At 37.4% G+C, this 461373-nt stretch carries 428 protein-coding genes, 5 tRNA genes, 1 rRNA gene, 1 other RNA gene, 7 pseudogenes, 2 riboswitches and 2 other annotated features; of the genes and pseudogenes, 321 read left to right on the forward strand and 121 right to left on the reverse strand.

Annotation, left to right across the window (positions count from 1 at the left end; translation table 11 throughout):
• The 7 genes from WAX78_RS09400 to dnaA form a co-directional block, all read right to left on the reverse strand.
• Window positions 1-124, reverse strand: a 16S ribosomal RNA gene (locus tag WAX78_RS09400); the annotation flags it as partial.
• 234 nt (window positions 125-358) lie between these two features.
• Window positions 359-2833: a DNA gyrase subunit A gene (gyrA, locus tag WAX78_RS09405; protein WP_336482027.1), complete on the reverse strand. Its 2475-nt coding sequence runs from the start codon at window positions 2831-2833 to the stop codon at window positions 359-361.
• A gap of 91 nt (window positions 2834-2924) precedes the next feature.
• Window positions 2925-4847, reverse strand: a complete 1923-nt coding sequence (gene gyrB / locus WAX78_RS09410; RefSeq protein WP_336482028.1) for a DNA topoisomerase (ATP-hydrolyzing) subunit B — start codon at window positions 4845-4847, stop codon at window positions 2925-2927.
• Between the two features lie 38 nt (window positions 4848-4885).
• Entirely contained in the window at window positions 4886-6013 is a 1128-nt protein-coding gene (gene recF, locus WAX78_RS09415; protein ID WP_336482029.1) for a DNA replication/repair protein RecF, read from the reverse strand.
• 12 nt (window positions 6014-6025) lie between these two features.
• Window positions 6026-6238 (reverse strand): S4 domain-containing protein YaaA, encoded by a 213-nt coding sequence (gene yaaA / locus WAX78_RS09420; RefSeq protein WP_336482030.1) that lies wholly within the window; start codon window positions 6236-6238, stop codon window positions 6026-6028.
• A gap of 123 nt (window positions 6239-6361) precedes the next feature.
• Complete coding sequence (gene dnaN / locus WAX78_RS09425) at window positions 6362-7507, reverse strand: DNA polymerase III subunit beta (RefSeq protein ID WP_336482031.1); 1146 nt, start codon at window positions 7505-7507, stop codon at window positions 6362-6364.
• Between the two features lie 181 nt (window positions 7508-7688).
• Complete coding sequence (gene dnaA, locus WAX78_RS09430; protein WP_336482032.1) at window positions 7689-9032, reverse strand: chromosomal replication initiator protein DnaA; 1344 nt, start codon at window positions 9030-9032, stop codon at window positions 7689-7691.
• A gap of 562 nt (window positions 9033-9594) precedes the next feature.
• Here dnaA and rpmH point away from each other — a divergent pair.
• From rpmH to WAX78_RS09480, 10 genes are all read left to right on the forward strand, one after another.
• Window positions 9595-9729: a 50S ribosomal protein L34 gene (gene rpmH, locus WAX78_RS09435; protein WP_000831901.1), complete on the forward strand. Its 135-nt coding sequence runs from the start codon at window positions 9595-9597 to the stop codon at window positions 9727-9729.
• Window positions 9730-9805: 76 nt separating this feature from the next.
• Complete coding sequence (gene rnpA / locus WAX78_RS09440; protein WP_336482033.1) at window positions 9806-10171, forward strand: ribonuclease P protein component; 366 nt, start codon at window positions 9806-9808, stop codon at window positions 10169-10171.
• Between the two features lie 39 nt (window positions 10172-10210).
• Window positions 10211-10978, forward strand: coding sequence for a YidC family membrane integrase SpoIIIJ (spoIIIJ, locus tag WAX78_RS09445; protein WP_336482034.1), 768 nt, complete (start codon window positions 10211-10213; stop codon window positions 10976-10978).
• Complete coding sequence (jag, locus tag WAX78_RS09450; RefSeq protein WP_336482035.1) at window positions 10975-11592, forward strand: RNA-binding cell elongation regulator Jag/EloR; 618 nt, start codon at window positions 10975-10977, stop codon at window positions 11590-11592. The genes spoIIIJ and jag overlap by 4 nt, the downstream gene beginning before the upstream one ends.
• Before the next feature lie 522 nt (window positions 11593-12114).
• Window positions 12115-13491, forward strand: a complete 1377-nt coding sequence (mnmE, locus tag WAX78_RS09455) for a tRNA uridine-5-carboxymethylaminomethyl(34) synthesis GTPase MnmE (protein WP_336482036.1) — start codon at window positions 12115-12117, stop codon at window positions 13489-13491.
• Between the two features lie 19 nt (window positions 13492-13510).
• Window positions 13511-15400 carry a tRNA uridine-5-carboxymethylaminomethyl(34) synthesis enzyme MnmG gene (gene mnmG / locus WAX78_RS09460; protein ID WP_336482037.1) on the forward strand — a complete coding sequence of 630 codons (1890 nt, stop codon included), beginning with the start codon at window positions 13511-13513 and terminating at the stop codon, window positions 15398-15400.
• Window positions 15401-15421: 21 nt separating this feature from the next.
• Window positions 15422-16141 (forward strand): 16S rRNA (guanine(527)-N(7))-methyltransferase RsmG, encoded by a 720-nt coding sequence (gene rsmG / locus WAX78_RS09465; protein WP_336482038.1) that lies wholly within the window; start codon window positions 15422-15424, stop codon window positions 16139-16141.
• 247 nt (window positions 16142-16388) lie between these two features.
• Window positions 16389-17237 carry a nucleoid occlusion protein gene (gene noc / locus WAX78_RS09470; RefSeq protein ID WP_336482039.1) on the forward strand — a complete coding sequence of 283 codons (849 nt, stop codon included), beginning with the start codon at window positions 16389-16391 and terminating at the stop codon, window positions 17235-17237.
• 251 nt (window positions 17238-17488) lie between these two features.
• Window positions 17489-18250, forward strand: coding sequence for a sporulation initiation inhibitor protein Soj (soj, locus tag WAX78_RS09475; RefSeq protein ID WP_253631050.1), 762 nt, complete (start codon window positions 17489-17491; stop codon window positions 18248-18250).
• Complete coding sequence (locus tag WAX78_RS09480) at window positions 18243-19094, forward strand: ParB/RepB/Spo0J family partition protein (RefSeq protein ID WP_336482040.1); 852 nt, start codon at window positions 18243-18245, stop codon at window positions 19092-19094. Before soj ends, WAX78_RS09480 begins: the two co-directional genes overlap by 8 nt.
• A gap of 17 nt (window positions 19095-19111) precedes the next feature.
• Here the strand turns inward: WAX78_RS09480 and yyaC are convergent, their stop codons facing one another.
• Window positions 19112-19708 (reverse strand): spore protease YyaC, encoded by a 597-nt coding sequence (gene yyaC, locus WAX78_RS09485; RefSeq protein ID WP_336482041.1) that lies wholly within the window; start codon window positions 19706-19708, stop codon window positions 19112-19114.
• A gap of 434 nt (window positions 19709-20142) precedes the next feature.
• On the opposite strand from yyaC, the gene WAX78_RS09490 reads away from it, so the two are divergent.
• From WAX78_RS09490 to WAX78_RS09620, 27 genes are all read left to right on the forward strand, one after another.
• Window positions 20143-21012 (forward strand): mechanosensitive ion channel family protein, encoded by an 870-nt coding sequence (locus WAX78_RS09490; RefSeq protein WP_336482042.1) that lies wholly within the window; start codon window positions 20143-20145, stop codon window positions 21010-21012.
• Between the two features lie 20 nt (window positions 21013-21032).
• Window positions 21033-21230 carry a DUF951 domain-containing protein gene (locus tag WAX78_RS09495; RefSeq protein WP_336482043.1) on the forward strand — a complete coding sequence of 66 codons (198 nt, stop codon included), beginning with the start codon at window positions 21033-21035 and terminating at the stop codon, window positions 21228-21230.
• A 208-nt stretch (window positions 21231-21438) separates the two neighbouring features.
• Entirely contained in the window at window positions 21439-22539 is a 1101-nt protein-coding gene (gene ychF, locus WAX78_RS09500) for a redox-regulated ATPase YchF (protein ID WP_336482044.1), read from the forward strand.
• A gap of 342 nt (window positions 22540-22881) precedes the next feature.
• Window positions 22882-23169 carry a 30S ribosomal protein S6 gene (gene rpsF / locus WAX78_RS09505; RefSeq protein ID WP_336482045.1) on the forward strand — a complete coding sequence of 96 codons (288 nt, stop codon included), beginning with the start codon at window positions 22882-22884 and terminating at the stop codon, window positions 23167-23169.
• Between the two features lie 31 nt (window positions 23170-23200).
• Entirely contained in the window at window positions 23201-23710 is a 510-nt protein-coding gene (gene ssb / locus WAX78_RS09510; protein ID WP_336482046.1) for a single-stranded DNA-binding protein, read from the forward strand.
• Window positions 23711-23754: 44 nt separating this feature from the next.
• Complete coding sequence (gene rpsR, locus WAX78_RS09515) at window positions 23755-23991, forward strand: 30S ribosomal protein S18 (RefSeq protein WP_098310141.1); 237 nt, start codon at window positions 23755-23757, stop codon at window positions 23989-23991.
• Window positions 23992-24216: 225 nt separating this feature from the next.
• Window positions 24217-25155, forward strand: coding sequence for a YybS family protein (locus tag WAX78_RS09520; protein ID WP_336482047.1), 939 nt, complete (start codon window positions 24217-24219; stop codon window positions 25153-25155).
• Window positions 25156-25344: 189 nt separating this feature from the next.
• Complete coding sequence (locus tag WAX78_RS09525; protein ID WP_336482048.1) at window positions 25345-27318, forward strand: DHH family phosphoesterase; 1974 nt, start codon at window positions 25345-25347, stop codon at window positions 27316-27318.
• Complete coding sequence (gene rplI / locus WAX78_RS09530; RefSeq protein ID WP_098310138.1) at window positions 27315-27761, forward strand: 50S ribosomal protein L9; 447 nt, start codon at window positions 27315-27317, stop codon at window positions 27759-27761. The genes WAX78_RS09525 and rplI overlap by 4 nt, the downstream gene beginning before the upstream one ends.
• A 27-nt stretch (window positions 27762-27788) precedes the next feature.
• Entirely contained in the window at window positions 27789-29150 is a 1362-nt protein-coding gene (gene dnaB, locus WAX78_RS09535; protein ID WP_336482049.1) for a replicative DNA helicase, read from the forward strand.
• Window positions 29151-29340: 190 nt separating this feature from the next.
• A complete protein-coding gene (locus WAX78_RS09540; RefSeq protein WP_336482050.1) occupies window positions 29341-30630 on the forward strand; it encodes an adenylosuccinate synthase in 1290 nt (429 codons plus the stop codon).
• A 163-nt stretch (window positions 30631-30793) separates the two neighbouring features.
• Window positions 30794-30869, forward strand: a tRNA-Lys gene (locus WAX78_RS09545).
• A gap of 12 nt (window positions 30870-30881) precedes the next feature.
• Window positions 30882-30953, forward strand: a tRNA-Glu gene (locus tag WAX78_RS09550).
• Between the two features lie 20 nt (window positions 30954-30973).
• Window positions 30974-31049 (forward strand) — tRNA-Asp (locus tag WAX78_RS09555).
• Window positions 31050-31092: 43 nt separating this feature from the next.
• Window positions 31093-31165: transfer RNA gene (locus WAX78_RS09560), tRNA-Phe, on the forward strand.
• Between the two features lie 158 nt (window positions 31166-31323).
• Window positions 31324-32031, forward strand: a complete 708-nt coding sequence (gene walR, locus WAX78_RS09565) for a cell wall metabolism DNA-binding response regulator WalR (RefSeq protein ID WP_336482051.1) — start codon at window positions 31324-31326, stop codon at window positions 32029-32031.
• Window positions 32032-32034: 3 nt separating this feature from the next.
• On the forward strand, window positions 32035-33870 hold the full coding sequence (walK, locus tag WAX78_RS09570) for a cell wall metabolism sensor histidine kinase WalK (protein WP_336482052.1): 1836 nt from the start codon (window positions 32035-32037) through the stop codon (window positions 33868-33870).
• Window positions 33867-35213 carry a YycH family regulatory protein gene (locus WAX78_RS09575; protein WP_336482053.1) on the forward strand — a complete coding sequence of 449 codons (1347 nt, stop codon included), beginning with the start codon at window positions 33867-33869 and terminating at the stop codon, window positions 35211-35213. Before walK ends, WAX78_RS09575 begins: the two co-directional genes overlap by 4 nt.
• Window positions 35200-36018 carry a two-component system regulatory protein YycI gene (locus WAX78_RS09580; protein WP_413789181.1) on the forward strand — a complete coding sequence of 273 codons (819 nt, stop codon included), beginning with the start codon at window positions 35200-35202 and terminating at the stop codon, window positions 36016-36018. The genes WAX78_RS09575 and WAX78_RS09580 overlap by 14 nt, the downstream gene beginning before the upstream one ends.
• Window positions 36015-36809, forward strand: coding sequence for an MBL fold metallo-hydrolase (locus WAX78_RS09585; RefSeq protein WP_336482054.1), 795 nt, complete (start codon window positions 36015-36017; stop codon window positions 36807-36809). The genes WAX78_RS09580 and WAX78_RS09585 overlap by 4 nt, the downstream gene beginning before the upstream one ends.
• 63 nt (window positions 36810-36872) lie before the next feature.
• Window positions 36873-38066, forward strand: a complete 1194-nt coding sequence (locus tag WAX78_RS09590; protein ID WP_336482055.1) for a S1C family serine protease — start codon at window positions 36873-36875, stop codon at window positions 38064-38066.
• Between the two features lie 51 nt (window positions 38067-38117).
• The gene (locus WAX78_RS09595; protein WP_098310129.1) at window positions 38118-38303 is read left to right on the forward strand and encodes a CxxH/CxxC protein; all 186 of its coding nucleotides are present in this window, start codon (window positions 38118-38120) and stop codon (window positions 38301-38303) included.
• A 59-nt stretch (window positions 38304-38362) separates the two neighbouring features.
• Complete coding sequence (gene rlmH / locus WAX78_RS09600) at window positions 38363-38842, forward strand: 23S rRNA (pseudouridine(1915)-N(3))-methyltransferase RlmH (protein ID WP_336482056.1); 480 nt, start codon at window positions 38363-38365, stop codon at window positions 38840-38842.
• A 288-nt stretch (window positions 38843-39130) separates the two neighbouring features.
• Entirely contained in the window at window positions 39131-40732 is a 1602-nt protein-coding gene (dcuS, locus tag WAX78_RS09605) for a DcuS/MalK family sensor histidine kinase (RefSeq protein WP_336482057.1), read from the forward strand.
• Entirely contained in the window at window positions 40729-41436 is a 708-nt protein-coding gene (locus WAX78_RS09610) for a response regulator (RefSeq protein ID WP_336482058.1), read from the forward strand. Before dcuS ends, WAX78_RS09610 begins: the two co-directional genes overlap by 4 nt.
• Before the next feature lie 229 nt (window positions 41437-41665).
• The gene (locus tag WAX78_RS09615; protein WP_336482059.1) at window positions 41666-42634 is read left to right on the forward strand and encodes a 2-keto-3-deoxygluconate permease; all 969 of its coding nucleotides are present in this window, start codon (window positions 41666-41668) and stop codon (window positions 42632-42634) included.
• A 226-nt stretch (window positions 42635-42860) separates the two neighbouring features.
• Window positions 42861-44579: an NAD-dependent malic enzyme gene (locus WAX78_RS09620; RefSeq protein WP_336482060.1), complete on the forward strand. Its 1719-nt coding sequence runs from the start codon at window positions 42861-42863 to the stop codon at window positions 44577-44579.
• 244 nt (window positions 44580-44823) lie between these two features.
• Here WAX78_RS09620 and WAX78_RS09625 read toward each other — a convergent pair whose 3' ends face one another.
• Together WAX78_RS09625 and WAX78_RS09630 are read right to left on the reverse strand one after the other, a co-directional pair.
• Window positions 44824-44994 carry a hypothetical protein gene (locus WAX78_RS09625; RefSeq protein WP_336482061.1) on the reverse strand — a complete coding sequence of 57 codons (171 nt, stop codon included), beginning with the start codon at window positions 44992-44994 and terminating at the stop codon, window positions 44824-44826.
• 390 nt (window positions 44995-45384) lie between these two features.
• Window positions 45385-46029: a hypothetical protein gene (locus tag WAX78_RS09630; protein WP_336482062.1), complete on the reverse strand. Its 645-nt coding sequence runs from the start codon at window positions 46027-46029 to the stop codon at window positions 45385-45387.
• A 204-nt stretch (window positions 46030-46233) separates the two neighbouring features.
• Between WAX78_RS09630 and WAX78_RS09635 the strand changes: the two genes are divergently transcribed.
• Both WAX78_RS09635 and WAX78_RS09640 read left to right on the forward strand, forming a co-directional pair.
• A complete protein-coding gene (locus WAX78_RS09635; RefSeq protein WP_336482063.1) occupies window positions 46234-46572 on the forward strand; it encodes a hypothetical protein in 339 nt (112 codons plus the stop codon).
• Window positions 46573-46757: 185 nt separating this feature from the next.
• Window positions 46758-46967: a hypothetical protein gene (locus tag WAX78_RS09640; RefSeq protein WP_336482064.1), complete on the forward strand. Its 210-nt coding sequence runs from the start codon at window positions 46758-46760 to the stop codon at window positions 46965-46967.
• Between the two features lie 470 nt (window positions 46968-47437).
• Here WAX78_RS09640 and WAX78_RS09645 read toward each other — a convergent pair whose 3' ends face one another.
• Both WAX78_RS09645 and WAX78_RS09650 read right to left on the reverse strand, forming a co-directional pair.
• Complete coding sequence (locus WAX78_RS09645; RefSeq protein ID WP_336482065.1) at window positions 47438-47902, reverse strand: phage tail protein; 465 nt, start codon at window positions 47900-47902, stop codon at window positions 47438-47440.
• A gap of 22 nt (window positions 47903-47924) precedes the next feature.
• Window positions 47925-48404, reverse strand: a complete 480-nt coding sequence (locus WAX78_RS09650) for a GyrI-like domain-containing protein (protein WP_336482066.1) — start codon at window positions 48402-48404, stop codon at window positions 47925-47927.
• Window positions 48405-48514: 110 nt separating this feature from the next.
• Between WAX78_RS09650 and WAX78_RS09655 the strand changes: the two genes are divergently transcribed.
• A complete protein-coding gene (locus WAX78_RS09655; RefSeq protein WP_336482067.1) occupies window positions 48515-49477 on the forward strand; it encodes a helix-turn-helix transcriptional regulator in 963 nt (320 codons plus the stop codon).
• Between the two features lie 410 nt (window positions 49478-49887).
• On the opposite strand, the gene WAX78_RS09660 is transcribed toward WAX78_RS09655, so the two are convergent.
• The 3 genes from WAX78_RS09660 to WAX78_RS09670 form a co-directional block, all read right to left on the reverse strand.
• Window positions 49888-51543: a multicopper oxidase family protein gene (locus tag WAX78_RS09660; protein ID WP_336482068.1), complete on the reverse strand. Its 1656-nt coding sequence runs from the start codon at window positions 51541-51543 to the stop codon at window positions 49888-49890.
• A gap of 333 nt (window positions 51544-51876) precedes the next feature.
• Window positions 51877-53769: a PhoX family protein gene (locus WAX78_RS09665; protein ID WP_336482069.1), complete on the reverse strand. Its 1893-nt coding sequence runs from the start codon at window positions 53767-53769 to the stop codon at window positions 51877-51879.
• 488 nt (window positions 53770-54257) lie between these two features.
• Window positions 54258-54821 carry a DUF1836 domain-containing protein gene (locus tag WAX78_RS09670; protein WP_336482070.1) on the reverse strand — a complete coding sequence of 188 codons (564 nt, stop codon included), beginning with the start codon at window positions 54819-54821 and terminating at the stop codon, window positions 54258-54260.
• 301 nt (window positions 54822-55122) lie between these two features.
• On the opposite strand from WAX78_RS09670, the gene trhA reads away from it, so the two are divergent.
• From trhA to WAX78_RS09705, 7 genes are all read left to right on the forward strand, one after another.
• Entirely contained in the window at window positions 55123-55770 is a 648-nt protein-coding gene (trhA, locus tag WAX78_RS09675) for a PAQR family membrane homeostasis protein TrhA (protein WP_336482071.1), read from the forward strand.
• A gap of 542 nt (window positions 55771-56312) precedes the next feature.
• A complete protein-coding gene (locus WAX78_RS09680; RefSeq protein WP_336482072.1) occupies window positions 56313-56945 on the forward strand; it encodes an AmiS/UreI family transporter in 633 nt (210 codons plus the stop codon).
• Between the two features lie 225 nt (window positions 56946-57170).
• Window positions 57171-59204, forward strand: coding sequence for a fibronectin type III domain-containing protein (locus WAX78_RS09685; RefSeq protein ID WP_336482073.1), 2034 nt, complete (start codon window positions 57171-57173; stop codon window positions 59202-59204).
• Window positions 59205-59456: 252 nt separating this feature from the next.
• Window positions 59457-60584: a L,D-transpeptidase family protein gene (locus tag WAX78_RS09690; protein WP_336482074.1), complete on the forward strand. Its 1128-nt coding sequence runs from the start codon at window positions 59457-59459 to the stop codon at window positions 60582-60584.
• A gap of 357 nt (window positions 60585-60941) precedes the next feature.
• Window positions 60942-61976, forward strand: a complete 1035-nt coding sequence (locus WAX78_RS09695; RefSeq protein WP_336482075.1) for an AI-2E family transporter — start codon at window positions 60942-60944, stop codon at window positions 61974-61976.
• Window positions 61977-62219: 243 nt separating this feature from the next.
• A complete protein-coding gene (msrB, locus tag WAX78_RS09700) occupies window positions 62220-63185 on the forward strand; it encodes a peptide-methionine (R)-S-oxide reductase MsrB (protein WP_336482076.1) in 966 nt (321 codons plus the stop codon).
• A gap of 138 nt (window positions 63186-63323) precedes the next feature.
• A complete protein-coding gene (locus WAX78_RS09705; protein ID WP_336482077.1) occupies window positions 63324-64391 on the forward strand; it encodes an N-acetylmuramoyl-L-alanine amidase family protein in 1068 nt (355 codons plus the stop codon).
• Window positions 64392-64543: 152 nt separating this feature from the next.
• Here the strand turns inward: WAX78_RS09705 and WAX78_RS09710 are convergent, their stop codons facing one another.
• Window positions 64544-65986: an ArnT family glycosyltransferase gene (locus tag WAX78_RS09710; protein WP_336482078.1), complete on the reverse strand. Its 1443-nt coding sequence runs from the start codon at window positions 65984-65986 to the stop codon at window positions 64544-64546.
• 305 nt (window positions 65987-66291) lie between these two features.
• Window positions 66292-67329: an acyltransferase gene (locus WAX78_RS09715; RefSeq protein WP_336482079.1), complete on the reverse strand. Its 1038-nt coding sequence runs from the start codon at window positions 67327-67329 to the stop codon at window positions 66292-66294.
• Window positions 67330-67489: 160 nt separating this feature from the next.
• Here WAX78_RS09715 and WAX78_RS09720 point away from each other — a divergent pair, with 160 nt between their 5' ends.
• Window positions 67490-68182, forward strand: a complete 693-nt coding sequence (locus WAX78_RS09720; RefSeq protein ID WP_336482080.1) for an N-acetylmuramoyl-L-alanine amidase family protein — start codon at window positions 67490-67492, stop codon at window positions 68180-68182.
• 120 nt (window positions 68183-68302) lie between these two features.
• Here the strand turns inward: WAX78_RS09720 and WAX78_RS09725 are convergent, their stop codons facing one another.
• The 4 genes from WAX78_RS09725 to WAX78_RS09740 form a co-directional block, all read right to left on the reverse strand.
• Window positions 68303-69901, reverse strand: a complete 1599-nt coding sequence (locus tag WAX78_RS09725) for an ABC-F family ATP-binding cassette domain-containing protein (RefSeq protein WP_336482081.1) — start codon at window positions 69899-69901, stop codon at window positions 68303-68305.
• A gap of 509 nt (window positions 69902-70410) precedes the next feature.
• Window positions 70411-71232 carry a glycosyltransferase family 2 protein gene (locus WAX78_RS09730; RefSeq protein ID WP_336482082.1) on the reverse strand — a complete coding sequence of 274 codons (822 nt, stop codon included), beginning with the start codon at window positions 71230-71232 and terminating at the stop codon, window positions 70411-70413.
• Window positions 71233-71308: 76 nt separating this feature from the next.
• Window positions 71309-72763 (reverse strand): oligosaccharide flippase family protein, encoded by a 1455-nt coding sequence (locus tag WAX78_RS09735; protein ID WP_336482083.1) that lies wholly within the window; start codon window positions 72761-72763, stop codon window positions 71309-71311.
• A gap of 262 nt (window positions 72764-73025) precedes the next feature.
• On the reverse strand, window positions 73026-73538 hold the full coding sequence (locus WAX78_RS09740; protein WP_336482084.1) for an acyl-CoA thioesterase: 513 nt from the start codon (window positions 73536-73538) through the stop codon (window positions 73026-73028).
• A gap of 457 nt (window positions 73539-73995) precedes the next feature.
• On the opposite strand from WAX78_RS09740, the gene WAX78_RS09745 reads away from it, so the two are divergent.
• Complete coding sequence (locus WAX78_RS09745; protein WP_336482085.1) at window positions 73996-75150, forward strand: ArnT family glycosyltransferase; 1155 nt, start codon at window positions 73996-73998, stop codon at window positions 75148-75150.
• A gap of 63 nt (window positions 75151-75213) precedes the next feature.
• Here WAX78_RS09745 and WAX78_RS25165 read toward each other — a convergent pair whose 3' ends face one another.
• The 3 genes and pseudogenes from WAX78_RS25165 to WAX78_RS09755 form a co-directional block, all read right to left on the reverse strand.
• Entirely contained in the window at window positions 75214-75915 is a 702-nt protein-coding gene (locus tag WAX78_RS25165) for a methyl-accepting chemotaxis protein (protein WP_413789188.1), read from the reverse strand.
• 54 nt (window positions 75916-75969) lie between these two features.
• A pseudogene (locus WAX78_RS25170) lies at window positions 75970-76518 on the reverse strand (protoglobin family protein); the annotation flags it as partial.
• 241 nt (window positions 76519-76759) lie between these two features.
• Complete coding sequence (locus tag WAX78_RS09755) at window positions 76760-77392, reverse strand: trimeric intracellular cation channel family protein (RefSeq protein ID WP_336482087.1); 633 nt, start codon at window positions 77390-77392, stop codon at window positions 76760-76762.
• A 367-nt stretch (window positions 77393-77759) separates the two neighbouring features.
• Between WAX78_RS09755 and WAX78_RS09760 the strand changes: the two genes are divergently transcribed.
• From WAX78_RS09760 to WAX78_RS09795, 8 genes are all read left to right on the forward strand, one after another.
• The gene (locus WAX78_RS09760; protein WP_336482088.1) at window positions 77760-79154 is read left to right on the forward strand and encodes an O-antigen ligase family protein; all 1395 of its coding nucleotides are present in this window, start codon (window positions 77760-77762) and stop codon (window positions 79152-79154) included.
• Between the two features lie 87 nt (window positions 79155-79241).
• A complete protein-coding gene (locus WAX78_RS09765) occupies window positions 79242-80345 on the forward strand; it encodes a glycosyltransferase family 4 protein (RefSeq protein WP_336482089.1) in 1104 nt (367 codons plus the stop codon).
• A 195-nt stretch (window positions 80346-80540) separates the two neighbouring features.
• On the forward strand, window positions 80541-81281 hold the full coding sequence (locus tag WAX78_RS09770) for a WecB/TagA/CpsF family glycosyltransferase (RefSeq protein ID WP_336482090.1): 741 nt from the start codon (window positions 80541-80543) through the stop codon (window positions 81279-81281).
• 213 nt (window positions 81282-81494) lie between these two features.
• Window positions 81495-82694, forward strand: a complete 1200-nt coding sequence (locus WAX78_RS09775; protein WP_336482091.1) for an MFS transporter — start codon at window positions 81495-81497, stop codon at window positions 82692-82694.
• Window positions 82695-82849: 155 nt separating this feature from the next.
• Entirely contained in the window at window positions 82850-83566 is a 717-nt protein-coding gene (locus WAX78_RS09780) for a LytR/AlgR family response regulator transcription factor (protein WP_336482092.1), read from the forward strand.
• Window positions 83567-83689: 123 nt separating this feature from the next.
• Window positions 83690-85765: a carbon starvation CstA family protein gene (locus WAX78_RS09785; protein WP_336482093.1), complete on the forward strand. Its 2076-nt coding sequence runs from the start codon at window positions 83690-83692 to the stop codon at window positions 85763-85765.
• Complete coding sequence (locus WAX78_RS09790) at window positions 85758-85961, forward strand: YbdD/YjiX family protein (RefSeq protein WP_336482094.1); 204 nt, start codon at window positions 85758-85760, stop codon at window positions 85959-85961. Before WAX78_RS09785 ends, WAX78_RS09790 begins: the two co-directional genes overlap by 8 nt.
• A gap of 194 nt (window positions 85962-86155) precedes the next feature.
• Window positions 86156-87211, forward strand: coding sequence for a diguanylate cyclase (locus tag WAX78_RS09795; protein ID WP_336482095.1), 1056 nt, complete (start codon window positions 86156-86158; stop codon window positions 87209-87211).
• Window positions 87212-87302: 91 nt separating this feature from the next.
• On the opposite strand, the gene pdxK is transcribed toward WAX78_RS09795, so the two are convergent.
• Window positions 87303-88127, reverse strand: a complete 825-nt coding sequence (gene pdxK, locus WAX78_RS09800; RefSeq protein WP_336482096.1) for a pyridoxine/pyridoxal/pyridoxamine kinase — start codon at window positions 88125-88127, stop codon at window positions 87303-87305.
• Between the two features lie 185 nt (window positions 88128-88312).
• Complete coding sequence (locus WAX78_RS09805) at window positions 88313-89563, reverse strand: chloride channel protein (protein WP_336482097.1); 1251 nt, start codon at window positions 89561-89563, stop codon at window positions 88313-88315.
• A 413-nt stretch (window positions 89564-89976) separates the two neighbouring features.
• Window positions 89977-90080, forward strand: a riboswitch (SAM riboswitch).
• A gap of 91 nt (window positions 90081-90171) precedes the next feature.
• On the opposite strand from WAX78_RS09805, the gene WAX78_RS09810 reads away from it, so the two are divergent.
• From WAX78_RS09810 to thrB, 5 genes are all read left to right on the forward strand, one after another.
• Window positions 90172-91467, forward strand: a complete 1296-nt coding sequence (locus tag WAX78_RS09810) for a bifunctional O-acetylhomoserine aminocarboxypropyltransferase/cysteine synthase (protein WP_336482098.1) — start codon at window positions 90172-90174, stop codon at window positions 91465-91467.
• Window positions 91448-92353 (forward strand): homoserine O-acetyltransferase MetA, encoded by a 906-nt coding sequence (metA, locus tag WAX78_RS09815; protein ID WP_336482099.1) that lies wholly within the window; start codon window positions 91448-91450, stop codon window positions 92351-92353. Before WAX78_RS09810 ends, metA begins: the two co-directional genes overlap by 20 nt.
• Window positions 92354-92493: 140 nt before the next feature.
• Window positions 92494-93789, forward strand: a complete 1296-nt coding sequence (locus WAX78_RS09820) for a homoserine dehydrogenase (RefSeq protein WP_336482100.1) — start codon at window positions 92494-92496, stop codon at window positions 93787-93789.
• Window positions 93789-94847 (forward strand): threonine synthase, encoded by a 1059-nt coding sequence (gene thrC, locus WAX78_RS09825; RefSeq protein WP_336482101.1) that lies wholly within the window; start codon window positions 93789-93791, stop codon window positions 94845-94847. The genes WAX78_RS09820 and thrC overlap by 1 nt, the downstream gene beginning before the upstream one ends.
• The gene (gene thrB, locus WAX78_RS09830) at window positions 94844-95767 is read left to right on the forward strand and encodes a homoserine kinase (protein ID WP_336482102.1); all 924 of its coding nucleotides are present in this window, start codon (window positions 94844-94846) and stop codon (window positions 95765-95767) included. Before thrC ends, thrB begins: the two co-directional genes overlap by 4 nt.
• A gap of 3 nt (window positions 95768-95770) precedes the next feature.
• Here the strand turns inward: thrB and WAX78_RS09835 are convergent, their stop codons facing one another.
• A complete protein-coding gene (locus WAX78_RS09835; protein WP_336482506.1) occupies window positions 95771-96394 on the reverse strand; it encodes a YczE/YyaS/YitT family protein in 624 nt (207 codons plus the stop codon).
• Window positions 96395-96524: 130 nt separating this feature from the next.
• Here WAX78_RS09835 and WAX78_RS09840 point away from each other — a divergent pair, with 130 nt between their 5' ends.
• The 5 genes from WAX78_RS09840 to WAX78_RS09860 all read left to right on the forward strand — a co-directional run bounded on the left by WAX78_RS09840 (window position 96525) and on the right by WAX78_RS09860 (window position 101029).
• A complete protein-coding gene (locus tag WAX78_RS09840; protein WP_336482103.1) occupies window positions 96525-97502 on the forward strand; it encodes a LacI family DNA-binding transcriptional regulator in 978 nt (325 codons plus the stop codon).
• Window positions 97503-97623: 121 nt separating this feature from the next.
• Window positions 97624-98433, forward strand: a complete 810-nt coding sequence (locus WAX78_RS09845; RefSeq protein ID WP_336482104.1) for an SGNH/GDSL hydrolase family protein — start codon at window positions 97624-97626, stop codon at window positions 98431-98433.
• Window positions 98430-99347 (forward strand): ABC transporter ATP-binding protein, encoded by a 918-nt coding sequence (locus WAX78_RS09850; RefSeq protein ID WP_336482105.1) that lies wholly within the window; start codon window positions 98430-98432, stop codon window positions 99345-99347. The genes WAX78_RS09845 and WAX78_RS09850 overlap by 4 nt, the downstream gene beginning before the upstream one ends.
• Window positions 99340-100332, forward strand: a complete 993-nt coding sequence (locus tag WAX78_RS09855; RefSeq protein ID WP_336482106.1) for an ABC transporter permease — start codon at window positions 99340-99342, stop codon at window positions 100330-100332. Before WAX78_RS09850 ends, WAX78_RS09855 begins: the two co-directional genes overlap by 8 nt.
• Window positions 100333-100351: 19 nt before the next feature.
• On the forward strand, window positions 100352-101029 hold the full coding sequence (locus WAX78_RS09860; protein ID WP_336482107.1) for a uracil-DNA glycosylase: 678 nt from the start codon (window positions 100352-100354) through the stop codon (window positions 101027-101029).
• A 69-nt stretch (window positions 101030-101098) separates the two neighbouring features.
• Here WAX78_RS09860 and WAX78_RS09865 read toward each other — a convergent pair whose 3' ends face one another.
• From WAX78_RS09865 to WAX78_RS09875, 3 genes are all read right to left on the reverse strand, one after another.
• Window positions 101099-101398 (reverse strand): DUF3817 domain-containing protein, encoded by a 300-nt coding sequence (locus WAX78_RS09865; protein ID WP_336482108.1) that lies wholly within the window; start codon window positions 101396-101398, stop codon window positions 101099-101101.
• A 233-nt stretch (window positions 101399-101631) separates the two neighbouring features.
• On the reverse strand, window positions 101632-102453 hold the full coding sequence (locus WAX78_RS09870; RefSeq protein WP_336482109.1) for a Cof-type HAD-IIB family hydrolase: 822 nt from the start codon (window positions 102451-102453) through the stop codon (window positions 101632-101634).
• A 237-nt stretch (window positions 102454-102690) separates the two neighbouring features.
• A complete protein-coding gene (locus WAX78_RS09875) occupies window positions 102691-103974 on the reverse strand; it encodes a purine/pyrimidine permease (protein ID WP_336482110.1) in 1284 nt (427 codons plus the stop codon).
• A gap of 96 nt (window positions 103975-104070) precedes the next feature.
• Between WAX78_RS09875 and WAX78_RS09880 the strand changes: the two genes are divergently transcribed.
• The 3 genes from WAX78_RS09880 (at window position 104071) to WAX78_RS09890 (ending at window position 105782) form a co-directional block, all read left to right on the forward strand.
• Window positions 104071-105063, forward strand: coding sequence for a potassium channel family protein (locus WAX78_RS09880; RefSeq protein WP_336482111.1), 993 nt, complete (start codon window positions 104071-104073; stop codon window positions 105061-105063).
• Window positions 105064-105069: 6 nt separating this feature from the next.
• Window positions 105070-105351 (forward strand): YwdI family protein, encoded by a 282-nt coding sequence (locus WAX78_RS09885; RefSeq protein ID WP_336482112.1) that lies wholly within the window; start codon window positions 105070-105072, stop codon window positions 105349-105351.
• Window positions 105352-105413: 62 nt separating this feature from the next.
• A complete protein-coding gene (locus tag WAX78_RS09890; protein ID WP_336482113.1) occupies window positions 105414-105782 on the forward strand; it encodes a DUF423 domain-containing protein in 369 nt (122 codons plus the stop codon).
• A gap of 88 nt (window positions 105783-105870) precedes the next feature.
• Here WAX78_RS09890 and gerQ read toward each other — a convergent pair whose 3' ends face one another.
• The 3 genes from gerQ to hemQ all read right to left on the reverse strand — a co-directional run bounded on the left by gerQ (window position 105871) and on the right by hemQ (window position 107691).
• Complete coding sequence (gene gerQ / locus WAX78_RS09895; protein ID WP_336482114.1) at window positions 105871-106296, reverse strand: spore coat protein GerQ; 426 nt, start codon at window positions 106294-106296, stop codon at window positions 105871-105873.
• A 26-nt stretch (window positions 106297-106322) separates the two neighbouring features.
• Window positions 106323-106745 (reverse strand): cell wall hydrolase, encoded by a 423-nt coding sequence (locus WAX78_RS09900; protein ID WP_336482115.1) that lies wholly within the window; start codon window positions 106743-106745, stop codon window positions 106323-106325.
• 202 nt (window positions 106746-106947) lie between these two features.
• Window positions 106948-107691 carry a hydrogen peroxide-dependent heme synthase gene (hemQ, locus tag WAX78_RS09905; RefSeq protein WP_336482116.1) on the reverse strand — a complete coding sequence of 248 codons (744 nt, stop codon included), beginning with the start codon at window positions 107689-107691 and terminating at the stop codon, window positions 106948-106950.
• A 224-nt stretch (window positions 107692-107915) separates the two neighbouring features.
• On the opposite strand from hemQ, the gene pta reads away from it, so the two are divergent.
• Window positions 107916-108887: a phosphate acetyltransferase gene (pta, locus tag WAX78_RS09910; protein ID WP_336482117.1), complete on the forward strand. Its 972-nt coding sequence runs from the start codon at window positions 107916-107918 to the stop codon at window positions 108885-108887.
• A gap of 32 nt (window positions 108888-108919) precedes the next feature.
• On the opposite strand, the gene WAX78_RS09915 is transcribed toward pta, so the two are convergent.
• Both WAX78_RS09915 and WAX78_RS09920 read right to left on the reverse strand, forming a co-directional pair.
• Window positions 108920-109765 (reverse strand): lipoate--protein ligase family protein, encoded by an 846-nt coding sequence (locus WAX78_RS09915; RefSeq protein ID WP_336482118.1) that lies wholly within the window; start codon window positions 109763-109765, stop codon window positions 108920-108922.
• 329 nt (window positions 109766-110094) lie between these two features.
• Complete coding sequence (locus tag WAX78_RS09920) at window positions 110095-110784, reverse strand: RsfA family transcriptional regulator (protein WP_336482119.1); 690 nt, start codon at window positions 110782-110784, stop codon at window positions 110095-110097.
• 270 nt (window positions 110785-111054) lie between these two features.
• Between WAX78_RS09920 and WAX78_RS09925 the strand changes: the two genes are divergently transcribed.
• The 6 genes and pseudogenes from WAX78_RS09925 (at window position 111055) to WAX78_RS09950 (ending at window position 116991) form a co-directional block, all read left to right on the forward strand.
• Complete coding sequence (locus tag WAX78_RS09925; protein WP_336482120.1) at window positions 111055-111279, forward strand: YuzB family protein; 225 nt, start codon at window positions 111055-111057, stop codon at window positions 111277-111279.
• Between the two features lie 234 nt (window positions 111280-111513).
• Complete coding sequence (locus tag WAX78_RS09930) at window positions 111514-112560, forward strand: FecCD family ABC transporter permease (protein WP_413789183.1); 1047 nt, start codon at window positions 111514-111516, stop codon at window positions 112558-112560.
• Complete coding sequence (locus tag WAX78_RS09935) at window positions 112557-113573, forward strand: FecCD family ABC transporter permease (RefSeq protein WP_336482122.1); 1017 nt, start codon at window positions 112557-112559, stop codon at window positions 113571-113573. The genes WAX78_RS09930 and WAX78_RS09935 overlap by 4 nt, the downstream gene beginning before the upstream one ends.
• Before the next feature lie 14 nt (window positions 113574-113587).
• Window positions 113588-114401, forward strand: a pseudogene (locus tag WAX78_RS09940) (ABC transporter ATP-binding protein).
• 204 nt (window positions 114402-114605) lie between these two features.
• Window positions 114606-115547, forward strand: coding sequence for an ABC transporter substrate-binding protein (locus tag WAX78_RS09945; RefSeq protein WP_336482124.1), 942 nt, complete (start codon window positions 114606-114608; stop codon window positions 115545-115547).
• A 139-nt stretch (window positions 115548-115686) separates the two neighbouring features.
• On the forward strand, window positions 115687-116991 hold the full coding sequence (locus WAX78_RS09950) for an HD domain-containing protein (RefSeq protein WP_336482125.1): 1305 nt from the start codon (window positions 115687-115689) through the stop codon (window positions 116989-116991).
• 35 nt (window positions 116992-117026) lie between these two features.
• Here the strand turns inward: WAX78_RS09950 and WAX78_RS09955 are convergent, their stop codons facing one another.
• A complete protein-coding gene (locus tag WAX78_RS09955; protein ID WP_336482126.1) occupies window positions 117027-117215 on the reverse strand; it encodes a 2-hydroxymuconate tautomerase in 189 nt (62 codons plus the stop codon).
• A gap of 112 nt (window positions 117216-117327) precedes the next feature.
• Here WAX78_RS09955 and WAX78_RS09960 point away from each other — a divergent pair, with 112 nt between their 5' ends.
• The 3 genes from WAX78_RS09960 to WAX78_RS09970 all read left to right on the forward strand — a co-directional run bounded on the left by WAX78_RS09960 (window position 117328) and on the right by WAX78_RS09970 (window position 119325).
• Window positions 117328-118002: a site-2 protease family protein gene (locus tag WAX78_RS09960; RefSeq protein WP_336482127.1), complete on the forward strand. Its 675-nt coding sequence runs from the start codon at window positions 117328-117330 to the stop codon at window positions 118000-118002.
• A 16-nt stretch (window positions 118003-118018) separates the two neighbouring features.
• On the forward strand, window positions 118019-118528 hold the full coding sequence (locus tag WAX78_RS09965) for a YwhD family protein (protein WP_336482128.1): 510 nt from the start codon (window positions 118019-118021) through the stop codon (window positions 118526-118528).
• A 251-nt stretch (window positions 118529-118779) separates the two neighbouring features.
• Entirely contained in the window at window positions 118780-119325 is a 546-nt protein-coding gene (locus WAX78_RS09970) for a GNAT family N-acetyltransferase (protein ID WP_336482129.1), read from the forward strand.
• A 91-nt stretch (window positions 119326-119416) separates the two neighbouring features.
• Here the strand turns inward: WAX78_RS09970 and WAX78_RS09975 are convergent, their stop codons facing one another.
• Together WAX78_RS09975 and WAX78_RS09980 are read right to left on the reverse strand one after the other, a co-directional pair.
• Window positions 119417-121474 carry a transglycosylase domain-containing protein gene (locus WAX78_RS09975; RefSeq protein ID WP_336482130.1) on the reverse strand — a complete coding sequence of 686 codons (2058 nt, stop codon included), beginning with the start codon at window positions 121472-121474 and terminating at the stop codon, window positions 119417-119419.
• Between the two features lie 229 nt (window positions 121475-121703).
• Complete coding sequence (locus tag WAX78_RS09980) at window positions 121704-122429, reverse strand: glycerophosphodiester phosphodiesterase (RefSeq protein ID WP_336482131.1); 726 nt, start codon at window positions 122427-122429, stop codon at window positions 121704-121706.
• A gap of 255 nt (window positions 122430-122684) precedes the next feature.
• Between WAX78_RS09980 and WAX78_RS09985 the strand changes: the two genes are divergently transcribed.
• From WAX78_RS09985 to argS, 8 genes and pseudogenes are all read left to right on the forward strand, one after another.
• Window positions 122685-123092, forward strand: coding sequence for a MerR family transcriptional regulator (locus WAX78_RS09985; protein ID WP_336482132.1), 408 nt, complete (start codon window positions 122685-122687; stop codon window positions 123090-123092).
• 5 nt (window positions 123093-123097) lie between these two features.
• Window positions 123098-123588 (forward strand): annotated as a pseudogene (locus WAX78_RS09990) (MFS transporter).
• A complete protein-coding gene (locus WAX78_RS09995) occupies window positions 123545-124240 on the forward strand; it encodes an MFS transporter (RefSeq protein WP_336482133.1) in 696 nt (231 codons plus the stop codon). Before WAX78_RS09990 ends, WAX78_RS09995 begins: the two are co-directional and overlap by 44 nt.
• A 185-nt stretch (window positions 124241-124425) precedes the next feature.
• Window positions 124426-125253, forward strand: a complete 828-nt coding sequence (gene speE / locus WAX78_RS10000; protein WP_336482134.1) for a polyamine aminopropyltransferase — start codon at window positions 124426-124428, stop codon at window positions 125251-125253.
• A gap of 200 nt (window positions 125254-125453) precedes the next feature.
• On the forward strand, window positions 125454-126329 hold the full coding sequence (speB, locus tag WAX78_RS10005; protein WP_336482135.1) for an agmatinase: 876 nt from the start codon (window positions 125454-125456) through the stop codon (window positions 126327-126329).
• A gap of 350 nt (window positions 126330-126679) precedes the next feature.
• Window positions 126680-127039, forward strand: a complete 360-nt coding sequence (locus tag WAX78_RS10010; protein ID WP_336482136.1) for a YxeA family protein — start codon at window positions 126680-126682, stop codon at window positions 127037-127039.
• Window positions 127040-127346: 307 nt separating this feature from the next.
• On the forward strand, window positions 127347-127784 hold the full coding sequence (locus WAX78_RS10015) for a YwiB family protein (RefSeq protein WP_336482137.1): 438 nt from the start codon (window positions 127347-127349) through the stop codon (window positions 127782-127784).
• Complete coding sequence (gene argS / locus WAX78_RS10020; protein ID WP_336482138.1) at window positions 127784-129454, forward strand: arginine--tRNA ligase; 1671 nt, start codon at window positions 127784-127786, stop codon at window positions 129452-129454. Before WAX78_RS10015 ends, argS begins: the two co-directional genes overlap by 1 nt.
• A 79-nt stretch (window positions 129455-129533) precedes the next feature.
• Here the strand turns inward: argS and map are convergent, their stop codons facing one another.
• A complete protein-coding gene (gene map, locus WAX78_RS10025; protein ID WP_336482139.1) occupies window positions 129534-130328 on the reverse strand; it encodes a type I methionyl aminopeptidase in 795 nt (264 codons plus the stop codon).
• Between the two features lie 147 nt (window positions 130329-130475).
• On the opposite strand from map, the gene WAX78_RS10030 reads away from it, so the two are divergent.
• Genes WAX78_RS10030 through WAX78_RS10045 form a run of 4 tightly spaced genes read left to right on the forward strand, consistent with a single transcriptional unit; the run spans window position 130476 to window position 133836 of the window.
• A complete protein-coding gene (locus tag WAX78_RS10030) occupies window positions 130476-131378 on the forward strand; it encodes an ABC transporter ATP-binding protein (protein WP_336482140.1) in 903 nt (300 codons plus the stop codon).
• Window positions 131375-132109: an ABC transporter permease gene (locus WAX78_RS10035; RefSeq protein ID WP_336482141.1), complete on the forward strand. Its 735-nt coding sequence runs from the start codon at window positions 131375-131377 to the stop codon at window positions 132107-132109. Before WAX78_RS10030 ends, WAX78_RS10035 begins: the two co-directional genes overlap by 4 nt.
• Window positions 132110-133237, forward strand: a complete 1128-nt coding sequence (locus WAX78_RS10040; protein ID WP_336482142.1) for a sensor histidine kinase — start codon at window positions 132110-132112, stop codon at window positions 133235-133237.
• Window positions 133234-133836, forward strand: a complete 603-nt coding sequence (locus WAX78_RS10045; RefSeq protein ID WP_336482143.1) for a response regulator transcription factor — start codon at window positions 133234-133236, stop codon at window positions 133834-133836. Before WAX78_RS10040 ends, WAX78_RS10045 begins: the two co-directional genes overlap by 4 nt.
• Window positions 133837-133928: 92 nt before the next feature.
• Here WAX78_RS10045 and WAX78_RS10050 read toward each other — a convergent pair whose 3' ends face one another.
• Entirely contained in the window at window positions 133929-135689 is a 1761-nt protein-coding gene (locus WAX78_RS10050; RefSeq protein WP_336482144.1) for a M4 family metallopeptidase, read from the reverse strand.
• Window positions 135690-135858: 169 nt separating this feature from the next.
• Here WAX78_RS10050 and WAX78_RS10055 point away from each other — a divergent pair, with 169 nt between their 5' ends.
• The gene (locus WAX78_RS10055) at window positions 135859-136716 is read left to right on the forward strand and encodes a helix-turn-helix domain-containing protein (RefSeq protein ID WP_336482145.1); all 858 of its coding nucleotides are present in this window, start codon (window positions 135859-135861) and stop codon (window positions 136714-136716) included.
• Window positions 136717-136813: 97 nt separating this feature from the next.
• Window positions 136814-136960 (forward strand): quorum-sensing peptide PapR, encoded by a 147-nt coding sequence (locus tag WAX78_RS10060; protein WP_336482146.1) that lies wholly within the window; start codon window positions 136814-136816, stop codon window positions 136958-136960.
• 51 nt (window positions 136961-137011) lie between these two features.
• On the opposite strand, the gene WAX78_RS10065 is transcribed toward WAX78_RS10060, so the two are convergent.
• The 3 genes from WAX78_RS10065 to cls form a co-directional block, all read right to left on the reverse strand.
• Complete coding sequence (locus WAX78_RS10065) at window positions 137012-139702, reverse strand: DUF4084 domain-containing protein (RefSeq protein WP_336482147.1); 2691 nt, start codon at window positions 139700-139702, stop codon at window positions 137012-137014.
• A gap of 84 nt (window positions 139703-139786) precedes the next feature.
• Window positions 139787-140740, reverse strand: coding sequence for a UV DNA damage repair endonuclease UvsE (gene uvsE, locus WAX78_RS10070; RefSeq protein ID WP_336482507.1), 954 nt, complete (start codon window positions 140738-140740; stop codon window positions 139787-139789).
• A 22-nt stretch (window positions 140741-140762) separates the two neighbouring features.
• Window positions 140763-141956 carry a cardiolipin synthase gene (cls, locus tag WAX78_RS10075; protein ID WP_336482148.1) on the reverse strand — a complete coding sequence of 398 codons (1194 nt, stop codon included), beginning with the start codon at window positions 141954-141956 and terminating at the stop codon, window positions 140763-140765.
• A gap of 620 nt (window positions 141957-142576) precedes the next feature.
• On the opposite strand from cls, the gene WAX78_RS10080 reads away from it, so the two are divergent.
• From WAX78_RS10080 to pyrG, 10 genes are all read left to right on the forward strand, one after another.
• The gene (locus WAX78_RS10080) at window positions 142577-143968 is read left to right on the forward strand and encodes a PepSY-associated TM helix domain-containing protein (RefSeq protein ID WP_336482149.1); all 1392 of its coding nucleotides are present in this window, start codon (window positions 142577-142579) and stop codon (window positions 143966-143968) included.
• A gap of 49 nt (window positions 143969-144017) precedes the next feature.
• A complete protein-coding gene (locus WAX78_RS10085; RefSeq protein ID WP_336482150.1) occupies window positions 144018-144152 on the forward strand; it encodes a hypothetical protein in 135 nt (44 codons plus the stop codon).
• A gap of 639 nt (window positions 144153-144791) precedes the next feature.
• A complete protein-coding gene (locus tag WAX78_RS10090) occupies window positions 144792-146900 on the forward strand; it encodes a (Fe-S)-binding protein (RefSeq protein ID WP_336482151.1) in 2109 nt (702 codons plus the stop codon).
• 108 nt (window positions 146901-147008) lie between these two features.
• Complete coding sequence (locus WAX78_RS10095) at window positions 147009-148205, forward strand: acetyl-CoA C-acetyltransferase (RefSeq protein ID WP_336482152.1); 1197 nt, start codon at window positions 147009-147011, stop codon at window positions 148203-148205.
• A 17-nt stretch (window positions 148206-148222) separates the two neighbouring features.
• Window positions 148223-149074: a 3-hydroxybutyryl-CoA dehydrogenase gene (locus WAX78_RS10100; RefSeq protein ID WP_336482153.1), complete on the forward strand. Its 852-nt coding sequence runs from the start codon at window positions 148223-148225 to the stop codon at window positions 149072-149074.
• Between the two features lie 90 nt (window positions 149075-149164).
• Window positions 149165-150295: an acyl-CoA dehydrogenase gene (locus tag WAX78_RS10105; RefSeq protein WP_336482154.1), complete on the forward strand. Its 1131-nt coding sequence runs from the start codon at window positions 149165-149167 to the stop codon at window positions 150293-150295.
• A 14-nt stretch (window positions 150296-150309) separates the two neighbouring features.
• A complete protein-coding gene (locus tag WAX78_RS10110; RefSeq protein ID WP_336482155.1) occupies window positions 150310-151449 on the forward strand; it encodes an acyl-CoA dehydrogenase in 1140 nt (379 codons plus the stop codon).
• A 69-nt stretch (window positions 151450-151518) separates the two neighbouring features.
• The gene (locus tag WAX78_RS10115; RefSeq protein WP_336482156.1) at window positions 151519-152160 is read left to right on the forward strand and encodes a TetR/AcrR family transcriptional regulator; all 642 of its coding nucleotides are present in this window, start codon (window positions 151519-151521) and stop codon (window positions 152158-152160) included.
• A 149-nt stretch (window positions 152161-152309) separates the two neighbouring features.
• Window positions 152310-152834, forward strand: coding sequence for a DNA-directed RNA polymerase subunit delta (gene rpoE, locus WAX78_RS10120; protein ID WP_336482157.1), 525 nt, complete (start codon window positions 152310-152312; stop codon window positions 152832-152834).
• Window positions 152835-153090: 256 nt separating this feature from the next.
• Entirely contained in the window at window positions 153091-154698 is a 1608-nt protein-coding gene (pyrG, locus tag WAX78_RS10125; RefSeq protein ID WP_336482158.1) for a CTP synthase, read from the forward strand.
• 37 nt (window positions 154699-154735) lie between these two features.
• On the opposite strand, the gene WAX78_RS10130 is transcribed toward pyrG, so the two are convergent.
• Window positions 154736-155263 carry a DUF2529 domain-containing protein gene (locus WAX78_RS10130; protein WP_336482159.1) on the reverse strand — a complete coding sequence of 176 codons (528 nt, stop codon included), beginning with the start codon at window positions 155261-155263 and terminating at the stop codon, window positions 154736-154738.
• Between the two features lie 190 nt (window positions 155264-155453).
• On the opposite strand from WAX78_RS10130, the gene WAX78_RS10135 reads away from it, so the two are divergent.
• The 13 genes from WAX78_RS10135 to WAX78_RS10195 all read left to right on the forward strand — a co-directional run bounded on the left by WAX78_RS10135 (window position 155454) and on the right by WAX78_RS10195 (window position 167744).
• Complete coding sequence (locus WAX78_RS10135) at window positions 155454-155822, forward strand: response regulator (RefSeq protein WP_336482160.1); 369 nt, start codon at window positions 155454-155456, stop codon at window positions 155820-155822.
• 212 nt (window positions 155823-156034) lie between these two features.
• Complete coding sequence (locus tag WAX78_RS10140) at window positions 156035-156892, forward strand: class II fructose-bisphosphate aldolase (protein WP_098310043.1); 858 nt, start codon at window positions 156035-156037, stop codon at window positions 156890-156892.
• Window positions 156893-157150: 258 nt separating this feature from the next.
• Window positions 157151-158440 carry a UDP-N-acetylglucosamine 1-carboxyvinyltransferase gene (locus tag WAX78_RS10145; RefSeq protein ID WP_336482161.1) on the forward strand — a complete coding sequence of 430 codons (1290 nt, stop codon included), beginning with the start codon at window positions 157151-157153 and terminating at the stop codon, window positions 158438-158440.
• A gap of 256 nt (window positions 158441-158696) precedes the next feature.
• On the forward strand, window positions 158697-159662 hold the full coding sequence (gene glpX / locus WAX78_RS10150; protein ID WP_336482162.1) for a class II fructose-bisphosphatase: 966 nt from the start codon (window positions 158697-158699) through the stop codon (window positions 159660-159662).
• A gap of 212 nt (window positions 159663-159874) precedes the next feature.
• A complete protein-coding gene (rho, locus tag WAX78_RS10155; protein WP_098310040.1) occupies window positions 159875-161146 on the forward strand; it encodes a transcription termination factor Rho in 1272 nt (423 codons plus the stop codon).
• Between the two features lie 141 nt (window positions 161147-161287).
• Window positions 161288-161533 (forward strand): type B 50S ribosomal protein L31, encoded by a 246-nt coding sequence (locus WAX78_RS10160; protein WP_000643433.1) that lies wholly within the window; start codon window positions 161288-161290, stop codon window positions 161531-161533.
• Window positions 161534-161644: 111 nt separating this feature from the next.
• Window positions 161645-162229 (forward strand): thymidine kinase, encoded by a 585-nt coding sequence (locus WAX78_RS10165; protein ID WP_336482163.1) that lies wholly within the window; start codon window positions 161645-161647, stop codon window positions 162227-162229.
• Window positions 162230-162499: 270 nt separating this feature from the next.
• Complete coding sequence (gene prfA / locus WAX78_RS10170) at window positions 162500-163567, forward strand: peptide chain release factor 1 (RefSeq protein ID WP_141525065.1); 1068 nt, start codon at window positions 162500-162502, stop codon at window positions 163565-163567.
• On the forward strand, window positions 163567-164415 hold the full coding sequence (gene prmC, locus WAX78_RS10175) for a peptide chain release factor N(5)-glutamine methyltransferase (protein WP_336482164.1): 849 nt from the start codon (window positions 163567-163569) through the stop codon (window positions 164413-164415). Before prfA ends, prmC begins: the two co-directional genes overlap by 1 nt.
• Before the next feature lie 215 nt (window positions 164416-164630).
• The gene (spoIIR, locus tag WAX78_RS10180; RefSeq protein ID WP_336482165.1) at window positions 164631-165464 is read left to right on the forward strand and encodes a stage II sporulation protein R; all 834 of its coding nucleotides are present in this window, start codon (window positions 164631-164633) and stop codon (window positions 165462-165464) included.
• Window positions 165465-165516: 52 nt separating this feature from the next.
• Entirely contained in the window at window positions 165517-165975 is a 459-nt protein-coding gene (locus WAX78_RS10185) for a GNAT family N-acetyltransferase (protein ID WP_336482166.1), read from the forward strand.
• 107 nt (window positions 165976-166082) lie between these two features.
• Complete coding sequence (locus tag WAX78_RS10190) at window positions 166083-167126, forward strand: L-threonylcarbamoyladenylate synthase (protein WP_336482167.1); 1044 nt, start codon at window positions 166083-166085, stop codon at window positions 167124-167126.
• A gap of 57 nt (window positions 167127-167183) precedes the next feature.
• The gene (locus tag WAX78_RS10195) at window positions 167184-167744 is read left to right on the forward strand and encodes a manganese efflux pump MntP (RefSeq protein WP_336482168.1); all 561 of its coding nucleotides are present in this window, start codon (window positions 167184-167186) and stop codon (window positions 167742-167744) included.
• 354 nt (window positions 167745-168098) lie between these two features.
• On the opposite strand, the gene WAX78_RS10200 is transcribed toward WAX78_RS10195, so the two are convergent.
• A complete protein-coding gene (locus WAX78_RS10200) occupies window positions 168099-168707 on the reverse strand; it encodes a flavin reductase family protein (RefSeq protein WP_336482169.1) in 609 nt (202 codons plus the stop codon).
• A gap of 178 nt (window positions 168708-168885) precedes the next feature.
• A complete protein-coding gene (locus WAX78_RS10205; RefSeq protein ID WP_336482170.1) occupies window positions 168886-169272 on the reverse strand; it encodes a DoxX family protein in 387 nt (128 codons plus the stop codon).
• Between the two features lie 360 nt (window positions 169273-169632).
• Here WAX78_RS10205 and WAX78_RS10210 point away from each other — a divergent pair, with 360 nt between their 5' ends.
• The 16 genes from WAX78_RS10210 to WAX78_RS10285 all read left to right on the forward strand — a co-directional run bounded on the left by WAX78_RS10210 (window position 169633) and on the right by WAX78_RS10285 (window position 182568).
• Window positions 169633-170130 (forward strand): PTS sugar transporter subunit IIA, encoded by a 498-nt coding sequence (locus tag WAX78_RS10210; RefSeq protein WP_336482171.1) that lies wholly within the window; start codon window positions 169633-169635, stop codon window positions 170128-170130.
• Between the two features lie 278 nt (window positions 170131-170408).
• On the forward strand, window positions 170409-170849 hold the full coding sequence (locus WAX78_RS10215) for a low molecular weight protein arginine phosphatase (protein ID WP_336482172.1): 441 nt from the start codon (window positions 170409-170411) through the stop codon (window positions 170847-170849).
• 154 nt (window positions 170850-171003) lie between these two features.
• Complete coding sequence (gene rpiB / locus WAX78_RS10220) at window positions 171004-171447, forward strand: ribose 5-phosphate isomerase B (protein WP_336482173.1); 444 nt, start codon at window positions 171004-171006, stop codon at window positions 171445-171447.
• Between the two features lie 66 nt (window positions 171448-171513).
• Complete coding sequence (locus tag WAX78_RS10225) at window positions 171514-172086, forward strand: TIGR01440 family protein (RefSeq protein WP_336482174.1); 573 nt, start codon at window positions 171514-171516, stop codon at window positions 172084-172086.
• A 192-nt stretch (window positions 172087-172278) separates the two neighbouring features.
• The gene (gene glyA / locus WAX78_RS10230; RefSeq protein ID WP_336482175.1) at window positions 172279-173520 is read left to right on the forward strand and encodes a serine hydroxymethyltransferase; all 1242 of its coding nucleotides are present in this window, start codon (window positions 172279-172281) and stop codon (window positions 173518-173520) included.
• A gap of 550 nt (window positions 173521-174070) precedes the next feature.
• Window positions 174071-174700 carry a uracil phosphoribosyltransferase gene (upp, locus tag WAX78_RS10235; protein ID WP_020061432.1) on the forward strand — a complete coding sequence of 210 codons (630 nt, stop codon included), beginning with the start codon at window positions 174071-174073 and terminating at the stop codon, window positions 174698-174700.
• A 471-nt stretch (window positions 174701-175171) separates the two neighbouring features.
• Complete coding sequence (locus WAX78_RS10240; RefSeq protein ID WP_336482176.1) at window positions 175172-175396, forward strand: AtpZ/AtpI family protein; 225 nt, start codon at window positions 175172-175174, stop codon at window positions 175394-175396.
• Window positions 175396-175788 (forward strand): ATP synthase subunit I, encoded by a 393-nt coding sequence (locus WAX78_RS10245; RefSeq protein WP_336482177.1) that lies wholly within the window; start codon window positions 175396-175398, stop codon window positions 175786-175788. The genes WAX78_RS10240 and WAX78_RS10245 overlap by 1 nt, the downstream gene beginning before the upstream one ends.
• Window positions 175789-175795: 7 nt before the next feature.
• On the forward strand, window positions 175796-176515 hold the full coding sequence (atpB, locus tag WAX78_RS10250) for a F0F1 ATP synthase subunit A (RefSeq protein WP_336482178.1): 720 nt from the start codon (window positions 175796-175798) through the stop codon (window positions 176513-176515).
• Window positions 176516-176572: 57 nt separating this feature from the next.
• The gene (gene atpE / locus WAX78_RS10255) at window positions 176573-176791 is read left to right on the forward strand and encodes a F0F1 ATP synthase subunit C (protein ID WP_251226953.1); all 219 of its coding nucleotides are present in this window, start codon (window positions 176573-176575) and stop codon (window positions 176789-176791) included.
• A gap of 126 nt (window positions 176792-176917) precedes the next feature.
• Window positions 176918-177427 (forward strand): F0F1 ATP synthase subunit B, encoded by a 510-nt coding sequence (atpF, locus tag WAX78_RS10260; RefSeq protein WP_336482179.1) that lies wholly within the window; start codon window positions 176918-176920, stop codon window positions 177425-177427.
• The gene (locus tag WAX78_RS10265; RefSeq protein ID WP_336482180.1) at window positions 177424-177966 is read left to right on the forward strand and encodes a F0F1 ATP synthase subunit delta; all 543 of its coding nucleotides are present in this window, start codon (window positions 177424-177426) and stop codon (window positions 177964-177966) included. The genes atpF and WAX78_RS10265 overlap by 4 nt, the downstream gene beginning before the upstream one ends.
• Window positions 177967-177977: 11 nt before the next feature.
• Window positions 177978-179486, forward strand: coding sequence for a F0F1 ATP synthase subunit alpha (gene atpA, locus WAX78_RS10270; protein WP_336482181.1), 1509 nt, complete (start codon window positions 177978-177980; stop codon window positions 179484-179486).
• Between the two features lie 297 nt (window positions 179487-179783).
• A complete protein-coding gene (gene atpG / locus WAX78_RS10275; protein WP_336482182.1) occupies window positions 179784-180641 on the forward strand; it encodes an ATP synthase F1 subunit gamma in 858 nt (285 codons plus the stop codon).
• 110 nt (window positions 180642-180751) lie between these two features.
• Entirely contained in the window at window positions 180752-182146 is a 1395-nt protein-coding gene (atpD, locus tag WAX78_RS10280) for a F0F1 ATP synthase subunit beta (protein ID WP_336482183.1), read from the forward strand.
• A 20-nt stretch (window positions 182147-182166) separates the two neighbouring features.
• Window positions 182167-182568, forward strand: coding sequence for a F0F1 ATP synthase subunit epsilon (locus tag WAX78_RS10285; RefSeq protein WP_336482184.1), 402 nt, complete (start codon window positions 182167-182169; stop codon window positions 182566-182568).
• Between the two features lie 104 nt (window positions 182569-182672).
• Here the strand turns inward: WAX78_RS10285 and WAX78_RS10290 are convergent, their stop codons facing one another.
• Window positions 182673-184604, reverse strand: a complete 1932-nt coding sequence (locus WAX78_RS10290; protein ID WP_336482185.1) for a sensor domain-containing diguanylate cyclase — start codon at window positions 184602-184604, stop codon at window positions 182673-182675.
• A gap of 858 nt (window positions 184605-185462) precedes the next feature.
• On the opposite strand from WAX78_RS10290, the gene WAX78_RS10295 reads away from it, so the two are divergent.
• The 45 genes from WAX78_RS10295 (at window position 185463) to WAX78_RS10515 (ending at window position 233901) form a co-directional block, all read left to right on the forward strand.
• Window positions 185463-186671 carry a methyl-accepting chemotaxis protein gene (locus WAX78_RS10295; protein WP_413789189.1) on the forward strand — a complete coding sequence of 403 codons (1209 nt, stop codon included), beginning with the start codon at window positions 185463-185465 and terminating at the stop codon, window positions 186669-186671.
• Window positions 186672-186918: 247 nt separating this feature from the next.
• Window positions 186919-187287 (forward strand): NADH-quinone oxidoreductase subunit A, encoded by a 369-nt coding sequence (locus WAX78_RS10300; protein ID WP_154710224.1) that lies wholly within the window; start codon window positions 186919-186921, stop codon window positions 187285-187287.
• Window positions 187278-187796 (forward strand): NADH-quinone oxidoreductase subunit NuoB, encoded by a 519-nt coding sequence (nuoB, locus tag WAX78_RS10305; protein ID WP_020061447.1) that lies wholly within the window; start codon window positions 187278-187280, stop codon window positions 187794-187796. The genes WAX78_RS10300 and nuoB overlap by 10 nt, the downstream gene beginning before the upstream one ends.
• Window positions 187793-189145 (forward strand): NADH-quinone oxidoreductase subunit C, encoded by a 1353-nt coding sequence (locus WAX78_RS10310; RefSeq protein ID WP_336482187.1) that lies wholly within the window; start codon window positions 187793-187795, stop codon window positions 189143-189145. Before nuoB ends, WAX78_RS10310 begins: the two co-directional genes overlap by 4 nt.
• A 5-nt stretch (window positions 189146-189150) precedes the next feature.
• Window positions 189151-190251 carry an NADH-quinone oxidoreductase subunit NuoD gene (gene nuoD, locus WAX78_RS10315; protein ID WP_336482188.1) on the forward strand — a complete coding sequence of 367 codons (1101 nt, stop codon included), beginning with the start codon at window positions 189151-189153 and terminating at the stop codon, window positions 190249-190251.
• On the forward strand, window positions 190251-191252 hold the full coding sequence (gene nuoH, locus WAX78_RS10320) for an NADH-quinone oxidoreductase subunit NuoH (protein ID WP_336482508.1): 1002 nt from the start codon (window positions 190251-190253) through the stop codon (window positions 191250-191252). Before nuoD ends, nuoH begins: the two co-directional genes overlap by 1 nt.
• Before the next feature lie 24 nt (window positions 191253-191276).
• The gene (gene nuoI / locus WAX78_RS10325; protein ID WP_336482189.1) at window positions 191277-191696 is read left to right on the forward strand and encodes an NADH-quinone oxidoreductase subunit NuoI; all 420 of its coding nucleotides are present in this window, start codon (window positions 191277-191279) and stop codon (window positions 191694-191696) included.
• Entirely contained in the window at window positions 191693-192217 is a 525-nt protein-coding gene (locus tag WAX78_RS10330) for an NADH-quinone oxidoreductase subunit J (protein ID WP_336482190.1), read from the forward strand. Before nuoI ends, WAX78_RS10330 begins: the two co-directional genes overlap by 4 nt.
• Complete coding sequence (gene nuoK / locus WAX78_RS10335) at window positions 192210-192524, forward strand: NADH-quinone oxidoreductase subunit NuoK (protein ID WP_336482191.1); 315 nt, start codon at window positions 192210-192212, stop codon at window positions 192522-192524. Before WAX78_RS10330 ends, nuoK begins: the two co-directional genes overlap by 8 nt.
• Before the next feature lie 29 nt (window positions 192525-192553).
• A complete protein-coding gene (gene nuoL / locus WAX78_RS10340) occupies window positions 192554-194419 on the forward strand; it encodes an NADH-quinone oxidoreductase subunit L (RefSeq protein ID WP_336482192.1) in 1866 nt (621 codons plus the stop codon).
• Window positions 194416-195921 carry an NADH-quinone oxidoreductase subunit M gene (locus WAX78_RS10345; RefSeq protein ID WP_336482193.1) on the forward strand — a complete coding sequence of 502 codons (1506 nt, stop codon included), beginning with the start codon at window positions 194416-194418 and terminating at the stop codon, window positions 195919-195921. The genes nuoL and WAX78_RS10345 overlap by 4 nt, the downstream gene beginning before the upstream one ends.
• 9 nt (window positions 195922-195930) lie before the next feature.
• Window positions 195931-197451, forward strand: coding sequence for an NADH-quinone oxidoreductase subunit NuoN (gene nuoN / locus WAX78_RS10350; protein ID WP_336482509.1), 1521 nt, complete (start codon window positions 195931-195933; stop codon window positions 197449-197451).
• A 169-nt stretch (window positions 197452-197620) separates the two neighbouring features.
• A complete protein-coding gene (locus WAX78_RS10355; protein ID WP_336482194.1) occupies window positions 197621-197857 on the forward strand; it encodes a DUF1146 family protein in 237 nt (78 codons plus the stop codon).
• Between the two features lie 69 nt (window positions 197858-197926).
• Window positions 197927-198625 (forward strand): YwmB family TATA-box binding protein, encoded by a 699-nt coding sequence (locus WAX78_RS10360; protein WP_413789190.1) that lies wholly within the window; start codon window positions 197927-197929, stop codon window positions 198623-198625.
• A 34-nt stretch (window positions 198626-198659) separates the two neighbouring features.
• Window positions 198660-199964 (forward strand): UDP-N-acetylglucosamine 1-carboxyvinyltransferase, encoded by a 1305-nt coding sequence (murA, locus tag WAX78_RS10365; protein WP_336482196.1) that lies wholly within the window; start codon window positions 198660-198662, stop codon window positions 199962-199964.
• 211 nt (window positions 199965-200175) lie between these two features.
• Window positions 200176-201189, forward strand: coding sequence for a stage II sporulation protein D (spoIID, locus tag WAX78_RS10370; protein ID WP_336482197.1), 1014 nt, complete (start codon window positions 200176-200178; stop codon window positions 201187-201189).
• 182 nt (window positions 201190-201371) lie between these two features.
• Complete coding sequence (locus WAX78_RS10375) at window positions 201372-202379, forward strand: LytTR family transcriptional regulator DNA-binding domain-containing protein (protein ID WP_336482198.1); 1008 nt, start codon at window positions 201372-201374, stop codon at window positions 202377-202379.
• Window positions 202380-202612: 233 nt separating this feature from the next.
• Complete coding sequence (locus WAX78_RS10380) at window positions 202613-203455, forward strand: ABC transporter ATP-binding protein (RefSeq protein WP_336482199.1); 843 nt, start codon at window positions 202613-202615, stop codon at window positions 203453-203455.
• On the forward strand, window positions 203455-204162 hold the full coding sequence (locus tag WAX78_RS10385) for an ABC transporter permease (protein ID WP_336482200.1): 708 nt from the start codon (window positions 203455-203457) through the stop codon (window positions 204160-204162). The genes WAX78_RS10380 and WAX78_RS10385 overlap by 1 nt, the downstream gene beginning before the upstream one ends.
• A gap of 163 nt (window positions 204163-204325) precedes the next feature.
• On the forward strand, window positions 204326-205297 hold the full coding sequence (locus tag WAX78_RS10390; protein WP_336482201.1) for a M23 family metallopeptidase: 972 nt from the start codon (window positions 204326-204328) through the stop codon (window positions 205295-205297).
• A gap of 141 nt (window positions 205298-205438) precedes the next feature.
• Entirely contained in the window at window positions 205439-205573 is a 135-nt protein-coding gene (locus WAX78_RS10395) for an ABC transporter ATP-binding protein (protein WP_336482202.1), read from the forward strand.
• A gap of 327 nt (window positions 205574-205900) precedes the next feature.
• Complete coding sequence (gene spoIIID, locus WAX78_RS10400; protein ID WP_020061467.1) at window positions 205901-206173, forward strand: sporulation transcriptional regulator SpoIIID; 273 nt, start codon at window positions 205901-205903, stop codon at window positions 206171-206173.
• A 158-nt stretch (window positions 206174-206331) separates the two neighbouring features.
• The gene (mreB, locus tag WAX78_RS10405; protein ID WP_336482203.1) at window positions 206332-207333 is read left to right on the forward strand and encodes a rod shape-determining protein; all 1002 of its coding nucleotides are present in this window, start codon (window positions 206332-206334) and stop codon (window positions 207331-207333) included.
• Window positions 207334-207998: 665 nt separating this feature from the next.
• Window positions 207999-208433 (forward strand): 3-hydroxyacyl-ACP dehydratase FabZ, encoded by a 435-nt coding sequence (gene fabZ / locus WAX78_RS10410; protein WP_020061470.1) that lies wholly within the window; start codon window positions 207999-208001, stop codon window positions 208431-208433.
• Between the two features lie 670 nt (window positions 208434-209103).
• Window positions 209104-209778: a CpsD/CapB family tyrosine-protein kinase gene (locus WAX78_RS10415; RefSeq protein WP_336482204.1), complete on the forward strand. Its 675-nt coding sequence runs from the start codon at window positions 209104-209106 to the stop codon at window positions 209776-209778.
• 253 nt (window positions 209779-210031) lie between these two features.
• Window positions 210032-210775 (forward strand): YveK family protein, encoded by a 744-nt coding sequence (locus WAX78_RS10420; RefSeq protein ID WP_336482205.1) that lies wholly within the window; start codon window positions 210032-210034, stop codon window positions 210773-210775.
• On the forward strand, window positions 210765-211469 hold the full coding sequence (locus tag WAX78_RS10425; RefSeq protein ID WP_336482206.1) for a CpsD/CapB family tyrosine-protein kinase: 705 nt from the start codon (window positions 210765-210767) through the stop codon (window positions 211467-211469). The genes WAX78_RS10420 and WAX78_RS10425 overlap by 11 nt, the downstream gene beginning before the upstream one ends.
• A 69-nt stretch (window positions 211470-211538) precedes the next feature.
• The gene (locus WAX78_RS10430; RefSeq protein WP_336482510.1) at window positions 211539-212306 is read left to right on the forward strand and encodes a tyrosine-protein phosphatase; all 768 of its coding nucleotides are present in this window, start codon (window positions 211539-211541) and stop codon (window positions 212304-212306) included.
• Window positions 212307-212575: 269 nt separating this feature from the next.
• Window positions 212576-213457 carry a UTP--glucose-1-phosphate uridylyltransferase GalU gene (galU, locus tag WAX78_RS10435; protein WP_336482207.1) on the forward strand — a complete coding sequence of 294 codons (882 nt, stop codon included), beginning with the start codon at window positions 212576-212578 and terminating at the stop codon, window positions 213455-213457.
• Between the two features lie 130 nt (window positions 213458-213587).
• A complete protein-coding gene (locus tag WAX78_RS10440; protein WP_336482208.1) occupies window positions 213588-215405 on the forward strand; it encodes a polysaccharide biosynthesis protein in 1818 nt (605 codons plus the stop codon).
• A 57-nt stretch (window positions 215406-215462) separates the two neighbouring features.
• On the forward strand, window positions 215463-216068 hold the full coding sequence (locus tag WAX78_RS10445) for a sugar transferase (protein ID WP_336482209.1): 606 nt from the start codon (window positions 215463-215465) through the stop codon (window positions 216066-216068).
• Window positions 216069-216103: 35 nt separating this feature from the next.
• Window positions 216104-217321, forward strand: coding sequence for a glycosyltransferase family 4 protein (locus WAX78_RS10450; RefSeq protein WP_336482210.1), 1218 nt, complete (start codon window positions 216104-216106; stop codon window positions 217319-217321).
• The gene (locus WAX78_RS10455) at window positions 217308-218345 is read left to right on the forward strand and encodes a polysaccharide biosynthesis protein (protein ID WP_336482211.1); all 1038 of its coding nucleotides are present in this window, start codon (window positions 217308-217310) and stop codon (window positions 218343-218345) included. The genes WAX78_RS10450 and WAX78_RS10455 overlap by 14 nt, the downstream gene beginning before the upstream one ends.
• A gap of 16 nt (window positions 218346-218361) precedes the next feature.
• Window positions 218362-219471, forward strand: a complete 1110-nt coding sequence (locus tag WAX78_RS10460; protein ID WP_336482212.1) for a capsular polysaccharide biosynthesis protein CapF — start codon at window positions 218362-218364, stop codon at window positions 219469-219471.
• A gap of 3 nt (window positions 219472-219474) precedes the next feature.
• Window positions 219475-220599: a non-hydrolyzing UDP-N-acetylglucosamine 2-epimerase gene (gene wecB, locus WAX78_RS10465; RefSeq protein ID WP_336482213.1), complete on the forward strand. Its 1125-nt coding sequence runs from the start codon at window positions 219475-219477 to the stop codon at window positions 220597-220599.
• On the forward strand, window positions 220599-221801 hold the full coding sequence (locus tag WAX78_RS10470) for a glycosyltransferase (RefSeq protein WP_336482214.1): 1203 nt from the start codon (window positions 220599-220601) through the stop codon (window positions 221799-221801). The genes wecB (WAX78_RS10465) and WAX78_RS10470 overlap by 1 nt, the downstream gene beginning before the upstream one ends.
• Before the next feature lie 16 nt (window positions 221802-221817).
• Complete coding sequence (locus WAX78_RS10475; RefSeq protein ID WP_336482215.1) at window positions 221818-222930, forward strand: glycosyltransferase; 1113 nt, start codon at window positions 221818-221820, stop codon at window positions 222928-222930.
• 752 nt (window positions 222931-223682) lie between these two features.
• Window positions 223683-225164 (forward strand): O-antigen polysaccharide polymerase Wzy, encoded by a 1482-nt coding sequence (wzy, locus tag WAX78_RS10480; RefSeq protein ID WP_336482216.1) that lies wholly within the window; start codon window positions 223683-223685, stop codon window positions 225162-225164.
• Entirely contained in the window at window positions 225145-226227 is a 1083-nt protein-coding gene (locus WAX78_RS10485; protein ID WP_336482217.1) for a glycosyltransferase, read from the forward strand. The genes wzy and WAX78_RS10485 overlap by 20 nt, the downstream gene beginning before the upstream one ends.
• A 765-nt stretch (window positions 226228-226992) precedes the next feature.
• Window positions 226993-228078 carry a polysaccharide pyruvyl transferase family protein gene (locus WAX78_RS10490; RefSeq protein ID WP_336482218.1) on the forward strand — a complete coding sequence of 362 codons (1086 nt, stop codon included), beginning with the start codon at window positions 226993-226995 and terminating at the stop codon, window positions 228076-228078.
• A gap of 83 nt (window positions 228079-228161) precedes the next feature.
• Window positions 228162-229688, forward strand: coding sequence for an oligosaccharide flippase family protein (locus WAX78_RS10495; RefSeq protein WP_336482219.1), 1527 nt, complete (start codon window positions 228162-228164; stop codon window positions 229686-229688).
• 284 nt (window positions 229689-229972) lie between these two features.
• Window positions 229973-231001, forward strand: a complete 1029-nt coding sequence (galE, locus tag WAX78_RS10500; RefSeq protein WP_336482511.1) for a UDP-glucose 4-epimerase GalE — start codon at window positions 229973-229975, stop codon at window positions 230999-231001.
• A 107-nt stretch (window positions 231002-231108) separates the two neighbouring features.
• A complete protein-coding gene (locus tag WAX78_RS10505; RefSeq protein ID WP_336482220.1) occupies window positions 231109-232065 on the forward strand; it encodes an NAD-dependent epimerase/dehydratase family protein in 957 nt (318 codons plus the stop codon).
• 16 nt (window positions 232066-232081) lie between these two features.
• Window positions 232082-232993: a polyisoprenyl-teichoic acid--peptidoglycan teichoic acid transferase TagU gene (gene tagU, locus WAX78_RS10510; protein ID WP_461781923.1), complete on the forward strand. Its 912-nt coding sequence runs from the start codon at window positions 232082-232084 to the stop codon at window positions 232991-232993.
• Window positions 232994-233091: 98 nt separating this feature from the next.
• Window positions 233092-233901: an SGNH/GDSL hydrolase family protein gene (locus WAX78_RS10515; RefSeq protein WP_336482221.1), complete on the forward strand. Its 810-nt coding sequence runs from the start codon at window positions 233092-233094 to the stop codon at window positions 233899-233901.
• 116 nt (window positions 233902-234017) lie between these two features.
• Here WAX78_RS10515 and WAX78_RS10520 read toward each other — a convergent pair whose 3' ends face one another.
• The gene (locus WAX78_RS10520) at window positions 234018-236537 is read right to left on the reverse strand and encodes an N-acetylmuramoyl-L-alanine amidase family protein (protein ID WP_336482222.1); all 2520 of its coding nucleotides are present in this window, start codon (window positions 236535-236537) and stop codon (window positions 234018-234020) included.
• A gap of 212 nt (window positions 236538-236749) precedes the next feature.
• Between WAX78_RS10520 and WAX78_RS10525 the strand changes: the two genes are divergently transcribed.
• Genes WAX78_RS10525 through WAX78_RS10535 form a run of 3 tightly spaced genes read left to right on the forward strand, consistent with a single transcriptional unit; the run spans window position 236750 to window position 240279 of the window.
• Window positions 236750-238600, forward strand: a complete 1851-nt coding sequence (locus WAX78_RS10525; RefSeq protein WP_336482223.1) for an NTP transferase domain-containing protein — start codon at window positions 236750-236752, stop codon at window positions 238598-238600.
• Window positions 238601-238615: 15 nt separating this feature from the next.
• The gene (locus WAX78_RS10530; protein WP_336482224.1) at window positions 238616-239590 is read left to right on the forward strand and encodes a DMT family transporter; all 975 of its coding nucleotides are present in this window, start codon (window positions 238616-238618) and stop codon (window positions 239588-239590) included.
• A complete protein-coding gene (locus WAX78_RS10535; RefSeq protein WP_336482225.1) occupies window positions 239587-240279 on the forward strand; it encodes a sugar phosphate nucleotidyltransferase in 693 nt (230 codons plus the stop codon). Before WAX78_RS10530 ends, WAX78_RS10535 begins: the two co-directional genes overlap by 4 nt.
• 36 nt (window positions 240280-240315) lie before the next feature.
• Here the strand turns inward: WAX78_RS10535 and WAX78_RS10540 are convergent, their stop codons facing one another.
• Window positions 240316-241077 (reverse strand): LicD family protein, encoded by a 762-nt coding sequence (locus WAX78_RS10540; protein WP_336482226.1) that lies wholly within the window; start codon window positions 241075-241077, stop codon window positions 240316-240318.
• Window positions 241078-241460: 383 nt separating this feature from the next.
• Here WAX78_RS10540 and WAX78_RS10545 point away from each other — a divergent pair, with 383 nt between their 5' ends.
• The 5 genes from WAX78_RS10545 to WAX78_RS10565 all read left to right on the forward strand — a co-directional run bounded on the left by WAX78_RS10545 (window position 241461) and on the right by WAX78_RS10565 (window position 246188).
• Entirely contained in the window at window positions 241461-242648 is a 1188-nt protein-coding gene (locus WAX78_RS10545) for an efflux RND transporter periplasmic adaptor subunit (protein WP_336482227.1), read from the forward strand.
• Complete coding sequence (locus WAX78_RS10550) at window positions 242645-243325, forward strand: ABC transporter ATP-binding protein (RefSeq protein ID WP_336482228.1); 681 nt, start codon at window positions 242645-242647, stop codon at window positions 243323-243325. The genes WAX78_RS10545 and WAX78_RS10550 overlap by 4 nt, the downstream gene beginning before the upstream one ends.
• Complete coding sequence (locus WAX78_RS10555; protein WP_336482229.1) at window positions 243322-244521, forward strand: ABC transporter permease; 1200 nt, start codon at window positions 243322-243324, stop codon at window positions 244519-244521. Before WAX78_RS10550 ends, WAX78_RS10555 begins: the two co-directional genes overlap by 4 nt.
• A gap of 120 nt (window positions 244522-244641) precedes the next feature.
• Window positions 244642-245322 carry a YknW family membrane protein gene (yknW, locus tag WAX78_RS10560; protein WP_336482230.1) on the forward strand — a complete coding sequence of 227 codons (681 nt, stop codon included), beginning with the start codon at window positions 244642-244644 and terminating at the stop codon, window positions 245320-245322.
• A 389-nt stretch (window positions 245323-245711) separates the two neighbouring features.
• Window positions 245712-246188: a sigma-70 family RNA polymerase sigma factor gene (locus WAX78_RS10565; protein WP_336482231.1), complete on the forward strand. Its 477-nt coding sequence runs from the start codon at window positions 245712-245714 to the stop codon at window positions 246186-246188.
• Between the two features lie 105 nt (window positions 246189-246293).
• On the opposite strand, the gene WAX78_RS10570 is transcribed toward WAX78_RS10565, so the two are convergent.
• Window positions 246294-246797, reverse strand: a complete 504-nt coding sequence (locus tag WAX78_RS10570) for a competence protein ComK (RefSeq protein WP_336482232.1) — start codon at window positions 246795-246797, stop codon at window positions 246294-246296.
• Window positions 246798-247092: 295 nt separating this feature from the next.
• Here WAX78_RS10570 and WAX78_RS10575 point away from each other — a divergent pair, with 295 nt between their 5' ends.
• Window positions 247093-247482 carry a DUF4359 domain-containing protein gene (locus WAX78_RS10575; protein WP_336482233.1) on the forward strand — a complete coding sequence of 130 codons (390 nt, stop codon included), beginning with the start codon at window positions 247093-247095 and terminating at the stop codon, window positions 247480-247482.
• Window positions 247483-247512: 30 nt separating this feature from the next.
• Here WAX78_RS10575 and WAX78_RS10580 read toward each other — a convergent pair whose 3' ends face one another.
• Window positions 247513-247728: a DUF2922 domain-containing protein gene (locus WAX78_RS10580; RefSeq protein ID WP_336482234.1), complete on the reverse strand. Its 216-nt coding sequence runs from the start codon at window positions 247726-247728 to the stop codon at window positions 247513-247515.
• Window positions 247729-247868: 140 nt separating this feature from the next.
• The gene (locus WAX78_RS10585; protein WP_336482235.1) at window positions 247869-248093 is read right to left on the reverse strand and encodes a DUF1659 domain-containing protein; all 225 of its coding nucleotides are present in this window, start codon (window positions 248091-248093) and stop codon (window positions 247869-247871) included.
• 308 nt (window positions 248094-248401) lie between these two features.
• Here WAX78_RS10585 and WAX78_RS10590 point away from each other — a divergent pair, with 308 nt between their 5' ends.
• The 3 genes and pseudogenes from WAX78_RS10590 to WAX78_RS25175 all read left to right on the forward strand — a co-directional run.
• Entirely contained in the window at window positions 248402-248887 is a 486-nt protein-coding gene (locus tag WAX78_RS10590; protein WP_336482237.1) for a VanZ family protein, read from the forward strand.
• Between the two features lie 398 nt (window positions 248888-249285).
• Window positions 249286-250620, forward strand: a pseudogene (gene gabP, locus WAX78_RS10595) (GABA permease); the annotation flags it as partial.
• 106 nt (window positions 250621-250726) lie between these two features.
• Window positions 250727-251042, forward strand: a pseudogene (locus WAX78_RS25175) (IS3 family transposase); the annotation flags it as partial.
• On the opposite strand, the gene WAX78_RS10600 reads toward WAX78_RS25175, so the two are convergent.
• The 4 genes from WAX78_RS10600 to WAX78_RS10615 form a co-directional block, all read right to left on the reverse strand.
• Window positions 251022-253787: a DEAD/DEAH box helicase gene (locus WAX78_RS10600; protein WP_336482239.1), complete on the reverse strand. Its 2766-nt coding sequence runs from the start codon at window positions 253785-253787 to the stop codon at window positions 251022-251024. The pseudogene WAX78_RS25175 and the gene WAX78_RS10600 overlap by 21 nt on opposite strands.
• Window positions 253771-255390, reverse strand: coding sequence for an SWIM zinc finger family protein (locus WAX78_RS10605; RefSeq protein ID WP_336482240.1), 1620 nt, complete (start codon window positions 255388-255390; stop codon window positions 253771-253773). Before WAX78_RS10605 ends, WAX78_RS10600 begins: the two co-directional genes overlap by 17 nt.
• Window positions 255391-255586: 196 nt before the next feature.
• Window positions 255587-255898, reverse strand: a complete 312-nt coding sequence (locus WAX78_RS10610; protein WP_336482241.1) for a DUF3910 family protein — start codon at window positions 255896-255898, stop codon at window positions 255587-255589.
• Window positions 255899-256027: 129 nt separating this feature from the next.
• Entirely contained in the window at window positions 256028-256876 is an 849-nt protein-coding gene (locus WAX78_RS10615; protein WP_336482242.1) for an SH3 domain-containing protein, read from the reverse strand.
• Between the two features lie 897 nt (window positions 256877-257773).
• Between WAX78_RS10615 and WAX78_RS10620 the strand changes: the two genes are divergently transcribed.
• Window positions 257774-257908, forward strand: a complete 135-nt coding sequence (locus WAX78_RS10620) for a hypothetical protein (RefSeq protein ID WP_098310962.1) — start codon at window positions 257774-257776, stop codon at window positions 257906-257908.
• Between the two features lie 332 nt (window positions 257909-258240).
• Here WAX78_RS10620 and WAX78_RS10625 read toward each other — a convergent pair whose 3' ends face one another.
• The 6 genes from WAX78_RS10625 to WAX78_RS10650 all read right to left on the reverse strand — a co-directional run bounded on the left by WAX78_RS10625 (window position 258241) and on the right by WAX78_RS10650 (window position 266824).
• Entirely contained in the window at window positions 258241-259542 is a 1302-nt protein-coding gene (locus tag WAX78_RS10625; protein ID WP_336482513.1) for a glycosyltransferase family 2 protein, read from the reverse strand.
• Complete coding sequence (locus WAX78_RS10630; RefSeq protein ID WP_336482243.1) at window positions 259539-260294, reverse strand: GGDEF domain-containing protein; 756 nt, start codon at window positions 260292-260294, stop codon at window positions 259539-259541. Before WAX78_RS10630 ends, WAX78_RS10625 begins: the two co-directional genes overlap by 4 nt.
• A 216-nt stretch (window positions 260295-260510) precedes the next feature.
• Complete coding sequence (locus tag WAX78_RS10635; RefSeq protein WP_336482244.1) at window positions 260511-261719, reverse strand: NupC/NupG family nucleoside CNT transporter; 1209 nt, start codon at window positions 261717-261719, stop codon at window positions 260511-260513.
• Between the two features lie 272 nt (window positions 261720-261991).
• Entirely contained in the window at window positions 261992-263536 is a 1545-nt protein-coding gene (locus tag WAX78_RS10640) for a C40 family peptidase (protein WP_336482245.1), read from the reverse strand.
• 212 nt (window positions 263537-263748) lie between these two features.
• Window positions 263749-264621 carry a D-amino-acid transaminase gene (locus WAX78_RS10645; RefSeq protein WP_336482246.1) on the reverse strand — a complete coding sequence of 291 codons (873 nt, stop codon included), beginning with the start codon at window positions 264619-264621 and terminating at the stop codon, window positions 263749-263751.
• Between the two features lie 268 nt (window positions 264622-264889).
• The gene (locus tag WAX78_RS10650) at window positions 264890-266824 is read right to left on the reverse strand and encodes an LTA synthase family protein (RefSeq protein WP_336482247.1); all 1935 of its coding nucleotides are present in this window, start codon (window positions 266822-266824) and stop codon (window positions 264890-264892) included.
• A 590-nt stretch (window positions 266825-267414) separates the two neighbouring features.
• Between WAX78_RS10650 and WAX78_RS10655 the strand changes: the two genes are divergently transcribed.
• Both WAX78_RS10655 and WAX78_RS10660 read left to right on the forward strand, forming a co-directional pair.
• Entirely contained in the window at window positions 267415-267777 is a 363-nt protein-coding gene (locus tag WAX78_RS10655) for a YkvA family protein (protein ID WP_336482248.1), read from the forward strand.
• A 77-nt stretch (window positions 267778-267854) separates the two neighbouring features.
• Window positions 267855-268346, forward strand: coding sequence for a metal-binding protein (locus WAX78_RS10660; RefSeq protein ID WP_336482249.1), 492 nt, complete (start codon window positions 267855-267857; stop codon window positions 268344-268346).
• 426 nt (window positions 268347-268772) lie between these two features.
• Here the strand turns inward: WAX78_RS10660 and WAX78_RS10665 are convergent, their stop codons facing one another.
• Together WAX78_RS10665 and WAX78_RS10670 are read right to left on the reverse strand one after the other, a co-directional pair.
• Window positions 268773-268946 (reverse strand): hypothetical protein, encoded by a 174-nt coding sequence (locus WAX78_RS10665; protein WP_336482250.1) that lies wholly within the window; start codon window positions 268944-268946, stop codon window positions 268773-268775.
• Between the two features lie 448 nt (window positions 268947-269394).
• The gene (locus WAX78_RS10670; RefSeq protein ID WP_336482251.1) at window positions 269395-270966 is read right to left on the reverse strand and encodes an alpha-amylase family glycosyl hydrolase; all 1572 of its coding nucleotides are present in this window, start codon (window positions 270964-270966) and stop codon (window positions 269395-269397) included.
• Window positions 270967-271879: 913 nt separating this feature from the next.
• Between WAX78_RS10670 and WAX78_RS10675 the strand changes: the two genes are divergently transcribed.
• Window positions 271880-273541 carry a lactate permease LctP family transporter gene (locus WAX78_RS10675; protein ID WP_336482252.1) on the forward strand — a complete coding sequence of 554 codons (1662 nt, stop codon included), beginning with the start codon at window positions 271880-271882 and terminating at the stop codon, window positions 273539-273541.
• Between the two features lie 52 nt (window positions 273542-273593).
• Here WAX78_RS10675 and WAX78_RS10680 read toward each other — a convergent pair whose 3' ends face one another.
• Window positions 273594-274325: a DUF2642 domain-containing protein gene (locus WAX78_RS10680; RefSeq protein ID WP_336482253.1), complete on the reverse strand. Its 732-nt coding sequence runs from the start codon at window positions 274323-274325 to the stop codon at window positions 273594-273596.
• A gap of 20 nt (window positions 274326-274345) precedes the next feature.
• Window positions 274346-275704, reverse strand: a complete 1359-nt coding sequence (locus tag WAX78_RS10685) for an arsenic transporter (protein WP_336482514.1) — start codon at window positions 275702-275704, stop codon at window positions 274346-274348.
• 203 nt (window positions 275705-275907) lie between these two features.
• A riboswitch (TPP riboswitch) is annotated at window positions 275908-276023 on the forward strand.
• Window positions 276024-276281: 258 nt separating this feature from the next.
• Between WAX78_RS10685 and thiC the strand changes: the two genes are divergently transcribed.
• The gene (gene thiC / locus WAX78_RS10690) at window positions 276282-278042 is read left to right on the forward strand and encodes a phosphomethylpyrimidine synthase ThiC (RefSeq protein ID WP_336482254.1); all 1761 of its coding nucleotides are present in this window, start codon (window positions 276282-276284) and stop codon (window positions 278040-278042) included.
• Between the two features lie 142 nt (window positions 278043-278184).
• Window positions 278185-278493, forward strand: coding sequence for a hypothetical protein (locus WAX78_RS10695; RefSeq protein ID WP_336482255.1), 309 nt, complete (start codon window positions 278185-278187; stop codon window positions 278491-278493).
• A 61-nt stretch (window positions 278494-278554) separates the two neighbouring features.
• On the opposite strand, the gene WAX78_RS10700 is transcribed toward WAX78_RS10695, so the two are convergent.
• The 3 genes from WAX78_RS10700 to WAX78_RS10710 form a co-directional block, all read right to left on the reverse strand.
• Window positions 278555-279913 carry an arsenic transporter gene (locus WAX78_RS10700; protein ID WP_336482256.1) on the reverse strand — a complete coding sequence of 453 codons (1359 nt, stop codon included), beginning with the start codon at window positions 279911-279913 and terminating at the stop codon, window positions 278555-278557.
• A 420-nt stretch (window positions 279914-280333) separates the two neighbouring features.
• Window positions 280334-281353 (reverse strand): cytochrome d ubiquinol oxidase subunit II, encoded by a 1020-nt coding sequence (locus tag WAX78_RS10705; RefSeq protein ID WP_336482257.1) that lies wholly within the window; start codon window positions 281351-281353, stop codon window positions 280334-280336.
• Complete coding sequence (locus WAX78_RS10710) at window positions 281346-282701, reverse strand: cytochrome ubiquinol oxidase subunit I (RefSeq protein WP_336482258.1); 1356 nt, start codon at window positions 282699-282701, stop codon at window positions 281346-281348. The genes WAX78_RS10705 and WAX78_RS10710 overlap by 8 nt, the downstream gene beginning before the upstream one ends.
• A 289-nt stretch (window positions 282702-282990) precedes the next feature.
• On the opposite strand from WAX78_RS10710, the gene WAX78_RS10715 reads away from it, so the two are divergent.
• Together WAX78_RS10715 and WAX78_RS10720 are read left to right on the forward strand one after the other, a co-directional pair.
• On the forward strand, window positions 282991-283134 hold the full coding sequence (locus WAX78_RS10715; protein ID WP_098310977.1) for a hypothetical protein: 144 nt from the start codon (window positions 282991-282993) through the stop codon (window positions 283132-283134).
• A 166-nt stretch (window positions 283135-283300) separates the two neighbouring features.
• Window positions 283301-284383 (forward strand): transcriptional regulator, encoded by a 1083-nt coding sequence (locus WAX78_RS10720; protein ID WP_336482259.1) that lies wholly within the window; start codon window positions 283301-283303, stop codon window positions 284381-284383.
• A 15-nt stretch (window positions 284384-284398) separates the two neighbouring features.
• Here the strand turns inward: WAX78_RS10720 and WAX78_RS10725 are convergent, their stop codons facing one another.
• Complete coding sequence (locus tag WAX78_RS10725) at window positions 284399-285541, reverse strand: acyltransferase (RefSeq protein WP_336482260.1); 1143 nt, start codon at window positions 285539-285541, stop codon at window positions 284399-284401.
• Window positions 285542-286144: 603 nt separating this feature from the next.
• Here WAX78_RS10725 and WAX78_RS10730 point away from each other — a divergent pair.
• From WAX78_RS10730 to chbG, 8 genes are all read left to right on the forward strand, one after another.
• Window positions 286145-286447, forward strand: a complete 303-nt coding sequence (locus WAX78_RS10730) for a PTS sugar transporter subunit IIB (protein WP_336482261.1) — start codon at window positions 286145-286147, stop codon at window positions 286445-286447.
• A gap of 14 nt (window positions 286448-286461) precedes the next feature.
• Window positions 286462-287763, forward strand: coding sequence for a PTS cellobiose transporter subunit IIC (celB, locus tag WAX78_RS10735; protein WP_336482262.1), 1302 nt, complete (start codon window positions 286462-286464; stop codon window positions 287761-287763).
• 9 nt (window positions 287764-287772) lie between these two features.
• Window positions 287773-288090 (forward strand): PTS lactose/cellobiose transporter subunit IIA, encoded by a 318-nt coding sequence (locus WAX78_RS10740; RefSeq protein ID WP_336482263.1) that lies wholly within the window; start codon window positions 287773-287775, stop codon window positions 288088-288090.
• A gap of 131 nt (window positions 288091-288221) precedes the next feature.
• The gene (locus WAX78_RS10745) at window positions 288222-288668 is read left to right on the forward strand and encodes a LytTR family DNA-binding domain-containing protein (RefSeq protein ID WP_336482264.1); all 447 of its coding nucleotides are present in this window, start codon (window positions 288222-288224) and stop codon (window positions 288666-288668) included.
• A gap of 4 nt (window positions 288669-288672) precedes the next feature.
• Window positions 288673-289086, forward strand: a complete 414-nt coding sequence (locus WAX78_RS10750; protein ID WP_336482265.1) for a DUF3021 domain-containing protein — start codon at window positions 288673-288675, stop codon at window positions 289084-289086.
• An 81-nt stretch (window positions 289087-289167) separates the two neighbouring features.
• On the forward strand, window positions 289168-289332 hold the full coding sequence (locus tag WAX78_RS10755) for a hypothetical protein (protein WP_336482529.1): 165 nt from the start codon (window positions 289168-289170) through the stop codon (window positions 289330-289332).
• On the forward strand, window positions 289320-290645 hold the full coding sequence (locus WAX78_RS10760) for a 6-phospho-beta-glucosidase (protein WP_336482266.1): 1326 nt from the start codon (window positions 289320-289322) through the stop codon (window positions 290643-290645). The genes WAX78_RS10755 and WAX78_RS10760 overlap by 13 nt, the downstream gene beginning before the upstream one ends.
• A gap of 54 nt (window positions 290646-290699) precedes the next feature.
• On the forward strand, window positions 290700-291404 hold the full coding sequence (gene chbG, locus WAX78_RS10765; RefSeq protein WP_336482267.1) for a chitin disaccharide deacetylase: 705 nt from the start codon (window positions 290700-290702) through the stop codon (window positions 291402-291404).
• Window positions 291405-291445: 41 nt separating this feature from the next.
• Here chbG and WAX78_RS10770 read toward each other — a convergent pair whose 3' ends face one another.
• From WAX78_RS10770 to WAX78_RS10780, 3 genes are all read right to left on the reverse strand, one after another.
• A complete protein-coding gene (locus tag WAX78_RS10770) occupies window positions 291446-292666 on the reverse strand; it encodes a chromate transporter (protein ID WP_336482515.1) in 1221 nt (406 codons plus the stop codon).
• 350 nt (window positions 292667-293016) lie between these two features.
• Window positions 293017-293781 (reverse strand): polysaccharide deacetylase family protein, encoded by a 765-nt coding sequence (locus WAX78_RS10775; RefSeq protein ID WP_336482268.1) that lies wholly within the window; start codon window positions 293779-293781, stop codon window positions 293017-293019.
• A gap of 152 nt (window positions 293782-293933) precedes the next feature.
• Window positions 293934-295004 carry a glycosyltransferase family 4 protein gene (locus WAX78_RS10780; RefSeq protein ID WP_336482269.1) on the reverse strand — a complete coding sequence of 357 codons (1071 nt, stop codon included), beginning with the start codon at window positions 295002-295004 and terminating at the stop codon, window positions 293934-293936.
• 476 nt (window positions 295005-295480) lie between these two features.
• On the opposite strand from WAX78_RS10780, the gene galE (WAX78_RS10785) reads away from it, so the two are divergent.
• The 3 genes from galE (WAX78_RS10785) to wecB (WAX78_RS10795) all read left to right on the forward strand — a co-directional run bounded on the left by galE (WAX78_RS10785) (window position 295481) and on the right by wecB (WAX78_RS10795) (window position 299230).
• Window positions 295481-296467 carry a UDP-glucose 4-epimerase GalE gene (gene galE, locus WAX78_RS10785; RefSeq protein ID WP_336482270.1) on the forward strand — a complete coding sequence of 329 codons (987 nt, stop codon included), beginning with the start codon at window positions 295481-295483 and terminating at the stop codon, window positions 296465-296467.
• A 225-nt stretch (window positions 296468-296692) separates the two neighbouring features.
• On the forward strand, window positions 296693-298018 hold the full coding sequence (locus tag WAX78_RS10790; RefSeq protein ID WP_336482271.1) for a UDP-glucose dehydrogenase family protein: 1326 nt from the start codon (window positions 296693-296695) through the stop codon (window positions 298016-298018).
• Window positions 298019-298114: 96 nt separating this feature from the next.
• Window positions 298115-299230 (forward strand): non-hydrolyzing UDP-N-acetylglucosamine 2-epimerase, encoded by a 1116-nt coding sequence (gene wecB, locus WAX78_RS10795; RefSeq protein ID WP_336482272.1) that lies wholly within the window; start codon window positions 298115-298117, stop codon window positions 299228-299230.
• A 160-nt stretch (window positions 299231-299390) separates the two neighbouring features.
• On the opposite strand, the gene WAX78_RS10800 is transcribed toward wecB (WAX78_RS10795), so the two are convergent.
• Window positions 299391-300629, reverse strand: a complete 1239-nt coding sequence (locus WAX78_RS10800) for an LCP family glycopolymer transferase (protein WP_413789184.1) — start codon at window positions 300627-300629, stop codon at window positions 299391-299393.
• A 23-nt stretch (window positions 300630-300652) separates the two neighbouring features.
• Window positions 300653-301294, reverse strand: a complete 642-nt coding sequence (locus tag WAX78_RS10805; RefSeq protein WP_336482273.1) for a YigZ family protein — start codon at window positions 301292-301294, stop codon at window positions 300653-300655.
• Window positions 301295-301651: 357 nt separating this feature from the next.
• Between WAX78_RS10805 and WAX78_RS10810 the strand changes: the two genes are divergently transcribed.
• The 16 genes from WAX78_RS10810 to WAX78_RS10885 all read left to right on the forward strand — a co-directional run bounded on the left by WAX78_RS10810 (window position 301652) and on the right by WAX78_RS10885 (window position 321701).
• Window positions 301652-302494, forward strand: a complete 843-nt coding sequence (locus tag WAX78_RS10810; protein ID WP_336482274.1) for a DegV family protein — start codon at window positions 301652-301654, stop codon at window positions 302492-302494.
• Between the two features lie 239 nt (window positions 302495-302733).
• Window positions 302734-303048: a winged helix-turn-helix transcriptional regulator gene (locus WAX78_RS10815; protein ID WP_336482275.1), complete on the forward strand. Its 315-nt coding sequence runs from the start codon at window positions 302734-302736 to the stop codon at window positions 303046-303048.
• Between the two features lie 301 nt (window positions 303049-303349).
• Window positions 303350-304393, forward strand: coding sequence for a glucan-binding protein (locus tag WAX78_RS10820; protein ID WP_336482276.1), 1044 nt, complete (start codon window positions 303350-303352; stop codon window positions 304391-304393).
• Between the two features lie 314 nt (window positions 304394-304707).
• Window positions 304708-305910: a C40 family peptidase gene (locus tag WAX78_RS10825; protein WP_413789185.1), complete on the forward strand. Its 1203-nt coding sequence runs from the start codon at window positions 304708-304710 to the stop codon at window positions 305908-305910.
• A gap of 130 nt (window positions 305911-306040) precedes the next feature.
• Entirely contained in the window at window positions 306041-307387 is a 1347-nt protein-coding gene (locus WAX78_RS10830) for a DEAD/DEAH box helicase (RefSeq protein WP_336482277.1), read from the forward strand.
• Window positions 307387-308094, forward strand: coding sequence for a ComF family protein (locus tag WAX78_RS10835; protein WP_336482278.1), 708 nt, complete (start codon window positions 307387-307389; stop codon window positions 308092-308094). The genes WAX78_RS10830 and WAX78_RS10835 overlap by 1 nt, the downstream gene beginning before the upstream one ends.
• Window positions 308095-308449: 355 nt before the next feature.
• Complete coding sequence (locus WAX78_RS10840; RefSeq protein WP_413789186.1) at window positions 308450-310048, forward strand: lipase family alpha/beta hydrolase; 1599 nt, start codon at window positions 308450-308452, stop codon at window positions 310046-310048.
• A 122-nt stretch (window positions 310049-310170) separates the two neighbouring features.
• Window positions 310171-310368, forward strand: coding sequence for a cold-shock protein CspD (gene cspD, locus WAX78_RS10845; RefSeq protein WP_098308341.1), 198 nt, complete (start codon window positions 310171-310173; stop codon window positions 310366-310368).
• Window positions 310369-310716: 348 nt separating this feature from the next.
• The gene (hpf, locus tag WAX78_RS10850) at window positions 310717-311259 is read left to right on the forward strand and encodes a ribosome hibernation-promoting factor, HPF/YfiA family (RefSeq protein WP_336482279.1); all 543 of its coding nucleotides are present in this window, start codon (window positions 310717-310719) and stop codon (window positions 311257-311259) included.
• A gap of 406 nt (window positions 311260-311665) precedes the next feature.
• Window positions 311666-314176 (forward strand): preprotein translocase subunit SecA, encoded by a 2511-nt coding sequence (secA, locus tag WAX78_RS10855; protein ID WP_336482280.1) that lies wholly within the window; start codon window positions 311666-311668, stop codon window positions 314174-314176.
• A gap of 454 nt (window positions 314177-314630) precedes the next feature.
• Window positions 314631-315732, forward strand: a protein-coding gene (gene prfB, locus WAX78_RS10860; protein WP_336482281.1) for a peptide chain release factor 2 whose coding sequence is annotated in 2 segments (ribosomal slippage) — window positions 314631-314702 and window positions 314704-315732 — 1101 coding nt in all. Because the reading frame shifts where the segments join, the coding sequence is not laid out codon by codon here.
• Between the two features lie 428 nt (window positions 315733-316160).
• A complete protein-coding gene (gene cccB / locus WAX78_RS10865; RefSeq protein WP_336482282.1) occupies window positions 316161-316490 on the forward strand; it encodes a cytochrome c551 in 330 nt (109 codons plus the stop codon).
• Between the two features lie 618 nt (window positions 316491-317108).
• Window positions 317109-317795, forward strand: a complete 687-nt coding sequence (gene ftsE / locus WAX78_RS10870; RefSeq protein WP_336482283.1) for a cell division ATP-binding protein FtsE — start codon at window positions 317109-317111, stop codon at window positions 317793-317795.
• Window positions 317785-318678 (forward strand): permease-like cell division protein FtsX, encoded by an 894-nt coding sequence (gene ftsX, locus WAX78_RS10875; protein ID WP_336482284.1) that lies wholly within the window; start codon window positions 317785-317787, stop codon window positions 318676-318678. Before ftsE ends, ftsX begins: the two co-directional genes overlap by 11 nt.
• Before the next feature lie 122 nt (window positions 318679-318800).
• The gene (locus tag WAX78_RS10880; protein ID WP_336482285.1) at window positions 318801-320234 is read left to right on the forward strand and encodes a S41 family peptidase; all 1434 of its coding nucleotides are present in this window, start codon (window positions 318801-318803) and stop codon (window positions 320232-320234) included.
• Between the two features lie 264 nt (window positions 320235-320498).
• Window positions 320499-321701, forward strand: a complete 1203-nt coding sequence (locus WAX78_RS10885; RefSeq protein ID WP_336482286.1) for a PDZ domain-containing protein — start codon at window positions 320499-320501, stop codon at window positions 321699-321701.
• Between the two features lie 149 nt (window positions 321702-321850).
• Here the strand turns inward: WAX78_RS10885 and WAX78_RS10890 are convergent, their stop codons facing one another.
• Window positions 321851-322744 carry a LysR family transcriptional regulator gene (locus tag WAX78_RS10890; protein WP_336482287.1) on the reverse strand — a complete coding sequence of 298 codons (894 nt, stop codon included), beginning with the start codon at window positions 322742-322744 and terminating at the stop codon, window positions 321851-321853.
• 122 nt (window positions 322745-322866) lie between these two features.
• On the opposite strand from WAX78_RS10890, the gene WAX78_RS10895 reads away from it, so the two are divergent.
• Window positions 322867-323613, forward strand: a complete 747-nt coding sequence (locus tag WAX78_RS10895; protein WP_336482288.1) for an SDR family NAD(P)-dependent oxidoreductase — start codon at window positions 322867-322869, stop codon at window positions 323611-323613.
• 239 nt (window positions 323614-323852) lie between these two features.
• Window positions 323853-327032, forward strand: a complete 3180-nt coding sequence (locus WAX78_RS10900) for a bifunctional cytochrome P450/NADPH--P450 reductase (protein WP_336482289.1) — start codon at window positions 323853-323855, stop codon at window positions 327030-327032.
• 366 nt (window positions 327033-327398) lie between these two features.
• Here WAX78_RS10900 and WAX78_RS10905 read toward each other — a convergent pair whose 3' ends face one another.
• Window positions 327399-328523, reverse strand: coding sequence for an RNA-guided endonuclease InsQ/TnpB family protein (locus WAX78_RS10905; RefSeq protein WP_336482290.1), 1125 nt, complete (start codon window positions 328521-328523; stop codon window positions 327399-327401).
• Window positions 328524-328862: 339 nt separating this feature from the next.
• Between WAX78_RS10905 and gndA the strand changes: the two genes are divergently transcribed.
• A complete protein-coding gene (gene gndA / locus WAX78_RS10910; RefSeq protein WP_336482291.1) occupies window positions 328863-330272 on the forward strand; it encodes an NADP-dependent phosphogluconate dehydrogenase in 1410 nt (469 codons plus the stop codon).
• A gap of 81 nt (window positions 330273-330353) precedes the next feature.
• Here gndA and WAX78_RS10915 read toward each other — a convergent pair whose 3' ends face one another.
• The gene (locus tag WAX78_RS10915) at window positions 330354-330965 is read right to left on the reverse strand and encodes a cyclase family protein (RefSeq protein ID WP_098308368.1); all 612 of its coding nucleotides are present in this window, start codon (window positions 330963-330965) and stop codon (window positions 330354-330356) included.
• A 28-nt stretch (window positions 330966-330993) separates the two neighbouring features.
• On the reverse strand, window positions 330994-332469 hold the full coding sequence (gene zwf, locus WAX78_RS10920) for a glucose-6-phosphate dehydrogenase (RefSeq protein WP_336482517.1): 1476 nt from the start codon (window positions 332467-332469) through the stop codon (window positions 330994-330996).
• 254 nt (window positions 332470-332723) lie between these two features.
• Here zwf and WAX78_RS10925 point away from each other — a divergent pair, with 254 nt between their 5' ends.
• The 4 genes from WAX78_RS10925 to WAX78_RS10940 all read left to right on the forward strand — a co-directional run bounded on the left by WAX78_RS10925 (window position 332724) and on the right by WAX78_RS10940 (window position 336411).
• Complete coding sequence (locus tag WAX78_RS10925; protein WP_336482292.1) at window positions 332724-333995, forward strand: RNA-guided endonuclease TnpB family protein; 1272 nt, start codon at window positions 332724-332726, stop codon at window positions 333993-333995.
• A 398-nt stretch (window positions 333996-334393) separates the two neighbouring features.
• A complete protein-coding gene (locus WAX78_RS10930; RefSeq protein ID WP_336482293.1) occupies window positions 334394-334726 on the forward strand; it encodes a DUF1904 family protein in 333 nt (110 codons plus the stop codon).
• Between the two features lie 299 nt (window positions 334727-335025).
• A complete protein-coding gene (locus WAX78_RS10935; RefSeq protein WP_336482294.1) occupies window positions 335026-336003 on the forward strand; it encodes a glycosyltransferase family 2 protein in 978 nt (325 codons plus the stop codon).
• 3 nt (window positions 336004-336006) lie between these two features.
• Window positions 336007-336411, forward strand: coding sequence for a GtrA family protein (locus WAX78_RS10940; protein ID WP_336482295.1), 405 nt, complete (start codon window positions 336007-336009; stop codon window positions 336409-336411).
• A 180-nt stretch (window positions 336412-336591) separates the two neighbouring features.
• On the opposite strand, the gene abc-f is transcribed toward WAX78_RS10940, so the two are convergent.
• The 4 genes from abc-f to WAX78_RS10960 form a co-directional block, all read right to left on the reverse strand.
• Window positions 336592-338229 (reverse strand): ribosomal protection-like ABC-F family protein, encoded by a 1638-nt coding sequence (gene abc-f / locus WAX78_RS10945; protein ID WP_336482296.1) that lies wholly within the window; start codon window positions 338227-338229, stop codon window positions 336592-336594.
• Window positions 338230-338513: 284 nt separating this feature from the next.
• Window positions 338514-339050 (reverse strand): flavodoxin family protein, encoded by a 537-nt coding sequence (locus WAX78_RS10950; protein ID WP_336482297.1) that lies wholly within the window; start codon window positions 339048-339050, stop codon window positions 338514-338516.
• 5 nt (window positions 339051-339055) lie between these two features.
• Window positions 339056-339424, reverse strand: a complete 369-nt coding sequence (locus WAX78_RS10955; protein WP_336482298.1) for a MerR family transcriptional regulator — start codon at window positions 339422-339424, stop codon at window positions 339056-339058.
• A gap of 50 nt (window positions 339425-339474) precedes the next feature.
• Complete coding sequence (locus WAX78_RS10960) at window positions 339475-340368, reverse strand: LysR family transcriptional regulator (protein WP_336482518.1); 894 nt, start codon at window positions 340366-340368, stop codon at window positions 339475-339477.
• A 174-nt stretch (window positions 340369-340542) separates the two neighbouring features.
• Here WAX78_RS10960 and WAX78_RS10965 point away from each other — a divergent pair, with 174 nt between their 5' ends.
• Window positions 340543-341565, forward strand: a complete 1023-nt coding sequence (locus WAX78_RS10965; protein ID WP_336482299.1) for a YeiH family protein — start codon at window positions 340543-340545, stop codon at window positions 341563-341565.
• A 264-nt stretch (window positions 341566-341829) separates the two neighbouring features.
• Here WAX78_RS10965 and WAX78_RS10970 read toward each other — a convergent pair whose 3' ends face one another.
• Window positions 341830-342276, reverse strand: coding sequence for a MerR family transcriptional regulator (locus tag WAX78_RS10970; RefSeq protein WP_336482300.1), 447 nt, complete (start codon window positions 342274-342276; stop codon window positions 341830-341832).
• A 318-nt stretch (window positions 342277-342594) separates the two neighbouring features.
• On the opposite strand from WAX78_RS10970, the gene WAX78_RS10975 reads away from it, so the two are divergent.
• The 5 genes and pseudogenes from WAX78_RS10975 to WAX78_RS10995 all read left to right on the forward strand — a co-directional run bounded on the left by WAX78_RS10975 (window position 342595) and on the right by WAX78_RS10995 (window position 347604).
• Entirely contained in the window at window positions 342595-343797 is a 1203-nt protein-coding gene (locus WAX78_RS10975; protein ID WP_336482301.1) for an MFS transporter, read from the forward strand.
• 74 nt (window positions 343798-343871) lie between these two features.
• Entirely contained in the window at window positions 343872-344291 is a 420-nt protein-coding gene (locus tag WAX78_RS10980) for a universal stress protein (RefSeq protein WP_336482302.1), read from the forward strand.
• Window positions 344292-345690: 1399 nt separating this feature from the next.
• Window positions 345691-346095 (forward strand): annotated as a pseudogene (locus tag WAX78_RS25180) (choline-binding protein A); the annotation flags it as partial.
• A 136-nt stretch (window positions 346096-346231) separates the two neighbouring features.
• Complete coding sequence (locus WAX78_RS10990; RefSeq protein ID WP_336482304.1) at window positions 346232-346990, forward strand: MerR family transcriptional regulator; 759 nt, start codon at window positions 346232-346234, stop codon at window positions 346988-346990.
• A complete protein-coding gene (locus WAX78_RS10995) occupies window positions 346990-347604 on the forward strand; it encodes a hypothetical protein (RefSeq protein WP_336482305.1) in 615 nt (204 codons plus the stop codon). The genes WAX78_RS10990 and WAX78_RS10995 overlap by 1 nt, the downstream gene beginning before the upstream one ends.
• A 29-nt stretch (window positions 347605-347633) precedes the next feature.
• Here WAX78_RS10995 and WAX78_RS11000 read toward each other — a convergent pair whose 3' ends face one another.
• Together WAX78_RS11000 and WAX78_RS11005 are read right to left on the reverse strand one after the other, a co-directional pair.
• Window positions 347634-348041 carry a hypothetical protein gene (locus WAX78_RS11000; protein WP_336482306.1) on the reverse strand — a complete coding sequence of 136 codons (408 nt, stop codon included), beginning with the start codon at window positions 348039-348041 and terminating at the stop codon, window positions 347634-347636.
• 352 nt (window positions 348042-348393) lie between these two features.
• Window positions 348394-349803 (reverse strand): amino acid permease, encoded by a 1410-nt coding sequence (locus WAX78_RS11005; protein WP_336482307.1) that lies wholly within the window; start codon window positions 349801-349803, stop codon window positions 348394-348396.
• A gap of 288 nt (window positions 349804-350091) precedes the next feature.
• Here WAX78_RS11005 and WAX78_RS11010 point away from each other — a divergent pair, with 288 nt between their 5' ends.
• The 19 genes from WAX78_RS11010 to WAX78_RS11100 all read left to right on the forward strand — a co-directional run bounded on the left by WAX78_RS11010 (window position 350092) and on the right by WAX78_RS11100 (window position 370065).
• Window positions 350092-350556 carry a DUF4362 domain-containing protein gene (locus tag WAX78_RS11010; protein ID WP_336482308.1) on the forward strand — a complete coding sequence of 155 codons (465 nt, stop codon included), beginning with the start codon at window positions 350092-350094 and terminating at the stop codon, window positions 350554-350556.
• A 166-nt stretch (window positions 350557-350722) separates the two neighbouring features.
• A complete protein-coding gene (uvrB, locus tag WAX78_RS11015) occupies window positions 350723-352705 on the forward strand; it encodes an excinuclease ABC subunit UvrB (RefSeq protein ID WP_336482309.1) in 1983 nt (660 codons plus the stop codon).
• A 5-nt stretch (window positions 352706-352710) separates the two neighbouring features.
• Window positions 352711-355581: an excinuclease ABC subunit UvrA gene (uvrA, locus tag WAX78_RS11020; RefSeq protein WP_336482310.1), complete on the forward strand. Its 2871-nt coding sequence runs from the start codon at window positions 352711-352713 to the stop codon at window positions 355579-355581.
• A 56-nt stretch (window positions 355582-355637) separates the two neighbouring features.
• On the forward strand, window positions 355638-355970 hold the full coding sequence (locus WAX78_RS11025; protein WP_413789187.1) for a hypothetical protein: 333 nt from the start codon (window positions 355638-355640) through the stop codon (window positions 355968-355970).
• A gap of 367 nt (window positions 355971-356337) precedes the next feature.
• A complete protein-coding gene (locus WAX78_RS11030; protein WP_336482312.1) occupies window positions 356338-356712 on the forward strand; it encodes a phage holin family protein in 375 nt (124 codons plus the stop codon).
• A gap of 170 nt (window positions 356713-356882) precedes the next feature.
• Window positions 356883-357812 (forward strand): HPr(Ser) kinase/phosphatase, encoded by a 930-nt coding sequence (gene hprK / locus WAX78_RS11035; RefSeq protein ID WP_336482313.1) that lies wholly within the window; start codon window positions 356883-356885, stop codon window positions 357810-357812.
• 72 nt (window positions 357813-357884) lie between these two features.
• Complete coding sequence (gene lgt / locus WAX78_RS11040) at window positions 357885-358697, forward strand: prolipoprotein diacylglyceryl transferase (protein WP_336482519.1); 813 nt, start codon at window positions 357885-357887, stop codon at window positions 358695-358697.
• A gap of 112 nt (window positions 358698-358809) precedes the next feature.
• A complete protein-coding gene (gene ppaX, locus WAX78_RS11045; protein ID WP_336482314.1) occupies window positions 358810-359448 on the forward strand; it encodes a pyrophosphatase PpaX in 639 nt (212 codons plus the stop codon).
• Window positions 359449-359523: 75 nt separating this feature from the next.
• Entirely contained in the window at window positions 359524-360036 is a 513-nt protein-coding gene (locus WAX78_RS11050) for an acyltransferase (RefSeq protein ID WP_336482315.1), read from the forward strand.
• Window positions 360037-360158: 122 nt separating this feature from the next.
• On the forward strand, window positions 360159-361670 hold the full coding sequence (locus WAX78_RS11055; RefSeq protein WP_336482316.1) for a tetratricopeptide repeat protein: 1512 nt from the start codon (window positions 360159-360161) through the stop codon (window positions 361668-361670).
• A gap of 126 nt (window positions 361671-361796) precedes the next feature.
• Window positions 361797-362756: a thioredoxin-disulfide reductase gene (gene trxB / locus WAX78_RS11060; RefSeq protein WP_336482317.1), complete on the forward strand. Its 960-nt coding sequence runs from the start codon at window positions 361797-361799 to the stop codon at window positions 362754-362756.
• A 525-nt stretch (window positions 362757-363281) separates the two neighbouring features.
• Entirely contained in the window at window positions 363282-364013 is a 732-nt protein-coding gene (locus WAX78_RS11065; RefSeq protein WP_336482318.1) for a (Fe-S)-binding protein, read from the forward strand.
• Between the two features lie 2 nt (window positions 364014-364015).
• Complete coding sequence (locus WAX78_RS11070; RefSeq protein ID WP_336482319.1) at window positions 364016-365431, forward strand: LutB/LldF family L-lactate oxidation iron-sulfur protein; 1416 nt, start codon at window positions 364016-364018, stop codon at window positions 365429-365431.
• Window positions 365431-366132: a LutC/YkgG family protein gene (locus tag WAX78_RS11075; RefSeq protein WP_336482320.1), complete on the forward strand. Its 702-nt coding sequence runs from the start codon at window positions 365431-365433 to the stop codon at window positions 366130-366132. The genes WAX78_RS11070 and WAX78_RS11075 overlap by 1 nt, the downstream gene beginning before the upstream one ends.
• Before the next feature lie 258 nt (window positions 366133-366390).
• Entirely contained in the window at window positions 366391-366849 is a 459-nt protein-coding gene (locus WAX78_RS11080) for an NUDIX hydrolase (RefSeq protein ID WP_336482321.1), read from the forward strand.
• Window positions 366850-366868: 19 nt separating this feature from the next.
• The gene (rapZ, locus tag WAX78_RS11085; protein ID WP_336482322.1) at window positions 366869-367750 is read left to right on the forward strand and encodes an RNase adapter RapZ; all 882 of its coding nucleotides are present in this window, start codon (window positions 366869-366871) and stop codon (window positions 367748-367750) included.
• 3 nt (window positions 367751-367753) lie between these two features.
• Window positions 367754-368707 (forward strand): gluconeogenesis factor YvcK family protein, encoded by a 954-nt coding sequence (locus WAX78_RS11090; RefSeq protein WP_336482323.1) that lies wholly within the window; start codon window positions 367754-367756, stop codon window positions 368705-368707.
• A gap of 128 nt (window positions 368708-368835) precedes the next feature.
• Entirely contained in the window at window positions 368836-369786 is a 951-nt protein-coding gene (gene whiA / locus WAX78_RS11095; RefSeq protein WP_336482324.1) for a DNA-binding protein WhiA, read from the forward strand.
• Between the two features lie 21 nt (window positions 369787-369807).
• Entirely contained in the window at window positions 369808-370065 is a 258-nt protein-coding gene (locus WAX78_RS11100; protein WP_336482325.1) for an HPr family phosphocarrier protein, read from the forward strand.
• A gap of 290 nt (window positions 370066-370355) precedes the next feature.
• Here WAX78_RS11100 and clpP read toward each other — a convergent pair whose 3' ends face one another.
• The 8 genes from clpP to WAX78_RS11140 all read right to left on the reverse strand — a co-directional run bounded on the left by clpP (window position 370356) and on the right by WAX78_RS11140 (window position 375056).
• Window positions 370356-370937, reverse strand: coding sequence for an ATP-dependent Clp endopeptidase proteolytic subunit ClpP (gene clpP, locus WAX78_RS11105; protein ID WP_098308426.1), 582 nt, complete (start codon window positions 370935-370937; stop codon window positions 370356-370358).
• Between the two features lie 247 nt (window positions 370938-371184).
• Window positions 371185-372060, reverse strand: coding sequence for a DUF421 domain-containing protein (locus tag WAX78_RS11110; RefSeq protein WP_336482326.1), 876 nt, complete (start codon window positions 372058-372060; stop codon window positions 371185-371187).
• A 20-nt stretch (window positions 372061-372080) separates the two neighbouring features.
• Entirely contained in the window at window positions 372081-372287 is a 207-nt protein-coding gene (locus WAX78_RS11115) for a DUF1657 domain-containing protein (protein ID WP_336482327.1), read from the reverse strand.
• 11 nt (window positions 372288-372298) lie between these two features.
• Window positions 372299-372649: a stage V sporulation protein AE gene (spoVAE, locus tag WAX78_RS11120; RefSeq protein WP_336482328.1), complete on the reverse strand. Its 351-nt coding sequence runs from the start codon at window positions 372647-372649 to the stop codon at window positions 372299-372301.
• A complete protein-coding gene (spoVAD, locus tag WAX78_RS11125) occupies window positions 372650-373663 on the reverse strand; it encodes a stage V sporulation protein AD (RefSeq protein ID WP_336482329.1) in 1014 nt (337 codons plus the stop codon).
• Window positions 373664-374140, reverse strand: coding sequence for a stage V sporulation protein AC (gene spoVAC / locus WAX78_RS11130; RefSeq protein ID WP_336482330.1), 477 nt, complete (start codon window positions 374138-374140; stop codon window positions 373664-373666).
• Window positions 374141-374174: 34 nt separating this feature from the next.
• Window positions 374175-374657 (reverse strand): YhcN/YlaJ family sporulation lipoprotein, encoded by a 483-nt coding sequence (locus tag WAX78_RS11135; RefSeq protein WP_336482331.1) that lies wholly within the window; start codon window positions 374655-374657, stop codon window positions 374175-374177.
• A gap of 192 nt (window positions 374658-374849) precedes the next feature.
• Entirely contained in the window at window positions 374850-375056 is a 207-nt protein-coding gene (locus tag WAX78_RS11140; RefSeq protein ID WP_336482332.1) for a DUF1657 domain-containing protein, read from the reverse strand.
• A gap of 389 nt (window positions 375057-375445) precedes the next feature.
• Between WAX78_RS11140 and WAX78_RS11145 the strand changes: the two genes are divergently transcribed.
• The 17 genes from WAX78_RS11145 to ssrA all read left to right on the forward strand — a co-directional run bounded on the left by WAX78_RS11145 (window position 375446) and on the right by ssrA (window position 392828).
• Complete coding sequence (locus tag WAX78_RS11145) at window positions 375446-377359, forward strand: APC family permease (protein WP_336482333.1); 1914 nt, start codon at window positions 375446-375448, stop codon at window positions 377357-377359.
• 325 nt (window positions 377360-377684) lie between these two features.
• Window positions 377685-377760, forward strand: a tRNA-Arg gene (locus tag WAX78_RS11150).
• A 351-nt stretch (window positions 377761-378111) separates the two neighbouring features.
• A complete protein-coding gene (gene rpoN, locus WAX78_RS11155; RefSeq protein ID WP_336482334.1) occupies window positions 378112-379407 on the forward strand; it encodes an RNA polymerase factor sigma-54 in 1296 nt (431 codons plus the stop codon).
• 9 nt (window positions 379408-379416) lie between these two features.
• Complete coding sequence (locus tag WAX78_RS11160; protein WP_336482335.1) at window positions 379417-379665, forward strand: glutaredoxin family protein; 249 nt, start codon at window positions 379417-379419, stop codon at window positions 379663-379665.
• Between the two features lie 133 nt (window positions 379666-379798).
• Window positions 379799-380821, forward strand: a complete 1023-nt coding sequence (locus tag WAX78_RS11165; protein ID WP_336482520.1) for a sugar-binding transcriptional regulator — start codon at window positions 379799-379801, stop codon at window positions 380819-380821.
• Between the two features lie 34 nt (window positions 380822-380855).
• The gene (gene gap, locus WAX78_RS11170; RefSeq protein ID WP_336482336.1) at window positions 380856-381860 is read left to right on the forward strand and encodes a type I glyceraldehyde-3-phosphate dehydrogenase; all 1005 of its coding nucleotides are present in this window, start codon (window positions 380856-380858) and stop codon (window positions 381858-381860) included.
• A gap of 134 nt (window positions 381861-381994) precedes the next feature.
• Window positions 381995-383179: a phosphoglycerate kinase gene (locus WAX78_RS11175; RefSeq protein ID WP_336482337.1), complete on the forward strand. Its 1185-nt coding sequence runs from the start codon at window positions 381995-381997 to the stop codon at window positions 383177-383179.
• Window positions 383180-383210: 31 nt separating this feature from the next.
• The gene (tpiA, locus tag WAX78_RS11180) at window positions 383211-383966 is read left to right on the forward strand and encodes a triose-phosphate isomerase (protein ID WP_336482338.1); all 756 of its coding nucleotides are present in this window, start codon (window positions 383211-383213) and stop codon (window positions 383964-383966) included.
• On the forward strand, window positions 383963-385492 hold the full coding sequence (gpmI, locus tag WAX78_RS11185; protein ID WP_336482339.1) for a 2,3-bisphosphoglycerate-independent phosphoglycerate mutase: 1530 nt from the start codon (window positions 383963-383965) through the stop codon (window positions 385490-385492). The genes tpiA and gpmI overlap by 4 nt, the downstream gene beginning before the upstream one ends.
• A gap of 27 nt (window positions 385493-385519) precedes the next feature.
• Window positions 385520-386812, forward strand: coding sequence for a phosphopyruvate hydratase (gene eno, locus WAX78_RS11190; RefSeq protein WP_336482340.1), 1293 nt, complete (start codon window positions 385520-385522; stop codon window positions 386810-386812).
• A 256-nt stretch (window positions 386813-387068) separates the two neighbouring features.
• Complete coding sequence (locus WAX78_RS11195) at window positions 387069-387437, forward strand: CidA/LrgA family holin-like protein (RefSeq protein WP_336482341.1); 369 nt, start codon at window positions 387069-387071, stop codon at window positions 387435-387437.
• Window positions 387434-388123 (forward strand): LrgB family protein, encoded by a 690-nt coding sequence (locus WAX78_RS11200; RefSeq protein WP_336482342.1) that lies wholly within the window; start codon window positions 387434-387436, stop codon window positions 388121-388123. Before WAX78_RS11195 ends, WAX78_RS11200 begins: the two co-directional genes overlap by 4 nt.
• Before the next feature lie 102 nt (window positions 388124-388225).
• Window positions 388226-388459 carry a preprotein translocase subunit SecG gene (gene secG / locus WAX78_RS11205; protein ID WP_336482343.1) on the forward strand — a complete coding sequence of 78 codons (234 nt, stop codon included), beginning with the start codon at window positions 388226-388228 and terminating at the stop codon, window positions 388457-388459.
• A gap of 145 nt (window positions 388460-388604) precedes the next feature.
• A complete protein-coding gene (locus WAX78_RS11210; protein WP_336482344.1) occupies window positions 388605-389345 on the forward strand; it encodes an alpha/beta hydrolase in 741 nt (246 codons plus the stop codon).
• Between the two features lie 113 nt (window positions 389346-389458).
• Window positions 389459-391798: a ribonuclease R gene (gene rnr, locus WAX78_RS11215; protein ID WP_413789191.1), complete on the forward strand. Its 2340-nt coding sequence runs from the start codon at window positions 389459-389461 to the stop codon at window positions 391796-391798.
• Window positions 391799-391871: 73 nt separating this feature from the next.
• Window positions 391872-392339 (forward strand): SsrA-binding protein SmpB, encoded by a 468-nt coding sequence (gene smpB / locus WAX78_RS11220; protein ID WP_336482347.1) that lies wholly within the window; start codon window positions 391872-391874, stop codon window positions 392337-392339.
• Window positions 392340-392466: 127 nt separating this feature from the next.
• Window positions 392467-392828: a transfer-messenger RNA gene (gene ssrA, locus WAX78_RS11225) on the forward strand.
• Here ssrA and WAX78_RS11230 read toward each other — a convergent pair.
• A complete protein-coding gene (locus WAX78_RS11230; RefSeq protein WP_336482348.1) occupies window positions 392779-393045 on the reverse strand; it encodes a hypothetical protein in 267 nt (88 codons plus the stop codon). The genes ssrA and WAX78_RS11230 overlap by 50 nt on opposite strands.
• Before the next feature lie 8 nt (window positions 393046-393053).
• Complete coding sequence (locus WAX78_RS11235; RefSeq protein ID WP_336482349.1) at window positions 393054-393680, reverse strand: LysE family translocator; 627 nt, start codon at window positions 393678-393680, stop codon at window positions 393054-393056.
• Between the two features lie 753 nt (window positions 393681-394433).
• Here WAX78_RS11235 and WAX78_RS11240 point away from each other — a divergent pair.
• From WAX78_RS11240 to WAX78_RS11265, 6 genes are all read left to right on the forward strand, one after another.
• Window positions 394434-394754: a PadR family transcriptional regulator gene (locus WAX78_RS11240; protein WP_017151750.1), complete on the forward strand. Its 321-nt coding sequence runs from the start codon at window positions 394434-394436 to the stop codon at window positions 394752-394754.
• A 72-nt stretch (window positions 394755-394826) separates the two neighbouring features.
• Complete coding sequence (locus tag WAX78_RS11245; protein ID WP_336482350.1) at window positions 394827-395168, forward strand: DUF1048 domain-containing protein; 342 nt, start codon at window positions 394827-394829, stop codon at window positions 395166-395168.
• 171 nt (window positions 395169-395339) lie between these two features.
• The gene (locus WAX78_RS11250; RefSeq protein ID WP_336482351.1) at window positions 395340-396101 is read left to right on the forward strand and encodes an ABC transporter ATP-binding protein; all 762 of its coding nucleotides are present in this window, start codon (window positions 395340-395342) and stop codon (window positions 396099-396101) included.
• On the forward strand, window positions 396102-396851 hold the full coding sequence (locus WAX78_RS11255; RefSeq protein WP_336482352.1) for an ABC transporter permease: 750 nt from the start codon (window positions 396102-396104) through the stop codon (window positions 396849-396851).
• Between the two features lie 622 nt (window positions 396852-397473).
• Complete coding sequence (locus WAX78_RS11260) at window positions 397474-397677, forward strand: hypothetical protein (RefSeq protein WP_336482353.1); 204 nt, start codon at window positions 397474-397476, stop codon at window positions 397675-397677.
• 105 nt (window positions 397678-397782) lie between these two features.
• A complete protein-coding gene (locus tag WAX78_RS11265; RefSeq protein ID WP_336482354.1) occupies window positions 397783-398553 on the forward strand; it encodes an alpha/beta fold hydrolase in 771 nt (256 codons plus the stop codon).
• A gap of 148 nt (window positions 398554-398701) precedes the next feature.
• On the opposite strand, the gene WAX78_RS11270 is transcribed toward WAX78_RS11265, so the two are convergent.
• Window positions 398702-400174 carry a DHA2 family efflux MFS transporter permease subunit gene (locus WAX78_RS11270; RefSeq protein WP_336482355.1) on the reverse strand — a complete coding sequence of 491 codons (1473 nt, stop codon included), beginning with the start codon at window positions 400172-400174 and terminating at the stop codon, window positions 398702-398704.
• A gap of 553 nt (window positions 400175-400727) precedes the next feature.
• Complete coding sequence (locus tag WAX78_RS11275; RefSeq protein WP_336482356.1) at window positions 400728-400841, reverse strand: YjcZ family sporulation protein; 114 nt, start codon at window positions 400839-400841, stop codon at window positions 400728-400730.
• Window positions 400842-401262: 421 nt separating this feature from the next.
• Between WAX78_RS11275 and WAX78_RS11280 the strand changes: the two genes are divergently transcribed.
• The 3 genes from WAX78_RS11280 (at window position 401263) to WAX78_RS11290 (ending at window position 402769) form a co-directional block, all read left to right on the forward strand.
• Window positions 401263-401421, forward strand: coding sequence for a XapX domain-containing protein (locus tag WAX78_RS11280; protein ID WP_336482357.1), 159 nt, complete (start codon window positions 401263-401265; stop codon window positions 401419-401421).
• Between the two features lie 116 nt (window positions 401422-401537).
• The gene (locus WAX78_RS11285) at window positions 401538-401873 is read left to right on the forward strand and encodes a zinc ribbon domain-containing protein YjdM (RefSeq protein ID WP_336482358.1); all 336 of its coding nucleotides are present in this window, start codon (window positions 401538-401540) and stop codon (window positions 401871-401873) included.
• Window positions 401874-402580: 707 nt separating this feature from the next.
• Window positions 402581-402769, forward strand: a complete 189-nt coding sequence (locus tag WAX78_RS11290) for a hypothetical protein (protein WP_336482359.1) — start codon at window positions 402581-402583, stop codon at window positions 402767-402769.
• A 15-nt stretch (window positions 402770-402784) separates the two neighbouring features.
• On the opposite strand, the gene WAX78_RS11295 is transcribed toward WAX78_RS11290, so the two are convergent.
• On the reverse strand, window positions 402785-403615 hold the full coding sequence (locus WAX78_RS11295) for a LysR family transcriptional regulator (RefSeq protein WP_336482360.1): 831 nt from the start codon (window positions 403613-403615) through the stop codon (window positions 402785-402787).
• Between the two features lie 119 nt (window positions 403616-403734).
• Here WAX78_RS11295 and WAX78_RS11300 point away from each other — a divergent pair, with 119 nt between their 5' ends.
• Window positions 403735-404475: an SDR family NAD(P)-dependent oxidoreductase gene (locus tag WAX78_RS11300; RefSeq protein WP_336482361.1), complete on the forward strand. Its 741-nt coding sequence runs from the start codon at window positions 403735-403737 to the stop codon at window positions 404473-404475.
• Between the two features lie 115 nt (window positions 404476-404590).
• Here the strand turns inward: WAX78_RS11300 and WAX78_RS11305 are convergent, their stop codons facing one another.
• Window positions 404591-404971 carry a winged helix-turn-helix transcriptional regulator gene (locus WAX78_RS11305; protein WP_336482362.1) on the reverse strand — a complete coding sequence of 127 codons (381 nt, stop codon included), beginning with the start codon at window positions 404969-404971 and terminating at the stop codon, window positions 404591-404593.
• Between the two features lie 199 nt (window positions 404972-405170).
• On the opposite strand from WAX78_RS11305, the gene WAX78_RS11310 reads away from it, so the two are divergent.
• From WAX78_RS11310 to WAX78_RS11345, 8 genes are all read left to right on the forward strand, one after another.
• Window positions 405171-406364 (forward strand): MFS transporter, encoded by a 1194-nt coding sequence (locus WAX78_RS11310; protein WP_336482363.1) that lies wholly within the window; start codon window positions 405171-405173, stop codon window positions 406362-406364.
• 35 nt (window positions 406365-406399) lie between these two features.
• Window positions 406400-407242 (forward strand): aldo/keto reductase, encoded by an 843-nt coding sequence (locus tag WAX78_RS11315; RefSeq protein WP_336482364.1) that lies wholly within the window; start codon window positions 406400-406402, stop codon window positions 407240-407242.
• A 221-nt stretch (window positions 407243-407463) separates the two neighbouring features.
• Window positions 407464-407982 (forward strand): PadR family transcriptional regulator, encoded by a 519-nt coding sequence (locus WAX78_RS11320; protein ID WP_336482365.1) that lies wholly within the window; start codon window positions 407464-407466, stop codon window positions 407980-407982.
• Window positions 407983-408511: 529 nt separating this feature from the next.
• Window positions 408512-408850: a heme oxygenase gene (locus WAX78_RS11325; RefSeq protein WP_336482366.1), complete on the forward strand. Its 339-nt coding sequence runs from the start codon at window positions 408512-408514 to the stop codon at window positions 408848-408850.
• A gap of 216 nt (window positions 408851-409066) precedes the next feature.
• On the forward strand, window positions 409067-409657 hold the full coding sequence (locus tag WAX78_RS11330) for a class I SAM-dependent methyltransferase (RefSeq protein WP_336482367.1): 591 nt from the start codon (window positions 409067-409069) through the stop codon (window positions 409655-409657).
• On the forward strand, window positions 409644-410282 hold the full coding sequence (locus WAX78_RS11335; RefSeq protein WP_336482368.1) for a DedA family protein: 639 nt from the start codon (window positions 409644-409646) through the stop codon (window positions 410280-410282). Before WAX78_RS11330 ends, WAX78_RS11335 begins: the two co-directional genes overlap by 14 nt.
• A 19-nt stretch (window positions 410283-410301) precedes the next feature.
• A complete protein-coding gene (locus tag WAX78_RS11340; protein ID WP_336482369.1) occupies window positions 410302-411003 on the forward strand; it encodes a response regulator transcription factor in 702 nt (233 codons plus the stop codon).
• Window positions 410987-412510: a sensor histidine kinase gene (locus tag WAX78_RS11345; RefSeq protein WP_336482370.1), complete on the forward strand. Its 1524-nt coding sequence runs from the start codon at window positions 410987-410989 to the stop codon at window positions 412508-412510. Before WAX78_RS11340 ends, WAX78_RS11345 begins: the two co-directional genes overlap by 17 nt.
• A 114-nt stretch (window positions 412511-412624) precedes the next feature.
• Here WAX78_RS11345 and WAX78_RS11350 read toward each other — a convergent pair whose 3' ends face one another.
• Window positions 412625-412936 carry a heavy metal-binding domain-containing protein gene (locus tag WAX78_RS11350; protein WP_336482371.1) on the reverse strand — a complete coding sequence of 104 codons (312 nt, stop codon included), beginning with the start codon at window positions 412934-412936 and terminating at the stop codon, window positions 412625-412627.
• A gap of 233 nt (window positions 412937-413169) precedes the next feature.
• On the opposite strand from WAX78_RS11350, the gene WAX78_RS11355 reads away from it, so the two are divergent.
• The 7 genes from WAX78_RS11355 (at window position 413170) to WAX78_RS11385 (ending at window position 417743) form a co-directional block, all read left to right on the forward strand.
• Entirely contained in the window at window positions 413170-413607 is a 438-nt protein-coding gene (locus WAX78_RS11355; RefSeq protein ID WP_336482372.1) for an Rrf2 family transcriptional regulator, read from the forward strand.
• A 96-nt stretch (window positions 413608-413703) separates the two neighbouring features.
• A complete protein-coding gene (locus tag WAX78_RS11360) occupies window positions 413704-414354 on the forward strand; it encodes a DsbA family oxidoreductase (protein WP_336482373.1) in 651 nt (216 codons plus the stop codon).
• Between the two features lie 91 nt (window positions 414355-414445).
• Window positions 414446-415048 carry a nitroreductase family protein gene (locus tag WAX78_RS11365; protein ID WP_336482374.1) on the forward strand — a complete coding sequence of 201 codons (603 nt, stop codon included), beginning with the start codon at window positions 414446-414448 and terminating at the stop codon, window positions 415046-415048.
• A gap of 24 nt (window positions 415049-415072) precedes the next feature.
• The gene (locus WAX78_RS11370; protein WP_336482375.1) at window positions 415073-415477 is read left to right on the forward strand and encodes a nuclear transport factor 2 family protein; all 405 of its coding nucleotides are present in this window, start codon (window positions 415073-415075) and stop codon (window positions 415475-415477) included.
• 150 nt (window positions 415478-415627) lie between these two features.
• On the forward strand, window positions 415628-416188 hold the full coding sequence (locus WAX78_RS11375; protein WP_336482376.1) for a sigma-70 family RNA polymerase sigma factor: 561 nt from the start codon (window positions 415628-415630) through the stop codon (window positions 416186-416188).
• Window positions 416158-417549 carry a DUF4179 domain-containing protein gene (locus WAX78_RS11380; protein WP_336482377.1) on the forward strand — a complete coding sequence of 464 codons (1392 nt, stop codon included), beginning with the start codon at window positions 416158-416160 and terminating at the stop codon, window positions 417547-417549. Before WAX78_RS11375 ends, WAX78_RS11380 begins: the two co-directional genes overlap by 31 nt.
• 71 nt (window positions 417550-417620) lie before the next feature.
• Window positions 417621-417743, forward strand: coding sequence for a DUF4023 domain-containing protein (locus tag WAX78_RS11385; protein WP_230574650.1), 123 nt, complete (start codon window positions 417621-417623; stop codon window positions 417741-417743).
• 83 nt (window positions 417744-417826) lie between these two features.
• Here WAX78_RS11385 and WAX78_RS11390 read toward each other — a convergent pair whose 3' ends face one another.
• Entirely contained in the window at window positions 417827-418435 is a 609-nt protein-coding gene (locus WAX78_RS11390) for a DedA family protein (protein ID WP_336482521.1), read from the reverse strand.
• A gap of 196 nt (window positions 418436-418631) precedes the next feature.
• Here WAX78_RS11390 and WAX78_RS11395 point away from each other — a divergent pair, with 196 nt between their 5' ends.
• The 5 genes from WAX78_RS11395 to WAX78_RS11415 all read left to right on the forward strand — a co-directional run bounded on the left by WAX78_RS11395 (window position 418632) and on the right by WAX78_RS11415 (window position 424050).
• Window positions 418632-419519, forward strand: a complete 888-nt coding sequence (locus WAX78_RS11395; protein ID WP_336482378.1) for a thioester domain-containing protein — start codon at window positions 418632-418634, stop codon at window positions 419517-419519.
• Window positions 419520-419674: 155 nt separating this feature from the next.
• Window positions 419675-419941 carry an ArsR/SmtB family transcription factor gene (locus tag WAX78_RS11400; protein WP_336482379.1) on the forward strand — a complete coding sequence of 89 codons (267 nt, stop codon included), beginning with the start codon at window positions 419675-419677 and terminating at the stop codon, window positions 419939-419941.
• Window positions 419942-420407: 466 nt separating this feature from the next.
• Window positions 420408-421838 carry an alanine/glycine:cation symporter family protein gene (locus WAX78_RS11405; protein ID WP_336482522.1) on the forward strand — a complete coding sequence of 477 codons (1431 nt, stop codon included), beginning with the start codon at window positions 420408-420410 and terminating at the stop codon, window positions 421836-421838.
• A gap of 307 nt (window positions 421839-422145) precedes the next feature.
• Window positions 422146-423327, forward strand: coding sequence for a NupC/NupG family nucleoside CNT transporter (locus tag WAX78_RS11410; protein WP_336482380.1), 1182 nt, complete (start codon window positions 422146-422148; stop codon window positions 423325-423327).
• A gap of 540 nt (window positions 423328-423867) precedes the next feature.
• Complete coding sequence (locus tag WAX78_RS11415) at window positions 423868-424050, forward strand: hypothetical protein (RefSeq protein ID WP_336482381.1); 183 nt, start codon at window positions 423868-423870, stop codon at window positions 424048-424050.
• Window positions 424051-424179: 129 nt separating this feature from the next.
• On the opposite strand, the gene WAX78_RS11420 is transcribed toward WAX78_RS11415, so the two are convergent.
• From WAX78_RS11420 to WAX78_RS11435, 4 genes are all read right to left on the reverse strand, one after another.
• Window positions 424180-425358: an NAD(P)/FAD-dependent oxidoreductase gene (locus WAX78_RS11420; protein ID WP_336482382.1), complete on the reverse strand. Its 1179-nt coding sequence runs from the start codon at window positions 425356-425358 to the stop codon at window positions 424180-424182.
• 44 nt (window positions 425359-425402) lie between these two features.
• The gene (locus WAX78_RS11425; protein ID WP_154711269.1) at window positions 425403-425843 is read right to left on the reverse strand and encodes a DUF1641 domain-containing protein; all 441 of its coding nucleotides are present in this window, start codon (window positions 425841-425843) and stop codon (window positions 425403-425405) included.
• 549 nt (window positions 425844-426392) lie between these two features.
• Window positions 426393-426899, reverse strand: a complete 507-nt coding sequence (locus WAX78_RS11430) for a ferritin (protein WP_336482383.1) — start codon at window positions 426897-426899, stop codon at window positions 426393-426395.
• Window positions 426900-426964: 65 nt separating this feature from the next.
• On the reverse strand, window positions 426965-427279 hold the full coding sequence (locus tag WAX78_RS11435; protein WP_336482384.1) for a MazG-like family protein: 315 nt from the start codon (window positions 427277-427279) through the stop codon (window positions 426965-426967).
• A gap of 72 nt (window positions 427280-427351) precedes the next feature.
• Here WAX78_RS11435 and WAX78_RS11440 point away from each other — a divergent pair, with 72 nt between their 5' ends.
• Entirely contained in the window at window positions 427352-427930 is a 579-nt protein-coding gene (locus tag WAX78_RS11440) for an LOG family protein (RefSeq protein WP_154711272.1), read from the forward strand.
• 558 nt (window positions 427931-428488) lie between these two features.
• Here the strand turns inward: WAX78_RS11440 and WAX78_RS11445 are convergent.
• On the reverse strand, window positions 428489-428929 hold the full coding sequence (locus tag WAX78_RS11445; RefSeq protein ID WP_336482385.1) for a Dps family protein: 441 nt from the start codon (window positions 428927-428929) through the stop codon (window positions 428489-428491).
• A 193-nt stretch (window positions 428930-429122) separates the two neighbouring features.
• Between WAX78_RS11445 and WAX78_RS11450 the strand changes: the two genes are divergently transcribed.
• The 4 genes from WAX78_RS11450 to WAX78_RS11465 all read left to right on the forward strand — a co-directional run bounded on the left by WAX78_RS11450 (window position 429123) and on the right by WAX78_RS11465 (window position 432678).
• Window positions 429123-429557 carry a DUF3920 family protein gene (locus WAX78_RS11450; protein WP_336482386.1) on the forward strand — a complete coding sequence of 145 codons (435 nt, stop codon included), beginning with the start codon at window positions 429123-429125 and terminating at the stop codon, window positions 429555-429557.
• Between the two features lie 111 nt (window positions 429558-429668).
• A complete protein-coding gene (locus WAX78_RS11455) occupies window positions 429669-430082 on the forward strand; it encodes a MarR family winged helix-turn-helix transcriptional regulator (protein WP_336482387.1) in 414 nt (137 codons plus the stop codon).
• 49 nt (window positions 430083-430131) lie between these two features.
• Entirely contained in the window at window positions 430132-430830 is a 699-nt protein-coding gene (locus tag WAX78_RS11460; protein ID WP_336482388.1) for a pirin family protein, read from the forward strand.
• A 198-nt stretch (window positions 430831-431028) separates the two neighbouring features.
• Complete coding sequence (locus WAX78_RS11465) at window positions 431029-432678, forward strand: M4 family metallopeptidase (RefSeq protein ID WP_336482389.1); 1650 nt, start codon at window positions 431029-431031, stop codon at window positions 432676-432678.
• Between the two features lie 43 nt (window positions 432679-432721).
• On the opposite strand, the gene WAX78_RS11470 is transcribed toward WAX78_RS11465, so the two are convergent.
• The 4 genes from WAX78_RS11470 to WAX78_RS11485 all read right to left on the reverse strand — a co-directional run bounded on the left by WAX78_RS11470 (window position 432722) and on the right by WAX78_RS11485 (window position 438243).
• Window positions 432722-433036 (reverse strand): metal-sulfur cluster assembly factor, encoded by a 315-nt coding sequence (locus WAX78_RS11470; RefSeq protein WP_098308904.1) that lies wholly within the window; start codon window positions 433034-433036, stop codon window positions 432722-432724.
• Window positions 433037-433168: 132 nt separating this feature from the next.
• Window positions 433169-434860 carry a methyl-accepting chemotaxis protein gene (locus tag WAX78_RS11475; RefSeq protein WP_336482390.1) on the reverse strand — a complete coding sequence of 564 codons (1692 nt, stop codon included), beginning with the start codon at window positions 434858-434860 and terminating at the stop codon, window positions 433169-433171.
• Window positions 434861-435200: 340 nt separating this feature from the next.
• Window positions 435201-436895 carry a methyl-accepting chemotaxis protein gene (locus tag WAX78_RS11480; RefSeq protein ID WP_336482391.1) on the reverse strand — a complete coding sequence of 565 codons (1695 nt, stop codon included), beginning with the start codon at window positions 436893-436895 and terminating at the stop codon, window positions 435201-435203.
• Window positions 436896-437442: 547 nt separating this feature from the next.
• Window positions 437443-438243, reverse strand: a complete 801-nt coding sequence (locus WAX78_RS11485) for a class I SAM-dependent methyltransferase (protein WP_336482392.1) — start codon at window positions 438241-438243, stop codon at window positions 437443-437445.
• 118 nt (window positions 438244-438361) lie between these two features.
• Window positions 438362-438634 (forward strand) — a binding site (T-box leader).
• A gap of 51 nt (window positions 438635-438685) precedes the next feature.
• Here WAX78_RS11485 and metG point away from each other — a divergent pair.
• Together metG and WAX78_RS11495 are read left to right on the forward strand one after the other, a co-directional pair.
• Window positions 438686-440320 (forward strand): methionine--tRNA ligase, encoded by a 1635-nt coding sequence (gene metG / locus WAX78_RS11490; protein ID WP_336482393.1) that lies wholly within the window; start codon window positions 438686-438688, stop codon window positions 440318-440320.
• A 219-nt stretch (window positions 440321-440539) separates the two neighbouring features.
• Window positions 440540-441070, forward strand: a complete 531-nt coding sequence (locus WAX78_RS11495) for a hypothetical protein (protein ID WP_336482523.1) — start codon at window positions 440540-440542, stop codon at window positions 441068-441070.
• A 566-nt stretch (window positions 441071-441636) separates the two neighbouring features.
• On the opposite strand, the gene WAX78_RS11500 is transcribed toward WAX78_RS11495, so the two are convergent.
• Window positions 441637-442542, reverse strand: coding sequence for an EamA family transporter (locus tag WAX78_RS11500; RefSeq protein WP_336482394.1), 906 nt, complete (start codon window positions 442540-442542; stop codon window positions 441637-441639).
• A 400-nt stretch (window positions 442543-442942) separates the two neighbouring features.
• Between WAX78_RS11500 and WAX78_RS11505 the strand changes: the two genes are divergently transcribed.
• Window positions 442943-443557 carry a DedA family protein gene (locus WAX78_RS11505; RefSeq protein WP_336482395.1) on the forward strand — a complete coding sequence of 205 codons (615 nt, stop codon included), beginning with the start codon at window positions 442943-442945 and terminating at the stop codon, window positions 443555-443557.
• A gap of 129 nt (window positions 443558-443686) precedes the next feature.
• On the opposite strand, the gene WAX78_RS11510 is transcribed toward WAX78_RS11505, so the two are convergent.
• The gene (locus tag WAX78_RS11510) at window positions 443687-444703 is read right to left on the reverse strand and encodes an N-acetylmuramoyl-L-alanine amidase family protein (RefSeq protein ID WP_336482396.1); all 1017 of its coding nucleotides are present in this window, start codon (window positions 444701-444703) and stop codon (window positions 443687-443689) included.
• A gap of 395 nt (window positions 444704-445098) precedes the next feature.
• On the opposite strand from WAX78_RS11510, the gene WAX78_RS11515 reads away from it, so the two are divergent.
• Window positions 445099-446283 carry a cell wall-binding protein gene (locus tag WAX78_RS11515; RefSeq protein WP_336482397.1) on the forward strand — a complete coding sequence of 395 codons (1185 nt, stop codon included), beginning with the start codon at window positions 445099-445101 and terminating at the stop codon, window positions 446281-446283.
• A 43-nt stretch (window positions 446284-446326) separates the two neighbouring features.
• Here the strand turns inward: WAX78_RS11515 and WAX78_RS11520 are convergent, their stop codons facing one another.
• Both WAX78_RS11520 and WAX78_RS11525 read right to left on the reverse strand, forming a co-directional pair.
• Entirely contained in the window at window positions 446327-446704 is a 378-nt protein-coding gene (locus tag WAX78_RS11520; protein ID WP_336482398.1) for a DUF3938 domain-containing protein, read from the reverse strand.
• A 695-nt stretch (window positions 446705-447399) separates the two neighbouring features.
• Complete coding sequence (locus tag WAX78_RS11525) at window positions 447400-448293, reverse strand: YitT family protein (protein WP_336482399.1); 894 nt, start codon at window positions 448291-448293, stop codon at window positions 447400-447402.
• A gap of 205 nt (window positions 448294-448498) precedes the next feature.
• On the opposite strand from WAX78_RS11525, the gene WAX78_RS11530 reads away from it, so the two are divergent.
• Together WAX78_RS11530 and yidC are read left to right on the forward strand one after the other, a co-directional pair.
• Window positions 448499-448783, forward strand: coding sequence for a hypothetical protein (locus WAX78_RS11530; protein WP_336482400.1), 285 nt, complete (start codon window positions 448499-448501; stop codon window positions 448781-448783).
• Window positions 448784-448814: 31 nt separating this feature from the next.
• Window positions 448815-449618, forward strand: a complete 804-nt coding sequence (gene yidC / locus WAX78_RS11535; RefSeq protein ID WP_336482401.1) for a membrane protein insertase YidC — start codon at window positions 448815-448817, stop codon at window positions 449616-449618.
• A 92-nt stretch (window positions 449619-449710) separates the two neighbouring features.
• Here yidC and WAX78_RS25185 read toward each other — a convergent pair whose 3' ends face one another.
• Both WAX78_RS25185 and WAX78_RS25190 read right to left on the reverse strand, forming a co-directional pair.
• A complete protein-coding gene (locus WAX78_RS25185) occupies window positions 449711-450658 on the reverse strand; it encodes a methyl-accepting chemotaxis protein (RefSeq protein WP_413789192.1) in 948 nt (315 codons plus the stop codon).
• Window positions 450653-451705 (reverse strand): annotated as a pseudogene (locus tag WAX78_RS25190) (CHASE4 domain-containing protein); the annotation flags it as partial. The pseudogene WAX78_RS25190 and the gene WAX78_RS25185, both read right to left, overlap by 6 nt.
• Before the next feature lie 380 nt (window positions 451706-452085).
• Window positions 452086-452323, forward strand: a binding site (T-box leader).
• A gap of 65 nt (window positions 452324-452388) precedes the next feature.
• On the opposite strand from WAX78_RS25190, the gene WAX78_RS11545 reads away from it, so the two are divergent.
• On the forward strand, window positions 452389-453717 hold the full coding sequence (locus WAX78_RS11545; RefSeq protein WP_336482403.1) for an APC family permease: 1329 nt from the start codon (window positions 452389-452391) through the stop codon (window positions 453715-453717).
• Between the two features lie 106 nt (window positions 453718-453823).
• Window positions 453824-454003 (forward strand): hypothetical protein, encoded by a 180-nt coding sequence (locus tag WAX78_RS11550; protein WP_336482530.1) that lies wholly within the window; start codon window positions 453824-453826, stop codon window positions 454001-454003.
• A gap of 22 nt (window positions 454004-454025) precedes the next feature.
• Here the strand turns inward: WAX78_RS11550 and WAX78_RS11555 are convergent, their stop codons facing one another.
• Complete coding sequence (locus tag WAX78_RS11555) at window positions 454026-454784, reverse strand: TrmB family transcriptional regulator (protein ID WP_336482404.1); 759 nt, start codon at window positions 454782-454784, stop codon at window positions 454026-454028.
• 212 nt (window positions 454785-454996) lie between these two features.
• Here WAX78_RS11555 and WAX78_RS11560 point away from each other — a divergent pair, with 212 nt between their 5' ends.
• Window positions 454997-456997: a methyl-accepting chemotaxis protein gene (locus WAX78_RS11560; protein WP_336482405.1), complete on the forward strand. Its 2001-nt coding sequence runs from the start codon at window positions 454997-454999 to the stop codon at window positions 456995-456997.
• Window positions 456998-457130: 133 nt separating this feature from the next.
• Here the strand turns inward: WAX78_RS11560 and WAX78_RS11565 are convergent, their stop codons facing one another.
• Window positions 457131-457736 carry an adhesin gene (locus tag WAX78_RS11565; RefSeq protein ID WP_336482406.1) on the reverse strand — a complete coding sequence of 202 codons (606 nt, stop codon included), beginning with the start codon at window positions 457734-457736 and terminating at the stop codon, window positions 457131-457133.
• Between the two features lie 253 nt (window positions 457737-457989).
• Between WAX78_RS11565 and WAX78_RS11570 the strand changes: the two genes are divergently transcribed.
• The 3 genes from WAX78_RS11570 to WAX78_RS11580 all read left to right on the forward strand — a co-directional run bounded on the left by WAX78_RS11570 (window position 457990) and on the right by WAX78_RS11580 (window position 460038).
• Window positions 457990-458292, forward strand: coding sequence for an MTH1187 family thiamine-binding protein (locus WAX78_RS11570; protein ID WP_090998954.1), 303 nt, complete (start codon window positions 457990-457992; stop codon window positions 458290-458292).
• Window positions 458293-458469: 177 nt separating this feature from the next.
• Complete coding sequence (locus WAX78_RS11575; protein WP_336482407.1) at window positions 458470-458715, forward strand: YusU family protein; 246 nt, start codon at window positions 458470-458472, stop codon at window positions 458713-458715.
• A gap of 405 nt (window positions 458716-459120) precedes the next feature.
• On the forward strand, window positions 459121-460038 hold the full coding sequence (locus tag WAX78_RS11580; protein ID WP_336482408.1) for a proline dehydrogenase: 918 nt from the start codon (window positions 459121-459123) through the stop codon (window positions 460036-460038).
• A gap of 24 nt (window positions 460039-460062) precedes the next feature.
• Here WAX78_RS11580 and WAX78_RS11585 read toward each other — a convergent pair whose 3' ends face one another.
• Together WAX78_RS11585 and WAX78_RS11590 are read right to left on the reverse strand one after the other, a co-directional pair.
• Complete coding sequence (locus WAX78_RS11585) at window positions 460063-460902, reverse strand: D-alanyl-D-alanine carboxypeptidase family protein (protein WP_336482409.1); 840 nt, start codon at window positions 460900-460902, stop codon at window positions 460063-460065.
• Between the two features lie 83 nt (window positions 460903-460985).
• A complete protein-coding gene (locus tag WAX78_RS11590) occupies window positions 460986-461132 on the reverse strand; it encodes a YuzL family protein (RefSeq protein WP_090916082.1) in 147 nt (48 codons plus the stop codon).
• Window positions 461133-461373 lie beyond the last annotated feature (241 nt).

Here is a 461373-nt window from a genome sequence, read left to right on the forward strand (position 1 = left end):
TACGTGTTACTCACCCGTCCGCCGCTAACTTCTTAAGAGCAAGCTCTTAATCGGTTCGCTCGACTTGCATGTATTAGGCACGCCGCCAGCGTTCATCCTGAGCCAGGATCAAACTCTCCAATAAAGTGTTTGTCTAGCATCATAAATAAAAATTGACGTTTCACGTTGTTTGTTTCGTTTAGTTTTCAAAGTTCAACATCGCGTTTCAGCGACTTTTATAATATAACATAACATTTCATGTTCGTCAACAACTTATTGTAACATTTTGTTTCAGTGAATTGCTGACTCTGCCTATTATATAGACTTCACTCCTCCTATGCAAGCACTTTTTATAAAAAAAAGAATAAGGGGAATCCCCTTATTCTTCTGAGCTTTCTTGATCTTCTTGTATGTCTTCTTCATCTTCTTTTTGTGTCTTTGCTACCGTTGCTACTTCTTGCTCGTCTTCTAAACGAATTAAACGAACACCTTGCGTATTACGTCCCATTTGAGAGATTTGATCAACCGGCATACGAATTAAAACGCCTGCTGCTGTAATCAGCATAATATCTTCTTCACCATTTACAGACTTAACAGCAATTAACTTACCATTCTTATCTGTAATATTACATGTTTTAAGACCTTTACCCCCACGGCTTTGGAGGCGATATTCTTCAACTGGCGTCCGCTTACCATAACCGTTCTTCGTTACAATTAAGACATCCATTTCTTCTTCAACGATTTCCATGCCAACTACTTGATCTTCCTCACCTAACGTAATAGCCTTCACACCTGCTGCATTACGTCCCATCGAGCGAACATCTTGTTCATGGAAGCGAATTAACATACCATTACTTGTTCCCACAATCATATCTTTTTCGCCTGTTGTTAATCGAACAGAAATCACTTCATCATCCTCACGAAGTGATATTGCAATTAAACCATTATTACGTATGTTAGCAAACGATGAAAGTGGTGTTCTTTTTGCAATACCCTGTTTCGTCGTAAAGAATAAGTAATGGTCATCACTAAATTCTCGGATTGGGATAATCGCATTTACCCATTCATCTTTATCTACTTCTAATAAATTGATAATTGGTATACCCTTAGCTGTACGGCTATACTCTGGGATTTCATATCCCTTCGTCCGGTATACTTTCCCTTTATTTGTGAAGAATAGAATATGATCATGTGTAGATGTTGTTAACAAATGTTCTAAAAAATCATCATTGTTCGTCCCCATACCTTGAACTCCACGTCCGCCACGATTTTGCGTTTTGTACGTAGAAGCTGGTAATCGTTTCACATACCCGTTATGAGTAAGTGTGATTACAATGTTTTGCTCTGGAATTAAATCTTCATCCTCGATTGCTTCCATACCGCCAATTGTAATTTCTGATCTTCGTGTATCATTAAAGCGATCTTTAACTTCTGTTAATTCTTCACGAATAATTTCAAGAACTTTCTCTTCATCTGCGAGAATTGCTTTCAACTCCGCAATCAATGCAAGTAGTTCTTGATATTCTTGCTCGATTTTTTCACGCTCTAATCCTGTTAAACGTTGCAAACGCATATCTAAAATTGCTTGCGCTTGCTTTTCACTTAAACCAAAACGTTCCATTAATCCTTGCTTTGCAATGTCTGCTGTCTTCGAATTACGAATCAGAGTAATTACTTCATCAAGATGATCTAACGCGATGCGTAAACCTTCTAAAATATGAGCACGAGCTTCTGCTTTCTCTAATTCATATGCAGTACGTCTACGGATAACGACCTTCTGATGCTCCAGGTAATAATATAGACATTCTTTTAAATTTAATACTTTTGGTTCTCCATTTACGAGCGATAGCATATTAATACCAAAGCTTGTCTGAAGTGCTGTATGTTTATATAAGTTATTCAATAACACATTTGCATTTACATCTCGTCGTAATTCCATGACGATACGCATACCATTTCGATCTGATTCATCACGTAAATCTGTAATACCATCAATCTTTTTGTCTCGAACAAGCTCCGCAATCTTTTCAATCAATCTTGCTTTATTCACTTGATATGGTAGTTCAGTTACAATAATAGATTGTTTCCCGTTTGCCTTCTCTTCGATCTCTACTCTTGCACGAAGAATTACTGTACCACGCCCTGTTTCATACGCTCTTCGAATTCCACTTCGTCCAAGAATTTGACCAGCTGTTGGGAAATCTGGGCCAGGAATATACTCCATTAATTCTGCGATTGTAATCTCTGGATTGTGACTTAACGCCAATACCCCATCAATTACTTCACCAAGTTGATGCGGAGGAATATTCGTTGCCATACCAACGGCAATACCAGTTGCACCATTTACTAATAAATTAGGAAAGCGCGCAGGTAATACAATCGGTTCTCTTTCCGAACCATCATAGTTATCTTGATAATCAATTGTATTTTTGGTGATATCACGCAATAGTTCCATAGAAATTTTGGACATTTTTGCCTCTGTATAACGCATCGCAGCCGCCGAATCACCATCGACAGAACCGAAGTTACCATGTCCATTTACTAGCATATAACGTTGACTAAAGTCTTGGGCCATTCGCACCATTGTTTCATATACCGCTGAATCACCGTGTGGATGATACTTACCAATTACTTCACCAACAATACGCGCAGACTTCTTATACGCTTTATCAGCAGTAATTCCTAAATCGTTCATCGCATATAAAATTCTGCGGTGAACAGGTTTTAATCCATCACGAACATCTGGCAGTGCACGAGATACGATAACGCTCATCGCATAATCTAAAAACGAGGTACGCATTTCCTGGCTAATATTAATTTCTCGAATTCGGCCTTGTTGTTGGTTGTCTGACATCAACCAGCACCTCCTCATTACATTTCCGATCGATATACCATGTTCATTTATACGTAGAAGACAGGAATACTCTGATTCCTGTCATCAATTATTAAATATCAAGGTTTTGTACATATTTTGCATTTTCTTGGATAAAGTTACGACGTGGTTCAACTTTATCTCCCATTAAAATTTCAAATGTTTCATCTGCTTCGATTGCATCTTGAAGCGAAACTTGAAGAAGCGAACGTACTTCTGGGTCCATTGTTGTTTCCCATAGCTGCGCTGGATTCATTTCTCCAAGACCTTTATAGCGTTGAATACCTGGTTTTGGTTGTTTCGGAATCTCCACTAATATATTTTCAAGTTCTTTATCGTTGTAAGCATACTCCACTCTCTTACCTTGTTGCACTTTATATAATGGCGGCTGTGCAATATATATATAACCGTGCTCAATAATTTGACGCATATAACGGTAGAAGAATGTTAATAATAGGGTACGAATATGAGCGCCGTCGACATCAGCATCCGTCATAATAATAACTTTGTGATAACGCGCCTTTTCAATATCGAAATCTCCGCCAATACCAGTGCCAAGCGCAGTAATAATTGTTCGCACCTCATCGTTTGATAAAATTTTATCTAAACGTGCTTTTTCTACATTAATAATTTTTCCTTTAAGCGGTAAAATCGCTTGGAAGTGACGATCACGCCCTTGTTTCGCTGAACCACCCGCGGAATCACCCTCTACGATATAAATTTCACTAATAGAAGGATCTTTAGAAGAACAATCTGCAAGTTTTCCTGGCAAGCTTGATACTTCTAGCGCACTTTTTCTGCGTGTTAATTCACGAGCCTTTTTCGCCGCTACACGTGCACGCGCTGCCATCGTTCCCTTATCTACAATTTTTCGAGCGACATTTGGGTTTTCAAGTAAAAACTTTTCAAGTGCTTCAGAGAAAACTGATTCTGTAATTGTTCTCGCTTCGCTATTTCCGAGTTTTGTTTTCGTTTGCCCTTCAAATTGCGGATTTGGATGTTTAATGGATACAATAGCCGTTAAACCTTCGCGAACATCTTCACCCGTTAAATTACTATCAGCATCTTTTAAAATATTATTTTTTCGACCATAATCATTAATCACACGTGTTAATGCTGTTTTAAATCCAACTTCATGCGTACCACCTTCATACGTATGAATGTTATTTGTAAATGAATAAATGTTAGTTGTATATCCTTCGTTATATTGAAGAGCAACTTCAACTTGAATTCCGTCTTTCGAACCTTCTACATATACTGGTTCCTCATGTATTGGTTCTTTAGAGCGATTTAAATGCTCAACATAAGACTTAATTCCGCCTTCATAATGGAATTCTTTCTTTTGTTTATGTTCACGTTTATCTTCAATTGTTAGTTTAATATTACGATTTAAAAACGCTAGTTCTCGTAAACGAGTTGCTAACGTATCAAATTCATATTCCGTAGTTTCAGTAAAAATTTCTGCATCTGGTTTGAAACGCGTTACTGTTCCTGTATGATCTGTATCCCCAATCACCTTTAAGTCTGCAACTGGAATACCACGTTCATACTTTTGATAATGAATTTGCCCGTCACGATGAACAAATACCTCTAACTCGGTTGATAATGCATTCACGACAGAAGCACCTACACCATGTAAACCACCAGAAACTTTATAACCGCCGCCGCCAAATTTACCACCCGCATGAAGAACTGTCATAATAACTTCTACGGCGGGGCGACCCATTTTCTCGTGCATCCCAACCGGAATACCACGGCCATTATCTGTTACTGTAATACTATTATCTTCTTCAATAGCTAGATTAATCTCATCACAATATCCTGCTAATGCCTCGTCAATACTGTTATCAACAATTTCCCATACAAGATGATGAAGACCTTTTCCGCTCGTTGAACCAATATACATCCCTGGACGTTTTCGAACTGCTTCTAGTCCTTCTAACACCTGTATTTGACTTTCGTCATATGCATTTTCTTCAATTTGTTTTTGTTCCATTGACACAAAGATCACCTACTTTTCCATTTAGACAGAAGCTATTTATCTTCTTCTCCACAATCCACTGTGCCGTTCGTTACATGAATTGTTTTTGCTTGTTTTAATGTATCATGCTCAATTCCATCAACACTTGTCGTTGTCACAAACGTTTGCACCTTTCCTTGAATTGTATTAAGCAGATGTGATTGCCTGTAATCATCTAGTTCTGATAACACATCATCTAATAAAAGGATTGGATATTCGTTAACTTCTGAATAAATTAATTCGATTTCAGCTAACTTTAGGGAAAGTGCGGTCGTTCGTTGTTGCCCTTGCGAACCAAAGACTTGAACATTTTTACCATTAACGAAGAATTGTAAATCGTCACGATGAGGCCCAATTAAGGTTGTACCACGGAAGAGTTCACGTTGTTTCACAGATTGGAAACTTTCATAGTATACTTCTTTTATTTTCGACAAATCCATGGATTCTGATACATCTATACTTGGTTTATAGACTATTTCTAGCTCCTCAAGTCCTCTGCTAATCCCCCGATGAATTGGAGCGGCCCATTCTTGCAATAAACGTAAAAATTCAAAGCGTTTTTTTAACACTTTTACACCATGTTCAACGAGTTGAACCGTAAACACATCTAGCATAGCTTCATCATTTTTACTGTTCCCTTGCATTTTTTTGAGCAAATGATTACGCTGCGTAAGAACTTTTTGGTATTGACTTAATTCATACAAATATACAGGAGCTATTTGTCCAAGCTCCATATCTAAAAAACGTCTTCGTACTTGAGGACTTCCCTTGACAAGGTTTAAATCTTCAGGAGCAAACATAACAACATTCATTACGCCAATATATTGACTCAATTTTTGTTGCTCAAGTTGATTTAACTTTGCTTTTTTTCCTTTTTTGGAAACGTTTAGTTCTAAGGACAAAGAGTTATTTCGTTTTTGCAGTCTCCCTTTTATTCTACCACAATCTTCATCCCATCTGATAAGTTCACGATCATTAGAAGTTCGATGAGATTTAGCCATCGCTAATACATAAATCGCTTCCATCAAATTTGTTTTTCCTTGCGCATTTTCACCAATAATTACGTTTACTTTATCTTCGAAGGAAAGATCTAACTGCTCATAATTGCGATAGTTTTGTAAATGTAACTCTGTAATATACAAAGGGATCCCCCTTTATCCTTGAACTTGAAATATTCCGATCCCCGGAATTTCAACAATATCATTTGTATATAATTTTCGGCCTCGTCTATTTTCAGGCTCTTTATTCACATACACTTCATACTCTTGTAAAAACCATTTTACTGCTCCGCCTGTATCAATCACGTCAGCCAGTTTTAAAAATTGTCCTAATGTAATATATTCTGTCGAAATTTGAATATGTTTCATACAAATCGCTCACTTTCTAAAAGTGTTCATTCTTTCATTGTACTAAATAAACAAGCATTAGGAAAGTAATAGGGGAAAATCAAAAGGGTTACCAGTTCATCTACACTAGTAACCCTTATCTTTTTAGTACGTACGTACCGGTAAAATTAATTGAGTAATGGAATCATCGTTCACAGTACGAATTAAAAATGGTCTCATTGCACCAGTGAAACTAATTTTAATCTCTGTACTATCTAATGCTTTTAATGCATCCATCATATATTTTGCACTAAAGGAGATTTTTAACTCTTCACCTTCAATTTTCTCGCATTGAACTTCTTCTACTACTTTCCCGATTTCTGGAGAGTTCGATGAAATTTCTAACATTTGATCTTCTAAAGTTGATAATTTCACAACATTATTACGTCCATCTCTTGCTAATAAAGAAGCTCGATCAATTGCTTGTAAAAACTCTTTTGTATTTACAAAAATATCCGTTTTACTATCTGGTGGGATTAGTCTTGTTGTATCAGGATAGTTACCCTCTAACAGCCTAGAGAAGAATAATAAATGTTTCGTTCGGAATAACACTTGATACTCCGTTATAACAATATCTACCATTTCTTCTGATTCATCAAGAATTTTACTTAACTCATTTAAACTTTTTCCTGGAATAACAACATTTGCTTGAAATTCATTAGAAATAGTTTGTCCTGCAATTTTCGCTTTGCGCAGCGCCAAACGATGACTATCTGTTGCAATACAAACCAATTCGCTGTTATATACCTTCCAGTTTACACCTGTCAAGATTGGGCGTGTTTCTGATGTAGATACAGCAAAAACAGTTTGACGAATCATATGTTTTAACAGATCTGTTGGAATTTGAAATACATGATGTTCTTCAATCTGTGGTAACAATGGATACTCAGCTGAGTCTAAACCATTTAAGTTAAACTCAGATTTTCCAGATTTTATTTTTGTCATAAAATGACTTTCAACAGAAATTTCAACCGTATCTTTCGGTAATTTTTTTACAATTTCACTAAAATATTTTGCTTGTAAAACAATACTTCCTGATTGTAGGACTTCTACAATTTCTTTTCCATCCTCTTCAATTGGAATAAAGGATTCGATGGATATATTCGCATCACTACCTGTTAATGTAACACCTTCTTCATTTGCTACGATTTTAATCCCTGTAAGAATCGGAATTGTTGTACGAGAGGAAACAGCTTTCATTACATCTTGTACACTTCTGACAAGGTAATCTTTTTGAATTGAAAAATGCATAACGAAAACCTCCGGCAAGTATAGAATTGGTTTTATTTAATAATAATAAAAAATTAGTAGTAATAGTAATAGGTCTTGTGGATATGTGGATAACTCGTTTGGAATACGGAAAAACAGTCTATCTACATGTGGATAGACTGTGTGTAAAATAAGGAAAGTTATTCACGTTATTCACATCATATTACTTTAAAATATCGTGAATCTCTTCAAGCTGCCTCTGTAATTGTGCATCCGTTTTTAACAGTTTGGAAATTTTTTCGTGTGCATGAATGACTGTAGTATGATCACGACCTCCAAACTCCTCACCGATTTTTGGTAAAGAGGAATCTGTTAGTTCACGAGACAGATACATTGCAATTTGACGAGGAAAAGCGACCGATTTTGTACGCTTTTTCGCTTTAAAGTCTTCTAATTTCACTTGATAAACATCCCCTACAGCTTTTTGGATGTCATAAATTGAAATAATTTTCGGTTTGGAATTTGGAATAATATGCTTTAGTGCTTCAGCAGCTAAATCCGCATTAATATCCTTATTAATTAAAGACGAATACGCTACAACACGAATTAGAGCACCTTCTAATTCACGGATGTTAGAGTCAATTTGATTTGCGATATAGAGCATAACTTCATTTGGAATATCCAGACCTTCAGCTTTTGCTTTCTTGCGTAAAATCGCAATTCTTGTTTCTAAATCTGGAGGAGTAATATCTGTAATAAGTCCCCATTCAAAGCGTGAACGTAAGCGATCTTCTAATGTAGGAATTTCTTTTGGTGGACGATCACTTGAAATTACAATTTGTTTACTTTCTTCGTGCAACGCGTTAAATGTATGGAAGAACTCTTCTTGTGTCTGTTCTTTTCCAGCAAGAAATTGAATATCATCTATAAGTAGAACATCGACATTCCGGTATTTATTCCGAAAATCAACGGCCTTATTATCACGGATAGAATTAATAAATTCATTTGTAAATTTTTCAGATGACAGATAAACAACCTTTGCGTTTGGATTATGCTCGATGACATAATGCCCAATTGCATGCATTAAATGCGTTTTTCCGAGTCCAACTCCTCCATAAATAAATAAAGGATTATATGCTTTAGCCGGCGCCTCTGCTACAGCTAACGAAGCTGCATGGGCAAAGCGATTACCAGAACCGATTACAAAGGTGTCAAATATATATTTTGGATTGAGCATGCTTTGCGGGAAATGATTAGGCTCATCATGCATTGCTTTATCCTTTTTAACAGGAGGATAGTCGAATTCCTCTTCTGTTTGACTTTGTGGAATGATAAAGCGAATCTCGAGTTCTGCTCCCATTAAATGAATGATTGTTTCCGAAATAAGATCTGAATAGTGGGATTCTAGCCAATCACGCGCAAATTCATTTGGAGCTGTAATAGTTAGAACGTCCTTTTTTAAAGAATAAGCTTTTGTAGATTTAAGCCATGTTTCGTAGCTAGGCTTACTCACCTTTTTTTCTAGTTCTTTTAAGGTGCTATTCCATAAATCCGAAATGTTTTCCAAAGTTGTCCCTCCTTTACAAAAGATGATAAGTAAACAACGTGTTTAACGTTTGTACAACATAACAAAACAACACTGTATATTTATACGTAACACTTTTTAAAAGTGAAAAAGCGGTTTAAATACGAGATAGAGTTTTCGACAAAAAAACGCATTGTGGAAAACTCTTTATGCACATGTGATTATACATGTCCACAAGTTATTCACAAATTGTGGATAAATAATAATTGTGGAAAACTTGTCCAAGGTGAAAACACAACTATAATATCAAAAAAAGATAGCAATAGCAATGTATTTCAAAAAGTTATCCACAAAATCAATACCTTGTGGAATAAACTTGTCCACAATACGATATACTGTGTAAAAACGAAAAATGAATTGTGGATATAAAAAAGTGGCAAAAAAAATTATCCACAACCGATAGAATGTATTGTGAACAACGCTGTGAATAGGTAGAAAATGAATATTTTATTAAAATTTTGAGAAGCATTGACATTCTCCTACCAAATTAACTATAATTTATAGGACTGTCTTTAACAGTTATTCCTCAGGGAGGTGTCATATAATGAAAAGAACTTATCAACCAAATAAACGTAAGCGCAGCAAAGTACATGGTTTCCGTAGCCGTATGAGCACAGCGAACGGACGTAAAGTTCTAGCAGCTCGTCGTCGTAAAGGTAGAAAAGTATTATCTGCGTAGGCCACTGATCGTTCAGTGGTCTTTTTTCTAGTAATTATGAATTTTCCGCTGCGAAATACAGGAGTGTTCAATTGATATGAAGAAAAAGAATCGTGTAAAGAAGAATGAGGAATTTCAAGATGTTTTTCAAAATGGAACATCAAATGCTAATCGTCAATTTGTTGTATACCAATTAGAGAAGCCTGATCAACCATATTTTCGAATTGGTCTTTCCGTTAGTAAAAAGTTAGGGAACGCGGTCATGCGTAATCGAATTAAACGAATGATTCGTCAAGCTTTTACGGAGTTAAAAGATGAGATAGATTCTGGAAAAGATTTTGTTATAATAGCAAGGAAGCCTTGTTCAGACATGGACTATGAACAATTAAAGAAAAGCTTAATTCACGCTCTGCACCGCTCGGGAGTAAAACTGGCAAAAAGTAGCGAAATAAGAGGAAAATGAATTACACTATATACATACCTAAACAAGGAGGAGCAGGCTGTGAAAAAAAAGATAAGTTTACTGGTCATGCTTATTGCTGTAATGGCAATTTCTGCTGGCTGTAATCAAACAAATCAGCCGATTACACCGCAAAGTACGGGAATTTGGAATGAATATTTTGTATACCCACTTTCTCAGTTAATCACGTATTTTGCAAAATTATTTGGCAATAACTATGGTTTATCGATTGTTGTCACAACTCTTATTATTCGTTTTGCATTATTACCATTAATGATTAAGCAAACGAAGAGTACGAAAGCAATGCAAGCATTACAACCTGAAATGGCAAAGCTAAAAGAGAAATACAGTTCTAAAGATCAAGCGACTCAGCAAAAATTACAAAAAGAAATGATGCAATTGTATCAAACACATGGTGTAAATCCGTTGGCTGGGTGTCTACCAATTTTTATTCAAATGCCAATTTTATTTGCATTTTACCATGCAATTATGAGAACAGCAGAAATTAAACAACATACTTTTTTATGGTTTGATTTAGGTCATGCTGATCCATATTATATTCTTCCAATTATTGCAGCGATTACGACGTTTATTCAACAAAAGCTTGCAATGGCTGGTACTGCTGGACAAAATCCGCAAATGGCAATGATGATTTGGCTTATGCCTATCATGATTTTAGTTTTCGCAATTAATTTCCCAGCTGCACTATCTCTTTATTGGGTAGTAGGTAACATCTTCGGTATTTTACAAACATATTTGATCAAAGGGCCGGATATTAAGGCTAGTAAGGCAGGAGGATCAAGTAAGTGAGTATGATTACTGCTAAAGGACAAACAGTCGAACAGGCAGTGCAATCCGCATTAGAACAATTACAAGTATCAAAAGATAAAGTGGAGATACACATTATTGATGAAGGTAAAAAAGCTTTTCTCGGTTTCATTGGAGGGCGTCCTGCTATTGTAGAGGTCTTTGTAAAAAAAGATCCTGTAGAAGAAGCGGAACTTTACTTAAAAAGTATCATAAAAGAAATGGATGTTGATGTAACTGTTGGAAGAGAGGTAAAAGGACGTGATATTCATTTTACACTTTCTGGTAGTGGGGTCGGTGTATTAATTGGAAAAAGAGGGCACATACTGAATTCTTTACAATATGTAACAAAGCTTGTTGCGAATCGTAGCACGAAACAATATATTGGTGTAACAATTGACGCTGAAAATTATCGTGATAAACGAAAAGATACGTTAGAGTCACTTGCACTTAGATTAGCAAAGCAAGCTAGTAATACGAAAAAAAGAATCGTGTTAGAACCAATGCCTTCTTTTGAAAGAAAAGTTATACATCAAGCACTTGCGAATCATCCATATGTGACCACAACATCTGAAGGGGCAGAACCACATCGACATGTTGTCGTATCTCCGAAATAAAGTGAAACTTCCAGCTTGAGGGATGTATCCTAAACGGTTGGCTAGTTGAATGAATTAGGCTCTTATGGGCAACCTATCTGCTTTGAATCCCTTAGAAGATTGAAGCGGGAGTGTTACTGTCCTTTAGAGCGGGATAAACCGGTAACTCGTTTGAGTGCCGGTTTTTTACTGGATAAAGTGAAACTTCCATCAGTGGGGGTTTTTTTCATTCCCCACTGATGGAAAGCTCTCACCAATCGGGCGCATGCCAGCAGTTATTCTCCAACTATCTTCCTCGCTTCTCTCGGGGGTCTTACTGCCCGTTAATGAGGAGGAAAATATGAATACAGGAAATTTTACCTGTGGATAAATAAAACGCACTAAACTTATCCACTGTGTATAAGTTTAGTGCGTTTTATGAGAGGACATAATAAAATAAGTTATTATTCTTTTTTACACAGTTTCGTTATGGTATCCTAATAATTTAGTGAAAGAAAAAATCGTATTGAAATAGAGAGAAATAAGCAAGTGAGGTGAAAGAACATGGAATTTGATACAATTGCTGCAATTTCCACAGCTCTTGGGGAAGGTGCAATTGCCATTGTTCGAGTAAGTGGAGATGATGCGGTAGAGAAGGTAAATCGCATTTTTAAAGGGAAAGATTTAACGACAGTGCCATCTCATACAATTCAGTATGGGCATATTGTGGATTTAGATACAAATAAAGTTATTGAAGAAGTTATGGTTTCAATTATGCGGGCACCAAAGACATTTACGCGTGAAGATATCGTTGAGGTAAATTGTCATGGTGGCCTTGTTTCTGTAAATAAAGTATTACAACTTATTTTATCGCAAGGTGTTCGTTTGGCGGAGCCAGGGGAGTTTACAAAGCGTGCTTTTTTAAATGGACGTATTGACTTATCGCAAGCAGAAGCGGTTATGGATTTAATTCGTGCGAAAACAGATCGTGCAATGAATGTTGCGATTAACCAAATGGAAGGTCGTTTATCAAAATTAATTGGTCGTCTGCGTCAAGAAATTTTGGAAACATTAGCTCATGTAGAAGTGAATATTGACTACCCAGAATACGATGATGTAGAAGAAATGACGCACGGGGTTTTAATTGAGAAGGCGGAATACGTTCGATCAGAAATTGGGAAGTTACTGCAAACTTCAAAGCAAGGAAAGATTTTGCGTGAAGGAATTGCAACGGCTATTATTGGAAGACCGAATGTCGGAAAGTCATCTTTATTAAATAGTCTTGTACAAGAAAAGAAAGCGATTGTAACGGATATAGCAGGAACGACTCGAGATGTTATTGAAGAATACGTGAACGTGCGCGGTGTACCGCTTAAATTGATTGATACAGCTGGAATTCGTGAAACAGAGGATATTGTAGAACAAATAGGTGTAGAGCGTTCAAAAGAGATGATGAATAAAGCTGATTTAGTTCTTCTTGTTGTAAATTATAGCGAAGTGTTAACAAACGAAGATGAAGAATTATTCCGAGCAGTGCAAGGAAAAGACTTTATTGTCATTGTAAATAAAACAGATTTGCCGCAGCAAATTGATATGGAGCGCGTTGCACAATTAGCCGGTTCAGCTCGTGTTATTACAACAACTTTAATCGAAGAAAAAGGCGTAGATGAGCTAGAGCAGGCAATTGCAGAGCTCTTCTTTGAGGGAGCAATTGAAGCGGCAGATATGACATATGTATCGAATGCGCGTCACATTGGTTTATTAACACAAGCAGAAAAGACGATTGGCGATGCAATCGAGGCTATTCATAGCGGCGTACCAATTGATATGGTGCAAATTGATTTAACAAGAACGTGGGAAATACTTGGTGAAATTACGGGAGACACTGTACACGAAAGTTTAATTGATCAGTTATTCTCTCAATTTTGTTTAGGAAAGTAATCGTAAGGAGGAATGGAAAATGGGATACAACGCTGGTTCTTATGATGTTATTGTAATCGGTGCAGGTCATGCGGGGTGTGAGGCTGGTTTAGCGGCAGCTCGTATGGGAGCAAAAACATTAATGTTAACAATTAACTTAGATATGGTTGCGTTTATGCCGTGTAACCCTTCGGTTGGTGGACCTGCAAAGGGAATTGTTGTTCGTGAAATAGATGCGCTCGGCGGTGAGATGGGAAGAAACATTGATAAAACGCATATTCAAATGCGTATGTTAAACACAGGAAAAGGTCCAGCGGTACGTGCGCTTCGTGCTCAAGCAGATAAATTTGCGTATCAACATGAATTGAAAAAAACAATTGAAGAAACACCAAATTTAACATTGCGTCAAGCTATGGTTGAACGCTTAATTGTAGAAGACGGCGTATGTAAAGGTCTTGTTACACAAACAGGAGCGGAATACACAGCGAAAACAGTTGTTATTACAACAGGTACGTTTTTACGTGGTGAAATTATCGTTGGAGATTTAAAATATTCAAGTGGGCCAAATAACCAACAACCATCAGTGAGATTATCGGAGCATCTAGAAGAACTTGGATTTGAACTTGTGCGTTTTAAAACGGGTACGCCTCCGCGTGTAAATAGTAGTACAATTGATTATAGCAAAACAGAAATTCAACCAGGTGACGATACACCACGTGCATTTTCTTTCGAAACAACGAAGTTCATCATGGATCAAATTCCGTGTTGGTTAACATATACAAGTGAGGAAACACACCGTTTAATCGATGGAAATTTACATCGTTCTGCTATGTATTCTGGCATGATTAAAGGAACAGGTCCGAGATATTGTCCTTCAATTGAAGATAAGGTTGTCCGTTTCCACGATAAACCACGTCATCAAATCTTCTTAGAGCCAGAAGGAAGAAATACACAAGAAGTATACGTACAAGGTCTATCGACAAGTCTGCCGGAAGATGTACAACGTGAGATGTTAAAGACCATTCCTGGCTTAGAAAACGTAGAAATGATGCGTACGGGATATGCAATTGAGTATGATGCAATTGTACCAACGCAGCTGTGGCCAACGCTTGAAACAAAGAAAATAGAAAATTTATATACAGCAGGACAAATTAATGGAACATCTGGTTATGAAGAAGCGGCAGGTCAAGGTTTAATGGCGGGTATTAATGCAGCTTGTCGTTCATTAGGTAAAAAAGAAGTGATTCTAAATCGTTCAGATGCGTATATTGGCGTTTTAATCGATGATTTAGTAACAAAAGGTACAAATGAGCCATATCGCCTATTAACATCTCGTGCAGAATATCGCTTATTATTACGTCATGACAATGCAGACCTTCGTTTAACAGAAATTGGACATGAAATTGGTTTAATTCCAGAAGAGCGTTATGAACGTTTTACAGTAAAAAAAGAGCAAATTGAAAAAGAAAAAGAACGTTTATCAAGTATTATTATTAAGCCGCGTCCTGAAGTACAAGAGTTAATTCGTGGAGCTGGCGGAAGTGAACTAAAGGATGGTATACGTGCGAGTGATTTATTACGCCGTCCAGAAATGACATATGAGCATATTCATCTTCTTGCTCCAAGTGAAGAAAAGGTTAACGATGAAGTGGCAGAGCAAGTTGAGATTCAGCTTAAATATGAAGGATATATTGAAAAATCTTTACAACAAGTAGATCGTATGAAGCGTATGGAAAGCAAAAAAATTCCGGTTGATATTGATTACGATGCAATTTCTGGAATAGCTTCTGAAGCACGTCAAAAATTAAAGGATGTTCGTCCGCTATCTATGGGCCAAGCATCTCGTATTTCCGGGGTAAATCCAGCTGATATTTCCATTTTACTTGTGTATATAGAACAAGGAAAAATTGCACGAGTATCGAACAAATAAATAGTTAGGAGATATAGCGAGATGAATATAGGACAATTTCAATCTATGCTAGTAGAAAGAGGCATTACTCTTTCTACTAGGCAGTTAGAGCAATTTGAAATCTATTTTGAGACGTTAGTTGAGTGGAATGAAAAAATGAACTTAACAGCAATTACAGAGAAGGAAGAAGTATATTTAAAGCACTTTTTTGATTCTATTACAGCTGCTTTCTATCATGATTTTTCAAAGCCATTTTCTGTTTGTGATGTTGGTGCAGGAGCGGGATTTCCTAGTATTCCTTTAAAAATCTGTTTTCCAAATTTAAAAGTTACAATTGTCGATTCCTTGCAAAAACGTATTACGTTTTTAAATCATTTAGCAACAAAATTAGAATTAACTGACGTAGCGTTTTGTCATGATCGTGCTGAAACATTTGGAAAAAAAGAAGGTGTACGTGAATCTTTTGATATTGTAATGGCACGCGCTGTTGCTCGTCTCTCTGTCTTAAGTGAATTGTGTTTACCGCTTGTGAAAGTAGGGGGAACATTTATTGCAATGAAAGGTTCCGCCGCAAATGAAGAAATTGAGAATGGCAAGTATGCTCTGCAAGTACTTGGTGGCGAATTGAAAGGAATTGCTACGTTCCAATTACCATTTGAGGAAAGTGAACGTAACATCTTATCGATTGAGAAAAAGAGAAAAACACCAAATAAATATCCGCGTAAGCCAGGGACACCGAATAAATTACCTATTGAAAAATAAATCTTATTAGACGTAAGATTAAGTTATATAAAGTGAAACTTCTATCAGTAAGTTTGTTTATCATCACTGATGGTTAGTTGAACGATTCGGGCTTTTTACAGGCAGTTATCCACCACCTTCTTTTTGGATCCTCATAATATTGAGGCGGGGGCTTACTGCCCGTTAGAGCGGAATAAAGACGTAAATGTTTCACATGAAACATTTTTGTATAGAGTATTCAATAGGATTCAAAGGTGGTGGAATATGTATGAGAAACACGTTTTCTCGTTTATTTGGCTTTGGAGAGAAAGAGGCTGAATTAGCACTACAAGAAGAAAGCCATGAAGAGATAAAGCAAATTTCGTTATCAAAAATTGTTCCAAATCGCTATCAGCCACGTACAATTTTTGATGATGCCCGTATTGAAGAGCTCGCTCTTACAATTCATACACATGGATTAATTCAACCGATTGTTGTTCGCCAGTATGAAGAAGAGAAATATGAGATTATTGCTGGTGAAAGACGGTTTCGGGCTGCAACAAAATTAGGATGGGAAACTGTTCCAGCTATTGTTAAAAATTTGAATGATACTGAGACCGCTTCTGTTGCCCTAATTGAAAATTTGCAACGAGAAGAACTTACGGCAATCGAAGAGGCTGTTGCTTATCAAAAGCTAATTGAATTACATAATTTAACGCAAGAAGCACTAGCGCAGCGACTAGGTAAGGGGCAATCTACAATTGCAAACAAACTAAGATTATTAAAGTTGCCAGAAGATGTTAAACAAGCGTTATTAGAGAAGAGTATTACAGAACGTCATGCTCGTGCCCTTATTCCGCTTAAAAATGAAGAGCTTCAATTAAAAGTTTTACAAGAAATTATTGAAAAACAATTTAATGTGAAGCAAACAGAAGATCGAATTGCTAACTTGTTAGAAGAAACGAAGCCGAAACGAAAAGCAAAGCAGAAAGCAGTAAGTCGCGATATGCGTATTGCAATGAATACAATTCGTCAATCTTTACAAATGGTTGCGAATAGTGGCTTGAATGTGAATTCGGAAGAAGAAGAATTTGATGAATACTATCAAATTACAATTAAAATTCCAAAAAAGAAGTAAGAAAGATAGAAATATAGAAAAAAGACCTCAACGTTGGAAGAGGTCTTTTTGTTTTATCACGTATTAATGTAAGACCTCTCTGATGGAAGTTGCACTTTATAAGTACTATATTTTCTTTTAAAATTAAGAAGGAGTTTGTAAATAAATTTTGAAGTTTAATATACAGAAACAAAAGAAACAGGATTGTTTCATGTTAAAATAAAAACAATCATTTGTAGAATAAGACAGAAAGGTTGAAAGTAGGTGACATCATGGGGAAAATCATTGCCATTGCTAATCAAAAAGGTGGTGTTGGAAAAACAACAACATCGGTAAATTTAGGAGCTGGATTGGCACAAGTAGGAAAAAAAGTACTTCTTGTTGATATTGATGCACAAGGGAATGCAACGACAGGAGTCGGAATTGAAAAATCAGATTTAAATGAATGTATTTATAATGTGCTTGTAGAAGATACGGATGTTCGTGGGGTTATACAGAGAACAGCAACTGAAAATCTAGATGTGCTTCCCGCTACTATTCAGCTAGCAGGAGCTGAAATAGAACTTGTACCGACAATTTCCCGGGAAGTTCGCCTGCAGCGTGCGCTGCAGCCAATTCGTGATGAGTATGATTATATTATTATTGATTGTCCCCCATCTTTAGGTTTATTAACTATTAACGCATTAACTGCTGCAGATTCTGTTATTATTCCTGTTCAATGTGAGTATTACGCTTTAGAGGGGTTAAGTCAATTGTTGAATACAGTTCGCCTTGTACAAAAGCATTTAAATAAAAATTTAGCAATTCAAGGTGTTTTACTAACAATGTTGGATGCTCGTACAAACTTAGGGTTACAAGTAATTGATGAAGTGAAGAAATATTTCCGAGATAAAGTATATAGTTCGATTATTCCGCGTAATGTACGTTTAAGTGAAGCGCCGAGTCATGGTAAACCAATTATGATGTATGATGCTAAGTCGAGGGGGGCGGAAGTGTATTTAGATTTAGCGAAGGAAGTGATTGCAGGTGGCTAAAGGACTAGGAAGAGGAATTAATGCGTTTTTTCCAGATTTGGATGTGAAAGAGGAAGAAACAATTCAAGAATTGCAAGTAAACGAATTACGTCCTAACCCATATCAGCCGCGTAAATATTTTCACAAGGAAGCAATTCAAGAGTTAGCATCATCCATTAAAGAACATGGAATTTTACAACCGCTTATTGTTCGAAAAAGTATTAAAGGATATGAAATTGTTGCAGGTGAACGAAGATTTCGTGCCGCTAAAGAAGCAAATCTCGAAACAGTTCCTGTTGTTGTTCGAGATTTAAACGAGCAACAAATGATGGAACTTGCGCTACTAGAGAATTTGCAACGTGAAGATTTAACGCCTATTGAGGAGGCGTTAGCGTATCAAATGCTCATGGAACAACTTAAGGTAACGCAAGAACAGTTAGCAAAGCGGCTTGGAAAAAGTAGGCCGCATATTGCAAACCACATTCGTTTACTATCCCTCCCACCTTTTGTACAAGAGATGATTTCAAATGGAACGATTTCTATGGGGCACGGACGAACGTTGCTTGCTTTAAAAGATAAAACACAAATCAATAGTTTATTACAACGAATTGAAAAAGAAGGATTAAATGTCCGTCAGTTAGAACAAATTATTCAGCAGATGAATGAATATGTTTCACGTGAAACAAAGAAACAAAAACCAGCAAGAAATATCTTTTTCGAGGAGCAAGAAACGGTGTTACGAGAGCGATTTGGAACTGCTGTGAAAATTAAAGAAACGAAGCAAGAAAAAGGAAAAATTGAAATTCAATTTTTCGATAAAGGTGATTTACAACGTATTTTAGAACTTTTAGCAGGAGAACAATAAAAATAAACCATCTTTATTTATAGATGGTTTATTTTTTTCATTACAGCAAGTTTTTTATCTGTTTCAATAATACTTTCCGCAATGCTGGTAGCCATGTTCATAACAAGGTTTAATCTTGTGTTTTGCAGTACAAAGAATTCCATAAATCCATTTAAATTTACAATGCCGTGGATATGCATATCACCAATTGCAGGGAGTTTTTTATTCATAGCGGCTCCAGGTTTACTAGGTCCTTTTCCAATTGTAATGGAACCAATATTTTGAGATTTTCCTAGACATGCATCAATTGCGATAATAAAGGGATTCATAAATGTTTTGTGTATTTCTGTAATCGTTTCTTCTAAGTTTAAAGCATGGACTGGTGATTCTAATGTTCCGTATAAATGAAAATTTTGAATGTTATAATCTTGTAGTTTTGAACCAACAAGGGGACCTAATGCATCGCCTGTTGATCGGTCTGTCCCAATACAAAGTATAATAAGTGGAGGATTTGTTTCAATTGGGAGATGAGAGAGCAGAAAACTGCTAATTGTTTGATTGCAATTTGCATCATGATACATAACTTGCTCCGAATCTTTTTCAAAAAAAGGTAACCGAAAACTTCCGATATTCACGAAGCATCCATCCTTTAATAGAATTTATCGAATTCATATGAATTTGATGTTCCTAAAAACGATTGCATGTTATACATTCTTTTGAATGTATGAATTATATTGCGTTTATTGTTAGGGGAACTTCATTATGATGTTATGTAGAGATTGAGAAATATTTTTAATTTTCCCTATTGGTGAGATCGCACTCTGTTGTAAAAAGATGAAGTATGAGTAGAAAGAAATATACACTTTTGTATCTAGAGACTTATAAAATATGAATGCTAGTGAAGTATGTCGTGTAGCCTAAATAATACTAGTACTAGTATATAAAAAAAGCTGTTATTTTATACCTTATAGAGTGTGAAAAAAAAGCGCATGAAAGAACTTTTTTCGTAAAATATAGGAGAAATTCTGTTACAATAAATAATGAATATGAAGTAGAAAGGTAGGTCGCGATGAAAGGACTTCACGACTTATATACAAAATTGTTAGATGCAGGATTATGGGAAAATATTGGTCTGGGTTTACTACAAATTGCACTTATTTTGCTTGTTTCAAGCATAGTTATTCGAATTGGCAGGGCAATTATCAGTAATGCTTTCAAAATAAAGACAAAATCACCAATTCAAATTTCTGAAAGAAGAACGATGACGTTAGCAAAGTTATTAGAAAATATTTTTACGTATGTTATCTTTTTCGTTGTAATAATCGCTATTTTAGGGGTATTTGGAATTGATACAAAAGGATTATTAGCTGGTGCAGGAGTTGTTGGTTTAGCGGTTGGTTTTGGTGCACAGAACTTAGTTAAAGATGTTATCACTGGATTCTTTATTTTATTAGAGGATCAATTTTCAGTAGGGGACTATGTACGATTAGGCCAATTCGAAGGAGTTATTCAAGAGATTGGATTACGTACAACGAAAATGAAGAAATGGACAGGTGAGATTCATATTATTCCAAATGGAAATATTAAGGAAGTAACGAATTTCTCTGTTACTAATAGTGTTGCCTTTGTTGATGTCTCTATTTCATATGAAAGTGATATTGAACATGCAGAAAAAGTTCTTGAAAAGTTATTGGATGAATTACCAACAAGGTATGAGCAAATGGTTGCTCGTCCGCAATTATTAGGTGTACAGAGTTTAGCAGCATCAGAAGTTGTTTTGAGGGTTACAGCTGAAGTAGAACCAATGCAACATTTTGTGGTAGCGAGAGCGCTTCGTAAAGAAATTAAAAATCGCCTTGATTTACATGGTATTGAAATTCCATATCCACGTATGGTTCTATATAACCGTGAAGAGCTGATGAGTGAAAAGGCAAATTAGTAGTGAGGGGAGTTTGGATAGTGGAGCAAAAGCAATATAACTTGCACGATGTAGTAGAAATGAAAAAAGCCCATCCATGCGGTGAAAATCGTTGGAAGATTATTCGCATGGGAATGGATATTCGTATTAAGTGCGAGGGGTGTGACCATTCGGTACTGATTCCTCGGAGAGAATTTGATCGTAAGGTGAAGAAAATACTTATAAAGCATGAAGAATAGATGAAAAAATAAACAGTGGCTGATGCAGCTGTTTATTTTTTTTCGCTAGTACTATTTGAAAAAACTCGATTGATTTAACTAATAATCAGTACGGGATAAAGTGCCTTCTCTACTTGATACAGTTTCATTTTATGAAACTGTATGAAGCTTGTCATTTTATTCGTTACTATCTATAATGATGGAAGATTGAGACATAGGAGTGAAGAATATGGGATTAACGGCTGGTATCGTTGGATTACCGAACGTAGGTAAGTCAACATTATTTAATGCAATTACACAAGCGGGTGCGGAATCTGCAAACTATCCATTCTGTACAATAGATCCAAACGTTGGAATTGTAGAAGTTCCAGACCATCGTTTAAATAAATTAACAGAACTTGTTGAACCAAAGAAAACAGTGCCAACTGTATTTGAATTTACGGATATTGCAGGTATTGTAAAAGGCGCGAGTAAAGGTGAAGGATTAGGAAATAAATTCTTATCCCATATTCGTCAGGTAGATGCAATTTGCCAAGTAGTTCGTTGTTTTGAAGATGAAAATATTACACACGTAGCGGGTAAGGTAGATCCGATTTCAGATATTGAAACAATCAACTTAGAGCTTATTTTAGCGGATTTAGAATCTGTTGATAAACGCATTGATCGCGTGGCAAAATTAGCGAAGCAAAAAGATAAAGATGCTGCATTCGAACACGAAATTTTAGTTCGTTTAAAAGAAGCATTTGAAGAAGGAAAACCAGCTCGTACAGTTGAATTTACAGAAGAGCAAATGAAAGTAGTAAAAGGTCTTCACCTATTAACAGTAAAAGAAATGTTATATGTAGCAAACGTTGGTGAAGATGATGTAATGGATCCATCTGGAAACGAATATGTACAAATTGTAAAAGAATTTGCTGCAAAAGAAAACTCTCAAGTAATTGTTGTTTGCGCAAAAATTGAATCAGAAATTGCTGAGTTAGATGAAGAAGAAAAGAGAGTCTTCCTTGAAGAACTAGGCATTGCAGAATCTGGTCTAGATCAATTAATTCGTGCAGCGTATGATTTATTAGGGTTGGCTACTTATTTCACAGCGGGTGTACAAGAAGTACGTGCTTGGACATTTAAAACAGGAATGAAAGCACCGCAATGTGCTGGAATCATTCATACAGATTTTGAACGTGGATTTATTCGTGCAGAAACAGTATCTTATGATGACTTAATGGAAAATGGTTCTATGACAGCTGCCAAAGAAGCTGGAAAAGTACGATTAGAAGGAAAAGAATACGTTATGAAAGACGGAGATGTTGTGCACTTCCGCTTTAATGTATAATTTTTTTATTTCCTAGGAAAAAAATAAAGTGAAACTTCCATTAGTGGAGGGCTTCATCCCCAACTGATGGAAAGCTCTCACCAATCGGGCTCTTACGGGCAGTTATCCCCCACCTAGCTTCTTCGCTTTCTCTGAATCTTGAGGTGGGGATTCTACTGCCCACGAGTAGCGGGATAAAGTATTTAACTTGGCAAATTCATTAGGTTTGCCAAGTTTTTTATATTTCCGTGAGTTGCTTCCTCTAACTTACTATGATATAATCTAAACTCGTGAGTAATTACTATAAATTAATTGCTCCTTGCCCAGTATGGGCCGTTTAGACCAAAAGGAGGTGAAAGTGTAATGAAAAAGTACGAAATCATGTACATCATTCGTCCAAACATGGAAGAAGAAGCTCAAAAAGCTTTAGTTGAACGTTTTGCAGGCGTTTTAACTGAAAATGGTGCAGAAATCATTAACACAAAAGATTGGGGTAAGCGTCGTTTAGCTTACGAAATCAACGACTTACGTGACGGTTTCTACATGATCTTAAACGTAAATTCTAATCCAGAAGCGATTAATGAATTCGATCGTTTAGCTAAGATCAGCGAAGATATCATTCGTCACATCGTTGTTAAAAACGAAGAATAATCATTAAAGATATATAGGGAGAGTGGTTCGATTGATGAATCGTGTTATACTCGTTGGTCGTTTAACTAAGGACCCTGACTTACGTTACACGCCAAACGGTGTTGCAGTAGCTACTTTCACGTTAGCTGTGAATCGCGCATTTACGAATCAGCAAGGTGAGCGTGAAGCTGACTTTATTAACTGTGTAATATGGCGTAAACAAGCAGAGAACGTGGCAAATTTTTTGAAAAAAGGTAGCTTAGCAGGCGTAGATGGACGTCTTCAAACTCGTAATTACGATGGACAAGATGGTAAGCGTGTATATGTAACAGAAGTTCTAGCGGAGAACGTACAATTTTTAGAACCGCGTAATAGCGGTGGTGAGCAACGCGGTTCATTCAATCAGCAACCATCGGGAGCAGGATTCGGAAATCAAGGCTCTCAAAACCCATTTGGTCAATCTGGTAACAATGGCAATAATGCTGGCTTTACTAGAAATGACGATCCATTTGCAAATGTAGGTCAACCAATCGATATTTCGGATGATGACTTACCATTTTAATGGTATAGAACGAATATTTTAAAACAGAATGGAGGGAAATGAACATGGCAGGTGGACGCAAAGGTGGACGTGCGAAACGTCGTAAAGTATGTTTCTTTACATCTAACGGTATCACTAATATCGATTACAAAGATGTAGATTTATTAAAACGCTTTGTATCTGAGCGCGGTAAAATTTTACCACGTCGTGTAACAGGTACTAGCGCAAAATACCAACGCAAATTAACGGTTGCAATCAAACGTGCTCGTCAAATGGCACTTTTACCATATGTTGGTGAATAATAACGCATGAAATGCACAGTAGAGTGTCACTCTACTGTGCATTTTGCTATTCTTTTCTTTTTTATCCCGTGCTAATGGGCAGTAAGACCCACACTTCAAGATCCAAAGAGAAACGAGGAGTGGGGGATAATTGTTGGCATGTGCCCGATTGGGCGGGCTTTCCATCAGTAGGGGATGAAAAAACGCTGATGGAAGTTTCACTTTATAAGAAAGAAGGTGTGGATAATGAAGCGCACACGACTCATTACAGAAGGAGCAGTTTTACTTGCTTTATATGCCGTCTTACTTCTTGCTTCTCTGTATATGCCCATTTTAGGGCTTATATGTATATTTGCATTGCCGTTACCATTTCTTATTTTTACGATAAGATACCCATTAAGTAGTGCTTGTATATTATTAGGGGCAGCGATGCTTGTAACACTTATTGTTAGTTCGCCTCTTAGTATTGTGAATACAATTATGTTCGGAATAACAGGTATTGTATTAGGACATATGTATAAAAAGAAAAAAAGTATTATTGAAATTTTATTAGTAGGGACACTTGTATATCTTGTAAGTTTTATATTGCTGTATGTTGTCAGCGTGAAGTTTTTTAATATCGATTTTATTAAACAAATGGAAGACATGTTTAAGCAATCAATGGAACAAAGCGAGAAATTTATGAAAATGGCAGGTACACCTGTAAATGAAGAGCAACTAGCTGAATTGAAAAAAGTGGGTAATACAATTCGCTTGCTTGCACCAACTTTACTTGCTATGGGATCACTTTTTTATTCTTGGATTACGATTTTAATTTCTAATCGTGTCTTAAAACGATTAAAGTACACGGCGGAATCTTGGCCGAAATTTCGTGATATACAAATTCCTAAGAATATTGTTTGGTTATACGTCGTTGTTGTTTTACTTTCCTCTTTTACAAAAACAGAAGCGGGATCATATTTAGAAATGGTGTTTTTAAATTTATCGGCAATTTTCTCCTTGTTACTGCTGTTTCAAGGTTTTTCATTCCTTGCTTTTTTTACAAATGCAAAAGGATATAATAAAGCTATTCTAATCTTAGTTTTTGTTGTAGGTTTGTTTGTGCCAGTTTTGTTCCCTCTTGTGACAATCTTAGGTATAATTGATTTAGGCTTTTCGTTACGGTCGAAAGTACAGGTAAAATAAGTAGTTGAAAAAAAGTGCTTTTTATAAGCATTTTTTTGTAACGAAACATAGAAATATAAACTTTTATCCTGCACGTAATGGGACTGTAAGACTCTGTAAGTGGGGGATAAGTCTGGTGGATTTGACTAAATATCAGTCGAGGAATGAAGACCTGACTGATAGAAGTTTCACTTTATAGGAGTTGTATATATGCCTGAATTTTATAAGAAACAGCGGTTTTTGTATCCTGTTTATGTGTTGGCATTTTTAACGTTTTTACTCATTACAATTCTCGTTTATTTTCATTGGTTGACGGGGATGATTTCCTTTGTTGTCTTTTGTATTGTTTTATTTTTTACTATTAAATTTGAGCTTGCATTTCAAAAACGTTTTGAAAAGTATACGAACGATACGATTACAAGAGTTAAAAAGGTAAGTAATGAGGCTTTCAATCAAATGCCAATTGGAATTTTACTATATAATAAGGATTATGGAATCGACTGGGCAAACCCATATTTATCTTCCTGTTTAGGGCAGCATTCGTTAGCTGGATGGCACCTGTATGATCTATCAGAGACCCTGCTTCTATTTACAAAAGGTGAAACAGCTAATGATATTGTATCTTTGAACAATCGGAAATTTCGTGTGTTTGCCAGGAAAGAAGAAAAGTTAATTTATTTCTTTGATGTGACAGAGCAAACAGAGATTGAGAAAATGTATGAAGACCAAAGAACGGTACTCGCTGTCATCTATTTAGATAACTATGATGAAGTTACGCAAGGACTAGATGATCAATTGCGTACAAACATTACAAGCCATGTTACATCTTTGTTGAATGAATGGGCTGTGAAACATGGAGCTTATTTGAAACGAGCTTCATCTGAGCGTTTTTTCGTTGTGTTAAATGAAAGTATTTTAGCGCAAATGGAGAAAGGGAAATTTGATATTTTAGACCAAGTACGTGAAGAAACGTCTAAACGAAATATTCCTCTTACATTGAGCATTGGTGTTGGTTCGGGTGATTTATCACTAGCAGAGCTTGGAGCGATGGCGCAATCAGGTCTTGATTTGGCACTTGGACGAGGTGGAGATCAAGTGACAATTAAACAAGCTACAGGGAAAGTAAAGTTTTATGGCGGGAAAACGAATCCGGTGGAAAAACGCACTCGTGTACGTGCACGCGTTATTTCGCATGCTCTAAAAGATCTTGTGTTAGAAAGCAGCAATATCATTATTATGGGGCACCGGGCACCGGATATGGATGCAATCGGAGCTGCAATTGGGATTTTAAAAGTAGCACAGCTGAATGAACGCGAAGGATATATCGTATTAGATGAAAATGATTCTGATAAAGGAATTAAGCGTTTAATGGACGAAGTTAAGCAGCACGAGGAATTATGGTCGCGTTTTATTACACCGCAGCAGGCGCTTGAATTTGCGAATGATGATTCGCTTCTTGTTGTAGTGGATACACATAAACCGTCCATGGTTATGGAAAAAAGGTTGCTTGATAAGATTGAAAATGTAGTTGTAATCGACCATCATCGCCGCGGTGAGGACTTTATTGAAGACCCGTTACTTGTTTATATGGAACCGTATGCGTCTTCTACGGCAGAACTTGTAACAGAGCTATTGGAATATCAGCCTAAGCGCTTAAAAATGAATATGCTAGAGGCAACGGCTTTACTTGCGGGCATTATTGTGGATACCAAGAGTTTTACTTTCCGCACCGGAGCACGCACATTTGATGCAGCCTCGTATCTTCGTTCACATGGTGCAGATACTGTATTGGTACAAAAGTTATTAAAAGAAGATATGGAGCATTATTTACAAATTGCAAAAACAATCCGAAATGCGTACATTTATAAAAATGGGATTGCGATTGCAAAGGTAGATGGCGATGGGTTTTATGATCAAGTCTTAATTGCACAATCAGCTGATACATTGCTGACAATGACGGGAATAGTCGCTTCTTTCGTAATTGCACAGCGTAGTGAAACTGTTATTGGTATTAGTGGACGTTCTTTAGGAGAGATAAATGTACAGCTTATTATGGAGCATTTAGGTGGGGGCGGTCATTTAACAAACGCCGCAACGCAAATGCAAGACATATCGATTGATGAAGCAGAAGCAAAACTACAATCTGTTATAAATGAGTATTTAGAGGGAGGAACACAATCATGAAAGTAATTTTTCTAAAAGACGTAAAAGGTAAAGGTAAAAAAGGGGAAGTAAAAAACGTACCAGACGGTTATGCGAATAACTTTTTACTAAAACAAGGTCTTGCAGTTGAAGCAACAAATGCAAATGTGAAAACATTAGATGCGAAGAAACGCAAGGAAGAAAAAGATGCAGAATTAGAGCTTGAAAAATGCAAGGAATTAAAAGAAACTCTAGAAAAATTAACAGTAGAATTAAAAGCAAAATCAGGTGAAGGTGGCCGTTTATTTGGTTCTATTACAAGTAAACAAATTGTAGATGGCTTACAAAAAGCTCACAACATTAAACTTGATAAACGTAAATTTGAGATGGATGACGCAATTCGTGCGTTAGGATATACGAATGTTACTGTGAAATTACACCCACAAGTGACGGCGACAGTAAAAGTACATGTTACTGAACAATAAACAAAAGATTAAAGAGGAGGTTTGCGTATGAGTGACGTATTTGCTGATCGTACCCCTCCGCATAATATTGAGGCTGAACAAGCCGTTCTAGGGGCTATTTTCCTTGATCAAGAAGCATTAACATCAGCTTCGGAAATGTTAATGCCAGAAGACTTCTATCGAACAGCACATCAAAAAATTTATCAAATGATGCTTGATCTTTCTGATAAAGGAGAGCCAATTGATTTAGTTACTGCAACAGCAGCGCTTGCTAATCAAAATTTGTTAGAAGAAATTGGCGGTGTTTCCTATTTAGCTGAACTAGCGGAAGCTGTACCGACAGCTGCCAATGTAGGATATTATGCGCGCATTATCGCTGAAAAATCGATTTTGCGCCGGCTTATTCGAACAGCAACGCATATTGTGTCGGATGGTTATGAACGAGAAGATGATGTAGAGAGCCTGCTAAATGAAGCAGAGAAGAAAATACTAGAAGTATCCCAGCGTACGAATACAAAAGGATTTCAAAATATTAAAGATGTTCTTGTGGCAGCTTACGATAAAATTGAATTACTGCATAATCAAAAAGGTGATATTACAGGAATTCCAACCGGTTTCACAGAGTTAGATCGTATGACAGCAGGTTTCCAGCGTAATGATCTAATTATTGTAGCGGCGCGTCCGTCTGTGGGGAAAACGGCGTTTTCTTTAAACATTGCTCAAAATGTTGCTACGAAAACAGATGAAAATGTTGCGATTTTTAGTTTGGAGATGGGATCTGATCAGCTCGTTATGCGTATGCTTTGTGCGGAAGGAAATATTGATGCGCAGCGTCTTCGTACGGGATCTTTAACTTCAGACGACTGGGCGAAACTGACGATGGCAATGGGGAGTCTCTCAAATGCAGGTATTTTTATTGATGATACACCGGGGATTCGCGTTAGTGAAATTCGAGCTAAATGTAGGCGCCTAAAACAAGAACACGGCCTTGGAATGATTTTAATCGATTATTTACAACTTATTCAGGGTAGTGGAAAATCGGGTGAAAACCGTCAGCAAGAAGTATCAGAAATTTCTCGTACACTAAAAGGGCTCGCTCGTGAACTGGAAGTTCCAGTTATTGCCTTATCTCAGCTCTCTCGTGGCGTTGAGTCTCGTCAAGATAAGCGTCCGATGATGTCTGATATTCGTGAATCGGGAAGTATTGAGCAAGATGCTGATATAGTAGCCTTTTTATATCGTGAAGATTACTATGACAAGGAAACAGAAAACAAAAATACAATTGAAATTATTATTGCTAAGCAGCGTAATGGTCCGGTAGGCTCAGTTGAACTGGCGTTTGTGAAGGAGTTTAACAAATTCGTGAATTTAGAACGGCGTTTTGATGATGGGCATGCACCGCCAGCTTAGTGAAGGTATAAAAAAGAAGCACATTTCTTATAATAAAATGTGCTTCTTTTTTGTTTGTGAAAAACATTTCTTACGAACGAAAGGGATAAAAGTGAAAAAAATGTTCGTTTTTAAATTGACTTCTCTTTGCATTTTGGTACAATTATATTGTTTGAAAAGTTCGTTTGAAAATTGCGGAGGTGCTTGAATAATGTCTTCAGTAGTAGTTGTAGGAACACAATGGGGCGATGAAGGAAAAGGTAAAATTACTGATTTTCTTTCTGAACATGCGGAAGTAGTTGCAAGATATCAAGGTGGAAATAACGCAGGACATACAATCGTTTTCGGCGGTGTTAAGTATAAATTACACTTAATTCCATCTGGTATTTTTTATAAAGAAAAAATTTGTGTTATCGGAAACGGTATGGTAGTAGATCCGAAAGCATTACTTGAGGAATTAAAATATTTACATGATCGTGGTGTAAGCACTGATAACTTACGTATCAGCAACCGTGCGCACGTTATTTTACCTTATCATTTAAAACAAGATGAGTTAGAAGAAGAGCGCAAAGGTGATAATAAAATTGGTACAACGAAAAAAGGTATCGGCCCTGCATATATGGATAAAGCAGCTCGTGTTGGTATTCGTATGGCAGATCTTTTAGATCGTGAAGCATTTAAAGAAAAACTTGAGCGTAACCTTGCGGAAAAAAATCGTTTATTTGAAAAAATGTACGATGCAGAAGGTTTCAATGCTGACGAGATTTTTGAAGAATATTATGAGTATGGACAACGAATTGCACAATACGTATGCGATACATCTGTTGTTTTAAATGATGCATTAGATGAAGGCCGCCGCGTATTATTTGAAGGTGCACAAGGCGTTATGCTTGATATCGACCAAGGTACGTACCCATTCGTTACATCCTCTAACCCAGTGGCTGGTGGTGTAACAATTGGTTCTGGTGTTGGTCCTTCTAAAATCCACCGCGTTGTAGGTGTATGTAAAGCATATACAAGCCGTGTAGGTGATGGCCCATTCCCAACTGAATTACATGATGAAATCGGCAATCAAATTCGTGAAGTTGGCCGTGAATACGGTACAACAACAGGTCGTCCACGCCGTGTTGGTTGGTTCGATAGCGTTGTTGTAAGACATGCTCGTCGTGTTAGCGGTCTTACAGACTTATCTTTAAACTCTATCGACGTATTAACAGGTATTCCAACTCTGAAAATCTGTATTGGATATAAATATAACGGAGAAATTCTTGATGAAGTTCCAGCAAACTTAAATATCTTAGCAAAATGTGAGCCAGTATATGAAGAGCTTCCAGGTTGGACAGAAGATATTACAGGTGTAAGAACATTAGCTGATCTTCCTGAAAATGCAAGACATTATGTAGAGCGTGTGTCTCAATTAACAGGTATCCCATTATCTATGTTCTCTGTTGGTCCAGACCGTAACCAAACAAACATTGTTCGTAACGTATACGGCCTATAATCTTGTTTTTTTCTTAAAAGTACGGTATATTGAAGAAAGGACTCATATTCAAATGAGTTCTTTTTTCATGTTTTTATAAAAAAATGAAAAAAGGTATTGCAAAAATAAAACATCTTATGGTATTATAACTCTTGTCGTCACGGAACATGACATTGGTGAGTATGAGCCATTAGCTCAGTTGGTAGAGCATCTGACTTTTAATCAGAGGGTCGAAGGTTCGAGTCCTTCATGGCTCACCATTTTATTTTCGTGGCCCGTTGGTCAAGTGGTTAAGACACCGCCCTTTCACGGCGGTAACACGGGTTCGAATCCCGTACGGGTCACTTTTTTATATATTATTTTTGGTCCCGTGGTGTAGTGGTTAACATGCCTGCCTGTCACGCAGGAGATCGCCGGTTCGACCCCGGTCGGGACCGCCACTTTTGTTTAATACCACAATTAGTGGTTTTATATATATGTTTTGGCTCGGTAGCTCAGTCGGTAGAGCAGAGGACTGAAAATCCTCGTGTCGGCGGTTCGATTCCGTCCCGAGCCACTCTCAGGATATTAGGTGGGCCCACTTAATATCCTTTTTATATTGTTCAATTTTACAAATGAGAGTAGTTCTTTTACAATAGAATGAGGAAGCCTCTAGCAGTTGAAGCTAGGGGTTTTTCTGTAAGGAAGGCATTAAATATGCAGGAGGAAACTAAAATGATGGGAAAGAAAATTTTAGTCGTTGATGATGAGAAGCCAATTGCAGATATTTTAAAGTTTAACTTGGAAAAAGAAGGTTTTGAAATTGTGATGGCACACGATGGCGATGAAGCAATTGAAAAAGCAAATGAAGAACAACCGGATATGGTTTTATTAGATATTATGTTACCGGGAAAAGATGGTTTAGAGGTTTGTCGAGAAATACGAAAAAACCATGAAATGCCGATTATTATGTTAACAGCAAAAGACTCTGAAATTGATAAGGTTCTTGGACTGGAACTGGGTGCAGATGACTATGTGACAAAGCCGTTTAGTACACGTGAGCTATTAGCGCGCGTAAAAGCGAATTTACGTCGTCATCAACAAGGTGGAACAGCTGAAAAAGAAGAAAATACAGAGATGATTATTGGCCCAATTGTGATTAATCCAAACGCATATAGTGTAACAAAACGTGAGGAAAGCATTGAGCTAACACATCGTGAATTTGAATTACTTCATTACTTAGCGAAGCATTTAGGACAAGTTATGACACGTGAACATTTATTACAAACTGTTTGGGGTTATGATTATTTTGGTGATGTGCGTACAGTAGATGTAACTGTTCGTCGCTTACGTGAGAAAATTGAGGATAATCCAAGTCATCCGACTTTAATTGTGACAAGACGCGGTGTTGGATATTATTTACGTGATCCAGAGCAGGAGTAATATATGAAGAAAGTTGGTTTTTTTCAGTCCATTCATTTAAAGTTCGTATTAATTTACATGTTATTAATTTTAATGGCGATGCAAATTATTGGTGTCTATTTCGTTCGTGAGTTAGAAAAGAATCTTGTGAAGAGCTTTAAGGAATCATTAACACAACGAACGAACTTACTCGCTTACAATTTAAAGCAGGAATTTGCGAAAGAAAGAGATAAAACAAAAGATCCCACTCTTGAAGACGCGATTAAAACGAGTATAGAAGATTTTTCTTCTGATCGAAAAGCTGATATTCAAGAAGTTCGGGTAATTGATGAGAGTAGTCGTGTGTTAGCGACATCACATCAATATAATCAAGGGATTGTTGGAAAGAAAACAACAGATTTACTGGTAAAGCGAGCCTTAGTGCAAGAAAAAACTGTTGAAAAAATGGAAATAGACCGCAGTACAGGAAATCGTGTGCAAGTTGTTGTTACTCCTGTTCAAGGAAATAATAAGAAACCTTTTGTAATCTATATTGTTGCTTCTATGGAAGATGTTTATAAACAAATGAAGCTTATTAATCAAATCTTTGCAACGGGAACGGTTATTGCATTGTTGGTAACGGCTGTACTAGGTATCTTATTGGCACAAACCATTACAAGACCAATTTCAGATATGAGAAAGCAAGCCATTGAAATGGCAAAGGGAAATTACTCTCGTAAAGTAAAAGTAAATGGCAATGATGAAATCGGTCAGTTAGCATTAGCATTTAATAACTTATCTAAGAAATTGCAGCAAGCTCGTTCTTCTATGGAGAGTGAGAGAAGAAAGCTTTCGTCTGTATTATCTCATATGACAGACGGGGTAATTGCAACAGATCGAAAAGGGGATATTATCTTATTAAACGATCCAGCAGAAAAAATGCTAAATGTTTCACGTGAAACAGCGTTAGATCAATCTATTTTAGAAATATTAGGCATTCAAGAAGAATACACATTAGATAATTTATATGAAGAACCAGATTCTGTTATTTTAGATTTTAGTACAAGAGATGAGCCGTATATTCTAAGAGCTAGCTTTTCTGTTATTCAAAAAGAGAATGGAAAAGTGAATGGTTTCATTGCGGTGTTATATGATGTGACGGAACAAGAGCGAATTGATGGAGAACGCCGTGAGTTTGTGGCAAACGTTTCGCATGAACTTCGTACACCATTAACAACGATGCGAAGCTATTTAGAGGCATTGGGTGAGGGGGCATGGCAAGATCCGAATATTGCACCGCAATTCTTACAGGTAACACAAGAAGAAACGGAGCGAATGATTCGACTGGTCAATGCATTATTACAGCTTTCAAAACTAGATAGTACAGAATATCGTTTAATGAAAGAATGGGTGGACTTTACACAATTCTTTAGTAATATCATTGACCGTTTTGAGATATCAAAAGAACAAAACGTATCTTTTAATCGTTCATTTTCTAAGAAATCACGTTTTATTGAAATCGATGAAGATAAAATTACACAAGTTCTTTATAATATCATTTCAAATGCATTAAAGTATTCTCCAGAAGGTGGAACAGTGACATATCGGTTACGAGAAAGAGAAGATATGTTAGAAGTAAGCATTAGCGACCAAGGAATGGGAATTCCAAAAGAGAATGTTGATAAGGTTTTTGAACGTTTCTATCGTGTGGATAAGGCTCGTTCACGTAAATTGGGTGGAACGGGATTAGGCCTAGCAATTGCCAAGGAAATGATTCAAGCCCACGGCGGATCAATTTGGGCGAAAAGTGAAGAAGGAAAAGGGACAACCATTTATTTCACGCTTCCAATGGAAAAGGAAGAAGAGGATGACTGGGAATGAATATTGAGAACTTAAAATCAGTCTTGCTGGTTAACTTGGTTGTTATTAGTGTATTTCTTACTTTTAATTTATGGACCTATGTACCCGATTCTAGCAAGTTGCAAAATGCAAAATATTTACAAGATAATGCAGAGATGGAACAGAAGAGTCTTACAAATGTAATTTTTCCTTCCGTAGTTCTTTTTCATAAAGAGAATACGCATCTTGGAAGTGAAGATATAGACAGTATTAATCCATTGTATAAATTACTTGAGAGAGGAGAATTGTATGATTTTAGGGATATATCAAATGATATCCCAAAACATCAATTCCTCTCCTTTGTTCGTGGTAAAAATAAGATTGAAATGATTTTTCCTACCCATATACCTTTAGATTCTATGAAAGACGTTTTTACAATTAAAGAAAAAGTTCCAGAGTCATATAGTTTTGATCGTATATTGATTGATCTTCAAGGAAGTCGGGACGGTAATATTCCTGTATATTTCGTTTCGTATGAAAATCGCAAAGTATATCATATGGTATTAAAAGGAATTTCGCTTAAAGAGCTTGAAACAGCACATGATCAATTTGTAGCTAAAGCAAGGGACTACTCTCAATACGAATTAAGTGATACGAGAGAGATATTTTTGCCAGATACGAAAACTGATAAGCAGAGTATCGTGTACTTAATAAGTAATATACCTGAGGATATATTTATAAATGCATTATTTACAGATCCTCGTTATGTAAAAAAAATGTCCGATGATCAAGAAGACACATATACAGATGGAATTCGTCTTATGGAAGTATTAAAGAAAAAGCAAATGTTGCAGTACACAAATTCAGCTATATCAGACCAATCACATATATATGGAAGTACGCTTGTTCAACGTAGCTTTGATTTTATTAATGGTCATGGTGGTTTAACAGGTGCTTATCGTTTTGATTATATGAATTCCAAAAAAGGACAAACAACGTATCGTTTATATGTTGATAGCTTACCTGTATTTAATGAAAGTGGTATGGCGACATTGGAACAAGTGTGGGGTGTAGATGAATTAATTTCGTATAAGCGTCCATTGTTTAAGTTATCGGAAGTAAAGTATGGCGATGATCAAACAAGCTCTCTTCCAGATGGTAAGACGGTGATACAATCTTTAGAGAAAAATAAAAAGGTGGATATGAAATTAATTCAAGATATTCGTTTAGGATATAAGCTTACACCAGAGCCAGGAGCAGGGCCGAACGGAAAAAAAATTGCTGCAGTAAATTTAAAACCTATTTGGTATGTGGTATATGGTGAAGATGATAAAGTTTTAGAATGGAGCGTGGAGAAAGGGGGAGAGCTCATTGGATTGGAATAGGATTAAAACAATTTTTATTGTTACCTTTTTCATTTTAGATCTCTTCCTTGTTTTTCAGTTCGTTCAAAAACAAGATAGTGATCAACTTGATTATATGACGGAAACGAATATTGAAGAACAATTGAAAGCAGATAAAATTACATCTGAGGATTTGCCGAAAGAACCGACGAAAGATACGTATATTATGGCAAAAAATAAGAGTTTCTCTAATGAAGATATACATTCTTTAAAAAATCAAACGATGTTTTTACAAGATTCTAATACCATTGTAAGTAAGCTTAAAGAGCCATTTTGGAATGCAAAAGCAACAACAAGTGATAATTATAGTGAATTTCTGCGTTCTTATGTAATTGATGGACAAAAATACAGTGCTGCAGGAAAAGCGGAAGGGTCGAAAGTGTATTTTTTTCAAAAATATAAGGATAAGCCGCTATTTTATAATCAACATGGTATGATTGTTGCCGAACTAAATGAAAAGAAAGAAATTATATCGTATACACAAACAATGCTATATGAATTTAAAGAGATGGGAGACCAAAATAAAGAGTTAGATATTATTTCTGCTCGAAATGCATTAGAAACGTTGTATACGAAAACTGGATTGAAACAAGGGATTCATATAAAAGGAGCAAAATTAGGATATGCAACAGTAGTAGCTCCTTCTTCCTCAAATGTACAAGTTCTTGTTCCAACCTGGAATTTGTATACAGACAAAATGGACTACTTTGTAAATGCAATAGAAGGACAAATTATTCAATTAGGTAAGGACAACAAGGAAATTGAGCAATGGAGTGAGGCTAAATGAGTTTGCATTTTAGTGTACTCGCAAGCGGCAGTACGGGAAATGCGCTGTATGTAGGGACAGAACGCCAAAAATTATTAGTAGATGCAGGGCTAAGCGGAAAAGCAACAGAAGCCTTGTTTCAACAAGCTGAAATAGATATAAATAACATATCTGGCATTCTTGTCACACACGAACATAGCGATCATATTAAAGGACTAGGTGTGCTAGCACGTAAGTATCATTTGCCTGTTTATGCAAATGAGAAAACATGGAACGCGATGGAACATTTAATCGGTAATATTCCAACGGAGCAAAAATTTATTTTCTCAATTGGAGAGATTAAAACATTTGGAGATATTGAAGTGGAGTCATTTGGTGTTTCACATGACGCTGCTGAGCCAATGTTTTATGCGTTTCATCATAATGGAAGGAAGCTAGCACTTATTACAGATACGGGATACGTTAGCGACCGAATGAAAGGAATTATTAAGGGAGCTAATGCTTTTGTGTTTGAAAGCAATCATGACGTTGAAATGCTACGAATGGGACGTTATCCATGGAGCATTAAACGAAGAATTTTGAGTGATGTAGGACATGTTTCTAATGAAGATGCAGCTCTTGCGATGACTGATGTGATTACGGATGAAACGAAGCATATTTATTTGGCTCACCTTAGTTTAGACAATAATATGAAAGAACTTGCCCGTATGTCTGTTGAACAAGTACTTGAAGAAAAAGGACTTGCTGTAGGAGAAGCATTTCAGCTGCACGATACAGATCCAAAAACGCCAACTAAAATTCAATACGTATAATTCTTCATTTTGGTAAACAATAAAGGAGAATATAAATGCTTTCGGAAGGCTAGGTGAGCATAAATGTCCTTTATTGATGAAGAAGATGTTCAGATGAAACGAAAAAGAAAGCAAAAGCATAAACATATTTTTATTTCTGGTGTAGCGGGAACTATCATTGGTGCTACATTATTTGCTTTTGCGATTCCAACGTTTTCAAAATTAGGTTGGACTACAACACGAGAAACTGAAGCAAGTGAAGAGAAACAGTATATAGCGCAGTCTGCTCCTCAAGTTGTGAATACAGGAGATGGCTTTGTTAAGGCCGTTGATCGTGCTTCAGAAGCAGTGGTTGGTGTTATTAATATTCAGCGTGATAATTTTTCAGAAGCAGATTCAGAAGCAGGAACAGGATCTGGTGTAATTTATAAGAAGGAAAAAGGAAACGCATATATTGTAACGAACAATCATGTTGTAGCAGGAGCAAATCGCATTGAAGTAAGTTTGAGTGATGGAAAAAAAGTTCCTGGAAAGATTTTAGGAACTGATGTTGTAACTGATTTAGCTGTCTTACAAATTGATGAAAAATATGCGAAAAAGGTCATTGAACTTGGTGATTCTACGAAAGTAAAACGTGGTGAAGCTGCGCTTGCAATCGGGAACCCTCTTGGTTTAGAATTTTCAGGTACTGTAACGCAAGGGATTATTTCAGCAAATGAACGCATTGTACCGGTTGATTTAGATCAAGATGGGCATTATGATTGGCAAGTGGAAGTATTGCAAACAGATGCAGCCATTAATCCAGGTAATAGTGGCGGGGCTCTTGTAAATGAAGCAGGGCAGCTTATTGGAATCAACTCCATGAAAATTGCTGCAAAAGAGGTAGAGGGAATTGGACTTGCAATTCCTATCACAAGAGCTGTTCCAGTTATGAATGATCTTGAAAAGTATGGGAAAGTAAGAAGACCTTACGTTGGAGTTGAATTAAGGTCTTTAAATGAAATTCCAAATTATTATTGGGATAAAACATTACATCTTCCATCTAATGTAACAGAAGGTGTATGTATTTTAGATGTGAAAAGTCCATCTCCTGGTGTGGATGCAGGTTTACACGAATATGACGTCATTGTAGCAGTGGATGGAAAAGCAGTGCAAGATATTATTGCATTCCGAAAAATCTTATACAATAAGAAAATTAATGATAAAATGACAGTCACATTTTATCGTGGTGCAAAACGAGAAACAACAACTGTAAAATTAGGCAGTCAGCAGTATTAAAACAGGAGGCAGCCCCTCCTGTTTTCTGTTGTGGATAAGTGAGGTGAAATTATGAAATTACCTTGTTGTTTAGAACATGTGGAATTAGCGTTAGATATTATTGTGGATGAATGTGAAGTACCACCATTTATCCACACTGTGGATAATAAAGATAATGAGCAAAAAACGTGTGAATTTTGTCAAAATAAGGCGACATATGTTGTATCGAACACAGATTCCCACACAATATGTGGATGATAAATGTGGATATGTGGATAACTTCTGTGGATAATGTGTTTGTAAGGTGGGGAATATATGTGAATATCTTAATTATCTCAATCGGAAAATTAAAAGAAAAATATTTAAAACAAGGCATTGAAGAGTATTTAAAACGATTATCGGCCTATGCAAAAGTGGAGATTGTTGAGTTACCAGATGAAAAAGCACCGGAGAATTTAAGTGAAGCAGAAATGCAAATGGTAAAAGAAAAAGAAGGAATTCGTATCTTAGATAGAATTTCTGATGATACGCATGTAATTGCATTAGCAATTGAGGGAAAACAAAAATCATCAGAAGAGTTTGCTGCAAACTTAGACCGCCTTGCTACATATGGAAAGAGTAAAGTGGCATTTGTTATTGGGGGATCGCTTGGGCTAAGCCAAGAAGTAATGAAGCGCTCTAATGAGTCATTGTCGTTTTCAAAAATGACGCTGCCTCATCAGTTGATGCGTTTGGTACTGGTAGAGCAGGTGTATAGAGCGTTTCGAATTAATCGTAATGAGCCTTATCACAAGTAAATGAGGTTTTAAATAGAAGTCAAGGGGAAAGCTAAAAATAGGTAGTCCTGCATAATAAAACAGAGCCTAAATATTGAATAATAAATAAAGATGGAGCAATAGTTTTACGTTGACTCCATCTTTATTTATTTACCATACCTGGCTTATCTTCATGGCGGGTGCAATTTTTCTAATAAGATGATTTAATATAGAGTCTGCGAAGCTCTTCCAGAGAGCTTCGCGGTCTCTAATTATATAATGGATAAACCTTACTCATACTAAAATTAAGTAGATAACCTGGAGGAGATTATGAAAAAGGGCAGATTTAGTTTACAAGCCATCATTATTATTTTTGTATGCCTTGTCGTCGCTTTGTCACTTGGTATAACCGATTTGCTAATCAGTAAGAGAATTACCTCCAGTGTGGAAGAGACACAGAAAGAAAAGGCACTCAATATTGCAAAGATGGTTTCTCTTAGCCCGCAAGTGATTGGGTCTCTTGAGGGGAAACCAAATTCGACAGAAGTACAAGCTTTTGCCAATCAAATAAAAGATTTAACGCATGTTAACTTCGTTGTCGTCATGGATATGAAAGGAATCCGGCTTTCCCATCCGGATCCCAGTGAAGTGGGAAAGAGCTTCAGGGGAGGAGATGAAGGGCCAGCCCTTCGAGGGAAAGAGTATGTATCTATCTCAAAGGGTATTCTCGGCTCTTCCATGCGGGCATTTACCCCAATAAAGAACTCACAGGGAAAACAAGTCGGCGCAGTTGCCGTAGGGATTTCTTTGGAAAACGTAACGAAGGCTGTACACAAAGGTCGGATGGGTATGGTGATCGGGACATTAATCGGAATACTGATCGGGATAACTGGTGCAGTGGGCTTGGCCAGGTTTATCAAAAAAATCCTTTTGGGACTTGAACCGTTCGCTATTTCCAGGCTGCTTGAAGAACGGAGTTCCATGCTCCAGTCTGTCCGTGAGGGCATTATAGCCATTGACCAAGAAGGAAAAATTACCCTTGTAAACAGGGCAGCCCGAAAGCTTTTTAAAAAAGCCGGCCTAGAAGGAGATCTAATGGGACTCAAAATAGAAGATTATTTGCCTGAAACTCGTTTAACCCGTATTTTGCAGTCTGGAGAAACTGAGCTTGATCAGGAGCAGAATCTGCACGGGGTTACTATTTTGGTAAACAGGGTACCGGTAGTGGTGGATAATCAGACGGTTGGGGCAATCGCTACATTCCGTGATAAAACGGAAGTTCAGTTATTGGCCGAACAGCTCACAGGTGTGCGCAATTATGCGGATGCCCTCCGTGCCCATGCCCATGAATTCATGAATAAGATGCATGTCATTCTTGGCCTTGTCCGTACCGAGCAATACGATACACTTGCGAACTATGTGTGTGAAACGGTTAACCACCGGGAAATGGAAATGGATTTTGTAACCAAGAATGTCCTGGAGCCGGTTCTAGCCGGATTTTTGATTGGCAAGCTAAGTTTTGCAAGAGAATCAGGGGCATCACTATCATTTGATTGCTCCAATAAGATTCCCCAGCCTGTGGACCCAGGAATCACCCAAGAACTGATAACGATTATTGGAAATCTCGTCAATAATGCAATGGAAGCGATAGCGGACAGCCCTGTCAAAAAAGTTGACTTAAAGCTTGATTACGCAGAGGATATTTTAACAATCGAGGTTAAGGATACAGGGATGGGAATGACGAAAGCAATGCAAAATAAAATATTGGATAAAGGCTTCTCCACGAAAGGAGATAACCGTGGGCTCGGGCTATATCTTTTAGCTCAGGCTATTGAAAGACTAGAAGGGGACTTAATCATTTCTTCCAAGCCGGGAAAAGGAACGAATTTTGCGGTGTATATACCTTATAAAGCAGAGGATGAAGAGGCATGATCAATGTAATGATTGTCGAAGATGACCCTATGGTGGCGGAAATCAATAAACGATACCTTTCTAAGATTGGTGGGTTCCGTTTGGCTGTAATAGCCAATTCAGTTGATGATGCTATCCTTTTGCTCGGAAGGGAAGATATACAGCTTATACTTCTGGATATTTTTATGCCGGGCAAACAGGGCCTAGAGCTATTGGCGTACCTCCGGAAAAATGAACTTGAAATCGATGTAATCATTATTTCGGCTGCATCGGATCTGGATCGAATCAAGAAAGCATTAAGGTACGGCGTTGTGGATTATTTAATAAAGCCTTTTGAATTTGAAAGGTTCAACGCTGCTCTTGTCAGCTATCAGCAAGAGACTCAATTTACCGATAAACTGGAAGCAGTCAGCCAGCAGGAGCTCGATAATTATCTTTTGCACAGGGATGAAGCTGCAATAGTTGAAGAGCTTCCAAAAGGGTTGACTAAGGATACCTTAAAGCAAGTCTGGGAGGCGGTTCAGGAATTGAAGGAGGTGCCGTTTTCCACCGAAGAAGTGGCGAATATTGTGGGCATATCAAGGGTCTCAGCGAGAAAGTATCTGAACTTCTTAAAGGATTTAGGAATCCTTGATGTCAAGGTTATATATGGGACCATCGGAAGGCCTGTTTACCAGCATGAATATAACCAAATTAAAGAGTACTTAATAAAAAACTTTCTGTAAGTGATTTTTAAAATCGCTTACTTTTTTTAGTTTCAAAAAGAATTATTAAACTTTCATAAACTATGAAAACGGTTTTCATTCGAATATGATAGACAGGTAACAAAACAAAGGGAGATTAAAACATAGTACAACATGCAAGAAAATTGGAACCGCTTTCTTCGATTATTGGAGAAATTGGTAAAATAATGGATTCATTCGAGATTATAAAACTATTTTAGGAGGGTTAAAAATGCAAATCCCAATTAAGAAAACGCTTGATAAAATTCCAGGTGGTATGATGGTTGTTCCACTTTTTTTAGGAGTATTAACGAATACCTTTTTCCCACAAGTTTTAAAAATTGGAAGTTTTACAACGGCATTATTTAGTAAAGAAGCATCATCTACCATTTTGGCATGTTTTATGTTTTTAATTGGTTCACAAATTAATTTTAAATTAGCACCAAAGGCAATAAAAAAAGGTGCAATATTATTAACAGGAAAATTTATAGTGGGTGCTGGTATAGGTTTAACTGTAGCAGCGATTTTTGGGCCTGCCGGAGTACTAGGATTATCACCATTAGCCATCCTTGCAGCGTTATTAAATGCTAATGGTGGATTATATGCATCTCTTGCTTCATCGTATGGTGACGAGACTGATGTAGGCGCATATGCTTTATTTTCTTTAAAAGATGGTCCATTTTTTACATTAGTTGCATTAGGTGCATCCGGACTTGCCACAATTCCTTTTCAAACACTTGTAGGAGTATTAATTCCAATCGTGATAGGAATGATTTTAGGAAATATTGATCCTGATATGAGAAAGTTCCTTGGAAGCAGTAAATTATTATTAATCCCATTCTTCTCATTCCCATTAGGTGCAGGAATGAATCTTTCAACTATTATAAAAGCGGGAGGTCCTGGCGTATTACTAGGATTAATAGCCGCATTCACTGGAATTGGAGCTTACTTACTTTTGAAGTTATTTAAAGAAAATCCTATCGTTGGTTTAGCAACAGGGTCAACAGCAGGGAACGCTGTAGCTACACCAGCTGTTGTTGCAGCAGCTGATCCATCCTTAGCTCACATAGCACCAGGAGCTACTGCACAAGTTGCAGCTGCATGTGTAGTATCTGCAATAGTCTGTCCGATTATTGTTAATTATGCATTTAAAATGTCCGAAAAGAAAAAAGCTAAAAAATCAATTGCAGGGGCAGCATGACAATAAAGTAAAAATCTACTGTTATCCTGGCCGTCATGCTGCTGAAGCTTTTAAGCCAATTTGAAAAAGAAACAAAGACAAAGCAGTCAGCGGTTTCACTGTCTGCTTTGTTTAGTTACAAAAAAGGGTCATTAAGTTAAAAAAACTAGTGGGATAAGGAAAATTTTATTAACATGGTTGCGGTATTGTCGGAATAGCTATTTTAAGATAGAAGGAAGGAAACGCCATGAATGTACCTGAGAATGTTATTATAACTACAATAAAAGGAAAAGAAGTTCTCTCCAATCCTTTTTTGAATAAAGGAACAGCTTTTACGAAAGAGGAAAGGGAAGACCTTGGACTTGAAGGTCTGTTACCGCCACAAGTACTCACCCTTGATGAACAAGTTAATAGGGTCTATGAACAATATTCGATGCAGACGACGAATCTGTTTAAAAACGGGCTGCTTTATGATTTATATAACCGCAATGTTGTCTTGTTTTATAGTCTTTTGAAAGAACACCTGGCAGAAATGCTTCCTATCATCTACACTCCTACTGTCGGTGATGCAATCCAGTCATACTCCCATAGCTACCGTCACCCAGGTGGCTTATATCTTTCCATTGATAATCCTGAGGGCATTGAAAAGGCATTTTATAATCTAGGAAAGCCCAAAAATGGTATTGATTTAATCGTCGTTACCGACTCTGAAAGCATTCTTGGTATTGGGGACCAAGGGATAGGCGGTATTAATATTGCGATTGGTAAACTTGCCGTGTACACGGCTGCAGCTGGTATTGATCCAAGCCGTGTTCTGCCAATCGTGATGGATGTTGGCACGAACAATCAGGCTTTGATTGCAGATCCTATGTATATCGGCAACAAATTCGCACGTGTCCGCGGTGATCGTTATGATCAATTCATTGATTTATTCGTTCAGACTGCAAGAAAGTTCTTTCCAGAGGTTCTCATTCACTGGGAGGACCTTGGCAACGTCAATGCGCGAAAAATCTTGGACAAATACGGTGACAAAATCCTTACCTTCAACGATGACATCCAGGGGACAGGTGCTGTTACTCTTGCTGCTATTATGTCTGCTTTGAAAGTAACAGGAGAATCCCTGAAGGACCAGCGCATTGTTGTCTTTGGACCAGGGGCTGCCGGCATCGGTAACGCAGACCAAATGGCAGATGCCATGGTTCTAGAAGGGTCGACCAGAGAAGAAGCCTATGATCGTTTCTGGGCTGTAGACTATCGGGGTCTACTAACAGATGAAACACCAGATGTTCTGAACTTCCAGAAGCCTTATACAAGAAAGGTGGATGAAGTTAAAGACTGGGATAAGAATGAGGAAGGGATTATTTCATTAATGGAAGTAGTTCAAAGGGTGAAGCCAACCATCCTGATTGGTACTTCCGGACAAGCCGGTGCCTTCACTGAGGATATTATAAAAGAGATGGCCAAGCACGTTGAACGTCCAATCATCATGCCAATGTCCAATCCGACTGCGCTGGCTGAAGCAGTGCCAGAAAACCTAATCAAATGGACAGATGGCAAGGCGTTAATTGCGACTGGGAGCCCCTTTGCCGATGTAAAATACAAAGGTGTTACCTATGAAATCGGGCAGTCAAACAATGCATTTGTGTTCCCAGGACTTGGACTCGGAGCAATTGTTGCAAAAGCTGAAATCATCTCAAAAGGAATGTTCGCAGCAGCAGCAAATGCAGTTGCCAAAATGTCAGATACCAGCACATCAGGCGCATCTCTGCTGCCGTCCATTGAAAAACTTCATGAAGTCTCAAAATACGTAGCCATTGAAGTGGCCCATGCTGCAATACACGAAGGAATTGCAAGAATAGATATTCAAGATGTTGAAAATGCTATTGAAGATGCTATGTGGAAACCTGATTATAAAGAAATTAAGAGTATAGGTATTTGGACAAAGATTAATTCCTATGCATATTAAATAGTTAAATAAAATGCCTGTACTCCTGGTAATTGATCGAACTTTCGATATTCCAGGCAGTGACAGGCATTTTTGTAATAAACTAGATTAAATGGGGTCAATCATTTTTGGTAAATCTTTCATATATGAGGTTTATTGTTGAGTCTTGGAACGCGAATGACGCGAAAAAGGAATAAAAGCATGTCATGGCTAGCGGGAGTCTCTAGCACAAAATTCTCAGACTCCCACCATTCATTTAAAATCGCTATTTTGATTTTGGAATACCCCAACATTTCATTAATTGGTGAATCCCTTTTTCCATTTGATCGAGTGGAATGCCGCCAAATTCGAATAAAAAAGTTGGACATTGATATTCAATTGGACTTAATAGATAATCGCTTACCGGGTAGATGGGAATATTGTTTTTTTCCGCCATCTCTTTTAACTGACCTTCACTCTTTATCAGGGGGACTGAAATTAAAATGTGTATTCCTGCTCTGTCACCGAAATAAGTATTTTAATTAAAATCTCATTTAGATCTATCACGCTGAACCGTATCATAAATAGATGCGATTTTACTGTCTTTATAATGATTTTGAAGGACAAATTTATTTTATTAAGATAGGATCACTTTTCATTAGCCCGCTTTAAGCGGGCTTTTTTAATACTAAGAAAGCCTTAAGATTTATATAAAGAGTTTGTTTAGATTTGATTAGTATCATTATCTTAGATGAATAAAAAGAACAGTTCAATGTTCTTGATACTTTTTCTCTGTATGTTGGTGAACAGATATATATTTTTGTTTTTCAGGCGATACTATTTCCGATTAATACACTAACTCTAAAATCGTATGAATATCAGCCATTGCCGATTTAGAGTTAGGGTTACGAATTAATCTGAGCCATATTTTTGATATCGTTCTATTCTTTTCTTTTTTACTATCGACAATGAATGTAATGAGGTGTTCTTTTAAGGCAGTGTTCTTTATAAGGAGATTTGCTTTCTCTATCAAATCGAGGATATTTAACCGATTATCATCATTATAAAGTTTAATAACATCTAAATGATCACTAAAAGATAGATGATCATGATCTTTTATACGCATATCTACTACTAGAGTGTTTTTGAGTTGAATTTCTTCATTAAAATAACTTTGATCTATTACGTAGATCGGTAAACTCTTTTCTACCACTTTTAGGGATAATCTACCTTTCCTTTTTTTGATTGTTAAGCGTAGCCTTTTCATATAATTAAATGCATAGATTGTCCATTCTGTAAATAATGCCAGTAACAAGCTCGCAAATGGAATAATCATAAAAGGCTTTAAAATAAAATCAATTGGATTAAAAGTTATATTCCATAAATGAATATTGAAAAAATTTAAAATGGCAAATGGCATGATAAGATTTAGGATGATATAAAGAATGATTGAGTATTCTTTCCAACTATTTTTACCTAAAATATTAATCAAATTAACCATCTCCTTTTTTAGTAAGTCCGTTCATCAAGTGCCTTCATTTTAACATAAAAGAACTTATTTTCTATAAAAACTATTAATCAAATTCTTTCATATATAGATAAGAATCTACATTCAATTTACATAATAGGATTGATTTTGTCTAAGTATGATTACTAGTATCGAATAAGGAGATTTACATATTTAGTAAAGCTCTCCTTGAGGCTTTCCACAAGCCCGATTGAAAACGATGTTCCTAATAAATCTCAACAAGCTCGAGTAGCCATTGTAAACAATAATACTGTCAATGCTACCGTTCGGGTTAAGGTATTCTCTTTGGATGGACTGAACGTTTTAATCTTTGACAGCGGAAACCTTATTCTCTCCCCAGATTCATCAATTGAGAGCGTGGTAAGTGAAATTGAGGGGGGAAGCGAATGGGAGATTCAATGCTCCAGTAATAAAGGTAAGGTGTTTTTCGACGTTTTTGGTCAAGATGCGAACCAACGCTTTAATGTAAACCATCGGATAGTGCATGCCGAGATGAACATTACCTAAGCTGGGATGAAGACAAAACAGCGTGAGAAGGAAAGCCGGAAAGAAAGGCTTTCCTTTTTCTACATATATGCGTACTATGTCAAACAATTTTTTTAAAAATGGCTAGGGGAATCTTTTGCTGTACAACAAATTGTTTAGTCAGATGATTTTCTTTTAGTAGTGGTGAACATCCTTTAGTAGGGCTCATGAAGTGTCCAAAATGTGGCGCTGTTATGGTTCTGGGCAGAACGCAATCAAGTCTAAGTACAATATCCAAACAACAACGTCAAATACTTGAGCAAAACTATCCAAAATGGAAAAGTAAAGACATTACAGGCGTTGAGTTTCTGGGAATGTTAGAGCTTAAGAAGAACTCCTTTTACAAAATCATTGGGGAGTATGAAAAAGCTTTGTAGGCACTCAAAAAGGGTGTCTATTTTGTTTATAGTGGGGGCATGTTATCACCAATAAAAAAAGTTTATTAAGCCAAATACGCCATAGCTCTTCCCTCCCCGCAAGCTGGCATAATATTTAAGTTAGGAGGTTGTTCAAATAGCAATCCCCATAAGATAATATGGGGATTTAGTCTAAATACATATAAATACTTTAAGTTCAAAATCAACTATGTTCTTAGGTGATGTTCGCTGAACCGTATCATAAGTAAATGAGATTTTTGCGAAGAAAAGTAACAGCACCCTCTAATTTGATGGAGAGGTGCTGTTTTGTTATTTGAATGCCTAGATGAACATGTGTTGCATGAATGGTTGTTTTGCTCTTGCAATGAATTTAATTTTTTGTTCAATCAGGATTTTCTTATTCAAATGAAGAAAAAGAATGACCATATACAAAAAGTCGCTAAATTCCTCCACATGCGCTTTTGCTTGCTTTAATATTCTCCCTTAATTACAAAAAACGAGCCCCGAATTGTTCCAGCTAGTTTAGACTTCTGCCTAGCAAACTTAAACTTCCCTTCTAACTCCTTTGGTATCTCCATCCCCTCAGAAAGCTTAAAACCAACGGCACGCTTCTTGGGATCATCAACCGTATACATGACGTTAATCCCGAGGCCATCCTCATAAAAGGCGTAGGCAAATTTGATATTTTCCACTTGAAAATGCGACGTTTCTAAAGGTTTGGCCGCAAACTCAATATCACGTTCTTCTTTCAAAATTCGGTTCACATAATCAAGGGTCTCCTGGCTTTCGCTGGCTGGTACAACCGTAAATTCATGCTTATATTTGTTCATAAAGTAGCGGGCTTCATGAGCACGTAAACCAGCAAGCGCTTCTGCTGCTGGTGAAGACTCTAAACCAATTGTAGACACATTTTTAAAATCAACGATATAGGACATTTCCATCCCTCCTTTTATCTCCTTATTTCCTAACAACAGGAATCCACATTTCACCAAATACTAAGCCGTTTCGCTGCCCCATCTCAACCGTTGCATTTGGCCCGCCAACATAGGCAATATTCTTTGCTTCTGGCAAGACTTGACCAAAGGCAATACCAGTAAGCTTATTACTCAACTCATCAGCCGTTTCCCCTTCCCCTTTAACAACTAGGTATGCACCTTTAGGAAATTGGATAACCCTGGATTCTTCTGGTACCAATGCCTCTGTCATGACGCCAGCATAATACATCATCTTGTTATTCACCGCTTCGTTCACGGCAAAAATGTAGTCATTTGTGGCTATAGCTTTTAAAGTGTCAAGCCTTCCATCTTGTTTGATGGCCCGCCAAAAGTCTAACTTTTCCTTGTTTATGCCAGCAAAGTCTGTGTAATCGCTCTTAAGCTCAGTTCCAAAACCTAAAACGGTAAAGCTGTCTTTTTCTTCTAGTGTATAATCTGCCATGTTTAAAACCTTCCCTTTTTTAAAATTAATCAAATGATTTGTCTTTTCACTTGATAAGTTTATAATAGCCTTAAATCATGTCAAAAAATGATACTGTTTAGGAGGCACCGATGAAAAAAGTTGAGCGGATTAATATTATCATGCGGTATATCAACAACCGCGCCCACTTTACAATTTCTGAAATCATGCGAGAATTTAACATCTCTCGTTCGACAGCTATTAGAGATATCAGAGAAATTGAAGCCATGGGGATGCCACTTGTCGCTGAAGTTGGAAGGGATGGGGGTTATTTTGTCATGAACAACTCTGTCCTCCCCACTGTTCGCTTTACCGATAATGAGATCAAAGCTCTTTTTATTGCCTTTATGGCTACAAGAAATCAACAACTCCCCTATCTAAAGAGTCGTCATTCTTTAGCTGAAAAATTACTAGGCCTCATCTCAGAAAACCAGCAAGAGGACCTTGTTCTTTTAAATCAAATCTTGCTTTTTGAAGGGACCAACCCCAATAATCCCGACCTGCTTGATCTGTCAGACCTTCCCCATCCTATGTTAGAAAAGCTTATCCAAATCCTTCTTTTGGATAGCTATTTATTGATTACCATCAAAGAAGAGAAGGTAATAAAGTCTTATCCAATTTATCTCTTGCACCTTTATCGTGAAAAAAACCTTTGGCTGATTGAAGGCTTTGACTTAAAGGAAGAAAAGATACAGATTTTTCCTGTCGACAATCTCACCAATGTCAAATCATACCCTACGGAAAAAAGATTAAGTAAGAAAAAGATTTTAGAAAAACTAAGTAAGCAGGAAGAAGTAATCAACCTTGTCCTTGAACTTGGTCCAAAGGCGATTGCCCAGTTCAAAAAATACCATCCTTTAAAGGTTTCAATTTCCTATACGAGCCCTTACCAAACCACAGCTATTCTAAAGACTTTTATCAATGTTAATAATTCAGAAGAATTGACCGAAATAACAAATTGGCTACTTTTCCTCGGTGGGGATATCAAGGTCAGGGAAGTGCCAGAAGAAGTCTTAGAAGGTTTACAAGAGAGATTATTCCTATACTGTACATAAGCAGTGCTAGTTAAAACCTAAATAATTTTGAGCTTGGCCAGTTGCCCCTTATTTTTGCACACCCAGAAAAAATAAAGGTTTCTGCATGTCGGAAATACTTTTAAAGGGTGATAGCATTTTTATCAGTACTGTTCTTTATTGAATTTCTAGTAAATTCATTTTAGTAAAAAGGGTTAAACCTCATTTAGATGTGTTATGGTGAAGCATATCACAAGTAAATGAAATTCTTTATTCAAGGGTATCAACTGAATGAAAGGGAGAAGAGAAATCAAGGAATAATTATTTCTCTTCTTTTTTGTTTTGAGACTTAAAAGGAATAAAAAATTGAACCCTTTTAGGTCGTTGCTAAAAAATTTGTAACTAAATTTGAATATCGAATTCAATCATCAGCGCATCGGTTTTGTTTACTGTCATTTGTTTTTACGGTGTTTATGACAGTCAAAACATTGAGAAAAGGAGTTATCACTGCATTGTTCTGAAATTCGTTCACATGGATTAAAGGTAGGATTAGTTAGAACCTCGTAGGGTCTCATCATGTCGTAATCTTCGTGTTCAAGAATGTGGCAGTGCCAAGGATAGGTTCCTGTAAATGGACCAAAACGTGCGATAATTCGGGTAACTTCGCCGGGATTGGCACGAACAGTATCTTTCCATCCTCTCTCATTTGGATCGGGTGGTATTGGCGGCCCTACTTTTAGGTTAGAACTATTTGGATCGCCAGTAAATACAGCGCGATTCAAAATTTGAAAATTGACGAGATGCAAGTGAATTGGGTGAGTGTCTGGTGTCATATTGTACAGCTCCCAAATCTCTATCGTTCCATTATACGGGGTTTCTGTAATGGGTTGATCCCACTCCATGTTATTTAATAATGGCATAGGGCGTCCAAAATTATCGGTAGCTTCAAGTAAAGTGTTTTTTCGTATGATTACAGCATCCTGAGGATTCAGGTACTCCAAGCAACTCAACTTTTGTGGAATCTTACTTTTGTCAGGTTTGCAGCATGTTTGTTTGACACGAAATTGCATAATCTGTCTCAGATCTTCAGAAGGACTTTCGCCGTCAGGGAATGGGGTTGGTGCGTCATTTGTTAAAATAATACTCTGACCGTTATGGTTTGAAAAATCTACAATGACATCGGCGCGTTCCGCAGGTGCAAGGATGATTTCGGACACTTGGACTGGTTTCTCCAAAAGTCCTCCATCCGTACCAATTTGAATAAAATTTTGCCCAGAGCTCAGCTGCATACGATAAAAACGAGAATTGGAGCCATTTAGAATGCGGAATCGGTATTTTCGTGGCTCAACTTCAAGATAAGGCCATACTTTTCCGTTGACTAAAATTGTGTTACCGAAAAATTCAGGGACGACTGACGGATTTGGTAATGTAGGATCGATTGGTGGAGGCGGCTGCGGGGCCGGGGGTGCCATATTTCCTGGTTGGGATGGATAGAATAGCTCGCCATTGGCGTAGAACGAACGATCTTGGATGACCAGCGGAATTTCAAATTTTCCACTAGGAAGACACAATTTTTTCTCTTCTTCATCTCTGAGGAGATAGAAGCCCGCAAGGCCTGCATAAACGTTCAAACGAGTGATTCCAAGGGCGTGATCATGATACCAAAGTGTTGTAGGGCGTTGACAGTTTGGATAGTAGTAGACTTTATTCACGAATGTCGGTCCAACGTTTTGAAAATCTCTTGTGAACCATGCCTCAGGATATCCGTCACTTTCTGGACGAACCCGAGCTCCATGTAAATGGACAACCGTCCTAACAGGAGGTTTGTCTGGTTGTGCACCATGAACGGTTTGATCGATGGGCAGCAGGTGTTCAAAAGGCAATTTATTTTTCCATTTTACAAAAATAGGGTGATTTTTTTCTACTTCGAATGTAGGGCCAGGGTACATACCGTTGTAACCCCAAACGGTAGTTGGCGGCAAATCACGATGTAATTTTTGTTTGACTTGCTTCATCGCTACCTCATAGAATGGGATTCCATCATGGGTACCTTCTGGTTTTAAGACAGGAGGAATTGGTAATGCATCTACAAATTTTTTTAAAGACAATGAACTGCCTCCTTTTTTAAGAATCAAATATTGTTTGTTATATATAATATGAATTTAATTGAAGTGGGTATAGACAAATTTCTAATAGGAAATGAACGGAAAAGGATTGAGTTGTAAAAAGGTAATTCGTCTAAGGAAAAAATCCTATTTAAATTAATCAAGGTGAACTATACCATAAGTAAATAAGAATTTTATAAGTGCTTATATTAAGTACAGTGCGTTGTACTTTAAGTTCATCTTGCATTCAAACCTCAAAATTCAGAGTAAGTGAAGAAGATAGGTGGGAAATGAAGAAAAACTCCCACTGAGGGGAGTTTCGCCTTATCAGATTTCTTATTTTTTATTTCCAAAAGGCAGTCCAGATATATATCCAACTCCCCCGGTTTCCTGAATACCTATGCCTTGTTTCATCGCTTCTTCTAATTTCGCTTTGTCGACGGCTGTAATTTGCTTACCTTCTAGATCTTCACCTGGATGCTGATAGTTACTTAAGATATAACGGAAGCCGTTAGCGTCGTCAACGGCTCTTAACCCTGTTGCTTCTGCGCCAGCAGTGACTGAAAGAATTCTTGATAGTTGCTTAGTTTTAACGTTATAAGCCCATACAAAGTTATTTGTGTGCATAGAGCTGTCTTCTCCAATGAATAACGTGTTTAAATCATTTGAGAAGGTTAAGTTATCAGGATTTGCCACTTTGTCTGGTGCAGCTGTATTTCCGTAGGCATCTGGAGTTTTCAAATCTTCCCCAATAATAAGTCCTTTCATACTAGCAGGTACGAATTCACTCTCGATGTGACGGCCGCTGTTATCTTTTTGCTCCCCGCCTAAGTCTATCTGCCACGTTACGCCAGAATTAATAGCAGGTAGCTGAATATCATCTTGAATGCTGCCTTCTTGTTTTTGCATACTGCCATTTTGATAGGACATAGCGATATATGCTTTTTTATCTTTCTCATTGACAGCGAGGCCTTCCATTTTATTAAATTCAGATGTTGCACCTAACATAGCACCGTATCTGCGAGATTCTAGGAATGCAGCTGCTTTTTCCATTCCAGGTTTTACTTTAAGGTACTCGACGTTTTTATTTGCTGATGTTTTGATCGCTGTATAGCCAGCGGTAGGTTGAGTTGCCGTATCAAAGATATCACTGAACTTAACGCCTTTATCAATAATAGCTTTTATTTCTTTATCTGTTGAATGACCCAACTTAATCCATTCTAAGTTTCCTGCACCACCATTTTCAGTACTTGTTTGTTTAAATTTAGCTGCGTATAGCGTTCCTGCAGAAAAATCTTTCTTTTTATCTGCCACATACATAAACATCATGGTATTTCCGCCATCATCACCAAATATTGCTGTTTTATCATCAGGTAAAACTTGCATCAATTCATGAGAAAATCTTCCTGTACTATAATGTTTGACAACGGAAGATTCTCCTTTTGAATTGACGGAGATTTCGGGAATCCAGCCATAAAAATAAGGATTAGCTTTAGATTTATCACCGAAGTAGTAGTTGGCAAAATCTGTAACAGCTTTATAAGAACTAGATGTAGGATCTTCAAATGAGCGTGCATCTGGTTCATATTCTTCTGAGCCAAGATGAGTGTTCCAATCTGTTGTAGTCCCATTACATGGATTCCAGAGACCATTTACGTTTGAAAAATCAATTTTTTGGGCGTTATTAACAGTTAGTTCACCATTTTTTTTATTTTGATCAACTTGCGTAAGAGTCATAGATGCCGGTAGGCCAGAAATTGATTTTCCTGCATTATCTATTGAATCATATTCATAATGAGAGATAACGTAAGATTTTCCGGCGACTGTAATAAAACTATTGGAGTCAGGTGCATCAGAAATAAAATAAGAAGGCTTGTCCGGAATACTTTTATCGACAATCGGATTTCCTTTCGCATCAATAGGGGTACCAGCAGGGATCATTTCGCCTTTATTTTTTACAATTTTATCTTTGGATAAAAAAAGAGAGTTGTAATCAAGAGGAGTTTCTTTTACACTGCCGTCTTTATAGGTGATTTTCACCTTAGCTTCTGAATAAGTTTTGACCATGTTTTCAATAGTAGTTGGAGCTTTCATAGAAGTAAATTCTACGCGCTCTATTTGATTGTGTTTTTGAGACTTAGAATCATGATCAAAATCGGATGCGAAAGTCGGAACGGCAGCAGAAGCCATTATAGCCATAGAAAGACCAGCTGAAACTATTTTTTTCATAATAATTTGATTCCCCCTAAACTTTTGATAATTTTATTAAATCATTGAATTGTTAAGAGGGTATTAAGGAATATCTCTCAGTGTTGAGAATTTATTAAAGTAACAATAAATTTATATAATAATTGATTGGACCTTTTTAATAGATCATTTACGGAGAATAAAAAAGTATAGGCAACTAAAAGACCCCAAAACATCAGCTTTAGTTTTTTTCATTGAGTGAATATATACAAAAAGGCATATAGTGATGCTCTTTTGTATATAGCTAGAAGCTATGGTTTACGATATTGCTTCGGGGAGATTCCGGCTCTACAGTGAGTAGAACTAATTATCACCTCTATGACGTGGTGAGAAACTTCTTGAAGAATGATAAATTGTATTAGGGATGTATCAATGTTTTTGCCGCAAAACTAATAGAAGTTTCACTTTATTAAAGCCACCTAGAAATAGGCGGCTTTTTTTGGTAGTTCATTAATTGGAAATAAATAGAATTATGAGTTCTTCATTTCATCCACTATTTTTTCTGCTAAACGTCGATACATATTACTCATGGTTACGAAAGATGTGAGCAATAAAAACTTCTCAAAAGTTTCATTTTCGAAAGTAGCTGCTTCTGCTTTCACTTCGTCTACTCGATTGTTTACATCATTTTTAAAGGTTTTGATATTTGTTTCTGTTAGATGGAGGTAACTTTTATACAGAGCATCTAGTTCAAAATCGTCCTCGTGTACTAATTTTTCATTAATTTCAACTAATGAACTTTTTATGTCGTTAATAGAAAGTGCCCCTTTTAACTGATAAATTAAACTAATTAAGATTATATGCTCTTTAGAGTATTTTTTATTTTTAATAGGGAAAAACAGTTTTCCTTTTGCATAGTTGTTAATCATGGTTTTCGTTAGTACTTTTTCATCTTCATTTCTAGTTGTCATGTTGTAGCTATTTTCAAATAGCTGAACGACTTGATCTACATATAAATCTACGTTGGGGATATCCCCAAGTGTAATTTTTTGTTCTAAATGTAATGTTTCTAGTAAATCTTTTATATTTTCCATATGAAATCCTCACTTTTATAGGAATGATGTAAATTTTTATGCCGATATGCCCACCTCAAGGTTATGAGAAAACAAGGTGAGGGTAGCTGCTGGCATGTGCTAATTATCAGTGGGTGATAAAAAACGCTCACTGATGGAAGTTTCACTTTATTAGTGATTATAACTTCCTGTGGTTATTACTGTATATTTAATTATAGTATTATGAAACATATTTCTTGTAAATGTTGACCTTTAGAAATGATAGTTATATAATTACATGTAGTTATTAAAACTACGTGTGATTATATAGGGGGTTGTTAATGTGAATTCTTATGTGAGAGAACCGGTTAATGCATTTACGCATTTTGGAGGCGCAATTTTATCATTCGTCGCACTTCTTGCCATGTTAGTCAAAGTTTCTATAGAAATGCCGTCTGTCACTACAATTTCAGCAGTCATTTTGTTTGGGTTGGGAATGATGATTCTCTACGCTGCATCCACTGTATACCACATGGTTGTTGCAAGCGATCGTGTCATTTATTTTTTTAGAAAACTGGATCATTCCATGATTTTTGTTTTAATTGCAGGTACATATGCACCTTTTTGTTTAATTACGTTACAAGCTGAAAAGGGTTTGCTATTGTTCATATTGGTGTACGCAACCGCTGTGTGCGGAATTATTTTTAAAATGTTTTGGTTTAGTTGTCCTAGGTGGTTATCGACATCTATTTATCTTTTAATGGGATGGCTGATTGTATTCTTTTTTGCTCCATTATCAGAAAATCTCAGTACAAATGGTCTCGTGCTATTGATATTGGGAGGGGTATTTTATACGATTGGCGGATTTATTTATGGTGCAAAACCGAAATGGTTGGAATTTAAATATATGGGTCATCATGAAATTTTTCATATTTTTGTGTTACTAGGTAGCCTTGCTCACTTTTTATGTATTTACTTCTATGTAATTTAGTATTTGGATATGAATAAAAGTTAATGTGCGATAAGAAACTTTACAGCGTAATGAATTTTTGTATATAGAGTATCGTATAGACGGATAAGCTCACAAATATTGCGTAGAAAACTCCTATCTGGGGAAAGAAGATAGGAGTTTTTTCGTTAAAAAGAGCCGTATTTTTATCCCGCTATTTGTGGGGGGTTAATCCCCTCACTGCTAGAAATGCCATCTGATTGTAATGATTTTATAAATAAAGGTATTTTGTGGGTTATATACTATTTTTTTTATCATTTATTTTTATAACGAATGCTGTTATTATATTGATATCGTTTTCATAACTTAATGTATACTTTTCGTTTTGGAAGCGCTTAATTAGAAATTTATATACACTTCAAATGTATTATCTGCTGTAAAATTTTCTAAATACAAGCAGTTCCTCTGCTACATGTTGTTGGAGAAGAGGAATTGCTTTTTATTGTTAAAACTATCAAAAAATGAATGTATGATGTAAGGAGGTATCGTTGTGAAAAGCAGTTTTGTTTTTCACAAGAATATATATGGGTGATGTTGGATTATTGCTTTCCGGTGCGACGCTCTTTTTAAATAGCCTTGTAATGTTAGGAAAAGCGGAAGAAAAGAGTATTGGTGTTTTTAATTTATTTGTAGGTGTACTGCAAATTATTATTCCTTTTTATTTAATTGTAGTATCCGATCAAAGTAATTGGACAGTGTATTTATATGCGGCTACTTTTTTATTTGGTTTAACTTATTTATACGTAGGAGTTACTTTCATTGTAGGATTAAAAGGTGATGGATTAGGCTGGTTTTCTCTTTGGGTAGCGATTATTGCACTATTCTACATGATTGTGGCTATTATACATTTTCATGATATCGTTAATGCGTTAACTTGGCTGATGTGGGCGTTTCTATGGTTCTTATTCTTTATCTCTAATGTACAGAAAAAGAATATCAATCATTATATTGGAAAAATAGCTTTTGTACAGTCATGGGTTACACTAACTTGTCCTGCGCTTCTTTCTTTGGTAGGTGTATGGGGAAATTCTTATGTATATAATCTATGGATATGTATATCGATTCTTTCGATTATATATTTCTGTGTTTGTACGTTTAAGTTGAAAGGAAATGTAAATGCTGTTCATAAAAATATAGATACGCACACGAGCTATTAATCAATAGCTTTAAGTGGGCGTCTTATAACCCTCTTATGAATTAATGAGTGTGAAATGAAAAATTAATTCATGAGAGGGATTTTTTTATTCCTTTTCTCAACCCTATTAAAAATTCAGAAAACTTTAATTATTACATATTATCTTTACTATATAAAAAGAAAAGATTTACAATAAGGAAGGTTATATTTACCAATATTTAAAATTATGGGACGAGGGATGGATAGAATGAAAAAGATAATTTCTCGCTGTTTATTAACTGCAGCGTGTGTAATTGGATTTTCACAAATCCCTGCTTATGCAGCGGAAGAAAATGAAGTTCCTAAACTACAAATACCAGTAATGAGTGACGTACATATTTCTGGTGCATATCAAGCTGATAATTTTGCTAAGGCATTACAGGAGTATAAGGAATTAGCACCTAACTATAAAGCTTTGGCTGTTGTGGGGGATTTAACAAACCAGGGGCTTGATTCGCAGTATGATGAATTTAATAGAATTTTGAATGCGAATATGAACCCAACTGCGGAAAAAGTGCTTTCAATTGGGAATCATGAATTGTTTGAAATGAGATTTTGGCCTAAGCCTTGGATTACGAATAAAACGTTAACAGATCGATTTATTAATAAAACAGGCATGCCGGGTGTTTATTATGATAAATGGGTAGAAGGGTATCATTTTATTTCACTTGGCGGAGAGGAAATGAGCGAGAAAGACTATGCGATCATTTCTGATGCGCAATATAGATGGTTAGAAAAAACATTGGCAGTCCAAGCTGATCCGAAAAAGCCAATATTTGTTTTTCTACATCAACCCATTGACGATACAGTGTATGGCAGTGATGAATTTGGCGGTGGTCTAAAAGACGGTAGATTAGCTAATTTATTAAAACAGTATCCGCAAGTAATTTTATTCTCTGGTCATCTACATTACATGGCGGATCATGCGAAAACTGTATATCAAGATGGATTTACGATGGTAAATACAAGTTCAATTGCCTACACTTTGTATGAAGGTGGATATGGTCCAGATAAATCCTCACAAGGACTACTTGTTAATGTCTATGATGATAAAGTAGAAATAAAAGCAAGAGAGTTTAGTAATGACACATGGGTTAATTCATATACAATAAAAGTACCTTATGAGAAGACCATTGATGATACAGAAAAACCTGCTTTTCGGGATCATGCGAATATAAAAGTTGAAAATATAGTGGGAGATGAAATGACGATTTCATGGGATCCTGCAATTGATAATACACAAATTGATAAATACTACATTAAACAAGATGGTAAAAAGATACAAACTACATATGCGAAGTTTTGGGATAAAAATGCAGGAAATAATAGAATTTCGGCAACCATTCCAAATATAAAGCCTAATACGAATTATCGATTTGAGATTGTAGCAGTAGATGCATGGGGCAATGAATCTAGTAATTCGTTAACTATTCAAGGTACGGCAACGAAACAAGCAGGCTGGACACAAAGAGATGGAAAATGGTATTACTTAGATGAAGCAACTGGTGAGAAGCGAACAGGTTGGCTTCAATCTGGTGGAAAATGGTATTATTTAAATGAAGATGGGGTTATGCAAACAGGTTGGATTGAGCAAACTTGGAAGTGGTATTATTTAGGTCAAGATGGGGCAATGCAAACAGGTTGGATTAATCAAAATGGAAAAAGGTATTATTCTACAGAGACAGGTATGATGCAAACAGGTTGGCTTAACCTAAATGGAAAATGGTACTACTTTGCAGAGGACGGAGCAATGCAAACTGGTGTACTTTCATATGGAAGTTCTAAGTATTACTTAAATAGTAATGGGGTCATGCAAACGGGCTGGGTAAAAGAAGGTAATGTGAGATACTACCTAGACAGTAATGGAATTATGCAAACAGGTTGGGTGCAAGACGGTAATACGAAATATTACTTAGATAGTAGCGGATTAGTGAAAGCAGGTTGGTTACGGATTGAAGGTACATGGTATTACTTAGACAGTAATGGAGCAGTAAAAACAGGTTGGTTACAAAGTGGGAATACGTGGTACTACTTAGATAAAGACGGAGCGATGAAAACCGGTTGGCTACAAAGCGGAAATACGTGGTACTACTTAGATAAAGATGGGGCGATGAAAACCGGCTGGTTGCAAAGTGGAAACAGTTGGTACTATTTAGCTGGTAGTGGCGCAATGCAAACAGGTTGGTTAGAAATAAACGGAAAATACTATTACTTTGATCATACAGGTGTATGGCGTCCATAAAAAGTATCTTAATAGTTTAGAATATATTATGTAAGGGAGAAAAGAATGAATAACATTCTTTTCTCTTTTTTATTTCAAATTAATGACAAGCTCACAAAGAATATATAGGGTTAAGCATGGCCCGCATAAGGAAATAAAAAGCATTTCATTCTATTTCCTTATGTAATAATATGGTAAAATCAAAATAATAGATTAAGAGATATAGAAAGAAGAATTACAAAATGATTTTGGGAAAAGAGAGGTTGGGTATATTTGAAGAAGCATATTCCAAATTTATTTTTCGCATGTATTGTAATGCTATTTCCATTACATACATTAGCAGATACAAGCGGGGAACAATCTGCTAAAACAATCAGTCCAAATAATGGAACAGCACAAAAACAGGGATGGATTGAAGAGCAAGGTAAAAGGTACTATTACGAAAATAATGTACCTGTAAAAGGCTGGCTTGATTTGAATGGAAGTAAGTTTTATTTACACCCTGAAACAGGTGTAATGCAAACGGGTTGGATAAAAAATGGAAGTGCGTGGTATTATTTAGCTAATAACGGTGTAATGCAAACAGGTTGGGTAAAAGACGGAAGTGCATGGTACTATTTAGCTAATAATGGTGTAATGCAAACAGGTTGGATGAAAGATGAAAACGTGTGGTATTACCTAGCTGATAGTGGAGCAATGCAAACGGGTTGGATAAAAGATGGAAGTGCGTGGTATTACTTAACTGGTAGTGGCGCAATGCAAACAAGTTGGGTAAAAGATCGAGGCGTATGGTACTATCTTAATGCAAATGGGGCATGGATTCCTAATACAGCAGCGGATAATTTAAGTACAGTTTGGGATAGCGATCAGCTTATCCTTGTTACAACAAATGGATATAATACTGTTAATTCTAATATCATGACATTCGAAAAAATAAATGGCAAGTGGAATGAAATTTTAAATGTAAAAGGTTATATTGGAAAAACTGGTTTTGCTGTAAATAAACGTGAAGGTGATTTAAAATCACCGCGCGGGAAGTATACAATTGGTACAGCGTTTGGTCGTTACGGAAACCCTGGAACAAAATTGCCATTTAGAGATATTACAAATAAAGATACAATTATTTCAAATTCTAATTCATCGTTGTACAATACATGGCAACAATCAGGAAGCGGCGGTATGAATATCCCAGCCTTTGATTATGGTTTTGTTATTAATTACAATACGGAAGAAAGAATACCAGGTAAAGGATCAGGAATTTTATTTCATGTAACAGATATGTATACATTGGGATGCACTGGTACTTCAAAAGAATATGTAATTTCAATTTTGAAGTGGCTTGACCCGAGTAAAAAACCTATTATTATTCAAACGCCAGAGAGTGAGTTATCTTATTACTAATAATGCCAGCGTATAATCCTTTATTTATAATAGTATATATAGGGATTATCTCTTCTTGAGAACAACAGAGAGTGGATGTATGTCTTTTGTGTTCTAGAAATTTATCCCGCATGAATGGGCAGTAAGAACCCTACTGATGGAAGTTTCACTTTATATGAATGCAAGCTATTAATAGAAACAGATTTTTATTAATAGTTTGCTTTTTTATGTTACATTGATTTAGATAATATATTTTTAATTGAAATTTACCAATAAAACTTTTTGTTCAGTTTACAAGAATTCGTTCTGAAAGTACCTTTTATATTGTAAAATGAAATTAGTATGAATTATAAGGACAGGAGAGATTAAGCTTCGACTATGCAAATGAAAAACCTGTTTCAAAGTAAAGGATTTCAGAGGTTAGTTATATTAGGGTTACTTGTGCTTGTGTTATATGGGTTGAAAAGTATGTTTAATTTAATCTTAATTACATTTATTTTTACGTATTTAATGGACCGGTTTCAAAAATTTATCTCTCGCAAGCTGGAACATTTTTTACCGATTAATAGAAAAATAATTATTGCATTTCTATATATAACATTAGTTAGTGGGATTGTTATCACATTATATAAATATGTACCAATTCTAATGATACAAATTACACAGCTCGTGTATCAGTTTAATGTATTTGTACGAAATCCACCTGATAATGAAATAATTAGATATTTAGTTTCCGCAATTGATCATATAGAATTATCGAAGTATGTGAATCAAGGCGTGAACATCATTTATAGTTCGTTAGCAAACATTGGGAAAGTAAGCTTGCAAGTTTTACTTTCACTCATTTTAAGCTTATTTTTCTTGCTAGAAAAATCAAGAATTGTTGCGTTTACATCAAAGTTTAAAGGCAGTAAATTAGCTGTTTTTTATAATGAAATTGAGTATTTTGGAAGAAAATTTGCTCGCTCATTTGGAAAAGTGATTGAAGCACAATTCCTCATTGCTATTGTAAATTGTGTGTTGTCTGTTATCGCACTTTGGATCTTAGGTTTTCCACAGTTGCTTGGATTAGCTTTAATGATTTTCTTACTGGGTCTAATTCCTGTTGCAGGTGTAATTATTTCACTATTCCCTCTTTGTATAATTGCTTACAATATCGGTGGCATGGTATATGTCTTATACATTTTAATTATGGTGGCGGTCATTCATGCAATTGAAAGTTATTTCTTAAATCCAAAGTTTATGTCAGAGAAAACAAATTTACCTATTTTTTATACATTCATGATTTTAATTTTCTCTGAACATTTCTTAGGGGTTTGGGGATTAATTATAGGGATTCCAATCTTTATGTTTTTACTAGATGTGCTAGAAGTAACGAGTGATGAGAAAGAAGAGCCTGTAAATGGGAAATAAATAACTGTTAAACAAAAGGCATCTGTTTCCGATGCTTTTTTGTTTATCCCGCTATTCGCTGGGCTACCCTAAGGTCTCGAGAAAATAAGGAAGATAGGTGTGGGATAACTGCTGGCATGTGTCCGATTGGTAGAAGCTTTTTATCATTAGGGAAGGAAACCCCTCCATAATGGGGGGAAGTTTCACTTTATAATTTATACTTTGATATGCCATACTGTAAGAAAAAGATAGTGGGGTGTAGAAATGGCTGTAAACGAGAAATATGAACTTGCAACATTTGCTGGAGGATGTTTTTGGTGTATGGTATCACCATTTGAAGAGATGGATGGCATTATAAAGGTTGTGTCTGGGTATACAGGTGGTCATAAGGAAAATCCAACGTATAAAGAAGTTTGTTCAGAGACAACGGGACATTATGAAGCTGTACAAATTACTTTTGATCCGAATCGTATGCCATATGAACAATTACTGCACTTATATTGGCAACAAATTGATCCAACCGATGCTGGAGGTCAATTTCATGATCGCGGACAATCATATGAAACAGTCATTTTTTATCAGGGTGAAGAACAGCGTGAAAAGGCCGAAGCATCTAAACTTGACCTAGAACAGAGTGGGCGATTTTCAAAGCCAATTGTCACGAAAATTTTACCGGCTACAACATTCTATCCTGCTGAAGAATATCATCAAGGTTATCATAAAAAAAATTCGTTTCGATATGCATTATATCGTCAAGGATCTGGGCGTGATGCATTTATAAAACAACATTGGCCAAAGGATAATTCTCATTTAAAAGAAAGCTTAACAGAGATGCAATTTTATGTTACGCAAGAAAATGGTACAGAACCGCCTTTTCAAAATGAATATTGGAGCCATAAAGAAGAAGGTATTTACGTTGATATTGTTTCAGGAGAACCATTATTTAGTTCATTAGATAAATTTGATAGTGGTTGTGGATGGCCCAGTTTTACAAAGCCAATGTTATCAGCAAGTATAAAAGAGAAAATGGATGTAAGCCATAATATGACGAGAACGGAAGTGCGCAGCAAAGATGCGGATTCTCATTTAGGACATGTATTCCCGGATGGACCAGGACCAAATGGTTTACGCTATTGCATTAACTCTGCTGCACTGCGCTTTATTCCTAAAGAGGATTTAGAAAAAGAAGGATACGGGGATTTTCTAATTTTATTTGGAAATAAAAAATAATCTCATTTTGAGGTTATTTTTTTTGTTTAATTTCTGTATAAAACCCATAATTAAAGGGAAAAATATTACATTTTTATGTTAAATTTTTCATTATTTTGATATTATAGTTAAAGTATTAATGTGAAGGGGGAAAAGGATATGAGAAAAAAAGTGCTAGGAATATTATTATCAGCTACATTTGTTATTCCAACTGTTTCTTATGCACAAACAGATGTACAAGCTTCTACAAATTCAAAAGATATAGTTGCTCAAGCGGTGGTTCAGAAAACAGGCTGGCAACAAGAAAACGGTCATTGGTATTATTACGGAGCAGATGGTAAGAAGAAAAAAGGCTGGTTTTATGATGGAAAGAATACATACTATCTAGATGAATATACTGGTGCGCGTCAAACAGGCTGGGAATGGTTCCGTGATGAGAAGACAGGGGAGTATAAATATTATTATTTTGCATCTGATGGAATTATGCAAACAGGTTGGTTACAGTTAGATGGTCATTGGTATTATTTAGATAAAACTGGTTTGCGTCAAACAGGTTGGATAACGGTAGATGGCAGTAAGTATTACCTTAATAGTGGCGGTATTGTCCAAACAGGCTGGGAATGGTTCCGTGATGAGAAGACAGGAGAGTATAAATATTATTATTTTGCATCTAATGGAGTCATGCAAACAGGTTGGCTGCAAGTAGATGGTAATTGGTATTATTTAGATGGTAATGGCTTACGTCAAACGGGTTGGTTGTCTAGTGGTGGTAATTGGTATTACTTGTCTAGTGGTGGTGTAATGGAAACAGGTAAAGTTAACATCGGTAACTATAATTATTATTTTAGTAGTAACGGTGTAATGCAAACAGGTTGGTTTTTAAGAGATAAATATTGGAATTATGCACTTTCAAATGGTGTATTAAAGACTGGTTGGTTACATGATGGTGGAAAATGGTATTACCTTAATAGTAGTGGCAATATGGAAACAGGTTGGGTTCGTGATGGTGACAACACTTATTACCTTGATAAGTCTACTGGTGTAATGCGAACAGGTTGGGTTTATGATAGTTATGATTGGTACTATTTAGATGGTTCAGGGGTGAAGCAAAGAGGCTGGAAATATATCGGGGGTAACTGGTACTATTTCAGTAGTTATGATGGAGCGATGAAATCAAGCACATATATTGATGGATATTATTTAGGACCTACTGGTGCAATGCAGTAAGAATAATAATAGAAAACACTCATGAAAGGTTTTCATGAGTGTTTTTACATACGTAATGATGGACAGAAGATACTAATTTAACGAGAAATAAAAACACCCGCTTTCTTAGTATTAGTAAGAAAATGGGTGTTTATTATTGTTTTAGAGTCATATTATTTTTTAGATATGAGCATCTTTTGTATCAATTGATGAGTAACGTATATACCATAGCTTTGAATAATGAAAAAGCTAGGGATGATGAAATAACGGTATCTTGTTTGCACTTCAATTAGGAAATGAACGCATACATACCCAATAATAAGAAGTAAGAATAAGGTATATTGAAGATTTTTTTCTTTTTGTACAAGCAAAGATAGTAATCCAACCAGGCCAAATAGCATAGTGGCAACGTATATGTATTTCTCATATTCCATAGATTTATCTTTTAAATTCTCTTTATTTAGCTGACCTAAGCTCCAGTAACCAGAAGCATCAATATCTCCCCACATATAGGCGAACTTATCTCCAAAGAGCTCTAACACTTTTCCCTTATCTGCAAGTCGTTCTTTAATGATTTTCATTTCTTCTGCTTTTCGTTCTTCACCTATCTCTAGACTCATAACACGATTTGCATCTTCAGCTGAGTATGTTCCTTTTGTTTCGTGATTAAAGCCTAATACAAACTTCCAAAGGGGATCACGATTTGATAAAGGATATTTTGTAATTCCTGCCGCCATAAAAGATGCGCTTATAAGATAATGAACAGTATAGAAGACAATGATGAGACCAACAAATTTCTTTGTTGTGTTGAACATTGTTTGTTTATCTTTTCCAAGAAAGCCATCAAGGAAGAGATAAATTGCTACTGCTAATAAAATGAGCATACCTAGGGGACGCATTACATCGCCAAATGATAGAATAGCGCCTATGAAAATCCACATGTACTTACTACTTAATCCTTTTGTTACTAATAAGTAGAAGCCTAAATAAAATAGAAAAGTGGCAAGATGTTGATTTGTTAATATAGAACTCATCACAATGCTCGGAATATAGAAGGCATATAAAATCCCAGCAATACGCCCAGACCACTCATTAAAAACCTTTGATGTAATGCCGTATACAAATAGTGTAGTTCCTGTGCAATATAAGATATTTAAAAGTTTTAGGATAAACGTACTGTCACCGAATAATTTTACAACAAAAGCTTCATACATTGTAAATCCAAGCTGATACACCCATGTGGTGTAATAGGAGGAAGTTGTAAAGCTAAAATCGCCTTTCGCAGCTTGTACAGCACTCTCATACATGACTGCAAAGTCAGATTCAATGGGTGTAGGGATTTTAATAATCCAAATAAGTCGAATCGTAAAAGCGCAAACTATTAATAAAAGAATAAAAGTAACCCGAGAGAGAAATTTATTAGCGAGGTAACTTAGTAAGATGAGTAGAGCCATAATGGATATAATAATTGGTCCACTTATAAGGGTTCTAACTTGTAAAACCTCTTTTATAGCCCAATAAGAGTTCCATATAGCAAAGGCAAAAATGATAAAACACAATACAATTAAGAACTTTCCTAATAAAGAGCTTAATCGGCCCCATTGTATATTTAACATAGATTTTTTGACACTCCTTATCACTGTGAGTTTCTAAGGTAAATCAACTACTTACATTCTTAGCGGTATGTGTAAAAAAAGTATACATATATAAGGATACTGTTTTTTTATAGTCAGGTAAAATGTTTTTCAAAAAAGAGCTTGAAATCACACAGTCTTTTACTTACGGTTCTGTTTTATATTCATAAAGTGAAACGTCTGTCGTTGGAAGGTTATTAGCAGTACAAATATGAAAATAGGCTGTTAAGAAGAAACTCTCAACAGCCTACGCATATAGTAAATTTTATTTACCATTATTTGTGCAATTATGGAACAAGCTTGTTTAGAACTGGAGTCTTTTTCAAAACCCATGCAATCATGGTACTTATGATTAACGTAATGATCACCCTACAAGGGATAGAGAAGATTGGGTGCATTGCATTTCCAATAGTTTGGAACAGATTATGTTCAAAAATAACAAGTATAAGCATGTGAACAAGGTAAATACCAAAGCTTGTTTCATTGATGATATTTCCAATAGGAGATAGCCGCTCTTTTCTGCGTGATATGTTGTATTTTCCAAAGATGAACAGTCCTATTGACACGAGTAATACGTTAGGTGAGAAATATTCATACCAGTATTCATCCAGTTGCCCACCGGCTTTTCTTGTATAGTAATATGTTAATGCAAATGTAGCAAATACCCCTAGTAGCCCCCCTATATAAGCTAACTTTCTCCATCTTGGTGTGATTTCGTAATTTGCTAAATAGTATCCTAGGATAAAATAACCTACATAATTTGATACATAATATAATTCAACGTTAAAGCTATAACCAAAGGAATGATTCATCCATTTCACAATAATAGATGCATAGAACCAAAGAAGTAGAAAATATTGAATATCTTTTCGAGAAGCATGCTTCACAAAAATTTTCACCAATGGTGTAATTAAATATAAACCTACTATCATATAAAGGAACCATAGATGGTAGCTAATACCGTTTTTTAGAAATGCTTTTATAAAAGTTTTAATAGAAAAATCAAAAGTACCGCGGAAATACCACCAATATATGAAGTAAATAATACTCCATCCAATTAAAGGAATAAATACTTTATTTACACGTTTCCAAAGAAATTGCTTGTATTCAATGTCTTTCGAACTGCTTAATAATAGTGCACCACTAATCATAACAAACATAGGAACAGTGAAGCGCGAGAGGCTTTCAAATAGATTTCCTGCTAGCCAGAATGACTGGTGATGATCATATAAATTCATTGTTACAACTGAGGCAGAAACATGGATTGTGATAACAGCGATTGTGGCGATAACGCGTAACCAATCCAGATATACAACTCGTTTCATAACTTTATTCCCCCAAATAAATTTTATCTTTAAAATAGTAATTATTCATTAAGTATAAATGTAGCATAAAATAGTTTGATTTCGTGAAAAAGATAGAATTGCCAAGTGAATATTGATAAAATAAGAAGAAATAATAATAATTTTGTTAGGGGATTGTCAGATGAAGAAAAAAATATTTTCAATCTATTTATTTGCTAGTCTATTCATGCTGACTGCTTTATATGGAGGAAATGTACAAGCTGAAAGTATAAGTAAAGCAGGAACAGTGCAACAAGTTGTGCAAAATAAAAGCGGCTGGGTAAAGGAATATGGATTGTGGTTTTATTATGAAAATGGTGCAAAAAAAACTGGTTGGCTTAAAGACGGCGGGCAATGGTATTACATGGATAAGTCAACAGGGTATATGCAAACAGGTTGGCTTAAAGATGGTTACAATACATATTATTTAGATGAAACAAGTGGGGCAATGAAAACAGGCTGGTTCTTTGATGGATATTCATGGTATTATTTTGAACAAAGTGGAGTACAAAAAAGAGGCTGGCTCCTTAATGGCGGAAGTTGGTACTACTTAGATCAAGAACTAGGTTTTATGCACACAGGTGAAGTGCATGATGGATATAACTTTTATTATTTAGATACGAAAAGTGGAGTAATGAAAACAGGCTGGGTATATGATGGATATGGCTGGATGTATTTCAATTCAAATGGAACAGGGCATACTGGCTGGTTAAAAGATGGTGGGGTATGGTATTACTTAGACCCGGATTTTGATTACATGGTAACAAGTTGGTGGCCTATTGATGGCAAATGGCATTACTTCAATAATAAGGGAGTTTGGCAGTATTCTGAATAAGCCTCATTTTAACTGAATATAAAAAATGCCTCTTGTATAGGATAATTTTCCTAATACAAGAGGCATTTTTTTATCTCGATATTCGCGGGCAGTAAGACTCCCACTGATGGAAGTTTCACTTTATTTTTGTGCAGCTTTTTCTGCCCATTCTTCTACGTTCCAAACTTTTGTAATCCAACCTTCATAAAAGTCTGGTTCGTGGCAAACAAGAACGATTGTGCCTTTATATGCTTTCATAGCACGTTGTAATTCTTCTTTTGCTGTTACGTCAAGATGATTTGTTGGCTCGTCAAATAATAGCCAGTTACTTTCTGTTGCCATTAATTTGCATAAACGAACTTTTGCTTGCTCGCCACCACTTAGTTGGCTCAATGGACGAGAAATATGCTCATTTTTTAAACCGCATTTCGCAAGCATTGCGCGTACTTGATGTTGATCTAAGTGTGGGAACGCATTCCATACATCATCAATTGGTGTAATGTTTTCTGCTTTTACTTCTTGTTCAAAATAAGCTGGCTCTAAGAAATCACCAAGGCTTGTTTTCCCGTTTAGCGGTTTAATTTTTCCAAGAATCGTTTTGAGTAATGTTGATTTTCCGACACCATTACATCCGACAATGGCAATTTTCTCACCACGTTCAATTGTCATTGTTAATTTCGGTAATAGAGGGTGTGTATAGCCAATTTCTACGTCTTCTCCTTCGAAGACAAAGCGGCTGCTTGCACGGCACTCTTTAAAAGAAAACTCAGGTTTCATAGCAGTTTCTGGACGATCAATACGCTCCATACGCTCCAACTGCTTTTGACGGCTTTTTGCACGCCCTGTCGTTGAGTAACGCGCTTTATTTCGTGCGATAAAATCTTCTTGCTGTTTAATGAATTCTTGTTGTTTTTGATATGCTTGTAAATGTTGATTTTTGTTGATTTCTGCTAGTTCTAAGAATTTTTCATATGTTGCTGTGTAGCGTGTCATTTTTGAGAATTCCAGATGGAAAATAACATTGACACATTTGTTCATAAATTCTGTATCATGGGAAATTAAAAGGAACGCATGTGGATATTCCTTTAAATAGTTTGTTAACCATTGAATGTGTTCAACGTCTAAATAGTTGGTCGGCTCATCGAGTAATAGCACTTCTGGCTGCTCAAGTAATAGTTTAGCAAGCAATACTTTCGTGCGTTGTCCACCACTTAATGCCGAAACATCACGATCTAAACCAATTGCATCAATTCCAAGACCGCGTGCTGCTTCTTCAATTTTAATATCTAATAAATAGAAACCACCTGCTTCAAGTGCATCTTGCGCTTCTGCCATCTGTTCAAGTAGTACTTCTAATTCTTCTGGTGATGCCGTTGCCATTTTTTCAGTAATTGTATTTAACTCTTTTTCTTTCTCAAATAACGGTAAGAACGCATCTGTTAATACTTCACGAATGGTTCTTCCGGGCGTTAAAATTGTGTGTTGATCTAAATATCCGTAATGCGTACCTGGTGTCCACTCTACACGTCCTTGATCATGAATAAGTTGCCCTGTAATAATATTCATAAATGTTGATTTACCAACGCCGTTTGCGCCGACTAAGCCAACATGTTCTCCTGCTAATAAACGCATTGATACATCTTTAAATAATGTACGATCGCCAAAGGTATGACCTAGGCTTTCAACTGTTAATAAGCTCATAGTGTCCTCCGCCCTGTTTGAAATAGTATCTTGAATCATGATACTAAATTCTTAAATATAAAGCTATCTTTTATCTTTAAATTATCACGTATTCCGTATGAATGGGAGATGTAACTTTGTGGGAAAAATCATCCCGCTACTCGTAGGCAGTAAGACCCCCACCGATGGAAGTTTCACTTTATGTTGTACTAAGGAAAAATATGAATTGTTGCAACTATCGATGTACCTTACAATAATGTAATTTTGTTGTAAGATAAATCGATAGTTGACTTCTTTTATATATTATACACTTTCGTTAACAAGGTCATATAAACAGTGTATAGATGGATAAATATAATGATAAATACGATAATACGTGCTTTATACCAAGATGATAATCATTATGTTATTCATCAATTGTTTGGAGATTATAAAAAATCCCCTTGTTTTTTGTAAGTTAAAACCCTATAAAGAAAAAGCAACTGTCCAACGCAGGACCAGTTGCTTTTTCTTTTATCCCGCTATTCGCGGGTAGTGACACCCCCACTGATGGGAGTTGCACTTTATTTTTATTTAAAGTACCCTCTCACAATTCCTTTTAAGCGATTTGCATGGAATTTTCGTTTATCGTTAGAGATGTTTTGCACCGTACGGAATGTAGCTGCAGCAACGGCACGTAAAAAATAAGGGAATCCATAATGCAAGCGAATGACTCTGCCGAAACCTCCAGCATAGGAAATTGCTCTTTTTAATGATTGCTCATTAATGACTTCTTCTTTTACGGGGTGATATACGAAAAGGTCTCTCTTAAATACACCTGTATATCCACTCTTCATACCGCGAAGTACAAAGTCCGTTTCTTCACCAGCTCCATAAATCGTTCCTGATCCAACTCCTAAGTCTTCATCAAATGTGCCTACATCTTGTACAAATTGCTTCGTGAAGAATAGTGCAAAGGAAGGTCCCATAAAGCCATATTTGTTATTTAAAATGATATCTGTTTCTGGCGCGTGTATTAAAGAGCCTGTCCCTTCTACATTTGTTGTATTAGTAGAGATAAAGTGAATGTCTTTGTTTTTTTCAAACGCTTCTTGGATGCTTTCTAATACATTTGTTTCGTAAATACAATCATCGTCTGGAAAAGCAATAATATCGCCATCAGCTACTTTTAATCCTGTGTTGCGTGCACGGGATAGACCTTTAATCGGTGTGTATATATAGTTGATTGAAAATTTTTCTTTATAGTCCTCAAATAAATCAGAGATTGGTGTGTCATTTTGATCGACTACAATAAGTTCAAAGTTTTTGTAAGTTTGCTTTTCTAACGATTTTAGTAAATCTATAATATCATCACGTCTGCCGCAAGTGGCCATGATTAAAGAGAATTTCAATCGTAACAGCTCCTTTAAGAAGTTTCGTTTGCATGAGAATTGAGGAAAAGATGCAGTATCCTTTCCTCATAATTTATTACGCCTTTTTAAATCTTAATTTTATTTTATTTAAAAACATAAAGAGAATTTCATCCTTTGTTATCAATAGGATAAGGGCATAAGCAAATATATTTATCGCAATTGTGATAACAGCAAATGATAGTGTATTTTTGAAATACATCTTTACAAGAAATGTTAACGGAATAAATGTTAGTGAGTAGAATAAATATTTTAATTTACCCATATCAAACAATGTGTAATTTACTTTTAATTTCTTTTTCACATACACATATTCTAAAACAATTAATAAGCAGTTTGCGATTGTTGTTGTGAAAATAGCAGTTGCTGGTGTGAAGACATGAAAGATAATTAATGAGATATCTAATACAAGGTTTGTGAAACCGCATATGAATAAAAAGCGAACTAAAATATGTTCTTTCTTCTTCACATAAATAATTTGGTTCGATAGAATCGACTCGATGCCTAAGGAAACCATGTATAGAGCAAAAATAGATAATGTATCCCCAGCAGATGCAAATTCCGCTCCACCGTAAATAACGACAGCTGCATGGGCAATTAGAATAAGCCCCATTGCAGATGGGAAGAGTGTAATAAAATATACTTTTGAAATTTTATTTAATAATGTTTCATATTCTTTTTCATCGGCATTTCCAGATAAGTAAGATAACCTAGGAATCGTAACTTGAATAACACTAACCATGAGCGTATTAATAATCGTCATCATTTGAAAAGCCATTACGTAATAAGCGACATATTTTGCACCTAAATTTTGAAAAAGTAAAAAACGATCTAATTGTGTATACAAGATATTTGCGTTTGAAAAAATAACAACTAATAGTAATGGTTTTAAGTGCGGAACGATTCTAATATTAGAGAAATCAAATTTTACTCTCCGCTTAATGTATACAAAGCTAGAAAAATGATTTAAAAATGTTGAAAGAGCTAATAATGCTGCAAATTGTTTATAGTCGTTTGCATTATGAACGATTATAAATAATAGTACAACGTAAGTTAATCTGACACAGATTGTTTTTATCGCAATAAAATCATAGTTTTCATGAGCCTCATTTACCCATTCTACATAGAACATATTTGCAATGAAGTTAAATCCGAAAATAACTAAAACAGGGAATATTTTTTCATTTCCATAACCGATGTAACTAAATAATAAGAAGGCTGCTAGAGCAAGCAAGCTTGTCGTTAAATTAATAAGGTAAAGGTTTGTAAAAAGCTGACTTACTTTCTTTTTATCATTTTTTATTAAGCTAATTTCTCTTAATCCATATTGATAAATACCAAATACAGCAAAAATGAAAAAGTAATTGAAAATTGTATCAGCCGAGTTTACAGTCCCCATTGAATCGGCTCCAAGCGCTCGATAAGCGTATGGTCCAACGAGCAGGGGGAGAATAACGTTAAAGATATTCAGTGTAAGCTTATACAAAATGTTTTTAAATAGTGATTTTTGCATAACTAGACCCTTCTATACATAATTTTATTGAGTATATGATTTGTGTTTTATCTATTACACATTTTGTAATTATACGATTTATTTCATGTTATGAGCAAATTTTTTTAAAAAGGATATATACCGCTATCAGTGTAACGTACGTAAACTTTTTAAAGCAACTTATGGGAATAATCATTCATGAAAACGGATTTTAAATGTCATATTGAAGATAAGAAGAAGTATGAGAAACCACCATCCCAATAGAGGATGGTGGTTTCTTTAATTATACATTCCATGGTTTTTGAATTGTTAGTACTTCTGCCATTTCTTTACTTTTTAATCGGTTCATTTTTCGTTTTTCGGCACGCTCGGCGCCTGTATTATATAGCCAGTGTTCTTCTTCTGTTTCAGCAATTACACCTGGTACAGAGGATGGTTTTCCGTCCTCTAATGCCACAAAAGTAATGAAACAAGTAGCAGCAATGCGGCGTTCACCAGCTAATAAATCCTCTGCCACGACTTTTACGAATACTTCCATAGAAGATCTTCCTGCATAACAAACGAATGCTTCATAGCAAACAGAATCAGTTTGATGAATTGGTGTTAAGAAGTCAACAGAATCGATAGAAGCTGTCACACAGTGCTTACGGCTATGACGTGCAGCTGCGATAGAAGCAATACTATCAATTTCTGCTAATAATTTTCCGCCAAATAATGTTTGATGGTTGTTTAAGTCATTTGGAAAAACACGTGTTGTTTTTATCGCCCTGGATTCTCTCATAAATTTCTTTTCCATATTATCTACTCCTGTTTGTTTTGTTCTAATGATATCCATAAGAACTCGATTTGTTCTGTTCATTATTTATAATAATTAATGAACAAAAGTTTCACTCTATATAGATTGTAGTGTAAAAGAGATTTCGCTTACATTGCAAGGAGAATATGTGATGTTACTAGCTTTGTCATAGAAATAGGCTACCAGCACGCCTTTTATTCGTGATAAAATCGTTTTGTTAAAAATATAAAGTTAAAGGAAATATATCCTTTAACAAAGGGAAAAAGAGGTGCCATACAATAGAATTATGAGTAATGTACAGATAGGCTTTCATTCTTTTTTTAACAAGATAGTAGTTGGACTCATGTTCCTCTTTTTTTTATATTCATTTTGGTATTCTTTTGAAGAGGTAAGCAATATTTTTGATATAAGCTCTTCCAGTTTAATAATTGTATTAGGTGTTTGTATCGTTTTAATTTTGCTGGCTACATCTATTTTACAATATCGATTTACGAGTAAACAATTTATTCTTTTTCTTATTTCCAGTACTGTGGTACTTCGCTTTCTAGCAATTGTGTCGATGGGATCCCCACTTGAAGGTGACGCGAAGGTGATGTATGAGGCCGCTAAGCAAATTGGGCAAGGAAATACTAGCTTTAGCGGACTAGAAGCTTTTGTACAATCACCTTTTATTATGTACGAATCCTTTTTTATTCGTCTTTTTGGAGATGCAATGTTTGTATTAAAGATATGTAATATCTTATATTGCGGGGCTACAGCCTTTTTTATTTACAAGCTTGCTTCTACGCTATTTCATGAAGAATGCGGCCGAATTGCAGCTATGTTGTATGCTGTGTATATTCCTAATATTGTACTTTGTTCCGTGTTAACAAATGAACATTTAGCAACATGTTTATTTTATTTTGCATGTTATTTACTTATACATAAAGGTTTAAGTCACTCGTATATGTGGGGAGCGGCCGCTTCTTTATTTGCCTTTAGTAATATGATTCGTCCGTTAGGTTTATTTTTGATTATAGTCCTTGTTATGTACCTTGTAGTGGTGGAAGTTTTGCAAAGTGCAGAACGAAAAAAAATGCTTCTTAAAATAGTAGGTGTATGCGTTATATTTTATGGTGTCCAATACGGAGTAAGTTACGCGTTGGCAAAGTCAAGTAGTTTACAATATACATTTACAAATGACCGGTATGTTCAATCTGTATTAGTAGGAGGAAATGAAAAAACAACAGAACGAGAGAAAAAAGGGTATACGGTGGATCTTATAAATAAAAAATTGAAAGAAATAGAGATAGATCAGTTTGCCTCTATTCAAAAGAGTTTAGAAAAATTACAGAAACAAGAAATAAAAAGCACCCTTATAAAGGGTGGCTACCTTATATATATAATGATTACAATATTTGTAGCAATTGCTATGTTACATCTTCTATTTCAAAAATCGGGAAATGGAAGCTATATGCTGTTTCTATTCGTTATAGTAGGTTATTTATTTGCAAGATTTATGAATACGCGTATTGTATATGATAGCATACTAGTCCCTAGTTTATTGATATTGCAAAGCTATGGAGTATATATAGTATATCAATATTGTCAAAAGCTGTTTTTTAAAAAGTAAAAGAATCCTCTAAGTAGGATTCTTTTTTATTATTGTATACTGTAGGTCTTTTTGGAGTTGTACTTATCGGTTTAATTCGGACATTAAACTATCAGCTGTTAAGGCCATTTTTGCAGATGCATCTTCGATTGTCTTTATCACAAGTGTAATTAATTCAAGTTCATTTTCAATTTTTTGATTTTGTTCTTTTGAGTTAAACATATCATTTACAATTTCTTCAAAATAGTTATCGGTTTCATTCATACTATTTGTTCCCTCAGAGACAAGGTTATTAATTTGTTCAACAGAAGATGAAACGTGTGTAATTTGTTCATTTGTTTTTTCAACAAGCTTCGTTACATTTGAAATGGATTCTTTTGTTTGCTCGGATAACTTGCGGATTTCTCCTGCTACAACGGCAAATCCTTTTCCAAATTCACCTGCACGTGCAGATTCAATCGCTGCATTTAAAGCAAGTAAATTTGTTTGATCCGCAATCGATTTTACAATATCAATAATTTCGTTAATCTTTTTCGAAATAACTCGTAGTTCTTGTGTATCTTGAATAATTGTTTGCATACTGCCTTGCATGCTTTCCATTCGTTGATTTTGAATATGAAGCTGCTGTTTTCCTTGAGTTGCTTTTTGTTCTGATTGTATTGCTAATGATGTACCTGTTTTTGCAATATCAATAATGTTTTCTGATTGTGTTGTTAATTGCTGAATAGAAGCACCTGTTTCTTCTGATACAGCAGCAAGTTCTTGGGCAATATGACTAATTGTCATTTGGGCAACTTCTTTTTCTTGTTCATGTTTTTTTCGAATTGCTTCATATTCTTGTTCGTATGCCGTTAAAACAATCTCCTGTTCGAGTGTAAAGAGTTTGTTTAGTACGTGAACAGCACAGCTGAAATCTTCCATTTTTGTGAATTTTTCTTCTAGAATTTTAATAATGGAACGGAATAATTCTTGATATGCAGATGTATACCACTTTCTATGTAAACCAATTTTTACATGTCTCCGCGCGATTTGAACCCGGCGTTGAATAAATTCTTCATCAATATTTCCGCTAAATAATTGTTCAATATGTTTTTTTAATGTTGCTTGTAATTTTTGAACGGAACTATATTTTTCAATAATATGTATGAGGTGTGGCTGTTTTGTAATATTCTCATAGAATTTCCTTGTAATCCAATCAAGTTGTTCATAAATAAAAGGTTGTAGTACTTTTATAATCTGTAAATCCTCTTTTGCTACATGCAGCATTTCCATCTGTACTGCTAAATCAGAATCTGCGGGTACAAAAAATGTTACTGTTTGACCTTTACTTTTCTCTTTTATACTCTTTTCTTTTGTTTGATTGCCTTCCTTTTTAAAAAGACTTAGCATAATTGTTCCCCCTGTATATATTTATCCTATTATCCCGGAGCAGTAAGATTCCATCTCAAAATTTAAATATGGAAGCCCTTGCTGATAGAAGTTTTCCCTATAAAGCGCTTGCAATGTTGGTATTTCATTTATTATAGCTATTTTTTCTGTTTTTCTCCATATTGTTATATAAAATTTAAAGGATGTTAATGGCATAAAAAAAGAGAATTCATGGTAGAATTCTCTTTTCTATGGAAATATATCAATTACTTTTATGAATTTTTGCATGTGTCTTAAAAAAGACTGGAAAATGTACATTATAGATAAAAGTTACAACACGTATAGTAAATGTTACAAATAAACAAACATAGAAAGCTAATACGTGTGATCCCATTTCATACGTAATAAGAAAGCTAATTGCACCTAGAATGGAGGCAATTGCATAAATTTCTTTACGAAAGACATATGGGATATCCTGAGCGCAAATATCGCGCAAAATGCCACCGCCAATGCCTGTAATTACTCCCATAGAAACAACTAAGAAAGAAGCATTCATATGATGGGTAATGGCTGCATTTGCCCCAATTGCAGTAAATACACCTAAACCAACAGCGTCTGAGAGCATAATAACAACTTGTAATTTATGAATCCGTTCAAAAAACATACAAGTAAATAATGCTGCTAAGATACTAATGAAAAAGTAAATGGGTTGAACAAATGCAACTGGAGGTAAGTTTCCAATCATAACATCGCGAATTATCCCGCCGCCAAGTGCAGTTGCTACAGATAAACAAAGGACACCAAATAAATCAAGTTCTTTTTTTAAACCTACTAATGTACCAGAAATGGCAGCTGCGATAATGCCGAGAAATGTAAATACGTCAATTAAAAACATCGCTCCGATCCCTTCTTTCTAATGATGTTCCAGCAAAGAATATACACTAAAGTTATGAAAATAACAATTCCTGTTTCGCTACATGTAAAAAAAGTGAAAGAATACGGAAAGAAAGCGTTTGAAAATGCCATTTAACGATAAGGGAGGGGCATAAAGTTAAACTTCTATAAGTGGGGGTCTTACCGCCCATGAATAGCGGGATAAATAAAAATAGTATTATAGAATATTTCGTCATTTGACTAAAATGATAAGAAAATACTACTTAGTCCGTTGATAAATTATGCTATAATAAATATTTGGGACGAGTTAGGATATTTACAAATACTTATTATTTAGATTATAGTAACAATATTTATGGGGGTTAAAGATGTTAAATAACAATAGTTTAAGCTATAAATTTGAGCACTTTCTATTGATTTTTATTATATTGCAGCCAATTATAGATTTGCTGACATCACTTTGCATTTTAGTGCTCAAAATTGATGCGACGATTGGAATTATATCGCGCTTATTCGTCATGGCTCTTGGCGGTATTTATCTTCTCATGCAAGCGCGTGCTAGGGAAAATAGAAAATATGTTATATATTTACTCGGATTAGGAATTGTTCTTGGATTAGGGTTTATAAATAATAAAATGGTCAAACATCCGATGTTACAAACGGAGGATATTAAATTTATTGCCAAGGCGCTATACCCATTTGTCATGATAAGCTGTTATATTCTTGCATTTAAGTCATTAAAGGTGAAAGAAACAATTCATACAAAGATGAGAAATTATATTGCATATGCAGCTTTAATTATGAATGTGATTATGGTCGTGTCTATCGCAAGCGGAACAGATTACAATAGTTATGAATTTGTAAAAGAAGGTTCCCGTGGATGGTTTTATGCAGGGAATGAACTTGGATCTATTTTAGCGATCATCTGCCCGATAGTAATTTTATACTCTATCGAAAAAACAACGAGTCTAGCAAAGAGTTATTTTTGGATTCCGTCTCTTTTAATGGTATTTTCACTATTTGCGGTTGGTACAAAAGTGGGACTTGGATCTATTTTAGGTACATTTGCTATTGCCATCTTTATGTGCTTTGTGCAAGCATTTTTACAACGTAAAGATCGTAAGAAAAAACCATATTTGTTAAATGGTTTTATTGCAACAGTTGTATTTGCGGGGGTATTAGGGTATATGCCATTCTCCCCAATATATAAAAATATGGGACTTCACGTTCAAATTTTTGAACAAAAGCAAGCAGTTCAAAAAGAACAAGAGAAAGAAAAAGCGAAAGAACATAAAAAAGGGCATGTGACGAAAGAAGAGATTAAAAAAGAAAAAGAAGAAGAGAAGAAAGCTGAAACACAAGCTCTTATTTTTAGCGGACGTGAACTGTTTGCACAGATGTATGTAGATTTTTATAAACAAGCACCTATGTCTCAGAAGTTACTGGGTATGGGATATGGCGGAAACTTTAAAGAATATCCAAAATTAATTGAAATGGACTTCCATGATTGGTTTTACGCATTTGGAATCATCGGTTTCATTTTTCTTATGATTCCGCTTGTATACTATGGTTTGAGAATAGTAATGGTGTTAATAACTAGATTTCGTGACGTGTTTACGGTCAAGTATGCATTGCTAGCTGCTGGTCTTGCGTTAGCGTTAGGAATTGCTTTTACAGCAGGCCACGTGTTAACAGCACCAGGGGTAAGTATTTATTTTGCTGTATTATTAGCATATTTAATCGTTGATTTAGAAATAGAATGATGGAAAAATAAAAGCTAGCATTATGTTAGCTTTTATTTTTTGTTATAGTAAAACAAGGAGAAAATATATTGATGGAGGAAGAAAAAGATGAAAGTGTTACATATGAATGCTGGAGCAGAAACAGGCGGCGGAAAAACGCATATTATTTCACTTTTGTCGCAATTTCCGAAAGATGAAGTAGAATTAGCAGTATTTGAAGAAGGGGCAATAGCAAACGAAGCGAGAGCGTTAGGGATAAAAGTACACGTTTTTTTACAATCATCTCGTTATGATATATCTATTCTTTCAAAAATACGTTCTTTTATTAATGAAGGACGTTTTGATATCGTCCATACACACGGAGCAAGAGCAAATTTTTATCTTTCCCTATTAAAAAGAAAGATCAATGCCAAATGGGTTACAACAGTTCACAGCGATCCAACGCTGGATTTTATGCAACGTGGTTTAAAAGGCTGGATTTTTACAAAGTTAAATTTACGTTCGTTTAAGAAGATTGATTTGTTTTTTGCAATTACAGAACGTTTTAAGAGAAATACGGTAACACTAGGTGTACCAGAGGAGAAAATTTGTACAATCTATAATGGAATTGAATATGATCCTACACCAGCAAATCCTTATAATTTAGAGGAACAATTCGGTATACAAGCAGACGTATTTACAGCAATTCAAGTAGCGCGTCTTCATCCAGTTAAAGGACATGAAATATTATTTGAGGCATTGCAAAACATAACGATTCCAAATATAAAAGTATTGTTACTTGGTGATGGACCGATTGAGAATGAATTAAAAGAAATGGTGAAACAAAAAGGAATAGAAGATAAAGTACTATTTTTAGGACATCGTCAAGATGTGAAAGAATTATATGCATCGGCACATATTAATTTACTCACATCTCATAGTGAAAGTTTCTCGCTCGTTTTATTAGAAGCTGCAAACCAACGTTTAACGTCTATTGCTACAGATGTTGGTGATATGTCACAGCTCATTGTTGATGAGACATATGGCTGGATTATTCCAACTGGCGATGCTTCAGCTCTTGCTCATGCGTTAGAGGAAGCGTATGAAAAATGGAAGAATGGTGAATTGGCGGAGATGGGTGAGCGTTTGTATAGGCATGCGTCTTCTCATTTTTCTTTACGAAAGGTGTATGAAGATACGCATAAAGCGTATGAAAAGCTTTTATCGCAGTAACTCTTATGCTAAATTATCATGTGAAATTCTAGGGATTAGCAGGGCTAATCATTAGTGAAAATGTTCACTGATGGAAGTTTTACTTTATCCCGCTCAAACAGGCAGTAACATATTTAGCTAAATCAGAGAAGTTAGACTGACTGTTTGAACCTTATAGAAATAGAAAAGATATTTGAAATAGAAAGGATTTTAAGTATGGCAGTGCAAACAATTGATATTTTAGGTGTGCCCTTCTCAACGATGACAATGGAAGAAACGATTCGATATATGATGCAGCAGCTAGAAAAGGAACACGAGAATACATTTCAAGTTGTAACGGCAAACCCTGAAATTGTGATGTGTGCAAAAAAGGATGCTAAATTCCATGAAACGCTTCTTCAGGCAGATATTATTACACCAGATGGCATTGGCGTTGTAAAAGCAAGCGGCATGCTAGGTACACCGTTAAAAGAGCGTGTAGCAGGTTTTGATTTGATGAGTGATTTATTTAAAACATTATCACAAGAGAAGAAATCGATATCTGTCTTTTTACTTGGAGCAAAGCCGCACGTTATAGAAAAAGCCGCTCAAACTTTAACAGAAAGATATACAGCAGTATCTATTGTCGGTACACAAGATGGATATTTTAAACAAGAGCAAGAAGAAGAAATTATTGCACGTATTCAAGAAGCAAAACCAGATATTTTGCTTGTTGCACTTGGATTTCCAAGACAAGAAAATTTTATTCAGCATAATAAACATCGTTTAAGTACAAAAGTAGCTGTTGGTGTTGGAGGAAGTTTTGATGTTTGGGCAGGAGAAGTAAAGCGTGCCCCGAAATGGATTCAAGCTATTCATTTAGAATGGTTTTATCGTTTATGCAGCAATCCAACACGCTGGCGTCGTCAGCTTGTATTAGTTGAATTTTTAAAAGAAGTGGTTCGTTCGAAAAGGTAGCGATATTTTGCTACCTTTTTTCTATGCAAGTCTGTATATGTAATGCATCTTTCCCATGAAAAAACACCTATGTATGAGGTGTTTTTTCATGGGAAGGATAAGGTTTATGTAGGTAGTTTGTCTTCTTTAGTATGCAATGAAAAAAGTATTTTACTTATGTAATATACATATGTAAAATGAAGTGTAAAGACAGCTTTGTAAGGAGGACCTCTAGTGGGGAAAGTTACAGAAATCTCGAATCGAAAGCTTCTCGGAATTGCTGGGCTTGGTTGGCTATTTGATGCAATGGATGTTGGGATTCTTTCGTTTATTATTGCTGCTTTACAAAAAGAATGGCAGCTTAGTGCACAGCAAATGGGATGGATAGGTAGTATTAACTCCATTGGAATGGCAGTTGGAGCACTTATATTTGGAATATTAGCAGATAAAATTGGTCGTAAATCTGTTTTTATTATTACATTATTATTATTTTCTGTTGGCAGCGGTTTAACGGCTTTATCAACAACATTAACTGTATTTCTTGTATTTCGTTTTCTCATTGGAATGGGACTCGGAGGAGAGTTACCTGTTGCATCAACACTTGTATCTGAAAGTGTTGCAGCGCATGAACGTGGTAAAATTGTTGTTTTATTAGAAAGCTTTTGGGCCGGTGGATGGTTAATTGCTGCGCTTATTTCATATTTTGTTATTCCGACATACGGTTGGCGAACAGCGATGGTTTTAAGTGCAATTCCAGCTTTTTATGCATTATATTTACGCTGGGGTTTGCCAGATTCACCACAATTTCAAAAAGTACAACAAAAACAATCTGTATTTGCAAACATAAAGGCTGTTTGGTCTCAGGAGCACAGAAGAGCGACTGCTATGCTCTGGATTTTATGGTTTTGTGTTGTGTTTTCTTATTATGGAATGTTCCTTTGGCTTCCAAGTGTACTAGTATTAAAAGGATTTAGCTTGATTAAAAGCTTTGAATACGTATTAATTATGACACTTGCACAGCTTCCAGGCTATTTTACAGCTGCTTGGTTTATTGAACGCTTTGGTCGAAAGTTTGTGTTAATCACATACTTACTTGGAACAGCATGCAGTGCATATTTCTTCGGGGCAGCAGACTCACTTCTCACGTTAATGATTACAGGTATGTTGCTATCTTTCTTTAATTTAGGAGCTTGGGGAGCATTATATGCGTATACGCCAGAGCAGTATCCGACAGTTATTCGTGGTACAGGAGCTGGTATGGCAGCAGCATTTGGCCGCATCGGTGGTATTTTAGGGCCACTATTAGTTGGTTATCTCGTAGCCATGCATGCTTCTCTTTCTTTTGTCTTTACGATCTTTTGTGCAGCTATTGTAATTGGTGCTCTTGCTGTGCTTGTGCTTGGAAAAGAAACAAAACAACAAGAATTAATATAATGAAAAGGAAGCTGTGTAAAGCTTCCTTTTCGTTGTTTTCTGACAAAAACATGCTATATTTGATAGAAAAATGGTTTATAAAAAGGGATTATTTCGAAAAAAGCGAATGTATACAACAAGGCGTATGGACAAAAGGATTAGGTGGTTGGGCAGACATGAAAATTTTAATCGTAAATGAACAAGAAGAAAACAGAGGACAATTAATAAATTTTTTCAAAGAACATGTAAAAAATTTGGAATGCTTTGAAGCGAAAACAGGAATGGAATCACTACAGATAGCAAAAAAGTATACGCCAGATTTTATTTTTTTAGATACACAATTACCAGATGCAACTGGTTTTGAAATCGCAGGGTTACTGCGTCAATTAACATTACATACAAAAATTATATTTACAGGAAATGATATGAAAGATGCAATTAAATCATTTCGTTTTCACGCTTTTTACTACTTATTGCAGCCATTTGAGCAGGAGGACTTGCAGTTTTTATTGCATAGTATTGAACAAGAAAAAGGAACACGAGAGAAGAATCGATTGCAAAAGCTTCCGATTGAATGTCATGAAGGAATTACATATATTCTTCCAGACGATATTGTATACATAAGTAAGAATAAAGAAAATAAAACAGTTTCAATTTACACAACTGATAATCAATATATCTCAACGTATACATTGCAAGAATTAGAAGGCAAGTTAGCGGTATACGATTTTTTACGTGTCCATAAAAGTTATCTCATTAACGTTATATATGTGCGTGAATTGAAGCCTTATTATAACGGAACGTATAACTTATATTTGGAAAGGTATGATAACCAGCCGATACCTGTTAGTCGAAATTATGTAAAACGACTTCGAAATAAAATTGAGTTGTAACAGGTTGTGGAAGAATTTGGACATGTTAAAATAGAAAACCTTCATCATAAGGAATATTATATTTAACTATTCTGAAAATTTAGTACAATTCCCTCTAAGGCATAACATTAGGGGGGATTTTTGTTGAAAGCATGGAAATCTATTTTACTTTGGGGTGTGATTACGGCTTTAGGAGCGGCTGGATTTGCTGTTTTAGCGTTATCTCGCGGTGAAACAATTAATGCAGTTTGGTTGCTTGTTGCCGCTGTGTCCGTATATGCTGTCGCATATCGCTTTTATAGTAGATTTATCTCTAGAAAAGTTTTTGAATTGGACGACAATCGAAAAACGCCGGCAGAGCTTTTGAATGATGGGAAAGATTATGTTCCGACAAACAAATGGGTTTTATTTGGGCACCACTTTGCTGCAATTGCTGGAGCAGGACCGTTAGTTGGTCCAATCTTAGCTGCACAGATGGGATATTTACCAGGAACGCTTTGGATTATTGTTGGAGTTGTGTTAGCTGGAGCTGTACAAGACTTCGTGATTTTATTTGCGTCTATGCGTCGCAATGGGAAGTCGCTTGGTGAAATGATTAAAGAAGAGATTGGTCCAGTAACAGGTTTTATCGCGATGATCGGTATTTTGGGAATTATGATTATTTTATTAGCGGTATTAGCTCTTGTTGTGGTGAAGGCGCTTGTAGGAAGCCCGTGGGGAATGTTTACGATTGCCGCAACAATTCCAATTGCAATTTTAATGGGTGTATATATGCGTTACATTCGTCCAGGTCGTGTTGGAGAAGGTTCAGTTATCGGTATTATTTTACTTCTTTTATCGCTTGTAGCGGGTCAGTATGTAGCCGAAAATCCAACGCTTGCTACTATGTTTACATTTAAAGGTGAAACAATTGCAATTATGCTTATTATTTATGGATTTATTGCTTCTGCATTGCCTGTTTGGTTATTACTTGCACCGCGTGATTATTTAAGTACGTTTTTAAAGATTGGAACAATTGTTGGCTTAGCGCTCGGTATTGTGATTGTTGCACCAGATTTACAAATGCCGGCAGTTTCAAAATTTATTGATGGAACGGGCCCAGTATTTGCAGGGAATTTATTCCCATTCTTATTTATTACAATTGCTTGCGGAGCTGTATCTGGCTTCCATGCGCTTGTTTCTTCTGGTACGACCCCGAAAATGATAGAAAGGGAAGGACATGCAAAGCCAATTGGTTACGGTGCTATGCTCGCGGAATCATTTGTTGCAGCAATGGCAATGATTGCAGCTTGTGTACTAACGCCAGGTACATACTTTGCAATTAATAGCCCTCCGGCAGTCATTGGAACGGATGTAACACAAGCCGCACAAGTAATTAGTTCTTGGGGGTTTACTGTGACGCCAAATGAATTGAAAGAACTGGCCGTAAATGTAGGAGAACAAACGATATTATCTCGTACAGGCGGGGCACCGACGTTCGCGATTGGGATGGCTCATATTTTCTCTCAAGTAATTGGCGGAAAAGCATTAATGGCATTTTGGTATCACTTTGCAATTTTATTTGAAGCACTCTTCATTTTAACAACTATTGATGCAGGAACACGTGTTGGTCGGTTTATGATTCAAGACATTTTAGGGCATGTTTATAAACCATTTGCACAAACAGATTCTATGCTTTCCAATATTGTTGCAACAACGTTGTGTGTTCTAGGATGGGGATATTTCTTATATCAAGGGGTAATTGATCCGCTTGGCGGTATCAATACGCTATGGCCGCTCTTTGGAATCGCAAATCAAATGTTAGCTGGTATTGCATTATTACTTGGAACGACTGTTTTGTTTAAAATGGGAAAAAAGGCATATGTTTGGGTGACACTCATTCCGACAACGTGGTTACTGATTGTTACAATGACAGCTGGCTATCAAAAGTTATTTCATGAAAATCCGAAAATTGGATTCCTCTCCCATGCAAAAGTGTTCCAAAGTGCACTAGATAAAGGGAAACTATTAGCACCGGCGAAAAACGTAGCACAAATGAAACAAATTATTTTTAATGATTATATTGATGCGGCGCTTTGTGGAATCTTCATGCTTGTTGTAATCGCGGTACTGATATCGTCTATTAGAATATGGATACAAGTATTGAACAATAAAGCAACTCCATTAAAAGAAGCGGCGTATGTTCCACGCGATGAAAGTGAGGTACAGCATTATGCTTAAAACGATAATAAGCATGTGGAGATACCGAAAACAGTTTATTAGTCTGCTTGTTGGTGTACCTAGCTATGAGAAGTATGTTGCTCATATGAAACAACAACATCCCAATGAAATTGTATTATCTCGAAAACAATTTTTTGCCGAAGCGCAAGAAGCAAGATTTAATGCGAAGGGCGGTAAAGTTTCGAGATGCTGTTAAAGAGAATATAAAAAAAGGAGCGATATCTCGCTCCTTTTTTTATATTCCAAAGTTTCACGTGAAACATATAAAGAAAAGTTTGGGAATTATAGGAATATAATATACAATAGTAAATAGGAAAAGGGTACTAAAAATGGATAGAGATGAAAGTTTTATGTGAACTGTCAAGTTGTAGAAAGGCCAGGTATATTTTTATGCTAAATGATCTATTTATTAATACAACTATTATTCTTTCTTTTATTTTCGTTGGTGCTCAACTTTTTAAAAATATTTCATTAAAAGAGCCGCTATCATTTGAAGTAAAATGTTTTGTTGGTATTGTAATGGGAGCTTTAGGTGCTCTGCTTATGAAGTTTGGTGTCCATATTGAGGATGTGATGCTAGATTTACGATATCTTTCTGTTATATTAGCTGCAATTATTGGAGGACCTATTGCAAGTTTACTAGCTTCCATCATTATTTTAATTGTACGTTTATTGTTAACGGGCTATTCAGTAGGAGCACAAATAGGTGTGTATGTAGTTTTGTTAACAGGTATAGGTTGCACGATTATTTCAACGTTTCGTCTTTCTGTTTTCAAAAAGTGGATTTGGTTACATGTTTATTGCTTAACAGTCTCATCGATTGGAATTTATGTTGTTTTTAAAGATGTTCTTGTTCTAGGTTTATACTTAGTTGTTAGCATTATGACAGGATATATGACTTTTTTAAGTGCACATTATGCTTTGCAGTCAAACGAATTGTTTCGCAAGATGAAACAGTATGCAACAATGGATCCTTTAACTGGATTAGGAAATGTTCGTAAATTTGATACGGAATTGAATAGAAATATTGAGGATAAGAAAAAAAATAAAGATCCACTTTGTTTATTGCTGGTAGATATTGATTATTTCAAGGATGTGAATGACAGGTATGGACACCCTGCCGGTGATGAAGTTTTACAGCAATTAGGGGCAATTTTAAAGAATAGTTCTCCATTTCCACACTTAGTATTTCGAAAAGGCGGAGAGGAATTCGCTTTATTATTACCAAAATCAACATTACAATATGCTGTAGATATAGGGGAAAGAATTCGAGCAGCTGTAGAGAAGCATGTGTTTCGGTTACCAAATGATATTTGTTTACATATCACGATTTCAGTAGGTGCTTCAATCTATGTAGAATCACCACAGCAATTTATTCAACTTGCAGATGATGCATTATACTCTTCCAAACGAAATGGAAGAAATCAAGTGAGTGCTGTTTCATAAAAAATAAAGTCGCCACGTAGGACGACTTTATTTTTTGCTTTTATCTCGCTAATTTTGGGCAGTAAGACCCTCAACGGATGGAAGTTTCACTTTATACAAGCTCTTTTCCAGCTCCCAATTTACGGTATGCACCGTGATGGGTTGGTCCCACATATTCGTTTAGTTTGAATGAGTGGCGAATTGCAGCAGTAATAAATTCTTTTGCTACTTGTACTGCTTCTTTTACAGATTTTCCTTTTGCTAGCTCTGCTGTAATTGCAGCAGCATATGTACAACCTGCACCATGTGTATATGTTGTTTCAATTTTTTCAGATTCTAAAATTTCAAATGTTTCTCCATCGTATAATAAATCGATTGCTTTTTCTGTCCCTAGCTTGCTGCCACCTTTAATGAGTACGTATTTTGTACCTAGAGCATGGATTTTTTCAGCAGCTTGCTTCATATCTTCAAGTGAGTTAATTTTTACGCCGCTTAGTTGATACGCTTCAAATAAGTTTGGTGTTACAATCAATGCTTTTGGAACGAGCGTATCGCGTAAGCATTCGTTCGTTTCTGGATGAAGCGCTTCATCTGCCCCTTTACATACCATAACAGGGTCTACTACTACATTTTGTAGATTATGTTTCTCAATTGTTTCAGCAACAAGCTCAATAATTTCAACAGATCCAAGCATACCTGTTTTTAATGCATCAACACCAACGCCTTCAATTGTCGTTTCTAATTGTGGTTTTAATGTAGACGCTGGAATTGGGAACACATTATGTGCCCATCCGTTATGTGGATCCATTGTTACGATTGTTGTAAGAGCTGTCATGCCGTATACACCAAGCTCTTGGAACGTTTTTAAATCGGCTTGCATACCAGCACCGCCACTTGTGTCAGAACCAGCGATTGTAAGTGCTTTGTTTAATGTCATTGTGAAAGCCCCCTCAAGTAATATAATGAAAACTACATTTTTATCCATTATATCAATGTTATGAATAAGTACAAAGCGAAAAAGTTACTTGAACTGCCCGTAAAAGCCCAATTGGTGAGAGCTTTCCATCAGTGGGGAATAAAGAAAAACCCCCACTGATGGGAGCTTCACTTTATTTTACTATTTTATTTTTGTACTAGTTCCTCTTGTTCATTCTTATTATGATTAGGAAGTGGAAATGCATTACCAATCATTGCAGCTCCAATCATTGGTAACAATAAATTAATTGGGAAGAACATAAGTAATAATAATGTAATAGCGATTGGTTTTCGTACTGCATAGCTTGAAATGGCTGTCGTTACAATAGCTACAGAAGCAACTGGATCTAACGACGGTATGACAGTAGCCACAGCATATCCAATACTTGCACCAGCAAATACAATTGGGAAAATATGTCCGCCACGCCAACCTGTAGTTAAACAAACTGCCGTTATACATAACTTTAAAATCCCTGAAAGAAGCAGTATCCCAAATGATAATTCTGTCCATTCATTTACTAATTCTTTTAATTGGTGTTCTCCTGAAAATAGTGTATACGGAAGTATAGTTCCTGCAATCCCTAAAAGAATACCACCTATAATTGCTAATGTTAGTTTATATTCTTGAAAAGGCCGTACTATTTTTTCTAATATATGTTCCACTTTGAAATAAAAATAGCCTACACCAGTGCCTATGCAAATAAGAGGCAGAAAGGCAATCCACTCATGGAGTGCAAAAGATCCTTCTCCAAACTTAACAATAAAAGATCCTCGATTATCGAGTTGACTTAGCAATAAATAAACAGAAAAACCAGCAAAAGTAGTAGCAAGATATACAATAGTCTTTTTCCCTTTAAAAGCTTCAGTGATTTGTGTATCCTCATGTTCGTTTGGAGCTAAATAACCGAATAGCGGTGCATTAAAAATAACACTTAAAGCAGCACTAATCCCAATTTCTGTTAGTTCATGCATTCCTTTTAAAGTAAATGTAAAGCGATCACCAACCCACGTACAAAGGCCACCTATAATCCCAACAAGTGCTGCTTCTGGTCCTAAGCTTGCGCCAAATACTAAAACAATAACAGCTGTTAACGTAGCTTTATGCACAAAATGGTACTCAATTCTGCCTGTTTTCTTATATTCAGCCATGGTCTCTGGCATTAAACGAGGGTATGTACCGAAGTATTTCTGTGACAGGCCGACAAGAATACCACCAATTACTGTTACACAAATTGTGTAATAAGGGGGTAATCCCAATTCTTTAGGTAAATATCCCCAAACAAGCTGAATTCCAGCATTTGTGACAACTAAAAATAACCAGACTACAGCACCAACTATAGCACCTAGGAACATACCGTACATGATGAGTAAATAGTGCATGTTTCTCCTAATAGTCATTCTTTATGCCTCCTTTATGTTACATTCATTATGAAAAAGTAAGAGATTCTAATACGAAAATAGTTGGATAACTAATTCAATATGCATATTATCTTTTTAAGGGAACTACTTATTCAAGATACATTACAAAAATTAGCAATATTATTTTATGAAACTGTAAAACATCTGTAAGTATAATTGCTTTTTTGTATGTGCTTTGATGGTTACTAAAATTAAATGTAACTCTTTAATTTTACATAGTAAGTGAAGTTTTTAAAACGTATTTTTGTCTTTCTTTGGAACATTAATGTTATTTTTATATAGTTTGAATCTTAAGAATAAATAATTAAATTTATTTATACTTTTCGTGAAGATTCAGAAAAATGAATTGACACTAGGAAATATTTGCTATAAAATCAACGGTAATTGCATAAGTCTTATCAAGAATAGGTGGAGGGACCGGGCCCTATGAAACCTTGGCAACAGCCGTAAAGCGGAATTGTGCCAAATCCTGCAGGTATTTCCTGAACGATAAGAAAGGCTACATGTCGAGCGTTTATCTAAACTGCTTCTTTCTTATTTAGGAAAGAAGCAGTTTTTTTATGTTAAAAAAGAAAGGGGATTGAGAAATGAGCAATACAAGGGGAAAAGGAACAATTTGTGTCCAAGGTGGCTATACGCCGAAAAACGGTGAACCGCGTGTTTTACCGCTTTATCAAAGCACGACGTATAAATACGATACATCTGATGATTTAGCAGCTCTCTTTAATTTAGAGGCAGAAGGTTATATTTATACTCGTATTGGTAACCCAACGCTTGCAGCATTTGAGCAGAAACTGACAGAGTTAGAAGGCGGCGTCGGTGCGGTTGCAACTGCATCAGGGCAAGCTGCAATTATGTTAGCGATATTAAATATTTGCGGCAGCGGTGATCACCTTCTTTGCTCATCAACAGTATACGGCGGTACGTTTAACTTATTTGCAGTTAGTCTGCGGAAACTTGGCATTGAGGTTACTTTCTTTAATCCAAACTTAACTGCTGATGAAATTGTTGCCCTTGCAAATGAGAAAACAAAGCTTGTGTATGCAGAATCGCTTGGAAATCCAGCGATGAATGTTCTTAACTTTAAAGAGTTTTCTGATGCGGCAAAAGAGCTTGAGGTGCCATTTATCGTCGACAATACGTTAGCGACGCCGTATTTATGTCATGCTTTTGAACATGGTGCAAACATTGTCGTTCATTCTACAACGAAATATATTGATGGTCATGCAAGCTCACTTGGCGGTATTGTCATTGATGGCGGTAATTTCGATTGGAGTAAATTTCCTGAATTTGTTGAACCAGATCCAAGTTATCATGGTGTGAGTTATGTGGAAAGATTCGGGCAAGCGGCATACATTGTGAAAGCTCGTGTGCAGTTATTAAGAGATTATGGAAATTGTATGAGTCCATTCAATGCGTATGTAAGTAATATTGGCTTAGAAACGTTGCATCTTCGTATGGAGCGTCATAGTCAAAACGCATTAGCTGTTGCACAGTGGTTATCGCAGCATGAACGCGTTGAGTGGGTCAATTATCCAGGACTTAAAGATAATGAAAATTATGCATTAGCACAAAAATATTTACCGAAAGGCGCGAGTGGTGTTTTAACGTTTGGAGTAAAGGGGGGGATTGAATCTGCTAAGCAATTTATTGCAAATGTGAAGCTCGCAGCATTGGTGACGCATGTTGCAGATGCAAGAACTTGTGTGATTCATCCTGCAAGCACAACGCACCGTCAGCTTAGTGAAGAGCAGCAGCGTCTGGCAGGTGTAACGCCTGATTTAATTCGGTTATCTGTTGGTATTGAAGATGCGGCGGATATTATTGCTGATTTAGCAGAAGCCCTTTCTGGAGGAAAACAGTATGCCGATCATCATTGCTAAAGATTTACCCGCTCGTAAAGTATTACAAAATGAAAATATTTTCGTGATGACGAAAGAACGAGCAGAAACACAAGATATCCGTGCTTTGAAGATTGCTATTTTAAATTTGATGCCAACAAAGCAAGAAACTGAAACGCAGTTGCTTCGTTTAATTGGAAATACGCCGCTTCAGCTCGATGTACATTTACTTCATATGGAATCTCATACATCAAGAAATGTGGCACAGGAGCATTTAACAAGTTTCTATAAAACATTTCGAGATATTGAAGGAGAAAAATTTGACGGGTTGATCATTACTGGTGCCCCGGTTGAAACACTTCCTTTTGAAGAGGTAGATTATTGGGAAGAATTGAAGCAAATTATGGACTATTCGAAGGAGTATGTTACATCGACGCTTCACATTTGTTGGGGAGCACAAGCAGGGTTGTATTATCACTACGGTGTTCCAAAATATCCGCTTCAGCAAAAGATGTTTGGTGTGTTTGAGCATGAAGTGCAGCAAGAGAATGTGAAACTGTTACGCGGTTTTGATGAAAGCTTTTTTGCGCCGCATTCTCGTCATACGGAAGTCCGTGCATCTGATATTCAAAAAGTACAGGAACTTGATATGTTAGCGACATCTGAAGAAGCTGGTGTTCATCTCGTTATGAATAAAGATGGAAAGCATATTTTTGTTCTTGGTCATAGCGAATACAGCTGCGAGACGTTAAAGCAAGAATATGAGCGAGATCAACAAAAAGGGCTCGATATTGCTATTCCAAAAAACTATTTTAAAGATGACAATCCATTGGAAAAACCGGTGGTAAAGTGGCGTAGCCATGGGAATTTACTATTTTCAAATTGGTTGAATTACTATGTGTATCAAGAAACCCCTTATATTTTGTAAAGAAGCCATATAACACTTGGTAGCGTTTTCTTCGTAAGGAGCAACCTTTATTGTTCGGAATGTTCCAAATATATTGTTTTTTTGAATTTTACCTTATATAATGGCACCTAAATACAATTTTTAGAGGGGTGGACAGTATTATGAATGAAATTCGAGTTGGACTATTAGGTCTTGGAACTGTAGGAAGCGGTGTGGTGCGTATTATTGAAGATCATCAAGATCGTTTAGCGCATCAAATCGGTTGTCCTGTCAAAGTAACAAAAGTGTTAGTACAAAACGTAGAAAAAGAACGTGAGGTCCAAGTAACCCCTACATTATTAACGAAAAATCCAGATGAGATTATAAATAATCCAGATGTTGACGTTGTGATTGAAGTGATGGGCGGTGTAGATGAGGCAAAAGCGTATATTTTACAATCGCTGCAAAACGGAAAGCACGTTGTAACAGCAAATAAAGATTTAATGGCACTTCATGGTGCAGAACTTCTTACTGTAGCAAAAGAAAATCAAGCTGATTTGTTTTATGAAGCAAGTGTAGCAGGTGGTATTCCGATTTTGCGAAGCATTGTAGAAGGTCTTTCTTCTGATCGGATTACGAAAATGATGGGAATCGTGAACGGAACAACGAATTTTATTTTGACAAAAATGTCTGGAGAAGGGAGAGCATACGAAGACGTGTTAAATGAAGCGCAGCAACTTGGATTTGCGGAAGCAGATCCAACATCAGACGTTGAAGGGTTAGATGCGGCACGAAAGATGACAATCTTAGCAACACTAGGCTTTTCTACAAATGTAGAACTTCATGATGTGAATGTAAAAGGGATTACATCCATTACGGAGGAGGATATTACATATAGTAAGAGCTTAGGTTATACAATTAAGTTAATCGGTGTAGCGAAGCGTGATGGCGAAAAATTAGAGGTGACAGTAGAACCAACACTGCTGCCAAATGCGCACCCGCTTGCGGCCGTTCAAAATGAGTATAATGCGGTATATGTATACGGCGAAGCGGTAGGAGAAACAATGTTTTACGGACCAGGTGCAGGAAGTTTACCAACAGCAACAGCTGTTGTATCTGACTTAGTTGCGGTTATGAAAAATGTACGCCTCGGTGTAACGGGGAATAGTGCTGTGACTCCGCAATATGAAAAAGTATTAAAAGAGGCAGACGAAATTTATGTGAAGAAGTTTCTACGCCTTCATGTGAAAGATGAAGTAGGTGTGTTTGCAAAAATTACATCTCTGTTCTCTGAACGCGGCGTAAGCTTCGAAAAGATTATTCAAATGCCATTACAAGAGAAAGGAGCAGCTGAGATTGTCATCGTTACACATCGCGCATCCCTTGCAGACTATGCGTATATTTTAGAAACGCTAGAAACGTATGAAGAAGTGGATTGCGTGAAAGCGAATTACCGTATTGAAGGAGATGCTCGCTAATGTGGAACGGACTACTTGCTGCTTATAAAGAATATTTACCGATTACTGATCAGACGCCGGCCCTTTCGTTATCAGAAGGAAATACACCGCTTATTTTATTAGAAAACCTTTCAGAAAAATGGGGTGTTTCTATTTATGCGAAAGTAGAAGGGGCAAACCCAACTGGTTCCTTTAAAGACCGCGGGATGGTTATGGCGGTAGCGAAGGCAAAAGAAGCTGGCAGCAAAACAGTTATTTGCGCTTCAACAGGAAATACATCTGCGTCTGCGGCTGCTTATGCAGCGCGCGCAGGTTTATCTTGCATTGTTATGATTCCGAATGGAAAAATTGCATATGGTAAGTTAGCTCAGGCAGTCATGTACGGAGCTGAGATTATTAGTATTGACGGGAATTTTGACCATGCTTTGCAAATGGTGCGGAAGCTAAGTGATTCATCGCCCATTACACTTGTAAATTCAGTGAATCCGTATCGCATTGAAGGGCAAAAAACAGCAGCATTTGAAATTTGTGATGCACTCGGAAAAGCGCCTGATATTTTAGCCATTCCAGTTGGGAATGCGGGCAATATTACAGCATACTGGAAAGGGTTTACGGAGTATAACGAAAAGCATGGTACAGGTTTACCGGAAATGCGCGGTTTTGAAGCGGAAGGAGCAGCAGCGATTGTACGCGGATATAAAATTGAAGATCCTGAGACAGTTGCCACTGCAATACGCATCGGTAACCCTGCAAGCTGGGATAAAGCCGTTGCAGCTGCTCATGATTCAAATGGAAAAATTGATGAGGTAACAGATGCAGAAATTCTTCAGGCCTATGAATGGCTTGCCAAGTATGAAGGGATTTTTGCAGAGCCTGCTTCTTGTGCGTCGCTTGCTGGTATTTATAAGCAAGTACAAACAGGAGAAATAACAAAAGGAAGTAAAATCGTCGCTGTTTTAACAGGAAATGGTTTAAAAGATCCTAACATTGCAATTGATACAAAAAAAGTTCAGCCGCTTGTTTTGCCCAATGATGAAAAGGTTGTGTTTGAACACATTCAAGGAGCTGTCCTGCGATGAAGGCGGCTCCCATGTTTACAATTCGTGTGCCTGCCAGTACAGCAAATCTTGGGCCAGGCTTTGATTCAATTGGTCTTGCGGTAAGTAAATATTTAACGGTAGATGTATTTTCGCATTACAAATGGGAGTGCAAGGCGAAAACACCACTTCTTCAGGGTGTTCCAGAAGATGAGAATAATTTACTGATTGAGACTGCTAGGGGAATAGCCGCTCGTTATAATAAGGAGCTTCCATATTGTAGTCTCTATCTCGATAGTGATATTCCATTAGCAAGAGGACTTGGAAGCAGTGCCTCGGCAATTATTGCCGGAATTGAACTTGCCGATCAGCTCTGTGAATTGCATTTATCTAGAAGAGAAAAGTTATTGATTGCAACGGAAATAGAAGGACATATCGATAATGTTGGAGCGGCATTATATGGTGGACTTATAGTAGGAACATATGATGGAAAAGATATTTCATTTGTTTCACAACCCATTCATGACGTAGAACTTGTTGCAGTTATTCCTTCATATGAACTAAAAACAATTCATGCAAGAGATGTGCTTCCGAGTAGGTTGGTATATATGGACGGTATTCGCGGCAGCGGTGTTGCCAATGTGCTTGTAGCCGCTTTATGTAAAGAGGATTGGGTGCTTGCTGGGGAAATGATGAAACGGGATGTGTTTCATGAACCGCACCGTAAGCAGCTCGTTCCTGAATTACAAAAACTTCATGAATTAGAGCATGGGAATGTATATGGTGTTTCTTTAAGCGGTGCCGGGCCAACTGTGCTTTGTTATGTGAAAAAAGGAAGTGCTGACGAAGTGAAGATATGGCTGCAATCTATTTTTAGTCATTGCGTGGTAGAAACGCTTCAAGTTGTCAACGAAGGGGTTCATATTATACATGAACAACAAAAGCCCATTGAAAGTATATAGCTTTCAATGGGCTTCTTGCGTACGATAACTTTGTAATACTTTTGAGCCGATTTGAATAAATGCTTGAATGATCCAGCCTGTTGTAAAAGATAGAATAATGGTACCAAAATAAATGGGTCCATGTAACATGAAACTACCAACTAAAAATAGACAAGCTAGAGAAATTTCTGTTTTCCGAAAGGACCACTTTGTTTTTTCAGAGATTGTTAAAACAAATGCTTCTTGCGGCGCAGTGCCAAGCTGTGATGAAACATAGATACCAATACCTGCTCCAACAAATAAATTTCCACATATAAGTGTTATATACTTTGGAAGAGCTCGAATGCCATCCATTATGAATGCAACTGAGCCGATCATATCAACAAAAACAGAGATTAAAATCATCGTCATGATTGTACCAAATGTAATCTGCTTTCGGTTCATAGACAGTACGATAAAGGTGAAGATAAGATTAATAATAAACATCCAAGATCCGATGCTTAAACCAAAATTTTGATATAAAGCAATGAAAAGCGAATCATATGGACTAAGACCAAATGAAGTAATCGTTGTCATCATATTTATACCGAGAGAGAGTAGCAGTAATCCACCTATAAAAAAGATATACTCTAGCTTAATTTTCATAATGAAACACAAATCCTTTCTTAATAAGCTTGCTAGCAAAGGATATAATGTGAAAAGCTTACCAGGTCAAGGGGTACATTTCTAAAATTTATTTGTATGCGATAATATGAATGGTGGGAAGGAGGATTTTATTATGCCAAATATAAAAAAAATCGCAGAAATGGCAGGTGTCTCAATTTCTACCGTTTCACGCGTTTTAAATAATCATCCGTATGTAAATGAGCAAAAACGAAAAGAGATATTAGCAATTATCGAAAAGTTAAATTATACGCAAAATTCGAATGCCATCCATTTAGTAAGAGGGAAAACGAATGTTATTGGTGTGCTTCTTCCATTTGTAAATAATCAATATTACAGTGCAATTATAGAAGGTATTTCAAGAGAGGCCGCAAAACATAATTACAATATGATGCTCTGTCAAACGGGTTATAGCGCGGATAAAGAAATAGAGATTTTGAATATGTTAAAGATGAAAAAGTTAGACGGAGTCATTATATGTTCAAAAGTCAATGCTTGTCAGGAGATTGAAAAGTACGCAAAATTTGGTCCAATTGTGACGTGTGAAGATACAGCATCAAGCACAATTTCTAGCATTCATATTGATCATTACAAAACGTTTGCTCTAGGAATGGAATATTTAATAGAAAAGGGACATACACGAATTGGTTACTGCGTTGGACGAAGTAATAGCTTCAACAGTCAAAATCGAAAACAGGCGTACCGGGACGCTTTATCCTCTATTCATGTTAGGCCGAAAGAAGAGTGGGAGTTTGTAGACTGCTTTACAATAGAGGACGGGACACGTGTTGTTCAATCACTGCTTCATATGAAAGAGCGTCCAACAGCCCTTCTCGTATCTTGTAATCATATTGCAGCGGGTATTGTAACAGCCGCCAAAAAAAGTGGCCTTTCTATTCCAGGTGATATCACGATTATTGGTTGTGATGATCAGCAAGTTGCAGAGATACTAGATATTACAACAATTGCTCATTCGAGTGTGGAGGTTGGTGCAGGTGCATTTACAATTTTGCATGACCAAATTGCGAGTATAGAAAAAGAAGGAAAAAGAATTGAGTTATTTGCGAAATTAACGGAAAGACTGACAACATAAGGAGTAAAGCACAATCTTCATTAAAGTGATTGTGCTTTTTTCGTAGGCTGATGAAAATCGCTTTTCGAATTTTCGTTTGGTATAATATGGTCAATCTATAAGGGGATAAAGGGGTTTTAGCATGAGACCGAAATTTGTGAAAGCTATTTTATTCGTTACACTTGCATCTTTTTGTTTATTTGCTTACGGCTTTATTGCTGGCGTAAACGATGTTCTAAATCCGAAAGCTTCTAAGTTAACTCCGGCCGTGCAAAAAGAAGCAAAAGGGAAACAACAAAAAGAAACGTTACAAATTGTTAGTTTAGGTGATTCTTTAACGCGCGGTGTTGGAGATAAAGAAGGTATTGGATATATTGGACGTTTGAAGAATGAATTGCAAACAAAATATAAACAAAAGGTAGCGCTTACAAATTTAGCAGTGAGTGGAGCAAAAATGCCTGATTTACTGAAACAAATGGAAAGTGGCGGCGCCGAGTATGCAATTAAGCAAGCTGATGTGCTTGTTCTGACAATTGGGGGAAACGACTTATTTCCGGGATGGGAATCGCTTGGGAATCTTAATTTAACGACGTATCACCCTGATACAGTAACATTTCAAAATAATGCGAAGCAAATTTTATCCAAGCTGCGACAGTTAAATCCAAACAGCCCCATTTTCTGGATTGGTTTGTATAATCCATTTGAAGATGTGGAAGAGTTAAAAGGCTCGTCTTCGATTGTTGTTGATTGGAATGCGTCATTAGAAAAAACTGCACTTGATTATCAAAACGTATATGTTGTCCCGACATTTGATATGTTCCAAAATCGCGGCAAGGATTTATTATATTCTGATCACTTTCACCCGAATGAAACAGGCTATACATTCATAGCGGATCGTTTATTACAAAATGTTGTGAGTCAATTAAAGCTTGCTGGGGGTGAAGAGAAATGACGATAGTGTTGTCTGTACGAAATTTAAAAAAAGTAATCAAGAAAAAAACGCTTGTTGAAAATGTGTCGTTTGATATACAGCAAGGAGAAGTATTTGGTTTTTTGGGGCCAAACGGAGCGGGGAAAACAACAACGATTCGTATGCTTGTCGGTCTTATTCAAGCAACAGAGGGAACAATTTCAATCGGTGGTTATGATATAAAAGAAAATTTTCGCGGAGCGATGAGGCAAATTGGAAGTATCGTTGAAAACCCTGAACTGTATACATATTTGACTGGCTTTGAAAATTTAAAGCAATTCGCTCGCATGCTAGGCGGGATTTCTGATGAGCGTATTATAGAAATTGCAAAAATGGTACATCTTGATGAGCGCATTCACGATAAGGTGAAAACATATTCACTTGGAATGAAGCAACGCCTTGGGATTGCACAAGCTCTTCTTGGGAACCCGAAACTTCTTATATTAGATGAACCGACGAACGGACTTGATCCGGCTGGTATTCGAGAACTTCGCGAATTTGTGCATACGCTTGTGAACGAGGAAAATATTAGCGTATTCATCTCTAGCCACTTGTTAAGTGAAGTGCAAATGATTTGTGACCGGGTTGCGATTATCAATAAAGGGAAAGTGATTACGGTAGCAAGGGTTGAAGAATTAGTGAAGCAAGCGAGTGGCCGCATGGAGTGGATTGTGACACCGCTTGAAAAAGCAAAGGCATTGCTTGAAGAATCTGATGAAGTGACAGAACTTGTAATAGAAGAAGGGCGATTATTATGTCGTATGAATCAAGAACGTGTAAGCTTTTATAATAAGAAATTAGTAGAACATGATGTAGACGTTCATAGTGTAAAAGAAATTGTATTTACATTGGAAGATTTATTTATGGAACTAACAAAGGGGGAGCAGCATGCGTGAATTTGCGAACCTCGTCTATAATGAGGCGGAGAAAATATATCGAAAGAAACGTATTGTAGTAGTCATGCTCATTTTGGCAATTTTAATTCCAATTTTTGTTTATGCACAGTATCGGGAAGTACAGACGACTATAAAACGTCTTGGTACAAGTGATTGGAAAGTATCATTGCAGCAGCAAATTGTTGATTCGCAAAACCGCTTAAATAATTCGCGTCTGCCCGAAGAATGGAAGAAATGGTTAAAGGTAAATGTGGAGCAGCAACAATATTATTTAGATCATAATATTAATCCAAGTGCCCCAGGAGCACCGACATTTGTACGCGCATTTATTGAACAAGGAATTACGTTATTTATTCCGCTTCTCGTCATGATTATAGCAATTGATATCGTATCGGGAGAGCGAAGTGACGGAACGATGAAAATGCTCCTTACTCGACCGATTCGGCGCTGGAAAATTCTTTTAAGTAAATACGTGACGATGGTGTTGTTTATTTCGCTCATTTTGCTGTTTGTCGGTGTTCTTTCGTATGTGTTATCAGGCGTTGTATTTGGTTATTCTGGATGGGGTTTGCCGGTGCTGACAGGGTTTATCACTGAGAAGAATACATTAAACACAGCCTTTGTTCATCTTATTCCGCAGTGGCAATACATTGTGATGGCTTACGGGCTTGCCTGGTTTGTAGCGGTTGTCGTCGGTACAATCTCATTTATGGTTTCTGTACTGATTCGCAATACGCCAGCTGGTATGGGGGTTATGCTGGCGGCGTTAATTGCTGGAAATATCTTAAATAATTTTGCAACATCTTGGGAAGGTGCAAAATATATTTTTAGTGTTAATTTATCATTAACGGATTATTTATCAGGACAGTTACCGGCATTGCCAGGATTATCGATGAGCTTTTCATTACTTAATCTAACAATATGGGCAGTTGTATCGCTTATTATTGCTTTTGCAGTATTTACAAAACAAGATATGGTCAATTAATCCGATAGGAAGTGAAAGAATGGAACAAATATTGAAGAATGATTGGGCACCGTTACTTGCACCTGAATTTGAGAAACCATACTATGAACAATTACAATCATTTTTAAAAGAAGAATATCATACACATGTTGTGTACCCGAAGCAGGAAGATATTTTTAATGCTTTGCATTATACAAGCTATCAAGATACGAAGGTACTTATTTTGGGACAAGATCCATATCATGGGCCAAATCAAGCGCACGGTTTAAGTTTTTCAGTGCAACCTGGCGTACGCACGCCGCCGTCACTGCAAAATATGTACAAAGAGCTGCAGGATGATCTAGGTTACCCAATCCCGAATAACGGCTATTTAGTAAAATGGGCAGAACAAGGTGTACTTTTACTAAATACTGTATTAACTGTGCGTCAAGGAGAAGCCAATTCTCACAAAGGAAAGGGATGGGAAATTTTCACGGATCGGATTATTGAGCTGTTAAATGAACGAGAAAAGCCAGTTATCTTTGTGCTATGGGGACGACCTGCTCAGGCAAAGAAAAAGCTCATTACAAATCCAAATCATTATATTATCGAATCTGTTCATCCAAGCCCATTATCAGCACGCCGAGGGTTTTTTGGCAGCAAACCATTTTCAAAAATAAACAACTTCTTAGTAGAACAAGGAGAGCAGGAGATTGATTGGCAAATTCCAAATATCTAAATAAGAGTTCTTTCATTTAGATATCTATACGTGCAAAAGCAGATCACTACATATGTAGTGATCTGCTTTTTATTTATCTTCTTCTTCTTTTTTTAATTTCGCATCTAGTACGAACGTACCAAATGGAAGAACAGATGCAATAAGCGCACCAAATACCCATGATTTTGACTTATGATGAGTAGTGGTTACTTGAAAGACAGCGTAGATGAATAGTATAAACAAGACACCGTGTGCCATACCTGCTACAGTAACTGCTTTTGAAAAACCCGCAAAATATTTCAGTGGCATTGCGATGAATAGAAGGATTAGAAAAGAAATTCCTTCAAGTAATCCAATGACTCTCAAACGTCCAATCGGTGTTGATAACATAAAATGACCTCCTTATATAAGCTTGTCTATGGTAAATTTGTATTCTTTTTATGAATAAAATAGTCTATTTTGTTCCATTATAAACCAAAATGAACTTTACACTATGGAAATAGTGTAAAGTTCAAAATATCTTCACAAGCTGATAAAATAAAAGATAAATCCCGCTGAAATATTTGACTTCAGCAGGATTTTATAGATGGTTCGTTCAACTAATCCTTAACAAGCAAACAGCTCTACACAAGCACTTCACTGTTTAAAACAAATTGTTCTACGACTTTTGCAACACCGTCATTCATGTTTGTGTCTGTTACATAATTAGCAATGGCTTTAATGTCATCAGGTGCATTGCCCATTGCAACGCCAAGGCCAGCAAATTCAATCATTGCTAGATCATTATAGCTATCACCCATTGCGATAACCTCTTCACGTTTAATACCAAGTTTTTGGATGAGTTGGTTTAAGCTTGTGCCCTTTGTTACGCCAGCTTCTGTAAATTCTAAGAAGAATGGCTTTGAGCGCATAACACTTAATTGGCCTTCAAGTTCTTGTTGTAATTTTTTTTCAACTTCTGCAAGGCGTTCTGGTGCTTCCATCATTAATACTTTTACAACAGGTTCTTTCACTGCATCTACAAAACTATCAACTTCAATAATTGGCATACCCGTAATATGAGCTTCAACTTCTGTATATTCATTATTTTCCTCTGTTACAATGTCATCGCCGATGTACGTATGAATCCAAACGTCCTCGTTTTGGCTTGTTTTGTATAAATTATGAACGATTTCAGGTGATAACGTACTGCTAAATAATTCTTCGTTTGTTTTGCAATTAATAATTTTTGCACCGTTAAACGATAAAATAAAACTTCCGTATTCTTCTAAATTAAGTTCTTTTGCAACCGCCCACATCGCAAATGTTGGACGGCCAGAAGCTAGTACAACTTTTACGCCGCGCTCTTGTGCTTTCATCAGAGCTTCTTTTGTACGCGGTGAAATGGTATGGTCATCGCGAAGTAATGTATCATCTAAATCTAGTACAATCATTTTATAAGACATTTGAATGGTCCTTCCTATATGAGTTTAGCATAAATTATAAGGCATCGAATTTCTTTGTAAATGGAATCGATTCCGTATGAATCCATATACGAGCAGAAGGATCTTGTCTGCTCATATATGTCTCTATTATCGTAACAACACTTAAAATAGACTGCAATGCTTGAAGTTTGCCAATTTGGTTTACATTTTGTGTCGATTTATTTAATTAACCTAGGCGGGAAGGGTGTTTGTTAAGATTTATGATGCTTGTTTTTCCGTTGAACGAGAAAATAAAACTTCTAGTATAATGGCCATTACAGAACCGAGTACGAGGCCGTTGCTTAAAAAGGATGCAAGAAACGGCGGAAGTGAAGAAAAGGCTCCTGATGGGATAAACATGACACCAATCCCGGTAAAGAGAGCGAGACCGGAAACTTTGAATAAGCGCTCTTTATCTTTCACAGTTTCATATTCCCGAAAAGCTAGCCCAATCATACTTGCAAATACAGGATAAATAGCTGCATAACCAACAGCTACTGGAATTGCTGCAAAGAAAGATGTAACTTTCGGAAATAAGCTAATAAGAATAATGAAGGTTGAACCTAGAATAAACGGTAATCGTTTATAAATATTTGTTGTTGAAATAAAACCAGCTGATCCAGAAATAGCAACAGGTCCAATTGCTGAAAAAAGGCCCCCTAGAATCTGGTTGATGCCAGTAATAATCCCTGCTTGTTTAAAACGGTTTTGCATTGCGGTTTCTTCATGTTTTGAAACAACTTGTTGCACAACGCGAATACTTGCAAGCATGTTTGTAAGCAATAGTAGTGTTACGAAAATAACAGTAATGACCATATTCCATTCAGCGCGGGGTACACCGAAAACAAAGATAGAAGGAAGATGGACGATATCATTTACTGGTGTAATCGGATTAGAGAGTCCGAAGTAAGCAAATAGCATCCAACCGATTATGATACTACATAAAACAGAATATTGTCCTAGAACAGGTAGCTTCATAATAAAGAATGATAGTAAAATAATAATGAGAGAAAGAAGAAGTACTTTTCCTTGTACTTCTTTATGTTGTCCATCAAGACCAAACATCCCTTTCAAAAAGGAGCCGCTTAGCTGGGCAACGAGAAGAAATAAATATGTTCCGACGACCGTTGGTGTAAAATAGCGTACGAGCTTATCGATAAGTCCCAATACACTAAGAAGGATACAAATGAGACCGCTTAGTAAAAAGGAATATTGCAGTACACGAAGTGTTTCACCACTTGATCCAAATAACACAATTCCGAGGCTTGCGTATAACGAAAATATACCCCACCAAAGTCCAGCAGGTCCCTCTTGAATTGGTAATCGATGTCCAAATACAGCTTGTAATATGCCAGCAAAGCCAAGAACAAATAATGTTCGTTGTACAAAAGCGATAGCTTCTGCCCCTTCAAGTCCGTAACTAGCAGCAACACTAATCGGGACAATAAGACTACCGGCTAAAATAAATAATGCCCATTGTAAGGCAGACAGCAATGTTTTCATCTTATCGACCTCTTTCTTGTATTCCGTTTCTAGTATATATGTATTTGATTTGTTGTGGCAAAGATTGAACATAGAGAAAAGAGATGAAAGAATATCATGAGTGCACGTAAACAATTGACTATTGCAATTATATGTATGTGTTTCGTTGTAATTGTTGGAACAATCGGGTTTATGATAATAGAAGAGATTAGTATGTTTCAAGCATTTTGGATGACAATGATTACTGTATTAACAGTCGGATATGGGGATGCCGTTCCATTAACGAAAGCAGGGAAGGTTTTTGCCCTTTTAATTATTCCGCTTGGCGTTGGTATTGTGACGTATGCGATCGGGGTAGTAGCAGCTATGATTGTTGAAGGGAATTTATTTCAGGCGGTGCGGAGGAAGCAGATGGAGAAACAAATTGCAGAAATAAAAGATCATATTATTGTGTGCGGATGCGGCAGGGTTGGCTTGCAAGTTGTGCAAGAATTACGGGAAAAAAACATGCCTTTTATTGTTGTCGATAGAGAAGAGTCCGTATTAACGGAGCAAAAGCTTTTATATGTACACGGAGATGCGACAGATGATGAAGTGTTACATAAGGCTGGTATTACGAGGGCAGCTGGTTTAGTGGCAATCGTTGCGAGTGATGCAGAAAATGTGTTTATTACATTAACCGCAAGAGGCCTAAACCCGAATATTAAAATTATAGCTCGGGCAGAAAAACAAGAGTCAGAAGAGAAATTACGCCGCGCTGGTGCGAATAAAGTTATTAATCCTTCTAGTATGGCGGGAATTCATATTGCAAAAGGAATTGCGAACCCTTTCACTGTTCATTATATAGATACGGTGTTATATGGAACGGACCAGAATTTTGCTATTGAAGAAATTGAAATGGCTGCAGGGTCATCTTTAATTGGAAAAACATTAATGGAAGAAAATGTAAGGAATCGTTTTGATGTTACGATTTTAGCGATTTTGCGAGATGGACATATTATTCATAACCCAACAGGGGCGGAAAAGTTAGCAGAACGTGATATGATAATAGTATTTGGTCCAGTAGAGAAATTGGAGCAATTTGAGAAAGAATTACAATACACGAGGTGATAAAGAATGCAAATATCTAGCGATAAGGTTTTAAATAAAATGGCAAGCGAAATTGCAAAAGCGAAAGGAAGCGAATCACATAAAACGAAAGAACATCTTCTAGTTGTTCGTGCATTATGCGATTTATTGCTCGAAGAACAGACGGAAGCTCCTGTGTATGTTGAGCCGAAAATACAAACACAATTTATATCGCCGCAAATGCCGATTCAACCAACTGCTACATTTTCAGGAGAGCCTGTATATATAAAAGAAGAGGATGCAAACGGAAACTCTCTTTTTGATTTTTAAAAGTTAAATAGTTGGATTGTGTGTAAAAATTTTTTATTATAAAAATAAAAAGGGGAATTCCAATGAAAATTTTCTTCTTATTAGGTTGTATTGCAGCTGCATTATCTGTTGCGCTTGGTGCATTTGGAGCGCACGGGCTTGAAGGGAAAATCTCTGCGAAAATGTTAGAAGTTTGGAAAACAGGTGTTACGTATCAAATGTTTCATGCAGGTGGATTATTTGTTGTAGCTTTGTTAATGGACAAAATTCAATCTTCTCTTGTAAGCGCAGCAGGCTGGTGTATGGTGGCAGGTATTATTCTGTTTTCCGGAAGCTTATATGCATTAAGTACAACTGGCATGAAATTTTTTGGCCCAATCACTCCGCTTGGCGGCGTAGCGTTTATTGTAGGCTGGATTTTACTAGGAACTGCGGTTGTAAAAGGTTTATAAAGTGAAACTTCCATCAGTGGGGGGAACACCGCCCGCAAATAGCGGGATAAAAATAAAACAAAAGCTGGCATTTGCCAGCTTTTTCTTATTATCTTGGAGGATAAGTTGCTGGTTGTTGTGCCGGGAAGTAGATGATTTCTCCAGGAAATTCTACATAATCAAGATAGATCATAAGCAGTAAATAACGTTTTCCGGACTTAGGTTCACTTACAATGATATGATCGCGTCCTGCAGCCTCAATGATGCCTGTATAGGATTGTGTACCAAGTGTGCTGCCGCGCTCATATGTCATGAAAAAAGTCGCTGGTTTTCCTTTGTTTAAACGAAGGATATTTTCAATATACGATTGCTCAAGTGGAAGCATGCCTTGAGAAGCGGCAAGTTGCGCCTGAGCAGCTTGTGGTGTTGGCGGTGTTGTCATTTGTTGTCCTGGTTGCCCAGGTTGCGGTTGCATATACCCGCCAGATGGTTGATAAAATCCTCCCCCATAGTATGGGTTTTGTTGCTGTGCCATACAAAATCCCTCCTCTTTTCAGTTCACTAATATACACTTGGACAGTCTTCACCAGTTGGTTGAAAAAAGCAATGGTTTTTAAAACGACCAGAATTTTCTTGATTAAACCAAGTTGGTGGACAATCACCTACCGGCCGGAAAAACCATAAAGAAAAATTAGCAGGCCAGAAGCGTTCACCTTGAACTGTACGTCTTGCTAAGGCGAGATCACTTTCACGGGCACGCTGATAGAAGTAACCTTTTTGTGTAGCCTCAAATCCACCAGGACTTTGAAATACCATTTGACGAAGGTTTCGAATCTTTTTAAAGTCTAAGCAATTCCCTCTTACGCGATTGACGCCGACATTTCCAACCATAAGCATTCCTTTAGGCCCTTCTCCTTCTGCTTCTGCTCGCATTAACCTTGCGAGTAGTTTTAAGTGTTCTTCTGTATAGGCAATAACACCCATCTGTGTCACCTCTCTTATTACTCTGCTAGAGGAAAGAAAGTGTAGAACAATCACTAATTCATACGTATGAAAAAAAGAGGGCAGATATGACAACTAAGCCATGTTTTGTGATGAGGGATAATCTTTAGTTTTGTTAGGAGGTTATTCAGCCGAGAGTGTTAGTAGGGTATAAAAAAAGGAACGAAAATCGTTCCTTTTTAGCTTACACATGTAAAAATTTTGCGACCTTCTCGCTTGGTAAAATGTTTCCAACGAAGAATGTTCCAAATTCACCGTAACGTGCACTTACTTCGTCAAAGCGCATTTCGTATATAAGTTTCTTAAATTGAAGAACATCATCAGCGAATAATGTTACGCCCCATTCATAATCATCAAAACCTACAGAACCAGTAATGATTTGACGTACTTTTCCTGCATATTGACGACCAATTTTGCCGTGGCTATACATTAATTTTTTGCGCTCTTCCATCGGTAACATGTACCAGTTATCATCACCTTGGCGGCGCTTGTCCATCGGATAGAAGCAAACGTGATTTGCTTTTGGTAATGTTGGGTATAGACGCGCAAGAATTTGTGGATTTTGGTACGGATCTTCTTCAGCAGGAAGATAGTTACTTAACTCCACAACAGATACGTAAGAGTATGTAGGAAGCATATACTCTGCTAATGTTGTTTTATTGAATTCTGCTTCAATTTCATTTAATTCTTCCATTGTTGGACGTAAAATCATGAACATGATATCAGCCTTTTGCCCAACGATTGTATACAGTGCATGGCTACCTTGTTTTGCAGTTTCTGTTTTGTTCCATTTTTCAACGATGTTTAAAAATTCGAACATTGCTTGCTGACGCTCGTCACTAGATAATGTTTTCCAAGCCGCCCAGTCCATAGAACGGAAATCGTGTAAACAATACCAACCATCTAACGTTTTTGCTGCTTCACTCATTAGGTTCACCTCAAATAATCAAGTTTTACACGTTAACTATATCATATATAGATGAAAAAGCATGTATCGGAATCTTGGGAGCACAAAATTGTCACATTTCATGGCGGAATTTTAAGAAAATATAATCATTTTCATTTTACCTATTTTTTAGAAGCAATAAGTTTAAAATATAGATAAAAAGCGGTATTCTTAAATATGGATTTGAATTTGTAGGAGGGTTATTGGTGAGCGATTTATTTACAACAGTAAAAGAAAAAGTTCAAGGTAAAGGCATTTCTATCGTACTTCCTGAAGGAACTGATGAAAGAATTTTAGGCGCTGCAGAGCGTTTAGCAAAAGAAGAATTAGTAAAACCAATCTTAGTTGGTAATAAAGAAGAAATTAGCGCGAAAGCTGCTAGCATGAATTTAACATTAGCAGGCGTTGATATTTATGATCCAGCTACATACGAAGAAATGGATGCAATGGTAGCATCTTTTGTTGAACGCCGTAAAGGTAAAGCGACAGAAGAAGCTGCTCGTGAAATCCTAAAAGACGAAAACTATTTCGGTACAATGCTTGTATACATGGGCAAAGCACACGGTTTAGTAAGCGGTGCAGCTCATTCTACGGCTGATACAGTTCGTCCAGCACTTCAAATTATTAAAACAAAACCAGGCGTTACAAAAACTTCTGGCGTATTTATCATGGTACGTGAAGAAGAGAAATACGTATTCGCTGACTGCGCAATCAACATTGCACCAAACAGCCAAGATTTAGCTGAAATTGGTATTGAAAGTGCAAAAACAGCTGAATTATTCGGCATTGATCCACGCGTTGCAATGTTAAGCTTCTCTACAAAAGGATCTGCGAAATCTCCAGAAACAGAAAAAGTTGTAGAAGCAACTCGCATCGCGAAAGAAATGGCTCCTGAATTAACATTAGACGGTGAGTTCCAATTTGACGCTGCATTCGTACCATCTGTAGCTGAAAAGAAAGCACCAGGTTCTGTTATTAAAGGTGACGCGAATGTATTCGTATTCCCAAGCTTAGAAGCTGGAAATATTGGTTACAAAATTGCACAGCGCTTAGGTAACTTCGAAGCAGTAGGACCAATCTTACAAGGCTTAAACATGCCAGTAAATGATTTATCTCGTGGTTGTAACGAAGAAGAAGTGTACAAGCTTGCTTTAATTACAGCAGCTCAAGCGCTATAATCATGAAAAAAGCCCCGCATTTGCGGGGCTTTTTAGTTTTCTAATCCAAGTGATTTATTGTTTCGATCAATAATACGTTGTAAGTGATGCTCGTATAGTGGTATCTCGTCTATTGTAAGCTGCGACGGTGTTAACTGTGGTGTAAAGTGTTGTAATGTTTTTAAAAGGCGCATCATCAAATCTTGTACGGTAATGTCTTTACCAAGTAGTTCTGATAGGGAAGCCATTGTACTTGGAATAATTTCAGGATAGGTAAACCTTGTTTCCTCTCCTTGAATGGCTAAGTTATAAAAATCACGAACAAGTGCAGCTCGTTCTGAACCGCTATTTGTGGCACATAAATAAATTTGTACAGCAACGCCTCCACGAATACGGCGCTGTGAAATACCAGCAAACTTTTTATCGTCAATGCTTAAATCATAGCTGCCAGGGCAGTAAGAGCCAACGATTTCTTTTGCTTCAATATTAACATCGTAATCTTTTAGCATTTCTTTAATTAAATGCCACATTGTATCATAGCCAAGATCGATATCAATGCCTTTTTCTGTTTCTTGGAATAGAAGAGAGACGTTCAGAACACCCTCATCTAATACAACAGCAAGCCCGCCTGAATTGCGAACAATAACATGGAAGTCTTTACTCTTTAAAAATTCAATTCCCTGTTTTAAATAAGGTAATCGTGTATCTTGAATGCCAAGAACAATTGTATTGTGATGAACCCAAGAGCGCATTGTTGCAGCGGATGTACCGTTTCCAACTGTTGTACATAACGTATCATCCATTGCGAAAGACTGCAGTGCGTGGAATTGTGGACCTAAGCTTGATTGGTCAACAATGCGCCACTCTGGTTGAGATAAAATCGAACGAGAATCGCTCATGTAAATAACCCCTTATCTATAAAATGACAATATTTATTATAGCAAAAAAGAGAGACTAGAGAGGAATGTTGTCAAAAAGAACCTGAAGGGATTGAAAATGGTGTGAAGAAACTAGAGTTAAAAGAAAATCTGAAAAAAGAGAGTTATCGCGATTTTAGTAGAGAATCTAAGATGGAAGAACTTCAAACGGTGAACCAATCCTGCATATGCCAGCAGTTATCTCTCACCTATCTTCCTCGTTTCTCTTTAAATCTTGAGGTAGAGGGCCCTACTTCTCGTTAATGCGGGATAAAAACCAGAATAAAAAGGATGCTATGATGGCATCCTTTTCATTCTGCAATCTTCTCTAAATTTCCGTTTCGATCCATGCGAAACGAGGTTTGTGTACGCTCTTCATCGTCCATTAATGCAAGTTTACGCGCACGGTTCATAATTTTCATCAGCGTCTCGTAATCTTCTTGAACTGTAGTTGATTGCTGTTCTAGTTTTTCCACTTTCTTTTCTAATTCAGCATTTCTTCGCATATACTCGGCAATTTCTTGCTTCAATCTCTCATTCTCTCTTTCAAGCGCGGATACTTTTACATTAGAAGTTCCAAGCGACTGTAGAAAATGGATAACGTCGTGCATAGCGATGGAAGAAGCTGTTGGCGTTACTTGTGCAGTTTGAATAGGTTGCATAGGTTGAATAGGTTGCTCAATTTCAATAGTCATGTTTTCATCAGTTGTTACAGTAGGTGAAACCGGCGGTGTATATAGAAGGCGTTTTTTTGCCTGTTCGCCGCCATTTGCACGCATTTTATCCTTACGATGTTTTTTCGCAAGTTGTAATGCTTGATCATAACTATAGCGCACGACAGCATTCCAACGGAATCCACAAGCTGCTGAGGTACGATTTAATTTATCACCAACTTCTTCAAAGGCATTTAATTGTGTACTTCCTTCGCGAACGTGGCGCAAAACAGTTTCAGCAAGAAGTAAATCATCTTCTTCAGTCCAAGCATCTTGTCTTACTTTCATAGATTCATCTCCCTTTCTTTTTATCAATATCTTATTTTTAGAATGGACAAAATAAATCGCTTTTATACAAAGCTTTTAAAATTATGGTAGATTTTGAGCGGAAGTGTGCTTATAGGTTATATATGCTGTGTGAAAAAGCGGGAGTATATGATTGATTTGGTGGCAGGAAGAAAACTTGCATCACATCGAAAAGAAAGGTAAAATACCATTTAGTGTTTATTGTTATATGTACTTGAGAAAAGTTTCATAATAGAGGAAGTGTTATATAAAATGGGAAACGAATTTCGTGTGTGTGATGATTGTCAGGCAACGAATATTAAGACGTTAGTACCGCGTTTAAAAAAAATAGATGAATGTGCAGATGTTCAAATTGGATGTCAATCGTATTGCGGTCCTGGTCGTAAGAAATCATTTGCATTTGTAAATAACCGTCCAGTTGCAGCACCAAATGAAGATGAGTTAATTAAAAAAATTGAAGCAAAATTAAACAAGTAAAAAGATACGATGTCGTATCTTTTTTTTGTACATTAAAGTTTTGTAGAGCGTAAAAAAGTTTTGTATAACGAAATTAGTGGTTGACAAATTTTAGTGTAAATTTGTAGAATGATATTGATAATCATTATCGAAATCAAGACTTGTTCTTGATTTTCTTTTTTACCTTATAATGAGAATGAATTTCATTACTGTTTATGTATATTGAAAGTTAGGATGTTGTAGATGGAAGCGAGTATGAAAAAGTTTTACGAAGAAGAATTGGTAGACGTAAAAGAGATAAAAAGCCGTCCCCTTATTGCCTTAATGATTTTAATTGTTGGGACTGCTTTATTAGCTTTAAGTATGGCAACTTCTATATCGTTTGGTGCTGCCGATATTAGTTTGAAAACAGTATGGCAAGCTGTGTTTCAGTTTGATGAATCGATTACATACCATAATGTTATTCAAGAGTTGCGGCTTCCAAGAGCGATTGGAGGAGCAGTTGTTGGAGCGTTTTTAGCGGTATCAGGTGCAATTATGCAAGGAATGACACGAAATCCTCTTGCGTCTCCGTCACTTATGGGGATTACAGATGGTGCTGTATTTGGAATTGCGATTATGTTTGCATTCTTTCCAAACTCGCCATATTTCATGTTCGTAATTGCTTCCTTTATTGGTGCTGCATTTGGTGCGAGTATCGTGTATGGAATTGGTGCAGCATCTCCAGGGGGATTAACGCCAATTAAGTTAGCGTTGTCAGGTGCGGCGATTAGTGCTTTATTAGGCGCAATCTCATCTGGAATTGCATTATATTTTAACTTAGCGCAAGAAGTTAGTATGTGGCATGCAGGCGGTGTTGCTGGTGTAAAATGGACAAGTTTACACATGTTACTTCCAGTCGGTCTCGTTTGTCTTATGGTTGCTATTATGCTAGCAAGGTATATTACCATTTTAAGTTTTGGTGAAGACATTGCTATTGGGCTGGGGCAAAATACGAAGCTCATTAAGTTTATCGGAACCATCCTTGTACTTGTGTTAACAGGTTGTGCAGTTTCGATGGCTGGATCCGTTGGGTTTGTTGGTCTTGTTATCCCGCACTTAACGCGCTTTCTTGTAGGTTCAGATTATCGTTGGGTGATTCCATGCTCTGCTGTCTTAGGCGGTTTGCTTATTGAGTGTGCCGACATGATCTCCCGCGTTATAAATCCGCCATTTGAAACGCCAATTGGTGCTGTAACAGCGATGGTTGGCGTACCATTCTTTCTTTACTTAGCACGTAAAGAAGGGAGAGGGAAAATGTGAATCAAGGAATTTTAACGAAAAGAAATATTTCAATTTTATCTAGTATTAGCATTTTAATTTGTACAGTATTTTTTATTAGTTTACATACAGGTACATTCAAAATGTCACCAGTTGAAGTATTGAAAACACTCGTTGGGCTTGGAGCAGAAGATCAAACAACAATTTTATTTGATTTTCGTATGCCGAGAATGATTGTTGCTCTTTTAGTAGGATCAGCATTAGCAGTATCTGGTGCAATTATGCAAGGGTTATCACGAAACCCACTTGCTGACCCAGGAATTATGGGGATTAATGCCGGAGCAGGATTATCAGTTGTAGTCTTTGTTTATTTCTTCTTTGGAAAAGTAACGATGCATTCCATTTTATCTGTATTTATTTTGCCGTTTTTTGCTTTAGTTGGTGCAATATTAGCGGCGGTTATTATTTATGCGCTCGCTTGGAAGGACGGGGTTTCTCCGATTCGTTTAATTCTTGTCGGGATTGCCGTAGCAGCTGGGTTTGGCGCTGTGAGTCTAGTATTCTCGATGAAAATGACATCGAATGATTTTCGCTTTGCTACGATTTGGTTATCGGGAAGTTTATGGGGGACAGATTGGAAGTTTGTATTAAGTGTTTTGCCGTGGATGCTTATTTTCTTACCGATCGCCTTTATGAAGGCACATGTATTAAATGTAATGAATTTAGGAGATGCGGCTGCAATTGGCCTCGGTTTGAACGTTGAGAAGGAACGCCGCAAGTTACTATTTATTGCTGTTTGTTTAGCCGGTGCCTCTGTTGCAGTAGCAGGGGGAATTAGTTTTATTGGATTAATGGCTCCCCATCTTGCGCGCCGCTTAGTAGGCGGAAAGCATCAAATAATGTTACCAACTGCTGCTTTAATTGGAACATTATTGTTATTGTTTTCTGATCTTCTTTCACGCAGTTTACTTACAACATCAGAAATACCAGTTGGTCTTGTCATTTCAGTGATAGGCGCACCGTATTTTATTTATTTACTTGTAAAAACAAGATAAGGGGGACGATCTATATGCCATCTTTATTGGTTGAGTCGATATCTGTTGGATATAACGAAAATTGCATTATTGATGGGTTATCTGTTGAAATACCTGAAGGAAAAGTTACGACAATTATTGGTCCGAATGGGTGCGGGAAATCTACGCTTCTTAAAACAGCTTCCCGTGTTTTAAAAGCAAGACGAGGCACTGTTTATTTGGACGGGAAAGCAATTGAGAAACAGCCGACGAAAGAAATTGCGAAAAAGATGGCAATCTTGCCGCAGACGGCAGAAGTGCCAACAGGTTTGACTGTATTTGAGCTTGTTTCATATGGACGTTTCCCGCATCAAAAAGGGTTCGGTACATTATCAGAAGAAGACTATCGTTACATTCGCTGGGCGCTTGATGTGACTGGCATGAGAGAGTTTGCAAATCGGCCAGCCGAGGCACTCTCAGGAGGGCAACGTCAACGTGTTTGGATTGCGATGGCGCTAGCACAAGGAACAGAGTTGCTTGTGCTAGATGAGCCGACAACATATCTTGATATGGCACATCAACTTGAAGTACTGAACCTATTAAAAAAGTTAAATGAAGAAGAAGGACGGACGATTGTAATGGTTATTCATGATTTAAATCACGCTTCCCGTTTTTCTGATTATATGATCGCGTTAAAAGATGGGAGATTGATGAAACAAGGAACGCCTAATGAGGTCATGACATCTGAAACGCTTCGCGAAGTGTTTGAAATTGAAGCACAAATGGTTCGGTGTCCAGTCAATGGCAAACCAATTTGTCTTACTTACGATTTAATGGCAATTAATAAAACAAGTGCGTAAGCAGGCCTAAGTTGGTTCTAGCGGGCAATAAATGGCTGACGATAGAGTCGGAGATTTACTGCCCGTTAGAACGGGAGAAAGTTAAATTTCCATAATTTTATAAAAATGGGTTGATTTTATAAAGAGGCTCTTGTAGATAGTCATTTTGTAAGGAAGAGTTTCGTAGCACTGTCTATTTAGAGTGGAAATTACAATAAGGTAAGGAGAGGAAATCATGAAGAAAATCAAAGTTACTCTACTAGTTTTCTTGTTAGCTGTTACTTCTGTATTATTTGCTGCATGTTCTTCTGATAAGAAAGAAGAAAAGAAAGCAGATGCAAAAAGTGAAGAGCGTGTTGTGAAACATGCAAAAGGGGAAATTAAAATTCCTGCAAATCCAAAGAGAATTGCAGATTTAAGCGGGTCAACAGAAGAATTATTAATATTCGGTATGAAGCCCGTTATTACAGCAAATACGACTCAAGAGAAAATTGATGCACATATTGCAAATCAATTAAAAGATGTGAAAGCAGTTGGTTCTGCTTGGGGCGATAAAATTAACATCGAAGCAGTAGCTGCTGCAAAACCAGATGTAATTTTGGTGAACAATCGTCAAGAAAAAATTTATGATCAATTATCCAAAATTGCACCAACAGTCATGTTAAGTACTCCATTAGATCAGTGGCGTCCAAAGTTTGAAGAAGTAGGTAAAATCTTTGGTAAAGAAAAAGAAACAGCTGCATGGCTGAAGAAATATGATGAAAAAGCAGGTCAACTACATGATAAAATCGTTGCAAAAACTGGCGATGCGAAATTCATGGTAATGGCTGCGTATCCGAATGCATTCCGTGTATACGGTGATTACGGTTACGGTAGTATCCTATTTAAAGATTTAAAATTACCAGCAGTTAATGGTACACCAACGGACAAGCCGTTAGTACAATTGCAAAAAGAAGCATTAATTGATTATAATCCAGACTATTTATTTGTATTTACGACAGGTGACGGTGCACAGCGTCTAAAAGAATTCCAAGAAGAAACGATTTGGAAAAACATGAACGCTGTGAAAAACAATCACGTGTATATGATTAAAAACGAAGATCTCAATAAAGGATACTTCCCACTTGGTAAAGAGATGTTATTAGATGAATTATCTAATTTTATTTTAGAAAAATAATGATGATAGAGAAAATCACCTTCGTTTTTTGAAGGTGATTTGCTTTTTATGCAAGTAATGTACCGTCTTTCATTTCTTTCTGTTTCGCCTTTCGTTTATAATAGAGATAAGAATATATAATGGAGGGCGGTGAATTTTAATGGCATATGTAAGTGACAAATTAAATGAAACGAAAGTGTTTAAAGACCCAGTGCATAAATATGTGCATGTACGCGACCGCGTGATTTGGGATTTAATCGGGACGAAAGAGTTTCAACGTCTGCGCCGCATTAAGCAGCTAGGAACGACATTTTTTACATTTCACGGTGCGGAGCATAGTCGCTTTACTCATTCATTAGGTGTCTATGAAATTATCCGCCGTATGATTGACGATGTGTTTGATGGAAGACCGGATTGGAACGCTGAAGATCGTTTGTTGTGCTTATGTGCAGCACTTCTGCATGATGTAGGACATGGTCCCTTTTCTCATTCATTTGAAAAAGTCTTTGAGTTAAACCATGAAAAATTTACACAAGCAATTATTGTCGGTGATACAGAAATTCATGATGTATTAAGCCGTGTTGATCATGAATTTCCGCAAAAGGTAGCGGATGTCATTGCGAAAACTTCTACTAATAAATTAGCGATCAGTATGATTTCTAGCCAAATTGACGCAGATCGCATGGACTATTTATTACGAGATGCGTATTTCACAGGTGTGAAATATGGGAACTTTGATATGGAACGGATATTACGAGTAATGCGTCCGTTTAACAATCAAGTCGTGATTAAATATAGCGGGATGCATGCTGTCGAGCATTATATTATGAGTCGTTATCAAATGTACTGGCAAGTGTATTTTCATCCGGTAACGCGCAGTGCTGAAGTGATTTTAACGAAAATTTTGCACCGGGCGAAAGCATTGCATGAACAGTACTATACATTTAAATACCATCCGGTTCATTTCTACTCTTTATTCGAAGGAGAAGTAACGGTAGAGGATTATTTAAAGTTAGACGAGAATGTGATGTATTATTACTTCCAAGTATGGCAAGAAGAAGAGGATGCCATTTTAAGTGATTTATGCCGCCGTTTTATGAATCGTAACTTGTTCAAATGTGTAGATTTCACAGAAAAGCACGGGCTAAACAATTGGGTAGAGTTAAATAGTTTATTTAAGAAGATTGGACTTGATCCAGAGTATTATTTAGTAGTAGATTCCACATCAGACTTGCCGTATGACTTTTACCGTGCAGGTGAAGAGGAAGAACGTCTGCCAATTTTACTCCTTATGCCAAATGGAGAGTTACGTGAATTATCTCGTGAGTCGGATATTGTTGAGGCAATTACAGGTAAAAAGAGAACGGATCAAAAACTGTTCTATCCACATGATTTACTGTATGAAGACGGACGAAAAGGAAAAGTAAAAGAAAAGATTATCCGTCTATTAGAAGGAAAAGAGTAGGAGAAGCAACAGAGCTGCTTCTCCTGTATCAAATATTATTTTTGGTCACTTAAGCGTTTGCCGCCAACTGCATAATGATTTTTAGACATTTCTTCGATGAAAACAACGATGTTTTCTTCAGGAGCACCAGTTGTTTCACTTACTGCTGCAGTTACTTTCTCAGCAAGGGCTTTCTTTTGTTCTTCTGTGCGTCCTTCTAGCATTTTTACTGTTACGTATGGCATATGTATCGCTCCTTTTATGTAGATTACAGTACTATTATAACGGATTCTTGAAAAGAACAATCAGAAAAAGAAATTTTTTTCTTTTTTAACATAATGAAGAGGGAGAGGAAGTATGGAACACTTTTTTGCATATCCGCTGTACCAATTACCGTTATTGGCAATGGCTGTTGTAATAGCTTTGTCAGTACATGAATTTGCACATGCTTATGTTGCGTATAAATTTGGAGATGATACAGCAAAGAGACAAGGCCGCTTAACATTATCTCCAATGGCGCATTTAGATATAATCGGGATTATTGCTGTATTATTAATCGGATTTGGTTGGGCACGTCCAGTACCGGTCAATCCTTATAATTTTAAAAGACCGCGTCTTGCTGGTATTCTTGTATCAATTGCTGGACCACTTAGTAACTTACTATTAGGAGCCCTTGGGCTTATTGCTTGGTATAGTTTGTTGAAGTTTGGGGTTATTGATGCACTCCCAATAGCAGTAGGGGAAACACTATTTCAGTTCTTTCAAATTTTTATCGGGATTAATATAGTTTTATTTATTTTTAATTTGTTACCAATTCCGCCATTAGATGGTTACCGTGTTGTGGAAGATTTAGCACCGACAAATGTACGTGCGAAAATGACGCAATATGAAAAATACGGCTCAATCATTTTATTAATTCTTGTGATTACACCGTTAGATCGATATACGATTCAGCCAATTTTCCAAGTCGTTATTCCGTATGTTTTAGGTATGCTGCATAGTATAATTGGACCATTATTTGGATTGTATTAGAAGAGGAGGATTTCCTATGGCAGAGAAAAAGAAACAAATCGGCTTTAATATTATTAAAAATGACTCTACAGATGGACATGGTGGTTTTGGAGTAGGAGCATTAAGTCTAGAAAATATTTCTCCTGTTATTATTGATGTAACAGAAGGAACGGCAGTTGTTGATATCGGTGCGATGCATGCACGCAGTGCTGCTGAAAAAGGAATTAAATTTTTAACCAATAAAGAAGAAGTACCAAATGCAAAACCATATTGGCTCGTTTGGGTAACAATTGAGCGCACTGCAAATGGTGCATATTATGCTGGCGTAACGGCATGCGAAATGACAATAGACCGTGAAATTCGCCGCGGCTATAAATCATTACCTGAGCATGTAAATAAAATGGATAAATCATTAAAGCGCCACATTATGGTTGATCATATGGATGAGCCTTCTAAAAAAGTGCTTGGTACATTCTTAAAAGAGCATAATGAGGAGCTATGGAATCTTTCTAGTGAGAAATTACGTAGTGAATTGTTAGGAGAATAATAGGAAATCCCTTTCGTGTTGAAAGGGATTTTTTGTTTGCTCTGAAATAGGTGGGGGATACCTGCCCGTAAAAGCCCGATTGGTTTGACTAACCATCAGTGGGGGATGAAAAGAACCCCCACTGATGGAAGTTTCACTTTATCCTGCTATTTGCGGGCAGTGTCACCTTATATGCAGGAAATAAAAGGTTTTGTTAGAAAACATATTTGATATGAAAATTTTTATAAAGGGTATAAGGGGGAGGACGCATCTTGGAATTAAAGGGAAGTCGTATTTTAGTAAAGATTCTTGAAGACAATGATGCAGAGAAATTGCTAGATTTGGAATTGAAAAATCGCGATTTTTTTCAAACGTATACACCGTTACGAGAGAGTGATTTTTATACGTTAGAAGGTCAACTGGATCGAATTAGGAAGAACAAGGAAAAGAAAGATCTTGATGAGTTATACTCATTTGGTATTTACATAATCGGAACAGAAGAACTAATTGGGAATATTACACTGACAGAGGTGCTGCGTGGCCCCTTACAAAGTTGCTATATTGGATATTATCTAGATAAAAATCATAATGGAAAAGGATATATGACAGAGGCTGTTCGCCTTGTTGTATCGTATGCGTTTAATGAGCTGAAACTCCATCGATTAGAAGCAGGAGTTATGCCGCATAATATAGGATCAATAAAAGTCTTAGAGAAATCAGGGTTTCATAAAGAAGGCATTGCAAAGAAAAATGTAAAGATAAATGGAAGATGGGAAGACCATCAAGTGTTAGCTATCGTAAATGATAATGCTGAATAGGAGATCGTACTTATTTTGCGTTGTTTAAGAAAGAAAAGGGTGCAGGAGACTCACTGCGCCCTTTTTGTAATGCAATCTTTGCGCGATTTCATTACCAAGGAAAATACTTTTTCCACCAGCTTTCTTTTCCTTTTTCTTTCTCTTTTAGTACAGCCTCAAATTCATCTTTCTCATCAATATGATCCATACAATATTCTGTTGGCTCAGTACCTTTTACAAAATACATTTTGACAGAAGTAGGACAACCTTTCGTTGCAATCTTTCCATTTTCAGGGTTAATGTTTAATGCGACAACATTGGTCGGCTTTTTAAAATCCTTTTTCGGGCTTTCCTCTAATCCTTGTTCCATAATGGTTGCCCACATATTTTTCGCATAAGATTGCTCAGCGGGGTTAGAGATTGTCTTTTGTTTATCGTAGCCGACCCAAACGCCTGTCACAAGCTGCGGTGTAAAGCCAATCATCCAACTATCTGTCTCGGTTGAACCTGATTTTCCAGCGTATGTGCGGGATAACTTTGGAATAAGATTTTGTCCAGTGACAGAGGCGTAGCTGCTTAATTTTTTATTAAACATGCCCGTCATCATCTCTTCCATTACAAAGGCATTATTCTCATCAAGAATTTGTTTGTTTTCTAAATGAGCGTCATACAAGATGTTTCCATCATGATCGACAACGCGCCGAATAAATGTTGGTTTGACTTGTTTGCCGCCGTTAGCAAGCATACTGTAAGCATTCGCCATTTCAAGTGGTTTTACAGGAGATGTTCCGAGCGCAAGTGATGGAACATCTTTTAATGCGCTTGTAATCCCAAATTGTTTTGCTGTTTTTACAAGTGATTCTTCACCTAAGAAAAGATGTGTTTTCACAGCGTACACATTATCAGAAACAGCAAGTGCTTGCATCATCGTTATAAAGTCATCTGCATAATAGCCTTTATAATTCGTTGGGTTATATTTTGAAACACCATCACCTAATGTGAATACAGTATGCTCACTTTTTAAGCGGGTTGCTGGTGTAAAGCCTTGCTCAAGAGCGGCGTAATATAAAAAGGGTTTAAATGTTGAACCTGGCTGCCGATACGCTTGCGTCGCTCGGTTGAATTGACTTTTCTTATAATCACGTCCGCCGACAAGGGACATTACTTCTCCTGTTTTTGGATTCATGGATACAATGGCCGTTTCTATCTCCGTTGTACTTGGAATGGTTTCGTTTACTGTACTTTCCGCAATTGTTTGTAGCTTTGGATCTAGCGTTGTGTATACACGCAGACCGCCGCGTGCTACTGTTTGTTCATCGAGACCAGCATCATTGATGAGAGAAGCTCGTACAGCATCTTGAAAATAAGGTGCCATTTCTGCTACTTCTTCTTTTTCAAGAGGTGCCAAGTCGAGTTGTTCTTTTTTTGCCGCTGCTGCTTCTTTCTTTGTGATATACCTCTGTTCTACCATTTCATCTAAAATAAGAGCTTGTCTTTCTTTGGCCCGGTTTGCATGTAAGTAGGGAGAATATAAACTTGGGCCTTTTGGAATGCCTGCTAGCATACTTGCTTCTGCTAAATTTAAATCTTTAGCATTTTTATTAAAGTAGAGACGAGCTGCTGCTTCAATGCCATAAGCACCATGCCCGTAGTAAATTGTATTTAAATAACCTTGTAAAATATTATTTTTATTGTAATTAACTTCTAGTCGAACGGTATACATCGCTTCTAACAGCTTTCGTTTCCATGTTTTATCGTGGTCCAAATATAAATTTCGGGCGTATTGCTGCGTAATTGTACTTGCGCCTTGTACTTTTGCCCTCGCTTTGATGTCAGCAATGACTGCTCCGCCGATGCGCTTTATATCAAAACCATGATGTTTATAAAAGCGCTGATCTTCAATAGAGAGAGTTGCTTCTCTCACGTAAGGTGAAATATGATCGAGTGACACATTATAGCGTTCCTGCGCTCCGTGACTTTGCCCCATAACAGAGTCGTCATTTGCATAAAAGATAGTGGTTTGTGGAACCGCAACAGGTGGTGGTCCTGCAATTTTCGCAACAAGTAAGATAATGAAAATAATAGAAACAAAGAAAATAACACATGATAACAGTGCAGTGAGGAAAAAGCGTATATATTTTGCTTGTTTTTCATTTGTTGTAAGTTCCATTTTTTTGTCACCCCTCATAGCATACTTTTATCCCGCATTAACGGGCAGTAAGACCCCCACCTCAAGTTTGAGAGAAGCGAAGAAGCTAGGTGGGGGGCTAACTGCCCGTAAAAGCCCGATTGGTTCAACTAACCATCAGTGGGGGATGAAAAAAACCCCCACTGATGGAAGTTTCACTTTACTAGTATTGAGGGTTTTGGCTGTTTTTAAACTAAAAAAGAGCTTCTTATTAAGAAAGAAGCTCAAAAGCACGTGTTGGCCAGTCGGTAATGATTACATCGACGCCGTAATCTATCATCTTTTGTAAGTCTTTGTATTCATTAATTGTATAAGGACGGAATATGTATCCTTGCTGCTGAGCCGTTTGCACAAACTCTTTTGTGAGTAATTCAAAGTTTGGGTGAAGACCATTTGCCTGTCTTTTCTTTGCTTCAGCAATTGGATCCGTGAGCGGTTCATCATATAAAATCGCGCGGGGGATCTCTGGTGCTAAATCTGCAAGCAAGGCAACGGATTCATGATTAAACGAAGAAAATACAATTTGGTTAGATAGATGAAATTCGCGAACAAGGTCGACGACTTTTTCTTCTATACGAGGATAACGAATAACATCCGTTTTTAATTCAATATTTAATTGCATTGTTGTTGTAGAAAGCCAAATAAGCACTTCGCGGAGCGTTGGGATTTTTGCTTCATGAAAAGAAGGATCTTTATAACTGCCGGCATCGAGTGCTTGCAATTGCTGGACAGTTTGTTCATATACAAGACCTATTCCATTTGTAGTTCGGTCCACAGTTTCATCGTGAATGACAACAATTTCGCCATCTTTTGATAGATGTACATCAAGCTCGATACCATGTGCACCGACACGCTCTGCCTCTTGAAACGCAATCATTGTATTTTCTGGGTGTGTACTTCTTACACCGCGATGCGCAAAAATAAGTGGTTGTTTCATAACAAATTCTCCTTATGGTTCATTTTATCCCGCTATTAACGGACAGTAAGACCTCCACCTCAAGATTCAGAGAGAAGCGAAGAAGCTAGGTGGGAGATGAAAAAATCGCGACTGATGGAAGTCTCACTTTGCTTCAATTATGAAACTGAGCGAACAAAAACACAATGCTGGTAGAAAAAGTTTACAAAAGCGTAATGCTTGCGTAAAAGTTAACGTTAACGTAAAGTTTAATGTTATTAGGAAGGAGGAATAAAATTGTATAAAATCGATGAAGTTACAAAACAAACAGGCTTAACAAAACGGACTCTTCGTTATTATGAGGAAATTGGCTTAATTCAACCACCAGAGCGAAGTGAAGGAAACATTCGCTTATATACAGATGACGATGTGGAGAGAATTAAAAAAATTGTAGAAGCGAAAGAAGTATTAGGTATTACACTTCAAGAAATGCAGTATTTCTTATCACTTAAAGAACGTATGGAGCAAAGAAAAAGTAGTGATAACCCGCGCGACCGGGAAGTAATTCAAGAAATAGCGCATATGGTGACAAATCAAATCGAGACGTTAGATAAGAAAATGCTGCAAATGAAACGCGTGAAAGAAGAATTAGAGCATAGCTTGGAAAGAGCAACGAAGTTTTTAGAGAAAACAAAGGGGGAGTGATTTATATGGAGAGTAAAAAACGACTTGGAAGACTTATTACAGTAGTCGCTACGTTTCTTGCCTTTTCGGGCATTGCAGTAGTCGATCCAATTTTGCCAATCATTGCAGAGAAAATCGGTGCAACGCATTGGCAAGTAGAAATGTTATTTACAGCTTATATTTTAACGATGGCAATTATGATGTTGCCAGCTGGCCTTTTTGCAGCAAGATTTGGCGATAAGCGTATGATGACAATTGGTCTTGCAATTGTAACGGTATTTGCGGATTATCACAAACAATTACGCAGTTATCTATTTTTCGTGCCGGCTGGGGTTTAGGAAATGCGATGTTTTTTGCAACGGCAATGACGTTATTAATTGCGCTGAGTAAAGAAGTGCATGAAGCCGTTGGGTTATATGAGGCAGCAATTGGTTTAGGTATGGGGGGAGGCCCGCTGTTAGGTGGTTTATTAGGTGGATATTCTTGGCGTTATCCGTTTTTGCGACAAGTGTTTTAATTGGTTTAGCATTTATTCTTGTTTTCTTTTTGTAAAAGAACCAGAGCGCAAAGTGAAACGTCAGTCAGCAGGATTAACTGAGTTAATTAATCTTGTGAAATATAAACCTTTTATACAGAGTGCCATTTCCGGGATGTTATATTACTATGCTTTCTTTGTTGTCTTAGCATATTCACCGCTTATTTTACATTTATCTGCCATTCAGCTTGGGCTTGTCTTTTGCGGCTGGGGTCTGGCATTAGCGTATGGTTCTGCTGTGCTTGCACACCAATTAGAAGGAAAGTATGAACCGAAAATGTTACTGCGCTATAGCTTGCTTGTGTTTGCAATCTTCTTAATCCTATTGTTCTTCGTACGAGTCATGTGGTTACAAATTGTATTAATCACTTTATCAGGACTAGCGTCTGGTCTTAATAATGCCTTATTTACAAGCTACGTAATGGATATCTCACCTTATGAAAGATCTATCACATCTGGTGTATATAACTTTGTTTGTTGGATGGGCGGGGCAATTGCACCGATTTTATCTGGTATTATTGGTCATGTGGTTTCACCGCAAAGCCCGTTTTTAGTAGGGGGAATTGTTGCATTAGTTGGATGTGTGATGATTTGTCTACCGATTCGAGAAAATGAGAGAAAAATCCTTTCCTAAGAAAGGGTTTTCTTACCGTTTTATACATAATTGACTAAATATACGAACGAAAACGACTCTTTTACAATATATTTACGTTCTTTTTTATATTTTTAACTATACATTTTACATGTTTTGTTTTATTTTTGTTAGGGGACATTAATGGTGTCCACATTATAATTTGCAACGAAAGGCGTGATTGTACAATGGAACTATGGTTCACTGAGAAACAAACAAAGCATTTTGGAATTACAGCGCGTATTAACCGCACTTTACATACGGAGCAAACAGAATTTCAAAAGCTAGATATGGTTGAAACTGAAGAATTCGGCAATATGCTTATTTTAGATGGCATGGTTATGACAACGCAAAAGGACGAATTCGTATATCACGAAATGGTAGCGCACGTACCATTATTTACACATCCAAACCCTGAAAACGTTTTAGTTGTTGGCGGCGGAGATGGCGGCGTTATTCGTGAAGTATTAAAACACCCAAGCGTGAAAAAAGCGACGCTTGTTGAGATTGATGGAAAAGTAATCGAGTACTCTAAAAAGTACTTACCAGAAATTGCTGGTGAATTAGAAAACCCACGCGTAGACGTAAAAGTAGGCGATGGCTTCATGCACATTGCTGAAAGCGAAAACGAGTATGACGTAATCATGGTTGATTCTACAGAGCCAGTAGGCCCAGCTGTAAACTTATTTACAAAAGGATTCTACGCTGGAATCTCTAAAGCGTTAAAAGAAGACGGTATTTTCGTAGCGCAAACAGATAACCCTTGGTTTACACCAGAATTAATTTCAAACGTGTTTAAAGACGTAAATGAAATTTTCCCAATTACACGTCTATATACAGCAAACATTCCAACGTACCCAAGCGGACTTTGGACATTCACAATCGGATCTAAGAAGCATGATCCACTAGAAGTAAGTGAAGAGCGTTTCCACGAAATCGAAACGAAATACTACACAAAAGAGCTTCACAAAGCAGCATTCGTATTACCGAAATTCGTTGGGGATTTAATTAAGTAAGAAAAGCGAAAGCGGCTCGCTTAAGGTGTACGGTATAAAAAGACAGAATAAGCTAGCCGCTTACGCTGTTATAAGTAAAAAATCTTCTTAGCATTGTAAGAAGAGCGTGGTAAATCGATAAAGAGGAGCAAAACAGCTCCAAATTTGAGACAAAGTGAAAGGTTGGGATACCTTCAGTTCCAGATAGGAGGAAAAAGAATATGCGTTTTGATGAAGCTTATTCAGGTAAAGTATTTATTAAAAGTCATCCAAGTTTTGAAGATGCTGAGGCTGTTATTTATGGGATGCCGATGGATTGGACAGTAAGTTATCGTCCTGGTTCTCGTTTCGGCCCAGCACGTATTCGTGAAGTATCGATTGGACTAGAAGAATATAGTCCATATTTAGATCGTGAATTAGAGGAAGTTAAATATTTTGATGCAGGTGATATTCCGCTTCCTTTTGGTAATGCACAGCGCAGCTTAGACATGATCGAAGAATATGTAACAAAACTATTAGATGCTGGTAAGTTTCCACTAGGTCTTGGTGGTGAGCACCTAGTGTCTTGGCCAATTTTTAAGGCGGTGGCCAAAAAATATCCAGATTTAGCAATTATCCATATGGATGCTCATACAGATTTACGTGAGTCGTATGAAGGCGAGCCTTTATCTCACTCTACACCAATTCGTAAAGTGTGTGATTTAATTGGTCCAGAAAACGTATATTCTTTCGGTATTCGTTCTGGTATGAAGGAAGAATTCGAGTGGGCAAAAGAAGTTGGCATGAACTTATACAAATTTGATGTGTTAGAACCATTAAAGAAAGTATTGCCAACACTTGCAGGCCGCCCAGTCTATGTCACAATTGATATCGACGTATTAGACCCAGCTCATGCTCCTGGTACAGGAACGTTAGAAGCTGGCGGTATCACATCAAAAGAACTATTAGATTCCATTGTTGCAATTGCAAATTCAAATATAAACGTAGTGGGAGCAGACTTAGTAGAAGTAGCTCCTGTATATGATCACAGCGATCAAACACCAGTCGCAGCAAGTAAGTTTGTGCGTGAAATGTTACTTGGATGGGTGCAAAAATAAAAGCGAAGTCGACTGTTTAGGCCTGGTGGCTAAGGTTCTTTCCCGCAAAAAGTGTTTTTTACTTTTTGGCGGGGAAGGTTCTTAGACGCAAAGGCCTAGGAGGCGCAGCTAGATAAAAAGCAAAGCTACCGAGTAATCCAGTCACTAGAGCTAGATGAAAAGTAAGCTTTCTAAAAAAGGCTATTTCGAATTATATCGAAATAGCCTTTTTATTTTTATTAAATATTTCACTTTACTTTCCTTACAATGATGTAAGAGAAATGTAAGGGAAATCGATAGAGAGTAGTTTTGGCAGATTTTATACTGAATGTAGCATTATACAAGGATACATGTTAGAGGTGGAAAGATTTATGCGTATGATATTAAAAGTTACAGCAGTACTTGCTATTTTAGGCGGTGCAGGTGCCTTTTACTTACAATCAAAAACAGAGGGTGTGCAAGCCTTTGTAGATAATTTTTTCTCAAGTAAGGAAGTAAAGGAATATTATACTGTAACAAATCAAGGTGAGAAAAAAGGCGATAAGTATTTGTATACATTTACTGCGTATGATAGGGACGGAAATGAGCAAGTTGTGAAAAAAATGATAAATCGTGAACTTCGTCAAGGAGTCTATTTGAAAATCTACGCAAAAGGCAGCCAAGGAAAAGGATGGGCAGAACTGCGAGAGAATGAAGTACCAGCAAAAGTGCTAGAAAAACTGAAAGAATAAAGTGAAACTTCCATCAGTGGGGGCTTTATCCCCCACCTATCTTCTTTGCTTTTCTCTGATTCTTGAGGTGGAGATGTTACTGCCCGCGAATAGCGGGATAATGAAAACCCAAGTTCATACTGAACTTGGGTTTTCTGTTTTACAAGGATGATACCAACATTTTTATAAATTTCTTTTTGAATTACATCTTTCAATAGGTTTCCTAATATTTCAGCAGACAGACACCGCTGTTTTTTGATATGATAGGAAAAGTGATTTATTATAAACTATATTTAATATCTATAACATTTCGAAAGGTGTGCAAGACGTGGAGAAGCAACTTGCAGGCTTACCAGTACAGGTTCACTTTGTAACGGAAATTCGTGAAGGGGCGCGAAAGGAAACTATTGCTTTTGACGCAAATGGTCTATACTATGTAAAAGGTCAAAGTACATATGTAACGTTTCAAGAGCCGAACGAACAAGGCGAAGTGAAGACAATTATTAAAATCCAAGATGATCAAGTTCTCATTATGCGTTCAGGTGCTGTTTCTATGCGTCAAACTCATAAAAAAGGTGAATGGACAACAGGAACGTATACGAGTGAACTTGGAACGTTTGCATTGCAAACGAAAACAGATAACGTCCTTTTTAAATGGTCGGAAGAAAAGAAAAAGGGACAACTCTTTTTAACGTATGCATTGCTTCTAAGTGAACAAGAAGCAGGCCGATATACAATTACCATTAATCTTAAGGAGGCAAAATAATGAACTCTTTAGAACAAGTAAAAGAACTCATTAAAGAGGAAATTAAAGCTGCTGTAGTAAAAGCAGAATTAGCAACAGAAGAACAAATTCCAAACGTTGTATTAGAAACACCAAAAGATAAAACACATGGTGATTTCTCTACAAACATGGCGATGCAACTTGCACGCGTAGCGAAAAAAGCACCGCGCATGATTGCAGAGGAATTAATTGCAAACTTCGATAAAGCAAAAGCTTCTATTGAAAAAATCGAAATTGCTGGACCTGGCTTCATTAACTTCTACATGGATAACAGCTACTTAACAGATTTAATCCCAACAATTATTACAGCTGGCGAAGCTTATGGTGAAACAAACACTGGTAAAGGTGAGAAAGTACAAGTTGAGTTCGTATCTGCAAACCCAACAGGTGACCTTCACTTAGGACATGCGCGCGGCGCAGCAGTTGGTGATACGTTATGTAACGTATTAGCAAAAGCAGGATACGATGTATCTCGTGAATACTACATTAACGATGCTGGTAACCAAATTCATAACTTAGCGCTTTCTGTGGAAGCTCGTTACATGCAAGCGCTAGGGTTAGATAAAGAAATGCCAGAAGACGGTTACCATGGTGCAGATATTATCGGTATCGGGAAGCGTTTAGCAGAAGAGTTTGGCGATCGTTATGCAAAAGCTGACGCAAAAGAAAGCTATGAATTCTACCGTGAGTACGGTTTGAAATATGAATTAGCAAAACTTCAAAAAGACTTAGAAAGCTTCCGCGTTAAATTTGATGTGTGGTTCTCTGAAACATCACTATACAAAAACGGAAAAATTGACGAAGCTCTGGCAGCGTTAAAAGAGCGCGAAGAAGTATTTGAAGAAGAGGGCGCAACATGGTTCCGTTCTACAACTTACGGCGATGATAAAGACCGCGTATTAATTAAAAACGATGGTTCTTACACATACTTAACGCCAGATATTGCGTATCACCGTGATAAATTAGAGCGTGGCTTTGAAAAATTAATTAACATTTGGGGTGCTGACCACCACGGTTACATTCCACGTATGAAAGCAGCAATTCAAGCGCTTGGATACGATAAAGATACATTAGAAGTAGAAATCATCCAAATGGTACAACTATACCAAAACGGTGAAAAAGTAAAAATGAGTAAACGTACAGGTAAAGCTGTTACACTTCGTGAGCTTATGGAAGAAGTAGGCGTGGACGCAATGCGTTACTTCTTTGCAATGCGCAGCGGTGACTCTCATTTAGACTTTGATATGGACTTAGCGGTATCAAAATCAAATGAAAACCCTGTATACTATGCACAATATGCACATGCACGTGTATGCAGCATCCTTCGCCAAGGTGAAGAGCTTGGATTAACTGCAGGCGGCGACGTTAACTATAAACTTGTTACTTCTGAGAAAGAAGTAGACTTACTAAAGAAACTGGGTGAATTCCCAGCAGCAGTTGCAGAAGCAGCACAAAAACGTCTGCCACACCGCATTACAAGCTATGCATTTGACTTAGCAGCAGCGCTTCACAGCTTCTACAATGCAGAAAAAGTACTAAACCAAGATAACTTAGAGTTAAGTAAAGCTCGTTACGACTTAATGCGTGCAGTACGCATTACACTTCAAAATGCATTAGCATTAGTAGGAGTATCTGCACCAGAGAAGATGTAATACCGAGTATTCTAGTCGCTGGAACTAGATAATAAAAAAGCAGGATGTACGGAAATATTTCCGTGCATCCTGCTTTTTCTTATAGTTGTGTTAAAATGATTGGTTCACCGCGTGTAACGACAACTGTATGCTCACATTGAGCAACAAGGCTTTTATCTGGTGTTACAAATGTCCAGCCATCATCACCGCGTTCGATAATATGATCTGCACCCATGGATACGAATGGTTCTACTGCTAAGACAAGTCCATCTTTTAATAGAGCGCTATCCATTGGATCGAAATAGTTTAAAATGTGATTTGGTGCTTCGTGTAAGCTAAGTCCAATGCCATGCCCTGTTAAGTTTTGAATAACTGTAAAACCGTTTTTACGAGCATCATTGGCAACTGCACGACCAATTTGGTTTTGTTTTGCGCCAGCTTTTACTTTTTTCATTGCTGCCCAAAATGCGCTTTCAGCAGCAGCGCAAAGTTTTTCTTTTGCTTCGTCTTGTCCAAGAACGAAAGAAATACCTGTATCTGCGTAGTAACCGTCAAGTGCTGCAGATACATCTACGTTTACTAAGTCGCCTTCTTTTAGGACACGATCTCCTGGAATGCCGTGAGCAACTTCTTCATTGACACTAATGCAAGTTACGCCTGGAAAATCATATTCTTTTTCAGGTGCAGAAATGGCACCGTGCTCATCTAATACTTTCTTACCAATTAAATCAAGCTCTTTCGTTGTCATACCTGGCTTCGCTTGTTTCTTCATTTCCTCGCGAGCAAGCGCAACGATGCGGCCGATTTTTCGTAAGCCTTCTAAATCTTTTTCATTACGAATAATCATGAAAACCACTGTCCTTCCTCGAATGTACATCTCACATGATTGTATCACGTTTGTTTTTGTCCTGCTACTTGCGTGGGAAAACCCGCATTTTAAGATTTCCTGACATTTGTCATATTCATATCATGACGTCTTTTACTGTTTTCCATCTCTTCCAATTTATACAATATAAATATAAGTAACGACGGAGGTGGAGAAATGGAACAAGTAATTGAAGTAAATGGTGTTTCAAAAACATTTAAACATAAAAAAGCAGTAAATAACGTTTCATTTACAGTAGAGAAGGGGAAAATTGTTGCATTACTTGGACCAAACGGGGCTGGGAAAACAACGACGATTTCGATGATGCTTGGGTTAAGGGATCCTTCGGAGGGGAATATTTCTATATTTGGCAAGAGCCCAAAGCATCGGGATGTTCGCAATCGCCTTGGGGCAATGCTGCAAGAGGTGAGCGTAATTGATAGTATCTCTGTGGAAGAGGCAATTGATTTGTTTCGTAGTTATTATACGAATGCACTTGCAAAAGAAACACTGCTTCAGCTATCAAATTTAGAGTCAGAAAGAAAGCAAAGATGTGAAAAGTTATCTGGCGGTCAAAAAAGACGTTTGAATTTTGCACTCGCACTTGCTGGAAATCCAGAATTACTATTTTTAGATGAACCAACAGTAGGGATGGACATCATGTCTAGAAAAAACTTTTGGGATACAATTCGAAAGTTAGCAGATGAAGGAAAAACGATTATTTTAACAACACATTATTTAGAAGAAGCAGATGCACTAGCAGATCGAATTTTATTATTTGCAAATGGAAAAGTAATTGCTGATGGAACACCAGATGAGATGAAAGCAACAATTTCTCAAAAAACAATTTCATTTTATGCAAAAGAGGAAATGCCGACAAGTCTGCTTCGTAGTTTACCTCATGTTACAAGTGTCCAGTGGCATGAAAAACGTGTGGTGCTGACAACAGATGATACGGATGCTACGCTCCGAGACATTTTCAAGAAGAACTTACCAGTCATGGATATTGCTGTTGAGCGTGGCAGCTTGGATGAAGCTTTTGAACAGTTTGTTGCAAATCAGAAGGAGGGAATTGCATGAGAGCGTTTTGGATGCAATGTAAAATAGAAATATTACGTACGTTTCGCAATAAATTATTTATCTTTTTCTCGTTATTAATGCCAGTTATGTTTTATTACATTTTTACAAATGTCGTGTCAGTGCCGGACAACGGAGGTGCATGGAAAGCGCACTATTTAATTTCAATGGCTACGTTTAGTATTGTAGGAACAGCACTTTTTAGTTTTGGCGTTCGTCTTTCACAAGAAAAAGGGCAAGGATGGACACAGCTTTTACAAATTACACCGCTGCCAGAAGGGGCGTATTTATCGGCAAAAATTGTTTCGCAAACGCTTGTAAATGCTTTTTCAATCTTAGTTATTTTTATCGCGGGAATATTAATTAATGATGTACAGTTAACGATTGGACAGTGGATTGGCGCTGGATTATGGTTGTTAATTGGTGTTACGCCATTTTTAGCGCTTGGAACGGTAATTGGTTCGATTAAGAAAGCTGATGCGGCTGCGGGGCTAGCAAATATTTTAAATATGTGTTTAGCCATTCTAGGTGGATTATGGATGCCAATTGAAGTATTACCAAAGGTGTTAAGAAGTATTGGGGAATGGACACCGACATATCGTTTTGGAAGCGGGGCTTGGGATATTGTTGCCGGTAAGACAATTGGCTGGGAGAATATTGCAATATTAGGAGGTTATTTTATCGCTTTTGTTGTAATATCAATATATATAAGAAAGAGACAGGAAGCGGTATAAATGATCGAAAAGAAACAGTTTGAATTCTTTCCAAAACATATGGGCTTGTTCCCTTATATATGGCTCGTGTACTTGTTGTTTCCTCTTTATTACTTGATGGAGCAATCAGGTTGGAAATTGATAGTAGGAGGCGGGATGCTTGTACTCTTTGTTATTGCATACCGCCAGCTTTACTTTGTGCCAAAGAACTTTGTTATGTGGGCTTGTATTCAACTTGTAATTACATTCTTATTTAGTACGTTTTATAACCCATATATGATTTTCTTTGGATTTTATACAGCAAACGCAATGGGCTTTGCACCGACAAAAAAACAATTTCGCTTGTTATTTTTCCTTTTAATCGTAATGATTGGTTCTTTTATGTTGGTGAACATGCGCGAGTTTACAAACACGTCTTCTATAACTGCAATCCCGATGTTTATTTTAATGATTGTTACGCCATTTGCCATGCGGAATTTTAATCAAAAAAAGGTATTAAGAACACAATTAAGTGAAGCGAATGAACAAATTCGTGATTTAGTGAAGAGAGAAGAACGCCAGCGCATTGCAAGAGATTTACATGATACGTTAGGACATACGTTATCACTTATTACATTAAAAAGTCAGCTTGTTGAAAAGCTTATTGTGAAAAATCCAGAACGAGCTTGTCTAGAGGCAAAGGAAATTACGCAAACATCAAGAAACGCGTTAAAACAATTACGGGAATTAATTTCTGATATGCGTATGATTACAGTGGAAGAAGAGCTAGAACAGGTGAAGGTAATTCTCCAAGCAGCCAATATATCATTAGAAGTGAAGCAGGAGATAAGTACGAATGTACTATCTCCGCTAGAGCAAAACATTGTAGGAATGTGTTTACGTGAAGCGGTAACAAATGTTGTTAAGCATAGTAAGGCAACGGCGTGCGTGATTACATTACTTGAAGCACAAGGGAAATTGATTTTACAAGTAAAGGATAATGGAATCGGACTACAAAAAAATCATGATGGGAATGGTATTCTTGGGATGAGGGAACGACTGGCTCTTATTGATGGAGTACTTGAGCTAGACGCTATTCATGATGGGACGATGTTAACAATACATGTACCAATTGTTATAAGAACGGGTAAAGATGAGGTGAGGGCATGATTCGAATCATCATTGCAGAAGATCAGCGTATGCTTCGCGGAGCATTAGGAGCTTTGCTTGATTTAGAAGATGATATTGAGGTTGTTGGGCAGGCAGAAAATGGAGAAGAAGCTTTGAAGCTGATTGAAACATTGCAGCCAGATGTTAGTATTATGGACATTGAAATGCCGATTCAGAGCGGATTAGATGTGGCTGAAACGTTACGAAAGCAACAGTCACAGTGCAGAGTTATGATTTTAACAACGTTTGCCCGTCCTGGTTATTTCGAGCGAGCGATGAAAGCAAATGTGCATGGGTATTTATTAAAAGATAGTCCAAGTGAAGATCTTGCAGCAGCAATTCGGAATGTAATGAATGGAAAACGAGAAATTTCTCCTGAGCTCATGTTTGGGCTTTGGCAAGAACAAAATCCGTTAACAGATAGGGAAAAAGAGGTTCTCTTGTTAGCGAAAGAAGGAAAAACGGCAAATGAAATTGCAAAAACACTATACTTGTCATCTGGAACAGTTCGAAACTATATTTCTGATGTGTTAACGAAATTAAATGCCAAAAATCGGATTGAGGCCATTACAATTGCTGAAGAAAAAGGTTGGATATAAAGTGAAACTTCCGTCAGTGGGGGGCTTACTGCCCGCGAATAGCGGGATGAAAAAAAGATGTTTACCAATGTGAATCGGTAAACATCTTTTTTTTAGTTTCCTTTTTGTACTTCAATTACTTTATTTGTTTGTGGTAATGCTTTGTAACCGTGAGCTAGAAATGCTTTGTCAACTTCTTTTGCAACTGTGCTACCATATAAATCTTTTGCAGCTTGTACAATGTGCGAGTGAAGAGAATCGAAATCTTCTGCTGATGTTGCATAGTTTTGCAATGCGCGCATAACAATTTTACTTATTTTATCGTTACCTTGTTTTGCGACGGTTACACCGTTATATGTTTTTCCTTCTGCTAATTGATAAAGAACGTGGCTAATAATACCGGAGTTTACGTGAGATTCTTGGCTATTTCCATCTTTATAAAAGTCTTGTAAATTTGTGTATAGTTTTTGACCACCATCACCAATTTCATTCGGAATATCACGAATTGTTAGGCCACCTAGTGTGTCACCCATAATCCAATTTCCTTTGTCTTTTTTTACATAAAACTCTATTTGCGTTCCCCAGAAATCAGCAAGACCTTCGTTTAATGCGTTTGTTTCATCGCTTGGATATTTTACAACGTTATTTTTTGTTGTTCCGCTAAATACGGCGTGTCCAAATTCGTGTGCTGTTACATCGATAGCGGATGTCAATTTTCCATTTAAGCCATCACCAAACACCATTTGGTTCCAGGCTGGGTGCCAAAATGCGTTTACATAGTCTGTTTTTACACCATCACTTACCTCTGTAGAATCGAATCCGTGCACACTTGCAACAATTTTTGTATTTTTATTATCATAGCTTTTTAGATTGTGCTGTGTTTTAAAGTAATCATAAATGGCACTCAGGTTTTTCATAACACCAGCGGCTTCTTTATCAGCAAATGTAGTCGTCTTACTAGAAACTAGTGTACCGGGATAACCTGCTTGACTATCCCCGCCTTTTGAATCTGCATAGTTCGCATCATAAATATAAATACCGTTACCGCGCGTTAAATCAGCTAAATAAAATTTCCCATCAGATCCTTTCGCAATATTAAATAATACATTTTCTAGTAGTGCGTTTACGCCAGTTCCTTGTTCTTTTGCTAGGAATAACTGTGGAGTAGCGGCTTGTTTAACAGGTTGCTGCTCTTTATTTTTTATCATTTTTTCTTGGAATAACATTTCGCCATGGATTAAATCAATAATTGCGTGACCACTAATGATTTGATCATTATTTTCGTATGTAAATGTAATAACATCTGCATATGTGTAGCTGCCGTCTTGTTTTTTATAAATAACAGTTTCGCTAGCGAATTCTTTTTCTAATGCATCGTTTGGAATTTGGAGAGTGTTTCGTAAGGAAGATTTTACTTCATTTTTCGACAAAAAATTTGTTATAGTAAGATTAGGTTGTTTTTCTAAATTTTGGACAACTTTACCACTGACAGTTGTAATGACTCCATTTTTATCTACTTTTACAATGAGGTCTTGTCCATATACTTTGTAACTTTTATATGTTTGAGTAAGACGTACTTCTGTTTGATTTTCTTTTGTTTCTTTGTTTGTAAGTTGGAAATCAACACTTTTTTCAGTGGTAACTTGTTCTTGCTGTGCTTTAGCACCTTGTACTTCACCTTTTAAGTACTTTTTTGCGATATTTTCTTTCGTATCGTTTTGAGGTTCTGTTAATTTTCCGATTGTTAGACCGGGCTGAGCAACTTCAACTTGTACTTGATTTTTATCAATTTCTTGAGCATGAATTGCTTCAGTTGATAATGGACAGAGCAGGCCGAAAGCAAGAAGGGCACTAGTAATTTTTTTGTAATTCATCTCTAACACTCCTAATCTAGTATTTGTATGAGATGAATTGTAAGGGGAATTTGCCGAATTTTGTATAAATTATGCAATATTTCATACCGGAAATTGTCGAAATGGCATTATTGTAGTGGTATGACCTATTTTAAAAATAGATTGTTATAAAACAGGATGGTGAGCTAACATGCATGCACAAAAACTGGGAGCCGAAATTAAAAAGATTAGAATGATGAGAGGTTTAACACAAAAGCAGTTAGCTGATAACATATGTCATCAATCGGAAGTAAGTAGAATTGAATCGGGGGTAGTATATCCAAGCATGGACATACTTCAGGGAATTGCAGCGAAGTTACAAGTACCTATCATTCATTTTTATGAAGTACTCGCTTATTCTGATATTGAACGAAAAAAACAATTTAAAGATCAAATTCAAATGTTATGCAAAAAAAAGAAATACGAAGAAATTTATAAGAAGGTATGGGATGAACTAAAGAAAGAGGAAGATCATCCAGAATTTCAACAGTTTCTTCTTTGGCACTATCACTTATCGGCGTATGTGTTAAAAAAGGTGAATTATGAATACTGCATTTTGGAATTAAAAAAATTAATACATAAGCAGTTGATAGGTATAGATGTATTTCAAAATTTATATATAGAAAATTCAATTGCAAGTATTTATGCGGAAAATAAATATTTCCAAAAAAGTATTAAACTTTATCAACATATTTTAAAACAGCTGGAGTCGTTACATAGTAACGAGGAATTTGCTATAAAAGTTGGCTATAATTATGCGAAGGCATTGTATTTAGATGAACAGTATAAGAAAGCGCTTCACCAAGTTGAAAAAGCAATTGAAACATCATGCCGCACTAGTAACATGACACTTATCGGTCAGCTATACTATCAAAAAGGAGAATGCCTTGAAAAACTAGGGGACTCGGAAAATGAGAGTAGGGTAGCTTATGAAAAAGCTCTTTTCTTTTTTGAACTCTTAGATTTACACACTTATAAAGACATTCTTCTAAAAAAGATGGATATGTGAAAAGGATGAAACGGAATAGTATCGAATATGCATAATTGCATTTTATAAGGATAATTTCCTATGTTATATTAAAATAAAAAGATATGGGGATGGAATTATGAAAAAAATTCTTATTGGTAGTTTATTGACGTTAGCAATGTTAGCGGGTATTTCGTTTGGAGATGCGTTAGTAGATCAAAATCAAGCAGTAACAAATCATGGTGAAGTAGTACAGTTAGCTTCTGACTTACCATTTGAACATTAAAATAAAAAGAAACAATCGTCTTGGTTAGACGATTGTTTCTTTTTAAGTAGATTAGATTTTTTGAATTTGTATTTCTTTTTGTAACAATCTCCATACTTCTTCGGCATAGACAGGTTTGCTAATTAAGAATCCTTGAATTTGGTCGCACTGTTTATCACCTAAAAATGACCATTGCTCGGTGGTCTCTACTCCTTCAGCGATTACGGTTAATTGTAAATTCTTTGCTAGTGTAATAATTGAAGACGTAATTGCTTCTTCAAGTGGATTATTTTCAATTTCTTTAATAAATTCACGTGCAATTTTCAATGTATGAATTGGATATTTTGTTAAATAAGATAGTGAGCTGTATCCAGTGCCAAAATCATCAATTGAAATTTTAACACCTAGTTGATGCATTTGTTCCAACTTTTTAATTACCGTTTGTTCTTTATTAATCGCAATACTTTCTGTAATTTCTAAATCGAGTGCCTCTGGAGGCAATTGTGTTTCCTTCAGAACTTGAGAGATTGTTGAGATTAAATCTTCATGATTAAACTGAGCGGGCGATAAATTGACACCTACTTTTAGATGAGAAAATCCGTTTTGATGCCATTCTTTTGCTTGTTTACAAGCGGTGCGCAGAACCCATTCCCCGAGACGAATAATAAATCCAGTTTCCTCAGCGATTGGAATGAACTGTGCGGGGGAAACGATACCGAGTTTTGGATGTTTCCACCGAATGAGTGCTTCAAATCCAATGGTTTCTTTTGACTTTGTATTTACTTGTGGTTGATATTGTAAGTAAAACTCATTATGCTCTAATGCTTTAATAAGTTCACTTTCAAGAAAGTGTGCCTCATGTTCAACAATACTCATTTCCTTTGAGAAGAAGATGAATTTGTTTTTTCCAGCTGCTTTTGCACGGTACATAGCCATATCAGCATGTTTCATCAATTCCGTGGCATTTGTTCCATCAAATGGATAAACTGCAATACCGATACTTGGTGTTATTGTGAGTTCATATTCTTTAATAGAAATCGGTTTGTTTAATTCTTGTAACAAGCGATTTGCTATAAGAGAAGTTCCTTGTTTTGAGAAAGTATCTGGTAAGAAGATTGTAAATTCATCTCCCCCTTGACGAGCAACAACATCTTTTGGTCGTAAACAGCTTTGAAGTCGATTGGCTACTTCAATTAATAGCAAGTCACCCACGTCGTGACCGAGTCGATCGTTAATTTTTTTAAATCGATCTAAGTCTAAAAACAAGACAGAAACAGTTGTATCTCGTTTATGTGCATCTTGCAATGCTACTAATAATTCCTCTTCAAACTTCCTGCGGTTCGGAAGTCCAGTTAGCGCATCATGAAATGCCATGTGTTCGACTTGTTGTTGCTTTATTTTCAGCTCTGTAACATCACGAGCAATACCAAACATACCAATAATTTTTTCTTCAACAGTTGTTGGTATTAATGTGATATGCAAATGATGATATATCCCCATTTTTGTGTGTGTTCGTACTTCAAATGCTTGGGGGAGTCCCTCTTTTGCAATGTGTAGGGCAGTCTGTGCTTCAAAACGATCTTCATCTACAATGAAATGTAAGAAAGAATGCCCAATAAATTCGTTATAGTAAGATTCGAATAAGTTTGTACAGGCCCAGTTTGCATGTTGAAAATTCCCGTCCATATCGAGTGAGAAAACAGCATCTGGATGTTCTTCAAATAACGATTTATATTGCTGTTCGCTTTTGGAAAGAGCTTGAATACCTTCTTTTACTTTTATTTCTAATTGCTCGTTTAAACTTTGATATGTATATAACAATTGTTTATTTTCTTTCCACATAAGCATTTGCCGAAAGAACAATAATGTGAGAGGAATAGCTAATCCTATGAATAGGTCTTTTCCTTTCACAGCATTGGATAACATAAAAAATAGGATTACAAGAATGCTTATATAAGGAAGAAAGAAACGGGCATAATTGAATCGATTGTATTTCTGGTTGTTTATTTGTAGTGCTTTGTCCTTTTGCTTATATAGGAGGCTAGATAATCCAATTAATAAAAGAGAAGTAGTGTGAACAAAGTAAGTTAACTCAGGTGAAAGATAAACTCCCCTAACCTTTTGATACAAATATACATATTCGTATACGAGGGTGATAAGAAACGCCCCGATTAAAGTCTTTCTAGTAACTGTGTATCGCTGTTCGCTTCTGCATAAGCTGATTACGGCATATACAACGAGAGATTGCGCCATGAAATAAAAGGTTATCATCCCCATATTTAGGGACAACTCATTTATAGTTTCGAGATCCAGTATAACGCTAAACATAAGGTAGATGGTCATTATGATAATAAACACACTATCAAATAAAAATTGCAAAAATGTAGTTACTGGTTGTTTATGTATAATTTCATAGCTGAAAGCGATAAATAATAAAGCATATTGCAAAAGGAAAAAAGGTACAGCGTCATAGAAAAATACTTCTTGTTTATAAATAGATAAAGCTTTCAAAAATAAAACAATTTCCATTATGAAACCGGATATACATGTACATAAAATGAGTAACCAAAATATTTTTGTTGGTCTTTTACTAACATAAATTGCCCTTAATAGTCCCAAAAAGGAAATTATAGCAGCGACATTAAAAAAGAAAAGAATCCCGAATTCTTTGCTAGAAGTGTGTGAAGGAACTGCTAAAATCCATATGAGAAATACAAGAGTATAAATAGAAACAAAAGTGATATATTTTTTCTGCTGTCGCATGACATAACTCCGTTTCAATATAAGTGTTATATATAAATAATAACATATAATTTATTGAAGAGATTATGAAGATATTATAAATAATCACCATTCGAGTGTAGCGCTGTTCCGTCGTTTTATTCCTCTTATAGCTGAAAGATCCTCTACTAACTTGAAAAGTGCTAAATCTTTCTGTTTACTTTCAATCATAATATCGAAGTCTTGATTCAGTTCTTTTGCTGTAGATAGAAAGCTTTGAATAAATCGAACATCAATATAATCAGAATGTGCTCGGAATTCCTTTTCTGATTTTGGTGAAGAGATATGAACTTTTGGGACGGTATTTGTATGGTTCCACGTTGCAAAAATAGATGGAAGTAATACTTCTAATGAATCTTCACATGAATTTGCTACATGATGGTGATAATCAAAAACAAAAGGAATTTGTTCTCGTTTGCAAACAGTTAATGTTTCAGTCGCTGTATATGTTTTATCATCATTTTCAAGTGTCATTTGCTTTTTAATATGAGTAGGAAGCTTTTTGATATTCTCATGAAAACGCAGTAAAGCTTGTTCCTTATTTCCGTATGCTCCTCCAACATGAATGTTTATGTAAGAAGAATCTGCAATGTTCATTGCATCTAGTAAATTGTAGTGATACGTCATATCGTGAACGGCATTTGTTGTAATATGAGGCTTATCACTCGTAAATAATGTAAATTGATTTGGATGAAAACTTACGCGCAAATGATGTTTTTTGATAAGGTCCCCCATTTCTTTCCATAAGTTTTTAAACGTATAGATGTAATCGAATTTTACTTCAGGGTGTGTTGCCAATGGAACAATAGAAGAGGATAGACGATATAATTTAATTTCATGTGCGATATTGTAGTGCAAGATGCGTAATGTATGCAAAATATTTTGTTTTGTTACTTCATATAACTTTTCATCGCGTTCTTGCTTGTTCATTTGTTTCCATCTTGTAAATGTCATCGTTTTTGCAGGAGAACAGTCCCACAATGCAAGTGCATGTGAGACATAACCAAATCTTATTTTCATACGTATCTCGCCTTTCATGTATTTATAGAAAAAAGGAAAGGACTGTTCCAATCCATTCTTTTCCTTTGCTTAAAGGAGAGTGAGGAGAAACATCTTGAATTGAAAGTGAAACGGAAGCTTCTAAGTCCTGATTGATTTCTCTCTTCACTTGTTCTAAAAATGGTGAGCCATATAATATACAATTGATTTCATGGTTTAGATATAGGCTTCTCATGTCAAAATTCGCAGTTCCAATATCACAAATATAACCATCTATCATTACGATTTTGGCATGAAAAAATCCATCTTGAAATTCGTAAATATGACAGCCGGCTTTAATAAGCTTCCGGCAATACGGGAGTTTCGCTTCACGAACAAATGGATGATCAGCTTTTTTAGGTACGAGAATGGTAATACGAATGCCTCGTTTTTTTGCGCGTAGCAATGCATTCATTAACTTTTTCCCAGGGATAAAATAGGGCGTACCGATATACAACTCTTTTGTTGCACCTTCAATTAAATCGAGAAATGTTTGCTGTAAATAAGCACCGTCAGTTGGTACGAATTGATGAGAGGTTTCCCCCTTTTCTAGTATTGGAAAGTAATCATTTTCATGTAATAAGTCCTCATTTGTATCATCGCGCCAATCGTGTAGAAATTGCGTTTGTAAGTCTTGTACGCCTTCTCCAGTAAGACGTAAATGGTAATCCCGCCATGGACCGAGCGCAGTATTATGCCCTAGGTATTCTTCACCGATATTAAAGCCTCCGATATAGCCAATTTTCCCGTCAATAATCGTAATCTTTCTATGGTTCCGTTGATTAGCGGAAAAAAAGAGAAATGGGAGCCGGACTTTATGACAAAATGAGAAATGTATGCCGTGTTGTTTTAATTTGCGAATTGTTTGTTTTGATAAATGATGGCTGCCAATCCGATCAAGAAGAAGGCGCACTTCAATACCTTGTTGTGCTTTTTCCATTAGAAGCTGTAAAAATGTATGGCTAATCTCATCGTTTTTTACGATAAAAAATAAAATATGTACGTGATGCTTAGCCTGTTGTATATCAGTAAATAGCTCCTTATATAAGGTTTGGCCATATGTATAGAGTTTAAAGTTACTATGGCGCAAAGGAAATGAACGAGGTTTAAGTTGTTTTAAGTGAAGTTTTCTTCCATATATAAAGTCGAAAGTTGCCCACAGTAAGATAAGTACAAGGAAGAGAAATAAAAAGTTCATATATTCATTCCCTCCGCTATATTCATTTTTATTTCAACATTGGTGAGCTGTAAGAGTAGGGCTCATGTTGTTTTATAAATAGTACTTATATTGTAAGCAAAAGCATGGAAAGCGATTCTATTCTGGGAAGACTTTTTATTTTCATGAGCTGTAGGTGAAGAAGAGAAAGGAATTGTAAAAATGTCGGATGACACAAATTTGGTAAGTTGCTCACGAGAAAGGATTCCTTCTATGCTGTATTGCCATTATTAAAACTAACAAAACCCCAATTATTCCAGCAATTCGGTGAATCACTCTTGAAATTCGTAACATAAATTTATCCCCTCAATCAGATGTATACACCTAACTAAACCATTACTGTTTTTGATGGAAATATAAACCGTTTCAGGTGTTTTTTTTAAACAGGACATTTAAATTTAAATACAAACTTTTTTCTCAAAACTCTTACTTAGTATATGTTTCATTATTTCTTTTAGCTATGTAGAAGAATTGTAAATGAATTCAAGAAATTTTCACAAATCCCTCACACCTATTATATATATTAAAAATCGATTTAAAATTCTTGATGATATGTGTAAAGAGAAATAAGGACATGAAAGAAAATAGGGGGAGAACAAAGTATGCTTGCAGAACAACAAAAAGTAGACCACTCTGCAACAGAGAATGCAGATAAGTCAGAGGTTTCAAAGGCGCAATCCTTATATCGCGCTGTGTGGCGTTGGCATTTTTATGCCGGTATTATTTTTGCTCCATTTGTTATTTTATTGGCAATTACAGGTATCGTTTATTTGTTTAAACCGCAAATTGAGAATGTAATGTACAAAGATTATTACTATGTACAAGCAGGGCAAGAAAAGATGACAACCGAAAAACAAATAGAAGCTGTAAAAAAAGCTTATCCTGATGCTTCTATCACACGATATAAACCTTCTTTTGCAGCAGACCGTTCAGCAGAAATCGGCATCACTGATAAAGACAGAGCAATGACAGTATTTGTGAATCCCTACAATGGAAAAATCTTAGGAGACTTAAAGAATGACGAGAAATTCATGAATGAAGTGGAGCGCCTGCACGGTGAACTCATGATGGGGACAGCAGGAGACCGAATCGTAGAAATGGCTGCTTGTTGGGCAATGATTTTACTTATTACTGGATTATATTTATGGTGGCCACGCAATAGAAAATCCATCTTCGGTACGCTCATTCCGAGATTTTCTAAAGGAAAGCGTATTATGTTAAGGGATCTACATTCTGTTCCTGCTTTCTGGTTCTCTTTATTTGTCTCTATTTTTATACTAACAGGTCTTCCTTGGTCTGGATTATGGGGAGATTTCATTAACCGGATTGCAACAACTACACATACAGGATATCCAACTGGATTATGGGACGGTAATTTACCAAAGTCAACTGTTCCGTCTAAAGATGTAGCGAAAGTTCCTTGGGCTGCAGAAAATTTGCCGGTTCCAGAGTCTAAAGTAGATGTAGCTCCTCTTTCTGTGGAGCAAATCATGAAAATAGCAGATGAAAATAAAGTAGGGAAAGGATACTCTATTACCTTTCCAAAAGGAGAAAAAGGTGTATACACAGTAACTGTTTCTCCTGATAAACCAGAAGGACAAGCAACTTTGCATATTGACCAATATAACGGGAAAGTGCTGGCAGATTTGCGTTTTAAGGATTATGGAATTCTGGCTAAAGCAATTTCTATCGGAGTGGCATTACATGAAGGGCATTACTTTGGCCTAGCAAACCAATTGTTAGATCTCATTATCTGTCTTGGCTTAATTGGTATTTCTTTGACAGGTGTTATGATGTGGTGGAAACGTAAGCCATCTGGTACGTTGGGTGCTCCTTCTTTACCAAAAAACTTCAAATTAATGAAAGGTACAGCAGTTCTTATTATTGTACTAGGGATTGTGTTCCCGTTGGTGGGTGCTTCATTACTTGCTGCTCTTGCACTGGATTGGTTGGTAATAAAGAGACTACCGCCTGTGAAAAAATGGGTAGGATAATAAATTGTAGCGTACTGTTTTAGAGTACTTATAGAGTAAAGGGGACTATATGAAAAAGAAAATTTTATTCTATATAGCAGCTAGTGTTTTAGTAGCAATTGGTGTGTACTTGTTTATAGACCACAGCAATAAAACGCAGGAAACTAAAGATACATCTACACCACCTTGCCATATAAAGAAATAGAATGCAGGAATTACTTGTATCGAATGTCCGTAAAAGTTAAACTTTACGGACATTTTTATTACGTATGAAAATAAAAACACATTGAAAGCAATTATGAGAGAAGATTACACGAAAAGGAGTGTGAACGCGGAGAATCGGAAGGTGTTGCTTGTAGATTCTGAAGAACAAGCGCCTTAATGGTTAGATTTTCAAACAAGATAGAACCATTCGCATAACTACTATTTCGTATCTATGTTAAATTAACAAAACGAGTACTTGTCTTATCTAAATATAATCCAACAAATAATGGATATGTAGTAGTGGGACTAAATCATGTAACAGGAAACATACAACGACAAGCTCAATATACAAAGGGAAAGATAATAGGAATATTGATATTTTGTTATGCAACTACCTAAAATTGTGTCCTATAGCAGTGCTAATTCAATCTATTTTTCAACTACCCAAATTTGTGTCGTCCGACAGGAGAGAAGGGGATTGTAGAAAGGGTATAGACAAAATAAATTGTTGTATAACAAAAAACTGTTGACTGAATGCTCACTCATCATATAATGGAAATAGGGACTATAAATTCAGAAAATTATTTATTTTCGAAGATTCAAAAAAGGGGATATTACACGGAGAGGGGTTGGCAGAAACATGAATAGCTTATTAATTGTGAATTGGTTGGCGACAATCGCCATCATAGCGTATGCAGCATATTTATTTGTATATCTCATACGAACGCGGATTACCTACATACAATTAGGAAAGAAAGTAGAATTTGATCGCCGCTTCAAAGAAAGATGGGATCTTATTAAGGGGAATGTCTTTGGACAAAAGAAGCTTCTCAAAGATAAAAAGAGCGGTATCATGCATGTTATGTTTTTTTACGGATTTATTCTTGTCCAGTTTGGAGCAATTGACTTCATATGGAAAGGCTTAGCACCAGGATCACATCTTCCACTTGGACCACTATACTCTGCATTTACATTCTTTCAAGAAATCGTCACACTCATCATTTTAATTGCAGTCTTTTGGGCTTTTTATAGAAGGTATATTGAAAAACTTGTGCGCTTAAAACGCAATTTTAAAGCGGGACTTGTTTTAATTTTTATCGGTGGCTTAATGCTATCTGTTCTTCTCGGTAACGGAATGGGCATCATTTGGCATGGCGAGGAATTATCATGGAGTGAACCAATTGCTTCTGCAATCGCTTACTTATTCTCTGGAATTGGTGAAACAGCTGCGATTGTGGTGTTCTATTTTGCGTGGTGGCTGCATCTACTTATTTTGTTAACGTTTTTAGTTTATGTCCCACAATCGAAGCACGCGCATTTAATTGCAGGACCAGCAAACGTATATTTTAGCCGTTTAACAAACCCAGGGAAATTAGAAAAAATCGATTTTGAAGATGAAACACAAGAAACATTTGGTGTTGGAAAAATTGAAGATTTCAAACAAACGCAGCTTATTGATTTATACGCATGCGTAGAGTGCGGCCGCTGTACGAATATGTGCCCGGCAACAGGCACTGGTAAGATGCTATCACCGATGGATCTGATTTTAAAATTGCGTGATCATTTAACAGATAAAGGCGCAGCGGTGACATCGCGCGCACCATGGGTTCCAACTGTTGCATTTAATAATACAAAAGGTAATCAGTTAGCCATGATGGCGGCTGGAGATGGACAACATGAATCTGCAGCAACATTGGCATACAATCCAAGCTTAATTGGTGATGTCATTACGGAAACAGAAATTTGGGCTTGTACAACGTGTCGTAACTGTGAAGACCAATGTCCAGTTATGAATGAACATGTTGATAAAATTATTGATTTACGCCGCTACCTTGTTTTAACAGAAGGAAAAATGGACCCAGAGGCGCAGCGTGCTCTGACAAACATCGAGCGTCAAGGCAATCCTTGGGGGCTGAATCGTAAAGAGCGTGAAACTTGGCGCACGATGGAAGAAGAAGTTTCCATTCCAACTGTGAAAGAGAAAGCGAAAGCAGGGGAAGAGTTTGAATACTTATTCTGGGTAGGCTCTATGGGATCATATGATAACCGCAGCCAAAAAATTGCGTTATCGTTTGCGAAGCTGATGAACGAAGCTGGTATTTCCTTTGCCATCCTCGGAAATAAAGAGAAAAACTCAGGGGATACACCGCGCCGTCTTGGAAACGAATTTGTCTTCCAGGAGATGGCGAACAAGAATATTGAAGAGTTTGAGAAAGCGGGCGTCAAGAAAATCGTGACAATTGACCCGCACGCATATAACACATTTAAAAATGAGTATCCGGACTTTGGCTTACAAGCAGAAGTCTATCATCATACAGAATTGTTAGCACAGTGGGTGAAAGAAGGGCGCTTAAAACCAGTTCACCGCGTAGAAGAAACGATTACGTATCACGATTCTTGTTATTTAGGACGCTACAACGAAGTGTACGAAGCGCCGCGCAATATTTTAAAAGCGATTCCAGGCGTGAACCTCATTGAAATGGAGCGTAACCGCGAAACAGGAATGTGCTGCGGAGCGGGCGGCGGTCTGATGTGGATGGAAGAGACTGCTGGTTCTCGTATTAACGTTGCACGTACAGAGCAAGCACTTGCTACGTCACCGACGATCATCGGTACGGGTTGCCCGTATTGCTTAACGATGATCAGCGATGGTACGAAGGCAAAAGAAGTAGAAGAACGCGTACAAACCCTTGATATAACAGAGATTTTAGAGCGCTCTGTCATCGGGTCAAAGAAAGAAGCAATGTAACATGTAAGAATTCGTACAACTTTAGAAAAAAGGGGGTGCAAAGGTTGCACCTCTTTCTCACAACAGCTGCACTGAACGAGCGTTCAATCAACGCCGTAAAATGAAGAAATGGGGGAATATGTTTTGACAAGAACAGTAATTTTAAGTGCTGCAAGAACACCTGTTGGAAAGTTTGGGGGAGCTTTAAAGGATGTAAAGGCAACGGAGCTTGGAGGAATTGCAATTGGAGCGGCATTAGAGCGTGCGAATGTTGCAGCAAGTGATATTGAAGAAGTTGTATTTGGGGCGGTTATTCAAGGCGGACAGGGACAAATTCCATCACGCCAGGCGGCAAGAGAAGCAGGGATTCCATGGGAGACGCGCACAGAAACAGTCAATAAAGTATGTGCTTCTGGACTTCGTGCAGTAACATTAGCAGATCAAATTATTCGTGTCGGAGATCAATCGTTAATTGTAGCAGGCGGTATGGAATCGATGAGCAATAGTCCATATATTTTACGCGGTGCACGTTGGGGATATCGCATGGGACATAACGAGGTTGTTGACTTAAACGTGGCAGATGGTTTAACGTGCTCATTTTCTGGCGTGCATATGGGTGTGTACGGCGGAGATGTTGCGAAAGAAGATGGTATTTCTCGCGAAATGCAAGACGAGTGGGCATGCCGCAGTCATATGCGCGCAGTTGCATCACGTAAGGAAGGCCGATTTGAAGAAGAAATTGTACCTGTATCTGTGCCGCAGCGAAAAGGTGAGCCAATAGTTGTTGCTCACGACGAAGCGCCGCGCGAAGATACAACAGTTGAAAAACTAGCAAAATTAAAACCTGTATTTGATAAGGATGCAGCGGTTACTGCAGGAAATGCACCAGGTTTAAATGATGGCGCGGCAGCGCTCGTATTAATGAGTGAAGAGCGTGCGAAGCAAGAGGGAAGAAAGCCGCTTGCGACAATTTTAGGTCATACAGCGATTGCGGTTGAAGCGAAGGATTTCCCGAGAACACCAGGTTATGCCATTAACGAGCTATTAAAGAAAACGGGTAAGAAGGTAGAAGAGATTGACTTATTCGAGATTAATGAAGCATTTGCTGCTGTAGCAATTGCAAGTGCAAATATTGCAGGTATTGATCCAGAAAAGATTAACGTAAACGGTGGAGCAGTTGCGATGGGACATCCAATCGGAGCAAGCGGTGCGCGCATTATCGTTACTCTTATCCACGCGTTAAAGCAGCGCGGCGGCGGAATCGGGATTGCATCTATTTGCAGCGGCGGCGGTCAAGGCGACGCAATTATGATAGAGGTTCATTAAAAAAGGGGGCTATAAACATGACAGTACAAAGCATTGTTGTAATTGGTTCGGGGCAAATGGGATCTGGAATTGCACAAGTATGTGCGATGGCAGGTTATGACGTATATATGCAAGATTTAAAACAAGAGCAGTTAGACCGCGGTATGGGGATTATTGCGAAAAATTTATCTAGGCAAGTCGAGAAAGGCCGCATGAGCGAAGAGGATAAGCAGGCAACATTAAATCGTCTTACAGCAACACTTACACTCGATTGCGTGAAAGAAGCAGATCTTGTCATTGAAGCAGCTGTAGAGAAAATGGATATTAAAAAACAAATTTTTGCAAATTTAGATGAGTTAGCGCCTGAACATACGATTTTAGCAACAAATACATCTTCGCTGCCAATTACCGAAATCGCAGCTGTTACGAATCGTCCGGAAAAAGTTATCGGTATGCACTTTATGAATCCGGTTCCGGTTATGAAGCTTGTTGAGATTATTCGTGGTTTAGCAACAGAGGACGTTGTGTATGAAACGATTGAAGATATTACAAAAAAAATCGGCAAAGTTCCAGTTGAAGTAAATGACTTCCCAGGATTTGTTTCGAACCGCATTTTATTGCCAATGATTAACGAAGCAATTTATACGCTATATGAAGGTGTGGCAACGAAAGAAGCGATTGATGAAGTTATGAAGCTTGGCATGAATCATCCGATGGGACCGTTGACACTCGCTGATTTTATTGGCTTAGATACGTGTCTATACATTATGGAAGTACTGCACGAAGGATTAGGGGATAGCAAATATCGCCCATGTCCGTTACTTCGTAAATACGTGAACGCAGGCTGGTTAGGGCGCAAGACAGGACGCGGTTTTTACGTTTACGAATAATAATATACTCCGGTAGGGCACCTCTTTGCATGTACTAGCGGTCTTACCAAATAGTTGAATTACTATATAAAATAATTTGAGGTGGAGCATATGAACTTTCAATTTACAGAAGAGCAACAAATGATGCGTAAAATGGTTCGAGACTTCGCTCAAAAGGAAATTGCTCCCTTTGTTCCTACTATGGAACAAGGGGTGTTTCCTAGAGAGGTCTTAAAGAAAATGGGCGAGCTTGGACTGATGGGGATTCCGATCCCAGCGAAATACGGCGGAGCGGAAATGGACTTTATTTCATATATTTCAGCAATTAATGAACTTTCAAAAGTAAGCGCTACAATAGGTGTAATTTTAGCAGTACATACCTCTGTTGGAACGAATCCTATTTTATATTTTGGAACAGAGGAGCAAAAGCAAAAGTATATTCCGAAGTTAGCAGCTGGAGAATATTTAGGAGCATTTGCATTAACAGAGCCAGGTGCCGGATCAGATGCAGGAAGTTTGAAATCAAGGGCAGTTAGATGCGGTGATGAGTACGTAATTAATGGTTCAAAAGTATTTATCACAAACGGCGGCGAGGCAGATACATATATTGTCTTTGCTTCTACGAATCCGGATGCGGGTACACGCGGGATATCGGCATTTATTGTTGAGAAAGATACACCGGGTTTAATTGTTGGAAAAGATGAACACAAAATGGGGTTATTAGGTTCTCGTACAGTGCAATTAACGTTTGAAGATATGAAAGTTCCTGCTGAGAATTTGCTTGGCGAAGAGGGCCAAGGTTTTAAAGTGGCAATGGCAAATTTGGATGTTGGTCGCATCGGTATTGGGGCGCAGTCACTTGGCATCGCTGAAGCAGCGCTTGCATGTGCTACGGATTATGCGAAAGATCGTCATCAATTTGGGAAGCCGATTGCTGCGCAGCAAGGATTAGGCTTTAAGCTAGCGGATATGGCAACATCTGTTGAAGCAGCACGTCTACTCGTATACCGTGCAGCGTCATTAAGAGCACAAGGCTTACCGTGCGGGAAGGAAGCGTCAATTGCAAAATTATTTGCTTCCAAAACAGCAGTAGAAGTTGCAATTGAAGCTGTGCAGGTGCTTGGTGGTTATGGCTATACAAAAGAGTATCCTGCTGAGCGCTTCTTCCGCGATGCAAAAATATGTGAGATTTATGAAGGAACAAGTGAGATTCAGCGCTTAGTTATTAGCAGAGCGTTGTAAGGGGGGAAATAGAGATGCATTTTAAACTATCAGAAGAACACGAAATGATTCGGAAAATGGTTCGTGACTTTGCGCGAAATGAAGTGGCACCAACGGCAGCGGAGCGCGATGAGGAAGAACGTTTTGACCGCGCTTTATTTGATCAAATGGCGGAGCTTGGCTTAACTGGTATTCCATGGCCTGAAGAGTACGGCGGAATTGGAAGCGATTACTTAGCTTATGTGATTGCGGTAGAAGAGCTGTCACGTGTTTGTGCATCTACAGGTGTAACATTGTCGGCGCATACATCGCTTGCAGGATGGCCAATTTTTAAATTTGGTACAGAGGAGCAAAAGCAGAAATATTTACGCCCAATGGCAGAAGGAAAGAAAATTGGCGCTTACGGCTTAACGGAGCCAGGTTCAGGCTCTGATGCTGGTGGAATGAAAACGACAGCAAAGCGTGACGGTGATCATTATATTTTAAACGGTTCGAAAATTTTCATTACAAATGGCGGAATTGCAGATATTTATGTTGTGTTTGCACTGACAGATTCAGAATCTAAGCAGCGCGGCACGAGCGCATTTATTGTGGAAAGCAATGCGCCTGGATTTTCTGTTGGAAAGAAAGAGAGTAAGCTCGGTATTCGTTCTTCACCAACGACGGAGATTATATTTGAAGACTGTCGCATTCCTGCTGAGAACTTACTTGGCGAGGAAGGCCAAGGCTTTAAAATTGCGATGCAAACATTAGACGGCGGCCGTAATGGTATTGCCGCACAAGCAGTCGGCATCGCACAAGGCGCACTTGATGCTGCTGCTGATTATGCGAAGGAACGTCATCAATTTGGCAAGCCAATTGCCGCGCAACAAGGGATTGGCTTTAAACTAGCAGATATGGCGATTGGAGTAGAGGCGGCACGTTTGTTAACATATCAAGCTGCTTGGCTTGAATCGGAAGGGCTGCCGTACGGCAAAGAATCGGCAATGTCGAAATTGTTTGCGGGAGATACAGCGATGAAAGTGACAACCGATGCTGTGCAAGTATTCGGAGGATATGGTTATACGAAAGATTATCCAGTTGAGCGCTTTATGCGCGATGCGAAGATTACGCAAATTTATGAAGGAACACAAGAAATTCAACGCCTTGTTATCTCACGTATGTTAACGAAGTAGAATCTAGAAGAAGCGTAGGGAATTTCCTACGCTTCTTCCTGCAAAATGACAGGAAAAGGGGTGAAGGAGATGGTTAAGCACAATGTACAAGCGTCTGTGAAGGATGAAAGACTTATTGCACTTCGGCGTGAGCAAATGATTAAAGGTGCTGTGCAGCTCTTTAAGCAAAAAGGATTTCCGCGCACAACAACGAGAGAAATTGCGAAAGCAGCAGGCTTTAGCATTGGTACACTCTATGAATATATTCGAACGAAAGATGATGTGCTTTATTTAGTGTGTGATAGCATTTATGAGCATGTAAAAGAGCGCTTAGAGCAAGTGCTGTGCAGAGAAAAAGGCAGCGTTGATAGTTTAAAAACTGCGATTACAAATTATTTTAAAGTTATGGATGAGCTGCAAGAAGAGGTTCTTATTATGTATCAAGAAGTTCGTTTTTTGCCAAAAGAGTCGCTGCCTTACGTATTAGAGAAAGAATTTCAAATGGTAGGGATGTTTGAAGATATTTTGCAGCAATGTGTTCAAAATAAGGTATTTGCTTTAACACAAAAAGAGATTCAACTGCTTGCTCATAATATTTTTATTCAAGGACAAATGTGGGGATTTCGCCGCTGGGCGCTGCAAAAACTTTATACATTAGAAGAATATACAGAGATGCAAATTCGTTATGTATTAAACGGTGCTCATATGATTCAAAACGAAAAAGGACAATAACGCTGCAATATGTAGGGGAATCACTTTACGATTCCCCATTTTTTTGTGGCATATTTGGTGAAGTTTTGTTTATAATGAATAGTATGGATTTTTTTAGAACAGGCCTTTATATAATTAGGATATATTTTAAGAAAGGAAGTGCCGCATAAGTGAGTTTAAAGCAATATTCACCAGAAGAGCTAAAAGAATTGTCCATGATCGAAGCTGTACATAGCTTGTTAGAGGAAAAAAAACAAGCAACAACTTTTCACGATCTAGTTCAAGAAATTGCTCAATTACTGGGACTGTCTGAAGAGCAAGTTGCTGCGAGAATCGCACAATTTTATACAGATTTAAATATCGATGGGCGCTTTATCAATCTCGGAGAAAATCGTTGGGGACTACGCGGATGGTATCCATATGAGCAAATTGATGAAGAAATCTTACCTCAACCGAAACCTAAGAAGAAACGTAAGGTAGAAGAGGACGAGCTAGATGACTACATCGATAATGAAGAGGACGACTTCGAAGAAGAGGCAGATGAAGACTTTGAAGAAGAAGAAGATGTAGATGATATTGATGAAATTCTGGATGAAGACGATGACGATCTTGAAGATCTAGAAGACGACGATGATTTCGCCGATGACGATGAGTTAGAATACGACGAATCAGACGAAGAAGAGGAAGAACAGTAGTCCTTGACTTTTTATTATCGTCCATGTAGAATCATTTTTGGGCTCTTTAAAAAAGACGATAATAACTTTTACGTGTAAATATAAAAGAAAATTGCTCCCTACTTATTACTTTCAGTGATAAAGGGAGCAATTTTCTTTTTTGTTTTTTGTTTAGAAAAACAAAAGAGTCTAACAATAAGATAAGGCAAGTGTTATCTACATACGTTGCGATTTGCAGCGATGATTATATAACAGCAAACTAGAAGGGAGTACTTTCATGACTAAGTATATTTTTGTCACAGGCGGTGTAGTATCTTCTTTAGGAAAAGGTATTACAGCAGCATCTTTAGGAAGACTTTTAAAAAACAGAGGACTAAGCGTAACAACCCAAAAGTTTGATCCATACATTAACGTAGACCCAGGGACAATGAGCCCATACCAACACGGTGAGGTTTTCGTAACAGATGATGGTGCAGAAACAGACTTAGACCTTGGTCACTATGAGCGTTTCATCGATATTAACTTAAATAAATACAGCAGCGTAACAACAGGTAAAATTTACTCTTCTGTTCTTCAAAAAGAGCGTCGCGGTGAATATTTAGGGGGAACAGTTCAAGTTATTCCTCACATTACGAACGAAATTAAAGAACGCGTATTCCGTGCGGGTCGTGAAACAAATGCAGACGTTATCATTACAGAAATCGGCGGAACTGTTGGTGACATTGAGTCTCTACCATTCTTAGAAGCAATTCGCCAAATTAAGAGCGATATTGGCCGTGACAATGTAATGTACATTCACTGTACGCTAATTCCGTACTTAAAAGCAGCGGGTGAAATGAAAACAAAACCAACGCAGCACAGCGTTAAAGAACTTCGCAGCTTAGGTATTCAGCCAAATATTATCGTTGTTCGTACAGAACTTCCTGTTTCTCAAGATATGAAAGATAAGCTTGCATTATTCTGCGACATCGATCCAAAAGCAGTAATTGAAGCGCGCGATGCCGATACATTATATACAGTTCCATTATCTCTTCAAGAGCAAAATATGGACCAAATCGTTTGCGATCACTTAAAACTAGACAATCCAGCTGCAGACATGACAGAGTGGAATGCATTAGTAGAAAAAGTACGCAACCTGTCTAAGAAAACAAAAATCGCTCTTGTTGGTAAATATGTAGAGCTTCAAGATGCATACATTTCTGTTGTAGAAGCACTTCGTCATGCAGGTTACAAATTTGATACAGATGTAGAAGTGAAATGGGTAAATGCTGAGCACGTAACAGCAGAAAACGTGAAAGAATTAGTTGGCGATACAGATGGTATCCTTGTACCAGGTGGTTTCGGTGACCGCGGCGTTGAAGGTAAAATCGCTGCAATTCAATATGCACGTGAAAACAAAGTTCCATTCTTAGGAATTTGCTTAGGTATGCAACTTGCGTCAATCGAGTTTGCACGTAACGTATTAGGATTAGAAGGTGCGAACTCTTCTGAAATCAATCCTGACACGCCTTACGCAATTATCGATTTATTACCAGAACAAAAAGATGTAGAAGATTTAGGCGGTACACTTCGTCTTGGTCTATACCCATGTAAGCTTACTCCAGAAACAAATGCTTACAATGCGTATAGTGAGCCAGTTGTTTATGAACGTCACCGTCATCGCTATGAGTTCAATAATCAATTCCGTCAAGACATGGAAAACGCTGGATTCATCTTCTCTGGTACAAGCCCAGACGGCCGTTTAGTAGAAATTATCGAATTAAAAGAGCATCCTTGGTTCGTGGCATCACAGTTCCACCCAGAATTTGTATCTCGTCCAAATCGTCCGCAACCATTGTTCCGTGACTTCGTACAAGCTTCTATTATTAATAAAGAAGGTAAGTAATAAGAAAAAGGCGTCCTATATCGGGCGCCTTTTTACGTTACTCATATTCATTCATAATGTCATCGATTGTAAATTTTAATCCATGATATGCAAATAAAGCTGTTATTAAACTTGGAAAGCCATAGCGAGAGCCATCGTCATCTGGAATTAATGCTTTTACAAGTTTTGCATCGATATGTGCATCGGTGAATTGTTCTAGCGACAATTCGCCTTCTTGTTTTGCGGAAATACCAACAATGAAATGACCGTTTTCTTGCAACTGTTTTGCTAATGAAATGATATCTTCATCTGTGGAAAAGCGGCTGATAAGTAGTATGCGGTCAGCGATGGTTACGTCTGCTTGTTTACCGTCTTCAAATAGACGTTTTGCATTTTGCATAGGCTCGGATCCATATAAAGCCTCACAAATTACACCTTCCATCTCTTTCGTACCATGCAAATAAATGTGGCCATCTCCAACTAATGCTTGTGCAAGTAAACGAGCGCTATCTTCTATATTCATCTCTTCTTTCTGAGCAATTCTTGTGAAATAGCCACCTAGCTGAGTGGAAAAAATTTTAAACATGAGGATGCTCCTTTCTAACGTGTTAGACGGCTTTCATTATAGCTTATTTTTTCATAAAGGTGCTAGCGCTAGTAAATGGTAAGCGGTAAAATAAGAAAGAATAGGAAGGAATTTGATAAAAAGTAGCGAAAATAATCGAAAGAGATATGAGAAATATAAATTTTGTATTTATATAGAAAGGTTGGATAACATGGAAGGGAAAATCCTAATCGTTGATGATCAATACGGCATTCGTGTTTTATTACACGAGGTGTTTCAAAAGGAAGGTTATCAAACGTTCCAAGCAGCAAACGGTTTTCAAGCCCTTGATATTGTGAAAAACGACTGTCCTGATTTAGTTATTTTAGATATGAAAATTCCAGGTATGGATGGAATTGAAATTTTAAAACATGTGAAAGAAATTAATCGAGACATTAAAGTGATTTTAATGACAGCTTATGGTGAATTAGATATGATTCAAGAAGCGAAAGACCTTGGTGCATTAATGCACTTTGCAAAGCCGTTTGATATTGATGAAATTCGCAGCGCTGTGCGAAAAGAAATTGCGGTACAAGCGTAATCGTGAATTTTTTATTAAAAAATACAGAAAAAAGCGTTTTCATGGGCTGATGAGCAGGTGAATGCAGTTGAGTTTTTGAGTACAAGTTGGTATCCTATGGAGTGTAGAAAAAAGTCCGGTATGTGATTATACATATTTTTCCTTGTCGTGGTCATACTACCATCGATAAGAACTTATCGGATACAAAAAACGTTTTTTTAGGAGGATTCACCATGCCTTTAGTTTCCATGAAAGAAATGCTAAACAAAGCGCTAGAAGGAAAATACGCAGTTGGTCAATTCAACATGAATAACTTAGAATGGACACAAGCTATCTTAGCTGCTGCGGAAGAAGAAAAATCTCCTGTAATTTTAGGTGTATCTGAGGGTGCAGCTCGTCATATGACTGGTTTCAAAACAGTTGTAGCTATGGTTAAAGCTTTAATCGAAGAAATGAACATCACTGTTCCTGTTGCGATTCACCTTGACCATGGTTCAAGCTTCGAAAAATGTAAAGAAGCAATTGATGCAGGTTTCACATCTGTAATGATCGATGCTTCTCACCACCCATTTGAAGAAAATATCGAAACTACTAAAAAAGTAGTAGAATATGCACATGCACGTAACGTATCTGTAGAAGCTGAGCTTGGTACAGTTGGCGGACAAGAAGATGACGTAGTAGCTGAAGGTGTTATCTACGCTAATCCAGAGGAATGTAAAGAACTAGTAGCTGCAACAGGTATCGACTGCCTAGCTCCAGCATTAGGTTCTGTACATGGCCCTTACAAAGGTGAGCCTAACTTAGGATTCAAAGAAATGGAAGAAGTTCGTGACTTAACTGGTGTACCTTTAGTACTTCACGGTGGTACTGGTATCCCGACAGCTGACATTAAAAAATCTATCTCTTTAGGTACTTCTAAAATTAACGTAAACACTGAAAACCAAATCGAGTTTACAAAAGCGGTTCGTGAAGTATTAAATAAAGACCAAGAAGTTTACGATCCTCGTAAATTTATCGGACCTGGTCGTGAAGCAATTAAAGCGACTGTAATCGGTAAAATTCGTGAATTTGGTTCTAACGGTCAAGCATAATTCTAAAAATGTTTTAGAAACCGTCTAGCCTTTTAGACGGTTTCGTTTCGTTGTATAATGAAAGCGTGAACAATTTTTGGGATAGACAATTTTCTACTTGTTAAGGCGTTTGAAAGGAAATATTTTTATAGTTGTGTAAAAATAGAGGAAACAAAGCATGGATATACTCATACGTGTAAAAACGTATCCGAAGCGTGAAATCAACCGTTATGGTGGGGGGCTGGAGCGGTAGATGAATTCACAAGAAGGGGGCTCAAAATGGACAAGTTGCTGATTGAAGGCGGTGTGCCTTTACAAGGTTCGATTCGTGTAAGTGGTGCAAAAAATAGTGCTGTTGCGCTTATTCCCGCGACCATTTTAGCAGAAACACCAGTTACAATCGGTGGTGTACCTAATATTTCTGATGTGAAAATACTTGGTGACTTATTGGAGGAAATTGGTGGTTCTGTTACGTATCATCAAGACGAAGAAATGACAATTGATCCTTCCAAAATGGTAGCCATGCCTCTTCCGAATGGAAAGGTAAAAAAACTGCGTGCTTCTTATTATTTAATGGGAGCGATGCTCGGCCGTTTCAAAAAAGCAGTAATTGGGCTTCCTGGTGGATGTCATCTAGGACCAAGGCCAATTGATCAGCATATTAAGGGATTTGAAGCGCTTGGAGCACATGTAACAAATGAGCAAGGTGCAATATATTTACGTGCAGATGAACTGCGGGGAGCACGTATTTATTTAGATGTTGTCAGCGTAGGTGCGACAATTAATATTATGCTTGCCGCAGTGCGTGCAAAAGGTAGAACGGTAATTGAAAATGCAGCGAAAGAACCAGAAATTATTGATGTAGCGACGCTTCTTACGAGCATGGGTGCTCGTATTAAAGGAGCGGGAACAGACGTGATTCGTATTGATGGTGTTGAATCGCTTCATGGTTGTTACCATTCTATTATTCCTGATCGCATTGAGGCTGGAACATATATGATTTTGGGCGCAGCTTCTGGCGGTGAAGTTACAGTTGATAATGTGATTCCACAGCATTTAGAATCCATAACGGCTAAGCTTCGAGAAATGGGTGTAAAAGTAGATACACACGATGATCAAATTGTGGTGAATGGGAATCGCCAGTTAAAAATGGTAGATGTAAAAACACTCGTATATCCAGGATTTCCCACTGATTTACAGCAACCATTTACAGCGTTATTAACGAAGGCGAATGGCACGGCAGTTGTAACGGATACCATTTACGGAGCGCGTTTTAAACATATAGATGAGTTGAGAAGAATGAATGCGCAAATTAAAGTGGAAGGTCGTTCTGCTATCGTAACAGGCCCTGCTTCGCTGCAAGGAGCCAAAGTAAAAGCGAGTGATTTACGCGCCGGAGCTGCTCTTGTAATTGCGGGCTTAATGGCAGAAGGAATCACAGAAGTTACAGGATTAGAGCATATTGATCGTGGATATGAAAATTTAGAAGATAAGCTTCGAGGTCTTGGAGCGAAGATCTGGCGTGAAAAAATGACGAGTCAAGAGATTGAACAGATGAAAAATGCATAAAGAGCTTTACATGGGAAAAGTGACATATGTGTATAAAGTGTAAATGAAGACGGCATAAGGTGAAAATTCTATTAAACGTTAAGTGTGAGATAAAGTGAAACTTCCATCAGTGGGGGCTTTTCATCCCCCATTGATGGTTTTTACGGGCAGTTATCTCCCACCTATCTTTTTTGTTTTTCTTTGAATCTTGAGGTGGTGGGGCTTACTGCCCACAAATAGCGGGATAAATATTACGGCTTAAAGGAGAGGGATTACAGTGGAAAGAAGTTTATCCATGGAATTAGTACGTGTAACAGAGGCTGCGGCGTTATCGTCTGCGCGTTGGATGGGACGAGGTAAGAAAGATGAAGCAGATGGAGCGGCAACGTCAGCGATGCGCGACGTATTTGATACAGTACCAATGAAAGGAACCGTGGTAATTGGCGAAGGGGAAATGGATGAAGCGCCGATGCTATATATCGGTGAAAAATTAGGAACTGGATATGGTCCGCGCGTTGATGTGGCGGTTGATCCATTAGAAGGAACAAATATCGTTGCAGCGGGAGGATGGAATGCATTAGCTGTTATTGCAGTAGCAGACCATGGAAATTTACTGCATGCACCTGATATGTATATGGAGAAAATTGCAGTTGGTCCAGAAGCAGTGGGTGCTGTTGATATTAATGCACCAGTTATTGATAATTTACGCGCTGTTGCAAAGGCAAAAAACAAGGACATTGAAGATGTTGTAGCAACTATTTTAAATAGACCGCGCCATCAAGCAATTATTGAGGAAATCCGTAAAGCGGGAGCTCGCATTAAATTAATTAATGATGGTGATGTAGCTGGTGCAATCAACACAGCGTTTGATCGCACAGGCGTTGACATTTTATTCGGATCTGGCGGTGCACCTGAAGGGGTACTAGCAGCCGTTGCATTAAAATGTTTAGGCGGAGAAATTCAAGGAAAGCTTCTTCCGCAAAATGAAGCAGAATTAGAGCGCTGCAAAAAGATGGGCATCGATGATATTAACCGCATTCTTCGTATGGAAGATTTAGTAAGAGGCGACGATGCAATCTTTGCAGCAACAGGTGTTACGGACGGAGAATTACTGCGCGGCGTTCAATTTAAAGGCAGCACTGGTACAACACACTCCCTTGTTATGCGTGCGAAATCTGGGACGGTTCGCTTTGTTGATGGGCGTCACAGCTTAAGCAAGAAACCAAACTTAGTTATAAAGTAAGAAGTGTACAAAGGATGGGTAGAGCGAAGACAAATTTTATTGTCTTCGCTTCTTGTATTTGTCTCGCAACGTATTGATTAAAATGAGGTAAAAGGGTTACAATAGTGAATATTACCCTACTTGTACTTATTGCCTTTCATTATTACGTATTTGCCTTCCGTAAAATCCCTTACCCATGTGAAAAGAGAATAATGTTAAAGTGTGGTGTCTGAATGAATCTAACAATTTCAGCGTTAGAGAACATGAAATTAAAAGAGTTATATGAGCTTGCGAAAGAATTTAAGATTTCCTATTACAGCAAATTAACAAAGAAAGAGTTAATTTTTGCGATTTTAAAAGCGCGAGCAGAAAAAGAAGGTTTCTTCTTCATGGAAGGTGTACTTGAAATTATTCAATCAGAAGGATTTGGATTCTTACGTCCAATCAACTATTCTCCGAGTTCTGAAGATATTTATATTTCAGCTTCGCAAATTCGTCGTTTTGATTTGCGTAATGGAGACAAAGTTTCTGGTAAAGTGCGACCTCCGAAAGAAAATGAACGTTATTTTGGATTGTTGCAAGTTGAAGCAGTTAATGGGGATGATCCGGAATCAGCAAAAGAACGTGTGCATTTCCCTGCGTTAACACCGTTATATCCAAATCGTCAAATGAAATTGGAGACGGAAACGAAGAAGCTATCAACACGCATCATGGATTTAATTGCACCAGTTGGGTTTGGTCAACGCGGTCTAATTGTTGCGCCTCCAAAGGCTGGTAAAACGATGCTGTTAAAAGAGATTGCTCACAGCGTTACAACGAATCATCCAGAAGCAGAACTGATTGTACTTTTAATTGACGAACGTCCAGAGGAAGTAACAGATATTGAACGTTCTGTAAAAGGTGATGTTGTAAGCTCTACTTTTGATGAAGTTCCAGAGAATCACATTAAAGTGGCTGAGCTTGTGCTAGAGCGTGCAATGCGTCTTGTTGAGCATAAAAAAGACGTTATCATTTTAATGGATAGTATTACCCGTTTAGCGCGTGCTTACAACCTTGTAATTCCGCCAAGTGGACGTACGTTGTCAGGTGGTATTGACCCAGCAGCGTTCCACAGACCAAAGCGCTTTTTCGGAGCAGCTCGTAATATTGAAGAGGGCGGTAGCTTAACAATTTTAGCAACAGCTCTTGTTGATACAGGATCTCGTATGGATGATGTCATTTATGAAGAGTTTAAGGGAACAGGAAATATGGAGCTTCACTTAGATCGTTCTTTAGCAGAACGTCGTATTTTCCCAGCTATTGATATTCGTCGTTCTGGTACAAGAAAAGAAGATCTATTAATTCCAAAAGAGCATTTAGACAAGTTATGGGGTATTCGTAAAACGATGAGAGATACACCAGATTTCATAGAAAGCTTCTTACGCAAGTTGCGTCAAACGAAGACAAATGAAGAATTTCTAAAAAATATTCCTGAAGATTCAAAGAGATACGTCGCGATGAAGTAATGCTAAAAACAGGTAGTTGCAAAATGCGAATAGCCTTGTTATAATTTCATCATGTGTGTTTCATCATTATAGTTGTGATTGCAGCTAACGATGAAAAAACTCTGTTTCGAAAATGATTCAGGGCGGAAGGAGATGAAAAGAATGAAAGCAGGAATCCATCCAGATTACAAAAAAGTTGTATTTATGGATACTAACACAGGCTTCAAATTCTTAAGCGGATCTACAAAAGGTTCTAACGAAACTGTTGAGTGGGAAGATGGTAACACTTATCCATTATTAAAAGTTGAGATCAGTTCTGATTCTCACCCATTCTACACAGGACGTCAGAAGTTTGCTACTGCAGACGGACGTGTTGATCGCTTCAACAAGAAATACGGTCTTAAGTAATAACAAACATAAAGCAGGCAAGTGTATATATCCGCTTGTCTGTTTTTTTTGCGAAAATATAAACCTTTACCTACTTACAGTAAGAATAAGTAGACGAAAGGAGGAGCTCTCATGTACTTAATAAATCAAGACGGTTGGATTGAAGTGGTTTGCGGAAGCATGTTTTCAGGGAAATCAGAAGAGCTCATCCGCCGTGTACGCCGGACGCAATTTGCAAAGCAAAGTGCAATTGTATTTAAACCGTGTATTGATAATCGTTATAGTGAAGAAGATGTTGTGTCGCATAATGGATTGAAAGTAAGAGCAGTTCCTGTTGCGGCTTCAAAAGAGATGTTTGAGCATGTAACAGAAGATATAGATGTTATAGCAATTGATGAAGTGCAATTTTTTGATGGGGACATTGTGGAAGTGGTGCAAGAATTGGCAAACCGCGGCTATCGTGTGATTGTTGCTGGTTTAGACCAAGATTTCCGTGGTCTACCATTTGGACAAGTTCCTCAGCTTATGGCAATTGCGGAGCATGTGACGAAGCTGCAAGCAGTGTGTGCTAAGTGCGGATCTCCTGCAAGTCGTACGCAACGTTTAATCGATGGGGAACCAGCATCTTTTGATGATCCTATTATTTTAGTTGCTGCATCAGAATCATATGAACCACGTTGTCGTCATTGTCATGCTGTGCCAACTAAACAGAGATAAAAACTCGCTACATAAAGCGGGTTTTTTTAGAAAATACGTAGGGGCTGAATGAGCCGTTTGCGTTTTTAGATGATATCTAGCTCCGGCGGCAAGAATGGTCGGTGGATTCGCTTCTTCCTACGAGGCAAAGAGCGCCTCTATGTCAGAAGCTCCATCCCCCTCCCATTCTGAGCGGGCCGCCTCCACTTTTAAATATAATTTGCGTTTTTTTTGTTATGTACCATATACTATTTGTATTAGATTAGAGACTAGGATGTTGAGGTGAATGTTGTGTTAGATCGTTTGCAAGCTGTAGAAGACCGTTATGAGAAGTTAAACGAGCTTTTAAGTGATCCAGAGATTATCAGTGATTCAAACAAACTTCGTGAGTATTCAAAAGAACAATCTGATATACAAGAGACGGTAGAGGTGTACCGTGAGTATAAAGATGCTCGTGAACAATTAAGAGATGCAAAAGCGATGTTAGAAGAGAAGTTAGATGCTGACATGCGTGAAATGGTAAAAGAAGAAGTGTCTGAGCTAGAGGGACAAGAGAAAGAATTATCAGAGCGTCTGAAAATTTTACTTGTTCCAAAGGATCCAAATGATGATAAGAACGTTATCGTAGAGGTTCGTGGTGCTGCTGGTGGTGATGAAGCGGCATTATTTGCTGGTGATTTATACCGTATGTATAGCCGTTATGCTGAGGTGCAAGGTTGGAAAACTGAAATTATCGAAGCGAGCTATACAGAACTAGGTGGATATAAAGAGATTATCTTTATGATCAACGGTAAAGGCGCTTTTGCAAAGTTGAAATTTGAAAATGGTGCGCACCGTGTGCAACGTGTTCCAGAAACAGAATCCGGAGGACGTATCCATACTTCTACAGCAACTGTAGCTGTATTACCGGAAGCAGAAGAAGTAGAAATCGATATTCATGAAAAAGATGTTCGTGTAGATACGTTTGCTTCTAGTGGTCCTGGTGGACAAAGTGTTAATACAACGATGTCAGCGGTACGTTTAACGCATTTACCGACTGGTGTAGTTGTTTCTTGTCAGGATGAAAAGTCACAAATTAAGAATAAAGAAAAAGCAATGAAAGTATTACGTGCACGTGTTTATGATAAGTTTAGACAAGAAGCGCAAGCTGAGTACGATCAAAACCGTAAACAAGCTGTTGGAACTGGTGATCGTTCTGAGCGTATTCGTACGTATAACTTCCCGCAAAATCGTGTTACAGACCATCGAATCGGTTTAACGATTCAGAAGCTAGATCAAATCTTACAAGGTAAGTTAGATGATTTCATCAATGCCTTAGTGATGGAAGATCAGGCGCAAAAGATGGAGGCAGCTGAGTAATGCGTGTCTATGAAGCCCTGAAATGGGCTTCTTCTTTTTTACAAGAAAATGGGCGAGATGAAAATGCGGGAGAAATTGTCCTTTGTCATGTATTAAAGACGAATCGAACAGGTTTAATGATGAATATGCGTGAAGAGTTAACGGAAGAACAAGAGCAAACTTTTACAAACTTTATCCACAAGCATGTGGAGGGTATACCTGTTCAGTACTTAATTGGACATGAAATGTTTTATGGGCGACCATTTTTCGTAAATGAAGAGGTACTAATACCAAGACCGGAAACAGAAGAGCTTGTACTAGGCGTATTAACACGCATTCAACGTAAATTTGGAGATAAACGTGTGTATGTGGCGGACATTGGTACTGGCAGTGGAGCGATTTCGATTACCCTTGCTTTAGAAAATCCACACTTACATGTGTACACAGTGGATATTGCTCCGGAGTCGATTGAAGTGGCACAGAAAAATGCAGCAGAATTACAGGCAAATGTAACGTTCTACCACGGTGATTTATTGTTGCCGTTTCAGGAAACGAAGCAAAAGCTTGATGTTGTTGTTTCGAATCCTCCTTATATTCCAGAAGAAGATTGGAGAGGGCTTTCTTCTGTTGTGAAAGAGCATGAGCCAAAGCGTGCGCTTGTTGGTGGTGAAGATGGACTTGATTTCTATAGACGCTTTATGGAAGAGCTGCCAAAAGTTCTACAAGAAGAAGCGATTGTTGCCTTTGAAGTAGGTGTAGGGCAAGGAGAAGATGTGCGTGCCTTGTTGCAAGAAACATTCCCGCATGCACATGTCGAGGTTGTCTTTGATATTAATGGAAAAGATCGTATGGTTTTTGCGGAAATGTAATTTTAACAGGGGGGCTGACATGAAAAATCAGCTCCTTCTAGTGCATCTAGCATGTCGAATTATATTGTGTCGAAGCGCCGATATATCAGTGGACATAACCTTAAAAAGAAAAGCATTTGTATAATCACCTAAAAAACAAATAGATTCTGAATTTAGTAGTTTAGAAAGAAAAAAACTTGTCTACACTGTTTTACTGAAGGGGCGGTGGAGATAGGATGAAAAAACAAGCGATTGCTTATCTTCTTTTATTATTAATCGGTGCACAAATGGTTGCGCACTTTGGATATATGAAAGTTGATGCAAAGGAACCTGTCGTGATTCCTAAAGAAGCGATTCGATTACGTATTTTGGCTAATAGTGATTCGAAGGAAGATCAAGAGTTGAAACGTAAAGTGCGCGATGAAGTGAAAGCACAAATCGATAGCTGGGTGGCAGATTTAAAATCGTTTGAAGACGCGCGTCGTATCATCCGAAGCCGTATTCCAGAACTTGAAAAAACAGTGGCGAACACGTTGAAACGAGAAGGCAGTAAGGAAACTTTTACAGTTCAGTTTAATAAACATATAAAATTTCCAACGAAATTGTATGGGAACTTTATTTATCCAGCCGGAGAGTATGAAGCGGTACTTGTGACAATTGGTAAAGGTGAAGGTGCAAATTGGTGGTGCGTGTTATTTCCTCCAATGTGTTTCTTAGATTTCTCTAGTGGTACAGCTGTGAAGAAAGAAGAGAAGGTTGTAAAGGCAGAAACAATTGATGAGGACGATATAGAAGAAAATTATGTGCAAAAGGAAGTTGTAAGAGAAGAAGTAAAGCAATCTCTTAAAGCTAAGAAAGAGACGAATCTTGCACCTAAACAAAAGGTGAAAGCAAAACCTGTGCGCGAAAACAGCGTTGAGAAAGAATTACAGGAACAAGAAGAAGTAAAGCAAGATGAACCGCATACAGTTCAAAAAGAAGAGCACGTGAAGGTAGTGGAAGAAACGGAAGAAAAACCAAAGGTAAAATTGTTTATCGTTGAAGCATTTGCATCTTTATTTTCCAAATAAGTTCTAAAAGATAATCCCTCCTCATATATAAAAGTATGGGGAGGGATTATCTATGAAGCAAATACATTTTGCTACAAAAACAGATGTAGAAAGACTGCAGGCCTTTTTTGGACAAGCTCATATGAAGGAAGAACGATTAGATCAATTATATGGGAATTTTATGATGTTAGAAGAAGAAGGACAAATTCAAGCAGCTATTGGATATGAGCAAATTGGAAACGATGCACTTCTTCGTTCTTGTTTGTTCACACCCGCTGTGGATAACGTAACATTCTTACATTTTTTCGAAACGCTTTTGCAGTATATTAAAGAGAAAAGTATTGAGCAATTATATTTGCTCACAAACAGTCCACTGTCAGTTGCAATATTTCAGTTTTTTCAATTTGAAGCTGTGGAAAGGGATGCTGTATCAGAGGGAATTCAGACTTTAGAACATTTTTGTGAAAATATAAAACAACCGAATGTAATTATACTAAATTGTCAGCTATTCACAAAGTTATCCACTGATTAAATTGATTTATCCACATTTTGTGGATAAATCTTATTTGTCTTTTGGATAAATCTCATAGTAAACTACAAATAACAAGTATTTCATGGTAGAAAAGGACGTGGAAAGAAATGAATACAAAAATGTGGGTTGTGGATAATGTTGTGGAAATAAAAAAAGATTATCCACAGTTGCAAGAAGCAGCGCATTTATTACGAGAAAATGAAGCAGTAGCGTTCCCGACTGAAACAGTATACGGACTTGGTGCGAATGCATTAAATGACGAAGCTGTTGCGAAAATTTTTGAAGCAAAAGGAAGACCAAGCGATAATCCACTTATTGTACATATTGGTACGGAAGAACAATTAGATGGCATTGTGGCTCATATTCCGCCAGTGGCGAATGTATTGATGGAACACTTCTGGCCAGGGCCATTAACACTTATTTTTCCGAAAAAAGAAGGCATTTCTGAAAAGGTAACAGCTGGATTACATACAGTGGCAGTTCGAATGCCGGATCATCCGGTAGCATTGGCGCTTATTGAAGCGGCGAATGTCCCGGTAGCAGCTCCAAGTGCGAATCGTTCCGGCCGCCCTAGTCCGACGCTCGCTTCTCATGTATATGAAGATTTAAATGGAAAAATTGCGGGTATTGTTGATGGCGGGGCAACTGGTGTTGGTGTTGAATCTACTGTAGTAGATTGTACGAGTGAAATACCGACGATTTTGCGCCCAGGCGGTATTACGAAAGAGCAATTAGAAGAAGTGATTGGACCTGTTTTGTTAGATCCAGCATTAAAGGATGAAACGGAAAAACCAAAATCTCCAGGAATGAAATATACACATTATGCACCGAAAGCGCCGCTTAGCATTGTTGAAGGTTCGCGCGCATTTATTCAACAACTTGTGGATAACAAAGAGCAAGAGGGTTATAAAGTAGGTGTATTAACAACAGAGGAATATCAGCATGTGTATAAAGCAGAGGTTGTTCTCGCTTGTGGAAAGCGCAGTGATTTAGCGACAGTTGCGACAAAGCTTTATGACGTATTGCGTACATTTGATGCGAGCGGTGTTGATATTATTTTTAGCGAGTCGTTCCCAAGCAATGGAATTGGTAGTGCAATCATGAACCGTTTAACGAAAGCTGCAGGTCATCAAATCATCTTCGAAAAATAAATTCTATCTCTCCTCGGACGTGCATATTTTGAAGTAGCAAGTCCGAGGAGGGACATTATGACGATTGAACATATTCTAAGCGAGTTGTTGCCGCTTTTTATTATGGCATTTGCGCTAGGGCTTGATGCGTTTTCTGTTAGCCTCGGTATGGGGATGATTACGCTTAAGCCGCGTCAAATATTTTATATAGGCATTATAATTGGTATATTTCATATAATCATGCCTTTTATCGGCATCATGCTCGGCCGCTTTTTATCAGAGCAATTTGGCTCTATTACTACAATTATAGGTAGTATTTTATTAATGGGATTAGGATTTCACATTGTATATAGCTCAATTTCTCATGATGATGAGTATAGGAGCGTTCCTGCCGGCGGGAGTTTACTGTTATTTGCTTTTAGTGTGAGTGTGGATAGTTTTTCTGTCGGTTTAAGCCTTGGTATTTACGGAGCACGTACGTTTGTAACCATCCTTATATTCGGCGTTGTGAGTATGCTGCTCACTTGGAGCGGATTGTTAATTGGCCGCAGAGCACAAGGCGTTCTTGGAACGTATGGGGAAGTGCTTGGCGGGATTATACTTGTTGGATTTGGAATCAAATTATTATTTTCGGTATGAGATGAAGCTAATAATGTAAGGAAGCCCAGCCATTTATTGTGGCTGGGCTTCCTTACATTATAAATAAACTTGTCGATGTTACATCAATATATTGGCGCTTCCGCTGTTAGTTCTATCCAGCTCCGCCTCCTAGCCCCTTCCGTCTAAGAACCTTCCGTACGAAAAGGTAAAGAACACCTTTTGTACGAAAGAACCTTATCCAACGGGGCTAAAGAGTCGGCTCCGCTTTTAATTTTATCCAGCTCCAGCGGCTAGAACAGTCGGTGGCTTCGCGTCTTCCGCCGAGGCAAATAGCGCCTCTATGTCAGAAGCTCCATCCCCCTCCTGTTCTGAGCGAGCCGCTTCCGCTTTTAATTAAGGCCTTACAAGTTCAAATTGCTCTCCAAGTTTTGCATAGTTATGTCCAGCCAGCCGGCTTATTGGTTTTAAACCTTCAGCATGAATGCGTCCATTTTCATATAATTGCTCAGCGATATGGAAACGTACGATGCGTCCGATTAATAGATCGCATGCTGGGGAATCTTCTGTTCCGCCTAGCTGAATAGCGCGCTCTAGTACGCATTCCATACGGATACTTGCTTCTTTTACTCCTGGTACAGAAATGACATCGCTGTCAATTGGTGTTAGTTTTGCAAGTTCAATTTCACTTTCATTAGGCGGGAGGTTAGCTGCTGTTTCATTGATAGCCTCCGCGTACGATTCATCAGAAATGTGCACAACAAATTCTTCTTTTTCCATTGCGTTTCTTGCTGTATCTTTTGGCTCTCCATTTTTTCGCTGCACAGAAACTGAGATAAGAGGCGGATTAGCAGCAACGATATTAAAGTAGCTAAATGGCGCTCCGTTTAATACCCCATCATTTGTAACAGTTGTGACGAAGGCAACTGGGCGCGGAATGATGCTTCCTGTTAGTAATTTGTAATTGTCTCTTTCAGTTTGTTCATTTGGGTTAATAGACAGCATGTATGTAATCTCCCTTCTAATATCTGTAACGCTTCTTTGTTTGTTTACAAGATAAAGGAGGAAAACTCCTGCTGAAAAAATATTTTTTTGCCGATTTTTGTAAAGGTCATGAAAAAAATCCCTCACAATGATTTGTGAGGGATTGAATTGATAAATATCTTGAATTCGAGATATTTAGTTAAATTAAAGTGTAAGCGCCAGGTCCAATAAGAGCAACGCCAACTGCAACTGCGATTAAGATAAGGTTATATTCAAAACCGTTTTGTGTAACCCAGTAACCATTTTTACCATGAACTGTGAAGATAGCTACTAACATTGTACCAACAATAAATAGAGCACCTACCCAAGTGAAAATACCAGCAGCAAATAAGAAACCACCTAGTAATTCAGTTGCTCCGGCCATAAACGCCATAAACACTCCTGGTCGTAAGCCAATTGATTCCATCCAGCCGCCAGTGCCTTTTAAACCATAGCCGCCAAACCAGCCGAATAATTTTTGAGTACCATGCCCCATGAATGTAACTCCGATAATAAGACGAATAATAAGAAGACCAATGTTCATCATTTTATAATACCTCCTGAAAAGTTATTTACTTATCTTATGTAAGTTATAATAAAACAGTTACTTACTTTAGTCAAGTAACTTTAATAAAAAACAACAAAAAATTTTACAAATGATAAGTAAAAAATAATTATGTTATTAAGACCTCTAGACAACCGGAGGAAAAAAAGCTTAAATAGAAATGAAGAAGTTAACTTCTTTCCTTTTAAATTCAGATTGTCTGAATTGACTGGAATTTTGCAAGGCGATACAATGGGGTTCTGATTGCCAACGAAAGTGTTCTTACGCTAGTAAAGATTTGAGTTGTAACTAATGAGCTCTATGAAATGTATTATAAGTAAGGATTATAAGGAGGATTATCCTATGTTTAAAAAATTATTTGGCCTTGGTTCTAAAACAAATGCAGAAACAATCGTAGCTCCATTAACTGGAGAAGTGAAAAATATTGAAGAAGTACCAGATCCAGTATTCGCTGGACGTATGATGGGAAATGGTGTTGCAATTGATCCAACTGAAGGTGTAGTAGTATCTCCAGTAGACGGTGAAATCGTACAATTATTCCATACAAAACATGCTGTAGGTATTAAATCGAAAAACGGTGTAGAGATCTTAATCCACGTTGGATTAGAAACTGTAACAATGGCAGGCGAAGGCTTCGAAGCACATGTAGCTGAAGGACAAGCTGTTAAAGCTGGCGATAAATTAATCTCTTTCGACTTAGAATTAATTCGTGAAAAAGCAAAAAGCACAATTACACCAATCGTTATTACAAACACAGATGCAACAGAATCTATTGAAACAACTATCGGCGTAACAGCTACAAAAGGTTCAACATCAGTAATGAAAGTAACAATGAAATAATCGTTTTGATTCATAAGGAATCCATTTCATATTTGAAGTGGATTCTTTTTTACATCCTCTACTGATGGAATGGCTGGTATTAAAATGAAAGAATAACAGTAGATTTTTTCCTGCTCTATGTTACTATATTGTAGTCACTTGAAAATAGGGTTTCACATACATAATGAAAGCGCATTTCTCCTAGAAGAAATGCGCTTTTCTATATATACATTTCTTTTTTTCGTTATCATTGTGAGTTATGATGAAAATAGATATTCATCATAAGGAGTTGGTGTTTGGTGGAGAGAGTATTATTCGTTTGTACAGGTAATACATGCCGCAGTCCGATGGCAGAGGCGTTATTACGGCATTACGGGGAAAGACATTTTGAAGTGCAATCTGCGGGTGTATTTGCCGCGGTAGGCAGCGATGCATCTGTGCATGCTAAAAGTGCGTTGGGAGAAAAAGGAATTTCAATTGCACATGCTTCTCAGCAAGTAACGGAAGAGTTGTTAGAGTGGTCTGATTTTGTATTAACAATGACAACGGGACATAAGCAGCTTTTACTAGCACATCATCCAGAAGTAAACGGAAAAGTGCATACATTATATGAATTTGTAGAAGGTACAAATAAGGACATTTCTGATCCTTTTGGCGGTTCGCTTGCTGTTTATAAAGCAACGCTGGAAGAAATGGAACAACTTGTCCAAACTTTGCTGAAAAACCATTCAGAAAGTTAATGTTTCGTGTATAATACGATATTGGAGATTATCTCGATTTAACGGATCTTATATCTCAAAGGCTTGAGATGGGGTCAACTGTTCGGTTCATTGTCAGTGGGGGATGGAAAAACTCACTGATGGAAGTTTCACTTTATATTTGGAGGGGTTTAGAATGAAAGTAGTAGTAGCATCTGATCATGGCGGAATGAATATTCGAAAAGAAATCGTAAGTCTATTAGAAGAGTTAAATATTGAATATATTGATTTAGGTTGTGAGTGCGAAGCTGGTTCTGTAGATTACCCTGATTTTGCATTCCCGGCGGCAGAAATGGTTGCAAATGGTGAAGTGGACCGTGGTATTTTAATTTGCGGAACAGGTATCGGTATGTCAATTGCAGCAAATAAAGTACATGGCATTCGTTGTGCATTAGTACATGATACATTTAGTGCAAAAGCAACGAGAGAACATAACGATACGAACATGTTAGCAATGGGTGAGCGTGTAATCGGAGCTGGGTTAGCGCGTGACATCGCGAAAATTTGGTTAACAACGGAGTATGAAGGTGGCCGTCACGAGAACCGTGTAGGGAAAATTAAAACATACGAAGCGAAGTAATCGTATTCTAACTTCTAGTAAGAGTTAATATAATTTGTTGAACCTACCTGCGAAAGGAAGAGCGTAATGAATGAAATATTACAATTGAAAGAGCAGCTGCAAACAGCACTTTCTGAGTTTCAAGAGCAAGCTTCACTGCGAAATGGGAACATTTTTGTTGTGGGCTGCAGTACAAGTGAAGTGCTAGGCGAAAGAATTGGAACATCGGGAACGATGGAAGTAGCGGAAGCGATTTTTTCTGCGTTAAAACAATTTCAAGAGCAGTGTGGTATTACACTAGCGTTTCAATGCTGTGAACATTTAAACCGTGCGTTAGTTATCGAAAGAGAAGTCGCAGAGAAACGCCAGTTCGAAATTGTAAATGTTACGCCTGTCAGATCAGCAGGTGGGGCTCTTGGAACATATGCATATCATAATATGGAAGATCCTGTTATCGTAGAGTTCGTAAAAGCAGATGCAGGTATTGATATTGGGGATACGTTCATTGGTATGCATTTAAAACATGTAGCTGTTCCTGTACGTACACGTGTAAAAGAAATTGGGCATGCGCATGTAACGATGGCAAAGACGCGTCCAAAATTAATTGGCGGGGCACGTGCAGTATATGCGGTAAAAGAGGAAACGTTTACTTGTAGTTAAGTCATAAATTTACAAATAAAAAAAAGACCAAATTCGGTCTTTTTTTTCTTTTATCATGTGTAGAGTCGTGTTAGAATGTAGTTGAAAACATGAAGGTTTAGAAGAATTGCAACTGGAATTTTCGTTTTTTCTTTGAAAATGAAGAGAAAATGTCGAGAATAGATGTAATTCGTTCAGAAAAGGGGGATTTTGATGGAGCATTTAAAACGTCAAGATGAAAAGGTGTTTGCTGCAATTGAATTAGAATTAGGAAGACAGCGTTCAAAAATCGAACTTATTGCATCTGAAAACTTCGTAAGCCAAGCTGTAATGGAAGCACAAGGTTCTGTATTAACGAACAAGTATGCAGAAGGCTATCCAGGGAAACGTTATTACGGTGGTTGTGAGCATGTAGATATCGTAGAAGATATCGCACGTGACCGCGCAAAAGAAATTTTTGGTGCAGAGCACGTAAACGTTCAACCACATTCTGGTGCACAGGCAAATATGGCTGTATACTTCACAATTCTAGAGCAAGGTGACACAGTGCTTGGTATGAACTTATCTCACGGCGGTCACTTAACACACGGAAGCCCTGTTAACTTTAGTGGTGTACAATACAACTTCATCGAATACGGTGTAGATCCTGATACACATCGTATCAATTATGAAGATGTATTAGAAAAAGCGAAAGAGCATAAGCCGAAATTAATCGTTGCGGGTGCTAGCGCATATCCTCGTGTGATTGATTTCAAAAAATTCCGTGAGATCGCTGATGAAGTTGGCGCATATTTAATGGTAGATATGGCACATATCGCGGGGCTTGTAGCAGCTGGCTTACATCCAAATCCAGTACCGTACGCTGATTTTGTAACAACAACAACTCATAAAACATTACGCGGACCACGCGGTGGTATGATTTTATGTAAAGAACAATTTGCAAAACAAATTGATAAATCAATCTTCCCGGGTATTCAAGGCGGACCGCTTATGCACGTAATCGCTGCAAAGGCAGTTGCATTTGGAGAAGCATTGCAGGATGACTTCAAAACATATGCACAAAACATTATCAACAACGCAAGTCGCTTAGCAGAAGGTCTGCAAAAAGAAGGTATTACACTTGTTTCTGCTGGAACGGATAACCACTTAATTTTAATTGATGTTCGCAATTTAAACATCACTGGAAAAGTTGCAGAGCATGTATTAGATGAAGTTGGTATTACAGCAAACAAAAATACAATTCCATTTGACCCAGCTAGCCCATTTGTAACAAGCGGAGTTCGTATTGGAACTGCAGCTGTAACATCAAGAGGATTTGGACTTGCTGAAATGGATGAAATTGCATCCATTATCGCTTACACATTAAAAAATCATGACAATGAAGCGGCACTAGAAGAAGCACGCGTGCGTGTAAATGCTTTAACAGATAAATTCCCAATGTATACAGAGCTATAATAGAAAAAAGCTGTTGAAACGTATTGTTTCAGCAGCTTTTTTTTAGGTTATGTTAAATTACTTTGTTGATATTTATATAGAAACAAACGTTTTGTAATCTTAATAAGGTAATACAATTGCTTAGAGGATTTGAAATGACGTTGAAAGAATTAATAGAAGAGATTAAAAATCTGAATTCAGGAGAACAACATCGTTTACAAGGTAAACTTTTCATGTGTGTTTAATTAACGGCTCGTTTGTTTCTTATATTTATCATGTTTTTATTGAAATAACTAATACTTTAGTGGAATAAGAATTTGAAAAGAATTACATATGAGAAAAAAGAACATATAAATCGTCCTATGTATGTATACAAGTCATGAATACATTTTAAAAATATAATGAAGGATGTCATTTCCATAATTGGTAAAGCTATTCTTGTATAAGGAAGAAGCATTTAAAATTTTACCAAATTGACCCTTGAATATTAGTAGCGTTTTCTTTACAATCGTACATAGTGTAAAAAACGGCGTGTCCTCACGCATTAATATCATCTGAAGGAGAGATTCACATGGGAAAACTGTATGTTTTTGATCACCCTTTAATTCAGCATAAGATTACATATATTCGCGATAAGAATACAGGTACGAAAGAATTTCGTGAACTAGTAGATGAAGTGGCAAGCTTGATGGCGTTTGAAATTACACGCGATCTTCCGCTTGAAGAAATTGAAATTGAAACACCTGTAAGTAAGGCGAAAACAAAAGTGATTGCAGGTAAGAAACTTGGTTTAATCCCTATTTTACGTGCGGGCTTAGGGATGGTAGATGGAATTTTAAAATTAATTCCAGCAGCGAAAGTAGGTCATATCGGTTTATATCGCGACCCAGAAACATTACAACCTGTAGAATACTATGTGAAACTTCCAACTGATGTAGAAGAACGTGATTTTATTGTACTTGATCCAATGTTAGCGACAGGCGGATCTGCATCAGAAGCGATTACTTCTTTAAAGAAACGCGGTGCGAAGCATATTAAATTAATGTGTATCGTTGGTGCTCCAGAAGGGGTAAAAGTTATACAAGAAGACCATCCTGATGTGGATATTTACGTTGCTGCATTAGATGAAAAATTAAACGATCATGGATATGTTGTGCCAGGTCTTGGAGATGCTGGTGACCGTTTATTCGGAACGAAGTAAGACAACAGACGAGAAGAAAGCCTTCTCGTCTGTTTTTTTATACGACATAACATACAGTTAGATTGCATATAATATAGAAACTCCCTGCTTGAGAAAGTTATGTTACGAAAGTTAAACGTTATATTAGGAAAAAACAATGGTGACAAAAATGTGAACTTTTTTCTTCCATTATAAAGAGAAAGGGTTTAGAAATTAGATATTTATTAACAGTATTTTGAAGGGGAACGTTTTCATTTCTGCCAATAAATGACTAATACTCAAATTTTTTGATTTTTTTCGATTTGACGTTGACACTGTTTAATACCCTATTGTATGCTAACAACGGGGATAGATGGTAGGGTTTTCATTGACAATTTTTCGTCTATTCTTTGACAAAAAAGTTAAGTTTCTTATTTGAGTAGAATTTATACAAAAAAATGAGTTATTATTAACGCATAGTGAATGAGGCTTTACATATGGAGGGATGAATCCTTGGAAGAAAACAAGCGTAGTCCATTTAAGGCATATGCTTTAATGACTGGAATTCTTTCTCAGCTCGTTGGTGCTATTTTAGTTGGCATTTTTGGCGGACAGTGGATTGATGGTAAGCTTGGAACGTTTCCTTTATTCCTAGTAATCGGTTTGTTATTAGGTCTTGGAACAGGGGTTTATGCTATGATTCGACTCATTCGACACTTTTATTCAGGAGAGCAATGATGATAGAAGTACATGAACTTGTCCGAAGACAAAAGAAATATATGTACAACCTTCTCGCACTCTTTGTATTAGGATGGGGCTTTACCTCATACAAAGATGTCTTTCTGGGGCTGATTATCGGAACGATTTTCGGTTTTCTTAGTTTGCGCATTGTTGCACACAAGACGGACAGGCTGTTAGATCGCGTTACACAAGGAGAGAATGTAAAGTATAAAGCGACCGCAGTGAGTACATATTCGAGATTAGCCGCGATAGGGCTATTAATTTTATTTGCAGCGAAATATCAACATTTAATGGCGATGTGGAGCTTAGGAGTAGGATTGCTGACAGGGTATCTTGTCATGATCATAGATTTTCTTTATTTACAGTATAAGAGCAGGGAAGAGAGGTGAATTACTAGTGGAACACGGTAAATTAGTTGAATTTCTAGGTTTAACGTTCGACTTGTCCGCTGTTATGATGACGACTGTTGCGGCAGTAATCGTATTTATCATCGCTATGATGTGTACACGTCGCTTAGCCTTGCGTCCAACAGGAATGCAAAACTTCCTTGAATGGGTTATGGACTTCGTGAAGGGTATGATCAATAGTACGATGGACTGGCAAACAGGCGGACGATTTTTAACGCTTGGAGTTACACTCATTATGTACATATTTGTAGCAAACATGCTCGGTTTGCCGCTCATGCTTACGGTAGCTGAGGGTGGTGAGCACCTTGCAGGTTGGAGATCTCCAACGTCTGACCCAGCAGTTACTCTAACATTAGCCGTGATGGTAGTTACCCTCACCCATTATTATGGAATTAAGATGAAGGGTACGAAAGAATATTTAAAAGGCTATATTCAGCCAATGAAATTCTTACTCCCATTAAAGTTGATTGAGGAATTTGCTAATACATTGACGTTAGGTCTTCGTTTATTTGGTAACATCTATGCTGGTGAGATTTTATTAACATTACTTGCTCAGTTAGGAGCAAGCGGTGTGTTTGGCGCATTAGGTGCTGTTCTGCCGATGTTAGCATGGATGGGCTTCAGTATTTTCGTAGGTGCTATCCAGGCATATATCTTTACAATGTTAACGATGGTGTACATGGCTCATAAAATAAGCCACGACCATTAATATATTTAAAGTAAGTACAAAATTTATTTTTTAATGATAAAAAGGAGGACTTTTAAAATGAGTTTAGGTGTAATCGCAGCTGCAATCGCAATTGGTTTATCTGCATTAGGTGCTGGTATTGGTAACGGTCTTATCGTATCTCGTACAGTTGAGGGTGTTGCTCGTCAACCAGAATTACGTGGTACTCTTCAAACAATCATGTTCATCGGGGTAGCGTTAGTTGAGGCGCTTCCAATCATCGGTGTAGTAATCGCGTTTATCGTATTAAACAAATAAGGGATAGCTCCCCTTACAATAAGTGGCGAAGATCGTTTTGGGACCTTCTTCGCCATTGCTGTATGAATGAAACATTACTTGTCTGTTCATTTATTTAATTTAGATTTTTGAAGGGAGTGACTCCTTGTGCCAACTCTATTATTAGGAGCTGCTGCTGTTCCATACGGAACGGTACTTTATACATTAGTCGTTTTCCTAATTCTATTAGCACTGCTTCGTAAATATGCATTTGGACCTTTAATGGGAATTATGAAGGAACGTGAAAATCATATTTCTAGCGAAATCGACGCTGCAGAGAAGAACAATGCAGAGACGAAAAAGTTAGTAGAAGAACAACGTGAAATGTTAAAACAATCACGTGTTGAAGCGCAAGAATTAATTGAGAGAGCGAAAAAGCAAGCAGAGGATCAAAAAGAAAGTATCGTTGCTGCTGCAAAAGAAGAAGCAGTATCTATTAAAGAATCTGCTGTACAAGAAATTCAACGCGAAAAAGAGCACGCGATTGCTGCTCTACAAGAACAGGTTGCTTCTTTATCTGTACAAATTGCTTCTAAAGTAATGCAAAAAGAACTAAAAGAAGAAGACCAAGTTCAATTAATTCGCGATTATATTAAAGAGGTAGGAGAAGCGCGATGAGCAATGAGATTGTAGCTAAACGTTATGCTGTCGCTCTTTTTCAAATCGCAAAAGATAAACACGTACTAGAAATGTTTGAGGAAGAACTGCGCCTTGTACAAAGTATTTTTGTAAGTAGTAACGAACTACATACTTTTTTAGGACAACCAAGCATTTCAAAAGAAGAGAAAAAACAATTCCTTTCTAACGTGTTTTCTACTGTTTCTCAGCCAATTTTAAACACGTTATATATTTTAATCGATAATCATCGCGAAACATTAGTACCTGAAATTGTAGATACGTATGTTGCACTTGCAAATGAAGAGCGTAACGTAGCTGATGCAATTGTTTACTCTACTCGTTCTTTGTCAGAAGATGAGAAGCTAAGCATTGCAGAAGTATTTGCAAAGAAAACAGGAAAAGATGCAATTCGCGTTCAAAATGTTGTAGATGAAGATTTACTAGGCGGTATTAAAGTACGCATTGGAAACCGCATTTACGATGGCAGTTTACAAGGAAAATTAGCACGTATTCAGCGTGAACTTATGAAGAATAGATAGGGGTGAAGCGCATGAGCATCAGAGCTGAAGAAATTAGCGCACTGATAAAGCAACAAATTGAAAACTATCAATCTGAGATCGAAGTAAGCGATGTTGGTACAGTTATTCAAGTTGGTGACGGTATTGCACGTGCTCATGGTCTTGATAACGTTATGGCTGGTGAGCTTGTTGAGTTCGCTAACGGCGTTATGGGACTAGCACAAAACTTAGAGGAAAATAACGTAGGTATCATTATTTTAGGACCTTATACTGAAATTCGTGAAGGTGACGAAGTACGTCGTACAGGTCGCATCATGCAAGTACCAGTAGGGGCAGAATTAATCGGCCGTGTTGTAAACCCATTAGGTCAACCAGTAGACGGTTTAGGCCCAATTAATACAACAAAAACTCGTCCAATCGAAAGCCCAGCACCAGGTGTAATGGACCGTAAATCTGTTCATGAGCCACTTCAAACTGGTATTAAAGCGATTGACGCTCTTGTACCAATTGGCCGCGGACAACGTGAGTTAATCATCGGTGACCGCCAAACTGGTAAAACAGCTGTTGCACTTGATACAATCTTGAACCAAAAAGATCAAGATATGGTTTGTATCTATGTAGCGATCGGACAAAAAGAATCTACAGTTCGTAACGTAGTTGAAACATTACGTAAGCACGGTGCATTAGAGTACACAATCGTTGTAACTGCATCTGCTTCTCAACCTGCTCCATTATTATACTTAGCTGCATATGCTGGTGTAACAATGGGTGAAGAGTTCATGTACAACGGCAAACACGTATTAGTTGTATATGATGACTTATCTAAACAAGCAGCTGCATACCGTGAGCTGTCATTACTATTACGTCGTCCTCCAGGTCGTGAAGCATATCCAGGGGATGTATTCTACCTACACTCCCGCTTACTAGAGCGTGCGGCAAAATTAAGTGATGCAAAAGGCGCTGGTTCTTTAACAGCATTACCTTTCATCGAAACACAAGCAGGGGACGTATCAGCTTACATCCCAACAAACGTAATCTCTATCACAGATGGACAGATTTTCTTACAATCTGATCTATTCTTCTCTGGTGTACGTCCAGCGATTGATGCAGGTACTTCTGTATCTCGTGTTGGTGGTGCGGCTCAGATCAAAGCGATGAGCAAAGTATCTGGTACACTTCGTCTTGACCTTGCATCTTATCGTGAATTAGAAGCGTTCGCTCAGTTCGGTTCTGACCTTGATAAAGCAACACAAGCGAAATTAAACCGTGGTGCACGTACAGTAGAAGTATTAAAACAAGGCTTGCATAAGCCATTAAAAGTAGAGAAGCAAGTTATGATTCTTTACGCATTAACACGCGGATTCTTAGATGATATCCCAGTAGCAGATATCACTCGTTTCGAAGACGAGTTCCATGCTTGGTTAGATACAAATGCTGCTGAATTATTAACTGAAATTCGTACAACAACAAAACTTGCTGAAGACGAAAAAATGGCAGCAGCTATTAACGGCTTCAAAAAAGTTTTCGTAGCATCTGAATAATAATAAAAAGCGGAAGCGGCTCGTTTAGAAAGGGAGGGGGATGGAGCTTTTGACGTAGAGGCGTTCTTTGCCTCGCAGGAAAAAGCGAAGCCACCGACCTTTCTAGCCGCTCCACTTCTATATAAACAGGTAACTCTTACATAGAGTGCTAACGGATATGTAGAGGAAAGGGGTAGGTGCACCTATTCTTTTCCTTCAATCATGAACAAGTATAGCTTGTTAATTAGATTAGAAAGATGAACAAACGGAGAGCCTTTCTAATCATGCCAACTTCCGGAAAAAAGGTGGTGAAAACCTGTGGCATCTTTACGCGATATAAAAGCAAAAATTAACTCGACAAAGAAAACGAGTCAAATTACGAAAGCGATGGAGATGGTATCTGCATCGAAATTAAGCCGTGCAGAGCAAAATGCTAAATCTTTCGTTCCGTATATGAATAAGATTCAAGAAGTAGTAGCGGATATAGCGCAAGGTAGCGGGGTAAATCACCCAATGCTAAAAGCGCGTCCTGTGAAGCGAACAGGATATATTGTTATTACATCGGATCGCGGACTAGCAGGTGGATATAACAGTAACGTTTTACGTGCAGTAAGCAACGTAGTGAAAGAGCGTCACAACATGGATGCAAACCAGTACGCGATTATTGTACTAGGACGTCTAGGCCGTGATTATTTAAAACGTCGTGGCTTTAATATCATTGATGAAGTAATTGGATTATCTGATCAACCGTCATTTGCTGATATTAAAGACATTGCTTCAAGAGCAATTTCTATGTTTACAGATGGTGCTTATGATGAATTGTATATTTATTACAATCATTATGTAAGTAAGATTTCACAAGAAGTAACGGAGAAGAAAATTTTACCGCTTACTGATGTGACATCTGAAAAAGCAAAAACTTCATATGAGTTTGAACCGTCTGAAGAAGATATTTTAAAAGTATTATTGCCTCAATACGCAGAAAGCTTAGTGTACGGTGCATTGCTAGACGGTAAAGCAAGCGAGCACGCAGCGCGTATGACAGCAATGAAAAGTGCTACAGACAACGCAATGGAAGTTATCGACACACTTACACTTTCTTTCAACCGAGCTCGTCAAGCAGCGATTACGCAAGAAATTACGGAAATCGTCGGCGGTGCAGCAGCGTTAGAATAGGAATAAAAAGCGGAGCCGATAATCTCAAGGCGAAATGAAATATAAAAAAATTTAAAGCCGGCTGCTCGTAGAAAAGCTGGCTAATTTAAAGAAAGCTAGGAGGGAACCCGATGAACAAAGGGCGCGTTACGCAAATCATGGGTCCGGTTGTAGACGTTAAGTTTGACGGCGGAAAGCTACCTGAAATCTACAATGCCCTTAGAATTAAACAAGATGCAATTAACTTAACTTTAGAAGTTGCGATTCATCTTGGTGATAATACAGTTCGTACAGTAGCAATGTCTTCTACAGACGGACTTGTTCGTGGTACAGAAGTAGAAGATACTGGTAAACCAATTGCTGTTCCAGTTGGTGATGCAACACTTGGCCGTGTATTTAACGTATTAGGTGATGCAATTGACTTAGGTGAAGAAGTAGCAGCGGATGTACGCCGTGATCCAATTCACCGTCAAGCACCTGCATTTGAAGAGTTATCTACAAAAGTAGAAATTCTTGAAACTGGTATTAAAGTAGTAGACTTATTAGCTCCTTATATTAAAGGTGGTAAAATCGGTCTATTCGGTGGTGCCGGTGTAGGTAAAACAGTATTAATCCAAGAATTAATTAACAACATCGCACAAGAGCACGGTGGTATCTCTGTATTCGCTGGTGTAGGTGAGCGTACTCGTGAAGGTAACGACTTATACCATGAAATGAGTGATTCTGGCGTAATCAAGAAAACAGCGATGGTATTCGGACAAATGAACGAGCCGCCTGGAGCACGTCAACGTGTTGCATTAACAGGTTTAACAATGGCTGAACATTTCCGTGATGAGCAAGGACAAGACGTACTATTGTTCATCGATAACATCTTCCGTTTCACGCAAGCGGGTTCTGAAGTATCTGCCCTTCTTGGTCGTATGCCATCTGCGGTAGGTTACCAGCCAACACTTGCAACAGAAATGGGTCAATTACAAGAGCGTATTACATCAACAAATAAAGGGTCTATCACGTCTATCCAAGCGGTATATGTACCAGCCGATGACTACACTGACCCAGCGCCAGCAACAACGTTCGCTCACTTAGATGCAACAACAAACTTAGAGCGTCGTTTAACACAAATGGGTATCTACCCAGCGGTAGATCCATTAGCATCTACATCTCGTGCACTTTCTCCAGAAATCGTTGGAGAAGAGCATTATGCAGTTGCTCGTCAAATTCAGCAAACATTACAACGTTATAAAGAGCTTCAAGATATCATCGCTATCTTAGGTATGGACGAGTTATCTGAAGAAGATAAATTAGTTGTGCATCGTGCTCGTCGCGTTCAGTTCTTCTTATCACAGAACTTCCACGTAGCAGAACAGTTTACAGGTCAAAAAGGATCTTATGTACCTGTAAAAGATACAGTTCGTGGATTCAAAGAAATTCTAGAAGGAAAATATGATGACCTTCCAGAGGACGCATTCCGTCTTGTTGGTGGTATTGAAGAAGTTGTTGAAAACGCGAAGAAAATGATGGCATAAGGCCTTAGGAGGGACGAATTATGAAGACATTTCCAGTCAGTATTGTAACTCCTGATGGACCGGTTTATGAAAACGAAGTTGAAATGGTAAGCGTAAAAGCAGAGAGCGGGGAAATGGGGATCTTGCCAGGTCACATTCCAACTGTTGCACCACTTAAGGTTAGTGCAATTCGCTTGAAAAATGGTGGACATACAGATTACATAGCAGTTAGCGGTGGCTTTATTGAAGTTCGCCCTGAGAAAGTAACAGTATTAGCACCATCTGCTGAAACAGCAAATCATATCGACGTTCATCGTGCAAATGAAGCGAAGCGTCGTGCTGAGCAACGTCTGCAAGATAAACAAGCACATGTTGACTTCAAACGTGCAGAAATGGCACTACAACGTGCAGTGAACCGTTTGAACGTTTCAAATATGAAGTAATGCAAAAAGCCGTAAAGGAGTAAACCTTTGCGGCTTTTTTGTAGTTATTAGCAGTAAGAACCTTAGTGGAGAAAGCCTCCCATCAGTGGGTTTTTCTTGCCAATTTACCGATAAACTGAAATACCGTTTTTTCCTTTATTTTTTGCTTCATACATCGCCATATCAGCATGCTGCAGAAGTGATATAGCGTCATCTCCGGCGTCTGGATAAGCGGCAATTCCAATGCTTGTAGTAATTTGCAATGTGTGATTTTCTATTTGAATTGGTTCATTTATGACTCGTAAAATGTTATTTGCGATTGTCTTAACTTCTGAGAAACTGTCGTAGTTTTCGATTAGAACAGTAAATTCGTCTCCGGCAAGCCGAGCCACTTTGCTATTTTGTCCAGCAGCATATTGCAATCGCTTTGCAACTTCGACTAAGAGAAGATCTCCAATTTTATGGCCCAGTGTATCGTTAATCATTTTGAATCGATCTAAATCAAGAAACATAATTGCGAATTGAGTTTTTTCTTTGTCAGCCTGAATGATTGCATTGTCCAGCTGCTCTTCAAATGCACGGCGGTTAGCAAGCTGTGTTAACGTATCATGATACGCTAAAAAGTTAATTTGCTCTTGCTGCTTTTTGCTCTCGGTAATATCTTTTACCATTACATAAATGCCCATAATTTGTTCTTTAAATATGATTGGTACCACTGTTACATGTAAATAATAAATATCTCTATTTTGATGATATGCGCGTATATCTAAAGCTGCGGAATGTCCCTTTTTCACATAACGAAAAACGTCCACAATAGTTTCCAAATCTTTTTCATACACAAGAGAGTGGTAGGGTTTGTGCAAAATTTCATCTGCTTGATAGCCAAGCAATGTGATTCCAGCATTATTTATATTTAAAAATTTCCCTTGTAAATCTAATGTAAAAATCGGATCAGGATGATGTTCGTATAATGATTTAAACATTTGTTGGCTTTGAAATAATGCGTTTGTTTTGTTTACTAAGTCCTCTGTCCGCAGTTCAATTTGTTTTTCTAACTCCAGATTAAACTGCTGCTCTTTTTGTAATAGTTGTGCATTTTGATTTCGTACTAACAGGTGGCGAATGAGTACGAAGAAAAACATTAAGAAAACTCCTTTCACTAAAATGGGTGAAAAGGTGTTTTCATATAAAGTAAATAGAATTAATGCAGCAACTGATAAATAAGGAATTGATAACCGAATTATCTCGCCCATTTGGGTAGTTAAAAGAGCTTGCATATATTTGCTTTGTTCGTTTGTATGAAGTAGACAGGCGATTGCAACTATCCCTAATATAACTTGATAAAGAGGTGCTACGGTAAACATAGAACCATGTGGCAAAAAATATTTAATGTACGCATAGGTAGAGTCAACTAATGCATATAAGATGAACGAACAACTTAGCAATGAAATAACTAGCTTGGAAGTAATTGCTACGGGTCGAAATAATAAACAAATTCCAATCAATAAAAATAGTAAATTCGCAACTGGATACGCAAGTTGAACAAATTCAGAAATGAAAGAGATTTTATTTTGGTTCACAGCGTTTTTGATGAACAGATAATAGTTTAAAGTAAATATTGCTGTAATGAGGATGCAGATATCACATAAAATAAATATTCTTTTCCAATTTTTGCGGTCATACATACATTTATAGAAAAAAGCTAGCGTATAGAAGAGTAAAAATAATAAATAGAATGCATCTGATGGATCTGCAAATGTTTTGTATTCGTGCAAAATTAAACGTTGATACGTCACAATTGTATCGCCAATAAAGTAAAAAAACGAACCGGTTGCTAATAGCATCCAAAACGTGTAGGCGTGTCCTTTTTTACGGGAAGTAGAATAAAATAAAGAACTACATATCACTAGATCAATGATGAGAGTAGTTATATTTGTTTCCATTTGAAAAAGAAATGAGGACTCGTCCCATATTTGTAAAGCTATATAATGCGAAGTTATATAAATCAATAAAGAACCCAAAAGAAAAAACAAATGGGTTTTTTCATTTTTTGTCATAATCAGTCACCTGCGATGTTAGATGTCATGCTTTTGTTATAAACATACAACATTTTTTCTCTTATTTATAGTATGCCATTTTCTTTTAAAAGGAATAGTCTTTTTAAGACATACATTCAATTAGAGGTTGTGATGTGAAATGAAAGATAAGCAACCTTTGAAGAGGCAGTAAAGCTTCACAGGACTCATACCTGTGAAGCTTTTTTAGTAAATTGCTAATACTTTTCTGTCCTTTATATTGTATATTTTTATATATACAAATAGTAAAATAATGATAATGAGATTTATTTAGACTAAAATTCATGAATATCCACGGTCAACAGAAAAAGGGGGAACAATATGTTTCAAAAAATGAGTATTCGAGGTCGCATTATAAGTTTAGCTGTTGTTCTTATGTTATCTCTTGTAATTGGATTTGGAATTTTTACGAATGTGATATTGAGAAGTGGTGTTGAAAGCAGTATTGCTACATTTGGGATAAATATTGAACAAGCAATTGCCAAGAATTTTGACGTAGATTCTTATAAAGAATGGCTGCAGAATCCAAAGAAAGACGACACTTACTGGAAGCTTCGCGATAGTTTAAATACGATTCGTGAAAACAATGGAGCTTTATACCTTTATACATTAGAAATTAAGAATGGCAAGACATATATGATTATTGATGGACAACCAAAGGATTCAAAGATACAAGTTGCCATTGGAGAAGCGACAAGCATGAACTATCCCGATATAGACCAAGTATTGTCCAACACAGCAATTCATACTGGTATTATTAAAGACCAAAAGTATGGAGATTATATGACTGTCATTGTACCTATTAAGGATAAAAGCGGCAAAGTATTTGGTGCCCTTGGGATGGATATAGATGCGTCTAAAGTTAAAGATATTGCAGGGGAGGTTGCCAAGGAACATGTTCCCAAATTACTTTTATTTATCGTAGTGATTTTTGTTTTCTCTCTTATTATCTTAACTGTATTTATTCGTCGTATCTTAAAGCCGCTCGGCGCAGTAGAACAAGCAGCCGCACGTATAGCACAGGGGGATTTACGGGATACAAACATTGCATATACAAGAGATGATGAAATAGGACGTATTGTAGGAGCATTTCAACATATGACGGTCTATTTGCGATCTTTAGTCAATGACGTGCAGACAACGGCGCAGACAGTAAAACAAGCATCCGGTAATCTTGTATCTTCTTCTCGCTATCTTCAAGAGCAGAATAATATGATATTGGCTGCAAGTGATGAAATAGCATCTAGTAATACCCATACGGTTCAGTCTATGGAACGTACGACTGAAAATATTCAAAGTTTTGAACAAGAAGTCAAGGGAGTCGCAGAAGCTGTTGAACAGATGGATGTTATTTCAGGAGTTGTGAAAAAAGCCGGCCATGAGGGGGAGCAATCTCTGCAAGAGTCACTGAACCGGAGTGAAGTGACCGGAAAGAGCTTTGAGGCATTCTGGAATACAATGAATATCTTGTTAGAGCGTGTTAAGGGGACCGAAGAAATTGTGCAAACCATTGACGATATTGCAATACAAACAAACTTGCTTGCTTTAAATGCCTCCATTGAAGCAGCACGTGCGGGGGAAAGCGGACGAGGATTTGCGGTTGTAGCAGAAGAAGTTCGCAAGTTGGCTGAAAAAACAGCAGAGCACACTGACCGTATCCAGAAAATAACGCAAGATATCCGGACTGAAACAGAAGAGGCTAATCTAGAACTGACTGTTGCTTTAAAGAAATATGCCGAACAAAATAACCAGGTCAAGGAAGTAAAAAATCAAATGCAGGGATTAAAGAATGTAACGAATGAATTGAATGAAGCGCTCCAAAATGTAACAAATCGTGTTCATTCCATTCAACAGCAACAAACATCTATTCAAAATGAAACATTATCTGTAATGTCTGCTAGTGAAGAAACTGCTGTGGCGACAGAACAAGTAAATGAAATTATTCAAACAACAGCTGAAAAAATCAATGAATTTGTAACCGAAGTGAATGTTATTGATCGGGATGTAAAAGAGCTTGTTCAAAAAACAAATCAATTTATTTTATTTTAACCTTATCAGTTAGCGTAATCGCTATAATATGGATGAATACGGAAAAAGTCTGTTCACAGGGTGCTGAAACAGGCTTTTTCCGTATTTCTTTTCTACCTTTTTCCAATATATCGACATAAGAATTTGAAATTTGATATAATAATTATAATCGCATTATTTAGAAAAATTAAAAAATAATAAATAGTGCAAATCAATCATAACGTTTACTAAGTGAACTTGTATTTGTGAGGGGGGAGAGAGTTTCACAATGGCAAATGTATATGAAAATAGTTATATGATTGTCGTCATTTTTTTGCTATTGGGTATATTACTGCCGATTGTAGCACTCACATTGGGGAAGTTGCTGCGTCCACATAAACCGAGTGCGGCGAAGGAAACAACATATGAAAGTGGAATAGAACCGTTTCATGATGCAAACGTCCGCTTCCATGCCCGTTATTATATTTTTGCATTGCTTTTTGTCATTTTTGATGTAGAAACTGTATTTTTATATCCGTGGGCGGTAGCGTATGACAAGCTGGGGTTATTTGCATTAGTGGAGATGCTCATTTTTGTTATTATGTTACTCATTGGTCTTGCATATGCTTGGAAAAAGAAGGTGTTACAATGGCTATAAATTTTGAAGATATTCATCCACAAGAACGCGCTGAGTTAGAAAGAAATATATTTTTTACGACGCTTGAGCAAGTAAAGGGCTGGGCTCGCAGTAATTCGCTATGGCCAATGACATTTGGACTGGCATGCTGTGCGATTGAGATGATGGGAGTCGGCTCTTCGCATTATGATTTAGATCGATTTGGCTCTTTCTTTCGTACATCACCGCGTCAATCAGATGTCATGATTGTATCTGGAACAGTAACGAAGAAAATGGCACCAATCGTTCGTCGTTTATATGATCAAATGCCGGAACCGAAGTGGGTCATTGCGATGGGATCCTGTGCAACGGCGGGAGGACCGTATGTGAATTCGTATGCTGTTGTAAAAGGGGTGGATCAAATCGTACCAGTGGATGTATACATTCCTGGCTGTCCGCCAAATCCAGCAGCTTTAATTTACGGTATTAATAAATTAAAAGAGAAGATTCGTTACGAAGCAAAGACAGGGAAGCAGGTGACGAATAAATGAGCGACCAAAATAAAGATATAGATGATGCGAAAAAAGAAGCGGCAAGACGTGCAAAGGAAGAGGCGCAGAAGCGATTGGCGGCACGTCAGGAAAATGAGATTCCTATTGTAGAAGAAAAAGAGAAAGCGCTATCAAATGAGAGTGAAATAGATGCAGCAGAAGCAAAGCGCCGCGCAGCAGAGGAAGCGAAAGAAAAGGCGAAGGAAATAGCGGCGCAAAAGGCTGCGGAAAGACAAGCATCTGGTGATGATGAAAAAGCAACAGCAAAAGCGAAAGCAGCAGCGTTAGCGAAGCAAAAAGAAAAGGAAGAGGAACCGCCAGAAGGTGACGAGAAAGCAAAAGCAATCGCAGAGGCGAAGGCAAAAGCAGCGGCAGCAGCAAAAGCGAAAGCGGCGGCACTAGCGAAGCAAAAAGAAAAGGAAGAGGAACCGCCAGAAGGTGACGAGAAAGCAAAAGCAATCGCAGAGGCGAAGGCAAAAGCAGCGGCAGCAGCAAAAGCGAAAGCGGCGGCACTAGCGAAGCAAAAAGAAAAGGAAGAGGAACCGCTAGAAGGTGACGAGAAAGCAAAAGCAATCGCAGAGGCGAAGGCAAAAGCAGCGGCAGCAGCGCTAGCAAAGCAAAAGGAAAAAGAAGAAGCTTCGGGAGACGATGAGAAGGCCAAAGCAATTGCAGCAGCGAAGGCAAAGGCAGTGGCAGCAGCAAAAGCGAAGGCGGCAGCGTTAGCGAAGCAAAAGGGACAAGAAGAAGTTCCGGAAGGTGATGAGAAGGCCAAAGCAATTGCAGCAGCGAAGGCGAAAGCAGCGGCCGCGGCAAAGGCCCGAGCGGCTGGAGGAAAGAAAGAGGAAGAAGAACCGAAAGTAGAAGAGCCATCACGAAATCAACCATATTTAGATGCGTGCGTTCAGGCAATTACAACGAAATTTGGTGAAGATGTGTTAGAAGATTTTTATATTAATACATTGTCCAAGGATGTGCCAACGCTTATTGTGAAGCCGAAACATTATTATGAGATGATGGAATTTTTAAAGATGGATCCCGAATTTGCATTCGATTATATGTCAGAATTGCATGCGACAGATTTTACGGTGCATATGGAAGTATATGTGCATTTATATTCTTATGGTAAGAAGCAATCTGTAGCGGTAAAAGTAAAGCTGGACCGGGACGAGCCGAAAGTGTCTTCTATTGTACCGTTATGGAGCGGGGCTGATTGGCCGGAGCGCGAGGCGTATGATTTACTTGGTGTTGTGTTTGAAGGGCATCCCAATTTAAAGCGTATTTTGATGCCGGACGATTGGATTGGCTATCCGCTGCGAAAAGATTATGAGCCTTTTGATGTGGAGGTGTAGCAAATATGATTCGTACAGAAGAAATGCTTTTAAATGTAGGGCCGCAGCATCCGAGTACGCACGGTGTATTTCGGCTCGTTATTAAAATTGACGGGGAGATAATTAAAGAAGCTACGCCTGTCATTGGATATTTGCACCGCGGCACAGAGAAAATTGCGGAAAGCTTGCAGTATACGCAAATTATTCCGTACACAGACCGAATGGATTATTTATCAGCGATGACAAATAACTACGTCATTTGTCACGCGGTTGAGACGATGATGGGGTTAGAAATACCGGAGCGCGCTGAATATTTACGCGTACTTGCAATGGAGCTCGGGCGCGTGGCAAGTCACCTCGTTTGGTGGGGTACGAATTTACTTGATATTGGAGCAGTGAGTCCGTTCTTATATGCATTCCGAGAACGCGAGATGATTATTAACCTACTGAACGAATTATGCGGAGCTCGTTTAACATTTAACTATATGCGTGTTGGCGGGGTGAAGTGGGATGCCCCGGATGGCTGGATTGAAAAAGTGCGCGAGTTTGTTCCATATATGAGAGAGCAGCTAAAGGGATATCACGACCTTGTGAGCGGCAATGAAATTTTCTTAAACCGCGTAAAAGGAGTGGGTACTTATTCGGCAGAGGATGCGCTGCAATATTCATTAAGCGGAGCGAACCTGCGCTGCACTGGGGTCAAATGGGATCTTCGCAAAGATGAACCGTATTCGATTTATGACCGCTTTGACTTTGATGTTCCGGTCGGTAAAGTAGGCGATGCTTGGGATCGTTACATTTGCCGGATGGAGGAAATTGAAGAGTCGCTGAAAATCATTGAGCAAGCGGCAGAGCAGTTTCCGAAAGAAGGAGCTATTTTAGCAAAGGTACCGAAGATTATTAAGGCACCAAAAGGTGAGGCGTTCGTTCGAATTGAATCACCGCGCGGAGAGATTGGCTGTTACATTGCGAGCGATGGAAAGAAAGAGCCGTACCGCTTAAAGTTCCGCCGTCCATCCTTCTATAATCTACAAATCTTACCGAAGCTTTTGAAAGGCGAGAATATCGCAAATTTAATTACAATCTTAGGCGGCGTTGATATTGTACTTGGGGAGGTTGATGGATGATGATACAAAACCTCTTAGCGTCACCCGCAAGCTGGACCAACTTTCTTATTTTTTTCGGATTAGCAACGTTGTTATTGTTTGTCGTTCTTGGCTTTGTTACATATGGGATTTTAGCAGAGCGAAAAGTAATGGGATTTATGCAAGGGCGCATAGGGCCAAACCAGGTAGGCGGCCGTTTTGGGCTCCTGCAAACAGTAGCGGACGTGTTAAAGCTTCTGTTAAAAGAAGATACGATTCCGAAAGCTGCCGATAAACCACTCTTCATATTAGCACCTGTCATTGCGTTTGCACCGGCATTTATGGTACTAGCGGTCATTCCGTTCACAGATAAATTGCAGTTTGCTGATATTGGCGTTGGCTTACTGTACTACATTGCCATCTCCGGTATTACCACAATTGGTGTTGTAACTGGGGGTTGGGCGTCTAACAATAAATACTCCTTACTAGGAGGAATGCGCGCCGCAGCGCAAATGATTTCCTATGAAATTCCACTTGTTATGAGCGTAATTGGAGTAGTTCTTCTAACCGGCAGCTTGAATTTAAATGAAATTGTTGAGGCGCAAAAAGGGGTTTGGTACATTTTCGTGCAGCCAGTTGGTTTTGTCGTATTCTTAATCGCAGCTGTTGCTGAATTGAACCGGACGCCGTTTGACTTACCGGAAGCTGAATCGGAGCTTGTCTCTGGATATCATACGGAATATTCAGGATTCCGCTGGGCGTTCTTCATGCTTTCTGAGTACGTGTATTTCTTTGGGATGGCATCGCTTATGACGGTACTATTCTTAGGGGGCTGGCAGCCAATTCCGTTTCTATCGTTTATTCCAGGTGCCGTTTGGTTTGCGCTGAAATTTAGCGCTGTTGTGTTTCTATTAATTTGGTTCCGCGTGACGTTTCCGCGTATACGAGGCGATCAATTAATGGAGTTTGGCTGGAAAGTGCTATTGCCAGTAGCGCTTGCAAATATTTTCTTAGCTGCATTTATAAAAGAATTGTTCTTCTAATCTAAAAAGGGGGGTAGGAGTACAATGAAAGGATTATTTAAAGGTTTAAAGTATACGCTTAGTAACTTAAGTAAGAAGAAAGTAACGTATGACTATCCAAATCAGCCACTACCACTTCCAGATCGCTTTCGCGGTATTCAAAAGTTTTACCCAGAAAAATGTATTGTTTGCAATCAATGCGCAAATATTTGCCCCACAGACTGTATTCAGCTAACAGGGAAAAAGCATCCGGATCCAGAGAAGAAAGGGAAGATCATAGATACGTATGATATTAACTTTGAAATTTGTATTCTTTGCGATCTTTGTACAGAAGTTTGTCCGACAGAAGCAATTGTTATGACGAATAACTTTGAGCTGGCGGAATATTCGCGGGATGATTTATTTAAAAATTTACAGTGGCTGGATGAAAATGATCAAAATGTGAGAAGGGAGAATAAAGCATGAGTGGCGAGTTAGTAGCATTTTTAGCATTGGCCCTGCTTGCGATTATGGGCGGTGTACTTATGCTGAACTTAACGAAAGTGATGCATATGATGCTCGCTCTAGTGTTTACGTTCCTAAGTATTGCTGGGCTTTATTTTATGCTATCAGCAGAATTTGTCGGGGTTGTCCAAATTTTAATTTACTCCGGTGCGATTACGATCATTATGATTTTTGGCATTATGTTAACGAAGCATAATGATGAAGAAGAAACGCGTTTTGGATGGCGGAAATTGTTTGTCTTTCTTGCAGTTGTGGTATTCGGTGCCGTGATGTATTTTGCAGTGAATAATGTGGATTTTGAGAATGGGCGTGTGCAAGATGGGATCGCACTTCATGAGCAAAATACACTTCAGATTGGGAAATTATTGTATTCGAAATATATAATACCGTTCGAACTAACATCTATTTTGTTACTTGTTGCTCTAGTTGGCGCCATTGTACTTGCGAAGAAGGATGAGAAAGAGGGGGATTCGCATGAGTAGCATTCCAGCTTCTGCGTACCTGACGCTTGCAATTATACTGTTTTGCATCGGTTTATTTGGAGCATTAACGAAGCGTAATACAGTAATTGTATTGGTTTGTATTGAACTGATGTTGAACGCGGCGAATTTAAATTTAGTTGCCTTTAGTAAATTAGGGATGTTTCCAAATTTAAAGGGACAAATTTTCTCACTGTTTACGATGTCCGTCGCTGCAGCAGAAGCTGCGGTTGGTTTGGCAATTTTAATCGCTTTATATAGAAACCGCGCAACGGTAAATACAGACGAAATGGATTCGTTAAAGCATTAATGTTGTGACCGAAAAGGGGGGAGAAACTAATGATGGATTATGCATGGATAATACCGCTTTTCCCGCTTGTATCTTTCGTTTTACTCGTGATGTTTGGCAAGAAGCTGAAAGAAGGAAGCAGCTTACTTGGCACCTTTCTCGTTTTTCTTTCATTTGCGGGCGCGGTACTTGTATTAATAGAACGGCTATCAGCAGAAACAGTAAAACAGCAATGGACGTGGCTGCAAATAGGAGATGTGAATATTTCCTTCGGCTTTGAAGTAAATGCGTTAAATGCATTGATGCTCTTTATTGTCACACTTGTGAGCTTGCTCGTTCATGTGTATTCGAAAGGGTATATGCACGGCGATGAAAGGTTCCATATTTTTTATGCATACTTAGGGTTATTTACGTTTGCGATGCTTGGGCTTGTGATTTCAACTAACTTATTACAGCTTTATATATTCTGGGAGTTAGTAGGGCTCGGATCCTTCTTGCTAATTGGGTTCTATTTCTTTAAAGAAGAAGCAAAGGCAGCTGCGAAAAAGGCGTTTATTATGACGCGTATTGGGGATGTCGGCTTGTTTATCGGGATGATTCTATTATTCTGGCAAGTTGGCAGCTTTGACTACGATGCAATTTTCAAGGCGGTACAAGCTGGAGAGATTTCAGGAACGATGATTACACTAACGGCGATTTTAATCTTTGTCGGCGCAATGGGAAAGTCCGGTCAGTTTCCGCTGCATTCGTGGCTTCCGGATGCGATGGAAGGACCAACGCCTGTATCAGCGCTTATCCACGCAGCAACGATGGTTGCAGCCGGGGTATATTTAGTTGCTACCATGTTTCCGCTTTTCTCAGCGAGCGAAGCAGCGATGCAAACTGTGGCAATCATTGGCGGCGTTACGGCAATCTTTGCGGCATCCATTGGTTTAGTACAAACAGATATTAAGCGTGTGTTAGCATATTCCACGGTGAGTCAGCTTGGTTATATGATGCTTGCACTAGGTTCAGCAGGATACGTGGCTGGTGTTTTTCATTTAACGACGCACGCATTTTTTAAGGCATTATTATTCTTAGCAGCCGGAAGTGTCATTCATGCTGTACATACGCAAAACATCGAAGAAATGGGCGGCTTGTTTAAGAAGATGAAAATAACCGGCTCATTATTTTTAATTGGTACGCTTGCAATTAGCGGTGTCCCGCTATTTTCTGGATTCTTTAGTAAGGATGAAATTTTAGCGGCGACGTGGGAACACGGCAATTACGGTTTATTCGTCCTTGCGGTGATCGCAGCTTTCTTCACTGCCTTCTATATGTTCCGTCTTTACTTCCTTGTCTTTACGGGAGAGGCGCGCGGGGAGCAGAAAAATGTGCATGAATCTCCGGGTGTCATGACAGTGCCGATGATGGTTCTTGGCGTCTTGGCGGTTGTGGCAGGTTATGTGAATACACCTTGGTTCGGAACATTTCTTGGGGATTGGCTTACAAAAGACGTAGCGTTTCAGGTGAGAGAAGTTCATGGCCCGGCCTGGATCATGATTGTAGCAACGCTCGTTTCATTAGCAGGGATTGTCTTAGCGTATTTGATATATGGAAAACGCACAATTTCTCGTGATTGGATTGGCGGCGAGAAGACTGCAGTGTACAGCTTGCTGAAGGAGAAATATTATATTGATGAATTGTATAGCGTAACAGTGCTTCCGCTCGTGAAAGGAATTGCCTATGTTCTACACTTCTTTGAAACGTACATTGTCGAAGGGATTGCGAAGCTAATCGCTGGTGTTGTAAGAGGTGTGAGCGCGGCCCTCTCGAAATTGCAAAACGGGCAAGTACAAATGTACGGCACAGTTACAGCTATTTGTTTAGCTGCATTAGTAATGATTCTGCTATTGACAGGGGGGCATGGACAATGAGTTCCTTTCTATTATCTTTCTTCATTTTCTCCCCGCTGTTAGGTATCGTCCTGTTGGCATTTGTACCGAAGACGAAGGAGAGAGCGGCAAGGATTGTCGGTCTGCTTGGCACATTACTTCCCCTCGGTTCCGCGCTCTTTATTGCGAGTACATATGCATCGGGAAAAAGCTTAACGATGTTTGCTGAAAAGGTAAAGTGGATTCAGTTTGGGAACTTTCCAGGTGTAGAGAAAGAATTGTTTACGATTTATTATGAACTAGGCATTGATGGCTTCTCGCTCGTTATGATGCTTTTGACAGCATTGTTAGCAACATTAGCAGCAATTACGGCGTTTTCTATTACAAAGCATGTAAAAGGTTTCTATATGCTGCTGCTTATGCTTGAAATCGGGATGCTTGGTGTCTTCGCTGCTGAAAACTTGCTGCTGTTCTTCGTTTTCTTTGAAATTACACTGCCAGCTATGTTTTTACTCGTTGGCAAATGGGGCAAATTCAGCAGTGAAAAAGCAGCGTACAGTTATTTGATTTATAACGGCATTGGTTCTGCGATTTTACTCATTGCCTTTTCAATTTTATTTGCAAAGGCAGGTACAACGAATATAACAGAGCTGCAAGCAGTTTTAGTAAGAGGAAAACTGACAGCATTCGGTGAATTGTTGCCAGATTCCTTGCAGCTTGGGTTATTTCTAGCCATTATGGTTGCATTTATGATTAAGCTTCCGGTTTTTCCGCTTCACCGCTGGATGGTAAACGTTCACGTTCAAGCGCACCCGGCAATTGTTATGCTGCATGCAGGTGTTCTTTTAAAGATTGGGGCATACGGGATTGTCCGCTTTGGAATGGGTCTTTTCCCAGAGCAGTTTGAAAAGTTTGCGTTTGTCTTAGGGATTTTAGGGGTTATCAACCTACTGTACGGTGCATTGCTGGCGCTTGTTCAAACAGATTTCCGAAAAGTGCTTGCATATTCAAGTATTTCACATATGGGAATTGTGCTGATCGGTTTAGCTGCGCTAAACGCGGCGGGGATGAAAGGTGCATTGTTTCAAGTCGTTTCCCACGGTTTAATCGCGGCGCTTCTCTTTTTCTTGCTTGGCATCATCGAGCAGCGCTTTGGTACTTCTGACATTACAAAACTCGGCGGCTTAGCGAAGCGAGTACCAATCCTTAGCGGTTTCTTATTAGCAGGAAGCATGGCTTCGCTCGGACTTCCTGGAATGTCTGGGTTTGTGAGCGAATTTCTAGCATTTCTTGGCTTGTTTCAAGCGCACCCAATTTTAGCGGCGGCCGGAGCAATCGGCATTATTTTAACAGCGGTGTATGTACTTCGGGCAGTTATGCAAGTTACATTTGGACAAAGGGAATGCGAAGCGAAAAGCGATATGCACGGATTGGAATACATTCCCGTCTTAATCTTGCTGGCGTGTATTCTAATTATCGGTATCGTGCCAGATGTACTTGGTGAACCGCTTCGTGACACACTACAATCTTTAGGGGGGAGATAGAAGATGGATATGAAAACATTACTAGGCTTATCATGGTATTTAATGACGCCGGAGTTCATCCTCATTGGCGGCGCTATTCTTCTATCTCTTCTTGATCTGTTCGCGAAACAAACATTTCATCGCCGGAATTTATCATACGGGGCAATTGGAACTGTCATACTCGCACTTGTCGCGCTCGTTACATTGTACGGTGCACCAGCTGGGGAGATTTTAGATGGATCATTTATATTAGACGGATTTTCCAAAGCATTTAAAACACTTTTATTGCTTGGTGGTCTTCTCGTTTTATTCATTGCAATGAGCGACGATGCCAAGCAGCCGATTGAAGACCTGGGAGAATATTATTACTTATTTTTAACGGCGCTTCTTGGTGCGATGGTTATGGCGTCTAGCAGCGATCTTATTACATTGTTCATCGGTCTTGAATTATTATCATTGTCTTCGTACATTTTAGTCGGTATTCGTAAGAACAATAAAGCTTCGAATGAGGCGGCAATGAAGTACGTAATTAATGGTGGAATTTCTACAGCAATCACGTTGTTTGGAATGAGTTATTTGTACGGACTGACGGGTTCAACGAATATTTTGGATATGCAGGGCTTGTTTATACAAGGAGTGAGCGGTGATATAGAACTTTTATTGGCACTTGCGTTTATCCTGCTCTTTGTCGGTTTGTCTTTTAAAATTGCGACTGTTCCATTTCATATGTGGGCACCTGACGTGTATGAAGGAGCGGCAACGCCTGTTACAGCGTTGTTAGGAACAGTATCGAAAATTGCTGGATTTGTGATGATTATTCGCATTTTCTTAGTTATTTTCGCAGCAATTCCTGTTCAAAATGAAACAACATCACTGTTAAGGAATATGAGTATCTATATTGCAGTTCTTGCTGGTATAACAATGATTGTTGGAAATAGCGTTGCCTTAAAGCAGCACAATATAAAGCGAATGCTTGCATATTCAGGAGTGGCACATGCTGGTTATTTACTTGTACCGTTCGTAGCGTTTTCACCATTCCTTATGGATAGCATGTGGTTTTACATGCTTGCTTATGTATTGATGAATATCGGATCATTTGCGATTATTCACGGAATAATCTTACAAACGGGGAAAGAAAATATATCTGCTTTTGCAGGTTTATATAAACGATCACCGTTTGCAGCAGTCATGATGACAATTTTTATGTTGTCACTTGCTGGTATTCCGGGGACAGCGGGATTTATCGGGAAGATTAACATCTTTTTAGGAGCATTTATCGTCCAGCCGGCTCATTACGTATTAGCATCAATTATGATGGGGACAACGGTAATCTCATTCGTCTACTATTTCCGCATTTTGCAGCAAATATTTTTCCGCCGCGCAGAAAATGAAGAGCGTATCGTTCTTCCGGTTAACTTGAAAATAGTTGTAAGCCTTTGCGCAATTGCAACAGTCGTGCTCGGTATATTACCAGCAATCGGATACAATTTCTTTTACGAATATTTTCCGCTTATGAAGGATTTCTTCTTTGTTGGGAACGTGGTACAATAGTAAAAATTGAAAGTGTAGAGCATGTACTCTACACTTTTTATTTTGGTTATTTTTTGTTTACTATACAAGTAGTAAGTGGATGGAACCAATCGAGTTCATACGGGCAGTTATGCATCAGGATATACGAAAGTTACTGCCTGTTAGAGCGGGATGAAGGGGTCGATTTTTTATGGCGCAAATTTTAGGGCAACAAGCACTCATTGCGATTGTGTCGCATTTACTGTTTATTACCATTACGTGGTGGGCGCTGCAGGGCCTTCACGTAGAACGCCTGATGAAATCAGGGAAAGTACTGCAAATGAGAGTATTCATGATCCTTGTAACGATTGCCATCGGTGCATCTGTGAGTAACTTTTTCCTTGATTATTTAGGGTATTCAAAGAGCTTAACGTACCTTGTAAAGTAAAAAGTACAACGTATAGAACCATCCTTCTCCGTCAACAATGGGGACTAGGAGGGGATGAACGTGAAAAAGATGCAAGCCATGCTTTTGATTGTTGTGAGTGCTGTTATATTTTTAGTCGGGTATAGAGAAATGAAACCTGTTAGCGATCAGGAAAAAATGGAAAGTATGATTGCTGCTTTAGAGAAACATGGTGCTGATGTTGAGCATTGGTCTTGGTTAGCGCGGGAAACAAAGACAATTTCAAATATACATACGTTTGAAAAGTTACTTAGTCAAATTAAGAAACGTGCAAATGTAGAAGAATGGAAAATTGAACACTCTAGGGACGGTTATAAAGCAACAGCACAAAAAAGTTTTTCTTCTCATGAAGAAAGGCTAGTAGTTACGTGGACAATGGAAAATACTAAAGAAAACACTTTCATTATATATGAAGTGAGCGGGGCGAATTGGGACCCTAAATATATAGATAAAACGAATGAAATTTTTGATACAAAACCAAAAATTTATACTTGTATTCAAGGTGCGCTCAGTGATAAGATTGAAGGTGTTTTGCAAGATAAAGCCAATGAAGTTTTGAAAGATTTTTCAGCAAGAACGATTGAAAAAGTAGAAGAAAGAGCATTTGTGTCAGTCTCCGCATATAATAAAAAATGGAATGACGCTCTTTCAACAAATAAAGAGAAAATCAATGTGCAAATAGCAATACGTTCTACGAACAACAAGAATACAATTGTGGTTGGCACACCGATCATAACTTCTGAGTATTGAATATATGTGAAAAAAGGACACGGAGGGGAATAACTTGGAAAAGATCATCGTCCGTGGCGGAAAGCGGTTGAACGGCACAGTGCGCGTAGAGGGCGCAAAAAACGCTGTATTACCTATAATCGCTGCAGCCCTATTAGCGAGTGATGGAAAGAATGTACTATCTGAAGTACCAGAACTTTCAGATGTATACACAATTAATGAAGTATTACGTCATCTGAATGCAGAGGTATCTTTTGCAAACAATCAGGTAACAATTGACGCATCCAAAGAATTAAACATCGAGGCACCATTTGAATATGTACGTAAAATGCGCGCTTCCATTCTTGTAATGGGACCGCTTTTAGCACGTAATGGTCGTGCACGCATTGCGCTTCCTGGTGGTTGTGCAATCGGTTCACGTCCAATTGACCAACATTTAAAAGGCTTTGAAGCAATGGGAGCAAAAGTAAAAGTTGGTAACGGATTTGTTGAAGCGTATGTAGACGGTAAATTAACAGGTGCGAAAATTTACTTAGATTTCCCGAGCGTAGGAGCAACAGAAAACATTATGTCTGCTGCTGTATTAGCAGAAGGGACAACAGTGCTTGAAAACGTAGCAAAAGAGCCAGAAATCGTAGACTTAGCGAACTTCTTAAACGCAATGGGCGCAAAAGTACGCGGTGCTGGAACTGGCACAATTCGTATTGAAGGTGTCGATAAATTATATGGTGCAAACCATTCGATTATTCCTGACCGCGTGGAAGCAGGGACATTTATGGTTGCAGCAGCAATTACAGGTGGAAACGTGTTAATTGAAAATGCTGTACCAGAACATTTGCGCTCTATTACAGCGAAAATGGAAGAAATGGGCGTTACCATTATTGAGGAAAACGAAGGTGTACGCGTTATTGGCCCGGACGAGTTAAAAGCGGCTGATATTAAAACGATGCCACACCCAGGATTCCCAACAGATATGCAATCACAAATGATGGCATTATTATTAAAAGCAAACGGCACAAGCATGATTACAGAAACAGTATTCGAAAACCGTTTCATGCATGTGGAAGAGTTCCGTCGTATGAATGCAGATATTAAAATTGAAGGCCGTTCTGTAATTATGAACGGACCAGGTAACCTGCAAGGTGCTGAAGTAGCGGCAACAGATTTACGTGCTGGAGCGGCATTAATCTTAGCTGGTTTAGTATCTGAAGGTCATACGCGCGTAACAGAATTAAAACATCTTGACCGCGGATATGTAAATTTCCATGGCAAGTTGGCTGCATTAGGTGCAGATATTGAACGTGTAACTGAACAAGTGCAAGAAGTAGCAGAACAACAAGTATCTGATCTTCACGCTTAATAGGGATAGCTTCTATGCTTTGGCATGGAAGCTATTTTTTTATGTATTGTTACTGTTATAGTCAGGAAACAAAATATTTATGCCTGTTTCATTACAAATATTCTAAAAATTTAATTTCATGTCGTGTTAGGAAGAAGAAAAGAACTTGTTCTAAATGCTTGTCTTACTCCATAAGAATGAAATGAGTCTAATTTCATAGTGGAGGAAAGCAATGAAAACTACGAAACCAATTATGGTCATCGTAACGCTATTAGTGGCGTTAGTGATTATCGTACCAAGCATGCTTGTTTTTCCGTTTGCAAAAGCGAAAGAGGAAAAACATAATACGCCTTCTGCTCCTCCAGCAGCGCAAAGTGCGCAAGCTCCTTCTCCTACAAAAACAAATGTGCAAGTATCTGTGTATCGCAGCAAACAAAAGAAGGTTGAAACTGTTGGAATTGAAGACTATGTTGCCGGAGTTGTCGCTGCAGAAATGCCAGCAAGTTTTGAAATAGAAGCATTAAAAGCACAGGCATTAGCGGCACGTACATTCGTTGTGAAGCGGATGTTAAGCGGGCAAAAGCTTCAAAATAAAGCAGACGTAACAGATACAGTAGACAATCAAGTGTACAGAAATAAAGAAGAGCTAAAAGAACAATGGGGAAAAGAGTATGAAGGCAAAATGCAGCGTATTGAAGAAGCGGTATCGAAAACAGCCGGACAAGTTTTAACGTACGAAGGGAGTCCCATTACAGCGTCATTTTTCTCGACAAGTAATGGCTATACAGAAAATGCTGCAGATTATTGGGGCAGCGACTATCCATACTTAAAAAGTGTAAGTAGTCCGTGGGATCAACAAGAACCAAAAGAACAAACCTTTACTGTTGCTGACTTTCAAAAGCGCCTTGGCGTGAAAGTGTTAGCAAGTGGTAATGTTGGCAACATTAAAGAGCGTACAGAAGGAAAGCGCGTAAAGGAAGTTGAATTTCAAGGGAAAACGTTAACGGGAAGAGACGTACGAGATAAGTTAGGTTTACGTTCTTCTGACTTTACGTGGAAGCAACAAGGAGATCAAGTAGTTGTCACAACGAAAGGTTATGGTCACGGCGTTGGGATGAGCCAATATGGTGCCAATGGAATGGCGAAGGAAGGTAAGACGTATACAGATATTGTCGAACATTATTATAAAGGCGTGGCAATTTCAGCATTGAATCAGTATGAAGGAAAAATAACAGCGAAGAAGTAAAAGCATAGCGCAGAGGCGTTATGCTTTTTTTTCGTGTGTGACTGAGGGTTTCTGATTTTGTTGAACGGTCTTTAAATGGTGTCGAAGCGCTGATAAGTGATGTAAAATCCGCATAAAAGAATCATAATTTTCCAAATGATGTCTGATATAATGGAATAAAAAACCAACGTAGGGGTGAGAGGATGGCGTTATTAGAACTGAACCAATTGGCAAAGACGAATGTTTTGCCATCTATTCAGTTAGAAATTGAGAATGGACAGTGTGTTGTGCTGCAATGCAATAATCATATTGGTAAAACGTTGCACCGCATTATTATGGGAGAAGAAGAAGCGTCGACGGGGACAGTATTATTTGATGGACAGCCGCTTGGGAAACATTCTTTTTCTCGAATTGGTTTTTGCTTTTTAGATGATGAGGCGTACGAACGACTAACGGTAAAAGATTACTTTACTTTTTTGCGAGAATTGTATGGTAATGGATTATCGGTAGATGAAGTTGTCCAGTTTGTGGGTCTTTTGGATAAAAAAGAGGTAAGAATAAGGGAGTTAACCTTTTCTGAAAAACGCCGCCTTCATATTGGGAGAAGTATGATACATAATCCGGAGCTTGTTATTTTGGAAGAACCGGAACAAAACGTAGATATTGAAAGTACAATTATTATTCGAAATGTCATTACGAAGTTAAAAGAACAGGGAAAAACTGTTTTTATTACTTCTGCTTTTCTTTCGGATGCTTTATCTTTAACGGAGGACGTGTATGTATTACATCAAGATGGTGTGAAAAAAGTGGAAATTGAACAAGAAGAACAAATAGAGGCTGAAGACGAAAAGGTAATCGAAATGATTCCGCAAATGAAATTAGAACGCATCCCGGCAAAAGTAAACGATAAAATTATTTTATTAGATCCAATGGAAATTCAATTTATTGAAACACAAAATGGAATTACACATATTCATGTGCATGAAGGGGATTTTATTTGTGCGCTTACGTTAAGTGAATTAGAAGAACGTCTAAAAGGATTCGGATTCTTCAGGTGTCACCGTTCTTACCTCGTCAATTTACAACGGGTGCGGGAAGTGATTACGTGGACACGAAATAGTTATAGTTTAATCCTAGATGATGAACGAAAAACATCGATTCCGCTGTCAAAAGGAAGAATGGATGAATTGAAAGATGTAATTGGACTGTAAATGTATGTTATGTTAACCCCGATATTACTTCACTCGCCTCTTATGGTGTTTCAATGAGCTAAAACTACGCTCCATTCACCGGTAAAAATACTCCTTTTACCGGTATTTTACTGCAAAGCCCTTTTGCTTTTCATATGATTGACTCAAGAAAAGCGTAAACAAACAAGCCGAGGCGGCCAGCCAGTCGCCAAAGCGCATTTTATCTATAAATGAAAAGCAAAGGGGATGACGAAATGACGTTGGCAATTGAAATGAAAGATGTGATGAAAAACTTCGATAGCAAAACAGCGCTTCGCAATGTAAATATTGAAGTGAAGAAAGGGGAAATCTTCGGGTTCCTCGGACCGAGCGGATCGGGGAAAACAACAACTGTGAAAATCTTAACTGCGCAGTTACTTCATAGTGTAGGAACGGTAAAAGTGCTAGGACAAGATATTACAGGGCCAGGCAGCATTGATTATAAACGAATTGGTATTTTAACAGATAACAGCGGTTTATATGAAAGACTTAGCATTTATGATAACTTACTATTATTTTGTGACTTATACGATTGTAAAAAAGAACGAATCGATGAAGTGTTAGCACAAGTGAACTTATTAGATGATAAAAAGACGCAAGTGAAAAAACTCTCAAAAGGAATGAAGCAGCGCGTGACGCTAGCGAGGGCCATTTTGCATAAACCGGATATTCTTTTCTTAGATGAACCAACATCAGCGCTTGATCCGGTGAATGTTCAAAACATTCATAATATCTTAAGGGATTTAAATAAAGAAGGAACGACAATCTTCTTAACGACTCACAATATGGATGAAGCAGAAACACTTTGCGGCCGCATCGCGTTCTTATGCGGCGGGGAAATTGTCGCGCTTGATACACCGGAAAATTTAAGACTCAAATATGCAAAAGATAAAATTGAAGTTGTGTTAAAAGATAAGAAAAAAGAAACAGTGCAAAAAGATGAATTAGGAGCAAAACGCATTTCGGAGTGGATGAAACAAGGGGAACTCTTATCAATTCATTCTTATGAGCCGACGTTAGGGGACATTTTTATTGAAGTAACTGGGAGGGGATTATGATGACATTTTCTATGAAGAGGTTTTCGGCGATTGTTCGGAAGGAAATGTATGATGCAGGAAAGAATTCACAAGTTTTAATTATGGCGCTGCTGCCAATTCTACTCTCTCTTTTCTATAGCAATATGGGTTCACAGAAAGAGTTTTTAGCTAGTTTTACGATTTCAATGACGCTTACAATGGTAGGATGTTATGTGCAAGCTATTATTATTGCTGAAGAAAAAGAAAAGCATACATTACGTGTCTTGATGTTATCACCGGCAAATCCATTGGAAGTTATTTTAGGGAAAAGTATATTAACGATAGTATTCGTCATAGCAGCAAGCTTTGTTAGTTTATTAATTTTAGGAACTTTAAAAGGAAACATTGGAATGTTAGTTCTAATTATTCTATTTGGTACATTGTTATGTATTGTATTAGGTACAATTGTTGGGTTATTATCACAAAATATTGCACAGACATCCATTATAGGTCTGCCGGTATTCTTATTGTTTATGATGGGACCGATGTTACAAGGGTTTGTAAAAAATGAAGTTGTAATAAAAACGGTTAGGCTTCTTCCGACAAATCATATTACGGAGGGGCTCGATAAAGCAATGCGTGGAAAGGAATTCTTCGCTATTCAAGAGCATTTAATTAATAACGCCATTTGGATGGCAGCGCTGATGGTGATTTGCTTCTTCGTCTACAAAAAGAAACAACTAGACTAAAAAACTGGGCATTTTGGCTCAGTTTTTTCTTTTTTTTTATCATTTCCTCGGAAATTTTGTAATTCGGATGCATATTTTTACAAATTTTGTCGAAAAGTAATCAGTTATAGATTGTATAGGATGGATGAATCTTGTTCAAAATGATTGCTGAGGTGATGATAGAATGAGAGAGAGGGAAAACAAGAAGTCTTCTCGAAAAGTAGTACATTTATTTCAAAAGCGTTGGGTATTCCCGACACTATACATTGTGTGTGCAGCGGTAATTTTAACAGTTGCATTATGGTATCAGGCAACGAATACGAAAAAGACGCCTGAGAAAAATCAAGCAACGCCGCAAAACGTAAGCGAAATTCCGACAATGCCAGTTACAAAATCTTCAGAAGTTGTGAAGATGCCAATTGCAAATGCAGCAGACGTTGTTGTAAAGAAGAAATTTTACGAAGATAAAGCAGCAGCTCAGGAGCAAGAACAAGCACTTGTCTTTTATAACAACACATACTCTGCGAATAAAGGAATTGATATCGCAGCAAAAAATGGGAAAGAGTTTGATGTCATAGCGGCATTAAGCGGTACGGTTACAAAAGCGGAAAAAGATCCACTTCTTGGGTATGTTGTAACAGTTGACAGCGGCAATGGCGTTACAACGTTTTATCAAAGCTTAGGCAGTGCAAAAGTGGAAAAAGGCGCGAAAATCAATCAAGGTGAAGTGTTAGGAAAAGCAGGGCAAAGTGAAATGAACAAAGAAGCAGGCTATCACGTTCATTTCGAAGTTCGTAAAGACAACGTTGCAGTAAACCCAGAGAATTACTTCGACAAGTCTGTTGCAGATATTAAAGTTGAAAAGCAAGAAAAGCAAAAAGAAGAAAAATCAACAAATGGCGCAACGAATGAGAAACAAAAAGAAGAAAAATCAACAAACGGCGCAACTGATGACAAGCAAAAAGAAGAGAAATCAACAAACGGCGCAACTAACGATAAGCAAAAAGACGAGAAGTCAACAAACGGCGCAACAAATGATAAGCAAAAAGAAGAAAAATCAACAAACGGCTCAGCTGATGATAAGCAAAAAGACGAGAAGTCTACAAATAGCTCAACAGGTCAAGATGATAGCTCTTCTGCTGACCAAGGCGAGTAATATACGAAACCATCAGCCCTCTATACGAGGATTGATGGTTTTATTTTTATATAAAAATAATTAATATCTTTAAAAAACCTGTAACAGCAAGGAAATTGGACAGAATTCTCGAATATATATTACTAAAAGGAGGGGATTACTGTGTCATTGCTATTTGTTCTGTCGATTGCACTTATTTTATTGTTTGTTTTATTTTCATTATATTATTTAATTACGAGCAAAAGAGAAGTCCCCCGTCAAAGCCTTTGGGAAGAAAATATAGATCGAGAAGAATGACGCTTTCATAAGGCGTCATTTTTTTTGCCCCTTAAAGCGCCTATATAGGAAGGAAAACTTTCATTTTCACAGATTTCTCATAAAAAAATGTAATTTTTGTCACTATAGTCCGCAAAAATACAGAACTTGTAGCATATAAATACAATGCGGGCAATAGAATGGTATAAACCAAAGCAAAGAGAGTGTTTGAGGTGAGAAATCGTGGATCATTTTATTATAAATCCCAGGAAGTATAACGCTTACAAACAGCATTCGAACGTACAGCCTAGTCATATGCAGCGAGTCTCATTTCACCCTTCTCACATCCAATTTAGGGAGGCGAGTGGTGTGCACGATTACATCAAAGAGAGAACAATCAAGATTGGAAAGTATATCGTGGAGACAAGAAAAACAGTTCGTGTGATTGCAAAGGAATTTGGTGTATCAAAAAGTACTGTGCATAAAGATTTAACAGAACGCTTACCAGAAATTAATCCAGAGCTCGCAAATGAAGTGAAGGAAATTCTTGATTATCATAAGTCAATTCGTCACCTCCGCGGCGGCGAAGCAACGAAACAAAAGTATCAAAAAGAGGATACAGAAAAAATCGTGCGTCAATAATCTGACAATCAGCAAACATTCCTAATAAAAGGTGAAAAAATTCGGTAGAATTCATTTCTTCAATATTACGTTTCTACAAAGAGTATGCTAAAATTAGAAATTAGGTGTAAAGTATTCGGGTTTAGCCTGATTTATATATTGAGGAGGAAAACACAGGAATGTTTGCGAGAGATATCGGAATTGACCTTGGCACGGCCAACGTATTGATTCATGTAAAAGGTAAAGGAATTGTATTAAATGAACCGTCTGTTGTGGCAATTGACCGCAATACGGGAAAAGTATTAGCGGTAGGTGAAGAAGCAAGACGCATGGTAGGGCGTACACCTGGAAACATTGTAGCGATTCGTCCGCTAAAAGATGGTGTAATTGCTGATTTCGAAATTACAGAAGCGATGTTAAAACATTTCATTAACAAACTAGACGTAAAAGGCTTCTTATCCAAACCTCGCATTTTAATTTGTTGTCCAACAAACATCACATCTGTAGAACAAAAAGCCATTCGTGAAGCTGCTGAGAGATCGGGCGGTAAGAAAGTATACTTAGAAGAAGAACCAAAAGTAGCTGCTGTTGGTGCTGGTATGGAAATCTTCCAACCAAGCGGAAATATGGTTGTGGATATTGGCGGAGGTACAACGGATATTGCGGTACTTTCTATGGGCGATATCGTTACCTCCTCTTCCATTAAAATGGCGGGCGATAAGTTTGATATGGAGATCCTAAACTATATTAAACGTAAGTATAAGCTATTAATTGGAGAACGTACAGCAGAAGATATTAAAATTAAAGTGGGTACAGTGTTCCCAGGTGCACGCAGTGAAGAGCTTGAAATTCGTGGCCGTGACATGGTAACAGGTCTGCCTCGCACAATTACAGTATGCTCTGAAGAAATTACAGAGGCATTGAAAGAAAACGCAGCTGTTATTGTACAAGCTGCAAAAGGTGTATTAGAACGTACACCGCCTGAATTATCTGCTGATATTATCGACCGCGGCGTTATTTTAACGGGCGGCGGAGCACTACTGCACGGCATTGACATGCTTCTTGCAGAAGAATTAAAAGTACCTGTATTGATCGCGGAAAATCCAATGCACTGTGTAGCAGTTGGAACGGGTATCATGCTTGAGAACATCGACAAGTTACCACGCCGCGCTTTACTATAAGTAACAACGAACGTTAGGCAATATGCCTAACGTTTTTTTTATTTCGCTATTTGTGAGCGGTAAGGCCCTCCGCCTCAGGACTCCGAGAGAAGTGTTGTCCAGCTCTAGCGGCTAGAATCTCCGGTCGTTTCGCCCCCTCGGGCGAGGCAAAAAAGCGCCTCTCTGCCTTGAGCTCCAACGTCCTGCGATTCTGGGCGAGCCGCTTCCGCTTTTCTACAGAAGATAGGTGAAGAAAAAACCACTGATGGAAGTTTTACTATATATCTATCTCTAAAAATATATGGTTTTTGCGAAAAATGTAGAAATATAAAGGAAATTGGAGAAAAATAAGCCTTTACAGATATATTTTGGCAAATTTGCTATTTTCCATATTGGAAGCGCTTATACTATAATAAAGCCGAATACGACACATGAGGTAATATGCCTCCCGGCATATTACCTTCCCCTAACTTGGGCATATGCTCTTTTCTGCCTCCATGTCAACCGGATTTATTTCTGTTATACTAAAATTTGTAGGAAAGAAAGAGTATATGCATTTTTTTAAAGCGACACGAAGCAGGAAGGACTGCTTCGTTTTTTTTTCGTAATGACAAATAATGAATAAAGTGGGATAATAATATATAACCAAGTACTAAGACTAATTTCTAAAAAAGGAGCGAGATAGTATGTTGAACATAGAGCAAATTAAAGAAATTATCCCGCATCGTTATCCATTTCTACTTGTTGATCAAGTTCTTGAAGTAGAAGAAGGAAAACGTGCGGTTGGTATTAAAAACGTATCTGCAAATGAAGAATACTTTAACGGCCATTTTCCTGATTATGCGGTAATGCCGGGAGTATTAATCGTTGAGGCACTAGCACAAGTCGGAGCAATTGCTGTTTTAAAGAAAGAAGAAAACCGCGGGCGTCTTGCTTTCTTTGCTGGCATTGACAACTGCCGCTTCAAAAGACAAGTACGTCCAGGCGATCAGCTTCGCCTAGAAGTAGAAATGACGCGCGTACGCGGCCCGATTGGAAAAGGAAAAGCAGTCGCAACAGTAAATGGCGAGATTGCTTGCGAAGCGGAAATTACATTTGCGCTTGGAGATAAAAAGGAATAATTGTTAAAAGGACACTCATTGGAGTGTTCTTTTTTTATGAGATGAGGAAATTTCACCATATGTATATTTTGGAATGGAAATAATTTATGCAATACAACTTGCTGTGAACAACATCTGAATTCGTTTTCTCAACATTATACAGAATATACTGAATATATTAAATAAAAAATATTTTAAAGTGTATTTATTTTATGTATAATTTGTATATATGATTCATTATAAAGAACAATATATTTGTGTAAAAAAGAAAAAACAAATTTATTTTTTAGGAATCATCGCTAAAAAGGAATTTTATAACCTAATGTTCGTATATAAGAACATTAGGTATGTTGTATCTAAGTATATAAGGATATTTAGGGAGTGTATTGAAATAAATTTAGAAAAACCTGTAATTATAGGAATATTATATAGCGTTTTACTGCATTTATTAAAAATTCATTTTTTATATATTGATTTTTTGGTTAGAAGTAACTAAAATGGTTACTTTGTATTCTGTATAGTGAACAGGTTTTTTATTGATAAACATCCTTCCCTTTGCGTTTCTTCCATTAATATATAGAGAAAATGAGATATGGAAATAAATGAAAAAAGGACTTGTTCTTGAAAAAGAATCTGTTTAGGGATGATATATACATATGTGTCGTATTTCATAAGAAAGAGGAGATTCATTATGTTCGGTAAAAAAAGAGAATCAAACCGAAAATTAATAGCGCATTATGAGCCAAAATCACAAATTGCTGAGCAGTACCGCAATATTCGTACAAATATCCAATTTACATCAGTGGATAGTGACGTGCGTTCAATCGTTGTGACTTCTTCTAGTGCAGGAGAAGGGAAAACAACAACAATAAGCAACCTAGCGGCTGTATTCGGACAGCAAGGGAAACAAGTATTAGTCATTGATGCAGATATGAGAAAGCCAAAACTGCATGAGATGTTTCGTATTGACAATCAATTCGGCTTAACGAAAGTCTTATCTGGACAAGCTTCGTTTGAGCAATGTATACATAAAACGGAACTAGAGAACGTATCATTTTTGCCGTCGGGTCCTATTCCTCCAAACCCGGCAGAATTATTAAGTTTTCGTACGATGGAAGAAGTGCTAGAGAAGGCAGAAGCAGCATTCGATATTGTGTTAATTGACACACCGCCTGTTCTCGTTGTAGCGGACGCACTAATTGTAGCGAATCGATGCGATGGCATTATTTTAGTTGTACGTAGCGAAATGACAGAGAAAAACAAAATCGTGAAAGCGAAACAGTTGCTAGACAATACTTCTGGTAAATTACTCGGAGTCGTTTTAAACGACAAAAAACAACAAAAGGGTCAATACGGATACTATTAAAATAGGATAAGCCTATGAGAGAAAAACATAGGCTTTTTCTAGCTTTTCAACGCCTTATAATTGACAGTTTATTGTGAAAAAGGGGTTTTATGGAAAGATTTGTGTAGAATGTTGTAAAATTTAATGATTTTATGTAAGATTGTAGGTGTTCGTCTTATTATAAGAACATAAAAAGTGATATTTCTATATTAAAATGATATGTAGTCATGTTAAAATTTTTTTGTATGCAAAAAACCGAAAGCTGGAGGAAGTTATGGAGGAAACGATTAGTTTAAAAGAGTTATTTCACATTTTACGAAAACGTCTAGCAATGATCCTTTCAATTACATTTGGTGCCGCTATCATTAGTGCAGTTGTAAGTTTTTTCTTTATAACGCCAATCTATCAAACTTCTACGCAAATTCTTGTTAACCAAAAGAAACAAGAAGGAGCAGCATTTCAAGCTGGTGAAGTTCAAACCAACATTCAATTAACGAATACATATAAAGTCATTGTTAAAAGCCCAGTTATTTTAGATCAAGTGAAAGAAAAACTAAAGTTAGACATGACAACGCAAGCTTTAACGCAGAAGATTGACGTTGCTAATGAGAAAGATTCACAAGTTATCTCGGTAACTGTCAAAGATAAAGATCCAAAGTTAGCGCGTGATATTGCAAACACGACTGCAGAAGTGTTTAAAGGCGAAGTTGCAAAGATTATGAGTGTAGATAACGTAACTGTTCTTTCAAAAGCAGAAGTAGTCGAGCATCAATCACCAATTAAACCACAACCGGTATTAAACATTGCAATTGCATTTGTTATTGGATTAATGGCTTCTATCGGACTCGCATTCTTACTGGAATACTTAGACAACACAGTGAAAAAAGAAGAAGATATCGAAGCGTTACTTGGCTTACCTGTATTAGGAATTGTAGCGCGTATGGATGAAGAAGAAAAAGGATCGAGAAACCATGCAGCATCAGCGCAGAGAGTAGGGGGACATACAATTGGCTCTTAAAGGTTTGTTTCAGAAAAACAACAATCATCGTCAACGTCGTCAATTAATCGCACATAATCAGCCGAAGTCTCCGGTAGCAGAACAATTTCGAAACATTCGTACGAATATTGAATTTGCGGCAGTGGATACAAATATTCAGTCTTTAATGGTGACATCTGCAAATCCAAGTGAAGGAAAAACAACAACGACAGGGAACATTGCCGTTGTCTTTGCTCAGCAAGGAAAGCGTGTACTACTTGTTGATGCAGACTTACGTAAACCTGCATTGCATCAAATGTTTCAGGTTGATAATATTTTCGGCTTAACAAACATTTTGACACATAGTGAAATACTTGAAAAATGTGTGCAAACAACAAATGTTGAGAATTTATACTTTCTTCCGTGCGGACCGATTCCGCCAAACCCAGCAGAGCTACTTGGTTCTAGGGTCATGACAGAATTTCTCGGACAAGTTTCCAACATGTATGATTTAGTCATCTTTGACTTACCGCCGATTTTGCCAGTATCAGATGCGCAAATTATGGCAAGTCAATGCGATGCTTCACTTCTTGTGGTACGAAGTGCGCAAACGGAAAAAGAAGCAGCATTAAAAGCAAAAACGCTATTAGAATCAGCAAAAGGTAAATTATTAGGGGTTGTTCTAAACGACCGTGAACGTGAACAGAGCCTATATTATTACTACGGTGCAAATTAAAGAGATGTGTGCTCCGCACACATCTTCCCTTCTCTTATTAAATATATAAGTATAGAAAGGATGGAAACTATGATTGACTTGCATTGCCATATCTTGCCCGGCGTTGATGACGGAGCAAAAACTGCAGCAGACAGCGTAGAAATGGCCAAAGCAGCAGTGGCAGAAGGAATACATACAATTGTGGCAACACCTCACCATCAAAATGGAAAGTATGTCAATGAGCGCATGCATATTCTTCATCAGGTAAAACAATTAAATGGTTTATTACAAGAAAAAGATATAAATTTGACGGTTTTACCAGGTCAAGAAGTTCGGTTATATGGCGAAATGCTAAAAGACTACGAAAATAACAAAATCGTCACATTAAATGAAACAAACAAATACATACTCATCGAATTCCCGTCTAATCACGTACCACGCTATGCAGAACAAATGTTATACGAACTACGAGTAAAAGGAATCATCCCAATCATCGTTCACCCAGAGCGCAACGCAGAATTAATTGAACACCCAGATAAGCTATACAACTTGGTCAGCAAAGGAGTACTTACTCAAGTAACAGCAGGAAGCTTACTTGGTAACTTCGGCAAAAAAATAAAAAAATTCTCACTGCAACTCATCGAACATAACTTAACGCATATGATTGCATCCGACGCACATAACACAACAACGCGCGGCTTTCACTTACAGGCCGGCTATGATGTTATTAAAAAAGAATTTGGTACAAATACGCTCATGCACTTCAAGGAAAATCCATATTTGTTTATAAGTGGGAAAAGTATTTATAAAGAAGATCCAGAACAAATTCGTCGTAAGAAAATATTTGGTATCTTTTAATATTGCATATATACGGTGATGCCTCCTAACCGTTATCAACGGAGGCACTCGGCCTTGCTGTGGGTAGAACAATATTTTACCTACCTTAGACGCGTGTCGTCAGGAGCATGGCGTGAGGATGGGTTAGATGCCCAAAATTATTTTAAAAACTCTAGCTATAGGGTTGTGTTTAAGAACACTATAGCTAGGGTTTTTATTATTTAAATACCGATATACATAAACATAGAGAGATAAAAGCGCAGATAAAAACACAGTTAGGGGGACTAACAATGAAACAAGTAAAAAAAGCAATTATCCCAGCAGCTGGACTTGGGACAAGATTTTTACCAGCAACGAAGGCAATGCCAAAGGAAATGCTACCGATTGTCGACAAACCGACAATTCAGTACATCGTAGAAGAAGCAATAGAATCAGGAATTGAAGATATTATTATCGTAACAGGAAAAGGAAAACGTGCCATTGAAGATCACTTCGATCACTCCTTTGAACTGGAACAAAACTTATTAGAAAAAGGGAAGTATGACATGCTTGAAAAAGTACAAGCATCTTCCAAAATTAACATTCACTACATAAGACAAAAAGAACCAAAGGGACTTGGACACGCAGTATGGTGTGCACGAAAATTCATTGGAAATGAACCATTTGCCGTATTACTTGGAGATGATATTGTCCAAGCGGAAACACCGTGCTTACGTCAATTAATGAATGAATATGAAGCAACAAAGGCTTCCGTCATCGGCGTGCAAACAGTACCAGAAAACGAAACACATCGCTACGGCATTATCGATCCAATCGAACAAAACGGACGCCGTTACCAGGTGCGTAACTTCGTAGAAAAACCAGCACAAGGAACAGCGCCATCAAATTTAGCAATTATGGGTCGTTACGTCTTAACACCAGAAATCTTCATGTTCTTAGAAAACCAGCAAACAGGTGCGGGCGGAGAAATTCAATTAACAGATGCAATTCAACGTTTAAATGAAATTCAACGAGTGTTTGCGTATGACTTTGAAGGAACACGCTATGATGTTGGAGAGAAGTTTGGGTTTATTAAGACGACGATTGAAATGGCATTGCAGCATGAAGAGCTAAAAGAAGAGTTGATGAAGTATATGAATGAATTGGTCAAGAAAGAGAATGTGCATATATAGAAGGGAAGGTATTTTTTACTGTCAATATATGTGTATAACATAGGGGAAAATAAATAATTTAGCTGCAGTTCCTTTAAAATGAAGGGAAAAAATTTTATTTAAAAATAATATAAAGAAAGGAACATGTATATTGAGTTATCCAAAACGGCTCTCATTATTAATTTTCTTAGATTCATTTATTGTGTTAACTGCCGTGTACTTAAGTTATTGGTTTATACACCCGAATGCATTAAATGATGTTCCGATAACATTAATCATTAGTTCGATTACATTACTTTGCAGCCATCATGTTTTTGCATCTATTTATAAGTTATATAGTAAGGCTTGGGAGTATGCGAGTATAGGAGAATTAAAAAACATATTTAAAGCAGTTACCTTTTCGATTATAGTAACAGCAGTTGTACAAGAAATTATTAATCAAGATATTTACGTACGCATTATGGCAATTACTTGGATGTTACACATATTATTAATTGGTGGTTCCCGCTTTGTTTGGCGGATGTTCCGTGATACATATATGGCAAAGAATACAAACAATATAAATAAAACACCAACACTTATTGTTGGAGCAGGTGCAGCAGGAACAATGGTTGTAAGACAGTTACTACAAAATAAAGAAGCTGATTTATACCCAGTCGTATTTGTAGATGACGATAGAAATAAACAGCGATTAGAAATTTATAACGTGCCGGTTGTAGGTTCAACAAAAAATATTGAAAGAGTTGTCGAGCAATATGAAATTGAACACATCATTATCGCTATCCCTTCTTTAAATAGAAAACAAGTAAATGAGATTTTTGAAATCTGCACAAAAACAAAAGTAAAAACACAAATTGTGCCGATGCTAGAAGATATTTTAGACGGTAAAGTTTCTGTAAACGAATTACGTGATGTACAAGTAGAGGATTTGTTAGGGAGAGAACCAGTTCAACTAGACGATGCAGGAATCGGAGAAAAGATTACGGGTAAGACCATCTTAGTAACTGGTGCTGGTGGATCTATCGGTTCTGAAATTTGTCGTCAAGTGATGAAATACAAACCAGAAAAAATTGTTCTCTTAGGACATGGTGAAAATAGCATTTATACAATTGAAATGGAACTAAGAGCACAGTATAAAGACGTAGTTGAAATTACAACAGAAATTGCTGATGTACAAGATCGGAATAAAATGTTTGAAGTGATGAAAAAACATAAACCTTATATTGTGTATCATGCAGCAGCGCATAAGCATGTACCTTTAATGGAACGAAATCCCGAAGAGGCTGTGAAAAATAATATTTTTGGTACGAAAAATGTTGCAGAAGCAGCTGATACATTTAAAGTAAATACGTTTGTTATGGTTTCTAGCGATAAAGCAGTAAATCCTACGAATGTAATGGGGGCAACAAAACGTTTTGCGGAAATGATTATACAGCACATGGCAGCGGTTAGTAGCACACGCTTTGTTGCTGTTAGGTTTGGTAATGTCCTTGGAAGTAGAGGAAGTGTAATACCGTTATTTAAGAAGCAAATTCAAAAAGGCGGGCCTGTGACGGTGACTCATCCTGATATGATTCGTTATTTTATGACGATACCGGAAGCTTCAAGGCTAGTTATTCAAGCTGGTACTTTAGCTAAGGGTGGAGAATTATTTGTACTTGATATGGGAGAACCGGTAAAGATTGTTGATTTAGCAAAGAATCTTATTACCCTTTCAGGGTATTCCATTGAAGAAATTGGAATTGAATTTACTGGTTTAAGACCAGGCGAAAAGATGTATGAAGAATTACTAAATGAAGAAGAAATTCATCCGGAACAGATATTCCCTAAGATTCATGTGGGGAAAGCTGTCTTAATGGATCATGATATTTTGCAGCAGTTTATGAATGATTTTGGACAAATGAGTAAAGAGGGTATAAGGGAACGATTATTAGAGATTGCAAATAATAAAGTTTTAATTAAAAACTAATCAGGTGTTAAAAATAACCTAGTAACCTATGTTAGTAAAATTGGGGTGGTAATAAAAGTGTTGTATAAAACGTATGTGAAACAAGGAATAGATTTTATTTTGTCAATAGTAGGATTAGTATTGTTATCGCCAGTGTTTTTGCTATTAATTTTATGTATAAAGTTCGATTCAAGAGGTCCTGTATTATTTAAACAACGCCGTATCGGCAGAGGTAAAGAGGAATTTTATATTTTAAAGTTTAGGACAATGAGAATTGATACACCAAAAGACACACCTACACATCTTTTGGAAAATCCAGAAGCCTATATTACGAAGGTCGGTAAGCTTTTACGTAAGACAAGTTTAGATGAACTTCCGCAAATTATCAATATTGTTAAAGGCGAAATGAGCATAATTGGTCCGAGGCCTGCACTTTGGAATCAATATGATTTGATAGAAGAACGTGACAAGTATGGTGCAAATGATGTTTCACCAGGTCTTACAGGATGGGCACAAATCAATGGTCGAGATGAGTTACCAATTGATATAAAAGCAAACCTTGATGGAGAATATGTTAAGAGAATGAGCTTTATTTTTGATGTTCAGGTGTTTTTTAAGACAATATTCAGTGTAGCTAGAAGTGAAGGGGTTAAAGAGGGAAAAAATCAAAAAAAAATCTCCTAATTTAGTGAGATTGAGAGTTTAGGAGTAGAATAATAATGAAAATACTTGTAGTTTGTCAATATTTCTTCCCTGAACAGTTTAGAGTTAATGATATATGTTCTGAGCTAGTAAAAGAAGGACATGAAGTAACTGTTCTAACGGGGCTTCCTAACTATCCTAGTGGAATTGTAGATGAAAAATATAAAGCATTTAAAAATAGAAGAGAAGAAATAAATGGAGTTACAGTAATACGCTCCTGGCTCCTTGGAAGAGGGGAAGGGACTAAAAGGTTAGCTTTAAATTATGTTAGTTTTGCAGTATCTTCTACATTAAAAGCTATGTTTATAAAGAAAGATTTTGATCTCATTTTAGTATATCAACTTTCACCTGTAACAATGGCTTTGCCAGGTATTTTATTGAAAAAATTAACAAAAAAACCTCTGGTATTATACTGTCATGATTTATGGCCTGAGAGTATTGCTTCTGCCGGCATTTCATCAGATAGTAAAATATATAGCATTTTATTAAAAATAAGCAAATGGATTTATAAGAGTGCAGATGAAATATTTACAAGTTCTAAGCTATTTGAAGAATATTTTAAAAACACATTAGATATTCATGATAACATTACTCATCTTCCAGTTTACGCAGAAGCATTATTTGAAAATATTAAACCTATTGATAAGAGTAATGATGTTATAAACTTAGTGTTTGCTGGAAATATAGGAGAAATGCAAAGTGTAGAGACAATCATCTACGCTGCAAATGAGCTTAAAAAAGATCAATATATAAAGTTTCATATTGTAGGAGACGGCTCTTCACGTGAAAAGTGTGAAGAATTAACCAATCAGTTGAAACTTGATAATGTTATATTCCACGGGCAACACCCTATCACAGAAATGCCAAGGTTCTATGAAATGGCAGATGCTTTTTTAATTACGTTAAAAGCAAATAAAGTCATATCATATACATTACCTAATAAAGTTCAATCCTATATGGCAGCAGGGAAGCCAATTATAGGGTCAATAGATGGTGAAACTCAAATTGTTATAAATGATGCAAATTGTGGATTATGTACTTCAGCGGAAAATTATAAAGAACTCGCTGATAATATAAGGAAGTTTGCTAAGGAAAAAGAAAAACATTCTTTATATGGTCAAAATGCAAGAAATTACTATGATAGTAACTTCTCTAAACAGATATATATGGAGAGATTGAATAATTTGCTAACAAAAATTATTTCAGATGGGGATGTTAAATATGTTCAAGGATAAAACTTTACTAATCACTGGTGGAACAGGTTCTTTCGGTAATGCAGTTATGAAAAGATTCCTAGATACTGATATAAAAGAAATTCGTATTTTCTCACGCGATGAAAAAAAGCAAGATGATATGAGAAAACTTTATAAAAATAATAAACTGAAATTTTATCTTGGGGATGTAAGGGACCTAGCAAGTGTTAAAAATGCTATGCATGGTGTTGATTATATCTTCCATGCTGCTGCATTGAAACAAGTTCCGTCATGTGAATTTTTTCCTCTTGAAGCCGTAAAGACTAATATTTTAGGAACGGATAATGTACTTACTGCTGCTATCGAATATAGTGTTAAAAAAGTAATTTGTTTATCCACGGATAAAGCAGCTTACCCAATTAATGCAATGGGAATTTCAAAAGCAATGATGGAAAAAGTTTTTGTTGCAAAAGCAAAAACAGTATCTCCAGAAAGAACTCTTATTTGTGGTACAAGATATGGCAATGTAATGGCCTCACGTGGATCAGTTATCCCATTATTTATTGAACAAATTAAAACTGGACAGCCTTTGACGGTAACAGATCCTAATATGACAAGATTTCTTATGAGTTTAGAAGAGGCAGTGGAATTAGTTGTGTTTGCTTTTCAAAATGCTGAGGCAGGAGATATTATGGTTCAAAAATCTCCAGCAAGTACAATTGGTGATCTTGCCCAAGCTATAAAGGAACTGTTTAATACTGAGAATGAAATTAAAGTAATTGGAACGCGTCACGGAGAAAAACGCTATGAAACACTTCTTACTAAAGAGGAATATGTAGTTGCAGAAGATTTAGGCGGCTTCTTTAGGGTTCCTGCTGATCAAAGAGATCTTAACTATGATAAGTATTTTGCAGAGGGGGATGAAAAGCTCACTACTGTAGAAGAATATAATTCGGATAACACACAAATCCTTAATATAGAACAAATTAAAGAGAGATTACTAGAATTGGATTATGTTCGAAAAGAACTTGAGGAATGGAATAAAAATATTTATGTAACGAATTAAAGGATGGTAATAATTCATGAATATTCTTGTTACAGGTGCAAAAGGTTTTCTGGGGAAAAACCTTGTCGCGGAACTTAGAAATAGAGGATATAACAATATATTTGAGTTTACTAAAGAAAGTGATCCTACATTGCTTGATAAATATACAAAAGAATGTGATTTTGTCTTTCATTTAGCTGGTGTAAACAGACCAAAGGATGAAAAGGAATTTATGGAAGGCAATGTTGGATTTACATCTCAGTTACTAGCATTATTAAAAAAGCATGATAATAAAGCTCCCGTACTTATTACTTCATCTATTCAGGCAGAAAAGGATAATCCTTATGGAAGAAGTAAAAAGGAAGGGGAGGAGTTATTATTCAATTATTACAAAGAAACTGATGTAAAAGTTTATGTATATAGACTTTCAAACCTATTTGGGAAATGGAGTAAACCTAACTATAATACTGTGGTGGCTACATTTTGTCACAATATAGCCAGGGGCTTGGATATCCAAATAAATAATCCAGATGCAGAACTTAATCTTTGTTATATAGATGATGTGCTGGAGGAGTTTTTAAGGGCTTTAGAGCATAAACCGACTATGCAGGATGATTACTGTGTTGTGCCTGTGACACATACAATTAAACTTGGAGAATTAGCTAATCTTATAAAAAGCTTTAAAGAAAGCAGGGCAAATTTAAGTATTCCAAATATGGAAAATGCTCTAACTAAGAAACTTTATAGTACTTATTTAAGCTTTTTACCGGAAGATCAATTCTCTTATGACCTTAAAATGAATAGCGATCATAGAGGAGCATTTACAGAGTTTATTAGAACATCTGAAAGAGGGCAAGTTTCTATAAATGTATCAAAGCCGGGGATTACAAAAGGAAATCATTGGCATCATACTAAAAATGAAAAGTTTCTAGTAGTGAGTGGCGAGGGTTTAATTCGATTTAGAAAAATAGACTCAGACGATATTATTGAATATAGAGTAAGTGGGGAAAAGTTACAGGTTGTAGATATACCTACTGGATATACTCACTCAATTGTAAATATAGGAGAAAATGATTTAGTAACGGTAATGTGGGCAAATGAATGTTTTGATCCTGAAAAGCCGGATACTTATTTCTTGGAGGTTTAGCTTATGAAGAAATTAAAAGTAATGACAGTCGTTGGTACTAGACCGGAGATTATAAGATTGTCGGCTGTAATTAATAAATTAGAAGAATCAAGCGCAATAGAACATATACTTGTTCATACGGGTCAAAATTATGATTATGAATTAAATGAAGTATTTTTTAAAGACTTTAATTTAAAAAAACCAGATTACTTTCTTAATGCAGCTACCGGAACTGCAGTAGAGACTATTGGTAACATTTTAGTTAAAATAGATCCTATTATGGAAGAAGTAAAACCAGATGCATTTTTAGTACTGGGAGATACGAATAGTTGTTTGTGTGCTATTGCTGCAAAGAGAAGACATATTCCGATTTTCCATATGGAAGCAGGAAATAGATGCTTTGATCAAAGGGTGCCTGAAGAAACTAATAGAAAAATTGTTGACCATACAGCTGATATTAATTTAACTTACAGTGATATCGCAAGGGAATATCTCCTCAGAGAAGGTTTCCCAGCAGATAGAATTATTAAAACAGGAAGCCCGATGTTTGAAGTTCTCAACTCAAGAAAAAATGATATTGAGGAATCAGATGTATTAGAAAGATTGGGGCTTGAAGAAGAAAAATATTTTGTAGTGTCAGCCCACCGAGAAGAAAACATTAATTCAGAAGTTAATTTTCTAGATTTAGTAGATAGCTTAAACGCGATTGCAGAAAAATACAATATGCCTGTAATTGTAAGTACACACCCTAGAACTAAAAATATGATTGATGCTAAAGGGATAGAGTTTAATCCATTAGTAAAAACGCTGAAACCTCTAGGATTTAATGATTATGTAAAACTTCAAATTAAATCTAAAGCAGTTCTTAGTGATAGTGGAACGATTAGTGAAGAATCTTCTATTCTTGGGCTTAGGGCACTTAATATCAGACAAGCTCATGAAAGACCAGAAGCAATGGAAGAAGCATCAGTGATGATGGTGGGCTTGAAGAAGGAAAGAATTTTGCAAGGACTTGAAATATTAGAAACACAGGATAAAAACACGTTAAGACTTGTTGGAGATTATAGCATGCCTAATGTTTCAGATAAAGTACTTAGAATTATATTATCATATACAGATTATGTTAATAGAGTAGTGTGGAGTAAGTAATGAAAGTATTACAAATTAATTCTGTTTGTGGTATTGGTAGTACTGGACGAATTGCTACTGACATTGATAAAATTCTCAAAAGTCAAGGTCATGAAAGTTATATAGCTTTCGGAAGAGGGAATGCAAGGGATTGTGATACGACAATAAAAATTGGAAACCAAATTGATAATTATATGCATGTTGCTAAAACTAGATTGTTAGATAAACATGGCTTTGGCTCAAAAAAATCTACCCAAGAGTTTATCAATAAAATCGAAGTGTTAAATCCTGATATTATACATTTACATAATATTCATGGATATTATATAAATGTGGAATTATTATTTGAATATCTAAAGAAGGTAAATAAGCCTGTTGTTTGGACTCTACATGATTGTTGGGCTTTTACAGGACATTGTTCGCATTTCGATTATGTTAATTGTAGTAGGTGGGAAACAGGTTGTTATAGTTGCTCGCAAAAGAAAAATTATCCATCAAGTATCTTTATTGACAACTCAGATAATAATTACCTGAAGAAAAAAGATATATTTATGGGAGTTAAAAATATGACTATTGTGACTCCTTCAAAATGGCTTGCAAGATTAGTAAAAAAATCTTTTTTGAGCGAATATCCTACTAAAGTAATAAATAATGGTATAGATTTGGAAGTCTTTAAACCTACGGAAAGCAAATTTAGAGAGAAGTATAATCTGAAAAACAAGTTTATTATATTAGGGGTGGCAAGTATTTGGGAAGAAAGAAAGGGTTATGAATATTTTATCGAATTATCTAAAAACATAAAAATAGATGAGGCAATAGTTTTGGTAGGATTAACAGATAAACAAATAAAAAATCTACCCAATAATATCATAGGGATAAGTAGAACAAATAGTGTAAGAGAATTGGCAGAGATTTATTCAACAGCAGATGCTTTTGTAAACCCTACCTTAGAGGATAATTTTCCGACCACAAATTTGGAGGCATTAGCATGTGGTACCCCAATTATTACATTTAATACGGGTGGTAGTATAGAATGCATTGACAAGAGTTGTGGACTTATTGTTGAAAAAGGAAATTTAAACGAATTAATAAATACAATAGAAAAAGTAAAAAAGAAAGGGAAATTAAGTTACTCACAACAATGTATCCAACGTGCAAAGAACTTGTATGATAAAAAAGATAGATTTAATGAGTATGTGCAAGTTTATATAAAAACATTATAGAATGAGGTACTATATTATGAAAAAAGTACTGTTTTTAATTTATCAATTAGTTGGGGGAGGTGCGGAAAAGGTAATGGTTGACATTGTTAACCATATGGATAAAACCCAGTATGATATTACAGTAATGACTGTTATTGACTGCACAAAAGATAAACATCTTCTTCATGATGAAATAAAGTATAGATATATTTTTAAAGATTTTTTAAAGTGCGATAGATTATTCTTCAAGCTTATGAAATCAGCAACACCACAATTTCTACATTCATTGTTTATAAAAGAAAAGTATGATATTGAAATATCAGCTTTAGAGGGAATTCCATCGAAAATTATAAGTGGAAACAATAGTATGGAAACCAAAAAAATATCAATAATACATGCAGATTCTGAGAATATAGCATGGCCATCAGGAAGATATAAAAATTTTAAGCAAGAAGAAGATAGTTATAATAGTTTTGATAAATTGATTTTTGTATCAAAAAATACCAAAAAAAACTTTGTAAATAAATTTAATATAGATGAAAATAAAACAGTGGTAATTCATAATCCTTTTGATATAAACCATATAATTAAAAAATCCCAAGAAGAGGTAACAGATTATAAACAAGAAGAGGGGTTTTTATTTATTTCAGTTGGAAGGCTAGAAAAAGTGAAGGGGTTTAATAGGTTAATAGAGGCTTTTAATGAAGTATATAAAACTTATCCTAAAATTAAGTTATTAATTATAGGAGAAGGAAGTGAAAAAGACAATTTAAGTAAACAAATCAGAGAATTTAAACTTGAAAATAATATAGAGCTGTTGGGATATAGAGAGAATCCTTATAAGTATATTAATTTATGTGATTCTTACATTTGTTCTTCATTATCAGAGGGATTAAGTTCATCAGTTATAGAAGCAATGATTATAAATAAACCTATAGTAACAACAGATTGTGGCGGCATGGATGAAATATTGTTAGATAATAAATGTGGTTTAATTGCATCAAATAACATCAATGGTATTATTTATGGCATGAAGGAAATTCTAAAAAATGATAATTCTTTATTAATGAAAATGAAGATTGAACAGAAGCGTAGAATAAAAGAATTTTCTTTCGAAAAATATTTTAGTGAATTAGAAAAGTATATTTAGGTATATAAAAATTGAAATTTGTAGGGGATTTGAAATGTTGCATGTGTGAATTATGAAGACAAGATTATGATTTATAATTTTGTTTTAAAGACCTTTTTTGTGTGAACGCGTGGGTTAATAAGAATTTTTACCTTAGGAAAATTTTTTTATTAGTAATTAGGGTGTCATCACATCCTTAGATATGTACCTTACATGTAGGTTAGTCTAATTGAAATAGTTCCAGTATTATTACTAATTATTTTCATTTTATTAGTGAAACACAATGTTTTTTCTGAGAAGACGTTAACGTGTAGTTTGAAGAGTTATTAGTGGAATTTTGTTAGTTGTTAATTTAAATATTCTAAAGTATTTGAAATTTATCAAATAAAATTAAGAAAGGAGGGTATTTACAAACTAATAATATAGGAAAAATAATGATGTAGTACAATGGAATTTGGTAGATCTAATCCAATTAATCCCTACTTTTATTTGTTAATAGAGTGACAAAGAAGAAACATAATTACCAAATATTACCTTAACTATTTATTATGTATTAAAAGAAAGATTTTAAAAAAATAATTAGAGAGAAATAAAGGGAATGAGAAAATGTTTATTTATAAAAAATAAGAGCCAAAAGTTCTCTCATAATTAGTTAATACGGGTAAAATCTTTGTTTGAGTGCATAAAAATTTACATAAACTTAAGTAATAAAGGTCATGATTGTATTTTAGAGTAAAAATATACTAAGGAATTTTAAGCTGAGGAGTTTTTATATGAAAGAAGCAATAAAAAATAACTTTATATATTCTAAAAAGAACCCCTATATAAATATTGTTTTGATTTTATCTAATGTTATTTTAAATACCGTGATGTTGTTCTTAGCAGTGTCTATAAAGTACATGACATTTGAACATTGGCTTTTTCCTTTTGCTGTTTTGTCTTTAATTCAGTTATGTATGAATTTAATAACTGTAAGCAAGTTAGAAAAAAGCTTTTTTTCTCTAACTACCTTATTTCTAATTTTTTCTTATATTACTCATTTAGGGATTGTTGTGATATTTGGTTTTGGAATTGATATAGAGTTACCTTGGAATCCATTATTATCGATAACAGAAGATACTTTTAAAGAAGCTTGTTACTTTACGGTTCTTTGTCACTCATTTTTAACTTTTGGAATGTGTATTGTTCTATATAGAAGAAAAACTTATAATTCGCCTAAATGTGAAGTAAACTCTAGTAAGGAGCAGCATCGACAACTGTATTTATCAAGAATTATAGGGAGTATACTTATTCTTATAGGAATATTACCCATGCTGTATATTGATATTAGCCGTGTTATTTTATATGTCAATGGGAACTACCTTGATACTTATAAAGTGGGTGTAAGTGGGTTTGTTGTTACTATGAGTAGATTTACTGAAATAGGGGCAATAATGCTATTAATTGGTAATCGGGAAAATAAAAAAAGAGCATATTTGATTTTGTTAATAATTGTAATGTATCAAGCTATGATTATTTTTACGGGTAATCGTGGTAGACCTATTATGTATCTAATAACGATATTTTTTGTATATTCTAAGTTTATAAAAAAGATAGGGCTCAAACAATTTATTAGTACATCTATTATAGGCTATATTTTAGGTTATTTATTAACATTTATTGGGCAACTTCGCATGTTGTCTATTAATGATATTGGCACGTACGTGGAACTGTTTAAAAAAGGATTTACCGAATTTTCTATTTTTAAATTATTGGCTGAGTTCGGAACCACTATTATAACTTTAGGACATTCGCTAGTTCTTTTTCCAACTGTAAGTCCATTTCAACTTGGAACTAATTATTTGGCATCTTTACTTACTGTTTTTCCAAATATAGGTGGTATTCTTGATCCTTTAATTGATAAAACGATTTATGTGTATAACATGCCGTCATACGCTAGGCAATTTTTAGGAGGATCATATTTAGGAGAACTTTATTATAGCTTTGGAAAATATAGCTTTATTTTTGCTATATTGATAGGTATGCTGGTCGCATTTATTTCTAATAAAATAAAGAAACATATTACTCAACATCATTATGTAGCATTAGCAATATATTTAGTATTATTTCCTGATTTATTATGGTGGATAAGAGGTTATTTTGTTGACATGGTTAGGGAATTTGTATGGATATCAGTGGCTATTTTAATTTTATATAATTATTTCAGTAGAAAAATAAACAAGAGAGATTTTGGAGGTGAAAAACAAAGTGTATGATAAGCTGGTCAGTATAATTGTTCCTGTGTATAACGCAGAACAGTATTTACGTAAATGCATAAATAGCCTTCTAAATCAAAGTTACAAAAATATTGAAATTATTCTCGTTAATGACGGCTCAACTGATAATAGTGGTAAAATATGTGATGAATATGCTTTGGAAAATGAAAAAGTAAAAGTGATACATCAAAAAAATTCAGGCCCATCAATTACAAGGAATGTTGGGATTGATGCTGCGAATGGAGTATATATTCAGTTTGTTGATTCTGATGATTATATAGAACCTAATATGACTGAAGAGATGGTTAACAATATGAATGAGCAGGTTGAACTAGTTATCTGTTCATATAGATCGTTTTTTTTGTTAGAAGGAAATAATAATATACGAAATCATACATGCCCTATAAATGGGAAGTACAGTTACTCCGAATTTATGCAATGCTTTGGAGAATTATTTAGAAATACCTTTATTAATCAACTTTGGAATAAGTTATATGTTACTGAATTAATAAAAAATAATAATTTAAGGTTTAAAGAAAATTTGAATATGGGTGAAGATTTATTGTTTAATCTTGAATATATAAAGGAATGTAATTATATCAGCAGTACGGATAAATATCTTTATAATTATTTAATAATTAGTAATAGTTCACTTACAGTTAGTTTCAAAGAAAACCTATTTGAAATCGAACAAATGTTGTTTAATAGGATAAAAGAATTTCTAATAGAAAGCAATTATTATGATGGGAAGAACAAAGAGTTAGTTAAAATTGGTTATGCAGAAAGCTGTATTAATTGTTTAGAGCACCTGTTTCATATGAATAGTAACCTTTCATCGGCACTTAAAAAAGAACAGATAAGTAATATTATTAATGATAATTTTACGAGAGAAAATATTAGTTATTTTAGAAATGGTAATATCCAACAAAGGTTTATTGGATTGTGGGTTTATCTTAAATCAATTGAAGGTATTTATCTATTTTTTAAAATAAAAACTGTGTTGAGGAGTAAAGTAGGACTAATATTTAAGCTGCTCAAAAAGATAAATAAGATTGGAAACTAAATAACTTTTTGTTAGCATTACGCAGAAAATTATTAGTTATAGAAAATACATAAGCTTATTATTTTGATAGTACCAATCTATAACGCTGAAAAGTATTTAAATTGTACAATGATTTTATGAAAATATTGGATTTTTTAATTAACGATGACCTCCTTTTAATCCCAAAATGACTTGTTACCTTAAGGAGTAATTCCTTATATTTAGAGTAACAAGTGCTGGGATATTTTTTATGAACAGCAACATGTATCTAAAGAAATTGATAAGTAGAAGATGGCGTGGAAAAAATATGAGTTTATGTGGATTTTTGTAATTAGAAATGTGAAGGATATAAAGAGAATCCCAACGTAATATCATCAGGATATTTTTCGTCATTTATTGAAGTGAAACAGTTGGAAGGAATACAGAAATAGAAAGAGTATTGATCTCTGAAATGCCAGTTGAGCAAGGTATAGCTAGAAAATAGATTAAACAAATGGCTTTGTCTATGAGATGAGAAGACTAACATTTACCTTGTAGGGAGAGCACAGCCTATCGTGAGCTCATTGTGCAAGAAGTTATTGAAATTTACGTATGAAAATTCGGGAGGTAGGTTATCTAATTGCTTTTGCAATAGAAACAAAGTAATTTGCGGTTATTCTGAGGATATGTATAATTTTAGCAAAGAGTATTTTAATTCAGAGAGGATAACTTAAAAGTGTCATAATGACATTAAATTATGAATTCCTCTATATGTAACTGTAAAGAGCTAGAGAAAGGGCTAAAAGGATGAAAAAAGTAATGGTTTACGCCTATACACACCATAATTTAGGCGATGATTTGTTTATTAAGATACTTTGTGAAAGGTATCCAAAGGTAAAATTTATTCTATATGCTCCAAACAGATATAAATCTTGTTTTAAAAATATAAAAAACATAAGTATTATTCCTAGTGATTTATTAATTTTTAGAGGTATTAATTACATTTTTAGGAAATTGAAAGTTAATCGTTTTTTTGTTCGTGAACTTATAGCAAATAAATGTGATGCAATGGTTTATATCGGAGGTTCTTTATTTATTCAAGGAGAAGATTGGAAAGAAGGAATAGAGAATGTAAAAAGTATGCAGATTAAAAGTAAACCCTTTTTTCTTTTGGGAGCAAATTTTGGGCCTTTTAAAGAAAAAGAATTTTATCTAGCATATAAGGAAATTTTTAAAGGATATACGGATGTATGTTTTAGAGAGAAATATTCATATGATATGTTTAATGACTTAAATAACGTTAGGATGGCAGATGACATTATATTTCAGTTGGAAAGAGAAGGGTCCCAACAACCCAAAAATAGCATTGTAATTTCAGTTATAAAGCCATCAATTAGAAAGCATCTGAAAAACTATGATGAGATTTATTATGAAAAAATTAAGGATATTGCAACATATTTTATTGAAAAAGGGTATGAGATTACCCTTATGTCTTTTTGCGAATCTGAAGGAGATTTAGAAGCTGTTGAAAAAATAATGAACCGAATTCCTAAGGAATATTTAAGTAATGTAACTACGTATTTATATGAATTAAATATTAGAGAAGCCTTAAGCATTATAGAAAAGTCAAGCTTCGTTGTAGCGACTAGATTCCATTCTATGATTCTAGGATGGGTATATAATAAACCTGTATTTCCTATTGTTTATAGTGAAAAAATGACCAATGTTATGAGGGATGTCGATTTTAAAGGGGCATATACAGAGTTTAATAATATCGATTCTCTGAATCCAGAAGAAGTTTTTAAGAGTATGGAAACGAATTTAATAGATGTTTCTAATCAAATAGATAATGCCAAAAGGCATTTTGAAAAGTTGGATGAATACTTGTTATAATATGAAAGGGAAACATTTAAAAACAAGCTAGTAAAAAAATTTTTGATATCATGCAGTTTAAATGTTTATCACTGGAGTTAACTATGAAAATAAATCAATTGAAATTCGGAATTTACTTGTCATATATATCACTTTTTGTTACTAATATCACGAATTTAATTCTCACCCCTTTCATTATACGAAATCTAGGACAGTCAGAATATGGATTATACATGCTTATAGGTGCATTTGTAGGATATATAGCTGTTCTTGATTTTGGATTAAGCAATACTACTATTAGATTTGTAGCAAAATATCGTGTAGAAAATGATAAAAAAGGAGAAGAAAACTTTCTATTTTCGACTTTTATTTTGTATTCAATTATATCGTTAATAGTTCTGGTAGTAGGTTTTGTAATGTTTATTAACCTGGATAATATCTTTAGAAATTCTCTGACATTAGGAGAGATTCAGATAGCAAAGGTAATGTTCATTATTTTGGTTATTAATCTTGCATTGACATTACCAATGAACTTATTTACAGGAATTATAACAGCATATGAAAAGTTTGTTTTCCCTCGTGTACTAACTATCTCCAGGATGTTGGTAAGAACAATTGTTATTTTAATATTATTGTCATTAGGATATAAAGCAATAGCAATTGTAACAGTAGATGCAATTCTTAATCTTTTGATGATGTTAATAAGTATAGCGTATGTTTTTTTGAAATTGAATGTCCGAATTCGGTTTCATGGTATTGATAAATCTATTTTTAAAGAAATCTTCTCATATTCTTTTTTAATATTTATTAGTGTCATTGTTGATCAATTTTATTGGAAAATTGGTCATTTAGTTCTTGGAGTCATATCTAGTACAAGTGAAGTAGCAATCTTTGCAATCGGTATGGTAGTTGCGCAATATTTTATAACTTTTTCAACAGCAATTTCAGGGGTGTTTCTTCCTAAAATAACAAAAATGGTGGTTAATAAAGCCTCGAGTGAAGAATTGACAGATTTGCTAATTAAAACAGGTCGTTTACAGTTCGTAATATTAGGACTTGTTCTAGGTGGCTTTATATTGTTTGGAAGGAAATTTATTTTATTATGGGCTGGTCCTGGTTATGGATACTCTTGGATAATAGCGCTGTTAGTTATGATACCTCTTTTAGTGGTTCTAACTCAAACTATTGGAATCTCTATATTGCAAAGTAAAAATATGCATGGGTTCAGAGCGATAGCATATCTTTGTATTTCAATTGTTAATCTATTTATAAGTATCTATTTAGCAAAATTATATGGTTCCGTCGGAGCTGCAGTAGGTACAACATTATCATTGATTTTTGGTAATATAGTAGCAATGAATATTTATTATCATGTTAAGGTAGGGCTAAACATTCCGAGGTTTTATAAGGAGTTATTAAGCGGCTTGCTAATATCATTGATTAGTTCAATTGCTGTAGGAGCGGTGCTATTATTAATTCCAAGTAGCTCGTGGATAATATTGGTTATACAATGTGTATTATATGGCATAATATATTTGCTTATTATGTGGTTATTTGGAATGAATAATTATGAAAAGCAATTGTTTTTAAATGAATTTAGAAATATAAAGCGAGTAAATAATGTTATATGACTTCATATTATAAATAAAAGAATCAGAGGTCACGAATTATTTCAGCGGTTTTAAATGAAAATCCAATTAGAAGTGAAGGATGTATGATTTGAAAAAACTGGGAAATCTATTTGGAGAGAAAAAGAAGCTAATTTTCTACTATAAATGTAGGGGTTAGCTTTTTTATTTTTTAATTAGTATTCTTTTAATCTTCAGATTAACTTGGAGCAATTTTAATAAGAAAGTTTTTAATTTTAGGAGTGATTATCTACTCGGTTAGTTTAATAAGGGGGAAGTGATTGATTATGGCAATACTCGTAACAGGTGGAGCAGGATATATAGGTAGCCACACATGCATAGAATTATTAAATAGTGGCTATGAGATTATAGTGGTCGATAACCTTTCTAATAGTTCAGTAGAGTCATTAAATAGGGTAAAAGAGATAACAGGAAAACAATTTAAATTTTATGAAGAAGACCTTCTCAATCGTCCTGCAATTGAAGTGATTTTTGCAGAGAATGATATTGATGCAGTTATCCATTTTGCTGGCCTAAAAGCTGTAGGGGAATCAGTAACAATTCCGCTTACATATTATCATAACAACGTAACAAGTACATTAGTTTTATGTGATGTGATGCAGAAACATAATGTGAAGAAAATGATTTTCAGTTCATCAGCAACGGTATACGGTGTTCCTGAAACATCACCAATTACAGAGGACTTTCCTTTAAGTGCTACAAATCCATATGGTCAAACGAAATTAATGATTGAACAGATCTTGCGCGATGTTGTTATAGCAGATTCAGAGTGGAGCATTGTGTTGCTTCGTTACTTCAATCCATTTGGTGCACACGAAAGTGGTCGTATTGGAGAAGACCCTAATGGAATTCCAAACAACTTAATGCCATATGTAACACAAGTAGCAGTTGGGAAGTTAACGGAATTAAAAGTGTTTGGTATTGATTATCCAACAAAAGACGGTACAGGTGTACGTGACTATATTCATGTTGTTGACCTTGCAAATGGACATGTGAAGGCTCTTGAAAAGGTATTACAGACAACTGGAACAGAGGCATATAATCTTGGTACAGGTAATGGCTATAGTGTGTTAGAAATGGTACAAGCGTTTGAAAAGGTGTCTGGGAAAACAATTCCTTATAAAGTTACAGAGCGAAGGCCTGGAGATGTTGCAGTATGTTTCGCAGATCCATCTAAAGCAGAAAGAGAATTAGGGTGGAAAGCAAAACGCGGACTTGAAGAAATGTGTGCAGATTCATGGAGATGGCAGACTAATAATAAGAATGGTTATAAAGAAGAACAACTTGTTAGGTGAAGTATAGCCTAATGGGTTGCTCTTCTTTTAAATAATAGGGGTATTCATGTTGTGTATTGAATGTTTAAGTATATAAAATGTGAACAGTTAGAATCGAGGTGATAAACATGATACTAATAATAGGCGGTGCAGGGTATGTAGGTAGTCACGTTGTGAAAGAATTACTCTCACAGCAACACCGTGTTGTTGTATTAGACAATTTATCGACAGGTCATCGAGTGAGTGTAAATAAACGAGCAATTTTTGAAAAGGGTGATTTTCGAAATTCAGATGATTTAGATCGTGTGTTTTCACGTTATAGTATTGAAGCTGTTATACATGCTGCGACGTACGACGTAATTGGGGTGCAGTTACTATTAAAAAAAATGCTGGTACACCAAGTGTACAATTTTATTTTTTCATCTGAGTTACCTGTGTCCGGTATGTCTTATAAAGATCAAATACAGGAAGTATATGCGCCGTATCCTTTTGTTTATCAAGGAAATTCTAGCCTGATTATCGAGCAAGTGTTAGAAGATTTTTATAAGGCATATGATTTACGTTATATATCGCTACGTTATTATAATGCAGTGGGAGCTGATGTATCAGAAGGTATTGGTGAAGATCATCAGCCGGAGACACATCTTCTACCGAGAATGTTGCTACATTTACGAGACCAAGAAGAGCAGCCCTTTCTCGTGAATCGTAGTTATGATACCGAAGACGGAACGTTCGTAAGAGAGTATCTTCATGTTATGGATGTTGCGAGAGCGCATGTAGCAGCTTTACATAGTCTTTTGCAGCATGATAAGACAAATGAACGGTATAATATAAGTAGTGAAATTGGGTTTTCTGTCATGCAATTAATAGAAAAATGCGAAATTATAACTGGTAAAAAGCTGAATATATCGTATAATAGTTCTAGTTCAACTGATTTATCTATAGTAGTATCATCAACAAATAAAATCTATCGAGAATTAGGATGGAAAGCGTTATGCTCTATTGAAGAGGCTATTCATTCTGCTTGGCTATGGCATAATCGATTCCCGAGCGGATATGAGCATACAGAATTAGTGTATAAGTAGAAAGAGGGTTAAAGAGATGAAGAAGAAAATCCTATTTTGGATTTTAGGAATTGTAGGGGTACTTGTAATAGGCGCAGGAGTTTATGCGTATAATGTATATTCTTCAGTTTCTAAAACATTAAATGAAGTTCATAAACCATTACAGCGGGATAAAGAAAAAGGAACGGAAACAACAAAGATTAATCAATCGCAGCCGGTTTCAATCTTACTATTAGGCGCAGATGAGCGTCAGGATGATAAAGGGCGTTCCGATTCATTAATGGTGATTACACTGAATCCAAAAACAAAATCAATGAAGACAGTAAGTATTCCTCGTGATACGTATACAGAGATTGTTGGTAAAGGTACAAAAGATAAAATTAACCATGCATATGCGTTTGGCGGCGTGGATATGTCTGTTGCGACAGTAGAGAAATTTTTAGATGTACCAATTAATTATTATATTGAAGTGAATATGGAAGGCTTTAAAGATATTGTTGATGCTGTCGGTGGTGTAGATGTAAATAACGATTTAGAGTTTACAGAAGGCGGTCATCATTTTGCGAAAGGTGATATTCATTTAAATGGTGATGAAGCTTTAGCATTTACCCGTATGCGTAAGCAAGATCCTCGCGGTGATTTCGGGCGTCAAATGCGTCAACGTCAAGTAATGCAAGCTGTAATCAAAAAAGGTGCACATGTATCATCTTTAGCAAACTATGGTGACGTGTTAACAGCAATTCAAAAGAACGTAAAAACAAATTTAACGCAAGATCAAATGTTTGATATGCAAAAGAACTATAAAGATTGTCTGCAAAATCAAGAAGATATTCAAATTCCTGGAGATGGTCATTTGCAAGATAAAATTTGGTACTATTTCGTATCAGATCAAGACCGTCAAAATTTATCTAATAAATTAAAGGAACACCTTGAAATAGGTAAGAAATAATTTTTCATAAACCCAACTACTCACACAGTAGTTGGGTTTATTTTTCTATGCTTTTATACTAATATTATGTAGTATGAGATGAATAATGAGGTGAATGCATGAATAAGAAAGTTTGGTTCGTGCTTTTGATTTTCGTATTATTTGTTGCTTCTGTTGTGAGTGGTAAGATGTATTGGAATAAGAAGGTTGCGAAGGCAACGCTGCAAGAGACGCAAGTGAAGGAAGCAAGTACGAAAGAGGAAGCTACGAAGAAGGAAGAGAAGAAGCCGGAGACGAAGGTATCTTTTAATGAAGCGTATGCGAAGAATTTACCGGATGCGGTGAAAGAAAAGTTGAAGAAAGCTGCTAGTGAGAAGAAGGCAGTGAATCTTGTGATTGTTGGTGATGAAGCATCATCGGCGACTGGTGCTTGGCCAGAAGCGTTTAAAGCAAGCTTAAATGCGGCTTATGGTGAAGGTCTTTGGAATGTAACGGTTCAAGAGTATAAAGGGGAAAGTACAGAAGATCTTATTGCAAAGAACCGAGCGAAAGAAATTGCGGATGTAAAGCCAGATGTTATACTATTTGAGCCGCCTTTTATTACAGATAATAAGAGGATTGGTAATGCTAATTCGGTAGCGAATACACAAAAGTTTGTAGCAACGCTACAAGAAAGTGCGAAGGATGCAACGATTATGATTCAACCGCCAAATCCAGTGTATAATGCGAAGAATTATCCGAAATTTATTACTGCTTTAAAACAGTTTGCAGAGCAAAACGGTTATACATATATCAATCATTGGGAAGTATGGCCTGATCCAACGACAAAGGACATCTTACCATATTTACAAGATGAATTTGGTTTCGCAAATGCGAAAGGCCAAGAGCTTTGGGCGCAGTATGTGACGAATTATTTTGTTGCAAAATAATAGAAAGTAGAGAAAGTCATTTTAGTAGAGCTAAAGTGGCTTTTTTCTGTAAGCAAATGAAATGTAACAGAAAAGGGTGTTTCTATTAAAGAAGCACCCTTTCCTCTATAAATCTATTATATTAATGCGCCATTTGCACTAAGTTTGTAGCCGCCAATTGTTGTGTTTGCAGCCATACGTCCATTAGTGTAGAAATAGAACCATGTACCATTGATTTGCTGCCAACTGGTTTGCATGGCACCATTTTGGTTTAAGAAGTACCAAGTACCATTGTTAAATGTCCATCCTGTCTGCATTGTACCGCTTGTATTAAAGAGATACCAAGTGCTGCCAATTTGCGCCCAACCAGTTTGCATAGTGCCGCTTTGGTTTAAGAAATACCAAGTGCCGCCAATTTGCGCCCAACCAGTTTGCATGGCTCCGCTTTGGTTTAAGAAATACCAAGCGCCGCCAATTTGCGCCCAACCAGTTTGCATAGCGCCGCTTTGGTTTAAGAAATACCAAGTACCGTTTATTTGTTGCCAGTTCGTTTGCATGATTCCTTCTTTATTGAAGAAGTACCATTGGTTATCGATGAAACTCCAATCTGTTTGCGGTGTTCCGGTTTCTGGCTTGTAGTAATGCCAATTGTTGTTGATTTTTGTCCATCCAATGTAACTTTGCTTTACGGTTACTTTGACAGGCTCGCTTTTGTTCCCCGCTTTGTCCGTCGCGATAACAGTGAGTTCTGTTTCGCCTTTTTGCGCTGGAATTTGTACGGTAAAGTTTCCGTCTTTGTCCGCAGCTGCTGATCCAATTTGTGTTGTATTTACAAAAATACTTACCACTGCATTTGGCTCTGTTTTCCCAGTTACTTCTGTTGTTTTGTCTGTAACAGCATGTACCTCTGGTTTGCTTGGAGCCGTCATGTCTTTTACAGTTACTTTCGTTTCTTCACTTGTATTGCCTGCTTGATCTGTTGCTGTTATAACTAATTCTGTTTCTGCCTTTTGAACAGGAATTGAAATTGTAAATGCCCCGTTTGAGTCTGCAGTTGTAGAGGAAAGCAGTTTTCCATCCGCATAGATTGTTACAGTAGCCCCGGCTTCAGCTATTCCCGTTACTTCTGTTGCTTCGTAAGAAACGGTGTTTACTTCGGGTTTATTTGGAGCTGTAACGTCTTGTACAATTACTTTTGTTTGCTTACTTACATTATTAGCTTTGTCTGTTGCTGTTACAAGTAATTCAGTACCAGCTGTTTGTTTTGGAATTTTGATTGTAAATGTTCCGTTTGTGTCAGCAGTTGCGGAAGCAATCGTTTTACCATTTGCTGTGATTGCAACGTTTGCTTTTGCCTCAGTTGTTCCTGTTACTTCAGTTGTTTGATCTGTGACAGTGTTTACTTTTGGTGCTGCTGGGGCAATCAAATCTTCCCCCGGTTTTGTGATTAAAAGGTCGGCATTAGATAAGTCTATGCCCCCAGACTCGGGACGGAAATCTTTATTATAGATAGATAAAGTATTATCAGCTGCATCAGTTATATAAATACTATTTATTTTCCAAACGCCAGACTCGAAATATTCATTGGTTTTGATGTATCCTACATATTTGTTAGTTCCAGAGTTGTAAGATAAGGAAACGTACTGTAATTTTTGTGCAATTGGTGATTGGTAATAAAGATATATACTTTGCACCCCAGATTCTGTATCTTCCGCTTCTATACTGACTTCAACGCTATCCCCAACCAATGCTGCATTTTTATTGACTGTTACGCTTTTAAAAGTAGGTTTGGTTGTATCAGGAGAAGTGCCACTTACTGCGAAATTACCACCAGATAAGTCCTTGCCTACAGCTGTGTCATGATAAAGATCGCTATTTGCGACAAATAAACTATTACCAGCTGTATCAGTTATAAAAATATTATCTATTTTCCAGACACCAGAACCGAAATCTTTATCTATTTTGATATATCCTATATATTTGTTAATTTCAGGGTTGTAAGATAAGTCTGCGGACTGTCCTTTTTGTGTAATTGGTGATTTGTAATAAACTTTTACACTCCCCACCCCAGATTCTGTATCTTCTGCTTCTATACTCACTTCAATAGTATCCCCAGCTATTGCTGCATTTTTATTGACTGTTACGCTTTTAAAAGTAGGTTTAGTTGTATCAGGAGAAGTACCACTTACTGTGAAATTACCACTAGATAAGTCCATGCTCCCGGACATACCGTGATAAAGATTGCTATTAAAGATGGATACAGAATTATCAGCGTTATCAAATATATTAATAATACTTATTTCCCAAGTACCAGGATGGGAATTGCTATCTACTTTGATATATCCTACATATTTGTTAGTTTCAGGATTGTAAGATAAGTGCACGGATTGTTCTTTTTGTGTAATTGGCGACATGTAACGAAGGTCGATCCATTTTATCCCGGATTCTGTATCTTCTGCTTCTACACTTACTTCAACGGTATCCCCAGCAGTAACTTCCTTTTTATTAATGGAGATTCCTTTTAAAACCGGCTTCGTCACATCCGCAGCCGCAAAAACATTTCCCGCTTGAGCAAGAAATGTTGTGAAACCTAACAGAAAAATCGTTATCCCCATAAACGTTTTTCGCATTAGTTTCTTCCAATATGTATTGTTCATGCTGTTCCTCCTTATGGTATATAAATTATCCCTCACTCATCATACAATTTTTTCATTGGCAGGTATACATAAAATCTTTATATTAAGCTTTTATGATGGTTTTTACAATCCTAATATTTCCTTTACAAAAGATTTACATAGTATCCCATCGATGATAATATAATTAATGTATTCAAAAATTGAACGCATTTTTAATGTTGGAGGCTATCGGTATGCAACATGTGTTAAATATATTAGAGATTATTAATAAAGAGCCGCAGATGAGTCAGAAGAAGATCGCGGAGCGTTGTGATATTTCGGTTGGTAAAGTGAATTATATTATGAATGATTTAACGGACAAAGAGATGATTTATAGCAAGAAGTCTGGTAAGCGTATGAGCTATTATTTGCATGAGAAAGGGATTGCGCTCCTGCAGAAGGAGCTTGCAGCGTTTCAAGGAAAGAAGATTCGCATGCATCAGCAGCAAGGTCATAAGAAAGTGACGCAAGCGGTTATTTTGGCAGCTGGGAATCGAAAAGAAATCGGGAAGCCATCTTGTTTGTTAGAGGTTGGGGAGCAAATACTTCTTGATCGTCATTTAGATGTCCTGCAAAATAACGGAATTGAAAAGGTTGTTATTGTGACAGGGTATCAGCCAGAAGCATTTGAGAACTGGGTGAATCATAGCGGTGTGCATTTCACAGAGAACCATAAGTATAAGTGGACGGGATCGATGGCGTCGCTTGCTTGTGTGAGTGAATTGATTACAGACGATTTCTTATTAATTGAAGATGATATTGTCATTGAAGAGCGCGCGATTTCACAAGTGCTGCAATACCCAGAACGTGATTGCGTATTAATTACAAGCGAGAGCGGCTCTGGTGATGAGGCGTTCGTTGAGATTCAGAACGGACATTTGTATAAGATTTCAAAGGATATCCATCAGTTAAACCGTATTGATGGCGAGATGATTGGTGTTTCGAAAATTTCTTATGATGTGTTCTCGAAGATGTTAGAGACATTTCGTCATAATAAAAACTCGTATGTGAACTATGAGTATTTACTTCTTGATGTTGCGAGAACGTATGATATCGGATATGTGAAGCTGCAAAGTGTTGTATGGGCAGAAATTGATACGAATGAGCAATATGAACATGTGCAAAATAAAGTGTACCATCAGTTGAAGCGAAAGGAAGCGGAGTTTAAAGAGAAGCAAATTAAACGTCACGTTGCAGAAGCGCTTCAAATTTCACCAGAAGAGGTGACGGATATTCAGCCATTTGGCGGGATGACAAATACAAACTTTAAAGTGCGGGCATTGGAGAAGGAGTATGTACTTCGTATTCCAGGAAGCGGCACGGAAGAGATGATTAGTCGCCATGATGAGATGGTGAACTCGAATGTAGCAAGCGAACTTGGCATTGATGCGGCGCTTCTTTACTTTAATGAAGAAACAGGCGTAAAAGTAGCAGAGTTAATTCCTAATGCGGAAACGTTAAATCCGAAAACAGCGAAGCGCAGTGATAATATGCAGTTAACAGCGGCTGTGCTAAAACAGCTACATACATCTGGTGCTGTGATGCACAATACGTTTAATGTATTTGAGAAGATGGCACATTATGAAGGTTTATTACAGAAAGTAAATGGTCGTAATTTCGATGATTATGAAGAAGTAAAGCACGCTGTGATGAAGCTAAAAGCTATGTATGAAGAGATGAATGTTACATTAACAGCTTGTCATAATGATACGGTTCCTGAGAACTTCGTGAAGAGCGGGGAAGAGAAGATTTATTTAATTGACTGGGAATACGGCGGTATGAACGATCCAATGTGGGATTTAGCAGCGCATAGTTTAGAGTGCGATTTCTCACAAGAAGAGGAAGAGTTATTTTTAGATTACTATTTTAATGGAAATGTAGAAGAAGAGCATAAGACGCGTATTTTAATGAATAAAATCTTCCAAGATTTCTTATGGAGCATTTGGACGAATATTAAAGAAGCGAAGGGTAGCGATTTCGGTACGTATGGTATCGACCGCTATAACCGTGCGAAGAAACATATACAAATCTTTTATGGAGCATAATGGAGGGGGAACATCATGGGGATAAAGCGAAGTAAAGGCGCATTTTATGGATTGTTTTCTGGGTTCGCTTGGGCTTTGGATACAGTTTTAATTGGAATTGTGTTATCATCACAATTGATGATGGCAACGGAGCAAGTGGTCTTTCTTGCACCGCTAGTCAGTACGTTTTTACATGATTTTATGTCCAGCCTTTGGATGATGCTGTATATGGCGATGAAAGGACAATTGAAGACAGCCCTTTCGAAATTGAAAACGAGAAGCGGCCGCTTCGTTATACTTGGCGCGCTTATGGGCGGACCGATTGGGATGACGTTTTATGTATTAGCTGTTAAATATATCGGTGCTTCATATACAGCAGCGATTTCGGCTGTATATCCAGCTATTGGTGCATTTTTAGCGTTTATTTTCTTGAAGGATCGCCTTCGTTTATCGAACTGGTTTGGATTGTTAATTAGTATCGTATTTATTATTATTCTTGGGTTTACTGGTGATGGATTTACGTCAGATAATTATATGTTAGGATTTATCTTTGCATTAATTTGTACCGTTGGCTGGGGCCTTGAGTGTGTCATTTGTGCATACGGTATGAAAGATGAAGAAGTATCACCAGAAGAAGCGCTGCAAATTCGTCAGCTTGTGTCAGCAACGACGTACGGTCTTGTCATTTTACCGGCATTTGGCGGTCATTTCTTAACAAAGGGAGTCATCATGAGTGCAGAGTTTATTTTAATTCTGTTCATTGCATTAGTCGGAACAGCATCATACGTGTGCTATTACAAAGCGATTCATGAAATTGGTCCAACAAGAGCGATGGCGCTAAATATTACGTATTCTGCCTGGGCAGTTGTCATTTCAATGGTAGCGCTTGGATCACCGTTTTCGTGGAAGCTTATTATTTGCTGCGTGGCGATTTTGATCGGATCAATCTTAACGGTAGCAAATCCAGATGAATTTATTAAATCAAAGAAATATCGAGGTGAAACAGCATGAGAGCGATTCTTTTAGCTGCTGGCATGGGGACGCGCCTGCGTCCATTAACATTAACAACGCCAAAGTCGCTAGTAGAGGTGAACGGAAAACCGATGCTAGAGAGACAAATTGAGTATTTACAAGAAAAAGGCGTAGAAGAAATTATTGTTGTAACAGGTTATTTAGCAGAGAAGTTCGATTATCTTGTGGAGAAATATAACGTCAAGCTTGTGCATAATGATAAGTACGATGTGTACAATAACATTTATACGATGTACTTAGTACGTGACTATTTAGCGGATGCATATGTGATGGATGCAGATGTGTATTTACATCGCAATATCTTTATTGAAAACCCAGAGTCATCTTTATACTTTAGTGCGAAGAAGAGTGACTTCCATAATGAATGGATTATTAAGCACGATAAAGATCGCAAAGTATATGACATTGAAATTGGCGATGGTGATAATGATTACATCTTATGTGGTATTTCCTATTGGTCAGAAGAAGACGGTGCATATATTGTGAAGAAATTAGAGGAAGTAGTTACGCACGGTGATTTCAGCGAGCTGTACTGGGATAATATCGTGAAAGATAATATTCAAAGCTTAAATGTTCATTTATACAAAATTGGCAGCAACGACAGCTTTGAAATTGATTCTGTGCAGGATTTAGAGAAGGTAGAAGAAGCGATTGCTTGTTTAGTATAGGAAAGAAAAGCCGGTTTCTCACAAGGAGAAATCGGCTTATTTTGTGTTTTCTTCTGTAAATTGTAAGTTCCCCATATGAATGCGGCGCTCGCTTTCTGCTGGCGGCTTCATATAATCACCATACAACAGTGTTAAGTACTGATGCGTATCGCTTGGTACTTGGAACCATTTTTCTTCAAAGATTCCTTTTTGAAGCGGGAAGATTTTATCCACTTCAAAATAGGCCCAGCCAAAGAATGGTGTTTCTACGCCGTATGTGACGATGTTGGATTTCTTAGTGAATTTCGCATATATTTTTTGAACTTGCATGTTGTTAATTGTGCGGCAGATGAAGTCTTTGACGCCGTTTATTTTCATTGGATATTCAAGTCGCGCTAAGCGATGAACAAGCTTTTGAACTTTACTCGTTTCATGTACGTAATCAAACGGGAAAATATCAATGGAAAGTCCTTTTCGCTTCACGCCGTCCCAATCAATCCATTCAAATCCATCTAAATAAATAAGTTTCAGCCAGTTATGCTTTCCTTGCGTGTTTTCTTCTACGGTTTCTACTTTGAACGGCTCAGGCAAGTTTGCAGCAACAACGTTCACAAAGCGTTCATAGTCTTCGCGCAGCATAGCGATATCTGCATCATCGTCCCAAGGGATAAATCCTTTATGTCTTGCTGATCCAAGCAGCGTACCGTCTGTCAGCCAGTACGGAATTTGATGTGCTTCGCAAATATCGTGAAGCGCGACCATCATCTCAAGCATGAGACCTTGAGCTTGTTTCAGCGGATCTTTTTCAACTGTATTCAACCTATGTCCCTCCATTATCCGAAAGCTCTCTCTCTATATGTTTCGACAAAAATCTAGTTTATATCTATAAGAAGTGTAACGCAAATGTAAATTCTTGTGCAATAGAAAGAAGAAATTGCAGATTTTTGTGTTATTTTGTCTTTAATCAAACGTTTGTTTAAGAAAATAGGAGAGGGAATGTAAGAAACTTTGATGGAAGGTTGGTCTTATGCAAGAATATGGTAAAATAAAAATTTCAAAAAATTAAAGTATTTGTTACAATTATAATGGAAATGTCAAACTATGTAATAGAAATTTGCGAAACGTCAGATGTCTGTTGATAGTTTTTGGAAAAATTTATATAATTTTATTATATAAATAAATTAAATTAAAGGAGAAGAGATATGTTACCAGATACCGTTCATACCCCGAATAAAAAGAAAAAGTGGATTGTGATAGGAATTATTGCTCTTATTGTAATTGTTGCTGCTGTAAATATTTTTATTATGCAGAGTAAGAAAAAAGGCAGTGCAGAAGATATTAAGTTTGCAAAAGTATCAGAACGTCAGCTGAACAATACAAAGTTAGTTTCTGGTCAAGTGAAACCAGGGAATATTGAAAGCTTCTATGCTGATATGGCAAAAGGAAAAGTGAAAGATATTGCTGTAAAAGAAGGGCAAGAAGTGAAAAAAGGGGATAAGTTATTCTCTTATGATAATGAAGAAATTAACCTGCAAATGCAACAAGCAGAAATTGACCAAAAAATGGCTTCTATGCGCTCTGATCAAGGAAAGAAAAAAATAGATTCATTGAAACAAGATATTAAAAAAGCGAAGGATAGCGGAGCAGAGAAAGCAGTACTTGAGCCGTTAGAATCGCAATTAAGTGAACTTGAAATGACGCAAAAAACAGCAGACCTTGAAAAAGAAAAAGGAAGCCTCCACATGGATGAGCTGAAGAAAAAACAAGGTGAACTTACGATTTACAGTAATTTTGCAGGTGTTGTGCAAAAGCTTGATAAAGATGCAACGCAAGGTTCCGCGCAATCAATGGGTGGCCAAGGAAAGCCATTTTTACAAATCGCCTCTAAAGATCCGTTCCAAGTCCAAGGAACATTAACTGAACTGCAAAAATCACAAATTCAAAAAGATCAAACTGTTACAGTGACAGCAAAAGCAGCTCCAAAGAAAAAATGGACTGGAAAAATTACTGAAGTAAGTGAATATCCAACAAGTGCTGACGTCAATGCACAAGCTATGGCAGGCGCAGAAGCAGGACAAAATATGTCTTATTATACATATAAAGCAACACTCGATTCACAAGATGGATTATCACCAGGATATCATGTATCGCTGCAAGTAAATTTAGAGAATAAGAAAATGGTTGCAGTTCCTAGCAAAAGTATCGTAGAAGAAAAAGATGATGCATTTGTATATGTAGAAGATAAAGGAAAGCTTCGCAAGCAAATGGTGAAGAAAGGTTCAAGCGACGGAAATTGGGTGGAAGTGCTTGAAGGCGTAACAGTAGGACAAAAGGTGGTTGAAAATCCTTCCGATAAAGTGTTTGACGGAATGGAAGTGAAGAAAAAGTGATTACCTTAAACAATATTTCTAAAACGTATTATCAGGGGAGCTTAGCTGTACCTATTTTACATGATATTAGTTTGAAGATTGATAGCGGTGAGTTCGTTTCTATTATGGGGCCGTCTGGATCGGGGAAATCAACGCTTATGAATATTATCGGTTGTCTCGATCGTCCAACAGAAGGCGAATATATCCTGAATGACGTGAATATTTTAACAGCAGATGAGTCAAAGTTGGCACTCATTCGAAATGAATACATCGGCTTTGTGTTTCAGCATTTTAATTTATTGCCTCGTCTTTCGGCGGTGGAAAATGTGGAGCTGCCTCTTATATATGGCGGTGTGAAGAAAGCAGAGCGCCGTGAAAGAGCATTAGAGGCATTAGGAAAGGTTGGATTAGCAGATCGCGTGCATCACTTGCCAAATGAATTGTCAGGTGGACAAAAGCAGCGTGTGGCAATTGCGCGCGCAATTGCGAACAACCCAACGTTTATTATGGCCGATGAACCAACAGGTGCGCTCGACACAACATCCGGTGAGCAAGTTATGAATATTTTCACTCAGCTTAATAAAGAAGGTACAACAATTGTTATGGTTACACATGAAGAGGAAGTTGCTGCGTATTCGTCTCGCCGCATTGTGCTTAGAGATGGAAGAATTACAGAAGATAGAAGGTGGGCCGTATGAGTTTACTAGATAGTATAAAAATTGCACTTTCTTCTATTCTAGCTCATAAGTTACGCTCGGCACTGACGATGCTTGGGATTATTATCGGCGTTGGTTCTATTATTACTGTCGTTGCCATCGGACAAGGCGGGGAAGCAATGCTGAAGTCTCAATTTGCCGGTATAGGTAATAATGTCATTCCGCTTCAATTTCATACGGATATCGATGATCCATTTGCAGCGGGAATGGGACAACGTCCTGAATTAACAGAAGAAGATATTCTTGAACTGAAACAATTGCCAGAGATTGCTCATGTTGTTACGACGAATACGGGTATGGAACCACTTGATATTAATGATAAAAAAGACATGACTAGTATTATTGGACTTGATAGTGAATATTTTGCGGTGAATAAAATCAAATTGACTGAAGGCCGCTCTTTAAATGAATCAGATGTTGAACATGGTAATAACGTTGCAATGATTAGTACGAAAGCAAAGGATACGTTTTATCCGAAAGAAAATCCTGTTGGGAAAATTATTGAAGTAAAGGGACAGCCGCTGCAAATTATCGGAGTGTATAAATCTGATAATGAATTTATGGGGATGGGAATGTCAGAAATGTTGCTTCCGATTTCTCTTTGGCCAACGTTATATGGAAAAAGTGAAATTCAAAATATTGCGGTGCAAGCAAAAAATGTTGATCAATTAGAAGAAGCGGGGAAAAAAGCAATTGGCGTTTTAAACGACCGAAAACCAAATGATATTCCAGGTAAATATGAAGTAGTTGATCTTGAGAAAATGAAAGCAAGCATCTCGAAAGTAACAAGTATTATGACGATGATTATCGGCGGTATTGCGGGTATTTCCCTTGTCGTTGGCGGCATTGGTGTTATGAATATTATGCTCGTATCTGTTACAGAGCGTACGCGTGAAATTGGTGTTCGTAAAGCGCTCGGTGCAACGCGCGGGAAAATCTTGCTTCAATTCTTAATCGAGGCTGTGATGTTAACACTTCTTGGCGGTTTGATTGGAATTGGTCTTGGATACGGAGGCGCTTATATCGTTTCTACCTTTGCAAAATGGCCACCGCTTGTTTCATGGGAAGTTGTGCTTGGTGGCGTCCTATTCTCGATGACGCTCGGTATTATTTTCGGATTAATTCCGGCAAACAAAGCAGCAAAACTCGATCCAATCGAAGCGCTGCGTTATGAATAATAGAAGACTCTTGGATATTTCTTTATAACACCCAGTTCTGGTGGGTGGTTAATTCCTATTTATAAAAGTAGGGATTACCCACCCGTTAGAACGGGTATGAAAATAAAGGAGGTTTTTTTTATGGAACCAAATGTAAATACGCAAAAGGCAAGCGGTGAGAAGCCATCATTATTTGGAATCATTACATCACCAGCACTGCAGTTTGAAAGAATGAAGAACAGTAATGCGGTTTGGGGTGCATTTTGGCTATTAGCTGTATTAGCTGGGATTGTTGCTGTACTTGGTGTGTATGTTTATTCTCAATCGCCAGAGGGAATTCAAGCGAATGCAAAGCTCGGTGCTGCAGCTCCACCATTAGCTGTAAGTTTAGGTGTGGGACTTGTTTTTGGTTTAATTGGTATGATAATTGGATTCTTTATTAGTGCAGCTGTGTATAAAGTATTGATGATGTTTATGGGCAATGATACATCTTATAAAAAATTATTAACAATTGTTGTGTATACAAGCTTTATTACATTGCTAGGTTTACTTGTAAATTATATTTTAGCTATGGTGCTTGGCGGAACGGGTAAAGAAATGTATACAGGTTTAGGACCAATATTTTCTTCTACCGGCGGTGTTGTGCACGGTATTGCAAAATCATTTGAAGTCTTCACAATTTGGGGATTGGTTGTAACAGGCTTAGGATTACAGATTACAGCTGGTTTAAGCAAGAAACAAGCTACGATTCTTGTTGTTATTTTCTTTATTCTATCATTGGGATTTGGAGCGCTTGGCGGTTTATTTCCAACGATGAAGTAAAGTGAAACTTCCATCAGTGGGATTCTTTTCATCCCCACTGATGGTTAGTTGAACCAATCGGGCTTTTACGGGCAGTTATCCCTCACCTATCTTCTTCGTTTCTTTCTCAATCTTGTGGGGGATCTTACTGCCCGTTAATGCGGGATAAATAGGTAATATTAGCGGAAACGGCTCATCTAGAGCCGTTTTTTTGTCGTATATTGGTGCCGAAGATAAAATTACTATGAATTTCAAATTTACCTAAGCAGAATTTTAAATACTGCTTAGGTAAATTTGAAATTCTGTTTGTCTATCATGAAATGCAATGCGGTGAAGGTTGTCATGTTTTTTTATAAGGTAAGGGTACCGCGGAATAACAAAGAGGCATGCCTTTTAGAAATGGGCTGAACATGAAGCCAGTTACCTTTACAGAGGCAGTAGCATTGTATGAGAAGATGATTAAAAATCAAATGAAGAAGCTTTGTATTTACCGGGATTATGAAGAGTATTACCAATGCGGGCTTATTGCGCTTTGGCGAGCGTATGACAAATATGATGAAGAGAAGGGACGTTTTCCGGCATATGCGCTTGTAACGGTGCGTGGTTATTTGCTAGAACGGTTAAAGAAGGAGCGCCGTTTTCAAGACCGGGAAACTTGCACGGAGCAAAATATATTAGAAAATATAGGCGGTGAAGAGAGGCAGACGGAAGTGTTTGAATATATGAGTATGCTAGGGGCGAAGGAAAGATTTGTTTTGATGGAGCATTTCTACGGGGGAAAGAAGATGCATGAGATTGCAACTGAGCTAGGCATGACTTATCACCAAGCACGCTGGATATATCGGCAAGCGCTGAAAAAAATGCGAGCGTATGCGGCAAAAGAATAAAATAAAAAGGAGGCAACATATAAGGTTGTCTCCTTTTGCTATATGTCTTAACTTTTGTCATCGTGTTTATTTGTATTAACGGACAGTAAGACATACTCATAACCATCAATGAAGGGGGGAGAAATTTTCTGTTGATGAAAATTTCATCTTATCTAGAAGGTTGAGCTTCGCTAAAATATGACCAGCTTTTATCCATTGAAGCTTCATTTGGTGGAAACTGATCGGGAATATTTGTGTCGTGCCGTTACGGAAATAGACGTTTGTGTGCTGAGAATCATGACGTTCAAGTTTTTCAATATGAGCGTAGAATAACCAGGAGCATGACCAAGATGAAGGTGACCTTGTAGGAATCGCACAAATATAGTGCTGATGATCGATAGGGATTGGGATGTTCTGTTTAAACTGACAACAGTTTCGAATGGCTAGTCGTTTTCCTTCATAAGTAGAGTAGTTTCTCATAAGGCAACTTTCTTGAATGAGCTGTAGTGGTGTTTTTGCTGAGAAGAAGGTTCCTCGTGTGTCCGAAATTCTTGTCTGATAAAATGGATGAGCATATGGTTCCAGTGCCATTGTATGTGCTGAAATTTCATACCGATCAACTAATTCCAATGTAAATGCCTCCTCATATATCGTTATAATGGATTACATTGCCAATTATAAAACTAAAATATAAAGATAAATTAAAATATTTGTAAATTTATGTTAAATATTGGATTATGAATTTCATCATCTCGCTATTTGTGGACAGTAGGCCCCCACTTCAAGATTCTAAGGAAATAAAGAAGCTAGGTGGAGGATGAAAAAACACCCACTGATGGAAGTCTCACTTTCTAGCATTCAGGTTGTCTAATTTGCAATGAAATCTCATATAAATGAAAATAGAAGAGATAGGCGGTGAAGAAATATGAAATGGAAATATGTACTCCTCGCTTTGGCTGCAGTGCTTCTCGTATATTTAGCTAATAGTAATCCGAATAAAGGAGAATATACGGACTGGGCAGCGAAGCAGCTTATGACGCGCAATGATATTCATAAGAAATTGACGGAAGTAGAGAAAGAAAACGGAGAAGGGCTTTTTGGTGAGTTAGCTACACTTGGAAAGAAACTAGCGAAGAAATATGTAGAGCCGCAAGTTGGTTTACTCATCGATCATTATACGAAGCGTAATGACTATATTTTCTTTTCGACATATACAACAGAGTTTACGATAGGGAAAGAAAACTATAAATACGTCTCAGTTGGTATTTCACATATCTTTATACCAATTGAAATGCCAAAAAAGAAAGAGGAGTAGCCTAAAAGCTGAACTCCTCTTTCTTTTTAACTATGCGTTGATTTTTACTTCAGAAACGGTCTTTTCGACAAGCCTTGCTCCTTTTTTACGAGCAGATTGTCCAAGTGTGAGAAAGATATCAGAGGATACGATTGTATCCATGACACTATTTACAGTTTGTTCGTTTACAGGTGTAATTGGATTCTCGATAGAAAAAGTTGTCGTTTTACCGTCTTCTTTTAAGAAAATGAGCTCTAGTACTTCCATCTGCTATAACCTCCTTTTGTTATTCCGCTATTTGCGGGCAGTAAAAGCTGGAGATGCGGGGGGAAGCAAACTGCCCGTAAAAACCCGATTGGTTCAACTAATCTTTTGGGGAAAAAACGTTCCCAGAAGGAAGTTTCACTTTATTGGTTGGATACGTCAGTTGTGCTTACAAGCTGAACTGCATCAAGCTTATGCTGCTGTAAAGATGCAATTGCAGCTGCGACTTCGTGCACCTTGTTTAAGTCTGCATTTGTTTTTACATTTTTAAATTGTTTGTTTTTCATGATGGCTTTACCGTTTTTGTCTGTGCCGCCGTTTAGGACAAGACGTAAGCTCATATCAGATACAATTGTTTGAATCGCCATGTTTATCACCTCCTTTTCGTCTTATATATAGGAGGTAAAGTCATATTTTTGGCGTGAATTTTTTTCTATTTTTTGGTACGCTTAAAATAAAGTGAAACTTCCATCGGTGGGGGGGTTCCCCTCCACTGATGGTTAGTTGAACCAATCGGGCTCTTACGGGCAGTTATCTCCCGCCTATCTTCTTTGCTTTCTCTGAATCTTGAGGTGGGAGTCTTACTGCCCGTTAGTGCGGGATAAAGTGAAACTTCCAGCAGTGGGGGTCTTACTGCCCGCGAATAGCGGGACAAATAGGACAAGGAGTTTCAAATATGAATCGTAAGTGGTTATTCTGGATTCCCGTTTTATTATGGATGGGAGTCATTTTTTATTCTTCTTCTCAGCCGTATAAGAAGCAAGATATGCGTTCGGATATCACAAAATATGTGAATGTAGAGTTTGTGAAAGAACATTTTTCATGGGTATCTATTGATTATGGAGGCGGTACACCTGTTAGCATTGCCAACAAAGGGGTAGGCGGTTTTATCGAATTTTTTATTCGTAAAGGTGCTCATTTTACTGTGTTTGGTATTCTTGGTGCGCTGTCGTATCTAGCTTTACTGCAGTGTGGTTTCAAGCGAAAACAAGCTTTTGGGTTAGCGCTGCTTCTCGTCGCTTCCTATGCGAGCATGGATGAAATTCATCAAGCCTTTACAGGCGACCGTACACCGATGTGGCAGGATTCTGTATTAGATACGTGCGGTGGTTTCACGGGGATCTTAATAAGCAGTCTGATTTGGAAAAGAAAAAGGAGCTAAATCCTTCCCCTTTAGGTAGACAATAAAAAAGAGTCCATCTCGTATGATGGGCTCTTTTTTATTGTTTATCTAGGGGGATTTTTTATTTCCAATTTAAAAAATACACAACAAAAAAGACAACTAATAGGGACTCCGCTGTATGCCTTTCAAGCTAATATTTTGGCCAGCTGAAGATAGTAATCTGTCCAAATAGGATTAAGGTCCGGTACCCAAAAGAATATAAGTCATAATCGACTTAGTTAATGCTAATTAGACTTAATTTTACACTGCGAAAATACGAAATATATCGAAATAATAATGATAGGATGCAGTAGTTGTAATATATTCTGAATTTATTGAAAATTTGCATAAAAATTGCATAAAGTAGGTTAAATAAGTATTTGGGGGAGATAAAAATAATGGAGCAACAGCAGAACAAATTACAGAAACAGTTAAAATCAAGGCATGTAACAATGATTTCTCTTGGCGGAATTATCGGAGCAGGTTTATTTGTAGGTAGTGGGGCGGTTATACACGAAACGGGCCCTGGTGCTATTCTCTCTTATGCAATAGCAGGTTTGCTTATCGTTTTACTCATGCGTATGCTTGGGGAGATGGCGGTCGTGAATCCAGACAGTGGTTCTTTTTCCACCTACGCACGACAAGCGATTGGACCATGGGCGGGTTATACCATTGGATGGTTATATTGGTTTTTCTGGGTGATTGTTATTGCTATCGAGGCAACAGCAGGAGGAGCGATTGTTCATGGGTGGATTCCTTCCATGCCGATTTGGTTAGTAAGTTTAATTTTAACCCTTTTGTTAACGCTCACAAACGTTTACTCCGTTAAATCGTTTGGTGAATTTGAATATTGGTTTTCGATGATTAAAATTGTGGCAATAATTGCATTCATATGTATAGGGGTAGCGATTATCTTTGGCTTTATCCCAGGAGTTGAATCACCAGGGCTGTCTAATCTTACAGAACACGGAGGATTTATGCCGAAGGGATTTGCTTCCGTTTTTGTTGGTATTATCACTGTTATTTTCTCATTTTTTGGTGCGGAGATCGCAGCAATTGCAGCCGGAGAATCATCTAATCCGGAAAAATCAGTAGTTGTAGCAATCAATAGTGTTGTTTGGCGTATTCTACTCTTTTTTATTGGTTCAGTGAGTGTACTGGTTATTCTTCTCCCTTGGAATTCCGCTGAGTCGCTTGAAAGTCCGTATGTAACAATGCTTAATATGATTGGTATTCCAGCTGCCGCCCAAATTATGAATGTCGTCGTTCTAGTCGCAGTTCTTTCTTGTTTAAATTCAGCTCTATATACGAACTCTCGTATGCTGTTTTCTCTTGCTCAAAATGGGCATGCGCCACGTGCACTTTTAAAGGTAAGTAAGAATGGTGTACCCGTAAGAGCTGTTTTAGCAAGTACATTTTTTGCCTACATCTGTTCTATTTTTAATTTTGTGTCTCCGGATAAATTATTTCTCTTTTTAGTGAATGCGTCTGGAGCTATTGCGCTACTTGTTTATCTTGTTATTGCTGTTTCGCATTTACGTATGCGAAGAAAGTTGGAAAAAGAAAATCCAGAAGCAATGAAGCTAAAAATGTGGCTATTTCCTTACTTAACATACGTAACGATTATTGCTATGGTCGTTATTCTGATTGCCATGGCATTCATTGATTCTATGCGTTCACAGTTTTTCTTAACCATGATGATTACTATTCTGGTTATTATTTCTTATTTTGTATCTAAATGTAAAACTGCTCATAGTTCTATAGATGAAGAGAAGAATGTTATCTAACGTTCAAAATCAAGGGTTGAATGAAATAGGGAGCATACCAAATAAGTTATAAAATGATTTAAATCTTATGATTTCTATATTAGAACAATTAAAGGGAATGAAACAATCATCGCAAACCCGTTTACATTCTGAACAAGGGTTCCAATGGATATCTAAAAGTTATTTGAAACAACTAGAACTATTAGATATAAAAAGGAGTCATTCTAGGCGAGGAAACTGTTTTGACAACGTATGTATTACGCTATGTTACATTGTATAATCAGGAGCGATTCCAAGAAAAACTTCACGGCCTCTCCCAGGTAGAATATTGGGAGAGGCCGTGGCATACATACTTTTTTTGTTATTGTCTAATTGACGGATACACCTAGTAATTCTTTCAACTCATTTGTTGATAGCTCTGTAATCCAATTTTCGCTTGTAATAATTGCGTTATTAAGCGATTGTTTCCGCTCTAGCATTTCATCAATTTTTTCCTCAAGTGTTCCTGTTGTAATGAGCTTATGCACATGAACAAATCGTTTTTGACCGATTCGATAAGCACGGTCTGTTGCTTGGTTTTCAACGGCAGGGTTCCACCAGCGGTCGTAATGAATAACATGGTTGGCTGCGGTTAAGTTCAGACCTGTTCCGCCTGCCTTTAAAGAAAGCAGGAAAATGCCGTGTTGTCCGTTTTGGAACTGCTCAATCATTTTATCGCGTTCTTTCTTCGGCACACTGCCGTTTAAGAAGATGACGCGCTCTCCAAAATGTTCTTCTAACAATGTTTGCAGCATATTCCCCATTCGAATATATTGCGTGAAAATTAAACAGCTTTCATGCTGGTCACGTATGTTTTCCACGAGTTGTAATAATGTTTCTGTTTTCATAGAACGCTCAATTAAGTTTGCTGGCGTGTCTTCTTTTAAATAGAGAGCCGGATGATTGCAAATTTGTTTGAGTTTATTTAACATGAGCAAAATAAACCCGCGGCGCTCAATACCAGTTAATCCTTCTACGTTCTTTAATGTATCTTGAACGAGTTGTTCATAGAGTGATGCTTGCTCTGCTGTTAACGAGCAGTACGCTTTTTGCTCCTGTTTATCCGGTAAGTTCAAGGCAACTGCCTTATCTTGCTTCGTGCGGCGCAGTAAGAATGGTGCGATTAAACGCTGCACTTGCTGAATCTTCATCTCATCGCGATCTTTTTCAATTGGTGTCACGAAGCGGCGCTGAAACTGCGGCAAACTGCCAAGATAACCGTGGTTTAGAAAATCAAAAATAGACCATAGCTCTGATAAACGGTTTTCCATCGGTGTTCCTGTTAACGCGATTTTATGATTTGCTCGTAAATTCCGAACCGCACGCGATTGTTTTGTGTGCGGGTTTTTTATATTTTGCGCTTCGTCGAGAATAATCGCATCCCATAGCTGTGTGTTCAGCTCTTCTTCATCAAGCTGTGCAAGCGCATAGGATGTAAGAATCACATCGGCATCTTGCAAGAAGACAGGCAAGTCTTCTCCCTTTGCCCGGTTGCTGCCGTAATGGAGCTTTACTTGTAAGCTTGGTGCAAAGCGCTCGAATTCCTTTTGCCAGTTACCGAGGACTGATGTAGGCGCCACGATGAGTGCTGGGCCTGTTTTTAGGTTGTGTTCTTTTGTATATAGTAAGTAGGTAATTGTTTGAATACTTTTTCCAAGTCCCATATCATCGGCTAGCAACGCACCGAATCCTAGCTCTCGTAAGTAGAGGAGCCACTCGACACCTTGCTGCTGGTATGGTCTTAATGTTGCTTGTAAGGAAGCCGGCACATTGGTAGATGGAATCTCTCCGATGTGCAGCAATCTTTCAAATAGTTTGTCGTAATAATCATCGAATTCAAATTCCATATCTGCAAATGGATTTTCTTCTTCGATTACTTCTGTGTCTGCACTTCGAAGTAGCCGCTGCTGCACGACATCTTTCATTTCAAGGCCGTACTTGTCTGCTTTCTTCATCAGCTTCTTCACTTCTTCGATAAATGCTGGATCAAGTCTCATCCATTGCCCGTTTATATGAATAAGACGCCTGTTTTGTTCAATGAGCGCAAGAAACTCGGCCTCTGATAGATTGATGCCATTTGTGGAAATGCGCCAGTCAAAATCTACGAGCGTATTCATTCCAAAGAATGCCTGCCCTGTTTTTGCATTATGTTTCACTTGGATACGCAGCTTTGGTTTATTTGCTTTTAAGTTTTGCCACCATGATGGCAGTAAAATATCAACGCCAGCTGCCAATAATTCATTGCTGGCTTCTGTTAAAAAGCTCCATGCTTCTGTTTCGTATAGCTCACTCCGAAATACATCTTCTTCCATTAGCCAAGGTACAAGTTTACCGAAACCTTCTTGCGTTTCGATAATACGTTCTTCATGGTTTATCCACCTTTTTGGCAGCGAATCGGTACCTGTATATACGGATATTCGCTGCGTACCGCGTTTTGGTGTTAGTATCGTTTCAAGCTTCCACATTTCAAAATCATTCTCTGGTTCTTGTAATCGAATCCCAATTGCAAATGGTAGATCATCCTCAATATAGCCAATTTTACGCAGCCAATCGTTTTCGTGAATAGCCGTTTCAAGTTGTCGTTTCGTAAAATCATAATGCTCATATAGGCGCTTGGCATCCTCCCATGCATCGCCAGAACGAGTATGATGCCGAAGTGTTTCATTAATTGCTTCCGAAAACAGCTTTTGCACTGTTTCATCCATTTCTTCTTCATGAGCGGTCTTCCAGGATGGATATTGATTCCAGTGTTTTATGTCTGGAAGGAAGTTTCCTGTTGTATAAGCTTCCCAAGCTTGCTGAGCGACTGGTTTGAGTTCGGTAATGCTTGCGCTTGTTTGCAACTTCGTAAATGAATTTACCGGCCTTTTGGCGATATATTCAAATGCTTGGGCAGCACTCAAAATGATACCGCTTCGCTGTTCATATGTTCCTTCTTGCAAAAATGTTCCGTAGAAAGAAGTGGAGTGCCATGTGAACGCATGTTGTTTCCAACTGCTTAGGGGCAAGATGCTTCCTGTTTCATCCTCTGCCCAAAGAAACCAGTTTTCTTTCATTCGTTCGAGCCGAATGGTAATGTCAATTTGTGTCGTCATGGATTAACTTTCCTTTCCGCAGTTCTTCTTGCAATGCCCGTAGCCGTGAGTGAGAAGAGGCGATCATTATAATGAAGTAATCCCATTCGTCTGTTCTTTTGAGCCTTTTGTAAAGTGTTCTCAATTTTTTTAAGTAGCGAATCGCTCTGCGATATGATTTTCGGTTCTTTTCTTCAATGGCTTGCATTGCTGCATAATGATAGAGAGGAAGAGCAGCTTCTGGCGCTTCTTTTTCAACTTCTTTTAACGGTTCTTTTAACAATTCAATCGCTTCAAATCCATATAGTAAATGAAGCTCTGTCCATGTGTGATATTGCTTTTTAGCAAGCACATATTGCTCGTAGCTTACGAGACTATACGGCAATAATTCTTGAAGAATCATTTCATAGCCAGCTTGTTCGTTCGTATGCGTGGCATATGTTTCATACATCATCATAAATAAACGGACAACATCTTTCACAAAGTATGAATCGTGCTCGGCGGTTATCGTTTCTTTTACTCGCTTGTAAGTGAATGATAGCCACTGTTCTGCTCGTTCCCATTGCATGGAATTTAATAAATCTTCAAGCCAGTCGAAGTAAAGTCCAACAACTTGCGGTGGCTGTGTTCTTAGTACATCCATTGCTTCTGCATCTTTTTGTTGTAGAAAGAGAAGGTGAGCGGATGCAAGTGCTTTTGATAAGGGATGAATTTTTGTATCAATCCGCTCTTGTTCCTCTTCTATTCTAGATTGTTCTGCGAACAGCTCTCCCCATATGTGACGATAAATAAAGAATCGCTCCTGTGTATAGGAAGGGGACGAAAAGAAAATTGTATGTAACATTTCCGCTGCGCTATGCAAAAGCGGCTTAAGCGCATCTGGGAGCGGTTCAGTTTTTAAATCCCGTACAATGCTTTCGATTTTATCAACAAAGAGCCTCACAATATTGATGGGCTGATGATAGGAATAGAGTTTATCCTCTTCAAATACTTGTATTTCCTCAAGCAGCTTTTGGAAAGAAAAGAGCGCTGCACTCAGTTTAAATAGTTCGTGAACCGCAACAATGCGCGGTGCTTTTCGTTCAATTTTCACATAAAACTCTGCAAAAATGTTCATCAGAAAATACATTTGTTTGTATGATAGGCGCTTATGTTCTTTTGCGAAAGTATCGTACTCGGATTCAAAATAAGCAAGCCAGCTTTTATCATCTGTATCTTTAAAAGTTGTCGTTTGCAACATTTGCCGTGCTGTGCGAATAGGCGGGAGAGTAGGTTTACTTTTATTTTTAAATAAAGTTAGAATGTCCCCCACTTGCCCAAAGCTTGCGGCTGCATAGAGTAATACAGCGAGCATATGTTTACATTGTGTCGGTGAAAAGCAATCGCAATAACTGTCCGACACGTTTCGAATAGGAATGTTTACACTATAAATATCCCCATCGGTTTCGACTGTCCCCGATAATGTGTATCCATCAAAATCAACGTTATACACGAGGCCGCTACGGTAGAGCTGAAGCGCACTTGATACTTGTTCTTTATCAGATGCTTGCTGTGGGTCCAGTCCTTTCAAAAATTCATTGGCGATTTCCATGATTTCATCTTTCGTAATTGAATGTTGCAGCATAACGTTCCTCCGCGCAAAAGATTTCCTTCTTATACATTATAAACACAATGAGTATAAAAGTAGAAAAAATCAAGTTTTATATCAAAGATATTTGAAAATTATGGTAGAATTATCATTCTTTAAGCGCAAATAATACGCTAAAGAGTGAACAAATATTAGTACCAACACAAAATTAACAGAAAAAAGACTATCTCTTTTACGAGGTAGTCCTTTGTTGTAGCACGCTTTGTACATAAGGATCTTGCAAAATTTTTTCGATTAAAGGAATGGTTTTATTTTTGAAGTGGTGGCCAGTATCAATTGGAAACGGCTTTTGTCCGCCAGGTTTGATGCCATATTGCATGATTTTATACTGCACGTTCTCACCTTGTTGTAATACGATGAGTCTATAACGGTTATCGTCATGCTCTAATGAAAAATCAATTGCAGTCGCATCGTATGTGAAAGTGTCTTTATATATATACGGAGTTGGTGTGCCAATCCAGTCAACTTTTGCGTTTATATTCATACAAGTGCCTCCTTTTTTTCTATCCCGCTATTTGCGGGCAATAATCCCCCCGCTGATCTATTATAAGAAAAATAAAAGCCAGCTCTCAACTAATGAGAGCTGGCTTTGTCTTTTTTATAGCAATAGCAGTTAGTCTAAAATTTTCACTTTTACAGATTTGCGTCCCCATTTGTTTGCAGCTGAATCAGAGCCGACTAGGACGTCGATACGGTGTCCTTTAATTGCACCGCCAGTATCACCAGCAACTGCTTCTCCGTATCCTTCTACCCAGATCTTTGATCCAAGTGGAATTACTTTCGGGTCAACAGCAACCATTTTCATGTTTGGATTTGCTGTTAGGTCATGACCCATTGCAGTTAATACATGGCCGCCATGTGTGCCGCCATTTTCGCTTGGATCAGCTGTGTAAGCAGTTGCTTCAACTGTTAGTTCACGGCCGCTAGCTGGTGCAGCTTTTGTTTGTGTAGCAGTCTGCGTTGCTTGAGCTTGTGCTGGTTGTGCTTTTGCAGGAGCAGGTGCTTGTTCTTGTGCTTTCACAACAGGTGCATTACCTGTTAAATAAGGAACATTCACATAAGCTGTTTTTCCGTTATATTCAAATTGTAACCAGTCGTTTTGAACTTGATGTGTCGTTTCAATGACATCATCTTTCTTTAATGTACCCAGAATTTCTGAGTTTGTGTTTGCATCAGCACGTACGTTTAATACGTTTGCTGTTACATAATAGATGTTTTTCGTAAACTCGGAGCTTACGAATGCTTCCTTGCCATTTAGGTTCACTTTTAGCCAACCGTTTTCTGTATTTTTAACATCTAATGTATGACCATTTAATACTTTACCTACAACTTTTGATTCAATAGAAGGGTTTTCTCGTACGTTTAATACGTCAGCTGTAACAACTGTTTCTGCTTGTGCAGAAGAAGTGAAAATCCCAAGACCAAAAACTGCTGCTGTTGCTATACCAAGTAACTTTTTCATGAATAGCCTCCAATGCTTTTGTTTTCGTGTCCTCATTATAGCAACAGATTTTTAGCGGAAATGGGAAATCACACAATTACAAACCATTCGTAACAGTTCATTAATACTTTGTAATATAAAAAACTACATGAAGAAACCGCTGTTTTATTGAGATTTAAGGGATATTGTTGCATGTTACAGGATTTAGGAGAGGGGAGTAAATATTTTAAGAGGGTTAATCGTATTTCAGTATCGTTACGAACGTGTTATGAAAGTATTACTTTCCTGGGGTATTTTATTAATTTATTTCCAAAATAGTTATTAAAACATAATCAGTTTGCGGTATTTTTCACAAATTATAGTCCTATTTTACGGAAAATCACCACATAATTGTTACAAAAAGAAGAGGGTGTCATAGAACAAATTCGGTCTTTTTCATCTCTGTAACATATCACAATGAATGAAATACGTATCTTATAGCCCCTATTTTTGGACAGTAAGACTTTTACCTAAAGACTCAGAGAGAAACGGTGTCCAGCTCTAGCGGCTAGAATCTCCGGTCGTTTCGCCCCCTCAGATGAGGCAAAAAGCGCCTCTCTGTCGGGAGCTCCAACGTCCTGCGATTCTAGGCGAGCCGCTTCCGCTTTTCTACAGAGGATAGGTGGGGGATAACTGCTGGCATGCGCCCGATTGGTTCAACTAACCTTCTGGGAAAAAAACACTCCCAGAAGGAAGTTTCACTTTAATGAAGCAAGAGGGAAAAATGAAACCATCTAGTTAGGGGATTTTTCATTTTGTGTGATATTGACAAAAAATTGTCGAAAATGTGTTGTCACTTCTACTTGAATGTGTTATATTATTTCCTGTAAGCGATTTCAATTTAGGTTTTACGGCAACTAAGGGAGGACATCCAGAGTAATGAAACGTTACGAACGAAAGTGGAAGCATATTTGTTTAAAGCGTGCTACGCACAGAGCGGTACATGAAAACGAAGAGCGAAAGATAGAAAAACCTACAAAGGAACCAGAAAAGCAATTGGTTTCGCAAAAGTAGAATCCACTTTTGTCGTATATATAGAAAGTATTACGTTCGTTGGGGGATGGGCGTAAAGTAACTTTCAACTAAGGGGTATTAGTTCGATATATAAGTTTATGGCTAGAATAAGCGCAGAGCATACGGCAGCTCTGCGCTTATTTTTTTCTTTATAATAGTAGAAACTCGTTTGAATCGTCGCTGGGCATGCTTGAGCGGCACCGCTTTTTTTATTTAACCCAGCTCCAGCGGCTAGAACCTCCGGTCGTTTCGCTCTCTCGGGCGAGGCAAAAAGCGCCTCTTGGTCGAGAGCTCCAACGTCCTGCGATTCTAAGCAAGCCGCTTGCGCTTTTTCATTTATCTTTTTTAAATCTCACTGTTTTGTCCCAGCCGATGATTTGTTTTTTGCTTTTTGCACGTAAATATAGGATGAGACTTCGAATAAATAAGTAGGTGAAGAGCTGGGCATATGTGAAATACATAATGACACTTATAAATATGTTTATTGGTGTGAATGTTTTTTCGACGCTTTGTGCACTGAATAGTTGAGATGTATATGTCACGTATGCGACATACCACATAAATAAGAGCGGAATCGTGTATTGAATATGAAAGATACCGAGTAAACCGATGATAAACCAAACGTTTGAAATGATGAGAAACAGCCAAAAGACGACATAGACTAATACTTGCTGTAAGGAGTGGACAAGAAGTTTTCCTTTGAAGAAATCAAGGGAAGAGAGTATGTTCTCTAAAATATATAAATTTCCTTGTAGCCATCGTGTGCGCTGTTTAATCAGTACTTTCAAATGTTCTGGCTCTTGTTCCCATGTAATAGACTCAGGCACAATCGGTAAGAGATAACCTTTGCGTGTAATTCGAAGTGTGAGTTCGGCATCTTCTGCAATTGCATAAGGATCATATCCGCCGAGCTCTTCTAAAACAGAGCGCCGAAGAAGCATATTTGTCCCCGTTAAAGAACCTGTTCGGAATAAGAGCCAACGCCCGGATTGCATAAGCAGTTGGAAAACTTGAAACTCGAGTGAAATCATGCGGGTAAGCCAGTTACGTGTTTCATTCATTGTTCGTACATGCCCGACTGCTCCAACGGCATCTTCGACTGTTTCTGCATATTCCACAAGCATGCGAAGGGCATGTGGTTCCGGTTGGTTATCTGCATCGTACACGCAGAAGTATTCACCATCTGAAATGCTTAGTCCGTAGTTTAGAACGCGTGATTTCCCTTTCGGTTCTCCAGGCGGAACACGAATATGCCGAATATGTGCATAAGCTTGTTCAAAGCTATCGCCAATTTCTCCTGTTTCATCATGTGAGTTATCATTTAATAAGTAAATCGTTAGTTTACCTGGATATTCAATGTTTGCCATTGCTTCTAACGTATCTTTTATTACGACACCTTCATTATGGGCTGGAATTAAAATATCAACGCTAGGATAGTGTGAAAGTGTGCGGTTTTTTTTCTTCTGATTGCGATGAACTAGCCCGGCGATGGTTAAGAAGGAGTAATAAGCAAGTAAACCGGAAAATAAAAATGCTGTAAAAATAAGAACATATTTAATCGAAAAGACGATGCTAATCCAAAAAACAAGTATACAAAATAGAATAAATAAAATAAGAAGAATGAGCGCCATCATAGTGAAGTTGACTCCTGCTTTCCAATTTGTTCTTGTTTCATGTGAATTTGTTTGATTGCATCGTCGGTCAGCCATGCTTTCATCTTTTCTTGTAATCGGTTCATGACAATCTCTGCTCCTGCTGCATTTGTGTTTTGCAAGAGAATGACAAGTATTTCGTCATTGTATTTCCCCACAAGGTCAAAATTATTGCGTACTGTTTCTAATAGAAGAGAGGCAACGCGATCCATCACGCTCCTGCGCGTATATTTACTGATAGATGAAAAGTCAAAGTAGATGATAACTCCTGTTTCATCTCGGCGCTTCATCGCAGCTTCAAGTAATATGCCGCGGTTTTCAAATTCTTGTTTTGTTAATAACTTTGTACCAGCTATATATTGTTCTAATTTTGTAAGCTGTTCTGTTAAGCGTTTATTTTCGTGAACAACTTGTTTGAATAAATAAGTTGAAATGTAAATAAAGAAGAAGTTAGAAGCTAAGAGAAAATGAAATATAATATAGCTGAGTTGTTCTGATGTGGTCCATGAGTATAACCATGCCTCATTAAATAAATAGAAAACAGAAAGAATGGTTCCGATAATAAAGAGTACAAAAGCTTGTTTATCGGGAATAAATAGGAATAACAAATGAATAGCCACATACATAATTGTAAAGATAAGGGCATATTTGTATTCGGTCATCTGTACTGTAACGAAATAAAAAAGAATTTGTACAATCCATACGAATAATACTTTATGGGATGTACTTTTCATGATAAACGCCCCCTAATGTAAATATCACAGGTTATTTGTAATATGTGTAATTAGAAGGAAGATGAGTCAAGCGATTTAATCACACTGTATGTCCGAAATGTAAGGTTCGACTTTTCATTATGATGAAAAGCTTGTTATATGATGAGTGAGGGATAATGGGGAATTGTATATAAAAAAACCCTCTTAAGTGAAAAACTTAAAAGGGGTTTTTATATATTAAAACATCATGCCTGCTACGGCAGCGTTTAAGAAGTTAGCTAATGTACCAGCAATTACTGCTTTAATTCCCAATTGTGCAATTTGTTGGCGGCGTGAAGGAGCAAGTGTACCTGTCACACCTAATTGAATTGCAATAGATGAGAAGTTTGCGAAGCCGCAAATTGCAAATGCTAAAATAATGTTTGTTTTTTCGGAAAGGTCTCCCATATGCTTAGCTAAGTTTCCGTATGCAACGAATTCATTTACGGCAAGTTTTTGTCCGATATAACCAGCTGCTTGAATCGCTTCATGTGGTGGAACGCCAATTAATACAGCGAATGGAGAAAGAATGTAACCAAAAATTAAATCTAGACTTAGTTTGATGTGGAACCAAGAACCAACCCATCCTAGTAGACCGTTTAATACAGCAATTAACGCAATAAATGCCATAAGCATTGCTGCAACGTTAATAACAAGCTGCATCCCTTCAGATGCACCGCGTGCTGCTGCATCAATAACGTTTGCATCTGTACGCTCTGTAGAAAGCTGTACATCGTTATTTACTTGTTCTGTTTCAGGCATCATTAATTTTGCAATTAATAAACTTGAAGGTGCAGCCATAATCGCAGCTGCAAGTAGGTGTTCAAGTGGAATTCCCATTGCCGCATAACCGACAAGAACGGAACCAGCAACAGACGTCATTCCGCTTACCATAATAGCGAAGAATTCACTATTTGTTACACGATCTAGATAAGGTTTAATTAAAATCGGTGCTTCCGATTGTCCTAAGAAAACAGTTGTAACAGCATTTAAGCTTTCTGTTTTTGAAGTTCCAAGAAGTTTGCTTAACCCGCCGCCAATAATCGTAATAAACCATTGCATGATACCAAAATAATATAATACGGCTACGAGTGCGCTAATAAATACAATTGGAAGTAATGCTTGAATAACAAAGACAAAGCCCCAAGGCCCTTTTGAGTCAGCTAAACCACCAACAACGAATTTAATTCCTTCATACGAGAAATTAATAAGAGTTTGTACGCCGTCAGCAGCATGTTTTAAACCAGCTTTTCCAGCGTCCCATCTTAATACGATGAAGGAGAAAGTAATTTGAAGTGCAAGCGCAATTAAAATTGTGCGCCATTTAATAGCTTTGCGGTTGGAAGACAGTAAAACTGCAATTGCCAAAACTCCAAGCACGCCGCCAATTCCCCATAAAACATTCATGCTTGTAAAATCTCCTCTCTAAATTGACGAAACATTGCAAATAGTAGAATTGCTATGTTTCTCTGAAAATATTATCTTATGTAACTTATCACACCAGACATCAGAGGTCAAACGTCTATGGAAAAGTCAGAATAGGAAAAAAATGAGTGAAGTAAACATATATGAGATGCAAAATGGATAATTTTATAATGATGTTTTATAGCATAAAAAACTGAGAAACTTACATAATAAAAAGAGCCTTCTAGTAATCTAGAAGGCTCTAAAACTATCAATTAATAAGGCTTAGAATATCCTAAGAAGTGACTGCTCCAATATGAGTTGTTTAATGAAGCTACTTTAACACCATTGTCACCGGCTTGAATAAATGTACCGCCGCCAAGGTAAATACCCATATGGGATGGACCAGATTTATATGTATTTTGGAAATAAATCAAGTCACCTGGTTGTGGGCTAGATGTATGTTGGAAGCTGCTCCAATATCCAGCTACACTTTGACGACCAATGGAATAACCGAATTTCTTGTAAACGTGATAAATGTAACCACTGCAGTCAACGCCGCTTGCAGAAGTACCGCCCCATACGTATGGAACACCTTCCATTGATTTTGCGTATGAAAGTAGTGACGACATATCACCAGAGTTATTGCTTGTATTGTTGTTATTGCTATTGCTATTGTTATTGTTTCCATTATTCGGTTTTTCAGCTGGCTTATTTTCTTGTCCGCTGCTTACAGGTGTTTTAGATAAGTAGCGAGTGCCTACATATCCAGTACGACCATTATAGTTTATTTTGCTCCAGCCGTATTCGTCTGCAAGTACTTGTACTTTTTGCCCTTGTGGTAAGGCTCCGATTACACCGTAGTTTGTGCCAGCACCGCTGCGTACATTGAGTGCGCTTGCATTAACATAATATTCTCCGCTTCCTTGTGATGGAGTTTCGTTACTTGTTGCTGGCGGATTGGATGTAGAAGGATTAGATGGAGTAGTACCACCTTTTACAAATTTCACAAATTCGCTGCTAACATAACCTGTTGTTCCATTATGTTTGACTTTGAACCAACCATTTTCAGCGCCAATTACGTTTAATGTTTGTCCATTTAATACGCCGCCAATTACACTGTGGTATGCAGCAGGACCTGTACGAACGCGTAAAGATGTTGCGTTTACAACGTAAGTACCGCCAGTTTGAACTGTAACATTATTATTGTTGTTGTTATTTTGCTGTTGGTTATCCTGCGGCGCATCTGCAATAGAGCCGCCTTTTGTTACATAGTCTTTGCTAATGTAAGCTGGTTGCCCGCTGTAGTTAATTTTGAACCAATCTTGTACTTCGCCAGTGATTTGGACAACTTGTCCTTTATGTAGAGAACCTAACTGCGTATGTGATGTGCTAGGGCCTGTACGAACGCGAAGGGAAGATACATTTACTGTATAGTTTCCACTTGCTGCTTGAACAGTTGTGTTATTGTCTGGTTTAGAAGTGGTACTAGTAGATCCCGCATTTACAAACTCACCGCTAACGTAGCCGACTTTTCCATGGTGGTTAATTTTGTACCAGCCATTTTCTTGTCCAATTACCTTTAGCGTGTCTCCTTCGTGTACGCGAGACATGATTTCATAAGAAGTGCCAGGACCCGTACGAACGCGTAATACGTCCGCGTTTACTGTGTACTTTGTTGTGTTTTGTGATGTTGTTTGAGCTGTTTGAGCTGCAAGTTGTTGTGCGGTTTGTTCAGTAGCTGCCTGAACCGTATCCATTGTCGGTGCTGCTGCACCTGCTACAGACACTGCCGCAAGACCGGCAAGATATTTTTTCATAGTTTGTCGATTCCTTTCTGTCTGTATTTTAAGGTGATGAAAAATTTACCAACTATAAAAATTCTAAAATGGTTGTCGATTGATGTCAATGCTTATGAAGAAATCCGAATATCATAAAAAAGGTTAACAAAAAAAAGAAAGATGCAAATATGCACCTTATTTTGGATTTATAACCATATATTCGGAGTTTTTTGAGAGATAATTATCCGTTTTTAAGACCAAAAGACGCTAGAAGTAGAAAAACTTTGCATAAATGTTTTTTGTAACAATTTTGTGATAGGCCCAACTTGTCCATTTTGAATAGCAGTTCCATCGAGATGTGTCAGTGGCATTACTTCAAAGGTTGTTCCCGTAAAGAAGCATTCATCTGCTTTATATACATCATGAACACGAAACGATTCTTCCTGCAGGGGAATATGTAATGTATGGGCAAGCGATATAATATATTGGCGGACAATACCGTTTAGAATGAGATGATTGGCCGGGTGTGTATATAGTGTTCCATTTTTCACAAGAAAGAAGTTAGAGTGGCTTCCTTCAGTGACGATGCCGTTACGAACGAGAAGAGCCTCTTTGCAGCCTTTTCGCTCAGCTTTTGTACTAGCTAATACATTTGGTATTAAATTCAGTGACTTAATATCGCAGCGCAGCCAGCGGACATCAGGCTCTGTTATCGCGCGAATTCCATATTCAATCCATAAAGCAGGGCGTTCTTTTTTACGAATGTATGCATAAATAGTTGGAGTTGCATCAAAGGAAAAGGTATGAACACGTGGCTGAACACCTCGTGAAATTTGGAGATAAATGATGCCGTCTTCTTGGAATTGATTTTTTGCTAGCAGTTCATATAGAGATGCGATAAGCTCTGCTTTTGAGAGAGAAAGGGTGAGTTCCATTTCTTCCATTGAGCGATATAGTCTTGTTATATGTGGATCTAATAAATGTAAGGTCCCTTTATAAACACGAATGACTTCATATACACCATCACCAAACTGTAGACCGCGCTCTTCTAAGTCAATATGAGGTTGTTCGTTTGTTGTATCAAGCATTTTTCCATTCCATAATATAAAGCGTTCATATTTCATGTTTTCTCCGTCCTTCCCCAAGTATTGTCTGCACATACAAATTCGAAGGCTGGAAGAAAGAATCCTGCTTTACAATAAAAAAACAACGCTCTATTACAGAACGTTGCAAAGGAGGGTAGCTTGTATAATAAATAGGGACAAAGCTTACATGTTTTATTATAGAGATGTTTCATGAATTTTATGTAAAAATTTAGTGAAGGTTGTGTAATGATTAGTCGCCATGGCGTATTTTGGAGAATGGATGTTACAACTAGAAAAAAGCCGCTGATTATTCAGCGGCCTTTTCTTTATTGTTTTCTTTAATGGTTGTTTTAATTGTACCTGTTTTTACTTTGTTACCTTCATAGAAACGAAGTAAGTCACCTTCAATGATTTTATCAGACATGCGTAGCTCATTTTGTGCGCGATCAACCATCGCTTGTGCTTCAGCTTTTGGTACTTCTACAACTTCACCTGTCGTGCGGTTATAGAATGTATTATTTGTGTGAATGTATTGATCTGTAACGAAGCTTCCATCACGTAATACGACAAATGGTTTTCGCTCTGGTGCGAATAAGTCGTGACCGAAGTGAATGTCGTTCGTTGTATCAACGCCTAATAAATGAAGGATTGTTGGTTTTACATCAATTTCACCAGCAGGTGCTGTAATTGTTTTTCCTTCTTTTTGACCAGGAACGTGAATGAAGAACGGTGTACGTTGTAAGTTCATTTGATCAAATGTTGTAATTTCTTGTTTTCCTAAGAATTGTGCCATTGCACGGTTATGGTTTTCAGAAATGCCGTAATGGTCACCATAGAATACAATAATAGAGTTATCGTAAATTCCCTCTGCTTTTAAACGTTCAATAAAGTGTTTTAACGCTTCATCTAAATAACGAGCTGTTACTACGTAACGGTCAAATACACCATCACCTGAGTTATATGGCTCAATTAATTTTGTTCCTTCATCATAGTCAAATGGATAGTGGTTTGTTAACGTAAGGAAACGTGTATAGAACGGTTGCTTAATATTTTTTAACATATCCACTGATTGATCAAAGTACTCAATATCTTTTAAACCCCAACCTAGTTTTGTTTCAGGGGTAATCTTATAATCTAATTCATTAAAGTAACGATCGTAACCAAGTGCTGGATACACAATGTTACGGTTCCAGAATGTTGCGTTGTTTGCATGGAATACAGCTGTGTAATAGCCTTGCTCATGCAAGATTTCTGGTGTTGCAACAAATTCATTATTACCATGAGTAAAGAATACAGCGCCGCGATCTAATGGGTATAAAGAGTTATCTACAAGAAACTCTGCATCAGATGTTTTACCTTGACCTGTTTGGTGATAGAAGTTTTCAAAGTAATAGCTTTCTTTCGCGAACTGGTTTAAGAATGGTGTTACTTCTTGTCCGTTTACTTTTGCGCCAATTAAGAATTGCTGCATAGATTCAAGAGATACAACAATTACGTTTTTCCCTTTTGCTGAGCCGAACATATTTGGATCTGGCTTTTCTTGCACTGTTTTCACATAGTTTTCTGCTTCTTGCAGCTTACTGCCATCTGCAAATGCTTTTTGTGAACTTGATTTTGCTTGTAAGCCAAGGTCGTACACTTGATGTACGTATAAACCTAAGTTTTTGACAAGCATTACACGGTCGAATGAGCGTGTTAATAATTCAGGACGCTCCGCTTCAGCAAGTCCTAAGTTTGCAAAGAAAATAGCAATTGTTGATATGAAATATAGTGATCGCATTGGACGTGAAACACGCTCTGTTTTTGCATAGTCTTTCTTTTTCTTTAGAAGGACTGTGAAGAAGATAATATCAGCAAAAGCTACAATAATTTTGTAGTTAAATAGCTCTTTCACACTAGAGCCAAGACTACCGAAGTTTGACGTTTGTCCAAGTACAGGTAATGTTATAAAGTCGTTGTAGAAACCGTAGAACATTACGTTACCAACAAGAACAATGGTAAGGACAACGTCAATTCCAAGTGCAATATAGTTTCGTTTTTTCCCTTTTGCAAATAATGCAAGGCCCACTAAAAGTAATGATGAGGCTAATGGGCTAATAAATAAAATGAATTCTTGCATGAAAGATTCTAGTTTTAAGTCAAAGCTAGTACGTGTAATAATGTACGTTTTTAGCCACAATGTGATGGCAACGAATAATGTAAATCGTACGTTTTGAAATTGTGATTTCAAAGATTCCTTCATCCATTTTCACCCTTTCTCTATCAGGCTTGGTCGATTTTCGAGAGAAACATGCTAAAATAAAAAATACATAGTTTTCTTTGCCATGGATAGAGTTTTTCTTTATACATCTATTTATGACTTAAACTATGCATACCCTTTTGTTTTCCTGCCATTTTGTATTGTTCCATAAGAACAAAGCCATTTTGTATTATACAACAAAATTTGGTTATTAGGAACACACTCGTTTCTTACATTTTTTGTATTTTTTCATAATAGCTGACAGTGAAAACTTTAACATTGGTTTATATGCTCGTCAACTAAAAAATATGACAAATGTGGGAAAGTGGATGTAGAAAAGGGACCTTTTTATATTGAGAAAAATTTAAAAACCAATACCGAACACTTGTTCTTTTTGGGTTTGTTTGTTATAATGAAAGTACATGATAAGTAACGTTGCCAAGCCGGAACCTACATTAATATTGTATGTATGTGAAGTTTGCTTATGTTGTAAATAAATTCGGCATAATAGAAATAAAGTGAAACTTCCATCAGTAGGGGGTCTTACAGCCCGCGAATAGCGGGATAAAAGAATAACGAGGGGAGATTTCATGATGAAGGAGAAATTTTCAGTCGAAGCGTTTTGGAATAAAGTAAAACATGCAGCGATTAAGGCGGGACATTCGGTTATTTATGCTAGTTTGTTACTGTTTTATGTATTGCAGAAACCAGGTGTTCCAAAACGAGTGAAGCTTACGATTATTGGTGCTCTTGCGTATTTTATTTCACCGATTGATGCTATTCCGGATTTTGTAGCTGGGCTCGGTTATACAGATGACTTAGGCGCATTAACAGCTGCACTCGTACAAACTGCTATGTATGTAGATGAAGAAGTGAAAGAACAAGCGCGTACAAAGCTGGGAGAATGGTTTGGTTCTGATGTGGATACGTCACTTATCGATCAAAAATTAGATTAATGTAGTGAGACGTCTATTGGTGTTTCTTCATTAAATGGGCAGTCGAACGAGTTAGGATCGAACGGAAGGAATTGGATATGCCATCAGGAAAAACGCATACGAAGATAAACTTAGTTTCTCTTCCCATTGTATTATTTATGCTCGGCTCTTACGGGTTAACGAATTTTGATTTTCTTCTTACGTTTACCATTGGATTTATTATTGGGACGTACTTTTTAACACCGGATCTGGATATTCATAGTTCTGCCTACCGCAAATGGGGCTTATTTCGCATCTTTTGGTATCCATATCAAGTTGTGATGCCGCACCGGTCACCGCTTACGCATACGATTATTATTGGTGATTTGATTCGTCTTCTTTATATGTTGCTCGTTTTCTCACCGTTTTTATATATTTTAAATAAGACGGTGCTAGAGGGAAAACTCATAGAGATTGCAAAGGCGCATGAAGTGGCAATTGTTATGTTTGTACTGGGCGTTATTGCTGCTAGTGCATTACATATTATCGCGGACGTTGTGAATACAAGGCGTAAAAAGATGATGCGCCGCAAACGAAGAAAAAGAAGATGATAAAATAAAAGTACTCGCAGCGTGCGAGTACTTTTTTCTTATATAAAAGATACAATCAAAAGCTCTTCCTAAGAAACCTTTGATGAATTATAATGCATAGTTTGTTTGAATTTTTGCCTGTTTGATTTAAGGTATTTTTCAATTCCAGGATAACGGGCTAAACTTAAAACGTAACTACGTCCTAAAAAGAATAATATTCCAAATGTCTTGGTGTATAATGTAAGGATTGTTAAATTAGAGGATAAAATTAATATGCATAAAAGGACAAATACAAACAGAAGGAATAATCATTCATCCTGCTATTTTATGAATTAGGCTTAAATCGGGTGAATTGTAATGGAATGAAAGCAAGACCGTCCTTTGACGGTCTTGCTTCTTATTTTTTGATTAATGATTCCAACAAATTCTTAACCCAATTATCTCGTATTAACGAGCTGTGACATCTTTAACTGCTTCAGAAATACGGTCAACTGTTGCTTTTCCAGCATCTTCAACAGCATCAACTGCATTTTGTACTGCATCGCTTGCCGCTTCAATCCCACGTTTTGTGTTATTACGCCCTGCATCAATGGCAGATTGAGTTCGACTTTGCTCAGTCATTTGTTATCCCTCCTGAATTTGTTTTTCGACCTTAGTATAAGAAAATGTCATTTTACTATTCATATAGTAGAGAAATTTCCAATGGTCCGAGTTATATGAGCAAAAAATTATGTCAGAACAAGTTAGGTAAGGAAGAGAGGCAAACCGTCTGTAAGGGCCCGATTGGTTCAACTAACCTTCTGGGAAAAAACTGTTCCCAGAAGGAAGTTTCACTTTATCAATAGAAAATCAGTACGATAATAAAAATGACTATGAGATATTAAAATGAAAAGTTGTTCGATTATCATAATTTTTAATCATTAAAAAACGCCATCCTTTTAATAATTCTACGAAAAGGATAGCGTATTTCTCGTATAAGAATTTACTTTCTTTTAGAAAGAATCAGCCTAAACTTTGGGGTTGATGTATATACAGAAAAACATAAATAGTACTTCATATTTTTACTCTTTTACTTTACTAGCACTGTCGTATTCGCTGGAATTACTAATGTTGATTTTTCTTTTTTTGCTCCTAATTCACTAGAGAAAATCAGTTTTCCTTTGTCTGAAACAGTTAATGTAACCGGCTTGTCTGAAATATTATGATACACTTGAATTGATTTATTTTTGTACGTACGATTATAGGCAACAACCTGTGAGTTATTGACAGAAATAGATTCTAAATTACCTTTGACAAGTTCATCGTGTTGCTGGCGAACACGAATCATTTTACGATAATGGCTTAGAAGAGAAGCTTTTTGTTTATCTTGTGCTTCAACTGAAATACCATTATGACCAATGTTATATACTGGAGTCTCCCAGCTCGTTTGACCTTTTTTATCATCTTCATACCAACGGAACGGCTCACGAATCAACTCATCTGGTTTTTGGCCTGTCATGCCGATTTCTTCACCATAATAAATAAACGGATTACCAGGGAGTGTCAACAGAATAGAGGCTGCTGATTTTGCTTTATTCACATCACCATTTAACTCACTCATTACACGATTTTGGTCATGATTCGTTAAAAACGTTCCATCAATTTTATTTGGATTATATGTTTTATATAACTCATCTGTTGCAACAGCTGCTGCGGCTACCCCTTGATCAGTACCATTCTTAACGGAATTAACGATTTTATATGCTAAGTCGAAGTTAAATGTAGAATCTAACGATTGATAATACGGAGCAACTACTTCAGGTTGATCCCATACTTCACCAACTAGATACGTATTTGGATTCGTTTCTCTCATCGCGTCGCGGAATTCATTCCACCATTCAATATTTTTCTTTGCTCCTTCAGATGTTTGCCCTTTAAAGATGTGCATAGCTGCATCTAGACGAAAACCATCAGCTCCTTGTTTGAGCCAAAATTTCCCGATTTTAATCATTTCTTCTCTTACTTTAGGATTGTCATAGTTTAAGTCCGGCATCCCTTCCCAGAACGTTGCGTAGAAATACTCTCCGTTCGACGCTTTGTGCCATACTTGTTGACCCCATGGGCCTTTTTCGTTTAAGTCTGTATTTTTATCAGCCCAAATATAGTAATCGCGATATTTACTGTTTTTATTTTTTAACGCATCGACAAACCAAGGATGCTCACTGCTTGTATGATTGATAACAAGATCCATTACTATCTTTACGTTGCGTTTATGTGCTTCTGTTGTTAGTTCACGGAAATCTTGTAAACTTCCATACTGAGGGTCGATATTATAGTAATCTGTTACATCATATTTGTGATAACTAGGAGAGGTGTTAATAGGCATCATCCAGATACCGTTTATTTGAAGATCATTATTTGTTTTTGGATCTCCATCATTTAAATAATCAAGTTTCTTTGTGACGCCTTTTAAGTCACCATGTCCATTGTTATCAGTATCATAAAAAGAATTAACATACAGTTCATAAAAAACGCCGTCCTTATTTCCTGTTTGTGCCTTTTGTCCCTTATTATTATGTAATGTTTCCGCCTGTATGTTTGTTGATAAACTCACAACTAGTGGTAAAGATAGTGCTAACGCAGTCCATTTTTTCTTCTTCATACTTCTATCTCCTTTTCGTTTGCAATCGTTTGCACTAATTGACGGGAATTGAAATATAGAACAACATAAATACACATATAATGGTTTAAAATAATTTGAATTATTGCATCTAAAATGCATTTTACATCTTAATGAATGTAATGGATTTCCCCTTCATTGATTAGAGCAATCGATTGCATTAATTTTTAATAACATGAAAAACATAACATTAATTGGAAGCGATTTCAATAAACTAAACATTAAAATTTTTTGAACGTTTTAGGAATGTAGCGTCTGGAGAAATTCTACATTCCTAAAAATAAATTGATACGACAAAGGAAAAAAGTTTTATCCTGCTATTCGCGGGTAGTAAGACCCCATCTCAAGATTAGAGAGAAACGAAGAACATAGGAGGGGGAATAAGGAAAAACGCCACTGATGGAAGTTTCATTTTGCCCCGCTCTAACAGTCGGTAAGAAGTTAGGCAAGGAAGAGAGAGGCAAACCGTCTGTAAGGGCCCGATTAGTTCAACTAACCTTCTGGGAAAAAAGGCTCCCAGAAGGAAGTTTCATTTTATCCCGCTCTAACAAGCAGTAAGCAAAGATGGGAGTACAAGAAGAGAAACTGCTTGTAAGAGCCCGATTGGTTCAACTAACCTTCTGAGAAAAAAACGCTCTCAGAAGGAAGTTTCACTTTATCTTAAAAACCTGTAATCATATCACATTTTGTGAAGGGATGAACAAAGAAAATGTGAAGAAAATTCGAAAATAGGATTGTAAATATAGGGAAATATGATAAAGTAGAATTATCAAATATTTATGAAAACGTTTTCTTCGAACGTTTTATTTTTTAGACCTAAAGGTCTGATGACCTGGTTGTCTATTTATAGGATTATAGGTGTATGAAAAAGGGACATTAGAAGGGAAGGGAAACTATGAGCACATGGACACAAGTTTATGATCCGCTAGGTAATATTTGGCTTTCAGCAGCAGTTGCAATGATTCCAATTATATTTTTCTTTTTAGCGTTAACAGTTTTTCGTATGAAAGGCTATGTTGCAGGATTTATTACAGTTGTATTAACAGTTATAATTGCACTTTTCGTTTATAAAATGCCATTTAAGATGGCGATGGCAGCAACGGGTTATGGCTTTGCTTATGGATTATGGCCAATTGCTTGGATTATCATCATGTCGGTATTTTTATACAAAATCTCAGTGAAAACAGGACAGTTCGATATTATTCGTGCATCTGTTCTTTCTATTACAAATGATCATCGGCTACTTGTAATTTTAATTGGCTTCTCATTTGGTGCATTTTTAGAGGGAGCAGCAGGATTTGGAGCACCGGTAGCAATTACAGCAGCACTTCTTGCAGGACTTGGTTTAAACCCATTATACGCAGCGGGACTTTGCTTAATCGCAAATACAGCGCCGGTAGCATTTGGAGCTATGGGGATTCCAATTTTAGTAGCTGGTCAAGTAACAGGTATTGATCCTCATAAAGTAGGACAAATGGCTGGTCATCAATTACCACTTCTATCGTTATTTGTTCCATTCTTTATTGTATTCTTAATGGATGGATTAAAAGGTATAAAACAAACGTGGCCTGCATTATTTGTAGCAGGTGGTTCATTCGGGATTACGCAGTTTATTACAGCAACATATCTTGGACCTGAACTCCCAGATATTACATCGGCACTAGTGAGCTTAGTGAGTTTAGCACTATTCTTAAAAGTATGGCAGCCAAAAGAAATTTATCGTTCTGGAGAAGGACAAGTAGAGGCAGCAGCAACGGTAAATGCTGGTTCTACAATAAATTTAACAGCAGGAAAAGTTTTGAAAGCGTGGTCACCGTTTATTATCTTAACGATAATGGTTGTAATCTGGAGCCAAAAATTCTTTAAAGATCTATTTGCTCCAGGCGGTGCGCTTGAAAGCTTAGTGTTTAAATTTCAAGTTCCGGGTCTGCATAATTTAGTAATGAAGGCAGAGCCAATTGTTAATAAACCAACGCCATATGAAGCTATATTAAAGCTTGATATTTTATCGGCAACAGGAACAGCGATTTTGATTGCATGCATTATCACAATGTTTGTTTTGAAAATGAGTCCAAAACAAGCGGTGGTTACATTTAAAGAAACATTACAAGAATTGAAAATGCCAATTCTGTCAATTGGCTTAGTACTTGGCTTTGCGTTTATCGCAAATTACTCAGGGCTTTCATCAACATTGGCATTAGCATTAGCGGGAACTGGGAAGTTCTTCCCGTTCTTCTCGCCATTCCTTGGATGGCTCGGGGTATTCTTAACAGGATCAGATACATCTGCAAATGCATTATTCTCAAATCTACAAGCAATTACAGCGCATCAAGTAGGCGTGAAGGAAGTATTGCTTGTTGCGGCGAATACAACGGGCGGTGTAACTGGTAAAATGATTTCACCGCAGTCCATTGCAATTGCATGTGCGGCAGTTGGACTTGCTGGAAAAGAATCTGACTTATTCCGTTTCACAGTGAAACATAGTTTATTCTTCGTAACAATCGTTGGTATTATCACATATATTCAAGCTTATTATTTAACTTGGATGATTCCTTAATAAAAAAGGGGTGTCTCTTATGATGAGATACCCCTTTTTGTTATTTTTGAATTTAGGATGGAAGATGTACGGTTTTAACGTGATGTAAATTAAAATGAAAATGCTGATTACGTGCTGTAATGAGTTCAATTTGGTTGTCGGTTACTTCAGTTAATTTGCCAATTTTATAACTTTGTATGCCTAAATCAAGTAAAACGATACGTTGTTTTAGTTTTTTCATTTGCTCAGAAAATGTACGTGCAAGTGTAAGTTTTGAGGCTGGCGATAAGAGTCTTTCATTTTCGAGTCCGTAAGGCGTTTCTGCTTCCTTATACGGAACGATATATTTCACGTGATGGAATGGGATGTATAACATTTGATAGACAGGTGAGAGGAAAACAAAATAGTCATTCATAATGTGGGTAACATATCCATGTAAGGAGTGTTCAGATGATAGCACAAGTTCAATAAATTGTCCTTTTGCCACTTGTAATGTTTTTCGCAGTGAAATAGTGGATTCACTTGATATGATGTCTTGCGGTAGTAAAGATTCTGGAATTGTCAGGTTATCAAATAATGAAGGATCAATGCTTGGGGTTAAATGTTGAATGTGTAAACTAGAGATATACATGTATTTTTCTCCATCATACAATACAATAATATCTGAGCCTTTATCAATCATAATTCCTTCAAATGGGAGAAGCTCCCCAGATAGCGTCACTTGTATGGGCTGATTAATATATTTTTGTAAATGAAGCATAATAATCACCTTTCTTGTAATTACATAATCTCCTCCTTCTAACATGGCGGAAGGAGGGAGATGTTTTAGGATGCAAAGATTAATTTAACCCAATAATATAAACATACTAGCGTAAAAATGACGGTTGGCGGAATGACAAGAAATGTAGTTTTTATATAGGTATCCCAGCCGATATTTACTTTTCCTTTTTTCACAATATACATCCACATTAAGCTTGCTAATGTACCAATCGGGAGTAATAACGAGCCTATGTCACTGCCGACGATGTTTGCAAGATAAATGGTTTTCAATGTAATAGGATCTAGTCCCATCTCGGTGAGTTCAATTGTGCCAATCATTAAGGCAGGATGGTTATTAAAAAGATTAGAAAGGAGAGAGATTAAGCTGCCCATAACAAAAGTAGCATGAAATAAACTATCAGTGATGAGTGGTTGAAATGTAGCTATGAGTAGTTTGGTTAAACCGATGTTATTAAGCCCATACACAATCACGTACATAGAAAATGCGAAAATCAAGACATACCAAGGGGTTTTTTTAATCATATCATAAGGTGGGATGCGCAGTTTGTACCATCTCCATCCGAGTAAAATAATGGAGCCAATGACTGCTACAATGGCGATAGGAAATTGGAAGAAAGATGCGATAAATAAGCTGAGACGAACGCATAAAACAAATAATAGAATGCCAAGCATAAACCTTGTTCGCTTACGATTTTCATCAATTGCGGGACGTGGTTGCAGTGGGTGAAAGGGTTTTTTAACGAAATTTTCATCTAAGTATGTCGATAAGACCGGGAGTTTTTCAGGGATTTTTTTCCGAAAAACAAGGAGTAACAGAAATGACATAAAAAGGAGACCTAACGTAGCGGGAACAAACATCATGGCTGTGTGCATGTATAAGTCCATATCAATAATTTTCAAGGCGATTAAATTTACAATATTGCTTACACCAATTGGCGCACTTGATGCAGTAGCGATGAGTGCACCACTTAGTAAGTAAGGTATTTTTTGATCATGTTTGAGTCGTAAATGATGTAACAAAAGCAGTAAAATGGGAGTTGTAATTAAGATGCTACCATCGTTATTGAAGAATAATGTCATGAGAAAACAAAGAAGATTTGTATACCAAAAGAGGCGAATACCAGAGCTTTTTGCTTTTTTAGCAAGTTGAACGGCGCACCAATAAAAAAAGCCGAAACTCTCTAGTACGATTGCCATAACAATGGTAGCCATAATTGTTATGGCGGCGCCAATAATCTTTGAGCTAATATCACCCAAGTCGGTAAGAGAAACGGCACCGCTTAAAATGACAATCACTGCACCAACTGTTGCTGGAATTGCTTCATTCATCCCTTTGGGACGCCAAAAGATGATGAGCGTGGTTCCGAGAAAAGCGAGTATGGTTATTGTAGATTGTAGGTTTATCAACTCTTTCACCCCTGTTCTTATAGTGAAAAGTTTGCATAAGACATACGTCCTCACTGGCTTATATTCTATATGTATGTAGTGGGGAAGCAGCCTGTATTAAGTGAAATACCCATTTTTTGAATAAGGAAAAGAAATAATATAAATACCTTTGCATTTTTCAGACAATGATGTATGATAGGAGCGTAGTAAAAATTTAATCAGTGATAAACTAGGGGTGCCCAAGAGAGCTGGGCTGAGAGAGAAGTGCGTTGAAACTTCTTGACTCTTTGGACCTGATCTGGTTCGTACCAGCGGAGGGAAGTTAACGGCTTTACATAACAATGCCTTATGTTGCCAGGTCCTATTCTTTATTATGGACCTGGCTTTTTTATTTGAGCATACACTGGCCGCTAGTTCTCGTCCTGGTCACAAGAAAGGCGGAGCCGACTGTTTAGACCCGTTGGCTAAGGTTCTTTCGCACAGAAAGCGCTTTTTGTTTTCTCGTGCGGAGGGTTCTTAGAGGTTTAGGAGGCGAAGCTGGATCTAAAGAAAAGCGGAGGTTACTTCGCTAAGACACAGGGGAGGAAACATAATTATGAAACAATCTGTTTCAGCTGAGCAAATTGAGTTGAAGTCAAGTTTACCGGGAAGTAAGAAGGTATATGTAGAAGGTACACGTGAAGATATGAAAGTACCGATGCGCGAGATTGCACAAAGCGATACAAATGGTGTACCAAATCAATCTATTCGTGTGTACGATACGAGTGGTCCTTATACTGATCCTGATTACAAAGTGGAATTAGAAAAGGGGATTCCAACGCCGCGCCGCTGCTGGATTGTGGAACATGGAGATGTAGAAGAGTATGAAGGCCGTGAAGTGAAACCGGAAGATGATGGTGTGAAAACAGCAGCTAAGCATACGCCTATATTCCCGCAAATGGGACGTAAGCCGCTTCGTGCAAAAGCTGGGAAAAATGTTACGCAAATGCATTATGCGCGTAAAGGTATCATCACATCAGAGATGGAATATGTGGCGATTCGTGAAGGTGTGGAACCAGAATTTGTGCGTCAAGAAATTGCTGAAGGCCGTGCTATTTTACCAGCAAATATTAATCATCCGGAAGCAGAACCAATGATTATCGGACGTAACTTCCACGTGAAAGTAAATGCGAATATCGGGAACTCAGCTGTGTCATCGTCGATTGCGGAAGAAGTAGAGAAGATGACGTGGGCAACACGCTGGGGTGCAGATACAATTATGGACCTTTCTACTGGGAAAAACATTCATACGACGCGTGAATGGATTATTCGTAATGCGCCTGTACCAGTTGGAACAGTACCGATTTACCAAGCACTTGAAAAAGTAAACGGGATCGCGGAAGATTTAACGTGGGAAGTATACCGTGATACGCTAATTGAGCAAGCGGAGCAAGGAGTAGATTACTTTACAATTCATGCTGGTGTGCTGCTTCGTTACATTCCGCTTACAGCAAAGCGTGTAACAGGAATTGTATCACGCGGCGGTTCGATTATGGCCCAGTGGTGTTTATATCACCATCAAGAGAACTTCTTATATACACATTTTGAAGAGATTTGTGAAATTATGAAGAAGTACGATGTTTCCTTCTCTCTTGGAGATGGGTTACGCCCTGGTTCAATTGCGGATGCAAACGACGAAGCTCAATTTTCTGAGCTGGAAACATTAGGAGAACTTACGCAAATTGCTTGGAAGCATGATGTGCAAGTGATGATTGAAGGCCCAGGACATGTACCGATGCACCTTATTAAAGAGAATATGGATAAAGAGCTCGACATTTGTCATGGTGCACCGTTCTATACACTTGGACCGTTAACGACAGACATTGCGCCGGGTTATGACCATATTACTTCTGCGATTGGAGCAGCAATGATTGGTTGGTTCGGTACTGCAATGCTTTGCTACGTAACACCAAAAGAGCATCTTGGCTTACCAAACAAAGATGATGTTCGTGAAGGTGTTATTACGTACAAAATTGCCGCGCATGCTGCTGACCTTGCAAAAGGTCATAAAACAGCACATCAGCGTGATGACGCCCTTTCGAAAGCGCGTTTTGAATTCCGCTGGCGTGATCAATTTAATTTATCATTAGACCCTGAGCGTGCAATGGAGTATCACGATGAAACATTACCAGCAGAAGGAGCGAAGACAGCGCATTTCTGCTCAATGTGTGGTCCGAAGTTTTGCAGTATGAGAATTTCGCATGATATTCGTGAGTATGCAAAGGAGAATGATTTAGAAACAACAGAAGCAATCTCACAAGGTATGAAAGAAAAAGCAGAAGAGTTTAAAGACACAGGCAGTCAATTATATCGATAATTAGAAAGTATCATTCTGAATACCTCTTAATCTATGATCATGTGTACCTAACCTAATATAGATAATAGTCCCCCTGCTGCGCGAGAGTAGGGGGATTTTGTTATACTTTACATAAAAAGTAAGACGAATCGGAGGGGGAAAAATGAAGCAGAAGATTGTTCCTATTACTGCATGTATATTACAGATTCTTTTTGTCGTTACATTTATTTTTTTATTGTCACCAAATTATGAGAAACAAATGGATATTATTCTAACAGCTGTTGGTACATTGTTTTTTGTATTTAGTAGTTTTGGTTTTTCTGTATACTCATTTGCGAAGAAATGGTACCCGAAATTATCATTTTTACTTATCATCACATCGTGTATGCAGCTTGCTTATTTTATCTTGGCGTTCATTCTCCCTGAGGCAGGGATTCCACCTTACCTCTGCAGCCGATTTACGGAGCGTTAGTATACAGAGAAATAGGGATCTTTGGAGGATCCCTATTACGTTTGAAAAGAAGGTGTTTTACTTAACGAGCGAAGACGAGCTGTACCCAGTTGTATAGGAGGAAGAGTGTTACGATTGTTGTGAGTGGAATGACAATTAAGGAGACGCTCAAGTAATCTTTCCATTTTACTTTGATTTTATTTTGTTTTAGGATATACATCCAAATAAGAGAAGCAAGTGTCCCGATTGGTAATAACAATGATCCCATATCGCTACCAATAATATTTGCGAGGTAGATTGTTTTGAGGGTAATAGGATCTAATCCCATTTCTGTTAAGGTAATGGTTCCAATCATTAAGGCAGGGTGGTTATTAAAGAGGTTTGATAGAAGTGAAACGAGTCCCCCCATGGTAAAGCTTGCATATAATAAACTCTGGTTGACGATCGGTTCACATGCTTTCACAAGCCAAGCTGTTAGCCCAGCGTTATGAAGTCCATAAATAATAACGTACATGGAAAAAGCAAAAATGAGAATGTGCCACGGTGTCTTCTTTAATATATCGACTGGATTTGTTCGTAAATAATACCATCTCCAGATGAGTAGAACGAGAGAGCCAATTACGGCAACAATTTCAATCGGAATTGCTAAGAATGAGGCAACGAAAAGGAGACAACGCATAAGGAAGACAAACAGTAACACTTTTAACATAAATTTTGTGCGTTTGCTTTTTGTATCAACAGAATCTTTCCCCTTTAATGGGTGAAAGTGTTTTGTGAAAAAGACTTCTTCAATGTCATAAGCGGATGTTGGTAGTTTTTCCGGTAATTTCTTTTTCACAACTAGATACATGATCCATGACATAAAGAGAAGTCCTGTTGTCGCCGGCACAAACATCATTGCCGTATGCATATAGAGTGTCATATGAACGATATTTAATGCAATTAAATTTACGATATTACTAACGCCAATTGGAGCACTAGAAGCAGTTGCAATCAATGCACCGCTTAATAAATAGGGAATTTGTTGCTGCGGTTTTAATTGAAGGTTTTTCAAAAGTAAAATTAAAATTGGAGTTGTAATTAAAATACTACCATCGTTATTAAACAACAGTGTCATGAGAAAACAGAGTAATTGAATGTACCAATATAGACGACGCCCGGAGCCTTTTGCTAAGTTTGCGAGCCGGGCCGCTGCCCAGTGGAAGAAACCGAAACTCTCTAATACAATTGCCATAACGATTGTGGCAATGATGGTAATAGAAGCGCCGCCGATTTTACCAATGATATCTGAAATATCACTGCGGGATACAAGTCCAGTAATAATGATAATACCGGCTCCGATTGCAGCTGGCCATGCTTCATTTATTCCACCTGGCCGCCAAAATATGATGGTCATTGTAATAAGAAAAACAACAACCGTAATCCAAATTTCAATACCCATTGCTAGCCTACCCTTCTTAATTCTTTAGTTTAAATAAGCGTATTTCGACTTGTCCGAAGCTTATATTTAATCATATTCAAACTCTTAAAAGAAGGTATGGGGATTACACTAGCTATTGTAAATATGTGCGTTTGGTACTTTGGGGAAAAGACATAGTATATAGGGGAATTTGAATGGAAATAGGCACATATCCAGTATGTGCCTATTAGGTATTTATAATAGAAAAATTGCTACGTGCATATACCTAGTTTTCTTTTGGTAGGTATATGTGGATGAAAATATGCTACTTATTTCATGGTAGATGATATTTGACTAGAAATTTTGTTATCCGTATGGGTATTTGTAATGCTGTCTGTAAGGGCCCGATTGGTTTAACTAACCTATCGTGAGGAAAAGCGTCTCACGATAGGAAGTTTCACTTTACTTTAAAAAAGTTCGATCTTTCAAGAATAAATTCCAGAAGAAGATGAAGCCTGGTAATAGTATTGCGATACCGATTGCGTAGAGAATGAGCAGTGCATAAAATGTTTCTTTCGTTGTGAAACTTGTGAACACAGTTACTTCTGGATAAATAATATACGGAAGGTGTGCAACGCCGTAAGCGTAGCTTGCAAATCCATATTGGGCAACGACAGAAAGAACAGCAATGCGTGGCCAGCCGAGTGTTTTGTATTTTTGGTTTGTCCACCAAAGGGAGGAATAGCCAATAATAAAAAAGATGAGAGAAACTGTAAACCATTTGAATTGTTTAATTAATCCTTCCATGAGCCAATGTGTTTCGGGATCCATTACGACAAGTGCGACGATGGCGGTGACAAGCGTTGCAGGACCGAGCACGATGGCGTTTCTTCGATAGACACGATATGTATCTTCAGAGCCTTGTTCTCTAGCGAAATCAGCGAGAAAGAGTGCTGATAAAAAGAGTTCGGATGTTAAACCGAAGAGCATGTACCAGTATACAACTGGACTTGATAATAACTTTCCATATAATAACGTTTCTTTGCCGCCAGCAGTGGTAATGAAGGCTCCTTCTGTTACAGGAAGAACTGTAATTAAGAGAGCTGGGATTAATAGACCTGTAATGCCCGAAATAATGCGCATTATACGCTGATATTTGGGCAAGGAATAAGCGAACACCATAAAAGAACTGCGAATTGTAACGAGTATGAGAATTAAGGTAACAGGTAAAAACATTGCGGTTGCGAGTGTAAATGCAGCTTTTGGAAAGAAGCCAAGAAACGCAACAACGACAAAGACTAGAAAGGTATTTGTAACTTCCCATGTTGGTGATAAGTAGCGATTCGCGAGTTTTCCGGCAAGTGTCGGGTGATTTGCATACACCATCCCCCAAAAGCCGGCACCGAAATCAATTGAGCCTAAAATACTGTATACAAAGACGACAGCCCAGAGAATGATAATGGCAATGCTTGCTTCAGGCATGTGAGTCCCCTCCGTTCGGTTGTAAGTCTTGCTTCAATGGATGGCGTCTAAAGAATGTTCGTAATACGTAGACAGTTAAGATGCCAAGTGCAATGTAAAGTATGACAAATACGACGAATAATGGTCCAACAAAGTCAGCACGTGTTGCAGCATCTGTTGTACGTTGAAAACCGTAAATCGTCCAAGGCTGTCGTCCGCTACAGCTGAAAATCCAGCCACATTCAATGCCAAGAAGCATAATCGGACCGCCCGCAGCGATTGCCCCTAGCATCCATTTTGGCAATTTCCCGCCTTTTTTTCGGTAAATGAAGTACCAATATCCAAGTGAAATTGCAGCGACGGCGAATGAAAATGTGGCTGCTCCAACCATTAAGTCAAAGAATAAATGGGTGTAAAAAGGAGGCCACGTTTCTGATGGAAATTCATTTAATCCTTTTACAACCGTATTTGGAGAAAAACCAACTAACATGCTTAACATGTTTGGAAATTCAATGGCGTATTTTAATTCGTGTGTTTCTGGATCGAGAACGCCTCCAACTGCTAGTGGTGCATGTGACTGTGTATGATATAATGCTTCGGCTGCTGCCAATTTCTCTGGTGAGTGCTCATGAAGTCCAATCGCAGATTCATGTCCAGAAACCCACATAATCGCGCCTGTAATGAATGTGACCATAAGACCTAAGTATAATCCTTTTTTATGATAAGCAATCTCCTGTGCACTTTTATTTCGCTTTAATAATTTAAAACCAGCGATAGAAGCAATGACAGCAGCTCCTGTTGCATAAGCGGTAATGACAACATGAACAGAACTTGTGAAAAAGCTTGGATTAAAAAAGGCTTTCCATGGATTAACATTATAGACCGATCCGTCTGGTGCCATTGAAAATCCGGCTGGTGTATTCATCCACGTATTTGCTGATGTAATAAGTACAGCGGATGCAGTCGCGCCGAGCATAACAAAAAAGAGCGATACTAATCGCATGAATGGTGGTAATTTGTCCGCAGCATAGACGTAAATGGACATGAACAATGCTTCTAGGAAAAAGGCGAAAATTTCAATTTGAAATGGAACGGAAATGACTTGTCCAACAATTTTCGCAAAGCCAGGCCAAAGCAAGGAAATTTGGACGCCTACAATTGTTCCTGTTGGAATGGCAACACCAAGAAGAATCGCAAATGCTTTCGTCCATCTTTTTGCCATAACAGAGTAATCAGAGTCCTTTTTCCAGTGATATAACACTTCGCTTATAAAAATCATTAAGGAAAGTCCGATTCCGAGTGTTGCAAAAATAATATGGAAGGCTAACGATGATCCAAAGAAAGCGCGCGATAGTGTAACAGTATCCATGTTTATACTCCTCTTCGTTTTTGCCATTATTTTCTTACTGAAATGGAAATTTTATTCAAAAAAATGACAAAAAATATATATGTATTTTAAGAGAGATTATGATATTATAATGTTGAAATCTTCTGAAAATAAAAATTTTTATTTTAGAATTGTGCTTTGAGGGAAAATATTTTATAATGCTTTATGCGAACGCGAGTTCTGTTTTGCGGAATTCCTTTACAAACTGTAAGGAAAAAATGCGGATGTGCACTGGATTTAGTCGTATTCATGAAACGGAGGGGAAGTTTTCATGTATCCAGAAGTCATAAAAAAAATGGCATTTTCGAAAGAGCATAAAGATTTATTATTGAAGCTATACAATAAGGAAATTACAAGGCGTGAATATGATCGTCTCGTACAAGCACTATATCGACCAGCAAAAGAAAGTGTGTAAATATCCATTTATGGTGAATGGGTAACTGAATCTTATAATAGTGAAACTTCCATCAGTGGGGGTCTTACTGCTCGCGAATAGCGGGATAAAAGAGGCAATCTGAAAAAGGTTGCCTTTTTTGTATGTTTTTTTCTTATAATGGTTAGCATCTTAACGAGGTGATATTGTGCGGAAACGTTTTTATCTATTCATTGCAATGACCGTTTTGATTATTTTATGTGGAGCGGAGATGTGGAAGGTGTTACAAGGGAGCGGTACAGAGCAATTTATTATACGCCATATGACAAATGAAAATGGAACGTTGGCAACATATCGGCTTAAAAGTGACAAACAAGGAACAGATGTTGCAACCGGACGTGAAGCGTTGTCTGAGTCAGCGGGATTATGGCTTCGATATGCGCTAGATACTGATAATCAAGAGATGCTTGATGCGCATATGAAAGTTATACAAAATTATTTTTTGGACTCATCTCATATTGTACTATGGAAAATTGCTGAATCGGGAAAAAGACAGGCAAGAACGAATGCACTTATTGATGATTTACGGATTGTACAGCAATTGTACCGGGCATATGAGAAATATGAAGAAGAGCGATATAAGCATCTTGCTGATCAAATTAGTGATGCCATATTACATTATAATAAGAAAGGATCTTTTTACGTTGATTATTACGATGCTGATGAGCATGTATCAAATGATACGTTAACAACATCTTATGTGAATCCGAAAGCATTTTCTTATATGAAAAAGTATGGAAAAATTACCGATGCTGAGTATCAAAAAGTTGTTCAATTTCTAGCGGATTACCCGCGAAATGGATGGGCTTTTCCAAAAACGTATGAGAAAGATGGTACCTTTACATATGATAAAGAAGTAAATATTATTGATCAGTCGTATGTTGCGTATTACCGAAGTTTAGTAGGCCTTCCTTCTGCAGCATATTTGGATTTCCTTAAGAAAACATTTAAGAAAAACGGCAAGCTGTATGGAAGATATCATTTAGAAACAGGAGAACCAGCTGTTTCTTTTGAATCGCCGGCTGCGTATGGGATAACGATTTTATATTTATTAGAGGCTGGAGAGAGGAAGTTAGCTGAAGAAATGTATGAGGAAGCAGCAACGTTCCGTAATAAAAGTCCGTTTAGCCGCTATTACGGCGGCTATGTAACAGGAGCAGATAAGAATACACATATTTTTGATAATCTATTGCCGCTTTTAGCAGAAACGGCGTTAAAAAACAGCAAGTAATGATTACTTGCTGTTTTACTTTTTCACTTTTAATAAAGAAAGTGAAGGATACGTCCACTTTATTGACAGTGAAGGAGTCGGACCTGTGATCCACTTGTGAAATGGCATATAGCTAAATAGAATGATTGTTCCTAAAGATAAAATTGCTGTGCAGCTAAATAAGCATATGCTATAAAGAATAGAGTTAGCTGGCAATGCAAAGAAAGATAGTAGTTTCACACTTATATTTAAAAAGAAAAAGTGGGCTAAATAAGCTCCGTATGTAAAATTCCCGATAAATCGAAGCGCTTTATACAAGAAGGTACGATACTGTGCAATTGTTACAGATAACGCATACAAAATCATAATTTCACAGACGATGTATATAAACATGGATGGTTTTAAGTACGTTACAACTGTAAGGCGAATCGTATTTGCGCCGTAAAAATTAAAGAGTTGATAATTAATGAATAGAAATAAAGCGAAAAATAAAGCTGTAAAAAGCGGTATGTGTTTAAACACAAATATACGCCAAGCACGTAGAGCAACTGCTGCAATTCCTCCCATGACAAAGTAGAAAGAATAGAACAAGAAAGAGCGATCTGTATAATGTAATGTAGTAAATTTCGTTAGTTTCTCCCCGTTAAAAATATAGTGAGAAGAGAACCACATTAATAGAAAATAAATAAGAGCAAAGGCAAATGTGTACCGATATGCATCCTGCTTGTTATGAATGCGTCTATGAAACCAATGAAAGACGAAACAAAGAAGCGGGAACAATAAATGAATTTGGAACATCATAACAACATACCAAAGGTGAGGTGCCGCTGTTCCAAGCAGAAGACTATGAACAACCTCCCATAGGGATGGAATATGCTTTGTCATAAATAAGTAGACAATGGACCAAAAGAAATATGGTGTAAGCAAGCTTGTTGTTTTTTCATAAATGTACTGTGTATATAACATTTGTTTTGTATATTGACTAATAAGATGAAAGCCGACAATAAAAATAAATGCTGGAGCAGAAAATTTTGCTAGATTAAATAGCATGCCGATAATAATAGATTGCTCAATTACTAAATTCCCTTGATTCATTGTATATAGTAATGAGCTTTGCAAAACAACAGCTAGAAAGGTGATACTTTGCAGTACTTTAAACTCAGGGGCATTTTGTGTCATTGTGATCATCTCCTATTCCATACATGATTATAGTACAGGAGGGAGGAGTGTAATATGATTACTTTGTGAAAAATGTAACAATTTAGTGACAGCGCATACAACATAGATATAATAGGAAGAATCCTTCTAGCGAAAATCACGAGAATCGCTTCTATATGAAAGAGATGCGTGTTCAATTCCGGCCTTAAAGTTTAGTAGAAAGCAAGGGAATTTGAAGATCCTTCAATTGATGGATTAGATTGACTCGCTCGTTGATAGAGAGAGAAGCGTGAAGAGGGGGATTTTTGTTGGTATGCTCGTCATACGAAAATTACCATAGACATATACATAGGTTAACTTAGATTTATCCCGCTATTTGCGGACAGTAAGATCCCACACCCTAGGATTGAGAGAGAATCGTTGTCAAGCTCTAGCGGCTAGAATCTCCGGTCGTTTCGCCCCCGCGTACGAGGCAAAAAGCGCCTCTCTGCCTTGGGCGTCCTGAAATTCTGGGCGAGCCGCTTTCGCTTTTCTACAGAAGATAGGTGTGGGATAACTGTTGGCATGCGCCCAAATGATTATGGATGGGTAGTTGTAAAGAGCACCTAAGAAAGGAGGCATTGTATGAATATTTTACTTTGCTGTGCTGCCGGAATGTCAACGAGCTTGCTTGTTACGAAGATGGAAAAGGTGGCACAGGCACAAGGTATAGAGGCGAAAATTTGGGCTGTTCCTGGATCAGAAGTGCGTAATCATATCGATGAAGCTGATGTATTATTACTCGGTCCGCAAGTGCGCTATTTGCTGCCAAAAATGAAAGAACTATGTAAAGAGAAAGGAATACCTGTTGATGTCATTCAATCTGTACACTACGGACTTTGTAACGGGGAAGCAGTTTTACAAGCAGCATTGTCAATGAAGTCATAAGGAGAGTGGAGAAGATGATGGGGTTTTTAGAGAGATACGTTATGCCTGTAGCGGGAAGAATTGCAGAGCAGCGACACTTACAAGCTATTCGGGACGGAATTATTTTAACGATGCCTTTTTTAATTATTGGATCATTCTTCTTAATTATTAGTGCTTTGCCAATCCCTGGATATAATGAATTTATGGCAAATTTGTTTGGTGATGGTTGGCAAAAAGCGTTAGGGTATCCAGTTAGTGCAACATTTAGTATCATGTCTTTAATTGCTGCTTTTGGAATCGCTTACAGATTAGCGGAGCGGTATAAAGTCGACGCATTAGCTGCAGGGGCGTTATCGCTTGTGTCTTTCTTGCTGGCAACGCCATTTCAAGTTTCTTATATTATAGAAGGAACAAAGGAAAGTATTATAGTAGAAGGCGTTATTCCAGCTGTACTTATGGGGAGTCAAGGTTTGTTTGTAGCGATGATTTTAGCACTTATATCTACAGAAATATACCGTTTGATTATACAGAAGAATATTGTGATTAAAATGCCGGAAACAGTACCGCCGGCTGTGTCTCGTTCGTTTACTGCACTTATTCCTGGTTTTATTGTCGTAACAGTTGTTTGGATTTTACGATTAATGATGGAACATACTTCATTTGGAAGTATTCATAATATTGTTGGGCAATTATTACAAGCACCGCTTAGTGCGCTTGGCGCTAGTTTGTTTGGTGCTGTAGTCGCTGTTATTCTTGTTCATGTATTATGGGCATGCGGAATTCACGGAGCGGCAATTGTTGGTGGAGTTATGAGTCCAATTTGGCTATCGTTAATGGATCAAAATCGCGTTGCCTTTCAAGCTGAGCATATTTTACCAAATACGATTACGCAGCAATTTTTTGATCTTTGGATTTATATGGGAGGGTCAGGTGCAACGCTGGCACTTGTTGTAGCGATGTTATTATTTGCACGAAGTCAGCAATTAAAAAGTTTAGGCAGGTTATCAATCGCACCAGGTATTTTTAATATTAATGAAATGGTGACTTTTGGGATGCCAATTGTATTAAATCCACTTCTTCTCATTCCATTTATTCTTGTTCCTGTTGTCTTAACGTTTGTGACGTACTTTGCGATGGAATCGGGCCTTGTCGCACGGCCAAGCGGAGCAGCGGTACCATGGACAACACCCATTATTTTTAGTGGCTATCTAGCAACAGGCGGCAAGATTTCAGGTGTTGTTATGCAGTTAGTGAACTTTTGCTTAGCGCTTCTTATCTACTTCCCATTTCTAAAAATGTGGGATAAGCAAAAGGTAGCAGAAGAAAAGGGGGAGTAATAAAGAAACATGGATACATTAGAGACAACAGCCTTTCATTTAATTTTACACGGGGGAAATGCGAGAAGCTCGGCGATGGAGGCAATTCAATTTGCGAAACAAGGGAAGATTTCCGAAGCGGACGAAAAGCTGCAAGAGGCAGCCAGCGAGTTAAAAGAAGCACATCGCTTGCAAACAACATTAATTCAACAAGAAGCAGGCGGCGAAAAGGTCGAACTCAGCTTACTGTTCATTCACGCCCAGGATCATCTGATGAATGCTATAACAATAAAGGATTTAGCGAGTGAGTTTGTTGATTTATATAGGAAGATGCTAGATGGAAAATAGGCCTTGCGTGTGCAAGGTCTTTTTTCATGCATAGAAAACGGCAAGTTAAACAAATAACGAGACTACTTATGTACATATCCATTTCATTTTTCCAGATTTATGTAAAAATGAAATAGTAAAGGGGGGATGTCATGAAGATTCAGATTGATTTAGACCCATCACATGAAGAACTAGAAATTATTATAAGAACGAAAGAAATGACAGAAGAGGTTCAGCACATTTTGAAAATATTAGAAGGAGGACCGATAAAACAAATTGTTGGGATAGCAGATCAGCAGTTTTACTTATTAGATTTTAAGGAAATATATTGGTTTTATTCGGGAGGAAGAAAGGTATTTGCTCAAACTACAAAAGGAAACATTGAGGTGAAATACCGATTGTATGAATTAGAGACTTCCTTACAGCGAGAAGGGTTTGTTAGGTTTTCAAAATCGACACTTGCAAATATAAAGCATGTAAAAAGTTTTGAGATGTCGTTTAGTGGCAGCATGTGTGCCCATTTTTCGAATGGAATGAAAGAGTATGTTTCGAGAAAATATGTTCCGCTTATTAAAGAAGCTTTGAATATAGGGGGGTAGTGAGATGAGTGCACAATTTGATAGAATTGGTGCAAAGTTGATAACGGGTATGGGAATGGCGATGTTTTATAGTTTATTGTTTTTAGGGATTGGTTATGCAAATGGGATGGAAGTATTAGAAACACGGACATTGTTAATCAACCTTGTTGTAGCGAATGTGATGGGGATTATCTTTTCAGTTGCTTCCTTTGTGTTTGAGAGGGAGGAATGGAGTCTTTTAAAGCAAACAATTATTCATTTCATCATTTTACTAGGAACATTTCTTCCGGTGGCAGTATGGATGGGATGGGTTCCGAATCATGCAGATTCAATTTTCATATGTGTAGGAAGCTTTATTATCGTCTACTTCATTATATGGTTTGCGATGACAATGTATTGGAAGAAAAAAATTGAGAATTTAAATAATCAGCTTAAATAGAAAGGAGTATAGAAGTACGCTAAGTGTGAAAACCACATGGCGTACTTCTGTATTACTTTAGCTGAAGGAGTCCGGGAAACGATGAATGAAGCGCATCATTTCCAACATGAGCTCATACAATCAGAAGCAAGAGGAGAAAAAACAGAAATTACAGTACTACACCCAATACACTCTATTACAGTAAAATTCACCAATTTGTATAAAAAAATCAATGCGAAAGGAGAACATGCAGCATGCGTGGAATAAAAATTACAACAATTGGCGGCGGCTCTAGTTATACGCCAGAATTAATTGAAGGTTTTATTAAGCGCTATCATGAACTTCCTGTTCGTGAAATTTGGTTAGTTGACGTGGAAGCAGGAAAAGAAAAGTTAGAGATCGTTGGTAACTTAGCGAAGCGTATGGTGAAAAAAGCAGGAGTACCAATCGATATTCATCTTACACTAGATCGCCGTGAAGGATTAAAAGATGCGGACTTTGTTACAACACAATTTCGCGTTGGGTTATTAGCAGCGCGCGGAAAAGATGAAGCAATTCCATTGAAATATAATGTGATTGGTCAGGAAACAAATGGTCCGGGCGGTTTATTTAAAGCTTTAAGAACAATTCCTGTTATTTTAGATATTTGTAAAGACATAGAGGAGATTTGTCCAAATGCATGGTTAATCAATTTTACAAATCCAGCAGGTATGGTAACAGAAGCTGTTCTTCGCTATACAAACATTCAAAAGGTTGTTGGGTTATGTAACGTTCCGATTGGGATTCGTATGGGATTAGCAAAGATTCTCGATGTAGATCCAAGCCGTGTACATGTTGATTTTGCGGGTTTAAACCATATGGTGTACGGATTGGATGTGTATTTAGATGGTGTGAGCGTCATGGACCGTGTGCTGGAATTAGTGACAGACCCGGAAAAGCAAATTACGATGCAAAATATTGCAGGGCTTGATTGGGAGCCTGATTTCATTCGTGCGCTTCGTGCGATTCCATGTCCATATCATCGTTACTACTACAAAACACGCGAGATGTTAGAAGAAGAAAAACAAGCATCTATGGAAAATGGTACACGCGCAGAAGTCGTGAAAAAGCTAGAAGGTGATCTGTTTGAACTTTATAAAGATCCAAATCTAGACATTAAGCCACCGCAATTAGAAAAACGCGGCGGGGCATATTATAGCGATGCTGCATGTAGCTTAATTACTTCTATCTATAACAATAAAGGTGACATCCAACCTGTAAATACAAGAAATAATGGTACAATTGCAAGTCTGCCGGCTGATTCTGCTGTTGAAGTGAACTGCGTTATTACAAAGGATGGTCCAAAACCGATTGCAGTCGGGGACTTACCGGTAGCGGTTCGCGGTTTAGTACAGCAAATTAAATCGTTTGAACATGTAACAATTGAAGCGGCTGTAACAGGTGATTATCATAAGGCGCTGCTTGCGATGACAATTAACCCACTTGTACCATCCGATAAAGTGGCAAAACAAATTTTAGATGAAATGCTGGAAGCTCATAAAGAATATCTTCCGCAATTCTTCAAAAAGGTGGAGAACTAAAGGCGGCGCTATATGAGCCCGCTTTTTTCTTGTTAAGTAATAGGAGGGGACAGAATGATTCGATTAATCGTAAACGCAGATGACTTTGGCTTAACGCGAGGTGTAAACTACGGTATTATTGACGCGCATGTTAACGGACTTGTAAATTCTACAACGATGATGATGAATATGCCGGGAGTAGAACATGCAGTGCAATTAGCGAAGGAATATAAGACGTTAGGAGTTGGTGTGCATCTCGTATTAACCGCAGGAAAACCACTTCTTCCTGACGTGCCTTCGCTTGTAAAAGAAGATGGTTCGTTTCATTCACAAAGTACCGTTTGGGAAGGGAATATAGATCCGCATGACGCCGAGCGGGAATGGACTGCACAAATTGAAAAGTTTCTATCCTATGGTTTAACACCGACTCATTTTGATAGCCATCATCATGTACATGCACTGCCGATTTTACATGATGTATTAGAGAGATTAGCAGAGAAGTATCGTGTCCCAGTACGCCGCTGTGAGCAAGACCGTGCAGTTAGCTCATTTTCTGATGTGTTTTTCGATGATTTTTACGGAGATGGTGTAACAGACGATTACTTTACAAATTTACAAGAGCGTGTAGAGGACGGGGTAACAGTTGAAATTATGGTGCATCCAGCTTATGTAGATGCGGAACTAGTGAAGCGTTCGTCGTATGTGATGAAGCGTGTTGAAGAACTACGGATTTTAACAGGGAGCAAGCTTCCGAGCGGGATAGAGCTTGTGAAGTTTTAATTGATAAGAAAGACGGCTATTTTTAGGAATAGCCGTCTTTCTCATAGTGCTGACAAAATCATTCCGCCTATTGCACCCACTACAACAATTACCCACGGCGGCAGCTTCCAAAAGGCAAGCATTGCGAATAAGAGCAATGCAATAACGAAATCAGCAGGATTCCCAACTGAGCTTGTCCAAATCGGCTGATAGAAGGCGGCAAGTAAAATACCGACAACAGCTGCATTTATACCAAGCAGAGCACCTTGTACGTACGGTCTGCGGCGCAGTGCATCCCAAAAAGGCAGTACCCCTACAACGAGTAAGAAGGCGGGAAGGAAAATGGCGATCGTCGCAATGGCTGCCCCGGAAATTCCATTCATAATTGCACCGATATAAGCAGCAAATGTAAATAATGGCCCAGGAGCAGCTTGCGTTATCCCATAGCCAGCGAGAAACTGTTCTTTCGTTATACTGCCGTTTGACACAAACTCATTTTCTAAGAGCGGAAGAACGACATGACCACCGCCAAAGACGAGAGAGCCGGATCGATAGAAGCTATCAAACATGGCAATCCAGTGCGAGAGAGGGCGTAATATTGGTAATAGTACCAATAAGAGAAAGAACAGAGATAAGCATAACGCTGCGACTTTGCGTGAGACTGGAATGGATATTTCTGATTCAGTTGTTACTGCGTGCTCTTTGTATAAGAACCATCCAATTATACCGGCGAATAGAATAACTATGATTTGTATCCAAGCTGCTTGGAATGATAGAACGGCAGCCGCTGCAATGACTGCGATCGTTGCGCGGCCTCTATCTGGTGTTAGCTTCTGCGCCATTCCCCATAATGCATGAGCGACTATCGCTACTGCTACTAGTTTTAAGCCATGAATCCATCCAGCATGGGTGATGTCTATTTGCTGTAATACTGAAGCAAACAATACGAGCGCAAGAACAGAAGGTAACGTAAAACCAAGCCAAGAAACAATCGCCCCAAGTATGCCGCCCCGAGATAATCCAATCCCCATGCCAACTTGGCTACTAGCAGGGCCAGGAAGAAATTGACAAAGTGCTACTAAATCAGCATAGCTTCTTTCATCCATCCACTTTCGCTTTTGGACGTACTCGTAGTGAAAATAGCCAAGGTGTGCAACAGGTCCCCCGAAGGAAGTGAGTCCAAGTTTCGTGGAAACGAGAAAGATTTCTATTAATACTTGTAAGTAATTTGGAATGATTCGTTTTTCTTTAGGATTCACAGTAATACGAGTCTCCTTTTTCATACATACAGTTTTTTCTTCTATCATATCGAATATATATCAATAAGAACATGGATAGAATGTAATGAATATGTAAAATTGCATACGCCAGGAGCATCTTTTCGTGTTACAGTGAGGGGGAAAGATAGCCTCCTAACTATCTTTTGTTTAACGGATAATTGTGTGTATTATTACTTGCTATTGGAAACAACAAAGGAACCTCGTAATTGAGGTTCCTTTTGTCTTATTATCCGTAAAAAATTGCTGTCTATTAGTGGGGTCCATTGATGGAAGTTTCATTTCATCACTATTTCAAGGTATACAAAAATAGGAATTGAGGAAAGAGAAAACAGCTTTAGCAGAAACTAAAGCTGTTACAATCTCGTATCCTTCCAAAAATTCACTTCTACATGAGAAGAAGGATTGTAAGGAAGAAGTGTATATCCTTTTGAACGAAGATAGTCAATTACTTTTGGTAAAACTTGCACAGTGACGCTTGAGTCATGCATTAAAATGACTTCAACGGGTTTATCACTTTGACTCATTACCCGTTCCAATACAGCAGAGGGATTATTTTCACTTTTCCAGTCATATGTGTCGACTGTCCAATCCCACATTTTATAGTGAGCTGCAACAAGAGCATCGCGATAATTTTTCTTTAAATAGGGCATACTGCCGTAAGGAACGCGAACGAGATGCGTATCAAGTCCGGTGATGATTTGAACAATTGTCCGAGCTTGTTCCATTTCAGAAACTAAAATGGAGGGATCACCATTATAAAGGTGTTTTGCATTATGAGACATACTATGTAATCCTAGATAATGACCTTCTTGAATTAATCGCTTTGTTGTTTGAGGATAACGTGAGACACGTCCGCCAATAACGAAGAAGGTTGCTTTTTCATTTTTCTGCTTTAAGATATTTAAAATTTGTGATGTATATTTGTTTGGTCCATCATCGAATGTTAAATAAGCCACTTTTCTTTGCTGAGTAGCTGTAGGTTGCTGTGGCAGTTGTGTTTCAAGATGAGCGATAGAGCGATTCTCATGTGAAGATACAACTGCAGCCTGCTTAGGTGATAGAAAACATGAGATGATAGTATAAAACAAACAGATCAGTAGAAGCGTTCGCTTGATCATGATGCTCACCCTAATTTGAAGATTGTACATTTATCTTGCTCCAATAGTGGTATTCTCAAACGAACTATATTTTGGAAAACAAAAAACAGGATAATTTCTTTAAAGAAACCATCCTGTTTGTATATTTTTATATTGTATTGGTTATACTATTGTTATTCTTCACGTTTTTTTGCTTTTTTAAAGACTGAAATAATTGGTTTATAACGATCGTGTACAAGACCAATAATCTCTGCGACAATTTCAGTGACTAAAATAAGAACAAATAGAAGAACAATGGATAACCATAATGTTGCGCTTGAGAAAATAATCGCGTTGACACTAAAGAAAATCCCGAACGCATAAATGATAAGCACTGTTGTTCGATGAGAGAATCCCAGTGCAAGTAAACGGTGATGTAAATGCGATTTATCTGGCGCTGAAATTGGTTTTTTATTTACAATCCGACGAATGATTGCAAATGTTGTATCGAATATTGGTACCCCTAAAATAATGATTGGAACGATAAAGCTAAACAGTGTTACGCTTTTGTACAGTCCAAGTAGCGATAGTACAGCAATACAGTATCCTAAGAATAGTGCCCCTGTATCCCCCATAAAGATTTTCGCTGGATGGAAGTTATAGAACAGAAATCCAATTGTACTTGCCAGTGCGATTAGCGCAAGCGGTAAAATGAGAGCACTCCCAGCACCAGTAACACTAGTAGCAGCCATGTAAGCTAACGTTGCAAGAACAATGGATGAAATCCCAGCTGATAACCCGTCAAGTCCATCAATTAAATTAATGGCATTTGTAATACCGACAATCCAAAATACTGTAATTGGATAAGAGAACCATCCAAGATCAATATTTCCTAAAAATGGAATGAAAAGAATCGGTATTTGTAAGTTTTTCACGACTAACAATGCGACTACAAGTTGTCCACCAAATTTTACTTTTGCAGATAATTCATATATATCATCTAATACACCGATGATGATGATGATGACAGCACCTACACTAATTGATATGATACGCTGTTCATACAAGCCGCTAATCAAGCACCCCACAACAACTCCGATAAAAATTGCCAGTCCGCCAAGACGAGGCATAATTCGTTGGTGTACTTTACGAGCATTTGGCTTATCTGTTGCCCCAATCTTAAAGGCTAATTTAATCACGAAAGGGGTAGCAATCAGTACGGTAATGAAAGATGCCAAAACTGCATAAATAATTCGTGAGTCCATTAATACCCCACCTTTTATATTTTAACGTAAATTAATCTCTCTTCTACTTAAAATTCCAATATGTGTTTTTTGACTCATAACATATGGTATCATAAAAAGAGTAGAATTCAATCTTTTTTTCTTTTTACTTTGGTTGGTGATAACTGAAATATATGACAACTCTGCAACGAATTATAGATGCAAATTAGTTTTAATATGAGTGTTTTTCAGCAAAATATGTATGCATCCTATTGCGAACTATGGTAAATGTTAGAGGAAAGCGATGATAGAGTTCTGCCTTTTAAAAAAACATTCGTTGAGACATGGATTTTGATTATGTGTTGTCAAATAGAAAAGCTGAGAAAAATAACCATTCGTGTCACTGGTGGGAAGTTCTCACCAATCGGGCTGTTACGGACAGTTTAATTTTGCAACATCGAACTACTTTTATAAAGACTGAAATTATATGATGATAAATTTTTGTAGGGGGAGAAAGAATGATTTTAGTAGTTGGCGGAGCCGGATATATTGGAAGTCATACAGTAAAACAATTGTTAGACCAAAATTTTGAAGTGGTCGTATTAGATAATTTATCAACAGGTCATCGTGAGAGTGTTGATGAAAGAGCGCTTCTAGAAATAGGAGATTTAAGTAATGCAGCGGATTTAGATCGTGTATTTGGCAAATATTCTATTGATGCTGTTATGCATTTTGCGGCAAATAGCCTTGTCGGTGAATCTGTTTCGAATCCATTGAAATATTATAAAAACAATGTAACGGCAACGATCACGTTGCTTGAGAAAATGATGGAGCATGGTGTGAAATCGTTTATTTTCTCTTCAACAGCAGCAACGTATGGAATTCCAGATACAGATATCATTACAGAAGGCACTTTAACAAATCCAATCAATCCATACGGACGCTCTAAATTAATGATTGAACATATTTTACAAGATTTTCATGCAGCATATGGGATGAAATATGTTGTACTTCGCTACTTTAACGCAGCAGGTGCGCACGTATCAGGAACAATTGGAGAAGATCATACACCAGAGACACATTTAATTCCGCTTGTGCTACAGCACTTATTAGGAAAACGTGAATCAATTTCTGTATTTGGTACAGATTACGATACAAATGATGGCACTTGTATTCGTGATTATATTCATGTAACAGACTTAGCGGAGGCGCACATTTTAGCACTGCAAAGCTTACAAAATGAACAAAAATCAAATGAAGTGTATAACTTAGGAAATGGAAAAGGCTTTTCCGTAAAAGAAGTGATTGAAACATGTGAGCATGTAACTGGGAAGAAGGCGAATGTTATTCACACGGAACGCCGCGCTGGAGACCCAGCACAACTAATCGCTTCTTCTGAAAAGATTTATGAAGAATTAGGCTGGAAGGCAAAATATTCACTTGAGGAAATGATTCAAACAGCTTGGGAATGGCATACAGCTCATCCAAACGGATATAGTAAGTAAAAACAAGTCAGCTGCTGATAAAGCAGCTGACTTGTTTTTTTACAAGATAAAAATGTATCCCGCTATTTTTGGGCAGTAAAATCCCTACTGATTAAAGTTTCACTTTATAAAATTCGAAGATGACTAGCTCCAGCGCTTTTCTTTACAAAAGCTTAAAAAATGAAATGAAAGATGTCTCATATAATAAAGTTAGAGTGAAACGAACCATAAGTAGGGGGTGTGTTCATGAAAATTACAGTGGTAGGTACTGGGTATGTCGGATTGGTGGCAGGTGTTGGCTTAGCGACACTCGGGCACTCTGTGACTTGTTTTGATATTGATGAACAAAAAATAAGGCTGTTAGAGAAAAATGAACTGCCGATTTATGAACCGGGCTTACAAGAATTATTGGAAGAGGCTGTTTTGGAACAGAGATTATCATTTACTTCGAAAAAAGAAGAGGCTTACGGAGCAGCTGATTTTATTTTTGTGGCGGTTGGTACACCTTCCTACTTAGACGGGTCTGCAAATTTAACACATATTGTAAATGTGTGCCGTGATATTGGCATGTATGCAGAGCGAGATGTTATCGTTGTGACGAAAAGTACGGTTCCGGTTGGGACAAATGATGCTATGAAAGAATGGATTCGAGAATCATTGCAAACAGATATAAGTATACATCTTGTCTCAAATCCGGAGTTTTTACGAGAAGGCTGCGGTGTGCATGATTTCTTTCATGGTGATCGTATTATCATTGGAGCAGAAACAACAGCGATTGCAAAGAGAGTTGCTGAGCTGTACGAGTCGCTCCCAATTAAAATATTTACAACGGATGTGCGCAGTGCGGAAATGATTAAGTACGCATCGAATGCTTTTTTAGCGACGAAAATTAGCTTTATCAATGAAATTTCGAATATATGTGAAAAAGTACAAGCCGATGTGATAGAAGTGGCAGCTGGTATGGGAATCGATAAACGAATTGGTCCGCATTTTCTGCAAGCAGGTATTGGATACGGCGGTTCGTGTTTTCCGAAAGATACCAACGCACTTGTGCAAATTGCGGGGAATGTGGCGCATGATTTTAGATTGTTAAAAGCAGTCATTGAAGTGAATAATAAGCAGCAAGCTTCACTTGTGGAGAAGGCAGAAAAGATGATGAGTTTGCGAGGAAAACGAGTCGCAGTTCTTGGTCTTTCGTTTAAGCCTAATACAGATGATATAAGGGAAGCGCCGTCTCTTATGATTATTGAACAGTTACTAGTTTTAGGAGCTAATATTATCGTGTATGATCCAAAGGCAATTTTACATGCGAAGCGTATATTGGCAAATCGAGTACAATATACGACAGATATAGATGCAGCTCTTATGAAAGCAGATGCAGCCTTTATTGTAACGGAGTGGGAAAGTATTCGAATGTATCCTATTGCGAAGTATGTACAGCTTATGAATAAACCAATTTTATTTGATGGAAGAAATTGTTATGGTTTAGAAGAGATGGATCAACATGCCATTGATTACTATTCTATTGGCAGAAGAGCAGTTCGAAAGCGTGATGTTTCACATGCCTTTTAGGAAATATTTCCTTTTGCCATTTAGGATTCTCATATATAATAACAAGTGTTATCTCGTATGATGAATTGAAACACTGAAAGAAAAGAGGAACTGAATATGACAGAACGCATTAAAGTAATGACGATTTTTGGAACGCGTCCCGAAGCTATTAAAATGGCCCCTCTTGTGTTAGAGTTACAAAAACATTCAGAACAAATTGAATCCATTGTGACAGTAACGGCACAACACCGTCAAATGCTGGATCAAGTGTTAGATATCTTTGGTATTACGCCAAATTATGATTTAAATATCATGAAAGACCGTCAAACGTTAATTGATATTACAACACGCGGCCTAGAAGGTTTAGATAAAGTCATGAAAGAAGCAAAACCGGATATCGTTCTTGTACATGGTGATACAACGACAACATTTATCGCAAGCCTTGCTGCATTTTATAATCAAATTCCAATCGGTCATGTAGAAGCTGGTCTTCGTACGTGGGATAAATATTCTCCATACCCAGAAGAAATGAACCGACAATTAACAGGCGTTATGGCAGATCTTCATTTCGCACCGACAGCAAAATCTGCAACAAACTTACAACAAGAGAACAAAAAAGAAGCAAACATTTTTATTACAGGAAATACAGCAATTGACGCGTTAAAAACGACAGTAAAAGAATCATATACGCATCCTGTTTTAGAAAAGGTTGGAGATGACCGTCTGATCCTTATGACAGCACATCGTCGTGAAAATTTAGGTGAACCGATGCGCAATATGTTCCGTGCAATTAAACGTCTTGTAGAAACACACGAAGATGTGCAAGTTGTATATCCAGTACATATGAATCCTGTTGTTCGTGAAATTGCAGGAGAAATTTTAGGAGATCATAATCGTATTCATTTAATTGAGCCGCTTGATGTAATTGATTTCCATAACTTTGCATCACGTTCATACTTAATGTTAACGGATTCTGGCGGGGTACAGGAAGAAGCGCCATCACTTGGTGTGCCAGTTCTTGTTCTTCGTGATACAACAGAGCGTCCAGAAGGTATTGAAGCGGGTACATTAAAGCTTGCTGGTACAGATGAAGAAACAATCTTCACTTTAGCGAATGAGCTATTATCAGATAAAGAAGCACACAGTACAATGGCAAAAGCATCGAATCCATATGGTGACGGGCATGCGTCAGAGCGTATCGTGAAAGCGATTGTGGAGTATTTTAATAAATAATAAAGTGAAACCTCCATCAGTGAATGATTTTTTCACTAATGGAAAGCTCTCACCAATCGAGTTCTTACGGGCAGTTTGATTTTACAGCAATGAATAAACATGCTACTGTCCGTTAGAGCAGGATAAAAAAACAGCTATCTCCATTAGGAGATAGCTGTTTTTAATGTGAAGACATTTGCCATTCTGTATCTGATTGATGATTGGTTGAATTTGTTTTGTGTTCATTCGATTTAGATGATGGTGTAGATTGTTCTTGTTTCCCGGTATGATGCTGTATATTTGAGTTATGAGATGGCTTAGCCGGCTCTTGCTTTTCAGGTTGATGTTGTATATTCGAGCTAGATGGTTTAGCCGGTTCCTGTGTTTCAGACTGCTGTTGTGTATCTGGTTCTTGTGTTTCAGATTGCTGTTGTGTATCCGACGCAGGAGCTGAATCTTCAAGTTGTAAGTTTTGCATAAAGGTATGGCGAATTTGTTGGACATTTGCTTCGTCTGGAACGAAATAGTAAATTCCATCTATTTTTGCATCCTTGCCTTCCATTTTTACTGTTTGAATGCTAGATGTATCAAAGCCAGAGAATTCTTTATAGAGTGCAAGACCATCTGATACAGGTATATCTGTTTTGATATACGTTCCGATTGCTTTTGCAATGTCATTAATTTTAAATACAGTAGAAGGTGAGTTTAATTCCTTTAACACCGCCTCAAGTACTTGACGTTGACGCGCGGCACGGCCAAAGTCCCCATTCGGGTCTTGCTTTCTCATCCGAACATAAGCTAAGGCTTCTTCCCCATTTAAATGCTGTGGTCCTTTTTTAAACTCAATCTTTTTGTAATAGTTAACATCAGAGCGTTCCCAGAAATCGAATGGAACATCAACTGTAACGCCGCCAACTGCATCGACTATGCCTTTAAATCCTTTAAAATCTAATTTAATATAATGATCGACAGGTACTTTTAAAAAGTTTTCCACTGTATCTATTGTCATTTTTTCTCCGCCATAGGCATGAGCTGCATTTATCTTATCTTTTTTGTCACGCCCAACAATTGTCACGCGTGAATCACGTGGGATACTCATTAAAGATACTTTTTTGGATTTTGGATCAATGGTTGCAAACATTAAGGAATCCGTTCGTCCGTTTTTGCCGTCTGTGGCATAATCTTCAATTCCCATAATTAAAACACTAAATGGCTTTTTCGTAATTTCTACGTCCTCTGCGCGGAGTTTAGATTTATCATGCTTCAAGCCGCTGTAAACTCCCATTAAAGACGAGTAAGAAGTATACGCATAAACTGCTCCGCCTCCGATAAGGAGAGCAAAAATAAGGAATATAAGCGATTTACGTCTTCTTTTCTTTTTCGTTCTTCTATTTTGGAGATGATGATAACGATCTTCCATAAATAATCTCCTTTAAGTATAAATTAGTGTTGTACTATATCTTGTTCTAGATATAGTATCTCATCTTCATTAATTGTACATTTCCCATTTGTGATTTCAATCATCCATTCTGTGAATGATTGTTTTTGACTTTCCTCTACATATGTGTCAACCGTGACATGATCTAAGTAGTGTATATCTTTAATCACATATATGGAATTGCGCAGTTCATTTTCAACTTTTCCGAGTAATGTATAATCAATTTCGGTTTTCATGACGCGCATCAGCTTTCGTTCCACGATGCCGACATAATTTAGACCTTCACTTGTACATTTCCCGTATGCACGAATTAAACCGCCTGCTCCTAGTTTAATGCCACCGAAATAACGTGTTACAACAACGACAGTATCTTTTAAGTGGCGCTTCTTTAATACTTCTAGGATCGGGACACCAGCTGTACCGCTAGGTTCTCCGTCGTCGTTTGCTTTTTGAATTTGGTCACGTTCGCCAATTAAGTAGGCAGAGCAGTTATGGGTTGCATTCCAATGTTGTTTTTTTATCTTTTGGATAAATTCCTGCGCTTCTTCTTCTGTTGTCGCGCGGCTTACATGACAAATAAAGCGAGATTTTTGAATGACTATTTCATGTTCGCCGTCTTCTTTTACGGTGAAATATTGTAGTAGCAATGATATACGCCCCTATCTTTGTAAAGTGAAACTTCCATCAGTGAGCAATTTTTTCACGGATGGTTAGCTGAACCAATCGAGCTCTTACAGGCAGTTTGATTTTACACCGATGTACTACATTCTACTGCCCGTTAGAGCGATAAATTATCAATACTTTTTATTCTAAAAGGGCTGGGGTGGAGTTTCAAATATTTTTTTGCAGAAATTTAGCTCTTTCTATTATAATTTGAATTTTTTTGTTGTAAATTGTTGAAATAGTGTTTATAATTTTAAACTCTCGTTTTTGATCAGTTAATGCACCTTTTTCCATTTTCATGTACAATAAATAATAAATTTGTTTATAAGGTAGGTACGAAAATGAAAACAGCTATTGTAACCGATAGTACGGCATATTTACCAAAACATGTTCGTGAAGAGTTAAATATACATATAATCCCGTTGAATGTTATTTTTGGGAATGATTCTTATCAAGAAGAGATTGAGATTACAGCTGAAGATTTTTATGTGAAAGTTCGTGAACAGGAAGAGCTGCCAAAGACATCTCAACCAGCTATCGGAAAGTTTATTACGTTATTTGAAGAGCTAGGCAAAGAATATGATGCAGTGATTAGCGTTCACCTTTCTAGCGGTATTAGTGGTACATACCAGACAGCAACGACAGCTGGTCAAATGGTAGACGGAGTAAAGGTATATACATATGACTCAGAAATTAGCTGTGAAGTGCAAGGATTTTATGCACGTGAAGGCGCAAGAATGGCGAGTGAAGGGAAAACACCGGAAGAGATTATCGCTCGTTTTGATGAAATGAAGAAAACAGTGGATGCGTATTTCGTTGTAGATGATTTACATCATTTGCAGCGTGGGGGTCGGTTAAATAGCGCTCAAGCATTCATTGGGAGTTTATTACAAGTAAAACCGGTACTATATTTCCGCGATAAAGTTATTATTCCATTTGAAAAAATTCGTACGCGTAAAAAAGCATTAAAGCGTATTGTTGAAATTTTTGATGAACAAGCAAGCAAAGGTATGCCAATGGAAGTAGTTATCATTCACGCCAATCGAGAAGAAGAAGCAAAAGAATGGCAACAAGAATTGAAAGAAGCATACCCGCATGTAGAAATTCGAATCAGTTATTTCGGAGCAGTAATTGGTACACACTTAGGAGAAGGTGCTCTTGGGTTAGGATGGTATACGAAATAAAGTGAAACTTCCATCAGTGAACGATTTTTTCACTGATGGAAAGCTCTCACCAATCGGGCTCTAACAGGCAGTTTGATTTTGCACCAATGAATAGCAACTTACTGTCTGTTAGAGCGGGATGATGAAAAAAGCTCTCTTTCATGTAGAGAGCTTTTTTGGTAAAAATATAAATAATAAAATCAGCTTGATTACTTACTTTTTATAAGAAACTATTTTATAATAGAGGAGAGGTGAAACATATGGAACATAATCCGTGTTTATGTCCGAAGTTCGAGTCTGCTTTTACACTTCTTAGTAAAAAGTGGACAGGGTTAATTATTAAATCACTGTTAGAAGAACCGAAACGATTTCGAGAAATTGCTGATATTATTCCAAATATGAGCGATCGTATGCTATCAGAGCGCTTAAAGGAATTAGAAAGTGAAGGAATTGTTGTGCGTGACGTTTATCCGGAAGTGCCAGTTCGTATTGAATATGGTTTGACAGATAAAGGAAAAGCGTTAGAGAGTGTAATGGATGAAGTACAAAAATGGGCAGAGAAGTGGGTTCACTAATTGGGCTTATACTGTCCGAGAATAGTGGGATAAAAAGTGCAGGGAGATATTCCTGCACTTTTTTTATTTTATCCCGCTATCCCACCTCAAGATTGAGAGAAAAGCGAGGAGCGGGGGTAAGAAAAAAACACTGATGGAGGTTTCATTTTATAAAAAAAGGAAAAATATGATAAAAATATTACTTTTCGATAAAAAAAATTACAAAAATATTACAAAAATATTGTGTATACATTTTGGGTGTAATATAATCTTTTTATGGAAATAAAAACTAAAATTAAACATAATTTAGGAGATACATAAAATGAAGAAAGTTATTTTACCAGTTTTAATGTCTGCAATGTTCATAGTTCCTGCAATTTCTCATGCTGAAGAAACAGTCGTTTCAAAAAATGATACGAACAATGCAGAGCAAGTTATAAAACAAACGGGTTGGGTAAAAGAAGGAAGTACATGGTATTACTATGACCAACATGGTGTGAAGAAGACAGGTTGGTTATATGATGGCGGGAAATGGTATTACTTTAACGCAGATGGAAAAATGCAAACGGGCTATATTGAAGATAAAGATGCAGCCTACTTATTAGGAAAAGACGGTACGATGTATAGCAATGAAGGTTGGGTTCAGTATGATAACAGCTGGTATTATATCGATGCAGGTGGAAAAGTACACTATGATGGACTCGAATATAAGGGTAAACAGTATTGGTTCGGACCGAACGGAAAAATGATAACAGGCTGGATAGGAGAAGATACGCGAGGCTTTTATTTTCATCCAGATGGATCAATGGCGATAGGCTGGAATTTTATTGATAATGTTTGGTGTTATTTTAATGCAGATGGCAGTACATATAACGGCTGGTTAAACTATAAAGGAAGTTGGTATTACTTTGTAGGTGGTAAAGCACAAACAGATTGGGTTACTGTTGGTGGGAAACACTACTATTTTGGAAATGATGGTGTAATGCGAACAGGCTGGGCGCAGGATACAGATGACAAGAGCCGTTGGTATTACTTAAATGCAGATGGAGCAATATATACAGGTTGGTTACAGTATAATAATAAATGGTATTACATCCATAGAGGATTAATGCTAACTTCTATGCAACACGGTGAGTATTACCTTGGCGCAGATGGGACGATGCAAGTAGGTTGGGTACAAGATGGCGGGAAATGGTATTATTTCAATCCAGATGGTAAAGCAAGAGTAGGTTGGCTGCAATATAACAATAAATGGTATTATCTTGCTGAAGCGGGCTATATGGTAAAAGGCGATTATCAAATTAATGGAAAATGGAATAAGTTCAATGAAGATGGTGTTTGGTTAGGGGAAGTAAAAGCTTACTAGATTAGTAAACTCTCTTGTGTGATAGCAAGAGAGTTTTGTTATATTATAACAGATTAAATAATTGGTTTTTGTTATACATCACATAATTGTAAAGTAAATGAAAGCGTACGACAATAGAGGGAAAAATATCGTTCCCATTCCCTATTTCTCTACAAAAAAGTACAATATTAGAATATAAGTGCCAAGAAATTACAAACGCAATATTACATTTATTTTACAAAAGCGTAACATTGCTAAAAAACATTGGTAATTATGGTATAAATTTTATTAGATAAATTCGGAAAACCAAGAAAAAGAAAGCGGTGTAAAACAGAATGAAAAAATTAAAAATCGCATCTTGCGCATTAGCAGCAGGATTTATGATGTTTTCAGTAGTAACACCAAGCGCATTTGCTGAAGATGTAAATACACAAATTCAACAACAAAAAGACACTTTACATAAACAACAACAAGAACGTGATGCAATCCAACAACAAATGGATGAATTAAAGAAGACAATTCAAGAATTGGACAAGTCTGTTCAAGAGAACGAAGCTAAACTTGCTGAAACGGTGAAGCAAGTAGATGATACGCAAAAATTAATTGACAAAAAAAACACAGAGATTGCAGACTTACAAACGAAAATTGCACAGCGTGAAGAAGTGTTGAAGAAGCGTTTAGTTGCTCTTCAAGAGAAACCAAACACGAACGTTGTAACGGAAGTAGTTGTAAATTCTAAGAGCCTTGCTGATTTAATCGATCGTTTAACTTCTGTTTCACAAATTCTTGACTCTGACCAAGATATTATGAAAACGCAACAAGCAGACCAAGATAAAGTGAAAAAAGATGTAGAAACTGTAAAAGCAAAACAAAAAGAATTAAAAGATGCACAAGCGAAAATTGAAACTGCGAAACAAGAACTTGACGCTGAAAAAGTGAAAAAGCAAGCAGCAGTAGATGAGTTAAGTGCGAAAATGCAAACAGTTGTAAACGGAATGACTAGCACAGAAGGTCAATTAAAAGATCTAGAAAAACAAGCTCTATACTTACAAAGCTTAGCTGAGCAAGAAGCAAAACAAACAACGCAACCAGCACAACCAGCACAACAACCAGCAAACAATGGCGGCGGACAAGCTAAAGCTCCGACACCAGCACCAGCACCTGCACAAGGTGGCGGAGGTAATTCAGCGCCTGCTTCGGGTGTAATTGGAAAGGCACAACAATACCTTGGTATGCCATATGTTTGGGGTAGTGCATCTCCATCTAACGGTGGATTTGACTGCAGTGGTTTCATTTCTTATATTTACGGCGTAGGTCGTCAAGATGTAGCTGGATACTGGAATTCTGTTCAACATATTAGCGATCCACAACCTGGTGATTTAGTATTCTTCCAAGGTACGTATAAAGCAGGTCCATCTCATATCGGTATTTATGTTGGTAACGGACAAATGATTCATGCTGCTGATAAAGGAATTAGCTATGGTAGTCTAAGCAGCAAATACAATCAAGACCATTTCTTAGGTTATGGCCGATTCTAGAATTTTAATTATATAAAATACGTGAATAAAGTCGATAGCTTACTATTTTAAGAGTAGGTTATCGGCTTTTTTGATTTTTTACAAACTCTTTCAAAGTTTTTATAGTAAAAAATAGAAAGGGGAGAGCAGGATGCTAGAAGGCCGGCAATTACTGTTAGAGGAAGTATTAGTTTCGGGGAAAGAGCTTCATCAGCTAGAGCGAGAAGGTTACATTCGTTATGAGTACGGAATTGTAAAGAAAAACGCGCGGTATATGTGCCAGCGTTGCGGGAATAAAAAGCAGCGACTATTCTTTTCGTTTTTGTGCTATCGGTGTAATCGGATGTGTACGTATTGCCGCAAGTGTATCATGATGGGGAGAGTGAGTGAATGTACGCAGCTTGTTCGCTGGATTGGTCCGATACAAAATGAGATAAGGGCCGGTTGTCTAGAATGGGAAGGTCAGTTATCACAAGGACAACAAATGGCGGCGAACGGAATTGTAGATGCAGTGCAAAGGAAAGAATCCTTTTTTATATGGGCGGTATGCGGTGCGGGGAAAACAGAAATGTTATTTCATGGTATACAAGAAGCCTTAAGTAAAGGAGAACGCGTTTGTATTGCGACGCCGCGAACGGATGTTGCCCTCGAACTTTATCCCCGTTTACAGGAAGTGTTCCCGTCTGTTTCAATTTGCGCTTTATATGGTGGAAGTGACGACTTATATAAAGAAGGGCAGCTCGTTATTTCGACAACTCATCAACTTCTTCGTTATTACAGAGCGTTTGATGTCATGATTGTTGATGAGATTGATGCTTTTCCTTATTCGATGGATGAAACGCTGCAATACGCGGTCATCTCTGCTAGTAAAGAACATGCTGCGTTTATTTATTTAACAGCCACTCCATCTAAAGATTGGCAGCGAAAGCTTCGTAATGGAAAACAAAAAGGAGTGATTATTCCTGCGCGCTACCATCGTTATCCTCTACCTGTTCCTATTTTTCGCTGGTGTGGGAATTGGCGAAAATCCATTCAAAAGAAAAACTTACCTCCAATTATTCTGCAGTGGCTTCATATATATCTTCAAAAACAATATCCTATGTTTTTATTTGTTCCTCATGTTTGTTATGTAGAAGAAATTGTTTCTATTTTAAAACGTATTGATAATCGTATAGAAGGTGTGCATGCGGAAGATCCGAAACGAAAAGAAAAGGTGGCTTCATTTCGAAAGGGAGAGATTCCGTTATTAGTAACGACGACAATTTTAGAAAGAGGCGTTACCGTTTCGAATTTACAGGTGGCGGTGTTAGGAGCAGAAGAGCATGTTTTTTCAGAAAGTGCACTCGTTCAAATTGCAGGACGAGCGGGGCGTAGTAGTCATGCTCCTTATGGTGATGTAGTCTATTTTCATTATGGAAAGACAGAGGCGATGGTTGCGGCAAAAAAACAAATTCAATCCATGAACAAACGAGCAAAGCAAGAAGGGTTGGTGAACTAATGCATTGCCTTCTTTGTGATGATGTTATCTCTGTTTTGCCGAGCTGGTATTCTTTTTTTGTTGAACAAGAAAAGGGATACATATGCACATACTGTGAACAAAAATTTTCTTACATTATAGGAGACATTTGTGCGGATTGCGGAAGATCCTTTCAGTATCTATCAGATGAATATAAGCAAGGCAAATATTGCAAGGACTGTTTACGCTGGAAGCAAGATCCGTATTTTCGGCATGTGTATGTAAAAAATCGATCTGTCTATATATATAATGATTGGATGAAAGAAGTGCTAACGCGCTTTAAATTTCGCGGTGATGCAGCTCTTGTTCAAGTGTTTGCTTCTTCTTTTATGAATGCTTTTCGGCAGTATTTCCCCCATTGTGATTGCATTGTCCCGATTCCGCTTAGCTTACAGCGAAAATATGAACGAGGGTTTAATCAAGCAGAATTGTTAGCGGCATGCTTATCCATTCCAATTGTGAAAACATCACTTATGCGAAGTGATGCAGAAAAGCAAAGTAAGAAAACAAGAACAGAGCGTTTGCAGCGCCCTCGGCCCTTTTATTTTACAGAGGAAGAATCTTTTCAAGGAAAGGATATTCTTATAATTGATGACGTATATACAACTGGGATTACGGTGCGTCAAGCAGCGCAATGTTTTTATGAAAGAGGCGCAAAGAACGTTTCATCTTTGACGCTTTGTCGTTGATGGGTGTCTACTTTGTTAATATAGTTTAGTGTAAATGCGTTTTTGAAGTGTTTCAGAGTTTTTGGGCAGTAAGACTTCACATTGATAGAAGCTTCATTTCATAGGTATTTTCTCAACGTGTAGTGTTAATTTTTTAGAAGGTTTTTAAGAAATTAAGAAAGAATAGGTTCATCACCATTAAGTGCAATGGAGGTAGAAAAATAAAAAGTAAATTAGTCAGAATATTCAAATTAAATTCAGAGAAACATTTTCTATTACACGCTTATCATTCCATCAACTATAAATTATAGGATGAATTGAAGAACAATGTATTTGCATGAAGATGGTAAATGAAAAATAAACAAGGGGGGCTGCTGTGTTGCATAAGTTCAAACGTTCTCTCGCGTTACTGACTGTTTTTATTTTTGCTTTTTGTTCTTTTCATATTTCATCCGTTTTCGCTAGTTCTGTGCAAATATCTGGAGGGATTTTTCCACCATCAGAATCGTTTACTCCTGGGAGTTGGTTTTTGGGAGCGACTCCTGAGCATGCTGAGAATAAACCACCTATCGTTTTCGTTCAAGGTAAGAATGGAACTGCTAAGGACTGGTACGGTGAAACCGTTTATCACGGTATGAACGATATGTATAACTACGCTTACAATGCAGGGTATCAAACGGTTTTCATTCAGTTGTATGATGCGGCTGGGAAGGGTTCGGCAAGTGAGTGGGATAATGGGCGTTTGTTAGCTTCTATGCTAGAGCAAATCTATAATCGTTTTGGTAAGAAGGTCAATATTGTCGCACACAGCAAAGGCGGACCTGATACGCAAGCGGCGCTCATCCACTACGGTGCAAGTCGCTTTGTTGGAAACGTAGTGACGCTTGCTTCCCCGCATTATGGCTCTAACTTAGCAGATTTGGCGTACAGTTGGTGGGCGGGATGGCTTGCTTCCCTGTTAGGGCAACGGGATGACGGCACGCACTCTTTGCAGACAGGAGAAATGGCGCAGTTTCGTAATATAACGGATAGTAATCCAAATGCTAAGTTGAACCATTATTATACGGTTGCTGGAACAAGTTGGGGACCTGCCTTCTCCGCGCTGTCTATGGGCGGATTTTACCTCTCTTGGTATGGACCTAACGATGGGCTAGTCAATGAATGGAGCGCGAAGCTTCCGTATGGAACACATCTGTTCACGGATTCAAGCTTGGATCACGACAGCATTCGAAAAGGATCAGCTGTATTTTCACGGATTGAGCCTTATTTGCGTAATACTTCTGCGATTGCTTCTATTGCAAACGAAAATATATTTGAAGAGTCACAAAAAAATCTGGCTGTTAATGCGAATCAAACGGTGTTAGGAGGATCGCTCACACCAAACAATTGGGTGGAACAAACCTTTGCGATTGATACTGTAACAGATGGAAACATTTCTGTGTTGACGGCCTCTCCAGATGTACAGATACAGCTTATCGCTCCCTCTGGGAAGGTGTACACAAATCAAAGCAGCAAAGCGACGATGGGAGAAGAATATGCGTATTTTAACGGAGCGACAATTCGAACATTCCAGGTTGATCAAATGGAAGTAGGAGAGTGGCGCTTAAAAATGATGTCGCAAGCGCGAAAAGATGCATATCTCATGCTGGCTAATTACAAACAGGATGCACCGTTTACGTTAGATATGCCAGGTAAAGTTAAGAAAAACAAAGCGGAATTTAAGTTAAAGCAATCTGCAAAACACTCCCAACGGCAGGATAATATTTCCTTTGATGTACGCGTTGTAGATCGGGATGGGAATTTAGTATCGCACTCCAATAAGCTGCAAAAGACAGATACAATCACATTCACGGGAAATTTGCCGGATGTCGCAAAATCCGGTGTGTATAATATGACGATTGATATTAAAGGGAAGAATAAAGAAGGAAAAGCGTATAATCGGACGATTGTGCGTTCTGTGTATATTGAGAAATAAGATATGTCGAAAGGTAAAATAAAAAGGCGACAAGTCTTCTTTGACTTTGTACTTTTCCATTCGTTATATTCAAAGTACGGGGTAGGTACCGTTATTTTAAGATTGAAGGGAATGGAAAGAACATGCAAGGAAAAGTAAAATGGTTTAATGCAGAAAAAGGTTTTGGATTTATTGAGCGCGATGGCGGTGACGATGTTTTTGTTCATTTTTCTGCGATTCAGCATGACGGATATAAAACATTAGAAGAAGGACAAAAAGTTGAATTTGATATTGTAGAAGGTGCGCGTGGTCCACAGGCAGCAAATGTTGTGAAGTTATAATTATATAATTGAAATATGGTGCAGCCTCAAAGACCAGCGTTTCACATAGGGGAGCCTCCGTTACATAGGTAACGGAGGCTTTATCATAAGGTGAAACTTCCATCAGTGGGGGATGAAGAAAGAGTTGTCAAAAAGTTGTAGCATTTTTGTAACTGATTTTTCACACTTATATATGATAACTACGATATAAATAGGATAAAATAAGAATAGAAAAAGAGATTACATTTCTTTTTCTACAAAAATCGATAAAAAAATATCGATTTTGTCAAAAAATTTAAAAATGTAAGAAGGGTTTTTGATACCTTTGTCGAAAACCTATACATAGGCTTGAAAGGAGGAGTTCATCTTATGAAATTTAACATTCGCGGTGAAAATATTGAAGTAACTCCAGCATTAAAGGAATATGTAGAGAAAAAGCTAAGTAAATTAGAGCGCTATTTTGATACTTTTCCAGAAATTAAGGTAAACTTAAAAGTGTACTCTGACAAGCAAAGAGTGGAAGTAACAATTCCGTTTCCGGATTTATTACTTCGCGCTGAAGAAACAAATAACGATATGTATGCAGCTATTGATTTAGTCGTAGATAAACTCGAACGACAAATCCGTAAGCATAAAACAAAGGTAAATCGTAAGTTACGTGAAAAAGGCTCTACAAAAACAATGTTGATTATTCCAGATCAACCAGCTGCACAAGAAGAGGTTTTTGAAGATGAATTAGAGCTTGTTCGTACAAAACGATTTGACTTAAAACCAATGGATGTAGAAGAAGCAATTCTACAAATGGATATGTTAGGTCATAACTTTTTCGTCTTTACAAATTCAGAAACAAATGAAACAAATGTTGTTTATGGACGTAAGGATGGAAAATACGGTTTAATTGAAACTAAATAATAATAATATAAGGAAAACGCAGCTGTAATGGCTGCGTTTTTTTCAGGTTGTCGGAAATGTTTTGACAGTTGTTTTGAGTCGTATATTGTACATTCGCCAACGCTATTCGCGGGCAGCAAGCGCCTCGTCCGAGGGGGCTCCAACGTCCTGCGATTCTGGACGAGCCGCTTCCGCTTTTCTACAGAAGATAGGTGGGAGGGTTTTCATGAGGACGCGTTTGGCAGATTGTTGTCATAGATATAAAACAAGTGTTACAATTGTCAGTAGGTTTACACTTTTTTAAGTAAAAGAACCCTATTTTTAGTGAAGCAATGAGATTGAGTATTATAGCGACCAATCAGTGAAAAGAGCAGTAACGAATAACACTGATGGAAGTTTTATTTTAATAAAAGAGGAGCGTATTCCCATGATCGGTATTTTAAAAAAGGTGTTTGATGGAAACGAACGTCACGTAAAACGTATGCAAAAAAACGTGGATCAAATCGAAGCATTAGCACCTCAAATGTCACCACTGACAGATGAACAATTAAAAGGAAAAACAGTCGAGTTTAAAGAGCGATTAACAAAAGGTGAAACAGTAGACGATTTACTGCCAGAAGCTTTTGCAGTTGTACGTGAAGCGGCAACACGTGTACTTGGCATGCGTCCATATCCTGTTCAGTTAATGGGTGGTATTGCCCTGCATGAAGGGAATATCTCTGAGATGAAGACAGGGGAAGGTAAAACGTTAACTTCCACTTTGCCAGTATATTTAAATGCTCTTGCAGGAAAAGGTGTTCACGTTGTTACAGTGAATGAATACTTAGCGCAGCGTGACGCAAATGAGATGGGGCAATTACATGAGTTTCTTGGTTTAACAGTTGGTATCAATTTAAATCATATGTCACGAGAAGAGAAGCAAGCCGCGTATGCTGCTGATATTACGTACAGTACGAATAATGAACTTGGCTTCGACTATTTACGTGATAATATGGTGCTTTATAAAGAACAACGCGTACAGCGTCCACTTCACTTTGCTATTATCGATGAAGTAGACTCAATTTTAATTGATGAAGCACGTACGCCGCTTATTATTTCTGGACAAGCGCAAAAGTCTACGGAATTATATTTATTTGCAAATGCATTTGTTCGTACATTAACGAATGAAAAAGAATATACACTTGATGTGAAAACGAAAAATGTTATGTTGACAGAAGAAGGGATCAACAAAGCAGAAAAATCATTCCACATTGAAAATTTATTTGATTTAAAACATGTAGCGCTTCTTCACCATATTAACCAAGCGTTACGTGCTCATGTTGTGATGCAGCGTGATACAGATTATGTTGTGCAAGAAGGCGAAATTGTAATTGTTGACCAATTTACAGGTCGTCTTATGAAAGGGCGCCGTTACAGTGAAGGATTGCACCAAGCAATTGAGGCAAAAGAGGGCGTAGAAATTCAAAATGAAAGTATGACGCTTGCGACAATTACATTCCAAAACTACTTCCGTATGTATGCGAAGCTTTCTGGGATGACAGGAACAGCGAAAACAGAAGAAGAGGAATTCCGTAACATCTATAATATGCAAGTTATTGTTATTCCAACGAATAAACCGATTGTTCGTGATGACCGTGCAGATTTAATTTTCAAAACGATGGAAGGAAAATTTAATGCGGTTGTAAATGATATTGTTGATCGTCATAAAAAAGGGCAGCCTGTTCTTGTTGGTACAGTAGCAATTGAAACGTCCGAGTTAATTTCGAAGATGTTAACGAGAAAAGGTGTGCGTCATAATGTCTTAAATGCGAAAAACCATGCACGCGAAGCGGAAATTATCGCTGAGGCAGGTCATCCAGGTGCAGTGACAATTGCAACGAACATGGCTGGACGTGGTACGGATATTAAACTTGCAGAAGGCGTACGTGAAAACGGCGGTTTATCTGTTATCGGTACAGAACGTCATGAAAGCCGACGCATTGATAATCAGCTGCGCGGTCGTTCAGGACGTCAAGGAGATCCTGGTGTGACGCAGTTCTACTTATCAATGGAAGATGAACTGATGCGCCGCTTCGGTTCTGATAATATGAAAGCGATGATGGATCGTCTCGGTATGGATGACTCTCAGCCAATCGAAAGTAAAATGGTATCTCGCGCTGTTGAATCTGCACAAAAACGAGTAGAAGGTAATAACTACGATGCTCGTAAGCAGCTTCTTCAATACGACGATGTACTTCGTCAGCAGCGTGAAGTCATTTATAAGCAGCGTCAAGATGTAATGGAATCAGATAACCTGCGCGGCATTATTGAAGGAATGATGCATTCTACAGTAGAACGTGTTGTAGCTCTTCATACGCAAGAGGAATTAGAAGAAGAATGGAACATTGCTGGTCTTGTTGAATACTTAAATACAAGTCTTCTGCAAGACGGTGATGTGAAAGAAGAAGAATTACGTCGTCTAGCACCAGAAGAAATGATCGAAAGCATTTTTGCGAAAGTGAAAGGGCACTACGACGAGAAGGAAGCGCAAATGCCGGAAGCACAAATACGTGAATTTGAAAAAGTAGTTGTATTCCGCGTTGTAGACTCGAAATGGATGGATCATATTGATGCGATGGATCACTTACGTGAGGGTATTCATTTACGTGCATATGGTCAAATCGATCCGCTTCGTGAATATCAAATGGAAGGCTTTGCGATGTTTGAAGCAATGATTGCTTCTATTGAAGAAGAGATTTCTCGTTATATTATGAAAGCAGAAATCGAACAAAACTTAGAACGTCAAGAAGTAGCGCAAGGAGAAGCGATTCATCCAAAAGATGGAGATGAAGCAGCGAAAAAGAAACCAGTTGTAAAAGGCGAACAAGCAGGCCGTAACGACTTATGTAAATGTGGCAGCGGGAAAAAATACAAAAACTGCTGTGGAATCGGGAAATAAAGAAAAGCGGAAGCGGCTCGTTTAGAATCGCAGGACGTTGGAGCCACCGACAGAGAGGCGCTTTTTGCCTCGTCCGAGGGGGCGAAACGACCGGAGATTCTAGCCGCTGGAGCTGGACAATAAAGAAAAGCGGAGCCGACTGTTCAGCCCTATTGGCTAAGGTTCTTTCACACAGAAGGTGCTTTTTACCTTCTCGTGTGGAAGGTTCTTAGACATGAAGGGCTAGGAGGCAGAGCTGGACAGTAAAGAAAAGCGGAAGTAGCCTGCTTAGAATGTTTTACCTCATGGATGGAAAATTTTCATGATCATTCATATAATAACAAGAGATGAACTCTCTCTCGCAAAAGCAGAGAGAGTTTGCCTTGTTGTTCGTATAAAGTGAAGCGGGGTCTTACTGCTTGTAAGCAGCAAGGTAAATGAGAAAAGTAATAGTAATTGTATAGAGGTGACCAAAATGGAATTAGTAGAAATTAGACAAGAACTAGAGAAAATGGCTAAGAGATTAGCGGCTTTTAGGGGGTCTCTTTGACCTCGCTGGAAAAGAAAAGCGAATTGCAGAACTAGAAGAAATTATGATGGGTGCAGGCTTTTGGGATGACCAAAGAGGTGCACAAACAGTCATCAATGAAGCAAATGCTTTAAAAGATATGGTTGGTAAGTTTAATACGCTTAATGAAACGTTTGAAAATCTAGAAGTAACGCATGAACTTGTAAAAGAAGAGTACGATGAAGAATTGCATGCAGAGCTTGAAGAAGAAGTAAAAACTTTATCTGCAGATATGAATGAATACGAACTTCAACTATTACTAAGTGAAGAACATGATAAGAATAATGCTATTTTAGAGTTACATCCAGGCGCAGGTGGAACAGAATCACAAGATTGGGGTTCTATGTTGCTTCGTATGTATACGCGCTGGGCAGAAAAACGCGGCTTTAAAGTAGAAACGGTAGATTATCTTCCTGGTGATGAAGCAGGAATTAAAAGTGTTACGTTATTAATTAAAGGACATAATGCTTACGGTTATTTAAAAGCGGAAAAAGGCGTGCATCGTCTTGTTCGTATTTCGCCATTCGATTCATCTGGCCGTCGTCATACATCTTTCGTATCTTGTGAAGTTGTACCAGAGTTTAACGATGATATTGAAATCGAAGTGCGTACAGAAGATTTAAAAATAGATACGTACCGTGCGAGCGGTGCAGGTGGACAGCATATTAATACGACTGACTCAGCTGTACGTATTACACATATTCCAACAAACGTCGTGGTAACATGTCAATCTGAGCGTTCACAGATTAAAAACCGTGAACATGCAATGAAAATGTTGAAAGCAAAACTGTACCAACAAAAATTAGAAGAACAACAAGCGGAGCTTGATGAAATTCGCGGTGAGCAAAAAGAAATCGGATGGGGAAGCCAAATTCGTTCATACGTATTCCATCCATACTCTCTTGTAAAAGACCATCGTACAAATACAGAAGTTGGGAATGTTCAAGCGGTTATGGACGGAGAGATTGACTCATTTATTGATGCATACTTACGTTCTCGTATTTCATAGAGTGAAACTTCCATCATTACGAAAAAAATGCCAACAGGTCGTTGGCACATACGTGAGGGAATGAGAAGTATACCTTCTTTCTAGAGGGAGAGAAAGAGGAGAGAAGTTGCGAGGCAACTTCTCTTTTTGGTGGGTGTAGTTGTAGCATACAAGCTTGTATATTGTTTTGTAAAAAGTAAAAAATAACAAAATGTTAGAAGTAATTGATTAGAAAAATAGGATGATTTTCGTATTTTTTATGCGAGGAAAATTCGTTGTTTTGCATCATATCATTTGTTCACGAAATTGAAACAATTATTCAAAAGCATTAAGCCTGTAAGTGTCTCCTTTCGTTTAGGTGAATATTGGTTATGCAGGTAAGTTTTGAAATCGCAGGGAAAACATTATAATGCTATTGAGGGAGTAATTAACAGCGAGGAGCGATATAGATGAAAAAGAAATGGTTGATGATCGCATTAGGTACATCACTAGCTCTTACATTAGGAGCATGCGGAAAAAAGGAAGAAAGTAAACCTTCTAGTCCTAGTCAAGAAGCAAGCACAGATAGCGCTGAAAAAATATTCCAAAAAAGCTGTGCAGGATGTCATGGTAATGATCTAAAAGGATTATCTGGACCATCGCTAGAAAAAGTGGGCGGAAAATATTCAGAACAAGATATTGAAAACATTATCGCTAAAGGCCGCGGTATTATGCCGGCTGGTGTAATCCAAGGTGACGACGCGAAAAAAGTTGCAACATGGCTATCTGAGAAGAAATAAGAACGAAAAGCGGAGCCGACTGTTCAGCCCTGTTGGCTAAGGTTCTTGCACACAGAAGGTGTTTTTTACCTTTTCGTGTGCAAGGTTCTTAGATATGAGGGGCTAGGAGGCAGAGCTAGACAAGAACGAAAAGCGGAAGCGGCTCGTTCAGAATGGGGCTGGAGCTTCTGACATAGAGGTGTTTTTTACCTCGCAGGGAGAAGCGAAGCCACCGATCATTCTAGCTGGACAAGGAAGAAAAGTGGAGCCGACTGTTTAGGCCTAGGAGACAGAACTGGACAGAAAAGCGGCAGCCTCCAGCCATCGCTGTATGAAATTCAAACAAATAAGACCTTTTTGCTTGGTAACAGAAGGTCTTATTTGTTTGCGTCATGTCATATATTCTATGCTATGTAACACAACTGTAACAAACTTGTATCCGAATTGGAAACCGAATAATGGTACAATGTAGGGCGTAGTGTCTTTTGTAGAATTTTGAGGAAAAATTTTTACATACATGAGAAGCAGAAATAGTGATTGTTTAGAGACGCGGTAAAAGATTGAATATTGCGATCGCTATGGCTAAACAACGAAGAGTATAAAGTGTCGAAAAAAATCATTAATATTGGGTGATAAATAATGATAACAATGACGAATGTTTATAAGGAGTATCCAAATGGCATGAAAGCCGTTAATGGACTCACAGTTAAAATTAAGCAAGGTGAATTTGTATATGTAGTAGGACCGAGTGGAGCCGGGAAATCTACATTTATTAAAATGATGTATCGTGAAGAGAAACCGACTACAGGTTCTATTAATGTAAATGGTTTAGTAATTGAATCGTTAGCAGAGCGCGATGTACCGTATTTCCGTCGCCAGCTAGGCGTGATTTTCCAAGATTTTAAATTGCTTCCGAAGTTAACTGTATATGAAAATGTTGCATTTGCTTTAGAAGTAATTGAAGAAGAGCGAGACGTGATTCGTGAACGTGTTATGGAAGTGTTAGGTCTTGTAGGTCTTGATGATCGTGCTGAGGCATTGCCAAGTGAGCTTTCTGGTGGTGAACAACAACGTATTGCAATTGCAAGAGCGATTGTGAATCGTCCGAAGGTTGTAATTGCCGATGAACCAACAGGTAACCTTGATATGGATACAGCGATGGATATTATGAATATTTTCAAACGCATTAATGATCGTGGTACAACAATTATTATGGCAACGCACAATGCGGATATTGTAAATACAATTCGCCATCGTGTAATTGCGATAGAAGATGGAAAGATTGTTCGAGACGAGATTGAGGGAGGATACGGATATGAAGACTAAAACCCTTAGTCGACATTTACGAGAAGGTGTCAAAAATTTATCCCGTAATGGATGGATGACATTTGCTTCTGTAAGTGCAGTAACAGTTACATTACTGCTTGTAGGTGTCTTTTTAACAGCAATTATGAATATGAACCATTTTGCAACGAACGTAGAGCAAGATGTAGAGATTCGTGTACACATTGATCCAGCGGCTACAAAAGAAGATCAAAAGAAATTAAAAGAAGAGATTTCAAAGATTTCGAAAGTCGATTCTATTAAATATTCTTCTAAAGATGAAGAGCTAAAAAGATTGATTAAAAGTTTAGGAGATAGCGGGAAATCATTTGAGCTATTTGAGCAAGATAATCCGTTAAAAGACGTATATGTTGTAAAAGCAAAAGAACCAACTGATACAGCAAGTATTGCAAAGAAAATTGGGAAACTGCAATTTGTAAATAAAGTACAATACGGACAAGGTGAAGTAGAAAAATTATTTGATACAGTAAAAGCTGGTCGTAATATTGGTATTGTATTAATTGCCGGTCTTTTATTTACAGCAATGTTCTTAATCTCTAATACAATTAAAATTACAATTTATGCACGAAGCACAGAAATCGAAATTATGAAACTTGTTGGAGCGACAAACTGGTTTATTCGTTGGCCATTCTTATTAGAAGGGTTATTCCTAGGTGTACTAGGATCGATTATTCCAATTATTTTAATCTTAACTTCGTATAATTCGCTTCAAGTTATGTTTAATGAGAAATTTAGCGGAACAATTTTTGAATTGCTTTCATATAGTCCGTTCGTTTTCGAGCTATCTGGATTATTAATGCTAATCGGTGCGTTAATCGGTATGTGGGGAAGCGTTATGTCTATCCGTCGTTTCTTAAAAATATAAGAGTAAAAAGTTGCAAACATATTTCGTACAAGCTTATCATATAGTAGAAATAGGTAAAGGCATCGCACAATGTGTGATGCCTTTTCATACACCATTGTGTGTTCGGAAAGGGGAATTCCGCATTGAAACGTAGAGTTGCGATTATTGGAATGATTGTTGCGTTTTTAGTTGGCGCCGGCGGAATGTTTGCAGGTATGTATTGGCTTGACAATGGCTCTTACACAGTGCAATCAATTACAGGGAAAGATGCCAATGTAAAACAAGCGGATTTGGATAAAATTCGCGAAGCGTATGCACTAATTGATTCACGTTATGTTGAGGATGTGAAAGATGACAAGCTTGTTGAAGGGGCTATTCAAGGGATGCTTGCAACGCTGAAAGATCCATACTCTACATACATGGATAAGAAAACAGCAACGCAATTTGAGCAATCGCTTGATCCAGAGTTAGAAGGAATTGGTGCTGAAGTAAACAAAACGGATGAGAAGTTAATGATTGTTTCACCGATTAAAGATTCTCCAGCAGAAAAGGCTGGTCTGAAACCGAACGATCAAATTTTATCAGTCGATGGAAACAGTGTGAAAGATTTATCCCGCGAAGAAGCAGTTATGAAAATTCGCGGAAAGCAAGGAACAACAGTTACGCTTGAGGTAAAACGTTCCGGAGTTAGTGATCCGTTAACATTTAAAATTAAGCGTGATAAAATTCCGATTTTCACTGTATTTAGCTCTGTGAAGAAAGAGAATGGGAAAGATATTGGGTATATGCAAATCACATCATTCTCTGAAAAAACAGCAAAAGAGTTTAAAGATCAATTGAAAGATCTTGAAAAGAAAAATATACAAGGGCTTGTTATTGATGTGCGTGGAAATCCAGGTGGTTATTTAACGAGTGTTGAAGATATTTTAAAAGTGTTGATGACAGACAAAAAGCCAATGTTGCAAATAGAACAACGTAATGGCGAAAAACAAAAGTTCTACACATCATTAAAAGAGAAGAAACCATATCCTATTTCTGTATTAGTCGATAAAGGCAGCGCATCTGCTTCTGAAATTTTAGCAGGAGCTTTAAAAGAAGGAGAAGGTTATCCTCTTATTGGTGAGAAAACATTTGGTAAGGGAACTGTTCAGCAAGCTGTACCGTTTACGGATGGCAGTAACATTAAACTAACGATGTTTAAATGGTTAACACCGGACGGCAATTGGATTCATAAAAAAGGAATTGAACCGACGGTTGAAGTGAAGCAGCCTGATTACTATTATGCAACGCCAATTCAAATTGAAAAAACGTTGTCCTACAATGATAACGATGACCAAGTGAAGCATGCACAAGAGATGCTAAAGAGTCTTGGATATGAACCAGGGCGTGAAGATGGCTATTTTAGTAAAGAAACAGAAGCAGCTGTGAAAGCATTCCAAAATGCAAGCGATATGGATGCAACGGGTCAGCTTGATAAAAAAACAGCAGAAACAATCCAAAACAAAATTGTTGAAAAAATCCGTTCTGGTGAAAACGACCTGCAGCTACAAACAGCTTTAAAATTAATGGCGAAATAAAGTTCAACTTAACTATCAGTGGGGGATGAAAAAACCCCCACTGATGGAAGTTTCACTTTATTTCACTGATGAAAGGCAAAAAATATACAGGCTTACCTAGCCTGTATATTTTTTTATGTGTTAAACAAACGTTTGATTAATTGTGATAAGATAAAATAAAACTTCCATTTTTGGGGGGCATATCCTACATAATGGCAATTAAGTTCTTGTAGGCAGGAAATCTCACTGCCCATTAAATGCGGGAAGAAATGAATTATACTATAAATGGTGGTGAATCGTTTCGTGGAGGCTTGGTCGTTAGAAGTTGTGAAGGCAATTGTGCGTTTTTTTGCACATCCTGCTTTGTATATTTTCTTTATAAGTAGCTTTTTAGTTGGGTATTTACGGGTATTACAAGAACGGAAAGATTTTTCCTTTAAAGTGTATGATGTTTTGTATGAAATACGTACATCTGCATTCGCAGGAATTGGTTTTGGACTCATTCTATCATTGATTACAGTTGGAATGGGGCTTGTTATCTCAGAAGCAAGTATATTTATGATAGCGATTTGGACGGTATTATTTGCTCTTATTGCTCAATATAGATACTTATCTCCTGCATACACATTCGGAATTGCGATTGCAGCGACGTTATTATCTTCAAAACTGCCATTCTCCTTCTTGCAGCTTCGCGAGGGAGAAGAGAGCAGTGTCGTGTCATTAGCGATTTTACTTGGACTTATGTTAGTTGTGGAAGGTTTGCTTATTTCTAAGAACGCAGCGAACTATTCGACGCCGAAATTACGAAAAGGTAAACGTGGTTTAAATATTGGATTGCATGAATCAAAAAGATTATGGTTAGTACCGCTATTTGTTCTTGTACCAGGTGACGCCATAACGCAGTTTGTGTCTTGGTGGCCAGTTGTATCTGTCGGATCACAAAAGTTTTCTTTATTCTTAATTCCATTTTTAATTGGGTTTACGAGAACAATTAAAAGTTTTGAACCAAAAGGAGCCTTGTTATTCACAGGTCGTCGTGTGTTTGGACTAGCAGCAGTTGTTCTTCTATTAGGAATAGCAAGTTACTGGTGGCATACACTAGCAATTGTAGCTATGGGAGCAGCAATGCTTGGCCGTCTTACGATTGCTGTGCAAGAACGTTTTGAGGATGAAAAGCGCCCTGCATATTTTGCCTCTCGTGATCATGGCTTAGTTGTATTAGACACAATTCCAGGTACAGCTGGAACAACGATGGATTTGAAACCAGGGGAAGTGATTGTAAAAGTGAATGGAATCAGTCCGACCAATGTGGATGAGTTTTACAATGCCCTGCAATCAAAAACAACAGGCGCTTTTTGTAAAATGGAAGTTATTGATACGAATGGTGAACTTCGTCTTGTACAACATGCGATTTATGCAGGAGAGCATCACGAACTCGGGATTGTTTTTGTAGAACAAGAGCATCAGTGGGATACGGAAGTTGTGTGATGTGAGTTTTCATGATGAAAGGGAACAGTTTCAAAATTTAGAGATAAACAACGAAGATAGGTGGGGGTTTTTTTCATCAGTGGGAGATGAAAAAACCCCCATTTTCACTTTATGTATTCATTTCTTCATCCATCCTGTCTAATTCTACGTTAAAGTTCATGTTTTAATCTAGTAATGAAGTTCTTACAAATTTGAGAATAATGTTTTCCTTCTGAACGTGCCCATGCAAAATAGACATCTTGTTGCTTAGGACTTTCAAGTTCAATCATTACGACGTCTTTTTCTAGTAAAGTAGACTCACTAGGAAAAGAATAATCTGGACCAATAGTGATAGCTAATCCGTCTCCAATAGCTTTTTGGATAGCATCTGTATTATTAGTGGTAAAAAGAATATCAGCAGGGCCATATGTAGCTGTAAATTGGTTCATAAACCATTCCATGTAATCATCTTTGTATAAAACTAAAGAATGGGTTAACAGTTCTTCTGGAGTAATTGATTTGTTAAATGCTAAAGGTGAATTACGGTTGACCGCAATAACCATTTTTCCTTTTAATAATGGTTCAAACAATAATCCATTACTTTTATGAATAATGTTTTCAAATAGAATAATTAGACCCATGTCAATCTTATGTTGGCGAATATCATCTAGTATTTCCTGTGAACCTTTTTCAAATATCTCTATTTTTACATTTGGATAATCCTTTTTAAAATTTGTTACTGTATGAACCAATAACGGCATAGGGCCAGGAATTGTTGCAATTCTTAATTCGCCACGTACGGTATTTGCGAATCCGTGAGCTTCATCCTTTAACTCTTGGATTTTCTCTAGTGCTTCAGCCGCCTTTTTAATAATAATTCTTCCTTCAGCGGTAGGGATTGTACCTAATCGAGAACGTGTAAACAATGATATTCCTAGTTCTGCTTCTAATGCTGAGATAGATTGACTGATAGCAGATAATGTGACATGCATATTTTGTGCTGCAATGGTTAAAGAACCTGCATTTGTAACCTCAACTATGTATTCTAATTGTTCAATGTTCATATAAACACGACCTCTTTTATTAAGTCTTACTTAAGCAATGATAAGTATGTTTTAATAATATTTAATGTACAGAAGTGTTACAATTATTGCAAGAAATCTGATAGCGAATAGGGGGAGTAGTTATGATGACAAGAAGAGTTGCTGTAATTACAGGTGGAGGAAGTGGAATTGGTCAACAAACATGTATCAAGTTTGCAAGAAAAGGAGATCAAGTAGTAGTCGCTGATGTGAATGAAACAGGTGGAAAAGAAACTGTAGAACTCATTAAAGCTGAAGGTGGAACAGCTATTTTTGTTAAGACAGATGTTTCGCGGTACGACGAGGTAGAAAATCTAGTTCATATCGCAGTAGAAACGTATGGCCGAATTGATATTATGTGTAACAATGCTGGAATTGGCGGGGCAGGTCCAGTGCTGAATCAAGATATGGATCGCTACGAAAAAGTAATAGGGATTAATCAACATGGTGTTGCCTATGGAATTATAGCAGCAGGTAAGAAGATGAAAGAATTAAATATAAAAGGTGTAATTATAAATACAGCTTCTGTTTATGGCTTCTTAGCTTCTCCAGGTACATTTGCATATCACGCAACAAAAGGTGCTGTTATTATGATGACAAAATCTGCAGCGCTTGAATTAGCTGAATACGGAATTCGTGTAGTAGCGGTAGCACCAGGAGTTGTCGATACACCTATTCTTCGTGGATATAGCGATAGTATGATTGAATCTATGAAAAAGAAAGCTATGGGTAATGAGTTAATGAATCCAGAAGCACTTGCTGATGTAGTCTACCTTCTTTCATTAGAAGAAGCAGATGCTATTAATGGTAGTGTAGTAATGGCTGACCACGGATATGCTTCATTTAAATAATAAAATATAAATATGATTTTTCTATTAAATATATGTAATATTTTTTGAATATTTAATTAATTTTTTTGTTTATAATTGAAACGCCCACGATAGAACGTATAAATTTGTGGGGGTAACTGCTGGCATGCGCTTGATTAGGAGGGACTTCCAGCAGTGGGGAATGAAGGAACCCCCACTGCTGGAAGTTTCACTTTATAGAAATAAATATGAATGAATTTACTTAGGAAAGGATTTTTTATATGAAAGGGACTAGCAATATTCCACAGCCTAAAACTTTCGGTCCACTTGGCAATTTACCGTTGTTAAAGAAAGAGGAGCCCATGCAATCAATATTAAAGCTCTCGTATGAGTATGGACCAATTTTTCAACTTGAATTGCCTGGAAGGACTCGCACCATTGTTTCTAATCATGAATTAGCGGCAGAAGTATGCGATGAATCTCGCTTTGAAAAAAGTATTGGAACCGCCTTACAAAATGTTAGTGCATTTACTGGCGACGGGTTATTTACGAGCTGGACAAACGAACCAAACTGGCATAAGGCACATAACATCCTTCTTCCTAGTTTTAGTCAACAAGCTATGAAGGGATATCACTCTATGATGGTTGATCTTGCTCTGCAATTAGTTCAAAAGTGGGAACGTCTCAACCCTAATGAAAGTATTGATGTACCAGAAGACATGACGCGCCTTACGCTAGATACGATCGGACTATGTGGATTTAATTACCGTTTTAATAGCTTTTATCGTGATACTCCGCATCCTTTTATTACTACTATGGTTCGTTCGCTTGAAGAGGCAATGAACCAATCTCAACGCTTAGGTATACAAGATAAATTAATGGTTATGAAGAAACGTCAGTTTAAGCAAGACATTCAATCTATGTTTGATCTGGTAGATAATATTATTGCAGAGCGTAAAGAGAGTGGTAATCAAGATGGGGATGACTTGCTAGCTCATATGCTGAGAGGGAAAGATCCGCAAACAGGTGAAATGTTGGACGATGAAAATATTCGTTTTCAAATCATTACCTTTTTAATTGCCGGACATGAGACGACTAGTGGTCTATTGTCATTTGCACTATATTACCTTTTGAAAAATCCCGATAAGCTTAAGAAGGCGTATGAAGAAGTAGATCGAGTTTTAACAGAGCCGATTCCTACATATGGGCAGGTTCAAAAACTGAAATACGTTCGTATGATTCTCAATGAGGCGCTACGTTTATGGCCAACAGCGCCAGCTATTTCACTTTGTGCAAAAGAAGATACACTTCTTGGTGGAAAGTACCATATAGAAAAGGGAAGAGAGCTTACAGTTCTCATACCAAAGCTTCACCGTGATACGAGTGTGTGGGGAGATAATGTTGAAGATTTCCAACCTGAGAGATTTGAAAACATTGAACAAATCGCCACGCATGCATATAAGCCATTTGGGAATGGGCAAAGAGCTTGTATTGGACAACAATTTGCACTTCAGGAAGCTACTTTAGTATTAGGTATGATTCTTCAACATTTTGAAATTATCAATCATACAGACTATCAATTAAAAGTTAAGGAAACATTAACCTTGAAACCAGATGGATTTACTATGTGCGTCAAACCGCGAAATAAAAAAGTTCCCTTCGCTGTTTCTGATTCAAAAGTTACAATACCAACAGAACAGGAAGTAAAACATAACTTTAAAACTGTTGTCGATTCGCATCATACACCGCTATTAGTACTTTATGGATCTAACCTTGGAACAGCGGAAGGTCTCGCACGAAACCTTGCTGACACTGCTCGCTTCCAAGGATTTGAGAGTGAAGTGGCGCCGCTTGATGAGTATACTGAAAAGCTTCCTAGAGATGGAGCCGTGTGCATTGTTACTGCTTCATACAATGGTAATCCACCTGATAACGCAAAGGAATTTGTGCATTGGATAAGCGAGTTAGAGGATGAAACGCTTAAAGGAGTGAAGTATGCTGTTTTTGGATGCGGCGACCGTAATTGGGCTAGCACATATCAACGTATTCCAAGATTGATTGACGAACAATTGGCCTTAAAGGGTGCGACTCGTCTGACTATACGTGGCGAGGGTGATGCGAATGAAGACTTCGAGTTCCAGTTTGATGAGTGGCAAAATCAGCTATGGGAAGATGTAGCAGAAGCTTTGAATTTAGAAGTTAATAAAAATGAAAAACGTTCGGAAAATAAATTGAAATTACAATTTGTTAGCGAATTGACAAGTACTCCTCTTGCGAAAACATATGATGCACTTTCGGCGTACGTTATAGAAAATCGTGAGCTTCAAACAGAGGAGAGCGCACAAAGTACGCGCCATATTGAAATTACTTTGCCTGAAGGTATTCAATACCGAGAGGGTGATCATCTAGGAGTCTTACCACAGAATAGAAAAGATCTTGTAGAACGTGTTTTACAACGATATGGATTAAATGGGAAAGATGTTCTTCTTTTGAGCGGAAATGATCACAGCATTGCACATCTTCCTTTAGAGCAGTCTGTGTGTGTTTATGAACTGCTTGCAAATTATGTTGAATTACAAGAGCCGGTGACACGGGCGCAACTTCGTGAATTAGCGGCATATACCGTTTGTCCGCCTCATAAACAAGAGTTAGAAGCCCTTTTAGAGGAAGAGGCATACAAAACAAATATTCTTCAAAAACGTACGACTATGCTAGATTTACTTGAGAAATATCCTGCTTGTGAATTGCCATTTGAAAGGTTTGTAGAACTTCTTCCGCCACTAAAAGTTCGATACTATTCAATCTCTAGTTCACCGCAAATTGTTTCGAATCGTGCGAGTATCACAGTGGGTGTCGTAAGAGGACCATCATGGAGCGGGCGTGGTGAATACTTGGGAGTTGCTTCAAACTATTTGGCCGAGCGACAAGTAGGAGATGCTATCGCATGTTTTATTCGTGATCCACAATCAGGGTTTCACTTGCCAGAAAATCCTGAGAAACCAATTATTATGGTTGGACCTGGAACAGGAGTTGCTCCATTCTTAGGATTTTTGCAAGCACGTCGTGTTCAAAAGCAAGAAGGACATAAATTGGGAGAGGCGCACTTGTACTTTGGCTGTCGTCATCCTAAACAGGATTATCTTTACCGTGAGGAGCTAGAACGTGCTGGGGAGGATGGACTAGTTATGCTTCACACAGCGTTCTCTCGTTTAGAAGGACAATCGAAAACATACGTACAGCATCTTATGAAGCAGGATGCAAACAATTTAATTCGTTTGCTTGATGAGGGTGGTCAACTTTATGTATGTGGAGATGGAAGTCGAATGGCTCCAGATGTAGAGAGAACTTTATGTGAAAGCTATCAAACTTATCATGGTGTTGATGAGCAGAAAGCAAAAGACTGGCTTGATCATTTACAATCTGAAGGAAGATATGCAAAGGATGTTTGGGCAGGTGTATAATTTTTATTTTTTAATTTGATGGTGATGTGGCGGTAGCTTATTAATTGGAGTAAGGTAAATATCGTAAAAAACCTGGTTATTCATTGAGGTGTTCTTAACATTGGATAACTAGGTTTTTATTTATGGAGGGAAGCTTAGTTCGTTAGCTTGATAGCGATACTCCAAAAAGAAAAAAACGTTGCCATGTCCCTGTAATTTGGTTTTGCACACATCTCTGCTGAACTCCATGGTGAATAACCCCTCCTTATCCGGGGCTTCCTGTTTCATAGACCGTTGCATAGTGGGGTGTCCCACTGCGTCTTACACAGTCTCCACAGGCGTAGTTTATACTGTTCGGACATAACCTTGCCCTACAGTTTGTAGACTTTAGTTTGTGGCAAACACTTCTTCTAATCCTTTTTGTAAGATGTTCCGGCTCGCGTTATAGTCTCTATCCAATACCGTTCCGCACTTTGTACAAATGTGAGTACGAATAGAGAGAGACTTCTTCACACGATTCCCACAAAAAGAACAGTCTTGTGAAGTATACTTTGGTTCTACTTTGATGAGTACACCGCCATGATTTTCGCATTTGTATGCAAGCATGTTTCGAAACATTCCCCATCCTGCATCAGAAATAGACTTCGATAATTTTCTGTTTCTAACCATGTTTCGAATGTTCAGATTTTCTACAACGATAACGGAATACTCTTTTGCTAGATTGTAACTGAGCTTATGAAGAAAATCTCTGCGCTGGTTCGCTACTTTTTCATGTAGCTTGCGAACACGCTCGACTTGTTTTATGAAGTTAGCAGAACCTTTTTTCTTCTTAGAAAGTTTTCGCTGTGCTTTCTGTAGCTGTTTTTCTTTTTCGCGGAGAAATCTAGGGTTTTCAAACTCTGAACCATTAGAAAGAACGGCATACTTATGTAATCCCACGTCAATTCCTATCGCACGATTGGTATCGATATCAGATGGTACCACTTGTCTTTCGACACAGAAAATAGCGTACCATCTTTTCCCTTGACGTTTGAGAATCAGTTGCTTGATTGTTCCTTCGAGTGGTCTGTGGAGTAGAATATCTATCTCTCCCAATTTTTTATTGTATAACTTACCGTTATCAGAAAAAGACACGGCATAGCGATGCTTTCCGTTCGGTTTGAATCCAAATTGAGGAAATGTCATACTCGTGTAGTCTTTATACTTTTTCTGTTTTGGATACTTTGCATCTTTACGAAAGAAATGATCAAACGCTTTTTTCAGACGTGCAAAAACTTCTTGCAAAGGCTGAGAAGGCATTTCGTTTAGAAAAGAATACATATTCTTGTCCAATGTAAGTTGTCTTTGCATATCATAACGATTGTAATTTTCTTTGTTTTGCTTATATTTCCGTTCTTTGTCTAGCAAGGCAGAATTGTAGGTTTGACGACAATATTGTAGCCAACGGTCTAACACTTCTTTTTGTGCTTCTGTTGGAAAGATTTCATATTTTTGATTCAACAACATTGTCATCCCCTCCCATTCGTTTTGTCCTTGTGTTTCGGTCTTTCTTTAGAATTTCTAATGGTGCACCGCCTACAGTCAGCAAACAATAGCTTTGAGATCAAAAGTATTCTTTCTATAATTTCTGTCTCATTTGAGAAAATTCCTTTTTCATTCCTTTGGCTTACGCCAACCAAAATTCATCCCCTTCCTACTCATTGGGCTTCACCCTTCTCATTCCTTGAGGAAGGGGAATTCTTTTGGAAGTATGTTAAAATTAACAAGCAGGATTACTTGATTAAAGTTTTACTTTAGGTTTATATACTATAGTATAGACAAAGTAACATACATAGAAAGGAACGATGAAATATGCCAAAGCAACAAATTGGAGTTGTTGGTGTGGGCGTTATGGGAAAAAGCCTTGCACTTAACTTTGAGAGTAAAGGGTATTCTGTTGCCCTATATGATATTTCAAAGGAAAAAGTAAATGAAATCATTGAGGAAAACCGTGGTAAAAACTTAGTTGGTACTCATATGGTTGAAGAGTTTGTTAACTCACTTGAATCACCTAGAAAGATTTTATTAATGGTTAATGCAGGGGAAATTACAGATAAGGCGATTGATTCTCTGCTTCCTCACCTCGATAAAGGTGATATTTTAATTGACGGTGGCAATACATATTTTGGTGATACAATTCGCCGAAACAAACGTCTTGCTGAAGAAGGAATCAATTTCATTGGTGCAGGTGTGTCAGGTGGAGAAGAGGGCGCATTGAAAGGGCCGTCTATTATGCCGGGCGGACAGAAAGATGCATATGAAAAAGTGAAGGATATGCTTGAAAATATCTCTGCGAAAGTGAATGGCGAGCCTTGCTGTTCTTATATCGGGCCTAATGGTGCAGGTCACTATGTAAAGATGGTTCACAATGGTATCGAGTATGGAGATATGCAATTAATTTGTGAAGCGTATTTCTTCTTGAAACAAACGCTTGATTTGACTGCAGAAGAGTTTCACGAAATATTTGCTGAATGGAATAAGGGCGAACTGAACAGCTACCTAATCGAGATTACAGCAGATATTTTCACGAAGAAAGATGAAGAAACTGGAAAGCCATTAGTGGATGTTATTCTTGATACTGCGGGACAAAAGGGCACAGGGAAATGGACAAGCCAAAGTGCGCTTGATTTAGGTATTTCTCTTCCGATTATCACGGAATCTGTATTTGCGCGTTGTATTTCTGCTTTAAAAGAAGAGCGTGTGAACGCAAGCAAAGTTTTATCTGGCCCTAAAGACAAACCAGCACTTGGAATGGAAAAAGCAGAATTAATTGAAGCAGTGCGTCAAGCTCTGTATATGAGTAAAATTTGTTCTTATGCGCAAGGATTTACTCAATTAAAGGCAGCTTCCGAAGAATATGACTGGAATCTTGATTTCGGTAGCATTTCTATGCTTTGGAGAGGCGGATGTATTATTCGTGCAGCCTTCTTACAAAACATTAAAGAGGCTTATGAGAATAACACTGACTTACCGAACCTTTTACTTGATCCATACTTTAAAGAAATTGTGGAATCGTATCAAGGCGGATTACGCAAAATCATTTCATTGGCTGTACAACAAGGTATAGCGGTACCTGCATTTTCAGCAGCAATTTCCTACTATGACAGCTATCGTACTGCAACATTGCCTGCAAACTTGTTACAAGCGCAGCGCGATTATTTTGGAGCACATACGTATAAACGCGTGGATAAAGAAGGTACATTCCATACAAAATGGATATAAAACAAAAAGTGGACCAAGATTTCAATCTTGGTCCACTTTTTTATCCCGCTATTTGCGGGCAGTAATCTCGGTTAGTTCATTTTATTGAAATAATAATACGCGCGCTGGTGCTGCATCTGTACCCATTAGTTTTAATGGAGCTGCGACCATAAAGTATGTTCCCGCTTCTACTTCTTTAAATGTTAATCCTTCGATTACAATAATATCGTGTGCAAATAGTGTTTTATGGGTTGGATGCCCTTCTTGTGCACGTTCAACACCTAATGCATCAATACCGACGCCGCGAATGCCTTTTTCAGCAAGCAGCTTTGCGCCGCTTTCAGCTAAGTAAATAAAGTCAAAGTTAAACCCTTCATCAAAGGAGTTCTTTGTTTTAAATAAGACAAAGTCGCCTTTTTGAATATCGAAATCTTTCAAGTCTTCAGCAGTAATGCCGCCCTCAACATTTGTCAGGTCAAAAACCTTTGCTTCGCCTACTAATTTCTCAATATCAAGCGTTTCAAATGTATCTCCGTCATTTATCATGTGCAAAGGCGCATCAATATGCGTTCCTGTATGAGCATCCATTTTTAATGTGGATTCTGTTACATGACCGTTTGTAACTTTAGAAAGTTGAGGCTGTTTTTCCGGCTTATTTTTATATACCGGCATTCCTTCGTAAATAGGTACTGTAATATCATATACTTTTTTCATAAAAATTCCCCTTTCGCCTTTGCTATGATTAGATTGAGTAGTCACTATCATCTGAAATAGGCCACCATTGGAAGCCGTTTTCCGCAAGTAGATCATCAGAAGCTTGAGGTCCCATTGATCCTGATTCGTAAGTAAGTAAATCGGTTGATACATCCTGTTTCCATGCTTTAGAAATAACATCAACAAATTTCCATGATAACGCCACTTCATCCCAGTGAGTGAAGTTTGTTGCATCGCCTTGAATTGCATCATATAGAAGTTTCTCGTAAGCTTCTGGTGTATTTACTCCGTCCACGCAGTCATTGCAGTAATCAAGTTTAAATGGTGTCGTCTTGTCAGAAGTACCGATTTTCTTACCATTTAAAACAAGAGAAATTCCCTCATCCGGTTGAATATGAATAATAAGCAGGTTCGGATGAACGATGTTTTCTGATTTAGAATATAAATTCATTGGCAATTCTTTAAACTGAATAACGATTTTTGTTGATTTTTCTTGCATGCGTTTACCTGTACGAATGTAGATCGGCACACCAGCCCAGCGGAAATTGTCTATTAATAATTTACCCGCGACAAATGTTTCCGTTCTTGAGTTTGGATCCACTTTATTTTCGCTTCTGTACCCAGGAACTTCTTTTCCGTTGATTGTTCCTGGACCATACTGACTTCGCACAAAATATTGATCCACTTCTTCTACTGCCATTGGTCGAAGTGCACGTAATGCTTTAATTTTTTCGCTTCGGATTTCTTCTGTTGTTAAACGAATTGGCGGTTCCATTGCCAGTAAAGCAACCATTTGTAACATATGATTTTGTACCATATCTCTTAAAGCGCCGGAATGGTCGTAGTAACCTCCACGATCCTCTACACCTAAAGATTCACTGGATGTAATTTGAATATTAGAGATGTATCTATTATTCCACAATGATTCAAATATTGCGTTTGCAAAACGAATAACGCCAATGTTTTGAACCATTTCTTTTCCTAGATAATGGTCAATACGATAAATTTCATCTTCCGCAAATGCGTGACGAAGTTCCTCGTTTAACTTTTGTGCGGATGGCAAGTCATGCCCAAAAGGCTTTTCAATAATCAATCGGTTCCAGCCGCTTGCTTCTGTTACACCTTCTGATTTCAAGTAAGAAGCGATTGTTCCGAAAAATTCAGGAGCCATTGCCATATAAAACATTCTGTTTCCTGGAATATTGAATTGTTCTTCTAGGTTAGTAAGTAATGCATTCAAATCTTGGTATGAAGCAGTATTCGTAACATCAAACGCTAAGTATCGGAAATGAGTTAAAAATTCATCTAAATCATCCCCTGGTTTAATTTTTGACTCTTGAATAGAGGAACGTACATTTTCACGAAATACATCATCACTCCATTCGCGTCTTGCTACACCAACAACAGCAAAATTTTTAGAGAGCTGTCCTTTTTTATATAGGCTATATATAGAAGGGAATAATTTTCTCTTCGCTAAATCGCCTGTTGCTCCAAATATGACCATAGTGCAATTTGTATTGTTGTTATTGTTCACTGGGAAACCTCACCTTTATTAATGTTATACTAAATAGTATCTCACAAAATTTTAACATAATTTGAAAGAAGACTCCTACTTTTAAGTATGTGTAAGAAAGCAGGAAAAAATCTTTTGAATTATTTTAACATATCATTAAAAGAATTCCCCTTCTTCAAGGAATGATAAGGGTGAAGCCCAATGAGTAGGAAGGGGATGAATTTTGGTTGATGTAAGCCAAAGGAATGAAAAAGGAATTTTCTCAAATCAGACAGAATTTATGTAAAGAATGTTTTTGGTCTCAAAGTGATTGTTTGCTGACAGTAGGCGGTGCACCATTAGAGATTTTAAAACAATATATCGAAACGCAAGGACAAAATGAATGGGAGGTGATGACAATGTTGTTGAATCAAAAATATGAAATCTTTCCAACAGAAGCACAAAAAGAAGTGTTAGACCGCTGGCTACAATATTGTCGTCAAACCTACAATTCTGCTTTGCTAGACAAAGAACGGAAATATAAACAAAACAAAGAAAATTACGACCGTTATGATATGCAAAGACAACTTACATTGGACAAGAATACGTATCCTTTTCTAAAAGAAATGCCTTCTCAGCCGCTACAAGAAGTTTTTGCACGTCTGAAAAAAGCGTTTGAAAATTTCTTTCGTAAAGATGCAAAGTATCCAAAACAGAAAAAGTATAAAGACTACACGAGTATGACGTTTCCGCAATTTGGGATAAAAAGAAACGGAAAGCATCGCTATGCCATGTCTTTTTCTAATAATGGTAAATTATACAATACAAAGCTGGGAGAAATAGATATCTTGCTTCACAGACCACTCGAAGGAACAATCAAGCAGCTAATTCTCAAACGTCAAGGGAAAAGATGGTACGCTATTTTCTGTGTTGAAAGACAAGTGGCACCATCTGATATCGATACCAATCGTTCGATAGGAATTGACGTGGGTTTACATAAGTATGCCGTTCTTTCTAATGGTTCAGAGTTTGAAAACCCTAGATTTCTCCGTGGAAAAGAAAAACGACTGAAGAAAGCGCAGCGAAAACTTTCTAAGAAGAGAAAAGGTTCTGTTAGCTTCATAAAACAAGTCGAGCGTGTTCGTAAGCTACATGAAAAAGTAGCGAACCAGCGCAGAGATTTTCTTCATAAGCTCAGTTACAATCTAGCAAAAGAGTATTCCGTTATCGTTGTAGAAAATCTGAACATTCGAAACATGGTTAGAAACAGAAAATTATCGAAGTCTATTTCTGATGCAGGATGGGGCATGTTTCGAAACATGCTTGCTTACAAATGCGAAAATCATGGCGGTGTACTCATCAAAGTAGAACCAAAGTATACTTCACAAGACTGTTCTTTTTGTGGGAATCGTGTGAAGAAGTCTCTCTCTATTCGTACTCACATTTGTACAAAATGTGGAACGGTATTGGATAGAGACTATAACGCGAGCCGGAACATCTTACAAAAAGGATTAGAAGAATTGCTTGCCACAAACTAAAGTCTACAAACTGTAGGGCAAGGTTATGTCCGAACAGTATAATCTACGCCTGTGGAGACTGTGTAAGACGCAGTGGGACACCCCCGCTATGCAACGGTCTATGAAACAGGAAGCCCCTTCTTCAATCAGACCAGAAGGTGGATAAGGAGAGGTTGTTCACGGCGAAGGTTATAGAAAATCAAAAGAAAAGCACGAAATTATCAATACAATGTAATTTAGTCATTTTTAATTTAGAAGAATAGATAAAATAAGGAATGTCTAGAAAAAACATGAAATCAAAAGAGTTAAGACGGAAAAGATAGTAATTTGAGCAGTGTTAATAGATTCTAGCACAGCAAAATAAATTGTGCTATGATGTGGAGAAATATAGAATAAAGCCATCTAACGGAGGGATTCACTTGCCGCATATTGTATTTCGTGGAATTACTACTGAACAATTAAAGAGTATAAGTAAACCATTAGTAGAAGAATTAGCAGAGATTTGCGAATGTGGTACGGATAATTTTACATTAGAACTACCAAAATCTACATTTGTATATGATGGAGAAGAAATAGAGGCTTTTCCTCTTATTGAGGTTAAATGGTTCGAACGTGGACAGGAAATTCGAGATCGATTTGCTCAGGCAATTACTACATATATAATGGATTTTGAGCTTTCTGAAGTAGAGGTTGTGTTTACGGTTTTCACAGAATCAGCGTATTATATTAACGGAAAGCATTGTGCAGATTAAAGTTAATTAGGTTCTGGTGTAAATCTTGCATTTACCAAAATAAAAATATAAGGTTAATTATATAAGTTAGGTAAGCACTCTGTATTTGAGCGTAAAGTTAATTCGTTTCATGTTTAGCATGGATGGTTAACGAAAATGCAAGAGTGTTTCTTTTTGTTAGTGGGATGTGTATAAAAAGTTAACATGTATCGGAACCTGTATTAACTGAAGGTATAATTTGTTATAATACACTAGTTGTGTAAAATATTGTTTTGTGCAGGGGATGAAATTTTATTTTACTTCAGGAAGGAGAAATAAGGATGAAAAAGATCACTATTCTTGTTCCTGCTTATAATGAACAAGAAGTAATCGATCAGCTTTATGATAGATTAAATAAAGTAATCGATACTGTTCCGAACTATGAGTTTGAAATCTTGTTTGTAAATGACGGAAGTCGTGATAATACAGTACAAATTATTAAATCATTACGAGCATTTGATAAGCGCATTTCCTATGTCGACTTATCAAGAAACTTTGGAAAAGAAACTGCTATGATAGCAGGGTTAGATTATGCAACAGGTGATGCAGTTATTATTCTAGATGCAGACTTGCAAGACCCTCCAGAATTGATTCCAGAGATGATTAAGTACTGGGAGGAAGGATACGACGATATCTATGCAAAGCGTCGTAACCGAGCGGGAGAAACGTGGTTTAAAAAGTGGACTGCAAATACGTTTTATAAAGTGCTTCAAAAAACAACTAGAATTCCGATTCAACAAAATACGGGTGATTTTAGATTGTTAGATAGACGATGCGTAGAAGCTTTAAAGCAATTACGAGAGACACAAAGATATACAAAAGGAATGTTTAGTTGGATTGGTTATCAGAAAAAGGAAATTTTATTTGATAGGGATCCGCGTGCAGCTGGGGAAACGAAGTGGAATTATTTGAAGTTGCTTGATTTAGCAATTGAAGGTATTACTTCATTTACAACAGCTCCTTTACGAATTTCAGCATTCTTTGGATTTGTTATTTCATTCTTTTCATTCATTTATATGATTTGGATTATTACAAAAACATTAGTGTTTGGTGAATCTGTTCAAGGATATCCATCGCTCATGACCATTATGTTATTTATGGGGGGTATTCAATTAATTTCTTTAGGAATTATTGGTGAGTATCTTGGAAGAATTTTTAATGAGACGAAAAGGCGGCCATTATATTTTGTGCATGAATATAATGATGAAAAAGTACAAAATGAAATGAAACAAGCATCCCTACCGAAGCGAGGGGTGTAAGTTATGCAGAAAAAAGAGTTTGTAAATTATGTCATTTTTGGGGTATTAACAACACTTGTCAATATTGTCTGCTATGCATTACTGACAAAAGTCTTTCAGATAGATTATAAATGGGCAACAACTATTGCGTGGATTGTTTCAGTCCTTTTCGCCTTTGTAACGAATAAGCTGTATGTATTTCAGAGTAAACAAAAAAGTACTGCATCTATTTTGAAGGAATTTATATCCTTTATGTTTTTTCGAGGACTTTCATATGTGTTAGATATAGCAAGTATGATTGTTCTCGTTGAATGGTTAGGCTGGAATGATTTAATTGCGAAGGTAATTGCGAATGGTATCGTAATCATTGTGAATTACTTTGCAAGTAAGTACATCATTTTTCAAACAAATCATTCGAAAGAAGTATAGTGAAGCATGAAAAAAGGTGTCGCTGTCTGAAAGGGCAGCTTTTTTCGTTTTGAGCTATTTTGGGACAGTAAGACCCCCACCTCAGGATAGGTGGGGGTCTTACTGCTGGCATGCGATCGATTGGTGAGAGCTCTCCATCAGTGGGAGATGAAAATACTCTCCACCGATGGAAGTTTCACTTCATAGTAAGCGCATGTTACATTCCTGAATTTGATGTAGCAATTGCTCATATTCACTTTCCAGAGCAATCACATCATCGTCACGTCCCGGCATCGAAATACGCCCGATTACTTCTGTTAGTTTCGTTTGTAGGCGCAATAGTTCCTGCTCTGCAGGATTGATAGAAGTTTGTTCTGTTCGCTTTGTATACTGTTCATAACTCCCTGGAAAGAGTCGTGGTGATTCTTCATCTAGATGTAAAATATGATCAGCAATTTTATGAACAAAGGTACGGTCGTGACTAATGAATAAAACAGTCCCAGGATAATGTTGCAGCATTTGCTCTAGTTCTTCTTGAGTAGCGAGGTCTAGATAGTTTGTCGGTTCGTCAAGAAGGAGCGTATTGTAGTCTCCTAAGAAGATTTTAGCCAGCGCGACCTTCACGCGTTCGCCGCCGCTTAATACACTCACTTGTTTATGAACATCTTCTCTTCGGAACAGCAGGCGTGCAAGAATCGTTCGTACAAACGATTCATCGTAACGTGTTTCCTCCATAACATTTTGTAAAATGGTTTTGTCATTTTGCAGAATTGCTAATGTTTGTTCAAAGTAACCAATTTTAGAGCTTTTCGAAAGCTGAATTCCTCGTTCATTTGCTTGAATCATATGAAATAGTGTTGTTTTTCCGCTCCCATTTTTTCCGAGAATAGCAAGCTTTGCACCCGGAGCCATACTTCCATTTATATTGTGAAAGAGGGTACGGCTTCCGACTTTTTTTGTAACCTTATTCAATTGCATAACTGTTTTACTATGAATCGGTGCGTGGTACTGCGCATCAAACTTTGTATGCACAATTTCCTTTGGCTTTTCTTTCTTTTCTAGTTGCTCTAATCTTGTTTCTAATGCTTTTGCGGCTTTTTGGACATTCCCTTGACTGTAAGCTGCTCCTGATTTGTACAGCTTAGATTCTGAAGAATCAAAGCGTGTTGGAATTTTTGTCATACCTGAAGCCCGCTGTTGTCTGCTGGTGATTGCTGCCTCTAGGCGCTGTTTTTCTTTTGTATACTTTTCATATTCTGATTGCTGATGCTGCCTTTGCTGTTCTTTTTGCTCCCGATAGTTTGTGTAATTTCCTTTATATTCACGAACAGAACCATCTTCGATTTCGATAATTTTTGTGCAAATGGCGTCTAACAAGGCGCGGTCATGAGAAATTAAAAGAATTGCTCCTTTATAAGACAGTAGTGCTTTTTCCAGTTGTTCTGTGCCATACATATCGAGATGGCTTGTTGGTTCATCAGCAAATAAGATAGATGCTTCTTGCTCAAGAGCATGAGCGATTTTTAAACGCCCGCGTTCACCGCCGCTCATATTTGTTGTGACGTGAGAAATTCCCCATTGCCCTTTTGAAAGAGAAGAAGCTGTTTCTAATGTTTCTTCATGGAACTGCGGAATGATGGCGATAGAACCGTAGTGGTCGATTGTTCCGCAATCAGGTTCTATTTCTTTACTTAATATTTGTAATAGCGTTGATTTTCCTGCACCGTTTACTCCAACGATTCCAATACGGTCATACGCATGAATATCAAGTGCTTGTAATGTAAATAAAGTACGGTCACCAAAGCTTTTTTCAATGTTTCGTGCTGTTAAAATCGTCATAAAAAAACCTCCCTAGTTTCACTAGAGAGGATATACGTCACCCATAGTATGTAAAAAGGTATGCACAAAAAAACTGTACACGTATTTTTACATGTTCCTGTCAAAAGAAAGTTATCGACAAAAGGGCATACTAATCCTCTTCTAGTTTTCATCATTTCGTTTCACTATTTGTGATGGATGAATAAAAAAGAGAATTAGAACTTCATTGGCCGATGTACCTTCCTTTCATAAATTTACATTTATTGTATGCGTACGGAGGTGTATTTGTCAAACCATTCTGTTAATTATTTTTGTTTGAGAGTATGATTATATACTTTTACTTTTTCCATTGTTTCTTTATCATTCACGATTTCGCCGGGTGCGTTGGCAGCTCCAATCATATAACCTTCAAAAGAAGCTCCTACAAAGTCAAAAATATATTGGAACTGTGCAATAAGCGGGAGCGCCTTTAATTTTGGATTGTCGCCGCCGACAATGACGACATACATTTTCTTACCTTGCATACGTTCTTTGAAATGAAGTGATGCATCCCGCAAGCTTTGTGACCAGCGATCTATAAAATTTTTCATATGTCCGCTCATACCGTACCAATAAAGTGGTGTTGCAAACACAATTGTATCATGCTCAAGCATACGTTTCGTTATACCTTCGTAATCATCATCGATTGATTGAAAGCCTTCTGCATCATGACGCTGATCTGTAATTGGTTGGATTGTATGATTGCGTAAATATACTTCCTCAGCATGTACTCCTTCAAGCATCATATGCGTTAATTGTTCTGTGTTCCCATTTGAACGTGAACTTCCATGTAAAACGAACATATTTATCAATTCCTTTCTTTCCTTTGTTTCAACAGCGTAACGTGTTTTTGTAAGTTCGTTTGAATATGAGAAAGTAACGAAATTTGCTTTGTTACTTCAGCGAGCTTTTCTTCGTAAAGCGTAATGATACTGCTGCATGGATTATCATAAAAGTGTGGCTCTATTTCTAAACAGCGCAGCATTCTGTGTGTTTCTTCTAAGTTTAGACCTAGCTGCAAATACATTTGAATGAGCTCTACTTTTTCAATCATCGTGTCATCAAAATCACGATAGCCATTTGCAAGCCGTTTTGAAATAAGCAAGCCCTTTTCCTCATAATGCCGTAGTGAACGTTCACTTACGCCTGTACGTTTAGATAATTCTCCGATGCGCAAAACCATCACTCCTTCGTTCCTTATTGTAAACCTTCACATTAGTGTAAGAGTCAACTATGTTTATCAGCAAAGTTTTGCACATGGTCTAGAAATACTTGAATTGCTTTGGAAGGAATAAAATATTTTCCGCGTACGATTGAGAAAGGGCGCATTAGTTTTTCGTTTTGGACAGGTATATGGCATACTTCACCTGCTTGTAGTTCTTTGCGCACTGTCCAGTCTGATAAAATGGCAATTCCTAGTCCGGCAGCAACGGCCTCTTTCACACTTTGAATGCTGCTAAATGTGAAGTAACGCTTCATTTTTAAATGATGGTCGTGAATAAAGCGATCGCTGTAAGCCCTGGTTCCTGAACCTGTTTCACGAAGCACCCATATTTGATCTTGCAGCATGTTCGTCTGAAGAGGACTTGCCATTGTAAGAGGGTGATTTGGCGGAACGATAAGCTTCATTTCATCCTCCATAAATGATTCTGCGTCTACATCTGTGTATATGACTTGCCCTTCTACTAAGCCGATGTCAAGTTGATTTGAACGAACCCTTTGTAACACTTCTTCTGTGTTTGAAATAAATGTATGAACTTCAACGTGTGGATGTTCCTTCGCGTAGTTTGCTAATATTTTAGGAAGAAGGTATTCTCCGATTGTAAAACTAGCGCCAATGCGCAATGTACCTGTAACAATATTATGCAGCGTATGAATTTCTTGTTTTGCTTCTTCGTATAGCGTAAGCATTTGTTTTGCATGTATGTATAAAATGTTCCCAGCTTCTGTTACTTGCACATGTTTTGGGGAGCGCTGAATGAGCGTTGTACCAAATTCATTTTCTAAATTTCGAATGTGCATGCTTACTCCGGGCTGTGAAAGATTCAACATTTCAGCAGCTCTGGAAAAATGCTTTTGCTCTACGACTGTTACAAAGATTTTTAAAATGTCAGTGTTTATAAGACTCATCCCTTTCGGCGAATAAAGTAGTCGGCTTCGGTTTCCTTTTATTTTATCATAAGTTTTCTTGATGATTGAGATAGTATATTAGTATTAAACTTATGGTTAAAATTCTCTTATAATGAAAGTAGAACGAACATGCATGTTCCAATATGAATATTGGAGTGGTACGAAATGGATCAAATGATAGCGTTACAAAAGGAGAAGCGTTTTGGATTTGCGCAAGGCATTGGGATTACGTTACTTATTGCTATTGTTGCAAAATATTTGGCGCAGCTTCCATTTTTAAGTATTATGGGTCAATTAGTGATTGCTATTCTAATTGGAATGGTATGGAGAGCGGCAATTGGTGTACCAAGTCAAGCGATCGCGGGAACGAATTTTGCGAGTAAAAAACTACTACGTCTAGGGATTATATTACTCGGTATGCGGTTAAATTTAGTTGATATTGTGAAGGCGGGCCCGAAGGTATTGGTCATGGCGGCAATTGTCATTACGTTTACACTTATTGTTGTATACGCATTAACACGTGTTTGTAAAGTGGAGAAGAAGCTTGGCATGTTAACAGCATGCGGAACAGCGATTTGCGGAGCAGCAGCTGTTATTGCGATTGGACCGCAAGTAAAAGCAAAGGACGAAGAAGTAGCAGTTAGTGCAGCAATCGTTGCGATTTTAGGAACCATTTTCACATTAGCATATACGCTACTGTATCCTGTGCTTCATTTGTCTCCGTATGAATATGGTGTTTTTTCTGGTGCAACATTGCATGAGATTGCTCATGTGATTGCAGCGGCAGCACCTGGTGGAAGCGAGTCGGTTGATATTGCGGTAATTATGAAGTTAACGCGCGTTGCCTTTCTTGTACCTGTGGCAATTTTAATTGGCATATGGTTTCAGCGCGGAGAAGAAACGGGAGAAAAGAAATCTTGGCGTGATGTTCCGATTCCGTGGTTTATTTTTGGCTTCTTAGCAGTTAGTGCGTTTCATTCATTAGGAATTGTACCTGAAAAAATTGCAAGCGATATTGTCGTTGTTTCTTACATGCTTATGGCTATGGCAATGGCTGGGCTTGGTTTAAATGTAGAATTTAAGACATTTCGTAAACTAGGAACAAGAGCATTTGTTGCAGGATTGATTGGATCGGTACTGCTTTCTGTTCTTGGATATATACTTGTAAAGGTATTGCATTTTGCGTAGAAGACCGGGGATTATGATACGATCAAATGGAGTTTGGAATAGATAAAAAAACTGCTGAACGTTATGGTTCAGCAGTTTTTTTATGAATCCGTATTCTTAGGATATGTACCTAGCAATTGTTATGCTAATGATAAAGAAAAGTAATGAAATAAATAGGCTTGATGGGGCTTTTTCTCATCTCCATCAAGTTAAGAAATAAAATGTAATAACTAATAGAAGCTCTGTAATTTTCAAGATGAAACTATCAAAATAAGTCCGTTTTTCTCACTCGTTTTGCCCAGATTCTTCTTCCTCAAATCGAACTAGTGCTGCTTTCGCACGATCCCTGAGTGAGACCAAATCTTCTTCGACCTTTAAGAGGTTTTTCTTTTTTTGTTCGATGAAGTTCAGCTGCTCTTCGATAGTATTTACTACGTTTCTTAACTTTTCTGATTGTTCACTTGTGCCTTTTACTTGCCTGTAATCCGCTTTGCGAAGCTCTAACGTGTCGCTGAGCGCGATGAATTGCTGAAGCTCCTGAAGGGAAAAGCCCATTACTTCTTTGGCATTTGTGATTTTTTTCAGGAAGTCAATATGTTCCTGGGAATATAATCTTATGCCCCCTTCACTTCGCGGGGGAGCAGGCAACAGTCCGATTTGTTCGTAATATCTGATGGTTCGTTTCGTTAAACCGCTTTGCTTCGCTACGTCATCTATTTTTATTCCGTCCATCATTTCGCTCCTATATTTCTTTATTTTTACTATTACACTTACAGGATGAAGCTTTTTAGCTCAAGACTATTATACTACAACCAGAGGTTTTTCAGAAAAAGCAAGCGGTTTACGCTAACGATGGAGAGGGAATTATTCTTTTGTTCATTAAAATTGACGTTGACGTTAAGGTTATAAAGTTTTATACTAATATTTGTAACGAAATTGCAATCATAGCTTTTTTCAATGTAAAGGGGATGGATAAGAGATATCAATCAGGGAACTGTAAAAAGTAGATTGAACTCGCCCCAAAACTATATATAAAGGAGTTTGAAATGGATGAATTCAAATCAAGCATATTCACTTAGTGACCAAAATCAATCGGCCAAACAGCCGCTTGTCGTTTGGGTTATCTTTTTTGCCACAATTATTTCTTTCATGGGCTTAGGACTTGTCGATCCTATTTTACCTGCGATTGCAAAACAACTCCATGCCACTCCAAGCCAGGTTTCCTTACTATTTTCAAGCTATAACTTAATCACTGGGGTTGCGATGCTGATCACCGGCGTTGTCTCCAGCAGGCTTGGCGTTAAGTGGACTTTATTGACCGGCATTCTATTTATCATCGTCTTTTCGGCACTAGCGGGTTCTTCAAACGCAATATGGCAAATTGTCGGTTTCCGCGGTGGATGGGGACTTGGCAACGCATTATTTATTGCCACAGCGTTGTCTGCGATAGTAAGTTTCTCTGTAGGCGGAACCGCTAAAGCAATCATTTTGTATGAAGCAGCCATCGGACTTGGTATTTCCGTAGGCCCGCTGCTTGGCGGAGAATTAGGCTCTATTTCTTGGCGCGGCCCGTTCTACGGGGTAAGCGTGTTAATGATCATCGCTTTTTTTGCTCTTTTATTAAAAATGCCTCAGGTTGCAAAGCCGAAGGTAAAAAGCTCTATCCTTGATCCGATCAAAGCATTGAAATTCCCTGGATTATTAAGACTTGGGATTACAGCATTCCTTTATAACATCGGATTTTTCACGTTAATGGCATACGCTCCATTCGTCATGGGATTGGATGAGCATGGATTGGGATATGTGTTCCTTGGATGGGGAATTTGTCTCGCTATCACATCCGTCTTTGTTGCTCCGAAGCTTCAAGCCAGATTTGGAACGATTAAATCAATGTGCGCGATGTTAACCTTGTTTGCATTAACTCTTTTGGCAATGGGAATTTGGACAGAATCAAGAACGGCTATTATTGTTCTCGTTATCATCGCAGGCCTATTCTTGGGAACGAATAATACTTTGATTACTACAGCGGTTATGCAGGTTGCGCCAGTAGAGCGCGCTACGGCCTCCGCAGCATACAGCTTCGTCCGTTTCATCGGCGGAGCGATCGGACCTTGGCTGGCAAATAAGCTTGCTGAAACGTATACTCCACATGTTCCTTTCGTAATTGGCGCTGTATTTGTATTCGTGGCCATGCTGGTCGTTGCTTTTGGACGGAAACACATTGCACATGTAGATCAAGTTAGCGGTCACTAAAAAAGCACGTGCTCCCAAGCCGTGCAGTCGCGGATTAGTATACACAGGAAACTATATATGAGAGGATGGTACGTATGTATAAAAAAATGCTAGTGGCGTTTGACGGCTCGGCACCTTCTGTCCGTGCCCTTCACCATGCAGCGGAGCTGGGGAAAGCAATCGGATCTGAAAAGATAACGATTCTTCATGTGAATAAAGACATTCCGATGCAGGAGCCTATTCTGAACATCGATCTGGATCAACTATTAGACGAGGAGAATCAGGAGATATTAACCTCTGCAATCCAGTTTCTCTCAGAATCCAATGTGAATTATGAGACTCATATATTTGATGGTGACCCAGCCCACATCATTACTGTATATGCTTCAGAACACGATTACGATATCATCATAATGGGAAACACTGGAAAGGGACCGATCAAGGAAGCGTTGTTAGGAAGTGTAAGCCATAAAGTGGCACAGTCCGCGCATTGTCCGACACTTATTGTAAAATAAGCATAAAACACTTTTGGTAAATAATTAATAGTTTACCGAAAGTGTTTTTTATTTTTCTTCGAAAAAATCCCATCTGTCGCAGACAATATGGGATTGCACAACAGCAAAGCTGTAACCCAGTTCAAGATAAATGGATTATATTTGTCCTCCTTTGAAAAAGGATTTGTTGCAGGGCTAATTGGATCGGTATTACTTTCTGTTCTTGGGTATACGCTTGTATATGTATTGTATTGTGTGTAGAAGACTTGCTGGGCGGGTCTTCTTTTTTATGTGAATTACATAAATATTGTAAAATTGGTTTAATTGAATATATAATTATTCTGAGCGGAATAAATTACGACAATAAAAAGATTGTTCTTTTTTATGTTTGTATTGTTACATAATGAATGGGGGAACTGTAATGAAGAAACAAGTAAAATATGTACTAGCGACGGCGGCTGCGACTTTTCTATTGCTTCCTACGATGCCGGCTTATGCGCAAACAAAACAATTGGATAATACACAATATGCATCGCAGCAAGGCGTGTTAGGAGAGCTACAAACATTGTTTCCAGATGCAGGATTCCGTGAAGCAGTAAAAGCAGCATATAAAAATAAGACACAAAAAGATTTGCCAAATGAAGTAACACAAGCGATGTTGGATGAAGTGACAGATGTAAAAAATGTGGATGATAGTAAGAATAGCAATTTGGGTGCAACTGTAAAATATCCTGTTGAATCCTGTGAAGGGATACAATATTTAACGAACCTGCAGACACTTTGGATTAGAGGAAATGATGACAGTAAATTAAAAAAAATTGATGTATCCAAGAACTTAAAGTTAGAAGAATTACTTCTTCACTTCAATGATTTGACGCACGTAGACGTATCAAAGAATATACAACTTACAAAGTTAGACATTACTAAAAGTAATGTAACAAACATTGATGTGTCAAAGAACACAAACTTACAAGATTTGATTATGCTTGGTACATCTTTAAGTCATATCGATGTATCGAAGAATGTAAAACTATGGGAGTTAGTTGTACAAGGGAACCAATTAAAAGATTTAGATGTAACTCATAATAAAAATTTATCTTTCTTAAATGCAGCTTCTAACAAATTAACTAGCATTGATGTTACGAACTTATCAGAATTAAAAACGTTATGGTTAGGTGGGAATTTGTTAACGCAACTTGATCTGACCCATAATCCACAACTAGAATTTGCGGTCGCTGAAAACAATCAATTAACAACATTAAAAATAAATAAATCAGATAAAATCCAACAACTCTGGATTTCTGGTAATCATCTAGATCTAGAGGGTACAGAGTTCAAAGACATACACCAGTATTATCTTTCTACAATTGGTAAGAAAGAGTACGGCTACAAATATGACAACCAAACGGCGTTACCATCCAAAGCAGGATGGGTAGAGCGTGGCGGACAATGGTACTATTTCAATGCAGATGGAACAATGAAAACAGGTTGGTTGCAAGAAAACGGAGTATGGTATCACTTAAATGGTAACGGAACAATGAAAACAGGTTGGCTACAAGAGAACGGAGTATGGTATTACTTAAATGGTAACGGAACAATGAAAACGGGCTGGTTGCAAGAGAACGGAGTATGGTATTACTTAAATGGCAATGGAACGATGAAAACGGGCTGGCTGCAAGAGAATGGAGTATGGTATTACTTAAATGGTAATGGAACAATGAAAACAGGCTGGTTACAAGAGAATGGTAAATGGTATTACTTAAATGATAACGGGAGTATGGCAATGAATAGTTGGATTAATGGGCATTATGTAGACGGAAATGGTGTTTGGAGTAATAAATAATTAGTTATTGAAAAACTGCTGAGGCATTGTGCTTTAGCAGTTTTTTATTTTGAATGGGATGTTAAAAATCTCTTGAAACTAACGTTACGTCACCTTTTATAATGAAAATGAGAGGGTGATGGAAATGATTTCTATTCAGCAACTAACAAAGGAAACTGGTGTTACAGTAAGAACACTTCGGTATTATGATCAGATTGGTTTACTCGAGCCGAGCGGAAAGACGGAAGGGGGACATCGGTTATATAGTGAACGTGATGTACTGAAATTACAGCAAATTTTGTTTTTAAAAGAAATGGGATTCCCGTTAAAAGAAATTACGAATATGTTAGAAACAGAGCATTTAAATTTGAAAAAGGTTTTGCAGAATCAGCTGTTGTTCGTACAAGAAGAACAGAAGAAGTTTTCTCGCATGGAAAAAATGTTGCAAGCTGTTTTATATTCCGCTGAGCTGGAAGGGGCGTTCAATTGGGATATTATGTTTGAGCTTATTCAGCTTTCGCAGCAGTCGCCTCGTATGCGGCAATTATTTCAGCAACAAGTATTTTCACAGGAAGAAGAGCAACTGCTTAAAAATTTACCAAACATGAGTGAGCAAAATGAGGGAGTGCAAGAGTGGATTATTTTGCTAAAGAGAATGCGTCAGCTCATGCAAAAGAAAAAAGCACCCAGCGATGCAGAAGTGCAAGGGATTACTGGCATTATTTTAGAGAAATGCAGGGAGATGGCAAATGGTGATGAAGCGTTTTTAGATAAATTATGGGAAGTACGTAAGTCAAAAGAGCAGTCGAAAAGGATGAATATGTATCCAATTGAAGAAGAACTTCTACAATACATGGATGCGGCTTTTGAAGTGTATATAAAAGGAGAGGAGAAATAATGAATATACTAATTGAGTATCGGTGGGCATTTTTAATTGGCGCTGAAATTGTGTTTTGGACGACCGCAATTAGTTTCTTTTTGCTCCGTTATGGATTTCGTTTGCATAAAGCAAGTTTTATAGTAGGGATTGTATTATTGCTAAATGAATTATTTATTTTAACGTTAGGTGTTGTTGATTATTATGAAACCGGGAAGTTTTCTCAATTTCAAATTATTATCGTAATCATCTTGTTGTATGCTGTTTTTTATGGAAAGAAAGATTTAAGAAAGCTAGATTTACGTATGCAGCGATTCGTTGCAAAGTGGCGGGGAGAAGCATTGCCAATGATGGAAGAACCGATAGAATTAACGGGCTGGGCACATACGAAACAGGAACTCTTACATTGGGCAATTCATCTTATTTTATTTGCTAGTACGCACATTGTATTTTTCTTTCTATATGGATTGGTATCCCTTGAACACATATCGAGCTGGGATGCAGACGTGTTTTTAAATGAAACCGCGAATCGTGTGAGTAAAGTGTGGAGAATCGTTCTCGGTGTAGATACGCTTATTACTCTCTCTTATGTTATTTTTCCAAAAAAGCAAAAGAAAGAGGTGTTGCCGCGCTAGGGTAACATCTCTTTCTTTTTCTGTTCTGTTTATTCCTCACAGCAAAAAAGGATCGTCTTTTGGATAAATACATTCAATCCACCTTGAGCAGGGTTAAGATTTGAGACATTCAAGCTTTTAAAGTTGTCCACATGAAATATTCTTGTGCTTTCTGTAATTATAGCGGTAATAGGATTAAGAGGGCCTTTTGTTATAATGGTTACAGCCAAAGGTAAGGGATCTTCACCTTTTAATGAGGCAGAAGTCAACTGAAGTAATGTTTTATTGGGATTGTTAGTGAAATTTTGGAAAACAGGTTGGTGATTGGTGCCTCCTGGTATGGGAACTAGTACTGGTGAATCTGTTGATCCAATTGTATTATTTACAACAAAAGAGTTATGAGTATTTGAGTTATCTTTTAGACTTTTTTCATCAGATTTGTCGTGATGATCGGGCATGTTGGTGTGAAACCTCTTTTCTTTATTTTTGATACATTGTATTCCATTAGTAGAAAACACGTGTGGACAATGCGTGACGAGCTAGTTGTTAGTTTGAGTTGAAAAATTCTCGTTGAGCCATGTGAGCTTGGTGTATGTCAATATACAAAAAAACTGCTGCCCTTAATGGACAACAGCTTTTTTGTTACCCCGCATTATCGAACAGTAAGACCTCCACTGAAGGAAGTTTCACTCTATCCCGCCCAAACAGCCGGTAAGAAGTAAGGCAAGGAAAAGAGTCAAACCGTCTGTAAGGGCCCGATTGGTTCAACTAACCTTCTGGAAAAAAACGCTCCCAGAAGGAAGTTTCACTCTATGCGACGTCTTCTTTTTGTTCATTTTTTAAAGTGCTATTTTTATATCCGTAGCTGAAATATACAATTAAACCGATAACTAACCAAACGCCAAAGCCAATCCATGTTGTTACTGGAAGCTGTAATGTTAGGTATCCGCAGAACAGAACTGCTAATGCTGGAATCCATGGCACGAACGGTACTTTAAATGCACGCGGCAAGTCTGGTTGTTTTTTGCGTAAGATGATAACACCGATTGATACAACGATGAATGCGAATAATGTACCGATGTTTGTTAATTCTGCTAGCTTGTCTAATGGAACAAAGCCAGCAAAGGTAGCAACCATAGCTGCTGTAATCCAGCTGTTCATAACAGGTGTTTGCGTTTTGGGGCTTACACGAGAAAGTGCTTTTGGCAGTAAGCCATCGCGGCTCATTGCATAAAATAAACGTGTTTGTCCATATAACATAACAAGTAATACTGTTGTAATCCCGGCGATTGCCCCTAAAGAGATAAGGCCGGCAGCCCAATCTTGATGAATATATTGCAGTGCAAATGCAACAGGGTTCTTTACATCTAACTGATTGTAGGGAACGATTCCTGTTAATATCAATGAAACAACGATATATAAAATTGTGCAGATTGTTAAGGAAGCGATAATACCAATTGGCATACTACGCTGTGGATTTTTTACTTCTTCAGCAGCCGTTGATACAGCATCAAATCCAATATAAGCAAAGAATACAGTTGCAGCTCCAGCTGTTACGCCAGAGAAGCCAAATGGCATAAATGGTGTCCAGTTTTCAGGTTTTACATAGAAAGCACCAACACCGATGAATAGAAGAACAACAAATACTTTGATAGCTACCATAATAGCATTAAAACGAGCTGATTTTTTTGCGCCTCTTGTTAATAAAAATGTAATGATGAAAATAATGCAAATTGCTGGTACGTCTACATATGTTCCAGCCGCAGGATTATAAGCGCTTGTTAAAGCGTGCGGTAGTTTAATGCCAAAGCCAGCTAATAATCCTTGGAAATATCCAGACCAACCAGATGCAACGGCTGAAGATGCCAATCCGTATTCTAGAATTAAATCCCATCCTAAAATCCAAGCGATTATTTCTCCAAATGTTGCGTAGCTGTAAGTGTATGCACTACCTGATACTGGTACGGTTGAAGCAAATTCGGAATAACATAGTGCCGCGAATACGCAGGCTAAACCGGATAAAATAAACGATAAAATAAGTGCTGGTCCTGCATGTTCAGCTGCAGCAACGCCTGTAAGAACGAAAATGCCCGTTCCGATAATAGCGCCGACCCCTAACATTGTTAAATCAAATGCCCCTAAATCCTTTTTTAAAGAAGCGCCTTTCTTCTGCGATTGTGCTAACAGTGCGGAAATCGATTTTTTTCGAAATAGATCCATATAGCTCCCTCACCCTCATAGTTGTTATAATATTCTGAACATTAAGTTCGATTTGTCGTATAATGTCGAATCTTTAAACGTATTGTAATATGAAAAATGGGCATTGTAAATATAAAATTTTTAGAAAATTCTACCTATACAAAAAACGAAAAATTTCTTGTCGATATTTGTATAGGTACTTTTGTTGCTCCGCTAAGTTATTTCATTTTGAATGGTAGTATAAAGCGAAACTTCCATCAGTGGACGTGAATAGCAGAATAAAGTGAAAATGGGCTGGAGAGGATCAAGATGAGAAAAGGAATTGTCTTATTGTGTTTTTTATTCTACATGGGCGGTTTGGCAGGTTGTTTATCCTCTGTAAAAACAGTAGAAAATAATCAGAAACATGGTAAAGCGAAAGTTGATAAAAAGAATGATATCGTCATAACAATGGGTGAACAATCTAATTTAGATAAGTTTCAGCAGTTTTTGACTCATGTGAAGAGCGGTAAAGCTGATAAAGTGCGTATTGTAAATTATACAGATGAAGGAGATCCGATTTTTCAAACATTAAATTATGATGGAATCAATATAAATTATCTTTTTGATGATTCTAACGACAAATTTGGAGGAAGGCATAAAGGGGAAAAAGGTGATGTGTGTAAAGGGATTATGAAAGAGAAAAGCGATGAAGGCGTAAGTTATACATTAAGTGAATGTAAAGAAAGTCATGAGTATATCAGTTATTTTTTGCTGAAGGTACCTCATGAATAACTATGGGAAGATGCTTAGTAAATAAGCCTCTTTTTTGTTGTTATATATTGGATTTTTAGAAAGGGTGTCGAATTGTTTATCGAATACTTGTTCGTTTTTTTGGTTTTTTTATGAGCATTCGTGGTAAAATGGGAATACAGATTTTTTACGAGGAGGGCGGATTTATTTGGAACATCAATTTGAGATTGTCTCAGAATATTCCCCGCAAGGTGATCAGCCAAGAGCAATAGAGCAGCTGGTAGCAGGGATTAAAAATGGTAAGAAACATCAAGTGTTGCTTGGAGCGACAGGAACGGGTAAGACATTTACGATTTCAAATGTCATTAAAGAAGTGAAAAAGCCAACACTTGTAATGGCTCATAATAAAACGTTAGCAGGACAGCTGTACAGTGAGTTGAAAGATTTCTTTCCGAACAATGCGGTTGAATATTTTGTTAGTTACTACGACTATTATCAACCGGAAGCGTATGTACCACAAACCGATACGTTTATTGAAAAAGACGCACAAATTAATGATGAGATCGATAAATTGCGTCACTCAGCGACATCGGCTTTATTTGAACGAGATGATGTCATCGTTGTAGCGAGTGTATCTTGTATTTACGGTTTAGGTTCTCCAGAAGAATATAGTGAGCTTGTTGTCTCTTTACGCGTTGGTATGGAGAAGGATCGCAATCAATTGCTTCGTGAACTTGTTGATGTACAGTACAGCCGTAATGATATTGACTTCCAGCGTGGAACGTTTCGCGTGCGTGGGGATGTAGTTGAGATTTTTCCAGCATCCCTTGATGAACATTGTATTCGGATTGAGTTTTTTGGCGATGAGATTGATCGTATCAGGGAAGTGAATGCATTAACAGGTGAAGTATTAGCAGAACGTGAGCATGTGGCAATCTTCCCGGCATCTCACTTCGTTACACGCGAAGAAAAAATGAAAGTTGCCATTGAAAATATTGAAAAAGAATTAGAAGAACGCTTAAAAGAATTAAATGATAACGGTAAATTGCTAGAAGCGCAGCGGATAGAGCAGCGGACACGTTACGATTTAGAAATGATGCGTGAGATGGGCTTTTGTTCAGGGATTGAGAACTATTCCCGTCATTTGACGCTCCGTCCAGCTGGTTCAACACCATATACATTATTAGATTATTTTCCTAAAGATTTTCTTATCGTGATGGATGAATCGCATGTATCAGTGCCGCAAGTAAGAGCGATGTACAACGGAGATAAAGCGCGGAAACAAGTGCTTGTCGATCATGGATTCCGCTTGCCATCAGCGCTAGATAATAGACCGCTTATGTTTGAAGAGTTTGAAGAGAAAACGAATCAAGTTGTGTATGTATCAGCAACGCCAGGACCGTATGAACTAGAACATGCACCGGAAGTTGTGGAGCAAATTATTCGTCCAACTGGGCTTTTAGATCCGAAAATTGATATACGGCCAATTGAAGGGCAAATTGATGATTTGTTAGGAGAAATTCACGATCGGATTGCAAAAAATGAGCGCGTGTTAATTACAACATTAACAAAGAAAATGTCAGAGGATTTAACTGATTATTTGAAGGATGTTGGTATTAAAGTGAATTACTTGCATTCTGAAATTAAAACATTAGAGCGGATTGAGATTATTCGCGATCTTCGTCTAGGGAAGTTTGATGTTCTTATTGGTATTAACTTACTTCGTGAAGGACTCGACATTCCAGAAGTGTCGCTTGTAGCAATATTAGACGCAGATAAAGAAGGATTCCTTCGCTCAGAGCGCTCGCTTATTCAAACGATTGGCCGGGCAGCACGTAATGCAAATGGTCATGTTGTGATGTATGCAGACCGAATTACAAAATCGATGGAAATCGCAATTAATGAAACGAAGCGTCGTCGTCAAATTCAAGAAGCATACAATGAAAAACATGGGATTACGCCAAAAACAATTCAAAAAGGGGTGCGCGATGTTATTCGTGCAACGATGGCTGCGGAAGATACAGAAACGTATGAGACAGCACCATTAACTTCTAAGAAAATGACGAAAAAAGAACGAGAAAATGTCATTGCAAAAATGGAAGCGGAAATGAAAGAAGCTGCAAAAGCGCTTGATTTTGAACGGGCAGCTGAGCTTCGTGATTTATTACTAGAACTAAGAGCAGAAGGGTGAAGGCGATGAGTAAAGATTTTATCGTTGTAAAGGGTGCGAGAGCCCACAATTTAAAAAATATTGATGTCACCATTCCGAGAAATCAACTTGTTGTTGTAACAGGGTTATCTGGTTCAGGGAAATCGTCGTTAGCATTTGATACGATTTATGCGGAAGGACAGCGCCGTTATGTAGAGTCACTATCGGCGTATGCACGTCAATTTTTAGGGCAAATGGATAAACCAGATGTGGATGCAATTGAGGGATTGTCTCCGGCTATTTCAATTGACCAAAAAACGACGAGTCGCAATCCGCGTTCAACAGTCGGAACAGTGACAGAGATTTATGATTATTTACGTTTATTATTTGCGCGTATCGGAACACCAATCTGTCCAAACCACGGCATTGAAATTACATCGCAAACAGTTGAGCAAATGGTAGATCGTATTTTAGAATATCCAGAGCGTACGAAGCTGCAAGTGCTAGCACCGATGGTATCAGGCCGTAAAGGTGCGCATGTAAAGTTGTTAGAAGATATTAAAAAGCAGGGGTACGTCCGCGTTCGCGTTGATGGAGAAATGCTTGATGTATCGGAAGAAATTACGTTAGATAAAAATAAAAAGCATTCGATTGAAGTTGTAATTGACCGTATTGTTGTGAAAGAAGGAATCGCAGGCCGTCTTGCTGATTCATTAGAAACGGCTTTGAAGCTTGGAGAAGGCCGCGTTTTAATTGATGTAATTGGAGAAGAGGAACTGCTGTTTAGCGAGCATCATGCTTGTCCGCATTGCGGATTTTCTATTGGTGAACTTGAGCCGCGCATGTTTTCTTTTAACAGTCCGTTTGGTGCTTGTCCGTCTTGTGACGGTCTTGGTGCAAAACTAGAAGTAGATCTTGAGTTAGTGATTCCAAACTGGGATTTATCATTAAATGATCATGCCATTGCACCTTGGGAACCAACAAGCTCACAATATTATCCACAATTGCTGCAGTCTGTTTGCAACCATTATGGCATTGATATGGATGTACCGGTAAAAGATATTCCGAAGCACTTATTTGAGAAGGTGTTATACGGAAGCGGAGATGAAAAAGTGTATTTCCGTTATGTGAATGACTTTGGTCAAGTGAAGGAAAGCGATATTATTTTTGAAGGCGTGATTCCAAACGTTGAGCGCCGTTATCGGGAAACGAGCTCTGATTATATTCGTGAGCAAATGGAAAAATATATGGCAGAGCAAGCTTGTCCAAAATGTAAAGGCGGTCGTTTAAAACCAGAAAGCCTCGCTGTTTTTGTAAGTGGAAAAACGATTGCGGAAGTAACGAAGTTTTCTGTTCAGGAAGCATATGATTTCTTTACTGATATTGAATTAACAGAAAAGCAACAAAGTATTGCTAATCTCATTTTGCGTGAAATTAAAGAACGTCTTAGTTTCTTAGTTAACGTAGGACTTGATTATTTAACACTTAGCCGTGCAGCTGGAACCTTATCAGGCGGAGAAGCGCAGCGTATTCGCTTAGCAACGCAAATTGGATCGCGGTTAACAGGTGTATTATATATTCTTGATGAACCTTCTATCGGTTTGCATCAACGTGACAATGATCGCTTAATTCAAACACTGCAAAATATGCGTGATTTAGGAAATACGCTTATTGTTGTTGAACACGATGAAGATACGATGATGGCTGCAGACTATTTATTAGATATTGGTCCTGGTGCAGGTATTCACGGCGGGCAAGTCGTTTCAGCAGGTACGCCGCAAGAAGTGATGAATGATGACAATTCCTTAACAGGACAATATTTATCAGGCAAAAAGTTCATTCCCGTTCCGCTGGAGCGCCGCAAAGGTGATGGCCGTAAAATTGAGATCATCGGAGCGAAGGAAAATAACTTAAAAAATGCGAAGATGTCATTTCCGCTTGGCACATTTGTTGCTGTGACGGGTGTATCAGGTTCAGGGAAAAGCACATTAATTAATGAAGTGCTGTATAAAGCGATTGCTCAAAAATTATATAAAACGAAAAGTAAGCCTGGTTCACATAAAGAAATTAAGGGCCTTGATTATTTAGATAAGGTGATCGATATTGATCAATCACCAATCGGGCGTACACCTCGTTCAAATCCAGCGACATATACAGGTGTGTTTGATGATATTCGTGATGTGTTTGCACAAACGAATGAAGCGAAGGTGCGTGGTTATCAAAAAGGACGCTTTAGTTTTAATGTGAAAGGTGGCCGCTGTGAAGCATGCCGCGGCGATGGGATTATTAAAATTGAAATGCATTTCTTACCAGATGTATATGTTCCGTGTGAAGTTTGTCATGGAAAACGTTATAATCGTGAAACATTAGAAGTAAAATATAAAGATAAAAACATTTCTGAAGTGTTAGAGATGACAATTGAAGATGGGGTAGAGTTCTTTGCAAATATCCCGAAAATTAAACGTAAGCTCCAAACGCTTGTGGATGTAGGACTCGATTACATGAAGCTCGGTCAGCCAGCAACGACGTTATCGGGCGGAGAAGCGCAGCGCGTAAAGCTAGCATCCGAGCTGCACCGCCGTTCAACAGGGCGAACGTTGTACATTTTAGATGAACCGACAACCGGTCTTCATGCACATGACATTGCTCGTCTGTTAAAGGTGCTTCAGCGTCTTGTTGATAATGGTGAAACAGTGCTCGTTATTGAACATAATTTAGATGTTATTAAAACAGCAGATTACCTTATTGATCTTGGTCCTGAAGGCGGCGATAAAGGCGGACAAATCGTTGCAACAGGTACGCCGGAGCAAGTTGTGAAAGAAGAGCGTTCTTACACAGGCAAGTATTTAAAAGGTGTTTTAGATCGTGATAAAGCACGCATGAAAGAAAAAATGAAAGAAGTAGAATTAACACAGTAAAATAAACATCTAATAAAGAAGTATTACTTCTTTATTAGATGTTTTCTGCTATATCCATGAAAAAGGGAGTGGATTTTGTGGATTCTACGCAAAGAATTTTAGCTGCATGCTGTTATTTTAGTATTTTTATGGCCCCTTTTTTATTCCCTATTGTTGTGTATTTTGTTGTTCCTCATGATGATGTGAAATTTCATGCAAAGAGAGCCTTTATATCACATTTACTACCGTTCTTTTGTTTATTTATTGCCTTCTTACTTGTATTTGTTATGAACATACGAGAGCAAAGTGGTGCGATTGTCCTCGCTGCTATGTTGTTATTTGGTCTTATGAATCTTGTTATTTTCATATGGAATATTGTGAAAGGTGTACAGGTGCTTGTGAATGAGTAAATGCCGCCGCTACTTTTGGACAATTATATCCTAGCCTCAAGATTTGGAGAAATCGAAGAGCTTTAAGATGAGGGATAATGGCTTGTAGGAGCCCGATTGGTTCAGCTAACCATTCGGAAGAAAAGCATTACCGAATGGAAGTTTCATTGTACCCCGCTCTAACAAGCAGTAAGCAAAGGTGGAAATTCGAGGAGAATAACTGCTTGTAAGAACCCGATTGGTTCCACTAACCATTCGTAGGAAAAGTACCTCCGAATGGAAGTTTCACTGTATCTCTACTTGGTATTTTTTTCTGTTTTGGAGTATTATTGTTGATATATGTAGTTTGGGCCGAAATTGTCCCTAATGAAAAGGAAGTGTAAGGAATATGAGATGGATTCTATCACTTATTGTGAATAGTATTGTGTTAATCGCTGTATCAGGTCTTCTTAAAATATTTGCACCGGGTGCGTTTGAAATAGCGAATATACAAACAGCAATTATTGCAAGCGTCATTTTAGCAGTTTTAAATGTAATTGTGAAACCATTCTTAATTTTAATTACGCTGCCAATTACGATATTAACATTTGGTTTCTTCTTAATTGTCATTAATGCGATTACGTTAGAAATTACAGATTGGGTACTTGGCGATGCGTTTAATTTATCGGGATTTGGGGCAGCGATTATTGCGGCAATCTTTATTTCGATTTTAAATATGTTAATTGATAAAGTGATTGTGGAACCGTTGTCTGAGAAAAAATAAGTGGATAGTATAGGTATCCGACAAAACGTAAAACATTTTGCGCAAAGCGTGGAATGTTTTTTTCTTTTTCAAAAGAAACCGTATTTCTTGTTTTCAGAAAAAAATGGTACAATAGCGGATAGAATGGTAGTACGCTGCCTAGATACATTCCGCAACGTGGAGGTTTACATATGCCAAAAGTTCGAACGAAAGATTTAATTGAACATTTTCATTTAGAACTAGTAAGCGGTGAAGAAGGAATTCATCGTCCGATTGATACAAGTGATTTATCACGTCCTGGAATTGAAATGGCAGGATTTTTCACATATTATCCAGCGGACCGTGTTCAGCTTCTTGGAAAAACAGAGCTTACTTTTTTTGATACGTTAACAGAAGAACAAAAGCAAATGCGTATGCAAGCGCTTTGTACAGAAGAAACACCGTGTATTATCGTAACGCGCGGTCAAGATGTACCTGAGGAATTATTACGAGCATCTCGCCAGAATGGTGTGCCATTATTACGTTCACCGTTAAAAACAACACGTTTATCAAGCCGCTTGACGAATTACTTAGAAAGTAAATTAGCACCAACAACAGCAATTCATGGTGTATTAGTTGATATTTACGGTGTTGGTGTAATGATTACAGGACAAAGTGGTGTCGGGAAAAGTGAAACAGCGCTTGAGCTTGTGAAACGCGGACATCGACTTGTAGCTGATGATAGTGTAGAAATTCGTCAAGAAGATGACGATACACTAGTCGGAAGTTCACCGGAGCTAATTGAACATTTACTTGAAATTCGTGGGCTTGGTATCATTAACGTTATGACGCTATTTGGTGCGGGTGCAGTACGTAATCATAAACGTATTTCAATGGTAATTAATCTTGAGATTTGGGATCAAAAGAAAAACTACGATCGCCTTGGTTTAGATGAAGAGAAAATGAAAATCATTGATACAGATATTACAAAGATTACACTTCCAGTACGACCTGGTCGAAACTTAGCTGTTATTATTGAGGTAGCGGCGATGAATTTCCGTTTAAAACGAATGGGTGTCAATGCAGCGCAGCAATTTTCAGAGCGTCTTATGAGTGCAATTGAATTAGGAGATCAAAATTAATATAAGTGAAACTTCCATTAGTAGAGGGAGCGTTTCTCCTCGACTGATAGAAAGAGAAAGGGAGTGAAGAATATGCTGTTAGGATCTGTACCACAGCTTGATCGTGTGGCGATTCATCTCGGACCGTTTCCAATTTATTGGTACGGTGTGATTATCGGCTCTGGTGTCTTACTTGGTTTATGGCTCGCAACTCGGGAAAGTGATCGCCTTGGTATTCCCAAAGACACATTTATTGATTTAGTATTGATTGCGGTGCCAATTGCAATCCTTTGTGCACGTGCATACTATGTTATTTTCGAATGGGGTTATTATTCACAACATCCAATCGAAATTGTTAGGATTCGTCAAGGCGGCTTAGCCATTCATGGCGGATTAATTGGAGCGGTTCTTACAGGAATTGTATTTGCGAAAAAACGCGGTCTTTCTTTTTGGAAGCTAGCGGATATCGCCGCGCCAAGCATTTTACTTGGACAAGCGATTGGACGCTGGGGAAACTTTATGAACCAAGAAGCACATGGCGGTGAAGTAACGCGTCAATTTCTCGAAAATTTACACTTGCCACAGTTTATTATAAATCAAATGTATATTGATGGCGTATATTACCAGCCGACATTCTTATATGAATCATTATGGAATTTTGCTGGGGTTATTTTACTTTTATTCCTTCGTAAAGTAAATTTACGCCGCGGTGAACTATTCTTTACATATTTAATTTGGTATTCTATCGGGCGCTTCTTTATAGAAGGATTGCGTACGGATAGCTTAATGCTTGGCCCGCTTCGCATTGCACAAGTTATATCAATTGCCATAATTATCGTCTCTATCATTTTCATTGTTGTGAGACGAAAAATGGGGTATGCGGATAAACGATATTCAGAACAATAATGATATAGCTTTGTGATTCAGTGAATGAGTCGGGGCTGAATGGAAAAAGTAGCGTCACATATGCGGCGCTGCTTCTTTTCTTATTCATATAACAACTAAGGGTGGCGAAAAGATGAAAATTAATACAGTGTTATTTGATTTGGATGGGACGTTGATTAATACAAACGAACTTATTATCTCTTCATTTTTACATACATTAGAAAAGTACTACCCAAATCAATATAAACGTGAAGATGTACTACCGTTTATTGGTCCATCATTACACGATACATTTAGTAAAATCGACGAGAGCCGAGTGGAAGAACTTATTCAATGTTATCGTGAGTTTAACCACGAACATCATGATGAATTAGTAGAAGAGTATGAAACAGTGTATGAAACTGTACAGGCACTTCGTGAAAAAGGTTATAAAGTCGGGATTGTAACAACAAAAGTACGTCAAACTGTTGAAATGGGATTACAGTTAACGAAATTAAAGCAATTTTTTGATGTTGTGGTAACTATTGATGATGTAGAACATGTGAAACCACATCCAGAGCCAATTCAAAGGGCACTTCAGTTATTAGAGGCAAAGCCGGAAGAAGCTTTGATGGTAGGCGATAACCATCACGATATTGTTGGTGGACAAAATGCTGGCGTGAAGACAGCTGCTGTTGCTTGGACAATTAAAGGACGCGAATATTTAGAGTCTTACGAGCCTGATTATGTGTTAGAAACAATGAGTGACTTATTAACAATCTTGCCTCATTAATCGTTCTCTTACGAGCGGCTGAACATTAGGTAAAGCTCAGCAGTTAAGCGGGAGCACAAAAAGGGAGCGAGTAAAGTGCGACGGACAACGCGCTATCCGGTATCAGGAGCAAATTCATTATGGAATGTATATAAAACAGTCTCATTTTGGAAAGTGATGAAAAACTTCATTGTGATCCAAATCGCGCGTTATACCCCTTTTTTACGTATGAAAAATTGGTTATATCGCACATTTTTGCGAATGCAAATTGGGGAGAAAACTTCTTTTGCACTTATGGTTATGCCAGATATTATGTTCCCAGAGAAAATTACGGTTGGACGTAATTCCGTTATTGGCTATAATACAACGTTATTAGCTCATGAATATTTAATTACAGAATATCGCCTTGGTGAAATTATTATTGGAGACGAAGTAATGATTGGTGCAAATTCGACTATTTTACCTGGCGTTGTCATTGGAGACGGAGCAATTGTGTCAGCTGGGACACTTGTTCATCGTGATGTGCCGAGCGGTGCTTTCGTCGGTGGGAATCCGATGCGAATTATTTATACGAAAGAGGAAATGGCAGCGAGAGAAGGGAAATGTTAGGAATGTAACATTTCCCTTCTCTTTTCGGGAATGAAAAGGAAATATTTGTGCATAATATACTGTTTTGTTTTTTGAGGAATCGTTTATACTTAGAGATAGAAGAATGAAATAATGGAGGATCTATGGGGAAAAATCAAGAAATTCGTAAAGATAGCGGACAAGTTATTTCTTTTAATCAATTAGCTGATTTCTTTTATGATAAAGGTATGAAGGCTTACCGCAATCATCATTTAGAAGATGCAATTAAATATTTTAAGAGAGCGGCACAAGGTCGGAAAGAGCCGTTTATTTTATGTCAATTAGCAACGGCATTATCGGAAGTGGGAGAGTATCACGAATCAAATCAAATCTTATTACAAATTGTTCGTACGGGTGAAAAAATAGAAGAATGCTATTATTTTATGGCAAATAATTATGCGTATCTTGGGTTATTCCAGCAAGCGAAAAAGTACGCAGAGCGGTATTTAGAAATTGCAACGGATAAAGAATTTATTGCTGAAACAATAGAACTTCTAGAGATCATTGAAGAAGAAGAAATGGATACGCCTGAATTCGAAGATGAAGATGGATTAATTGTGATGCAAGAGCAAGCAAATCATTATATTCGTAATGGTCAATTAGAAGAAGCGATTGCGACGCTTGAAGGTGTCATAACGGAGTATCCTGAATTTTGGTCAGCTCATAATAACTTAGCAATCGCACATTTTCAGCTTGGGAATGTTGATCAAGCGTTGAAAATGACAGAGCTGATTTTAGAGAAAAATCCAGGAAATATTCATGCGTTATGTAATACGCTTATTTTTCTATATTCCATTGGGGAATATAAGCAAGTAGAAAAGTTAGCAGAGCAATTGGAAACAGTGTACCCGATGTCGTTTGAACATCGAGTGAAACTAGGGACAACCTTTGCGACAATTGGTCGTTTTGAAAGTGCATATAAATGGCTAAAAGCGTTAAAACGTCAAGGTTATGAAGGTGATGTTAGCTTTTATTATTGGTTTGCATATTCTGCCTATATGGTAAAGGATGAGCAAACAGCTGAGAAAATGTGGGCGCATGTAGTGGAATTACATCCCGATAAAAAGGGAAAAGAACCTTGGAATGCTATTAATTTAGTAGATGAAGGTCAAAATATTTTATTCCGGGAGCTTCAGCAATCGTTTCAGAAAAGCGAAACCTTGGAAGAACAAATGCTGGCTTTATATTTAATGAATGAACTGACAACACCAGAGAAGCTTGGCTTTTTCTTTGATGTGATGCAATCTCCTACTCGTGTTCCAATTGTATCGCAACTAGCGAACTATTTCTTTTTAATTAACAGTCATAAAAGTATTCCAGGAGAACTGCAGCAGTTTGAACAATGTATTCGCATTGCAGATGCCTTATACAATTATACGAAAAAAGATGATGAGCTTATTGAAGAATGTTTACATCTTTGGTTTTGTACATTTATACGTTTATATACGAGCGGAACGTCCTTTACAAATGTATATGGCTGGTCAGCAGCAGTTGAATATATTGTACGTGGCGAGTGCCGAGATAAGCTGACGCAGGCAGAGCTTGGGAATATATATAATGTATCGGTAGCAACTGTACGAAAATATGTGCAAGCAGTAAGACGTTTGCATGCATAAAGTGAAACTTCCATCAGGTGGGGAACTTACTCCCCGCAAATAACAGAATGAATGCAAGCAAATCACTGGGAAAAACTAGTTTCGAACAGTATAATGAGGGTATCAAAAGAGCGATAAGAACAGGAGATGAACGATATGGCAGAAGAAAAAATTTATGATGTAATTATTATCGGAGCTGGTCCAGCAGGGATGACAGCAGCTGTGTATACATCTCGTGCGAACTTAAGCACGTTGATGCTTGAACGCGGTATCCCGGGCGGACAAATGGCAAATACAGAAGAAGTAGAAAACTATCCAGGATATGACCATATTTTAGGGCCGGACTTATCAAACAAAATGTTTGAACATGCGAAGAAATTTGGTGCAGAATACGCATATGGTGATGTGAAACAAATTATTGATGGGAAAGAATATAAAACAGTTGTCGCTGGAAAGAAAGAATATAAAGCACGTGCAATTATTGTAGCGAGCGGTGCAGAATATAAGAAAATTGGCGTGCCGGGAGAGAAAGAACTTGGCGGCCGCGGCGTATCATACTGTGCTGTATGTGACGGTGCATTCTTTAAAGGTAAAGAGCTTGTTGTTGTTGGTGGCGGCGATTCAGCTGTTGAAGAAGGTGTGTATTTAACACGCTTTGCAACGAAGGTAACGATTGTTCACCGTCGTGATCAATTACGTGCACAAAAGATTTTACAGGACCGTGCTTTCCAAAATGAAAAAATTGATTTCATTTGGAATCATACTGTAAAAGAAATTAACGAAGCAAACGGAAAAGTAGGCAGCGTAACACTTGTGGATGTAAACAGCGGTGAAGAGCAAGAGTTTAAAACAGATGGCGCATTTATCTATATCGGTATGCTGCCACTTTCTAAACCATTTGCAGAGCTAGGTATTACAAATGAAAATGGTTATATTGAAACAAATGAACGTATGGAAACGAAAGTTCCTGGTATTTTCGCAGCTGGTGATATTCGCGAAAAAATGCTTCGTCAAATTGTAACAGCAACTGGTGATGGAAGTATTGCAGCGCAAAGTGCACAGCATTATGTGGAAGAACTATTAGAAGAATTAAAAGCAGGGAAATAATGAACAAGGAAGAGAAGCTATCTTTATTGAGATGGCTTCTTTTTTGTGATATAGGATTTTAGCACTTTAATTGTTATCGAGCTCGTTATTGGGTCAATTGCAGTGGTGTTTCCTAGTATTCCAACAGGCGGTATGTCGATTGTAAGTTCTATTATTACGTTTATTTTAGTAAGAAATAAGTGATTGAGGGACAGCCCTTAATCACTTATTTTTTTATCCTGCTATTCGCGGACAGTAAGAACCTGATTGGTTCAACTAACCATTCGAAGGAAAAGCACTTTCGAATGGAAGTTTCACTTTATTGCAATTACTTTCCATTTTTATTCATATTTTTTATGTTTTTTACTAAAAATACAAAAAGGTAGATTGGTTGACAAGGTTACTTGAACATACAGTGATTATCTTTGCTTTTCTACTTTATCCCGCATTAACGGGCAGTAAGATTCTGCGAAAGAAAGAAGCTAGGTGGCGCCTAATTCATGAAGGGATGGGGATCGCCATTTTACCTTATTTGGAGGTGTCAATATGAAAGTATCCGTATTTATTACTTGTCTTGGAGATATTTTTTATCCAGAAGTAGGAAAAGATGTTGTTGAAATTCTTGAAGATTTAGGTTGTGAAGTCGACTTTCCAAAAGATCAAACCTGCTGTGGTCAACCTGCTTATAATAGCGGTTATCAAAAAGAAACGAAAACAGCTGCAAAACATATGATTGAAGCATTTGCCGGTTCAGAGTATGTTGTGGCACCATCCGGGTCTTGTGTCCTGATGGTTCACGAGTTTTCAAGCTTATTTTCTGGAAGTGAAACAGAATGGAAGCAAAAAGCTACCGAACTTGCAAATAAAACATATGAATTTACACAATTTCTTGTAGAAGTGTTAGGTAAGGAAGATTTAGGTGCGGAACTTCATAAAAAAGCAACTGTTCATACATCTTGTCATATGAGCCGGTTAATGGGTATTAAAGAACCTCCTCAAAAGTTATTAAAACATGTAAAAGGGTTGGAAGTCGTTCCATTATCACACAATTATGATTGCTGTGGATTCGGCGGTACATTCTCAGTGAAGATGGCAGAAATCTCAGAGCAAATGGTTGATGAAAAAGTGAAACATATTATGGAAACAGGTGCGGAAGTGTTAATCGGAATGGATTGCAGTTGTTTAATGAATATAAAAGGTCGATTGACACGTAATGGTTATCCCATTGAGGTAAAGCATATTGCGCAAGTATTAAATGAAGATAGAAAGGGGATATAAAAATGGGAATGAAAATTGGAAACGATCCCTTTCATAAACGTACTGAAACGGCCGTTGGTGATCAATTCATGAGAAGGGCTGTTGCGAAAGCGCAAGACGGCCTTAGGGGTAAGAAACTAAAAGCAACTGAGAGTCTTGGGAATTGGGAAGAATGGCGATCTTTAGGAGAAGAGATTCGAAAGCATACATTAGAAAACCTTGATTATTATTTATATCAACTCAGTGAAAATGTTGAAAAAAGCGGGGGCTTTGTTTATTTCGCAGAGACTGCTGAAGAGGCAAGGGAATATGTAAAAGGTATTATAAAAAAGAAAAACGCGAAAAAAATTGTGAAATCAAAATCTATGGTAACGGAAGAAATCAGTCTAAATGAAGCAATTGAAGAAGTTGGCGGGGAAGTACTAGAAACGGACCTTGCAGAATTTATTTTACAAATTAATGACCATGATCCGCCATCACATATTGTTGTTCCTTGTCTTCATAAAGATAAAGAAAGTATTTGCGAGTTGTTTAAAGAAAAAATAGGGTATACCGGACCAGCTGATCCTGAAAAAATGGCGAGGTTTGTACGGAACTATTTGCGTAATGATTTTTTAACAGCGGATGTAGGGGTGACTGGATGTAATTTTGCTGTTGCAGAGTCCGGGTCTGTTTCTATTGTAGCAAATGAAGGGAATGCGAGGTTAGTTACAACCATTCCGAAAACGTTAATTACCGTTATGGGGATGGAACGGATTGTCCCCACATGGGAGGAGCTAGATGTGTTAGTAACACTCCTGTGCCGAAGTTCTGTAGGGCAAAAATTAACAAGTTATATTACAGGCTTAACGGAACCTGGAGGGACAGATGGACCTGAGGAATTTCATTTAGTGATTGTTGATAATGGGCGTTCCAATATTTTAGGAACAGAATTCCAAAGTGTCCTTCAATGTATTCGTTGCGCGGCATGTATTAATGTATGTCCAGTATATCGTCATATCGGAGGTCATGCATACGGCTCAATCTATCCAGGCCCGATCGGTGCCGTATTGACGCCGCTTTTAGGCGGGTATGATGAGTATAAGGACTTGCCTTATGCATCTAGCCTTTGTGGTGCTTGTACGGAAGCATGTCCGGTAAAAATACCTTTACACGAATTATTAATTCGACATCGCCGACAGATTGTGGAAGAGGCGAAGAAGTCTCCTTTAGCTTGGGATATGGCTATGAAAGGTTTTGAAAAAGTGGCGAATAGCTCGAGGTCGTTCTCCCTCGCGGCGAGGACAGCTCCGTACGCATTAAAGCCTTTTATAAAAGGAGATAAAATTGAACGCGGGGTAGGGCCGTTAAAAGCTTGGACAGAAGCAAGAGACTTCCCGGCTCCGAAAAAACAACCATTTAGAGATTGGTTTGAAAAACGGTCAAGGGAGGAGAAATAATGGCTATTCAAAATCGTGAGGAATTTTTATCTAAATTATCAGGGAGATTAGGAAGAACACGTCCGGAAAAAGTAGAAAAACCAATCTGGTCTTTTTCTCCGCAATTGAGCGTTTTTGACGGATTAACACAAGATGAACTTATATCGAAGTTAGTTGAGCAATGTAAAGATATTCATACAGAAGTGCTGCGGACAACAAAGGCTCATCTTGTTGAAACGTTACAATCTTTTATGAAAGAATGGAATATCAGATCTGTTATTTATTCTTATGATGAACGGTTTGATGAATATGATCTGAGTAGATTTTTTACAAATGAAGGGGAAATACATTTCCATAAATGGGATTTAGATCATAAAGAGGAGAGTATCGAATTTGCAAAAACAGCTGATGTTGGAATTACGTTCAGTGATATCACTCTTGCTGAATCAGGAACTGTCGTTTTATTTAATGAGGGTATAAAAGGGCGGCACGTTAGTCTTCTTCCTGAATCATATATCGCAATTGTCCCGAAAAGTACGATTGTGCCAAGGTTAACACAAGCTACAAAGATGATTCATAATCAAAATATGGAGGGTGAAAAAATCCCAGCCTGTTTGAACTTCATTTCTGGTCCATCTAACAGTGCAGATATTGAAATGAATCTTGTCGTAGGTGTACATGGACCAATAAGAACAGCATATATTATTGTGGATGATCAATAATTGTACAAGATCTCTTCCTGGTGTCTGCCACCTGCACATAAAAGCCCGAGTAGTTCAACTAACCTTTCATGAAAAAAGCGTTCATGAAAGGAAGTTTCACTTTGTTTTTCACTGAAGGATGATGGGAATAGTCTCCCATCATCCTTTTTATTTGTCATGGGCCGGGCGTTCCTTCATTGTGACAAACTGTATTTGATAGTATAATGAAGTGAGTATATAATAGGGATTTCCCTGTTATAAGTAGCTGAGGTGAGAAGCTTGCAAAGAGTGACAAACTGTGTGTTAATCAAGGATAATGAAGTGCTCCTATTACAAAAGCCTCGTCGAAATTGGTGGGTTGCTCCAGGTGGAAAGATGGAGCGCGGCGAAACAGTAAGAGAGTCGGTTGTTCGTGAATATCGCGAAGAAACGGGTATTTATTTAAAAAATCCAACATTAAAAGGTGTCTTTACTTTCGTGATCCAAGAAGGAGATAAGGTTGTTTCTGAATGGATGATGTTTTCCTTCTTAGCTACAGATTTTGCAGGAGAAAATAAATTGCAAAGCGAAGAAGGGATAATAGGCTGGCATACAATTGATAAGATTGATGAGCTACCAATGGCGCCAGGAGATTATCATATTATTGATTATTTAATTAAAGGAAATGGTATTATTTACGGTACATTTGTATATACACCAAATTTTGAATTACTTTCGTATCGATTAGATCCGAGCTAAACCATAAGGGGGGGATATGATGGACGCACATAATGATATTAAAATGGTCATTATTACAGGAATGTCCGGAGCAGGAAAGACAGTTGCCCTGCAGAGCTTTGAGGATTTAGGATATTTTTGTGTGGATAATTTACCGCCCATGTTGTTGCCGAAGTTTGTTGAATTAATGGCAGATTCGAAAGGGAAAATGAATAAAGTAGCGCTCGGTATCGATTTGCGTGGCCGAGAGTTTTTTGATCACTTATGGGGAGCGCTTGATGATTTAACAGAGCGCACATGGATTATTCCTCATATTTTATTTTTAGATGCAAAAGATAGCACGCTTGTAACTCGTTATAAAGAAACAAGGCGTTCACATCCACTTGCTCCAACAGGTCTTCCGTTAAAAGGAATAGAAGCAGAGCGTACGCTGTTAACAGATATGAAGGCACGCGCGAATATTGTACTTGATACGTCAGACTTAAAACCGAAAGAGTTAAGAGAAAAGATTGTTCAATTATTCTCAACTGAGAGTGAGCAAGCATTTCGTGTGAATGTGATGTCATTTGGATTTAAATATGGTATTCCAATTGATGCTGATTTAGTATTTGATGTTCGTTTTTTACCGAATCCATACTACATTCCACACATGAAGCCGTTAACAGGTCTTGATGAGGAAGTATCGTCCTATGTGCTGAAGTTTAATGAAACGCATAAATTTCTTGAGAAGTTAACAGACCTTATTTCCTTTATGCTTCCCCATTATAAGCGGGAAGGAAAAAGTCAACTTGTCATTGCAATTGGATGTACAGGAGGACAACATCGATCCGTTACGCTTGCAGAATATTTGACGAAACATTTGAAGCAAGATTGTCCAACTCATGTATCTCATCGTGATGTGGAGAAGAGAAAGGGACATTAAGCGATGGGAAAAGAGAGAAAACCGAAAATCGTTATTATGGGGGGCGGAACTGGCCTATCCGTTTTACTGCGCGGTTTAAAAAAGTATCCTGTTGATATTACAGCAATTGTAACGGTTGCTGATGATGGGGGAAGTTCTGGAAGACTTCGTGATGAGTTAGAAATCCCACCTCCTGGAGACATCCGCAACGTACTTGTTGCGTTGTCTGATGTGGAGCCTCTTGTCGAGGCGTTATTCCAACATCGTTTTACATCGGGAGAAGGATTAACGGGGCATGCGCTTGGTAATTTATTGTTAGCTGGAATGACAGCTATTACGGGCGATTTCTTTCATGCTATTACGGAGACAAGTAAAGTGTTAAATGTAAGGGGACGTGTACTTCCGGCTGCGAATCAAAGTGTTGTTTTGCATGCGAAATTGGAAGATGGACAAATTGTAAGCGGGGAATCTAAAATTCCGTATTCCGGCAAAAAAATTAACCGTGTCTTTTTAACACCAGGGGAAGTAGAACCGCTTCATGAAACATTAATGGAAATTCAAAGAGCTGATTTACTTGTATTTGGGCCAGGTAGTCTATATACAAGTATTTTGCCGAATTTAATGGTGAAAAAGATTGGCGATGCAGTCCTTCGCGCAAAAGCGAAGAAAGTATATGTCTGTAATGTAATGACCCAAGCTGGTGAAACAATGGGATATACAGCGTTTGATCATGTGAAAGCATTGCATGATCATCTTGGAGAAGCGTTTATTGATATAACAATAGTAAACGATGAACCAATTCCAGTTGAATTATTAGGACGTTATGCAGAAGAAATGTCGGAGCCAGTTGTAATTGATGAAAGACATTTTAAAGCGCAAAATATTAATCTGATTAAAGATCGTTTAGTAAAGTATGATGATCAAGTTGTACGTCATGATACAGTAAAACTAGCTTCGATTTTACATTCGTTAATATAAATTGTAAGCTTGAAGGAATAGTGAATGAGCTTACATGGTGAAGGCGTTACTTCTTTGAAGTAACGCTACAAATTCATTTAGGGCATGAAAATAATTATGATTTTATATTTTGTCAGGAGGTGAAATGGTTGTCATTTGCATCAGAAACAAAAAAAGAGCTGACAAAGCTTGAAATGAAGGGATGCTGTGAGAGGGCAGAGTTATCAGCATTACTTCGGATGAACGGTTCACTCTCCTTTTCAAATCGCCGTGTAATCATTGATATTCAAACGGAAAATGCAGCGATTGCTCGAAGAATTTATACATTATTGAAAAAAGGGTATAACGTTACAGTTGAGTTGCTTGTACGTAAGAAAATGCGCCTAAAGAAAAATAATGTGTATATCGTTCGTTTAGTCGAAAAAGCACGTGAGATTTTATCGGATTTGCATATTGTACGAGAGGACTTTTCGTTCATTCGTGATATTTCACAAGAATTAATTGAGAAAAAGTGTTGTAAACGTTCATATTTACGCGGTGCGTTTTTAGCTGGTGGTTCTGTTAATAATCCGGAAACATCATCATATCATTTAGAGGTTTTCTCGTTATACAAAGAACATAATGATGCGATATGTGAACTTATGAACGAGTTTGCATTAAATAGTAAAACGTTAGAAAGGCGAAAAGGGTATATTACGTATTTAAAGGAAGCGGAAAAGATTACCGAATTCTTAAATATTATTGGTGCTCATAATGCCCTTTTAAGGTTTGAAGATATTCGCATTGTGCGCGATATGCGTAATTCTGTAAATCGTCTTGTGAACTGTGAAACAGCAAACTTAAATAAAACGATTGGTGCAGCATTAAGGCAAATTGAAAATATTCGTTATATTGATGAAACAGTTGGTTTGGATTTTTTACCAGATAAATTACGTGAAATTGCAGAACTGCGTATCAATTATCAAGATGTTACATTGAAAGAATTGGGAGAAATGGTATCCGGGGGGAACATTAGTAAATCGGGTATCAACCATCGTTTGCGTAAAATCGATGATATTGCTGATAAATTACGTGCTGGGGAAGCGGTTGTAAAAAAATAAAAGATAAAGGGGAATAGAGCTGTGGTTCAAAAACAGGTAGAGGTGTTGTTGAAAGCTGGATTGCAAGCACGTCCGGCAGCGTTGTTTGTACAAGAAGCAAATCGTTTTCAAGCCGATATTTTTATGGAGAAAGACGGAAAAACGGTCAATGCTAAGAGCATTATGGGGATTATGAGCTTAGCAATCGGGACTGGATGCAAAGTTACAATTACTACAGAAGGATCAGATGAAACAGCAGCATTAGAAGCGCTTGTGGCTTATGTGCAAAAGGAACAATAAAAAGAGCTATCGCGAGTGCGCGATAGCTTTTTTTATTGTGAATCAAGTTTCAGTGGCTGTACTACTCGTATGTTGAACGTCGTCGAAGGGTCTTTATCCCGCTATTCGCGGGTAGTAAAGGCTGGAGAAGAGCGGGGAAGAAAACTGCCCGTAAAAGCCCGATTGGTGAAACTTCCATCAGTGAGAAAAGCGTCACTGATGGAAGTTTCACTTTATCCCGTGTCGAAGCGCCGATATATGAAAAAGAGCTATCGCGAATGTGCGATAGCTCTTTTTATATACGCGTGATCTTAGCGATTTGTAAAGATCTTGTCGATTAAGCCGTATTCTAGTGCTTTATCTGCTGTCATGAAGTTGTCACGCTCTGTGTCGCGCTCGATTACTTCTAAATCTTGACCTGTACGTTCAGAAAGAATTTTGTTTAATTTATCACGCAAGAATAGGATGCGTTTTGCAGCGATTTCGATTTCTGTCGCTTGTCCTTGTGCACCGCCAAGTGGTTGGTGAATCATAACTTCACTGTTTGGAAGAGCGAAACGCTTTCCTTTTTCACCAGCAGCAAGTAGGAAAGCACCCATAGATGCAGCCATACCGATGCAAATTGTAGATACTTTTGGTTTAATGAATTGCATTGTATCGTAAATTGCCATACCTGCTGTAATAGAGCCACCAGGACTGTTGATATATATATGAATATCTTTTTCTGGGTCTTGTGATTCTAAGAATAAAAGCTGAGAAACGATAGAGTTTGCTACGTTGTCATCAATTGCGCTGCCAAGCATAATGATGCGGTCTTTTAATAAACGAGAGTAAATGTCGTAAGCACGTTCCCCGCGATTTGTTTGTTCAATAACTGTAGGAATTAAATTCATGTGTAACTTCCTCCTTTAACACATTTGTTAGTTTTATAATACAATTATGGTCAATAAAGGTCAAACGAAACCACTTCAGTTTAAAAAATATGTAGGTGTATCATGTTAATTCGCTACTGATAAGGAATTCCCTTCTTCTATACCTTCATCATCATAACCGAATTGTATGAATTTAAACATATCAAACATGGAGAAAGACTGCTACAAAAAAAGAACGCCATCACATATATAAGCGTTCTTTTTTGTACTACTCTTTAAGTAGATACGTTACCTTATTTAAAATTTCTTCTATCTTCTTTGCATTATTTGCATACATGCTGCTAGCAGCATTTGATTTCGTTTCTAAAGAAAATAGTTCGAGATCAGCATGACACTTTTTTAAGGAAGCAAGTAATAATGGTTTGTCTTGAGGAGAAGGCATTTGGATTTTATCGTTGTATATGTCGACAGTTAGTTGTCCGTAAGAATCGACTTGTCCGATGAAAACATTATCTAGTGCAACCCCAATTTTTTCGAGTTCAGTACGAAGCCAAGCTCGGTTATGACCGCTTGCTGAAAGAGGTTCATCTATTATGTTTCCATCCATAATGACTGTGTGTGTTTCTTTTTCATTTGGTAATTTTAAGCCGACGTCTTTTGCAGTTAGTGGTTGTCTGTCTTTCTTTAGTAAAACGTTTAATTCCCCGCTTGGTTCTAGTACAGCGTATTCAACATCACCTATGTTAAAGACATCTTTTTTTCGAAGAAGCTCTAGTAGTTCATCACTTGTATATTTTTCCTTTTTTAAATTATCTTCGAGTACTTTGCCATCTTTTATAAAAATAGTGGATTTACCTTCAAAAAAATCTCGTACCGTCTTATTTTTTAAGGAAATCAGTCCTGCGAAAAAAGGTATGACAGCAAAAACCATCATACTAGAAATACCGTGGAAGAAGTTTTGTTCCAACCCTGTCGATACTTCTGCAGCGATATCACCAATCGTCATACCGGCTATGTATTCAAAAAAGGAAAGTTGAGAGATTTGTCTTTTGCCAAGCCATTTCGTAATGGCGAATAAAACAACTAAGACACATAAAGAACGTATAATGACAAGCGGCCATTCTGGTATGTGAATGTTAGGCATATAAAGTCCCTCCAGTCTTCTTAAAATCCTTTATATTGTGGTTCTTCTAGTTCCAATGCTGAAACTCGCCTTTGTAAATCAGCGATTACACTATCCATTTCTAGCATGCATTCGTGAAAAACGCGTTTCGCTTCTTCGTCAGCAGCGTTTTGTGAAAGTGTACTTAAACTTGCCTGTGCGCCTTTTAAGCTGGCAAGGCATGTTTTTACACTAGCAACAACGGTCATGAGAACACCTCTTATCCTTTTGGTTTAAATAATAAAGCTCCGATAAAACCGAAGATAATCGCGGCAGATATACCAGCGCTTGTTACTGTAAACATTCCTGTTATAACTCCAATGATGCCATGCTTATCCGCTTCTGCCAGCGCACCGTGAACAAGGGCGTTACCGAAGCTTGTAATAGGAACTGTTGCACCTGCTCCAGCAAAATCAATTAACGGTTCATACAAATTGAATCCGTCTAATATGGCACCGACGACAACAAGCGTTGACATTGTATGAGCGGGAGTAAGTTTAAAGACATCAAACATAATTTGACCAATCACACAAATGGCGCCACCAATTACGAAAGCCCAAAAATAGATCATTTATTGTACACCTCCAACTTCAATGGATACTGCATGGGCGATACAAGGAATTGTTTCTTGCTGCTGGAAAGTTAATGGGGAAAGTAAAGCACCGGTAGCGACTACGAGTATTTTGTTAAATTCCCCTTTTTTCATTCGATTTAATAAATGCCCGTACACGACAGTTGCTGAACAGCCTGGTCCGCTTGCTCCTGCTAAAATCGGTTGATCTTCCCTATAAATGAGTAATCCGCAATCTTGAAACTGTTCGCTTGTTATAGATGTTCCTTGCTTACGCAGTAAGTCAAAGGCAATTTCGCGTCCTACGTGACCGAGATCACCTGTTACAATTAAGTCGTAGTAGGATGCATCAATTTGTCGTTCTCTTAAATGTGCTTCTATTGTATCGACAGCAGCGGGCGCCATGGCACCTCCCATATTAAATGGATCTGATAAACCCATATCAATAACTCGTCCAATTGTTGCTGACGTAACGCAAGGTCCGTCTCCTTGATCACTTAATAGAGCAGCCCCTGCTCCAGTTACTGTCCACTGAGCGGTAGGGGGCTTTTGTCCTCCGTATTCAGTTGGATATCGGAATTGCTTTTCAACAGCGGTATTATGGCTAGAAGCTCCTGTTAATAAGTATTTCGCCCCTTTTCCATTTATAATACTTGCCCCTAAAGCAAGGCCTTCCATTGAAGTAGAACAAGCTCCAAACAATCCAAGATAAGGAGCGCCGAGTGTTCGGGAGGCAAAACTTGAGGGAGTGATTTGATTGATAAGATCCCCTGCTAGAATAAATTGAATATCTTCTTTACGCAGTTTTGCTTTTTCTGTTGCTCTGCTGCAAGCTTCTTCAAATAAAATTCGATGTGCTTTTTCATAGGAGTCTTGTCCTAACCATAAATTATCGTGCAATGTATCGAAATCTTCAGGGATGTTTCCGTTCGCTTCAAATGGTCCGCCAATGACACCAGTTGATATAATCACCGGCTTATTTTCAAATATCCATGTTCGGTGACCTTGTAACATTTAAAACCCTCCCCATTGAACTAAAATGGTTTTAATAAGTGCGATGACAAAAGCGGAAAATACACCAAATAAAATAACGGATCCTGCTAACTTAAACATATTCCCGCCTACCCCAAGAACAAAGCCTTCTGTACGGTGTTCAATACAAGCTGCGATGACTGAATTTCCAAAGCCGGTAACAGGAACAGCTGTCCCAGCCCCGCCAAACTGAGCGAATCGATCGTACACACCAAAGCCTGTTAGGAGCATGGAAATAAAAATCATTGTAGCTACAGTTGGATTACCTGCTGACCTTTCAGTGAAATCGAAATACGTAATATAAAACGTAGAAATAAGTTGACCGATTAAGCAAATAAACCCGCCGACAAAAAAAGCTTTTATACAATTTTTTAGAACAGGCCGTTTCGGTTCACGCTGCTTTTCAAATTGTTTATACTCTTGCTGTGCTGGTGTTAAATCTTTATTTCTCTTTGACATATGAATCCTTCCTTTTCTGTTTTGAAAAGTATCATTACGTATTGGAATGCATTTCTTTTTTCACTATTTTTAGTTGTTTTTTTACTTCCTCTTTATCTAATTCTTTATTTTTAATCTTGGTATCTAACTTATCGAGTAACATGAAAATTTTTTTATCCGTACTTACATAAATTTTTGCATTAGGATACATCTTTTTTAATGTTTGTTTTATTTCTTTTCGTAGTTTCTTTAGTTGAAAGCGTTCACGATGCTTTGGTTTAACAGCTACATAAAGTTCGTTATTGAAATTAACAGCTTTTACTTCAAGTATTTCATCCATAGTAAGAATCTTATTTTTCGCTTCATTCGCTGCTGATTGATCAATGGATTCTATGTTTACCCTTGTTAGTTTCGCATCTGTTTTATTTATTTTTTTTGTTGATTCTTGCTTTACTTGTTTATCTAATGGACTGTGACATCCGCATAGGAAACCGAATAAGAGAAGGAATAACAAGGAGATTGTTCTGAATTTTCGCATGGTATCATTCCATTTCTATTGCTTTATGTAATTGGATTTGAAAAAAGGATGATATTGTATCACCCTTTTTTCAGCTAATCAGAAAGTATACATATAATAATGAGCTAGCCTATGTGTGTAGGCATACATTGATAAGTATCATTCTGTTTTGTCGGTATACTGGCTTGTGGATGACTAATTTTTCTTATGTTGTTATTGCTGTGTATATTGAGGCTCTTCTTGTTCAACTTCTTGAACACGCGGAGATAAAGACTCAATAATTGATTGTGTTTGTTGAGCTGCACTTTGGAATAATTGCTTCGCTTGTTGGTTATCAGTATCAAGAGCGAATCCTTCTAAGCTTGCTTGTGCACTTTTTAATCCTGAAACAGTTTGTTTAAGTTTTGTAATTACAGTCATAATGTAATTCCTCCTCTGGTTGGATTTGATTTCAATCATTAGAGTTTGTGAATAGGCACTGAAATATAATTACCAATTTTAGGGTTCTTCGAAAGCGTATCATTTTTAATTTTAAAAAATACAAGAAAAATAACATGGATAATGATGGAGGAGATATTCAATAATAAGGAATAGAAGAATTTAGTTCTTCTATCCACCATTATGCAGCCCGTTAGCATGAAGCTAGCGGGTTTTTCGTATTATATATAATAAGTTTCTAAATGTTGATTGTAGATTTTCTATTGTAGATATTTTCGAAAGCTACATAGTTTAGATTTTGTTGTTCAAAATATTACGTATCAATTAAAATAAGGAGAATGAAAAAATAGCAATTAAAAGGAGAAAAAGTTATGGATCATCATACTTTAGTTAGATGGTTGGAAGCAGTATTAATCATACTAGCGTTAGTTGCAATTTGGTTTTCTGCAAGCAATTTTAGTAGTGTGAAGCGATTTTTAATTGGTCGTCCTATGCGAACATCAGAGCTTCATGCGCACCATAACAAGTTATTTTGGTTGATTGCACTGCCTATCCTTTCAGCGGATTTGTATTCATCCGTTGCATATGGACCTGAATCAGGAATGACAGAGCTTGCAGGGCTTGGTCCTGATGCCAAATGGCTGATCTTGCCTATTACAATTTCTACTATCGTTCTTTTGGCAATTTTGATTGTATCGTATATTATGGGGATTTTGGCATATCCAAACGGCGGCGGAGCTTATGCGATTGCAAAAGATAACTTCAAGCCGCGATGGGTTTCTCTCGTTGCTTCTAGTTCGTTGCTCGTTGATTACGTGTTGACCGTGGCTGTATCTGTATCTGCAGCTATAGAAGCTATTTCATCTGCTTATCCTGTAGTTACTCCTTATGAAACGATTTTGGCTATTTTGTGTGTGTTTCTCTTAGTACTTGTGAACTTGCGAGGAGTAGCAGAATCAGCCCGCGTTTTTGCTTGGCCGACATTCGGTTTTATGGTTTGTATGTTAATTTTAATTTTTACCGGCTTTTTTGATGAATTTCGTCATGGATTTACCCAATCAACTACACCGTCCTTTGGAACGGTTCCAGAGGGATTAACAACTTTATTGATTTTAAAAGCGTTCAGCTCAGCTTGTTCGGCGCTTACAGGAATTGAGACAATTTCGAATGCAGTTCCTATTTTTAGAGAACCACAGCAAAAAAATGCAATTAGAACTTATATTGCTTTAGGCACGATCACAGCTGTGACACTGTTAGGATTTTCGTATCATCTGTATGTGAAGGGAATTACGCCAGATCCGCACAACACGATGTTGTCTCAGTTGACTGGTATGTATTTTGGACATGGAATTTTATATCAACTAATTATATGGTTTACGTTTATTGTTTTGATTTTAGCGGCAAATTCTACATTTACAGGATTTTCTCAGCTTGCTGCGATTGTAGCAGCAGATGGATTTTTGCCTCGGAGTTTGACAAATCGCGGAGACCGTTTAGGGTATTCAAACGGAATTATTGTATTAGCATCATTGGCATGTATTTTGATTATCTCGTTTCATGCACATACGAATGCTTTAATTCCGTTGTATGCAATCGGTGTTTTCCTTTCATTTACAGTAGCGCAAATTGGCTTGATGCGCCGCTGGAAACGAGTGAAAGGACCGAATTGGAAAGTTAAGCTTACGATTAATACGGTTGGTGCTGTTATTACATCAATAGTCGCTGTTATTTTCGCTGTTACAAAGTTTACAGGCGGCGCTTGGGTTGTATTAGTTGTATTGCCTATTATCATTTTTATTTCAATGGCTATTCACAAGCATTATGAAGATATTGCAAAAGAACTGCGCATTGATACGCAAAGCATACGTCCAGAAGCAAGCAAGGTAGTCACCCTTGTTTTAGTGTCAGGTGTTCATCGTGTTGTGAACAATACGATTTCCTTTGCGAAAAGCTTAGATGCTGATCCGATTGCTGTATACGTTGGTTTCGATGAGCAATCTATAGATAAAATGGAGAAGAAGTGGAAAGAGTGGGGAACTCCTTGCAGGCTGGTAGTTCTTCGCAGTAAATATCGTTCTCTTCTTGAACCGCTGAATCGTCTTATTAAAACAATAGAGGCGAAACAAGAAAATGGGGGACATATCCATATTATTATCCCGCAGTTTATTCCACACAAATGGTGGCATCATGTATTACATAACCAGAGTGCACTTCTTTTACGAATGTGGTTTATTCGTCATAAAGATATCGTGATTACAACGGTTCCATATCATTTGCATAAATAATTCATTTCGGATATTTATGAATGTACTACTGATAATCTGAGTTATATCGCCTGCGTCGTCAATCGACGCGGGCGTTTCTTTATTGTATGAACGGATAAGGTTGGAGGAAAGGGAGCATAGAAGAAGTGAAATTACATGCATGTAATATAAGGATGGTCTTTTCATCTCGGTATCTAGTTGTAGTGAAAGATAAGAATTGCTCTATAAACTGCGATGTAAGAAGTAATTGCTTCCAAAACGAAGATATCGTATAATAAACATTACGCGAGGCAGCGAGAAAGTGTCTCTTGCGGTTGTAAGTACATGATATTATTATATATTTCATGCGCCCATAGCTCAGTTGGATAGAGCGGTGGTTTCCGGTACCACGTCTGCCGGGGGTTCGAATCCCTCTGGGCGCGTAAAAAAACCCTAACTTCAATTTTGAAGTTAGGGTTTTTTAATAGTTTGTTTATGAAGTTCTTAGAATATACAGGAGAAAAAGAGTAATTTAAGTATAACGAAACTTCATTATACTTAAATTACTCTTTTTAATTGTTATTTCTTGAAATAGGAGTTACTATTAGTATGTGGTATAAAGTGTATGATTATTTTTAAAATTTAGTCATTTTATTTCGGTATCAACTATTTTTTGGTTGTAATATATAAACTTAATTAATACATATGAAGTAATAATATATGGATGTTGGTATTTGGTAAGGATTCTCCTTTTGAGAAACTTATTGTACAATAGAAGTGAGGGGGAGATTAGGTTGAAAGCAAGTCTTTTACAAGAACAAAGTTTACGTTTGGCAATGACGCAAGAGTTAAGACAAGCGATTACAATGCTCCAGTATAATGTGCAGGAATTAACGGAGTTTTTGTATGAGCAATCGCTGGAGAATCCCCTTATCGAGTTGAGTGGATTTGACAGGGAGAAGAAAAAGAGTAAAACAACAAGTAAACAAACAGAGAATCAAATGGAAATTTATAGTGTAGATTCAACAACGATTCAACAACATTTAGTTGATCAATTGCAGTATTATAAAATAGATGAAGAACAAAGAAAAATTGCCTCATTCATTATTTTAAATGTGGATGAGAACGGATATTTACAAGAAACAAATGAGGAATTAGCAGCGTTATTATCGGTATGTGTAGAAGAAGTTAATAGATGTATGGAACTCGTTCAATCGTTAGAGCCAGCAGGGGTAGCGGCAAGAAATATTCAAGAGTGTCTATCAATTCAATTAAAGCGCTTACAAAAAAAGGACACATTAGCAGAAATGATTGTGGATGAACATTTTGCGTATTTTGTAAAGAAAGATTGGCGCAAGTTAGTAAATGTTCTAAAATGTAGTACAGAAGAATTGCAACAAGCTGTTCATGCTATTACATCACTGCAGCCGAAACCAGGTTTGGCTTTTTCTTCGGAAAAACCGATGTACATCGTTCCTGATATGGCGGTGAAAAAAGAAGATAATCGTTTGATGATTCAAATGAATGAACGTAATATGCCGAGGATTGAAATTCATTCAGAATATAGTGAGCTCCTTCATAATAGTGAAAGAGACGTCGCTTCTTATGTATCTGAAAAATATCAGCATGTACAATGGATTATGCGCAGTTTAAAACAAAGAAAACAAACGCTTCTGAAAGTAATGGAAGTGATTATTGAAAAGCAGCGCGACTTTTTTATGGATGGTCCTCAATATTTAAAGCCGCTTGCATTAAAAGAGGTAGCTGAGATATTAGGTGTCCATGAGTCAACAATCAGCCGTGCAACGCGTAATAAATATGTGCAAACACCATATGGTTTATTTGAGATGAAATCATTCTTTAGTAATGCAGTAGCGACAACAGAAGATGAAGCAATTTCAACAAAGAGAGTGAAACAGCTTATTCAAGAATTTGTAGGAAAAGAAGATAAGAAAAAACCACTTTCAGATCAAAAGATTTCAAAAATGTTAGAGGAAGAACATGAAATTGTTGTTTCGCGCAGGACGGTAGCGAAATATAGAGAGCAGTTAAACATTCCGGCGTCTTCACTGCGAAAAACGATTGTATAGGTGATGAACATGGAGGTTATTCTATATACAAAAGAAGAATGTGGCCTTTGTCAGAAGGCGAAAAAGCTTCTGCAAGAGCTGAAAACTGAATATGTATTTGATCTAAAGGAAATAAATATTTATGAGGATGAACAGCTGTTAGAAAAATATCATCTTATGATTCCTGTCGTTGAAATTGAAGGAGAAGAGGTAGAATATGGAATCATTCACAAAGATGTCATAATAAACAGCATAATTCGTGCAATAAGAGTTGAATAACTTTGGATCTCCTGTTACAATAATATCCGTAGCAGGGATTATTTTTTTACTCTATGTGGGACACAAATTGTCACTACGGGACATATAATGACCACATAGGGAATGAACCAATGTGGTGAGGAGATACAATATGATGCGCTCATGGATTCAGTATACGAAAAAATTATTACCTGATCTGCTACCTGTTATGCAACAAAGAATGCAAATTCTTCAGTACATTCGGTTAACACAACCTATTGGCAGAAGGAACTTATCTGCAAGTCTTGGTATGACAGAACGAGTATTACGAAGTGAAGTACAGGTTTTGAAAGAAGAGAACTTGGTTCACGTCGCCTCTTCTGGAATGACATTAACAGAAGAAGGAACAGCTGTTGTTCTTGCTTTGGAAGACTTTATGAAAGAAATTTCAGGTTTGAAGGTTTTGGAAAAACAGCTTAAGGAAACATTAGACTTGGATGAAGTTTTCGTTGTCCCTGGTGATAGTGATGAATCACCTTGGGTCAAGCTCGAGATGGGCCGCGCTTGTGTTGCTTGTATAAAAGATCGTCTGACAGCGAATAATATCGTTGCTGTGACTGGAGGAACAACAATAGCTGCCGTAGCTGATATGATGCAATTGGATTGCAGGGATTTACATACATTATTTGTCCCAGCGCGCGGTGGAATAGGAGAGAGTGTTGAGCTAGAAGCGAACACAATCTGTGCGAAAATGGCACAAAATACGATGAGTAACTATCGCTTATTGTATGTTCCCGATCATGTAAGCAGTGAAGCATACGCATCCATTGTAACGGAACCTTCTGTGAAAGAAATTCTTGAGTTGATTCGATCTTCCAATATTGTCATTCACGGAATCGGTGATGCCTTAACGATGGCGCGTAGACGAAGTACTTTAGAAGCAGATTGGATGAAAATTAAAGAAATGCAGGCAGTCGGTGAAGCGTTTGGTTATTACTTTAACGAACAAGGTGAAGTCGTTCATAAAGTACAAACGGTCGGCATGCAACTCGAAGATTTACAACATGTATCTCATGTCGTTGCAGTTGCTGGAGGTTCATCAAAAGCAAAAGCAATTCAAGCAGTAATTAAACAAGGACACACTTCATTACTCATCACAGATGAAGGTGCAGCAAAACAGTTAGTAGAGGGTAAATAACCCTTAATATACATCCCCCAAGGAGGAAATTCAAATGACTAAAATTGGTATTAATGGATTTGGCCGTATCGGACGTGTAGTATTCCGCGCAGCTCTTAACAACCCTAACGTGGAAGTAGTAGCAATCAACGACTTAACAGATGCTAAAACATTAGCACATCTTTTAAAATATGACTCTGTTCATGGAGCAGTAAACGCAGAAGTATCTGCTAACGGCGACAGCATCGTTGTTAACGGTAAAGAAATCAAAGTTATCGCTGAGCGTGACCCAGCTCAATTACCATGGAGCGACTACGGCGTAGAAGTAGTAGTTGAATCTACTGGACGCTTCACTAAAAAAGCAGATGCTGAAAAACACTTAGGTGGAACAGTTAAAAAAGTTATCATCTCTGCACCAGCTTCTGACGAAGATATCACAATTGTTATGGGTGTTAACCACGAACAATACGATGCAGCTAATCATAACGTAATCTCTAACGCTTCTTGTACTACAAACTGCTTAGCTCCATTTGCTAAAGTATTAAACGAAAAATTCGGCGTAAAACGCGGTATGATGACTACAATTCACTCTTACACTAACGACCAACAAATCTTAGACTTACCACACAAAGATTTACGTCGTGCACGTGCAGCAGCAATGAGCATGATCCCAACTACAACTGGTGCAGCTAAAGCAGTAGCATTAGTATTACCAGAACTTAAAGGTAAATTAAACGGTGGTGCAGTTCGTGTTCCAACTGCTAACGTATCTCTTGTTGACCTAGTTGTTGAACTTGAGAAAGAAGTAACAGTTGAAGAAGTAAACGCAGCATTCAAAGCAGCAGCTGAAGGCGAATTAAAAGGTATCCTTGGATACAGCGAAGAGCCATTAGTATCTATCGACTATAACGGATGCACAAACTCTTCTACAATTGATGCATTATCTACAATGACTATGGAAGGCAACATGCTTAAAGTTCTTTCTTGGTACGACAACGAAACTGGTTACTCTAACCGCGTAGTTGACTTAGTAGACTATATCGCTTCTAAAGGTCTTTAATTCTTAAGTTTATCAGTTATCAATGACAAAACGAGGGAGAGGGTTTGTTCCCTCTCTCTTCTTTCGTTTTATAAGCAAATGTGATAAGCTTTTGAATGGGTTTTGTCAATCCTAACTAGTCGGAGGGAAATCCAATGAACAAAAAATCAATTCGTGACGTAGATTTAAAGGGTAAACGAGTATTTTGCCGCGTTGATTTCAATGTACCTATGAAAGAAGGCAAAATTACAGACGAGACTCGTATTCGTGCAGCTCTTCCTACAATTCAATATTTAGTAGAGCAAGGTGCGAAAGTGATTTTAGCAAGCCATTTAGGTCGTCCAAAAGGACAAGTGGTAGAAGAAATGCGTCTAGCTCCAGTAGCAGTACGTTTAGGTGAGCTTCTTGGTAAAGACGTGAAAAAAGCGGACGAAGCATTCGGACCTGCTGTACAAGAAATGGTTGCAGCAATGAACGAAGGCGATGTATTAGTTCTTGAAAACGTGCGTTTCTATGCGGGCGAAGAAAAGAACGATGCTGAACTTGCGAAAGAATTTGCAGCTCTTGCTGATATCTTCGTAAACGATGCATTCGGTGCAGCTCACCGTGCTCATGCTTCTACTGCAGGTATTGCAGATTACTTACCAGCAGTATCAGGTTTCTTAATGGAAAAAGAATTAGAAGTATTAGGTAAAGCACTTTCTAATCCAGATCGTCCATTTACAGCAATCATCGGTGGTGCGAAAGTAAAAGATAAAATCGGTGTAATACGTCATCTACTTGATAAAGTTGATAACTTAATCATTGGCGGTGGACTTGCTTATACATTTGTAAAAGCATCAGGTCATGAAATCGGAAAATCTCTATGTGAAGACGACAAAATTGAACTAGCAAAAGAGTTTATACAACTTGCAAAAGAAAAAGGTGTAAACTTCTACATGCCAGTTGATTGCGTCGTTGCAGATGATTTCTCTGAAACTGCAAACCGACAAGTTGTAGATATCGATTCTATTCCTGCTGATTGGGAAGGTTTGGATATTGGACCAAAAACAAGTGCAATTTATGCAGATGTAATTAAAAACTCTAAGCTTGTTGTATGGAATGGACCAATGGGCGTATTCGAAATGGCTCCATTTGCAGAAGGTACAAAAGCAGTAGGACAAGCATTAGCAGATGCAGAAGGTACATACTCTGTTATCGGCGGTGGTGATTCTGCAGCAGCTGTTGAAAAATTCGGTATGGCTGATAAAATGAGCCACATTTCTACTGGCGGCGGTGCGTCATTAGAATTTATGGAAGGTAAAGAACTTCCTGGTGTAGTTTGTCTTAACGACAAATAATTAGCAGCCAAGAAAAAGGACGGTGCAAAGCATGCGTAAACCAATTATCGCAGGTAACTGGAAAATGAATAAAACTCTATCTGAAGCAGTTAGCTTCGTAGAGGAAGTAAAAGGTCAAATCCCGGCAGCAGCAGCTGTTGATGCGGTTGTTTGCTCTCCAGCTCTTTTCTTAGAGCGTCTTGTAGCGAAGGCAGAGGGAACTGACTTACAAGTAGGTGCACAAAACATGCACTTCGAGAAAAACGGTGCGTTCACTGGCGAAATTAGCCCAGTAGCACTTAGCGACTTAAAAGTAAGCTATGTAATTTTAGGTCACTCTGAGCGCCGTGAAATGTTTGCTGAAACAGACGAAACAGTAAACAAAAAGACATTAGCAGCATTTGAGCATGGTTTAACACCAATCGTTTGCTGTGGTGAAACGTTAGAAGAGCGCGAAAGCGGCAAAACATTTGATCTTGTAGGGGATCAAGTGAAAAAAGCACTTGTAGGCTTAACAGAAGAGCAAGTGAAAGTAACTGTTATCGCATATGAGCCAATTTGGGCAATCGGTACAGGTAAATCTTCTTCTGCACAAGATGCAAACGAAGTATGTGCGCACATCCGTAAAGTTGTTGCTGAAGCTGTTTCTCCGGCAGCTGCAGAAGCAGTTCGTATTCAATACGGCGGCAGCGTAAAACCTGAAAACATTAAAGAATATATGGCACAATCTGATATCGATGGTGCTTTAGTTGGCGGTGCAAGCTTAGAGCCTGCGTCCTTCTTAGGTCTTTTGGAGGCGGTAAAATGAGAAAGCCAACAGCTTTAATCATTCTTGATGGTTTTGGACTACGTGAAGAAACTTACGGGAATGCTGTAGCACAAGCTAAGAAGCCTAATTTCGACGGCTACTGGAACAAGTTCCCTCACACAACACTAACAGCGTGCGGTGAGGCGGTAGGTCTTCCAGAAGGTCAAATGGGTAACTCTGAGGTAGGTCACTTAAATATTGGTGCCGGCCGCGTTGTATACCAAAGCTTAACGCGTGTTAACGTTGCAATTCGTGAAGGTGAGTTCAATCAGAACGAAACATTCCAAAGTGCAATGAAACACGTGAAAGAAAAAGGTACAGCCCTTCATTTATTCGGCTTACTTTCTGATGGCGGTGTGCATAGTCACATTGACCATATGTTTGCTCTTCTTCGCTTAGCTGCAAAAGAAGGCGTGGAGAAAGTATACATCCATGCATTCTTAGATGGCCGCGATGTTGGTCCGCAAACAGCAAAAGGTTATATCGATGCAACAAATGAAGTGATTAAAGAAACAGGAGTAGGACAGTTCGCGACAATCTCCGGTCGTTACTACTCCATGGACCGTGACAAGCGTTGGGATCGCGTTGAAAAATGTTACCGTGCCATGGTGAACGGCGAAGGCCCTACTTACAAAACAGCAGATGAGTGTGTGGATGACTCATACGCAAATGGTATCTACGATGAATTCGTATTGCCGTCTGTAATGGTAAATGAAGATGAAACGCCAGTTGCAACAATCAATGATGATGATGCAATCATCTTCTACAATTTCCGTCCAGACCGTGCAATTCAAATTGCTCGTGTATTTACAGACGAAGACTTCCGTGAGTTCGATCGTGGTGAAAAAGTACCTCACATTCCAGAATTCGTTTGTATGACACACTTTAGTGAAACAGTAAAAGGTTATGTAGCATTCAAGCCAATGAACTTGGATAATACGTTAGGTGAAGTTGTTTCTCAAGCGGGATTAAAACAACTTCGCATTGCGGAAACTGAAAAGTATCCGCACGTTACATTCTTCTTTAGCGGTGGTCGTGAGGCTGAATTCCCAGGAGAAGAGCGTATCTTAATTAACTCACCAAAAGTCGCAACATACGACTTGAAACCAGAAATGAGCATTTATGAAGTAACAGATGCTCTTGTAAATGAAATTGAGAATGACAAACATGATGTTATCATTCTAAACTTTGCAAACTGTGATATGGTTGGCCATTCTGGGATGATGGAACCAACAATTAAAGCAGTAGAAGCAACTGACGAATGTTTAGGAAAAGTTGTAGAAGCAATTCTTGCAAAAGATGGTGTAGCACTTATTACTGCTGACCATGGTAATGCTGATGAGGAGTTAACTCCAGAAGGCACACCGATGACAGCTCATACAACGAACCCGGTTCCTTTCATCGTTACAAAAGAAGGTATTGAGCTTCGTGAAGGCGGTGTTTTGGGAGATATCGCACCAACAATGCTTACACTTCTTGGTGTTGAACAGCCAAAAGAAATGACAGGTAAAACAATTATTAAATAATTACACATATAAAAGGAGAGAAATAATATGCCAGCAATTTTAGATATTTATGCTCGTGAAGTTTTAGACTCTCGTGGTAACCCAACTGTAGAAGTAGAAGTATACACAGAAAGCGGCGCATTCGGACGCGCATTAGTACCAAGTGGTGCATCTACTGGTGAATACGAAGCAGTAGAATTACGTGACGGTGACAAATCTCGTTACCTTGGTAAAGGTGTTCTTAACGCAGTAAATAACGTAAACGAAGTTATCGCTCCAGAAATCGTTGGTTTCGACGTAACTGACCAAGCTGGAATCGACCGTGCTATGATCGAATTAGACGGCACTCCAAACAAAGGTAAATTAGGCGCTAACGCTATCCTTGGTGTATCTATGGCAGTAGCTCACGCAGCAGCTGACTATGTAGGTCTTCCATTATACCGTTACCTTGGTGGATTCAATGCAAAACAATTACCAACTCCAATGATGAACATCATCAACGGTGGTTCTCACGCTGACAACAACGTAGACTTCCAAGAGTTCATGATCTTACCAGTTGGTGCTCCAACATTCAAAGAAGCAATCCGTATGGGTGCTGAAGTATTCCATGCATTAAAAGCTGTATTACATGACAAAGGTCTTAACACAGCAGTAGGTGACGAAGGTGGATTCGCTCCAAACCTTGGTTCTAACCGTGAAGCATTAGAAGTAATCATCGAAGCAATCGAAAAAGCTGGTTACAAAGCTGGCGAAAACGTATTCTTAGGAATGGACGTTGCTTCTTCTGAGTTCTACAACAAAGAAACTGGTAAATATGAACTTGCAGGCGAAGGCCGTAGCTTAACTTCTGCAGAAATGGTTGATTTCTACGAAGATCTTTGCAACAACTTCCCAATCATCTCTATTGAAGATGGTTTAGACGAAAACGACTGGGATGGCCACAAGCTATTAACTGACCGTCTTGGTAAAAAAGTTCAATTAGTTGGTGACGACTTATTCGTAACGAACACGCAAAAACTTGCTGAAGGTATCGAAAAAGGTATCTCTAACTCAATCTTAATTAAAGTTAACCAAATCGGTACTTTAACTGAAACTTTCGAAGCAATCGAAATGGCTAAACGTGCTGGTTACACAGCAGTTGTATCTCACCGTTCTGGTGAAACTGAAGATGCTACAATCGCTGACATCGCAGTTGCAACTAACGCTGGCCAAATCAAAACTGGTTCTATGAGCCGTACTGACCGTATTGCGAAATACAACCAATTATTACGCATCGAAGACGAATTAGGCGAAATCGCTGTTTACGATGGTTTAAAATCTTTCTACAACCTTAAAAAATAATTGTAGAATATAAAAACCGGCTGTGAGAAATCACAGTCGGTTTTTTTGTCTTCGAAAAGTCTGAAAATATAAACTTTTATACTACGATAACTTTATTCCATTTCTGATTCCGTTTACAAATACAGTAAAAAAGCGAATGTAAGCGTGTCCCATAATGGGTTTTACTTGTCAATCAGAGAAATTGCGAGTTTTGACAAATTATACTATGATAAGTATAGAAAATGTAAAGAATCGTATAATGAAGGATGATAGGCAGATGAAATTCACAAAAATTATTGTCCAAGTAGCAGCACTTTACGTGTTTAATATGATTGGCACGTGGATCCAAGGAGCGCTGCATATCCCGATTCCAGGAAGTTTAATAGGGATGTTCTTGTTGCTCATATTGCTCGGTTTAAAAGTCCTTCCAGTAAAATGGTTTGAATTAGGAGCAGAAACATTAATGGCTCTTATGCCATTTTTATTAATACCTCCGACCATTGGTTTAATGAATTATGGTTCTTTTTTTATGAATAAAGGTATTTCGCTGTGCATTACTGTTGTCGCGAGTACGTTTTTAATTATTGTTGTAGCAGGACATACAGGACAATATCTTGCGAATAGAAAGGAAAAGGAGACACAATGAGTATAGTAATCGGAATTGGTTGGATTATTGTAACAGCTTTACTGTATCAACTGTCAAAGAAGATTTATCAATGGATTCCAACACCGTTTACAGTTCCCATGCTTGTTGCAACAGCTTTAATGATCTTGTTGTTAGTTGTATTCCATATACCATATCAACAATACATGCAAAGCGGCGGGGGCTGGATTTCGAAATTGCTTGGTCCTGGTGTGGTAGCATTTGCAATCCCTCTATATAAACAACGAGGCGTCTTGAAGAAGTATGTTGTACCAATTGCTGGTGGTGTATTAGTGGGAACGATCGTTGCAATTGCAAGTGATATGATAATTGCAACAATTATGGGAACGGATAAAAGCTTGATTTTATCTTCCTTACCGAAGTCAGTAACGATGCCGGTGGCCATGAGTGTATCAGAAGAAGTTGGCGGTGTCCCATCTTTAACAGCAGCTTTCGTAGTAGTTGCAGGAGTATCTGGAACTATTACTGGTCCTATTTTATTAAAGTGGAGCAGGGTGACAAATTCTGTTGGAAAAGGAATTGGATTTGGCTGTGCAGCCCATATTATGGGCGTAATGCGGGCGATGAAAAATAATGAGCATGAAGGTGTAATTGGATCGGTAACAATGACATTAACAGCAATCTTAACATGTTTACTTGGTCCGTTGTTTGCGGCGTTTTTTATTTAATCTGGTGAAGTATTCGGTAAGTGAGAGCCCATGAGACGCTCTCGCTTTTCCAATTATTTTATGATACATTTAAAGTAATTGAAACTTTAGGAGGCATGTAAAGTGCATACGTTTTTATCAGTTTTACTTATTATTGTATCACTGTTATTGATTGTACTTGTATTAATGCAATCTAGTAAGAGTGCTGGTTTATCCGGTGCAATTTCCGGTGGAGCGGAGCAGTTATTCGGTAAGCAAAAAGCGCGCGGGATCGAAGCTGTATTAAACCGTATTACAGTTGTTCTTGCTGTATTATTCTTCGTGTTAACATTTGCCGTTACGTATTTACAAGTATAAATAAAAAAGATTCGCCTTCTTGGGTTGAATCTTTTTTATTTTTTATCGAAAAAGTTTCTGATTAGATTATGGAAAAGAAACTATGATACACTATAAATAGATCATACATGAAGATTACATTATAGGAAGAGAAGGAGAACGTGAAATGAAGCTAGCATCCCCAAAACCGTTTACATTTGAGGCGGGAGAACGTGCAGTTTTACTATTACATGGATTTACAGGGAACTCTGCAGACGTTCGTATGCTCGGACGTTATTTAGAGACAAAAGGCTATACATGTCATGCGCCGATTTATAAAGGTCATGGTGTACCGCCGGAGCAGCTTGTGCACACAGGTCCAGAAGACTGGTGGAAAGATGTTATGGAAGCGTACCAACATTTAAAAGATAAAGGATATGAAAAGATTGCAGCTGTTGGCTTATCACTTGGCGGCGTTTTTTCGTTAAAACTTGCTTATACAATGCCGATTATCGGAGTTGTACCAATGTGTGCACCGATGTACATTAAGAGTGAAGAAATCATGTATCAAGGTATATTAGCGTATGCGCGCGAATATAAAAAGCGTGAGCGTAAATCACCAGAGCAAATTGAAGCAGAGATGTTTGAATTTAAGCAAACACCGATGAATACATTAAAAGCACTGCAAGATTTAATTCGTGATGTACGCAATAATATTGATATGATTTATGCACCAACGTTTGTCGTTCAAGCACGTCATGATGAAATGATTAATACAGACAGCGCAAACATTATTTATAACGGTGTAGAGTCAAATTTAAAAGAAATCAAATGGTACGAGGATTCCACGCATGTAATTACGCTGGATAAACAGCGTGATGAGCTGCACGAAGATGTATATAACTTCTTGGAGCAACTAGATTGGTAAGATCTAGTTGCCTCTTTTTTACATAAGAAAACATCATTTATACATGGTTATATTTTCGGATAGACTATATAATACGAGGATTTATAAGGAGGTTTTTGTACTTGGAAGAAATCATGCAAGAAAACATCGATAAATTGTTATCGTTTATGAAAGAAGAAGCATATAAACCGCTTACTGTGCAAGAGTTAGAAGAAGCGTTTGGCATTGAAGATGCGGCTGACTTTAAAGAGTTTGTGAAAGCACTTGTTATTATGGAGGAAAAAGGGCTTGTTGTTCGTACAAGAAGCAACCGCTACGGTCTTCCAGAAAAGATGAATTTAGTGCGCGGTAAATTAATTGGACATGCCCGCGGATTTGCGTTTGTCGTACCTGAGGAAAAAGGGTTAGACGATATTTTTATTCCGCCAACAGAATTAAAGGGTGCACTGCACGGTGATACAGTATTAGCACGTATTAGTTCGGAATCAAGCGGTTCACGCAAGGAAGGGACAATTGTCCGGATTATAGAACGCGGAACAAAAGAATTAGTTGGTACATATACAGAATCGAAAAATTTTGGATTTGTTCTCCCTGATAACAAACGATGGGCGAGCGATATTTTCGTTCCAAAAAATGCTTCTATGGGTGCGGTAGAAGGGCATAAAGTCGTTGTTAAAATTACAAGCTACCCACAAGATCGTTTAAGTGCAGAAGGAGAAGTTATTCAAATTCTTGGTCATAAAAATGATCCAGGCGTTGATATTTTATCAGTTATCCATAAGCATAACTTACCGCTTGCGTTTCCAGCAGATGCAATGGAGCATGCGAACAGTGTACCAGAAACAATTGATGAGAACGATTTACAAGGGCGCCGTGATTTGCGAGACCAAACAATTGTTACAATTGATGGTGCGGATGCGAAAGACTTAGATGATGCGGTTACAGTAACGAAGCTCGAGAATGGTAACCACAAGCTTGGTGTACACATTGCGGATGTAAGCCATTATGTTACGGAAGGATCTGCAATTGATCGCGAAGCAGCTGAACGGGGAACGAGTATTTATCTTGTAGACCGTGTTATTCCAATGATTCCGCATCGTTTGTCTAACGGAATTTGTTCATTAAATCCAAAGGTAGATCGTTTAACATTATCTTGTGAAATGGAAATTAATGATCAAGGGGAAGTAGTAAGTCATGAAATTTTCCAAAGCGTTATTAAAACGACGGAGCGCATGACATACTCAGATGTGAAGCAGATTCTAGACGATGAAGATGAAGAATTAATGGCTCGTTATGAACCGTTAATACCAATGTTCCAAGAGATGGGGAAATTGGCTGCCATTTTACGTGAAAAGCGTATGCGCCGCGGGGCAATTGATTTTGACTTCAAAGAAGCGAAAGTGCTAGTGGATGAAGAAGGAAAACCGACTGATGTTATTTTACGTGATCGTTCTGTAGCTGAGAAGTTAATCGAGGAATTTATGCTTGTAGCAAACGAAACAGTCGCTGAGCATTTCCACTGGATGAACGTACCGTTTATGTACCGCGTTCACGAAGATCCGAAAGAAGATAAATTAGAGCGTTTCTTTGAGTTTATTACAAACTTTGGTTATGCGGTAAAAGGTCGCGGGAATGAAGTACATCCGCGTGCACTTCAACAAATTCTTGAAATGGTACAAGGTCAGCCAGAAGAAGTTGTTATTTCGACAGTTATGCTTCGTTCTATGAAGCAAGCTCGTTATGATGCAGAGAGTATCGGGCATTTTGGTTTATCCACAGAGTTTTATACACATTTCACATCACCAATTCGCCGTTATCCAGATTTAATTGTGCACAGATTGATTCGCACGTATCTCATTAACGGAAAAGTCGATAGTGAAACACAAGCGAAGTGGCGTGAAAACTTACCGGATATTGCTGAGCATTCTTCAAACATGGAGCGCCGTGCTGTTGAAGCAGAGCGTGAAACGGATGAACTGAAAAAAGCAGAGTACATGCTTGATAAAATTGGTGAAGAATACGATGGAATCATTAGTTCTGTAACAAACTTCGGTTTGTTCGTAGAACTTCCAAATACAATTGAAGGTCTTGTTCATGTCAGCTATTTAACGGATGATTATTATCGTTATGACGAACATCATTTTGCGATGATTGGCGAACGTACAGGAAACGTCTTCCGTATTGGTGATGAAATTACGATTCGCGTTGTGAATGTAAACAAAGATGAGCGTGCGATTGATTTTGAAATTGTCGGCATGAAAGGCAATGTGAAGCGACAACGAAAAGATCGTCCTGTTGTCATTGAGCAGCCAAAAGGAAATAGAAGAAAACGCGGCAACCGTGACAATAATCGCGGTGGACAAGACAACGAGTCAAGCCGAAATGGAAATGGAAAACGAAATGGTGCTAAAAAGAAAAAGGCATTCTTTGAAAATGCACCGAACTTTAAGAAGAAAAAGAAAAAACGTAAATAAGAAAGAAGCCATATATGGCTTCTTTCTTCATATTTTGCTACAATGATAAAAATGAAGGGAGGCGTCAATAGAGATGCCAAAGGGTCAAGGAAAAGTCATCGCACAAAATAAAAAAGCATATCATGATTATTTTATTGAAGAAACATACGAAGCAGGTCTTGTCCTTCAAGGAACGGAAATTAAGGCAATTCGTGCAGGTCGTGTAAACTTAAAAGATGCCTTTGCACGTGTGCAAAATGGTGAAGTATGGGTACATAATATGCATATTAGTCCATATGAACAAGGAAATCGTTTTAACCATGATCCGCTTCGTACAAGAAAGTTACTTCTTCATAGAAGAGAAATTTTAAAGCTTATTGGGTATACGAAAGAAACAGGGTATACGCTTGTGCCGCTTAAAATTTATTTGAAAAATGGATTTGCGAAAATGGAACTTGGTTTAGGTAAGGGTAAAAAGCAATATGATAAGCGCCATGATTTAAAAGAGAAAGAAGCAAAACGCGAAATTGCACGTGCATTCCGTGATCGTCAAAAAGAATAATACAGAAATTTACAATTGCAAAATGACGAACGTATGCTATAATAACAAATGTAAGGCCAGTTGAACATTGAAAAACAGCTCAATAGCAGCTATCACGAATATACTTCGTATGCTCCATTTCTTATATGGGGACGTTACGGATTCGACAGGGGTAGTTCGAGCTTAGGTTGCGAGTCGAGGGGATCGGCCTCGTTAAAACGTCAAAGCCTATAACTGGCAAACAACAAAACAACTTCGCTTTAGCTGCTTAATAACAGCTTTTAGCGGTTCGCCCCTCCATTGCCCATGTGGTAGGGTAGCGGACTCACTCTAAGTGGGCTACGCCGGAGTTCACCGTCTGAGGACAAAGGAAGAGAACAACCAGACTAGCAATTCGGAAGCCTGTCGATAGGCCGAAGAATTTGCGAAATGCTAATATATCGACTACACTCGTAGAAGCTTAAGTGCCGATACTTTTGGACGTGGGTTCGACTCCCACCGTCTCCACCAATACATATTTGGTGGTTTTTTTATTTTGTTGTGATATGAACCATAAGTTTGCCGGAACGGCAAGCTTATGGTTCTTTTTGTTTGCGGCAAGCTTATGCTTCTGGTAATTTTGATGTTTTTGAATTAAATCTAAGAATGATTTGTTCAACATTAGTATCAAAAGTTTTAGAATAAGTGAATAAGAGAAATAACCACCATTGATTATTTCTCTTTTCATATACATATTTATTTTTGGAAAAATAACTTAACTCCAAATACTAATAATATTGTGCCAGTAATACCCTCCATTGTACGGTTCACTTTTTCTTTTCTTAAAAAAGTTCCTAATTGACGTATTAGTGAGATATAAAGAAAATACCATATTGCTGTCAAAGTCGTAAATGTGAGTCCTAACAAAAGAAATTGGAAGAGATGATTTTGATTGCTCACAATAAATTGGGGTAGAAAACTAAGGAAAAATACAGCAGTTTTTGGGTTTAAGATTGCCGTGGTAAATCCTTGTCTAAAACTTTTAACCGTTCCAATATCCTTAGGGTTCATTTCCACTGAACCTGACATATGTTCTTTTTTGGAAAAAGAACTTTTAAGTGACTTTACAGCTAAATAAATTAAATAAAAAGCTCCAGCATATTTTATTAATGTAAATAGCATAGCAAATTTCATTAGGATAGCAGAGAGTCCTAGTGTAGCCATTATTGTATGAATCATCATTCCAGATACCGTTCCTAAGACGGTCTTTATCCCACCATTTCTACCATGAGAGATAGTGTTTTTTGTAACTAAAGCAAAACCGGGACCAGGCATTATTATGATTAGGAGTGCTGTAAGGATAAATAATAAATAATTTTCCATGTTTTAGTATTTCCTTTCCAATTTTTAGTTTTGCTTATAGTATAGCTTTTTTCCTTAAAACATTAAATATAAAAGACATGATCAGGATAGTATCATAAATTTTTAAGGCGCAGTAATTGAATTGTAGGGGACTTCACTTGTATACCGTTCTTCTGCAAATGAGCGTTTTAATGGAATAATAATCGCAGAGATAAGCTTTTAATTTATAATAAATCCAGTAAAGACATAAGAGGTATATACTAATGAACAACAAATTTCTAGATCTATTCGGTGAGTTCATTGAAACAGAAGGCGGCTTTTTACTTAAAAAAGTTAATGAGCAAGTAGTGAATAAGATAATCGAAAAATAATGGAGGAATAGAATTACCATATTTACATGTACAGCTGCTGGATGGGAATGATAAGGGTGTAATCATTGTGAAAGAAGCATAGGAGGAAGTAAAAGCTCCATAAAGAAAATCGGCTGTATCCAATGGGGATAGCTGGTTTTAAAAATAGTTAGAAAATCCATTTGACAGTTCATCTACTGCGTGATACGATATACCTGTAATATGTCACACTGAATAGTGAGGATGCAAAAATATTTTTAAGAAAAATAGTTGACACCTTCTACTCAGTGATACAATATACATGTAATAAGTAATACTTAATAGTTGGATTTTCCAAAAGCTATTAAGTAAAAAATTTGCCTTAGTACTCTGTAATACTGAATATAAGTCAGACAGAATAGGGGAGGTAAAGGAGGATCTGAACATGGAAAATTTAACTGAAATGCTGAAAGGTTCGCTGGAAGGTTGTGTGCTGGAAATCATCAGCCGCCATGAAACCTATGGCTACGAGATTACCCGCCACCTGAACGAGCTTGGGTTTACCGAAGTCGTGGAAGGGACGGTCTATACCATCCTCGTGCGATTAGAAAAGAAAAAACTTGTGAATATAGAAAAGAAACCGTCAGATATGGGGCCGCCCCGCAAGTTTTACTCACTTAATGAGGCTGGCCGCCAGGAACTTGAATTGTTTTGGAAAAAATGGGATTTTGTATCATCAAAAATTAACGTCTTAAAGTCAATCTAGCTTCATAAGATATTCCGTCCGATATTTTTGGAGTGTCTTGTTCAGCTTTATAAAAAAAGGAGGAAAAATAATATGATGGAAATGTTCAAAAAAATGATTGGTGATAAAAAAGAGTACAAAATGATGATGGCGCGGGTTGGAGCCCTGCCAGAGGACTACCAGTTTGTATTTAAGAAAATTCAAAACTACATGTGGAATTTCTCAGCGGGCAACGGGATGGATATGCTGCACATACAGTATGAATTAATCGATTTGTTCGAAGCCGGTGCGGCGGAAGGTAGACAAGTGCTGGAAATCACTGGGGACGACGTGGCGTCCTTTGCTGACGAACTAGTGGCAAACGCTAAAACCTATGTCGCCAAGTATCGTGAAGATTTGAATCAGAGTATCATGAAGCGATTGAGAAAAGAATAAATTTAATAAATAGTACCGACTGATTAGCTGGTTACAAATGTGAATTGCTGCCATCGCTATTCAGTTATATTTTTAACCAGGTACTAAGTAATACAGATTATCAGTCACACTAAATAGAAGAGTATAGGCAATCTAGCTCCGCAAAGCGCTTTTTATAAGGAGGAAAAAAGTATGAGCAATGCAGCGATTTCTGTAAAAGGGTTAAAAAAATCATTTAAAGACAAGGAAGTCTTAAAGGGGGTGGATTTTGAGGTGCAGCGTGGTGAAATTTTCGCACTGCTGGGCTCAAATGGAGCGGGCAAGACGACGACGGTCAACATCCTCTCGACGCTGATGAAGCCCGATGGCGGCGAAGTAGGTATTTGCGGCTTTGACGTCCAGCGTCAACCGGATCATGTTCGTCAGAGCATCAGCCTGACAGGGCAGTTCGCAGCTTTAGACGGCATGCTCACCGGGCGGGAAAACTTGATGATGATCGCCAAGTTGCGTGGAGTTTCCAATCCCGCTCAAGTCGCCGACAATCTGCTTGCAAGATTCAGCCTGACCGATGCGGCCAACCGCCGGGCAGACCAGTATTCCGGCGGAATGAAGCGCCGGCTTGACATCGCCATGAGCCTGATAGGGACGCCAGCAGTCATTTTTCTCGACGAACCGACGACAGGGCTTGACCCCGAAGCGAGGATTGAAGTCTGGGATACCATCAAGGAGCTTGCCGGCGGCGGCACAACAATCTTGCTGACAACCCAGTACCTGGAGGAAGCCGAACAACTGGCAGACCGTATCGCCATCCTGCATGGCGGAAAAATCATCACGACCGGTACCCTTACCGAACTCAAAGAGATGTTCCCGCCAGCGAAAGTGGAGTACATCGAGAAGCAACCGACATTAGAGGAAATTTTCCTCGCAATCATCGGCAAAAGGGAGGAGATGTAAATGAAAAGCAAAACAGGGGTATTACTAGGACGTTTAATGCGCAACATCATGCGCAGCCCGGATACGATTATCACGGTGGCGATTACGCCGATTTTGATGATGCTGCTGTTTGTCTATGTATTTGGCGGCGCCATAAAGACAGGCACGGACAACTACGTCAATTATTTATTGCCGGGAATCTTGCTGATGGCTATTGCATCCGGCGTCGCTTACACTTCCGTGCGGCTCTTTACGGATGTAAAGAGCGGGCTGATGGCGCGTTTCATTACCATGCCCATCAAGCGCTCGTCGATATTGTGGGCCCACGTATTGACCTCGCTTGTTTCCAATGCGCTTACTATCGTGGTGGTTATCCTCGTCGCGCTCTTGATGGGCTTCCGTTCCAACGCTGATATCCTGGATTGGCTCGCGGTAGCTGGGATACTCGGGCTGTTTACGCTGGCGCTGACATGGCTGGCTGTCATTCCCGGATTGACAGCGAGATCTATGGAAGGGGCGACAGCCTACTCGTACCCGCTGATTTTCCTGCCGTTTATCAGTTCGGCCTTTGTCCCCACTGAAACCATGCCTAAAATCGTCCGTGCGTTCGCTGAGAACCAGCCCGTGACTTCAATCGTGAATGCGATTCGTGCCCTCTTGTATGGAGGGTCTGTTGGCAACGGTATCTGGATCGCGCTTGCTTGGTGCGTCGGCATCATGATCATCGCTTACTTCTTCGCTAGTAAAGCATTTAAACGCCAGTTAGGGTAAGTACACCATCGGTTCGGTGTCTCGTGGCAACTAAATCTTCCGAAATAAAATATATGTTTGGAAAAGCACGGGGAAATTTTCCGTGCTTTAATTATTTGTCATGTTCTCAGGATAACTATTGTCGATATAACACCTTCATGGTATTCAACAATCGGGCGCTTTAATTGAGCAAGGATAATAAAAATTATCAAATTTTTTTATAAAAGGATGATTCAATTGAATATAGAAAAAGCGCATCAACTAACGGTAAGCTTATGAGTTAATGATTAGCCCGCGGTAAACTTATACTTCAACTTTTTGTGGGGGATCCTGGAAATTCGTTGAGAAACAAAAGATTTTCGAGAATTTTATGGTTCCTGTCTTGGCAAATTTATGGTTAAAAAGTAAACCATTTTTTACTTACTATTTTATAGGGGGCACAATACCATTACGGGAAAGGATACAAGTTAATCGTTTCTTTGTATGTTAAGGAAGGATTTTCTGAATAGATGTTTGCTCAATTAGGTAATGTTATCTTTATCCTTTTTAATCCTAATAGTTTATTTATTGATATTTTTAACAAATATTAGGTAAATATCTTTTTTGTTACATGTTAATATAAGTAAAAGGGGTGGATTATAACATGAATAATAAATGTAAAAATTGTGGTTCTACCAATTTTAAAGAAGGAAAAGTTGGATTTGGATACCATGCATATGTTTGTGAAAATATATCTAGTACCATTTTTAAAAGTGGAGTTCGTTCTAAATTATTAACTACATTTTGTTTAGAATGTGGAGAAGTTCAATCTTTTAAAGTTGAAGAACCACAATTATTTAAAAAATAAATTCAAAGTTTAAAACAAATCAAAATAAAAACCCTTATTATTTTGATTTTAATGATAGAAGTGACTTTTCTTTTTTGTATCAAAATGAAAAATGGGGGATTGGATATGAGTGAATGTATTGGGAATGAAACAGGAAAAAAGCTAGATATAGGTGGTATTGAATTATACTATGAATTGTTAGGGGAACATAATGAAGGTCCAACTCTAGTTTTTGATTCAGGGTATGGAGCCACTTTAGAAAGCTGGAATCCGATTAGAGATGAGGTTTCAAAGTTCTCAAAGCTATTTATTTATGATAGAGCTGGTGTTGGAAAAAGTGAAATGGATGACAGACCTCGTCATAGTCAACAAAGTGTTGAGAATTTACGTGTATTACTTAAAAAAGCAGGTGTAAAACCTCCATATGTATTAGTAGGACACTCATTTGGAGGATTAAACATAAGATTATTTGCAAGTACATATCCAGAGGAAGTTGCAGGAGTAATCCTCTTAGACTCAACTCACGAGGATCAAAATAAAATATTGCCATATTTATTTACAAAAGAAGTTCAGGAAGCGTATTTTAATCAATTTACTTTAGAAGGTTCTCTTCATGAGGTTGAAGAAAGTTTAGAACAAGTTCGTACTTCTAAATCTTTTGGAAACATTCCACTTATTGTCGTAACGGGTGGTTTACAGCCTTTTCATACAGTAGAATCTATGGCTACTTGGATGAGATTCCAAAGAGAACTTGCTAACTTATCAACTAATAACAAACATATTGTTGTTGAAGACGCTGGACATGCAGTACATGCTGATCAACCACAAGTTGTTGTTGGTGTAATAAGAGATATGTTAGGTATGGTGAATAATAACAATAAACATTTAGTTCTTTAATAACTTGCTATAACTTAAAATTCATTTTGTGATTTGAACCATAACTTTACCGTTTCGGCAAAGTTACGGTTCCTAAATTTCAGTATTGAATTTTAATCCAGCTAAAAAAAGCACCCCAAAAAAGAGGTGCCATTGACGAAAAAACTTCTTATTGTCTTGTAATATGGCGATTACGAGCGGCGCGTGATTGGAGTAACCTCCATCCTGTTAAAAGGGCACAAACTAAACAGATGGAAGCTGAACCGATAAAAACAATGTGCATCCCTTCAAGAAAAATATCTGGACGATTAGGGATGAGCCCTGTAACTCGGTATCCAGCTTTTGCGCTCATGACGCTGAACAAGGTGGTAGTGGCAACGGAAATCCCCACTACCATTCCGATATTTCGAACAAGTGAGTTGACACTTCCTACTACACCGAGCATAGATCTTGGTGCGGTTGACATGACCAATGAATTATTAGGTGATTGGAAAAGCCCGCTTCCAAGTCCGAGCATGGCAACAAGAACTCCTACAAGCGTAATCGAACTTCCGTCATGAAGCGTAGCTAGTCCAAATTGCGCCAGGACCATCACGAGTAAACCGATAAAGGTCAGTAATTCTTGCCCGATTTTATCTGATAATGCTCCGCTTATTGGTGCAACGATTGACATGGTAATCGGGAACAGCATGAGCAAAAATCCTGCACTTAGCGGTGATAGGCCTAAAATACTTTGCGTATAAAATGGAGCGATAATATTAAAACAGAAATTTGCTACGAACACGAGAAAACCAACCAAAATACTTAACGAAAATAAAGAGTTTTTAAATAATGACAGATGCAGCATAGGCTCTGATACTTTGGATTCCACCCACAAAAATATGATAAAGCTAATGAGCCCTACGGCAAAAGTGGTAATAATCCGGATATCAGTGTAGCCCATTTGTTGTCCTAGCAAGAGCCCTGAAAAAAATGAAACAATAAAAATTGCGAACAATAAACTTCCTGCAATGTCGAGTTTTTCATGTGAAAAGTTAAGATCATTCGGGAAAATTATCCATCCAAAAATAATAGCAATCAGCCCAATGGGAACATTAACCCAGAAAATATAGTTCCAACCAAAAGTAGAAACCAGTAGTCCTCCAAGACTCGGCCCTGCAATAGCTCCGAGAGAAACAAACGTCCCGACAAGACCAAGAGCTTTTCCGCGCTCATTAGCAGGGAAAATATCAGTAACAATTCCTTGGCTGTTGGCCATGGTCATGGAAGCACCAAGGGCCTGAACAATTCGAAAAAGAACAAGCCATGACAAGGAAATGCTAAATCCACATAAAAGAGAACCGATTACAAAAATGACTGTTCCAATTTTAAATATTTTAATTTTACCAAACATATCTCCTAATTTGCCAAAGAACAAAATAAGCGTACAAATAGCAATTAAATAGCTGCTAACCACCCATTCCGTTTTGGCAATCGACAATTGAAAGTATTTAGAAATATCCGGAAGAGCAATATTCACAATACTTGAATCAAGCGTGGCCATAAAAACAAACAAATTGAGAATGACCAAAATAGTCCAGCGTTTTTGCTGAACATAGGGATCTTCTTGGAAAGTTTTTGTTTGAGAGTTCAAGGGTAACACCTCATTAATAGTAATAGTTGTGCAACTATTACTGGTTAAAATTTGTTAAAGACTTTTGAATAGAACAACCTCTCATTCAGTGATGTAGAATAATTACTATATGGGGTCCCGCCAATATTTCGAGGTTATCTTAACTAGAATTAGATTTTCTCAACATAACTTCTGTTATCTGTATGATAAAATAAATTGAGCAGTTCCCTTTAAGCTGTTTTTTCAATAACCAAGTACGCGATGGAAAACCCTCTGATATGAGGGTTTATTTTTTTGCTTATTAATAATAACTCCTTTTGAATGTAATATATATTTTTGCTATGTCAGTACATCAATATACGTTCCAAAAAGCGTGGTGCTATATGTTTAGCTGTTAATTTGTCCATTATAATGTATTGGTGGAAATTATAGGTTTTTTATCCCGCAGATAGTAAGACCCTCATCTCGAGATTCAGAGAAAATCGAGATGAGGGTCTTTTCGCCAGGTATGATAAAATTAAATAAAGCGAAGAGTCCTATTATAAATAGGACTCTTCGCTTTACGTATAGTTGGTTGGTTTTTCTAGAAACCGAATCCGCCTCCAAAACAGCTACATCCAATTATAATTAACAGGATGAATAATACAATTAATAAGGCGAATCCGCTACCGAAACCACCACAACCAGCAAAACCCATATTAACTCCTCCTTCATAAATAAGGAAATAAAACAGTGGGAACATACTTGCTTACGGCAGATTCAAATTCAGTATATGTTATAAGCATATGTACAGTGCGAGTCCTCGGGGTGAAGTTATTTTTCTTTTCGGTGTTGCTGAATTTCTTTCGAAGCAAGCTGATATCTCTTATTGCGTGAATAATCAATAGGGGAAAGACTTTCATAATTTCTATCTTGAACTAAGCGGCTGGATCGAACTAAGAATCTGGTGACAATTTAGACTCCTGAATTCGGCTTAGGAAATATTTTCCTTCCTTAAATGGTAGCTCAACACGTATGAAAAATATCCTATTTTAGGGAATGCTAATACAAGCTATGTTAGCAATTATTTGGGTTCCATATATAATTTACAAATTAGAGAAAAACAGGAGGAAGGTAACATGCATGAAATCTTAATGTCGACTTTAGCAGGATTAATTGTAGGAGTAATATTTACTCTGTTAAAACTCCCGATTCCTGCACCCCCAGTTTTCTCGGCGATCATGGGAATCATTGGTGTATGGGGTGGAATGAAGTTAGTTCAATTATTTTGGGGTTAACATAAAAGGAAGCGGGTTTATGCTTCCTTTTTTTGTTATGTCCGGATAGGGTTGTCAATAAAAGAAGACTATGGCAGTATATAAAAGTATATATAGCGAGTGGAGGAAATAAACTTATGTCAACTTTACCAAATTGCCCAAAATGTAATTCAGAATACACTTACGAAGATGGAGTCCTTTTTGTTTGTCCAGAATGTGCGCATGAGTGGAGTTCAGAAACGGAAAGTAATGAAGATGAAAAAGTTATTAAAGATGCAAACGGAAATGTGTTAAACGATGGTGATTCTGTAACAGTAATCAAAGACCTTAAAGTAAAAGGAACTTCACTAGTCGTAAAGATCGGTACAAAAGTAAAAAATATTCGTTTAGTTGATGGCGACCATGACATTGATTGTAAAATTGATGGTTTTGGACCTATGAAATTAAAATCGGAATTTGTTAAAAAGGCATAAAAAGCATTTATCCCGCATTAACGGGCAGTAAGACCCCCACCTCAAGATTCAGAGAAAAGCGAAGAAGCCAGGTGGGGGATAACTGCCCGTAAAAGCCCGATTGGTTCAACTAACCATTCGAAGGAAAAGCATCTCCGAATGGAAGTTTCACTTTATAGAAACTAAAAAGGATTACCTTGTATGTTTATAAGAGGTAATCCTTTTTAATCTGTTTTCTTTTTTATCATGTTGTTGAAATGACTGACTATTGAAGAATAAAAGTTTGTAAACATCGCAGTGTCTAACTCCTTTAAGTGGTTGTTAAAAATAAGTGCTATTACATGAAAACTTGCTGAACGACTTTTATAAAAGCAGCAATACTAGATAATAATACAAAGCCGCCTAAGCAAGAACCAGTAACAATTTGGGTGAATAATAAATCTTTATTTTCGTTCATAAGAATCCGCTCCTTTATCATATCTTCTAGGTTTATTGTTAGCTTACATTACATTAAGAAGCGGTAACATCGAATTGACTAACAAAAATCTTACATTATTGTAAGAATTTTTGTATTTGAAAAAATCGCTATTTTATTGAGAGAATGGCGTTTTTTGTTCATTAGGTTGATGATCAAATAAAAATGTACTTTTAAGAAATTTAGCGTTCCTGATTCATCATATAATGTAATTGTACTGAAATGCATCGTCTAGATGAAGGAGGTCAAGTATATGAAATCAGAGCACGTTTCAGGGATTTTAGCAGCTGTTATTATCTTCGGAATTGGTTTGTTAGTTAGATATATAAATACAGGAGTCATCACAAATGATCACATTTTAGGATCACTTGGGTATACTATAGCCTTTAGTCTCGCTTATTTTATCAGTTTAAAATTAAAGGAAAAGAAAAAGAAAAAGTAAAAATGTATATAAGGATTATACTTCTTTCAAAAATCCAATAAACTTCTTCAAACTTTGGGATCTTTGTTTTCCTCGTTTAATAATAAAATCGATCTTAATTTTGTCTAATAGTTTCTCGTGATGAATAGTCTTCATTTCTTTTCGGCCATGTGCAACATCTGCTGGTAGGATGCTTATCCCAAGTCCCGCATGAACAGCTTGAAGAATGGATTCAAGGGAATCAAATTCTATAATATTTGGTTGTTTCCAATTCTGTTCCTCTGCAAAATCTAACAGTTTATTTCTATATATACAGCTGGGATCACTATTGATAAGTAGCGTTGGATGATGGTGCTGTTCAATTGGAGAAGTGAGTATGATGTTTTCAAAATAACTGTAAACATTTTCGAACTGTGAATCGTTATATGTACCGTTTATAAAAATTCCATCAACCTCTCCGTAAGAAAGCATTTCTTGTAATTTCAGCTTATTATTCGTTTTTATTTTTAGGTCAATGTTTGTATTTGACTGCAAAAAAGAAGAGAAGAGCCACGGAACTTTCACGGCAGAAATCGTTTGGGGTGCTCCGATGATTAAAGATTCTCTCCACTTTTTCGGGTTTATTTTTGTTTTTGCTTCATCCATTAACAGCATAATTTGATTTGTATAATCTAATAAAATTTTTCCGTCTTCAGTTAATGTTACTCCTCTGTTATTACGTATGAATAATTGAACGCCTAGTTCCTCTTCTAAACTTTTTATGCGCTGACTTATATTTGGCTGCACATATCCGAGTTTTTCAGCAGTTCTAGATATAGATTGCAATTCGGCAACATGTTTAAAAATCCATAAATCGTGACTTTCCAAAAATACATCCCTCCACTGATATCATTTTAAATGATACCGACCTCATTATTCCATATTATACCTTTCGTATGAGCGGAGATACAATTAAAACAAATAGGAAAAGAAGAGGAGAAGGAGCAATGGAGATAAAAGATAAAGTGGTTATTATAACAGGCGGCGGTACTGGTATCGGAAGGGCTACGGCTTTGCGATTGGCAAATGCAGGAGCGAAGGTTGTAATTAATTACAGCCGTTCGGAAAAAGAAGCAGTAGAAACAAGGGATGAAATTGTACAACGCGGAGGTATAGCGCTCGCCCTAAAAGCTAATGTAGCGATAGAAAAAGAAGTTGAGGACATGGTGCTGCAAACTATGAAATCTTTTGGGACAGTAGATTGTTTAGTGAATAATGCAAGTATAACAGCGCAAATACCTATGGATGACTTGCAATCTGTAACGGATGAAGTGTGGGATTCTCTTTTTAATGTAAATGTGAAAGGGATGTTTCATTGTGTAAAGGCTGTTGTTCCTTATATGAAGAACCAAGGATCGGGTGCTATTGTGAATGTAGGCAGCGTTGCTGGAATAACGGGGCTAGGTTCATCTGTGCCGTATGCAGCAACAAAAGGAGCCATTCATACGATGACGAAATCGTTAGCAATTGCACTTGCACCTGAGATTAGGGTGAATAGTATCGCTCCTGGTGCAGTTCATACAAGATGGTGGGCTGACAATGAAGAGAAGATGCATCAACTTGCGGGGAACATACCACTGAAAAGAATTTCAACACCTGATGAGATTGCAGAGGCAATTCTGTTTCAGTTGACTCAAGAGTCTATTACAGGGCAGATATTTACAATTGATAATGGACAGACGCTTTGAAGGTGTAGTTTATAGAAACATCCTCTTATTTCATGTATAAGAGGATGTTTTTCGTTATAGAGGTTCCTAAGATTCACGGTTACACAGCAGAAAGTTGAAAATCATACGTGTATTTTCAGTTTTGTTGCTTCAGATTATCGTTTAAAATACTCTCCTCCAAGACAGCAAATTTATCACCATATACTTTCGTAATATGTTTTTCTCCCCAAGTACATAGAGAATTTAAAATACCTTGTAAGCTCAATCCATATTCACTTAGTTCATATTCCACTTTTGGAGGCACTTGATTGTAAACGATGCGATTGATGACGCCATCTTCTTCTAACTCGCGTAATTGCTGCGTTAACATTTTCTGTGTAATGTTTGGCATAAGACGTTTCAATTCACTTGTACGTTTTTTACCATGAGTAAGATGACAAAGAATCACACATTTCCATTTTCCTCCTATTACTTCGAGTGTTGCTTCTACGGAAATATTGTACTTTTTTTTCTCCATGCTCTTCCTCCTAATCTATAGGTACTTTTTAGTTCCTATAGAACTTTTTAGTTCCTATATTACTTAAAAGTACGTACTTTTCTTTATTTCTCCTATATCTCATAATAACATTTGCCGGTGGATTTTTACCATACTGTTTTCTATATAGTTTGTTTAGAAAAGATAGAACGATACAACAAGAAGGCGAGGAGGAGGAAAAGTGAATTTAGATAAAAAACGAAGTACATTGGCACTGTTGGCATTAGCTGTAAGTGCCTTTGCAATCGGAACAACAGAATTTATTAGTGTAGGATTATTACCGCTTATTGCGCAAGATTTAAACGTTACTGTTACAACAGCTGGATTAACTGTTTCTTTATATGCTTTAGGAGTGACATTTGGAGCGCCTGTCTTAACTTCGTTAACATCCAGTATGTCGCGTAAATCCTTATTACTTTGGATTATGATTGTGTTTATTGTTGGAAATAGTATTGCTGCGAGTGCAACAAGTATCAGTTTATTGCTAGTTGCTCGTGTTGTCTCTGCGTTTTCACATGGTTTATTTATGTCAATAGGCTCTACGATTGCTGCTGATTTAGTTCCAGAAAATCGCCGAGCAAGTGCGATTGCGATTATGTTCACAGGGCTCACAGTAGCAACTATTACAGGTGTTCCTATTGGTACATTTGTTGGACAACAATTTGGCTGGAGGGCTTCTTTTGTAGCGATTGTTGGAGTAGGTATCATTGCTTTCATTGCAAATAGCATTCTTATTCCATCTAATTTGCGAAAAGGTAATCGAACAACATTTCGTGATCAAATTACTTTGATTACAAATGGTCGTTTACTTCTTTTATTCATTATTACAGCTTTAGGCTATGGAGGTACATTCGTTGTCTTTACGTATTTATCTCCATTACTACAAGAGATAACTGGGTTTAAGGCTGGGACTGTTACTATTATTTTACTCGTTTATGGAATAGCAATTGCGATCGGTAACGTCATTGGTGGTAAAGTAGCGAACCGGAATCCGATTCGTGCATTATTCTATATGTTTATTGCACAAGCGGCTGTGCTCTTTATTTTAACGTTCACAGCTCCATTTAAGATAGCTGGTCTTATTACAATCATCTTAATGGGATTATTAGCGTTTATGAATGTACCAGGATTACAGGTATATGTCGTGATGTTAGCTGAACGTTTTGTACCGAGTGCAGTAGATGTGGCATCTGCAATTAATATTGCTGCATTTAATGCTGGAATTGCTATTGGTTCTTATTTAGGCGGTGTAATTACAGATTCGATTGGACTCATTCATACGCCTTGGATTGGAGCATTAATGGTTCTAGGAGCTGTGATTTTAACAGGTTGGAGCAAAACACTGGAACAAAAAGATCAAAGACATGCAGCATAGAAAATTTTCTTTAATAATTAGGAGGTTTATTTATAATGGCGAAACATTTACAAGATAAAACAACTTTGCATAACGGTGTACAAATGCCTTGGTTTGGTATTGGGGTATTTAAAGTAGAAGAAGGTCCTGAGTTAGTGAATGCTGTAAAAACAGCGATTACACATGGCTACCGTAGTATTGATACAGCAGCGATTTATGGAAATGAAGAAGGAGTTGGGCAAGGGATTCGTGAAGGAATACAACAAGCGGGTATTTCTAGAGAAGATGTATTCATCACATCAAAGGTTTGGAATGCAGATTTAGGATATGAGTCTACAATTGCTGCTTATGAGACAAGTTTAAATAAACTTGGACTAGAGTATTTAGATTTATACTTGATTCATTGGCCTGTAGAAGGGAAATATAAAGAGGCGTGGAGAGCATTAGAGACCCTTTATAAGGAAGGACGAGTAAAAGCGATTGGAGTAAGTAATTTTCAAATCCATCATCTTGAAGATTTAATGAAAGATGCAGAGATTAAACCAATGGTGAACCAAGTAGAATACCATCCACGCTTAACGCAAAAAGAGCTGCAAGCATTTTGTCAGGAACATGACATTCAGTTAGAAGCTTGGTCTCCGTTAATGCAAGGGCAATTACTAAATCATGAAGTACTTCAAGAAATTGCTAACAACTATAACAAATCTGTTGCACAGGTCATTTTACGCTGGGATTTACAAAATGGTGTTATAACCATCCCGAAATCTACAAAAGAACATCGAATTGTTGAAAATGCAGATGTATTTAATTTTGAGTTAAAGGAAGAAGATATGAAACGCATTGATGATTTGAATGAGAATCATCGTGTTGGTCCAGATCCTGATAATTTTGATTTTTAATGTAATGAACTGTTAGAAGTTATACTGTCAGGCAGCTGTGTCAATTTTGCTCATGTTAAACATCTGAGGAGATACATGAAGAACCCGCACTTCAAGATCGCAAGGAGATAAGTGCGGGATTTTTCATAATATGATAATTGATACCAACCCAAGTAATTGAGTTATTGTCTAGTTCTCATGTACATCATCAGCTATAATATGGTTTAGAAAGGATGATTTCTATGGAACAGCGCTCGCTCGTCCTGCTTGGTTTGCTTATGAGCCAAAGTCAGCATGGATATCAAATTAATGAATTTATTGAAAGAAATTTAAGTACAGTTACAGATATGAAAAAACCTACTGCTTATGCAACTTTAGATAAACTTCATAAAAAGGGATACATTGATGTTCAATTGGAACAAGAAGGGAACAGGCCATCGCGCAAGGTGTATTCTATTAATGAAAATGGCAAGCAATATTTTTATAAATTGTTATTGGACAATCTATCTTCAGCCGAGAGTGTTAATTATCAAGGCGATATAGGATTAATGTTTATTGATTTTCTGCCATTAGAAAAATCGTTGCCTGCTCTAGAGGAACGACTAAATAAAAATAAGAAATTCATTCATATTTTTAGACAAACTCCAGCTCATGAGATGAGGATTGGAGTCAACTTGGCAATAGAACATAAAATAACAATGTTAGAAGCAGAAATTGCGTTTCTTGAAAAAACTGTTCAAACTCTTAGCTCTAAAATTTAAATGCTCTAAAGACAAGGGAACCTCTGTATAGCAGGTTCTTTTTTGCTATATATGTAAGTATTTTTACTGCCCATTAATGCGGGATAATTTATAGTCATGTTTTTATTAGTCACAGTTGACTAATAAAAATGTTGTGTATATAATAAGTTTAATTAGTCACGTGTGACTAATTATTTTAAAACTAAAGGGGTGACTACATTATTTCTCGCACTGTCATGAACAGTCCCTCTACTATTTTAGTAGATGAATCGAGAGTAAGCTTTGATATTCACAGAGTCTATGAAGTCGTCCAACTATAGCAAAAGAAGTAACATTTAGAAATTATTATGGTAACACATGATGAACGAATGCTTGAATACTGTGACAAAGTCTACCGAATGGAAGACGGTAAACTAGAGCAAGCTAAGTGTTATTTAGCAAGAAAGCAGAGACAGAGGTCATTCTAGCATTAGGATGAATGAAAAAAGTATATATGTAATGTAGATATTTAATTCGAAGAAGTTTCTAAACATTAAGGAGGTTTTTGAAGATGATCGTTGTTACAAACAGAATTAAAACAAAAGTAGGATTTGCAGAAAAGATGGCTCCAGCATTTACTCGTCCAGGTGCACTGCAAAAAATGGAAGGATTTGTAAAAGTTGAAGTTTTAATTACACAAAACTTACCTGAGCATGACGAAATCAGTGTAAACACGTACTGGGAAGATATGGATAGCTTTACGAGCTGGAGAAATAGTGATGCTTTTAAAGAATCCCATAAAAGACCAGAGCCAGGTTCTCACGAAGCACAGCAAGAATCACCGATTTTAGGTAACCAAATTATTGTTGCAGAAGTTGCAGGTGTAATGGAGGCAATTTCTGAGAAGTAATACAATATAAATATGTTTTTTAATAGGAATGGATGTATCCGTTCCTATTCTATTATTTAAATGTGTGTCCCAAAACGAAAAAGTAGTATCTTTTTCGTTTTGGGACATTTTTATTTTCTTAAGAAAATCTTAAGAAACCTCCCCGCTATTTTTTAAGAAACGATATTTATACTTAGAGCTATCTTAAATAATAGTGAGTAAGCGAGGAGATATTGCATGCAATTGATTACATTCTTAACTGAGTTTATTAAGCACCCGAAAAATACTGGGGCGATTGCTCCGAGCTCGAAAATATTAGCGAAAAAAATGGTGGATGCTATCAATTTTGAAGAAGCGAAATATATTGTGGAATTAGGACCTGGAACAGGATCTTTTACAAGAGAAATAATGAAGAGAAAAAAGAAACATACTACATTGATTCTTATTGAAATTAATGAAGTGTTTTTCAAAGATCTACAGAAACAGTTTGAGGATGATCCGAGCGTTTTTGTTGTACATGGATCGGCTGAAAATATTCAAAAGTACATCGAAGAGCTAAATATAGACAAAATTGACTATGTATTATCTGGATTACCGTTTACTTCTTTACCGGTGGAAGTATCATTGCGTATTTTAAGCAATGTTATGGAAGCATTACAAGAGAATGGTGAATTCATCACATTTCAATATTCGCTTGTGAAGAAAGCATTTATCCAGAAGTTCTTTCCAGCGATATCACTTAAAAAGGTATGGTTCAATTTCCCGCCAGCTTATGTGTTTTGTTGTGGAAAAGAACAAGGGAGGACTGTAGCGAATGGAATTACATGAATTGTTATTATACATTCAACATTACGGTTACGGTGCTTTGTTTTTTTGTTTATGGTTAGGGATTATTGGGATGCCAATTCCTGATGAAATGGTTGTGATGAGCGGTGGATTTGTTTCATCGATGGGTATATTAAAACCAATTCCAGCTTTTATGTTAACGTATTTGGGTGTTGTGTCAGGGCTCTCTTTAGGATATATACTTGGGAAAATGTTTGGTTCGAAAATTCTTGATAGAATTATGAAAAAGAAGAAGATGAAGTATCTTTTAAAATCACAAGAACTACTGAATAGATACGGATGTTATGCATTGGTAACAAGCTATTTCATACCGGTAGTGAGACATATTGTTCCTTATTTAGTTGGAATCAATAATATGCCATTTAAAACGTATGCCAAGTACTCATACGTTACAGGATTTGTTTGGACATTGTTATACTTTGTAATTGGGTTTATTTTTGGAGGAAACATAGAGCGTATTGTAGAACTCACAACTAAGTATGGTGTGTTTTTGGGAGTAGCTATTGCTGCTGCATTTGGTATTTCTTATTTATATAGACATCGAAAAGAACAGATCGTTATAAGTAAAGAATCAAAGGAATCATGCAATGAAGATTTGATAGGCTGAACATGTTGGAGGGGCTATTGTGAGCAAAGAAACAATACTTGTCGTAGATGATGAAAAAGAAATTAGGGATCTCATTACCATTTATTTAAAAAATGAAGGATATGAAGTATTACAGGCTGGGGATGGTGCAGAGGGATTAGAGCTAGTAAAGAAACATCAAGTGCACTTAGTTGTATTAGATATTATGATGCCGAAAGTAGATGGTATTCATATGTGTATGAAAGTACGGGAAATAGCTGAGATGCCGATCATTATGTTGTCTGCCAAAACACAAGATATGGACAAAATTTTAGGATTAACAACCGGGGCGGATGATTATGTAACAAAGCCTTTTAATCCATTAGAATTAATTGCTCGAATTAAATCGCAGCTTCGCAGATATATGAAAATGAGCGGAGGCTTTATACAAGACGAAAATGAAATTGAAATTGGGGATATGAAAATTAATGTTGCAACACATGAGGTGATTGTTGCAGAGGAAGAAGTGAAATTGACACCGAGGGAATTTTCGATTTTAGAGTTACTTGCCAGAAATCGCGGGATGGTATTTAGTGCGGATCAAATTTATGAACGAATATGGAATGAACAGCCTTTTCAATCTGATAACACTGTAATGGTACATATTCGGAATATCCGTGAGAAGACGGAAGAAAATCCAAGGAAACCTCGTTATATAAAAACAGTGTGGGGGGTAGGGTATAAGATTGAAAAAGATATTTAAACCATTTTATTATATGAATAAAAAAATAATAGAGTTAATAAACAAAGTTTTAAATCATCACGTTCGCCGAAGTATTAGGACTCAATTAATTACTACGTTTATTTTTTGTGCATTGTTAGGTTTTTTTGTAACAAGATTATCCGCTCCATTTTTTGAAAGGGCTAATCAACATGCAGAAATTGATTATAGAAGTGGTATGGAGGAAATTAATGACGAAGCAAAGCGCACAGCAGAGAACATAGCAAGAGAAAATACAGTAGATGCGTTGCAAAGCATGATTGATACGGAAAATCAAAAAGCTGAAAATAGTCAGCATTCTTTAAAAGTACTAGTTACGGATGAAACAGGTAAGGTTTTGTATAAAACAAAACAAGCGCAGGAAGAACAAATCAACCTGCATGATACCATTCGCAATGTGATGTCTTTTGCGATTAACCGTCCAATTGATAATAGTGGTTCAAGAGAAATTGAGGACTTGCATAAAGAATTTATTACTTTTTATCCAGTTACAATAGAAGGTAAAAATTTATATATGTTCGTGAGCGGTATTCCAAGAGGGGATGTTATATATAACACGACAGAAGGGCCTCTTCCATTTCTTATTGGCGTTATCATATTCATTTTTTCTTTCTTCTATATAACGAAGCGAAAGATGAAACAGATTGAAGCGATGGCGCAAGGGGTGAAGGAAATCGCAAAGGGAAACTTGGCGTATCGAATTGAGGAAAAGGGACAAGATGAACTCGCTTTATTAACAGAAAATATTAATCATATGGCAGAAGAGATTAGGGCGAATATTGAAAAAGAACGGAAAATTGAAAAGCAAAAAAGTGAATTGATTACAAATGTATCACACGACTTGCGAACACCGCTTACTTCTATTATGGGATATTTACGTTTACTGAGTGATGGCAAATATGAAAATAAAGAACAATATGATGAGTATGTAAGAATCGCATTTTCAAAGTCAGAGCAGTTAAAGAATTTAATAGAAGATTTATTTGAGTACACAAAGCTAACAAATGAGAAAATCACATTAGAAAAGCAAGAAGTATGTGTAAACGAACTTCTTGATCAATTAATTGAAGAACTTGTACCACAAGCAGAAGAACATCATCTTTCGTTTGTGAAAGAATTTCCTGAAGAGCGTCTATACGCTGCCTTGGATTCGGAAAAAATTGTCCGTGTGTTTGATAATTTATTGATGAATGCAATTAAGTATAGTAAAGATGAGGGAGAAATTACAGTTTCACTTCAAAAGCAGCGGCGTAACATTTGCATTTCTGTTGCGAATCATAGTGAAGAATTTACAAAAGAAGAGCTTGAGAACGTATTTGAACGCTTTTATAAAAAAGATCAATCGAGAAGTAGGGTCTCAGAAGGGTCAGGACTTGGTCTTGCAATTGCGAAAAGTATTGTGGAGATGCAGGGCGGAGAAATCCGAGCAGAATATGAGAACGGGATAGTTCGGTTTATTATTGTATTGCCGGTTGTAGCGGAAACATAATTGTTCTTCGTATCAATTGATGGAAAACCATCATGAATCGGATGGTTATAAAAAAAGAAAAGCACCTCAACTTCCAATGAGGTGCTTTAGTAATTATGCTTCGTTTCTATATATTTATACACGTACAGCTGTACCGCTTACGGCAACCATTAACATTCCTTCACGAACAACCTCGTAGTCGACACTAATACCAACAATTGCATTTGCACCTTTTTGCTTTGCAAGATCTTTCATTTCTTCCATCGCGATATCACGTGCTTCTTTCAATTTACTTTCATATGCACCAGAACGGCCACCGACAACGTCACGAACAGAAGCAAGTATATCACGCATGATATTTGCACCCATAATTGTTTCACCGTTTACAATGTCAATATACTCAATAATTTCTTTTCCTTGAATAACAGAAGTTGTTGTTACGATCATTACCGACACTCTCCTATAATTTTTAAAAATTTATGATTGTTTCTGATGCTTTTATTATTACACTGAAACAGTAAAGTAACTATTTAATAACCTTACATAAATGTGACAGTTTCGTAAGGTTTCATAAGTGAAAAGTGGAGGTTACACCTTATAAGTTTGTAATTACTGTAAAAAGACCGCTTGACTTTCAGTTTTGCTGTAACTATAATGATTACAACTAGGTGGTGATAAATATGAAAATTAGTAGCCGATTTACAATTGCTGTGCATATTTTATCTCTCTTGAAAAATAATCCACCTTCTATTTGTACTTCAGAATACATGGGGGAAAGTGTGAATACAAACCCAGTAATTATTCGTAAAGTACTGTCATATTTAAAAAAAGCAGGTTTTGTACAAGTGCGTCGCGGTGCAGGAGGAGCTTCTCTTGTAAAAGATTTACGTGAGATTACTTTATTAGATGTGTACCGGGCAGTGGATGTTGTGGAAGCGGAAAAGTTATTTCATTTTCATGAACAGCCGAATCCTGATTGTCCAATAGGAGCCAATATACAAACTGTTTTAGAGGTTATTTTAGTTCAAGCGCAGGAAGCAATGGAGCAAGTATTAGAGAGTATAACAATGGAACAACTCGTTACATCGTTAGTAAATAGAATAAATTCTTCGCAGTAAGTATGCAGGTGCAATTAGGCGCAAATTTTTTTATCCCAGTTGTAACTATATTAGTTACAACTGGGGGGTGGTAAAAAGAAAAGTGAGGGAATATAGATGACTGTCAAAATTAAAGCGTATTCAGATTTTATATGTCCGTTTTGTTTTTTAGGAAAAGGTCCTTTGGACGAGATTGTGAAGGAAAAAGATGTAGAAGTAGAGTGGATGCCATTCGAATTGCGTCCTAGTCCATATCCAAAAATTGATCCATGGAAAGAGCCAGATAAATTGGGATCTTGGGATTCATTTATTCTTCCTACTGCAAAAAAATTAGGAATTGAAATGCGTTTGCCACGTGTTTCTCCGCATCCATATACAAACTTAGCGTTTGAGGGTTGCCACTTTGCGAAGGAACATGGAAAAGGAAATAAGTTTCATCATAGAGTGTTTACTGCCTTTTTCCAAGAAGAACAAAATATTGAAGACATCGAAGTGTTAACAAAATTGGCGGGAGAAGTTGGACTGCCAGAGGATGCGTTTAAAGAAGCATTAGTATCAAGAAAGTATGAAGCAGTGCAACAAGAAGCGTTAAGACATGCTTATGAAGAAGCACAAATTATGGCTGTTCCAACATTCATCATTGGTGATGAAGTCATTCAAGGGTTAGCTAGCAAAGAAAGATTAGCAAAAGCTATCGATCAAGAATTAGAAAAAAGTAAAGAGAATGAGTTAGATGGAATGCAATGTAATGTAGATGGATGTTGCTAATACTAGATTGAAGTGATAGTGAAATGTGTGTTATCAAGAAATCCATGTATATAAATTATTTTTAAATCAAACATGTATTGGAGGAATAAAAATGTCAGTAACTACAACAAATTTAAAAGATGCAATTATTAACCGCCGTTCTATTCGTAAAGTGAAAAAGAACGAGAGTATTACGAAAGAAAGAATCAATGAAGTTTTAAAAACAGCTCTATATGCACCATCATCTTTTAACATGCAAAGCGGCCGTATGGTTGTATTAATGAATGTAGAACATGAAAAGTTTTGGGATATCGTAAAAGAAACACTTCGCGCTCGAGTTCCAGCAGAAAACTTTGACGCAACTGTAGAACGATTAAAAGGATTCCGTGAAGGCGTAGGAACAGTTTTATTCTTTGAAAATCAAGAAACAGTGATGACAATGCAAGAGAATGCGCCATCATACAAAGATCAGTTCCCATTCTGGTCTCATCAAGGAAGCGCCATGTTACAATATGCAACATGGATGGCTTTATCTGCCGAAGGAATCGGGGCATCATTGCAACACTACAACCCAATTATTGATGAAGAAGTGAAACATACTTGGGACATTCCGGCAGAGTGGAGTTTAGTAGCACAAATGCCATTTGGTGAGCCAAATGAACAGCCAGGTGAAAGAACGTTCTTACCTTATGAAGATGTTGTAAAGTTTTATTAAGATAAACGTGTTGAGGAAAAAACAATGAATCAACGAACGAATTTAGAAATTATTCGCAGCACATATGAAGGCCCATCTTCTGAGAATGCTCAGCGTTTACTTGAAGCTCTTGCAAAGGATGTAGAGTGGACAGAGGCAGCGGGCTTTCCTTACGGGGGAACATACATTGGCGCAGAAGCTATCATGGAGAACGTATTTGGCCGCTTGGCATCCGAGTGGAATGATTATAAAGCGAGTGTTCATACGTATCATGAAGTGAAAGGCAAAGATGTTATTATTGCTGAAGGTATTTACTCAGGAACGTACAAAGAAACTGGAAAAGCATTTCAAGCAGATTTTGTTCACGTGTGGGAACTTCAAGGTGGAAAAATCGTAAAGTTTAAACAATATGTTGATAGTCATGTTGTTCAAAATGCTATGATATTGTAAAAAACATGAATTGAATAGAGTAATTTGGTGAAAAAACGTCTCAAGTTTTCTTGAGGCGTTTTCTTGTATAGTAATGTAGAAATAAAAAAATATAAATTTTTGAAACCAAAACATTCCATATTTTATCTAATAAGTGGAAGGAGGGATAAGATGGATGAAATAAAATTAGTGAAAAAAGCAAAAAAAGGTGATGATGCAGCGTTTGAACAGCTCATTAGCATCCATCAGGATCAATTATATCGAACTGCTTATATGTATGTGCAAAATAAAGAAGATGCATTAGATATCGTACAAGAAACAGTTTATAAAGCGTACTTATCCTTAGATCAATTACAGAAACCAAACTTTTTTCTGACGTGGTTGACGCGTATTTTAATACATAATGCTTATCAGCTGTTGAATGAGAAGAAGAAGGGGCGAAAATTAGAAGATAGCAGGAAATTAGCTGTTTACGGGGACGCAAGAAACACGGCAAACCGAATTGAGAAAAATATTGATTTACAAGTAGCGATTGGACAATTAGATGAAAATTATCAAACCGTAATTATTTTACATTATTATTATGATCTTCCGATAAATCAAATTGCTTGGCATATGCATGTGCCTGAAGGAACTGTCAAAACGTATTTGCATAGAGCGAGAAAATCGTTAAAGAAATTATTAGGAGGGAGTAATGAGAATTGGATAAACAGTGGTTTAATGATGAAATAAACAAAATCGAAGTCCCTCGGGAAGAATTGTATATCGCTATAACAAAAGGTATGAATAGGGCAAAGCAAGAAAAACCAGTAAAACGAAAATATAAACGAAGAAAGATTGCATGGTTAGCTGCCGCATCAGTATGTATGTGTGTACTAGGTTCAGGATTTGTTTTTCCGCAAATGAATCGAGTATTAGCAGAAGTTCCGCTTATAGGGAAAGTGTATGATTATTTTCGTGATACAGTAGGGCAAAACCTTTTTGCGAGTAAACTTGTAACAGAATTGAATCAACAAGCAGTAAGCAACGGAATTAGCGTAACGATGAAAAGCGTTTATTACGATGGTGGTAGGATTGGTATAATGTTTACAGTTGATAATCCAGATAAGGTAGGGAAAAGCGCTGTATCGCATAACAGTTTTTATTACACATGTAAGCTTGCTGACGGAAGTCCAAAGTGGATGACATCCGCTTCGTATGACGGGAGAGTAACAAAGAACGGTTGGTTTGGAAATATTGAGATTAATTATCCAGAAAAAGAATTACCTCCAATTACAACATTACCAATTACCATCACATCTATTGGTGAAACGAAAGGGTTCTGGAAGTTTGATATTCCGGTGAGGCAATTAGAGAATAAAAAGATTAACTTGCAGCAGTCAGTTAGCAGTGAGGATCAAGAGCATACATTTAACTTTGGAACGATTACAGTCGGCAAAGAATCTGCAACGATTGATTACAAAGTGATTTATCCGCTTTTAGGAGAGCATGACTTAGCACGAATTGAAAAAATAACAGATGATAAAGGAAAAGAACTTGATATGTTCGTTTCAGGAATTGAATTTGGTAGAAAAGTGAGTGATCATTTAGAATCTGAAGAACGTTCTATTTTCGAGAAAATTCCTGACAGTGCGGAATTTATTACGATATATCCTGTTGTACGATTATCAGAAAAACCAGTGATTGTAAATCTAGATGAGAAAACACCTTTTGAAATTGAGAGCACACGTAGTGATTTCAAAATCATTGTGAATAAAATTCAGCATAAGAATAAGCAGTTAGTCGTACAGTATACACTTCAAAATGTGGATACAAAACATATATCTATGGATGAGTTAATTAATTTTGGTGAGGCAATGAATATAACCGATTCTTCGTACATGAATCAAGATATTGTACCACGTGGGCATAATGTAAAAGGAAGTACCGTGAAAGTATTAGATAAGGAAAAACTACAATTTGAAGGAACATTTCAACTGGACGGGAAATATGGTGTAGAGAATTTCAGTTTAAAGGATTACGTATTAGAGGTACTGATGTCACCGTATCACCCAAATAAAACATTGCCCCCAGTTCAGATTAAATTAAAATAAAACGATCCTTCATGATTTAACGTGCAATTGGTTATAGTAACAAAGGAACTATAATCAAGGAGGCTACATTAGTGGACAACAGTAGTAACTTTTTAGAGAAATTGCACGATACACAGGAAAAAGCTGAAAGAAATAAAAAGCGTCAAGGCAACGGGAACCCAGGCAAAAAAAAGCCAAATAAAACGCATAAATAATCACGAAAATTTCATGTAAAAAACACCTCCGTATTGAGGAGGTGTTTTTTCTTTGTTTTTAGTCTCTTTCCTCTTTTTCAACTTCATGTGCAGCGCTTAGTGTTTGCTTTTCTACTGCGAACATATAGCAAAACGAAAAGCGCGAGAACGAGTAATACAACTACTAGGATAAAAGCGTAACGGTGAATGGAATGGCCGATTAGATGCCAATCTTTCCCGAATACCATTCCTAATTTAATAAAAGTGAAACTCCATATGAGTGCTCCCGTGTAAGCGTAAAGGCAAAATTTTTGAAAACTCAAACGGGAAATACCAGTTAAATAGGCGGTAACATGCCGAACTCCCGGAATAAAGTAACCAAAAACCAATAAAGGTGGACCAATTTTTTGAAAGAGCTTTTGTGTTCGGGCAATTTTATTTTCTGTAATGTGCAGTTTGGGGCCAAATTTCTTTAAGAAGGGAAGTCCAAGTGTTTTTCCTAATATGTAACTAAGTGTAATCCCAACTGAAGAGCCAAACCAGGCAGTTAGTAAGGCAAGAGAAAATATCATCTTTTTTTGAAATATATAATACCCTACAAAGGTTAACAAAGTTTCATCGGGTATCGGTAATCCGATAATTCCTCCAACTAAAGCAATAATCAATCCAAAATATCCATAATGGGAAATGAAATAAGTTAAGTGCTGTTCTATTTGTAATCACCGTCCGTCTCATATGCATTAAGAATTACTATGTATTCTTCTTAGTTTCACCTAATTACATGTAATCATTACTATACGGATCATTTAATTTATAAGAAATAGCATGTATAAAAAAGCCCCGCAATTAAATACTAACCATATTAAATTTGCTATTTTCTTTATTATAATTTAAAAAGGGGCTGTAAACATGATTTTAAAACAACCGTATAAGTTGTGGATTGCCTTAGTGAGTGTGTTAATTATCGTTTCAAGCTTTGTTTTTCCACTTGGAAAGGCATTTGCACTAGTAATGGATCATACGAAGTATCAAATGGATTGGAGTTATAGTAAGTCTTTAAAGAAACCAATTCGAACTGAGCTTATTAAAACAGCAGATGGAAAAATTGCCTATTGTTTAAATGTGCATTTAAAATCACCAAGCGGTCAGGATTTACCTGAAATAGGAAAAGCAGATATTGGGGTATACCGTGTATTACTCAATGGATATCCGGTAAAAAGTCCGCAAGAGCTCGGTGTATCAACTTGGGAAGAAGCACATTATGCAACGCAGCTAGCTGTATGGAATGCGCTGAAGCAAATCGATATCAATGATTTAGATCATCGCAATAAAAATGTAGGAAAAGCAATGAGAGAAATTGTTACAAATGCGGAGAACAGCACAGAAGTGCAAGAGATTACGATGAATGTGACTCCAACAGAAAAGCAAACAGCAATGTTAAAAAATGATTTCTTTGAAACTGATTTGTATACAGTGGAAACAAATGCAACAAAAGGCACGTATCAAGTGCAAGCAACGAACGCACCTGAAGGCGTAAAGTTTGTGAATGAAAATGGCGAAGCAAAAACACAGTTTAACGTAGGAGAAAAATTCCGTGTTTTAATTCCAAAAGCAACAAAAACAGGGGAATTTAGTTTTAAAGTTGTTGCAAACCTTTCGAGGTTACAAGCTATTAAGTATAAAGGTACTCCTGCAATTCAGGATGCAACAGTTCTTGTAGAACGAGGAGAAGAGAAAACAAGTCCTGACTTGTTAGTAAATTGGAAAATGCCAGCACCTTCTAAAAATAAAAGATAATAACAAATCCCAACGTTTCGAGTTAGTGTGAACGTTGGGATTTTTAATTTCTAAAATTTTTTTTAAAACGACGGACATAAAATCACATGTCCTTTCGAATAATATAGAGAAAAGTTATAAACACAATATTTATATATAAAGAGGAGAATAGGAAAATGATACAAAAATATGAAGATATCGCTGAAGTATTAAAGGTATTAGCACATCCTGTGCGTTTATGCTTAGTAGAAACAATGCTTACAAAAGGCCCTACGAATGTAACAACAATGTATGAAAAATTGGGAATGCCTCAAAGTACAATTAGTCAACACTTATCTAAGTTGAAAGCTGCTAAAGTCGTTGCAGGCACTCGAAAAGGATTAGAAATTTATTATGAAGTAGTGGATGATCGTACAAAAACGATAGTAGCAAACCTTATTTAAATGAAATAGTACTTTTTTGACTCCGTGGAACTCACTACTTTTGTAAAAAACGTAAAGCCTCTAAAATAATTTTTTGAAGGTTCTAGATACAACACATTCCGATTGCTTTTTCATTCTAACGCTATTTTTTAACATTCTAATAGTTTATTGCAGGTCCTAAAATGTTTCTTAATAAAATATTAGGCTGTTAACCGAATAATAGAGAAAAGAAAACAAAAACCATAAAAAAGCGCAATTCTTTCTTGAAAGAATTGCGCTTTTTATGTGAATTATATTCACATGTCAGAAAATGTGACATGAATTATTTTTGTGTAAGCGTTTGCATTATTGAGTATTTACGAGGAAAATGGAGAATTATCGAGATACGTAGGTGTAGAGATTGTTATTTTGTCGTAAATTGTTGATTTTTGTTTAATTTTAGGATACAATTCAATTTATGTGAGAAAAAAGGGAGGGGCACAATATGATTGGTATTTTAGAAAAATTCGTTGGAGTGACGAATGATATTCTATGGACTTATGTTCTTATTGCGATGTTAATTGGCTTAGGCCTTTATTTTTCTTTTAAACTTAAATTTGTTCAAATTCGTCACCTAGGGGAAATGGTACGTTTAATGACAGATGGATTGACAGGAAAGACGCGTAAAAAAGGCAGCGTTTCTTCTTTCCAAGCTTTCTGTATGAGTTCTGCAGCCCGTATTGGGATCGGGAACTTAGCAGGGGTAGCACTAGCGATTTCTTTGGGAGGTCCAGGTGCAGTATTTTGGATGTGGTTAATTGCAATTATTGGAGCATCTTCAAGTTTTGTAGAGAGCACATTAGCGCAAATTTATAAAATAAAAGATGGCAGCGGGTTCCGCGGCGGTCCAGCTTATTATATGGAAAAAGGTTTAAATAAGCGTTGGATGGGAATTTTATTCTCAATCTTAATTACAATTAGTTATGGACTGATTTTCAACTCAGTACAAGCAAACACAGTTACACTTGCATTTAAGAATGCATTTGGTCTTGACCGTTATATAGTTGGAATTGCACTTGCTCTTTTAGTTGGAGTTATTATTTTTGGCGGTGTTAAGAGTATCGCACGTATGTCAGAACTGATTGTGCCACCAATGGCAATTGTATATATTGGAATTGCATTGTTTGTTGTTCTTAAAAACATCACATTGCTTCCTGATGTATTTACAGAAATCTTCATGAATGCATTTGGTTTAAAAGAAGCAGTGGGCGGCGGCGTTGGTGCTGCGATTATGATGGGAATTAAGCGTGGTTTATTTGCAAACGAAGCAGGTATGGGTAGTGCGCCGAACGCAGCGGCAACGGCGAACGTATCTCACCCTGCAAAACAAGGATATATTCAAACGATTGGTGTATTAGTTGATACGTTCTTAGTATGTACATCTACAGCATTTATCGTACTATGCTCTGGTGCTTACAAAACGCCAGGTTTAACAGGTATTGAATTAACACAAGTTGCGTTAAGTTCACAAGTCGGATCTTGGGCAAGTGGTTTCTTAGCGATTATTATCTTCTTATTTGCATTTAGTTCTCTACTAGGAAACTATTATTATGGTGAAACGAATATTGAGTTTATTAAAACAAGCAAAACTTGGTTAACGGTATATCGTTTCGCAGTAGTTGGAATGGTTATGTTCGGTTCTGTTGCAGCTGTACAAATTGTTTGGGATATGGCTGATTTATTTATGGGCTTCATGGTAATCACAAACTTAATTGCGATTGCGCTTCTTGGTAAGTTTGCATTTGCTGCACTTAAAGACTATGTGAAGCAGAAGAAACAAGGGAAAGATCCTGTATTCCATGCAAGCTCTATCCCTGGATTAAAGAATGCGGAATGCTGGGAAGATTCAGTTTCTGAAAAAGAAAAACAAGTAGGTTAGTAGTGCAAAAAGAACATAGAAGAACAGCTTCTATGTTCTTTTTTTGGCTATTTTTCCCTTAAAAAATATATTGCATTTCTGAAAGATAACGCTTACAATTTTCTTATGGATAGAACAAAATGATATCATTCTCATATTCCAAATGAACTATGTAGTATATAAATTTGCTTGATGCAAACGCTTACTAGTGTAGGTGGTAAATTGTTTTTAGAGGGACTTATTTTTTTAATCTGAATTGTCAGACGTCTATCGTTTAACGACTAATAGGGAATGATAGATAAGACGAAAAAAAATGGAGGATTCACATATGAAATTTGTTATGTTTCTTGTAGGATTAATTGCTGTATTTATCCTAGCGTTTCTTGTAAGTACTGATCGAAAAAAGATTAAATACAAGCCAATTGCTATTTTGCTTGTTATTCAATTAGGATTATCATATTTCTTACTAAATACACAAATTGGTTACATTTTAATTAAAGGGATTTCTGATGGATTTAGTACAATTTTAAAATTTGCGGACGCTGGAGTTAACTTTGTATTTGGTGGAATGGTAAATAAAGGAGAATTTACGTTTTTCCTTTCTGTATTACTTCCAATTATTTTCCTTGCGGTGTTAATTGGAATTCTGCAACATCTTAGAATTTTACCAGTCATTATTAAAGCAGTCGGATTCTTATTAAGTAAAGTAAATGGTTTAGGTAAATTAGAATCTTATAATGCAGTAGCAGCGGCAATTGTTGGCCAAGGGGAAGTTTTCATTACAGTAAAAGACCAACTAAGTAAGTTGCCAAAAAATCGTTTATATACACTATGTGCGTCTTCTATGTCGACAGTTTCCATGTCAATTGTTGGTTCTTACATGAAAATGCTTGACCCTAAGTATGTTGTAACAGCACTTGTTTTAAATTTATTTAGTGGATTCATTATCATTCATATTTTAAATCCTTACGATGTGAGTGAAGAGGAAGATATTCTAGAGTTACAAGAGGACAAGCACCAAACTTTCTTCGAAATGCTAGGCGAGTACATTATGTTAGGATTTTCAATTGCAGTTACAGTAGCAGCAATGTTAATCGGATTCATTGCATTGATGGCAGCAATTAACGGTCTATTCGATTCTATTTTCGGTATTACATTCCAAACAATCTTAGGATATGTGTTCTCACCATTAGCGTTTATCATGGGTATTCCAGCATCTGAGATGGTAACAGCTGGACAAATTATGGCAACAAAATTAGTAACAAACGAATTCGTTGCGATGCTTGATTTAGGAAAAGCAGCAGCTCATTTAACACCTCGTACAATTGGTATTTTATCTGTATTCCTTGTATCATTTGCGAACTTCTCATCTATCGGAATTATCGCAGGTGCAACGAAGAGTATCGATCAAAAACAAGCGAATGTTGTATCTTCTTTCGGATTAAAACTTGTATATGGTGCAACATTAGTAAGTGTGTTATCAGCAATTATCGTTGGGGTAATGCTATAAAATAAGAAAAGCAATGAGCAGCGGGCTCATTGCTTTTTTTGTTGCGTGCCCAGCTAAGCTGGGCACACCTACTAATGAAAGTCCAGTCTAGGTAAGAACCAAGTCGCCTAGTAGCTGACAGGCAATGGGGGGAGAAATTCTAAGATTGAAGCCCTGTGACAAAGTAACTTCTTACTAGAAGTGCGAGCGAATTAGCAGACCGTAACATAAAGTGAAACTTTAATCAGTGGGGGTTTTCTTCATCCCCCACTGATTATCAGCCCTCACCAATCGGGCTTTTACGGGCAGTTTATCTCCCACCTAACTTCTTAAAGAAAAGCGGAAGCGGCTCGCTCAAAATCGCAGGACGTTGGAGTTCAAGGCAGAGAGGCGCTTTTTGCCTCGTCCGAGGGTGCGAAACGACCGGAGATTCTAGCCGCTAGAGCTGGACAATGCTTTCACCGAATTTTGAGGTGGGAGTGTTACTGCCCGTTACTGCGGGATAAAGTGAATCTTGCCGCCTCGTCAAGAGCACCCAAGCAATAGGAGAAGTCGAAATTAGTGAATACGTGGGACGGAAAAGAGGGATTTGATTTTCTTGGATTTCATCATCGGAAATTTCCAAAACATGTGAAAGACGGGAAGAGAGTGTATATCATGACACACGTACCGAGTAAGAAAGCCATGAAGAACATGCAAAAGAAAGAGGAGTACATAGATTATTTACAATACACAAAATCGTAACAAATTAGACAGTATATTCAGAAATCTTGAGAGGTGTATGTCACTTTCTTGTCGAATAAGTTATGTAGAGAATTTTGATCAAATAAAAACCCGAATCATAGATAAACATGATTCGGGCTATCATTCAGATTAATAAGCTAAGCTGAATAGACCTTTAATGTGTGATAAGTAACGAACGTTACTTGCTTCTTTCATTAATGATGCTGGTAAGCCTTTAAGTGGAGTTGAGCTTGCTCCGATTGTAGCAACAGCATCTTTACGTCCTAGACTTGCAAGTGTTCCAGAGTTTACTGGTGCGAACTCTTCGAATGCTTTGCCTTCTAGTGCTGCGTATAAGTTGTATCCAATTAACTCACCCATTTGCCAAGCGATTTGTGCAGTTGGTGGGTATGGACGCCCGTCTGGAGCGAAGACAACAGCGCTGTCTCCAGCAACGAATACGTTTTTGTGAGAAGTAGATTGTAGGTATGCATCAACTGTTGCACGACCACGGTTTACTTCAAGACCTGATTCACCGATTAATGGGTTACCTTGTACGCCGCCTGTCCAAACGAATGTGTTAGCAACGATTTTTTGACCGTCTTTTAAGTCGATTTCATTGCCAGCAACGTTTGTTACAGGAAGACCTGTTAAGAATTGAACGCCGCGTGCTTCTAAGCTAGTAGTTGCACGTTCAATTAAATGGTCAGGTAATACTGGAAGGATTTTTGGACCTGCTTCAACAAGAAGAAGTTTAACTTCTTTTGGATTTACGCCGTGGCTTTTTGCAAGTTTAGGCATAATGTCAGCAAGTTCACCAACTAGCTCAACGCCAGTTAATCCGCCGCCGCCAATTAAGATTGTAGCATCAGCTTCGTTTTTCGTTTTAGCGTATTCACGAATACGGTCTTCAACGTGTTTGTAGATTTTGTTTGCATCAGCAGCAGATTTTAATACCATGCTGTTTTCTTCTAGTCCTGGAATACCGAAGTAAGCAGTTTTACTTCCTAAAGCAACTACAAGTGCATCGTAAGATAAAGTAGTGCCACCAGCTAGTTTAATTTCTTTGCTATCAACTGAGAATGACTCAACTGTTGCAATTTTAAGATCGATGTCTTTACCTTTGAAAAGTTTTTCAAGTGGCATCGCAATTGCTTGCTCAGAAACGTTACCTGCTGCAAGGCGGTGTAGTTCCGTAATAATTTGATGTGTTGGATATTGGTTGATAACTGTAACTTGTGCTTCTGATTTGCTGTAATGTTTACGTACATTTAAAGCTGCAAGAAGTCCGCCATAACCAGCACCTAAGATGACAATTTGTTTTGACATAGTATGATATCCCCCGTCTTTACTAATTCTTGTGTAAGAAAGAATTATTTATGATTGCGTTCTGCAGTAATTTGAAGATAAGCGCTTACAAAGCGGAACATTTTTTGTGCTTGCGGATCTTTTAGCATTTTTAAAAGGCCAAAAAGACCGATAACTTCGTTACTTTCTTCAGCGCGATCTTTCGCTTCGATAGCAGTTGCAGCAATGGTTTTCACTGTATCTTTTACAGGTTCTGCAAGTTCTTGGATTGCTCCAACAGTATCATTTTTTAATACTTCATCAGTAGCGACTGCTTGAGCGAAATCATAAGACTTTGTTAAAATGTTAACGAGCTCAGTTAATTTTGGAAGTTGATCTACTAATGTAGTTAAAGACTCTTGAACTTCAGGCTTTAATAGCTGATCAAGTACATCAAGCTGTCCTTGGCTAGCAGAAATTTGTAATGATTCTTGTTCAGGCTTTGTTTGAGTGATTGTTTCTGGCATCTCCAATTCTCCTTTACGATAGCAATATTTCTTAAATTTTTGGGAATGAAAGAAGATTCCCCATTATAGGTAAGATTTCTTCGTCCGTAACAACTCGAGGAAACTTGTAAAACTTTACACAAAGATTTAGGGCAAGATGCTCTTAAAGTTACTATTGCCGGTGAATATGTCTTTTCAAACCGTTGCAACATTCGAATGAACTATAAGTAATCACCGAATCTGAAATAGTAAATTTTAAAAAGCTAGTTGCGTCCTCTAGCTTATGGACTTGTCCAGTAAAAGACTTTGTCTACCAACTGAGTATATTATATACTACAATACACCTATGTTAACATAAAAATGCTTATTAGGCATTCGATTTTAATGAGTATAATCTACGAACTTACGGGGCGTTATATCTGTTGTCTCATTCTAATTTTACAATATAAGAAGCATAAATTGACGAAAGCGGTTGATTTATGCTTTTTTTGTTTGCGTGCCCAGCTAGGCTGGAACAGAAAAGAGATGGCAAAGCCATCTCTAAGACATCTGTTTCAGTTTTCTACTCTACTACTCAGCTGGTGGAGTAAACGTGCGTTTTTCTAATTCAGCATCTAACATAAATAATGCGTTTGAATCATTTGTAATACGCTTTAATTTTTGAATGATGCTATCGAAAGACGCTTCTTCTTCTACTTGCTCATCAACGAACCATTTTAAGAAGGTGATGGTAGCATGTTCGCGCTCATCCCATGCAATATCAGATAAGTTATAAATACGTTTTGTAACCTCACGTTCATGCTCGAGGGCGATTTCAAAAGCAGATAAAATCGATTCGTATTCGTTATTTGGATGATCAAATCCAGTAATGATTGCACGCTCACCGCGATCATTAATATAATTGTACAGCTTCATAGCATGGAAACGCTCTTCCTCTGCTTGTACAAGAAAGAAGTTAGCAAATCCATCGTAGCTTTCTGATGTACAATATGCCGCCATTGCCATATATACATGGGCGGAGTAAAATTCAAAGTTCATTTGATCATTTAGTGCTTCACGTAATTTTGGAGATAACATAAAAAAAGACCCCTTTCATATTATTATAATATAATCATAACATAATTGAAAATAATTCTCACTTGTTATTCGAATCGCTTGGAGAGTTTCTTAACATGCGTTTCCATAATGTCTTGTAAATCTAAATTATATTTTTGCGCTAAAATAATAAGATTTCCTAACACATCTCCAATTTCTTCTTTTAATTCAATTGTTAATTCTTCTTCGCTCTTTTTTTGTTCATCTGGACGATTACGGCCAATTTCAATAGCACGCACAACGCGAGAAACTTCTCCCACTTCCTCCGCTAAAAAATTAACGCGAATAAAGGAATTATATTGTGCCCATCCTCGCTCATGATAAAATTGTTCCACCCAGCTTTGAAATTCATTCGTATTCATCCTTTTCCCATCCTCCCAATATGTAGTATGATTAAATTGTAGCATAACAATATGTAGTTTTGGGGTGGAGTAATGAAACGTATTTGTGTATTTGCAGGATCGAATGTTGGAGAGCGTCCAGAGTTTCAAGCAGAAGCTCGGCAGCTTGGGGAAATACTAGTTCAAAATAATATAGAGCTTGTATATGGAGGCTCTTGTGTTGGATTAATGGGAGAAGTAGCAAATCAAGTATTAGAGCTAGGCGGCCGTGTAACGGGTGTTATGCCTCGTGGATTATTTAGAGGGGAAATTGTTCACCAAGGCTTAACAGAACTAATCGAAGTGGAAACAATGCATGAGAGAAAAGCAAAAATGAGTGAACTTGCTGATGCATTTATTGCACTTCCAGGCGGTTATGGAACGTTTGAAGAACTGTTTGAAGTGGTATGTTGGTCGCAAATTGGGATTCATGAAAAGCCTGTTGGATTGTTAAATATTGCAGAATTCTACACACCGTTATTACAAATGGTGGACCGTGCAGCAGAGGAAGGGTTTATGAACCCATCGAATAAAGAATTACTTGTATCTGCAAAAACGGCTAATGAGTTGGTTCCTAAAATGAAAGAGTACAAACGACCAGTGATGGGAAATAAGTGGAAGCAGTTAACATAAAGTGAAACTTCCATCAGTGGGGGGCTTTATCCCCACTGATGGTTAGTTGAACCAATCGGGCTTTTACGGGCAGTTATCTCCCGCCTATCTTCTTTGCTTTTCTCTAAATCTTGAGGTGGGGGTCTTACTGCCCATTAATGCGGGATAAAGTGAAACTTTTTACTACCCACAAATAGCGGAATAAATAAAAAACCGAGCGGAATTGTCCCGCTCGATTTTTTAGCGTAATAGTTGTCGAATGTCGTCGAGATATCGTGTCGAATCGTCGATATATTAGAAAAAGCGCCGATATATCAGCGCTGCTTTCGTTTTTCTTATTGTCCAGCTCCGCCTCCTAGCCCCTGATGTCTAAGAACCTTCCACACGAGAAGATAAAAAGCATCTTCTGTGTGAAAGAACCTTAGCCAACGGGGCTAAACAGTCGGCTCCGCTTTTCTTATTGTCTAGCTCCAGCGGCTAGAACAGTTGGTCGTTTCGCGCCTTCCTACGAGGCAAAAAGCGCCTTTATGTCAGGAGCTCCAACGTCCGCCTGTTCGGAGCGAGCCGCTTCCGCTTTTCTTATTGATTCAAGAATGCGCGTAACATCCATGCGTGTTTTTCAAGTTCTGTGTAGATGCCAAGTAGTAGATCAGATGTCGTTTCATCGTCTGCATCTTGTGCGATTGCCATACCTTTTTTCAGTTCAACAAGCATTACTTCATAGTCTTTCATAATTGCTTCAACCATTCCTTCTGCAGTTTCGCCGTAAGCTGCTTCTTGAACAGAAGATAGTTCTAAGTATTCTTTCATTGTTGCTACTGGTTTGCCGCCGATTGCTAAAATACGTTCTGCAATTTCATCGATGTGCGTAGCTGCTTCTGTATACAATTGTTCGAATTTCTCATGTAATGTAAAGAATTGAGGTCCTGTTACGTACCAGTGGTAGTTGTGTAATTTTGTAAATAAAACGTTCCAGTTTGCTACTTGTTTGTTTAATACTTCAATAACTTGTGTATTCATACTATCAATCTCCTTCACGTTTTTTTATTTTGTATCAATTACTAATTTATAATTATTATAATCTAATGACGGGTATGAAATCAAGCCTTTTTGCATATATAATTTTTAAACATTTTGTGACGAAGCGGTATGTTTAAAACAGGGGATAATGTGACATATAGATAAAAGAGAATAAATAGAAAGGGGAATGAAGATGCAGCTCCTATTTCAAAAGGTATATCAACAAGCTGGGAACTGGTATGTACTTGATGACGATTTTCCATGGGATATTACTCAAGTACAGAGGGATGTGTTCTCATTAATTGAACGGCGTGAGGTACCTGTATTTTTCTGTGATACATGTGAAGCAAATGATGTGTTAGTACAATTAGGAGAAGAGGAAGAAGAATTTTTATTTCCATTGAATGGATTTTATCATAAAGAAAAACGTTTAATTTTCGTTTGTATGTGGGAGAAGTATGAGCAATTATTAGAAACGTTGTTGCATGAGTTTCGGCATGATATGCAGCATGAACGAAAGTTATTGTATGTCGGTAATGAAATGTATGAACAGCGGTGGATTGAGAAGGACGCAAGAGTGTTTGCGAAGAGAAAGATGAGAGAATTTATGAGAAGGCGTGCAAACTAAAACATATTGAGCACGGCTCTATGTTTTAGTTTATACTTACAAAAAGAAAGTAGTTGACATTTTTAAAGTTTAGTTCTAAACTGTTTTTACAGAGCTTAGTGAGGTGATGGAATGAAAACAGATGAACGACTTGGTTTATTAGTATGGTTTCGTTTATCACGCTTTTACAACCAGAGTATTAGAGAAACGAATCAACATTTAAAAAAGTGGGATTTGTCTGCTGCGCAATTTGATGTATTAGTACAAGTTGGGGCAGGGGATCGTTTAACGCAACAAGAATTAGGACGAAAGCTTTTTGTTACAAAAGGAAATATTACGCAGCTTTTAAGTAAAATGGAGCAACTTGGTTTAATTCAAAGAGAGCAAGAAGGAAAAACGAAGTATCTTTCTTTAACAGAGAAAGGTAAAGCACTGTATGAAGAAGTTGTTCCGCCTCAAGAAAGATTTCAAGCAGCGCAATTTTGCAAGTTGGACCGAGAGGAACAGAAACAGCTGTTAGCATTACTTCGTAAATTACAATCATAAAAATTTTTTAATAAATATCTCGAATTCGAGATAATATGAGGTGAAGGATATGTTTAAAAAAATTGATCATAAACAAATGGGAAGAGCAAATCACGGTTGGTTAAATACACATTTTCATTTTTCATTTGCAGATTACTACAATCCAAATAATATGAGATTTGGTGCGCTTCGTGTAATTAATGATGATTTAGTGGCAGCACAAACAGGATTCGATATGCATCCACACCGCGATATGGAGATTATTTCTTATGTAGTGGACGGAGCATTAACACACCAAGATAGTATGACAAACCGCGGGACAATTGAGCGCGGTCATGTGCAATACATGAGCGCTGGAACAGGTGTTTTCCATAGTGAGCACAACTTAGGAGATGAAACATTACGTCTTCTGCAAATTTGGATTTTACCAGACCGCACTGGTCATACGCCAAATTACGGTGAGTTTAAATTTGATTGGAATAAACGTGAGAATACATGGTTCCATATGGTTTCACCAATTGATGGCGGTGCACCGATTGAAATTCATCAAGATGCAAATCTGTACTCTCTTGCTTTAGAAAAAGGAAAAGAGATTACATTCTCAGTTAGTGAAGGACGTCAAGCTTATTTAGTTCAAATTGAAGGAAGCGGCGTTGTGAATGGTGAAACATTAGTGATGAGAGATGCAGCAGAAGCCATTGAAGAAGATATCCATATTCAAGCAGCAGAAACAGCTCATTACTTAGTAATTGAGATGAAGAAACAATAATAGAGTAAAACTTCCGTCAGTGGGAGTCTTACTTCCCATCAATGAAAAATATGACATGAGTAGCGTCTACAAATAGCGCTGCTCTTTTTTGTATGAATTTTCTGTCGAAATTTTCTAAAAATTTTACAGAAGGGTATTACTATTTTCTCTAGAATTGTATAAAAGTGTCAAAATTATTAGGGGTGGGGAGTGTTGTTTTTGAAAAAGAAGGTTTTATCTTCAACGTTGGCATTGTCTTTAGCTTTAGGAGCATTTGCGACATTAGGTACGTCACGTACATATGCAGCAGAGCAAAAAGTTCAATACAATCAAGAATTCCAGACACCATCTTATATTGGGGAAGAGTGGAAAGCACCGGAAGGATTAGATAAAAAAGAAACGGTGTTTGAGTACTTAAAGAGTAAGAAAGACATGTTTAAATTAGCAGGAAATATGGAGAAACATTTTGAAGTCGTTGGTGAAGAAAAAGATACACAGACAGAAACGACACATGTGAAGCTTATTGAAAAATATAATGGTGTTCCTGTATATGGCTCTGATCAAACAGTAGCACTTGATAAAGATAATAATGTGAAAGCATTTTTCGGACAAGTTATCCCGAATTTAGAAAATAAAAATATCCCAGCAACTGCAAGTATTTCAGAAGATGAGGCTGTAAATATTGCAAAGGCTGGTATTGAGAAAGAAATTGGAAAAGTAGACAACTATGATGGTATTAAGAAAGATTTATATGTATATGAAAAAGATGGGCAATATTATCTTTCCTATCTTGTAAAAGCATCTATTTCAAAGCCGGCACCAGGCTACTGGCATTATTTCGTTGATGCGACAAACGGTAATGTGATTGAAAAATATAATGCAGTTGATCATATGGCTGGATTTGGATATGGTGTAGCGGGAAATCGAACAATGTTTGAAATGACACAGGACTCAAAAACTGGAGCTTTTTATTTATTCGATGGAACACGTGGAAAAGGTGTTCATACATTTGATGCAGAAAATATGGATGAAAATTGGTTCAACTTATTCTCACAATGGCTTGGATATACCGGTGAGGAAATAGAAAGTAAAAATAAATTCTTCGAGGATAAAGCAGCTGTTGATGCGCACGCTAATGCTGAGAAAGTATACGATTATTATAAGAAAACATTCAATCGTAATTCCTTTGATAACAACGGAGCGAAGTTAATTTCTACTGTTCACGTAGGGAATAAATGGAATAATGCAGCGTGGAACGGTGTCCAAATGATGTATGGAGACGGTGATGGAAAAACGTTTATTCCGTTCTCAGCAGGACTTGATGTTATTGCGCATGAGCTGACTCATGCAGTAACAGAATACTCCGCAGATCTAGTGTATAAAAACGAACCTGGTGCATTAAATGAATCGTTATCTGATATTATGGGCGCAATGGTCGACCGTGATGATTGGAATATGGGAGAAGACATTTATGCACCAGATAAACGAGGAACTGTACTGCGTTCGTTAAGTGATCCAGCTTCTATTCCAAATCCATTAAAGCCAAAGGAAGGCTATCCAGATCATTATAGCAAGCGCTACACAGGAACAGTTGATAACGGTGGTGTTCATATTAACAGCAGTATTAACAACAAAGCTGCATATCTAGTATCTGAAGGCGGTACGCATTATGGTGTTACTGTAAAAGGTGTAGGCCGCGCAGCAACAGAGAAAATTTATTACCGTGCTCTTACAAAATATTTAACTGCAAACTCAAACTTTAGCATGATGCGCCAAGCTGCTATTCAAGCGGCTACAGATTTATATGGTAAAAACTCTGATGCGGTATATGCTGTAACAAAAGCGTATGATGCAGTAGGTGTAAAATAAGAAAAGAAAAAAGCATGATCGTATTACGATCATGCTTTTTTCTTTAATCGCGAATTCCTAGTGCGATTTTTGCCATGCGTGACATACGTTCTTTGGACCAAGGTGGGTTCCAAACAACATTCACTTCTATTTCATTTACCTCTGGTACATTTGTTGATAATACCTTTTTGACATCAGATACAATTTGTCCAGCCATTGGACAACCGATAGAAGTCATTGTCATTGTAATGACGGCATTATTTTGTTCGTCGGTTGTAACGTCATATACTAGCCCAAGGTTTATAATATCTACGCCAAGCTCAGGGTCAATGACAGCTTCTAAATTGGCATATACTTTATCCTCTAAAGTTTGAGACATACTAACACCTCTATTTATGATTGATATTTATTCTCATTATACAAGATAGGAAGAGAAGATGCAGTGATTGAGCTCACAGCATTTTTTTCTAGATTAGAAAAGCATTCCTTTTGATGAGGAATGCTTTTCTTATTACTTTGTTTTAAAACGAGAAACAAGTGTTTCCAGTTCTTCTACAGTATGCTTCATTTGTTTAGACATTACAGACATATCTTTTATTACATTTACTTGCTCACCAGCAGAGCTTGCGGTCTGCGTTGTTTCAGCTGCTACTTCATTAGAGATGGAAGCGATATTATTGAGGGAGAAATTCATTTCCTCGGCACTTGCAGCCATTTCTTCCGCAGTCGCTGAAACCTCTTGCATTTGTGAGGCTACTTCATTAATTTTTTCTACAATAGTTGCAAAAGAAGAACCAGCTTCCTGAATAACTGTAATTCCTTGAGAAGCTTCTTGTTGACCTTGTGTCATCATATTGTTTGCAGCTTTTGTATCATCTTGAATATGTTGAAGCAACTGGTTAATGCCTATTGCAGCTGTTTTTGATTGTTCTGCAAGTTTTCGTACTTCATCAGCAACAACGGCAAACCCTTTTCCTTGTTCCCCGGCGCGTGCAGCTTCAATAGAAGCATTTAAGGCAAGAAGATTTGTTTGCTCCGCAATATTTGATATAGCTTGGACAGCTGTATCAATTTGCTTTGTATGAGTAGTTAGACGTTCGACAACTTGAGATGTAGCATTGACCGCTTTATGAATGGTTGTCATCTGTGTGATTGATTTTTCGATTACTTGAGTACCGCTATTTGCATGATCAGAAGTAGTTACAGCAAGTTCAGCTACAGTAGAAGCAGATTCAGCGATGCGTTGTACACTAACAGCCATATCATCCATAGCAGTAGAGCTTTCTTCAATGCTAGAAACTTGTGATTGAATACTATTTTCTAATTCAGACATTGTCGTTTGGATATTCGTTGTTGCATCCATAGAGATGTTTGTTTCTTTTAACATGCTGTCAGAAGCAGTTTTTACATCAAGAGACGTTTTCTGTACTTGTCCAATGATATGTTGTAAGTTCTCTAGCATTTGATTAAAGGAAGCAGCAATTTCACCAATTTCGTCATTGCTGTTTACATGCAATCTTGCTGTTAAATCACCATCTTGAGAGGCAAGCTCTTTTAACTTCGTATCAATTTGTTGAATGGGTTTTACAAGTTTACCAGAGAACCACCACGCTACGATAATCGCAATCATTGTACAAAGAACAAGAGAAATAAAGATAATCAATTCAACGAATGCAGATGAATTTTTTACTTCTTGGATGAGCTGATCACACTTTGCATTTTCGTCACTACTATATTTTGTGAAATTACCGATTACTGTATAAACAGTTCCGTTTTGTTCAGCGGTAACTTTTTGTGCTTCTTCCCATTTTCCTTCGCTAGTAAGAGGAAGCACCTTTTCATTAATAAAACGATTCCACTGTGATCCTAAATCGATGGTATCTTTTATATTTTGAGAAGTATTGGGGTCGTCTAGCAGTTTTCCTTTTGTATCGTCTAGTAGTTTTTCCATTTCGCGATACTTATCTAGTTCAGCAGAATCGTGCTGTAATAGATAGCCTCGTAAGGCTGAAAGTTGCACTTGATATGCCACACTGCGTTCTTGTAAGAGTGTTGCTCTTGGTGCAAGATCTTTTTGTAATGTGTTTGTTATCTTTTGTTCAGTTGTAGCAAAGAAAAGAATAAAAGCTAATGCGATGCCAAATAAAGCACAGATTGTCCCCATCATAAACATAAGTTTTTTACGAATACTCATGTATTTCATAATTATAAATCCTCCTTTTTATAATCCTTTTATAACGATTATTGTATATAAAAATTAAAAAGAATGCTTTATTTCGACTGTATTTGAAATAAAGCATTCTTCTCTCTTAGGCATTATAGCAGACACGATATGGCAGGAAAAGTGAGAAAAAAATTATTTTTTCATAGACCTGTCATGCGGTGTCGGGGAGAGAAACAGATAGGCGTTGTTAAGATATAGTTTTAAATATGATTTAGCAAAGCGGAAGTATGGTGATTATAAAATAAAAAGCTCCTCCTTTGTCTCTAGTTTTCTACAAAAGGAGGAGTTTGCGAAATATTTCACTCCATACTTTCCGGGCTTATGACTCCGTTTTAAAACGAGATACGAGTGTTTTCATTTCTTCTACAGCAAGTTTCATCTCTTTAGACATCACGGACATATCTTTCATTACGTTTACTTGCTTATCAGCGGAGCTTGCAGTTTGTGTTGTTTCTGCTGCAACTTCAGTTGAAATAGAAGAGATGTTATTAAGCGAAGCATTCATTTCTTCTGCACTTGCAGCCATTTCTTCCGCAGCTGCAGAAACTTCCTGCATTTGTGAAGATACTTCATTAACTTTTTCTACAATGGTTGCAAAAGAAGAACCAGCTTCCTGAATGACTGAAATTCCTTCCGCAGCTTCTATTTGACCTTGTAGCATCATCGTGTTTGCAGTGCTTGTATCGTTTTGAATATGGCGAAGTAATTGATTGATATCTGTTGCAGCTGTTTTAGACTGTTCTGCGAGCTTTCGCACTTCATCGGCAACAACAGCAAATCCTTTTCCTTGTTCCCCGGCGCGTGCTGCCTCAATAGAAGCATTTAAGGCAAGAAGATTTGTTTGTTCTGCAATATTAGAAATCGCTTGGACAGCATGATCAATAGAGTTCGTATGTGTAATAAGACGCTCAACAACCTCAGATGTTGCATGAACGGCCTTGTGTATGGTACCCATTTGTGTAATAGACTTTTCAATGACGTGACCACCATCATCCGCTTGTTCAGAAGCTGCTACAGCAAGTTCTGCAACAGTAGAAGCAGATTCAGCAATGCGCTGCACACTAACAGCCATATCATCCATAGCAGTAGAGCTTTCTTCAATGCTAGCAATTTGAGAGTGAATACTATGCTCTAATGTTGACATCGTTGTTTGAATATGAGTTGTTACATTCATAGAATGTGTTGTTTCCGTTAACATATTTTCAGAAGCTGCCTGTACGTCTGCAGATGTTTTTTTAACCTGATTAATAATGTTTTGTAAGTTTGAAAGCATTTGATTAAATGATGCTGCAATCTCCCCAACCTCATCTTTGCTACGTATAGGAAGACGAGCTGTGAGGTCACCATCCTGAGATGCTAGTTCTTTTAGTTTAGAATCAATTTCTTGAATAGGTTTCACCAGTTTACCAGAGAACCACCATGCTAGTATAAGAGCTACTATTGTACATGTGATAAGTGAGATGAAAATAATCAATTGTATTAATGTTGATGAATGCTTAATTTGATCGATTAATTCATCACGTTTTGTATTTTCCTGCGCTGTATATTTCGCGAAATTTCCTAAAATGGTATCTACAATTTCGTTTTGCTGCAATGCAATTTTGGTTGCTTCATCCCATTTGCCTTCTCGTGTAAGAGGAATGACTTGATTATCCATTACGCCACGCCATTTTGCGCCCATGTTAATAGTATCTTTCATTTCTTGTGGAAGACTCTTATCACTTGTTACCTGTTCGCGTGTATCGGCTAATTGTTTCCCAGCTTTATTAAACTGATCCAGCTCTTTTTCATCGTGCAGTAATAAATAGCCTTGTAAGCTAGCAACTTGAGCTTGAAACAGATCTCCGCGTTCTTTTAAGATAGTTGCTTTGCGAGAAACATCAGCTTGTAATGTTTCTGCCTGTTGCGCTTGACTTGTAGCGAAGAATAAAATCACTGCTAAAGCGATGCCAAATAATGAACAAACGCTTAGTAGCATAAAGATGAGTTTCTTCCGAATACTAACATACTTCATATGGAATCCCGCCTTTGAATCTTTTTATTAGGATTTATGTATATTAAATGAAAAGAGAACGCTTTATTCCTATGAATGAGAGTTTCACTGTATTTGAATAGCGCATAGAATAAAATGAAACTTCCAACAGTGGGGTCCTACTGCCCATGAATAGCGGGATAAAGCATTAATCTTGCACGTAACGAACCAAGTCTACTTATTATATTCACTGGAATTATAACAAACGGTATAGGGGAGGGGAATAGATGGATACTTTTGTTCAGAAAATGTATACATTTTTATATGAAGGTATAAGGTTATCTCATAAAAATGGGAATATGTATTGTATGAATCAAATTGTTGCTGTATAATCCTAAATAATCGATAGGAATTCCTAATATCTGTTAATGGCTGGATTTGTTGTGAGACCGTTTTTGACTGCGTTGTCAAAAACAAATGTTGAAATGCATTTTTATCCTATTTAACAATATTTTTAGTAGTCTCTAACTTCGACTTATATGCGCTATATTATAGAAGAAAAACTCTCTTCATTTTGAAGAGAGTTTTTCTATGTATTTTTGGCAATCAGTGTATAGAGTCCAGGGATGCGATATTCAATTCCTTCCGGAGCGTGAGAGGGAAAGACCCATTTTTGCTGTGCGCCGGATTCTTCTGTGAGCTCTTCGATACGCAGTCCTGCTTGGGCAATTTTTGTTATAATGTCTCCTAACGTCCATCTACGAATCGTATTCTTAGGTAAAGAGGAGCGCTCTGCTTCTGATAAGAGCATACTATATGCTACATCCACTTCAATCACATCTTCATAAAAGTAATTCCCATTTGCGATTGCTTGATTATCTTCTATTTGCAGAAGTTTTGTATACATTGGATGATAGTCGCGTAAAATGAATGTTCCACCTTGTTTTAGTAATTGAGAAATCAGTGTAAATAAAGGCTCTAAATCTATGAAATAGTGGAGTACACCAAGCTCAAGTAATACTACATCAAATGAGCCTATTGTTTTTGGTATATCGATCACATCGGACACGATGTATTCAATATGTGTTTCAGCGGCTGTGGCAAGTTCTCTAGCGTATGTTGCATTACTCTCTGAAATATCGACAACTGTTACTTCTGCTCCTAATAATGAAAGGGCAACTGCCTTACTTCCTTTTGATCCCATTAAATTTATAATACGTTTACCTTTCAATTCACCGATGTAAGGCAAATAATAAGCAACCTCGGCGGTAGGATTTTCCCGTATTCGTTTGCCAAAAGAATGCGGCGTTCCGTGGCGATTCGTCCAAGCTTCGTAAGCCGCTTTACTCCAGCCGGCTTTATTTTTTGCACTTAATTGCTGTTGATTCAAACATATCGCTCCTTTCAGTGAAGGTATATAGTTTCCTTATGAAAGTGAAAAATCCTGCTTGTTATTTGTGAAAAAGTTTGATTTTTCTGTATAATATCTATACAATGTAGATTACATACGAAAAGCGTTGAAGAGGAAAAGTAGAATGAAATCATTCTTTCCAGAGAGCTTCGGTAGCTGAAAAGAAGCAAGAATGCTCATTTGAACAATGGCCTCTGAGCTTCGTCCTGAACTTATCAGTTGATAATAGTAGGCGGCGACGAGTATTGGCTCTCGTTATCAAAGTCACAGTATACGAGCAATGATTGTTCCGTACTTGCAGAGGTCAATTGTGTGAACAATTGACGAAATAAGGTGGTACCACGACTGTATATACAGCCTCGTCCTTATCTTTTTAGAAGATAAGGACGGGGCTTTTTTATTTTTAAAGGGGGAATGTAGGATGAATATTTTTATTGGAGGCGCTTGGCCGTATGCAAATGGTTCATTGCACCTTGGTCATATTGCTAGCTTACTGCCAGGAGATATTTTAGCACGTTATTATCGGTTAAAAGGGGACAATGTGTTATATGTATCAGGAAGTGACTGTAACGGTACACCGATTACGATTCGTGCTAAGCAAGAGGGAGTAAGCGTAAAAACAATTGCGGATCGCTATCATGAAGAATTTGAGCGATGTTTTCAGAAGCTGGGTTTTTCCTATGATCGTTATACACGTACTGACTGTATTCATCATCATCAAGTAGTTCAGAACATTTTCTTAGAGCTGCTAGAAAAAGGGCTTATTTATAAAAAGAAGGTGGAGCAAACATACTGTGAGACCTGTGTGCAATTTTTACCGGATCGTTATGTGGAAGGAATTTGTCCACACTGCGGTGCAGGTGCGCGTGGTGATCAGTGTGATGCATGTTCTGCTATTTTGGATCCGATAGATTTGTTGGAGAAAACATGTAAGTTGTGCGGAAGTAGGCCGGCAATTAAGGAGACAGAGCATTTTTATTTTGCATTAACGTCATTACAGAAGCAGTTAGAAGAGTATGTAGAAATGGTAAAACAGAATGGCACGTGGCGTGAGAACGCTGTGCAGCTGACGCAGCGATATTTACAAGAAGGATTACAAGACCGTGCTGTTTCAAGGGATCTGCCAATTGGAGTAAGCGTTCCAGTTGCCGGGTATGAGGATAAGAAGGTGTATGTATGGATTGAAGCTGTGTCTGGTTATTATTCAGCAAGTAAACAATGGGCACAAGAAACAAACGGTGATGACGCACCATTTTGGCAAGAGAATACACGGACGTATTATGTGCATGGCAAAGATAATATTCCATTTCATACAATCATTTGGCCAGCTATTTTGCAGGGGATACAAGTAAAAGCATTACCAGAATATATTGTTTCTAGTGAATATTTAACGGTAGAAAAAAGGAAGTTATCTACGAGTAGGAACTGGGCTGTATGGGTACCAGACATGTTAAAGGAATATAATCCTGATTCGATACGCTATTTTTTAACTATAAACGCACCAGAAAATCGAGATACAGATTTTTCGTGGCGAGAGTTTATTTATAGTCATAATAGTGAATTGTTAGGAGCGTATGGAAACTTTGTTAATAGAACGCTAAAGTTTCTTGAAAAATATTACGAGAATACTGTACCAACTGGACACACCAATCAAGAAATTGAAGAAAAGCTAAAAGAATTATATGTGGAAGTAGGACGATTAATTGAAGAAGCGCATTTTAAACAAGCGCTAGAAATGATTTTTGAAACAATTCGCTATGCAAATAAATATTTCGATGAAAGACAGCCATGGAAACAAATTAAAGAAGAGAGGATAGAATGTGATGCGACGATGCGAAATTGTATGTATCTTATAGTGAATTTTGCGCAGTTATTAGCACCGTTTCTTCCGTTTTCATCCGCACAAGTACAACAAATGTTAGAGGTTTCTCAGAGCAAATGGGATTACATTGCTGAATGCCCGGATTCTATTTCGAATGTGTCACCGTTATTTGACCGTATTGATGTGAAGAAAATTGAGGAGGAAGTAGAAAAGCTGTACGGGTCTTTAGGATAAAATAAATATCTTATTAGGTTAAACAGCGTGAAGTTCGTAGGTGTTTGAAAGAATCTTAAGATTTTACATGTTTGTCCAAGCAGTTTTTTTAAATTTTCATTTTATAGTAAGGGGAGCTATTCATATTCTAATGGAAAAGTTAAGGAATCAGGGCATATAAAAACGTTAAAATATGAAAGCCCCTTCTATTATCTCTATAAAAAGGAGGAAAATTTGAAAATGGATTTTGGTAAAAAACATGATAACGATGAACAGCCGAGTGTCATTTTTGAAAGAGACGGAGAAAGATTTGTTGTTATGCCTTCCACATCTGGAAAAAAGAAGAATGTGATTGTCATCAACAACCAGTTTACTAGTGCACCAAATACTACACAAATCGCGAGCGGGGCTGGACGAAACAGTGCTGCAGGGAATAATGCTGCTCTTGATTCATCGAATAGTGAACAACAACAGAGTGTGGGAGCTGAGGGAACAGCGAGAAATACAGGTATAGAAGGTACTCAGACTGAACCGCACAATGAACATGGACATGGCCACGATGAGAAAGAAAATGTGATTATTATCAATAATCAAATCGATATGGGTCAGGAACAATCTTCTGCTACTCAGGTTGCAAGCGGGGCTGGAAAAGACAGTACAGCTGGAACAAATGCGGCAATTGAAAGTTCCAATACGAAACAGCAACACGCTGTTGGTGGCGGTGGTACGGCAGAAAACGATGGTGAGAGAGGCGACCAAATAGAAGCCTAACCTAACTACCTGGAACAATATTGAAGAAAATTAACTTCTTATAATTTGCGTTATCGTGATGATATCCCAAGCTTGCTACAAAGTACGAATCAAGATATTATTTCTTACCTTCTGGAATACATGGCAAGTAAGGTATTAAGTTAATGAGTACTTTAGTAACTATCGATAACATTAATTATGTGAATGAAAAGTCCCTTCAAATTTTAAAATGTGCCCTTTGTAAAGGACGTTAAAAAGTCTAGGCGGCTTTAAGAAGATGATCTCTGTATTGCACAGGGATCATCTTTTTTTATCCCGCTATTCGTGGGCAGTAAGACCCCACTTCAAGATTCGGTGAAAGCATTGTCCAGTTCTAGTGGCTAGAATGTTCGGTGGCTTCGCTTCTTCCTACGAGGTAAAAAACACCTCTACGTCAGAAGCTCCATCCCCCTCACATTCTGGACGAGCCACTTCCACATTTCTTTGTTGTCCAGCTCTAGCGGCTAGAATCTTCGGTCGTTTCGCCCCTCGGACGAGCTTTCCATCAGTAGGGGATGAAGAAAACCCCCACTGATTAAGGTTTTACTTCATGAAACAGCATGCTGAACGCTTTTCCGTTTTTCTTTTCTCATTGTGAGATATTGCGGCGCAGCGATGCCAAGTAAAATGCAAATAATTCCGCACCATTGCAGCGGTGATACAGCTTCATGTACAAGAGTAATAGAAGCAATGATAGCGGTTGGTAATTCAGCAGCTCCCAAAATGGTGCCAAGTCCTGTACCTACTTTCGGTACACCGATTGAGAAGCAAATTACGGGAACGACAACGCCAAATAAACCTAGAAAGAGCCCGTATTTCCAAAGCCCAGCTTGCAGCGCTCCATTTGTTAGAAAGGTTGGCGGAAATATAAGGCACACAATAAGAGTAGCACTTGTTGTCATAAGGAAGCTTTTCGTATAAGGTGGTACGTCTGTTGCGATGCGGCCGCTTGCGAATATATAAAACGAAAAGGAAACAGCAGCGAGTAACCCGAAGATGATTCCTTTTGTTGATAAGCTCTGTCCTAATCTTTCAAAGACACCACCGGCAAAGAGTGTACCGATGAATAAAATGATAATAGATATAATTTTTCCTCGGCTTGGGAACGTTTTGTTTGCTACTGCTTCAATAAGGACACCAATCCATGTGAATTGAAATAGTAGGACAACCGCAATGGATGCCGGTAATTCTTCAACAGAAATCGCGTAGAAAATTCCTGTCATACTCATTGTTGATCCGACTGTTAACAGAGAAAAGAATTGTTTTTTTGTTACTGTATGACGTGAGAAGAACAGGACGAGTAATAACAGTCCTATCCAGCCAAACACATATTGTCCGCCTAGCAATTCATGGGCAGAAAAACCGTCTAAAAATCCGAGTTTAAAGATCGTAGAAAGAACGCCGTAGCTACAGGCGCCAAATAATACTAGTAATGAATACTTCAGTTTTCCCATAATAGATCCCCCTTTGTGAAATAAAAAACGCCCGCTGTCCATAAATGGACAACGGGCGAACGAAACAGAGTCAAGGCTCTACAAAATTTCACCTCTCACAAGCAAGTGTGAGTTTGGATATTACATTCTATATAAGATTGTAGCTGTCATCCTTTTTTTCGTCAATATATGAAAAGTAGGATGTAAGGAACTGTATTTTGAAATATACAGTATTACGGACGTATGGAAGGTGAGAGAAGATGTTCGGCTGATGATTATATACAAAGCACTTTTCTTACAAAAATGTAATCTTATTGTAAGTCATTGCAATGGTAGTTTCGACAAAATCTATTATACAATAAAGGTACAAAATCAGTACGTGCTAGAAGAATAAGTATCAACAAAAAAAGGAGAGAAAGAGATGGAATGGATTCACGACTTATTTCAACAGCATGCATACTATGTTGTACTTATTGGATTGATGCTAGAATATATTGCATTTCCATTTCCGGGAGAGCCGACATTAGCGTATGCAGGGTATTTGGCACATACCGGTGATTTACATCTAGTACCGCTAATCTTTTTATCTTTTGTAGGAACAAGTGTAGGTATGACAATTCAGTACTTTGTAGGAAACAAGCTTGGGATGCCATTTATACAAAAATACGGAAAATATGTTTTTTTAACACAGCGTAAAATTGATTTAACGAATAAATGGTTTGATAAGTACGGTTATTTTTTAATCTTTATTGGTTTCTTTATTCCTGGTGTGCGTCATTTTACAGGGTATTTTGCAGGAATTATTAATTTACCATTTCGCCGCTTCGCAATGACGATTTATTCTGGAGCAGTGTTTTGGGTATCATTCTTCCTAGTAGGCGGTTATTGGTTAGGTGGAAACCTAGATAATATTTTTAGAGCGGTTGAAGGTCATATCGGAAAGATTATTATTGGTGTTGTTGCGGTCGTGGCAGCAGCTTTAGCGGTAAGATTCCGTAAACAACTTAAACGTGTGTTTGCTCAAACAGTAAATTGAAAAAAATCCATTCTATGTCGAAAAAGGCGGTGCTTAGAGAAGAAGCACTGCCTTTTTGTTAAGTAAATAGATACATAAAAAAAGAGGAGAGTTAGCAAAGTATGCTAGTTCTCCTCTTTTTAGGAAATCTTATCTTCTATAGATAGGCAATGTATGTTTCCCTTGAATTAAGTTCCACTCATCTTCACTTTTTAGAAGCTTAATATCTAACAATACTTTACCGTCTACAATTTCAATATCAATTTGACCTTGTTTACCAAATTGATCAAAAACTAAAGTTGCTTTATTGTTTTTGAATGTTACAGTACCGTCTACATATGCAATATCTTCAGCATTATCGGAATAAGAAGATACACCGACAACTGCTTCGTTTTCAGAAATAGGACTAATCTGCATCATTGTGAAAGCTGGACCGATATACGGTGGTTTTTTCGGTAATTCTTGTTCTGACCATGTTCCTTGAACGTTGTATAGAATAGAAGTTGGTTTTGCATCAGGATTCCAAACACCGTCTTTATCGAGGTAGTACCATTGTAATCGATCGTCGACAACCCATCCAGTTTTCATAGCGCCGCTTTTATCAAGGTAGTACCATTTGTTTTGATCGAGTACCCAGCCTGTTTGCATCATACCCTTTGCATTTAAAAAGTACCATTTGTTTTGATCAAAAACCCATCCAGTTTTCATAGAACCATCGTTATTTAAATAGTACCAATCATATGGTGAATCTTGATGCCATCCAGTTTTCATGACACCATTTTTACCAAGAAAATACCATTTTCCATTATCAGAAATCCATCCATACTGCACAGCACCACTTTTATTCAAGAAGTACCATTTTTCATCTTGTTTTAACCATCCAGTGTGCATAGCACCATTTTTATCAAGAAAATACCAATTTGGTCCTTCTTGATGCCATCCAGTTTTCATAACTCCATTGTCTTCAGCAAGGAAATACCAATTGTTATTTGTGTTTATCCATCCTGTTGCTGTTTTTCCATTTATGTAATAATACCATGCTTGTTGTTTTTGTACCCAACCAGTTACGGGAGTAGATTGTTTAGTTGTTTCAGCATAAACATGAGGCTGTACTGTGCTAAACAATATACCTGCAGCAAATAACATACCAGCAATTTGTTTTTTCATAATTATCTGCTCCTTTATTGGGGAATTCTCTTTCCCTACTACTAATATATCTAGTTATTAAAACAAATTCAATACTTTTATTACAGTAATGTTACAAAGTTGTTAAAAATATTTCTTGGATATGTATGAAATGTTTCTTTTGGTAAGGGTATTATTCATTAGTATCTGTTAATACCGAATAAAATCATCATTACCATTAGTATGCAAAGGAGTTCTAAAATATTTCTTGCTAGCTGTTTCTATTCCCTTCTATTATAGAAGAAAGAAATTCGTCAAAATCAGCAGTGTGATTTTGATTCGCTAGTATTTTTTTTATAGGATGTTAGGAAAGTTTTTTAGTTAAATATTTTAAAAGTGTAAGTGTATATTTTGTAAAGAAAAAGAGGAGAAATGTAATGAGACGAATGATTGCATCGATATGTGTAGCAGGAAGTTTATTAATAGCACCTATACAAAGTTTTGCAGAAGTAAATATAGGTGGAAATCAGCAAGCTGTTGTAAAAGATGGTTGGGTGTTTGAACAAAACAATTGGCATTATTATGTGAATAATGTGCCGGTAAGCGGCTGGCAAAAGATTCAAGGAACGTGGTATTACTTTGCGAGTAATGGTGTAATGAAAACAGGTTGGTACTTTGACGGAACGAATTGGTTTTATATGAATAGCAATGGTGGAATGGAGACAGGCTGGCAAAAGATTCAAGGAACGTGGTATTACTTTGCGAGTAATGGTGTAATGAAAACAGGTTGGTATTTTGATGGAACGAATTGGTTTTATATGAATAGCAATGGTGGAATGGAGACAGGCTGGCAAAAGGTTCAGGGAACGTGGTATTACTTTGCGAGTAATGGTGTAATGAAAACAGATTGGTATTTTGACGGAACGAATTGGTTTTATATGAATAACAATGGTGGAATGGAGATTGGTTGGCAGAAAATAGGTGGGACATGGTATTACTTTGAGAATAACGGTGTATGGGTTGCAAGCAATGCTGCTGACTATTTATATACAATAGGAGAAAATCAACAGCTTATTCTTGTGACAGCAAATGATTATGGAACTAATAAGGCGAAAATCCAAACATTCGAGAAACGAAATAATAAATGGTATCCGGTGTATGCTGCTATGCAGGGATATATTGGTCGTGACGGATTTGCTTATACGATGTCAGAAGGAGGAAAAAGTTCTCCGCGCGGTAAATATACAATTGGAACAGCCTTTGGTCGCTACGGTAATCCAGGAACAAAACTACCATATCGACAAATTACATCAAATGATGTTTGGGTGGATGATTCTAATTCATCCTTATATAATACGTGGCAGCAAAACCCAGCAAATGGACGTTGGAGCAGTGCTGAAAACATGAATATTCCTCAATATGATTATGGGTTTGTGATTAACTATAATACAGAACGAGTAGCTGGAGCTGGTTCGGCGATTTTCTTCCATATTTCAGATATGTATACATACGGTTGCACAGGAACATCTCGCGAAAACGTTCTTTCCGTTTTACGATGGTTAGATCCTGCTAAAAGTCCTGTGATTGTGCAAACGCCAGAGAGTGAACTGAAATATTATTAATATAATAAAAAAAGAAGGTGGTCTCATACCACCTTCTTTTTTATTACGAATTACTTTCCACTTGAACTTGCCCTTCATCTTGTAGTAAATCAAAGATATCTGCTATGCAAAATGCGATGAACCAAGTCCAGAGGCCATGGAAGAATGCTGTACTAAGTTGTAGAGGTAAATCATAAGTTGTTGTTGAAAATGAGATACAACCGCCGACAATTCCAATCATTGTTAAAAGTGTCGTTTTTCTTGCGTTTTCTTCCGGATTGAAAAGGAAGAAAATAAACGAACCTAAAATTGAAGCGCTTACAATGGAGTCGATTCCATTCATATATAAATTTTCACCAGTATAAGTATTTGTCCAAAAGCATACGAGACCGCCTGCTACGGCAAATAATGTTGCGATTATAAATCTAAATTGTTTGTTCATACGTTCATCTCCTTTATCATCATCATTTGAACAGGAGGACCTGAATTTTAATTAATAGAAATTAAATAAGATGCTATATTTATTATCTAATTTTATGATATATACATAGTATAACATGTTTTAGATTTGAATAAAAATAATTATCTGATATTTTTGTTTTTGGAAATTCGGGGTTTATAGGTAAAATTCCTATATGTTTAGACATATAGTGTATTCGTTAAATCTGTTGTTCGTAATGTGTTGAAAATATGATATTAATTCAAAAAGAGGTACAGCTATGAGTTTGCGAGCACGGATTTTAGGGATTGTTTCTGTAGTAATAGTAGGATTAGTAAGTGTAAATTTCTTGTTTTTATACCTCACTGTGAAAGGGACTGGGGAACAAACAATTGGATAATTAGGGAAGGTTCAAATTGAAGCAATGAAAAACCAATTTGATAGAAATGCATATGAATTGTGGTTAAAGGATCCAAAGAAAAACGATACATATGAGAAGCTGCGAAACAAATGAATGTGTTTATACAGGAAGTTCAAGAAATGGCATCGCAAATACATGAATTAAGTGAACAAACGAAGCGCTTTACATTATCATAAAGTGAAACTCCTATCAGCGGGAAATCTTACTGTACTGGAATGAAGGATAAAATAAATTTATGTGGAAAATAAAAACGCAAGGATCCACTCCTTGCGTTTTGTTATACACGTTTAAATCGTCCAACAACTTCTACTGTTTCTGTAATGTTAATAAAAGCATGATTATCAACGTGACGGATTAGACGTTTAATTTCTCCTAGTTCATAGCGCGTAACAACTGTGTAAATCATTTTTTTCTTATGGTCTGTATATCCACCGACCGCATCAACCATTGTTACACCGCGAATCCCGTTGTGTAGTAATGCTTTTTTAATAGCATCTCCTTTTTCTGTAACGGTCATCACTGTTAATTTAATATGCTTTGTATGAATGGCATCAATGACTTTACTTACAACAAATCGGCTGATGAGTGTGTAAAGTGTAATATCCCATCCAAAAATAAAACCACCGACTGCAAGTAGAATAAGGTTAAAGCCAAAAATAATGGATCCAATAGAAATATCTCTATGTTTTGCCACAATTAACCCAATAATATCGAATCCACCTGTCGAAGAAGCAAATCGGAAAATGATTCCCGTTGCAGCTCCGCATAATACACCACCAAAAACAGAAGACAACAACACATCCTCAGAAAGTTGATGAACTGGAATAATATTCATAGCAAGAGTCGATACAGCAAGAAAGTATGCTGTTAAAAAAGTTGTTTTCTTTCCTAAGTAAAAATAGCTAAGAAAGAGCAGTGGAATGTTTAATAAAAAGATGAGTGCACCAATACTGTAGTGCATTAAGTAACCGATAATCATCCCAACGCCAGCAAAACCGCCACTAATCATGTGGTGTGGAATAAAAAACATATTCATTGAAACTGCATAGAGAGTTGAAGCAACTGAAATAACAACAAGTTGAATGATGAATTCTAAATGCAATGTTTTTGCGGCTGGGAATGATAAAAAGGCGGTATCGGGAACGTAATCGGCGTCTCCTAGTTGGCCCATAGTCTATTTTCATCTCCATATTCGTTTTTGATTACAAGAAGAGAATAATGCTTTTTTCAAGCACTGGCAATAGTTTTATTATTATACGAAAATTTTATAAAATTTTTACAATTTAAGGGTGTGAATAAAAACATGAATATGTAAAATATAAGGAATTTACATGTTGAAGTAGTATGATATAATCCTGTCATAAGGATGTGAAGAGATGGAATTTCTATTGCAAGATGCAATGTTATATATATCTGTTGTAACAACAGCTCTTTGTTTATTAGAAGTCTTATTTCTCACTAATGTTTCGCGTTTTGTACGTCAGCAAACATATAGGGGCAGGCAGAAGGCTTTTGCAGTTGCTGAAACATGTGAGGAGCACATAGGGAATATCTCGTTTTTCTCTATCTTTTATAAACATGGAATGGCCCGCTCAGTTCGCAGACAAGAAGCAAGCGGAGAGAGTGAGGATGTAGGTCCGTATATACCAATGTTTCGCTAAAGAATTATGAAACATTGGAGGAATCATATATATGTTTAAATCATACCGAGCTCGGCTCGTAAGTTTATCTTTATTACTTGTTGTTGTTTTATCTGGTTGTAGTAATGCAAGTGCGAATGCAGGACCAATTGATGCGAATAGTCCAGGATTTTGGAATCACTATATTGTATATCCAATTTCTGTTATGTTGCAGTTTGTGGCGCACCATTTGCCGAATCATAGCTTTGGGATTGCCATTATTATTATTACGATTATAGTTCGTTCGATACTACTGCCGCTGACAATTACGCAATATCGCAGCCAATTAAAAACGAAAAAAATGCAGCCAGAGCTTCAGAAATTGAAGGCAAAGTATGGCGATATGACGAACAATCCGGAAAAACAAAAGCAATATCAAAAAGAAATGATGATTTTAATGAAAACGAGCGGTGTAAACCCGCTAATGGGTTGTTTACCACTGCTGTTGCAAATGCCGGTCTTCTCAGCATTGTACTATGCAATTAGTCATACGGAAGAGATTCGTACAGCGTCTTTCTTATGGGTAAATTTAGGACATCCAGATCCTTATCACATTTTACCTGTCCTTGCTGCTATGACAACATTTTTGCAAATGAAAGTATTTCAGTCTAATATGACAGGAGAACAAACTCAAAATCAAGTATTGAAGGTCCAGCAGTTTATGATGCCGGCAATGATTTTGTTTATGGGATCTGCTGCTCCATCAGGACTTGTCTTGTACTGGATTACAAGTAACCTATTTACTGTAATTCAAACTATAATATTGAAGAAAGTCATGGATCGTGAAGATGTACAAGTGCAAGGGCAAGGGGCATAAGAAAAATTTATTTACTATAAAGTGAACGTCCCTTAGTGAAAAATGAAATAGACAGTGCTCGTTACGAGCACTGTCTATTTTTTGTGTGATTTCTATATACGAAACTGCTGCATCAATTCTTGAAGCTTATGAGCAATCTGTTTCAATTCATTGCTAGAATGCTGAATCGCATCCATTGCGTTTAGCTGCTCTTCAGAAGAAGCAGCCACTTCACGTGTACTTGCAGATGATTCTTCAGCAATTTCGGAAATATGCTCTACGGTTTTTAAAATTTGTATCGTTCCATCAGAAATTTGTTGAGCAGCAATGGATACTTCCTGCGATTGATCAGAAACACTTTGTGTAGTCAGATGGATATGTTGAAACATGTTACCTGTTGATTGAATTGTCTCGACTCCATCTTGGACATCTTTATATACATGCTCCATTGAACTCACTGCGGAGTGGGAATCCTTTTGTATTCCTGTAATGAGTTCTGTTACTTTCTTTGTAAAGCCAGTAGATTGTTCTGCTAACTTTCGTACTTCTTCTGCTACAACAGCAAAACCTTTCCCGTTTTCTCCTGCGCGTGCTGCTTCTATCGCTGCATTTAGCGCCAATAAGTTTGTTTGATCGGCGATATTTTGAATCATAGAGATAATTTCTCCTACTTCTTTTGAGTGCTCACTTAACGTTTGAATGATAGAAAGAGACTGTTGAACGGATTTGTTAATAGCCTCCATTTGATTAATCGCGAGTTGCATGCTACTGTTACCTTCCTCTGCTTCTCGAGTCGCTTGCAGCGATTTATCGTATACATTGGACATATGAACTGCGATATGACCTACCTCTTCGGTCATTTCTTGAATCGCTATTTTGGATTGCTGCACACTGTTTAACTGAGATTCAGATCCGCTTGCTACTTCTTGCATGGAAGAAACGATGATGTCTGTTACACTTCTCGTTTCTTTAGAATGAACAGATAACTGCCCAGCAGAAGTTGCTACATGATTGGATGTAGTATAAACATCGCCAATTAAATTCTTTAAATTTGTAACCATGCCACCAACAGATTGGCTAAGAAAGCCGATTTCATCACGACGTTCCAAAAGGTTTGGCGGTACTTCACTCGTTAAAGTACCACTTGCTACTTCATTTGAAATAACAGACAAACGTTGCAACGGTTTTACAATATTGCGATGGATTGTAATCATTAGCACGGTAATCAATATGACCAATCCAATTCCAATCACAATGCTGATAGTTGTAAGTTCGTTCTTAAACATTGCACTTACTTTCAAATCTCGACTAACAGCGAGCGCTCCTAATGTGTTATTATCCAAGTCTTTTAGTAGGACAGGGTGTTGGAGAAGATCTTGTCCATCTGTATGCTGGATCTGGAAGATTTCCCCTTGTTTGTCTTTCTTTAATTTCTCTAGGTATTCATTCATATTTGTTTTAGAAAGAGCTTGAGACGTTGTTAAATATGTTCCATCAGCAGTTAATATGGAAAGATCAGCTCCTAATGTATTCTTTATACTAGCTAGATTGTCGTTATGTAACAGTTTACCAAATATTAAAATTCCTGCTGGCTCCATTTTTTCATTTTCATTTATAATTTTAGAGGCAGCAATTATTGCCAATCCTTTAGAAGTTTGAACAAATGTATACAAATCTGACTTTTGTTGAACCGTTTGCAGTAACGTTTTATTGTTTATCGTTCCTGTGAATTCTTTTATATCTCCTATTTGGCTCAAAACAGTACCATCAAAGGTACTAGTGGCAATAAAATCAATATCAGGGTTGATTTTCGTGTTTACGTTTACATTTTCCTCAATCCATTTTACATCTTTGTGTTCAACAGCTTGTCTATTATTTTCCCATTGTGAATTAGTCTGAGTAAATTTTAACAAGTTGCTGCCTTGAGATTGAAGTAGTTTTTCAGAAGCACGAGCAGCCTCTTTCATTTGATTTTGTTCTACGATTGTTATGTCATCATTTAGTTTTGTAAAGAAATAATAGCCGGCTATGGTGAGCGGGATACATAATAGTAGAGTAATAAATAGAGTAATTTGTTTAATTAATGAAGACTTTTTCATAAAAGACATTCAAGTTTCCTTCTTTCACTTCTGAATAGTAAAAAGACGTTGCCGCGGATATAACTTTTTATTCTCCTATCGTATTACAAAAAATGTAATTAAAATCCGAACACTATTATATAACAATATTTTGAATAATGTAACAAAAAATAACATAAAATAACATAAAATCCCTATAATGCTTATTTTTACAAATGCAATTTGAAAGGGTAATTTAATTTTGAAAAATGATTGATGAGTAGGAAAAGAAATTTGAATTCTTTCAGCGGTGTAGAAGAAAGTTTACATCTGTTATATTATACTGAGATAATTATTGTGTGTAATATAAAACACTCTTGCTTTTTTAAAAAAATTCAATATAATGGACAATAACAACAACATTCGAAATTATAAAAGTATTGATAAGGACATGATCTATTTTTTACGATTCTCAGAGAGGGGAGCCTTAGGCTGTGAGCTTCCTAATACGAAAGAATAGTTTACCACCTTTGAACTGCAGCAGTGAATGAACATCTAGTAATTGTTTGCCGGCAACAGCCGTTATCTGAAACTTGAGCAATTGGCGTGCTGTGTTTTCATGTCAATTGGAACAAGGGTGGAACCGCGAATCAAACACTCGTCCCTTTTTTTAGGGAGGAGTGTTTTTTTTATTTTATTTAGATCAAACTAAGATTAGAGGGAGGAGACGCAGTATGCATCACGATGACAAAAATAAAATTGGCCTAACAGTCGCACTATCAATCGTTATCGGAACAATTATCGGCTCTGGTGTATTTATGAAGCCAGGTAAGGTATTGGATTACGCAGGTAGTTCTAACATGGCAATCTTTGCTTGGGTAATAGGTGGTATTTTAACCTTAGCAAGCGGTTTAACTGTTGCGGAAATTGGGGCACAAATTCCGAAAAATGGTGGTTTATATACGTATTTAGAAGAAATTTATGGGAGATTTTGGGGCTATTTATCTGGATGGATGCAAACACTTGTATATGGACCAGCAATTATTGGGACATTAGGATTGTATTTTAGTTCATTAGTCATGAATTTTTTCCATATTGATAAAGTGTGGAATTTACCAATCGCGATTGGAACGGTTGTATTTCTTGGTGTTGTAAATAGTGTTGGAACAAAGTATGGGGGCATTGTTCAAACTGTGACAACGATTGGGAAAATGATTCCAATCGTACTTATTATTGTGATGGGATTTTGGAAAGGGAATAGCGATGTATTTAATGTTGTTGTACCAGAGTCTGCAAATCAAAGTATTGGGATGGCAATTTTAGCAACATTATTTGCATATGATGGTTGGATTCTACTCGCGTCTATCGGCGGTGAAATGAAAAACCCAACAAAGCTATTGCCAAAAGCGCTGACAGTTGGAATTCTTGTGGTAACAGCAGCGTACGTGTTGATTAATCTTGCATTATTAAAAGTGTTACCAGCTCCGCAAATTGTTGTGCTTAGCGAGAATGCAACAGCGAAAGCGGCTGAAATGTTATTAGGTGAATATGGCGGAAAATTGATTAGTATTGGGGTTATTGTTTCAATCTTTGGCTGTTTAAACGGAAAGATTTTAACATTCCCGCGCATTCCAGTATCAATGGCAGAGCTTGGCCAGTTACCGTTTTCAAAATTCATTGCAAAAATTAATGATAAGTTTAAAACGCCAGCAAATGCAATTTTTGTAGAGATTCTACTTGGTATTATTTTAATGCTTGTAAGTGACCCGAATAAATTGTCCGAGATTTCCGTATTTATTATTTATATTTTCTATGTGATGACATTTATCGGTGTGTTTATTTTACGAAAACGCAATGCAGGACAAAAACGTGAATATAGTGTTCCTTTATATCCAATCGTGCCAATATTAGCAATTTTAGGGTCGTTATTTGTAATTGGAAGTGCGATTATCAATGATCCAGTAAGTTGTTTCTTGTCAATTGGTATCGTATTGACTGGATTACCGGTGTATTGGTATTTGAATAAGAAAGAGGTCTCTTTGAATAAGAAAAAGGTAAGTTAGTCGATAATGAAATTTTGAAATAGGCATCTTTGGGAGATGCCTATTTTTTTGTGCAAGGATGTTGAAAGAGATTGTGGAATATGTTGTTAAAAGGAGGTGGATGCTAGTGGCAATGTTATCGTCTGTTATTGGTTTTTTCTTTATGATAATTCCTGTTGTAGTACTTGCTTTTGTGTTTCGATGGATCCGTTTTTTATATGTAAACTCAGAAGAACAAATAAGGCAAAATCAGCAAATCATTACGTTGTTATCGGATATAAAGAAACAAAATGAAGAACGGACATGAGTGGGAATACATGTCCGTTTTTTTAATAACGTAGTTTCATTAATAGGCCTCGAATTTCCTCATCATTCATAAATAAATCATGATGTTTCTCTGTAATTTTTGCAAGGGCAACGTCATGATAGAAAAATTCTGTGAAAAATTTAACGAATGGCTGAGACATTGTTTTCATTGCTTGCCATGAGTTTTGCTCAACGCCTGCAAATAAAATTTCACAATCATCGATAATGATGAGTAAAAAGCGTTCAAGTGCATTATGTTCTTCTGTTGGAATGAGAAGATGAATTTGTTCTAGCGTTGTATCAAGATTCCCTACAACAAGTGCTTCTATCTCTACACCTTGTTTTTTCTTCTCTTCTAATAACGGCATATATTCTAGGAATGTATCATTCCATGCGGACATGCGAATGGATTTTTTCGCTTCTTGTACAAGTTGTCTACTTTGTGCATGAATAGAAGATTGTACTTTTAAGCTCCAAACACGGTCATCTGTAAATATTTTTTTCGATACGTTGTTTTGTAACTCTTCAATATTTGATTGAAATTCTGCGGTTAATTTTTCAATAGCAAGTTGCAGCGGCAAGGCTGTATATAGCTTTTTCTTTTCAGAAACAGAATCCATCACCATGCCTTTATCAATAAGACGTGCCAATACTTCGTAAATTTTTGCTTTCGGAACACCAGAATACTTCACGATGCTCGTTGCATCAAGCGGCTCTTCGCTTGAAACGAGGACCTCGTATGCTTGACTTTCATATTGTGAAAAACCGAATCTTTGTAACATAGTGCCTCCTGAACGAAAATTTCTTCTTTCTTAAGAATAAGGAACTCTCCTTATGAATACAAGTACAGTTATTTTACTCTATACGGAAATAATTATATGAGAATTTTTGACTATGGAAATGAATAAGGTTTTACAAAAATCACTTACTCTTAATATAATAATATTAGGGGTTAAATAAAATTCACCAAGAAGGGGCTAGGGGATTAGAGATTATGAGAAGTTTACGTTGGAAATTAACAATTGTATTTTCGGTACTTATTTCAATGTTGTTTGTGATTTTAGGCACAACTATATATCATTTACAAAAAACGAAGCAGTCACGTATCCTTGATCAATATTCTCATAATACGATGGATTTGTTATCAGAACAAATGAACGGATTTATTAATGGGATTGGGGAGGATATGAAGTACTATTCCAGTAGTGAGATGACTGTTAAAACGTTACAAGATGGCGTTACACCAGAAGAAGAAGCGGTGATAACGAAGGAGTTTTTAGAATTTAAAAACAATCACCCTGATATCTTAGATCTTTATATTGGGACAAAAGATAAAAAGACATTAAGTGCAAGTGTTGCAGATGGCGGGAAGTTGCCGGAAGGATATGATCCTACAACAAGGAGCTGGTATAAAGCAGCTTTAAATGATACGAAAACTGTGCATTGGGGACAGCCGCAATATGAACTCACGACAGGGCAATTAAGTGTTGGTGTTTCCAAAGCGATTTTATCAGCAGATGGTTCGGAAGTGCTTGGCATTGTAGCGATGGATGTGTCCCTAAACAGAGTCCAACAGATGCTTCATAACGTCCAGTATAACTATGGAGGACAAACGCTTATTGTGAATGATAAAAACGTGGCGTTAGTGTATCCGGATAAAGTTGGAAAGGATGTATCAAAAGAACCGCTGATTCAAAGTTTCAAACAAGAGAAAAATGATTTTGTTGCTTCTACGCTAAAAGGGAAAGATGTAATTGCGTATAGTCAGCCAATGAAATCCATGCAATGGAAGATAGCAATTGTTTATCCAAAAGCGGATGTTGATAATTTATTAACAGAGCTAAGAAATACGTTTATATGGTTAGCGTGTGCGGGTATGCTTATTGCACTTCTCGTATCGTATTTCTTTGCAAGAAGATTAACAAGGCCGCTTCAATCATTAACAGAGCAAGTACAGAAAGTAGCAGAAGGGGATTTAACGCTACAAATGAACGTACAAACGAATGATGAAGTCGGTGTGCTAACAAAGCATTTTAACGAAATGGTTGGCCAAATGAATGAAATGGTTAGTCGTATTAAGCATAACGTATCATCGGTGCAACAGTCAGCGGATAACTTGCATTATTTAACAAATGAAACTGTTGCCGCAAGTAAGGAAGTTTCTAGTGCAATGGATGATGTGACGGGCGGTGCATCGACGCTAGCAAATAGTGTTGAGGAAATTTCAGCACAGCTAGAAAATATGGAACAGTCAGTGGGACAAGTAAATGGCTCAGTAACTTCTATTAAAGATGTAACAAGTCAGGCGGAACAAGCGTCACAAAATGGTTTGCAGACGATGCAGCGTTTAGTGAATACAAGAGGAGAAGCCTCTTCGATTGTAACTGAAACGGAAGCGGCAGCTGATAAGCTTGAACATAGTGTACAGTCTATTCAAAATGTGGTTGAGCTTATTAAAGGAATTTCTGATCAAACAAATTTATTAGCATTAAATGCTTCTATTGAAGCAGCACGTGCAGGAGAACAAGGAAAAGGCTTTGCTGTTGTTGCAGAAGAAGTACGGAAATTAGCAGAGCAATCAAAAGAAGCGACTGGAGATATCGCATCTATTATTGGAGAAGTACAGCGCGAAGTATCTCGCGTTGTAGAAGTTATCGGCAATTTAAAAGAAATTGCAAATGTACAAGGCCATGTAACGGCCGATGCTGAGAAAGCATTCAAAATTGTTATGTCTGTGGTAAATACAATTGTTACTTCAATTGAAAACATTTCTACTGAAGTGCGAAATATTGGACATGAGCAGAAAGATATTACACAAGTTATGCAAACCATCGCTGAAACAAGTCAGGAGAGTGCAGCTGTATCAGAAGAAGTTAATGCAGCGACAGAAACACAGGTATCGCATCTAGAACAAGTATCAGGAACGATGAAGCAATTAACAGTGGAAATGAACGATTTGGAAAAGCTAGTAGAACAATTTAAAATAGAAAAATAGAATTTCAGGCTGTCGGGATTTTCCCGACAGCCATTTTTGAATGTTTTTCGTGGGGTATTCATATCGTATATTGTAGAAACGCCGATATATCATGAAAAGCGTTTACATATTGAAAATGCAGCTCTTTTCATATTTAATTATGGACAGCTTGAAATGTAAGGGTACCGTTACTTTCTGTTACTTTTAATGTACCGCCAATAGCTTGTGTTGTATATTGATGAGATGTACGATCGGTTAATCCAAGTTGTTCTAAAATAGACATAACACCTTGTTGACCAAGAGAAGGGTCTAAACTCAAAATAATAAGACCTACCGTTGCATAAAAGGCTGAAATGTCTTGTTCAGAAGCATCTGAACCGACAACAGCAACTGCACCGATATTGCCGTTAGATTTATAAATTGTCATGCCAAATCCTAAACCATTGCTGAATGTTCCATTGTACGTAACAGTTGCTTGATCCTCTGTGAATAGCTTAACATTTCCTAAGTTATATCCGGATGGCTTTCCAAGACTGTTAAAAGTGGAAACAAATTCTTGGATAGTTCGAGCTGTCTCAATTTGTGCTGGTTGCTGTGGATTAGGTTGACTCGGTTGAGGAGCAGGAGCTGGTATTTGTTCTGGTGGAACTGGCTTTTCAACTGGAGGAGAAGAAGTCGGTTTTTCTTTCTCTTTTCCACAAGCTGTTGTTCCTAGTAGAAGACTTCCCGCTAATAATGAAGTAATAAATAAACGTTTCATCGTTCACTCCCTTTCAAAGTTGCGAAAGTGCGATTTCTTGCAGAAGTGATATCAATATATGCAAGGCGGACAGAAAAGAGTTACGGTAGATAAGCATATTCAGAGAAAATAAAGTGAAACTTCCATCAGTGGTTTTTTTTCATCTCATACTGAAGGAAGTTTCACTTTATATTGTGTCGAAGCGTCGATATATTTTCAGTTATGGAGAAAATTTTGTACAATAATAAAGAATCTATAGAAGAGGTGAACAGAAATGGCAATTGTTGATGTTACAATTATCCCAGTTGGAACAGGCACTACAAGTGTAAGTGAGTATGTAGCAGAAATACAAAAAGTACTTGAGAAAAATGCGGATCGCGTGAAGTATCAATTAACACCAATGAATACAATTATTGAAGGAGAACTTCCGGTGTTATTTGAAGTTATTCAACAAATGCATGAAGTTCCATTTTCAAAAGGTGCAGGGCGCGTAGCAACAAATATCCGCGTTGATGATCGCCGTGATAAAGTTAGCTCTATGGAGAAGAAGTTACAATCTGTGCAGTCGAAGTTATAGGGTGAAACTTTAACTAGTGGAATCAGTCGAGCTTTACTGTCCAAAAGTAGGGAGATAAAGTATAGGGGAAGCAGCTAAATAGAGCTGCTTCTTTTTTGTATGAAGGGCAAGAAATTTGTCTCTATCTTTAAATTTCTTTATTATCAAGTGTAAAGAAATATGAAGGAGGGCTATAGGGTGAATGAAAAATTTCAAGAACAGTTTGACGGGTTACTACAGAAGTATACGGAGCTATTATTAGGAGAGAGCGATGAAGAATATAAACAAAAGGTTGAGAAATGGGCGTTATATTCGTATATTGCTAAAACGATGCCAGCTCTTGTAAAGCATTGGAATGAAACGTATCCAGATGCGAAAGAAGAGATGGTAAAATTAATAACAGAAATTAAAAAGCGCAATGATGAACATAGACAAAATAAGTAACAAATGAGAAATGGCTACTTGTAATCAAGTAGTCTTTTTTTGTATTTTTGATGAACATGTATATGAGTTATTTTTATATAATGTTTGGTTATGTGTATGCCATCTTTATACGAAATGAAGGGAGTGTTTTTTCCTTTATTAAAGAGAAGAAAGTGTTAAAGGTTATTTGTCGAAATTATTTCTCACAGGAGGTATTTTCCTATATTGCTACTCATACCACTGAAATTTCTATATGTCGAAACATTTTTATTTCGTATTTTTCCTTTTGAAATTCAATTATACAAACATTCTTGTATTATTATGTTAATTATCTAAATAATTATTTGTATCAAATAATTTCAAACAATGATATAATTTAGAAGAGGGGTAAAAAACAGACAAAGTACAGTCATAGGGGTGGAGTACATGGAACAATTAATGCGTAATTCCTTCTTGTTTTTATCAAAAAATAAAGCGATGACAAAACTAGCGAAAAAGTACGGTTTACGCTTTGGTGCAGGCCGCTTTGTTGCAGGGGAAACAATTGATTTAGCGGTAGCTGCAATTAAAGATTTAAACAAACAAAACCTTTGTGTTACGATCGACTATTTAGGGGAATTTGTTGATAACGAAGCAGAGGCAAATGAGATGGCGGATGAATCGATTGAAGCAATTCGTGCAATTGGTCGCGAAAAGCTGGATTCTCAGCTTTCATTAAAAATGACTTCTATGGGTTTAGACATCTCAGAGAATTTAGTTATGAACAATATGCGCCGTATTTTAGAAGCAGCGAAAGAAAACGGTGTGTTTGTAACAATTGATATGGAAGATTATTCACGTTGTGGAAAAACAATTGAAATCTTCAAGCTGTTAAAAGAAGAATATGACAATGTTGGTACAGTAATTCAAGCATATTTATATCGAACAGAGAAAGATATAGATGATTTGAATGCGTATAACCCAAATTTACGTCTTGTAAAAGGGGCATATAAAGAGTCTGAAGAAGTTGCATTTCCAGAAAAGAAAGATGTAGATGACAATTATAAAAAGATTATTAGAACGCACTTATTAAATGGTAATTATACAGCAATCGCTTCACATGATGATGCCATTATTGAATATACAAAAAAACTTGCTGAGGAATACAACATTTCGCGTGATCAGTTTGAATTCCAAATGTTATACGGCATTCGTACAGAGCGTCAACTTGAGCTTGTGAAAGAAGGATATAAAATGCGCGTGTATGTACCATATGGAAACGATTGGTACGGCTACTTCATGCGTCGCTTAGCAGAACGTCCAGCTAACGTAGCATTCGTATTAAAAGGAATGATTAAAAAATAACCAAGGAAGCATAAACTTCCTTGGTTATTTTAATTGTCCAAAAGCATAGTCCGCCATCTTTTTTGTATCAGGGTACAGTGTTTTACGACCAGAAGAGAGGACAACGGTAATAACCCTTTTACCGTCTTTCTCATCTATTGTAACGACTGTATATTCCGCTAACGCAGAAAGACCGCTTTTACTTCCAATCGCATGTGGATCAGCGTACAGTTCTTCACGTCCATAGTTCGCGATTTTTTTTGTTTGCATGGATGTATGTATAGTTGTATGAATGGTATTCATATCCTGCAAGACTTGTGGATACTTTAATACTTCTTTTGTAATAAGTGCTAAATCATATGGTGAAATTTTGTTTCCAAGTGCATCAGCCCCGCTTGCATTTTTAAACGTTGTATGTGTTGCTCCAAGCTGTTTTGCTCGTTCATTCATCATTCTAGCAAACTTTTCTTTGGAACCGGCAATATGTTCTGCGACCGATTCACCAATTGGATCGGCGCTAATAACAAGCATCAACTTTAATGCCTCATCGCGCTTTAGCTTTTCCCCAGCATGTAGTGTAATTTTTTTACTTTGGCTTTCTGTTTTTATCGCATTTTCTGTAACGGTAATTTCCTCATCTTCTTTTACGTTTTCCAGTAGAAGAAGAGCGGTCATCATTTTCGCTACACTCGCTGGATAGGAACGGTCATGTTCATGTTTTCCGTATAAAATTTCTCCTGTATTTGCGTCAATTGTCACGCCATATTTCCCGTATATATCAGGCTGGTTGGCCCTGGCTACTTTTTGCCTGTGCGCATATAAAGAAAAAATCATTGCAATAAATAATGTAGCAGTAATAACAAGTAGTGTAATCGTTCGTTTCATTCTGTACCCTCTTTTATGTATGGAATAGGCAGCGATATAGCCTATTTTTTATTATGCCATGTTCGCTGCCTATATTTGTACTCTTATTTTTCACCCATGTTTTGTTTTTTATATTGCTGATTGTTTCCTTGTCGGCCTTTTTCGATACCGCGATCAACTGGACCAGCATTTCCTGTCACGCTTGTAGAACTAATACCTGCTTTTGATGGATTTTTCTTAATTTTAGCCATAAGTTATGCCTCCGTGTGATCAAATTTATCCCGCTTTAACGGCAGTAAGACCTCCACATCAAGATGCAGAGAAAAGTGAGGAAAATAACTGTCCGTAAAAGCACGATTGGTTCAACTAGCCATCAGTGAAAAAATCATTCACTGATGGTTAGTTTCACTTTATGGATTTTTTAAATTGTAACGAACCCTTTTAGGATAAGGTGTTTAAGAAAGGAAGTTCACTACATATCATGCCCAAAAT

Source organism: Bacillus yunxiaonensis (assembly GCF_037104695.1).
Lineage (GTDB): Bacteria > Bacillota > Bacilli > Bacillales > Bacillaceae_G > Bacillus_A > Bacillus_A yunxiaonensis.

Coding starts and splice junctions, on each gene's coding strand:
- gyrA (WP_336482027.1), bottom strand. CDS start 2,833: ATGTCAGACAACCAACAACAAGGCCGAATTCGAGAAATTAATATTAGC.
- gyrB (WP_336482028.1), bottom strand. CDS start 4,847: ATGGAACAAAAACAAATTGAAGAAAATGCATATGACGAAAGTCAAATA.
- yaaA (WP_336482030.1), bottom strand. CDS start 6,238: ATGAAACATATTCAAATTTCGACAGAATATATTACATTAGGACAATTT.
- dnaN (WP_336482031.1), bottom strand. CDS start 7,507: ATGCATTTTTCAATTCAAAAAGATTACCTTGTCAGAAGTGTACAAGAT.
- rpmH (WP_000831901.1), top strand. CDS start 9,595: ATGAAAAGAACTTATCAACCAAATAAACGTAAGCGCAGCAAAGTACAT.
- rnpA (WP_336482033.1), top strand. CDS start 9,806: ATGAAGAAAAAGAATCGTGTAAAGAAGAATGAGGAATTTCAAGATGTT.
- mnmE (WP_336482036.1), top strand. CDS start 12,115: ATGGAATTTGATACAATTGCTGCAATTTCCACAGCTCTTGGGGAAGGT.
- mnmG (WP_336482037.1), top strand. CDS start 13,511: ATGGGATACAACGCTGGTTCTTATGATGTTATTGTAATCGGTGCAGGT.
- rsmG (WP_336482038.1), top strand. CDS start 15,422: ATGAATATAGGACAATTTCAATCTATGCTAGTAGAAAGAGGCATTACT.
- noc (WP_336482039.1), top strand. CDS start 16,389: ATGAGAAACACGTTTTCTCGTTTATTTGGCTTTGGAGAGAAAGAGGCT.
- soj (WP_253631050.1), top strand. CDS start 17,489: ATGGGGAAAATCATTGCCATTGCTAATCAAAAAGGTGGTGTTGGAAAA.
- WAX78_RS09490 (WP_336482042.1), top strand. CDS start 20,143: ATGAAAGGACTTCACGACTTATATACAAAATTGTTAGATGCAGGATTA.
- ychF (WP_336482044.1), top strand. CDS start 21,439: ATGGGATTAACGGCTGGTATCGTTGGATTACCGAACGTAGGTAAGTCA.
- rpsF (WP_336482045.1), top strand. CDS start 22,882: ATGAAAAAGTACGAAATCATGTACATCATTCGTCCAAACATGGAAGAA.
- rpsR (WP_098310141.1), top strand. CDS start 23,755: ATGGCAGGTGGACGCAAAGGTGGACGTGCGAAACGTCGTAAAGTATGT.
- WAX78_RS09520 (WP_336482047.1), top strand. CDS start 24,217: ATGAAGCGCACACGACTCATTACAGAAGGAGCAGTTTTACTTGCTTTA.
- WAX78_RS09525 (WP_336482048.1), top strand. CDS start 25,345: ATGCCTGAATTTTATAAGAAACAGCGGTTTTTGTATCCTGTTTATGTG.
- rplI (WP_098310138.1), top strand. CDS start 27,315: ATGAAAGTAATTTTTCTAAAAGACGTAAAAGGTAAAGGTAAAAAAGGG.
- dnaB (WP_336482049.1), top strand. CDS start 27,789: ATGAGTGACGTATTTGCTGATCGTACCCCTCCGCATAATATTGAGGCT.
- WAX78_RS09540 (WP_336482050.1), top strand. CDS start 29,341: ATGTCTTCAGTAGTAGTTGTAGGAACACAATGGGGCGATGAAGGAAAA.
- walR (WP_336482051.1), top strand. CDS start 31,324: ATGATGGGAAAGAAAATTTTAGTCGTTGATGATGAGAAGCCAATTGCA.
- walK (WP_336482052.1), top strand. CDS start 32,035: ATGAAGAAAGTTGGTTTTTTTCAGTCCATTCATTTAAAGTTCGTATTA.
- WAX78_RS09575 (WP_336482053.1), top strand. CDS start 33,867: ATGAATATTGAGAACTTAAAATCAGTCTTGCTGGTTAACTTGGTTGTT.
- WAX78_RS09585 (WP_336482054.1), top strand. CDS start 36,015: ATGAGTTTGCATTTTAGTGTACTCGCAAGCGGCAGTACGGGAAATGCG.
- WAX78_RS09590 (WP_336482055.1), top strand. CDS start 36,873: ATGTCCTTTATTGATGAAGAAGATGTTCAGATGAAACGAAAAAGAAAG.
- WAX78_RS09595 (WP_098310129.1), top strand. CDS start 38,118: ATGAAATTACCTTGTTGTTTAGAACATGTGGAATTAGCGTTAGATATT.
- dcuS (WP_336482057.1), top strand. CDS start 39,131: ATGAAAAAGGGCAGATTTAGTTTACAAGCCATCATTATTATTTTTGTA.
- WAX78_RS09610 (WP_336482058.1), top strand. CDS start 40,729: ATGATCAATGTAATGATTGTCGAAGATGACCCTATGGTGGCGGAAATC.
- WAX78_RS09615 (WP_336482059.1), top strand. CDS start 41,666: ATGCAAATCCCAATTAAGAAAACGCTTGATAAAATTCCAGGTGGTATG.
- WAX78_RS09620 (WP_336482060.1), top strand. CDS start 42,861: ATGAATGTACCTGAGAATGTTATTATAACTACAATAAAAGGAAAAGAA.
- WAX78_RS09625 (WP_336482061.1), bottom strand. CDS start 44,994: ATGGCGGAAAAAAACAATATTCCCATCTACCCGGTAAGCGATTATCTA.
- WAX78_RS09640 (WP_336482064.1), top strand. CDS start 46,758: ATGAAGTGTCCAAAATGTGGCGCTGTTATGGTTCTGGGCAGAACGCAA.
- WAX78_RS09645 (WP_336482065.1), bottom strand. CDS start 47,902: ATGTCCTATATCGTTGATTTTAAAAATGTGTCTACAATTGGTTTAGAG.
- WAX78_RS09650 (WP_336482066.1), bottom strand. CDS start 48,404: ATGGCAGATTATACACTAGAAGAAAAAGACAGCTTTACCGTTTTAGGT.
- WAX78_RS09655 (WP_336482067.1), top strand. CDS start 48,515: ATGAAAAAAGTTGAGCGGATTAATATTATCATGCGGTATATCAACAAC.
- WAX78_RS09665 (WP_336482069.1), bottom strand. CDS start 53,769: ATGAAAAAAATAGTTTCAGCTGGTCTTTCTATGGCTATAATGGCTTCT.
- WAX78_RS09670 (WP_336482070.1), bottom strand. CDS start 54,821: ATGGAAAATATAAAAGATTTACTAGAAACATTACATTTAGAACAAAAA.
- WAX78_RS09680 (WP_336482072.1), top strand. CDS start 56,313: ATGGGTGATGTTGGATTATTGCTTTCCGGTGCGACGCTCTTTTTAAAT.
- WAX78_RS09685 (WP_336482073.1), top strand. CDS start 57,171: ATGAAAAAGATAATTTCTCGCTGTTTATTAACTGCAGCGTGTGTAATT.
- WAX78_RS09695 (WP_336482075.1), top strand. CDS start 60,942: ATGCAAATGAAAAACCTGTTTCAAAGTAAAGGATTTCAGAGGTTAGTT.
- msrB (WP_336482076.1), top strand. CDS start 62,220: ATGGCTGTAAACGAGAAATATGAACTTGCAACATTTGCTGGAGGATGT.
- WAX78_RS09705 (WP_336482077.1), top strand. CDS start 63,324: ATGAGAAAAAAAGTGCTAGGAATATTATTATCAGCTACATTTGTTATT.
- WAX78_RS09710 (WP_336482078.1), bottom strand. CDS start 65,986: ATGTTAAATATACAATGGGGCCGATTAAGCTCTTTATTAGGAAAGTTC.
- WAX78_RS09715 (WP_336482079.1), bottom strand. CDS start 67,329: ATGAAACGAGTTGTATATCTGGATTGGTTACGCGTTATCGCCACAATC.
- WAX78_RS09720 (WP_336482080.1), top strand. CDS start 67,490: ATGAAGAAAAAAATATTTTCAATCTATTTATTTGCTAGTCTATTCATG.
- WAX78_RS09725 (WP_336482081.1), bottom strand. CDS start 69,901: ATGATTCAAGATACTATTTCAAACAGGGCGGAGGACACTATGAGCTTA.
- WAX78_RS09735 (WP_336482083.1), bottom strand. CDS start 72,763: ATGCAAAAATCACTATTTAAAAACATTTTGTATAAGCTTACACTGAAT.
- WAX78_RS09740 (WP_336482084.1), bottom strand. CDS start 73,538: ATGGAAAAGAAATTTATGAGAGAATCCAGGGCGATAAAAACAACACGT.
- WAX78_RS25165 (WP_413789188.1), bottom strand. CDS start 75,915: ATGACAATTAGTCATATTGCCCAAGAACTTGCTGCTGTATCAGAAGAA.
- WAX78_RS09755 (WP_336482087.1), bottom strand. CDS start 77,392: ATGTTTTTAATTGACGTATTTACATTTCTCGGCATTATCGCAGCTGCC.
- WAX78_RS09760 (WP_336482088.1), top strand. CDS start 77,760: ATGTTAAATAACAATAGTTTAAGCTATAAATTTGAGCACTTTCTATTG.
- WAX78_RS09765 (WP_336482089.1), top strand. CDS start 79,242: ATGAAAGTGTTACATATGAATGCTGGAGCAGAAACAGGCGGCGGAAAA.
- WAX78_RS09770 (WP_336482090.1), top strand. CDS start 80,541: ATGGCAGTGCAAACAATTGATATTTTAGGTGTGCCCTTCTCAACGATG.
- WAX78_RS09780 (WP_336482092.1), top strand. CDS start 82,850: ATGAAAATTTTAATCGTAAATGAACAAGAAGAAAACAGAGGACAATTA.
- WAX78_RS09790 (WP_336482094.1), top strand. CDS start 85,758: ATGCTTAAAACGATAATAAGCATGTGGAGATACCGAAAACAGTTTATT.
- WAX78_RS09795 (WP_336482095.1), top strand. CDS start 86,156: ATGCTAAATGATCTATTTATTAATACAACTATTATTCTTTCTTTTATT.
- pdxK (WP_336482096.1), bottom strand. CDS start 88,127: ATGACATTAAACAAAGCACTTACAATCGCTGGTTCTGACACAAGTGGC.
- WAX78_RS09805 (WP_336482097.1), bottom strand. CDS start 89,563: ATGACTATTAGGAGAAACATGCACTATTTACTCATCATGTACGGTATG.
- WAX78_RS09810 (WP_336482098.1), top strand. CDS start 90,172: ATGAGCAATACAAGGGGAAAAGGAACAATTTGTGTCCAAGGTGGCTAT.
- metA (WP_336482099.1), top strand. CDS start 91,448: ATGCCGATCATCATTGCTAAAGATTTACCCGCTCGTAAAGTATTACAA.
- WAX78_RS09820 (WP_336482100.1), top strand. CDS start 92,494: ATGAATGAAATTCGAGTTGGACTATTAGGTCTTGGAACTGTAGGAAGC.
- thrC (WP_336482101.1), top strand. CDS start 93,789: ATGTGGAACGGACTACTTGCTGCTTATAAAGAATATTTACCGATTACT.
- thrB (WP_336482102.1), top strand. CDS start 94,844: ATGAAGGCGGCTCCCATGTTTACAATTCGTGTGCCTGCCAGTACAGCA.
- WAX78_RS09840 (WP_336482103.1), top strand. CDS start 96,525: ATGCCAAATATAAAAAAAATCGCAGAAATGGCAGGTGTCTCAATTTCT.
- WAX78_RS09845 (WP_336482104.1), top strand. CDS start 97,624: ATGAGACCGAAATTTGTGAAAGCTATTTTATTCGTTACACTTGCATCT.
- WAX78_RS09850 (WP_336482105.1), top strand. CDS start 98,430: ATGACGATAGTGTTGTCTGTACGAAATTTAAAAAAAGTAATCAAGAAA.
- WAX78_RS09855 (WP_336482106.1), top strand. CDS start 99,340: ATGCGTGAATTTGCGAACCTCGTCTATAATGAGGCGGAGAAAATATAT.
- WAX78_RS09860 (WP_336482107.1), top strand. CDS start 100,352: ATGGAACAAATATTGAAGAATGATTGGGCACCGTTACTTGCACCTGAA.
- WAX78_RS09865 (WP_336482108.1), bottom strand. CDS start 101,398: ATGTTATCAACACCGATTGGACGTTTGAGAGTCATTGGATTACTTGAA.
- WAX78_RS09870 (WP_336482109.1), bottom strand. CDS start 102,453: ATGTCTTATAAAATGATTGTACTAGATTTAGATGATACATTACTTCGC.
- WAX78_RS09875 (WP_336482110.1), bottom strand. CDS start 103,974: ATGAAAACATTGCTGTCTGCCTTACAATGGGCATTATTTATTTTAGCC.
- WAX78_RS09880 (WP_336482111.1), top strand. CDS start 104,071: ATGAGTGCACGTAAACAATTGACTATTGCAATTATATGTATGTGTTTC.
- WAX78_RS09885 (WP_336482112.1), top strand. CDS start 105,070: ATGCAAATATCTAGCGATAAGGTTTTAAATAAAATGGCAAGCGAAATT.
- WAX78_RS09890 (WP_336482113.1), top strand. CDS start 105,414: ATGAAAATTTTCTTCTTATTAGGTTGTATTGCAGCTGCATTATCTGTT.
- gerQ (WP_336482114.1), bottom strand. CDS start 106,296: ATGGCACAGCAACAAAACCCATACTATGGGGGAGGATTTTATCAACCA.
- WAX78_RS09900 (WP_336482115.1), bottom strand. CDS start 106,745: ATGGGTGTTATTGCCTATACAGAAGAACACTTAAAACTACTCGCAAGG.
- hemQ (WP_336482116.1), bottom strand. CDS start 107,691: ATGAGTGAAGCAGCAAAAACGTTAGATGGTTGGTATTGTTTACACGAT.
- WAX78_RS09915 (WP_336482118.1), bottom strand. CDS start 109,765: ATGAGCGATTCTCGTTCGATTTTATCTCAACCAGAGTGGCGCATTGTT.
- WAX78_RS09920 (WP_336482119.1), bottom strand. CDS start 110,784: ATGAAAGTAAGACAAGATGCTTGGACTGAAGAAGATGATTTACTTCTT.
- WAX78_RS09925 (WP_336482120.1), top strand. CDS start 111,055: ATGGGAAACGAATTTCGTGTGTGTGATGATTGTCAGGCAACGAATATT.
- WAX78_RS09930 (WP_413789183.1), top strand. CDS start 111,514: ATGAAAAAGTTTTACGAAGAAGAATTGGTAGACGTAAAAGAGATAAAA.
- WAX78_RS09945 (WP_336482124.1), top strand. CDS start 114,606: ATGAAGAAAATCAAAGTTACTCTACTAGTTTTCTTGTTAGCTGTTACT.
- WAX78_RS09950 (WP_336482125.1), top strand. CDS start 115,687: ATGGCATATGTAAGTGACAAATTAAATGAAACGAAAGTGTTTAAAGAC.
- WAX78_RS09955 (WP_336482126.1), bottom strand. CDS start 117,215: ATGCCATACGTAACAGTAAAAATGCTAGAAGGACGCACAGAAGAACAA.
- WAX78_RS09960 (WP_336482127.1), top strand. CDS start 117,328: ATGGAACACTTTTTTGCATATCCGCTGTACCAATTACCGTTATTGGCA.
- WAX78_RS09965 (WP_336482128.1), top strand. CDS start 118,019: ATGGCAGAGAAAAAGAAACAAATCGGCTTTAATATTATTAAAAATGAC.
- WAX78_RS09975 (WP_336482130.1), bottom strand. CDS start 121,474: ATGGAACTTACAACAAATGAAAAACAAGCAAAATATATACGCTTTTTC.
- WAX78_RS09980 (WP_336482131.1), bottom strand. CDS start 122,429: ATGAAACAACCACTTATTTTTGCGCATCGCGGTGTAAGAAGTACACAC.
- speE (WP_336482134.1), top strand. CDS start 124,426: ATGGAACTATGGTTCACTGAGAAACAAACAAAGCATTTTGGAATTACA.
- speB (WP_336482135.1), top strand. CDS start 125,454: ATGCGTTTTGATGAAGCTTATTCAGGTAAAGTATTTATTAAAAGTCAT.
- WAX78_RS10010 (WP_336482136.1), top strand. CDS start 126,680: ATGCGTATGATATTAAAAGTTACAGCAGTACTTGCTATTTTAGGCGGT.
- argS (WP_336482138.1), top strand. CDS start 127,784: ATGAACTCTTTAGAACAAGTAAAAGAACTCATTAAAGAGGAAATTAAA.
- WAX78_RS10030 (WP_336482140.1), top strand. CDS start 130,476: ATGGAACAAGTAATTGAAGTAAATGGTGTTTCAAAAACATTTAAACAT.
- WAX78_RS10035 (WP_336482141.1), top strand. CDS start 131,375: ATGAGAGCGTTTTGGATGCAATGTAAAATAGAAATATTACGTACGTTT.
- WAX78_RS10040 (WP_336482142.1), top strand. CDS start 132,110: ATGATCGAAAAGAAACAGTTTGAATTCTTTCCAAAACATATGGGCTTG.
- WAX78_RS10045 (WP_336482143.1), top strand. CDS start 133,234: ATGATTCGAATCATCATTGCAGAAGATCAGCGTATGCTTCGCGGAGCA.
- WAX78_RS10050 (WP_336482144.1), bottom strand. CDS start 135,689: ATGAATTACAAAAAAATTACTAGTGCCCTTCTTGCTTTCGGCCTGCTC.
- WAX78_RS10055 (WP_336482145.1), top strand. CDS start 135,859: ATGCATGCACAAAAACTGGGAGCCGAAATTAAAAAGATTAGAATGATG.
- WAX78_RS10060 (WP_336482146.1), top strand. CDS start 136,814: ATGAAAAAAATTCTTATTGGTAGTTTATTGACGTTAGCAATGTTAGCG.
- WAX78_RS10065 (WP_336482147.1), bottom strand. CDS start 139,702: ATGCGACAGCAGAAAAAATATATCACTTTTGTTTCTATTTATACTCTT.
- uvsE (WP_336482507.1), bottom strand. CDS start 140,740: ATGAAAATAAGATTTGGTTATGTCTCACATGCACTTGCATTGTGGGAC.
- cls (WP_336482148.1), bottom strand. CDS start 141,956: ATGAACTTTTTATTTCTCTTCCTTGTACTTATCTTACTGTGGGCAACT.
- WAX78_RS10080 (WP_336482149.1), top strand. CDS start 142,577: ATGCTTGCAGAACAACAAAAAGTAGACCACTCTGCAACAGAGAATGCA.
- WAX78_RS10085 (WP_336482150.1), top strand. CDS start 144,018: ATGAAAAAGAAAATTTTATTCTATATAGCAGCTAGTGTTTTAGTAGCA.
- WAX78_RS10090 (WP_336482151.1), top strand. CDS start 144,792: ATGAATAGCTTATTAATTGTGAATTGGTTGGCGACAATCGCCATCATA.
- WAX78_RS10095 (WP_336482152.1), top strand. CDS start 147,009: ATGGGGGAATATGTTTTGACAAGAACAGTAATTTTAAGTGCTGCAAGA.
- WAX78_RS10100 (WP_336482153.1), top strand. CDS start 148,223: ATGACAGTACAAAGCATTGTTGTAATTGGTTCGGGGCAAATGGGATCT.
- WAX78_RS10105 (WP_336482154.1), top strand. CDS start 149,165: ATGAACTTTCAATTTACAGAAGAGCAACAAATGATGCGTAAAATGGTT.
- WAX78_RS10110 (WP_336482155.1), top strand. CDS start 150,310: ATGCATTTTAAACTATCAGAAGAACACGAAATGATTCGGAAAATGGTT.
- WAX78_RS10115 (WP_336482156.1), top strand. CDS start 151,519: ATGGTTAAGCACAATGTACAAGCGTCTGTGAAGGATGAAAGACTTATT.
- pyrG (WP_336482158.1), top strand. CDS start 153,091: ATGACTAAGTATATTTTTGTCACAGGCGGTGTAGTATCTTCTTTAGGA.
- WAX78_RS10130 (WP_336482159.1), bottom strand. CDS start 155,263: ATGTTTAAAATTTTTTCCACTCAGCTAGGTGGCTATTTCACAAGAATT.
- WAX78_RS10135 (WP_336482160.1), top strand. CDS start 155,454: ATGGAAGGGAAAATCCTAATCGTTGATGATCAATACGGCATTCGTGTT.
- WAX78_RS10140 (WP_098310043.1), top strand. CDS start 156,035: ATGCCTTTAGTTTCCATGAAAGAAATGCTAAACAAAGCGCTAGAAGGA.
- WAX78_RS10145 (WP_336482161.1), top strand. CDS start 157,151: ATGGACAAGTTGCTGATTGAAGGCGGTGTGCCTTTACAAGGTTCGATT.
- rho (WP_098310040.1), top strand. CDS start 159,875: ATGAATCTAACAATTTCAGCGTTAGAGAACATGAAATTAAAAGAGTTA.
- WAX78_RS10160 (WP_000643433.1), top strand. CDS start 161,288: ATGAAAGCAGGAATCCATCCAGATTACAAAAAAGTTGTATTTATGGAT.
- WAX78_RS10165 (WP_336482163.1), top strand. CDS start 161,645: ATGTACTTAATAAATCAAGACGGTTGGATTGAAGTGGTTTGCGGAAGC.
- prmC (WP_336482164.1), top strand. CDS start 163,567: ATGCGTGTCTATGAAGCCCTGAAATGGGCTTCTTCTTTTTTACAAGAA.
- spoIIR (WP_336482165.1), top strand. CDS start 164,631: ATGAAAAAACAAGCGATTGCTTATCTTCTTTTATTATTAATCGGTGCA.
- WAX78_RS10185 (WP_336482166.1), top strand. CDS start 165,517: ATGAAGCAAATACATTTTGCTACAAAAACAGATGTAGAAAGACTGCAG.
- WAX78_RS10190 (WP_336482167.1), top strand. CDS start 166,083: ATGAATACAAAAATGTGGGTTGTGGATAATGTTGTGGAAATAAAAAAA.
- WAX78_RS10195 (WP_336482168.1), top strand. CDS start 167,184: ATGACGATTGAACATATTCTAAGCGAGTTGTTGCCGCTTTTTATTATG.
- WAX78_RS10200 (WP_336482169.1), bottom strand. CDS start 168,707: ATGCTGTCTATTAACCCAAATGAACAAACTGAAAGAGACAATTACAAA.
- WAX78_RS10205 (WP_336482170.1), bottom strand. CDS start 169,272: ATGATGAACATTGGTCTTCTTATTATTCGTCTTATTATCGGAGTTACA.
- WAX78_RS10210 (WP_336482171.1), top strand. CDS start 169,633: ATGTTTAAAAAATTATTTGGCCTTGGTTCTAAAACAAATGCAGAAACA.
- rpiB (WP_336482173.1), top strand. CDS start 171,004: ATGAAAGTAGTAGTAGCATCTGATCATGGCGGAATGAATATTCGAAAA.
- WAX78_RS10225 (WP_336482174.1), top strand. CDS start 171,514: ATGAATGAAATATTACAATTGAAAGAGCAGCTGCAAACAGCACTTTCT.
- glyA (WP_336482175.1), top strand. CDS start 172,279: ATGGAGCATTTAAAACGTCAAGATGAAAAGGTGTTTGCTGCAATTGAA.
- upp (WP_020061432.1), top strand. CDS start 174,071: ATGGGAAAACTGTATGTTTTTGATCACCCTTTAATTCAGCATAAGATT.
- WAX78_RS10245 (WP_336482177.1), top strand. CDS start 175,396: ATGATAGAAGTACATGAACTTGTCCGAAGACAAAAGAAATATATGTAC.
- atpE (WP_251226953.1), top strand. CDS start 176,573: ATGAGTTTAGGTGTAATCGCAGCTGCAATCGCAATTGGTTTATCTGCA.
- WAX78_RS10265 (WP_336482180.1), top strand. CDS start 177,424: ATGAGCAATGAGATTGTAGCTAAACGTTATGCTGTCGCTCTTTTTCAA.
- atpA (WP_336482181.1), top strand. CDS start 177,978: ATGAGCATCAGAGCTGAAGAAATTAGCGCACTGATAAAGCAACAAATT.
- atpD (WP_336482183.1), top strand. CDS start 180,752: ATGAACAAAGGGCGCGTTACGCAAATCATGGGTCCGGTTGTAGACGTT.
- WAX78_RS10285 (WP_336482184.1), top strand. CDS start 182,167: ATGAAGACATTTCCAGTCAGTATTGTAACTCCTGATGGACCGGTTTAT.
- WAX78_RS10290 (WP_336482185.1), bottom strand. CDS start 184,604: ATGACAAAAAATGAAAAAACCCATTTGTTTTTTCTTTTGGGTTCTTTA.
- WAX78_RS10295 (WP_413789189.1), top strand. CDS start 185,463: ATGGATATAGATGCGTCTAAAGTTAAAGATATTGCAGGGGAGGTTGCC.
- WAX78_RS10300 (WP_154710224.1), top strand. CDS start 186,919: ATGGCAAATGTATATGAAAATAGTTATATGATTGTCGTCATTTTTTTG.
- nuoB (WP_020061447.1), top strand. CDS start 187,278: ATGGCTATAAATTTTGAAGATATTCATCCACAAGAACGCGCTGAGTTA.
- WAX78_RS10310 (WP_336482187.1), top strand. CDS start 187,793: ATGAGCGACCAAAATAAAGATATAGATGATGCGAAAAAAGAAGCGGCA.
- nuoD (WP_336482188.1), top strand. CDS start 189,151: ATGATTCGTACAGAAGAAATGCTTTTAAATGTAGGGCCGCAGCATCCG.
- nuoH (WP_336482508.1), top strand. CDS start 190,251: ATGATACAAAACCTCTTAGCGTCACCCGCAAGCTGGACCAACTTTCTT.
- nuoI (WP_336482189.1), top strand. CDS start 191,277: ATGAAAGGATTATTTAAAGGTTTAAAGTATACGCTTAGTAACTTAAGT.
- WAX78_RS10330 (WP_336482190.1), top strand. CDS start 191,693: ATGAGTGGCGAGTTAGTAGCATTTTTAGCATTGGCCCTGCTTGCGATT.
- nuoK (WP_336482191.1), top strand. CDS start 192,210: ATGAGTAGCATTCCAGCTTCTGCGTACCTGACGCTTGCAATTATACTG.
- nuoL (WP_336482192.1), top strand. CDS start 192,554: ATGATGGATTATGCATGGATAATACCGCTTTTCCCGCTTGTATCTTTC.
- WAX78_RS10345 (WP_336482193.1), top strand. CDS start 194,416: ATGAGTTCCTTTCTATTATCTTTCTTCATTTTCTCCCCGCTGTTAGGT.
- nuoN (WP_336482509.1), top strand. CDS start 195,931: ATGAAAACATTACTAGGCTTATCATGGTATTTAATGACGCCGGAGTTC.
- WAX78_RS10355 (WP_336482194.1), top strand. CDS start 197,621: ATGGCGCAAATTTTAGGGCAACAAGCACTCATTGCGATTGTGTCGCAT.
- WAX78_RS10360 (WP_413789190.1), top strand. CDS start 197,927: ATGCAAGCCATGCTTTTGATTGTTGTGAGTGCTGTTATATTTTTAGTC.
- spoIID (WP_336482197.1), top strand. CDS start 200,176: ATGAAAACTACGAAACCAATTATGGTCATCGTAACGCTATTAGTGGCG.
- WAX78_RS10375 (WP_336482198.1), top strand. CDS start 201,372: ATGGCGTTATTAGAACTGAACCAATTGGCAAAGACGAATGTTTTGCCA.
- WAX78_RS10380 (WP_336482199.1), top strand. CDS start 202,613: ATGACGTTGGCAATTGAAATGAAAGATGTGATGAAAAACTTCGATAGC.
- WAX78_RS10385 (WP_336482200.1), top strand. CDS start 203,455: ATGACATTTTCTATGAAGAGGTTTTCGGCGATTGTTCGGAAGGAAATG.
- WAX78_RS10390 (WP_336482201.1), top strand. CDS start 204,326: ATGAGAGAGAGGGAAAACAAGAAGTCTTCTCGAAAAGTAGTACATTTA.
- mreB (WP_336482203.1), top strand. CDS start 206,332: ATGTTTGCGAGAGATATCGGAATTGACCTTGGCACGGCCAACGTATTG.
- fabZ (WP_020061470.1), top strand. CDS start 207,999: ATGTTGAACATAGAGCAAATTAAAGAAATTATCCCGCATCGTTATCCA.
- WAX78_RS10415 (WP_336482204.1), top strand. CDS start 209,104: ATGTTCGGTAAAAAAAGAGAATCAAACCGAAAATTAATAGCGCATTAT.
- WAX78_RS10420 (WP_336482205.1), top strand. CDS start 210,032: ATGGAGGAAACGATTAGTTTAAAAGAGTTATTTCACATTTTACGAAAA.
- WAX78_RS10430 (WP_336482510.1), top strand. CDS start 211,539: ATGATTGACTTGCATTGCCATATCTTGCCCGGCGTTGATGACGGAGCA.
- galU (WP_336482207.1), top strand. CDS start 212,576: ATGAAACAAGTAAAAAAAGCAATTATCCCAGCAGCTGGACTTGGGACA.
- WAX78_RS10450 (WP_336482210.1), top strand. CDS start 216,104: ATGAAAATACTTGTAGTTTGTCAATATTTCTTCCCTGAACAGTTTAGA.
- WAX78_RS10455 (WP_336482211.1), top strand. CDS start 217,308: ATGTTCAAGGATAAAACTTTACTAATCACTGGTGGAACAGGTTCTTTC.
- WAX78_RS10460 (WP_336482212.1), top strand. CDS start 218,362: ATGAATATTCTTGTTACAGGTGCAAAAGGTTTTCTGGGGAAAAACCTT.
- wecB (WP_336482213.1), top strand. CDS start 219,475: ATGAAGAAATTAAAAGTAATGACAGTCGTTGGTACTAGACCGGAGATT.
- WAX78_RS10470 (WP_336482214.1), top strand. CDS start 220,599: ATGAAAGTATTACAAATTAATTCTGTTTGTGGTATTGGTAGTACTGGA.
- WAX78_RS10475 (WP_336482215.1), top strand. CDS start 221,818: ATGAAAAAAGTACTGTTTTTAATTTATCAATTAGTTGGGGGAGGTGCG.
- wzy (WP_336482216.1), top strand. CDS start 223,683: ATGAAAGAAGCAATAAAAAATAACTTTATATATTCTAAAAAGAACCCC.
- WAX78_RS10490 (WP_336482218.1), top strand. CDS start 226,993: ATGAAAAAAGTAATGGTTTACGCCTATACACACCATAATTTAGGCGAT.
- WAX78_RS10495 (WP_336482219.1), top strand. CDS start 228,162: ATGAAAATAAATCAATTGAAATTCGGAATTTACTTGTCATATATATCA.
- galE (WP_336482511.1), top strand. CDS start 229,973: ATGGCAATACTCGTAACAGGTGGAGCAGGATATATAGGTAGCCACACA.
- WAX78_RS10505 (WP_336482220.1), top strand. CDS start 231,109: ATGATACTAATAATAGGCGGTGCAGGGTATGTAGGTAGTCACGTTGTG.
- tagU (WP_461781923.1), top strand. CDS start 232,082: ATGAAGAAGAAAATCCTATTTTGGATTTTAGGAATTGTAGGGGTACTT.
- WAX78_RS10515 (WP_336482221.1), top strand. CDS start 233,092: ATGAATAAGAAAGTTTGGTTCGTGCTTTTGATTTTCGTATTATTTGTT.
- WAX78_RS10520 (WP_336482222.1), bottom strand. CDS start 236,537: ATGAACAATACATATTGGAAGAAACTAATGCGAAAAACGTTTATGGGG.
- WAX78_RS10525 (WP_336482223.1), top strand. CDS start 236,750: ATGCAACATGTGTTAAATATATTAGAGATTATTAATAAAGAGCCGCAG.
- WAX78_RS10530 (WP_336482224.1), top strand. CDS start 238,616: ATGGGGATAAAGCGAAGTAAAGGCGCATTTTATGGATTGTTTTCTGGG.
- WAX78_RS10535 (WP_336482225.1), top strand. CDS start 239,587: ATGAGAGCGATTCTTTTAGCTGCTGGCATGGGGACGCGCCTGCGTCCA.
- WAX78_RS10545 (WP_336482227.1), top strand. CDS start 241,461: ATGTTACCAGATACCGTTCATACCCCGAATAAAAAGAAAAAGTGGATT.
- WAX78_RS10555 (WP_336482229.1), top strand. CDS start 243,322: ATGAGTTTACTAGATAGTATAAAAATTGCACTTTCTTCTATTCTAGCT.
- yknW (WP_336482230.1), top strand. CDS start 244,642: ATGGAACCAAATGTAAATACGCAAAAGGCAAGCGGTGAGAAGCCATCA.
- WAX78_RS10565 (WP_336482231.1), top strand. CDS start 245,712: ATGAAGCCAGTTACCTTTACAGAGGCAGTAGCATTGTATGAGAAGATG.
- WAX78_RS10575 (WP_336482233.1), top strand. CDS start 247,093: ATGAAATGGAAATATGTACTCCTCGCTTTGGCTGCAGTGCTTCTCGTA.
- WAX78_RS10580 (WP_336482234.1), bottom strand. CDS start 247,728: ATGGAAGTACTAGAGCTCATTTTCTTAAAAGAAGACGGTAAAACGACA.
- WAX78_RS10585 (WP_336482235.1), bottom strand. CDS start 248,093: ATGGCGATTCAAACAATTGTATCTGATATGAGCTTACGTCTTGTCCTA.
- WAX78_RS10590 (WP_336482237.1), top strand. CDS start 248,402: ATGAATCGTAAGTGGTTATTCTGGATTCCCGTTTTATTATGGATGGGA.
- WAX78_RS10600 (WP_336482239.1), bottom strand. CDS start 253,787: ATGACGACACAAATTGACATTACCATTCGGCTCGAACGAATGAAAGAA.
- WAX78_RS10605 (WP_336482240.1), bottom strand. CDS start 255,390: ATGCTGCAACATTCAATTACGAAAGATGAAATCATGGAAATCGCCAAT.
- WAX78_RS10610 (WP_336482241.1), bottom strand. CDS start 255,898: ATGAATATAAACGCAAAAGTTGACTGGATTGGCACACCAACTCCGTAT.
- WAX78_RS10615 (WP_336482242.1), bottom strand. CDS start 256,876: ATGAAAAAGTTACTTGGTATAGCAACAGCAGCAGTTTTTGGTCTTGGG.
- WAX78_RS10620 (WP_098310962.1), top strand. CDS start 257,774: ATGAAACGTTACGAACGAAAGTGGAAGCATATTTGTTTAAAGCGTGCT.
- WAX78_RS10625 (WP_336482513.1), bottom strand. CDS start 259,542: ATGATGGCGCTCATTCTTCTTATTTTATTTATTCTATTTTGTATACTT.
- WAX78_RS10630 (WP_336482243.1), bottom strand. CDS start 260,294: ATGAAAAGTACATCCCATAAAGTATTATTCGTATGGATTGTACAAATT.
- WAX78_RS10635 (WP_336482244.1), bottom strand. CDS start 261,719: ATGAATGTTTTATGGGGAATTGGCGGCGTGCTTGGAGTTTTGGCAATT.
- WAX78_RS10640 (WP_336482245.1), bottom strand. CDS start 263,536: ATGAAAAAATATCTTGCCGGTCTTGCGGCAGTGTCTGTAGCAGGTGCA.
- WAX78_RS10645 (WP_336482246.1), bottom strand. CDS start 264,621: ATGAAATATGAACGCTTTATATTATGGAATGGAAAAATGCTTGATACA.
- WAX78_RS10650 (WP_336482247.1), bottom strand. CDS start 266,824: ATGAAGGAATCTTTGAAATCACAATTTCAAAACGTACGATTTACATTA.
- WAX78_RS10655 (WP_336482248.1), top strand. CDS start 267,415: ATGAAGGAGAAATTTTCAGTCGAAGCGTTTTGGAATAAAGTAAAACAT.
- WAX78_RS10660 (WP_336482249.1), top strand. CDS start 267,855: ATGCCATCAGGAAAAACGCATACGAAGATAAACTTAGTTTCTCTTCCC.
- WAX78_RS10665 (WP_336482250.1), bottom strand. CDS start 268,946: ATGACTGAGCAAAGTCGAACTCAATCTGCCATTGATGCAGGGCGTAAT.
- WAX78_RS10670 (WP_336482251.1), bottom strand. CDS start 270,966: ATGAAGAAGAAAAAATGGACTGCGTTAGCACTATCTTTACCACTAGTT.
- WAX78_RS10675 (WP_336482252.1), top strand. CDS start 271,880: ATGAGCACATGGACACAAGTTTATGATCCGCTAGGTAATATTTGGCTT.
- WAX78_RS10680 (WP_336482253.1), bottom strand. CDS start 274,325: ATGTTAGAAGGAGGAGATTATGTAATTACAAGAAAGGTGATTATTATG.
- thiC (WP_336482254.1), top strand. CDS start 276,282: ATGAAACAATCTGTTTCAGCTGAGCAAATTGAGTTGAAGTCAAGTTTA.
- WAX78_RS10695 (WP_336482255.1), top strand. CDS start 278,185: ATGAAGCAGAAGATTGTTCCTATTACTGCATGTATATTACAGATTCTT.
- WAX78_RS10700 (WP_336482256.1), bottom strand. CDS start 279,913: ATGGGTATTGAAATTTGGATTACGGTTGTTGTTTTTCTTATTACAATG.
- WAX78_RS10705 (WP_336482257.1), bottom strand. CDS start 281,353: ATGCCTGAAGCAAGCATTGCCATTATCATTCTCTGGGCTGTCGTCTTT.
- WAX78_RS10710 (WP_336482258.1), bottom strand. CDS start 282,701: ATGGATACTGTTACACTATCGCGCGCTTTCTTTGGATCATCGTTAGCC.
- WAX78_RS10715 (WP_098310977.1), top strand. CDS start 282,991: ATGTATCCAGAAGTCATAAAAAAAATGGCATTTTCGAAAGAGCATAAA.
- WAX78_RS10725 (WP_336482260.1), bottom strand. CDS start 285,541: ATGACACAAAATGCCCCTGAGTTTAAAGTACTGCAAAGTATCACCTTT.
- WAX78_RS10730 (WP_336482261.1), top strand. CDS start 286,145: ATGAATATTTTACTTTGCTGTGCTGCCGGAATGTCAACGAGCTTGCTT.
- celB (WP_336482262.1), top strand. CDS start 286,462: ATGATGGGGTTTTTAGAGAGATACGTTATGCCTGTAGCGGGAAGAATT.
- WAX78_RS10740 (WP_336482263.1), top strand. CDS start 287,773: ATGGATACATTAGAGACAACAGCCTTTCATTTAATTTTACACGGGGGA.
- WAX78_RS10745 (WP_336482264.1), top strand. CDS start 288,222: ATGAAGATTCAGATTGATTTAGACCCATCACATGAAGAACTAGAAATT.
- WAX78_RS10750 (WP_336482265.1), top strand. CDS start 288,673: ATGAGTGCACAATTTGATAGAATTGGTGCAAAGTTGATAACGGGTATG.
- WAX78_RS10755 (WP_336482529.1), top strand. CDS start 289,168: ATGAATGAAGCGCATCATTTCCAACATGAGCTCATACAATCAGAAGCA.
- WAX78_RS10760 (WP_336482266.1), top strand. CDS start 289,320: ATGCGTGGAATAAAAATTACAACAATTGGCGGCGGCTCTAGTTATACG.
- chbG (WP_336482267.1), top strand. CDS start 290,700: ATGATTCGATTAATCGTAAACGCAGATGACTTTGGCTTAACGCGAGGT.
- WAX78_RS10770 (WP_336482515.1), bottom strand. CDS start 292,666: ATGAAAAAGGAGACTCGTATTACTGTGAATCCTAAAGAAAAACGAATC.
- WAX78_RS10775 (WP_336482268.1), bottom strand. CDS start 293,781: ATGATCAAGCGAACGCTTCTACTGATCTGTTTGTTTTATACTATCATC.
- WAX78_RS10780 (WP_336482269.1), bottom strand. CDS start 295,004: ATGGACTCACGAATTATTTATGCAGTTTTGGCATCTTTCATTACCGTA.
- galE (WP_336482270.1), top strand. CDS start 295,481: ATGATTTTAGTAGTTGGCGGAGCCGGATATATTGGAAGTCATACAGTA.
- WAX78_RS10790 (WP_336482271.1), top strand. CDS start 296,693: ATGAAAATTACAGTGGTAGGTACTGGGTATGTCGGATTGGTGGCAGGT.
- wecB (WP_336482272.1), top strand. CDS start 298,115: ATGACAGAACGCATTAAAGTAATGACGATTTTTGGAACGCGTCCCGAA.
- WAX78_RS10800 (WP_413789184.1), bottom strand. CDS start 300,629: ATGGAAGATCGTTATCATCATCTCCAAAATAGAAGAACGAAAAAGAAA.
- WAX78_RS10810 (WP_336482274.1), top strand. CDS start 301,652: ATGAAAACAGCTATTGTAACCGATAGTACGGCATATTTACCAAAACAT.
- WAX78_RS10815 (WP_336482275.1), top strand. CDS start 302,734: ATGGAACATAATCCGTGTTTATGTCCGAAGTTCGAGTCTGCTTTTACA.
- WAX78_RS10820 (WP_336482276.1), top strand. CDS start 303,350: ATGAAGAAAGTTATTTTACCAGTTTTAATGTCTGCAATGTTCATAGTT.
- WAX78_RS10825 (WP_413789185.1), top strand. CDS start 304,708: ATGAAAAAATTAAAAATCGCATCTTGCGCATTAGCAGCAGGATTTATG.
- WAX78_RS10830 (WP_336482277.1), top strand. CDS start 306,041: ATGCTAGAAGGCCGGCAATTACTGTTAGAGGAAGTATTAGTTTCGGGG.
- WAX78_RS10835 (WP_336482278.1), top strand. CDS start 307,387: ATGCATTGCCTTCTTTGTGATGATGTTATCTCTGTTTTGCCGAGCTGG.
- cspD (WP_098308341.1), top strand. CDS start 310,171: ATGCAAGGAAAAGTAAAATGGTTTAATGCAGAAAAAGGTTTTGGATTT.
- hpf (WP_336482279.1), top strand. CDS start 310,717: ATGAAATTTAACATTCGCGGTGAAAATATTGAAGTAACTCCAGCATTA.
- secA (WP_336482280.1), top strand. CDS start 311,666: ATGATCGGTATTTTAAAAAAGGTGTTTGATGGAAACGAACGTCACGTA.
- cccB (WP_336482282.1), top strand. CDS start 316,161: ATGAAAAAGAAATGGTTGATGATCGCATTAGGTACATCACTAGCTCTT.
- ftsE (WP_336482283.1), top strand. CDS start 317,109: ATGATAACAATGACGAATGTTTATAAGGAGTATCCAAATGGCATGAAA.
- ftsX (WP_336482284.1), top strand. CDS start 317,785: ATGAAGACTAAAACCCTTAGTCGACATTTACGAGAAGGTGTCAAAAAT.
- WAX78_RS10885 (WP_336482286.1), top strand. CDS start 320,499: ATGGTGGTGAATCGTTTCGTGGAGGCTTGGTCGTTAGAAGTTGTGAAG.
- WAX78_RS10890 (WP_336482287.1), bottom strand. CDS start 322,744: ATGAACATTGAACAATTAGAATACATAGTTGAGGTTACAAATGCAGGT.
- WAX78_RS10895 (WP_336482288.1), top strand. CDS start 322,867: ATGATGACAAGAAGAGTTGCTGTAATTACAGGTGGAGGAAGTGGAATT.
- WAX78_RS10900 (WP_336482289.1), top strand. CDS start 323,853: ATGAAAGGGACTAGCAATATTCCACAGCCTAAAACTTTCGGTCCACTT.
- WAX78_RS10905 (WP_336482290.1), bottom strand. CDS start 328,523: ATGACAATGTTGTTGAATCAAAAATATGAAATCTTTCCAACAGAAGCA.
- gndA (WP_336482291.1), top strand. CDS start 328,863: ATGCCAAAGCAACAAATTGGAGTTGTTGGTGTGGGCGTTATGGGAAAA.
- WAX78_RS10915 (WP_098308368.1), bottom strand. CDS start 330,965: ATGAAAAAAGTATATGATATTACAGTACCTATTTACGAAGGAATGCCG.
- zwf (WP_336482517.1), bottom strand. CDS start 332,469: ATGGTCATATTTGGAGCAACAGGCGATTTAGCGAAGAGAAAATTATTC.
- WAX78_RS10925 (WP_336482292.1), top strand. CDS start 332,724: ATGAAAAAGGAATTTTCTCAAATCAGACAGAATTTATGTAAAGAATGT.
- WAX78_RS10935 (WP_336482294.1), top strand. CDS start 335,026: ATGAAAAAGATCACTATTCTTGTTCCTGCTTATAATGAACAAGAAGTA.
- WAX78_RS10940 (WP_336482295.1), top strand. CDS start 336,007: ATGCAGAAAAAAGAGTTTGTAAATTATGTCATTTTTGGGGTATTAACA.
- abc-f (WP_336482296.1), bottom strand. CDS start 338,229: ATGACGATTTTAACAGCACGAAACATTGAAAAAAGCTTTGGTGACCGT.
- WAX78_RS10950 (WP_336482297.1), bottom strand. CDS start 339,050: ATGTTCGTTTTACATGGAAGTTCACGTTCAAATGGGAACACAGAACAA.
- WAX78_RS10965 (WP_336482299.1), top strand. CDS start 340,543: ATGGATCAAATGATAGCGTTACAAAAGGAGAAGCGTTTTGGATTTGCG.
- WAX78_RS10970 (WP_336482300.1), bottom strand. CDS start 342,276: ATGGACGGAATAAAAATAGATGACGTAGCGAAGCAAAGCGGTTTAACG.
- WAX78_RS10975 (WP_336482301.1), top strand. CDS start 342,595: ATGAATTCAAATCAAGCATATTCACTTAGTGACCAAAATCAATCGGCC.
- WAX78_RS10980 (WP_336482302.1), top strand. CDS start 343,872: ATGTATAAAAAAATGCTAGTGGCGTTTGACGGCTCGGCACCTTCTGTC.
- WAX78_RS10990 (WP_336482304.1), top strand. CDS start 346,232: ATGGAAATGATTTCTATTCAGCAACTAACAAAGGAAACTGGTGTTACA.
- WAX78_RS10995 (WP_336482305.1), top strand. CDS start 346,990: ATGAATATACTAATTGAGTATCGGTGGGCATTTTTAATTGGCGCTGAA.
- WAX78_RS11000 (WP_336482306.1), bottom strand. CDS start 348,041: ATGCCCGATCATCACGACAAATCTGATGAAAAAAGTCTAAAAGATAAC.
- WAX78_RS11005 (WP_336482307.1), bottom strand. CDS start 349,803: ATGGATCTATTTCGAAAAAAATCGATTTCCGCACTGTTAGCACAATCG.
- WAX78_RS11010 (WP_336482308.1), top strand. CDS start 350,092: ATGAGAAAAGGAATTGTCTTATTGTGTTTTTTATTCTACATGGGCGGT.
- uvrA (WP_336482310.1), top strand. CDS start 352,711: ATGAGTAAAGATTTTATCGTTGTAAAGGGTGCGAGAGCCCACAATTTA.
- WAX78_RS11025 (WP_413789187.1), top strand. CDS start 355,638: ATGAAAAAGGGAGTGGATTTTGTGGATTCTACGCAAAGAATTTTAGCT.
- WAX78_RS11030 (WP_336482312.1), top strand. CDS start 356,338: ATGAGATGGATTCTATCACTTATTGTGAATAGTATTGTGTTAATCGCT.
- hprK (WP_336482313.1), top strand. CDS start 356,883: ATGCCAAAAGTTCGAACGAAAGATTTAATTGAACATTTTCATTTAGAA.
- lgt (WP_336482519.1), top strand. CDS start 357,885: ATGCTGTTAGGATCTGTACCACAGCTTGATCGTGTGGCGATTCATCTC.
- ppaX (WP_336482314.1), top strand. CDS start 358,810: ATGAAAATTAATACAGTGTTATTTGATTTGGATGGGACGTTGATTAAT.
- WAX78_RS11055 (WP_336482316.1), top strand. CDS start 360,159: ATGGGGAAAAATCAAGAAATTCGTAAAGATAGCGGACAAGTTATTTCT.
- trxB (WP_336482317.1), top strand. CDS start 361,797: ATGAACGATATGGCAGAAGAAAAAATTTATGATGTAATTATTATCGGA.
- WAX78_RS11065 (WP_336482318.1), top strand. CDS start 363,282: ATGAAAGTATCCGTATTTATTACTTGTCTTGGAGATATTTTTTATCCA.
- WAX78_RS11070 (WP_336482319.1), top strand. CDS start 364,016: ATGGGAATGAAAATTGGAAACGATCCCTTTCATAAACGTACTGAAACG.
- WAX78_RS11075 (WP_336482320.1), top strand. CDS start 365,431: ATGGCTATTCAAAATCGTGAGGAATTTTTATCTAAATTATCAGGGAGA.
- rapZ (WP_336482322.1), top strand. CDS start 366,869: ATGGACGCACATAATGATATTAAAATGGTCATTATTACAGGAATGTCC.
- WAX78_RS11090 (WP_336482323.1), top strand. CDS start 367,754: ATGGGAAAAGAGAGAAAACCGAAAATCGTTATTATGGGGGGCGGAACT.
- clpP (WP_098308426.1), bottom strand. CDS start 370,937: ATGAATTTAATTCCTACAGTTATTGAACAAACAAATCGCGGGGAACGT.
- WAX78_RS11110 (WP_336482326.1), bottom strand. CDS start 372,060: ATGCCTAACATTCACATACCAGAATGGCCGCTTGTCATTATACGTTCT.
- WAX78_RS11115 (WP_336482327.1), bottom strand. CDS start 372,287: ATGACCGTTGTTGCTAGTGTAAAAACATGCCTTGCCAGCTTAAAAGGC.
- spoVAE (WP_336482328.1), bottom strand. CDS start 372,649: ATGATCTATTTTTGGGCTTTCGTAATTGGTGGCGCCATTTGTGTGATT.
- spoVAD (WP_336482329.1), bottom strand. CDS start 373,663: ATGTTACAAGGTCACCGAACATGGATATTTGAAAATAAGCCGGTGATT.
- spoVAC (WP_336482330.1), bottom strand. CDS start 374,140: ATGTCAAAGAGAAATAAAGATTTAACACCAGCACAGCAAGAGTATAAA.
- WAX78_RS11135 (WP_336482331.1), bottom strand. CDS start 374,657: ATGCGAAAATTCAGAACAATCTCCTTGTTATTCCTTCTCTTATTCGGT.
- WAX78_RS11140 (WP_336482332.1), bottom strand. CDS start 375,056: ATGACTGTAATTACAAAACTTAAACAAACTGTTTCAGGATTAAAAAGT.
- WAX78_RS11145 (WP_336482333.1), top strand. CDS start 375,446: ATGGATCATCATACTTTAGTTAGATGGTTGGAAGCAGTATTAATCATA.
- WAX78_RS11160 (WP_336482335.1), top strand. CDS start 379,417: ATGGAGGTTATTCTATATACAAAAGAAGAATGTGGCCTTTGTCAGAAG.
- WAX78_RS11165 (WP_336482520.1), top strand. CDS start 379,799: ATGCGCTCATGGATTCAGTATACGAAAAAATTATTACCTGATCTGCTA.
- gap (WP_336482336.1), top strand. CDS start 380,856: ATGACTAAAATTGGTATTAATGGATTTGGCCGTATCGGACGTGTAGTA.
- WAX78_RS11175 (WP_336482337.1), top strand. CDS start 381,995: ATGAACAAAAAATCAATTCGTGACGTAGATTTAAAGGGTAAACGAGTA.
- tpiA (WP_336482338.1), top strand. CDS start 383,211: ATGCGTAAACCAATTATCGCAGGTAACTGGAAAATGAATAAAACTCTA.
- gpmI (WP_336482339.1), top strand. CDS start 383,963: ATGAGAAAGCCAACAGCTTTAATCATTCTTGATGGTTTTGGACTACGT.
- eno (WP_336482340.1), top strand. CDS start 385,520: ATGCCAGCAATTTTAGATATTTATGCTCGTGAAGTTTTAGACTCTCGT.
- WAX78_RS11195 (WP_336482341.1), top strand. CDS start 387,069: ATGAAATTCACAAAAATTATTGTCCAAGTAGCAGCACTTTACGTGTTT.
- WAX78_RS11200 (WP_336482342.1), top strand. CDS start 387,434: ATGAGTATAGTAATCGGAATTGGTTGGATTATTGTAACAGCTTTACTG.
- WAX78_RS11210 (WP_336482344.1), top strand. CDS start 388,605: ATGAAGCTAGCATCCCCAAAACCGTTTACATTTGAGGCGGGAGAACGT.
- rnr (WP_413789191.1), top strand. CDS start 389,459: ATGCAAGAAAACATCGATAAATTGTTATCGTTTATGAAAGAAGAAGCA.
- smpB (WP_336482347.1), top strand. CDS start 391,872: ATGCCAAAGGGTCAAGGAAAAGTCATCGCACAAAATAAAAAAGCATAT.
- WAX78_RS11230 (WP_336482348.1), bottom strand. CDS start 393,045: ATGAAAAGAGAAATAATCAATGGTGGTTATTTCTCTTATTCACTTATT.
- WAX78_RS11235 (WP_336482349.1), bottom strand. CDS start 393,680: ATGGAAAATTATTTATTATTTATCCTTACAGCACTCCTAATCATAATA.
- WAX78_RS11240 (WP_017151750.1), top strand. CDS start 394,434: ATGGAAAATTTAACTGAAATGCTGAAAGGTTCGCTGGAAGGTTGTGTG.
- WAX78_RS11245 (WP_336482350.1), top strand. CDS start 394,827: ATGATGGAAATGTTCAAAAAAATGATTGGTGATAAAAAAGAGTACAAA.
- WAX78_RS11250 (WP_336482351.1), top strand. CDS start 395,340: ATGAGCAATGCAGCGATTTCTGTAAAAGGGTTAAAAAAATCATTTAAA.
- WAX78_RS11255 (WP_336482352.1), top strand. CDS start 396,102: ATGAAAAGCAAAACAGGGGTATTACTAGGACGTTTAATGCGCAACATC.
- WAX78_RS11260 (WP_336482353.1), top strand. CDS start 397,474: ATGAATAATAAATGTAAAAATTGTGGTTCTACCAATTTTAAAGAAGGA.
- WAX78_RS11265 (WP_336482354.1), top strand. CDS start 397,783: ATGAGTGAATGTATTGGGAATGAAACAGGAAAAAAGCTAGATATAGGT.
- WAX78_RS11275 (WP_336482356.1), bottom strand. CDS start 400,841: ATGGGTTTTGCTGGTTGTGGTGGTTTCGGTAGCGGATTCGCCTTATTA.
- WAX78_RS11280 (WP_336482357.1), top strand. CDS start 401,263: ATGCATGAAATCTTAATGTCGACTTTAGCAGGATTAATTGTAGGAGTA.
- WAX78_RS11285 (WP_336482358.1), top strand. CDS start 401,538: ATGTCAACTTTACCAAATTGCCCAAAATGTAATTCAGAATACACTTAC.
- WAX78_RS11290 (WP_336482359.1), top strand. CDS start 402,581: ATGAAATCAGAGCACGTTTCAGGGATTTTAGCAGCTGTTATTATCTTC.
- WAX78_RS11300 (WP_336482361.1), top strand. CDS start 403,735: ATGGAGATAAAAGATAAAGTGGTTATTATAACAGGCGGCGGTACTGGT.
- WAX78_RS11305 (WP_336482362.1), bottom strand. CDS start 404,971: ATGGAGAAAAAAAAGTACAATATTTCCGTAGAAGCAACACTCGAAGTA.
- WAX78_RS11315 (WP_336482364.1), top strand. CDS start 406,400: ATGGCGAAACATTTACAAGATAAAACAACTTTGCATAACGGTGTACAA.
- WAX78_RS11320 (WP_336482365.1), top strand. CDS start 407,464: ATGGAACAGCGCTCGCTCGTCCTGCTTGGTTTGCTTATGAGCCAAAGT.
- WAX78_RS11325 (WP_336482366.1), top strand. CDS start 408,512: ATGATCGTTGTTACAAACAGAATTAAAACAAAAGTAGGATTTGCAGAA.
- WAX78_RS11330 (WP_336482367.1), top strand. CDS start 409,067: ATGCAATTGATTACATTCTTAACTGAGTTTATTAAGCACCCGAAAAAT.
- WAX78_RS11335 (WP_336482368.1), top strand. CDS start 409,644: ATGGAATTACATGAATTGTTATTATACATTCAACATTACGGTTACGGT.
- WAX78_RS11350 (WP_336482371.1), bottom strand. CDS start 412,936: ATGATCGTAACAACAACTTCTGTTATTCAAGGAAAAGAAATTATTGAG.
- WAX78_RS11355 (WP_336482372.1), top strand. CDS start 413,170: ATGAAAATTAGTAGCCGATTTACAATTGCTGTGCATATTTTATCTCTC.
- WAX78_RS11360 (WP_336482373.1), top strand. CDS start 413,704: ATGACTGTCAAAATTAAAGCGTATTCAGATTTTATATGTCCGTTTTGT.
- WAX78_RS11365 (WP_336482374.1), top strand. CDS start 414,446: ATGTCAGTAACTACAACAAATTTAAAAGATGCAATTATTAACCGCCGT.
- WAX78_RS11370 (WP_336482375.1), top strand. CDS start 415,073: ATGAATCAACGAACGAATTTAGAAATTATTCGCAGCACATATGAAGGC.
- WAX78_RS11375 (WP_336482376.1), top strand. CDS start 415,628: ATGGATGAAATAAAATTAGTGAAAAAAGCAAAAAAAGGTGATGATGCA.
- WAX78_RS11395 (WP_336482378.1), top strand. CDS start 418,632: ATGATTTTAAAACAACCGTATAAGTTGTGGATTGCCTTAGTGAGTGTG.
- WAX78_RS11400 (WP_336482379.1), top strand. CDS start 419,675: ATGATACAAAAATATGAAGATATCGCTGAAGTATTAAAGGTATTAGCA.
- WAX78_RS11410 (WP_336482380.1), top strand. CDS start 422,146: ATGAAATTTGTTATGTTTCTTGTAGGATTAATTGCTGTATTTATCCTA.
- WAX78_RS11420 (WP_336482382.1), bottom strand. CDS start 425,358: ATGTCAAAACAAATTGTCATCTTAGGTGCTGGTTATGGCGGACTTCTT.
- WAX78_RS11425 (WP_154711269.1), bottom strand. CDS start 425,843: ATGCCAGAAACAATCACTCAAACAAAGCCTGAACAAGAATCATTACAA.
- WAX78_RS11430 (WP_336482383.1), bottom strand. CDS start 426,899: ATGTTATCTCCAAAATTACGTGAAGCACTAAATGATCAAATGAACTTT.
- WAX78_RS11435 (WP_336482384.1), bottom strand. CDS start 427,279: ATGAATACGAATGAATTTCAAAGCTGGGTGGAACAATTTTATCATGAG.
- WAX78_RS11440 (WP_154711272.1), top strand. CDS start 427,352: ATGAAACGTATTTGTGTATTTGCAGGATCGAATGTTGGAGAGCGTCCA.
- WAX78_RS11445 (WP_336482385.1), bottom strand. CDS start 428,929: ATGAATACACAAGTTATTGAAGTATTAAACAAACAAGTAGCAAACTGG.
- WAX78_RS11450 (WP_336482386.1), top strand. CDS start 429,123: ATGCAGCTCCTATTTCAAAAGGTATATCAACAAGCTGGGAACTGGTAT.
- WAX78_RS11455 (WP_336482387.1), top strand. CDS start 429,669: ATGAAAACAGATGAACGACTTGGTTTATTAGTATGGTTTCGTTTATCA.
- WAX78_RS11460 (WP_336482388.1), top strand. CDS start 430,132: ATGTTTAAAAAAATTGATCATAAACAAATGGGAAGAGCAAATCACGGT.
- WAX78_RS11470 (WP_098308904.1), bottom strand. CDS start 433,036: ATGTCTCAAACTTTAGAGGATAAAGTATATGCCAATTTAGAAGCTGTC.
- WAX78_RS11475 (WP_336482390.1), bottom strand. CDS start 434,860: ATGAAATACATGAGTATTCGTAAAAAACTTATGTTTATGATGGGGACA.
- WAX78_RS11480 (WP_336482391.1), bottom strand. CDS start 436,895: ATGAAGTATGTTAGTATTCGGAAGAAACTCATCTTTATGCTACTAAGC.
- metG (WP_336482393.1), top strand. CDS start 438,686: ATGAATATTTTTATTGGAGGCGCTTGGCCGTATGCAAATGGTTCATTG.
- WAX78_RS11495 (WP_336482523.1), top strand. CDS start 440,540: ATGGATTTTGGTAAAAAACATGATAACGATGAACAGCCGAGTGTCATT.
- WAX78_RS11500 (WP_336482394.1), bottom strand. CDS start 442,542: ATGGGAAAACTGAAGTATTCATTACTAGTATTATTTGGCGCCTGTAGC.
- WAX78_RS11505 (WP_336482395.1), top strand. CDS start 442,943: ATGGAATGGATTCACGACTTATTTCAACAGCATGCATACTATGTTGTA.
- WAX78_RS11510 (WP_336482396.1), bottom strand. CDS start 444,703: ATGAAAAAACAAATTGCTGGTATGTTATTTGCTGCAGGTATATTGTTT.
- WAX78_RS11515 (WP_336482397.1), top strand. CDS start 445,099: ATGAGACGAATGATTGCATCGATATGTGTAGCAGGAAGTTTATTAATA.
- WAX78_RS11520 (WP_336482398.1), bottom strand. CDS start 446,704: ATGAACAAACAATTTAGATTTATAATCGCAACATTATTTGCCGTAGCA.
- WAX78_RS11525 (WP_336482399.1), bottom strand. CDS start 448,293: ATGGGCCAACTAGGAGACGCCGATTACGTTCCCGATACCGCCTTTTTA.
- WAX78_RS11530 (WP_336482400.1), top strand. CDS start 448,499: ATGGAATTTCTATTGCAAGATGCAATGTTATATATATCTGTTGTAACA.
- yidC (WP_336482401.1), top strand. CDS start 448,815: ATGTTTAAATCATACCGAGCTCGGCTCGTAAGTTTATCTTTATTACTT.
- WAX78_RS25185 (WP_413789192.1), bottom strand. CDS start 450,658: ATGGTTACAAATTTAAAGAATTTAATTGGCGATGTTTATACTACATCC.
- WAX78_RS11545 (WP_336482403.1), top strand. CDS start 452,389: ATGCATCACGATGACAAAAATAAAATTGGCCTAACAGTCGCACTATCA.
- WAX78_RS11555 (WP_336482404.1), bottom strand. CDS start 454,784: ATGTTACAAAGATTCGGTTTTTCACAATATGAAAGTCAAGCATACGAG.
- WAX78_RS11560 (WP_336482405.1), top strand. CDS start 454,997: ATGAGAAGTTTACGTTGGAAATTAACAATTGTATTTTCGGTACTTATT.
- WAX78_RS11565 (WP_336482406.1), bottom strand. CDS start 457,736: ATGAAACGTTTATTTATTACTTCATTATTAGCGGGAAGTCTTCTACTA.
- WAX78_RS11570 (WP_090998954.1), top strand. CDS start 457,990: ATGGCAATTGTTGATGTTACAATTATCCCAGTTGGAACAGGCACTACA.
- WAX78_RS11580 (WP_336482408.1), top strand. CDS start 459,121: ATGGAACAATTAATGCGTAATTCCTTCTTGTTTTTATCAAAAAATAAA.
- WAX78_RS11585 (WP_336482409.1), bottom strand. CDS start 460,902: ATGAAACGAACGATTACACTACTTGTTATTACTGCTACATTATTTATT.
- WAX78_RS11590 (WP_090916082.1), bottom strand. CDS start 461,132: ATGGCTAAAATTAAGAAAAATCCATCAAAAGCAGGTATTAGTTCTACA.